This window comes from Mycobacterium kansasii ATCC 12478 (assembly GCF_000157895.3).
In the GTDB taxonomy this organism is placed as follows: domain Bacteria; phylum Actinomycetota; class Actinomycetes; order Mycobacteriales; family Mycobacteriaceae; genus Mycobacterium; species Mycobacterium kansasii.
The window spans coordinates 572,252-1,033,624 of the sequence record NC_022663.1 but is presented as its reverse complement, the minus strand read 5'-3'; the positions used below and the strand labels follow the sequence as shown (position 1 = coordinate 1,033,624).

Annotated in this window: 399 protein-coding genes, 2 tRNA genes, 1 other RNA gene, 23 pseudogenes and 1 other annotated feature (2 of these 426 only partly in view); of the genes and pseudogenes, 228 read left to right on the top strand and 197 right to left on the bottom strand. The window is 66.1% G+C overall.

Features of this window, described 5'->3' with window-relative positions:
• A protein-coding gene (locus MKAN_RS04425) for an acyl-CoA dehydrogenase family protein (protein ID WP_023365570.1) crosses the window boundary here: on the bottom strand, positions 1 to 1,805 show its 5' portion. 148 nt of this gene lie to the left of the window's left edge; 1,805 of the gene's 1,953 nt are visible here — the first part of the coding sequence; it begins with the start codon at positions 1,803 to 1,805; the stop codon falls past the left edge of the window.
• 106 nt (positions 1,806 to 1,911) lie between these two features.
• On the opposite strand from MKAN_RS04425, the gene MKAN_RS04420 reads away from it, so the two are divergent.
• Entirely contained in the window at positions 1,912 to 2,658 is a 747-nt protein-coding gene (locus MKAN_RS04420; protein ID WP_023365568.1) for a VIT1/CCC1 transporter family protein, read from the top strand.
• A gap of 13 nt (positions 2,659 to 2,671) precedes the next feature.
• Here the strand turns inward: MKAN_RS04420 and MKAN_RS04415 are convergent, their stop codons facing one another.
• Together MKAN_RS04415 and MKAN_RS04410 are read right to left on the bottom strand one after the other, a co-directional pair.
• Complete coding sequence (locus MKAN_RS04415) at positions 2,672 to 5,125, bottom strand: ABC transporter permease (protein ID WP_023365566.1); 2,454 nt, start codon at positions 5,123 to 5,125, stop codon at positions 2,672 to 2,674.
• An 82-nt stretch (positions 5,126 to 5,207) separates the two neighbouring features.
• Positions 5,208 to 5,693: a MarR family winged helix-turn-helix transcriptional regulator gene (locus tag MKAN_RS04410; RefSeq protein WP_023365564.1), complete on the bottom strand. Its 486-nt coding sequence runs from the start codon at positions 5,691 to 5,693 to the stop codon at positions 5,208 to 5,210.
• A gap of 116 nt (positions 5,694 to 5,809) precedes the next feature.
• Between MKAN_RS04410 and MKAN_RS04405 the strand changes: the two genes are divergently transcribed.
• The 4 genes from MKAN_RS04405 to MKAN_RS04390 all read left to right on the top strand — a co-directional run bounded on the left by MKAN_RS04405 (position 5,810) and on the right by MKAN_RS04390 (position 11,169).
• The gene (locus MKAN_RS04405) at positions 5,810 to 7,873 is read left to right on the top strand and encodes an ATP-binding cassette domain-containing protein (RefSeq protein WP_371686065.1); all 2,064 of its coding nucleotides are present in this window, start codon (positions 5,810 to 5,812) and stop codon (positions 7,871 to 7,873) included.
• Positions 7,870 to 8,730 carry an energy-coupling factor transporter transmembrane component T family protein gene (locus tag MKAN_RS04400; protein ID WP_023365560.1) on the top strand — a complete coding sequence of 287 codons (861 nt, stop codon included), beginning with the start codon at positions 7,870 to 7,872 and terminating at the stop codon, positions 8,728 to 8,730. The genes MKAN_RS04405 and MKAN_RS04400 overlap by 4 nt, the downstream gene beginning before the upstream one ends.
• Before the next feature lie 100 nt (positions 8,731 to 8,830).
• The gene (locus tag MKAN_RS04395; protein WP_036393058.1) at positions 8,831 to 10,300 is read left to right on the top strand and encodes an amino acid permease; all 1,470 of its coding nucleotides are present in this window, start codon (positions 8,831 to 8,833) and stop codon (positions 10,298 to 10,300) included.
• On the top strand, positions 10,297 to 11,169 hold the full coding sequence (locus MKAN_RS04390; RefSeq protein WP_023365556.1) for a universal stress protein: 873 nt from the start codon (positions 10,297 to 10,299) through the stop codon (positions 11,167 to 11,169). The genes MKAN_RS04395 and MKAN_RS04390 overlap by 4 nt, the downstream gene beginning before the upstream one ends.
• A gap of 630 nt (positions 11,170 to 11,799) precedes the next feature.
• Here the strand turns inward: MKAN_RS04390 and MKAN_RS04385 are convergent.
• The 3 genes from MKAN_RS04385 to MKAN_RS04375 form a co-directional block, all read right to left on the bottom strand.
• Positions 11,800 to 13,128, bottom strand: coding sequence for an ABC transporter substrate-binding protein (locus MKAN_RS04385; RefSeq protein ID WP_023365554.1), 1,329 nt, complete (start codon positions 13,126 to 13,128; stop codon positions 11,800 to 11,802).
• A gap of 79 nt (positions 13,129 to 13,207) precedes the next feature.
• Positions 13,208 to 14,059: a carbohydrate ABC transporter permease gene (locus MKAN_RS04380; RefSeq protein WP_036393059.1), complete on the bottom strand. Its 852-nt coding sequence runs from the start codon at positions 14,057 to 14,059 to the stop codon at positions 13,208 to 13,210.
• 130 nt (positions 14,060 to 14,189) lie between these two features.
• Positions 14,190 to 15,062 carry a carbohydrate ABC transporter permease gene (locus MKAN_RS04375; RefSeq protein ID WP_023365550.1) on the bottom strand — a complete coding sequence of 291 codons (873 nt, stop codon included), beginning with the start codon at positions 15,060 to 15,062 and terminating at the stop codon, positions 14,190 to 14,192.
• Between the two features lie 34 nt (positions 15,063 to 15,096).
• Here MKAN_RS04375 and MKAN_RS04370 point away from each other — a divergent pair, with 34 nt between their 5' ends.
• From MKAN_RS04370 to MKAN_RS04340, 7 genes are all read left to right on the top strand, one after another.
• Entirely contained in the window at positions 15,097 to 16,614 is a 1,518-nt protein-coding gene (locus tag MKAN_RS04370) for a TldD/PmbA family protein (RefSeq protein ID WP_023365548.1), read from the top strand.
• The gene (locus tag MKAN_RS04365) at positions 16,611 to 17,984 is read left to right on the top strand and encodes a TldD/PmbA family protein (RefSeq protein ID WP_023365546.1); all 1,374 of its coding nucleotides are present in this window, start codon (positions 16,611 to 16,613) and stop codon (positions 17,982 to 17,984) included. Before MKAN_RS04370 ends, MKAN_RS04365 begins: the two co-directional genes overlap by 4 nt.
• A gap of 40 nt (positions 17,985 to 18,024) precedes the next feature.
• Positions 18,025 to 18,873, top strand: a complete 849-nt coding sequence (locus MKAN_RS04360; protein WP_023365544.1) for a carboxymuconolactone decarboxylase family protein — start codon at positions 18,025 to 18,027, stop codon at positions 18,871 to 18,873.
• Positions 18,874 to 18,876: 3 nt separating this feature from the next.
• Positions 18,877 to 19,656: a hypothetical protein gene (locus MKAN_RS04355; protein ID WP_225722853.1), complete on the top strand. Its 780-nt coding sequence runs from the start codon at positions 18,877 to 18,879 to the stop codon at positions 19,654 to 19,656.
• Between the two features lie 210 nt (positions 19,657 to 19,866).
• Positions 19,867 to 21,336: an alpha-L-fucosidase gene (locus MKAN_RS04350; protein WP_023365542.1), complete on the top strand. Its 1,470-nt coding sequence runs from the start codon at positions 19,867 to 19,869 to the stop codon at positions 21,334 to 21,336.
• A gap of 184 nt (positions 21,337 to 21,520) precedes the next feature.
• Positions 21,521 to 21,901 (top strand): DUF732 domain-containing protein, encoded by a 381-nt coding sequence (locus MKAN_RS04345; RefSeq protein WP_042313314.1) that lies wholly within the window; start codon positions 21,521 to 21,523, stop codon positions 21,899 to 21,901.
• A gap of 22 nt (positions 21,902 to 21,923) precedes the next feature.
• A complete protein-coding gene (locus MKAN_RS04340) occupies positions 21,924 to 22,151 on the top strand; it encodes a hypothetical protein (protein ID WP_023365538.1) in 228 nt (75 codons plus the stop codon).
• A 44-nt stretch (positions 22,152 to 22,195) separates the two neighbouring features.
• On the opposite strand, the gene MKAN_RS04335 is transcribed toward MKAN_RS04340, so the two are convergent.
• Complete coding sequence (locus tag MKAN_RS04335) at positions 22,196 to 24,826, bottom strand: cation-translocating P-type ATPase (RefSeq protein WP_023365536.1); 2,631 nt, start codon at positions 24,824 to 24,826, stop codon at positions 22,196 to 22,198.
• A 335-nt stretch (positions 24,827 to 25,161) separates the two neighbouring features.
• Here MKAN_RS04335 and MKAN_RS04330 point away from each other — a divergent pair, with 335 nt between their 5' ends.
• The 4 genes and pseudogenes from MKAN_RS04330 to MKAN_RS29270 form a co-directional block, all read left to right on the top strand.
• Complete coding sequence (locus tag MKAN_RS04330; protein WP_036393214.1) at positions 25,162 to 25,389, top strand: FitA-like ribbon-helix-helix domain-containing protein; 228 nt, start codon at positions 25,162 to 25,164, stop codon at positions 25,387 to 25,389.
• The gene (locus MKAN_RS04325; protein ID WP_023365532.1) at positions 25,386 to 25,775 is read left to right on the top strand and encodes a type II toxin-antitoxin system VapC family toxin; all 390 of its coding nucleotides are present in this window, start codon (positions 25,386 to 25,388) and stop codon (positions 25,773 to 25,775) included. Before MKAN_RS04330 ends, MKAN_RS04325 begins: the two co-directional genes overlap by 4 nt.
• Positions 25,776 to 26,848: 1,073 nt before the next feature.
• A pseudogene (locus MKAN_RS29275) lies at positions 26,849 to 27,038 on the top strand (site-specific integrase); the annotation flags it as partial.
• A 55-nt stretch (positions 27,039 to 27,093) separates the two neighbouring features.
• Positions 27,094 to 28,133 (top strand): annotated as a pseudogene (locus MKAN_RS29270) (IS3 family transposase); the annotation flags it as partial.
• Positions 27,393 to 27,524, top strand: a sequence feature (AL1L pseudoknot). It overlaps the preceding pseudogene by 132 nt.
• Here MKAN_RS29270 and MKAN_RS04305 read toward each other — a convergent pair.
• The 4 genes from MKAN_RS04305 to MKAN_RS04290 form a co-directional block, all read right to left on the bottom strand.
• On the bottom strand, positions 28,134 to 30,212 hold the full coding sequence (locus MKAN_RS04305; protein ID WP_023365526.1) for a recombinase family protein: 2,079 nt from the start codon (positions 30,210 to 30,212) through the stop codon (positions 28,134 to 28,136).
• A gap of 6 nt (positions 30,213 to 30,218) precedes the next feature.
• A complete protein-coding gene (locus tag MKAN_RS04300; RefSeq protein WP_023365524.1) occupies positions 30,219 to 30,464 on the bottom strand; it encodes a hypothetical protein in 246 nt (81 codons plus the stop codon).
• A 31-nt stretch (positions 30,465 to 30,495) separates the two neighbouring features.
• Positions 30,496 to 30,975 carry a helix-turn-helix domain-containing protein gene (locus MKAN_RS04295; RefSeq protein WP_023365522.1) on the bottom strand — a complete coding sequence of 160 codons (480 nt, stop codon included), beginning with the start codon at positions 30,973 to 30,975 and terminating at the stop codon, positions 30,496 to 30,498.
• A gap of 202 nt (positions 30,976 to 31,177) precedes the next feature.
• Positions 31,178 to 31,417: a DUF5372 family protein gene (locus MKAN_RS04290; RefSeq protein ID WP_023365520.1), complete on the bottom strand. Its 240-nt coding sequence runs from the start codon at positions 31,415 to 31,417 to the stop codon at positions 31,178 to 31,180.
• 50 nt (positions 31,418 to 31,467) lie between these two features.
• Between MKAN_RS04290 and MKAN_RS04285 the strand changes: the two are divergent.
• Positions 31,468 to 31,704 (top strand): annotated as a pseudogene (locus MKAN_RS04285) (integrase core domain-containing protein); the annotation flags it as partial.
• Positions 31,705 to 31,736: 32 nt separating this feature from the next.
• Here MKAN_RS04285 and MKAN_RS29265 read toward each other — a convergent pair.
• The 4 genes from MKAN_RS29265 to MKAN_RS04270 all read right to left on the bottom strand — a co-directional run bounded on the left by MKAN_RS29265 (position 31,737) and on the right by MKAN_RS04270 (position 34,894).
• On the bottom strand, positions 31,737 to 31,994 hold the full coding sequence (locus MKAN_RS29265) for a hypothetical protein (RefSeq protein WP_099184175.1): 258 nt from the start codon (positions 31,992 to 31,994) through the stop codon (positions 31,737 to 31,739).
• A gap of 1,180 nt (positions 31,995 to 33,174) precedes the next feature.
• The gene (locus MKAN_RS31675; RefSeq protein WP_023365512.1) at positions 33,175 to 33,885 is read right to left on the bottom strand and encodes a hypothetical protein; all 711 of its coding nucleotides are present in this window, start codon (positions 33,883 to 33,885) and stop codon (positions 33,175 to 33,177) included.
• Complete coding sequence (locus tag MKAN_RS04275) at positions 33,882 to 34,190, bottom strand: hypothetical protein (RefSeq protein WP_225722852.1); 309 nt, start codon at positions 34,188 to 34,190, stop codon at positions 33,882 to 33,884. The genes MKAN_RS31675 and MKAN_RS04275 overlap by 4 nt, the downstream gene beginning before the upstream one ends.
• A gap of 293 nt (positions 34,191 to 34,483) precedes the next feature.
• Positions 34,484 to 34,894, bottom strand: a complete 411-nt coding sequence (locus tag MKAN_RS04270; protein ID WP_023365508.1) for a helix-turn-helix domain-containing protein — start codon at positions 34,892 to 34,894, stop codon at positions 34,484 to 34,486.
• A gap of 179 nt (positions 34,895 to 35,073) precedes the next feature.
• Here MKAN_RS04270 and MKAN_RS04265 point away from each other — a divergent pair, with 179 nt between their 5' ends.
• From MKAN_RS04265 to MKAN_RS04245, 6 genes are all read left to right on the top strand, one after another.
• Positions 35,074 to 35,466, top strand: a complete 393-nt coding sequence (locus MKAN_RS04265; RefSeq protein ID WP_023365506.1) for a hypothetical protein — start codon at positions 35,074 to 35,076, stop codon at positions 35,464 to 35,466.
• 143 nt (positions 35,467 to 35,609) lie between these two features.
• A complete protein-coding gene (locus MKAN_RS28655) occupies positions 35,610 to 36,038 on the top strand; it encodes a hypothetical protein (protein WP_023365504.1) in 429 nt (142 codons plus the stop codon).
• Positions 36,039 to 36,240: 202 nt separating this feature from the next.
• On the top strand, positions 36,241 to 37,026 hold the full coding sequence (locus MKAN_RS28650; RefSeq protein WP_172836690.1) for an FtsK/SpoIIIE domain-containing protein: 786 nt from the start codon (positions 36,241 to 36,243) through the stop codon (positions 37,024 to 37,026).
• A gap of 2 nt (positions 37,027 to 37,028) precedes the next feature.
• Positions 37,029 to 38,489, top strand: a complete 1,461-nt coding sequence (locus tag MKAN_RS04255) for a replication initiator (protein ID WP_036393060.1) — start codon at positions 37,029 to 37,031, stop codon at positions 38,487 to 38,489.
• Between the two features lie 384 nt (positions 38,490 to 38,873).
• The gene (locus tag MKAN_RS29260; RefSeq protein WP_080674197.1) at positions 38,874 to 40,100 is read left to right on the top strand and encodes a tyrosine-type recombinase/integrase; all 1,227 of its coding nucleotides are present in this window, start codon (positions 38,874 to 38,876) and stop codon (positions 40,098 to 40,100) included.
• A gap of 5 nt (positions 40,101 to 40,105) precedes the next feature.
• A tRNA-Ile gene (locus MKAN_RS04245) sits at positions 40,106 to 40,179 on the top strand.
• A gap of 904 nt (positions 40,180 to 41,083) precedes the next feature.
• Here MKAN_RS04245 and MKAN_RS04240 read toward each other — a convergent pair.
• The 5 genes from MKAN_RS04240 to MKAN_RS04220 all read right to left on the bottom strand — a co-directional run bounded on the left by MKAN_RS04240 (position 41,084) and on the right by MKAN_RS04220 (position 43,838).
• Positions 41,084 to 41,479 carry a HepT-like ribonuclease domain-containing protein gene (locus tag MKAN_RS04240; RefSeq protein ID WP_023365494.1) on the bottom strand — a complete coding sequence of 132 codons (396 nt, stop codon included), beginning with the start codon at positions 41,477 to 41,479 and terminating at the stop codon, positions 41,084 to 41,086.
• The gene (locus MKAN_RS04235) at positions 41,469 to 41,768 is read right to left on the bottom strand and encodes a nucleotidyltransferase family protein (RefSeq protein ID WP_036393234.1); all 300 of its coding nucleotides are present in this window, start codon (positions 41,766 to 41,768) and stop codon (positions 41,469 to 41,471) included. The genes MKAN_RS04240 and MKAN_RS04235 overlap by 11 nt, the downstream gene beginning before the upstream one ends.
• Before the next feature lie 85 nt (positions 41,769 to 41,853).
• A complete protein-coding gene (locus tag MKAN_RS04230; protein ID WP_174893694.1) occupies positions 41,854 to 42,075 on the bottom strand; it encodes a restriction endonuclease subunit S domain-containing protein in 222 nt (73 codons plus the stop codon).
• Between the two features lie 588 nt (positions 42,076 to 42,663).
• Positions 42,664 to 43,200 (bottom strand): nucleotidyl transferase AbiEii/AbiGii toxin family protein, encoded by a 537-nt coding sequence (locus tag MKAN_RS04225; protein ID WP_023365488.1) that lies wholly within the window; start codon positions 43,198 to 43,200, stop codon positions 42,664 to 42,666.
• Positions 43,197 to 43,838, bottom strand: a complete 642-nt coding sequence (locus MKAN_RS04220) for a type IV toxin-antitoxin system AbiEi family antitoxin domain-containing protein (RefSeq protein WP_036393237.1) — start codon at positions 43,836 to 43,838, stop codon at positions 43,197 to 43,199. Before MKAN_RS04220 ends, MKAN_RS04225 begins: the two co-directional genes overlap by 4 nt.
• 177 nt (positions 43,839 to 44,015) lie before the next feature.
• Here MKAN_RS04220 and MKAN_RS32895 point away from each other — a divergent pair, with 177 nt between their 5' ends.
• The gene (locus MKAN_RS32895) at positions 44,016 to 44,204 is read left to right on the top strand and encodes a hypothetical protein (protein WP_023365484.1); all 189 of its coding nucleotides are present in this window, start codon (positions 44,016 to 44,018) and stop codon (positions 44,202 to 44,204) included.
• A gap of 259 nt (positions 44,205 to 44,463) precedes the next feature.
• Here MKAN_RS32895 and MKAN_RS32470 read toward each other — a convergent pair whose 3' ends face one another.
• Entirely contained in the window at positions 44,464 to 44,595 is a 132-nt protein-coding gene (locus MKAN_RS32470; RefSeq protein WP_254893859.1) for a hypothetical protein, read from the bottom strand.
• Positions 44,596 to 44,725: 130 nt separating this feature from the next.
• On the opposite strand from MKAN_RS32470, the gene MKAN_RS29250 reads away from it, so the two are divergent.
• The 3 genes from MKAN_RS29250 (at position 44,726) to MKAN_RS04205 (ending at position 48,765) form a co-directional block, all read left to right on the top strand.
• Positions 44,726 to 45,055 carry a hypothetical protein gene (locus tag MKAN_RS29250; RefSeq protein WP_225722851.1) on the top strand — a complete coding sequence of 110 codons (330 nt, stop codon included), beginning with the start codon at positions 44,726 to 44,728 and terminating at the stop codon, positions 45,053 to 45,055.
• 195 nt (positions 45,056 to 45,250) lie between these two features.
• Entirely contained in the window at positions 45,251 to 45,877 is a 627-nt protein-coding gene (locus MKAN_RS04210) for a MerR family transcriptional regulator (RefSeq protein WP_023365482.1), read from the top strand.
• Positions 45,874 to 48,765, top strand: a complete 2,892-nt coding sequence (locus MKAN_RS04205; RefSeq protein WP_023365480.1) for a DUF4349 domain-containing protein — start codon at positions 45,874 to 45,876, stop codon at positions 48,763 to 48,765. Before MKAN_RS04210 ends, MKAN_RS04205 begins: the two co-directional genes overlap by 4 nt.
• 46 nt (positions 48,766 to 48,811) lie before the next feature.
• On the opposite strand, the gene MKAN_RS04200 is transcribed toward MKAN_RS04205, so the two are convergent.
• Positions 48,812 to 49,516, bottom strand: a complete 705-nt coding sequence (locus tag MKAN_RS04200; RefSeq protein WP_023365478.1) for a DUF4190 domain-containing protein — start codon at positions 49,514 to 49,516, stop codon at positions 48,812 to 48,814.
• 193 nt (positions 49,517 to 49,709) lie between these two features.
• Between MKAN_RS04200 and MKAN_RS04195 the strand changes: the two genes are divergently transcribed.
• On the top strand, positions 49,710 to 50,642 hold the full coding sequence (locus tag MKAN_RS04195; protein WP_023365476.1) for an SAM-dependent methyltransferase: 933 nt from the start codon (positions 49,710 to 49,712) through the stop codon (positions 50,640 to 50,642).
• Entirely contained in the window at positions 50,639 to 51,289 is a 651-nt protein-coding gene (locus tag MKAN_RS04190; protein WP_023365474.1) for a class I SAM-dependent methyltransferase, read from the top strand. Before MKAN_RS04195 ends, MKAN_RS04190 begins: the two co-directional genes overlap by 4 nt.
• Before the next feature lie 41 nt (positions 51,290 to 51,330).
• On the opposite strand, the gene MKAN_RS04185 is transcribed toward MKAN_RS04190, so the two are convergent.
• The 4 genes from MKAN_RS04185 to MKAN_RS04170 all read right to left on the bottom strand — a co-directional run bounded on the left by MKAN_RS04185 (position 51,331) and on the right by MKAN_RS04170 (position 56,366).
• Positions 51,331 to 51,702: a nuclear transport factor 2 family protein gene (locus MKAN_RS04185; RefSeq protein ID WP_023365472.1), complete on the bottom strand. Its 372-nt coding sequence runs from the start codon at positions 51,700 to 51,702 to the stop codon at positions 51,331 to 51,333.
• Positions 51,703 to 51,713: 11 nt separating this feature from the next.
• Complete coding sequence (locus MKAN_RS04180; RefSeq protein WP_023365470.1) at positions 51,714 to 52,082, bottom strand: DoxX family protein; 369 nt, start codon at positions 52,080 to 52,082, stop codon at positions 51,714 to 51,716.
• Positions 52,083 to 52,294: 212 nt separating this feature from the next.
• On the bottom strand, positions 52,295 to 53,797 hold the full coding sequence (locus tag MKAN_RS32465; protein ID WP_023365468.1) for a PE family protein: 1,503 nt from the start codon (positions 53,795 to 53,797) through the stop codon (positions 52,295 to 52,297).
• Between the two features lie 178 nt (positions 53,798 to 53,975).
• Positions 53,976 to 56,366, bottom strand: coding sequence for an ATP-binding protein (locus MKAN_RS04170; RefSeq protein WP_023365466.1), 2,391 nt, complete (start codon positions 56,364 to 56,366; stop codon positions 53,976 to 53,978).
• Positions 56,367 to 56,522: 156 nt separating this feature from the next.
• Here MKAN_RS04170 and MKAN_RS04165 point away from each other — a divergent pair, with 156 nt between their 5' ends.
• Both MKAN_RS04165 and htpG read left to right on the top strand, forming a co-directional pair.
• Positions 56,523 to 57,536, top strand: coding sequence for a TIGR03617 family F420-dependent LLM class oxidoreductase (locus MKAN_RS04165; protein WP_023365464.1), 1,014 nt, complete (start codon positions 56,523 to 56,525; stop codon positions 57,534 to 57,536).
• A gap of 117 nt (positions 57,537 to 57,653) precedes the next feature.
• On the top strand, positions 57,654 to 59,597 hold the full coding sequence (htpG, locus tag MKAN_RS04160) for a molecular chaperone HtpG (RefSeq protein WP_023365462.1): 1,944 nt from the start codon (positions 57,654 to 57,656) through the stop codon (positions 59,595 to 59,597).
• Positions 59,598 to 59,610: 13 nt separating this feature from the next.
• Here htpG and MKAN_RS04155 read toward each other — a convergent pair whose 3' ends face one another.
• From MKAN_RS04155 to MKAN_RS04145, 3 genes are all read right to left on the bottom strand, one after another.
• On the bottom strand, positions 59,611 to 60,579 hold the full coding sequence (locus MKAN_RS04155) for an aldo/keto reductase (protein ID WP_023365460.1): 969 nt from the start codon (positions 60,577 to 60,579) through the stop codon (positions 59,611 to 59,613).
• Positions 60,580 to 60,611: 32 nt separating this feature from the next.
• Positions 60,612 to 61,226, bottom strand: coding sequence for a TetR/AcrR family transcriptional regulator (locus tag MKAN_RS04150; protein WP_023365458.1), 615 nt, complete (start codon positions 61,224 to 61,226; stop codon positions 60,612 to 60,614).
• Positions 61,227 to 61,325: 99 nt separating this feature from the next.
• A complete protein-coding gene (locus MKAN_RS04145) occupies positions 61,326 to 62,534 on the bottom strand; it encodes an alkane 1-monooxygenase (protein WP_371686064.1) in 1,209 nt (402 codons plus the stop codon).
• 298 nt (positions 62,535 to 62,832) lie between these two features.
• Here MKAN_RS04145 and glgX point away from each other — a divergent pair, with 298 nt between their 5' ends.
• Positions 62,833 to 65,067, top strand: coding sequence for a glycogen debranching protein GlgX (gene glgX, locus MKAN_RS04140; RefSeq protein WP_080674196.1), 2,235 nt, complete (start codon positions 62,833 to 62,835; stop codon positions 65,065 to 65,067).
• 127 nt (positions 65,068 to 65,194) lie between these two features.
• Positions 65,195 to 65,956 carry an SDR family oxidoreductase gene (locus MKAN_RS04135; protein ID WP_172836733.1) on the top strand — a complete coding sequence of 254 codons (762 nt, stop codon included), beginning with the start codon at positions 65,195 to 65,197 and terminating at the stop codon, positions 65,954 to 65,956.
• Between the two features lie 95 nt (positions 65,957 to 66,051).
• On the opposite strand, the gene MKAN_RS04130 is transcribed toward MKAN_RS04135, so the two are convergent.
• The 3 genes from MKAN_RS04130 to MKAN_RS04120 are packed head-to-tail and all read right to left on the bottom strand — an operon-like array spanning position 66,052 to position 69,004.
• Positions 66,052 to 67,080: an acyl-CoA dehydrogenase family protein gene (locus MKAN_RS04130; protein WP_023365450.1), complete on the bottom strand. Its 1,029-nt coding sequence runs from the start codon at positions 67,078 to 67,080 to the stop codon at positions 66,052 to 66,054.
• On the bottom strand, positions 67,077 to 68,228 hold the full coding sequence (locus MKAN_RS04125; protein WP_036393253.1) for an acyl-CoA dehydrogenase family protein: 1,152 nt from the start codon (positions 68,226 to 68,228) through the stop codon (positions 67,077 to 67,079). The genes MKAN_RS04130 and MKAN_RS04125 overlap by 4 nt, the downstream gene beginning before the upstream one ends.
• Entirely contained in the window at positions 68,228 to 69,004 is a 777-nt protein-coding gene (locus MKAN_RS04120; protein ID WP_023365446.1) for a crotonase/enoyl-CoA hydratase family protein, read from the bottom strand. The genes MKAN_RS04125 and MKAN_RS04120 overlap by 1 nt, the downstream gene beginning before the upstream one ends.
• A 112-nt stretch (positions 69,005 to 69,116) precedes the next feature.
• Between MKAN_RS04120 and MKAN_RS04115 the strand changes: the two genes are divergently transcribed.
• Positions 69,117 to 69,935, top strand: a complete 819-nt coding sequence (locus MKAN_RS04115) for an SDR family NAD(P)-dependent oxidoreductase (RefSeq protein WP_023365444.1) — start codon at positions 69,117 to 69,119, stop codon at positions 69,933 to 69,935.
• 5 nt (positions 69,936 to 69,940) lie between these two features.
• Here MKAN_RS04115 and MKAN_RS04110 read toward each other — a convergent pair whose 3' ends face one another.
• Positions 69,941 to 70,453, bottom strand: a complete 513-nt coding sequence (locus tag MKAN_RS04110) for a hypothetical protein (RefSeq protein ID WP_023365442.1) — start codon at positions 70,451 to 70,453, stop codon at positions 69,941 to 69,943.
• 263 nt (positions 70,454 to 70,716) lie between these two features.
• On the opposite strand from MKAN_RS04110, the gene MKAN_RS04105 reads away from it, so the two are divergent.
• The 8 genes from MKAN_RS04105 to MKAN_RS04070 all read left to right on the top strand — a co-directional run bounded on the left by MKAN_RS04105 (position 70,717) and on the right by MKAN_RS04070 (position 79,481).
• Positions 70,717 to 73,098, top strand: coding sequence for a heavy metal translocating P-type ATPase (locus MKAN_RS04105; RefSeq protein WP_023365439.1), 2,382 nt, complete (start codon positions 70,717 to 70,719; stop codon positions 73,096 to 73,098).
• Positions 73,099 to 73,250: 152 nt separating this feature from the next.
• Positions 73,251 to 74,252 (top strand): Acg family FMN-binding oxidoreductase, encoded by a 1,002-nt coding sequence (locus tag MKAN_RS04100; protein WP_036393258.1) that lies wholly within the window; start codon positions 73,251 to 73,253, stop codon positions 74,250 to 74,252.
• 43 nt (positions 74,253 to 74,295) lie between these two features.
• Entirely contained in the window at positions 74,296 to 74,877 is a 582-nt protein-coding gene (locus tag MKAN_RS04095) for an Rv1733c family protein (RefSeq protein ID WP_023365435.1), read from the top strand.
• Between the two features lie 72 nt (positions 74,878 to 74,949).
• A complete protein-coding gene (locus MKAN_RS04090; RefSeq protein ID WP_023365433.1) occupies positions 74,950 to 76,083 on the top strand; it encodes a 4Fe-4S dicluster domain-containing protein in 1,134 nt (377 codons plus the stop codon).
• The gene (locus MKAN_RS04085) at positions 76,067 to 76,930 is read left to right on the top strand and encodes an FAD/NAD(P)-binding protein (protein WP_023365431.1); all 864 of its coding nucleotides are present in this window, start codon (positions 76,067 to 76,069) and stop codon (positions 76,928 to 76,930) included. The genes MKAN_RS04090 and MKAN_RS04085 overlap by 17 nt, the downstream gene beginning before the upstream one ends.
• A complete protein-coding gene (locus MKAN_RS04080) occupies positions 76,931 to 77,686 on the top strand; it encodes an NADH-quinone oxidoreductase subunit B family protein (protein ID WP_023365429.1) in 756 nt (251 codons plus the stop codon). It begins immediately after the preceding gene.
• Complete coding sequence (locus MKAN_RS04075) at positions 77,683 to 78,975, top strand: Ni/Fe hydrogenase subunit alpha (protein WP_023365427.1); 1,293 nt, start codon at positions 77,683 to 77,685, stop codon at positions 78,973 to 78,975. The genes MKAN_RS04080 and MKAN_RS04075 overlap by 4 nt, the downstream gene beginning before the upstream one ends.
• Positions 78,972 to 79,481, top strand: coding sequence for a hydrogenase maturation protease (locus tag MKAN_RS04070; RefSeq protein ID WP_023365425.1), 510 nt, complete (start codon positions 78,972 to 78,974; stop codon positions 79,479 to 79,481). The genes MKAN_RS04075 and MKAN_RS04070 overlap by 4 nt, the downstream gene beginning before the upstream one ends.
• A 548-nt stretch (positions 79,482 to 80,029) precedes the next feature.
• Here MKAN_RS04070 and MKAN_RS30280 read toward each other — a convergent pair.
• From MKAN_RS30280 to acsA, 7 genes are all read right to left on the bottom strand, one after another.
• Positions 80,030 to 80,218, bottom strand: a complete 189-nt coding sequence (locus MKAN_RS30280) for a hypothetical protein (RefSeq protein ID WP_129111882.1) — start codon at positions 80,216 to 80,218, stop codon at positions 80,030 to 80,032.
• Positions 80,219 to 80,309: 91 nt separating this feature from the next.
• A complete protein-coding gene (locus MKAN_RS04065; RefSeq protein ID WP_023365421.1) occupies positions 80,310 to 80,741 on the bottom strand; it encodes a pyridoxamine 5'-phosphate oxidase family protein in 432 nt (143 codons plus the stop codon).
• 82 nt (positions 80,742 to 80,823) lie between these two features.
• Positions 80,824 to 81,081 (bottom strand): acyl carrier protein, encoded by a 258-nt coding sequence (locus MKAN_RS04060; RefSeq protein WP_023365419.1) that lies wholly within the window; start codon positions 81,079 to 81,081, stop codon positions 80,824 to 80,826.
• Positions 81,082 to 81,088: 7 nt separating this feature from the next.
• The gene (locus MKAN_RS04055) at positions 81,089 to 82,294 is read right to left on the bottom strand and encodes a dihydrolipoamide acetyltransferase family protein (RefSeq protein ID WP_023365417.1); all 1,206 of its coding nucleotides are present in this window, start codon (positions 82,292 to 82,294) and stop codon (positions 81,089 to 81,091) included.
• Complete coding sequence (locus MKAN_RS04050; RefSeq protein ID WP_023365415.1) at positions 82,291 to 83,268, bottom strand: alpha-ketoacid dehydrogenase subunit beta; 978 nt, start codon at positions 83,266 to 83,268, stop codon at positions 82,291 to 82,293. Before MKAN_RS04050 ends, MKAN_RS04055 begins: the two co-directional genes overlap by 4 nt.
• Positions 83,265 to 84,272 (bottom strand): pyruvate dehydrogenase (acetyl-transferring) E1 component subunit alpha, encoded by a 1,008-nt coding sequence (gene pdhA / locus MKAN_RS04045; protein ID WP_023365413.1) that lies wholly within the window; start codon positions 84,270 to 84,272, stop codon positions 83,265 to 83,267. The genes MKAN_RS04050 and pdhA overlap by 4 nt, the downstream gene beginning before the upstream one ends.
• Entirely contained in the window at positions 84,269 to 86,086 is a 1,818-nt protein-coding gene (acsA, locus tag MKAN_RS04040; protein WP_023365411.1) for an acetate--CoA ligase, read from the bottom strand. The genes pdhA and acsA overlap by 4 nt, the downstream gene beginning before the upstream one ends.
• A 313-nt stretch (positions 86,087 to 86,399) precedes the next feature.
• Here acsA and MKAN_RS04035 point away from each other — a divergent pair, with 313 nt between their 5' ends.
• The 8 genes from MKAN_RS04035 to MKAN_RS04000 all read left to right on the top strand — a co-directional run bounded on the left by MKAN_RS04035 (position 86,400) and on the right by MKAN_RS04000 (position 95,258).
• Positions 86,400 to 87,380, top strand: a complete 981-nt coding sequence (locus MKAN_RS04035; protein ID WP_023365409.1) for an Acg family FMN-binding oxidoreductase — start codon at positions 86,400 to 86,402, stop codon at positions 87,378 to 87,380.
• A 157-nt stretch (positions 87,381 to 87,537) separates the two neighbouring features.
• Positions 87,538 to 87,852 (top strand): hypothetical protein, encoded by a 315-nt coding sequence (locus MKAN_RS04030; RefSeq protein ID WP_225722850.1) that lies wholly within the window; start codon positions 87,538 to 87,540, stop codon positions 87,850 to 87,852.
• A 52-nt stretch (positions 87,853 to 87,904) separates the two neighbouring features.
• Positions 87,905 to 88,336 carry an Hsp20/alpha crystallin family protein gene (locus MKAN_RS04025; protein ID WP_023365405.1) on the top strand — a complete coding sequence of 144 codons (432 nt, stop codon included), beginning with the start codon at positions 87,905 to 87,907 and terminating at the stop codon, positions 88,334 to 88,336.
• A gap of 16 nt (positions 88,337 to 88,352) precedes the next feature.
• A complete protein-coding gene (locus MKAN_RS04020; protein WP_023365403.1) occupies positions 88,353 to 90,395 on the top strand; it encodes an erythromycin esterase family protein in 2,043 nt (680 codons plus the stop codon).
• Between the two features lie 37 nt (positions 90,396 to 90,432).
• Positions 90,433 to 91,467 carry a 1-phosphofructokinase family hexose kinase gene (locus MKAN_RS04015; protein WP_042313303.1) on the top strand — a complete coding sequence of 345 codons (1,035 nt, stop codon included), beginning with the start codon at positions 90,433 to 90,435 and terminating at the stop codon, positions 91,465 to 91,467.
• Positions 91,468 to 91,600: 133 nt separating this feature from the next.
• Positions 91,601 to 92,371, top strand: coding sequence for a universal stress protein (locus MKAN_RS04010; RefSeq protein WP_023365399.1), 771 nt, complete (start codon positions 91,601 to 91,603; stop codon positions 92,369 to 92,371).
• Between the two features lie 325 nt (positions 92,372 to 92,696).
• A complete protein-coding gene (locus MKAN_RS04005) occupies positions 92,697 to 93,353 on the top strand; it encodes a response regulator (RefSeq protein WP_023365397.1) in 657 nt (218 codons plus the stop codon).
• A 255-nt stretch (positions 93,354 to 93,608) separates the two neighbouring features.
• Positions 93,609 to 95,258 (top strand): GAF domain-containing sensor histidine kinase, encoded by a 1,650-nt coding sequence (locus tag MKAN_RS04000; protein ID WP_023365395.1) that lies wholly within the window; start codon positions 93,609 to 93,611, stop codon positions 95,256 to 95,258.
• Positions 95,259 to 95,321: 63 nt separating this feature from the next.
• Here MKAN_RS04000 and MKAN_RS03995 read toward each other — a convergent pair whose 3' ends face one another.
• Positions 95,322 to 96,131, bottom strand: a complete 810-nt coding sequence (locus MKAN_RS03995; protein WP_023365393.1) for a universal stress protein — start codon at positions 96,129 to 96,131, stop codon at positions 95,322 to 95,324.
• A gap of 243 nt (positions 96,132 to 96,374) precedes the next feature.
• Between MKAN_RS03995 and MKAN_RS03990 the strand changes: the two genes are divergently transcribed.
• From MKAN_RS03990 to MKAN_RS03965, 6 genes are all read left to right on the top strand, one after another.
• Entirely contained in the window at positions 96,375 to 97,277 is a 903-nt protein-coding gene (locus MKAN_RS03990; RefSeq protein WP_036393070.1) for a universal stress protein, read from the top strand.
• Positions 97,278 to 97,336: 59 nt separating this feature from the next.
• Positions 97,337 to 98,857: a bifunctional aminoglycoside phosphotransferase/ATP-binding protein gene (locus MKAN_RS03985; RefSeq protein ID WP_023365389.1), complete on the top strand. Its 1,521-nt coding sequence runs from the start codon at positions 97,337 to 97,339 to the stop codon at positions 98,855 to 98,857.
• 130 nt (positions 98,858 to 98,987) lie between these two features.
• A complete protein-coding gene (locus MKAN_RS03980) occupies positions 98,988 to 99,986 on the top strand; it encodes an Acg family FMN-binding oxidoreductase (protein ID WP_036393270.1) in 999 nt (332 codons plus the stop codon).
• 29 nt (positions 99,987 to 100,015) lie between these two features.
• The gene (locus tag MKAN_RS03975) at positions 100,016 to 101,116 is read left to right on the top strand and encodes a 3-oxoacyl-ACP synthase III family protein (RefSeq protein ID WP_023365385.1); all 1,101 of its coding nucleotides are present in this window, start codon (positions 100,016 to 100,018) and stop codon (positions 101,114 to 101,116) included.
• Positions 101,100 to 101,993: a beta-ketoacyl-[acyl-carrier-protein] synthase family protein gene (locus MKAN_RS03970; protein WP_023365383.1), complete on the top strand. Its 894-nt coding sequence runs from the start codon at positions 101,100 to 101,102 to the stop codon at positions 101,991 to 101,993. Before MKAN_RS03975 ends, MKAN_RS03970 begins: the two co-directional genes overlap by 17 nt.
• Positions 101,994 to 102,097: 104 nt before the next feature.
• Positions 102,098 to 102,385, top strand: coding sequence for a hypothetical protein (locus MKAN_RS03965; RefSeq protein ID WP_023365381.1), 288 nt, complete (start codon positions 102,098 to 102,100; stop codon positions 102,383 to 102,385).
• Positions 102,386 to 102,417: 32 nt separating this feature from the next.
• Here MKAN_RS03965 and MKAN_RS03960 read toward each other — a convergent pair whose 3' ends face one another.
• Together MKAN_RS03960 and MKAN_RS03955 are read right to left on the bottom strand one after the other, a co-directional pair.
• Positions 102,418 to 102,819 carry a DoxX family protein gene (locus tag MKAN_RS03960; RefSeq protein ID WP_080674194.1) on the bottom strand — a complete coding sequence of 134 codons (402 nt, stop codon included), beginning with the start codon at positions 102,817 to 102,819 and terminating at the stop codon, positions 102,418 to 102,420.
• 17 nt (positions 102,820 to 102,836) lie between these two features.
• Positions 102,837 to 103,742: a haloalkane dehalogenase gene (locus tag MKAN_RS03955; RefSeq protein ID WP_023365377.1), complete on the bottom strand. Its 906-nt coding sequence runs from the start codon at positions 103,740 to 103,742 to the stop codon at positions 102,837 to 102,839.
• A gap of 345 nt (positions 103,743 to 104,087) precedes the next feature.
• Here MKAN_RS03955 and MKAN_RS03950 point away from each other — a divergent pair, with 345 nt between their 5' ends.
• From MKAN_RS03950 to MKAN_RS03920, 7 genes are all read left to right on the top strand, one after another.
• Positions 104,088 to 104,522: an SRPBCC family protein gene (locus tag MKAN_RS03950; RefSeq protein ID WP_023365375.1), complete on the top strand. Its 435-nt coding sequence runs from the start codon at positions 104,088 to 104,090 to the stop codon at positions 104,520 to 104,522.
• A 57-nt stretch (positions 104,523 to 104,579) separates the two neighbouring features.
• Entirely contained in the window at positions 104,580 to 105,371 is a 792-nt protein-coding gene (locus MKAN_RS03945) for an SDR family NAD(P)-dependent oxidoreductase (protein ID WP_023365373.1), read from the top strand.
• A gap of 19 nt (positions 105,372 to 105,390) precedes the next feature.
• Entirely contained in the window at positions 105,391 to 106,575 is a 1,185-nt protein-coding gene (locus MKAN_RS03940; RefSeq protein ID WP_023365371.1) for an acyl-CoA dehydrogenase family protein, read from the top strand.
• Between the two features lie 114 nt (positions 106,576 to 106,689).
• A complete protein-coding gene (locus MKAN_RS03935; RefSeq protein ID WP_023365369.1) occupies positions 106,690 to 107,466 on the top strand; it encodes a 3'(2'),5'-bisphosphate nucleotidase CysQ in 777 nt (258 codons plus the stop codon).
• A gap of 219 nt (positions 107,467 to 107,685) precedes the next feature.
• Positions 107,686 to 108,930, top strand: a complete 1,245-nt coding sequence (locus tag MKAN_RS03930; RefSeq protein ID WP_160937698.1) for a 3-keto-5-aminohexanoate cleavage protein — start codon at positions 107,686 to 107,688, stop codon at positions 108,928 to 108,930.
• A gap of 17 nt (positions 108,931 to 108,947) precedes the next feature.
• Entirely contained in the window at positions 108,948 to 110,360 is a 1,413-nt protein-coding gene (locus MKAN_RS03925) for an MFS transporter (protein WP_169733142.1), read from the top strand.
• Positions 110,269 to 111,474, top strand: coding sequence for a pyridoxal phosphate-dependent aminotransferase (locus MKAN_RS03920; protein WP_080674003.1), 1,206 nt, complete (start codon positions 110,269 to 110,271; stop codon positions 111,472 to 111,474). The genes MKAN_RS03925 and MKAN_RS03920 overlap by 92 nt, the downstream gene beginning before the upstream one ends.
• A gap of 52 nt (positions 111,475 to 111,526) precedes the next feature.
• On the opposite strand, the gene MKAN_RS03915 is transcribed toward MKAN_RS03920, so the two are convergent.
• Positions 111,527 to 112,399, bottom strand: a complete 873-nt coding sequence (locus tag MKAN_RS03915; protein ID WP_023365361.1) for a DUF3159 domain-containing protein — start codon at positions 112,397 to 112,399, stop codon at positions 111,527 to 111,529.
• A gap of 95 nt (positions 112,400 to 112,494) precedes the next feature.
• Between MKAN_RS03915 and MKAN_RS03910 the strand changes: the two genes are divergently transcribed.
• From MKAN_RS03910 to MKAN_RS03900, 4 genes and pseudogenes are all read left to right on the top strand, one after another.
• On the top strand, positions 112,495 to 113,031 hold the full coding sequence (locus tag MKAN_RS03910) for a PadR family transcriptional regulator (protein ID WP_023365359.1): 537 nt from the start codon (positions 112,495 to 112,497) through the stop codon (positions 113,029 to 113,031).
• A 205-nt stretch (positions 113,032 to 113,236) separates the two neighbouring features.
• Positions 113,237 to 113,481, top strand: a pseudogene (locus MKAN_RS29245) (IS256 family transposase); the annotation flags it as partial.
• Between the two features lie 91 nt (positions 113,482 to 113,572).
• Positions 113,573 to 114,139, top strand: a complete 567-nt coding sequence (locus tag MKAN_RS03905) for a dihydrofolate reductase family protein (protein WP_036393278.1) — start codon at positions 113,573 to 113,575, stop codon at positions 114,137 to 114,139.
• Between the two features lie 229 nt (positions 114,140 to 114,368).
• A complete protein-coding gene (locus tag MKAN_RS03900; protein WP_042313296.1) occupies positions 114,369 to 115,520 on the top strand; it encodes a MalY/PatB family protein in 1,152 nt (383 codons plus the stop codon).
• 5 nt (positions 115,521 to 115,525) lie between these two features.
• Here MKAN_RS03900 and MKAN_RS03895 read toward each other — a convergent pair.
• The 3 genes and pseudogenes from MKAN_RS03895 to MKAN_RS03885 all read right to left on the bottom strand — a co-directional run bounded on the left by MKAN_RS03895 (position 115,526) and on the right by MKAN_RS03885 (position 119,653).
• A pseudogene (locus MKAN_RS03895) lies at positions 115,526 to 116,770 on the bottom strand (13E12 repeat family protein).
• A 534-nt stretch (positions 116,771 to 117,304) separates the two neighbouring features.
• A complete protein-coding gene (locus MKAN_RS03890) occupies positions 117,305 to 118,291 on the bottom strand; it encodes an alpha/beta fold hydrolase (RefSeq protein ID WP_023365347.1) in 987 nt (328 codons plus the stop codon).
• Between the two features lie 42 nt (positions 118,292 to 118,333).
• Complete coding sequence (locus MKAN_RS03885; protein WP_023365345.1) at positions 118,334 to 119,653, bottom strand: M23 family metallopeptidase; 1,320 nt, start codon at positions 119,651 to 119,653, stop codon at positions 118,334 to 118,336.
• Between the two features lie 99 nt (positions 119,654 to 119,752).
• Here MKAN_RS03885 and MKAN_RS03880 point away from each other — a divergent pair, with 99 nt between their 5' ends.
• The 3 genes from MKAN_RS03880 (at position 119,753) to MKAN_RS03870 (ending at position 121,981) form a co-directional block, all read left to right on the top strand.
• Positions 119,753 to 120,160, top strand: a complete 408-nt coding sequence (locus MKAN_RS03880) for a hypothetical protein (protein WP_225722849.1) — start codon at positions 119,753 to 119,755, stop codon at positions 120,158 to 120,160.
• Positions 120,161 to 120,216: 56 nt separating this feature from the next.
• Complete coding sequence (locus MKAN_RS03875; protein WP_230589260.1) at positions 120,217 to 120,750, top strand: hypothetical protein; 534 nt, start codon at positions 120,217 to 120,219, stop codon at positions 120,748 to 120,750.
• 217 nt (positions 120,751 to 120,967) lie between these two features.
• Entirely contained in the window at positions 120,968 to 121,981 is a 1,014-nt protein-coding gene (locus MKAN_RS03870; RefSeq protein ID WP_023365338.1) for a 5'-methylthioadenosine/S-adenosylhomocysteine nucleosidase family protein, read from the top strand.
• A 9-nt stretch (positions 121,982 to 121,990) separates the two neighbouring features.
• Here MKAN_RS03870 and MKAN_RS03860 read toward each other — a convergent pair whose 3' ends face one another.
• Positions 121,991 to 122,845 carry a sulfurtransferase gene (locus tag MKAN_RS03860; protein ID WP_036393285.1) on the bottom strand — a complete coding sequence of 285 codons (855 nt, stop codon included), beginning with the start codon at positions 122,843 to 122,845 and terminating at the stop codon, positions 121,991 to 121,993.
• Positions 122,846 to 122,926: 81 nt separating this feature from the next.
• A complete protein-coding gene (locus MKAN_RS03855; RefSeq protein ID WP_023365334.1) occupies positions 122,927 to 123,328 on the bottom strand; it encodes a nuclear transport factor 2 family protein in 402 nt (133 codons plus the stop codon).
• A gap of 91 nt (positions 123,329 to 123,419) precedes the next feature.
• Between MKAN_RS03855 and MKAN_RS03850 the strand changes: the two genes are divergently transcribed.
• From MKAN_RS03850 to MKAN_RS03835, 4 genes are all read left to right on the top strand, one after another.
• Complete coding sequence (locus MKAN_RS03850) at positions 123,420 to 124,010, top strand: TetR/AcrR family transcriptional regulator (protein ID WP_160937618.1); 591 nt, start codon at positions 123,420 to 123,422, stop codon at positions 124,008 to 124,010.
• An 86-nt stretch (positions 124,011 to 124,096) separates the two neighbouring features.
• Positions 124,097 to 124,573 (top strand): hypothetical protein, encoded by a 477-nt coding sequence (locus MKAN_RS03845; protein ID WP_023365330.1) that lies wholly within the window; start codon positions 124,097 to 124,099, stop codon positions 124,571 to 124,573.
• A 166-nt stretch (positions 124,574 to 124,739) separates the two neighbouring features.
• Entirely contained in the window at positions 124,740 to 125,345 is a 606-nt protein-coding gene (locus MKAN_RS03840; protein WP_023365328.1) for a LemA family protein, read from the top strand.
• Between the two features lie 13 nt (positions 125,346 to 125,358).
• Complete coding sequence (locus MKAN_RS03835) at positions 125,359 to 127,308, top strand: M48 family metallopeptidase (protein WP_023365326.1); 1,950 nt, start codon at positions 125,359 to 125,361, stop codon at positions 127,306 to 127,308.
• Positions 127,309 to 127,454: 146 nt separating this feature from the next.
• Here MKAN_RS03835 and MKAN_RS31440 read toward each other — a convergent pair whose 3' ends face one another.
• The 4 genes and pseudogenes from MKAN_RS31440 to MKAN_RS03820 form a co-directional block, all read right to left on the bottom strand.
• Positions 127,455 to 128,132 carry an NAD(P)-dependent oxidoreductase gene (locus MKAN_RS31440; protein WP_225722908.1) on the bottom strand — a complete coding sequence of 226 codons (678 nt, stop codon included), beginning with the start codon at positions 128,130 to 128,132 and terminating at the stop codon, positions 127,455 to 127,457.
• A 27-nt stretch (positions 128,133 to 128,159) separates the two neighbouring features.
• Positions 128,160 to 128,933 (bottom strand): cyclic nucleotide-binding domain-containing protein, encoded by a 774-nt coding sequence (locus MKAN_RS31435; RefSeq protein WP_023365322.1) that lies wholly within the window; start codon positions 128,931 to 128,933, stop codon positions 128,160 to 128,162.
• Between the two features lie 408 nt (positions 128,934 to 129,341).
• Positions 129,342 to 130,117: pseudogene (locus MKAN_RS03825) on the bottom strand (hypothetical protein).
• Positions 130,114 to 130,979, bottom strand: a pseudogene (locus tag MKAN_RS03820) (TIGR03619 family F420-dependent LLM class oxidoreductase). Before MKAN_RS03820 ends, MKAN_RS03825 begins: the two co-directional pseudogenes overlap by 4 nt.
• A 61-nt stretch (positions 130,980 to 131,040) precedes the next feature.
• Between MKAN_RS03820 and MKAN_RS03815 the strand changes: the two are divergent.
• The 4 genes and pseudogenes from MKAN_RS03815 to MKAN_RS31665 all read left to right on the top strand — a co-directional run.
• Positions 131,041 to 131,589, top strand: a complete 549-nt coding sequence (locus MKAN_RS03815; RefSeq protein ID WP_023365314.1) for a TetR/AcrR family transcriptional regulator — start codon at positions 131,041 to 131,043, stop codon at positions 131,587 to 131,589.
• Positions 131,586 to 132,836: a cytochrome P450 gene (locus MKAN_RS03810; RefSeq protein WP_023365312.1), complete on the top strand. Its 1,251-nt coding sequence runs from the start codon at positions 131,586 to 131,588 to the stop codon at positions 132,834 to 132,836. Before MKAN_RS03815 ends, MKAN_RS03810 begins: the two co-directional genes overlap by 4 nt.
• Positions 132,837 to 132,983: 147 nt before the next feature.
• Complete coding sequence (locus tag MKAN_RS30995; protein ID WP_165800780.1) at positions 132,984 to 133,178, top strand: hypothetical protein; 195 nt, start codon at positions 132,984 to 132,986, stop codon at positions 133,176 to 133,178.
• Positions 133,179 to 133,186: 8 nt separating this feature from the next.
• A pseudogene (locus MKAN_RS31665) lies at positions 133,187 to 133,675 on the top strand (HNH endonuclease signature motif containing protein); the annotation flags it as partial.
• Between the two features lie 175 nt (positions 133,676 to 133,850).
• Here the strand turns inward: MKAN_RS31665 and MKAN_RS03800 are convergent.
• Positions 133,851 to 134,405 carry an OsmC family protein gene (locus tag MKAN_RS03800; protein ID WP_225722847.1) on the bottom strand — a complete coding sequence of 185 codons (555 nt, stop codon included), beginning with the start codon at positions 134,403 to 134,405 and terminating at the stop codon, positions 133,851 to 133,853.
• Between the two features lie 142 nt (positions 134,406 to 134,547).
• On the opposite strand from MKAN_RS03800, the gene MKAN_RS30270 reads away from it, so the two are divergent.
• Positions 134,548 to 134,775 (top strand): hypothetical protein, encoded by a 228-nt coding sequence (locus MKAN_RS30270; protein ID WP_129111878.1) that lies wholly within the window; start codon positions 134,548 to 134,550, stop codon positions 134,773 to 134,775.
• 184 nt (positions 134,776 to 134,959) lie between these two features.
• On the opposite strand, the gene MKAN_RS03790 is transcribed toward MKAN_RS30270, so the two are convergent.
• Both MKAN_RS03790 and MKAN_RS03785 read right to left on the bottom strand, forming a co-directional pair.
• A complete protein-coding gene (locus MKAN_RS03790; RefSeq protein WP_023365302.1) occupies positions 134,960 to 136,552 on the bottom strand; it encodes a Na+/H+ antiporter in 1,593 nt (530 codons plus the stop codon).
• A gap of 51 nt (positions 136,553 to 136,603) precedes the next feature.
• Positions 136,604 to 137,695, bottom strand: coding sequence for a DUF5685 family protein (locus MKAN_RS03785; protein ID WP_023365300.1), 1,092 nt, complete (start codon positions 137,693 to 137,695; stop codon positions 136,604 to 136,606).
• 183 nt (positions 137,696 to 137,878) lie between these two features.
• On the opposite strand from MKAN_RS03785, the gene MKAN_RS03780 reads away from it, so the two are divergent.
• Entirely contained in the window at positions 137,879 to 138,319 is a 441-nt protein-coding gene (locus tag MKAN_RS03780) for a protease inhibitor I42 family protein (protein WP_023365298.1), read from the top strand.
• A gap of 105 nt (positions 138,320 to 138,424) precedes the next feature.
• Here MKAN_RS03780 and MKAN_RS31375 read toward each other — a convergent pair whose 3' ends face one another.
• A complete protein-coding gene (locus MKAN_RS31375; protein ID WP_176552461.1) occupies positions 138,425 to 139,729 on the bottom strand; it encodes a hypothetical protein in 1,305 nt (434 codons plus the stop codon).
• 184 nt (positions 139,730 to 139,913) lie between these two features.
• Here MKAN_RS31375 and MKAN_RS03770 point away from each other — a divergent pair, with 184 nt between their 5' ends.
• Entirely contained in the window at positions 139,914 to 140,612 is a 699-nt protein-coding gene (locus MKAN_RS03770) for a mycothiol-dependent nitroreductase Rv2466c family protein (protein WP_023365294.1), read from the top strand.
• A 3-nt stretch (positions 140,613 to 140,615) separates the two neighbouring features.
• Here MKAN_RS03770 and MKAN_RS03765 read toward each other — a convergent pair whose 3' ends face one another.
• Genes MKAN_RS03765 through MKAN_RS03755 form a run of 3 tightly spaced genes read right to left on the bottom strand, consistent with a single transcriptional unit; the run spans position 140,616 to position 144,080 of the window.
• Positions 140,616 to 141,764: an acyl-CoA dehydrogenase family protein gene (locus tag MKAN_RS03765; RefSeq protein ID WP_023365292.1), complete on the bottom strand. Its 1,149-nt coding sequence runs from the start codon at positions 141,762 to 141,764 to the stop codon at positions 140,616 to 140,618.
• A 52-nt stretch (positions 141,765 to 141,816) separates the two neighbouring features.
• Positions 141,817 to 142,821 carry a tocopherol cyclase family protein gene (locus MKAN_RS03760; protein WP_023365290.1) on the bottom strand — a complete coding sequence of 335 codons (1,005 nt, stop codon included), beginning with the start codon at positions 142,819 to 142,821 and terminating at the stop codon, positions 141,817 to 141,819.
• Entirely contained in the window at positions 142,818 to 144,080 is a 1,263-nt protein-coding gene (locus MKAN_RS03755; protein WP_023365288.1) for an alpha/beta hydrolase, read from the bottom strand. Before MKAN_RS03755 ends, MKAN_RS03760 begins: the two co-directional genes overlap by 4 nt.
• A gap of 97 nt (positions 144,081 to 144,177) precedes the next feature.
• On the opposite strand from MKAN_RS03755, the gene MKAN_RS03750 reads away from it, so the two are divergent.
• Complete coding sequence (locus MKAN_RS03750; protein WP_023365286.1) at positions 144,178 to 144,549, top strand: ClpX C4-type zinc finger protein; 372 nt, start codon at positions 144,178 to 144,180, stop codon at positions 144,547 to 144,549.
• 65 nt (positions 144,550 to 144,614) lie between these two features.
• Entirely contained in the window at positions 144,615 to 145,412 is a 798-nt protein-coding gene (locus MKAN_RS03745; protein WP_023365284.1) for a 1-acyl-sn-glycerol-3-phosphate acyltransferase, read from the top strand.
• 50 nt (positions 145,413 to 145,462) lie between these two features.
• Here MKAN_RS03745 and MKAN_RS03740 read toward each other — a convergent pair whose 3' ends face one another.
• The 3 genes from MKAN_RS03740 to MKAN_RS03730 form a co-directional block, all read right to left on the bottom strand.
• A complete protein-coding gene (locus MKAN_RS03740) occupies positions 145,463 to 146,683 on the bottom strand; it encodes an alpha/beta hydrolase family protein (protein WP_023365282.1) in 1,221 nt (406 codons plus the stop codon).
• A 139-nt stretch (positions 146,684 to 146,822) separates the two neighbouring features.
• Positions 146,823 to 147,149: a ferredoxin gene (fdxA, locus tag MKAN_RS03735; RefSeq protein WP_036393293.1), complete on the bottom strand. Its 327-nt coding sequence runs from the start codon at positions 147,147 to 147,149 to the stop codon at positions 146,823 to 146,825.
• A 2-nt stretch (positions 147,150 to 147,151) separates the two neighbouring features.
• Entirely contained in the window at positions 147,152 to 148,528 is a 1,377-nt protein-coding gene (locus tag MKAN_RS03730) for an FAD-dependent oxidoreductase (RefSeq protein WP_225722846.1), read from the bottom strand.
• 100 nt (positions 148,529 to 148,628) lie between these two features.
• On the opposite strand from MKAN_RS03730, the gene MKAN_RS03725 reads away from it, so the two are divergent.
• On the top strand, positions 148,629 to 149,561 hold the full coding sequence (locus tag MKAN_RS03725; protein WP_023365276.1) for a LysR family transcriptional regulator: 933 nt from the start codon (positions 148,629 to 148,631) through the stop codon (positions 149,559 to 149,561).
• Positions 149,562 to 149,569: 8 nt separating this feature from the next.
• On the opposite strand, the gene MKAN_RS03720 is transcribed toward MKAN_RS03725, so the two are convergent.
• Genes MKAN_RS03720 through MKAN_RS03710 form a run of 3 tightly spaced genes read right to left on the bottom strand, consistent with a single transcriptional unit; the run spans position 149,570 to position 152,712 of the window.
• On the bottom strand, positions 149,570 to 150,286 hold the full coding sequence (locus MKAN_RS03720; RefSeq protein ID WP_023365274.1) for a sirohydrochlorin chelatase: 717 nt from the start codon (positions 150,284 to 150,286) through the stop codon (positions 149,570 to 149,572).
• A complete protein-coding gene (locus tag MKAN_RS03715) occupies positions 150,283 to 151,011 on the bottom strand; it encodes a phosphoadenylyl-sulfate reductase (RefSeq protein ID WP_023365272.1) in 729 nt (242 codons plus the stop codon). Before MKAN_RS03715 ends, MKAN_RS03720 begins: the two co-directional genes overlap by 4 nt.
• Before the next feature lie 30 nt (positions 151,012 to 151,041).
• A complete protein-coding gene (locus tag MKAN_RS03710) occupies positions 151,042 to 152,712 on the bottom strand; it encodes a nitrite/sulfite reductase (protein ID WP_036393297.1) in 1,671 nt (556 codons plus the stop codon).
• 495 nt (positions 152,713 to 153,207) lie between these two features.
• Here MKAN_RS03710 and MKAN_RS33180 point away from each other — a divergent pair, with 495 nt between their 5' ends.
• The 6 genes and pseudogenes from MKAN_RS33180 to MKAN_RS03695 all read left to right on the top strand — a co-directional run bounded on the left by MKAN_RS33180 (position 153,208) and on the right by MKAN_RS03695 (position 156,056).
• The gene (locus tag MKAN_RS33180) at positions 153,208 to 153,801 is read left to right on the top strand and encodes a helix-turn-helix domain-containing protein (protein ID WP_023365268.1); all 594 of its coding nucleotides are present in this window, start codon (positions 153,208 to 153,210) and stop codon (positions 153,799 to 153,801) included.
• Positions 153,798 to 154,157: a helix-turn-helix domain-containing protein gene (locus MKAN_RS33175; protein WP_420920382.1), complete on the top strand. Its 360-nt coding sequence runs from the start codon at positions 153,798 to 153,800 to the stop codon at positions 154,155 to 154,157. The genes MKAN_RS33180 and MKAN_RS33175 overlap by 4 nt, the downstream gene beginning before the upstream one ends.
• Before the next feature lie 42 nt (positions 154,158 to 154,199).
• Positions 154,200 to 154,418, top strand: a pseudogene (locus MKAN_RS03700) (TIGR03085 family metal-binding protein); the annotation flags it as partial.
• A 664-nt stretch (positions 154,419 to 155,082) separates the two neighbouring features.
• Positions 155,083 to 155,376: pseudogene (locus MKAN_RS31660) on the top strand (TIGR03085 family metal-binding protein); the annotation flags it as partial.
• A 55-nt stretch (positions 155,377 to 155,431) separates the two neighbouring features.
• Positions 155,432 to 155,662, top strand: coding sequence for a FitA-like ribbon-helix-helix domain-containing protein (locus MKAN_RS32885; RefSeq protein WP_080674001.1), 231 nt, complete (start codon positions 155,432 to 155,434; stop codon positions 155,660 to 155,662).
• On the top strand, positions 155,568 to 156,056 hold the full coding sequence (locus tag MKAN_RS03695) for a type II toxin-antitoxin system VapC family toxin (RefSeq protein ID WP_023365262.1): 489 nt from the start codon (positions 155,568 to 155,570) through the stop codon (positions 156,054 to 156,056). The genes MKAN_RS32885 and MKAN_RS03695 overlap by 95 nt, the downstream gene beginning before the upstream one ends.
• A 573-nt stretch (positions 156,057 to 156,629) precedes the next feature.
• Here MKAN_RS03695 and MKAN_RS03690 read toward each other — a convergent pair.
• From MKAN_RS03690 to MKAN_RS03670, 5 genes are read right to left on the bottom strand one after another with little or no spacing between them, the layout of a single operon-like run.
• Complete coding sequence (locus tag MKAN_RS03690; protein ID WP_042311745.1) at positions 156,630 to 157,097, bottom strand: MaoC family dehydratase; 468 nt, start codon at positions 157,095 to 157,097, stop codon at positions 156,630 to 156,632.
• A complete protein-coding gene (locus MKAN_RS03685) occupies positions 157,027 to 158,277 on the bottom strand; it encodes an MFS transporter (protein WP_023365258.1) in 1,251 nt (416 codons plus the stop codon). The genes MKAN_RS03690 and MKAN_RS03685 overlap by 71 nt, the downstream gene beginning before the upstream one ends.
• A 4-nt stretch (positions 158,278 to 158,281) precedes the next feature.
• Positions 158,282 to 159,448: an NAD(P)/FAD-dependent oxidoreductase gene (locus MKAN_RS03680; protein WP_023365256.1), complete on the bottom strand. Its 1,167-nt coding sequence runs from the start codon at positions 159,446 to 159,448 to the stop codon at positions 158,282 to 158,284.
• A 10-nt stretch (positions 159,449 to 159,458) separates the two neighbouring features.
• Positions 159,459 to 160,691 carry an NAD(P)-binding domain-containing protein gene (locus tag MKAN_RS03675; RefSeq protein ID WP_023365254.1) on the bottom strand — a complete coding sequence of 411 codons (1,233 nt, stop codon included), beginning with the start codon at positions 160,689 to 160,691 and terminating at the stop codon, positions 159,459 to 159,461.
• Between the two features lie 16 nt (positions 160,692 to 160,707).
• Positions 160,708 to 161,280, bottom strand: a complete 573-nt coding sequence (locus tag MKAN_RS03670) for an OsmC family protein (RefSeq protein ID WP_036393079.1) — start codon at positions 161,278 to 161,280, stop codon at positions 160,708 to 160,710.
• Between the two features lie 368 nt (positions 161,281 to 161,648).
• Here MKAN_RS03670 and MKAN_RS03665 point away from each other — a divergent pair, with 368 nt between their 5' ends.
• The gene (locus tag MKAN_RS03665; RefSeq protein ID WP_165800735.1) at positions 161,649 to 161,963 is read left to right on the top strand and encodes a response regulator transcription factor; all 315 of its coding nucleotides are present in this window, start codon (positions 161,649 to 161,651) and stop codon (positions 161,961 to 161,963) included.
• Positions 161,964 to 161,979: 16 nt separating this feature from the next.
• On the opposite strand, the gene MKAN_RS03660 is transcribed toward MKAN_RS03665, so the two are convergent.
• Positions 161,980 to 162,576 carry a TetR/AcrR family transcriptional regulator gene (locus MKAN_RS03660; RefSeq protein ID WP_023365249.1) on the bottom strand — a complete coding sequence of 199 codons (597 nt, stop codon included), beginning with the start codon at positions 162,574 to 162,576 and terminating at the stop codon, positions 161,980 to 161,982.
• Positions 162,577 to 162,659: 83 nt separating this feature from the next.
• On the opposite strand from MKAN_RS03660, the gene MKAN_RS03655 reads away from it, so the two are divergent.
• From MKAN_RS03655 to MKAN_RS03645, 3 genes are all read left to right on the top strand, one after another.
• Positions 162,660 to 163,061, top strand: coding sequence for a nitroreductase family deazaflavin-dependent oxidoreductase (locus MKAN_RS03655; protein ID WP_023365248.1), 402 nt, complete (start codon positions 162,660 to 162,662; stop codon positions 163,059 to 163,061).
• A 43-nt stretch (positions 163,062 to 163,104) separates the two neighbouring features.
• Complete coding sequence (locus MKAN_RS03650) at positions 163,105 to 163,773, top strand: carboxymuconolactone decarboxylase family protein (RefSeq protein ID WP_023365246.1); 669 nt, start codon at positions 163,105 to 163,107, stop codon at positions 163,771 to 163,773.
• Between the two features lie 250 nt (positions 163,774 to 164,023).
• Positions 164,024 to 165,484 (top strand): wax ester/triacylglycerol synthase family O-acyltransferase, encoded by a 1,461-nt coding sequence (locus MKAN_RS03645; RefSeq protein ID WP_023365244.1) that lies wholly within the window; start codon positions 164,024 to 164,026, stop codon positions 165,482 to 165,484.
• Positions 165,485 to 165,580: 96 nt separating this feature from the next.
• Here MKAN_RS03645 and MKAN_RS03640 read toward each other — a convergent pair whose 3' ends face one another.
• Positions 165,581 to 166,234, bottom strand: a complete 654-nt coding sequence (locus tag MKAN_RS03640) for a class I SAM-dependent methyltransferase (protein ID WP_036393084.1) — start codon at positions 166,232 to 166,234, stop codon at positions 165,581 to 165,583.
• Between the two features lie 269 nt (positions 166,235 to 166,503).
• Here MKAN_RS03640 and MKAN_RS03635 point away from each other — a divergent pair, with 269 nt between their 5' ends.
• Positions 166,504 to 168,114 (top strand): WS/DGAT domain-containing protein, encoded by a 1,611-nt coding sequence (locus MKAN_RS03635; protein ID WP_023365240.1) that lies wholly within the window; start codon positions 166,504 to 166,506, stop codon positions 168,112 to 168,114.
• A gap of 23 nt (positions 168,115 to 168,137) precedes the next feature.
• Here the strand turns inward: MKAN_RS03635 and MKAN_RS03630 are convergent, their stop codons facing one another.
• From MKAN_RS03630 to MKAN_RS28635, 7 genes are all read right to left on the bottom strand, one after another.
• Entirely contained in the window at positions 168,138 to 169,130 is a 993-nt protein-coding gene (locus MKAN_RS03630) for an NAD-dependent epimerase/dehydratase family protein (protein ID WP_023365238.1), read from the bottom strand.
• A gap of 203 nt (positions 169,131 to 169,333) precedes the next feature.
• Positions 169,334 to 171,055, bottom strand: coding sequence for an aldehyde dehydrogenase family protein (locus MKAN_RS03625; protein WP_023365236.1), 1,722 nt, complete (start codon positions 171,053 to 171,055; stop codon positions 169,334 to 169,336).
• A gap of 204 nt (positions 171,056 to 171,259) precedes the next feature.
• Positions 171,260 to 172,825: an AMP-binding protein gene (locus MKAN_RS03620; RefSeq protein ID WP_023365234.1), complete on the bottom strand. Its 1,566-nt coding sequence runs from the start codon at positions 172,823 to 172,825 to the stop codon at positions 171,260 to 171,262.
• A 31-nt stretch (positions 172,826 to 172,856) separates the two neighbouring features.
• A complete protein-coding gene (locus MKAN_RS03615; protein ID WP_023365232.1) occupies positions 172,857 to 174,422 on the bottom strand; it encodes an AMP-binding protein in 1,566 nt (521 codons plus the stop codon).
• Between the two features lie 278 nt (positions 174,423 to 174,700).
• The gene (locus MKAN_RS03610) at positions 174,701 to 175,816 is read right to left on the bottom strand and encodes an Rv3169 family protein (protein WP_023365230.1); all 1,116 of its coding nucleotides are present in this window, start codon (positions 175,814 to 175,816) and stop codon (positions 174,701 to 174,703) included.
• Positions 175,816 to 176,952, bottom strand: coding sequence for a phosphotransferase family protein (locus MKAN_RS03605; protein ID WP_023365228.1), 1,137 nt, complete (start codon positions 176,950 to 176,952; stop codon positions 175,816 to 175,818). Before MKAN_RS03605 ends, MKAN_RS03610 begins: the two co-directional genes overlap by 1 nt.
• A gap of 115 nt (positions 176,953 to 177,067) precedes the next feature.
• A complete protein-coding gene (locus MKAN_RS28635) occupies positions 177,068 to 180,925 on the bottom strand; it encodes an NAD(P)-dependent oxidoreductase (protein ID WP_160937622.1) in 3,858 nt (1,285 codons plus the stop codon).
• A 569-nt stretch (positions 180,926 to 181,494) separates the two neighbouring features.
• Here MKAN_RS28635 and MKAN_RS30260 point away from each other — a divergent pair.
• Positions 181,495 to 182,205 carry a hypothetical protein gene (locus MKAN_RS30260; RefSeq protein WP_133163495.1) on the top strand — a complete coding sequence of 237 codons (711 nt, stop codon included), beginning with the start codon at positions 181,495 to 181,497 and terminating at the stop codon, positions 182,203 to 182,205.
• A gap of 177 nt (positions 182,206 to 182,382) precedes the next feature.
• Here MKAN_RS30260 and MKAN_RS03590 read toward each other — a convergent pair whose 3' ends face one another.
• Together MKAN_RS03590 and MKAN_RS03585 are read right to left on the bottom strand one after the other, a co-directional pair.
• Entirely contained in the window at positions 182,383 to 183,102 is a 720-nt protein-coding gene (locus MKAN_RS03590) for a hypothetical protein (protein WP_023365222.1), read from the bottom strand.
• A 5-nt stretch (positions 183,103 to 183,107) separates the two neighbouring features.
• Complete coding sequence (locus tag MKAN_RS03585; protein ID WP_023365220.1) at positions 183,108 to 183,938, bottom strand: SDR family NAD(P)-dependent oxidoreductase; 831 nt, start codon at positions 183,936 to 183,938, stop codon at positions 183,108 to 183,110.
• A gap of 258 nt (positions 183,939 to 184,196) precedes the next feature.
• Here MKAN_RS03585 and MKAN_RS03580 point away from each other — a divergent pair, with 258 nt between their 5' ends.
• Positions 184,197 to 185,207 (top strand): NAD-dependent epimerase/dehydratase family protein, encoded by a 1,011-nt coding sequence (locus MKAN_RS03580; protein ID WP_023365218.1) that lies wholly within the window; start codon positions 184,197 to 184,199, stop codon positions 185,205 to 185,207.
• A gap of 56 nt (positions 185,208 to 185,263) precedes the next feature.
• On the opposite strand, the gene MKAN_RS32880 is transcribed toward MKAN_RS03580, so the two are convergent.
• From MKAN_RS32880 to MKAN_RS03550, 6 genes and pseudogenes are all read right to left on the bottom strand, one after another.
• On the bottom strand, positions 185,264 to 185,368 hold the full coding sequence (locus MKAN_RS32880; protein WP_225722907.1) for an excalibur calcium-binding domain-containing protein: 105 nt from the start codon (positions 185,366 to 185,368) through the stop codon (positions 185,264 to 185,266).
• 390 nt (positions 185,369 to 185,758) lie between these two features.
• Entirely contained in the window at positions 185,759 to 186,499 is a 741-nt protein-coding gene (locus tag MKAN_RS03570; protein WP_099184943.1) for a lysophospholipid acyltransferase family protein, read from the bottom strand.
• A 258-nt stretch (positions 186,500 to 186,757) separates the two neighbouring features.
• Positions 186,758 to 188,596: an AMP-dependent synthetase/ligase gene (locus MKAN_RS03565; RefSeq protein WP_023365212.1), complete on the bottom strand. Its 1,839-nt coding sequence runs from the start codon at positions 188,594 to 188,596 to the stop codon at positions 186,758 to 186,760.
• A 163-nt stretch (positions 188,597 to 188,759) separates the two neighbouring features.
• The gene (ilvA, locus tag MKAN_RS03560) at positions 188,760 to 189,992 is read right to left on the bottom strand and encodes a threonine ammonia-lyase (RefSeq protein ID WP_160937624.1); all 1,233 of its coding nucleotides are present in this window, start codon (positions 189,990 to 189,992) and stop codon (positions 188,760 to 188,762) included.
• A gap of 201 nt (positions 189,993 to 190,193) precedes the next feature.
• Positions 190,194 to 192,500 (bottom strand): annotated as a pseudogene (locus MKAN_RS03555) (GH92 family glycosyl hydrolase); the annotation flags it as partial.
• Between the two features lie 108 nt (positions 192,501 to 192,608).
• The gene (locus MKAN_RS03550) at positions 192,609 to 193,994 is read right to left on the bottom strand and encodes an FAD-binding oxidoreductase (RefSeq protein WP_023365206.1); all 1,386 of its coding nucleotides are present in this window, start codon (positions 193,992 to 193,994) and stop codon (positions 192,609 to 192,611) included.
• A 155-nt stretch (positions 193,995 to 194,149) separates the two neighbouring features.
• Between MKAN_RS03550 and MKAN_RS03545 the strand changes: the two genes are divergently transcribed.
• Entirely contained in the window at positions 194,150 to 194,527 is a 378-nt protein-coding gene (locus tag MKAN_RS03545) for a sterol desaturase family protein (protein WP_133163494.1), read from the top strand.
• A gap of 56 nt (positions 194,528 to 194,583) precedes the next feature.
• Here the strand turns inward: MKAN_RS03545 and MKAN_RS03540 are convergent, their stop codons facing one another.
• Positions 194,584 to 195,852, bottom strand: a complete 1,269-nt coding sequence (locus tag MKAN_RS03540) for a cytochrome P450 (RefSeq protein ID WP_023365202.1) — start codon at positions 195,850 to 195,852, stop codon at positions 194,584 to 194,586.
• Positions 195,853 to 196,014: 162 nt separating this feature from the next.
• On the opposite strand from MKAN_RS03540, the gene MKAN_RS03535 reads away from it, so the two are divergent.
• From MKAN_RS03535 to MKAN_RS03520, 4 genes are all read left to right on the top strand, one after another.
• The gene (locus tag MKAN_RS03535) at positions 196,015 to 197,163 is read left to right on the top strand and encodes a M24 family metallopeptidase (RefSeq protein ID WP_023365200.1); all 1,149 of its coding nucleotides are present in this window, start codon (positions 196,015 to 196,017) and stop codon (positions 197,161 to 197,163) included.
• Positions 197,160 to 198,323 (top strand): M24 family metallopeptidase, encoded by a 1,164-nt coding sequence (locus MKAN_RS03530; protein ID WP_023365198.1) that lies wholly within the window; start codon positions 197,160 to 197,162, stop codon positions 198,321 to 198,323. Before MKAN_RS03535 ends, MKAN_RS03530 begins: the two co-directional genes overlap by 4 nt.
• Entirely contained in the window at positions 198,323 to 198,778 is a 456-nt protein-coding gene (locus MKAN_RS03525) for a VOC family protein (RefSeq protein ID WP_023365196.1), read from the top strand. The genes MKAN_RS03530 and MKAN_RS03525 overlap by 1 nt, the downstream gene beginning before the upstream one ends.
• Positions 198,779 to 199,035: 257 nt before the next feature.
• On the top strand, positions 199,036 to 200,172 hold the full coding sequence (locus MKAN_RS03520) for a 6-phosphofructokinase (protein ID WP_023365194.1): 1,137 nt from the start codon (positions 199,036 to 199,038) through the stop codon (positions 200,170 to 200,172).
• Between the two features lie 125 nt (positions 200,173 to 200,297).
• On the opposite strand, the gene ppsA is transcribed toward MKAN_RS03520, so the two are convergent.
• From ppsA to MKAN_RS03500, 4 genes are read right to left on the bottom strand one after another with little or no spacing between them, the layout of a single operon-like run.
• Positions 200,298 to 202,694 (bottom strand): phosphoenolpyruvate synthase, encoded by a 2,397-nt coding sequence (gene ppsA / locus MKAN_RS03515; RefSeq protein WP_023365192.1) that lies wholly within the window; start codon positions 202,692 to 202,694, stop codon positions 200,298 to 200,300.
• A gap of 20 nt (positions 202,695 to 202,714) precedes the next feature.
• Entirely contained in the window at positions 202,715 to 203,728 is a 1,014-nt protein-coding gene (locus MKAN_RS03510; RefSeq protein ID WP_023365190.1) for a dihydroorotate dehydrogenase-like protein, read from the bottom strand.
• Positions 203,728 to 207,300: a pyruvate:ferredoxin (flavodoxin) oxidoreductase gene (nifJ, locus tag MKAN_RS03505; RefSeq protein WP_023365188.1), complete on the bottom strand. Its 3,573-nt coding sequence runs from the start codon at positions 207,298 to 207,300 to the stop codon at positions 203,728 to 203,730. Before nifJ ends, MKAN_RS03510 begins: the two co-directional genes overlap by 1 nt.
• A complete protein-coding gene (locus MKAN_RS03500) occupies positions 207,297 to 208,952 on the bottom strand; it encodes an NAD(P)-binding protein (protein WP_023365186.1) in 1,656 nt (551 codons plus the stop codon). Before MKAN_RS03500 ends, nifJ begins: the two co-directional genes overlap by 4 nt.
• A gap of 107 nt (positions 208,953 to 209,059) precedes the next feature.
• On the opposite strand from MKAN_RS03500, the gene MKAN_RS03495 reads away from it, so the two are divergent.
• Both MKAN_RS03495 and MKAN_RS03490 read left to right on the top strand, forming a co-directional pair.
• The gene (locus tag MKAN_RS03495) at positions 209,060 to 210,466 is read left to right on the top strand and encodes a WS/DGAT/MGAT family O-acyltransferase (RefSeq protein ID WP_023365184.1); all 1,407 of its coding nucleotides are present in this window, start codon (positions 209,060 to 209,062) and stop codon (positions 210,464 to 210,466) included.
• 95 nt (positions 210,467 to 210,561) lie between these two features.
• On the top strand, positions 210,562 to 211,050 hold the full coding sequence (locus tag MKAN_RS03490) for a hypothetical protein (RefSeq protein WP_023365182.1): 489 nt from the start codon (positions 210,562 to 210,564) through the stop codon (positions 211,048 to 211,050).
• A 116-nt stretch (positions 211,051 to 211,166) separates the two neighbouring features.
• On the opposite strand, the gene MKAN_RS03485 is transcribed toward MKAN_RS03490, so the two are convergent.
• From MKAN_RS03485 to MKAN_RS03430, 12 genes are all read right to left on the bottom strand, one after another.
• Positions 211,167 to 211,499 (bottom strand): hypothetical protein, encoded by a 333-nt coding sequence (locus tag MKAN_RS03485; RefSeq protein ID WP_133163493.1) that lies wholly within the window; start codon positions 211,497 to 211,499, stop codon positions 211,167 to 211,169.
• 9 nt (positions 211,500 to 211,508) lie between these two features.
• Complete coding sequence (locus MKAN_RS03480) at positions 211,509 to 213,959, bottom strand: plasma-membrane proton-efflux P-type ATPase (RefSeq protein ID WP_023365178.1); 2,451 nt, start codon at positions 213,957 to 213,959, stop codon at positions 211,509 to 211,511.
• A gap of 91 nt (positions 213,960 to 214,050) precedes the next feature.
• Entirely contained in the window at positions 214,051 to 215,418 is a 1,368-nt protein-coding gene (locus tag MKAN_RS03475; RefSeq protein WP_160937626.1) for a cytochrome P450, read from the bottom strand.
• Between the two features lie 69 nt (positions 215,419 to 215,487).
• Positions 215,488 to 215,970: a nitroreductase family deazaflavin-dependent oxidoreductase gene (locus MKAN_RS03470; RefSeq protein WP_036393330.1), complete on the bottom strand. Its 483-nt coding sequence runs from the start codon at positions 215,968 to 215,970 to the stop codon at positions 215,488 to 215,490.
• A gap of 216 nt (positions 215,971 to 216,186) precedes the next feature.
• Positions 216,187 to 217,467, bottom strand: a complete 1,281-nt coding sequence (locus tag MKAN_RS03465) for a PPE family protein (RefSeq protein WP_023365172.1) — start codon at positions 217,465 to 217,467, stop codon at positions 216,187 to 216,189.
• Positions 217,464 to 217,778 carry a PE family protein gene (locus tag MKAN_RS03460; RefSeq protein WP_036393332.1) on the bottom strand — a complete coding sequence of 105 codons (315 nt, stop codon included), beginning with the start codon at positions 217,776 to 217,778 and terminating at the stop codon, positions 217,464 to 217,466. The genes MKAN_RS03465 and MKAN_RS03460 overlap by 4 nt, the downstream gene beginning before the upstream one ends.
• A gap of 125 nt (positions 217,779 to 217,903) precedes the next feature.
• The gene (locus MKAN_RS03455) at positions 217,904 to 218,194 is read right to left on the bottom strand and encodes a WXG100 family type VII secretion target (protein ID WP_023365168.1); all 291 of its coding nucleotides are present in this window, start codon (positions 218,192 to 218,194) and stop codon (positions 217,904 to 217,906) included.
• Positions 218,195 to 218,231: 37 nt separating this feature from the next.
• A complete protein-coding gene (gene esxG, locus MKAN_RS03450) occupies positions 218,232 to 218,525 on the bottom strand; it encodes a type VII secretion system protein EsxG (protein WP_023365166.1) in 294 nt (97 codons plus the stop codon).
• Between the two features lie 57 nt (positions 218,526 to 218,582).
• On the bottom strand, positions 218,583 to 219,845 hold the full coding sequence (locus MKAN_RS03445; RefSeq protein ID WP_023365164.1) for a PPE family protein: 1,263 nt from the start codon (positions 219,843 to 219,845) through the stop codon (positions 218,583 to 218,585).
• Positions 219,842 to 220,156, bottom strand: a complete 315-nt coding sequence (locus tag MKAN_RS03440; protein ID WP_036393333.1) for a PE family protein — start codon at positions 220,154 to 220,156, stop codon at positions 219,842 to 219,844. The genes MKAN_RS03445 and MKAN_RS03440 overlap by 4 nt, the downstream gene beginning before the upstream one ends.
• Positions 220,157 to 220,452: 296 nt before the next feature.
• Entirely contained in the window at positions 220,453 to 222,345 is a 1,893-nt protein-coding gene (locus tag MKAN_RS03435; protein ID WP_036393336.1) for a serine/threonine-protein kinase PknD, read from the bottom strand.
• Between the two features lie 241 nt (positions 222,346 to 222,586).
• Positions 222,587 to 225,625, bottom strand: coding sequence for an ATP-binding protein (locus tag MKAN_RS03430; RefSeq protein ID WP_023365158.1), 3,039 nt, complete (start codon positions 225,623 to 225,625; stop codon positions 222,587 to 222,589).
• 384 nt (positions 225,626 to 226,009) lie between these two features.
• Between MKAN_RS03430 and MKAN_RS03425 the strand changes: the two genes are divergently transcribed.
• Together MKAN_RS03425 and MKAN_RS03420 are read left to right on the top strand one after the other, a co-directional pair.
• Positions 226,010 to 226,711 (top strand): haloacid dehalogenase type II, encoded by a 702-nt coding sequence (locus MKAN_RS03425; RefSeq protein ID WP_023365156.1) that lies wholly within the window; start codon positions 226,010 to 226,012, stop codon positions 226,709 to 226,711.
• A 126-nt stretch (positions 226,712 to 226,837) separates the two neighbouring features.
• Positions 226,838 to 227,593, top strand: coding sequence for a potassium channel family protein (locus MKAN_RS03420; protein WP_023365154.1), 756 nt, complete (start codon positions 226,838 to 226,840; stop codon positions 227,591 to 227,593).
• On the opposite strand, the gene MKAN_RS03415 is transcribed toward MKAN_RS03420, so the two are convergent.
• Positions 227,559 to 227,891 (bottom strand): DUF202 domain-containing protein, encoded by a 333-nt coding sequence (locus tag MKAN_RS03415; RefSeq protein ID WP_023365152.1) that lies wholly within the window; start codon positions 227,889 to 227,891, stop codon positions 227,559 to 227,561. The genes MKAN_RS03420 and MKAN_RS03415 overlap by 35 nt on opposite strands.
• Positions 227,888 to 228,277, bottom strand: a complete 390-nt coding sequence (locus MKAN_RS03410; protein ID WP_023365150.1) for a YidH family protein — start codon at positions 228,275 to 228,277, stop codon at positions 227,888 to 227,890. The genes MKAN_RS03415 and MKAN_RS03410 overlap by 4 nt, the downstream gene beginning before the upstream one ends.
• A 304-nt stretch (positions 228,278 to 228,581) precedes the next feature.
• On the opposite strand from MKAN_RS03410, the gene MKAN_RS03405 reads away from it, so the two are divergent.
• A complete protein-coding gene (locus MKAN_RS03405; RefSeq protein ID WP_023365148.1) occupies positions 228,582 to 230,009 on the top strand; it encodes a cytochrome P450 in 1,428 nt (475 codons plus the stop codon).
• A complete protein-coding gene (locus tag MKAN_RS03400; protein ID WP_036393341.1) occupies positions 230,006 to 231,139 on the top strand; it encodes a sulfotransferase family protein in 1,134 nt (377 codons plus the stop codon). Before MKAN_RS03405 ends, MKAN_RS03400 begins: the two co-directional genes overlap by 4 nt.
• Positions 231,140 to 231,425: 286 nt before the next feature.
• On the opposite strand, the gene MKAN_RS03395 is transcribed toward MKAN_RS03400, so the two are convergent.
• Positions 231,426 to 232,844 (bottom strand): ABC1 kinase family protein, encoded by a 1,419-nt coding sequence (locus MKAN_RS03395; protein WP_023365144.1) that lies wholly within the window; start codon positions 232,842 to 232,844, stop codon positions 231,426 to 231,428.
• Between the two features lie 46 nt (positions 232,845 to 232,890).
• Here MKAN_RS03395 and MKAN_RS03390 point away from each other — a divergent pair, with 46 nt between their 5' ends.
• Positions 232,891 to 233,721 carry a DUF5995 family protein gene (locus MKAN_RS03390; protein ID WP_023365142.1) on the top strand — a complete coding sequence of 277 codons (831 nt, stop codon included), beginning with the start codon at positions 232,891 to 232,893 and terminating at the stop codon, positions 233,719 to 233,721.
• On the opposite strand, the gene MKAN_RS03385 is transcribed toward MKAN_RS03390, so the two are convergent.
• On the bottom strand, positions 233,715 to 234,227 hold the full coding sequence (locus tag MKAN_RS03385; RefSeq protein ID WP_023365140.1) for a hypothetical protein: 513 nt from the start codon (positions 234,225 to 234,227) through the stop codon (positions 233,715 to 233,717). The genes MKAN_RS03390 and MKAN_RS03385 overlap by 7 nt on opposite strands.
• A gap of 48 nt (positions 234,228 to 234,275) precedes the next feature.
• The gene (locus MKAN_RS03380; RefSeq protein ID WP_023365138.1) at positions 234,276 to 234,845 is read right to left on the bottom strand and encodes an ester cyclase; all 570 of its coding nucleotides are present in this window, start codon (positions 234,843 to 234,845) and stop codon (positions 234,276 to 234,278) included.
• A 107-nt stretch (positions 234,846 to 234,952) separates the two neighbouring features.
• Between MKAN_RS03380 and MKAN_RS03375 the strand changes: the two genes are divergently transcribed.
• Complete coding sequence (locus tag MKAN_RS03375; RefSeq protein ID WP_225722845.1) at positions 234,953 to 235,552, top strand: class I SAM-dependent methyltransferase; 600 nt, start codon at positions 234,953 to 234,955, stop codon at positions 235,550 to 235,552.
• Here MKAN_RS03375 and MKAN_RS03370 read toward each other — a convergent pair.
• From MKAN_RS03370 to MKAN_RS03355, 4 genes are all read right to left on the bottom strand, one after another.
• Positions 235,539 to 236,903, bottom strand: coding sequence for a flavin monoamine oxidase family protein (locus tag MKAN_RS03370; RefSeq protein ID WP_023365134.1), 1,365 nt, complete (start codon positions 236,901 to 236,903; stop codon positions 235,539 to 235,541). The genes MKAN_RS03375 and MKAN_RS03370 overlap by 14 nt on opposite strands.
• Position 236,904: 1 nt before the next feature.
• Entirely contained in the window at positions 236,905 to 238,206 is a 1,302-nt protein-coding gene (locus tag MKAN_RS03365) for a cytochrome P450 (RefSeq protein ID WP_023365132.1), read from the bottom strand.
• Positions 238,207 to 238,293: 87 nt separating this feature from the next.
• Positions 238,294 to 238,674 carry an MmpS family transport accessory protein gene (locus MKAN_RS03360; RefSeq protein ID WP_036393347.1) on the bottom strand — a complete coding sequence of 127 codons (381 nt, stop codon included), beginning with the start codon at positions 238,672 to 238,674 and terminating at the stop codon, positions 238,294 to 238,296.
• 21 nt (positions 238,675 to 238,695) lie between these two features.
• Entirely contained in the window at positions 238,696 to 239,937 is a 1,242-nt protein-coding gene (locus MKAN_RS03355; protein ID WP_036393096.1) for an MFS transporter, read from the bottom strand.
• A gap of 73 nt (positions 239,938 to 240,010) precedes the next feature.
• Here MKAN_RS03355 and MKAN_RS03350 point away from each other — a divergent pair, with 73 nt between their 5' ends.
• Positions 240,011 to 241,096: an NAD(P)H-dependent amine dehydrogenase family protein gene (locus MKAN_RS03350; protein WP_023365126.1), complete on the top strand. Its 1,086-nt coding sequence runs from the start codon at positions 240,011 to 240,013 to the stop codon at positions 241,094 to 241,096.
• A 112-nt stretch (positions 241,097 to 241,208) separates the two neighbouring features.
• Positions 241,209 to 243,071 (top strand): Hsp70 family protein, encoded by a 1,863-nt coding sequence (locus MKAN_RS03345; protein WP_023365124.1) that lies wholly within the window; start codon positions 241,209 to 241,211, stop codon positions 243,069 to 243,071.
• Positions 243,072 to 243,109: 38 nt separating this feature from the next.
• On the opposite strand, the gene MKAN_RS03340 is transcribed toward MKAN_RS03345, so the two are convergent.
• On the bottom strand, positions 243,110 to 243,505 hold the full coding sequence (locus MKAN_RS03340) for a hypothetical protein (protein WP_023365122.1): 396 nt from the start codon (positions 243,503 to 243,505) through the stop codon (positions 243,110 to 243,112).
• A gap of 305 nt (positions 243,506 to 243,810) precedes the next feature.
• A complete protein-coding gene (locus tag MKAN_RS03335; protein WP_023365120.1) occupies positions 243,811 to 244,764 on the bottom strand; it encodes an SDR family oxidoreductase in 954 nt (317 codons plus the stop codon).
• Between the two features lie 83 nt (positions 244,765 to 244,847).
• On the opposite strand from MKAN_RS03335, the gene lnt reads away from it, so the two are divergent.
• Together lnt and MKAN_RS03325 are read left to right on the top strand one after the other, a co-directional pair.
• Positions 244,848 to 246,332, top strand: a complete 1,485-nt coding sequence (gene lnt, locus MKAN_RS03330; RefSeq protein ID WP_080674192.1) for an apolipoprotein N-acyltransferase — start codon at positions 244,848 to 244,850, stop codon at positions 246,330 to 246,332.
• Positions 246,329 to 247,027, top strand: coding sequence for an SHOCT domain-containing protein (locus MKAN_RS03325; RefSeq protein ID WP_023365116.1), 699 nt, complete (start codon positions 246,329 to 246,331; stop codon positions 247,025 to 247,027). The genes lnt and MKAN_RS03325 overlap by 4 nt, the downstream gene beginning before the upstream one ends.
• 7 nt (positions 247,028 to 247,034) lie before the next feature.
• On the opposite strand, the gene MKAN_RS03320 is transcribed toward MKAN_RS03325, so the two are convergent.
• A complete protein-coding gene (locus tag MKAN_RS03320; RefSeq protein WP_023365114.1) occupies positions 247,035 to 247,667 on the bottom strand; it encodes an MBL fold metallo-hydrolase in 633 nt (210 codons plus the stop codon).
• Positions 247,664 to 248,749 carry an S-(hydroxymethyl)mycothiol dehydrogenase gene (locus MKAN_RS03315; protein ID WP_023365112.1) on the bottom strand — a complete coding sequence of 362 codons (1,086 nt, stop codon included), beginning with the start codon at positions 248,747 to 248,749 and terminating at the stop codon, positions 247,664 to 247,666. Before MKAN_RS03315 ends, MKAN_RS03320 begins: the two co-directional genes overlap by 4 nt.
• Before the next feature lie 144 nt (positions 248,750 to 248,893).
• Here MKAN_RS03315 and MKAN_RS03310 point away from each other — a divergent pair, with 144 nt between their 5' ends.
• The 3 genes from MKAN_RS03310 to MKAN_RS03300 all read left to right on the top strand — a co-directional run bounded on the left by MKAN_RS03310 (position 248,894) and on the right by MKAN_RS03300 (position 251,523).
• On the top strand, positions 248,894 to 250,036 hold the full coding sequence (locus tag MKAN_RS03310) for a class I SAM-dependent methyltransferase (protein WP_023365110.1): 1,143 nt from the start codon (positions 248,894 to 248,896) through the stop codon (positions 250,034 to 250,036).
• 13 nt (positions 250,037 to 250,049) lie between these two features.
• On the top strand, positions 250,050 to 250,868 hold the full coding sequence (locus MKAN_RS03305) for a serine hydrolase domain-containing protein (protein ID WP_023365108.1): 819 nt from the start codon (positions 250,050 to 250,052) through the stop codon (positions 250,866 to 250,868).
• A gap of 142 nt (positions 250,869 to 251,010) precedes the next feature.
• Positions 251,011 to 251,523 carry a DUF3145 domain-containing protein gene (locus tag MKAN_RS03300; RefSeq protein ID WP_036393103.1) on the top strand — a complete coding sequence of 171 codons (513 nt, stop codon included), beginning with the start codon at positions 251,011 to 251,013 and terminating at the stop codon, positions 251,521 to 251,523.
• Positions 251,524 to 251,589: 66 nt separating this feature from the next.
• Here the strand turns inward: MKAN_RS03300 and MKAN_RS03295 are convergent, their stop codons facing one another.
• A complete protein-coding gene (locus tag MKAN_RS03295; protein WP_160937507.1) occupies positions 251,590 to 253,095 on the bottom strand; it encodes a cellulase family glycosylhydrolase in 1,506 nt (501 codons plus the stop codon).
• Positions 253,096 to 253,828: 733 nt separating this feature from the next.
• Positions 253,829 to 253,969 (bottom strand): annotated as a pseudogene (locus tag MKAN_RS30255) (ISNCY family transposase); the annotation flags it as partial.
• 646 nt (positions 253,970 to 254,615) lie between these two features.
• Between MKAN_RS30255 and MKAN_RS03285 the strand changes: the two are divergent.
• Positions 254,616 to 254,960 (top strand): hypothetical protein, encoded by a 345-nt coding sequence (locus MKAN_RS03285; protein ID WP_023365099.1) that lies wholly within the window; start codon positions 254,616 to 254,618, stop codon positions 254,958 to 254,960.
• A 277-nt stretch (positions 254,961 to 255,237) separates the two neighbouring features.
• Here the strand turns inward: MKAN_RS03285 and MKAN_RS03280 are convergent, their stop codons facing one another.
• The 3 genes from MKAN_RS03280 to MKAN_RS03270 form a co-directional block, all read right to left on the bottom strand.
• A complete protein-coding gene (locus tag MKAN_RS03280) occupies positions 255,238 to 255,765 on the bottom strand; it encodes an Rv2253 family sensor-like surface protein (protein WP_023365097.1) in 528 nt (175 codons plus the stop codon).
• Between the two features lie 62 nt (positions 255,766 to 255,827).
• A complete protein-coding gene (locus MKAN_RS03275) occupies positions 255,828 to 256,778 on the bottom strand; it encodes a diacylglycerol kinase (protein ID WP_023365095.1) in 951 nt (316 codons plus the stop codon).
• Entirely contained in the window at positions 256,775 to 258,355 is a 1,581-nt protein-coding gene (locus MKAN_RS03270) for an FAD-binding oxidoreductase (RefSeq protein ID WP_023365093.1), read from the bottom strand. Before MKAN_RS03270 ends, MKAN_RS03275 begins: the two co-directional genes overlap by 4 nt.
• Before the next feature lie 47 nt (positions 258,356 to 258,402).
• Here MKAN_RS03270 and MKAN_RS03265 point away from each other — a divergent pair, with 47 nt between their 5' ends.
• From MKAN_RS03265 to MKAN_RS03250, 4 genes are all read left to right on the top strand, one after another.
• Positions 258,403 to 258,972, top strand: coding sequence for a TetR/AcrR family transcriptional regulator (locus MKAN_RS03265; protein ID WP_023365091.1), 570 nt, complete (start codon positions 258,403 to 258,405; stop codon positions 258,970 to 258,972).
• Positions 258,972 to 260,519 carry a glycerol-3-phosphate dehydrogenase/oxidase gene (locus MKAN_RS03260; protein ID WP_023365089.1) on the top strand — a complete coding sequence of 516 codons (1,548 nt, stop codon included), beginning with the start codon at positions 258,972 to 258,974 and terminating at the stop codon, positions 260,517 to 260,519. The genes MKAN_RS03265 and MKAN_RS03260 overlap by 1 nt, the downstream gene beginning before the upstream one ends.
• Before the next feature lie 37 nt (positions 260,520 to 260,556).
• A complete protein-coding gene (locus MKAN_RS03255) occupies positions 260,557 to 261,198 on the top strand; it encodes a TetR/AcrR family transcriptional regulator (RefSeq protein WP_023365087.1) in 642 nt (213 codons plus the stop codon).
• 100 nt (positions 261,199 to 261,298) lie between these two features.
• Complete coding sequence (locus tag MKAN_RS03250; RefSeq protein ID WP_023365085.1) at positions 261,299 to 262,879, top strand: FAD-dependent monooxygenase; 1,581 nt, start codon at positions 261,299 to 261,301, stop codon at positions 262,877 to 262,879.
• A 97-nt stretch (positions 262,880 to 262,976) separates the two neighbouring features.
• Here MKAN_RS03250 and MKAN_RS03245 read toward each other — a convergent pair whose 3' ends face one another.
• The 8 genes from MKAN_RS03245 to aceE all read right to left on the bottom strand — a co-directional run bounded on the left by MKAN_RS03245 (position 262,977) and on the right by aceE (position 273,792).
• Positions 262,977 to 263,864, bottom strand: coding sequence for a hypothetical protein (locus MKAN_RS03245; RefSeq protein WP_023365083.1), 888 nt, complete (start codon positions 263,862 to 263,864; stop codon positions 262,977 to 262,979).
• Positions 263,865 to 263,988: 124 nt separating this feature from the next.
• Entirely contained in the window at positions 263,989 to 265,410 is a 1,422-nt protein-coding gene (locus MKAN_RS03240; RefSeq protein WP_023365081.1) for an acyl-CoA carboxylase subunit beta, read from the bottom strand.
• Positions 265,411 to 265,446: 36 nt separating this feature from the next.
• A complete protein-coding gene (kasB, locus tag MKAN_RS03235) occupies positions 265,447 to 266,706 on the bottom strand; it encodes a 3-oxoacyl-ACP synthase KasB (RefSeq protein ID WP_023365079.1) in 1,260 nt (419 codons plus the stop codon).
• 92 nt (positions 266,707 to 266,798) lie between these two features.
• A complete protein-coding gene (gene kasA, locus MKAN_RS03230) occupies positions 266,799 to 268,064 on the bottom strand; it encodes a 3-oxoacyl-ACP synthase KasA (RefSeq protein ID WP_023365077.1) in 1,266 nt (421 codons plus the stop codon).
• The gene (acpM, locus tag MKAN_RS03225) at positions 268,061 to 268,408 is read right to left on the bottom strand and encodes a meromycolate extension acyl carrier protein AcpM (RefSeq protein WP_023365075.1); all 348 of its coding nucleotides are present in this window, start codon (positions 268,406 to 268,408) and stop codon (positions 268,061 to 268,063) included. Before acpM ends, kasA begins: the two co-directional genes overlap by 4 nt.
• Positions 268,409 to 268,484: 76 nt before the next feature.
• Entirely contained in the window at positions 268,485 to 269,402 is a 918-nt protein-coding gene (locus tag MKAN_RS03220; protein ID WP_023365073.1) for an ACP S-malonyltransferase, read from the bottom strand.
• A 172-nt stretch (positions 269,403 to 269,574) separates the two neighbouring features.
• The gene (locus MKAN_RS03215) at positions 269,575 to 270,906 is read right to left on the bottom strand and encodes a PucR family transcriptional regulator (protein WP_023365071.1); all 1,332 of its coding nucleotides are present in this window, start codon (positions 270,904 to 270,906) and stop codon (positions 269,575 to 269,577) included.
• A gap of 93 nt (positions 270,907 to 270,999) precedes the next feature.
• Positions 271,000 to 273,792 carry a pyruvate dehydrogenase (acetyl-transferring), homodimeric type gene (aceE, locus tag MKAN_RS03210; RefSeq protein ID WP_023365069.1) on the bottom strand — a complete coding sequence of 931 codons (2,793 nt, stop codon included), beginning with the start codon at positions 273,790 to 273,792 and terminating at the stop codon, positions 271,000 to 271,002.
• 198 nt (positions 273,793 to 273,990) lie between these two features.
• Between aceE and MKAN_RS03205 the strand changes: the two genes are divergently transcribed.
• The 10 genes from MKAN_RS03205 (at position 273,991) to MKAN_RS03175 (ending at position 279,623) form a co-directional block, all read left to right on the top strand.
• Positions 273,991 to 274,593, top strand: a complete 603-nt coding sequence (locus MKAN_RS03205; RefSeq protein WP_023365067.1) for a hypothetical protein — start codon at positions 273,991 to 273,993, stop codon at positions 274,591 to 274,593.
• A gap of 81 nt (positions 274,594 to 274,674) precedes the next feature.
• Positions 274,675 to 275,097 carry a DUF3052 domain-containing protein gene (locus MKAN_RS03200; RefSeq protein ID WP_036393365.1) on the top strand — a complete coding sequence of 141 codons (423 nt, stop codon included), beginning with the start codon at positions 274,675 to 274,677 and terminating at the stop codon, positions 275,095 to 275,097.
• Positions 275,097 to 275,558 carry a peroxiredoxin gene (locus tag MKAN_RS03195; protein ID WP_023365063.1) on the top strand — a complete coding sequence of 154 codons (462 nt, stop codon included), beginning with the start codon at positions 275,097 to 275,099 and terminating at the stop codon, positions 275,556 to 275,558. The genes MKAN_RS03200 and MKAN_RS03195 overlap by 1 nt, the downstream gene beginning before the upstream one ends.
• 56 nt (positions 275,559 to 275,614) lie before the next feature.
• Positions 275,615 to 275,686: transfer RNA gene (locus MKAN_RS03190), tRNA-Val, on the top strand.
• A gap of 166 nt (positions 275,687 to 275,852) precedes the next feature.
• The gene (locus MKAN_RS32460) at positions 275,853 to 275,987 is read left to right on the top strand and encodes a hypothetical protein (RefSeq protein WP_257788875.1); all 135 of its coding nucleotides are present in this window, start codon (positions 275,853 to 275,855) and stop codon (positions 275,985 to 275,987) included.
• A 42-nt stretch (positions 275,988 to 276,029) separates the two neighbouring features.
• On the top strand, positions 276,030 to 277,157 hold the full coding sequence (locus MKAN_RS03185; RefSeq protein ID WP_023365059.1) for an epoxide hydrolase family protein: 1,128 nt from the start codon (positions 276,030 to 276,032) through the stop codon (positions 277,155 to 277,157).
• A gap of 51 nt (positions 277,158 to 277,208) precedes the next feature.
• Positions 277,209 to 278,138, top strand: coding sequence for a cation diffusion facilitator family transporter (locus tag MKAN_RS03180; RefSeq protein ID WP_023365057.1), 930 nt, complete (start codon positions 277,209 to 277,211; stop codon positions 278,136 to 278,138).
• Between the two features lie 70 nt (positions 278,139 to 278,208).
• Positions 278,209 to 278,376: a hypothetical protein gene (locus MKAN_RS30245; RefSeq protein WP_023365055.1), complete on the top strand. Its 168-nt coding sequence runs from the start codon at positions 278,209 to 278,211 to the stop codon at positions 278,374 to 278,376.
• A gap of 67 nt (positions 278,377 to 278,443) precedes the next feature.
• Positions 278,444 to 278,638, top strand: a complete 195-nt coding sequence (locus MKAN_RS30240; RefSeq protein ID WP_129111873.1) for a hypothetical protein — start codon at positions 278,444 to 278,446, stop codon at positions 278,636 to 278,638.
• A gap of 43 nt (positions 278,639 to 278,681) precedes the next feature.
• Positions 278,682 to 279,623: a cobalamin biosynthesis protein gene (locus MKAN_RS03175; protein ID WP_023365051.1), complete on the top strand. Its 942-nt coding sequence runs from the start codon at positions 278,682 to 278,684 to the stop codon at positions 279,621 to 279,623.
• Here MKAN_RS03175 and MKAN_RS03170 read toward each other — a convergent pair.
• Genes MKAN_RS03170 through MKAN_RS03160 form a run of 3 tightly spaced genes read right to left on the bottom strand, consistent with a single transcriptional unit; the run spans position 279,605 to position 281,554 of the window.
• Entirely contained in the window at positions 279,605 to 280,420 is an 816-nt protein-coding gene (locus MKAN_RS03170) for an SURF1 family cytochrome oxidase biogenesis protein (protein ID WP_099184939.1), read from the bottom strand. The two genes, MKAN_RS03175 and MKAN_RS03170, sit on opposite strands and share 19 nt — an antisense overlap.
• An 11-nt stretch (positions 280,421 to 280,431) precedes the next feature.
• Complete coding sequence (locus MKAN_RS03165; RefSeq protein ID WP_023365047.1) at positions 280,432 to 280,929, bottom strand: low molecular weight protein-tyrosine-phosphatase; 498 nt, start codon at positions 280,927 to 280,929, stop codon at positions 280,432 to 280,434.
• Positions 280,922 to 281,554, bottom strand: a complete 633-nt coding sequence (locus MKAN_RS03160; RefSeq protein WP_036393368.1) for an HAD hydrolase-like protein — start codon at positions 281,552 to 281,554, stop codon at positions 280,922 to 280,924. The genes MKAN_RS03165 and MKAN_RS03160 overlap by 8 nt, the downstream gene beginning before the upstream one ends.
• A gap of 375 nt (positions 281,555 to 281,929) precedes the next feature.
• Between MKAN_RS03160 and cobC the strand changes: the two genes are divergently transcribed.
• From cobC to MKAN_RS03140, 4 genes are read left to right on the top strand one after another with little or no spacing between them, the layout of a single operon-like run.
• The gene (cobC, locus tag MKAN_RS03155; RefSeq protein ID WP_230589251.1) at positions 281,930 to 282,904 is read left to right on the top strand and encodes an Rv2231c family histidinol phosphate aminotransferase CobC; all 975 of its coding nucleotides are present in this window, start codon (positions 281,930 to 281,932) and stop codon (positions 282,902 to 282,904) included.
• Entirely contained in the window at positions 282,901 to 284,037 is a 1,137-nt protein-coding gene (locus tag MKAN_RS03150) for a Nif3-like dinuclear metal center hexameric protein (RefSeq protein WP_023365041.1), read from the top strand. Before cobC ends, MKAN_RS03150 begins: the two co-directional genes overlap by 4 nt.
• Entirely contained in the window at positions 284,034 to 284,771 is a 738-nt protein-coding gene (locus MKAN_RS03145) for a zinc ribbon domain-containing protein (protein WP_023365039.1), read from the top strand. Before MKAN_RS03150 ends, MKAN_RS03145 begins: the two co-directional genes overlap by 4 nt.
• Entirely contained in the window at positions 284,768 to 285,892 is a 1,125-nt protein-coding gene (locus tag MKAN_RS03140; RefSeq protein ID WP_023365037.1) for a bifunctional RNase H/acid phosphatase, read from the top strand. The genes MKAN_RS03145 and MKAN_RS03140 overlap by 4 nt, the downstream gene beginning before the upstream one ends.
• On the opposite strand, the gene MKAN_RS03135 is transcribed toward MKAN_RS03140, so the two are convergent.
• From MKAN_RS03135 to MKAN_RS03125, 3 genes are read right to left on the bottom strand one after another with little or no spacing between them, the layout of a single operon-like run.
• On the bottom strand, positions 285,883 to 287,109 hold the full coding sequence (locus tag MKAN_RS03135) for a cytochrome P450 (RefSeq protein ID WP_023365035.1): 1,227 nt from the start codon (positions 287,107 to 287,109) through the stop codon (positions 285,883 to 285,885). The genes MKAN_RS03140 and MKAN_RS03135 overlap by 10 nt on opposite strands.
• Positions 287,102 to 288,826, bottom strand: coding sequence for an N-acyl-D-amino-acid deacylase family protein (locus MKAN_RS03130; protein ID WP_036393373.1), 1,725 nt, complete (start codon positions 288,824 to 288,826; stop codon positions 287,102 to 287,104). The genes MKAN_RS03135 and MKAN_RS03130 overlap by 8 nt, the downstream gene beginning before the upstream one ends.
• 8 nt (positions 288,827 to 288,834) lie before the next feature.
• Positions 288,835 to 290,028, bottom strand: coding sequence for an amidohydrolase family protein (locus MKAN_RS03125; protein ID WP_023365031.1), 1,194 nt, complete (start codon positions 290,026 to 290,028; stop codon positions 288,835 to 288,837).
• A 240-nt stretch (positions 290,029 to 290,268) separates the two neighbouring features.
• Between MKAN_RS03125 and MKAN_RS03120 the strand changes: the two genes are divergently transcribed.
• The 3 genes from MKAN_RS03120 (at position 290,269) to MKAN_RS03110 (ending at position 293,555) form a co-directional block, all read left to right on the top strand.
• The gene (locus MKAN_RS03120) at positions 290,269 to 291,705 is read left to right on the top strand and encodes an FAD-binding oxidoreductase (RefSeq protein WP_036393112.1); all 1,437 of its coding nucleotides are present in this window, start codon (positions 290,269 to 290,271) and stop codon (positions 291,703 to 291,705) included.
• Between the two features lie 198 nt (positions 291,706 to 291,903).
• Entirely contained in the window at positions 291,904 to 293,268 is a 1,365-nt protein-coding gene (locus tag MKAN_RS03115; RefSeq protein ID WP_023365027.1) for an HNH endonuclease signature motif containing protein, read from the top strand.
• A gap of 80 nt (positions 293,269 to 293,348) precedes the next feature.
• Positions 293,349 to 293,555: a hypothetical protein gene (locus MKAN_RS03110; protein WP_036393116.1), complete on the top strand. Its 207-nt coding sequence runs from the start codon at positions 293,349 to 293,351 to the stop codon at positions 293,553 to 293,555.
• Here MKAN_RS03110 and MKAN_RS03105 read toward each other — a convergent pair.
• The gene (locus MKAN_RS03105) at positions 293,542 to 295,062 is read right to left on the bottom strand and encodes a molybdopterin-dependent oxidoreductase (protein ID WP_023365023.1); all 1,521 of its coding nucleotides are present in this window, start codon (positions 295,060 to 295,062) and stop codon (positions 293,542 to 293,544) included. The genes MKAN_RS03110 and MKAN_RS03105 overlap by 14 nt on opposite strands.
• A gap of 661 nt (positions 295,063 to 295,723) precedes the next feature.
• Here MKAN_RS03105 and MKAN_RS32455 point away from each other — a divergent pair.
• The 3 genes and pseudogenes from MKAN_RS32455 to MKAN_RS32875 all read left to right on the top strand — a co-directional run.
• Positions 295,724 to 295,822, top strand: a pseudogene (locus MKAN_RS32455) (hypothetical protein); the annotation flags it as partial.
• Between the two features lie 7 nt (positions 295,823 to 295,829).
• Complete coding sequence (locus MKAN_RS03100) at positions 295,830 to 296,348, top strand: hypothetical protein (protein ID WP_023365017.1); 519 nt, start codon at positions 295,830 to 295,832, stop codon at positions 296,346 to 296,348.
• Between the two features lie 104 nt (positions 296,349 to 296,452).
• Positions 296,453 to 297,226 (top strand): nucleotidyl cyclase domain-containing protein, encoded by a 774-nt coding sequence (locus MKAN_RS32875; protein WP_051493525.1) that lies wholly within the window; start codon positions 296,453 to 296,455, stop codon positions 297,224 to 297,226.
• Between the two features lie 43 nt (positions 297,227 to 297,269).
• On the opposite strand, the gene MKAN_RS03090 is transcribed toward MKAN_RS32875, so the two are convergent.
• Positions 297,270 to 298,592: a serpin family protein gene (locus MKAN_RS03090; protein WP_023365013.1), complete on the bottom strand. Its 1,323-nt coding sequence runs from the start codon at positions 298,590 to 298,592 to the stop codon at positions 297,270 to 297,272.
• Positions 298,593 to 298,748: 156 nt separating this feature from the next.
• Here MKAN_RS03090 and MKAN_RS33170 point away from each other — a divergent pair.
• Positions 298,749 to 299,699: pseudogene (locus tag MKAN_RS33170) on the top strand (cyclase); the annotation flags it as partial.
• Between the two features lie 161 nt (positions 299,700 to 299,860).
• On the opposite strand, the gene MKAN_RS03080 reads toward MKAN_RS33170, so the two are convergent.
• Positions 299,861 to 301,366 (bottom strand): aldehyde dehydrogenase family protein, encoded by a 1,506-nt coding sequence (locus tag MKAN_RS03080; protein ID WP_023365007.1) that lies wholly within the window; start codon positions 301,364 to 301,366, stop codon positions 299,861 to 299,863.
• A 101-nt stretch (positions 301,367 to 301,467) separates the two neighbouring features.
• On the opposite strand from MKAN_RS03080, the gene MKAN_RS03075 reads away from it, so the two are divergent.
• Both MKAN_RS03075 and MKAN_RS03070 read left to right on the top strand, forming a co-directional pair.
• Entirely contained in the window at positions 301,468 to 302,559 is a 1,092-nt protein-coding gene (locus MKAN_RS03075; RefSeq protein ID WP_023365005.1) for a Zn-dependent alcohol dehydrogenase, read from the top strand.
• A 179-nt stretch (positions 302,560 to 302,738) separates the two neighbouring features.
• The gene (locus MKAN_RS03070) at positions 302,739 to 303,392 is read left to right on the top strand and encodes a TetR/AcrR family transcriptional regulator (RefSeq protein WP_023365003.1); all 654 of its coding nucleotides are present in this window, start codon (positions 302,739 to 302,741) and stop codon (positions 303,390 to 303,392) included.
• Between the two features lie 55 nt (positions 303,393 to 303,447).
• Here the strand turns inward: MKAN_RS03070 and MKAN_RS03065 are convergent, their stop codons facing one another.
• From MKAN_RS03065 to MKAN_RS03040, 6 genes are all read right to left on the bottom strand, one after another.
• A complete protein-coding gene (locus MKAN_RS03065; RefSeq protein ID WP_080673995.1) occupies positions 303,448 to 304,467 on the bottom strand; it encodes an alpha/beta fold hydrolase in 1,020 nt (339 codons plus the stop codon).
• 57 nt (positions 304,468 to 304,524) lie between these two features.
• Positions 304,525 to 306,147: an MFS transporter gene (locus MKAN_RS03060; protein ID WP_051404513.1), complete on the bottom strand. Its 1,623-nt coding sequence runs from the start codon at positions 306,145 to 306,147 to the stop codon at positions 304,525 to 304,527.
• 2 nt (positions 306,148 to 306,149) lie between these two features.
• Positions 306,150 to 307,703: a bifunctional 3-(3-hydroxy-phenyl)propionate/3-hydroxycinnamic acid hydroxylase MhpA gene (gene mhpA, locus MKAN_RS03055; protein ID WP_042313259.1), complete on the bottom strand. Its 1,554-nt coding sequence runs from the start codon at positions 307,701 to 307,703 to the stop codon at positions 306,150 to 306,152.
• On the bottom strand, positions 307,703 to 308,641 hold the full coding sequence (locus MKAN_RS03050) for a fumarylacetoacetate hydrolase family protein (RefSeq protein WP_023364995.1): 939 nt from the start codon (positions 308,639 to 308,641) through the stop codon (positions 307,703 to 307,705). The genes mhpA and MKAN_RS03050 overlap by 1 nt, the downstream gene beginning before the upstream one ends.
• Entirely contained in the window at positions 308,638 to 309,768 is a 1,131-nt protein-coding gene (locus tag MKAN_RS03045; RefSeq protein WP_023364993.1) for a VOC family protein, read from the bottom strand. The genes MKAN_RS03050 and MKAN_RS03045 overlap by 4 nt, the downstream gene beginning before the upstream one ends.
• A 166-nt stretch (positions 309,769 to 309,934) precedes the next feature.
• Positions 309,935 to 310,651 carry a 2OG-Fe(II) oxygenase gene (locus tag MKAN_RS03040; RefSeq protein ID WP_023364991.1) on the bottom strand — a complete coding sequence of 239 codons (717 nt, stop codon included), beginning with the start codon at positions 310,649 to 310,651 and terminating at the stop codon, positions 309,935 to 309,937.
• A gap of 123 nt (positions 310,652 to 310,774) precedes the next feature.
• Between MKAN_RS03040 and rnpB the strand changes: the two genes are divergently transcribed.
• Positions 310,775 to 311,191, top strand: an RNA gene (rnpB, locus tag MKAN_RS29000) — RNase P RNA component class A.
• A 34-nt stretch (positions 311,192 to 311,225) separates the two neighbouring features.
• On the opposite strand, the gene MKAN_RS03030 is transcribed toward rnpB, so the two are convergent.
• Positions 311,226 to 312,797 (bottom strand): CYTH and CHAD domain-containing protein, encoded by a 1,572-nt coding sequence (locus MKAN_RS03030; protein ID WP_036393127.1) that lies wholly within the window; start codon positions 312,795 to 312,797, stop codon positions 311,226 to 311,228.
• A gap of 231 nt (positions 312,798 to 313,028) precedes the next feature.
• Between MKAN_RS03030 and MKAN_RS03025 the strand changes: the two genes are divergently transcribed.
• Positions 313,029 to 313,394 (top strand): heme-binding protein, encoded by a 366-nt coding sequence (locus tag MKAN_RS03025; RefSeq protein ID WP_042313256.1) that lies wholly within the window; start codon positions 313,029 to 313,031, stop codon positions 313,392 to 313,394.
• Positions 313,395 to 313,416: 22 nt separating this feature from the next.
• Here the strand turns inward: MKAN_RS03025 and panB are convergent, their stop codons facing one another.
• Positions 313,417 to 314,271, bottom strand: coding sequence for a 3-methyl-2-oxobutanoate hydroxymethyltransferase (panB, locus tag MKAN_RS03020; protein WP_023364985.1), 855 nt, complete (start codon positions 314,269 to 314,271; stop codon positions 313,417 to 313,419).
• A 136-nt stretch (positions 314,272 to 314,407) separates the two neighbouring features.
• Between panB and MKAN_RS03015 the strand changes: the two genes are divergently transcribed.
• The 8 genes from MKAN_RS03015 (at position 314,408) to MKAN_RS02980 (ending at position 327,031) form a co-directional block, all read left to right on the top strand.
• The gene (locus MKAN_RS03015; protein ID WP_023364983.1) at positions 314,408 to 315,799 is read left to right on the top strand and encodes a WS/DGAT/MGAT family O-acyltransferase; all 1,392 of its coding nucleotides are present in this window, start codon (positions 314,408 to 314,410) and stop codon (positions 315,797 to 315,799) included.
• A gap of 59 nt (positions 315,800 to 315,858) precedes the next feature.
• Positions 315,859 to 317,415, top strand: a complete 1,557-nt coding sequence (locus MKAN_RS03010; RefSeq protein WP_023364981.1) for an alpha/beta hydrolase — start codon at positions 315,859 to 315,861, stop codon at positions 317,413 to 317,415.
• A gap of 284 nt (positions 317,416 to 317,699) precedes the next feature.
• Positions 317,700 to 319,427 (top strand): aa3-type cytochrome oxidase subunit I, encoded by a 1,728-nt coding sequence (ctaD, locus tag MKAN_RS03005; protein WP_023364979.1) that lies wholly within the window; start codon positions 317,700 to 317,702, stop codon positions 319,425 to 319,427.
• 87 nt (positions 319,428 to 319,514) lie between these two features.
• On the top strand, positions 319,515 to 321,074 hold the full coding sequence (locus tag MKAN_RS03000; protein WP_099184937.1) for an alpha/beta hydrolase: 1,560 nt from the start codon (positions 319,515 to 319,517) through the stop codon (positions 321,072 to 321,074).
• 71 nt (positions 321,075 to 321,145) lie between these two features.
• Complete coding sequence (gene glnA / locus MKAN_RS02995) at positions 321,146 to 322,486, top strand: type I glutamate--ammonia ligase (RefSeq protein WP_023364976.1); 1,341 nt, start codon at positions 321,146 to 321,148, stop codon at positions 322,484 to 322,486.
• Between the two features lie 62 nt (positions 322,487 to 322,548).
• Positions 322,549 to 325,530, top strand: coding sequence for a bifunctional [glutamine synthetase] adenylyltransferase/[glutamine synthetase]-adenylyl-L-tyrosine phosphorylase (locus MKAN_RS02990; RefSeq protein WP_023364974.1), 2,982 nt, complete (start codon positions 322,549 to 322,551; stop codon positions 325,528 to 325,530).
• A 17-nt stretch (positions 325,531 to 325,547) separates the two neighbouring features.
• Positions 325,548 to 326,174, top strand: coding sequence for a PaaI family thioesterase (locus MKAN_RS02985; protein WP_036393401.1), 627 nt, complete (start codon positions 325,548 to 325,550; stop codon positions 326,172 to 326,174).
• Complete coding sequence (locus MKAN_RS02980; RefSeq protein ID WP_023364970.1) at positions 326,171 to 327,031, top strand: TIGR03619 family F420-dependent LLM class oxidoreductase; 861 nt, start codon at positions 326,171 to 326,173, stop codon at positions 327,029 to 327,031. The genes MKAN_RS02985 and MKAN_RS02980 overlap by 4 nt, the downstream gene beginning before the upstream one ends.
• A 227-nt stretch (positions 327,032 to 327,258) precedes the next feature.
• Here the strand turns inward: MKAN_RS02980 and glnA (MKAN_RS02975) are convergent, their stop codons facing one another.
• Positions 327,259 to 328,695, bottom strand: coding sequence for a type I glutamate--ammonia ligase (gene glnA / locus MKAN_RS02975; RefSeq protein ID WP_023364968.1), 1,437 nt, complete (start codon positions 328,693 to 328,695; stop codon positions 327,259 to 327,261).
• A 240-nt stretch (positions 328,696 to 328,935) separates the two neighbouring features.
• On the opposite strand from glnA (MKAN_RS02975), the gene MKAN_RS02970 reads away from it, so the two are divergent.
• Complete coding sequence (locus MKAN_RS02970) at positions 328,936 to 329,355, top strand: RDD family protein (RefSeq protein WP_023364966.1); 420 nt, start codon at positions 328,936 to 328,938, stop codon at positions 329,353 to 329,355.
• An 80-nt stretch (positions 329,356 to 329,435) separates the two neighbouring features.
• Here MKAN_RS02970 and MKAN_RS02965 read toward each other — a convergent pair whose 3' ends face one another.
• From MKAN_RS02965 to lipB, 3 genes and pseudogenes are all read right to left on the bottom strand, one after another.
• A complete protein-coding gene (locus MKAN_RS02965; protein ID WP_023364964.1) occupies positions 329,436 to 330,185 on the bottom strand; it encodes a DUF4191 domain-containing protein in 750 nt (249 codons plus the stop codon).
• Between the two features lie 26 nt (positions 330,186 to 330,211).
• Positions 330,212 to 331,147: a lipoyl synthase gene (gene lipA, locus MKAN_RS02960; protein ID WP_023364962.1), complete on the bottom strand. Its 936-nt coding sequence runs from the start codon at positions 331,145 to 331,147 to the stop codon at positions 330,212 to 330,214.
• 10 nt (positions 331,148 to 331,157) lie between these two features.
• A pseudogene (gene lipB, locus MKAN_RS02955) lies at positions 331,158 to 331,851 on the bottom strand (lipoyl(octanoyl) transferase LipB).
• Positions 331,852 to 331,967: 116 nt separating this feature from the next.
• On the opposite strand from lipB, the gene MKAN_RS02950 reads away from it, so the two are divergent.
• Positions 331,968 to 332,345, top strand: a complete 378-nt coding sequence (locus MKAN_RS02950) for a DUF1622 domain-containing protein (RefSeq protein ID WP_023364958.1) — start codon at positions 331,968 to 331,970, stop codon at positions 332,343 to 332,345.
• Positions 332,346 to 332,367: 22 nt separating this feature from the next.
• Here MKAN_RS02950 and MKAN_RS02945 read toward each other — a convergent pair whose 3' ends face one another.
• From MKAN_RS02945 to sucB, 6 genes are all read right to left on the bottom strand, one after another.
• Complete coding sequence (locus MKAN_RS02945; protein WP_023364956.1) at positions 332,368 to 334,044, bottom strand: acetolactate synthase large subunit; 1,677 nt, start codon at positions 334,042 to 334,044, stop codon at positions 332,368 to 332,370.
• Positions 334,044 to 334,703 carry an RraA family protein gene (locus tag MKAN_RS02940; protein WP_023364954.1) on the bottom strand — a complete coding sequence of 220 codons (660 nt, stop codon included), beginning with the start codon at positions 334,701 to 334,703 and terminating at the stop codon, positions 334,044 to 334,046. The genes MKAN_RS02945 and MKAN_RS02940 overlap by 1 nt, the downstream gene beginning before the upstream one ends.
• 21 nt (positions 334,704 to 334,724) lie before the next feature.
• Positions 334,725 to 335,579 carry a halocarboxylic acid dehydrogenase DehI family protein gene (locus MKAN_RS02935; RefSeq protein ID WP_023364952.1) on the bottom strand — a complete coding sequence of 285 codons (855 nt, stop codon included), beginning with the start codon at positions 335,577 to 335,579 and terminating at the stop codon, positions 334,725 to 334,727.
• 33 nt (positions 335,580 to 335,612) lie between these two features.
• Positions 335,613 to 336,365, bottom strand: coding sequence for a flavodoxin family protein (locus MKAN_RS02930; protein ID WP_036393404.1), 753 nt, complete (start codon positions 336,363 to 336,365; stop codon positions 335,613 to 335,615).
• A 111-nt stretch (positions 336,366 to 336,476) separates the two neighbouring features.
• Positions 336,477 to 337,388 carry a TIGR01777 family oxidoreductase gene (locus MKAN_RS02925; protein WP_023364948.1) on the bottom strand — a complete coding sequence of 304 codons (912 nt, stop codon included), beginning with the start codon at positions 337,386 to 337,388 and terminating at the stop codon, positions 336,477 to 336,479.
• 39 nt (positions 337,389 to 337,427) lie between these two features.
• On the bottom strand, positions 337,428 to 339,188 hold the full coding sequence (gene sucB, locus MKAN_RS02920) for a 2-oxoglutarate dehydrogenase, E2 component, dihydrolipoamide succinyltransferase (protein ID WP_023364946.1): 1,761 nt from the start codon (positions 339,186 to 339,188) through the stop codon (positions 337,428 to 337,430).
• A gap of 242 nt (positions 339,189 to 339,430) precedes the next feature.
• On the opposite strand from sucB, the gene MKAN_RS02915 reads away from it, so the two are divergent.
• The gene (locus MKAN_RS02915) at positions 339,431 to 341,215 is read left to right on the top strand and encodes an SDR family oxidoreductase (RefSeq protein ID WP_023364944.1); all 1,785 of its coding nucleotides are present in this window, start codon (positions 339,431 to 339,433) and stop codon (positions 341,213 to 341,215) included.
• On the opposite strand, the gene MKAN_RS02910 is transcribed toward MKAN_RS02915, so the two are convergent.
• Positions 341,208 to 341,564: a hypothetical protein gene (locus tag MKAN_RS02910; RefSeq protein WP_023364942.1), complete on the bottom strand. Its 357-nt coding sequence runs from the start codon at positions 341,562 to 341,564 to the stop codon at positions 341,208 to 341,210. The two genes, MKAN_RS02915 and MKAN_RS02910, sit on opposite strands and share 8 nt — an antisense overlap.
• Before the next feature lie 175 nt (positions 341,565 to 341,739).
• Between MKAN_RS02910 and MKAN_RS02905 the strand changes: the two genes are divergently transcribed.
• Together MKAN_RS02905 and MKAN_RS02900 are read left to right on the top strand one after the other, a co-directional pair.
• The gene (locus tag MKAN_RS02905) at positions 341,740 to 342,204 is read left to right on the top strand and encodes an SRPBCC family protein (RefSeq protein ID WP_023364940.1); all 465 of its coding nucleotides are present in this window, start codon (positions 341,740 to 341,742) and stop codon (positions 342,202 to 342,204) included.
• A gap of 2 nt (positions 342,205 to 342,206) precedes the next feature.
• Positions 342,207 to 343,805 (top strand): phytoene desaturase family protein, encoded by a 1,599-nt coding sequence (locus tag MKAN_RS02900; protein WP_023364938.1) that lies wholly within the window; start codon positions 342,207 to 342,209, stop codon positions 343,803 to 343,805.
• Positions 343,806 to 343,820: 15 nt separating this feature from the next.
• Here MKAN_RS02900 and MKAN_RS02895 read toward each other — a convergent pair whose 3' ends face one another.
• A complete protein-coding gene (locus tag MKAN_RS02895) occupies positions 343,821 to 345,368 on the bottom strand; it encodes a leucyl aminopeptidase (protein ID WP_023364936.1) in 1,548 nt (515 codons plus the stop codon).
• A gap of 6 nt (positions 345,369 to 345,374) precedes the next feature.
• Positions 345,375 to 346,511, bottom strand: coding sequence for an adenylate/guanylate cyclase domain-containing protein (locus MKAN_RS02890; RefSeq protein WP_023364934.1), 1,137 nt, complete (start codon positions 346,509 to 346,511; stop codon positions 345,375 to 345,377).
• A gap of 45 nt (positions 346,512 to 346,556) precedes the next feature.
• Between MKAN_RS02890 and gcvT the strand changes: the two genes are divergently transcribed.
• Together gcvT and MKAN_RS29225 are read left to right on the top strand one after the other, a co-directional pair.
• Complete coding sequence (gene gcvT, locus MKAN_RS02885; protein WP_023364932.1) at positions 346,557 to 347,654, top strand: glycine cleavage system aminomethyltransferase GcvT; 1,098 nt, start codon at positions 346,557 to 346,559, stop codon at positions 347,652 to 347,654.
• A 50-nt stretch (positions 347,655 to 347,704) separates the two neighbouring features.
• The gene (locus MKAN_RS29225; RefSeq protein WP_023364930.1) at positions 347,705 to 348,811 is read left to right on the top strand and encodes a branched-chain amino acid aminotransferase; all 1,107 of its coding nucleotides are present in this window, start codon (positions 347,705 to 347,707) and stop codon (positions 348,809 to 348,811) included.
• Here MKAN_RS29225 and MKAN_RS02875 read toward each other — a convergent pair.
• The 5 genes from MKAN_RS02875 to MKAN_RS02855 form a co-directional block, all read right to left on the bottom strand.
• Complete coding sequence (locus MKAN_RS02875; RefSeq protein ID WP_023364928.1) at positions 348,808 to 350,214, bottom strand: hypothetical protein; 1,407 nt, start codon at positions 350,212 to 350,214, stop codon at positions 348,808 to 348,810. The genes MKAN_RS29225 and MKAN_RS02875 overlap by 4 nt on opposite strands.
• 100 nt (positions 350,215 to 350,314) lie before the next feature.
• Positions 350,315 to 351,055, bottom strand: coding sequence for an adenosylcobinamide-GDP ribazoletransferase (locus MKAN_RS02870; RefSeq protein WP_023364926.1), 741 nt, complete (start codon positions 351,053 to 351,055; stop codon positions 350,315 to 350,317).
• Positions 351,052 to 352,122, bottom strand: a complete 1,071-nt coding sequence (gene cobT / locus MKAN_RS02865) for a nicotinate-nucleotide--dimethylbenzimidazole phosphoribosyltransferase (protein ID WP_023364924.1) — start codon at positions 352,120 to 352,122, stop codon at positions 351,052 to 351,054. Before cobT ends, MKAN_RS02870 begins: the two co-directional genes overlap by 4 nt.
• Positions 352,119 to 352,667 (bottom strand): bifunctional adenosylcobinamide kinase/adenosylcobinamide-phosphate guanylyltransferase, encoded by a 549-nt coding sequence (locus MKAN_RS02860; protein ID WP_023364922.1) that lies wholly within the window; start codon positions 352,665 to 352,667, stop codon positions 352,119 to 352,121. Before MKAN_RS02860 ends, cobT begins: the two co-directional genes overlap by 4 nt.
• Before the next feature lie 24 nt (positions 352,668 to 352,691).
• Entirely contained in the window at positions 352,692 to 353,396 is a 705-nt protein-coding gene (locus MKAN_RS02855) for a DUF3043 domain-containing protein (protein ID WP_023364920.1), read from the bottom strand.
• 175 nt (positions 353,397 to 353,571) lie between these two features.
• Here MKAN_RS02855 and MKAN_RS02850 point away from each other — a divergent pair, with 175 nt between their 5' ends.
• A complete protein-coding gene (locus MKAN_RS02850; RefSeq protein ID WP_036448599.1) occupies positions 353,572 to 354,648 on the top strand; it encodes a glycerate kinase family protein in 1,077 nt (358 codons plus the stop codon).
• Positions 354,649 to 354,732: 84 nt separating this feature from the next.
• A complete protein-coding gene (locus tag MKAN_RS02845; protein ID WP_036393138.1) occupies positions 354,733 to 355,089 on the top strand; it encodes an iron-sulfur cluster assembly accessory protein in 357 nt (118 codons plus the stop codon).
• 44 nt (positions 355,090 to 355,133) lie between these two features.
• Here MKAN_RS02845 and MKAN_RS02840 read toward each other — a convergent pair whose 3' ends face one another.
• Positions 355,134 to 355,802: an Rv0361 family membrane protein gene (locus MKAN_RS02840; protein WP_023364914.1), complete on the bottom strand. Its 669-nt coding sequence runs from the start codon at positions 355,800 to 355,802 to the stop codon at positions 355,134 to 355,136.
• A gap of 192 nt (positions 355,803 to 355,994) precedes the next feature.
• Between MKAN_RS02840 and MKAN_RS02835 the strand changes: the two genes are divergently transcribed.
• Positions 355,995 to 356,969, top strand: coding sequence for a carbohydrate kinase family protein (locus tag MKAN_RS02835; protein WP_023364912.1), 975 nt, complete (start codon positions 355,995 to 355,997; stop codon positions 356,967 to 356,969).
• A 66-nt stretch (positions 356,970 to 357,035) separates the two neighbouring features.
• Here MKAN_RS02835 and asnB read toward each other — a convergent pair whose 3' ends face one another.
• Positions 357,036 to 359,012: an asparagine synthase (glutamine-hydrolyzing) gene (gene asnB / locus MKAN_RS02830; protein WP_023364910.1), complete on the bottom strand. Its 1,977-nt coding sequence runs from the start codon at positions 359,010 to 359,012 to the stop codon at positions 357,036 to 357,038.
• Between the two features lie 349 nt (positions 359,013 to 359,361).
• On the opposite strand from asnB, the gene ctaC reads away from it, so the two are divergent.
• The 6 genes from ctaC to MKAN_RS02800 all read left to right on the top strand — a co-directional run bounded on the left by ctaC (position 359,362) and on the right by MKAN_RS02800 (position 365,333).
• Complete coding sequence (ctaC, locus tag MKAN_RS02825) at positions 359,362 to 360,471, top strand: aa3-type cytochrome oxidase subunit II (RefSeq protein ID WP_036393142.1); 1,110 nt, start codon at positions 359,362 to 359,364, stop codon at positions 360,469 to 360,471.
• A gap of 11 nt (positions 360,472 to 360,482) precedes the next feature.
• Entirely contained in the window at positions 360,483 to 360,902 is a 420-nt protein-coding gene (locus tag MKAN_RS02820) for a cytochrome c oxidase subunit 4 (protein WP_023364906.1), read from the top strand.
• A 183-nt stretch (positions 360,903 to 361,085) separates the two neighbouring features.
• Positions 361,086 to 362,021: an MmpS family transport accessory protein gene (locus MKAN_RS02815; protein WP_023364904.1), complete on the top strand. Its 936-nt coding sequence runs from the start codon at positions 361,086 to 361,088 to the stop codon at positions 362,019 to 362,021.
• On the top strand, positions 362,021 to 362,662 hold the full coding sequence (locus tag MKAN_RS02810) for a DUF2561 family protein (protein ID WP_023364902.1): 642 nt from the start codon (positions 362,021 to 362,023) through the stop codon (positions 362,660 to 362,662). The genes MKAN_RS02815 and MKAN_RS02810 overlap by 1 nt, the downstream gene beginning before the upstream one ends.
• A 155-nt stretch (positions 362,663 to 362,817) precedes the next feature.
• Entirely contained in the window at positions 362,818 to 363,666 is an 849-nt protein-coding gene (locus MKAN_RS02805) for a universal stress protein (RefSeq protein WP_036393146.1), read from the top strand.
• A gap of 2 nt (positions 363,667 to 363,668) precedes the next feature.
• Positions 363,669 to 365,333: a cation:proton antiporter gene (locus MKAN_RS02800; protein ID WP_023364898.1), complete on the top strand. Its 1,665-nt coding sequence runs from the start codon at positions 363,669 to 363,671 to the stop codon at positions 365,331 to 365,333.
• A gap of 126 nt (positions 365,334 to 365,459) precedes the next feature.
• Here the strand turns inward: MKAN_RS02800 and qcrB are convergent, their stop codons facing one another.
• Genes qcrB through ctaE form a run of 4 tightly spaced genes read right to left on the bottom strand, consistent with a single transcriptional unit; the run spans position 365,460 to position 369,851 of the window.
• Complete coding sequence (qcrB, locus tag MKAN_RS02795; RefSeq protein ID WP_023364896.1) at positions 365,460 to 367,118, bottom strand: cytochrome bc1 complex cytochrome b subunit; 1,659 nt, start codon at positions 367,116 to 367,118, stop codon at positions 365,460 to 365,462.
• Complete coding sequence (gene qcrA / locus MKAN_RS02790) at positions 367,115 to 368,356, bottom strand: cytochrome bc1 complex Rieske iron-sulfur subunit (RefSeq protein ID WP_042313251.1); 1,242 nt, start codon at positions 368,354 to 368,356, stop codon at positions 367,115 to 367,117. Before qcrA ends, qcrB begins: the two co-directional genes overlap by 4 nt.
• On the bottom strand, positions 368,353 to 369,201 hold the full coding sequence (qcrC, locus tag MKAN_RS02785; RefSeq protein WP_023364892.1) for a cytochrome bc1 complex diheme cytochrome c subunit: 849 nt from the start codon (positions 369,199 to 369,201) through the stop codon (positions 368,353 to 368,355). Before qcrC ends, qcrA begins: the two co-directional genes overlap by 4 nt.
• 38 nt (positions 369,202 to 369,239) lie before the next feature.
• On the bottom strand, positions 369,240 to 369,851 hold the full coding sequence (ctaE, locus tag MKAN_RS02780; protein WP_023364890.1) for an aa3-type cytochrome oxidase subunit III: 612 nt from the start codon (positions 369,849 to 369,851) through the stop codon (positions 369,240 to 369,242).
• A gap of 150 nt (positions 369,852 to 370,001) precedes the next feature.
• Between ctaE and trpD the strand changes: the two genes are divergently transcribed.
• Positions 370,002 to 371,114: an anthranilate phosphoribosyltransferase gene (trpD, locus tag MKAN_RS31650; RefSeq protein WP_080691519.1), complete on the top strand. Its 1,113-nt coding sequence runs from the start codon at positions 370,002 to 370,004 to the stop codon at positions 371,112 to 371,114.
• Here trpD and MKAN_RS02770 read toward each other — a convergent pair.
• A pseudogene (locus MKAN_RS02770) lies at positions 371,052 to 372,977 on the bottom strand (DEDD exonuclease domain-containing protein); the annotation flags it as partial. The gene trpD and the pseudogene MKAN_RS02770 overlap by 63 nt on opposite strands.
• A 162-nt stretch (positions 372,978 to 373,139) precedes the next feature.
• Here MKAN_RS02770 and MKAN_RS02765 point away from each other — a divergent pair.
• From MKAN_RS02765 to pimB, 4 genes are all read left to right on the top strand, one after another.
• Entirely contained in the window at positions 373,140 to 373,400 is a 261-nt protein-coding gene (locus MKAN_RS02765) for a hypothetical protein (protein WP_023364884.1), read from the top strand.
• Between the two features lie 175 nt (positions 373,401 to 373,575).
• Positions 373,576 to 374,736, top strand: coding sequence for a peptidoglycan hydrolase RipC (gene ripC / locus MKAN_RS02760; RefSeq protein ID WP_023364882.1), 1,161 nt, complete (start codon positions 373,576 to 373,578; stop codon positions 374,734 to 374,736).
• Positions 374,737 to 374,842: 106 nt separating this feature from the next.
• Entirely contained in the window at positions 374,843 to 375,607 is a 765-nt protein-coding gene (locus MKAN_RS02755; RefSeq protein ID WP_042313248.1) for a hypothetical protein, read from the top strand.
• Between the two features lie 10 nt (positions 375,608 to 375,617).
• The gene (gene pimB / locus MKAN_RS02750) at positions 375,618 to 376,760 is read left to right on the top strand and encodes a GDP-mannose-dependent alpha-(1-6)-phosphatidylinositol monomannoside mannosyltransferase (protein ID WP_023364878.1); all 1,143 of its coding nucleotides are present in this window, start codon (positions 375,618 to 375,620) and stop codon (positions 376,758 to 376,760) included.
• Here pimB and MKAN_RS02745 read toward each other — a convergent pair.
• Complete coding sequence (locus tag MKAN_RS02745; RefSeq protein ID WP_023364876.1) at positions 376,757 to 378,559, bottom strand: AMP-dependent synthetase/ligase; 1,803 nt, start codon at positions 378,557 to 378,559, stop codon at positions 376,757 to 376,759. The two genes, pimB and MKAN_RS02745, sit on opposite strands and share 4 nt — an antisense overlap.
• 158 nt (positions 378,560 to 378,717) lie before the next feature.
• Here MKAN_RS02745 and MKAN_RS02740 point away from each other — a divergent pair, with 158 nt between their 5' ends.
• The 5 genes from MKAN_RS02740 to MKAN_RS02720 all read left to right on the top strand — a co-directional run bounded on the left by MKAN_RS02740 (position 378,718) and on the right by MKAN_RS02720 (position 382,159).
• Positions 378,718 to 379,107 carry a hypothetical protein gene (locus MKAN_RS02740; protein WP_023364874.1) on the top strand — a complete coding sequence of 130 codons (390 nt, stop codon included), beginning with the start codon at positions 378,718 to 378,720 and terminating at the stop codon, positions 379,105 to 379,107.
• 121 nt (positions 379,108 to 379,228) lie between these two features.
• The gene (locus MKAN_RS02735) at positions 379,229 to 379,666 is read left to right on the top strand and encodes an SRPBCC family protein (protein WP_023364872.1); all 438 of its coding nucleotides are present in this window, start codon (positions 379,229 to 379,231) and stop codon (positions 379,664 to 379,666) included.
• Complete coding sequence (locus MKAN_RS02730; RefSeq protein ID WP_080673993.1) at positions 379,659 to 380,936, top strand: ArsA family ATPase; 1,278 nt, start codon at positions 379,659 to 379,661, stop codon at positions 380,934 to 380,936. The genes MKAN_RS02735 and MKAN_RS02730 overlap by 8 nt, the downstream gene beginning before the upstream one ends.
• Positions 380,933 to 381,334, top strand: coding sequence for a hypothetical protein (locus MKAN_RS02725; RefSeq protein ID WP_036393426.1), 402 nt, complete (start codon positions 380,933 to 380,935; stop codon positions 381,332 to 381,334). The genes MKAN_RS02730 and MKAN_RS02725 overlap by 4 nt, the downstream gene beginning before the upstream one ends.
• Positions 381,335 to 381,421: 87 nt before the next feature.
• Positions 381,422 to 382,159, top strand: a complete 738-nt coding sequence (locus MKAN_RS02720) for a lysophospholipid acyltransferase family protein (protein ID WP_023364866.1) — start codon at positions 381,422 to 381,424, stop codon at positions 382,157 to 382,159.
• Here MKAN_RS02720 and MKAN_RS02715 read toward each other — a convergent pair whose 3' ends face one another.
• Entirely contained in the window at positions 382,160 to 383,446 is a 1,287-nt protein-coding gene (locus MKAN_RS02715) for a glycosyltransferase 87 family protein (protein ID WP_023364864.1), read from the bottom strand.
• A 102-nt stretch (positions 383,447 to 383,548) separates the two neighbouring features.
• Here MKAN_RS02715 and MKAN_RS02710 point away from each other — a divergent pair, with 102 nt between their 5' ends.
• The 3 genes and pseudogenes from MKAN_RS02710 to MKAN_RS02700 all read left to right on the top strand — a co-directional run bounded on the left by MKAN_RS02710 (position 383,549) and on the right by MKAN_RS02700 (position 386,465).
• The gene (locus tag MKAN_RS02710) at positions 383,549 to 384,415 is read left to right on the top strand and encodes a hypothetical protein (RefSeq protein ID WP_023364862.1); all 867 of its coding nucleotides are present in this window, start codon (positions 383,549 to 383,551) and stop codon (positions 384,413 to 384,415) included.
• Between the two features lie 21 nt (positions 384,416 to 384,436).
• Positions 384,437 to 384,925, top strand: a pseudogene (locus MKAN_RS02705) (polyadenylate-specific 3'-exoribonuclease AS); the annotation flags it as partial.
• Between the two features lie 151 nt (positions 384,926 to 385,076).
• Positions 385,077 to 386,465, top strand: coding sequence for a class II 3-deoxy-7-phosphoheptulonate synthase (locus MKAN_RS02700; protein ID WP_023364858.1), 1,389 nt, complete (start codon positions 385,077 to 385,079; stop codon positions 386,463 to 386,465).
• Positions 386,466 to 386,558: 93 nt separating this feature from the next.
• On the opposite strand, the gene MKAN_RS02695 is transcribed toward MKAN_RS02700, so the two are convergent.
• Positions 386,559 to 387,734: a protein kinase domain-containing protein gene (locus MKAN_RS02695; protein ID WP_099184935.1), complete on the bottom strand. Its 1,176-nt coding sequence runs from the start codon at positions 387,732 to 387,734 to the stop codon at positions 386,559 to 386,561.
• A 317-nt stretch (positions 387,735 to 388,051) separates the two neighbouring features.
• On the opposite strand from MKAN_RS02695, the gene MKAN_RS02690 reads away from it, so the two are divergent.
• The gene (locus tag MKAN_RS02690) at positions 388,052 to 388,456 is read left to right on the top strand and encodes an Rv2175c family DNA-binding protein (protein WP_023364854.1); all 405 of its coding nucleotides are present in this window, start codon (positions 388,052 to 388,054) and stop codon (positions 388,454 to 388,456) included.
• A 17-nt stretch (positions 388,457 to 388,473) separates the two neighbouring features.
• Here the strand turns inward: MKAN_RS02690 and MKAN_RS02685 are convergent, their stop codons facing one another.
• Positions 388,474 to 390,015 (bottom strand): alpha-(1->6)-mannopyranosyltransferase A, encoded by a 1,542-nt coding sequence (locus MKAN_RS02685; RefSeq protein ID WP_023364852.1) that lies wholly within the window; start codon positions 390,013 to 390,015, stop codon positions 388,474 to 388,476.
• Between the two features lie 4 nt (positions 390,016 to 390,019).
• The gene (gene idsA2 / locus MKAN_RS02680; RefSeq protein WP_023364850.1) at positions 390,020 to 391,078 is read right to left on the bottom strand and encodes a bifunctional (2E,6E)-farnesyl/geranyl diphosphate synthase; all 1,059 of its coding nucleotides are present in this window, start codon (positions 391,076 to 391,078) and stop codon (positions 390,020 to 390,022) included.
• Positions 391,079 to 391,359: 281 nt separating this feature from the next.
• On the opposite strand from idsA2, the gene MKAN_RS02675 reads away from it, so the two are divergent.
• Positions 391,360 to 392,256, top strand: coding sequence for a mycobacterial-type methylenetetrahydrofolate reductase (locus MKAN_RS02675; RefSeq protein WP_023364848.1), 897 nt, complete (start codon positions 391,360 to 391,362; stop codon positions 392,254 to 392,256).
• 37 nt (positions 392,257 to 392,293) lie between these two features.
• On the opposite strand, the gene lppM is transcribed toward MKAN_RS02675, so the two are convergent.
• Both lppM and MKAN_RS02665 read right to left on the bottom strand, forming a co-directional pair.
• Positions 392,294 to 392,980 (bottom strand): lipoprotein LppM, encoded by a 687-nt coding sequence (lppM, locus tag MKAN_RS02670; RefSeq protein ID WP_023364846.1) that lies wholly within the window; start codon positions 392,978 to 392,980, stop codon positions 392,294 to 392,296.
• A gap of 97 nt (positions 392,981 to 393,077) precedes the next feature.
• Positions 393,078 to 393,716, bottom strand: a complete 639-nt coding sequence (locus MKAN_RS02665) for a GNAT family N-acetyltransferase (protein WP_023364844.1) — start codon at positions 393,714 to 393,716, stop codon at positions 393,078 to 393,080.
• Positions 393,717 to 394,023: 307 nt separating this feature from the next.
• Between MKAN_RS02665 and MKAN_RS02660 the strand changes: the two genes are divergently transcribed.
• The 23 genes from MKAN_RS02660 to MKAN_RS31645 all read left to right on the top strand — a co-directional run bounded on the left by MKAN_RS02660 (position 394,024) and on the right by MKAN_RS31645 (position 419,933).
• Positions 394,024 to 394,428, top strand: coding sequence for a DUF3040 domain-containing protein (locus MKAN_RS02660; protein ID WP_023364842.1), 405 nt, complete (start codon positions 394,024 to 394,026; stop codon positions 394,426 to 394,428).
• Positions 394,429 to 394,807: 379 nt separating this feature from the next.
• Positions 394,808 to 395,239 carry a division/cell wall cluster transcriptional repressor MraZ gene (mraZ, locus tag MKAN_RS02655; protein ID WP_023364840.1) on the top strand — a complete coding sequence of 144 codons (432 nt, stop codon included), beginning with the start codon at positions 394,808 to 394,810 and terminating at the stop codon, positions 395,237 to 395,239.
• A 1-nt stretch (position 395,240) separates the two neighbouring features.
• On the top strand, positions 395,241 to 396,419 hold the full coding sequence (gene rsmH, locus MKAN_RS02650; RefSeq protein ID WP_099184140.1) for a 16S rRNA (cytosine(1402)-N(4))-methyltransferase RsmH: 1,179 nt from the start codon (positions 395,241 to 395,243) through the stop codon (positions 396,417 to 396,419).
• The gene (gene ftsL / locus MKAN_RS02645; RefSeq protein WP_023364836.1) at positions 396,416 to 397,693 is read left to right on the top strand and encodes a cell division protein FtsL; all 1,278 of its coding nucleotides are present in this window, start codon (positions 396,416 to 396,418) and stop codon (positions 397,691 to 397,693) included. The genes rsmH and ftsL overlap by 4 nt, the downstream gene beginning before the upstream one ends.
• A 176-nt stretch (positions 397,694 to 397,869) precedes the next feature.
• On the top strand, positions 397,870 to 399,747 hold the full coding sequence (locus MKAN_RS02640; RefSeq protein ID WP_225722843.1) for a peptidoglycan D,D-transpeptidase FtsI family protein: 1,878 nt from the start codon (positions 397,870 to 397,872) through the stop codon (positions 399,745 to 399,747).
• Between the two features lie 304 nt (positions 399,748 to 400,051).
• Positions 400,052 to 401,638, top strand: coding sequence for a UDP-N-acetylmuramoyl-L-alanyl-D-glutamate--2,6-diaminopimelate ligase (locus MKAN_RS02635; protein ID WP_023364830.1), 1,587 nt, complete (start codon positions 400,052 to 400,054; stop codon positions 401,636 to 401,638).
• A complete protein-coding gene (locus MKAN_RS02630) occupies positions 401,635 to 403,209 on the top strand; it encodes a UDP-N-acetylmuramoyl-tripeptide--D-alanyl-D-alanine ligase (protein WP_023364828.1) in 1,575 nt (524 codons plus the stop codon). The genes MKAN_RS02635 and MKAN_RS02630 overlap by 4 nt, the downstream gene beginning before the upstream one ends.
• Positions 403,206 to 404,285: a phospho-N-acetylmuramoyl-pentapeptide-transferase gene (mraY, locus tag MKAN_RS02625; protein WP_023364826.1), complete on the top strand. Its 1,080-nt coding sequence runs from the start codon at positions 403,206 to 403,208 to the stop codon at positions 404,283 to 404,285. Before MKAN_RS02630 ends, mraY begins: the two co-directional genes overlap by 4 nt.
• A 1-nt stretch (position 404,286) precedes the next feature.
• Entirely contained in the window at positions 404,287 to 405,729 is a 1,443-nt protein-coding gene (gene murD / locus MKAN_RS02620; RefSeq protein WP_036445161.1) for a UDP-N-acetylmuramoyl-L-alanine--D-glutamate ligase, read from the top strand.
• 5 nt (positions 405,730 to 405,734) lie between these two features.
• A complete protein-coding gene (gene ftsW / locus MKAN_RS02615) occupies positions 405,735 to 407,465 on the top strand; it encodes a putative lipid II flippase FtsW (RefSeq protein ID WP_023364822.1) in 1,731 nt (576 codons plus the stop codon).
• On the top strand, positions 407,462 to 408,673 hold the full coding sequence (murG, locus tag MKAN_RS02610; RefSeq protein ID WP_023364820.1) for an undecaprenyldiphospho-muramoylpentapeptide beta-N-acetylglucosaminyltransferase: 1,212 nt from the start codon (positions 407,462 to 407,464) through the stop codon (positions 408,671 to 408,673). The genes ftsW and murG overlap by 4 nt, the downstream gene beginning before the upstream one ends.
• A complete protein-coding gene (murC, locus tag MKAN_RS02605; RefSeq protein WP_023364818.1) occupies positions 408,670 to 410,136 on the top strand; it encodes a UDP-N-acetylmuramate--L-alanine ligase in 1,467 nt (488 codons plus the stop codon). The genes murG and murC overlap by 4 nt, the downstream gene beginning before the upstream one ends.
• A complete protein-coding gene (ftsQ, locus tag MKAN_RS02600; protein ID WP_023364816.1) occupies positions 410,133 to 411,080 on the top strand; it encodes a cell division protein FtsQ in 948 nt (315 codons plus the stop codon). The genes murC and ftsQ overlap by 4 nt, the downstream gene beginning before the upstream one ends.
• A gap of 202 nt (positions 411,081 to 411,282) precedes the next feature.
• Complete coding sequence (ftsZ, locus tag MKAN_RS02595) at positions 411,283 to 412,425, top strand: cell division protein FtsZ (RefSeq protein ID WP_036393445.1); 1,143 nt, start codon at positions 411,283 to 411,285, stop codon at positions 412,423 to 412,425.
• 91 nt (positions 412,426 to 412,516) lie between these two features.
• Positions 412,517 to 413,233 carry a peptidoglycan editing factor PgeF gene (pgeF, locus tag MKAN_RS02590; protein WP_023364812.1) on the top strand — a complete coding sequence of 239 codons (717 nt, stop codon included), beginning with the start codon at positions 412,517 to 412,519 and terminating at the stop codon, positions 413,231 to 413,233.
• A gap of 5 nt (positions 413,234 to 413,238) precedes the next feature.
• Entirely contained in the window at positions 413,239 to 414,015 is a 777-nt protein-coding gene (locus tag MKAN_RS02585) for a YggS family pyridoxal phosphate-dependent enzyme (RefSeq protein ID WP_036393449.1), read from the top strand.
• A gap of 65 nt (positions 414,016 to 414,080) precedes the next feature.
• Complete coding sequence (locus tag MKAN_RS02580) at positions 414,081 to 414,770, top strand: cell division protein SepF (protein ID WP_023364808.1); 690 nt, start codon at positions 414,081 to 414,083, stop codon at positions 414,768 to 414,770.
• 177 nt (positions 414,771 to 414,947) lie between these two features.
• A complete protein-coding gene (locus MKAN_RS02575) occupies positions 414,948 to 415,238 on the top strand; it encodes a YggT family protein (protein ID WP_023364806.1) in 291 nt (96 codons plus the stop codon).
• A gap of 258 nt (positions 415,239 to 415,496) precedes the next feature.
• Entirely contained in the window at positions 415,497 to 416,276 is a 780-nt protein-coding gene (wag31, locus tag MKAN_RS02570) for a DivIVA-like cell division protein Wag31 (RefSeq protein WP_023364804.1), read from the top strand.
• Positions 416,277 to 416,366: 90 nt separating this feature from the next.
• Positions 416,367 to 416,708 (top strand): SUR7/PalI family protein, encoded by a 342-nt coding sequence (locus MKAN_RS02565; RefSeq protein WP_023364802.1) that lies wholly within the window; start codon positions 416,367 to 416,369, stop codon positions 416,706 to 416,708.
• A gap of 553 nt (positions 416,709 to 417,261) precedes the next feature.
• On the top strand, positions 417,262 to 417,561 hold the full coding sequence (locus MKAN_RS02560; RefSeq protein WP_023364800.1) for a hypothetical protein: 300 nt from the start codon (positions 417,262 to 417,264) through the stop codon (positions 417,559 to 417,561).
• Between the two features lie 417 nt (positions 417,562 to 417,978).
• Entirely contained in the window at positions 417,979 to 419,628 is a 1,650-nt protein-coding gene (locus tag MKAN_RS02555; RefSeq protein WP_225722842.1) for a hypothetical protein, read from the top strand.
• Positions 419,574 to 419,933 carry a hypothetical protein gene (locus MKAN_RS31645; protein ID WP_023364792.1) on the top strand — a complete coding sequence of 120 codons (360 nt, stop codon included), beginning with the start codon at positions 419,574 to 419,576 and terminating at the stop codon, positions 419,931 to 419,933. Before MKAN_RS02555 ends, MKAN_RS31645 begins: the two co-directional genes overlap by 55 nt.
• Before the next feature lie 83 nt (positions 419,934 to 420,016).
• Here the strand turns inward: MKAN_RS31645 and MKAN_RS02550 are convergent, their stop codons facing one another.
• Positions 420,017 to 421,015 carry a nucleotidyl transferase AbiEii/AbiGii toxin family protein gene (locus tag MKAN_RS02550; RefSeq protein WP_023364790.1) on the bottom strand — a complete coding sequence of 333 codons (999 nt, stop codon included), beginning with the start codon at positions 421,013 to 421,015 and terminating at the stop codon, positions 420,017 to 420,019.
• Between the two features lie 11 nt (positions 421,016 to 421,026).
• Complete coding sequence (locus MKAN_RS28615; protein WP_129111870.1) at positions 421,027 to 421,629, bottom strand: DUF6088 family protein; 603 nt, start codon at positions 421,627 to 421,629, stop codon at positions 421,027 to 421,029.
• A 751-nt stretch (positions 421,630 to 422,380) separates the two neighbouring features.
• Between MKAN_RS28615 and MKAN_RS02540 the strand changes: the two genes are divergently transcribed.
• A complete protein-coding gene (locus MKAN_RS02540) occupies positions 422,381 to 423,013 on the top strand; it encodes a hypothetical protein (RefSeq protein WP_133163568.1) in 633 nt (210 codons plus the stop codon).
• 16 nt (positions 423,014 to 423,029) lie between these two features.
• Complete coding sequence (locus MKAN_RS02535; RefSeq protein WP_174893693.1) at positions 423,030 to 423,299, top strand: hypothetical protein; 270 nt, start codon at positions 423,030 to 423,032, stop codon at positions 423,297 to 423,299.
• A 101-nt stretch (positions 423,300 to 423,400) separates the two neighbouring features.
• Here the strand turns inward: MKAN_RS02535 and MKAN_RS02530 are convergent, their stop codons facing one another.
• Positions 423,401 to 425,677 carry a hypothetical protein gene (locus MKAN_RS02530; RefSeq protein WP_023364783.1) on the bottom strand — a complete coding sequence of 759 codons (2,277 nt, stop codon included), beginning with the start codon at positions 425,675 to 425,677 and terminating at the stop codon, positions 423,401 to 423,403.
• Between the two features lie 242 nt (positions 425,678 to 425,919).
• Between MKAN_RS02530 and MKAN_RS02525 the strand changes: the two genes are divergently transcribed.
• Both MKAN_RS02525 and MKAN_RS02520 read left to right on the top strand, forming a co-directional pair.
• The gene (locus tag MKAN_RS02525) at positions 425,920 to 427,326 is read left to right on the top strand and encodes an IS110 family RNA-guided transposase (RefSeq protein ID WP_023364781.1); all 1,407 of its coding nucleotides are present in this window, start codon (positions 425,920 to 425,922) and stop codon (positions 427,324 to 427,326) included.
• Between the two features lie 379 nt (positions 427,327 to 427,705).
• A complete protein-coding gene (locus MKAN_RS02520; RefSeq protein WP_023364779.1) occupies positions 427,706 to 428,269 on the top strand; it encodes a hypothetical protein in 564 nt (187 codons plus the stop codon).
• Positions 428,270 to 428,624: 355 nt separating this feature from the next.
• Here the strand turns inward: MKAN_RS02520 and MKAN_RS29215 are convergent, their stop codons facing one another.
• Positions 428,625 to 429,065, bottom strand: coding sequence for an SRPBCC family protein (locus MKAN_RS29215; protein WP_080673991.1), 441 nt, complete (start codon positions 429,063 to 429,065; stop codon positions 428,625 to 428,627).
• Between the two features lie 715 nt (positions 429,066 to 429,780).
• On the opposite strand from MKAN_RS29215, the gene MKAN_RS02515 reads away from it, so the two are divergent.
• The 4 genes and pseudogenes from MKAN_RS02515 to MKAN_RS02500 all read left to right on the top strand — a co-directional run.
• On the top strand, positions 429,781 to 430,671 hold the full coding sequence (locus tag MKAN_RS02515) for an oxygenase MpaB family protein (RefSeq protein ID WP_023364777.1): 891 nt from the start codon (positions 429,781 to 429,783) through the stop codon (positions 430,669 to 430,671).
• A 132-nt stretch (positions 430,672 to 430,803) separates the two neighbouring features.
• On the top strand, positions 430,804 to 431,442 hold the full coding sequence (locus tag MKAN_RS28610; RefSeq protein WP_023364775.1) for an ester cyclase: 639 nt from the start codon (positions 430,804 to 430,806) through the stop codon (positions 431,440 to 431,442).
• Between the two features lie 77 nt (positions 431,443 to 431,519).
• Entirely contained in the window at positions 431,520 to 432,392 is an 873-nt protein-coding gene (locus MKAN_RS02505; RefSeq protein WP_023364773.1) for an SDR family oxidoreductase, read from the top strand.
• A 192-nt stretch (positions 432,393 to 432,584) separates the two neighbouring features.
• Positions 432,585 to 433,082: pseudogene (locus tag MKAN_RS02500) on the top strand (IS1380 family transposase); the annotation flags it as partial.
• A 568-nt stretch (positions 433,083 to 433,650) separates the two neighbouring features.
• Here MKAN_RS02500 and MKAN_RS02495 read toward each other — a convergent pair.
• From MKAN_RS02495 to MKAN_RS29205, 9 genes and pseudogenes are all read right to left on the bottom strand, one after another.
• Positions 433,651 to 434,730, bottom strand: a pseudogene (locus MKAN_RS02495) (IS110 family RNA-guided transposase).
• Between the two features lie 207 nt (positions 434,731 to 434,937).
• Entirely contained in the window at positions 434,938 to 436,701 is a 1,764-nt protein-coding gene (locus MKAN_RS02490; protein ID WP_051404564.1) for an IS1634 family transposase, read from the bottom strand.
• 436 nt (positions 436,702 to 437,137) lie between these two features.
• A pseudogene (locus MKAN_RS30230) lies at positions 437,138 to 437,456 on the bottom strand (integrase core domain-containing protein); the annotation flags it as partial.
• A gap of 109 nt (positions 437,457 to 437,565) precedes the next feature.
• On the bottom strand, positions 437,566 to 438,606 hold the full coding sequence (locus MKAN_RS02480; RefSeq protein WP_023364761.1) for a tyrosine-type recombinase/integrase: 1,041 nt from the start codon (positions 438,604 to 438,606) through the stop codon (positions 437,566 to 437,568).
• Entirely contained in the window at positions 438,606 to 439,556 is a 951-nt protein-coding gene (locus MKAN_RS02475; RefSeq protein WP_023364759.1) for a tyrosine-type recombinase/integrase, read from the bottom strand. The genes MKAN_RS02480 and MKAN_RS02475 overlap by 1 nt, the downstream gene beginning before the upstream one ends.
• Complete coding sequence (locus MKAN_RS02470) at positions 439,553 to 440,752, bottom strand: tyrosine-type recombinase/integrase (protein ID WP_023364757.1); 1,200 nt, start codon at positions 440,750 to 440,752, stop codon at positions 439,553 to 439,555. The genes MKAN_RS02475 and MKAN_RS02470 overlap by 4 nt, the downstream gene beginning before the upstream one ends.
• Positions 440,753 to 440,809: 57 nt before the next feature.
• A complete protein-coding gene (locus MKAN_RS30990; RefSeq protein ID WP_023364754.1) occupies positions 440,810 to 441,451 on the bottom strand; it encodes an IS3 family transposase in 642 nt (213 codons plus the stop codon).
• Complete coding sequence (locus tag MKAN_RS31430; protein ID WP_023364752.1) at positions 441,448 to 441,756, bottom strand: transposase; 309 nt, start codon at positions 441,754 to 441,756, stop codon at positions 441,448 to 441,450. The genes MKAN_RS30990 and MKAN_RS31430 overlap by 4 nt, the downstream gene beginning before the upstream one ends.
• Positions 441,757 to 441,974: 218 nt before the next feature.
• A complete protein-coding gene (locus tag MKAN_RS29205; protein ID WP_080673990.1) occupies positions 441,975 to 443,522 on the bottom strand; it encodes a flavin-containing monooxygenase in 1,548 nt (515 codons plus the stop codon).
• A gap of 502 nt (positions 443,523 to 444,024) precedes the next feature.
• On the opposite strand from MKAN_RS29205, the gene MKAN_RS02455 reads away from it, so the two are divergent.
• Entirely contained in the window at positions 444,025 to 445,335 is a 1,311-nt protein-coding gene (locus MKAN_RS02455) for a cytochrome P450 (RefSeq protein ID WP_023364750.1), read from the top strand.
• A gap of 263 nt (positions 445,336 to 445,598) precedes the next feature.
• On the opposite strand, the gene MKAN_RS02450 is transcribed toward MKAN_RS02455, so the two are convergent.
• A complete protein-coding gene (locus tag MKAN_RS02450; protein WP_023364748.1) occupies positions 445,599 to 446,318 on the bottom strand; it encodes a hypothetical protein in 720 nt (239 codons plus the stop codon).
• A gap of 500 nt (positions 446,319 to 446,818) precedes the next feature.
• Between MKAN_RS02450 and MKAN_RS29200 the strand changes: the two genes are divergently transcribed.
• Positions 446,819 to 447,655 carry a methyltransferase family protein gene (locus tag MKAN_RS29200; protein ID WP_080673988.1) on the top strand — a complete coding sequence of 279 codons (837 nt, stop codon included), beginning with the start codon at positions 446,819 to 446,821 and terminating at the stop codon, positions 447,653 to 447,655.
• 307 nt (positions 447,656 to 447,962) lie between these two features.
• Here MKAN_RS29200 and MKAN_RS30215 read toward each other — a convergent pair whose 3' ends face one another.
• Entirely contained in the window at positions 447,963 to 449,300 is a 1,338-nt protein-coding gene (locus MKAN_RS30215) for an FAD-dependent oxidoreductase (RefSeq protein WP_042311703.1), read from the bottom strand.
• 272 nt (positions 449,301 to 449,572) lie between these two features.
• Between MKAN_RS30215 and MKAN_RS02440 the strand changes: the two are divergent.
• The 6 genes and pseudogenes from MKAN_RS02440 to MKAN_RS02415 form a co-directional block, all read left to right on the top strand.
• Positions 449,573 to 450,586, top strand: a pseudogene (locus tag MKAN_RS02440) (IS256-like element IS1512 family transposase); the annotation flags it as partial.
• 113 nt (positions 450,587 to 450,699) lie between these two features.
• Positions 450,700 to 451,740, top strand: coding sequence for a tyrosine-type recombinase/integrase (locus tag MKAN_RS02435; protein ID WP_023364742.1), 1,041 nt, complete (start codon positions 450,700 to 450,702; stop codon positions 451,738 to 451,740).
• Complete coding sequence (locus MKAN_RS02430; RefSeq protein ID WP_023364740.1) at positions 451,737 to 453,680, top strand: tyrosine-type recombinase/integrase; 1,944 nt, start codon at positions 451,737 to 451,739, stop codon at positions 453,678 to 453,680. The genes MKAN_RS02435 and MKAN_RS02430 overlap by 4 nt, the downstream gene beginning before the upstream one ends.
• A gap of 47 nt (positions 453,681 to 453,727) precedes the next feature.
• Positions 453,728 to 453,946: pseudogene (locus MKAN_RS02425) on the top strand (transposase); the annotation flags it as partial.
• 341 nt (positions 453,947 to 454,287) lie between these two features.
• Entirely contained in the window at positions 454,288 to 454,992 is a 705-nt protein-coding gene (locus tag MKAN_RS02420) for a response regulator transcription factor (RefSeq protein ID WP_036393174.1), read from the top strand.
• A complete protein-coding gene (locus tag MKAN_RS02415; RefSeq protein ID WP_023364735.1) occupies positions 454,989 to 456,383 on the top strand; it encodes a sensor histidine kinase in 1,395 nt (464 codons plus the stop codon). The genes MKAN_RS02420 and MKAN_RS02415 overlap by 4 nt, the downstream gene beginning before the upstream one ends.
• A gap of 636 nt (positions 456,384 to 457,019) precedes the next feature.
• On the opposite strand, the gene MKAN_RS02410 is transcribed toward MKAN_RS02415, so the two are convergent.
• Together MKAN_RS02410 and MKAN_RS02405 are read right to left on the bottom strand one after the other, a co-directional pair.
• Positions 457,020 to 457,760 (bottom strand): creatininase family protein, encoded by a 741-nt coding sequence (locus MKAN_RS02410; protein WP_023364734.1) that lies wholly within the window; start codon positions 457,758 to 457,760, stop codon positions 457,020 to 457,022.
• Positions 457,757 to 458,869 (bottom strand): NsdA family TPR-like regulatory protein, encoded by a 1,113-nt coding sequence (locus MKAN_RS02405; protein ID WP_225722839.1) that lies wholly within the window; start codon positions 458,867 to 458,869, stop codon positions 457,757 to 457,759. The genes MKAN_RS02410 and MKAN_RS02405 overlap by 4 nt, the downstream gene beginning before the upstream one ends.
• Before the next feature lie 256 nt (positions 458,870 to 459,125).
• On the opposite strand from MKAN_RS02405, the gene MKAN_RS02400 reads away from it, so the two are divergent.
• The 3 genes and pseudogenes from MKAN_RS02400 to MKAN_RS02390 all read left to right on the top strand — a co-directional run.
• Positions 459,126 to 459,461, top strand: coding sequence for a hypothetical protein (locus MKAN_RS02400; protein ID WP_023364732.1), 336 nt, complete (start codon positions 459,126 to 459,128; stop codon positions 459,459 to 459,461).
• Between the two features lie 88 nt (positions 459,462 to 459,549).
• A complete protein-coding gene (locus tag MKAN_RS02395; protein ID WP_023364731.1) occupies positions 459,550 to 460,992 on the top strand; it encodes an FtsK/SpoIIIE domain-containing protein in 1,443 nt (480 codons plus the stop codon).
• Positions 460,985 to 461,373 (top strand): annotated as a pseudogene (locus tag MKAN_RS02390) (replication initiator); it runs 1,112 nt beyond the window's last position. Before MKAN_RS02395 ends, MKAN_RS02390 begins: the two are co-directional and overlap by 8 nt.

Genomic DNA, 461,373 nt, shown 5'->3' with positions numbered 1-461,373 from the left:
GACAGGAACCGGTGTTCGATGTACCAGGCCTTGTCGTCCTCGATCACCGACAAGGCGTACAGGTCGCACACCGCCTCGAGCACGTCGCGGGCCTCGTGGTCCGGGCAGGATTCGATCCCGGCGACGAACGCCTCCAGCACCACCCGGTCGATGTGCGCCTGCGCGGCGTGCAGCACGTGATCCTGGACCGCGTTGAAGGCGTCGAACGCCGACATCTCGTTGGACTTGCTCTGCAGCCGGCGCGCCACCGAGGACAACAGATATTCCTCGCGGTCCTCGAACATCTTGACCTGGGTGCCGCGGTTGAACAGGCTGCCCTCTTCCTCGTTGTCCTGGCGGGTGTCCACGACCGTCTGAATGATGGTCTCGGCCGCGGTGCGTTTCAGCACCCGCTGACCCACGGTGTTGGCGGCGAAGCGCACCCATTCCACCGGGCTCATGCTGCGGATGTCGTCGGCATAGGCCGTCAGCAGCTCCTTGGCCACCAGCTGGGTCAGCACGTGGTTGTCACCCTCGAACGTGGTGAACACGTCGGTGTCCGCACGCAACGCGATCAGCCGATTCTCGGCCATGTAACCGGCTCCGCCGCAGGCCTCCCGGGCCTCCTGGATGGCGCGGCTGGCGTGCCAGGTGTTGGCGGCCTTCAACCCGGCGGCCCGGGCTTCCAGCTCACGCTGCTCCTCGGCGTCCGGGTCGTCCGCGGTTTGCAGGTCATGGCACCTGGACACCAGCTCGTTCTGGGCGAACTGCAGCGCATACGACCGCGCGATCAGCGGGAACAACCGCCGCTGGTGTACCAGGTAGTCCATGATCAGGACTTCGCTGTCGTCATCGTCGGGTGCGCTGAATTGCTTGCGCTGCAACGCATATCGGGTGGCGATGTCCAACGCGACGCGGGCGGCCGCGGCCGCGCTGCCGCCGACCGTGACCCGGCCGCGGATCAGCGTGCCGATCATGGTGAAGAAGCGGCGGCTGGCGTTGTCGATCGGCGAGCTGTAGGTGCCGTCGGGTGCGACGTCGCCGTACTTGTTCAGCAGATTCACCCGCGGGACCCGGACGTGGTCGAACATGATGCGGCCGTTGTCGACGCCGGGCAGGCCACCTTTGTAGTGGCAGTCCGACGTCGTCACACCCGGCAGGTCGTTGCCCTCGTCGTCGCGGATCGGGACCAGGAAGCAGTGCACCCCGTGGTTGATCTGCTCGCCGTTTCCGGTGGTGATCAGCTGCGCGAAAACCGCTGCCAGGCGCGCGGTTTCGGCCGCCCCGCCGATGTAGTCCTTGCGCGCTGTCGGGGTGGGGGAGTCGATGACGAACTCTTCGGTCGCGGCGTCGTAGGTGGCGGTGGTCTCCAGCGACTGCACGTCGCTGCCGTGCCCGGTCTCGGTCATCGCGAAGCAGCCGCGGATGTCGAGGTTGATGATCTTGGGGACGTACTCCTCGTGATGGCGCTGGGTGCCCAGGTTCTCGACGGCACCGCCGAACAGGCCCCACTGGACTCCGGCCTTGACCATCAGGGACAGATCCGACATGGCCAGCATCTCGATCATCGTGATCGCCGCACCCACGTTGCCGGTGCCGCCACGCTCCTTGCGGAAGCTGTCTTCGGCGGCGCCCGCGGCGGCCAGCAACTGCATCTGCTCGGCCACCTTGGCGCGGGCGATGACGGTGTTGGGTGTGTAGTGCGGGCGGAAGATCTCCAGGTTCAGCTTCTTGCGCATGTCGTTCTTCACGTCTCGAAAGCGCCCGTCGAGGGCGTTGCGCAGATGTTGGGCAGTGTCGGCAGTGTTGGTCATGTCCGGCGCCATACCCGAACCGTAACCCCGTCAACCACGGTATGGGCAAGAGACCGTATCGGTGTCCGAATACGGAAGGCACATATGTCGTTTCGCCCCGGTGGGTTTAGATAGCGCAATGGCGAATCCTGCACCCGGATCACAACCGGGCGAATCGGGTCAATCCGGCGAACCGGCCTTCGACGTCGGGCACTCGCACTCCGACGTCAGCGGGGGCTGGCTGCGGGCAGCCGCTTTCGGCGCGATGGACGGCCTGGTCAGCAACACCAGCCTGATCGCCGGTGTGGCCGCGGCCGAAAGCGTCCACGCCACCATCGTCAGCGGTATCGCCGGACTGCTGGCCGGCGCGTTTTCCATGGCGTTGGGCGAATACACGTCGGTGACCACGGCCAACGAGCAGATCGACTCCGAAGTCCATCTCGAGCGCCGCGCCCTGCGCTCGCGTCCGAAAGACGAACGCGCCGAATTGGTTGCGATGTTGCGGGAACTGGGTATGAGCACGGAAACCGCGGAGATCGCCACCGACGAAATTCACCGCGACGAGAACCAGGCGGTCAACTTTCACCTGGTGCGCGAGATCGGTGTCGATCCGGCCGCCAAGCCGTCGGCGCGGGTGGCAGCCGGGTCGTCGTTCGCGATGTTCGCCATCGGTGCGCTGCTGCCGCTGATCCCCTACCTGCTCGGCTTCGGGTCGTTGGTCGCCGGGCTGGCATGTGGCGGGGCCGGGCTGCTGGTCGCCGGCGGGCTGACCGCCCGGTTCACCGGCAAAGCAGTGTGGTGGGCGGCGTCACGGCAACTGCTCTTCGGCGCCGCCGCCGTGGCGGCCACCTATCTGGTCGGATTGCTGATCGCGGCCGTGCTGTGAGCGGCCTGCGACGTCACTTTCGGGCACTCGTGCCGTGACTGGGCGGACGCAGCCGGAACAACACGAAACCGGCCCATAACGCACCCAGGATGACCAGCATTGCCATGTCGAAGGCCCACCAACCGGAGTAGTGCGTCCACACCCCGTTGTGGGCCGCCAGCGGGTCGACCCGCCGCAGATCAACGGTGGAGGCGGCTGCGGCGAAGCCCCAGTGGGCCGGAATCAGCCAGGAGATCTGGTCGAATCCCCAGGTGCCCACCAGCGGCAGCAGCCCCCCGCCGAAGAGCGCGGACGCCAGGATCACCGGCACCGCCAGCGGCAGAACCTCGCGTTGCGACCTGCCCAGGGTCGACAGCGCCAGACCGATGATCATCGAGACGACGGCCGTGGCCGCTACGCTCACGTAAAGCTCAACAGTGGCATTGCGCAGCAGGACCGCGTCATGGACAGGCGGGCCTTTGCCGGCGACGACGATGGCGGTGAGGATGGCGGTCTGGATCGCTGCGACCAGGCCGAACACCGTGATCTTGGCGACCAGGTAGGCCGGCGTCGACAACCCGACAGACTGCTCTCGCCGCAACATCTGCCGCTCGCCGACCAGATCGCCGATCGTCAGCAGGATGCCCATCAGCACCGCTGCGAGGTTCATTGCGGCCAGGATCTCGGTGGCCTCGTGCGGGTTGGGCGCCGACCGGCCGGCGCGGTCGAACCCGGAATCTCCCGGAATCAGCAGCGTCAAGCCGCCCAACGCAAACGGCAGCAGCAACAGGAAGAGGAAGGACACCCGCCTGGCGACGAACAGGCGGAGCTGACGGCGAATCGCCAGCCCGAGCTGCTGGCCGGTAGTGAGCTCGGCGGGCGGCCGCCCGGGAGCCGCCACCGCGGGCGGCGCCGACGGTAGTGAACCAGATGCCTGCTGGTGGTCCAGGAACGCCTGATGCGCACCGCCGGGATCGGCACCGACCTGCGCGAAAACCTCGGACCAGTCGGTAGTGCCCATCGCCGATTCCAGCTGCACCGGCGGCCCGGCGAAAGCCAAAGTGCCAGCCGGGGTGAGCAGCAACACCTGGTCGCACATATTCAGGTGAGCAAGCGACGTGGTGGCCAGCACGACGACGCAGCCGAGGTCGGCCTGCCGGCGCAGCACCGCCATGACGTGGCTTTGCTGCGCCGGATCGAGCCCGGCGTTAGGTTCGTCGACGACCAGCAGCGAAGGCCTGGAGACGAGTTCGGTTGCCATGGACGCGCACCGGCGCACCTCGGGCGCAAGTTTGGCCACCCGGGTCTTGCGATGCGGCGTCAGCTCGAGTTCGTCGAGAACATGGTCCACCACCCGGTCGCGGGTCGCTGCGGGTGTATCGGGCGGCAGCCGCAACTGTGCCGCGTAACCCAGGGCCCGTTCGACCGTGAGACAGTCGGGTACTGCGTCGTGGCGCGGCACTACCCCGATGCGTGATCTGACCCAGTCGGGCTCGGCCTGCACGTCATGGCCGTCCACGGTCAGCACTCCCGAACCGAGCGGCCGCAGGCCCGCCAGCAGCTCGATCAAGGCGGTGGTGCGGTTCTCCGACGGCCCGACGACCGCGATCAACGAACCCGGGCGCGCGGTGAACGAGATGTCAGAAAGCAGTTCGCGCCCGTCGACGGTCGATCCCAATCGATAGGCCGCCACGCCGACCGTGCGCGCGCCGGGTTTCAGCGGCAGCCGGCTGGTTGCCGGCCCCTCCTCCGCCGACCCGGCGTCGGGTCGAGCCGCGAGCAGCTTCCGGGTGGCGTCGGTCATCCGCTCGACCAGACCGCGTCCCCTGGGCTCCTCACCCGCCGGCGCGGGCTGGTCAGCCGGTGGCGGGTGCCCGGCCTCCGGCGCGGGCGGTGTTCCGTGTGGTGTCAATCGGATGGGCTTGGTAGTCCTGCCGAACGTCGGGGCTGCGGGGATTCGTTGCGTCGCCGACTCTGCGACGATGCGCTGCGCCACCTCCTGGGCGGGTTCTGGGTGGGTGATCAACTTGGCCGGCATCCGCTGCGTGGCCTGCTCGGTCGGTTTCACGGGGTTGCGCCACTGACCGGTAGGCGGCGGGGTCGGCCGATGCGCCTGCGGCGGATCGGCCGATGCCGTCGGCGCTGCCGCGGGTGCGGCGAGCTGGAAGGTAAGCCGGGGTCCCCGTCGCGGGTCACCGATCGCGATCGTCTGGCCGTCGCGGATGTCGACTGCCGACAGCCTGGCGCCGTCGACGAAAATGCCGTTGCCGCTGCCGTCCATGGCAACCCAATGGGTGCCCTGGAACCGCAGCACCACATCCGGGGCGGGGCGGCCGGCGGGACCGGGGTGGTGCAGGCGGATGTCGCAGTGTTCGCCGGGCCCCGCCAGCACGTCGCGGCCCGGGGCAAAGACGTACCGCACCGATCCGAACCAGACGGTCAACGGCGGGGCGTTCGGTATCAAGATGCGGCCGCCACCTTTCGTCACCGAATGTCGTCACCGCAGCGACGATCGACTTTGACTGAGTACCCGGCGGGCGGGTCTATCTATCCAGGATGCACCGCGACGGTCACAATGTGTTGCGGCCCGGGGTGGCCGCCGCGTTGTCGAGCAGCTGGCGCAGCACCTCGACGGCCTCAGCCAACACCTGCCGGTCCGCCGGTCCCAGTCGGGCCAGTTGCGGTTCGATCGCAGCAGCACGGTCGGCCCGCACGGCGGCCAGCGTGCGCTGCCCGTCGGGCGTGATGCGAATGCGGACCGCGCGGGCGTCGCCGGGGTCGACCGTCCGGGTCACCAGCCCGGCCTCTTCGAGGCGTCGTACCTGTGTGGTCATCGTCGGTTGGGAACAGTGATCGACCGCGGCCAGGTCGCCGATGCGGGCTTCGCCCTTGGCTTCGATGGTTGCCAGCAGCCGGGCCTGCGCCGACGGCAGTGGCATCTGGATGCGTTGGGTCGCCAGCCGGTTGAGTCGCGCGACCACGCCCAGCAAATCGGCACCGAGGCCCTGATGGGGCACCACGGCTCCGGCTTGGTCGGTGGCGGCGGATGAACTCATGGCCCCATCGTTGCATAGCTTTGCTATGTGAGACCAATCGTGGGCGCTGGCAAGCCAATCCGGCGGGCGGCTGTGTGCTGCCGCCGCATGCGGCTTCACCTGGCAGAATCGGTGAGGTGACTGTGCCGGCCCCCGTTGCTTCGCGACGTCCGCGACATCGACGCGGGCCGCTGCAACCGGTGGAACTGGCCCAGGCAGCGGTGATGTCCGCGCTGTGCGCGGTGACCGCGATCATCTCGGTCATCGTTCCGTTCGCCGCGGGACTGGCACTGCTGGGCACCGTGCCCACCGGGCTGCTGGCCTACCGCTTCCGGCTGCGCGTGCTGATTGCCGCGACGGTTGCCGCGGGGGTGATCGCCTTCCTGATCGCCGGAATGGGCGGCTTCATGGGAGTGGTCCACAGCGCCTACATCGGCGGGCTGACCGGAATCGTCAAACGCCGGGGGCGGGGCACGCCGACGGTCATTGTGTCGTCACTGATCGCCGGGTTGGCCTTCGGCGCGGCGATGGTCGCGATGCTGGCGGCTCTGAGCCGGCTGCGGCACCTGATTTTCGACGTGATGACCGCAAACGTGGAGGGCCTGGCGTCCTTTATGACCCGGATCCATCTGCAGGGCGCTGCCGCCGACCTGAAGCGATACTTCGCCGACGGTCTGCAGTACTGGCCGTGGGTGCTGCTGGGCTACTTCACGCTCGGGATCGTGATCGTGTCGCTGATCGGCTGGTGGGCACTGTCGCGGCTGCTGGAGCGGATGCGCGGAATTCCCGATGTGCACAAGCTCGACGCTCCGGCCGGTGATTCAACGGACCCGATAGGGCCCGTTCCGGTGCGATTGGACAACGTGCGGTTCCGCTATCCCGGTGCCGCCCAAGACGCGTTGCGTGAGGTCAGCCTGGCAGTGCGGGTCGGTGAACACGTGGCGATCACCGGCGCCAATGGTTCCGGCAAGACCACGTTGATGCTGGTACTTGCGGGCCGGCAGCCGACGTCGGGCACGGTGGAGCGTCCGGGCGCGGTGGGTCTGGGCAAGTTGCGCGGCACGGCAGTGGTTTTGCAGCATCCGGAAAGCCAGGTGCTGGGCACCCGGGTTGCCGACGACGTGGTGTGGGGCCTGCCGCCGGGCACCACGATCGACGTCGCCCGATTGCTCACCGAAGTCGGCCTGGACGGACTGGCCGAACGTGACACCGGCAGCCTGTCTGGTGGTGAGTTGCAGCGGCTAGCGCTGGCGGCGGCGTTGGCCAGAGAACCGGCGCTGCTGATCGCCGACGAGGTCACCACGATGGTGGACCAGCAGGGCCGCGATGCGCTGCTGGGCGTGTTGTCCGGCCTGACGAAACATCACCGCACGGCTCTGGTACACATCACGCACTACAACAACGAGGCCGATTCGGCCGACCGCACGATCAGCCTCAGCGACTCTCCCGACAACGCCGACATGGTCGAGACGGCAGATGTTCCGGTGCCGGCCGTCGCGGTGGGTGACCTGGGGCACAAACCGGCGCTCGAACTGATCGGCGTCGGACACGAATACGCCAGGGGCACACCGTGGGCCAAGACCGCGTTGCGGGATATCAGCTTCGTGGTGGAACAGGGCGACGGGGTGCTAATCCACGGCGGCAACGGCTCGGGCAAGTCCACGCTGGCGTGGATCATGGCCGGGCTGACGGTTCCCACCGCCGGGGTTTGCCTGCTCGATGGCCGGCCCACCCACGAGCAGGTCGGTGCGGTGGCGTTGTCATTCCAGGCTGCCCGGCTGCAGCTGATGCGCAGCCGGGTCGACCTGGAAGTCGCCTCTGCGGCGGGCTTTTCCCCGCGCGATCACGACCGGGTGGCCGCGGCGCTGAGTGTCGTAGGGTTGGATCCCACGCTGGCCGGGCGCAGCATCGACCAGCTCAGCGGTGGCCAGATGCGCCGGGTCGTGCTGGCCGGGCTGCTGGCATGTTCACCTCGGGCATTGATTCTCGACGAGCCGCTGGCGGGTTTGGATGCCGCCAGCCAACGGGGTTTGCTGCGGCTGCTGGAAGACCTACGCCGCGAGCAGGGTCTGACGGTGGTGGTCATTTCTCATGACTTCGCCGGGATGGACGAGGTTTGCCCGCGGACCCTGCACCTGCGCAACGGTGCCATGGAACCGGCGTCGACGAGCGCCGCGGGCGGGACGGGGAGCATGTCATGACGCTGTCGGCAGCCGCCGCCTCCGACGCCGACGGACGCGGCGCCCGTCGCCCCACCCGACCGGTTGTCCTGCTGGTTCCGGTACCGGGCAGCTCGGTCATCCACGACTTGTGGGCCGGCACGAAACTGCTGGTGGTCTTCGGCATTTCCGTGTTGCTGACGTTCTATCCGGGCTGGGTGACGATCGGGCTGATGGCGGCGCTGGTGCTCACGGCGGCCAGGCTCGCGCACATCCCGCGCGGTGCGGTGCCGTCGGTACCTCGCTGGTTATGGGTGGTACTGGCCATCGGCGGCATTACGGCTGCGCTGGCCGGCGGCGCCCCGTCGATCGCGGTGGCCGGAGTCGAGCTCGAACTGGGCGGAGCATTGAATTTCCTGCGGATCACCGCGCTGTCCATCGTGCTGCTCGCGTTGGGAGCGATGGTTTCCTGGACCACCAACGTCGCCGAAATCGGGCCCGCCCTGGCCACTTTGGGCCGCCCGCTGCGACTGCTGCGGATCCCGGTCGACGAGTGGGCGGTCACCCTGGCGCTCGCGCTTCGCGCCTTCCCGATGCTGATCGACGAATTCCAGGTGCTCTACGCGGCCCGCCAGCTGCGGCCCAAACGGATACCGCGCGGTCGCAAGGCCCGCCGGCAGCGGCGCCGGACCGAAGTGATCGACCTACTGGCTGCCGCCATCACCGTGACCCTGCGGCGAGCCGACGAGATGGGGGATGCCATCACCGCCCGTGGCGGCACCGGCCAGCTGTCGGCCTACCCGGCCCGACCCAAACTGGCCGACTGGGTGGCCCTGACGACCACCGCCATGGCCGGCGGCGCAGCGGTGGTGATCGAGACGCTGCTGCGGGTCACCTGAGCGGCGGTTCGACGCCGATCGGGCAGGCCGTTCAGCGGTTCGCTGCCGGATTGCGGCACGCCGGGTTCATAATCAGCCTGGTCCAGCACCAGGAGGGCACTTGCCGGCAACTTCGGCCAGTCTGAGAGAGCAGATGCTGCGGCGCCGCCCGGTGGTCGGTGCCGCGGTCGCGGCGGGGGTCGACGGAGGCCTCAAGCGCAGCATCGGGACCTTTCAGCTGACCATGTTCGGGGTCGGATCGACGATCGGCACCGGCATCTTCTTCGTGTTGTCCGAGGCCGTGCCTCAGGCAGGCCCGGGCGTGATCGTCTCCTTCGTCATCGCCGGTATCGCCGCCGGCCTCGCGGCCATCTGCTACGCCGAATTGGCATCGGCGGTACCGGTTTCGGGCTCGTCGTATTCGTATGCCTACGCCACCCTGGGCGAGGGGGTGGCAATGTGCGTGGCAGCCTGCCTGCTGCTGGAATACGGCGTGGCCACTGCCGCCGTCGCGGTCGGCTGGAGCGGTTACGTGAACAAGCTGCTGCACAACGTGTTCGGGTTCCGTGTGCCGAGCGGGTTGTCGATGGCGCCGTGGGATCTGCATTCCGGCGAACCACACGGATATGTGAACCTTCCGGCTGTCATCCTCATCGGGCTGTGCGCGTTGCTGCTGATCCGCGGTGCCAGTGAGTCGGCGAAGGTCAACGCGATCATGGTGCTGATCAAGCTCGGCGTGCTGGGCATGTTCGTGGTCCTGGCGTTGACGGCCTGCAGCACCGATCATTTCCGGCACTTCGCCCCGTTCGGTGTTGCCGGAATCGGCGCGGCGGCCGGCACGATCTTTTTCTCCTTCATCGGGCTGGACGCCGTGTCCACCGCCGGTGAGGAAGTGAACAACCCGCAGCAAAGTTTGCCGCGGGCATTGATGGCGGCGCTGGTTGTCGTCACCGGCGTCTACGTGCTAGTCGCATTTGCCGCGTTGGGCACTCAGCCGTGGCAGCTTTTCGAACGCCAGGAAGAGGCCGGGCTGGCCACGATTCTGGACAATGTCACCCACGGAACCTGGGCCAGCACCATTCTGGCGGCCGGCGCGGTGATCTCGATTTTCACCGTCACACTGGTCACGTTGTACGGCCAGACCCGCATCCTGTTCGCGATGGGTCGCGACGGGTTGCTGCCGGCACGGTTCGCCGCGGTGAATCCGCGCACCCAGACTCCGGTGAGCAACACCGTGATCGTGGCGATCGCCGCGTCGATCCTGGCCGCTGTCGTGCCGCTGGACCGCTTGGCGGACATGGTGTCCATCGGCACGCTCACCGCGTTCATCGTGGTGTCGGTCGGGGTGATCATCCTGCGGGTACGTGAACCCGACCTGCCGCGGGGGTTTCGGGTCCCCGGTTACCCGGTGACACCTGTCCTTTCGGTGCTGGCCTGTGGGTACCTGCTCTACAGCCTGCACTGGTACACCTGGATTGCGTTCACCGCCTGGGTTGCGGCCGCGCTGCTGTTCTACCTCTTCTGGGGGCGCCACCACAGTGCGCTCAATAACCGTGCGCTGCTTGCGGATCCACCTGCGGAGGAGCTGTGAGCGTCGTCGTCGGGTACCTGGCCGGCCGGGTTGGTCCATCGGCGCTGCAGCTGGCGGTGCGGATGGCGCGGACGCTGAACACGTCACTGAGGGTGGCGACCATCGTCCCGAAGCCGTGGCTGCCGGGATCGCTGACCCAGCCGGATTATGAGCAGTGGGCCGATGAGCTGGCTGCTGACTCTGCGGCGGAGGCCCAGCGTTACCTCCGCAAAGTGTCCGACGGCGTCGAAGTCAGCTATCTCCATCACGAACACCGGTCGGTATCGGGCGGATTGATCGAGGTGGTCGAGGAAGCCCACGCCGAAATGCTGGTGCTGGGCTCGTTCCCGAGCGGGCGACGGGCGCGGGTGTTGATCGGCTCGACCGCCGATTGGCTGCTGCATTCGTCGCCGGTGCCGGTGGCGATCAGCCCTCGCCAGTACGACTCCCACACCGGCCGGCTGACCAGGCTCACCTGCGGTTACTCGGCGGCACCGGATTCGGCGGAGGTGGTGAGGCGGTGCTCCGAGCTGGCCCGGCGATACGGCCTGCCGTTGCGGGTGATCACCTTCGCGGTCCGCGGCCGGACGATGTATCCACCCGAGGTGGGCCTGCACGCCGAGTCATCGGTGCTGGAGGCATGGGCGGCGCAGGCCCAAGAAATGCTGGAAAAGCTCAAGACCGATGGGGTGGTTGGCAAAGACGTTGTACTGCAAGTGATTACTGGAAACGGGTGGCAGCACGCGCTGGAGCACACCGACTGGCAGGACGGTGAGATATTGGCATTGGGCACCTCACCGCGCGGCGATATCGCCAGAGTCTTTCTCGGTTCCCGCAGCGGCAAGATCATCCGCCACAGCCCGGTACCGGTGCTGGTGCTGCCCGGCTAGGACGGTGCTGATCTACGCTGTGCGCGGTCCTGGACCAAGCGATCACGTCGTTAACGTGGACCCCAAGTCGAGTCGTTGCGCCGATTTGCCCGGCTCACTCGGAAGTTCATGGTGACCACAAATGCTGCTGGTCAGCGATGTCCTCGTGCGCAGCCTTGGCTGCCTGGCTCTGTTTTCGCACACCTTGGGCTCTGTCTCGGCATGCCGATACCCCACCTTCGCTCAAACCTCTTGAGATGGCGGGCGTTCGGGGGATGTCTCCCGTGCTCACCGAGTCGGCTGCCAGCCCGCCGCACCGAGTGTGCAGTGACGGCTTTGACCGTGTATGGAGGGCGGGAACCGCCGCGATCGGCCGCCCTGACGGCACAGTCGGCGCCGTCAGCGCACACTCGGCGCCGCAAGCGCACAGTCGGCGCCGCAAGCGCACAGTCGGCGCCGCAACCGCACAGTCGGCGCCGTCAGCGCACAGCGGGCGCCGTCAGCCGCCGACCCAACCGCGCCAGCACGGGATTTCCACCTCCCAACACCCGGAGCGCAGCCCCACGACCGCTTTGAGCGAGGAGCCCAGGGGTGCAACGAATTTGTCGCCACCGGGTGGGCATAAACGAGACATCCCCGCATGTCCGGCTATCAGCGCTGTGCGGCGGCGTTGGCCGCGGCCTGCGCCTGCCTCAGGATTGTCGCGACATCTCCGCGGCCGAGGAACATTTCGTCGAAATAGGGCTGGAGGGCGTCGTTGCCGGCGGCGAATCCGGAACCGCCGGGGGCCGGGATGCGCGGTCCGTTCAGCACCGCGAAAAACGGGGTAACGTCGACCCCCTTGGCTTTCCAGTAGGCGAAGTAAACCGGCTGGGCCGACAGCACCGCCGGGATGGCCGCACCTTCGCGGCCCAGGTAGGTGTTGCCTTCGCTGCTGCCCATCCAGGCCAGCACCCGGCGCACCGCGTCGGGATGCTTGGTGGCCGAATTACCGGCAGCGGCAATGCCGTTCGTGACGCTCACCCGGCCCACCGGCCCGATCGGTAGCATCGCGACACCCCAGCGGAAGGTGGCGTCGCGAGCGACCGGCGCCAGGCTGTAGGTGCCAGACTGAAGCAGCGCCATGCGGCCGGCCAGGAACTGGTTACGGGAGAAATCGCCGTTGTCGTTGGTCTCGGAGGCAGGCGGCGCGACGTGGTCGTCGTTGATCAGGCCGACCAGATAACGGAAAGCCTCGATGGCGGGCGGATTGTCGAAGGCGAACTCATTGCCGCGCTGGAAAACCCCGCCGGCCGAGCCGATGTAGTTCAGGTAGATGCCCTGCGGGTCGTTGGCGGCGTTGTAGCCCCACTGGCGGACTCGTCGGGCTTCGAAACCCGGTGTGCCGGCGACATGTCCGTCGGCGTCGACGGTGAGCCGGGCCAATAGCGGCCGCAATGTGTCGTCGCTGCCCGGACTCCACCGCACCCGGTCTAGCTCCGCCGGGTCGACGCCGGCCGCTGCCAGCAGGTCGGCGTTGTAGAACACCGCGACTCCCGCGTCGGTCAGCTGCGGCACTGCCCACAGCACGCCGTTGCGGGTGAACTGGTCGACCACCGACGGCTCCCAGTCGCCCGGATCGAGGGTTGGGTCGATCTTCATCAACCGGCCGCTGTCGGCATAGGCGTCGAGGTGGGCGTTGGACAGCCAGAAGATGTCGTCGCCGCTGCCGCCGGCCACGTCGGTGCGCAGGGTGTCGAAGTAGTTCGAATACGACACCAGATTCGTGCGGACTTCGATGTCGGGATGTGCGCGGGTGAACGCGTCGAACGAGCGCTGATAGGCGAATGCGATCGGCTCGGCCCACAGCCGGACGGTGACGACGATCCTGCCGGCGGCCGGTTCGCCGGCACGGTCCAGCAGCACCGCCGTAACCCCGAGAAGCGCCGCGATCGACGTGAGTGCGGTGGCGACCAGGGTGGAAAAGCGGGGGCGAGTCATGGTTTGCGTCCAGATTGCCGTGACGGGCGTTGATCGGCCAACACAACAGCCCTGACGGCAATCTCGGCGCAATGACGCGTCATTTGAGCCCCGAGACCAGAATCGACGAGACGATATGCCGCTGAGCCGCGACGAACAGCACGATCAGCGGAACGATCGCGACCGTCGTGGCCGCCATCACCAGCGTCCACTGGGCGTTGAACCGCGACTGCAGGTCGGCCGTGGCCACCGTCAATACCCGCCACTTGTGGCCGCTGGTGATCACCAGCGGCCACATGAAGTTGTTCCACTGGGAGACCACCGTGATCAGCGTCAGGGCGGCCAGGACCGGACGGCTGGACGGAATCACCACGTGCACCAGGACATCCAGGGTGTTGGCGCCGTCCAGGAAAGCGGCGTTGATCAAGTCGTTCGGGATGATGCGAAAGTGCTCGCGCAGCAAGAAGATCGCATACGGCGACCCGAACATGAACGGCAACACCAGCGCCCAGAACGTGTTGCGCAGGCCCAGCTGGGCCATCATCAGATACAGCGGCACCACCGTGACCGTCGCCGGCACCATCAACGTCGCGATGTAGACCCAGAACAACGCGTCTCGTCCGGGGAACTCCAGCCGGGCGAATGCGTAGCCGCCCAGCACCGAAAACGTCATCTGCCCCAGCAGGATCACCGCCGTCATCAGCGCGGTCACCACCGCCGCGCGGCCGAAGCCCGCGCCGGCCAGGTCGGTGTAATTCGACAGCGTCGGCGGGCGCGGCAACTGCAGCGGCGTGCCCGTGGCGAACTGGTGGGCGGAGGTGAACGACGTCAGCAGCCCAAGCAAGAAGGGCAGCAGCGTGATCAGCGCGCCGAGGATCAGCCCGGCGTAGATCACGGCGTAGCCCGCCGCGCCTGATGGTCCGGCTCCTCTTCGGGCCGTGCCGGCCCGCATCGTCGCCGAACGGCGCCCTGATGGTCCGGCTCCTCTTCGGGCCGTGCCGGCCCGCATCGTCGCCGAACGGCGGCTAGATGGTCCGGCTCCTCTTCGGGCCGTGCCGGCCCGCATCGTCGCCGAACGGCGGCTAGATGAGGTCATAACTGATCCGTCGCCGGAAGTACAGGTGCTGAACGAAGGTGACGCCGACGAGAATGACGAACAGCACCACGGCCATCACCGACGCCCGACCGATGGCCGCCGAACCGAATGCCTCGGAATAGATCTGGTGAGCCACCAGGTCGGTGCTGCCTTCCGGCCCGCCGCCGGTCAGCGCGTAGACGATGTCGAAAATCTGTGCGGCGCTGACGATTCCGGTGACCAGCACGAAAAAGGTCGTCGGCCGCAGCATCGGCAGGGTGATCCGCCAGAACCTTTGCCAGGCAGTCGCGCCGTCGGTGCGCGCGGCCGCGTGGATGTCGTCCGGGATGGCCAGCAAGCCCGCCAGGAACGACAACGAGACATAGCCCACGTTGGTCCAGACGACGACGGCGGCCACCAAGGGCAGGGCCAGGTCGGGATTGCTGAGCCATTCGACGCGGCGGCCCAGCACGGCGCTGACGGCGCCGTCGGTGGGGGCCAGGATCCAGCGCCACATCACCGCGATCGCCAGTGGTGCGCAGACCCACGGCAGTACGTAGAGCGTGCGGAAAAAATTGGTGCCCGGAAGCTGCCGGGCCAGCATCATCGCGGCCAGCAAACCGAGCACCGTCTGCGCCGGGACCACGATCGCCACGAAGATGGCGGTGACCACCAGCGAGCTGCCGAAATCGGCGTCGGTCAGCACCGACCGCCAGTTGGCCAGCCCGACGAAGCGCAGCGGGCCCAGCAGATCCCACCGGTACAGGCTCAGCCAGACGACCACCAGGATGGGCAGCAACAGGAAGGCGAGCACGCCGAACAGGCTCGGCGCCAGTAGGGCGTACGCCAGCGCGGTGGGTCGGCGTGGCGTGGCGCGCATGGGTGTATTAAAGCGTGGTCGATACGGTGGAGTCGTGACACCGCAGCGCGGGATCGATTCCGACTTCCTGGACCTGCCGCGCCACGCGCTGGCCGACGCCGCGTTGTCAGCGGCCACCGCCGCCGGGGCCAGCCATGCCGACCTGCGAATTCATCGAACCAGCACCGAGATCATCCAGCTGCGCGACGGAGAGCTCGAGACCGCGATCGCCAGTCACGACCTGGGCTTCGCGGTGCGGGTGATCGTCGACGGCACGTGGGGCTTCGCCTCGCACGCCGAGCTGGCGCCGTCGGCGGCGGCCGACACCGCACGCCGCGCGGTGCAGGTGGCCACCACGCTGGCCGCGCTGAACACCGAGCGGGTCGAGCTGGCGCCGGAGCCGGTCTACGCCGACGTCAGCTGGGTGTCGGACTACCAGATCGACCCGTTCGGCCTGTCCGCACCCGAGAAGATCGCCGTGCTGCAGGACTACTCCGGCCGATTGTTGAGCGCCGACGGTGTCAATCATGCGTTAGCCAGTTTGAATGCCGTCAAGGAGCAGACCTTCTACGCCGACACTTTCGGATCGTCGATCACCCAGCAGCGGGTGCGGTTGTACCCGTCGCTGGAGGCGGTCACCGTCGATGCGGCGGCGGGCACCTTCGATTCGATGCGCACCCTGGCGCCGCCGACGGCCCGGGGCTGGGAGGCGGTCGCCGGCGACGAGATCTGGAACTGGACCGACGAACTGGCTCAGCTGCCATCGCTGCTGGCCGAGAAGCTCAAGGCGCCCAGCGTGACCGCAGGCCCCACCGACCTGGTGATCGACCCGACCAACCTATGGCTGACCATCCACGAATCCATCGGCCACGCAACCGAATACGATCGCGCCATCGGCTATGAGGCGGCCTACGCCGGAACCTCCTTCGCCACACCGGACAAACTAGGTACCTTGCGCTACGGCTCACCGGTGATGAACGTGACGGCCGACCGCACCGCCGAATTCGGTCTGGCCAGTATCGGTTACGACGACGAAGGCGTGGCCGCGCAGAGCTGGGATCTGGTGCGCGACGGGGTGTTCGTCGGCTATCAGCTCGACCGGGCGTTCGCCCTGCGGCTGGGGCGGCCGCGCTCCAATGGCTGCTCGTATGCCGACTCGCCCCATCATGTGCCGATCCAGCGGATGCCGAATGTGTCGTTGCAGCCAGGGTCCGAAGACCTCAGCACCGCCGACCTGATCAGCCGGGTACAAGACGGCATCTACATCGTCGGCGACAAATCGTGGTCGATCGACATGCAGCGCTACAACTTTCAGTTCACCGGCCAGCGGTTCTTCCGGATCCGCGACGGCCGTCTGGACGGTCAGTTGCGCGATGTCGCCTATCAGGCCACCACGACCGATTTCTGGAATTCCATGGAGGCCGTGGGCGGCCCGTCGACCTGGCGACTGGGCGGGGCGATCAACTGTGGCAAGGCCCAGCCGGGCCAGATCGCGGCCGTCAGCCACGGCTGTCCGTCGGCGCTGTTTCGCGGCATCAACGTGCTCAACACCCGGACCGAAGGCGGCCGATGATCACTGCGCAGCACGTCGTCAACATCGTCTTGACGGAAGCCGCACAGCGTGGCCGCGCCGACGAGACCATGGTGCTCGTCATCGACCGAACCGAGGCGACGTTGCGGTGGGCGGGCAATTCCATGACCACCAACGGGCTTTCGACCAGCCGCAGCGTGACCGTTATTTCGATTGTCCGCCAAGGTGATAACGCCTTCGTCGGCGCGGTGGAGTCCGGTGAGGTCGACCCGTCGATGTTGCCCGGGCTGGTCGCCGCGTCGCAGGACGCGGCCCGTTCTGCGCCCGAAGCCGGTGACGTCGCACCCCTGCTGGCCGCCGCCGGAGTTCCCATCGACTGGGACGCGCCGGTTTCCCGCACGGGTGTCGAGGCATTCGCCGATATCGCGGCTTCACTGAGCCGCGAGTTCGGGGGTAGCAACCGGCTGTACGGCTATGCGCACCACAGCCTTTCGACGATATTCCTGGCGTCGTCGACCGGTTTGCGGCGGCGCTACACGCAGCCGGCCGGGGCGGTGGAGATCAACGTCAAACGGGGCAACGCCAGTGCCTGGGCGGGCGTGGGGGCTCCCGACTTCGCGGGTGTGCCAATCGATGTTCTGCTCGATCAGCTGTCGACCCGGCTGAGATGGGCGCAACGCCGCGTTGAGCTGCCCGCGGGACGGTACGAGACGATCATGCCGCCGTCGGCGGTGGCCGACATGATGCTATATCTGTCGTGGTCGATGGCCGGCCGCGGCGCACAGGAGGGCCGGACCGCGTTGTCTGCCCCCGGCGGCGGGACCAGGGTGGGGGAGCGGCTCACCGAACTGCCGCTGACGCTGTTCTCCGACCCGATGGCGCCGGGCCTGGCGTGCCGGCCGTTCGTCGCGGTGAGCAACTCGTCGGAGACGCTGTCGGTGTTCGACAACGGCATGGACATCGGCCATGTGGACTGGATCCGCAATGGGGTGATCAACGCGCTCGCCTATCCGCGGGCCACGGCCGCCAAGTACGACGCCCCGGTCGCCGTGGCCGCCGAGAACCTGTTGATGACCGGCGGTTCGGCTGGTCTGACGGAGATGATCGCGGCCACCGAGCGCGGTCTGCTGCTGACCACATTGTGGTACATCCGCGAGGTCGACCCGACCACGCTGCTGCTCACGGGGCTGACTCGCGACGGCGTCTACCTCATCGAAGACGGCGTGGTGACGGCGGCGGTCAACAACTTCCGGTTCAACGAAAGCCCGCTGGACCTGCTGCGACGCGCCACCGAGGCCGGAGTCAGCGAGGTCACGCTGCCCCGGGAATGGGGGAACTGGGCCACCCGGGCGGCGATGCCGTCGCTGCGGATACCGGACTTCCACATGTCGTCGGTCAGCCAGGCGCAATAGCCGATTGCCGGGATGTAGGGCACGTCCTAGCGTGTGAAAGATGGCGGCGGTTGGTGACGGCTTGGCCCGGTTGATTGCGTGGTCGCCCGGCGACGGGCGCATGGCGAGCCTGGTCCGGCGAGTATGTGCGCGGACGCTGTCGCTGCCCGCTGTGCCTTCCGAGGTGACCGTCGGCGAGCCGGCGTCGGAGGCGGAACGTTCCGTTGCCGAGTTCGCCGAACAGTTCAGCGTCGACGTCTCGCAGATCAGCGCCGAGCAGCGATCGGATTTGCTTAAGCAGTTGGGGGACGATGCATTTGGTGCTGTTGTGTCGATCTTCATCGCCGACTTCGTGCCGCGGGTGCGCGCGGGGCTGGAAGCGCTGGGCATCGGCTCGCAGTATCTGGGATGGGTGCGGGAGCCGATCAGGTGGAACCACGCGGCGACAGCGGGGCCCGGCGTTTTGTTCAACGACTTTTTGCCCGCCGTGGCCCGCATGCGCGCACTCGATCCCGTCACCTCCGAGCTGGTCCGGCTGCGGGGCGCGGCTGCACACAACTGCCGGCTATGCAGGTCGCTGCGTGAGGGCACCGCCCTGGATGCCGGTGGTTCGGACACGCTGTACGACGAGATCGAGCGTTTCGAGACCTCGATCTTGCTCGATGATTGTGCAAAAGCCGCCCTGCGGTATACGGATGCGTTAATTTGGACGCCTGCGCACCTCGCCGTCGACGTTGCCGCCGAGGTGCGCTCCAGGTTCTCCGAGGCTGAGGCCATCGAGCTGACTTTTGACATCATGCGTAACGCCAGCAACAAGATTGCCGTGTCGCTGGGTGCTGACGCGCCGAGGGTGGAGCAGGGCACCGAACGGTACCTGATCGGGACCGACGGTCAGACGGTGTTCGGCTGACCGATGGGCACCGGAAGCATGGTCCGGGCGATGTTGGCCATCGCGGTGGGGGTGGCGTCGGCGTGCGGGCTGGCAGGGTGTTTCGGCACAGGCGGCAAGACCGCTCGGCCGACGGTGTCGGTTCACGACCGCGAGGAATCACGACTGCCGCCGATATATCCCGGAACGACGGTGTCCATCCCGCCGTCGACTACGCCGGTGGGTCCGGCGAACACCATCCCGGGCGACGGCACTTACCGGGTCGGGGTGGACATCCGGCCAGGAACCTACCGCTCGCAAGGCGGCAACGCCTGTTATTGGGAACGGCTCAGGGGGCTCGGCGGAACGGTCGACGACATCATCGCCAACGGCGCCGGAACCGGGCCGCAGGTCGTGCAGATTGCGCCGGCGGACGTCGCGTTCAAGACGCAGGGCTGCCCGGCGTGGACGCTGGATTCCGGCGCTACTGCCTCTTCGACGACTTCGACGACTGCAACGACTGCGACGACTTCGACGACTTCGACGACGCCGGTGAAGCTGCCCGAGGGTGCCCACGCATGCCCGACCACGGCCGGGCCCGCCGGCGGGTTGAGCCAGTCCGCGGCCGGATCGCCGGCGACATCCTGCCAGTTCGCTGAACAGGTTCGGCTTGCCTACGGAGCCAGCGGACCAGCCGGCCCGGCACCTCGGCAGGTCAACGCCATCAGCCCCGTGACCGGTCAGTCCTACACCATGACCTGCTCAGCCGACGGGGGATTGGTGGTGTGCAGCGGCGGCGACGACGCAGTCGTCTACCTGTACTGATGGGACAGCGGTCGCAACGCCGGGGATGGGCGCGGCACTCATACGCCCCGGACCGGCGACCTCGGCCAATCGGCGGCTGGACCGGAGGACCTGGCCGACGGTCTTTGTCCACGAAAACGCTTGTGTCCGTAGAACTTTGGAGTGGCAGATCCGGCCGTCGAAATCCGTGACATGACCACGGACACCGGCCGTTCGGAGTAAGGTGCGTGGATGCCCGACTATGAACCGACCAAGGAGTCGCTCGCGACGCATCCGGTGCCCGAGTGGTTCGAGAACGCCAAGTTCGGGATCTTCATCCATTGGGGTTTGTACTCGGTGCCCGGCTGGGCTCCGCTCGAGGCCGACACCCAGGAGCTGATGGCGACCAGGGGACCCGCATATTGGCTGAAATACAACCCGTATGCCGAGTGGTATCAGAACACCATCGCAATTCCGGGCAGCCCGTCACAACGACACCACGTCGAAACCTATGGCCCCGACTTCACTTACGACGACTTCAAGCCGATGTTCAACAAAGCGGTGAAGCAAATCGATCCCGACTCCTGGGCCGCTTTCTTCGAGCAAGCGAACGCGCGCTACGTGGTGCTCACCACCAAACACCACGACGGGTTTACGATGTGGCCCAGCCGGCACCCCAACCCGCACAAGGAATCCTGGCACGCCAACCGCGACCTGGTCGGCGACCTGACCAGCGCGGTCCGCGACCGCGGCATGAAGATGGGTCTGTACTACTCGGGGGGGTACGACTGGACGTTCGACCCGACGGTCATCACCGATCTGCCGGGGCTGGCGAGTTCACTCGTCCAGACGGACGAGTACGCGCAATACGCGGACAACCACATTCGCGAGCTCGTCAACCGCTACCAGCCCTCAGTGCTGTGGAACGATATCGGCTACCCGCCCCAGTCCAAACTCGCCGAGCTGTTCGCGCATTACTACAACCAGGTGCCCGACGGAGTCATCAACGACCGCTGGGCCCAGCTTCAGCTACCCAAAGTCCCCGGGGTGGAACCGCTGGTCATGGGAGGTCTCGGGCTGGCCGGTGCACTGTGGCGTTTCCTGCCCGACCGGGTACGGGTCCTGGACTTCCCGACCGGTTTCCACTACGACTTCCGCACCCCGGAATACGCCCAGTACGACGAGATCAAACCGTACAAATGGGAATCGACCCGCGGCGTGGGGAACTCATTCGGCAACAACCGCCAAGAAGGTCCCGACGAGATGCTGACCCTCACCGATCTGGCCCGTAGTTTCGCCGACCTGGTGAGCAAGAACGGCAATCTACTGCTTGGCATCGGGCCCTACCCCGACGGGACGATCCCGGAGCTGCAAGCGCAGCTGCTCGCCGACTTCGGCGCATGGCTCGATGTGACCGGCGAAGCCTATTTCGACACCCGCCCCTGGACGACCCCACAAGCCACCGCCACCGACGGCACGCCGCTGCGCTTCACCCAGACCGACGACGCCCTGTACGTGACGTTCCTGCAGGCCCCGGGGGAGCGCCGCGTCGGGCTGCGCGGCCTATTGGGGACGTCAGAGACCACCGTCCAGTTACTTGGTGGCGGCACATTGCGACATGAATGCGCCGGCGACCGCATCAACGTCACGTTCCCCGACGCGTTGGACGTCTGGCCGGCCTACGCGCTCAAGATCGCACCAACGCCCACTCTCGCGAACTGACGCGCACCTGAGACGTCGCACGCGACCGGCGCTATCCATGTCGGGGAGCCGACGACTGGACCGCAGGCACCGCGGCCGATGCCCGTAAGTACTGGCACTGCGCGAGATTTGGGCGTTGACTTGGATATATCAGGGGTCGGATCGGACTTGTGCAATGGCGGGTTCAGCAATGAAGGCCACTCGAATGGGCTCCACTGGTCGAATTCGATTACGGTTGGCCGCCGTATTTGCGGCGGCGCTGCTGGGCCAACTCGGGCTGCCGCCGCCGCATGCATCGGCGGACTGCGTCTTGACCGCGGAGGATCAGCATTACATCGCACTGCTGGCACAGCGACAGATTGGTGCGGCTTTGGGGAACACCGACTGTGACGTGGCAGCACAGGGCCGGCAAATCGCCAACGACGTTCGCGTGGCAGACAACCCGCCGTTACGGGCGTCGACCATTGCCGATGACGTGTACTATCGGACAAACTTGACCGCGGAGCAGGCTGCGTTTCAGGTCGCGGCAGCGATCTACGTCTACGCACCGGATATGGTCTGGGTAGTTGAAGACACAGCGTTGTGATCGGCGCCGGATCGCGGTCTACGTGCCCAAGGAGAACGTCCAGATGATCACCAAATTACTGATCAGTGCCGCTATCGCCGTCGGTGCCGCGATCGGCGTGGCCGCACCGGCGATGGCTGATGAGCCAACCGCGCCGGTGACAACCTGTAACTGTGACCAGCCGGTCGACAAGCCTCCTGCCCCCAGCCCGCAGCAGATGAACCAGAGCATCCGCGAGGCCCTCGCCAGCCTGGAAGCCGGCGAAGGCTGATCCGAAGGGTGGGCGGACCGCTTAGCCGCCACATCCCGATTTCTTCAGAACACCTTGACGCTCAACACTTTCGAGTGGCCGACCTCAGGTGATCCGCTGCTTGCCGAGCGGCGGCGGTGACGCGCTCGCAGGTGCTTGTCGAGCGCATCGACGGCCAGCAGGATCGGCATCGAGCTGAGCGCGACCATCCAACCCCACAGGGGCGGGTTCCATTGGCCGAGCAACCTGGCGACCGGCGGCACGAACAGTACGACGAAGGAGAAAGCCAGTTCGATGAGCACCGCGGGCACCAAGAGCCGGTTGGTACCCCAGCCCAGCGCACCGGGCCAACGCGACGAGGACCGGCAGGCAAAGACGTTCGCCGTCTGGGCGAAGACGACCGTCATGAACGCCGCGCCCGATGCCGCGGCCAGTTCATTCCCGGTGGGGAACGGAGCTGCGGGACGCCAACCCAGTGCCAGCAGCGACACCAGGAAGGCGGTAAGGGTGAGTACGGCCTCGAGTGGCCCCAGCAGTCCGAAGGCTCGGCGCAGCACGGTGTGGTTCATCAACCGGCCGTGCACCGGCGGACCTTCGAGCAGGTGCTGCGCCGGCGGCTCGGCCCCCAGCGCGACCGCCGACAGGGTGTCGGTGCCTATGTCGAGCGCGATGATCTGCAAGACCCCGAGTGCCAGCGGGAACAGGCCGCCCGAGAGTGCCCAGACGAGAAACGGCGCCAGCTCGGCGACGTTGTCGGTCAGATGGTAGGTCAGGAACCGCCGGATGTTGACGAAGGTCGCCCGCCCCTGCTCGATACCGGCCACGATGCCGGTGAAGGAGTCGTCGAGCAGCACCAGGTCGGCGGCCTCGCGGGCGACGTCAGTGCCGGATTCACCCATCGCCACCCCGATGTCGGCTTCATGCAACGCCGGGGCGTCGTTGACCCCGTCTCCGGTCATCGCCACCACGTGGCCTCTGGAGCGCACGGCACGCGCGATGCGCAGTTTGTCCTCGGGCGAGACCCGGGCGATCACTACCCCGTCGCGGTCGAGCAAAGCGGCCAAATGCTGCTCGTCCTCAGGCAGGTCCGCTCCCGACAGCACGAGTGAGTTCGGAAAGCGCAGCCCCACCTGGTCGGCGATGGCCGTGGCGGTGGCCGGATGGTCCCCGGTCACCATCGCCACCTTCACTCCGGCCCGTCGGCAGGCCTGAAGCGACTCGGAGACCTCGTCACGCGGCGGATCCTGCAGTGCCACCAATCCCAGCAGGCGCAATCCCTGATCGCATTGCTTCTGGTCCCGTGGGGTGCGGCCGTTGCGCGGGCTGGCGGCGACGGCGAGCACCCGCAGTCCACGGTCGGTGAGGGCATCCACCGCCTGGTGGGCCGCCGGGTCGTCGCCGCAGAGCGGAAGCACCGTGTCCGGCGCGCCCTTCACCACGACCTCCTCGGCCAACACCACGGCCATCCGGCGCAGCCTGGGGTCGAAGGGGAACCGCAACTGAGCGGAAACGGCGCGACGATCCTGGTCGGTGTCGATGCCCAGTCGCCGGGCGAAGGCGTCGAGGGCCGCCTCCATCGGATCACCGTGGGCTCGCCATTGCCCGTTCACTTCCTCGGCGTATCCGGTGGAGCAGCGTTCGGCGGCCAGAGCAAGCTCGCGGACCGGGTCCGCCGCGGTTGGCGACGACCACACGAGTTGGGCCGTCGGCCCGTAGCCGGCGCCGTCGACGGTCAGCGAGCCGGCGGACGTCCAGGCGTCGACGACGGTCATCTGGTTGCGGGTGAGGGTGCCGGTCTTGTCGGTGCAGATGAAGGTTGTCGAGCCGAGGGTCTCGACGGCCTCGAGGTTGCGGACCAGGATCTGGCGCTTGGCCATCTGCTCGGAGCCCCAGGCCAACGACAGCGTCACCGTCGGCAGCAGCGCCTCCGGGACCAGCGCCACCGTGACCCCGATCGCGAACACGAAGGCCTGCTGGACGGGGTTGCCGACGAGTATCGAGATGAGGAGGAAGACGACTCCGACGCCGACGGCGATCGCTGCGGTGAGGCGGACCACACCGCGCAGGCCCCGGGTCAGTGGCGTGTCGGGTTTCGTTGTGGAGGTCGTCAGCCGGGCGATGACCGCCAGTCGGGTGTGCTGGCCGATCGCGGTGACCCGGGCGCACGTATCGCCCTCGACGACGAAGGTTCCGGCGAACAGCGCGTCGCCCACGGCCACGGCGCCGGCCACGCTCTCGCCGGTCAGCATGGAGGAGTCGACCAGCAACCGGTTCTCGGTGAGCACCACGGCGTCGGCGGGCACCCGGTCGCCGCTTTCCAGGAGCAGGATGTCGTCGACCACCACGTCCTCGGCCTCGATCACTTGCCGGCGTCCGTCACGCCACACCGTGATGCGCGTCGGCAGCATCTGCTGCAGCCGGTCGGCGGCGCGGTCGGCTCGTGCCTGCTGGATCAGGGCGAAGACCCCGTTCAACACGATCACCGCGATGATCGCGATGCTCAGTTGGGGAAGTTTGGCGAAGAACGCGAGCACCGCGGCGGCCCAGAGCAGCAGGGCGAAGAAGTGCGTCAGCTCCCCGAGCAGGCGGCGGACGACCGACGGCCGCCTGGCCGCGGGGAGCCGGTTGGCGCCGTCTCTTGCCCGCCGCTGGGTGGCCTCGGCCGTCGTCAGCCCTGGCGGTAGGACATCGGACACGGTCCTCCTCTCGGCTGCGTAGCTGGCGTTGTCGGTAGGTGGTCTCGGTCGGCCTCTGCGTCCCGCGTCTTGACGCAACGCTAACCGCGGATGTTGACAACCGGTCGTTCCCGCTTGGATCGCTGGCAACAGCCGAAATGCTATCGACGAGGTGGTCTGTCGCGCCCGCGCGTTCAAACTGGCCTCGTGGCGTCTGCAGGTTCGACGTTGGTCTACTGTTTCCCAGGCTTTTCAGACTCGATTGTCTTGAGTGAACGTTATTGATTGTCGGGACGGCGCTGATGGTGCAGAAGCGAGCCAGGACATGTGTTAAACATGTGCTCTATGCTTATAGCATGTCCACTATGGTTCAAATCCGCAACGTCCCTGACGAACTTGTCCACGAGCTGAAGGCCCGTGCAGCGGCGCAGCGAATGAGCCTCAGTGATTTTCTGCTGGCACGGCTCGCCGAGTTTGCGCAAGAACCGGCCCTCGACGAGGTTCTCGGCCGTCTCGCGGCGCTGCCACGGCGGGATCTCGGCGCGAGCGCAGCTGAACTGGTTGGCGAGGCTCGATCCGAGTGATTGTGTTGGATGCCTCGGCGGCTGTCGAGCTTGTCCTCGCGACGCCGCCTGGTGCGGCCGTCGCCCGCCGCCTGCGCGACGAGACCGTGCATGCGCCTGCCCACATCGATGTCGAGGTGATCGGGGCGATACGTCGAGCAGTCGTGCGCCGGCTGATCAGCGATCATGAAGGAGTCGTCGCGGTTGCCGACTTTCTAAGCCTGCAGATTCGGCGTTGGCCTATAAAGCCATTCGCCCAGCGCGCCTATCAACTGCGGACCACTCATATCGTGGCCGACGCAGTTTACGTCGCCCTCGCCGAGGGCTTCGGCGTACGGCTGATCACTTGCGACGGGCGACTCGCGCAATCCCACGGCCACGATGCAGAGATCGAGCTCGTCGCCTGACACCCACAGCGTTACGGTCAGGACATCGAGACGCAGTTGAGCCGATGTCGACGCGTAGGCCAACCATCGGATGCAGCGCATCGGCCACACGCTTCATTTGTTTCAGTTGACGGCGGGTTTGTTTGACCGCAGCCCGCGAAAGCCCAACTGCTGGCAACATTTTCAACCCGATCGGCAATCCCTTGTGGAGTCCAGGAGCCGCGTTCGACCCGTCTGTGGCACCCCAGAGGTTCTCGAGCGGAAGTCGGCGAAGGGTGCCAGAAACAGCATCCGCGTTGGTGACCCAAGTTTCTGAGTTTCCGGGCTGACAGTTATCGTGCTGACGGGATTTGAATCTGCGACCACTTGGACCCCAGTCGGGTGTTGACTGAATTTCGTTGCATAGCAATGCCTGTCGAATCAATCTACCAGCAACAACCATCTCGGCCTGCCCCTGGCGACTCCTCTCATTCGCGCTCACTTGTGACGACGTCGGCGCTGGCGTCACGAAAGATGCGCAAGGAATGCTCCGCTGTCTACGGTAAGGTCACGCGATGGCGCGAGCGCCGGGTGATGACGGCGGCAGGAAGCGCACAAGGGTCTTCGAGCGCAGACCGGGCGCGCAGGCCTATCGGTCCATCCCGGACATCCTCGTGCTGCCGAAGTGGGTCAGGTGCCACTGAAAAAGGTTGACTACCAAGCGTACTCAGCATGGCTCGGCGGTTTGGCTGTGGACGGATCGTAGCGCTGCACCGCACTCTCGGCTAGTCGCATCACGCAGGCTCATCAGCTGGTCGGCGCAGTGCTGAAGTACGCGCAAGGCACGGGCAAGATCGCCAAAAATGCGGCTGGCGAGACTAAGCGGACCGAAGACTTGCCGGCCTCGACCGAGCAGGTGCGGCGCTACCTGACCCGCGCCGAGCTTCTCTGGCGCTGGCCCCCGTTCTCGGCTACCGCGGACTGCGCTTCGGTCAAGCCGGCGCTGCGTCGCACGCATGTGGGCGACGGGGAGTTGACGATCCGTTCATCGGCTACGTATCTGACCGGCGGCTGGGATTGTCGAGGCGACGACGAAGACGAAGCGGGTGGGCCGCATGCCCTGTCCCTGAGCCGGTATAGGAGCGACTGCGGGATGCGCTGACAATCGAGCCCAATGCCCTTGTGCTCCCGAGCCATCGCGGCGGGCACCTTCCCATCGAGGAATACCGCGGAGCCTTCGACAAGGGATGCAAGGCGGTTGGCATTACCGACCTCGCACCGCACGGGCTGAGGCACACCATGGCATTGAATCGCCCTGGAAATGCCGGAGGCTCCAGACCTTGGAAACGAGGATGGAGTCATGCCGAAGGAACAGGTGCCTGGAAAGCCGACATCGCGTCGGTATAGCCCGGAGGAGAAAGCCGCCGCGGTCCGGATGGTGCGTGCGTTACGCGCTGAGTTGGGCACCTACCATGGCACGGTGTACCGCGTAGCCCGCCAATTGGGCTACGGCGTGGAGTCGGTCCGGTCCTGGGTGCGCCACGCCGACATCGACGATGGTTATGCACCCGGGGTGTCCACCGCCGAGGCGCAACGAGTCAAAGAACTCGAGCAGGAAGTGCGAGAACTTAAGCGCGCCAACGAAATATTGAAACGAGCGGCCAGTTTCTTCGGGGCGGAGCTCGACCGCCAACACAAGAAATAGTGGCCTTCATCGACGCCCAGCGCGGCGAGTTCGGGGTCGAGCCCATCTGCACCGTGCTGCGCAGCGCAGGAGTGTCGGTGGCCCCGAGCACCTACTACGACGCGAAAACTCGCCCACCTTCGGCGCGGGCCTGTCGAGACGCCGTACTCGGCCCGGCGCTGCGCCAGCTCTGGGAGGACAACTACTGCGTCTATGGGGCTCGCAAGCTGTGGAAGGCTGCCCGGCGAGCTGGCCACGACGTGGGCCGTGACCAGGTGGCCCGGCACATGCGCGCCGCCGGCATGGTCGGGGTGCGCCGCGGCAAACGCGTCAAGACCACCAAACCCGACCTGACCGCCGGCCGCCATCCAGACTTGGTCCAACGCCAGTTCACTGCTGCGGCCCCGAACCAGTTGTGGGTCAGCGATCTGACCTTCGTGCCGACCTGGGCGGGGGTCGCCTACGTGTGCTTCATCCTCGATGCCTTCAGTCGAATGATCGTGGGGTGGCGGGTGGCCTCTCACATGCGCACTATTATGGTGCTCGATGCGATTGAGATGGCCCGCTGGTCTCGCGGAAAGCTATTGCCGGGCTTGATATCTCACTCCGATGCGGGATCGCAATTCACGTCCATCCGCTATGGCGAACGCCTTGCCGAGATCGGCGCGGTCCCGTCCATCGGCTCGATCGGGGACAGTTTCGACAAGGGCTTGGCTTCATAGTGCACCTCCTGGCGTGGGTTGGTTGGAAACTCGGTTTCTGAGTGGGCTGCCTTGTCTCGCGGTTAAGCGGGGGTCTCCGGGTGTCGGTGGTTCATAGAGGCGTTCGTTCTTGTCGTTTGCCTTGTGCGAGTTGAGAATTCCGGCTGTGGTCCAGCTCTTGATGGTGCTGGGGTGCACACCCAGCTTAGTGGCGATCTCGGTGTTGGTGAGCAGGCCTTGCGCTCGGAGTCGGTCGGCGTGGCTGGGCAGGTTGTTGCTGCGGCGTGCCTCCAGCACGATGCGGGCGGTGAAGGGCTTGCCCTCGCCTGAGCGGTGTCCGGCGGCGTTAAGCGCTTCGGCGGTGTCGGCGTCGGTGCAGGTGTCGAGAAGCCGGTCGAGCGCGGCGAGGGTGTCGGGATGGGTTTGGCGGACCTGCCACGCCTTCGGCGGAATCGCAACGGCCAGGCTGGTGGTCTGCCCGCCGCGGAGCCGGACGTGCAGGTGGATGCGGTCGGTCTTATGCAGGGTGACGTCGTCGACGAGGAGGCGGACCATGCGTTTGCGATCCCGTTGCGGGGTGTCGGGGTTGGACCAGAGCGCGGGGAAATCTGTTGCCAGGGAACGGATTCTGTCCTTGACTTGGTCGGTGAGGGCGGCTTGGGCTGCGGCGCTGGCGTGTTCGTAGTCCTCTTGTGCGCTTTGCAGGGCGCGCAGCGCGTTGTTCCAGTCGGCTTCGAGGCTGTCGGCGACGAGCCGGTTGTCGGGGTCGACGGCCAGGTAGCGGCGGCGGGCGAGGTCGGCGCGGTGGCGGGCGCGTTCGACGTGCCCGCGGCGCAGTGCGTCGGCTTCGGCGGCGCGGGCGTCGAGTTCGGCCTCCACGGTGAGGGCGACCTCGAGCGCGTGTGGGGTGAGGGTGTCGAGCAGTAGCTGCCCGACGGTCTGGTCGACGACGCCGCCGGGCACGCTCTGGCAGCGTTGCCCGCCGTCCTGGATGGCGTGACGCATGCACTGGTAGTCGGGGACCTCGACACCGCGGCGGGTGTGGTAGCGCACCGTCATCCGCCGCCCGCAGCGCCCGCAGATGGCCAGGCCTTGCAGCAGCGCGGTGCCCTCGCGGGCAGGACCAGCGGCGCGGTCTTCGCCGTGCGCGGTGGCGTTGGCCAGCAACAATTTCTGGTTAGTTTCGTACTGTTCCCAGCTGATGTAGCCGGGGTGGGCGTCGGGGATCAGTGCGAGCCACTGCTCGCGGGGCAGGACCTCGAGGGTTTTCTTGCCGCCCGCGCCGAGGCGTTCACGGCGGCGGCCGTAGGCGAATACGCCGGCGTAGCGGGGGTTGTGCAGGGTGCGCAGTACCCGCCAGTGCTGCAGCGGCATCCATGCCAGCTCGCCCTTGCGGGCGCCGGTGCGTACCCGCACCGGGAACAGCAGCTTCTCGGCATTGAACTGTTGTACCACCGCCCGTGCCGAGCCGGTGTGGGCGAACAGGGCGAAGACGTGGCGGATGGCTTGTTGCACACTGGTATCCGGGTCGAGCACCACGTTGCCAGCCAGGTCGTAGGCCAGCCCGACGGGCAGGCCCATGCGCAGTTCGCCGCGGCGGGCCTTGGACCGTTGCCCGCCGATGAGGCGGGCCCGGATGAAGTGCAGTTCGGCCTCGCTCATGGTGCCCTTGAGCCCGAGCAGCAGGCGGTCGTTGAAGTCGGTCGGGTCATAGAGCCCGTCCTCGTCGCAGATCAACGTTGCGGACATGGCGCAGATCTCCAGCAGTCGGTGCCAGTCGGCGTTGTTGCGGGCCAGCCGCGACACTTCCAGGCCCAGTACGATTCCGGCGCGGCCCATGCTCACCTCGGCGACCAAACGCTGAAATCCCTCCCGGTCGGCGGCCGAGGCGCCGGACTGGCCCTGATCGGTGTCGATGGTGACGATCCGCTCGGCTTGCCAGCCCAGTGCGATTGCCTTCTGTCGCAACGCATATTGGCGCGTGGCCGATTCGGTGTTGGTCAGCACCTGACGCAGCGTGGACTGGCGCACATACAGGTAGGCGGTGCGGGCCAGGTGCGCATCGGTCACCTTGGCCGCGGTCTGCTCGCTCATGGGCGCTCACCCCGCGGTGGCGACGGCCAACGCCATCGAGGCCAGCAGCCCGACCAGCTCGGCCTCCACGCCCCTGGCGACCGGAGGTGCGGTGCAGGCAGGCGTGGGCGGCGACACCGTGGGGACGGTCGCCTGCCGCAGCCGCAGCCATGCGGCCACCCCGCGCTGCTGCAGCACCCCCAGCCCCAGCCGCCACCCGTCGGCCGCGCCGCCAAGCGCGCGGGCCCGCAGCTGTTCATAGCCGTCAACCACGTTAGATCCATCACCGCCCGTATCGCTAATATCATTGTCCACCTCCACTTTTGGGGTTCTCAGCGCGAGCCAGGGCCCGCTCCACCGATCGCGGGTGCGCCCTTATCGCGAACTTCTCGGCGATCGCATCAGCCAGCCGCGCCGACCCGATGCCGGGATTGGCCTCGCGCAACTGTCGGGCGTAGCCGATGACCTCGTCGGTGAGCTTGTGGGCGCGCCGCGGGCCCGGCTTGGCCGGCACCAGCCCGCCCAACCCGTCGCGGTCCACCGCCGTGGCGGCCTCGTAATACGACGGCCGGGAGAACCCGAACGCGGCCGCGGCGGCCGTGACCGGGGCGCCGTCGACCCGCACCCGTCGCACCATCTCGTATTTGACCTGCACCAGATCGCGGGCATCGAAGAACTCCGAGGCCGCGAACTGCTCGTCGTGCACCGCCTCCGGGCGAGGATTCAGCGTCCGCGACTCGGCCAACGCCGCCTCCTTCGCATCCGGCTTCCGCTTCCGAGCCACAACGCACCTCCTTATTTGCTATGTAAGATGAATTATGCCGCCGGACGGATGGTGGTCCGACGTCTGACACGCCACGGTAAGTCACGAAATCACAGATATGTAACTCGATATCTGCAGAGATTACAGAACAATGCTGACGTGTCCAGGGCCCATAGCGGCATAATCTACCTAACATCTGCGGCATAATTGTGCTTACAGTCGTTTAGCCGGACAGGCCATCGATCAACCGCCGCAGTTCGACCAGATCCGCGAACCGGAACGGCGACCGACCCGCGGCCATCGTGACGAACGCGTCCGGCTCGACAACGTCGGTCCAGCCCACCGGCAGTGAGAACTGCCGAGCCTTCTCGTCGAGGAAGAACACCCGATCCTGCGACCACGTTTGCCGAACCGCCACAAACACGAACTCGCAGCCCGACCACGGGTGGAACGGGTGCGTCACCCGGACAGTTCGCTGATCACCGACCGGATCGAGCGCAGTTGACGACTCGGAACAATGCCCTGGCCGAGACGGTCAACGGCTACTACAAGGCCGAACTGATCTACGGACCGGCTCGTACCGGACCCTGGAAGACCGTCGAAGACGTCGAACTGGCCACCCTCGGGTGGGTGCACTGGCACAACACCAGCCGCCTACACGGCTACCTCGGCGACATCCCACCCGCAGAGTTCGAAGCCACGTTCTACGCTACGAAACGGACCGATCAACCCCTGGTCGAAATCCAATAGCCCGAGCCTCCGGGAGAACCAGGGCGATTCAATTACCGGTATATCGGCCACGTCTCTAAATATGCGTCAATTGCTCGTTCTATTTTCAACCCATAATCATTCGGAACCCAATCAGGTCCAAAGGTCTTCATCAAGGCGTCGGAAAGCGCGTCGATAACAGCGTCGCTCTGTTCGTTGGTCGGCTTCTCTGTGCGCCGAAGCTCGTCGAAGAGAGCGGGATTACGATTCTCTAATTCTTGCGCGATCACGGGACGGTGCTCCGGTGAAATAGCATCGAGAACGTTGCTCACGGATTTCTCCATCCAGCCCGGCTGTTCGCCCAGGCGGTTACCACTTGGCCATCTTTGTTTAGGACCACTGTTGCGTCTTTCCCAACGTACACGTAAGCGCCTCTACCAAGTTCGTCCACTTTAAACTGGGGCGGCCCAACAGGATTCGCAACAGCATCTTGCATTGCCTTGTCGCTGACGCCATGACCGCCGTCGCGTCCGGCGATCCTTCCTGCTCCATGATCGGTGATTCCGTTGATTCTGTTAGGCGGTGGGAATGGCGGTGTTTCCTGTGCTGGAGGGACTGGCTCTTGGCTTGAAGGCGTAACCGGTTGGTTTGGCGGGGGCTCGGAACCGGGTGTACCCGGCCGCGTGGGGCCTGGGACGGGTTCGCCTTCTATGGGTATGCCTAAGTCGTTTAAGCGGGCCCGGATTGCGGCTAGGCGTTCAAGCAGAGGACCGCGCGAGGCGATGCAGGCATTGTATTGGGCCGGCGGCAGCGGCCCAACGTTTTCGACGCCGCATCGGGCGTTCCACGCCCGTATCTCAGCGTTAACTTCGGCCCATTCTGCGATCGCCTGCTCGGCGCTCATGTCTTTAGGGTCGACCGGCATGGGTGGCGGGGTCGGGTCACGCGGTAGGGGGAAAGATGGTGCCGCCGGGGCCGGTACTAGCCCTGGCGGGCCGAAGCCCAGCATTTGGACACCGCTGTTGCCAGTTCCGGGTGTTGTAGCAGACGGCGCGGTACTGGCGGGATCGGAATCGAGTGTGACGGGTGCGGGGGTGGGGGGCGATGCCTGCGCGGCCGGGGATTGGCGCGCGTGCGGGGATTCCGCCTGCGGGGGATCGGTGCAGGGCAGGTGTTGGGGTGCGTGCTCGTGCCGCACTTGCCCGGGATCGGCGAACTGCGTCGCTGGGGGTTCGGCGGTCGGCGGCGACGGGTGGGGTTGGACGTGTGCTAGCGGGGTTGCCGCGGCGGCCGCGGCAGCAGCGGCCGGTGCGCTGATCGCGGTGGCGACCGTCGAGACCGCGCCCGTGCTGACCGGGGCGGCCATGGCGGCCATCCCCGAACTCAGCCGGGCAGCCAGCGAGGACAGCCAGCCGCCGCCGGTGCCAGCCCCGGCCCCGCCACCGACGCTGCCGCCGAAGGCGGGCAGGGGGCCAGCACCTGGCGGCAGCGGCACCGGCACCGCGATGCCCGCTAGCGCGTCGGCCGCTGAGGCGGCCACGTTGGTGCTGCTGCTGAGGCCGCGGCCTGCGGTGATATGTGCCGTATCAGCGGGCTCGCGCCGGTCAAGGCATCCAGCAGCGACGATGCTAAGGGGGCTGGCGGTGATGGCGGCACCGTCGGATTCGGCGTGTGGGTGGTGGTGATGGCGGCGACCGCCTGGATGTGGCCGCGCACCGCGCTTTCGCCGCCCAGCTCACCGGCGGAGGGCGCCACGTCGGTGGCGGTCTGCACTTCCTGGCCGGTGAAACGGGTCACCTGGACACGCAGATCGGCGGAGATGGCCTGGGCGGTGGGCTGCCGGGCGTACCAGCCCATCGAGCCCGGCGCATACATCGCGTCGATCGCCGTCCAGCCCTCGGCGACCGCGAACCCTGACTGGTTGGCCTGCTCGACGGTGGCGAAGATGGAGTGCTTTTGCTGGTGCAGCACGGCGGCCCCGTCCTCGGCGGAGGCCGCTGCAGTATCCAGCAGCTCGGCTTGCTGTTCGGCGGTGATGGCGTGGCGGGCCATCGCGGCTTTCATCGCCTCATCGCCCTGACCCTGCCAGTCCAGCGAGTCGGCCTGGCTCTTGATCGTGCCCACCACCGAGCGGCGGCGCGCCGCCAGCTCGCGCCAGTGCGCGGCATTCTCGATCAGATGCGACACGGTGTAAGCGCGCAACGCCGACTGGGTGGGGATCACGCGTTACGGGCTGTCCCGGTGATCGTGGTGACCACATTTTTCAGCATGTCCGCGGCATCGGAGTCGGTGGCTTCATAACCGGTCGCCGCGGCCTGGGTCATCCCGGCGGTGGTGGCGATTTTAGTGTGCAGGTCGGCAGTGGCGACCTGGGCCGCGCCGGTCACCCCAGCGGCGGCGAGCGCCGTGGGCCACCCGCCAGACGGTTCCAGTGCTGGTGGCGCGGCGTGCAGATCGAAAGCCTCCAGGTGCCAGCCGGTGCTGGTCACCCGCAACTGGGCTGGGTTGACGCGAAGGTTGTCGCCCATGCGGGGATTGTAGCGGTGATGCTTACCGGGCGAGAACGTGTGGGACGAGACCACCGGGCGATATCAGGGATACCCGGCGCATGAGCCCGACCTCCTTGATACCAGTAAAGAAAGTTCTCACACCGCAGGTCAGGATGGTTTTCTCTGCGACCTTCGCCGGCAGACCACACCGATGGGCGATCGACTGCGAGGCCCTGGCAACAGCTTGGTCGCGGCACGCGGGCATGGCTGTGTCATCTCCTGGCGGAAAGTTCTGCCGCGCTCGCCCTGGGCGTCTGGCAGGTTCGGCTGGTTCAGTGTCCGGCGAGGGTATTTCGTCCGTGGCGGCGGACGGGAGCGTCAAGCGGACGGGTGCCGCCACGGCGGCTGTGTTGGCCTGCCCGGGATGAGCTGGCTGATAACTGCTTCCACACGGTGATTGGGGCGTCGGCTCGGCTGCTGTACACGCTGACGGCGACGGTGCCGGCGCTCGGCGGCGTCATGATCGGGAATAGATCGGGCCACAGGTCGGCCGGGTCGCAGTCCAGCACATCGGCGGCGCGGCGAGCATTCTGAGGGTAGGGCGCGGTTTCGCCCGACAGCCACCGCTCGACAGTCTTGGCGTCGACGGCGATTAGATCCGCCAGTTCTTGCACGCCTAGCCCTTTGCGCTCCATCTGAGCACGCAGTTGGCGGTTCGGCTTCGGTGCGTCCTCGTTACCCACCCGGTTGGCTCCCTACCTGTGATGACATCGGTGTCCCGCAAGATGTCGCCCGCTGTCCGAAGTCTGCCATGCAGATGTCCACAGATGCCGCCAAGATGCGGTTTCGATGTCTCAGATGCCCGGCTGAAGTGGAGTGATGGCCGACGAGCGGCCGTACCGTTCAGGAAGGGATCAAACACATGCGTCTTCGAATCGACACGACTGCAGCGCAGTTCTTCTGCACGCGCGCAGCTGAGCAGCGGACCGTGCACGAAACCGGTGCACCGCGGATCGACAAAGAAACGGGCCTGGTGCTCTGGCAAGTCCAGCTCATGGCCCTCGACCAGGACGGCGGGGAAATACTCGCCGTCACGGTGGCCGGCGAACCCAAGGTCAAAGTGGGCGAGCCCGTCGCGGTCGATGGTTTGGTGGCGATCCCGTGGTCACAGGGTGATCGCTCGGGAGTCGCGTTCCGGGCAACCTCAATCCGACCAGCTGGTGATCAGTCAGGCGTACTAGGGCCACGTCCCACCGCCGCCGGCGGTAGCTCGCAATCCGCCCCCGGAGCCAAGCAGACCGGCAACAACGCGTAGCGGAGCGGGCGCCAAGCCATAAGCCTCACCAGGCCTGGCGCCCGCTTCACAAAAGCTCTGTATGCAAACAAGATTCGGCGTTTGCGGGCATGCCAGCGACGAGCGTGCTCCGGCGGCGCCTGCAGCGAAGGGAACAAGGCATTATGCCTCCAAAGAGCAAGGGCAGTAATTCATCCGATGACGATTGGGTCGGCGAGCTGCTGGTCGGCGTAGTCAAGGCCACCAGCATCGGCATGTTCCGGTTTGCGCTGCGCTGGCCCGACATCGCGACCGTGTTGACCGTCTTCGCGGTCACCGGCGTCTTGGGCGGCTTGCGTTGGGCCTGCGTGCTGACCACGGTGTGGGCGGTAGGCGTATGGGGGTGGCGGTTGGGCGAGCCGGACTCGTATGAGCGGCTGATCGGCAAGCCGGTCGCCGATTATCGGCGCACGTATCTGGTGTACCGGCGGCGCTGGCGCACCATCTGCGAACACCACGGCCTGACCATCTCCCCGCGCGCAAACCCGACGCCGACCCGCTGGTGCCCGATTTGTCCTCGGTGCGCATCGGCGCGGCGGTCGACACCTTGGTAGTGCGGCTACTGGTCGGCCAATCCGTCAAGACCTGGCAGACGCAAGTCGACGGTCTGGCCGCAGCGTTCGGCGCCCACCATGTGACGATCCAACCTGGGCCGGTGGCCACGGGCCGGGGCCACGACATCGTGCTCCGCGTGCGCCACCACGACGCCCTGGCCCCCCCATCCCGCTGGCGCGTCCGTGCCCCGATACTCCCGTGGTGCGGTTGGCGAATGTGCCCGTGGGCGTCACCGAACAGGGCAGCCCGTGGTTGCTGCCGGTGGCCGGCCGCCACATCCTGGTCGGTGGGGCCACCGGGGCCGGCAAGGGCTCAGTGCTGTGGTCCCTGGTGGTCGGACTAGCACCGGGCATCAAAGCCGGCCTGATCGCCATGCGCTGTCTGGACCCCAAGAGCGGTATGGAATTCGCTGCCGGGCAAGCCTTGTTCGACCGCTTCGCCTATGACAGCGACTCGATTCTGGCGGTGTTGCGCGATACGACGGCCACCATGCTGGCCCGAGCCCAACGGTTGCGCGGAACCACCCGCTGTCATCGGCCCACCCGCGCCGAACCCCATATCGTTTTGCTGGTCGATGAGTTGGCCACCCTGACCACCTACGCTGATCGCAAACAACGCGCCGAAGTCGACCAACTTCTCGGATTGTGGTTGGCACAAGGCCGGGCGGTCGGGGTCAGTGTCATCGCCGCCGTGCAAGACCCCTCTAAAGACGTGGTGGCTCTGCGCCAGTTGTTTCCGGTCCGGGTGGGGCTGCGCATGACCGAGGCCACCCAAACCGCGATGATCCTCTCCACGTCGGCACATCAGCAGGGCGCACGCTGCGAAGAAATTCCCGACACCACGCCGGGCGTGGGTTATGTGCTCACCGAAGGCAACACCGCCGTAGCGCGGGTGCGGGCGTTTCATGTCACTGACAGCGATATCGCTTGGCTGGCTGCCAATTTCGCGCCACCAGCTTGTCGCGGCAGCAACCAGGGGCACCAGTGAGCATGCTCGCATCGACCTCGCTGACCGACTGGTTGGCACCGGGTTCCCCGGCCATCGATCAGGCGATCCGCCGCGCCTCCTCGCCCGGCCACGAGTCATGGTGGCAGCGCTGCGCGGCGGTGGGGTTTTGCGCCAACCCTGTTCAGGCCAGCGCTTGTGATCCCGACCTCGGTCGGCGGATGGCGGTTATGATCCGCTGCGGCAACCGCCGGGCGGCGATCTGCCCGTCGTGTTCGGATTTGTATGCCGCCGACACTTGGCAGCTGGTCCACGCTGGCACCCAGGGCGGCCACCACGGTATGCCCGAAACCACCGCCAACCGGCCGCAAGTCTTCGCCACCCTAACCGCCCCCAGTTTCGGCGCGGTGCACACCAGCAGCAGCCGACCAGGGCTGGCTGATACGGTGTGCCACTCGGCCTTCAGCGGCAAGAGTCACTGCCCGCATGGGAAAGCCTTATGGTGCAACGCGATCCACGCCAGCGACGACCCCGAGGTCGGACAGCCGCTGTGCCCGGACTGCTATGACTACACCGGGCATGTGTTGTTCAACTGGCACGCGCCGGAACTGTGGCGGCGCTTCACTATTGCACTGCGCCGGGCCGTGGCGGACCACCTGCGCCGTATCGGAATCGACCCCAACGCCGTGCGAGTGTCGTTCGTCAAAGTCGCCGAATACCAACGTCGCGCCGTCGTGCACTACCACACCATTATCCGGCTCGACCCACCCAACAATGACGACAGCAGCACCGGCGCATCCGACGCCAAAGTGTCAGCAATTGAACTGGCCGCGCTGGTGCGCCAAGCCGCCAACCAGGTACGGCTCCCCGTGACAGTGGATGCAGCGGCCGGCGCCGCCGCAACAGCATCGGAGTCCGAGGCGCGCATGCTGCGATTCGGTAGCCAAATCGACACCCAGCCCCTCAACGATATCGACGACACCGGCAAGCCCGGATTGGCCCGGCGGGTGGCGGCGTATTTGGCTAAGTACACCACCAAGTCGGTCGCCGAATTCGGCATCGCCGCCCGCCGTATCAGCCCTGCCGCCATCGCCGAGCTGGACATCCCGGCCCATACCCGCCGTATCCTGTCCACCCTGGTCAACCTGGCGACACTACCCGCAAACACCGCAATGGCCGGCTGGCTGCATACTCTGGGCTATCGCGGGCACATTACCAGCAAATCGCGGCGCTACTCGATCACCACGACCGCGCTGCGCGCCGCCCGTCGTCACTGGCGGATCCACCGCGCTGACCAACCGGAACACGTTGACGTCCAACATAATTCCCATGACCAGGAAGACTGGTCAAACAGCGCGTGCGAACTGAGCGACTGGCGCATTGATGGTGTCGGGCACCGCAACGACGGCGAACGGCTGCTAGTCCATACCGCGGCATTGCGTGCCCGCGAGTACCGATACTTGGCCCGCTTGGATGCCAGCCAGAACAGCGGAGCAAGTCCATGAAGCGGACTCGTGCTCGAAGGTGCTTATTGATTCGGAATCGATCCATTTACAGGGGAATCGGGGTGGGTGCGTCTCTGCCAAAGCGTGATTGGGCCGTACGTACGCACATTGAGCGAGAACAGGAAGTAGACGGATGACGGCAATATCAGTGGTTCGACTGGGCACCAGGGCGGCAGCCGAATACTTGGGAGGATTACCTGAGTCGACGCTCAGGTACTGGCGTTACATGGGCACTGGCCCGCGCAGCTATCGCCTTGGCCGACATACGTTTTACGACATCGTCGACCTGAACGCGTGGGTGGAGGCAGAAGCTGCCAAGACAGAGCGCGGGGGACTGGCGTAATAACGGATTCGTACCACGGATTTGTGCGGTATTGTCGCCTCATAATTACCAGACATCAGCGAGCCGGCATTGACGACCGATGGCACAAGAAGGTCAAGGGCTCCGATGGAAAGGTCCGCAAGGAACGCTCCGCCGTCTACGGCAAGGTCACGCGCTGGCGAGTGCGGTGGGTTGACGACAGCGGCAGGGAGCACACAAGAGTCTTCGAGCGCCGGCCGGACGCTCAGGCGTATCTTGACGGCCTGACGGGGGACATTCAACGCGGCGCGTACGTCGACCCGCGGAAGAGCGCTGAGACGTTCGGATCGGTCGCCGAACAGTGGTTCGCTACCAAGGGGCATCGAAAACCCAAGACTGTCGCGGGCTACAGGTCCATCCTGGACGCCCTTGCGCTGCCGAAGTGGGCGGAGGTGCCACTGAAACAGATTGACTACCAGGCCTACTCAACGTGGCTCGGCGGATTGGCTGTCGACGGCTCACTGCGCGGCACCGCACTCTCGGCTAGCCGCATCACGCAGGCCCACCAGCTCGTCGGCGCAGTACTCAAGTACGCCCAACGGACCGGGAAGATTTCTAGAAACGTGGCGGCAGAGATCAAGCGGTCCGAAGATTTGCCAGTGCCGGTGGAACGGGAGCGCCGATACTTGAACCACGCCGAGCTGCTCCAGCTGGCGAAGGCGACCTTACGCTTCGAGACGCTGACCCTGGTTCTCGGCTACTGCGGACTGCGCTTCGGTGAGGCTGCCGCACTGCGGCGTAAGCACGTCGGTGACCGGGAGCTGCTGGTCCGCTCATCGGCGACGTACGTGACCGGTAGAGGCATTGTCGAATCGACAACCAAGACGAACCGTGCACGCCACGTCCCAATTCCAGGGCCGGTATGGGACCGGCTGCAACCAGAGTTGCCTAGCGATCCAAACGCACTCGTGTTTCCAAGCCATCGCGGCGGGCACCTGCCCATCGAGGAGTACCGCAGAGCGTTCGACAAAGGCTGCAATGCGGTCGGGATCGCTGGCCTTGTACCGCACGCGCTACGGCACACCACGGCGTCGTTGGCGATCAGCGCGGGCGCTAATGTCAAAGTCGTGCAGAGGCTCCTAGGACACGCGACAGCGGCCATGACTCTTGACCGCTACGGGCACTTGCTCAGCGACGACTTGGCTGGTGTAGGCGACGCATTGGGCAAAGCGATCGAGAGCACTGCGGTATCACTGCGGTATTCAGGACCCGAGTACGACGAAGCGGAGACAATATCCGCAGCTAGTTAGCACAAGGGGCGGTAGCTCAGTTGGTTAGAGCCGCGGACTCATAATCCGTTGGTCGCGGGTTCGAGCCCCGCCCGCCCCACCCATAAATGGCCTGGTCAGAGGTTATTCGGCATGCGTTGGAGGAACCTCTAAGACGGCCGCCCCGGCCTCACCCCGGCGTCCTGGTCGAAGCGAAGCGCAGCCCGTCGGCGGCCGCCCTAGCTAACAGGCGTGTCAGCGACTATGTCAGTTACGCCGGTCGCTCATAGCTTGATATTTGCTACTCGCAGACAGCCCGACACGGCGTTCGTCGGAAACGATCGTGGTGAAGGAATATCGACCGTCCGAAACAGCGTCCGGTGGACCGCGCCAACGACTGACGATGCATGATTTGAAGCGGGCTGGTCGTAGCAGCGTCGGTCGCAATGCGCGACACCGTCACACCTGCTGCAATGTCCTCGTGGCACTTGACGCTTCTCTGAATCAAGGTCAGATCGACGTCCTTCAATGGATCAGTGAAGGATGTCCGGCGGACAGGTGGACCAACTTCACCTATAAGACAACCGCTGCCGCCTTGGAATGGCGCGGGCTCATCACCGTCTCCAAGCGTGGTGGAATCTGGACGGCGGCGATCCTACCGGCTGGCACTCACTATCTGGCGACGGGGAAATACCCAGCCGGGCACCGACTGCACCGTGTTAGTCCGCCCCGAAGAACGGTCACGACGCCTGTGGTCCCGCCGCGCCGCGCACCGCAGCCGTCGTCGTCGGCTGCCGTCAAGCCGACATATCAACTGGTGAAAGACATCGTTGATGCCGGGGGCGTCCTCGAACGGGACATGACCGACGACGGCACGAACTACAAGCACCTGGTCGCGATCATCTCGTTGTGCAGAGCCATGTTTCAGGACCCTTCCTGCACGTCGATTTGGCCTGTGATAGCGCGAACGGTCAGGGCCGCGTGGCGGTCCTCAGCGAGTTCGAGGAGGCGCTCAGATTCCCGGCTCAACTCCCGGTCTCCTCGGGAGTTGCCTGCACATCGATGGACTCGGGATCGCCTGGCGACTCGGCCAGCAATGTCCGCACCGCGGTTTCCAACTGCGGAAGTTTGTCTGTCAGGACTTGCCACACGAGGGCGTCGTCGACGTTCGCGTATCCGTGAATCAGGATGTTCCTGAAAGCCACGATCCGCCGTAGTTCGGGAACTTGCGCCGCCATGTCGGTGTGGGTCTTCGCCAGCTGACTCAACGCCTCTCCGACTATCTCGAATTGGCGTTCGACGGCCGAGCGCAGCAGCACGTCATCCTGGTATTCCGCAAAAGTCTTTCCGGCGGCAAATTGGCGCAGGAAGCCGGCAGCGCGCAGCGCGTCCCAGAGATACTTTCGAGGATCAGGCTGCATAGATCAGTTCTCGCGTCTGCATGACGCGCTGTTTGAAGTACGGGTTGGCCAGGCCGGACGGTGTTACTACGTCGACCGGTCGGCCGATGATTTCTTCAAGCCCTTCTTTGAGCGCAAAGTAGTGGTCGAAGTCTGGCCCCGCCTCGAACTCCGCGAGGACGTCGACATCACTTGTGTCGACGTTGAATGAGTCGCTGACAGCGGAACCAAAGACGTCCAAACGGCGCACCGACAGCTCACGGCACAACACCTCAATCTCGTGCCGCTTCGACTCGACCACCTCATGCACCGCTGTCACCTCCGCGTTCATATTCTGCCTGACCGGCAGCGGAGGCGTGCTCAAGGGAGTGCCCACGTCTGTAGAACTTTTACCGTCATGCGGCAGATTCCGACACGTCGATCTGCCCTGTGACAACGGCCGTGATGAGTGCCGATCGGCGTTCACGAGCTAGTTCGATGAATCGCTCGCTCTCAGCGATCAAGGTGTCGACCTTGGTGGTCTGCTGGTCGAGGTAGTTGAGAATTGACGCCTGCTCGTCGGCCGGTGGAACTACCACGTCGAAGTCGGCCAGCACTGGTCTGCGTAGGGATTCCATGGTGACTGTGTTACTGCTCGCTAAGGCGACGGGGCGGATAAAGGTCGAGATGAAGTAATAGAAGTATCGCCCAGATTCCCCTGAAGTCCTTGAATACGTAGACCCTCTGGTGCGCCTCGAATTTCCCGTTGAAGTCATCGTTTATTCATCGGGAATGACTGAGAAATGGCCCTATCTGTTCGGCTTGTGATGGACCGGCGAACGGCTAATCCATTGCAGCACAGAATGATTGCGCACGTTAAGGACTTAACGAGAATGGTTAGCCCATAATCCGTTGGTCGCGGGTTCGAGCCCCGCCCGCCCCACGTCCGAGGCGATTTTCAAGATCAGTCTCGCCAAGTCTTCGAGGTTTTATTCAACGTTGATGCGACCGGCGGACGCGATGACCTGTGCCCAAGCGTCGCGCACGGCGCGTAGGGCCTTCCTCGGCGAGACCGTGAGGCGAGTTTGGCCGGCGAGCTGGTTCTGCCAGTCGGCCTCCGTGGGCGCCGTCGTGAAGTCGTGCGGGGCAGGTGGCTGGTTGGTTGGGCCGTGGCGCCGGTAGAGACTCTCGGCGGCGGCATCAATGGCGCCCAGGCAGCACAGCGCCTAGAGGTCCCAGAGATCACGGGCGGCATGGCGGTCGACCCACGTCACGGTCTTGGATGCGGCGAAGGCGGGAAGGGTTGGCACCAGCAGCTTCGCGGCGGGGGCGTCAGCATACCGTTGAACTAAGGATCGTCGCTCTGTCGGCCACACCGTTCGGTCGCGGGGGGACAGCAGTTGTAGCCGCACTGTCAGTCCATCGGAGGTCCGGATTATTGCAGGGCGCGTGTCGGGAACGCTGCTGAGTGCCGGGTCGAGGGTGAGTCGCCCGTGAGTGCGGGCGAGACCGCGAGGCAGGGCGGCGTCAAATTCGGCCGCTACGGATTTGCGATCGCCGACTGCGATGAGATCAATGTCCTCACTTAGCCGCCCATCTGGGAGGTGGGTGCGAGCGAGTGCGGTCCCACCGATGAAGTGGATTCGGTCCCCAAATTCCCGGGCCAGGAATGCCAGGATGTGGGAGATGAGGTGATCGCGCTCGACTTGTTCGGTCGCGACGCCGAATTGTTCAGCGACGGCGATCTTTTCGTCGATGTTCACTGTCGGGCCCAGGTTCTGGCCCGCTGCAGTGATGCGATGCGTCGCTGTTCGGTCGCCAGCGCTTGCAGGCGGTCTTTGTCGCTGCGCTCGTAAAGTGCAGCGACGGCGGTCGGAATGTCGATTTCGGTGTCGCCGAGTTTGGGGCGGTGGGCAAGGTCCAGGATCGTCTGCTCGGGTGTAGTCACCAGCGTCGAGCCGAGCTCGGTGTCGTAGCGTTCGGCATCCAATTTCTGGGTGTTGCGTTTGACGAACCGGACGACCGCAGGGCGGTCAGACAACGCGATGGGGCGGTGCTGCTGAGGGACGGCGACTGTCGCGGTGGCCACCGCGCGCGGAATCGCTCCGTGCAGCCGTGCGGCGCTGACGCCCATGACGACGATGCTGTCCGGGCCGTAGATCGCGGATGCGATTCCGGCCGCGGCGACCTCCAAGCCCGGCATCCAGCTGCGTCCCACCATGTCTTGCGGCACGACGGCGTAGTAGCCGTCGGCTAGGCGGTGCAGGAGTCCACGTTCGGTAAGGCGGGCCAGCTGCGGGCGTGGGTGGGCATAGTTGCGCGCAGCGTCGAGAGGCCGAACAGTCTTCATCGGTGCCTGTGCCAGGCCGGTCGGCAGCGGGGTACTGCGATCCTGCGCCATTTCCACTTCCAAGTATGCGTTTCGTACCTCTAGAGGATACGAAACGCATACTGAAGGCGCAACGCTTCTTGCTCAACGACCGCTGTCTTGGATCGCCCGTGCGCACCGTCCGGTCCAGTAGGTCGGCCACCTGGCCGTCGCGGCGCCCGCGGCTCATCTAGTGTTCGACACGCGGCTGTGGCCGAGGTGATCGGCGCCGATGCGAGCCGACAAACCTTCGTCGTCGACGAGTGTCGCGACCGGCTTGCGCAAGCTGTGTGTTTCTCCTCGGTCAACACAAACTCCGACGTCGGCCGTGCACGTGTTGCAAATGTCCGAATCATCCCTTCCGGCAACGCGATTGATTACAAACTCAGCCGATGGTAACGAATCGCTGGCGCGGCACACTAGCAAAGTGCTCCGACGTCAGCACGCAATACGACTGCAGATCGGCTGTCTAAAGGCGATCCCGAAAAGCCATCGGCCGGACTGGCGGGTCGCCACAGCGTACGCTCACTGCCAGCACCGCCCGGAAGGTCACCGCGATGGCCAACGTTGACAACCGCGCCAGCTGGCGTGATTTCGCCCGGCCCCCGACCGGCGCTCAAGTCGCCTGATCGGGGCGGATTGAGCGTGCACCGTTGTCTCACCTTGATTGTCGGTTGCGCGTGCGAACGCAGAAGGCCCGGTACTCCTTGACCCCGCGACCGGCGGCCAGCGCCGCGACCTCGCGGGCCACCAGGCTCTTGTCGATGCCCGGCGGTCCTACCACCGTCACGACACCCGGTCACCGGCAGGTTCACCGGCAAGAATGCATGGGCAAGCTATTGGGATCGGTAGTCATCGGCACGGTCTGTACTTGATCGCACTGGCGACCCCGGCGGGGGTCCGTACGAGAGGAACCGACCATGAGTCGACTTAGGTGGCTCGCGATATCCGTGCTGGCGTCTGGCGTCTTGGGCTTGGCCGGCTTGGGCCTTGGCGCAGGCATTGCCCACGCTGGCGGCCCGTACCAGTGGTGCCCGGGGGATGACCCGGGGGGCTACGGCGGTGGTTTCAATACGCCGGCGGACGGACGCCCGAATTGGGATTGGAATGTCTGCCACGCCTACCACTACGTCAATTACGGGCAGGGCAACGTGTCTCCGACTGTCTGGGAAGGAAATGATCCACCACCTCCGTACCCGTGGCAGCCTCCCAATGTGTGCTGGTCCCTGTTCATTCCGCACCCGTGCTGAGGTGCGCCCAGGGACAGCATCTTTTGCGCGGCACCGATCCCGCTGCGCATCGCGCATCGATTGCTTGATCGAAATTCTTGGAAGACAACGGCGTTGGCCGCAGACGGTCGCTAGTCCATCATTTGTGTGGTGCGAGCGGATGGCCGTCGCTACCAAACATTGACAGTGTAATAGTAACAGTGTCAGTATCGACGCATGGCCGGGCGGGCGTCGTGGACGCTGGACGAGCTGGTGCGACGGGTCGCCGTCAGCCTGGCCGATTCCGCGTACCCGGGAGCGCCCAACGGGCGGGTCCGGGAGCTGCCCGATCGGCGGGCGGTGCGGTGGTACACGACGGCCGGACTCGTCGACCCGCCGGCCAGGCAGGGACGCACCGCGGTCTACAGCCCACGGCACCTGCTGCAGATAGTCGCGGTCAAGCGCCGTCAGGCGCAGGGCCATTCGCTCGCTGAGATCCAGGCCGAACTAGCCGGAGCGACCGACGCAACGCTGCGCAAGGTCGCCGCCGTCCCCGACGCAGTCATGGCGCAGCCGGAGCCGTCGTCACAGGAGGCACCGGTACCCGGTCGTCGAAACCGCTTCTGGGCCGCCCCGCCCGAAGCAGCGGCCGAACCAGCGGCCGAACCGGCTGCTCAGGGTGCTGACACTGTCACCACGTTGGCCGCCGTCCACCTGCCCGGCGGGGCACTGTTGGTGCTGCCGGCCGCACCCGACGAACACGATATGGACGCGATCCATACCGCCGCTCGGCCACTGCTCGAGCTGCTGGCCGACCGTGGCTTGCTGTCAGGCCCGCCCCTCGATGAACGGAGCCCATCATGACCGTCCGCATCACGTCGATGACCGACGCGGAGACAGCCGCGGACCTCCACGCCGGGCTGGGAACCCGGCACGCCCCGCGGGGCAATCTGCCGCTCGATCGCGTCGACGTTCGGGTGGATATCACCGGTCTCACCAGTCAGGTCGAGTTGACCCAGGACTTCGTCAACGCCTTCGACGTACCGCTGGAAGCCACCTACGTATTCCCGCTGCCGGATCGAGCGGCGGTAACCCGAATGCGGATGAGCGTCGACGGGCGGGTGGTCGAGGCGAAGCTACTGGAGCGGGAAGCTGCCCGCCGGGCCTACGACGACACCATCGCGTCGGATCGTCGCGCGGCCATCGTCGAGGAGGAGCGGCCGGACGTCTTCACCATGCGGGTGGGCAACATCTTGCCGGCCGAACGGGTCAGCGTGGCGCTCACCCTGGTGAGCCCGCTGGCTTACGAGGACGGCGAGGCCACGTTCCGCTTTCCGCTGCTGGTCGCGCCGCGCTACGTTCCCGGCGCCCCCCTGGCGGATAGCCCGGTCGGCGACGGCTACGCCGACGACACCGACGTCGTCCCCGACGCCTCGCGCATTACCCCGCCGGTGCTGCTGCCCGGCTTCCCGTACCCCGTTCTCCCGACCATCGACGTCGGCATTGACCCTGCCGGGCTCACGCTGTCGGAGGTGCGGTCGAGCCTGCCCGCGGTATCGACAGACGACGGCCGGATAAAGGTACAGCCCGGCGAGCGGGCCAATAGGGATTTCGTCCTACGGCTGCGCTACGGCGCCGAAGGCCTCACCGATTCGCTCGTGCTGGTACCCGATGCCGACGGTGACGAGGGCACCTATCAACTCACCGTGCTGCCGCCGGCATCAGGGGCGCCGCCGCGTCCGCGGGATGTAGTGCTGCTGCTGGACCGCTCCCACAGCATGGCCGGATGGAAAATCGTTGCCGCGCGCCGGGTTTCGACGCGCATTGTCGATACGCTCAGCAGCACCGACCGGTTCGCGGTGCTGACCTTCGGCGACCGCATCGACCGTGCCGGCGGTCTAGCTGACGGGCTGGTCGAGGCCAGCGATCGGCACCGGTACCGGGCCATCGAGCACCTCGCCCGCGTCGACGCGCGCGGCGACACCGAACTGCTCGCGCCACTGCGGCAGGGTCTCTCCCTACTGCGGGGCTCGCAGGGACGTGACGCGGTGCTCGTCCTGATCACCGACGGGCAGGTCGGCAACGAGGATCAGCTGCTCCGCGAGCTATCGGACGAGCTGCAGCACGTGCGGGTGCACACGGTCGGCGTGGACCAGGCCGTCAACGCCGGTTTCCTGGACCGCCTGGCCAATATCGGCGGGGGACATTGCGAGCTGGTGGAAAGCGAGGACCGCCTCGACGAGGCAATGCACGCCATGCAACGTCGCATCGGCGCGCCGCTCGCGCACTCACTGGCACTGCACGCCGAAGGGCTGAACACCATCGCGGACACCGCAAGCCCGGTTCGGCTGCCCGATCTGCTTCCGGGAGTGCCGCTGGCGGTGACTGGGCGGTATCGGGGAAGCGCGACCGGCACACTCACCCTGCGCGGCACCACCGGCGATGGTGGGGACTGGTCGGTGACCGTCGCCGGACAGCGCCGCGAGGCCCCGGCCGTCACTGCCCACTGGGCGCGGGCCCACCTGCGCGACCTCGAGGACCGCTTCGCGGCGGCTGCCGGCGGTCTCCGGGAAGACCTGGAGAAGCGGATCGTCGACACGTCGTTGCGGTTCAACGTGCTGTCCAGGTTCACCGGGTACGTCGCCCTCGACAGCGAAGACAACCGGGTGGTCACCGAAGGGGAAGTGCAGCACCGCGTGATCCAACCCGTCGAGACGCCGGCCGGATGGGATCGGTGGCCGCCCCGAGGCAATGCCGGTGCCCGCGGGGCAGAGCCGGCGGCCAAGGCGCCGTCCGCCACCGCGTCGGCCGCGGTGGCGCGAACGATCAAGCTGCGCAACGCAATTGCGGTGGCCATCGCCGGCGTCGTGCTGGTCGGTCTCGGCTGGGCGTGGTCGCTCACCCGCGACGGGTTGCCCGTCACCGCCCGCGACTCGGGAGTGGCCGGCAAGCCTTCCGCAACAGCGGATGCAACCGCTCCCGGGACCAAAGGCGGCATCACCGAGAACACCTTGGCCGCACCAGAGGCGCCGGCACCGCCTCCGGACGGCACCTACAAGCGTGACATCGTCACCACCGGTTCGCTGCAGATGGTCGTCGCGGAGCCTGTTCAGCTGGCCGATCGGCTGGTCTCCGAGGTCACCGATGCCGGTGGGCGGGTGGACTCGCGTTCGGAGCGGTCCGGCACCTCTTCGCGGTCCGGGTCGCCGGTGGTCAATCTTGTGGTCCGCATTCCGGCAGACAAGCTCGACGCGGTGCTGGCCGACGTCAAGAAACTCGGGGCCGTCAGGTCGATGTCGATCAACCATGCCGACGTCACGTCGCAGCGCGTCGACCTCGATGCCCGCATCGAGGCATTACAGACCTCGGTCAATCGGCTGCTCGAGCTGATGCGCCGCGCGGACAACACCGCTGACCTGCTGGCCGCGGAGTCGTCGCTGACCCAACGACAGGCCGAGTTGGACTCGCTGCGGGCCCAGCGCGCCACACTTGGCGACCAGATTTCCTACGCGACGATCAACGTCAACATCTCCGCCGAACCGACCGTGACCCGGGTTGGTTTCCTCGGTGCGCTCGACCGCGGCTGGCACTCGGTGCTCTCGGCTGCCTACGGCATCATGCTGACGGCCGGGTTCCTGCTGCCGTGGTTGCCGGTGCTGGCCGTGCTGGTGTTGGCGGTCGTCTTGGTGCTGCGCCGCTGGTCATTCGCGCAAGCATCCGGTGCGGCCAGCGGTCCGACAACTCGCTCGTGACCACTCGCCCGAGCCGCGGGTCGCCGCCGGTCCGGCGACCCGATGCTCAGCCTTTGATCGACCCGGTGCGTTTCACCTTGGTGGTGGCGATGCATACCACGTCGCGGTCACCATGGTTCCAGGTCGCCTGAGTGGGATACAGCACGTAACTTTCGAAGTCCTCGCTGTCTGCGGCGTTGGGCGCATAACCGGCGAACGCCGACAGGCACCTCTCCCGATAGTCGCTCTCCAGGCTGGACTGCCCCGGGAAACTACTTGCAGTCACCCGCAACTGCGCATACACCTCGCCCTCGTGTGGTTTGGCGCACGACACCTTCGGGAGCGTGGCGACCCGCGCATTGTCACCCGGGATCGACTCGATGCAATCCCCGACGGCGAGGCTGGTTGCGCGCACCGAACCGTCGTTGCTTACGACGGCAGCGATGATCGCGGCCCCGATGAGTAACGTCCACAGCGCGGACAGCACCAGACCTGCGATTGCCATGCCGCGCCCGCCCTGACCGCGAGTCTTGATCTGTTTGAGCGCGATGATGCCGAAGATGACGCTCAGCAGGACACCGCCGAGGACCCCGAAGATCAGCGAAGCGATCGCAAAGCCATTGGTGCCCCGCGGTGGCGGAGGCGGCGCATAGGCCTGGCCGTACTGACCGGGCTGCTGCGGGTAGCCGCCGGGGTAGCCGGGTTGTTGTGGGTACCGGCCCGGGCCCGGGGGCTGTGCAGGCGGCGGATATGGCGGCGGCTGAAACGTCATGAGGGAACGGTAATGCCACCTGCGCCGCCAAAGGGGGCGTCGACAATATCGGCACTGCCGGTAAGCCGATCGCGTTCCGCCGCTGTCGCCGGGCGCGTGGCTGCCGCCGCGCGCCCGGGGTGCAGCCGCGCCACCTCCAGTATTCGTTATACTATCTAAGTATTAGCCGGGCCGAGAATGAGAGAGCAGGTATATGCCACGCACAGACAACGACACCTGGGACTTGGCAACCAGTGTGGGGGCGACGGCCACGATGGTGGCGGCAGCCCGGGCGATAGCGACCAAGGCCCGGCGCAACGTGATCGAGGACCGGTTTGCCGAACCGCTGGTCCGTGCCGTCGGCGTGGACTTCTTCACCCGGTGGGCCACCGGCGATCTTGTCGCTGCCGATGTCGACGACGACGAGTCAGCCTGGAAGCTCGAGCACATGCCCGATGCGATGGCCGCACGGACTCGCTTCTTCGACTCGTTCTTCCACGACGCGACGCAGGCCGGGATCCGTCAGGCCGTGATCCTGGCATCGGGTCTGGACGCGCGCGCCTACCGGTTGGCATGGCCGGCCGATATGACGGTGTTCGAGATCGACCAGCCGCAGGTGATCGGGTTCAAGACCGCCACCCTGGCCCGGCTGGGAGCCGCACCGACGGCGGATTTGCGCACGGTGGCCGTCGATCTGCGCCACGATTGGCCGAAAGCCTTGCTGCACGCGGGTTTTGACAGGAGTCGGCCGACCGCGTGGATCGCTGAGGGGCTCTTCGGTTATCTGCCGCCGGCTGCTCAGGATCGCTTGCTGGACGACATCACTGCGCTCAGCGCCGACGGCAGCCGGCTGGGCTGCGAGGCGGTCCCGGACATGTCGCAGCTGGACGTCGACAAAGCCCGGGAGATGATGCGCCGGGCCACCGCCAAGTGGCGGGAACACGGTTTCGACCTCGAGTTCGCCGATCTGGGCTACGAGGGCGAGCGCAACGACGTCGGCGGCTATCTGGACCAGCTGGGCTGGCGCTCCGCCGCTACCCGAATGAGTCGGCTGTTGGCCGACAACGGTCTTGCGGCGATCCCCCAAACCAACGACTCGGTGTCGATGGCCGACACCATCTACTACAGCTCCGTGCTGAGCGTATGACGCAAACGCCTCGCCGCGGGCTCAACGGCGTCGTCACCCGGATGTGGAGCCTGCTGGCCCCGGCCTACGACCTGCCGGTGTTGCAGCAGTGGGTGTACCGTCCGCCGCACGACGAGGTGATTGCGCAACTACGCGGCCACGGATCCCGCAAGATCGCTGATATCGCCTGCGGCACAGGAATTCTCAGCGACCGGATCCAGCGCGAACTGAATCCCGACGAGATCTACGGCGTCGACATGTCCGACGGCATGCTCAACCAGGCCCGCGCCAGATCCAACCGAGTGCAGTGGATGCGTGGTCCGGCCGAGCAATTGCCCTTCGACGACGGCGCACTCGACGCCGTGGTGACGACCTCCGCGTTTCACTTCTTCGATCAGCCGACGGCGTTGCGGGAATTCCATCGGGTGCTGGCGCCCGGCGGGCTGGTGGCCGTGGCGGCCCTGAGCGCACGGCAACCGCTGCTGCAGGTACCCTCGGCCGGCAGGTGGAAGCCGCAGCATAATGCCTCGCCGGCCGAGATGCGGGCACTGTTCGAGGGCGCCGGGTTCGTCGTGAGCGATCAGCACCGGGTCCGGCGGCCGGTCTGGACGCAGATCGTGTCAGACCTGATCACCGTCGGCACCAAGAGCCCAACCGCGACCACATAAGACCGCCCTACGGGCGGTGCCCGAAAACCCCGAAGACGTTGTCACGCGCGCGCTAACTCCGCGCGCATTTTCTCGGCGAACAAGCTGACTGCCCGTAACGGCCGCAGCATGACGGTGATCTCGTCGATCAAGCCGTCGGGCCTGGTATGGATGAAATCGCAACCCTCGATCTCGAGGTCATCCACCTTGGCGGTGAAGACCAAGGCGTGATCGCCGGTGCGATCGGCGCACATCTCTGCCCGGTAGCGCAAACCGTCGAAGACGTTTGCGACGGCGGTGATAACTGTCGCGACACTACGGCGGCCCTGGTAGGGCCGATACGCGATGGGACTGTGCAGTATGGCGTCGTCGGTGAACAGGTCACCGATGGTGGAGATGTCTCCTGACTCGACGGCGGCGCGGAATGCGTGCATGGCGATCTCCTTTACCGGGGCAGTGCCCGGCCCACGGCGACCGTGACGGCGGCGACGAGAATCAGTGCGGTCAACGAGACGTTGCGCGGTTCCCGAAGGTAGGCGTGGGAACCGATCGCGCCCACCATGACGATCGCGAAGCCCCCTGCGGCGACCGGGGTGAGAGATTCCGCAACGCCCAGCAGTCGGGGCACGAGGATACCGACCGCGCCGAGCAACTCACACAGCGCTGCAAAGCGGACCACCGGCATCGGGAACGGTGTGACACCGGTTTGCCCAAGTGCGATGAGCCGATCCTTGGAGAGGCTGATCTTCAACAGCCCTGACGCGGTGAAAATCGCGGTTAGCACGACTTGCAAAGTCCACAGAAACCCATTCATCACCAGCCTCCTCATTCGACAGGGGTGCACCTTGAAGACACGTCACGGGGCGTCGATGTGACTCGTCGACGCGGTGACCTTCGTCACAACGCCTCGTTGTCGCGGGAAGGCGGACCGCCAACGGCTGGCGCGACGATGGTTGCCGTCATCGGAAAGGCGACGCCGGCGTACCTCGGCAACCCGAGGGCGCGCGGGGGGTTAGCGGTGAGCGGTTATGGGGTTTGGCACCGCGACGACGCGATCAGTTGTTCGTGTTCGGGTGGTCTCAGGCCAAGAGCGTGCAGCAGTTCTTCGCGCCCCCACGGCCGGTTGACCTCTTCGTCGCGGGAGTCCTTCCGCAGGGCGCCTTCATCGTGAATTTCCAACCGCGACTTCAGTTTTCGGCGCAAACCTCGAAGATTCAGGGGAACGAGCAGCAACGGTTTGTCGCGCTGGTGAACCCGGTGCGCCGGGCCGTCCGGGCGTGCCGGAGTGCCCGGCTGGGTCGTGGTGGCGGGATGCAGTGGGTTGCCCGAGTGCAGCGGTTGCGTCTTGGCCGCCGCGGGTAAGGCCGGTTCCGCAACCCTGGTGGCTGCTCCACTGGCTGCTCCAGTCGCCGCGGGTGCCGCCGGTGCCGTCATGCCGCCCACGGCGCCGGAATCGCCGATACCGGTGCTCCCTAGGCTCCAGCCGGTCACGGCGGGGCCGCCGTAGCCCAACAGCCAGCCGCCATGACCGGCGGGACCCGTGGTGCCGCCGTTGTAACGGGCCTCGCCCGGCTGACCGGCGCCCCCGGACGTCGGGACGCCGGTGCCGACGGCACCCCCGGCACTGCCGGCCCCACCGGCGCTGGCGACGCCGTCACCACCGCCACCAGGGTTTGCGACCCCGCCGGCCGCACCGCCGCCGTGTTCCGCGCCGACAGCGCCGCCGCTGTGACCACCACCGCCGCTGCCGGGCTGTTCAAGCACACCGGCGGCAACGCCACCCGTGCCACCGTGTTGTCCGTTGGCGCCGGCCGCGCCCGGGCCGCCGCCGTTGCCGATACCGGGGCTGGCGGCGGGCTGAGCCAGGTGCTGGTTGGGGTTGACACCGGCCGGCCCCGCCGCATTGACCGAACCGTGGTTCATCGGGTTGCCGTTGCCGGGCCCGCCATCCCCGCCGTTGCCGCCTTGCGGGCCGCCGGCCACACCGGCGTTGCCGTGCCCGCCGGCCCCGCCGCCGCTGCCGATACCGGGCTGATCAGGCGCACCCGCACCGCCCGGGCCGCCGTGCTGTCCGATCCCACCGCTGCCGATTGACCCGGAGTCCGCACCTTTTCCGCCGGCCTGGCTGACACTGCCGGCCCCACCGGCCTGGCTGACACTGCCGGACCCGCCGGCAGCAGCCGCATTTCCGGACCCGCCGGCACCGCCACTGTGCCCGGCGCCCGGCCCCACGTCTACGGTGGCGGCGTTGGTGGCCTCGGTACCGGCATACGATCCCGCACTGGTGCGGAGGATCTGCACAAACTGGTCGTGAAACGTTGCCACTTGCGCACTAATGGCCTGATAAGCCTGCGCGTGCATGCCAAACATCGCCGCGATGCCCGCTGAGACCTCATCGCCGCCCGCGGCCGGCACGCCGGTGATAGGCGCCGCTGCGGCCGCGTTGGCGACGCTGATAGTCGAACCGATCGCCGCAAGATCCCCGGCCGCGGCGGCGAGCATCTGGGGCTCCGCAAACACATATGACATGAGCCAGCTCCCGTGTGCCCCGGTCACTACCCGGCTTTGGCCGCGTAGTTCGTATCCACGCTGTTGGGGCAAAATCGTATCCCTATCCGTGACGGACATCCCGGTATTCCGGCAATCAAATGGTGAGCCGATGCGAATGCCGGCCCCACGGCGTCAACGCCGGCAAACGCTGGTTCGGTCAGTCGTCCCCGCGCCGGGCGACGGCCATGGGCACCGTCCAGGTCCACACCGTCTCGCCGGTGTCCGGCGTGGTCATGTCCAGCCGGGCACCGCGCGCGGCAAGCTGCTGGGGAAGCAGCGCCGTCGGGTCGGTGGCCGCCGTCGCACTTGGGGCTGTTCTGGATTTTTCGATCACGGTGACCACCAGGTCGGTCTCATAGGTGGCCTGCAAGATGATCTCGTCGGCGTTTGCATGCCGCAGAATCGCCGTGACCAGCTGCTGGACCGCGTCGTAGAGCGCGCTCGTGATGGTTCTGTCGATGGTGTCCAGCGGGCCGGTGAAGAAAACCTGGAATCTGGCGTCCAGAGCTTCGGCCACTTCGCCGAGCAGATCCGACATGCGCAGCCGAAAGTTGGTCTCGTCGCCGGTCGGTATGTCGAGTTGGTTGATGGTGTTGCGGACGTCGTTGATGACGGCGTCGAGTTCGCTAACCGACTCGCCGATGCGTTCGGCGACGGCCGGCATTCGGGCCAGCGGCAAGACTGCGCTGAGTTGCAGACTGATGAGAAACAACCGTTGAGTCACCGAGCGATGCAGTTCCAGCGCGATGCGTTCGCGCTCGGCCGCCACTCGTAAGGTCCGTGCGTGTGCTTCGGCGAGGCGCAGATTCACCAGGTTGTCCACCCGCGCTCGCAGCTCACCCAGCTGGAATGGCTTGGACAGATAGTCGTTCGCGCCGGCTTGTAGCAATGCCAGCCTGGATTGGTCGTCGGAGCGGGCAGTGAGGATCAGCACCGGTGTGTTGGCCAAGACCGGGTCGGCGCGCACCTGATGCAGCAGTTCGTCGCCGCTGAGCTGCGGCATCATGATGTCGCACACGATCAGGTCCGGGTGGTGCGCGCGTGTCAGCTCCAGTCCGGTCCGCCCGTCGAACGCTGCCTTGACTCGGTAGTGCGGCGATAGTGCTTGGCACACAAAGGCATTGAGGTCGACATTGTCTTCGATGACCACGATGACAGGTTTGGAGTCTGCGATGTCGGGCTCACCCTGGGCTGATGTGGTCGAGATCGCGGTGATTTCGGCGATTGCGCCGGCGGAATCCCGGCTGGAGCGCTCGGCGCCGCGGGGACTGGCCGGCTGCACCGGCAGACCCGCGGGCGCGAGCCGCGGAAGATCGACGATTACCAGCGCTCCACCCTCGCGGGCTTCGCTGATGGTGACACTGCCCCGGTGCAATCCCACCAGGTCGCGGACAATGCTCAGTCCTAACCCGGTGCCACCGACCGCCCGGGTGGGACCGCCCTCGACCTGGTGGAACCTTTCGAAGACCGCCGCCCGCTGCTCGTGTGGAATTCCCGGGCCGCTGTCGGCGACCTCGATAATGACTCGATGGTCGGGATCCGTCGAGACCGAACAACGCACGGTGCCACTAGGCCGGGTGAATTTAAAAGCATTGGACAACAAGTTAACCAGTATCTGGTGCAGGTGCTCGGGGTCGAGTTCCGCCGTAACAGGCTGGTCTGCATTGACGCTGAATTCGATGTCACGGTCTACGGCAAGCGATTCGAACAGGGCGGCACCCAGTCGCAGGTGCTCGGCGACGTCCACGTGCGCGTAATTGGGTTGGACGGCACCGGCTTCCAACCGAGCGGCGTCCAGCAGGTTGTTGACGTGCCGTTGCAGCAACCGGGCATTGCGGACGATCAGCTCGAGATCGCCACGTGACGGCTCCGCCGGTTCGGTCGATTCCAGCAGCCTGCGGGCGGGCTCCAGGATCAGCATCAGCGGAGTGCGCAGCTCGTGGCTGACGTTGGCGAAGAACTGGCTTTTCAGGTCATCGAGTTCCTTGGCCCGCGCGTACAGGTCGGCCAGTTCGGCGTTGGCTTCCTTGAGTTTTCGGCTTGTCTCCGCCACTTCGTAGGCGCGGGCGAAGACTTCCTGCTCCATCTGCTGGGTGGTGGCGCGCAGCGCGGCCGTCTCCTGCTGCTGCGCCGCGTCGGATGCTTGCAGGCGGACGAACTCGGTGACGTCCTCCACGCGGTGAATGACATAGCGCAACTGGCCGGCCGAATCCAGCACCGGTGAGTTGGTAGGGCTCCAGAAGCGTTCCTCGAAGTCCCCGTCCGGGCGCCGAATGTCGTAACGCTGCACCGGCATCGCGTCGGAGACGCGATCGCGCACCACGCGATCCAGCGACACCCGCAGGTTGCGGACTCCTTCGGCATTGGGGTCGTCGGGGTTGTCCGGGAAAATCGCGAAGATGACGTGCCCCAGAATCCGCGTTCGCTCGGTCATCGTCGCCTGCAGGTAAGCATCGGTGACGGCAACGATCCTCAAGTCAGGGTCCAGTACCAAAAACAGGCCCGGAGCCGACTCGAACAACAGCCGGAAGTCGACAGCCTCAGTCAAACGCGCACCTACGTTCCTGCATCGCGTTAACGCTACTATCGCGCGACGCCGCCAATCGGCCAAACCGGAACGTCGATCCAACTCCGGCCAGTCGACCGGCAGCGACCGACGATCCGTCTGCGGCCGTGCCGCAGACCGTGCACGTAGGCTCCCGCCATGCATATCGACGCGATGACGTTTCCCGAGCCGTTAGGCAAGGTGGGCGAGGTGGCCCGGCAGGCCCGGGCGGCCGGATTCTCCGGCCTGGTGTTCACCGAGGCGGGCCGGACCGCTTATCTCAGTGCCGCCGTGGCCTCGCAGGCGGCTCCCGGCCTCGACTTGTCCACCGGCGTCGCGGTGGCCTTTCCGCGGAGCCCCTTCGTCACGGCGGCCACCGCGTGGGAGCTTCAGGACGCAACCGGCGGCAGATTCCGGCTCGGCCTGGGCACCCAGGTGCGCCGTCACGTCGTGCACCGCTACGGTACGGCCTTCGACCGGCCCGGGCCGCGGTTGCGCGACTACGTGCTGGCCGTCAAGGCGTGTTTCGCCGCTTTCCGCACCGGGACCCTCGATCACCACGGCGAGTTCTATGACCTCGACTTCATCACGCCGCAGTGGAGCCCGGGCCCCATCGACGCCCCCGATCCCAAAGTCGATATCTCGGCAGTAAATCCATGGATGCTGCGGATGGCGGGGGAAGTGGCCGACGGCGTACACGTCCATCCGATTGGCGAGCCTGGCTACATCGGCCGGCATGTTGTGCCCAACGTGTCCTTAGGTGCGGCAAGAGCGGGGCGCGCACCATCCGACGTCGCGTTGATCGTGCCCGTGCTGACGATCGTCGGAGATAGGGACGAAGAACGTGACAACGAACGAGAAGCCGTGCGAGCCAGCATCGCCTTCTACGCCAGCACACCCAACTACGCGTTCATCTTGGACGAGGCCGGATTCGAGGGCACGACCGCCCGGATCCGGGAGAAACAGAAGGCCGGTGACTTCGCCGGCATGGCCGGCCAGATCACCGATGAGCACATTGCCGTCTTCGCCACGGAGTCGACCTGGGACGGGTTGGCGGACGCGCTGGCCGACAAGTACGCCGCGGTCACCGACCGCCTTGTCTTCTACAACGCCCGAGGCGATCGGGAGCGCTTCGAGCGGTACGGCGAGGTAGCCCGCCGCATGCAGCGGTAACACCGACATCGGTGACTGGTTTCCGACGCGGCGGGCCGTCTATCGGTGGTGACCCCCAGCTCACGGCCGGCTGGCGGCTCGCTAAATTCGAGACGCGATCTCGTCGGAAGGAATGTCATGAACGCGCATGTCGAGCAGCTGGAGTTTCAGGCGGAGGCCCGGCAACTGCTGGATCTGATGGTCCACTCGGTGTACTCCAACAAGGATTCGTTCCTGCGGGAGTTGATCTCCAACGCCTCGGACGCACTGGACAAACTGCGTCTGGAGGCACTGCGCAACAAGGAGCTGAACGCCGACACCTCCGATCTGCACATCCAGCTCGAGGTGGACAAGGGTGCCCGGACTCTGACCGTTCGCGACAACGGCATCGGTATGACGCGCGACGAGGTCGTGGACCTGATCGGCACGCTGGCCAAGTCGGGTACTGCCGAGCTGCGCCAGCAGTTGCGTGAGGCCAAGGACGCGCTCGCATCCGAAGAGCTGATCGGTCAATTCGGCATCGGTTTCTACTCGTCGTTCATGGTGGCCGACAAGGTCGAATTGCTGACTCGCAAGGCCGGCGAGAGCGAGGCCACCCGGTGGGAGTCCAGCGGCGACGGCACCTACACCATCGAATCCGTCGACTCATCAACCGCCGGGGCTACGCAGGGAACGTCGGTCACGCTGCACCTCAAGCCCGAAGACGCCGAGAACGACCTGTTCGACTACACCTCGGAGTGGAAGATCAGGAGCCTGGTCAAGAAATACTCCGACTTCATCGCCTGGCCCATCCGGATGGAGGTCGAGAAGCGCACCCCGCCCGCCTCCGACGACGAAGGCGGCGAAGAGACCGTCACCGTCGAAACCGAGACCCTCAACTCCATGAAGGCCCTATGGGCCAGGCCCAAAGAAGAGGTCTCCGCCGAGGAGTACCAGGAGTTCTACAAGCACATCGCACACGCCTGGGACGACCCGCTGGAAGTCATCGCGATGAAGGCCGAAGGCACTTTCGAGTATCAAGCCCTGCTGTTCATCCCCAAGCACGCGCCCTTCGACCTGTTCAACCGGGATGCCAGCTTCGGAATCCAGCTCTACGTCAAGCGCGTGTTCATCATGGGCGACTGCGACCAGCTCATGCCCGAATACCTGCGCTTCGTCAAGGGTGTGGTCGACGCACAGGACATGTCGCTCAACGTGTCCAGGGAAATCCTGCAGCAGGATCGCCAGATCAAGGCCATCCGTCGCCGCCTGACCAAGAAGGTCCTGGCCACCATCAAGGACCTGCAGGGCGAGCGCCCGGAGGACTATCGCACCTTCTGGACCCAGTTCGGCAAGGTCGTCAAGGAAGGCCTGCTGTCGGACTTCGACAACCGGGAAACCCTGCTGCAGATTTCGTCCTTCGCCTCGACCCACAGCGAGGAGGAAGCCACCACGCTGGCCGAGTACGTGTCGCGCATGAAGGAGGGCCAGGAGCAGATCTTCTACGCCACCGGGGAGTCGCGTCAGCAGATCCTCAGGTCCCCGCATCTCGAGGCGTTCAAAGCCAAGGGCTACGAGGTGCTAGTGCTCACCGACCCGGTCGACGAAGTCTGGGTCGGGGTGGTCAGCGAGTTCGACGGCAAGCCGCTGCAGTCGGTCGCCAAAGGTGAGGTGGACCTGGACTCCGCCGAGGACCAGAGCGAGGCGGAGCGCGAGGAGCAGCAGAAGGAGTTCGCCGACCTGCTCACCTGGCTGAAGGAGACCTTGAGCGAGCACGTCAAGGAAGTGCGGTTGTCGACGCGGCTGACCGAGTCGCCGGCCTGCCTGATCACCGACGCCTTCGGGATCACCCCGGCGCTCGCCCGCATCTACCGGGCTTCGGGGCAGGAAGTTCCAGTCGGCAAGCGGATCTTGGAGCTCAACCCCAATCACCCGCTGGTGACCGGCTTGTGTCAAGCACACCAAGACCGCAGTGACGATCCCTCCTTGCCGGAGACCGCGGAATTACTTTACGGCACAGCACTTTTGGCCGAAGGCGGGACACCAGAGGATCCGGCGCGGTTCGCGGAGCTGCTGGCCGATCGGCTCACGCGCACGATATAGCCGGGACACCTCTTCAGCGGCCGAGCTTCTCGCGGACCGTGTCGGTGAGGAACTTCCTTACCGACGTTGGACGAAACGCCCTGGCCGCCTTGGTGAGTGCGTCGCGGGACTCCGCGGTGAGTTCGATATCGGCTGCGGCAACGTTGAATTCGAGCTGCTCGACACTGGACGCCCCGGGGATCGCGACCACTCCCGGCAGGCTGATCAGCCACGCCAGCGCCACCTGCGCCGGCTTGGCGTCGACGTCGGCGGCGACGTCGCGAAGCGTCTGTAGCAGCGGCTCGATCCGGCGCAGGTTCTCCGTGCCGAACAGCGGGTTGACGGCACGCACGCCGCCCGGCCGGTTGTCCACGCCGTACTTGCCGCCCAGCAGGCCCTGTGCCAGCGGGCTGTAGGCGATGACGAGGCGGTTCTCCCGCTCGGCGAACGGAACCAGGTCGTCGAGCGCGCCCGGGTGGGCGAGGGAGAAATGCACCTGGTTGCTGATGACCGGGCGGCCGAGCGCGGCGTCGGCCTTTCGCCATCGGGCCAGCGAGTAGTTGGACACCCCGGCCGCACCGATCTTGCCGCTGTCGAGAAGCTCGCGCATTCCGGGCATGATCACCGAATCGGGGACCACCGGATTGGGCTGGTGGACCTGGTAGAGCGGGATGCGGTCGAGCTGCAGCCGTTGGGCGCTGGCCTGCGCGCGCTGCTTGACCACGGCGGGAAACGGCACGACCGGGAGAATTTTGCTGGCCACAACGACCTTGTCGCGCCGGTCGCCGAGTGCCTCGCCGAGGATCCGTTCGCTTTTGCCGAAGCCGTAGACTTCGGCGGTGTCGAACAGCGTGACACCCAGGTCGAGGGCGCGCTGCACGATGTCGCGGGCCGCGCCGGAGGCGTAGCGGTCCCCGTATCCCCATTCGCGCGAACCGAACTGCCAGGTGCCCAGTCCGATGCGGCTGACTTTTCCCATTCCGTCGACGTCGAGATATTTCATGTTTCACACCGTACTGAGGTCCGCACGTTCGATTAACCACCGATCGATTCGACGAACGGCGCGAGCAGGCGCGCCATGCCCCTCGCGGCTTCGTCGGCGTCGGCCGGGGGCAGCGCGAGAAAGCTCAGTGCGGCCCGGACCACGGCCTGGCCCATCACTGTCGCGTCGTATTCGTCGGCGTTGACCCAGCTGTGCTGGAAGGTCTGCGACAGCTGGCTCGAGGCATGGTCGACCAGGAACTGGCTCTCGACCGTGATCAACCGGAGAATGTCGTTGGGCGCGTCCTCGGTTCGCAACACCTGGACGAGGGGATCATGGTCGACGCGGTCGAAGAAGTCGCGAAAGACCGTCCGCATGGCACCGTAGCCGTCGCCGTGGTGTTCGTCTATGGCCGTTCGCATTCCGGTGACGATGGTGTCCGTCAGTCGAAGGGCGTAGCTACGCGCCAGTCCGCGTCGTGACTGGAACTCGTTGTAGATGGTGCCCCTGCTGACGCCGGCCGCCGATGCCACGTCGGCCATGGTGATCGACGACCACTTCCGTTGGAGCAGCAAGCCGTGCAGCGCGTCGAGCACCCCGTTGTGCATCAGGCTCAACGCGGTGCTCTGATACGGGTTGCGGTTCCGCGACGGCTCGGTCTCGACCATGGGGCTGAGATTAGTGTGCATGGACCGGGCTTTCGGTGTCGTGCCCGCGGGGCCGGGTTCGGTACCCGCGGGCCGGCACCGGGCATGGACCGGTGGCAATCACCGGCTTCCGTAGCGGGCCAGGACTCTGCCACGCTTGCGCGGATCGATGTTCACCTTGGTGATGTCACCGCCGTAGTGCTCGATTACGCGGTGGTCCATCACCTTTCGCCACAGCGGGGGAAGGTAGGTCAGGGTGATCAGGGTGGCGTACCCGCTGGGCAGGTTGGGGGCACCGGCCATGCTGCGCAGCGTCTGATAGCGGCGCAGGGGATTGGCGTGATGGTCGCTGTGCCGCTGCAGGTGGTAAAGGAAGATGTTGGTGACGATGTGGTCGGAGTTCCAGCTGTGCACCGGCGCGCACCGTTCGTAGCGTCCGGAAGCGGTCCGTTGCCGCAGCAGACCGTAATGTTCGAGGTAGTTGACCGATTCCAGCAGCGACGCGCCGTAGAACGCCTGGATGATCAGGAACGGCAGCACCTGCCACCCGAAGACGGCGGTCAGCCCACCGAACAGGACGATCGACATGACCCAGGCGTTGAGCACGTCGTTGCGCAGGCTCCAGGTGGGCTGGTTGATCCGCTGCATGCGAGTCTTTTCCAGTTCCCAGGCCGACTTGAGTGAGCCGAACATGCTGCGCGGCAAGAACATCCAGAAGCTTTCTGCGAATCGCGCGCTGGCCGGATCCTCCGGGGTGGCCACCCGCACGTGGTGGCCGCGGTTGTGCTCGATGTAGAAGTGTCCGTACAGCGTCTGGGCGAGGGTGATCTTGGACAGCCATCGCTCGAGGTTCTCGCGCTTGTGCCCCAACTCGTGGGCCGTGTTGATGCCCACCCCGCCGACGACGCCGATGGTCAGCGTCACGCCGATCTTGGAGATCAGGCCCAGGCCGCCGCTGATGCCGAGCCAGCTCAGGTCTTCGGCCGCCCACAGGTAGCACGCCAGCACCAGGCTGACCATCTGGAACGGAATGAACGCGTACGTGCAATAGCGGTAGTACTTGTCGTTCTCGAGTCGCTCCATCACCTCGTCGGGCGGGTTTTGGCCGTCGGGGCCGAAGAACAGATCCAGGATGGGCAACAGCACGTAAAGCAGCAGTGGCCCGACCCACCACAACACCGGTGTGGCGGCGTTCCAGCCGAGTTTGCCGAACACCCAGGCAAGCGCCACGCTCACCGGCAACGCCGTGGGCAGGACGAGTCCCACCAGCCACAGGTGTCGCTTACGGTCCCGCCATCGTTCGACCGGAGACTCTGTTACTGCTCCCATTGCGGTGGTCCCCATGATGTTTCCCTTCTGGACTAGGTCACCGCCGGGGCGGCGGCGCATTGAACATATCAGATCATTTGTGCAATAGATAGATAAATCATTAGATTTGTTCAATCGGGGTGGCCGACGGCTCCGGGTGCCGCAGTGCGCGCTGGCATCCCAATCGCGGAGCCGGCACCGTGCGCCGCGAAATCGACTCCCCTGCAGGATGTTTCGCATGCGACTGACGTCCACCGAAGCCGACGTGGATAACGCGGGCCGGGTTTGGCCGCGGCACCGACGGGGTATCAACTGCGCCATGACCAGCGCTCCCGTCGTCGCCCCCACGCCCACTCTCGAGGTTTGGCCCGGCCGGGCCTACCCGCTGGGCGCGACGTATGACGGGGCTGGCACCAATTTCGCGCTGTTCAGCGAGGTCGCCGAGCGGGTCGAGCTGTGCCTGTTCGACGCCGACGGCACCGAGACCCGGATCACCCTGCCCGAGGTCGACGCCTTTGTCTGGCACGCCTACCTGCCGACCATCGAACCCGGCCAGCGCTATGGGTATCGGGTCCATGGTCCCTACGACCCCCGCGCGGGCCACCGGTGCAACCCAAGCAAGTTGCTGCTGGACCCGTATTCGAAGGCCATCGACGGCATTTTCGACTGGAACCAATCGCTGTTCGGCTACCCCTTTGGTGACCCGGAGAGCCGCAACGACGACGACTCGGCGGCCAGCATGCCCAAGGCCGTGGTGATCAATCCCTACTTCGACTGGGGCACCGACCGCCCGCCGAATCACCACTACGCCGACACCGTCATCTACGAGGCTCACGTCAAAGGTCTGACGCAAACGCACCCGGACGTCCCGGAGCACCTACGCGGCACCTACGCCGCGGTGGCCCACCCGGCGATCGTCGAGCACCTCACCAGCATCGGCGTCACCGCGATCGAGCTGATGCCGGTGCACCACTTCGCCAACGACTCCACTCTGGTCGAGAAGGGGCTCTCGAATTACTGGGGCTACAACACCATCTCGTTCTTTGCGCCCGACCCGAAGTATTCCAGCGCCACGTCGGCAGGTGGGCAGGTGCAGGAGTTCAAGGCGATGGTGCGCACCCTGCACGAGGCGGGCATCGAGGTCATTCTCGATGTGGTCTACAACCACACCGCCGAGGGCAACCACCTGGGCCCGACGCTGTCGATGCGCGGAATCGACAACGCCGCCTACTACCGGCTGGTCGACGACGACAAGCGCTACTACCTGGACCACACCGGTACGGGCAACAGCCTCAATGTCGGTCATCCGCATTCACTGCAGCTGATCATGGATTCGTTGCGCTACTGGGTGACCGAGATGCACGTCGACGGCTTCCGGTTCGACCTGGCCGCGACGCTGGCCCGGGAATTCTACGAAGTTGACCGGCTGGCAACGTTTTTCGAACTTGTACAACAGGATCCGACGGTCAGTCAGGTCAAACTCATCGCCGAGCCCTGGGACGTCGGGCCCGGCGGCTACCAGGTGGGCAATTTCCCGCCGCAATGGACGGAGTGGAACGGAAAGTACCGCGACACCGTCCGCGACTTCTGGCGCGGTGAGCCTGCCACCCTCGACGAGTTCGCCTACCGACTGTCCGGATCGGCCGATCTCTACGAGCACACCGCGCGCCGGCCGGTCGCTTCGATCAACTTCGTCACCGCCCACGACGGGTTCACGCTGCGTGACCTGGTGTCCTACAACGACAAGCACAACGAGGCCAACGGCGAAGACAACAACGACGGTGAGAGCCACAACCGCTCATGGAACTGCGGCTTCGAGGGGCCGTCCGACGACACGGGCGTCAACGAGCTGCGAAGCCGCCAGCAGCGCAACTTTCTCACCACCTTGCTGCTGTCCCAGGGCGTGCCGATGATCGGCCACGGCGACGAACTCGGACGCACCCAGAACGGGAACAACAACGGCTACTGCCAAGACAACGAAATCACCTGGGTCAATTGGGCGGAGGCCGACGTCGGCCTGCTGGATTTCACCCGCGCGGTGTCGGCATTACGCGCCAACCACCCGGTGTTTCGCAGGCGCCGGTTTTTTTCCGGCAAGCCGGTGGGCCGTCGCGGTGAGGACGGTCTGCCCGACATCGCCTGGTTTGCCGCCGACGGGTCGGAGATGACCGACGAGGACTGGGGCGCAAGCTTCGCGAAGTCCATCGCGGTGTTCCTCAACGGCCACGGCATTCCCGACCGCGACCTGCGCGGTCAGCGGGTGTTCGACGACTCGTTCGTCCTGTGCTTCAACGCACACCACGAGCCGATCGAATTCACCTTGCCACCAGCAAAATTCGGCGAGAAGTGGCGCACGGTGGTCTATACCGGTGCCCGGCAGCTGGCGCCGCGCGACGAATTGCCCGCCGCGGCAAGGCTCACCGTCGATGCGCGCAGCACGGTGGTGCTGCAAGCCGCGAGCGAATCGCAGCAGAGCCAGCCCGATATCACCGGCATTGCCGGGCAGTGGCGTTTCGAGTCGGGTGCCCGACCAGCCGTCTCGCCGAGACTGTAGTTTTGCAGGCCCGTACTCGTAGTTTGTCTGCAATAACACAGTTTCGGCGACCCGATACGCTGTGGCTCTGGCGGGTCTCGTCGCACAGGGTCAACGCTTGGGGTAGGAGGCGGCTATGTCGAAAACGGTGGTCATCGGCGCCTCGAGCGGGTTGGGGCGCTGCATCGGTGTCGGGCTTGCCAGGCGCGGCGACGACGTCGCGCTGCTGGCGCGGCGGCTCGAGCGAACCCAGGCCGCGGCCCGGGAGGCCGGCCCCGGTGCCATCGCCGTGGAGTGCGACGTCACCGACGAGGCGTCGTGCCGAGCGGCCATCGCCGCGGCCGCCGAGGCGCTCGGCGGCCTCGACAACCTCGTTTACACCCCGGCCATCAGCCCACTGGTGCGCCTGGTCGACACCGATGCCGACACCTGGAGGCGAGTTTTCGACACCAACGTCATCGGCGCGTCGGTGGCCACCGCGGCGGCGGTGCCGCATTTGGCCGCCGCCTCGGGCAAGGCGATCTACCTGTCCTCCGACACCGGCGGTTACACACCGCCGTGGCCGGGCCTCGGCGCGTACGGGGTCAGCAAGGCGGCCCTGGAGAGGCTGGTCGAGGCGTGGCGGGCCGAGCACCCGGAAATCGGATTCACCTGCCTCATCGTGGGCGAGTGCGCAGGCGGCGAGGGTGACGCGCGGACGGCAATGAACGTCGGCTGGGATCGCGACCTTGCCATGAAGGCGTATCCGCTGTGGCTTTCCGGCGGCTGCATGCCGGGCAAGTTGATGCCGGTCGAGGACCTGGTCAACGTGGTGCACACCATCCTGCGCACCGATCCGGCAACGTCGATACCGGTCGTGGTCGCCAGGGGTGCATCGGCTGCCGGCGGACCGGTTCTCGACGCCGGCTAGGCCTTCGGCCTGACCCGCAGCGCGAGCGTGACGCCGGGGCGATATCCCGCTCGATTTTTCGCCGTGGCGTTACGCCCGGCGAAACACGCCTGGCGTCATCCGGTGATCAAGCTCCAGAGGCCGGCCGACCCCGCTCGTAGTGCCGCACGGGTGACCTGCTCGTCCCAGTAGTGGACCGAACCGAACTCCGAGCGCCACGCCAGTGCTGCACGGGTGAACTCGTGCAGGCGGTGTTCCCGAGTGGTGCCGATGGCGCCATGGACCTGATGGGCGTTGCGCACCACAACCGAACAGGCCTGGCCCGCACACGAACGTGCCACGGCGACAAGGAAATCGAGGTTCTGCGCGGACCAGTCGCTGCGCACGGCCGCGGTGAGCGCGGCCTCCGTCGCGGCACGGGCGAGGGCGGCCTCGGCGGCGATGTCGGCGATCAGATGTTGTATCGCCTGGAATTTCGACAGCGGCCGGCCGAACTGGCACCGTGTTGTCGCATGCTCGATGGACAGCTGCACAATCCGGTCCAGCGCCGCACACACCTGGATCGCCCGCACGAGTGCGGACTTTAGCGTCAGCGCCGTCACCAGATGCCCGCCGACCGGCGTACCGGCGAGCGCCACGGGGTCGGCGGATACCGTGTCCCGCGGTTCGCCGATCAGGTTGGCGCCAGGGGTGACAACCAGCGATTCCGCCGCCACGTCGGCCACCCGGTATCCGTCGCCGGTTTGCCAGACGATCACGATCCGCTCGGCGGCGCCGGCCCAGGGCACGTCGTCGGACCTGCCCCGGTCATCGAGCAGGCACACCGTCCGCACCGCGCCGTCGACGGGCATCCGGTTGGCCTGTAACAGCCAGCATGCCAATAAATCGTGTTCTGCCAACGGAATTCGCACGGCGTGACGAACCGCGGCGGAAAGCAGCTCCGCTGCTTCATACCAGCCGGCCCCGCTGCCGCCGGACTCTTCGGAGCCGGTCAGCCGCACCAAGCCGAGATCGTCGAGGCGTGTCCACAGTTGGGCGTCAAGCGCCGCGCCCACGGAATGTGTGTCGCGGTATCCGGCGAAGACGGCGTCCATCATCTCGACCAGATCGGGGTCGACCGGGCCGGTTGGATCGACGGTCGTCATCGCAGTCCCAGCCCCCGCGCGATGACACCCCGCAACACCTCGTTGGTTCCGCCCCGCAGCGTGAAACCCGGACGCTGGTCGACCGCCCGCGACACCAGCTCGGCGTGGTGCGAATCGCCACCGGCGTGCCGATCGGCGAAGTCGGCGATATCACCTTCGGTGGTGGTGCCGAGCACCTTGACCACCGCCGCGGGGATGTCGGCCCGGTCATGGCGCTGCAGCGCCCCGGCCACCGCGGCCGACATCTGATGCAGACCGGCCACCCGCGCCACCAGCCGGCCCAGGTCGACGTCGTACGAAAGTCGTTGCGCAGCCATGTTTTCGGCGGCCGATGCCAGCAGCACGAAGGTCGACAGAAAGCGTTCGGGCCCGCTGCGCTCGAAGCTCAGCTCCGAGGTCACCTGCTGCCAACCGTGGCCGATTTCGCCGAACACCATGTCGTCGGACACAAAAGCCGCGTCGAGGATGACCTCGTTGAAGTGGTGGTCGCCGTTCATCGAGACGATCGGCCGGATATCGAGGCCGCCGGTCCCGCGCAGGTCGACGATGAACTGGCTGAGTCCGGCATGCCGATCGGTCGGATCGACCGGCGCGGTGCGGGCGAGCACGATGAACGCGTGCGCGAGGTGGGCGCCCGACGTCCAGACCTTGGTGCCCGACAGCGACCAGCCACCCTCGACGCGCTCGGCCCGGGTGCGCACACTGGCCAAATCGGAGCCGGAGTCCGGTTCACTCATGCCGATGCCGAAAAAGCACTCGCCGCGCACGATCCGGGGCAGGAAATGCGACTTCTGAGCCTCGGTGCCGTATTTGAGCAGCGACGGCACGATCTGGCGGTCGGCGACCCAATGCGCAGCGACGGGAGCACCGGCCGCCAGGAGTTCTTCGGTGACAACGAACCGCTCCACAAACGAGCGTCCGTGCCCGCCGTATTCGACGGGCACCGTCATGCCCAGCCAGCCGCGCGCCGCCAGCGCCGCGGTGAAGTTCTCGTCCCAGCGCGTCAGCCAGGCATCGACGGACGGGGTGAACGAACCGGCGGCCAGTTGCTCGGCGAGAAACGCGCGGACCTCGGCGCGCAAGGCATCCGTCGCCGATGTCGCCGATGCGTCGACGACGGCGGGCGGCACCAGCCTCGGCGGTGGCATCAGCTCGTCTTCCACTTGGCAATGCGGTGCTGGTGCTCGGGATCGCGATGCGCCAGCGGCTGCATCGCCGCGGCCAGTCCCAGCGTCGACTCCAGTGAGCCGGTCCGCGACTCCTGCAGCAGCCGCTTGGCCATCCGCAGCGCGTGGGACGGATTCTTGCTGATGCGTTCGGCCAGCGCGTGTGCCTCGGTGAGCAGTTCCTCGTGGGGCACCACGCGGCTGACCATGCCCCACTGCAGGGCGGTTGTGGCGTCGACGCGGTCGCCGGTGAACGTCATCTCCGCGGCGCGTTCGTAGCCGATGATCCGCTGCAGAAACCAGGTGCCGCCGTCGCCGGGAATCAGGCCGAGCTGGACGAAGCTCTCCGCGAACCAGGCGCGCTCGGACGCGACCCGGATGTCGCACATCATCGCCAGGTCACAACCGGCGCCGATGGCCGGCCCGTTGACGGCACCGATCAACGGAACCTCGAGGCGCGTTAGAGCCCGCGGGATCCGCTGGATGCCGTCGATATAGGCGTGCCGCTGGTCGAGTGCGTCCAGCCCGAACATCCCGTCGCGGTTGGCCATCTCTTTGACGTTGCCGCCCGCGGAGAAGATCTTGCCCGTCCCGGTGAGAATGACCGCGCAGACACCGGTGTCGGCGTTGGCGCCGTCGACGGCGGCCTCGAACGCGGCGATGAAATCCTTGCCGGTGATCGCGTTGCCGACATCGGGCAGATTGATCGTCCAGGTCCGGACGGGTCCGTTGGTGGCAATGTCCAAGACGGTGCTCATGACGGAAACTGTAGGGACCCGGTCTGGCGCGAACCCGCTTGCGGTGTCCGAATAGAGCTGGTGGCTTCCGCCGATGCCACGTGGTGCCGGCCAGCAGCGCTGAGGAGGAACCATGCCCGACGTCGCGAAATACGGCCCGTGGGCGGTGATCGCCGGTGGTTCGGAGGGCGTAGGAGCCGAGTTCGCCAAGCAGTTGGCCGGCCACGGACTGAACCTGATGCTGATCGCGCGCAGGCCGGGACCGCTGGCCGACACCGCGGACAGTTGCCGGCAGCTGGGCGTGCAAGTGCATACGATCGCCGTGGATCTCCTTGACCCCGAATCGGTTTGGCGAATCAGTGCGGAAGCGGCCGACCTGGAGGTTGGCCTGCTGATCTACAACGCCGGCGCCAACACGTGCCGCCAGAAGTTCCTTGACGCCGACCTGACCGACGTCGGTCGGGTCATCGACCTCAATGTGACCCGGATGCTGGAACTGGTGCACCACTTCGGGCGGTCGATGCGAGCCCGCCGCCGCGGCGGCATCCTGCTGGTCGGTTCGACCGCGGCGACCTACGGTTCGATGCGTCAGGCGGTGTACACCGGCAGCAAAGCGTTCAGCCGGCTGTTCGCCGAGAGCCTGTGGCTGGAGCTGCGCGACCACGGCGTTGACGTCCTGGAACTGGTGCTGGGGGTCACGCGCACGCCGGCCATGGAGCGAGCCGGATTGAACTTCGACGTGCCCGGGATCCCGGTTACCGAACCCGCCGACGTGGCGCGCGCGGGGCTGGAGAACCTGGCAAACGGTCCGGTGTTCATCGCCGGTGACAATGCCGCGGCGGTGCAGCGCGGCAGTGGACCCGATCGTGCCGCGATAGTCCTCGGCGGGCACCGGCTGATGCAGAAACTCATCGGTGCCCCGCCGCGCGATGTGTCAGGAGACCGACGCTGAGATCGTCAGCTGCCCGGCCCGATGACGAAGCAGCGGCCGGTGCTGCTGTCCAGAAACACTTCTGCCACAGTGGATTGGTTGATGGTCGCAAACTCGAAGCGGTGTACCTGTTGCCCCGCTTGGATATCGGCTTCCTGAGACTCGGTGGTGCCGTCCTTCTTGCGCACTACCGCGGTCACCTTGTCGGGCTTCGACATGTTCTGCGGCTCATGGAAATACCACACCTCGATACCGGCCCCGGACGACGTCGCCTGCCAGCCGTCGGAGTAGAAACACGCGGGATTGCCCTCGGCGTCCGGCGGCGGCGGTGGACAGATCGACAACCCCACACACGGTGCGGTGGTGGTGGGAGGCGACGCAGTGGTGCTGGATTCGGTGGTGGTCGCAGTGCTCGTGGTGACCGTCGTCGAGGTGGAACTCGAAGCCGACGCGCGTGGCGGCGCCTGCTGCTGCGACCCGCATGCCACGATCCCCGGCCAACTCAGCGCGAGGACGAGCAGCAACCTGACTATCGGCATCGGATTCCTTCGGTGCTCGTCCTGCGGCCGGGTTTACGGCTAGACCTATCGGCGCGTGATTGTACGCACTAGCCGGCTTGAGATCTCGGATGCGTCGACATCGGCCCGGCCGAGCCCGGTGTCCAAGGACCCGAACGAGCCGGGCATTACGGCCCTAGCAGGGCCAACGTCGAGCTGGTGAAGTCGACTGCGGATTCGTTCAGCTGTATCGGGCCCTGCTGTGGTGGACGTCGAAAGTATCGGCAAGCGATAGGATTTTCGAGGTGGTTGGCGATACGGCAGCTGCGGGCGGCCGGTGGCTATCGCGAGTTCGCCGACTGATCGAACCGGCCCTGGTGGTGTCGACCGTCGGTCTGTTGGCCGCCGGTGGGATCGCCTGGTTGCTCGGTGAACGCGGTATGGCCGACGGATGCTGGATCGCGGGTACGGTACTGGCCGTCGTGCCGGCCTCGGTCTGGGTAATGGCCGCGTTGCGCCGGGGCCGGATCGGTGTCGACGTCATCGCGGTGTTGTCGCTGATCGGCACTCTGCTGGTGGGCGAATACGTGGCCGGCGCATTGATCGCGGTGATGCTGGCAAGTGGTCGTGCCCTCGATGCGGCCGCCGAGCGACGCGCGTCGCGCGATTTGCGGGCGCTGCTCGAACGTGCGCCCCGGTTTGCGCGCCGACGGGCCGGCGCGCAGGTAAGCCTTGTTCCGTTGGCGGACGTGGTCGTCGACGACATTGTCGTCGTCGGGCCGGGCGAGGTGGTCCCCGTGGACGGGCGCATCGTCGACGTGGTGGCAGTCCTGGACGAGTCCGCGCTGACCGGTGAGCCGCTGCAGGTGGAACGTGCGGTCGGCGAGCCGGTCCGCAGCGGTGTGGTCAACGCCGGCAGCGCTTTTGAGCTGCGCGCCACCGCAACCGCCGACGAGAGCACCTATGCCGGCATTGTCCGAATGGCGCAGCAGGCGGGTGCGGAAACTGCGCCGATCGTGCGGTTGGCCGACCGCTATGCGGCCTGGTTCCTGCCGCTGTCGCTGCTGCTGGCCTCGGCTGCCTGGCTGGCGAGCGGCTCGGCCGTCCGCGCCGTGGCGGTCCTGGTGGTGGCAACCCCCTGTCCGCTGCTGCTGGCCGCGCCGGTGGCGATCGTCTCCGGCCTGTCCCGGGCCTCCCGGGCGGGGGTGGTGATCCGCAGCGGAGTCGCGTTGGAAAACCTCGGGCATGCAACGACTTTGGTGATGGACAAGACGGGCACGCTGACGATGGGACGTCCTTCCGTGGTCGACGTGGTGGCTGCCCCCGGCCGGGACGCCACCGAGACGCTGCGGCTGGCCGCCTCGGTGGACCAGCTTTCCCCGCACGTCCTGGCGGAGGCCATCGTCACCGAAGCGCTCAGCCGGGGTCTGCGCTTGTCACTTCCCACCGATGTCGTCGAAGAGCCGGGCCGCGGTGTCACCGCCAACATCGACGGGCATCGCGTCACGGTCGGCAAGTCGGCCGCCGACGCCCTGACCGGCGCCTGGGTGCGAGCCGCGGTCAACCGGGCCCGGTTGGACAGCGCGGCGATCGCCTGGGTCTGCGTCGACGGTGAACTGGCCGGGGCGGTGTTGCTGCGCGACCCGTTGCGCCGGCAGGCGCCGCGCACGGTGCGCCGATTGCGCGAGGCCGGGCTGACCCGGCTGATCCTGCTCACCGGCGACCGGGCCGAACCGACGCGCGAGGTCGCCACGATTCTGGGCTTGGACGAGGTCTACGCCGACCAGAGCCCGGCCGACAAGTTCGCCGCGGTGCGCGCCGAATCCGAACGCGCGGTAACGGTGATGGTCGGTGACGGCGTCAACGACGCCCCCGCGCTGGCGGCGGCCACGGTAGGCGTGGCGATGGGTGCCCGCGGAGCCACCGCGTCTTCGGAGGCCGCCGACATCGTCTTGACCACCGATCGGCTCGACCGGCTCGCCGATGCGATGGATATCGCCCGCTGGTCCCGGCGGATCGCCGTGCAAAGCGCGGTCGTCGGCATGAGCCTGTCGCTGCTGGCCATGGCGATCGCCGCGCTGGGCTGGCTGCCGCCCGCGGCCGGTGCGCTGCTGCAAGAGGGCATCGATATCGCGGTGATCGGCAACGCGCTGCGGGCGTTGCGCGGTAACCCGGCTACCGAGCTGCAATTGGCCGCAGGTACCGAGCAACTGCTGCACCGCTTCGCTGACGAACACGATCAGCTGCGTGACACCATCGGGCTGCTGCGCACCGCAGCCAACCGGGTGGCCGCCGGACCCGACGCCGCGGCGCTGGCGTCGTTGACCGCGGCGCATACCTTGCTGACCGAGCGGATCCTGCCGCACGAGCAGGCGGAGGAAGTTCAGCTTTACCCGGCGCTGGCGCGGCCGCTGGGCAGCGGTGAAGCCACCGCCACCATGAGCCGCACCCATGCCGAAATCCAGCGGCTTTCCGATCGGATCGCGACTCATCTGGCGCTGGCGCAGTCGGCCGGGGCAATCCAGCATGACCAAGTCGATGACCTGCTGGCCTGCCTGTACGGCCTGTATGCGCTGTTGCGGTTGCACTTCGTGCAGGAAGAGGAAAGCTACTTCACCCTCGCCGAGGACGACACCGCGACCGGCCCTCCGCCGCGGCCCGCCGGCACCCAAGCACGCAAGTCCTGAATCAAGGTTCGCCGGCGTGCTGCCGAGAGGACGTTCGCCGATTCGGCAATGGCACAAAGTCCTTCGCTGCAAGGACGCCGTGCCCTCGTCCGGCTGATGTGATTGCGCAATCGTTGATAAGACGACTCCGCCGACCGAAAGGAGTAATGACCATGACTGCGCATTTCCCGGACGCCGGCACAGTCCGCACGGTCCTGACGCTGGCCTCTCGGGCGCCATCTGTACACAACACGCAGCCGTGGCGGTGGCGGGTGGGGGACGCGTCCCTGCATCTCTACGCCGACACCAGCCTGCAGTTGCCCAACACCGACCCGGAAGGGCGCGACCTGATCCTGAGTTGTGGTGCGGCACTGAACCACTGCATCATCGCCCTGGCCGCGACGGGTTGGCAAGCCAAAGTGTGTAGGCTGCCCAATCCGGCGGACCCGAGTCATCTTGCCTCGATCGAAGTGTCTCGTCAGAACGCCGATCAGTTGGACATCATGCTGGCCGCGGCGATACCGCGGCGGCGAACCGATCGTCGGCACTACAGTTTTTGGCCGGTGCCGGTCAGCGACATTGCGTTGATGGCTGCGCGGGCAGCCCGCAATGGGGTGACGGTACACCAGGTCGACGCCATGGACAAGCTGAATGCCGTTGTGGCAAAATCTGTTTGGGACCACGCATCCGATGCCGACTATCTCGCCGAGCTCACCGCGTGGAGCGGCCGGCACGCCTCGGCGGTCGGCGTCCCCGCCCGCAATACGCCCATACCTGACCCCGCGGCGGCGATACCCAGCCGGCGTTTCGCCGGCCCGACGCTGGCCATGCCGCCGGATGTCTCGCCCGCCGACGACAACGCGGTGATGCTGGCCCTCGGGACGCGCACCGACGACCGGCTGGCTCAACTGCGCGCCGGTGAGGCAACCAGCGTCGTGCTGTTGACCGCGACGGCGATGGGACTGGCCAGTTGCCCGGTCACCGAACCGCTGGAAATCGCGGAAACGCGTGCGGCGGTTCGTGCCGATGTCTTCGGCGATAGCCAGTATCCGCAGATGCTGCTGCGGGTGGGCTGGGCACCCATTAATGCCGATCCGTTGCCGTCGACGCCGCGCCGTGACCTCTCGGAGATCGTCGAGTGGATCGCCGACGGTGAGAAATCCGTCAACGGATAGGCGTCCGATAACCAAGGACCACAAGAAGTTTCAGGAAGTTGCGATGGAGACGTTCACGATAGACCCGCGTTGCTGGCGGCTCGCCCGCCTGGTCGGTCGCAATCCGCTGCTTCGACGCACCGACCGTCTCGAAGCCCTGCTGCTGCTGGTCGCGCTGATCGCGTCGCTATTCCTGATACCTGCCACCGCTGTCGTGGGCGCCGAGGTCTTCGACGCCCGGGATCGCCAGTACGCCGCGCAGGCACAGGCACGGCACCCGGTCACGGCCACGGTCACCGGTGCCACCCATAACCCGAACTCCGAAGGGATTGTCGTGCACGTGCGCTGGCTGGCGGCGTCCGACGAGCGCACCGGCTCGTTCCGGCACAGTGCCCCGCTCAATGTGGGGCAGCGCGTCGAAATTTGGGTGGACCGGGACGGCAATCTGGTCAGGCCACCGACACCGAGGTGGCATGCGGGTGTGGACGCGGTCGTCACCTCGGTGCTGATCGTGCTGACATGCGCTGTCGCGATGGCGTTAGTGGTCGCCTCGGTCCGCTCCCGGCTCGATCGGGCACGCGATGCCGCGTGGGAGCGTGACATCAGGTGCCTGCAGGACGACGGTGGCCGGACGAATCGGTATTGAACACATGGCGGGGACAAGATTCAGATGCCGCAGCCGTCGCCGGCGTTCGTGAAATAGGCTGATGACGTGTCGATGACCAGACATGGGGAAAACTCCGATGCTGCTTTGCTGGACACCGTCGGGTTGCACCGCCTGGTCGAGGTGCTGATCCAGCGGGGCTATCGCGTCATTGGTCCGACGTTGCGCGACAACGCGATTGTGCTCGCCGAACTCGACTCGGCCGACGATCTCCCGCGCGGCTGGGGCGTCGACGTGGCGCCGGGGCAGTATCGGGTGCGCCAGCGCGACGACGACGCGGTGTTCGGTCATTCGGCGGGGCCGCAGTCGTGGAAACAGTTCCTGCACCCGCCTCGGCAGCGGTTGTGGGCCGGCACCCGGGACGGGTTCGGCGCCGCCGAGTCCGAGGAGGACGTTCCGCGGTATGCGTTCCTCGGGGTGCGTGGCTGCGATCTGGCCGCGATTGCGACGCTCGACCGGGTGCTGGGCGGTGCGGCATATGCCGACAGCACCTTCGTCGGCCGCCGGCGGCGGGCCTTCGTGGTCGCGGTGAATTGCACCGAACCGGGCGGGCTGTGCTTCTGCGCCTCGATGGGCACCGGACCGGCGGTCGGACCCGGTTACGACTTGGCGTTGACCGAGCGCATCGGCGCCGACGGCGTGACCTACCTGGTGGACGTCGGCAGCCAAGACGGCGCCGACGTGCTCGCGGCGGTGCCGCACCGGGCGGCCAGCAGCGACGAAATGGATTGCGCACGCGCCGATGTCGAGGCTGCGACGCACCGGATGGGACGGCAGATGCCGGACGCGGATCTGCGCGAGCTACTCGTCCGGTCACGCGAGTCGCCGCAGTGGGAAGAGGTGGCCAGTCGCTGTCTGACCTGTGGCAACTGCACGATGGTGTGCCCGACCTGCTACTGCACCAGCACCGAAGACGTCACCGACCTGACCGGTGAGCACGCCGAACGCTGGCAGCACTGGGCGTCCTGCTACGAATTCGACTTCACCTATGTCCACGGTGGCGGCAGTGTGCGCCGCTCCGGCGCGTCGCGGTACCGGCACTGGCTCACCCACAAACTGGGTACCTGGCATGACCAGTTCGACATGTCGGGCTGCGTCGGCTGCGGGCGATGCATTGCCTGGTGTCCGACCGGCATCGACATCACCGAGGAAATGAACAAGATGGCCCGCAATGACCGACCGGGCTGACCGGGTGACCAGCGCCGCGCCATCATCTGCGATGGCGCCGGTCCCGTACCGCGTGCGCAGCCGCGTCGTGGAAAGCCCGGATGCGGCGACGTTGTGTCTGGAGCCGCTCGATGCGGTACTTCCCGCGCCGCAGCCCGGTGAATTCATGATGCTCTATGCATTCGGCGTCGGCGAAGCGGCGATATCCATCAGCGGGGATCCCACCGTCACCGACGGCTCGATTACCCACACCATCCGCGCGGTCGGGGCGGTCAGCCGCGCTCTGCACGGTGCCCAGCCGGGCACCCTTATCGGCGTGCGCGGGCCGTTCGGCACCACCTGGGGCCTGGACGAGGCGGCCGGACGGGATTTGGTGATGGTGGCCGGCGGTGTGGGACTGTGCCCGCTGCGTCCGGCAATCCTCGGCGCGTTGGCGAACCGCACCCGCTACGGCAGGCTGATGCTGGTCGTGGGGGCCCGCTCCAAGGCTGACTTTCTGTTCGCCGCACAACTGGAAAAGTGGGCGGACGACCCGCACATCGAGGTCCACCTGACGGTCGACGTGCCCGTCCAGGACTGGCGCGGTGAAGTCGGTTTGGTGACCGAACCGTTGCGCCGGCTCACGCTGCGGCCCGACCGCACCACCGCGTTCCTGTGCGGACCCGAGCCCATGCTCCGGTTCGGGGCAGACGCCCTGATCGCCAAAGGCGTTGCGGCCCGCGACATTCGGGTATCGCTGGAGCGAAACATGCAGTGCGGTGTCGGCTGGTGCGGCCACTGCCAGCTGGGACCATTGCTGGTGTGCCGGGACGGACCGGTCGTCGGTTACGACGTCGCCGGCCCGCTACTACGGATCAAGGAGCTGTAGATGAGTCCCAGTCTGGCGGTGTGGAAATTCGCCTCGTGTGACGGTTGCCAGCTGACCTTGCTCGACTGCGAGGACGAGCTGCTCACCTTGGCCGATCAGGTGACGATCGCGACGTTCGCCGAGGCCTCCAGCGCAATGGTCGGGGGGCCGTACGACATATCACTGGTCGAGGGTTCCGTCACCACTCGCCACGACGAGCAGCGCATCCGGGAGATCCGGGAGCAGTCGAAGATATTGGTCACCATCGGTGCCTGCGCGACCGCCGGCGGGGTGCAGGCGTTGCGCAACTTCGCCGATGTCGCGGAGTTCACCTCGCTGGTCTATGCCAACCCGGAATACATTGACACGCTTGCGACTTCGACGCCGGCGGCCGCGCATGTCAAGGTCGACTACCAGCTGCACGGCTGCCCGATCGACCGCGGGCAGCTCCTGGACACCCTCGCGGCGCTGCTGGTCGGGCGCAAGCCGCGGCTGCCGGCCAAGACGGTGTGCACCGAATGCAAACTGCGTGGTACGACGTGTGTCGTTGTCGCCGAAGGCATTCCGTGCCTGGGACCGGTCACTCATGCCGGTTGCGGCGCGTTGTGCCCCAGCCATCATCGGGGCTGCTACGGCTGTTTCGGTCCGTCGGCGGTGCCGCAAACCGCCACGCTGATCCCGCTGCTGCGCCGCGACGGAATGTCCGACGGGGATGTTAACCGGGTGTTCTCGACGTTCAACGTCGCCGCGTTCGCCGCCGAACGGAGCAAGCAGTGACCACCGACAACCGGACACTCAGCGTCGGCACCCTGACCCGCGTCGAAGGGGAGGGGGCGCTGCACGTCACGCTGAAGGACGGCGCGCTGGACAGCGTGCAGCTCAACATCTATGAGCCGCCAAGGTTTTTCGAGGCATTTCTGCGGGGGCGGGCCTACACCGAGCCGCCGGACCTGACCGCGCGGATCTGCGGCATCTGCCCGGTTGCCTATCAGGTCAGCGCCTGCAACGCGATCGAACAGACCTGCGGCGTCGAGGTGGATCCCGAACTCGTGGCACTGCGCCGGCTGTTGTACTGCGGCGAATGGATCCACAGCCACGTCCTGCATGTCTACCTGCTGCACGCGCCGGACTTCCTCGGCTGTCCGGACGTGATCGCACTGGCCCGCGACCAGCGCGCGGCGGTCGAGCGCGGGCTGCGGTTGAAGAAGGCCGGCAACAAGCTGATGGACTTCATCGGCGGACGGTCGATACACCCCATCAACGTGCGTCTGGGCGGGTTCTACTCGGTGCCCGACCGGTCGCAGCTGGCGCCGCTGGCCGAGCTGTTGCGCCGGGCGCTCGACGACGCGTTGGCGACGGTGGAGTGGGTGTCCGGGTTCGACTTTCCCGACCTCGAACTCGACCACGAGATGCTGGCGGTGAGCCAGCCGGGTCAGTATGCGATCGAGAACGGCGCCATCGCGCGCAGCGCCGGCCCGTCGTTCCCGGTGGCCGAGTTCACCGGGCATGTGCACGAGTCGCAGGTGCCGCATTCGACTGCGCTGCATGCCACCCTTGACGGCGGCCGCTACCTGACCGGGCCACTGGCGCGGTATTGCCTCAATTCGTCGGCGCTGTCGCCGATCGCCGGCGAGGCAGCCGCAGCCGCAGGGCTGTCCGGCGAATGCCGAAATCCGTTCCGCAGCATTGTTGTTCGTGCCGTCGAGGTGGTCTACGCGATCGAGGAGGCGTTGCGCATCATCGACGGATACCAGCGGCCGTCACGGCCATTCGTGGAGGTCCCGGTCCGTGCGGGCGTCGGTCATGGCGTCAGTGAGGCGCCCCGCGGCCTGCTGTACCACCGATACGAAATTGACGACGACGGGCTGATTTCGGCGGCGACGATCATTCCGCCCACCTCGCAGAACCAGGCGGCCATCGAGAACGACCTGGCTCGTGTCGTTTCGGCAAACCTCGCTCTCGCCGATGCCGAGTTGACCACACTGTGCGAACGGGTGATCCGCAACTACGACCCGTGCATCTCGTGCTCGGCGCACTTCCTGACGCTGACGGTGCAACGCGAATGACCGCGGGCCCGGTTGTCGTCATCGGGCTGGGCAATCGCTACCGTCGCGATGACGGCGTGGGCATTGTCGCCGCCGCCGCGCTCGACGAACTCGGCTTGCCCGATATCCGGGTGGTGACCGACGTTGTCGAGCCCATGGGTCTGGTCGAGGCGTGGTCGGGCGCCCGCCTGGCCGTCGTGATCGACGCCGTGGTCGCGACGCCGCCCATGCCGGGCCGGGTAACCCGTTGTGCGCTCGGCGATCTGGTCACCGCAACGGACGGGGTGAGTTCGCATCGCGTCGACGTCGCCGCCGCATACGCACTGGGGCAGGCCCTTGCCCGGGTGCCCGACAGGCTGGAGGTGGTCTCCGTCGAAGCGGCCGATACCGGTCACGGCGTGGGTTTGACACCGCAGGTGGCAGCTGCGGTACCGGCGGCGGTCAGCATGGCGGTGGATCTGGCCGCGGAGGTAGTCCCGGTTGCTGCCCGGCGAGACCGCGACTGGTCACATCAGGGATACGAGTAGGCGAGGGTGTCTGACAACGGCTTCCAGGTCGCTTCCGGGACGCTGTGTCTCGGTCATCCCGTAGGTCATCTGTTTGGCGATCGGATGCTTGCGCGAGGTCAAAAGGCTGCTCGTCTTCGATGTCCGCGGGCGCGGGCCTGGGTGTGCACGCACAGCCGGGCGTCTGTCTTCGGGACGGGGGCACGCATCGTCGCTCAAACTTCTTGTAATGGCAGGTGTTCTGGGAATCACGTGCTCACCGGGTCGACTGCAATGCGCCGTGTCGAGTGTGCGGTGACGGCTTCGATTGTGTGCGTACGGCGGGAATATCGCGATTGGCCCGCCCTGAGCGCACGTTCGACGCCACCAGTGCACGCTCGACGCCATGAACGCACAGTCGACGCCGTCAGCGCACAGTCGCCGCCGTCAGCGCACAGTCGACGCCACCAGTGCACGCTCGACGCCATGAACGCACGCTCGCCGCCGTCAGCGCACAGTCGACGCCATGAACGCACGCTCGACGCCGTCAGCGCACGCGCGACGCCGTGAACCAAGACTGAATGCCCTGGCTATCCCGTATCCGGCGAATCGGCGGAAGTGGAGTGTGGCTGCACCCCGGCCCACACCGCCTCGAATTCGGAAAGCAGTGTTGACATCTGCGGTGCACGCGCCACCACCGCTGCGCCGACGATCGCAAGAAACGGGCCGAGCACGCGGGCGAACATGCGTGTCCGTGGCCGCAATCGGGAAGAGTTCATGGCGACACCTCAATCGGGCGGTCAGATGTTGCGCCCCTAGGGGTGTGTCAGCATCGGCAGGCGCAGCGCGCGACGGCTGTACATGCCGAGCTCACTCGAGCGGCTCCGACGGGCTCGGCCGATCGAACCGGAACCGCCGTCCGGTCACCAGGTCCGGAAGTATCCGCACATAGTGCTTTTTCTCGGTTGCGATCCAGGTCAAGAGCTGGGCGCGGTCGGCCTCCTCGATCTCCTCGTCGCTACGAAGCGAGCGCGCCCTGCCCTGGATGATCACGCTCCAGCCCTCGACGGCAGTGTGATCGTCGACTTCGAACAGCACCTGGTTGTTCATCGCGGCGCTGACCAGCTTGGTGCCTTCCGCGGTGCGGAACAGGATGGTGCGGCGCTGGACAACGAAGTTCACCGGGAAGATCTGCGGACGGCCGTCCACGCTGGTGACCAGCCGCCCCAAGGTCACGCTTTTCAGCAGCTCCCAGCATTCGCTCACGGGCAGGATGGTGATCACTTCACCGGTTCCCGACATCAGCCAACCCCTCTCATCGGTTCGATCACATGCATGAGGCTATTGGAGTCGGCCCCGCAAAGCGGCGGGCGGGCCACCCCGTTCAAGCCGTTTTGGCCGCGTGCTTGTCGACGTAGTTCACCACGTCGGTGAGGGTGCGAAGAGACGCGTAGTCCGACTCGGGAATGTCGACGTGCATCCGTTTGTGGATCCCGAGAAGGAAGTTCAGCCAGTCCATCGAATCGAGGTCAACTTGATCGCGCAGCAGCACGTCGTCGCGGATGTCGTCGGCGTCGACTTCAGGCGCGATGGTGGTCAATACGGACAGCACCGCGTCACGGGTGTTCTGTTGGGTCGTCATGTCTGCATCACTTTTCCAAGAGGTCGGGTTGTTGGAGGAGTTCATTGATGGCGCTCAGGAACAGGGCGCCGCGGTGGCCGTCGCTGGCCCGGTGGTCGGCGGCGAGGGTGCCCTGCACGGTGGTGACGACGCGAATGCCGCCGTCGATGACGCAGACCCGCTGGCTCGGCTTACCGAAGCCGACGATGGCGACCTGCGGTGGGTAGATCACCCCGAAGACCGTGTCGACGCCCTGGTCGCCGAGGTTGGTCACCGTGATGGTCGGGTCCGACATCTCCGAGCTCCGCAACGAAAAGGAACGTGCCCGCGCCACCAGGTCGGTGAGGTCGCCCATCAAGTCGTCGAGCTTCTTGTCGGGAACGTCGTGGATGGCCGGTGCGACCAGCCCCCCGCCGCGCAGCGAAATCCCTACGCCGACATGAACACCCGTTGCGGGCTGGAACCCGTCGTCGCGCCAAAAACCGTTGAACTCGCCGTACCGTTGGGCTGCGAGGCCGACGGCCTTCAACAGCAAAACGGCCGGCAGCACCCGCTCGGTGATGGATCGCTGGGCGTTTCGCGCGGTCAGCCAGGTCAGCGACTTTTCCATGATGATTTCGTCGGCAAGGTAGTAGTGCGGAATCTCGCGCTTGGACCGGCTCATCGCCGCCGCAATGGATTTCCGCATCAGCGCGGCGCGGTCGGCCGCGGTCGGTTTGGTGGCGATCTTGGCCGACGGCTTTTCGGCCGGTTTGGCCGCCGCCGCATGCTCGACGTCGTTGATGGTGACCGCTCCCTGCGGACCGGTGCCGGTGACGGTGTCGAGATCGACGTGCAGCGTCTGCGCCAGTCGGCGGGCGGCGGGGGAGACCCACCGACGGTGTCCCGGAGGTGCCACGCCGGCCGGGGCCGCCGCACGCGAGGGCGCCGGCGCCGGCGCTGCGGCGGCCGCGATCGGGGGCCGGACCCGCTTGCGCGGTTGTTTCGCCGGGCGCTCACCCGGTTCCAGCAACGTCGCCAACGGGGTTCCCACTTCGACGGTTTCGCCCACCGGCACCAGCAACTCGTTGACCGTGCCCTCCTGCCAGCACTCGATTTCCACTGCGGCCTTGGTGGTTTCGATGATCGCCACGATCTGCCCGCGGGTCACCTTGTCGCCGGGTTTGACCAGCCATTCATTCAGGGTGCCCTCGTCCATGTCGGAGCCGAGTGCGGGCATGGTGAACTCGATCATGATTGGTCACCGAACATGTCGCGCACGGCGGCGACGATCTTGGCGGGCTGCGGCAGCGCCGCCTCCTCCAAGTGTTTGGCATACGGAATCGGAACCTCTGCGCTGCAGACCCGGCCCACCGGTGCATCGAGGTCGTAGAACGCGCCCTCCATGATTTGCGCCGAGATTTCTCCCGCCAAACTGCCACTGCGCCACGCCTCGTCGATCACCACCGCGCGGTGTGTCTTGCGGACCGATTCCAGGATGGTGTCGGTGTCCAGCGGCCGCAGCACCCGCAGATCGATGACTTCGCAGTCGATTCCGGCCAGTGACAGCTCGTTGGCCGCGTCGAGCGCCTTGCCCAGACAGCCCCCGTAGGCGATCAGCGTTACGTCGGCGCCGCTGCGGCGCACCGCCGCCCGGCAGATATCGGTCGGTTTGAGCGCCTCGACGTCGGCCGAGGTGTTGTAGAGCTGAACGTGCTCGAAAATGATCACCGGGTCGGGGTCGGCCAACGCGGGGGCCAGCATGCCATAGGCGTCCTCGATGGTTGCCGGAGCCACCACCTTGATGCCCGGAATGTGGGCGTACCACGGCTCGAGGCTATGGGAGTGCTGAGCGGCGAGTTGACGCCCGGCTCCGGTCGCCATCCGCACGACGATCGGCACCGAGAACTGCCCGCCGGACATGTGTCGCAGCGCCGCAGCGGTATTGACGATCTGGTCCAGCGCCAGCAGGCTGAAGTTCACCGTCATGACTTCGACGATCGGGCGTAATCCGTTGAGGGCCGCGCCGATTCCGATACCGACGAAACCCAGCTCGGACAGCGGGGTGTCGCGCACCCGGTCCGGGCCGAATTCCTCCAGCAGGCCCTTGGACGCGGCGTACGTTCCGCCGTAGCGTCCGACGTCTTCGCCCATCAGCACGACGTGCGGGTCGTTGCTCAAGGCGTCGCGAATGCCGTCGTGAACCGCGGTTCGGTAGCTGGTCTTCATCGCGTCGGCTCCCAAGTCGATTCGTCGGCCGCGGTGCTCTCCCCGACCGGCGTCAGCACATCACGCGCGAGGTCGGCCGGGTCTTCCCACGTCCCGGCTTCGGCGTAGGCCACCGCGGCCTCGATCTCGGCGGCCGCCGCATCCTCGATCTCGCGCACGTCGTCGTCGGTGAGAGTGCCGCTGTCCAGGCACTGTTCGGTGAATAGCCGGATCGGGTCGCGCTCGCGCCAACGCTGGACTTCGGCCTTGTCGCGGTACAGTTCCGGGTCGAACATCGAATGCGCGCGGAACCGGTAGGTACGGAACTCGATGAAGAACGGGCCGCCGGTGTTGCGGACGTGGTCGACACCCTGTTGCGTGGCGTTGAGGCACGCCTCGACGTCCATCCCGTCCACGGCCAGCGTCGGAACCTTATACGACGCCGCCTTGACGGTGAGGTCGGTCTGCGACTGCGCCCGGTCCAGTGCGGTACCCATGGCGTAAAGGTTGTTCTCGCACAGGAACAACACCGGCAGGTTCCACAGCGCCGCCATGTTCAACGACTCGTGAAAGGCGCCCTCGGCGACCGCGCCGTCGCCGAAATAGCATGCTGTCACGCGGTTTCGCTTCAGCATCGCGTCGGCGAGCGCGACACCCACCGCCAGCGGCAGGCCGCCGGCCACAATCGCGTTGCCGCCGTAGAACCGCCTGGACTTGTCGAACAGGTGCATCGACCCGCCGCGGCCGCGCGAGCAGCCCTCCTGCTTGCCGAACATCTCGGCCATGATCGAGGTCATCGGGATACCGCGCAGCAGCGCGTGCGCATGTTCGCGGTAGGTCGCCACCACCGCGTCGTCCTCGGCCAGGGCGCGCAGGGAACCGGCGGCCACGGCCTCCTCGCCGACGTAGAGATGCAGGAACCCCCGAATCTTGGCCGCGCTGTAGAGTTCTGCGCATTTTTCTTCCATCCGGCGCACCCGGACCATATCCGCCAGCAGTTCCTGCGCCAGCTTCGTATCGGTCACTGCGACACCTCCTGGGGCTCCTGTTGCTGAGGAGCGGTCAAGTTCTCCACGGTCGACGTATCGCCTTCGGGTAGCCCGAGTTCGCGGGCCTTCAGCAGCCGCCGCATGATCTTGCCGCTGCTGGTGTGCGGCAACGCATCGACGAACTGAATCTCCTTGGGCGCCACGGCAGCTCCGAGCCGCTTGCGGGCGTGTCCGAGCAGCTGCAGGCGCAGGTCGTCGTCGGCGACGAAACCGTCCTTGAGGGTGACAAAGGCTTTGATGACCGAGCCGACGGTCGGATCCGGCTTGCCGATGACGGCCGCCTCGGCCACCGCCGGATGGTCGGTCAGCGCGCTTTCCACCTCGAACGGCCCGATCAGATGGCCGGCGGATTTGATCACGTCGTCCTTGCGGCCGACGAACCAGAAGTAGCCGTCGGCGTCCTTCTTCGCCAGATCGCCGGTGAGATAAAGCCCGTCGCTGAAGCACTTTCGATACCGGTCCTCGGCGTGCAGATAGCCGCGGAACATCGACGGCCAGCCCGGCTTGAGGGCCAGCTCACCCTCCACGTCCGGCTCCTCGATCACCGACGTGCTGCCGTCGTCGTTCTGGTGCACGATGTAGGCGTCCACCCCAGGTAACGGCCGGCCCATCGAGCCGGGCTTGATGTCGAACGCCGGCGTGTTGGCGATCATGATCCCACCGGTTTCGGTTTGCCACCAATTGTCGTGAATCGGTAAGCCCAGCACCCGTTTTCCCCACCAGACCGCTTCGGGATTGAGTGGTTCGCCCACACTGGCGATGAACCGCAGCTGGGGGAAGCGATAGTGCCCCGCAAGTTCGGCCCCCGCCTTGATCAGCATCCTGATGCCGGTCGGTGCGGTGTACCAGACCGAGACACTTTGGTCCTGCAGTATCCGGTACCACCGTTCGGCGTCGAACTCCGCTTCGTCGACAACCGACGTCACGCCGTGCAGCAGGGGACTGATGATGCCGTACGACGTTCCGGTGACCCATCCGGGATCGGCTGTGCACCAATAGATGTCGTCGGGATGAAGATCGAGTGCGTAGCGGCCGGTGACATAGTGCATCGCGACGGCGCCGTGGACATGGATGGCGCCCTTGGGGGTGCCCGTGGTGCCACTGGTGAAGTGCAGTAGGGCCGGGTCGTCGGCGGTGGTCGGCTCGACCGGCGTGTTCTCGTCGGCCGCGGTCATCCAGTCCCAGAAGTTGAGCGTTCCCGGCAGCTGCTCGCCCGACTTGTCGTCGTCCACCACGAGGACATGCCGCACCGACGTCAACCGGTCGCGGATCTTGGCGATCTTGCGCTGGTAGATCGCCTTCGTGGTCACCAGCACGTCGGCTTGCCCGATTTCGACTCGGGTGGCGATCGGCTCGGGGCCGAAAGCCGAGAACAACGGCGACACGACACTGCCGTTGCGCAGCGCGCCCAGCATCGTGATGTAGAGCTCGGGGATGCGGCCCATGATCGTGAACACGCGGTAGCCCTTGTTGATGCCCAGCGCGCGCAACACGCCGGTGAATCGCGCCGCAAGCCGGCTCAGCTCCGCATAGCTGAGATCCCGCGTGGACATCGCGCCGTCCCAGCTTTTGTCGGTGACGAACCGCAATGCGGTATGCGTTGCGGCCGGGCCGGCCGCGTCCTGGACGTGTCTGTCCAGGGCGGCGTAGCCGATGTTGCATCTGTTTTCCCCCATGCCCTCACACAGCGCCGGCACATCGGACCACCTGAACTGGGCGCGTGCCTGCTCGTAGTCGCTGAGATTGGGGGGAACGCGGTAGTCGTGGGGCGTCTTGTGAATGACATCCATCAATGGTCCTAACGATTCGACACGGCTAATGCCCAGCGCGAAGCCGTGGCCTATTCATCGTTTTCATCGTTTTCCCGGGACTGGCCACCCGATAGAGAAGAAAGTCATCAAGTCCACTGCCGGTTGTCCCTTCGAATCGAACTCGGCGGGCAGGGGAGTTGGCCCGGAAGGGCGGTGCCGGCCCTTCAAGGCCCTTCAAGGCCCTTCAAGGCCCTTCAAGGCCCAATGCCCGCCGCGCCGGGGACCAAGGACTCTGGCGTCGGCTCTCGGCTGCGACGAAAGTCGAAGTCAGATCACAAGGCAGGTGAATGCGATGACCCAAGCGATGGTCGACACCGGGGTAATCACGAAGGCCGTGGAGTTGGCGTGCCATGCTCCTTCACTGCACAACAGCCAGCCGTGGCGGTGGTTGGCGGACAGCACGGCCGTCGATTTGTTCCTCGACCCGCACCGATTGGTGACCTCGGCAGACAGCTCGGGTCGCGAAGCGGTGATCAGTTGCGGCGCCCTGCTCGATCACTTTCAGGTCGCCATGGCCGCCGCCGGGTGGAACGCGGCTGTCGACCTTTTTCCCAACCCCAACGATCTGGACCACCTGGCCTCGATCGACTTCGCCCCGATGGACTATGTCACCCAACCCCGGCGTGACCGGGCCGACGCGATATTGCGTCGCCGAACCGACCGGCGTCCATTCCGGGCGCCAAGCGAATGGGCGTCATTGGAATCCGTGCTGCGCAGCTCCTTCGAAAACGACGGGATCGAGCTCGCGGTATTGGCCGACGAGGCGCGGCCCCGACTCGCCGAGGCGTCCCGGCTCACCGAGGCCCTGCGCCGCTACGACGACTCATACCATCATGAATTAGCTTGGTGGACAGCGCCTTCCAGGGAATCTGAAGGGATACCCGAAAGCGCGCTGGCGTCCGGGTCGGCGGCTCGGGCGGTGGCTGTGAATCGCCGGTTCCCCACTGACTGGCACAGCGAGCGCAGTTCGGCCAGCAGGCCGGATCAAGCCAGAATCGTGGTGCTGTCGACGCCCGGCGACACGCGCGCCGACGCACTCGATTGCGGCCGGGCGCTGTCGGCCGTATTGCTGGAGTGCACCCTTGCCGGATTGGCGACCTGTCCGGTCACCCATCTCACCGAGATAGCAGCCAGCCGCGCCATCGTCGGCGATCTCGTCGGCAGCCCGGCGGTACCTCAGGTGTTGATCCGGGTCGGTGTAGCACCTGCCGGCGAGATTCCCCCGCCCACACCGCGACGACTGTTGCGCGACGTGCTGGAGTTTCGCCGCTGAACCATGGCGATCGGACCCCCGGTCAGGCCGCACCGATTACCGATCACAGGTGACTTCCGGCCCTATGCGCCGGCCGAAAAGCGCCGAATCATTGGGCCAACCCGGCGAATCGAAGAAGCCGCGTGCACACACAAAAGAAAACACAAAGGAAATTGGTATGGGTTCTCCGCTGGGAAACGCCCCACTATTGACAGATTCCGATCTCGATGCGCTGGCGATGCAGTTCCTCGACTCGGCATATGCCGACTACAACAAATATTCCGAGTGGCCGCTGGATCGGCGGATCGAGGGTTTTCTGCTGCGCCGGGGGCTTGTCCGTCTCGCCGAAGACGGCGACGCATATGGCCTGATCCTGGACCGTGTCATGGCCTACCTGGGGGCAGCGCATCGTCGAGGTCCCGGCACCGGCGGCAGAGCCGACGAACGGCCCCGCCGGCCCGGGACTTCGGTCCCTATCGTCGGCCGGGATTGACTGGTCGGATAGAAATCGCCACCACGACGAGTCGAAAATCAAGGAGATAATCATGACTTCTTTCTCCGTGCAGCGCCGGCCCAGGTCACTGTTCCCGGACTTTTCCGAACTGCTCGCCGGCTTTCCGTCGTTTGCCGGCCCGCGTGTCGCGGCCGAAAGCCGGCTGATGCCGCTCGAGGACGAATTGAAGGACGGCCGCTATGAGGTGCGCGCCGAAATCCCGGGTGTCGACCCGGCAACGGACATCGACATCACCGTGCACGACGGGCGGCTGACCATCAAGGCCGAACGAACCGAGAAGAAAGAATTCGACGGACGCTCGGAATTCTCCTACGGCTCATTCGTTCGGACCGTCGCGTTGCCGGCGGGCGCCGACGAAGACAGCATCGAGGCCACCTACGACAAAGGCATCCTCACCGTCTCCGTTGCCGTGTCGGACGCCAAGCCCGCCGAGCGCCGGATTCCGATCCGGCGCGCGAACTGACTGAGCGCCAAACGCCATGACCAGCTCAGCGAAGACCACCCGGCATGCGCCGCGGCGGGTGTTCCGCGATCGCGGCGAGGCCGGCCGGGTGCTGGCAAGTCTGTTGAGTGCCTACCGCGACCACGAGGACGTGATCGTGTTGGGCCTGGCGCGGGGCGGCATACCCGTCGCCTGGGAGGTGGCGGCGGCGCTGCACGCTCCGCTGGACGCCTTCATCGTCCGTAAGCTCGGCGTTCCCGGCCACGAAGAGTTTGCCTTGGGCGCGCTGGCAAGCGGTGGCCGCGTCGTCGTCAACGACGATGTGGTGCGGGGGTTGCGGATCACGCCGCAGCAACTGCGCGACATCGCCGAGCGCGAGGGCCGCGAGTTGGTCCGCCGCGAGGCCATTTATCGCGCTGGCCGCCCGCCGCTCGACGTCGCCGGCAAGACGGTGATCCTGGTCGACGATGGGTTGGCCACCGGCGCAAGCATGTTCGCGGCGGTGCAGGCGCTGCGCGAAGCCGAGCCCGAACAGATCGTGATCGCGGTTCCGGCCGCCCCGGAATCCACCTGCCGGGAGTTCGCCGGTGTGGTCGATGACGTCGTATGCGCCTCCATGCCCACCCCGTTTCTGGCGGTAGGTGAGTCGTTCTGGGACTTTCGCCAGGTCACCGACGAGGAGGTCCGCCGGCTGTTGGCCACCCCGACCTCGGGCATCTCGGTGATCAGACCCGCGGCGCCGACAGCCGCCGAGGTGATCAGCAGCGTGGCAATCGACGCTCCCGGCGGTGTTCCACCATCTGAAACCCTGGAAGAGCTGATCGGCGACGCGCGGATCGTGTTGATCGGCGAAAGCTCGCACGGCACGCACGAGTTCTACGCGGCCCGGGCCGCCATCACGAAATGGCTGATCGAGGAGAAGGGCTTCTGCGCCGTTGCCGCGGAGGCGGACTGGCCCGACGCCTACCGGGTGAATCGTTATGTGCGCGGCCTGGGCGAGGACCGCAGCGCCGCGGCAGCGTTGAGCGGCTTCGAGCGCTTTCCGGCCTGGATGTGGCGCAACGTCGTGGTCCGCGACTTCGTCGACTGGCTGCGCGCACGCAACCAGCGGCATCGGGCAAATGGTGGACGGCAAGCCGGTTTCTACGGCCTGGACCTGTACAGCCTGCACCGCTCGACGCACGAAGTGATCAGCTTCCTCGACAAGGTCGACCCCACCGCGGCGGCACGGGCACGCTCCCGTTACGCCTGCTTTGACCACACCTCCGCCGACGACGGTCAGGCCTACGGGTACGCGGCGGCATTTGGCGCCGGTCCCTCGTGCGAACGTCAAGCCATCGAGCAATTGGTCGACCTGCAGCGCCACCTGCTCAGCTATGCGCGCAGGGACGGACTGCTCGCCGAGGACGAAGCGTTCTACGCCCAACAAAATGCGCAGACGGTACGCAACGCGGAGGTGTACTACCGCGCGATGTTCAGCGGGCGGGTCACTTCATGGAATTTGCGCGATCAGCACATGGCCCAGACCCTGGACGCACTGCTGAAGCACCTCGATCGCCACGACAATGTCCCACCGGCCCGAATAGTGGTGTGGGCACACAATTCTCACGTCGGGGACGCCCGGGCCACCGAAGTATGGGCCGACGGACAACTCACCCTCGGCCAACTTGTTCGCCAACGATACGGCGACGAATCGCGGCTGATCGGGCTGTGCACCTACTCCGGCACGGTGACCGCTGCCAGCGAATGGGGCGGCATCGCCGAACGCAAGGTGGTTCGACCCGCACTCAACGGAAGCATCGAGCAACTACTTCACGAGACCGGACGTAACGCCTTCCTGGTGTCACCGCAGATAACCCCGGAAGCCGCCGACCCGCTCAGCGTCGTGCGGCTGGGCCGTGCCATCGGGGTGATCTACCTGCCTGCGACGGAACGGCAAAGCCATTACTTCCACGTCCGTCCCGCCGATCAGTTCGACGCGATGATCCACATCGACAAGACGCGTGCGCTCGAACCTCTCGAGACCACCAGTTTGTGGATCGCCGGCGAGACACCGGAAACCTACCCGAGTGGCCTGTAGCGCCGGAGCCAGCGGAGCCACCGGAGATGAAACGGATATGACGAAGCCGGCCCAGCCGGCCCAGCCGGCCCAGCCGGCCGCGACCGGACCGCGAATCGTCACGTTGACCATGAATCCGGCGCTCGACATCACCACCAGCGTCGACGTCGTCCGGCCGACCGAGAAACTGCGCTGCTCGGCGACCCGTTACGACCCGGGCGGCGGCGGGATCAACGTCGCCCGGATCGCGCAGGTCCTCGGCGGGTCGGTGTTTGCGGTGTTTCCCGCTGGCGGGTCGCATGGCGGTCTTCTGGTGCGGCTGCTCAGCGAGGAGAGGTTGCCCTGTGCACACATCCCGATCGCCGCGTCGACGCGGGAAAGCTTCACCGTCAACGAGACCAGCACCGGCCGGCAGTACCGGTTCGTGCTTCCCGGACCTCAACTGACATCGGCAGACCAGCAGCGATGTCTTCAGGAACTGCGGTTTGCCGCGCGTTCCGCCGAATTCGTGGTGGCCAGCGGCAGCCTGCCGCCGGGGGTACCCGCCGATTACTACCAGCGGGTTGCCGATGTCTGCCGCCAGCTCGGTGCCAGGTTCGTGCTGGATACCTCCGGTGGCGGCCTGCAGCACATCTCCCACGGGGCCTTCCTGCTCAAGGCAAGCGTGCGAGAGCTCCAGGAGTGCGCCGGACGGGAGTTGGACACCGAGTCCGCGCAATTCGGCGCCGCACATGAGCTGATCGACCGCGGCCTTGCGCATGCCGTGGTGGTTTCGCTGGGATCGCACGGCGCGCTGCTGGCCACACGCGACACCAGTGAGCGGTTTTCGGCGGTTCCGATGGGTCACGGAAGCGGCGTCGGGGCCGGCGACGCGATGGTCGCCGCGATCACGGTGGGTCTGTGTCGCGGCTGGCCGCTGGCTGAGTCGGTTCGGTTGGGGATTGCGGCGGGCGCGGCAATGCTGCTGACACCCGGTACGGCGGCCTGTGAGCGCGCGGATGTGGAGAGGTTGTTCGAACAGGTTGCCCAGCCCTCCGAAGTCACCGAAGTCACCGAAGTCACCGGCATGGCCACCGGTGCGATAGGACCGTGAGGGTTCGACGGGGGCGCTCGGCGGAACCCGCCGGGGACGAACGACATTCCAGGTAAGGCCGAACGGCCCCTGCCCACGGAGCCAATTCCGCAATAGCCTGACATTAAGCGGGTCGAAGTAGTCAGGAGCCGACATGTCGCAGCCGGACCCGAAGTCGGTGGTCGTGGCCGTCAATGGCTCACAAGCCGCGGTCAACGCCGCCAAGTGGGCGATCGAAGAGGCAAGGGGCCGGCAGCTGCCGCTTCGCCTGGTGTATGTCATCCCTGCCGCTGATGTGCCGGGCGGGTCGGCGCAGAACTCCGAATGGGAGCTCGAACGCGCCGAACGGGCGCTGTACCAGGCGGACGGGGCCATCCAGGGCGAAGGACGACCGGTCGAGACCGAAACCGCAATCCGATCCGGGGATCCGGCACAGGTATTGATCGGTGAATCGCAGGACGCCGCCCTCATCTGCGTCGGCACCGCGCGGCGGGGCAGGGCAGCCGACGGGTTGTTGGGCCCGACCGCCGCCGCGTTGGTCACGGGCGCCCACTGCCCGGTCGCGATAGTGCGGACCAATCCCGACGGTTCGCCCACCAAGCTGGGCGTGATCGCCGTCGTCCTCAACGACGAAGCCGACAACGACGAAGTCGTGCACCAGGCGATGGAGGAGGGGCGGCGCCGGCATGCCACGGTGCGCCAGATCGATCGCCGGCTCAATAGCTGGGTCCGCCGCTATCCGGACGTGCCCGTCCAAATCGTTGCCGCGGGCACCGGCGCGAAGGCCGCCGAGCGCCACGGCAGCGCGATCGACCTGGCCGTTGTCGGCGAGACCGACGCCGAGCAGCTCCCCGAACTGGCTACGCCCAATTGCCATCCGATCTTGGGCTATCCCGACTGCTCGATCCTGGTGGTTCGGCACTGAAATCGGGTGGCAGAGCACGCCGGGCATTTCGGCCAGTTGCGAGCACGGCGTACCCACCGATTTAGGTGCCGCGCCACCCGGTTTATCGCTCGACCCCGTGAACGGAAAACCCGTCGGCCACGTCGTGTTCGACGGTGGTAGGTAGCACTACGACGCCGGGTGACGGCGTACCGCGCCGATCGTGTCCAGGGTCGGCATGCAGGGCGCGCAGGGTGTCCGAGGGACACGAAAGAGATGCCAACCGACATCGCCGTCCAATATCGGCGATAGTGGTCAATAGTGGGGAATAGTTGGGAGTTGGCGCGGTCAGCTGAAAGGACTCGCAATGGTTAAGGTTTTCTTGGTCGATGACCATGAAGTCGTCCGTCGCGGACTGACCGATCTGCTCGCATCCGACCCTGACCTCGAGATCGTCGGCGAAGCCGGATCGGTATCCGAAGCAATGGCGAAGATCCCGGCGTTGCAGCCGGACGTCGCCGTGCTCGACGTGCGCCTGCCCGACGGAAACGGCATCGAATTGTGCCGTGACCTGCTGTCCGATCAGCCCGAATTACGGTGTCTGATGCTGACGTCGTTCACCTCCGATGAAGCGATGCTGGAGGCGATCCTGGCCGGCGCCAGCGGTTTCGTCGTCAAAGACATCAAGGGTATGGAGCTGGCCCGGGCGATCAAAGACGTCGGCGCCGGCAAATCGCTGCTGGACAACCGGGCGGCCGCAGCGCTGATGGCAAAGCTGCGGGGCGGGGCGGAGCATCATGATCCGCTGTCCGGATTGACCGAGCAGGAGCGCACGCTGCTGGGACATCTCAGTGAGGGATTGACCAACCGGCAGATCGCCGCCCGGATGTTTCTGGCCGAGAAAACGGTGAAGAACTATGTGTCGCGCCTGCTCGCCAAACTCGGCATGGAGCGGCGAACCCAGGCAGCGGTGTTCGCCTCGAGGCTGGGTCAAGGGTCTGCGCCGCCAACGCCCGGCAACTGATGCGTTCTGCCAAGACCCGTTCTGCCAAGACCTCGGCCGGAATCATCGCCGGTCAGCGCGGCCGGCGAACCGTGGGCTCCGAGGTCAATGGCTGCATGGCTGCGAGGTGGTTAAGCTGGTCAGCGACATCCGATTGTCGCCGACACAACACCGGCTGTCGTAAGCCGACAGGCGTGGAAGGTTTCAAATCAGGTGGCCAGTGACCAAAGCGGCTCGCCATTTGCGGGGTTGGGTCAGCCTGGACTAGTGGACAGGATGCACGCGCAGCTCGACGAGTTGCTGGCGGCCCGTGACCAAATGGCGCAATTGCTGCGGGTGATCGTCGAGATCGGCTCGGATCTCGACCTCGACGGAACTCTGCGGCGGATCGTCACCGCGGCCAGGGAATTGACCGCCGCCCCCTACGGGGCCCTGGCCGTCCGTGATCCCGAGGGAACGTTGCTGTCGTTCATCCACGAGGGGATAGACGCCGAGATGGCGCGACGGATCGGGCACCTGCCGGTCGGCAAGGGGGTGCTGGGTGTCTCACTCGTCGAAACGCCGGCGTTGCGCCTGGATGACCTGACCGCGCACCCGGCTGCCTGCGGGTTCCCCGAGCACCATCCCCCGATGCGCGCGTTTCTCGGCGTGCCGATCATGATCCGCGGGACGGTGTTCGGCCACCTCTACCTCACCCATGTCGACCCCGGGCGGGTCTTCTCCGAATCCGACGAGTTCTTGGCTCGCGCGCTGGCGTTCGCGGCCGGGGTCGCCATCGACAACGCGCAGGTACTTGAGCGCGAGCGCACGGCGGTGAAGTGGATGGAGGCCAGTCGCGAGATCACGACCGCACTGCTGACCAGCGCCGAGCCGCAGCGGCGTCCGTTGCGGTTGATCGCGGAAAAGGCATGCGCGCTAACCGATGCCGAACAGGCGATCGTGCTGGTTCCGCTCGATGCCGACCAGCCGCCCGACGAGATCGACACGCTGGTTGTTTCCGCCGCGGTTGGGAGGCATGCCGCCGAGGTCGTCGGCCAACGGGTCCCGGTGGACGGCTCGACCACGGGCACCGTTTTCCGGTCCGGCCAACCGTTGATCACCGAGGCGTTCAACCACAGAATTCCCGCGTTCACCGACGTCGCACAACGCTCTGCGATTCTGATGCCACTTCGCGCCCACGACCACGTCGCCGGGGTGATCGCCATTGCCCGCGGCGCCGACAAGCCGCCCTTCGACGTCAGCTATGTGGATTTGGTGAGCAATTTCGCCACCCACGCCGCGATCGCGCTGATGCTGGCGTCCGGCCGTGAGGACGCGCGGCAGCTGACCATCCTGGCCGAACGCGAGCGCATCGCTCACGACCTGCACGACCACGTCATCCAGCGGCTGTTCGCCACCGGGATGGATCTGCAGGGCACGCTTGCCCGGGCGCGCTCACCGGAGGTGATCGGCCGGCTCAGCCGCACGCTCGATGATCTGCAGACCATCATCGAGGAGATCCGCACCGCCATCTTCCAGCTGAAGGCTCCGCTGGAGCGCGACGGCGGCTTCCGGCACCGCATTCAGGCAGTGGTCGCCGACCTGACCGAGCATCGCGACATCGTCACTACCGTGCAGATCGATGGCCCGATGGCCGCCGTCGGCGACGAACTGGCCGACCACGCCGAAGCGGTCACCACCGAGGCCGTCAGCAACGCCCTGCGTCACTCGGGCGCTACCCAGCTGACCATCGAGGTGGGCGTCGCCGACATGTTCAGCCTTGACATCGTCGACAACGGGTGTGGCCTGCCCGCCGACATTTCGCGCCGCAGCGGCCTGGCCAACATGAAGCACCGGGCCGAACAACTCGGCGGCAGCTGCGAGATCAACAGTGCACCCGACGGCGGCACCCGGGTCCACTGGACGGCTCCGCTGGGCGACTGCTGACGACGGCTGGTCGGCGGGTGGCGTTGTCACCGTAACGGTTGGCCCGCCGCTGTGGCGGCGCGGTCAGTTCGGCACCACGAGCACCGAATGCCCATCGCGGCGTGGCACGTGGAATGTCACCGGGCCGACCATCCGCGCGACGTCGCCGGCGTCGTCGCTGCCCACGACGGCCAATTGGATCGCTTCCTCGGTCCTGCCGAGAAATTCGGCGACCCCATGCCGGGCGGCTGCCGGTTGGACGTGGAGGTCGCGATACTGACCAACCCAGCGGTCGAGCCGACGATTCAGCTGCTCATAGCGAATCTCACCCAAACCCCAGCGCCAGACACCCATCGCCAGAATCGGCGCCCCGCGAAGGTGCGCCTCCCGGAAGCCCTGTTCGAGCACCGCGTCGTTGGCCGGTGAATCCTCGACGACAACAGCGATCCAGGCCGAATCCGGCACGACGTCGTTATGGCCGGTGCGGATGACCGCGGTCGGACACCGGGCCTTACGCGCCACCGCCTCGGCCGTCGAGCCCAGCAGCTTGCGAGCGACCCGCCCTATACCTACCGACCCCACGCAAACCATTGCCGCCGAACGTGATTCGTCGATCAGGGTGCCGCCGGGTGACCCGTGGACGATCTCGGTTTCGACTTTGACGGCCTCGTCCATGGCATGCAGCGCGGCCGCGGCGCCGTGGAGGGCCATTTCGGCGTATTCGACGTCCAGACTCTCGTCGCCGGCGGGCACATCGGCGCCGCGGGGGATCGCATGGATCAACCGGAGCGGGATGTCGCGGCTGATCGCTTCGGTAATTGCCCACTTGGCGGCATTGATCGCGGCGTCCGACCCGTCGATGCCCACAACTATTCGTGACTGCGGATGATTCATCGCATCCTCCCGATCAGACGGCCCGCCCGCAGACCAGGGAACCCGTCTCTTCGCGAGGTTATTGCGTATCGCGGGTCGCCGGCAGGGTCGTTTGACCCCTGCTCGCGAGGCGTTGGTCCCCGCCGGGTCCGTCGGTGTGCCGCGTGGCGTGGCGAAGGTCTCACGGCCACGCGGTTGGGGACTTAAGCCTCACGACCTCCGACGGCGCCGCCACTACCGTTGTGGTGGCTGAGGGAGAAGGGAATGTCTGCAACCATGAAACGTCTTGGCATCGTCGTCGGCGTCGACGGATCGGCCGCGTCGAATGCGGCAGTGTCGTGGGCAGCACAGGACGCCACGCTGCGCCACCTTCCACTGACCTTGGTTCACATGGTGAATGCGGCCGTGCCGATGTGGCCCGAGATGCCGATGTCGATGGGCATGGCCGCGTGGCAGGAGGAAGACGGCCGTCAGGTCCTCGAACAGGCGGTCAAGATCGCCGAGCAGGCCGTGCAGGCCCATCGGGAGATCACCATTCACACCGAGCTGAGATGGTCGCCGCCGGTGCCCACGCTGGTAGAACTGTCCGCCGAAGCAGAGTTGGTGGTGGTGGGCAGCTACGGGCGCGGAGCGGTGGCCCGGGCGGTCCTGGGCTCGGTCGGTTCGGCGCTACTGCGCCGCGCGACCTGTCCGGTCGCGGTCGTCCGCGACCCAGACCCGGCCGCCGATCCCGCGCATCCTGCTCAGCTGCCGCAAGCGCCCGTCGTGGTCGGAATCGATGGCTCGCCGGTCTCGGAGCTGGCGACGGCCATTGCCTTCGACGAGGCGTCGCGCCGCGGTGTGGAGCTGAAGGCGGTGCATGCCTGGAGCGACCTTGAAGTTGTCGACCTGCCAGGGCTGGACTGGTCGACGGTCAAGGCCGAAGCAGAGCAGACCGTGGCCGAACGCCTGGCCGGCTGGCAGGAGCGGTATCCCGACGTCACGGTTCATCGGCTCGTCGTATGCGACCGGCCGGCCCGCGAGCTGATCGACCAAGCTCAAACCGCCCAACTCGTCGTGCTGGGCAGCCACGGCCGAGGGGGATTCACCGGCATGCTGCTGGGTTCGGTCAGCAATGCGGTGGTTCACTCGGTTCGGACACCGGTGATCGTGGCTCGTCCGTCCTGAGCCGTCCTGGCCGCAGCGCCGAGATGTCCGTAGCAATCGGAACGAGCGCATGGGAGGCCATGATCAACGCCGACAGAGGTACTGCCGACGCCGCGACGACCGCTGGGGTGCCCTACGTCGACGTGCACGAAACCCACACCGGCGTAGTGGTGCTCGCCGGCGACCGGGCCTACAAGGCGAAGAAGCCGGTGTTGACCGACTTCCTGGATTTCCGGACACCTGAGCAACGCGAACGCGCGTGTCTGCGCGAAGTCGAGCTGAACAGCCGGCTGTCTCCCGACAGTTATCTCGGCATCGCGCATCTTTCCGACCCCGCCGGAGGTCCCGCCGAACCGGTCGTAGTGATGCGGCGTTACCGCGACAGCGACCGGTTGGCGTGGCTGGCCGAGCACGGCGGGTCGGAGACGTCGGTTCGCGAGCTACTGGACACCATCGCCGCGGTGCTGGCGCGCTTTCACGAGCATGCCGAGCGAAGTCCACTGATCGACGCCCAGGGCGAGGCCGGCGCGATCAATCGACGCTGGACGGAGAATCTGACCGAACTTCGCCGCTATGCGGGTACGGTGTTCTCCGACGAGTCGATCGGGCAGATCGAGCAGCTGGTTGCCGAATTCGTCTGCGGCCGTGATGTTCTGTTCAACCGCCGGATCGCGGAAGGTTGCATTGTCGACGGCCACGGCGATCTGCTTGCCGACGACATCTTCTGCGTCGCCGACGGTCCGGCCCTGCTCGATTGCCTCGAGTTCGACGACCAACTTCGCTACGTGGACCGTATCGACGATGCAGCCTTCCTGGCCATGGATCTGGAGTTCTTGGGCCGCAACGACCTTGGCGAGTACTTTCTCGAACGCTACCTGGCCCACTCCGGCGATACCGCGCCGAAGCCGCTGCATGACTTCTACATCGCCTATCGCGCGGTAGTGCGGGCCAAGGTCGACTGTGTCCGGCTGTCGCAGGGCAAGTCGGCGTCCGCGGCGGACGCCGCGCGGCATCTGGCCATAGCGACCCGGCATCTGCGCCAAGGCGCGGTTCGGCTGGCGCTCGTCGGCGGCAACCCGGGCACCGGAAAATCCACGGTGGCCCGGGCGCTGGCGGAACGCGTTGGGGCTCAGGTTATATCAACCGACGACGTGCGCCGGCAGCTGCGTGAGTGGGGCGCCATCGCCGGAGAGTCCGGCGTGTTGGATGCCGGCTTGTACAGTCCGCGAAATGTCACGGCCGTCTACGAGGTAGCCCTGCGCCGAGCGCGTCTTAGTCTGGCGAATGGGCGGCCGGTGATCCTCGACGGGACCTGGCGCGATCCGCAGCTGCGGGCCCAAGCGCATCGCCTTGCCGCCGAAGCACATTCGCCGCTGGTGGAACTGCTGTGCACGGCGCCGGTCGACACGGCAGCCGACCGGGTCAGGACCCGGCAACCGGGCAATTCCGATGCGACGCCGCAGATTGCCGCGACCCTGGCCGCTCAGCACAACGGCTGGGACACCGCACATCCGGTCGACACCTCCCGTCCGCTCGAGTTCTCGGTGCGGGAGGCCCACGATGTCTGGGTCGGTGCTACCGGAGCCGGCGCGCCGGGATAGCACAGCCGTCGCAAATCCGCTCCTGGCGGCAACGAGCCGAGCCCAAGGCCCCTCTCGTCGAGGACCAACGGCCCTGTCCGCGCGCGGCGCAAGTTCATAGCGTTGATGTCACAGGCGAAGGGTGATGCTCATGACGGCGGCGACGGTGCCCAATGCACCCGATGCGGTGGTGATCCGCGAAGCGGTGATGCTGGCATGTCATGCCCCGTCGTTGCACAACAGCCAGCCATGGCGATGGATTGCGGTGGGTCCAACCTTGCAGCTGTGGGCCGACTCCAGCCGTTCGATGCCGGCTACCGACCACACCGGCCGGGAACTGTTGTTGAGCTGCGGCGCGGTGCTGGATCACCTGCGTGTCGCCATGTCGGTCGCCGGCTGGGACACGACCACCGAACGGTTTCCCGACCCGGCAAGCCAGGACCAGCTGGCGACACTGCGATTTCGTCACGCCGACACCATCACGGCAGAGCAGCAGCGCCGGGCGCAGGCCATCCTGCGGCGCCGCACCGACCGATTGCCGTTCGACCCGCCCGCCCGGTGGACGGCGGCGGAGTCGGTGCTGCGCCGGGTGGTCGCACCCTATGACGTCCAGCTGGACGTGGTGGCCGACGAGCAGCGTCCGGCCCTGGCCGAGGCGTCCCGGCTCACCGAGACGCTGCGCCGTTACGACACCACCTACCTATCCGAATTACGTTGGTGGACATCGCCGTTCACAACAGACCCCAGTCACGCACCGGAAGGCGCCCTGGTGTCCACCGCGGAAGCGGCCCGGGTCGACATCGCGCGGGCGTTTCCGCCGGCCGGCGGCGGGCGGCGTCGCCCAGGCATCGATCATGACCAGTCCAAGATCGTGGTGTTGTCCACCGACAGCGACGACCCGTTGGACGTGTTGCGCTGCGGCGAGGCGATGTCTGCCGTGCTGCTCGAATGCACCATGGCGGGCATGGCCACGTGCACGCTGACGCATATGACCGAAATCGCGATGAGCCGCAACATCATCGCCCAGATCACCGGGACTGCGGGTCGGCCGCAGCTGCTCATCCGACTCGGCCGATCACCGGCCAACGACCAGCACGTGGAGCGCACCGCGCGGCGGCCCGTGACGGAAGTACTCGAGTTTCGGCGTTGACCTGCGCCAGCGGGAAGGAGGTCCAGCACATGACGCGACACTGGCTGGTAATGGAGACGGCGAACGGACCGCAAGCGCCGTTCGTCACCCGGGTAGCCGGCGCCGGCCGGCATCTGCCCGAAACCCATCTCACCACAGACGAATTGATGGCGACCACTCGTCACCACACCCACATCGACCTGGAACGGCTGACCGGAATCCACGAGCGCCGGGTCTCGGTGGGTGACGAGGATTCCTACTCCCTGGCCACCTCCGCGGCACTGAACGCACTGGCCGCCGCGCGGCAGGATCCGGCCGCGCTGGACGTGGTGATCAACTGCAGCATCACCAAGTTCCGCGGCGGCCTGACCCAATGGCTGGAGCCGACCATGAGCAGCGCCATTGCCCGCGCCATCGGGGCGCGTCGGGCGATGACGTTCGACGTATCCAACGCGTGCGCCGGAATGCTCACCGGCGTAACGATTTTGAACAACTGGATCCGCCAGGGCGTGGTCGAGCGCGGACTGGTCGTCAGTGGCGAGTACATCTCACAGCTCAGCCACAACGCGGCGCGCCATATCCGCAACATCCTCAGCAAGGAGTTGGCCTCGTTGACCCTCGGCGATGCCGGCGCGGCCCTGCTGCTGGAGCGGGCACCCGCCGGCTCGGCGGGAATCGCCCTTGCCGGGTTCACCACCGTCGCCGACTACAGCCGGCTGTGTCTGGCCTACCCACGCGGACACGACCCGGGCGCGCGGATGTTCACCAATTCCCGCGCCATCCACCAGGCCGCGATGGCCAACACGCCGCTGCTGTTGCAGGAAGTCCTTGATACTGCCGGCATTTCGATTCACGACATCGACCACGTGATCACCCACCAGACGTCGGCGCGGGCAATCCGCAAGGGCATGGCCCGAATGTCGCAGTCGTTCGGCGACAAGCCCCGCCATGACGCGGTGATCACCGTGGACCGGTACGGCAACACGGCGTCGACCACGCATACGGTGGCGCTCGTCGAGGAACTCGAGGCCGGACACGTCGCGGCCGGCGAACGGATCGCGCTGATCGCTCTGGCTTCTGGGCTGGAAATAGGAATCGTCTTACTGACCCTGGATGAGGACATGGTGAGCCGGTATGGGCACAGTCATTGACCGAGTCGACCTCACGCACCCGGGCCTGCTGCATCGGCACAGCGCGCTGCACCTGGCCGTGGCCGCTGCCAAGGATTGCCTGCAGCGAGCGGGATGCGATCCCGGCGAGCTGGATCTCGTGGTCAACGCGGGGATTTATCGCGACCGGAATCTGGGCGAACCCGCGCTGGCAGCGCTGATCCAGGACGACATCGGGGCCAACCCCGAGGATCCGCATGCCGGTGGTCACGGCACGTTCTCGTTCGACATCGCCAACGGGGCCTGCGGTGTGTTGACCGCGCTGCAGATCGTCGACGGTTTTCTGCGGACCCGCAGCATCAATCGCGCGCTGATCGTGGCCAGCGACGCCGATCCGGGACACGGGATGAGCGAGCACTTTCCCTTCTCGGCCGCCGGAGCCGCGTTGTTGTGCGGCTGGAGCACCGACGACTACGGTCTGAGCCGCGTGTCGTGGGCGAACCTGGACGACGGGGCAACCGACGAGACATTCCGCGCCACCGTCGGTTTCGCCGACGCCCGTAATGTTCTCCGGTTCAGCGAGTCGGCCGACATCGATGATCAGTTCGCCGCCGCCGCAGCCCAGGCGGTGGCGGCCTGCCTGGCCGCGCATTCCGTGCGGCTTTCGGCCATCGACATGATCGTCGCCGCCCCGGCACGGCAGGGGTTCCGTACGGCGCTGGGCAACCGGCTCGGGGTGCCGGCCGACCTGATCCGCGTGGCGGATGACGAGCACATGCATACGGCGGCGCTGGCCGCAGCCTTCGAGGGACAGGTGCAGAGCCTGCCCGCGGGCACCCAAGTGCTGTTTGTCGCCGCGGGTGCCGGCGTCACGGCCGGCGCGGCGCTGTATCGTCAGCCGCCCCGCGTCGTCGGGTGAATATGTAGACCCGGCGTGCGGGCAGTGTCACGATACCGGGGTGGACGTCAGTTGCCATCGAACTGGCGCGTTCGGCCGTCGACGACAGCTTCACCTCCGGTGAGATGATATGGCGGTGGCTGGCCGTCACCGCGATGGTCGAATCCCTGCTTGCTCGTGGCACCGGCGCCGATCTCAAGGAAGCCCAATCCGCGATCGACCGGTTGGCCGCGGTACCCACCGACCCGGGCTTCGTCCTTCACGAATTGCCGCTGCTGCGGCTTCGCGGTCTGGTTGCCCCGGCGCACGGCGACGCGCCCGGCCATGACGAATTCATGGCGCGTCTTCGCGCCAGGGCCGAAGCGCTGGGCTTCGAACCTCTGGTTGCCGCAACCACTTCGGTTCATTCCTGAGGCGCCGGCAGACACGGCCGCCGGTGTGGGAGCTAACTGTTACGGCTGATTTTGAGTGCGGTGGTGATCATCGGAACCTGCAACGGCAGCCGCGCCAGCGCGATGATCCGCATCGGCCAGGGCTTGTCCCACCACAGCCGGACCATGTTGAGATTGCCCGGAAAGACCGCCACGAACAGCCCCGCGGCCGCCAGCGCGGCCAATCGCCGGGTGCGTCTCGGCAGCAGCAGCGCTCCGATGACCAACTCGGCGACACCCGATACGTAGGTGTAGAGCCGCGGGTTTCCGGGCAGTTCGGCAGGGATGATGTCGTCGAAAGGTTTGGGCGCCACGAAGTGGATGGTGCCCACGCCGATCAGCAGAGCGGCGATCCGATACGCCGCGATCTGGGCGGGGTCACGCCGTGTACCGGCAGGCTCGGTCCCCGATGACATCGAATTCTGTCCGGGGCTCATCGCGCAGGCTGCCGCCAGGAAATGATGCGTTCGGCCAGCTCCGGTCCGCTGTCCTCCTGGATGAAGTGGTTGGCGTTGATTCGGGCATGCGGCTGGCCCGCCGCGCCCGGGATGTGGTTGATCAACGGACGGTCGGCTCGTCCCAGGATCGGGTCCCGTTTCCCGAAGATGGCAAGGAATGGCTTCTCCCACCGGCCAAGCGCGTCCCAGGCGGCCCGGTTGGCCGCAATGGCGGGGTCGCCCGCCGATGTCGGTACCAACTGGGGAAAAGCGCGGGCGCCCGCTTGGTACCGCTTGTCGGGGAACGGAGCGTCGTAGCCGGCCCGTACCTCGGCGGGGACCTTGTGCACGGTGCCGGTGTCGACGATGCGGCCGGCGGGCAGCACGGGGGAGTAGCGCGCGAAAGCCCGCCAGATGTAGAAGGCGGGCGGGGTGCGCTGCTGCGCGGTGGGAAGGAAGCCGTTAGCCACCACCAGCGCCGCTATCCGGGCATCCTGTTCCGCGGCGATGCGCAGACCGATCAGCGATCCCCAGTCTTGCACGAAGAGCGTGACGTCGCGCAGATCGAGATTCTCGAACCACGACGTCACCCATTGCACATGACGCAGGTAGGTGTAATCCTCTATGCGCGTTGGCTTGTCGGAGCGGCCGAAGCCGATCAGGTCGGGTGCCAGCACCCGGTTGCCGGCCTTGGCGAGCGGCGGGATCATCGTCCGGTACAGGTAGCTCCAGGTGGGCTCGCCATGCAGCAGCACGATCGGCGGCCCGTCGGTCGGACCCTCGTCGAGGTAGTGCATGCGCAACGCCTGGGTGTCGGTTGCCGCAACATCGACGTAGTGCGGTGCGAACGGGTAGCCGACCAGGTTTTCGAACCGGGCATCCGGTGTTCTCAGGACATCCATCAGTCAGCTCCTTCGGGGCGGGACGGTGAGCGCGTCTGCTACGGCAAGCCTGCCATGCCGCTGCGCCGGGCAGGAGGGCCGGCCGGTCCAGCCGGCACCTGCGACGCTCCGCATCTCCCATCTCGGGACACCGAAACACCTTGCTGTAGTTGGTATCTCACGGACCACAGCCAAGCCTGCGACCAGCGTGGCGCCGGCACCGCGGAGCCGGCAGCTGCTTGGGCGCGGCGGAACCCGACGTTCATCCGACCATGGTGCCGGTGGTTCGCGGGCGCTTGCCGGCTGGAATTTCTGCTGCGTCTAGCATGTGCGGGAGTACGCGGCTGCGGCCAGACAGGAGATCTCATGGTCGAGATTCACGTGGAGCGGACCATCGCTGCGCCTGTGGAAATGGTCTTCGACTGGCTGGCCGACCCGCACGCGCTGACCGCCGCCCCGTTGGTGCTCCGGGCCGGTTACACCAAGGACTCGTCTCCGCCGGGGCCGGGTGCGGTGCGTGAAGTGGTGGCGCTGGGCACGTGGTTTCGGGAGCAGATCACGGCCTTCGATCGGCCGCACAGCTACACCTACCTCATCGTGCGCTCATTTCCGCCGTTCAATCACGAGGGTGGCACGTTGACGTTCACTTCCGCGGGCAACGGTACCCATGTCGAATGGCTGACCACCTACACCCATCCGGCTCGGGCCGGCGGCAACCTGCTGGCCGCAGTCACCCGCCCGCTGCTGCGCTCCAGCTTCCTGGCGATCCTGGCCGCCTGCGCGAAGACGCTCGAAAGCTAGCGGTGCCGAAGAATCGGCTCGCGGTCGCGGGCCACCGACGTCCGGAGTGGACCGGCCGTGGTCCACGCTGAACGTGCCGGTGCGCGCACATTCGTCGTGACGGGTGCGGCCTCGGGCATCGGTCTGGCGACCGCCCGCCGCCTTCTGGACGAAGGTGGCTCGGTCGTCGGCGCCGACCTCGTCGCCCCGCACCAGACCCTCGGCCCGCGATTCACCTTCGTTGCGGCCGACGTGACCGACGAAGCCGCCGTCGCCGCCGTCATGGACGCCGTGCCCGGCCGCCTGGACGGCGTCGTCCACTGCGCCGGGGTCGCCGGCGGCGGCCCGGTCCACCTGCTGCCGCGGACCGAGTGGGACCGGGTCATCGGGATCAACCTCACCGCGACCTTCCTGGTGGCCAAGGCCGCGCTGGCCAGGATGATCGAGCAACCCCGCGCCGACGGCGAGCGCGGCTCGATCGTCACCCTGGCCAGCATCGAAGGTCTGGAAGGCACCGCCGGCGGTAGCTCCTACAACGCCGCCAAGGGCGGTGTGGTGTTGTTGACCAAGAACATTGCGCTCGACTACGGGCCGAGCGGCATCCGCGCCAACGCGATCTGCCCGGGCTTCATCGCCACGCCGATGACCGAAAGCGTCTTCGGTATGCCGGGCATGGAGGACCCGCAGGCCTCGATCGTCGCCGAGCATGCCCTGCGGCGGCTGGGCCGCCCGGAGGAGGTCGCTGCCATGGCCGCCTTTCTGGTGTCGCCGCAGGCATCCTTCGTCACGGGTCAGGCCATTGCCGTCGACGGCGGCTACACGGCCGGACGCGACCACGGCGTCGTGCGGCTCTTCGGCTTTCCCGAGTGAGACGAGTGATAGGAACCCCATGACGTCGACAGCCGAAGCGAGCGGGCGGGTCGTCGCATTGGCCCGCGGGATGCGGGATCTGGTGCGAGCCGAGGCCGCCGAATCCGAGCGCAAGCGCACGCTGACCGATCCGATCGTCGATGAGATGTGGGCTACCGGGCTGATGTCGGCGCTCAGTCCCGTCGCCGCCGGCGGGGTCGAGCCGCCGTTGGCTGACATGATCGAGATGTGGATCGAAATGGCTTGGCAGGATGGGTCTTTCGGCTGGATCGGGATTGCGAACCTGCCGTCGCGGTTCGCCGCCGCGACCTACCTGCCCGACGACGGCTTCGCCGAGGTGTTCAGCGCGCACGACAACCATGTCACGATGGGCGGCCAATTCTTCCCCAACGGGCAGGGGACCGCCGTCGACGGCGGCTACCAGTTGAGCGGATCGTGGAGCTTCGGCTCGGGCACCGGCCATTCGCAGTACATCGCCGCCGGATTTTTCCCGATGGACAACGGCGAGATGCGCTGGATCAGCGAGGGCATCCCCGACATGCAGGTGGCCGTGGTCCCGCGCGACGACATCCAGTTCAACGACGGCTGGTACGTGCAGGGTCTCAAGGGAACCGGGTCTTATGACTACAGCGCCCAGGATGTGTTTGTGCCGCACAGCCGGACGTTTCCGCTGTTTACCCGCGAGCCGTACCGGGGGAGTTCGCCGGCCACCCGCATGGGCCTGATGCCCGTTACCGCCGCCGGTCACGCATCGTGGGCACTCGGGGTCGCCAAGAGCATGCTCGACGACGTCGCCGACCTGGCGGCCACGAAGTACCGGATGAGTGACATGGCGTCATTGGCCAGCCGCCCGACCTTCCAGAAAGGGCTCGCGCATCACGTCGCGGCGTGGCGGGCGGCCCGCCTTCTGGTACTCGACGCGTTCACCACCGCCGAAGCCGCGGTCGCCGCCGGTGACGACCTGACCCCGATGTTGCGGGCCGACCTCCGCGCGGCCGCGGTCTTCGCCACCGACACGGCGCGTAGCTGCGCGGAGTGGGCGCACCTGGTCGCCGGAACGAGCTCGATCCGCGAAGGCAGTCGTCTCGAGCGCGCGTTCCGTGACATGTACACCGGGACCCAGCACGCCTTCATCAGCGAGAAGGTGGCGATCGATTGCGCCCAGGTGTGGCTGGGCATCATCGAGGACCAGTTCGGCCTCTGAATCCGCTTTGCGTCCGTTTTGCCATGACGATCCGGCCCGCCCGGACGGCGGTCAGCCGACCCGCGGTGCGGTAATTTGGCAAAGATTGCCAACCCATCCGGAAAACGGTTCGCCATGGACGATCACGCTCTTGCCGCACGGCTGGCCACCGAGGCCGGACAGCTTCTGCTCCAAGTCCGGCAGGAATTCGCCGACGCCCCGGCGAGCGAGCGAAAGTCGGCGGGGGACAAGCGATCTCACGACTTTCTCATGCAAGCACTGGCCATGCAGCGTCCCGCCGACGCGGTGCTGTCCGAGGAGGGTGCCGACGACCCGGTGCGGGTGCGCTCGGCGCGGGTGTGGATCATCGACCCGCTCGACGGTACCCGTGAGTTCTCCGAACTCGGACGTGAGGACTGGGCGGTTCACGTCGCGCTGTGGCAGACCGATGAGCTTGTTGCCGGTGCCGTGGCGCTGCCGGCGCAGGGCATCACCCTGGCGACGCCGCGCGTTCAGCCGCCGCCCGCCGCATCCGGCCGACCCCGCATCGTGGTGTCGCGCACCCGTGCGCCCGCGATCGCGCTGGCCGTGCGCGACGCGTTGCACGGCACGCTGGTCGAAATGGGCTCTGCCGGCGCCAAGGTGGCAGCGGTGGTGCAGGGGTCTGCCGATGTGTACGTGCACGCCGGAGGCCAGTACGAATGGGACTCCGCTGCGCCGGTGGCGGTGGCCCGGTCCGCCGGTTTGCATGCCTCCCGCATCGACGGATCCCCCCTGGTGTACAACCGGGCGGATCCGAAGCTTCCGGACCTGGTGGTATGCCGCCGGGAGCTGGCCGAAGCCGTATTGGCCGTCACCGGCGTTGCGGACCGGCGGTTCAATACCGGCGATACGGAAAGCCGAATTGTGTAAAGCCGGGAAGGTGTTTTTCGTCGCCGCCCAATGACTTCGTGAGCGTCCTCCGCCGATCGGGGGACAGGCGATTCATCCCGGTGCTGACCGCTCAGGCGACAGACATTTCCCCGTCGTGACGTCATTGTTATGCGTACTCGTTCGCGCTGTCGCTTGGGGCCGCTCGCGATTGACGAGCAGACCCAACGCCTCACGGATTCCGACAAAGGAGAACACGACATGCCGAGCGACCTCATTCTCGGCTCGGCGGTCACCGGCGCAAAGTTCACTCCGCGTAATCACGCCATGACGGGCAATCCATTCATCGATCTGGTGTCGCGCGGACAGACGATCAAATCCGACACCGGCCAACTCGTCGCCGAAGGCGCCGCGTTATTCGATATCGGGGTGCGCTATTACCATTACCACGCGCGGAATCCGCAAACGCAGGAGCAAAGCACGTCCAACGCGCTATATGCGGCGGTGAGCCACGAGATCCAGGACCGGGTTCCGGGGATGCTGATCAGCTTCGGCGCCAGCCGCAACGGCGTCGAGGTCAAGGAGGCGATCAGGCGTTACGGCGAATGGGAGCGCATCAGTCAGTCCGCACTGCCGCTACACCTGGGCGGCGCCCACTTTGTCACCGGTCAGGCCGCGGTGGAGCTGCAAATAATTCTTGACCTGGAGCGTCGCGGCGTCGATATCGGTATCGCGGCCGCATCGCGCCCCGAATTCGGCCGTGCCGTCCGGCACTATGTTCCGTCGAAGAAAGACAACGAGACTGCGCTTGACGTTCACTCCACGACCGGCGGCAGCTCCTACGGAAGCACGTCACCGCATACGCAGTTCCAGGTTTATCGGAGGGCGGTCGACGCGCGTCGACGGCTGCACCTGCTGCACGAGGTGGAATGGGTTCAGCTGGACCGCAGCTATGCAATGACGCGTTTCGCTACAGAGCACCCGCTGATCCGGCTCGGCTCCGAGGGCCAACTGAATATCACACTGCTATTCGGGTTTTCGCCGCGCTTCCCTTTTCCGGATTCTTACCAAGAATTCTGTCGTGCGGTATCGCTGGCGAAGTCCCTGGAATTCGATCTTTCGGGAAAGCGCGTCCGCGCCGTAACGGTATCGGTCGGCGCCGCGGTTTTGCCTCAGCACGCAACAGCACATATCAAGAAACTGGAGTTCGGCGAACGCAAAGGGCAACTCGCGGGCCCGCTCGAGCGGCTGGCCTGCTACGCGGCTCAAGCTGACAGCAACGTCGACGTGATCCGGTCCGGGATGGAGGACACCCCCTACATCGTCACTCCCGACGGCGAGGTCACGCTGACAGACAACCTGGGCCTTGCGCACCAAGTCAAAGCGATGATCGACAGTTGCGGCTCTGGCGTGCTCACCGACCGTGCCGCGGTCAGGTCCCGGATGGGCTTCGGCGAGTTGTCGAGGCTCGTCGAGCCACCGACAACCGCGCTCGCCGCATGGTGACCACTCGCCACCGTGGTATGGCGGTCGCCGTCTGCACGTTGGCGACGTTCATTGTCAACATCGACAACACCGCATACCAGGTCTCTCTGACTCAGATCCGCGATACCCTGCCGGCAACCTTCACGCAGGGCCAGTGGATTCTCAACGGTTACATTCTGACGCTGGCGGCTCTGGAAATTGTCGCCGGCGCTCTCGGCGACCGATTCAACAAGCGCAGCCTGCTGGTAACCGGACTGGCTGTCTACGTCGCCGGCTCGATCCTCACGGCATTGTCTCCCAACGCATTTGCGATGATCGGTGCCCGCGTGCTGGCCGGCATCGGGGCCTCGATTCTGGTGCCGGTCGGTTTGGCAATGGTTCGGGTACTGGCCAGGGACTCACGAGAACTGCAGCGCTTCACCGGCGGGTGGGGGGCCGTGGTGGGCCTCGGGATGGCCACCGGGCCGCTCGCCGGCGGCTACGTCTCCGGGAACCTGGGGTGGCGAATGCTGCCGGTAGCCACGGCAGTGCTGGCAACGGTGTTCGCGGTGCTGGCGATCGTCTTCCTCCCGTCGACCCCGCCGCAGCATTGTCCGCGACACGACTGGAACGGGATCGTCGTTCTGGGTGTGGCGATGTTCGGCCTGATCGGTTTGCTCATCGCGGTGGGGGAGCCGAGCGATGTCACCCGGTTCGGCCTGCTGATCTTGGTGACGCTCCTCGGCGGATACCTGGCGATCAGGCGGCAGCGGACCGGCTCGTTCCCGATACCCGAACAGGCCTGCCGGTCGCCGAGGTTCCGCGCGGCGATGTATGTGGCGGTCAGCAACTACTTCTGCGTGGGCGGCGCAATCTTTCTGCTGGCCAGCGTTTTCTTCCAGGCGCGCCAACACCTGTCGGTGACAGCCGCGGGTGTAAGCCTCGTTCCGCTTGCGTTCGGGTACGCGATCGGCGCGCGAATATCATCGGTGATCATCGGGCGATCGGGGGTGTTTCGGGCCGTTGTCATGGCCGGATTGCTGATGCTCGCCTCGAGTTCGTCCATCGCGGTGCTGATTGCCATGTCGGCCGGCGTCACGACGGTCAGTGTGGTCGCAATGGTGCTGGGGGCCGGAATGGGTATGGCCAACACCCCGACCAATGTCTTGGCCATGTCCGAGCTTCCCGTCGACTATGCCGGCACCAGCGGAGCCTTTGCCTCGGTGGCGCGTCAGTTGGGCCAAGCGATGGGCATTGCCGTCTGCGGGGCGGCGTATTCGCTGTCGGCTGCCGCGCACGGGCCGGCGAGTTTGCCGTGGATCGCGATCGTCGCCGCCGCCGGGATCATCACGTTGACTGGAGTGCTATTCCTGACTCGGCATTCCAGCAGCACTGCCTCAGGAGGTCGACATCACCAGGGCATTTTCGACTCGATCGGCCGGGGACCCGTCGCCAACGCTGGCGCTCAATGACACGGTAGCGCAACTCCGCAGGTCGGGGGCGGACGTCATTTCCTTCGGTGCCGGTGCCCCTACCATTCCGCCGCCGGACACGACGTTCGACGCGCTGGCCGACTTCGACGTCAGGATCGCGTCGGGCTACGGCAGTAGCCGCGGTGAACCTGCCCTTCTGACGGCGTTAAGTGACTGGTATGCAGCCGAATTCGATCGTCCGACCACCCCGGCGCATCATGTCGTCACCAACGGCGCCAAGCAGGCGATCATGATCGCGCTGCTGGCGCTGTGCGACGTGGGTGACGAAATAGCGATTCCGACCCCTTACTGGCCGAGTTACCTTGATATCGCGCGCCTTTCGGGCCTGACGACAAGAGTGTTGCCCTACCGGTCCGGGACGCCTGATATCGGCGAGTGGATCGATCACGTAGGCGATCAGACCAAGGTGATCGTGTATTCCAGCCCATCAAACCCGACCGGGGCGGTATTGCCGGCAACGGACGTGCGGGCCCTCAGCGAATGGGCCAAAGAGACGGGTCGCTGGCTGATAGCCGACGAGATATACCAGTTTCAATATTATCTGGAAGACGGCCCCGCGCCGTCGGTCCTGCACTTGCCCGAAGAGGAATCCGAACACGTCGTCCATATCTCCAGTGCATCCAAGACATTCGCACTGATGGGCCATCGGGTTGGCTGGATCACCGCGCACCCCAGCGTGATTGACCGGTGTTCGGGAATCGCGTCGAACATGGCCGGCAATGTGAACACCGCCGGGCAGGCGTTGGTGACCCGCGCCTTGTCAACACCCCGCGACGAGTTGGCGCAGCGAACGGCACAACTCACACGCCAACGGGATGTCCTCTGCGCGGCGCTGCGTGATTGTGTCCCGTGGCTGCGCTGGACGACGCCCGACGGTGGTCTGTTCGTATGGTGCGAACTGGCCGACGACCTTTCCGGCCGTTGGGACGGAGACACCGTGGCGGCCGGCCTGCTATCGGACCAACACATTGCCGTCGTGCCGGGGTCTGCCTTCGGCCATCGTGGCGCGGTGCGCCTGTCGTTCACCGAGCCGCCCGAAAAGATCGTCGAAGGAGTGCAGCGGATCAAGATGTGGGGCGAAGCTCGGCTCTGATTCGGTGCAGCGCGCGCTGCCAACCGTTTTGGGGCAGCTGGGTCGGCAGCCGTTATTGCTTCGTGTCCGCGGCGAAGAGTTTGACCATGAGGCCGGATGCCACGCTGCCGGCCACGATCAGCGCGATACCCACCGAGAATTCCACGGAGTCGGTGATCAGGCCCGCGATCCCGGTGACCACGACGAACGTGGGCAGCCACTCGACGAGCCCGATGGTCGACGGCAACCGGGCCGGTTCTCCGTTGGCCAGGTCGAATTTGGCCGAGGCGTAATCCGGGTAGAACTCGGTGACCGCCACCGCAAAGAAGATGGCCGCCAGCTGCAGGATCCAGCCCGTCCAGAAGTTGCTGGGGTCGTGAAAGACGTAGTCGCCGACAAAGCCGACCGCTGCCGTGAACGTGAACGCGCCTGCCCACACTGCGGTGATCACCGCATTGATTCGCATGAACAGAGGGCTGTCCCAATACTCTTGTGGCGTCGTGTCTTTGGCGTAGGCCATGGTGAACGGCTTGCGGATCAGCAGGGTGAGCCAGGCGAAACCGGCCAGGGAAATGTTGGTCAGCTCGCCGGACCACAGTTCCAGCCAACGGATCACGTTGTCGGTTGCGACCAATCCGATGACGGCCAGCGCCGCGAAGAAGAGCGCACCGAAGACCTCCAGCGTGTGGACCTTGATGCCCCGGATGAGACCAGCAACCATGACGAGCAACGAGAACCCCAGGGCGGCTACCACCGCTTCCTCGAAGCGGCCCGGTCCGGACAGGATTGACAACAGCGCCCACGGTGCAATTCCGGCGAAGGGCGACTTGAGAAACGAGTCGATCGCGCCTGCCCGGCGGTTTGCCTCCGGCCGGCCCTTCGGCCCCTGATCGTCGTTGTCGTTACCGGAAGGGGCCGGCAGGTTAGGGCGGGGGGTGTGACTCATCTGGAACTCCTCGCAGCATCGACCGTCCAATTATGACATGTGAATAGTGGCATGTCGTTAGTGACATGTCAATGCTGGACGGTTAGGATGGACCGGTGAGCTTGCGACATGCCGCGCTGGGGTTGCTTTCCCAGGAGCCAGGTAGTGGATATGACCTGCTGAAACGGTTCAAGTTGTCGATGGACAACGTCTGGCCGGCTACCCAGAGTCAGCTCTACAGCGAGCTCAACAAGCTTGCTGCCGCCGGGCTGATCAAGGCGTCCGACACGGGTCCGCGGGGGCGCAAAGAGTACGCGATCACCGATGCGGGCCGGGCGGAGCTCAATCGCTGGATCACTTCTCCGCAGGAGGATCCGCCCATACGCAACGCTGCGTTGCTGCGGGTGTTTCTGCTTGGCCACCTGCCTCCCGGCCAGGCGCGAAAGTATTTGGAATCACTGTTGTCCCTGGCCGAGGAGGAGCACGCGCACTACCAGCAGATCCGCGATGCCTACGACGGGTCCGACGATGACGACAGCTTCTTTGCCCGCGCAGTTCTCGAGCAGGGATTACGGTGGACTCGCCACGAGATCGAGTGGGCCACCTGGGTGATCGAGCGCCTGGATCGGCGGGGTGTTCGACGTAGCGACTAACGTGGACCGTTCACGCGATGCAGCAGATGCATTGGGCTCGAACGGTGTTCAGGTCCGCGTCCAGGCAGTGGCGTTGGCCGTAAGCCTCAGTTGGGTTGGTAAACCACATTTTCTGTAGTGGCAGAAGGACTTTCCGTTGTCTACCCGCTGACGTCAACGTCTGCTGAAATTATCTGCGTTGGTGGCACGTCAGTGCAGGCGTGTCAAGATCGTCGACGATGCCGACGTGCTGCCGAAGTCCTACCGCTACCCGGCGGAGCATTGGATCCATCGTCACCACGGGGCTGGGCTCGCGGGCGTCCGGGCTCCCGATGGCGTTCAAGTTGATCGAGGCCGCTGAGGCACGCTGGCGCCGTGAACGCGCCGCACCTGGTCGCCTTCGTTCGGGCCGGAGCCGTGTTCGAGAAGGGCAAACTCATAGAACGACCGGTCGATTCGTCAACTACTTAGGAGGCCGCCTGACGCTCGCCCAGCCAAAGTATTTGACAATGTCTCGTGTGGCGTCGCGATGAATTTTGCCCTCCGGTGCAGTCTGATCTCCATGGGCAAACTCATCTATGGCTTCAACGTGTCGGCGGACGGGTACATCGCCGATGCACAAGGCAACATCGACTGGGCCGATCCGAGCGAAGAACTGCACCAGTACTGGAACGACTTCGAGCGGGAGACCGCCCTGTCGTTCTACGGCCGGCGGCTCTACGAACTGATGTCCGCGTACTGGCCGACCGCCGACAAGGCCCCGGACGCCACCCCTCTGATCATCGACTTCGCCCACATCTGGCGCAACCTGCCCAAGGTCGTGTTCTCGCGCACCCTGGAGTCCGTCGCCTGGAACTCCCGCCTGGAACGCGGCGACCCGGTCGAGGTGGTAACGAAGCTGAAAGCCGAAACCGACGGCAGGCTGGAGGTGGCCGGCGCGACGCTGGCCGCACCGATCGTGCAGGCCGGACTGGTGGACGAGTACCGGATCGTGGTCACGCCCACCGCCGTGGGCGGCGGCACCCCGTTCTTCCCGACCCTGCCGTCATGGATCTCGCTGCGACTGTTGGAGAACCGAACCTTCCCGGGCGGCGCGGTCCTGCTGCGCTACGCGGCGAAACACGACTGATCGAACACGCAGCCAGACGACCGCGGACGCACTACGAGCTACCCGACTCGAGCGGCACCCCGTTACTGCTGCTGCGGAGCCGGGCCTGCTCAGTTCGATGGATTTGCCGTTGACCATCCCCGTGCACGCGTTTGCCGCCCGGTGAGTCGGCATCCGAGGGCCGTAATCTGCAACAGTGACGAATCCACTCGAGGAGCTGTCGCTCGAGCAATTGCAGAGCCGCACGAGCATGAAATGGCGTGCTTACCCGGCCGATGTCCTGCCGCTGTGGGTCGCGGAGATGGATGTCAAACTTGCGCCGACGGTGGCCGCCGCCATCCACAGCGCCGTCGACCGCGGCGACACCGGATATCCCCACGGCACCGCCTATGCCGAAGCGGTGGCCGAATACGCCTCGCAACGTTGGGATTGGCACGATCTGGAGGTCGGCCGCACCGCGATCGTGCCCGACGTCATGCTCGGTGCTGTCGAGCTACTACGGTTGGTCACCGAGCGCGGTGACACGGTCATCGTCAATTCGCCCGTCTACGCACCGTTCTACGCGTTCGTGTCCCATGACGGCCGGCAGGTGATCGAAGCGCCGCTGGGTATTGACGGCCGGATCGATGTGGACACGTTGGAGCGGGCGTTCGCGCGCGCCGGTGGCTCCGGCGGGAACGTCGCCTACCTGTTGTGCAATCCCCACAACCCCACCGGCGCTGTGCACACCGTCGACGAACTGAGCGAGATCGCCCAACTCGCACGCCGGTTCGGCGTGCGGGTGGTATCCGACGAGATTCATGCTCCGCTCGTCATGAGGGGGGCGCGATTCACGCCGTACCTGAGCGTGCCCGGTGCCGAGAACGCATTCAGCTTGATGTCTGCCTCGAAAGCATGGAATCTCTGCGGGATCAAAGCCGCTGTGGCCATCGCCGGTGCCGAAGCAGGCACCGATCTTCGCCGCATGCCCGAGGAAGTCAGTCACGGGCCAAGCCACCTCGGTGTCATCTCGCATACCGAAGCATTTCGCAGCGGCGGCGATTGGCTCGACGCCGTGCTGCAGGGCCTGGAGACCAACCGAACGTTATTGGGTGATCTGGTCGAGCAACACCTTCCCGGGGTGAAATACCTTTGGCCGCAAGGCACTTACCTGGCCTGGCTGGACTGTCGCGCACTCGGTTTCGACGAACGAGCCGCCGACGGCCTTGCAGTGGTGTCGGACCTGTCGGGTCCGGCCAGGTGGTTCCGGGACCACGCCCGCGTGGCGCTGAGTTCCGGCCACGTCTTCGGAACGGGCGGGGACGGGCATGTGCGCATCAATTTCGCGACCAGCCAAGCCATCCTGATCGAAGCCGTATCGCGAATGGGCCGGGCGCTGGCGGACAGGTTAGCTCTGGGCTGACCGGGCTACTCCGTTTCGTCGTCGTCTTCGTCTGCGTGGAGCAGTTTTTCGGGGTGGTGCATGGTGTTGGTGCGGGGTTGGCCCGTTGATCCAGACGAGTCGAGGTGGGGTGGGGCAGTAGTAGCCCTTGACGTCACAACCCGGCGCGCTGCACCCGCGCTCCTTGGCATCCAAGACGATTCGCTGCCCCGGTGCGGCCAGGCGTTTGCTGTGATACAGCGCCAATGCCTTGCCGCCGTCGAAAACCGCCAGATAATGGCGGGCGTGGCGGGCCAGCCGAATCACATCGCTCATCGGCAGCAGGGTGCCGCCGCCGGTGAGTCCCTGTCCGGCAGCGGCTTCCAGTTCGGCCAGCGTGGTCGACACGATGATCGGCGCGGGTAAGCCGTTGTGCTGACCCAACTCTCCGGACGCCAACAGGGCGCGCAGCCCGGCCAGCAGCCCGTCATGAGAGCGTTGGGCCGCTGAGCGGGTGTCGGTGTCGATGGCGGCCTGACTGGGACTGCCGTCCACACCGGGGGTTTCGGATTCGGGGTTGCACATGCCCGGGGCGGCCAGCTTGGCCAGCACGGCTTCCAGGGTGGCGCGCAGCTCGGGGTGATCCGCGCGCGCAGCTCCGACATGCCATCGGCTTGCTGGCTGCCCAACATCAGAGCGCGCCGCCGCGCCCGGTCCTCGTCGCGGTAGGTGCCGTCGGGGTTGAGGCGATCAGCGATCGTGGCGGCCAGCCCGGATAGTTGTTCGGGGCGAACCTGGCCGCCTTGGCGGGCCAGCTGAGCTTCGGCGCGCTCGCGGGTGGCTTGATCGACCCAGCCCGGCAACTGCCGGCAAAAGCGGCGGATCACCGCGATGTGCTCGGCGCCGATCGTGCCGTCGCATTGGGCGGCGGCGGCCCCGGCCAGTACCGGGGCGATCGGTTCCCCGGTCAGCGCGCGCCGCGGCCCCAGATCGGCGGCGGCGTTGCTGCGCCGGCTGGCCTCGGTGCGGCTGGTCAGCGCCCAGTCGGCGATGGCATGCGACAGTTTGCCGCCTAGTTCTTCGGCGCTGGCCTGGCGGGCCAGGTTGTTGATCAGCTGGTGCTCAGCCACCGGCAGGCGTCGGCGCACCTTTTCACAGCGCCCCAGCAGCACCAACCACTCCGGAGTCGTCAACGCATCAAAGTCCAGACCCACCAACCTATCCGCCGCGGCGTCGAGTGCATCAAAGATCGCCGTAACTGTCTGCCGATCCACGACGCCGCCCGAGCCCATACCCGCAATCTATCGACCGACACCGACAGGAAACCGGCAGAAAGTGACTGCCAAACAACCGATTTCACATGTTCACTCATGGCGAACAGCCACCCGCTGTACCGGCGGGCACCTTGACTGGAGATATCGTGAAGACTTGTGGATGAGCGAGTTTCAGGCGGCCTCGTCGATGGTTGGCGGGTCGATCCGTCGTTCTGCGAATTTCCCGGGTAGCAATTCGCCGAACTGCTGGTGGATGTCGAACAGGCCGCCGCAGCAGCAGTAGTACCAGGTTGGCCATCGTTGGCCCCTTCGGCCGCGGTGACGCACAATACCGAATATTTGATCCGCAAGTTAACAGTGCCGGGTCGACAGGTCCAAGCTGCACCAGCTCAACGCCCGGGCTTCGCCCTCGAGTGCGGTGAACACAAGTTAGCTTATGGCTTGTAGGTGTGACGGCCGAAACCAACTCGCGCTCTTCTGCGAGCCTCGCCCCGGAACTGCTGACCCGTCCCGGCGAACTCGCCGCCGGGTCAGCCGATGGCGCCTAAGACGCTAGTCGCTCTGGTCGACCAGAACCGCGCCGTCGGGCCGGTTCCCGAGCGTCTGCAGCCCGATGTTCTCACCGCCGGCGGTGACGCGCACGATCTCGGCCAATTCCGCGGGCGTGTCACATTGCAAATAGTGATCGGCGCCGGGCACCACCCAGTAGCGACTGCGCCCCGGCTGGTTCTTCAGATAGGCCTGCCAGACATGGTTGGCGACGCGCAGGGGCGCCACGCTGTCATGCAGTCCCCAGACCAGCGTAGTGTTGAGGGACATCGTGGAAAGCTCTTCAAGCCAACGGGTTTCGTCGGCCTCCCGCTCATGAAGGTACTGAATGGTGTCGGGCAGCACCGAGATCCCGTCGTTGTGGGCAAAACACTTCGCCAGCGCGGCGATCTCCGGGTCGTCCAGCGTCCGCCGCGGGATGAAGGTGCTGGCTCCCAGGCCGGCCGCCAGCAGTTCGGGCGTTGTCGCCGCGGCAGTGGGCCGCCCCGTCGCGGCGTCGAGCAGCGCCGTCTGGAACGCGGTGAGGTTCGACAGCGGCAGGTAGATGTTGGCGTTGGTGATGATCACGTCGAGCGGCAGCGCCGCTGGGTCCTCACCGGCCAGCATGCCCAGCGCGATCATGCCCACGCTGCTGCCGCGGTCGTGGGTGAGCATCCGGAACTCGGTCAGCTGCCACACCCGCCTGATGGCGTGAACGAGCAGTCGGGCGTCGTCGTACAACGAGTAGACGTAGGGCTCGGGCGGCTTGTCGGACAGGCCGTAGCCCGGGAAGTCGAGCACGAAGATGTCGAATTCCGAGCCCAATTCGCCCGCCAACCCGAAGTAGTCGATGCTGGACGTCGGGAAGCCGTGGACCAGTACCAGCGCCGGCGCCCCCGATGTTCCGCAGCGGCGGGTGAACACCGACACTTCGGCGCCGTCGTTGGCGGCGGTGGTCGACCGCCAACGCAATTGCGTTCCGCCGTCATGCCATTCGGTGAAGATATCCAAGATGAGGTCCTTTCGGCGGTCTCGACCGGTATTGGGCCGGTCTTATGCAAAAGTCGCAATCGCCAGCAACAGCGGCAGCTGATGAGAACGAAGTTCGGGTGCCTGCAGTCGCTCTGGTCCGAAGAACGAGCCACTGAGGTAGTTGTCGGCGTTCCACACCGAGGTGGTGCTCACCTGACCTTGGTAACTGAAGTTGTCCAGCACATAGGGCACGGCGTCGGCTTCGAGTAGCGACGGACCGCTCATCAGCTGGAAGTGCAGGTGCGGGGCGTTGGAGTTGCCGGTGTTACCCAGTTTGGCGATCTGTTGGCCCTTTGTGACCTTGTCACCGGGTTTGACCAGCAACGAGCCCTTGATGAGGTGCGCGTAGAGCGCATACACGCCGTCGCCGACGTCCATCACGATGTGGTTGCCGTCGATGGTGTCGATTGTCATCTTGGCGGCCAGCGCAGGATCGGAGGCCGGCAGGATGCCCGGTACGTTGGCCTCGACAGTGTCGAGGGTGGAGGCCACGGTGCCGTCGGCCACCGCGTAGACGGGAACTCCGTAAGAGACGTAACTCTCGTTGCGGGTTTGGTCTCCGGTGTAGAAGTTGCCCTGGTCGTCCATGTGCATCCAGTCGATCGCAAAACGCTGGCTGTTGTTCAGCTTCATGTTGACCGGCATGATGGCGTCGCGGTGCGCCCAGCCCGGATCACAGCAGCCGTTGAAGGCGACCCAATTGTTGCCCCGCAGTGGCGGGCTGATCACCCGCGGCGTGCCGGCCGAGATATCGAACGGAGCACCCAGGGTGTCCAGCGGGCCAGGTTCGTTGCTTACCGCCGGGTTGGTCACCCCGGTCCCATGCAGACGCAGCATGACCGCCTTCGGAAATTGCGCCAACGTGTCAAGCGTGAAGTCCAGCAACAGCGTCCGTGACGTTTGCGGTGCGATGCCGAAGTCGGGGGAGGGCTGTTGGGTGAGCTGCCGTAATCGGTTGCAGTTTCCATAGTTACAGGCGGGGTCGACCAACTGCGGGCCGGCGAACGTGGCGAGCATCTTCTTGGGATCATGGGCGTCGACCACGTCGACGGCAGTGAGGCTGGCCGGCCCCCCGGTGGCATTGGTGATCTGCACGTCGAAGGCCAAGTGATATTTGCCGTCGCTGCCGGGGAAGGGAAATGTCGGGCGGCTGATCGGCGCAACCGTCAGCGGGGTGAAGGCGTCGGGCACCGTCACACCCGCAAGCGGGTTGGTTCTGGCCGGGGCGGTCGAGGCGCCGCCGCCAGTCTGCGTACTCGACGAGCACGCGGCGACGAACAGGATCAACCAGAAGGTGGCCAACGGTTTCCAGAGCGGACGGCGTGCGGGGACAGGTGCCATCGGATGCGCCTCCTTGGTCGGGGCCGGGTCCCGTGAGCTTAGTCTTCGGCTCTGCTATTCCGGACGAAGACATGCACGACGGGGCTTACCATGCTGGGCATGATCACTACCCGGGTAATCGGTGTTGGCGAATATCAGATCAGCTCCGAGGAAGCCGGCGTCATCAATGCGCGGTACGTTTCATCTGGTTCGGTCCGGTCGAGCGGCGGGATCGGTTCGGGACGGGCCAGGGGCGATACGTCCAATGGCTTCCCCGGCGATTACCGTGTGCAATACTTCGACGCCGCAGGCGAATTGACCGGGGATCTCGACTTGCGGATCCAGCGGGCCGGAGCGTCCTATCGGTTGACCTGGCGGCACCGCTCGCAGAATGTCAGCCTGCCGGCGGCGGTCGGCGAAGTGGTGTACGAAGGCATCGGTTTTCCGAACGGAGAGCGATCCATGGCCATTGCCTATTGGATGGCGGAAAGAGTTTCAGCCGCAATTGAAGGCCGGCCGCTGCTCTGAAACGAATCCACCCGGGAGGCACGTTGAGACACAGGTTGTTGTTACTCGCCGTCGCTGTGGCACTGGCCGTAACGGCCTGCGGCGGAACATCTCACCCGCGCCTGTGGGGAGCGTTCACCGAACGCGGCTTGGCGAACGTCCCGATGAAGCCCGGCGTCAATGTTCGTGTCTTCAACGACGTGAACTTGGACGCACACGGCTACATCAAGTACGACAAGTCGAACGGATACCTGACGCTGCAGCCGGGCACGTATCGCATCGACGGTTGGTCGCTGACCTCGTTCGGTTTCAAGCTGACGCCTGAGCAGCAGGCCGCCGCCTATTCGGCTCCGGGCTATGCGTTCTTCTGGAATGTCGACCAGAAGAAGATGGAGATCCTGGGTTCGCTTCAAGATCCCCGCTATTCGCAACAGAGCATCATCAACGGCGTGCTCACGATACGCAAGACGACGAATTACTACGTCGGCCATCAGAACGGCGACAAGGTCGACGGGATAAGCCTGCAGCTCTATGACCCCAACATCAAGATGCCCGATGGACAGGTCTCGACCAACCACGCGTTCGCGCAGCTGGTCGTCGAGCGGTTGTAGCGCCGCCGACCCGTTCGCTCACTCGGCGGCAGCCGTGGCGGGCGGAGCAGCCAAGGCTTTGCGCCCCGGCATAACGACACGGAATCGTCGGCGAAAATCATCGATAACGAATGTCCACCCTTGAGTCATGTAGCGCCAAAATCTAAGCCACACCACCCATGAGACAGCGTGTCCTGGCAGCCGCGACCGACGAAGTTCCGCCGGGGATAGGGGGATCGTGCTCGAGCGGCTGCGGGCTGCGTGTGCGCTGGTGGCCGCCTTGTCGCTGGGCGCCACGGCGGTCTCGTCGAACACCAGGGCCGACGCCGGCGGCTTCGCGACAGTGAGCCCATGCCAACAGCGCACGCTGATCCTGTCAGCCTTTCCCGCCGAAGCCGACGCGGTGTTGGCGCACACCACTCTTGACGCCAACCCGGTTGTCGTCGCCCACCATCGGCACTTCTACCTCGGGGCGATCGCCGGAAAGAGGGTGATAGTGGCGATGACCGGCATCGGGCTGGTCAACGCCACCCACACCACCGAGATCGCCCTTGATCGATTCACCTGCTCGTCCGGTATTGCCGTTGGCGCAGTGGTGTTTTCGGGTGTCGCCGGCGGTGCCGGACGTACCGCGATAGGTGACGTGGCCATCCCGGCACGCTGGACCCTGGACAACGGCGCGACATTTCAGGCCGTCGATCCGGGCATGTTGGCCGCGGCCCAGACATTGGCCGTCAGCCTGGGCAGTGTCAACAATCTCGGCAATCCCGCCTGCCTGTGCCAGCACGTACCCACCGTGGCACTGAACAGCCTGGGACGACAGACGCAACTCGTCGTCGGCGGCGACGGCTCCAGCAGCGACAACAACAACGGCCAGGCGTTTCCCTGCATCCCCAACGGCGGCGACGTGTTTGGTTGCCAGCCCTGCTCGGCGCCGGACCGCTCACTTCTCTACACCGGTAACTTTCTGCACGCGTTGTTGCCGTTCCTGGCCCGCGGCTTGCTCAGCAACCTGAAGGTACCGGTGCAGAACCCGGCCTTCGACGCGGTGGACCAGGAGACCGCCGCGGCGCAGGCGGTCGCCAACGCGCGCGGCGTACCGTTTCTGGGCATCCGCGGCATCTCCGACGGCCCCGGTGACCCGCTGAACCTGCCCGGCTTTCCGTTCCAGTTCTTGCTCTACAAGCAGATCGCGGCCGAAAACGCCGCGCTGGTTGCCCAGGCGTTTCTGCAGAACTGGGCCGGCGCCTAGCGTGCCCGGCTATCCGACGCCGCGAGCGATCGGGCGGGTCGGATCCGCACTCCACTCGGACCACGATCCGGGATACAGCGCTGCCTCACGACCCATCGCGGCGAGCGCAGCGACGATGACGGCAGCGGTGATACCCGATCCGCAGTACGCGCCCACCGGGCCGTCGCGATCGATGCCGCGGGCGGACAACAGCCGGGTAAGCGCGTCCTTGTCGAGAAACGTTCCGTCGCAAGCCAGTACGGCAGCACTGGGAAGATTTGTCGCGCCGGGAATGTGACCGGCAACCGGGTCGACCGGCTCCACATCGCCGCGAAAGCGCTCCGGCGACCGTGCGTCCAGCAGCGGCACCGCGCCTGACCCGGACTGCTGCGCAGTCAAGGTAGGCCGGCGCGCGGCAGCCAGATCATCATGGCGCACAAGCACATTCCCGGGGGGAGGCGCCACTGGTCCGGTCTCCAACGGTTCTTCAGCCGACCGCCACGCGGCCAGGCCGCCGTCGAGGATGCGGACGTTGTCGATCCCGGCCGCGCTGAGCACCCACCACGCTCGCGCCGAACCGGCCCGGTGCCAGTCGTCGTACGCCACGACCAGGCCGTCCTGCTGAATTCCCCAGCGGCGCGCGGCCGCCTGAAGACTGCGCCCCGAGGGTAGTGGGTGACGGCCGCGGCCTACGACGGTGTGGTCGCTGAGTTCGTCTTCCAGCGAGACGTAGACCGCCCCGGGTAGGTGGCTCCGCAGATAGGCCGAATGCCCGTCCGGTTCGTCGAGTCGCCACCGCACATCGAGTAAGGTGACCGGCTCGGCGGACCGGATCCGGCTGGCCAGCTCGGCGACAGTGATCAGCACCTGGTCTCTAGCGTCCACTCGGTTCACCTCGTTGTCGCTCTTGGTTACAGAAGGGGTGCCGTCGAAGGCGACAACGAGCCTAGTGCCCGGCCGGACGATTTAGGCCGCGTTACCGGCAACCAATGGTGCAAGCAGCGATCGGTCGAAAAAGACCTCGTCGTGCACGACCTTTCCGTCGCGGAGAAAGACGATGTCGACACCGTGGATTTCGAGACGAGTATGCCGGGCGCGGAGCCGGAAGGTGGCGTCCCATGTCACCGCGGCGCCGTCGGCGCCGTCGAACACAAACACCTCCCGGACCGACCAGGTCATCTCCCAGAGATCGAAAAGCTTTGATAGGTAACGACGTAGCGCGTCTCGACTCTCGATGGCGGCCGCACCGATGTTGGGATCACGATAAACGAAGGGTTCGGTGTACCAAGCCACGACCTCTTCGACATCGTGGCGGTTCCATGCGCCCAGAAAGGCCTCGGATTGCCGGAGCCACTCGGCTGTGTCCATGTCCGCCTCCTGCAGATCGAACCATAACAATTTTAGAAAAATTGTTCTAAAAGTCAACGGCAGCGAAGTCTGGTCAAGCACAATGGGTTGGGTGGGCAGGCCGCGACGACACGACACCGAAGCGATGCTCGACGCCGCGCGCTCGATCGCGTTGGAGAGCGGGGCACGTGCCGTCACCGTCGATGCGATCGCCGCGCTCAGCGGTGCTTCGGTGGGTTCGCTCTACAACCGCTTCGGCTCCCGCGACAAGATTCTGACCGCGGCATGGCAACGGGCACTCGAGCGCTTCCAGGAACCGTTCCTGGACCAGTTGCGCCGGGACGATCTCGATGACGCCGCGCTTGGTGCGGCGCGGTGGATCATGGAGTTTGCCCGCACCCAGCCCGAAGATGCGCGACTCCTCGCCGCGTTTCGCCCCGCGGATGTGCTTACCGATCCCAATGCCCCTGCGGCACGGCGTCTTGCCGGGGGCAACGCAGCCATTCGCGATGCCCTGCGCAGACTCGCCGAGCGTACCGGCGGGGGCGAACGGGCCCGCGAACTGCTGTCACTGGCCGTCATCGACATCGCCGGCGGCGCAATTCGCCGGCGCTTGCTCAATGGAGCACCGATTTCTGCGGCTTTCGAAGCCGACGTCCTAGCCGCTGTCGTCGCCGTGCTTGACCGCATTGCGCTCAGATGAACACGGCCGGTTTGCTGGATTGGTCCGCGACCGGGCGCACCGGGCGATACCTTGGTGACACCGGCGAAAGTAGGTGAACCAGATCGGTGGCGCGGTGGTTTCGCAATAACGTGACGATGTGGCTTGCCGGAGCTGTCGTGTTGGCGGTCGCGACGGCGGGCCCGGCCGAAGCGGTGCCCAACACGCAGTGCGCGCTGGCCACACCGGTCCAGGAGGTGCCCAGTGTGTCGCAGCTGCCGCCGGAACTCCGCAAACTCCTGCCACCGATCGCGGACATCGGTGCGCCTTTCAACAAGACGGACGCGGTCAACGATCCGTCATTGCCGTTTCGGCGACTGATTCGTGCCGGCAATCGTGGCACCGACTGGTTCGTCTGGTACGAGCACGGCGGCCTCACCTACTTCTGGCAGGCGGTGGTCGTGCGCGTCGTATCTGGCTCCGCAACAACGACATTGGCGAACGCCGGAACCATTTCCGACACATTGTGCAGCTTCACCGACGGAGTGTTCGCCGGCACCGTTCCGCCCTACCCACAAGGCACCTGGGCCGAGGCTGCCTACTAACGCGTTTCGACGTCGACGCAATGTGGCGCGGCAGGGCATACCCACTGTGACGGGAGTGCCGCGGCGCCACCCGGGAACGTAGGAATCGCCCCCGTCGGCCCCCGTGCCCCGCTAATATCCGGCGTGGCCGCGCGATGCGGCAAATTCCGACAGAGAGGGATACCACATGGGACTCGCCATCGGCGTCCTCGTGGCAATTGTGGCAGTCGTCATTGTGCTGCTGGTCATGGTGATCGCCGGCTACAACGGTCTTGTTCGGGCCCGCAACGCCTACAAGAATGCGTTCGCGCAGATCGACGTCCAGATGCGCCGCCGCTTCGACCTCATCCCCAACCTGGTCGAAACGGCCAGGGCGTACATGGCCCACGAGCGCCAAACGTTGGAGGCCGTGGTCAATGCCCGCAACATGGCAATGGCGGGCCTATCCGCCGCGCAGGCGAACCCGGGGGATCCCGCTGCGATGCAACAACTCTCGGCTGGGCAGCAGCGGCTCGACGGCGCGCTGGGCCGGCTCATCGCGGTCGCCGAAAGCTACCCCGACCTCAAGGCCAACCAGACGATGATGCAGCTTTCGGAGGAGTTGACCTCGACGGAGAACAAGGTTGCGTTCTCCCGGCAGGCCTACAACGACGCGGTCATGAGTTACAACAATCGCCGCGAAACGTTCCCGGGCAACATCTACGCGGGCATGTTCGGTTTCACCGCGGCTGCGCTGCTGGAGATCCCGCCGGACCGCCCCGAGATGCGCGAAGCGCCGCGGGTCCAGTTCTGACGCACCGATCGGCGTGAACTTCTTCGACCACCAGCGCGCGGCCCGGAGCAGCACGCTCAAGCTGGTGTTGCTGTTCATCGTCGCGGTGGTGGCGATGGTCGCGTTCATCGATGCCGCCGCCGCGGTCGCGATGACATACCAAAGGGCCGATCCCTCGGCGGTTCTCGGCGTCGTCGTCGGGGTCACGGCGGTGACGTTGTTGATCATCGCGGGCGGCATGATTACCAAGACGGTCGCGCTGCGTCAGGGCGGGGCAGCCGTCGCCGCTTCGGTGGGCGCCGTCCAGGTCGACCCGACGAGTTCCGACCCGCAGCTGCGCCGCCTGGTCAACATCGTCGAGGAAATGTCGCTGGCATCGGGGGTGCCGGCGCCGCGCCTGTTCGTCCTGGCGGGGGAGCCCGGCATCAATGCGTTTGCCGCCGGTTTCACGCCCGCCGACGCGGCCATCACGGTCACCAGCGGCGCCCTGGCCCAGCTCAACCGTGACGAGCTGCAAGGCGTGATCGCCCACGAGTTCAGCCACATCCTCAACGGCGACATGCGGCTGAACATCAGGCTGATCGGACTGTTGAACGGGATCCTGCTGATCGGCCTGACCGGTATGCGGGTCCTGCAGTTTGGCGGCGGCCGCGGCAGCAGTTCCAAGAACGGCGCGCCGATCTGGATGGTCGCGCTCGCGATGATGGTGCTCGGCTTCATCGGGGTGTTTTTCGCCAACATCATCAAGGCGGCGGTGTCCCGCCAGCGCGAGTGGCTGGCCGACGCGTCCGCGGTGCAGTTCACCCGTCAGACCGCCGGCCTGGTCGGGGCGCTGAAGAAGATCGCGGGCGTCGCGTCCGGGTCGGCGCTGCGCGACGCCCGCAGCGCCACCGAAGTCAGCCATATGTTGTTCGGCGAGGGCCGTCGGTCGTTTCGCGCGTGGTACGCGACGCATCCACCGCTGGCGGACCGGATCAAGGCGCTCGACCCGAGCTTCGATCCGCGCGAGATCGCCGATCTGAAGCAGCGCTACGGACAACGATCACCCGACGGGCTCGCCGAGGACGCGATGGCCGGGTTCGCCCCGGTCGGCCGTGCCGCCGGGGTTCGCGCGGGCGCTGAGCCCGCCGCTGCGCCGGCAGGCCCGTTGGGGGCGGGTCGGCGTGGCATCAGCCCCGAGCAGGTGGCCGACCGCGCCGGCACGCTCACCCGGGCCGACCTGCTGCGTGGCGCGGCGCTGCACGCCACACTCCCACCAGAGGCGCGCCGCCTGGCCACCCAGCCCAGCACCGCCCCGGCCGCGATCATCGCCTTGCTGCTGGCCCGTCCCGGCGATCCGCTGCATGCGCGCCAGCTCGCCTCGGTAGCGCAGCGGCTCGGGCACCCGGAGGCGCAGGCAGCCGCCGCGCTGGTGGACACGATGACGGCGTTACCCGCCGAGCTACGGCTACCGTTGGTCGATCTGGCCATCCCGCAGCTCGCCGCCCGTCCGCCCGCCTTCCGAGAAGCGCTAATGGGGGTACTCAACGAACTCGCCGTCGCGGACGGCTCGGTGTCGATGTTCGAGTACTGCGTGACGCGGCTGGTCTGGAGCTACCTGCAGGACGCCGCCAATCCGCACCGCCGAAGCAAGGTCGGCAATGGCTCGCTCGATCAAGTGCGGCCGACGGTGACGACGCTGCTGGCCACGCTCGCGGTCGCCGGCGCCGGTGACCAGGAGACCGTTCGGCGGGCCTACGACAGTGCGCTGCACCGGTTGTATCCCGATGCCGCTGCGTCACCGCCACGGCAAGTGACATGGCAGCAGGCGCTCGACCAAGGCTGGGAGGGACTGGACGGCCTGGCGCCGAAGGCCAAGCAGGCACTCGTGGAAGCGATGGCCGTGGCCGTAACCGCCGACGGCACCGTGACGACGGCCGAGGCCGAGATGCTGCGTGCGGCATGTGCATTGATGCATGTGCCATTGCCCGCATTGCTCACCTGACCGGTCGGGTGGATTTCGTGCCGGCGTTGGCGTGGTCGCGCCAATAACACAAATCAAATCAGCGGTGGCCTCAGGATTAGCTGTCAGGACACGCCTACAGCGCCAGGCCATGGCGCTGCAAGGGCCGACGCACGGCGCCACCGCGCTCAGGAACTGGTGACAAGAATCGCGTTACTCAGTTCAGCCCCCCGGCGGCCGGCCACGAATTCGGCGATATTATCGAACGTAATGTCGGCAATATTGCCGAGCGCTTCCCAGGTCAGGAACGCCTGGTGGCTGGTGACGAGAACGTTGCCGAAACTAATAAGGCGTGCAAGTACGTCGTCGGTCATGATCTCCGCGGAAAAATCCTCGAAAAAATAGGCCTCCTCTTCCTCATACACGTCGAGACCTGCGGCGCCGACGGCGCCGGATTTCAGGCCTTCGATTAGCGCGACCGAGTCGACGAGCGCGCCGCGACTGGTATTGATGAGGATGACGCCGCGCTTCATGCGCGCGATGGCGTCGGAGTTGATGAGGTGGTGCGTGTCGGACGTGAGTGGCGCATGGAGGCTGATCACGTCGGCCTGTGATAGCAGGTTCGGCAGCGGGACGTACTCGACCCCGTTCGCGGCGGCGAACTGCGCGTCCACGAAGGGGTCGTGGGCAAGCACACGCATCCCGAACCCGTGGAGAATTCTGATCAAACACTTGCCGACTCTGCCCGTGCCGACGACGCCGGCGCACTTGCCGTGGAGGTCGGTGCCCACAAGACCGTTGAGCGAGAAGTTCCCCTCCCGGACGCGGACGTAGGCGCGGTGTGTCTTGCGGTTGAGGGTGAGCAGCAGCGCGGCGGCGTGTTCGGCGACGGCCTAGGGCGAGTACGCCGGCACGTGCACTACGCTGACCCCCAGGCGGCCCGCGGCTTTGATGTCAACGTTGTTGTAACCGGCGCAACGCATGGCAATGAGGCGTACCCCCGAATCGCGCAGTGCCTCGATAACTGCGGCGTCCAGCCGATCGTTCACAAAGGGGCAGACGACATCAGCGCCGGCGGCTAGGCCAATGGTGTCGGACGTCAGGCGGGTCTCGAAGAAATGCAGAGCGTAGTTGCGCCAGTTGTGATCGCGGAAGCAGGCCTCGACGTACGGCTTGCTGTCGAAAAAAGCAATCTTCAGACGCGGGTCTGCCCTATGCAAGCCCAACGAGGGGGCAAACGACCTTGCCCGGTGCAGGTCCCGGCTCATCGCAGCGAACAGAACTGTGGTCAGTTTGGGATGAGACTCGAGCAGCGACCTGAAATCTCCGGCATCGAGTGTCCATACCTCGGCGGCGCCGCGCGCCATAACGCTGGCTGAACTCACCTTCTCCTCGAAGATGCTGATCACGTCCACGACATCGCCCGGACCGCAGGTGTTGAGCGTGACCGGCACCCCGTGATCGCCCGTCGTCACCACAGCGACGGTCCCGGCGCTGACGATGAACATCCGATCCGCCACGTCGCCCTCGCGGCACAGGAACTCGCCGTCGGCGAAACGGACGCGGCTGATTTTCGCGGCAACCGCCACAAGCGCGTCATCGTCGAGACCGGCAAAGAATCGGCTGCGCTTCAGCGAGGCCCACGCGGGGCCGACGGCTGCGGTCATAGACTGGGGTTCCCCTTCTGTTTAATCCGTTCGTAAGTCGAATCAGGCGGCGATGTAGGCCGAATTTGGTTCGCGAAAGAATCCGCGACCGGGTGCGGCTGTTCTCTCAGCGGTAAACGAGGCTCGTCTCGAGATTCAGCTGAAAGCAATTATGCGATGCAACCCCTCTCCTTACAAAGGATCGCCACGCAACCCCCGCCCTTTGCAGTGAGCGTGTCCGCCACGCGAATACAGATATCATCAAAGGTGTTTACATCGAGTGACATCTCAAAATACAACAATCGTACGCTGGGTCTTTCGGGCAGGCAGGATCAATTTTGCAGACACACCGACCACGAGTCAATTCAAACTAACGATGGAATAATAATGACAATTTATATCTGGGCGTGGGCCGCTGATTGTGTGATCTTAATTCGGTGGGCCGCCGTGATCGGTGCTCTGCCGTTCGCCTCGTCGCTGCCAGGCTTCCCAGGAGATCATGGACCGCATCGGCCCGGCGAACACCGGGCGCACGGCGGCTGATCGCCAGCGTTCTTCGACAACCGGCGCCAGGGCCTCCGTCGTGGCCAGCGGGTCGTCGTCGAGATAGATGACGGTGATGTACTGCGGGTCGGTCCGCCATCCGCGGGCAGCGGATCCCATGCGTTCGTCGGACCGAAAGTCCAGGCTCCGGCTGTGCCGGGGACGGCCAGCAGCGCCGGATAGTGTTCGGCGTGAAGCCATTCCAGCCATCGGTCGGGGCGCCCGTCGGTGGGTTCCTCGACGATCAGCAGCACTCCCCGGTGCGGCCGGAATGGCACCACTTCATGGGAAACGAGCGCGCGCGGCGCGGCTTGCCACTGCAACAGCCGCAGACCCGCCACTTCCAACAGAGGTCGCATGACCGGCATCCGGCCGTTCTCCCGTAGGGCACGGCCCAGCGCCACGAAGTCGTCGAATGTCTGCCGAACGGGGTCACCGACGAGGTAGTGCACGGCATTACCGATCTCACCCAGCGGCCCGTCGCCTGCCAACCGGTGATCGGCGTATTCGCCGTCGGCAATCCAGCGCAACCCGTGCACGATGCCCGGCCGTTGGTATTGCTCCGGCAGGTGATCGAGCAAGTGCCATCGCAGATAACTGCCGTCGTCGTCGGGCGGTGTGACGGCGGTGAGGCTGAAAATGCCCGCCCTGACCCGGTTCACGCGGCGGCCAGCTCGGCGAGCGCCTGCAGACTCTCCAGATAGTGCTGCAAGCAGGTGCTGACGAACGTGGCGGCGATGGTCGTCGCCCCGTGCTCGGACATGTCGGCGAGCACGTTGCGGGTCCGCTGCGGCTCGCCGATGGGGTCCAGCGGTGCCGCGGGCGTGAGCACAACCTCGAACCCGGGCCGAAGTTCGAAGCGGCCCAACCAGTCTCGGGCTTGCCGCAGGCTCACGTTGAAGGGGCCCAGCCGTCGGCCAGGGAGACGGCCCGCCGCAGCGACCGCAATGTGCGGCCACCGACCCAGATGGGGACGTGCTGCTGGATGGCGCACGGGTCGACGAGCATGTCGCTGAAGGAATAGAACTCGCCGTGGTAGGCGGGCTCGGGTACCGACAGTGCCGAGCGCAGCGCGCGCAACGCATCGTCGGCCCGTGCTCCGCGGTCTGTGAACGGGGCACCGATGAGGTCGAACTCCTCTTTGAGACTGCCGACACCCACACCGAGGATGAGCCTGCCGCCGCTGACCGTGTCCAAAGTGCCGTAGCACTTGGCGATTTCGAGCGGGTGGTGATAGGCGAGCACAAGTACGTTGGTGGCCAAGCGGATCCGCCGGGTGCGCGCGGCCAGGTAGCCCAAGGTGGCCAGCGGATCCCAATAACGCGTCCCACGCCGCTGCGCCTCGGCCGCCGGCAGGGCGATGTGCTCGCTACAGGTCAGATGGTGGTAGCCGAACCGGTCTGCGGCTTCGGCGATCTGTGTCAGCTCGTCGACGGAGGCGTGTATTTCCCAGTCGGAGCTGACCCCGGGCAACATGGTCACCACCGGTGTGGCTATCGACAGCTTTGCGGTCGCGGCGCTCATCGCGATAGATTCTAACAGTGCTCGAATTGCTTTCTAACGTTGATCGAATCGGGGTAGCTCGATGACGTCCGCGGAACGGCGTGGCTACGGCGAGCTGGACCGCACTCGGGTGGTGGCATGCCTGCACAGCCTGGCCCGGCGGGTCGGTGTCCAGCAGGTGACGATGCGTGAGCTCGCCGCCGAACTCGGCGCCGCGGTGCCGTCGGTGTACTACCACGTCCCGGGAAAGCAAGCCGCGCTGGATCTGCTCGCCGAGGCGGTGCTGACCGACATCCCCGAACCCGAAGCCGGGTCCTGGGACGTCCGGCTCACCGAGCTCTACTGTGCCGCAAGGGAAGTGATGCTTGACGTCCCCGGTGTCGCCGGTGTCCTGCAGACCAGTGGCGGTGGGGATCGGGCGCGCCGCCTGGACAAGGTCAGCCGCGCGCTTCTAGCCGAAGCCGGGCTCACCAAAGGCGTTGCCAGCGCGGCACATACGGTGCTGTATACCTATCTGCTCGGCTCGATCAGTCTGGACGAGTCCCGCGGCAAGCGTCAGCCCGAATCGCGGTTCCGGGCCGGGCTCGACGTCATCATCGCGGGTATCAAGGCGCGCGCGGAGCATCGATGAGCACCCCGAAGCTCAGTTCATTGATTGTCGAAAACCAGGACAGCATGGCCGGGCGGGATGCCGCCGTCGTGCTGAACCCCGACACGTACCTCGCCGGGGCCCCGTTCGACGCGTTGGCCAGGTTACGGGCCCATGCCCCAGTGCATCCGATGCAACTGTCCGGGCTACCCACTACGTGGTTGTTGACCCGGCACTCCGATGTGCGACTGGTCAGCCGCGACAGTGAGACGTTCGCCAGCAGCACGGGAAATACCTTGGTGAAGGTTGAGGCGGCGCCCACCTCGGCCATGCTGCCGGGAATCGATCCGCCGCGGCATGTTCACTACCGCAAGCTGATCAACCAGGGCTTCACCGCCCGCAATGTGCTGCGCCTGGAACCGCGAATGCGCCAAGTCGCCCGCGACATCGTCGCCAACATCGTAGACAAGGGCGAATTCGACGCCGTCACGGACATTTCCGCGGAAATATCGCTGCAGGTGATCGCCGACATACTGGGTGTGCCTGCCGAAGACCGGATGAACGTCTTCCGCTGGAGCAACGCGATCGGGAGTCTGGGAATCGAGGATCCCGACTACGCTCCGACGCCCGAGGCCCTCGGGCAGGCCGCTGCCGAAATGTTTGCCTACTGCGGCGAATTGGTCGCGCACCGGCAAAAGCACGGCCTCACCGACGATATCCTGTCGGCGCTACTGGCCGCCGAGGTCGACGGCGACCGGCTCAACCGCGACCAGCTCAATGAATTCTTCCTGCTGCTGGCGATCGCCGGCAACGAGACCACCCGCAACACACTCAGCCACGGCATCCTGGCGCTTTCCGAGCATCCCGACCAGCAGGCGACGCTGGCCCGTGATCGTGACGCGGTCCAGCCCGCCGTGGAGGAGCTGCTGCGCTGGGCCACCCCGGTGATGCACTTCCGCCGCACCGTCACTCGCGATGTCGTGATCCGCGGCCAGCACATCCCGGCCGGCGACTGGGTGCTCATGCACTACCTGTCGGCCAACCGCGACGAGGACGTGTTCGAGCGGGCCGCCGAATTCGACATCTCCCGCCCGGATGCCGACCATGTCGCGTTCGGCGGCGGGGGAGTGCACTTTTGTCTGGGCGCTCAGCTGGCCCGTCTGGAGCTGCGGGTGATGCTGGAAGAGTTGTACCCGTGCGTGCCCGGCCTGACGGTCACCGGGCCGCCCGACCGGTTGCGGTCCTCGTTCTTCCACGGGATCAAGCGGTTGCCGTGTGCGGTGGGCTGAATTCCGCCGGCGATGGGGCCCGCGTCGGATTGACCCGTTGAGGTTCAAAGTCGTCGGCCGTCACTTTCGCGGGTCTGGTGTCAATCAGGCGCAAGCCGTCTAATCACCTGTGTCTCTTTGGTTTCTGTAGACTGACGGCGGCGTTTCTTGTCGGTGTCGGTCGATAGATTGCGGGGTGTCGTGGATCCGGAGACGGTCACGGCGGTCTTTGATGCTGTGGACGCCGCGCTGGATGTGTTGGTGGATCTGAGCTTTGATGCGTTGACCACCCCGGAGTGGTTGGCGTTGGTGGAGCGGTGTGAAAGCTACGCCGGCACCTGCCGGTGGCTGAGCATCAGCTGATCAACAACCTGGCCCTGGCCGAGCTGGAAGCCGCTGCCGGACAGGGACTCACCGGCGGCGGCACCCTGCTGCCGATGAGCGATGTGATTCGGCTGGCCCGCCACGCCCGCCATTATCTGGCGGTTTTCGACGGCGGTCAGGCGTTGGCGCTGTATCACAGCAAACGGCTGGCCGCGCCGGGGCAGCGAATCGTGTTGTATGGCAAGGAGCGCGGGTGCAGCGCGCCGGGTTGTGACGTCAAGGGCTACTTCTGCGTGGTCCACCACGTCATTCCCTACGCCCAATCCCCCAGCGCCGACGTAAACCAACTCACCTTCGCCTGCGGCGGCCACCACCCGTTAGCCGACAAAGGCTGGAGCACCCGCAAAACACCCACGGCGACACCGAATGGATACCCCCACCCTCGACTCGTCTGGATCAACGGACCAACCCCGCACCAACACCATGCATCACCCGAAAAACTCCTCCACGCAGACGAAGACGGCGAAGACGGCTGATAGACCTACGACGTCGGCGCGTTGCGCATGTCGATTGTGTTCGAGTTCGTGGTCCTTGATGCGAAACTCCACAACTCGAGTGAAGTCTCAGTCGCTGCCCGGGGTCGACATCGAGTTGCGCCGCAACAGCATCGCCCGGCAGCGAATTATCCTGGATGACTTGCGCTTCGGGGCTTCAGTCGACGACGTCGACGATGACGTCGGTCGGGTTGGTCACGACGTCGTAGACCGCGGAGCGCTTCTGTGACTGGGCGACCAGCGCTCTGATCTCCTCCGCCGTAGCGTCAGCGTCGATCCGGTAGGTCACCTTGATGCCGTTGAAACCGTTGCGGACGGTGGGGTCCGCGCCGAGGATGCCGAGAATGTCTTCCCCGGCCTCGACGGTCGCGCGCACCGAACGCAACTGAATCCCACGCCGCTGGGCGATCGACGCGATTCCGGCGGTCAGGCAGCCGCCGAGCGCGACCAATACGTACTCGACCGGGGCGGCGCCGTTGTCGTCTCCGGCGAATGCCGATGGATGATCGACGTCGTAGGTGAAGGCCGTCTTGTGCCGCTGTTCTGTTCCCAATCCGTAGAACGTATCGACGGTGGCCCGACTGTGCGTGCCGCTGACCCAATTATGCCTTGTGCGCCATGTGAATTGGGCAAGTTCTGGCTTCTCGGACAGTGCGGTACGGGCGTCTAGCAGGACGTCGACGTTGACCCCATTGTCGACAGGAGCGTTCATCGTGGTCATGGTATTCCTCTCTCGGTGTTTCCAATTGGTTTGCTCTTGAGGTAGGTGCTTGCCGGCGGACGAGGGCGTACCGGTGTCGGCCCGCGACCCGGGCGCAGATGGAGCCGTTTCCCGTCGGCTACTGCAGCTGGTCATGTGGAACATGGTCGTCGCGCCGGCCCCGCCCGGCATGGGGCTTTTGCCTCAACTTTCCGAATTGCCAAGCGAAGTAAGCAGTGCCGTCGGGTTGATCGGCACGGTCGCATCGGCCGAAACGCCGGCTGAAGCCGGCGGTCATGGCACCAACCACGATCGCCGCCGGCGACCTCGCCGGCAGCGGCGGAAAACAGCACAGGCGGCGCCGCATAACGATCGGCGCTGAACATCGTTGCGGCCCAAGAAAGTTCCTGAATCGCAAGCCGAGCGCAGCCATGCCGTCTAGCCCCGGCCCGACCGTGCCGTGCGGGCCGGCCGGTTACCTCGACAACATCTGTTCTGCTGGTTTGATCCGGCGAGTATGTGGTCAGCAGCGGTTCATCGAACAGCTCGCGCCAGAACGCATTCCGTTACTCTGCGTCGGCCGGGTCGAGAAGTTGCACTTCCTGCAGATCCATTTCCGCCTGGACTTCACGCAGCACAATGTCGTCGATCAGGTTTTTGTTGCGCAGCGCGGTGACGGCCTGCCGCTGATATTGCAGAACGCCGAGCCGGACTTGCCGGACCAGATCGCATTGTGCCGCCAGATCGCTGGTCGCGGAGTCGGCGCCGCTGGCCCCGACCAGTTCGGCGCGTTCCTCATAATCGCGCTGCAGGCGTTTCACAACCTCGGTGCCGGCCCCGAGCGCGTCGGCGACCGCCGGCAAGGCTTCCAGCGCGGCTTCGGCGCTGCGAGTCCGGGCCAACTGCAATTCGTCGGCACGAGTGACGTCGTCCGGCATCCGGGCCCAGCGGACCACCGCGGGCAGTGAGCTGCCCTGGACCAACACCGTCACCAGAATCACGATCGAGACGACAAAGATGATCAGGTTGCGGTCGGGGAACGGTGCGCCGCTTCGCGTAGTCATCGGGACCGCGAGCGCTGCCGCAAGTGAAACCGCGCCGCGGAATCCGGCCCAGCTGGTCACACAGCGCTGGCGAAAGCCGACGTAGCGGTGGGGTTTGCGCATGGACCGGTCCACCGCGCGTCCCACCAGGCTGGTCACCTCGACCCACACGATTCGGGTTGCGACGACCACCCCCGCAACGACTAGTGCCAGGACGGTCGCACGACGCAGTCCGCCGCCGACGTCGGAGATGTGCTCGATCGCGCCGGGGATCTGGACCCCGACGAAGACCCACAACGACCCGTTGATGAGGAAAGTCGAGATGTCCCAGAATGCGAACGATTGCAGGCGGGAACGCGCCCGAATCACCCGCGGGCCGGTGTAGGCGAGTACCAGCGCTGACACCATGACCGCGACGACGCCGCTGCAATGCAGCGATTGGGCGAGCAGGAACGCCGCGAACGGCGTCATCATGCTCAGGGCTCCTTCCTCGAGCGGTGCGTCAATCCTGCGGCGCAGCATCGTCACCAGCCCCCCGACCAGCAGCCCCGCGGTGATCCCGCCCAGATAGGACACGACAAAACGGCCGACCAGGGCCGCCGGCCCGATCCCCGGCGCGCCTTCGGCGACGGCCACGGTCACGGCGAATAGGACCAGCGCCGTTCCGTCGTTGATGAGGCTCTCGCCTTTCAAGACGGTGAGCGTGCGCCGCGGCAATCGTTTGGCCAGGCCGGCTACCGCGGCGGCGTCGGTGGGCGAGAGCACCGCACCCAGCACCGCCGCAGCGTGTGACTCCATGCCGAACGCTCGCGCTGTCCATGACACGGCCACCGCGGTGGCAATCACCAGACCGACGCTGAACATGATGATGACGCGCAAGTTCCAGCGGATTTCGCGGAAGCTGGTGTTCAGGCTTTCCCAGTAAAGGATGGCCGGGAGGAATAGCAGCAGCACGATTTCGCCGTCGATCTCGACGCTTCCGAAACGGGGGATGAGACCCAGCAGCGCGCCCAGCAGGATGAGCAAGACCGGCGGTCCCACCCGGTAGCGGCGACCCAGAACGGTTCCGGCAACCACAATGGCGACGAGCGTGACGATAACGACGAGGCCGAACACCAGCCCATCTTCGCCTACGGACGCATCGATCCCGCGACCACACGGCCTGAACTAGGAGCAGTCGCAGCAGTCGCCGCAGTCGCAGCAGCAGTCTTCGTCGCAGCAGCAGTCACAGCAACATGCGTCGGTGCAGGTGTTCCAGCATCCCTGTTTGGGACTTTGCTCCGGATTGGGCGGTAGCTCACCCGGATCGCCCGGGAAGGGGCCGGCGCCCATCGCCTGGTCGCCGAAGTTGATCCCGTCCTGCTCGCCATGCGGTGTCCCGCCGCGCACGGTGTAACCGGCTCGATTGAAGGTGCGCGATATCGCCCGGCGCACCTCGCGGGTCAGCAACCGCCGCGCCAGTCGTCCGTCGGTGAAGTCGACGTCGGCCAATGCCAGTTCGATGCCCAGCGCCGCGTCGTCGCACAGGGTGCGGGCCGCCGCGACAGATGTCCCCGTGGCCGCCAACGGGTTCCACTTTCCGTGAGCTGCGTCGTCGCGGCAATCCTCGACCGCGTCGAGGACATGCGCGATCCGCCCGAACAGCCGCCCGACCTCACGCAGTGGCTCCTGGTTGGCCGGTCGGCCGGCCAACACCGCGGTATGTGCGAAGGCCGCGGCGACCGCGGTCTCGGTGGGCTCGGTCACCAGCAGTAGCGAGCTGCCCGGGCCCGCCCGACCGACCATCGCCTCGAGCTCGGTCTGCCGGTCGATCGCGGCGACCAGCACACCGGTGTCGAATCCGAGGGAGCGTCCGGCACCGGTGCCCTGGCGCACCCAGCGATCGGCGATGCGGCGCGCCGCCACCCGCACCGGCGCCGCACCGACCACGCCGTCACGGTCGTCGACGTGATCGCGCACCCGCGCAGCGGCCAACGCAAGCGACACCACGGCGGCCAGTCGCACGCACTCACCGGTCGCCACGTCCGCGCGCCGCATCCCGCGCAATGGACAGGGACCGGCGGTCCGTCGCGTTGGTTGCGCGTCGAACTGCGCCTCGACCAGCAGCGAGACCACCAAGGCGTCGTAGTTGGTGGCGATCCGCGCGGCCTGGCCGTAGCCGTCGCGAAGCGCCAGGCACAGCCCGCACAGCTGCGCTCGCCATACTGCCGTGAGTTCGCCACCGAGCCGGTGACGGCACGGCCGGATGATGCCAAACACGCGTCGAAGTTACCGGAGTACTGCCGGACCCGCGCCCGGAAACGCCGCGCCACCGAGCGCCGGGACACAAGATCGGGAGTTCGCCGGGGCGACGGCACTCGCCGGGCAAGCAAACGTCCTTGCCGGCCAACGCGACCCCGATCAGGCGACTATGCTGCAAACCCTGATTGAAGGGCGGTGTTGATGAAGATCAGGCTCATGGTGACCGTCGTCTTGGTTGTCTTGTCGGTGGTGTTGGGCTGCATCGGCTGTGCCAGCAAGGCCCGGCCACCGGCGACCAAAACCATTGAAGTCCCGATGGATGACGTGTTGAAGCAAAGCGCGATCGAACGCGAAGTCAGCATGTCGGTCGGTGACACGCTGCAGGTGACGCTGGGGTCGAATTACACCACTCCGTTCCGATGGGCGGAAGACATGAAGATCGGTGACGCCACGGTCCTGAAGCAGGTCGATCACCGGTATGTGCGGCCAGACACCGACATGATGGGCGCACCCGGCACCGAGGTGTGGACGTTCACGGCGCTCAACCGCGGCACCACCACCATCTCCACCGGCTACGCCAGCTTCGTGGGTGGCGACAACGCGCCGACGTGTACCTTCACCGCGAAAGTGGCTGTGCAATAGCGTGTGCCGGCACGAGCTGGATTGACTCGTGCGGCGTCGAGACCGACACCAGCGCGGAAAAATTCGAGTGGGCGTCGCGGTGATGCCGGGCTCGACGAAAGCCGCTCACGCGGGGTGTTCGGTCGTGGTCGGCGGCGTCGTCACCGGCGGGGTCGAGGGTTTGGTTGTCACCGGCGGGGTGGTCACCGGCGGCGTCGAGGGTTTGGTCGTCACCGGTGGTGTTGTCACTGGTGGGGTCGAGGGTTTGGTCGTCACCGGCGGCGACGAGGGCTTGGTCGTTACCGGAGTGGTTGCGTCCGGGATGCATCGTTCGGGATTGTGCCCGCAGTGATAGCCAGGGGGGCACTCGACGCAGACATACGTCGGCGACGGCGGTGTCCCGCCGCCGGGCAGGTCGTCACAGATACCGTCGCCGTTCAAGTCCACGCACGGGAGTTTCTTTTCTCCTGACGGTACGAGCCAGTCTTTACCGACATACTGCACCCAGATCGGCGGGGTGACGCTTGAGCCGAAGATGGCGCTGGTCCTGGTGCTTTTCGTGGTGTGGGGCGTGCCGTTATACACCGAATATCTGATCCATTGCCCGGTACTGCCTGCCGCCGCACCGGATTCTTTATCGAGGTAATCCGGTGCCGCAATTGCGATGTGCCCGTATTCGGTGCGGCCCGGGATGCTGTGCGATGAGGCGACAACAAACTGACCTTCATTTGCCAGGGCCGTGACCGTGGACCCGGGATCGATACCCACGCCGACGAGCTTCCAGCCGCTTCTGTCCGGATTCTTGACCGCTTGTGCGAGGAACTCGTTCATCTTGTCGGCATTACGCAGTTTTTCGTCGTAGACGCCGTCGTAGGCGCGATCTCTGAAATATGGAATATCCAGGATCGCTCCGAGCGCGCCCAGATACCAATTGCAGGCTTGCAGCGAATAGGGAGTCCACGGCTTGTCGGAGGCGGCCGAAAGAGCGTCCGCGAACCCTTGCCGCATCAACTTTTTGGCGAGGTCGATGGCGTCCTGATAAGGGATTTTCCGGTTTTGCTCCCATGACACCACGACATAACAGGCCGCCGGCGGGTGGGCGCTGTGCATATCGTCGTCGCACTGCTGGGCCGCGTCCAACAATCGACCCGCGTGCTTTCTATCCGCGGCCGGGCCCCGTTCCGCGTCCGGTGCTCCTTTTGTGGGCTCGCACGCGGCACCATTTCCGCAATTACTGGGTTGGCGGTTACAGGCAACCGGTATCACCGCGCCGAACGCCATCAATGTCACGCCTACGAGCACCACGAACCAGCGCAGCTTCATGCCCCGGCTCCGGAGAAAAGCTGCAAAACGCCTCGAAACCGCATCGCATTGGCGCCGCAGTAAATTCTTCATGTAAATTCCCCCTCGCGCTGATCCGCGCGTCGGCATATCGCAACACTGCACCGCACAACCCTGCACCTGCAAGGGCCTTTCGGCCTCATCGACCGATTACCTATGAAACCGCGGCCGGCGATATCAGGTAATCGTGCAGGCACGGCTTTCGGTCCGGGGTGCTCGCGCTAGGCTACGCAGCAACGTCAGCTCGCGACGCGCCGTCGAAAGGTCCAGGGTGATGAGCATTGTCGTAGATTTTCACTTTGACCCCATGTGCCCGTTCGCCTACCAGACCTCGATCTGGATCCGTGACGTCCGGGCGCAGTTGGGCATCGCCGTCAATTGGCGGTTCTTCAGCCTCGAAGAGATCAACCGGGTGGCGGGCAAGAAGCATCCGTGGGAACGTGACTGGTCCTACGGCTGGTCGCTGATGCGCATCGGGGCGCTGCTGCGCCGCACCGATATGTCCTTGCTCGACCAGTGGTACGCCGCGATCGGCCATGAGCTGCACACGCTTGGCGGCAAACCGCACGACCCCGCCGTCGCGCGGCGCCTGCTGGGCGAGATCGGTGCCGACGAGACGATTCTCGAAGCGGCCCTTGCGGATCCGACCACCCACGACGAGATCCGCGCCGAACACCAACGGGTCGTCGATGCCGGCGGATACGGCGTGCCAACGCTATTCATCGACGGGCAATGCCTGTTCGGGCCGGTGCTGGTAGACCCGCCGACCGGGACCGATGCCCTCAAACTGTGGAATGTCGTGATGGGGATGGCCGAACTGCCGCATGTCTACGAGCTGCAGCGGCCGAAGTCACCGGCCGATGCCGAGCTCATCGCCCAAAGCCTGCGTCCCTACCTCGACGGTCGTGATTGGGTCAGCATCAACCGCGGCGAAGTGGTCGACATCGACAGGCTGGCCGGGCGTCAAAGCTAGCGGTCAGACCATGGCGGTCGGTGCGACCTTCAAGCCAATTGCCAAGGCGCCGGCCAGTTCTCGGCTGACGTCGTAGTCGAAGACCACGTGGCCGCTGAGCACGTCGACATCGCGTTTGGCCCGTTGTAGCGGACTGCTGAGAAAGTGTGCACTGGCGCCGGACGCCTCGAGCAGGCCGGCGATCACCGCGCGTGATTCGCGCACGATGTGCGCGGCGGCCAGGCGGGCATCGGCGCGGACGGGGCGCGGGACGCGGTCTCCGGCCGCCAGGGTCTGGTCGATGCGCCCGACGGTGTCAGCCAGCAGTCCGTGCAAGGCGCGTAGCCGGACCCGGGCTTCGGCTAGTCGGGCTTGAGCGGCCGGCTTGTCTTTCTGCGTGCCACCCTCGTAGGCCAGGACACGTTCGAAGAGTCGCTCGGCGAAGATTTCGGTGACGCGCTCGGCGGCGCCCAGCGCCGGCATCGCGGCGACCATCGCCAGCGCGGGTATCAGCGGCCAGCGGTAGACGTCCGCGTCGTGCAGCAGCGCACCCGGCGCGGTGCCGGCGTAGATATCGCTGACCTTGACCAGTCGGTGCGCGGGGACGAAGACGCCGTCGATGACGACGTCGTTGGAGCCGGTGGCGCGCATCCCGTCGGTTTGCCAGACGTCGACAATCCGGATGTCGTCAGCGGGCACCAGGGCCAGTGCGGGGTAAATCGCGTTATCGGGACCGCAGAGCGCGCCGACGATCGTCCAGTTGCCGTCCATCACGCCGGTGGCCCACGACCAGCGACCGGACAGCCGAACGCCCCCGTCCGCCGCGACACCGCGCCCGGTAGGCGCCAAGGGTGACGAAGCGAGAAACGGTCGGGAAGCGAATCCCTCGCTTTGCGCACGCTCGTCGAAAAGGGCCAGCATCCAGTTGTGCAGCGTGTAGAACGACGCGGTCCAGGCGGTAGAGGCGCAGCCGTGTGCCATCCGCCGTACCGGGTCGAAGATCGCCGCGAATTGGGCCTGCTGCCCGCCATACCGCGTGGGCCTCAACAGGTCGAAGAATCCCGACTCGATCAGTTCAGCGATCGTGGCGGCGGGTAACCGGCGAAGCTCCTCGGCCTGCCGCGCACGCTGGCCCAGTCGATCCACGAATGCTTGCGTGACACCGGCGGTCATCTGCCGACCATACTGTCTGGTGCGGGTGCGGTGTCCGGTACGACCGGCGCCGCTACCCGGGCGGCCGGCTGCCGATTTCCAGACCCGTCAACTCGGAGGTGCCGTCGAAGACGACCCGGCCCAACTTGCGCACGACGCAATGCAGCCGGCCGGCAAGGTGCTCGAAGTCGGTGTCGACGTTGCGCCGCTGCGCGGGCAGTGGCACCGGTAAGACGTGCGGATCGCGGCCGGCGTCGTCACCGTCCAGCCAGATCTGGTAGAGCGGCGTGAACGCCCGGATACGCCAGTGGCCGTCGCCGACCTGTGATCGCACCAGCGCCGGCGGCGTCATCCGAATCACCTCGTCACCGAGGCGCACCACCACTCCGGTGACGTCTTGACGGATGGGGCCGAGCTGAAGAAGTCCGCCCGAAAACGCGACGGAGACGTCTGCGCCGTCGAAATCGTGTGCCTGGCCCCACCACCAGCGTTCGGGAAAGCCCGCGCCCCAGTTCCGTTCGCCATAGAGCCGGGCGTCATCGAACGTCCAGGTGCTGTCACTGAATTCGACTGTGCCGCTTGCCTTCCCGCCCAGGCGGTAGGGATGCCAGTATTGGTTCAGAAACGGGATCGAGGAGAAGACTCCGCCGCCCCCGAAAACCTTGGGCCATTGGAACAGATCAGTGAATCGCAGATTCAGATGGATGTCGTCGAGGTCGATCCGTAGCCCATCGGTGGCGGCTGCGAAACTGCCGGCCGGGTCTGTCCCGGCGTGGACCGTGAACGGCGAGGATTCCGCTTCGGCTTCGTCCAGCGCGGCCGACCGCACAATGCCGCCGGGATGCAACGCGACCGCCACGGTGGCCCAGTCCCCGTCCGGGTGGCGGTTGACGCTGCAGAGCCCTACCACGACGCGATCCGAGGCGCTGTCGGTGAGGCGCCAGAACCAGCCCTCCATTTCACAGCCATGAGAGGGCAGCGGATCGCCGAAGGGCAGGTCGGCGCCGGTGCTGCGATAGGTCTCGACCAGTCGCTTGGCGATACCCTCGGCGGCCCAGCGCAGGTATGCGGCGGTCATCGGTGCCGCGTCGCGTAGATCTCGGCCAGGAACTGCTCGACGGCGATCGCCGCGTGCGCCGCCCGGGCCGATCCGAAGATGTCGAAAGCGTGCTGGGTAAGCGGCAGTTCGGCGTACACCACGGGTTCGATGCTGACGTCGCGAAGCGCGGTGACAAACGCGCGTGCCTGCTCGACGGGTACCAGTGAGTCGTTGCGGCCGTGCAGCACGAAGAACGGCGGAGCCTCAGCGGAAACATGGTTGACGGGTGACGCGGCGACAAACGGTTCCAGGTTGGTCGCGGGGCGTTCTTTGAGGACGGATTTTACGAGCAGCGCCGGCATCATCGGATGCATCGCGTCGTCGAAGCGGGTGAAGTCGTAGACACCGTAGAACGGCACCGCCGCGTGGACGCGGGTATCGGCGTCTTCGAATCCCGGTTGAAATTGCGGATCGTTAGGCGTCAGGGCTGCCAGCGACGACAGGTGACCGCCGGCCGAGCCGCCGGTGATGGCGATGAAGTCCGGGTCGCCGCCGTACTCGGCGATGTGTGCCTTGACCCAGGCCAGGGCACGCTTGACGTCGACGATGTGATCGGGCCACGTGTTGCGCGGGCTGTGCCGGTAGTTGATCGCCACGCAGACCCAGCCCAACTCGGCGAGGTGGCTCATCAAGGGGTGGGCTTGTCCGCGTTTGTTTCCGGTCGTCCAGGCGCCGCCGGGGATCTGAAACAGCACCGGCGCCTTGCCGGAGCGATCGAGATCCGGACGTCGCCAGATATCGAGATGATTGGCCCGGCCGCATTCGCCGTAGCTGATGTCGCCGTCGTGGGCATAGTCGCGGTAGATCCGCAGCATGCGCAGGGGTCCGGGAGTCTTGGCGGTGCCACCGCCGGACGGGCGGCGCCACAGGCCGTCCGAGTCGGTGCGGCGACCGGTCCCCAAGCCGCTGTCCAACGCGGCGGTAAGCGGCACATCGGCTCGATGGCCTGAACGACTGAAGTTGAGCAGACCGAATGCCGAGATGGCAGCGACCAGCCAGGAGAGCGCCCGCACCGGCCGGGTCAGGCGCCGGGCGGTCAACACCAGTCCGCCTACCTGGCTGGCCAGTGTCGGCAATGGAAACTCGGTGACGACCAGACCGAAAATCCATGACCACAGCGACGCGAACCCGTTGCGCGCCAGGGGTTTATATGCGTTGAGCGTGGAGGCGGCAGTCACCGCCGTCACTACCAGAGCGCCGATTTGCCGGAGGATGTGGATGAACTGAGCTCTGCCCATGTGGGCCACCTTACTTAGCGCGTCTTCCCGGCCGGCTTGTCAGGCCGACCCTGACGCCCTATCCTTGTCAGGATAACCCTGACAGAAGGGAGTCGCGATGAGTTCGCAAACCACGGGAACCGCCCAGATCTGGTGTTCGTTCTGCGGCAAGTCCAACACCGAGGTGGGCAAGCTGGTGGCGGGTCCGGGAGTGCACATCTGCAACGAGTGCGTCGGGGTTGCCGACGCGATCATGGAAAAGTACCGCGACCAGCCAGCCGAGCTTCGCTTGCCGGTGTGGGAGTCCATGAGCGACAAGCAGATGCTCGGCCATATTCCGCGCATGGCAGTGGTGGCGCGGCAGGTCGAGACCGATCTGCGTTCTTGGGTAGTGGAGCTTCGTCGCCGTGGCGTGACGTGGTCGAGAATCGGTGCCGCTCTTGGTATCACTCGGCAGTCCGCGTGGGAACGATTCTCTGGAGAACAGTAGCCCCGCCGCTGCCCGGGCGGGCGTACCATCGGTTTCAGCTCAGCAACTATGCGCCCGGGAACGACATGAGCGACATCGACAACTGGGACCGCAGCCTGACCGAGCACGTCATCACGCTGACCAGGCCGATCGTCAAGCGGTATTTCCGTTCGGAGGTGCGTGGTCTGGACAATATCCCGCCCGGCGCATGCCTGGTGGTCTCGAACCATTCCGGCGGCCTGGTTTCGGTGGACCTGTCGGTGTTCGCCGTGGGTTATTACGACAAGTACGGCTACGACCGCCCGCTCTACGCCCTGGGCTTCGACACACTGTTCGCCGGGCCGGCCGGTGAGTTCTTCAAGCGCACCGGAGTGATCCGCGCAACGCGCGACAACGCCGCTATGGCGTTGGCCGCCGGTGCGGTCGTGCTGGTATTCCCGGGCGGTGACTTCGACGTCTACCGGCCCACTCTGCGGGAGAACGTCATCGACTTCGGTGGCCGAACCGGCTATGTGAGCACGGCCGTCGCAGCACAGGTGCCGATCGTGCCCGCGGTCTCCATCGGCGGCCAGGAAGGCCAGTTTTTCCTGACCCGCGGCAGACGGCTGGCACGCGCTCTTGGGCTCACCAAATTGGAGCGCAAGCTGTTCCGGACCAACATCCTGCCGGTGACCTTCGGCTTCCCGTTCGGGCTCAGCATCGTCGCGCCGGTCAACATGCCGCTGCCCACCAAGATCGTCGTCGAGGTGCTGCCGCCCGTCCGCGTCGCCGAGGAATTCGGCGACGCTCCTGACGTCAAGGACGTCGACGCGCACGTGCGCCGGGTGATGCAGAACGGCCTCGACAAGCTGGCCGCCCAGCGGCGCTTCCCGATCCTCGGCTGACACGTGCGATCACCGCGTGGGCCCTGACGCCACCGCGACGCCCGGCGGTCTCACCGTCTTGGCCGTAACCTCGCCGGGTCCACCATCCCGGACTGCGCCAGTGCGTCGTCGATGAACCGCTGCACCGGCCGGGAGCGGAAGAAACCGGTATGACCGCCTTGGTACCAATGGATCTCCGGTTTGCCCCAGTGCTCCCAGAGGCGGCTGACCTGGTCCCGGGGGTGCACCAACCGGTCGGCAACGCCGGCATAGATGAAGCGGCCCTCCATGGGAACACGGGGGCTCAGCGCCAATGGCGAGATCATCCGGCCGATAGGCCGGGCCGACCTCATCGTCTGACGGAGGCGGCGGTGGCCGCTGAGGCCGGCGTGGCGGCCGACCAGCTCCACCAGATCCACGGCCGGTACCCCCAGGATCGCGCACCCGAGCCCGTCGTCGAGGCTGGCGACCAACGAACTGATGAGACCGCCCAGGGATATGCCGTTGAGCCCGATCATCGCGTCGGGCTGCTGTGCGCGGATCCAGGACAGCAGGCGCCGGATGTCCCACACCGCCTGAGCGGCACCGTGGGCCGCGTCGAGCACATTCTCGCTGGGAAACGCGGCGCCATAAGGCCGCCCGCGTGCCCGCGGCCCGTGCAGCGGCAGGACTGGAAGTACGACGTTGAGGTCGAGGTTGCGGTACAGATACCACGCGTGAAACAGCATCAGGTCGAGTCCGGCCCGCCCCATCTCCGCACCGTGCACACACACCAGCCACGGCCGTGGCCGGCGGTGCCGCAACATCAGCGCGTACTCGCGGTGGTTTCCGGTGTAGCTCAGCCACCGCTCGCGGCCCGGTTCGCCCGGGTGGGGCTCGTAGCCGCTGTCGAAGGAGAGGCGCTGGTAGCTGCGCCCCATGCTGTCCACCCGCTTGACCGTCACCTCGGTCAGCGGCGGGGGTGCGGCGAAGAATCCCTCGGGATGGGCCAGCCAGCCGTTGTCCTGGTAAACGTCAAGTGCGGCAAGGACTTCGCGATCTATCCGCTCCAGTGAGGAGGCGCTGGGCGCCGACCTCAGCATGCCGAAGCCGGTCAGCAGGATTTCGTCGCGAAACGCTTGCGCGGCAAGCGCGATGGTGGGCCGAGCCACCGGCAACTCGTCGGGCTGACGGTCCAGATAAGTGCCCCAGGACCGGGCGTAGAAGCCGCCGGTGCGGGTGAATGGACCCAGCACCTGCAGCAGCGGATTGGCGCTGTCGCGGCGCCGGTCGGTCTGGTCGATGTCAGGCATCTCGTGTCACCCTGTTCGATGCGGTCTGGCTTTTCGATCAGCCTTCGATCAGCCCTTCGATCAGCCCATCGATCAGCTTAAGCCCAACGGTTCGGATGAACTCGCGCGCTAGGTCGGCTCTAGTCGGCTCTAGTCGCCTCTAGGTCGCCTCCGCCTTGCGAGGCAGCTCCACGATCGCGGCGGGGTCGTTCTCGGTCATCCCGATTTTCGACGCGCCTCCGGGCGAACCGAGCTCGGCAAAGAAGTCGGCGTTGATCTGCTGGTACTCGTTCCACTCGCCGGGAAGATCGTCTTCGTAGTAAATCGACTCCACCGGACACACCGGTTCGCACGCGCCGCAGTCGACACACTCGTCGGGGTGGATGTAAAGCATCCGGGCGCCCTCGTAGATGCAATCGACGGGGCATTCCTCGATGCAGGCCTTGTCCTTGATGTCAACGCAGGGTTCGGCAATCACGTATGCCACAATCATTCTCCTTCCTGACAGCCCCCGATGCGAAGCAGTTCCGATCTGCTCGCCACCTTCACCCGCGGCCGGTTCTGCGCGGCGCCGGCTTCCCGCTCGAAGCGGTCGATCGCCTGCCAGTGCGCGGCGCTGACCAGCTGGGGTTGCCTGGACGCCAGCCACCGGGCCAGTTCGTCAGCGCGGTCCTCGGCGAGGGTGCCGCTGCCGGATTGGGCGGCCAGGTCCGCGAGCAGGGTGTCGACGGTGTCCTGGGCGTCCTTCTTGTTGGTACCGATCACCCCGCTCGGTCCGCGCTTGATCCAGCCGACGACGTATTCGTTGCGGCTGCCCGTTATCCGGCCGTCGGTGTGGGGGATGGTGGCGCTCTTGGTGTCGAATGGCAGCCCGGGTGTGGGTACACCGCGATAGCCCACCGATCGCACCACCAGCTGCGCGGGCAGTTCCTCCCGGACGCCGGTGTCCTTGGCCACCATTCGGCCGCTGGCGTCACTGACCAGCTCGTTGCTGCCGAGCACGATACTTTCCACCTTGTCGTTCCCTTTGATTTCGATGGGAGACGTCAAGAACCGCAACACGATCCGGCGGTGTCCGGGCCGGGGTGCGCGGGTGGCGTAGTCGCGCAGCACCTTGATGTTCTGCTTGGCAACCTTACCGGCGGCCGCCGCGTCGTCGTCGCTGATGCCCTCCAGCTGAGCAGGATCGACGACGACGTCGACGCCCTCGAGCTCGCCCAGCTCGCGCAATTCCAGGGTGGTGAACGCGCTCTGCAGCGGGCCGCGCCGGCCGATGATCACCACTTCGTCGATATGGCAGGCGCGCAACGCCGTCACTGCGTGGTCGGCGATGTCGGTGACCGCAAGTACGTCGGGATCGGTCACCAGGATGCGGGCGACGTCGACGGCGACGTTGCCGTTGCCCACCACGACGGCGCGGCTGCCCGACAGATCGGGGTCCATCTGCTCGAAGTGTGGGTGCGCGTTGTACCAGCCGACAAAATCGACCGCGGCGACGCTGCCCGGCAGCTGTTCGCCGGGAATGCCCAGGGGCCGATCGGATTGGGCGCCGACGGCGTAGATCACCGCGTCGTAGCGCTCGGCGAGTTCTGCGGCCTCGACATGCTGGCCGACCGTGACGTTGCCGAAAAACCGGAATCGGGGGTCTTCGGCGGTCTTCTCGAACTGCTGGCTGACCGATTTGATCTTGGGGTGATCGGGTGCCACCCCGGAGCGCACCAAACCCCATGGCGTGGGCAGCATTTCCAGCATGTCGACCGCGACTTCGAGCTGTTCGCCGGCGTCGGCGGCTTTCAGCAGCGACGCTGCGGCGAAGAATCCCGACGGACCGGAACCCACAATCGCTACGTGATATGGACGGGTCATGAATCTCATGGTTGTCGTCCCCGCCGGACCGGGGTAGACGTGTCGATGTTGTGTTGTCACAAACAATGGTTGTGTCGCCGTTTTCGTGGTTTCATCAACCATGCCGCTCAGTTCCCGCATGCCCGAACTCGCTTCGTTCGAGATCTTTCTGGCGATCGCGCAGACCGGCAGCCTCGGCGGTGCCGCCCGCGAACTGGGCTTGACCCAGCAAGCCGTGTCAAAACGCCTCGCGGCGATGGAAGCCCAGGTCGGCGTGACGCTTGCCGCCCGAACCACCCGCGGCTCACAACTCACCCCGGCCGGCGTGGTCGTCGCCGAGTGGGCTGCGCGCTTACTTGACGTCGCGAGCGAGGTCGATGCCGGTCTGGGTGCCCTGCGCAAGGAGGGGCGCGAGCGGATCAAGGTGGTGGCCAGCCAGACGATCGCCGAACAGCTGATGCCGCACTGGCTGCTGTCGTTACAGGACGCGGCCAGGCGGCGCGGCGACAGCGCCCCCCAGGTGATCTTGACGGCTACCAACAGCGAGCACGCCATCGCCGCGGTGCGCGGCGGCGCCGCCGATCTCGGATTCGTCGAAAACCCCGGGCCGCCAAAGGGTTTGGGCAGCTGTGTGGTGGGCCATGACGAGCTGGTGATCGTTGTGCCGCCAGGTCACAAGTGGACTCGGCGAGCACACCCGGTGAGTGCCGGTGAACTCGCGCAAACACCGTTGGTTACCCGCGAACCCCGTTCGGGCATCCGCGATTCGCTGACGGTTGCGCTGCGTCAGGTGCTGGGCGACGATGTGCGCCAAGCGTCGCCGGTGCTCGAATTATCCTCCGCCGCGGCCATGCGGGCCGCGGTGCTGGCCGGCGCCGGGCCGGCGGCCATGAGCCGGCTGGCAGTTGCCGACGACCTCGCAGTAGGCCGATTGAGCGCGGTCCCGGTCCCGGAATTGGATCTGCGGCGCCAGTTTCGGGCCATCTGGGTGGGCGGGCGCACCCCGCCCGCTGGAGCCATCCGGGAGCTCCTCAGCCATATCCGCTCCGGCTAGCAACGGAGCTAGGCCGCGGCGTGGTGGGCCAGCGCCTGGTCGTAGCGGTCGAGGAGCGTCTCGGCCACCAGTCGGTGCGCCCCCAGCGGTTGCGCCATCGGAATGCCGTTGTCGCGCGCGTAGTTCCACACCCGGTCGGTGATCAGCCCCGGTGCCAGGAACCACGGTGCGATGACGAGGCGGCGGGCGCCGCGGCGCCGTAACCGTGCGACCGCGTCGGCCACCGACGGTTGTGGCCGGGTGGCAAAGGCGATGGTGGCTCCGGCCCAGCGGGTGCCGGCGGCCAGCGCGGCGGCCACCTGCGCGGTGCGCGCATTCGCTGCGGTGTTCGATGAGCCGATCGCTACCACTACCACACCCAGGTCCCGGTCGAGCGGTGAAATGCCGAGTTCTGCCAGGCGTTCGCGCAATACCGATACCAAGCGAACGTCTTCGCCGAGCACGTCGGCCTGGCGGACGCCGTGCGCGCCGGCACGCGCTATCTGGTCGGGGATGTCTCGGCGTGCGTGGTAGGCGCTGGCCAGCAGCAGGGGCGTGACGACGGCCGGACGGCCGTTGGGCAAGCCGGCGACCACGTCGATGAATGCCGGCTCGGCCAGTTCCAAGAAGGCCGGCCGCACGTCGAGTCCGGGCCGGATGCGGGTGAGCTCGGCTGCGACGGCTCGGGCGTTGGCCGCCGAGCGCGGATCTTTGCTGCCGTGCGCGGTGAGGATCAATGTGCTCATGAGGCGTGCAACCCGCATTCGGTCTTGGCCAGCCCCTGCCAGCGCCCACTGCGCGGGTCGGCGCCGGCGGCCGGTTTGGTTGTACACGGGGCGCAGCCGATCGACGGGTAGCCCTCGTCAACGAGCGGGTTGACCAGGACGTTGTTCTGCTGGATGTAGGTCTCCACGTCCTCGTCGGTCCAGGTGGCCAGCGGGTTGACCTTCACCAGTCCGAACGCCTCGTCGAAGCTGATCAGCGGGGCGTTGGCGCGGGTGGGCGCCTCCACTCGGCGGATGCCGGTGACCCAGGCTGAATACCCTCGCAGCGCCTTGGTAAGCGGGACGACCTTGCGCAGCCGGCAGCACTCGGTGGGGTTGCGGGCGAACAGGTCCTTGCCGAGCAGCTCGTCCTGCTCGGCCACCGTGTGTTCGGGGGTGACGTTGAGAACCCGGATGTCATAGACGGATTCGACTGCATCCCGGGTGCCGAGGGTTTCGGCGAAGTGATAGCCGGTGTCGAGGAAGATCACCGGCACGCCCGGGCGCACTTTGGAGGCCAGGTCGACCAACACGGCTTCTTGCATGTTGGAGGCGACCACGTAGTTGCAGGTGGCCCAGCCCCGGGGGCCGTTGACGCCGCCGAAATGGGCGTCGGTCCAACGCAACAGGTCGGTGGCGCTGGCACCGTCCAGCTCGTCGGCACCACGGGCAGCCAATTCACGTAGCTGCGCCTCGGTATAACTCATCTCGTCGTCCTCCGCTCGTTTCGGGTGGACTTATCGAAGGTCGGCCTCCTCGGCCCGCAGCGCCCAGGTTGCGAACCGTTCGCCGTCGTGGCGTTGCTTGACGAAGTTGCGGACCACCCGATCGATGTAGTCGCCCAGTTCGTCGCTGGTGACCTTGTGCTGGCGCAGTTTCCGGCCGAATCCGCTGTCTTCCCCGAGGCCGCCGCCGAGGTGGACCTGGAACCCCTCGACCGGTTTGCCGTCCCCGTCGTCGACCATTTGGCCTTTGAAACCGATATCAGCGACCTGAATTCGGGCGCACGAGTTCGGGCATCCGTTGACGTTGATGGTGATCGGCACGTCCAGGTTGGTATTGATGTCGGCCAGACGGCTTTCCAGCTCCGGCACCAAAGACTGTGCCCTTACCCGGGTTTCGGCGAACGACAGCTTGCAGAACTCGATACCGGTGCACGCCATCATGTTCTTGCGCCACGCCGACGGACGCGACGGCAGACCGATGGCATCCAGACCTGCCACCAGTTCGTCGACTTTGTCGTCGGCGACGTCGAGGATGACCAGTTTCTGATAAGGGGTGAACCGGGCGCGTTCCGAACCGACCTTTTCCATGAGGTCGGCCACCTTGCACAGGATGGTTCCCGATACCCGGCCGGCGATGGGGGCGACCCCGACGGCGTTGAGCCCATTCTTGAGCCGCTGCACCCCGACGTGGTCGATCGGGTGCTTGACCGGCTCCGGGGCCGGGCCGTCGATCAACCGCCGCTGCAGATACTCGGTTTCCAGGATCTCGCGGAACTTGGCCACACCCCAGTCCTTGACCAGGAACTTCAACCGGGCCTTGGCGCGCAGCCGCCGGTAGCCGTAGTCACGGAACAGCTTGGTGACCGCTTCCCAGACGTCGGGAACTTCGTCGAGCGGAACCCACACGCCGACTCGTTGGGCCAGCATCGGGTTGGTCGACAGGCCGCCGCCGACCCACAGGTCCATCCCCGGGCCGTGCTCAGGATGGTTGACGCCGATGAAGGCGACGTCGTGGGTTTCGTGGGAGACGTCCTGCAGGCCCGAGATCGCGCTCTTGTACTTGCGCGGCAGATTGGCATATTCGGGATTGTTCATGAAGCGCCGCAGGATTTCGTCGATCGCCGGCGAGGGGTCGAGGATTTCGTCGACCGAGTCGCCGGCCAGCGGTGAACCGTGGATGGCGCGCGGGCAGTCGCCGCAGGCCTCGGTGGTGGTCAGACCGACCGACGCCAGCCGGTCCCAGATCTCGGGGACGTCTTCGATTCGGATCCAATGGAATTGGACGTTCTCCCGGTCGCCGATGTCGGCGGTGTCACGGGCGAAGTCGGTCGAGATTTGGCCCAGGGCGCGCACCGTGGCGGCCGACATCGGCTTGCCGTCGGAGCGCACCCGCATCATGAAATATTTGGCCTCGATGGTGTCGGTGTTTTCCTCACCGGTCCAGGTGCCGTCGTAACCCTGTTCACGTTGGGTGTAGAGGCCCATCCAACGGAAGCGGCCACGCAGGTCGGATTTTTCGATGCTGTCGAAACCTTGCTTGGCATAGACGTTCAGGATTCGGTCGCGGACATTCAGCGGCGCGTCCTCTTGCTTGAACTGTTCCGCGTCGTTGAGGGGCTCACGCTGTCCTAGTGCCCACTGGCCTTCGTTACGAGTCTTGGCGGGACGGGCTGCTGTGGTCATGGCATACTCCTTCGCGAACATTGGCGATCCGGATCGCCGTTGCGCGCTGCGCTTTGGCGGTTGTGTCCCTTCCGGCGGGAGTCGACGGTGGGCGGCCATCGGACCGGCCTGCGACATCAACGATGATGTTGGTCAGCGGCAGGTACCCGAAGGTACTTCACCGGACCCACGGGTCATGACATCGATGTTGCGCCACCGGCTGTGGTGCCGGTAGGGACCTTCATGTTGTGAGGTCACATCGTTTGGTTGTGAGCGGCGCGAGTCCGAGCCGGGAATGCGCGGCTCGATCATCTTGTCTGCTAGCATGATTCGCAATTGAATCGCTCCCTGTCGTCGAAATTGTCAGCAGGGCAAGGCGATGCGATCCGGGTTCGGCGGTGCCAGTCGTAAGGTATTCCCCAGCAGACTGGCAGGGGTCTGCCAGCATTGTCCGCTATCACTGAACTGCGCCGGGGACATTCAGTTCAAAGGGTGCAGTAAAGGGACGAGACGTCGATGGCGTCGAGCGAACTGCCGCTCTGGATCCCGGTCGGTCCACCGAACGGACCCGACTGGCCCGCTATCACCGCACGCAACGCGCGTTCCGTCCAAACCGCGGTGGGCTGGATCTTCTGGGATCCGGGCGCTGTCGCACGGTATGAAGCCCTCGGATTGCCGGATTATCTGGCCGCCGGTCCGGGCTACCAAGCCGCCGGATACCTGGCGGCACGCGCCGCGCCGCTCGCGCCCGCGGGCCCCGAGGCGGTGATTGCCGCTTTCGGCTCGATCTCGCCGCTGGCGCTACGTGTCCTATTCCCGGCGGTTGCGCGGTCCGGACGGTCGTTCCTGGACTTCTGGCGCGCTCGTGACGAGGCGGTCGTGGCAGGGCTTCGCGCCTACGCCCCGGATATCGTGGCGTCCCTGGAAGAGCTGGGTCCCGGGCTTTGGCCCGTGTGGAAGCCTTACCCCGGATGGGGCGGGTGTTTTTCGCGGCGCACCTGGACATGCCGCGTCCGGATGATCCGTTGCTGTCGGGCTGGCATGCGGTCAACTGCCTGCGGGAGTGGCGGGGTGACACTCACTGAGCGGTCCTCACGGCTGCTGGCCTGACCCATGCCGAGGCGTCGATTCTGCACAACGCGTGGCTAGGCTACGAGAAAGACTGGCTGGGGATGTCGCGAGGCACGTCGGCCGACGACCTCTGGGCGGGTTGGGAACGTTTGCGTGCCAAGGGATTGGCGGCCGCAGAAACGGTTCCGCAGCCGGGCCTCGATCTCCGCGAAGCCGTTGAACGCAGAACTGACGAGCTGACCACCCAGCCGTGGCAGATGCTCGGAGAAGCCGCCGCGATCAGGTTCGCCGAGCAGTTCGAGCCTCCGTGTGAACTGCTGTTGCAGCGAGTGGACGAGACCGCGGGCCCGAACTATCAGCCCGCCTCGCGACGGCGGCGATATTGGGACGCGTAGCGACGGGTTACTCGCCGGGCATTGCTCGTAGACTCCGACCGTATGGCCGATGTGTCGTTGGACATGCAGGAGCGCCTGGAACTTTGCGACCTTTTCGACGAGCTGGGGCCCAGTGTTCCCACCTTGCTCGAGGGCTGGACCGCTCACGATCTGGCCGCCCACATCGTATTGCGCGAGCGCGATCTGGCGGCCGGCGTGTGAATTGTGCTGCCTGGTCCGTTCCAGCGATTCGCCGAGGGGCGCCGGGCCGGATTGGCTGAGGATTGGATCATGTTGTCTGCTAACAAGACTCGCCGGGGTGGATGCCGTTTGCGCCATGCAATCGAAAAGGTAACCAAGGCGTTGCGGTCCAGTGCGTGCGGCGGTGTCAGTCGTGATGGAGTTCCCGCGCCGACTGGTTGCGGCCTGCCAGCTACCTGCGCTATCACGAAACTGCGCCGTCATTCGCCAGCAGCGGGTGCAGTCGAGGGATCGGAGCCTCCTGAATTAGTGCGACGACAGGCCCACGTTGTGGGGATTTTCCCGACCGGACCTGGCGCGACCTCCGGGCTTGGCGTTAATGTCCCGCAGTTAAAACTAGGATGTGGGTCGCGGGGAATGCCAACCGACTTGTGGTACAGGTGCGTGACTTGATGGTTAAGCCTGTTGGTCGTTGCCGCCGGGGATCCATGGTCCAGTGAATCGACGTTACGGCCCAACGCGGGGGCGTGGCGTGGTTAGGCCAGACCGCTGACGCGGTAATCGTTACCACAGTGAACTGTTCGAGCTGATCACCGGATGAGACATGACCCAAGACGTTGATCCGCAGGTAATTAAACAGGCTGCCGCCGCGTGGCGGCAACTCCACGACGAGGCGGCTGCGGCAGTCACCCGGTTGGCCGGCGTGCTGCAAGCCTCAGCCGGGATGGCCGGTACCGACAATGGCGCGCACGCTTGGGCACCCCGAAGCCTAACGCCCGCAATGGATGCCGCGTTAAGGCGGAACGTTCGCCGCGGGGCGCGCAATCTGAGTCGGCGGCTGCGCGGTTGTGGGCTGGAGGTCGAGTGGGCCGGGGCCGGCGGGGTGGTTCGGGTTCGGCCGGGTGAACCTGCGGCGCGGCTCAGCGGCCCGCCGGGGGAGCTGCTCTTGTATGTCTTTGGGCGCCAAGTGGCAGCACAGGTCGACGTCTCGGGGCCCCCGGCAGCCGTTGCGACATTGCGGCGCACGCACTTCGGCATGCGAGTCAGACACCGTGCTACTTGCATTCTGGCGCTAGTAGCGCCAGAATGGCGCCATGCCTAGTGTGCAGATCAAAGACGTTCCGGAGGACACCCACCGAGTTCTGCGGCAGCGAGCCGCACGCGCACATCAATCCTTACAGGAATACCTTCGAAGTCGTCTCATCGCCGAGGCGAATCAACCCACGCTGGATGAGGTATTCGACCGCGTCGCCACCCGCCGTGGTGGCCGCGTGTCTTTCAGATCTGCCGTCGGCGACGTCCGGGCGGATCGTGATCGTCGTTGATGCGAGCGTGCTGGCCGTAGCGCTGGGTGATGACGCATCAGACGGCCGGCTTGCGCGGGAACGTTTGGCCGATGAGACTTTGGCTGCTCCCGAACTCATCGACCTCGAGGTGGTCTCGGTATGGCGCCGCCAGGTCGCGGCGAAACGTATGCCGGCCCGACGGGCCGCAAGCGCGGTGGCAGACCTGACGAATCTGCCGCTTCGTCGGTCCTCGCATCAGCCATTGCTCCACCGGGTATGGGAACTGCAGCATGTCCTTACGGCCTACGATGCGGCGTATGTTGCGCTGGCCGAGGCTCTCGACATCGTGCTGGTCACCGCCGATGCACGTCTTTCACGTGCTTCAGGCACCCATTGCGAAATCGAGGTCGTCAGCGCAATCAGCGACTGCTGACAGCTGTCGAGAAAAAGCAATCACACCTATTACTGGGAGTTGTTGGTCTTGCCCGCCTTTGAATGCGAGAGCCATTGCGCACCTTGGGGTGTCACTGTGAACTGGTCGGGGTTGGCGCTGACGGGGTATTTTGGGGCAACGGTGTCAGCGTCCGTCGGCGCGTGCGGCGCCGAGTGTGCGCGTACGGCGCCGAGTGTGCGCGTGCGGCGCCGACTGTGCCGTCAGGGCGGTCCGATCGTGGACATTCCCGCCCTAAACGCGCACTCAAAGCCATTGCTGCACACTCGATATGGCTCCATGTGCACCGACCAAAACGCCGGCCGCGACAAGAGGTTGGAGCGAAGATGCGGGCATCGAGGTGCTAAAAGAGGGGTGCCTGCACGTCCAAGGAAGCATTCGCAGACATCAAGCGGCCATCCTAGTTCGGTGGTGTGCCGGGTCTCGGATTAGCTATCGCCGATGTGCGGTCACCTCGAAATACCTCAAACATCTTGGGAAGCGAGTGATTCCGAATCAGACGACCCAGGCTTCCAGCAGCCGCCCTCCGGCCCTGGGGGCCCGCGTGATTGATCCCTAGCCCGGCCTTTGCGGTAAGACCGGACTCGGGTCGCCCACGCAGGAGATGTCCATCGTGTAGCAGACCGCGGTGCCGTCGAGCACGACCGTGCCGTCGTCGCGGATGACGGTGGTCTTGAGTTCGGTGATCGGCTTGTCGCTGCGCACCGAGGTGACCTCGACGCGGCCGGTGATGACGTCGCCTGGGCGCACCGGCGCCTTGAAAGACCAGTTGACGTTGAGGAACACCGTTCCGGGGCCGGGCAGTTCTTCGGCCACGACGGCGTTGAGGATCGCGCTGGTGACTCCGCCCTGGACGACGATTTCGCCGAACCGGCAGGCCTTGGCTGCGGCCTCGTCGTAGTGCAGCGGATTGCGGTCTCCGCTGATCCGCGTGAACAGCGCGATGTCGTCGTCACCGATGGTGCGCGAGAGCTCGGCAGTCTGCCCGACCATCGGCGTGCTGCGAATCATGTTGGTAATCATGGGGTTTCTCCTTAGTGAGGTGATGGACACGCAATGCGGACATTGCAGCTGCACCGATCGCCGGACCGGGGGCGAGCACCAGGAACGCATACCGCCAACCGACGAGCTGGGCGGCGAGCGGGACCAGGTGGATCGCCACCACGGTCAACAGAAAGCCGATGGCAGTCTGTGCGGTCAGTGCGGTACCGACGAGGTTCTTGGGCGCGATGTCGCTCAGCGAGGTGGCGAAGACCCCGGAGTCGGCGATCACCGAGGCACCCCACACCACCAGGAACGCGACCAGCGCCGGGGTCGGCGCGGTGAAGAACAGCGGTGAGGCCAGGCAGCAGGATGCGCTGACGGCGAGTGCGCCAAGGGCGGCGGGCCGGCGGCCGATGCGGTCGGCCGCCCATCCGCCAACGAGCGACCCCGCGGCGCCGGCGACACCGATCGCGACGAACGCGATGCCGCCGGCGACCGTCGCATCCCGGCGGTTGCCGGCCATGAGGAATATCGCCAACCAGGTCCACAGGGCATACAGCTCCCACATGTGGCCGAAATAGCCGACATTGGTGAGCCGCACGCCACGATCGGCGAACATGGCCAACGCATAGCGCGGGCTCGGGCGGATCAGCCGGCCGTCGAGGTGCGGTCCCGGTACCAGCGCGGCCAGCGCGATGACGGCAGCCACCGCGCATAATGCCGCGGCGATGCCCAGCACCGCCCGCCACGGCAGCGGCCCAAGACCGTTGATCAGGTGGGGAAGCGCCGACCCGAGGGTGAGTGCGCCGATCAGGACGCCGAACGAGCGCCCGCGAGCGGCGGATTCCGACCACGTGGCCATCAGTTTCATGCCCACCGGATACACACCGGCCAGCGCGAACCCGGTGACAAATCTCAGCGGGATCGCCTCGCCGAGACCGTGTGCGCCGCAGGCGAGTACGGCGGTGCACACGGCGGCGCAGCCGGCACCGGCCGCGACGAGGCGCTGCCGTCTGATCCGGTCGGCGAGGGTCAGCAGCGCTGAGGCGACCGCCCCGGCCGCGAAACCGATTTGGACCGAGGCGGTCAGCCAGCCGGCTGCGATGGACCCGAGGCCCCACTCCGAGCGCAGGCTGGACACGGCCGCGGTGGTGGAGAACCACACGGACAAACCCAGGATCTGGACCAGTGCGATCAGGGCGCGTTGCCGATTGAACATCCGGCTATCCGGTCAAAAGAGATTCGCGATTGGGGTCATCCAGCCCGAGCAACTCGTCGACCTCCGGCCGCATCGCTCGGCTCAGCTGGCGAAGGTGCTCGCGCAGCTCGCACAGGTCCCACCGGTAGCCGGCAATGCGTTCGGTGATGTTGAATAGCTGCTCCGACAACCGGTCTCGGGTGTGCTGGTAGTCGTGCAGGGTGTCGAGCTGGGCCTGCCCGCCGTGTGGCGCAGCCAGTACTGCCCTGGCGAGCAACTCCGCGTCACGCAAAGCATCGGTGATGCCATGCGCCGTGATGGGGTCCTTGTAGTAGGCGGCGTCGCCGACCAATGCCCAGCCCGGGCCGCCGCTGGCCCGCAGGTAGCCGGGCGCACCCGGGTAGCCGCGCAGCCGCCCAAGCGGCGCTGCGGCGATCGAGTGGGCGACCTCCGGGGCCGCCTGGGCCAGCAGCACCCGGAAGTCTTCGGGGCGCGACGCCTCGAACCGCGCGGCCGGGATTCCGACCCAGACGCACGCCAAGCCGTCATTGGTCGGCACGACCCCCGCAGTGATCCCGGGACGATAGACCCAGTGGTAGCGGTCCCGCGCGAGACCGGGAAAGTAGCCGTAGATGATCGCGCCCGATGCCGTACCGCGGCGGCGAAATTCCGCGTCGACGGTCCGCGCCACCAGCGAGTCGCGCCCGTCGGCGCCGACGACAAGCGTGGCGGTGGCCCGAAATGCGTTTCGGTTTCCCCGGTTAACCCCATCGACACCGCAGACCCGGCCGTCGCGGCTCAAAAGTCGGGTCACCCGTGCCGGGCTGCGGATCTCAGCGCCGGCCGCCGCGGCGGCGTCGAGCAGCAGCGCATCCAGAACGGTCCGGCGCGGGGCGCGCAGCGCGGATATCCCGTCACCGGGGCGAATGTCGATCGTCTCGACCTCGTCGCCGTAGCTGAATTGGGTCGCCCGGACGGCGGGTGCGCCCGAGGCGACCACCGCGTCGAGCAGACCCCAGCGGTGCAGTTGCAGTACGCCGCCGCGCATCAGCGCATGGGTGGACAAGGTGTCGGTGCCCCGGCGCGCCGCCTCGACGACGAGCACCCGCAACCCGGCGCGGGCAAGCAGCATCGCGGTGCTCGCGCCCGCGCAGCGTCCGCCGATGACAATGACGTCGTAGTGGTTGTCCATCGGATTCTCCTTAAACCGTGGCGAGGTAGCGGGCGAGGTGATCGGTCAGGTCTGCGGCATCGGCGGCGGCGCCGTCGATGAGGGTGGATTTCCGGCGTCGTAAGAACGGCATACCGATGAGGTAGAGCCCGGGACTGGCGGTCACGCCGCCGTCGTGGCGGGCCCGGCTCTTGCGGTCGAAGATCGGGGCGTCGATCCACGACAGATCCGGCCGAAACCCGGTGGCCCAGACAATTGTTCGGATCTCGCCGGAACCGAGGTCCAGGCTGAGCGGCGTCGGCGCGGGAACCGCCGTGGGGGCATAGCGCTGCGGCGGGTCGACACCGTCGAGTCCGGTCTCGGCCGCCCAGTTGTCGAATGTGTCGAGCAACCGTCCGAGCTTCAGGTCGGCCAGCGTTGTTACATTGGCCAGCGAGCCTGAGAACTGCGCAACACCGTCGCGGATGCCGGCCAGTCGTCCCACGATGCGCACGCCGAGGCGGCGTAATGCGTTGAGGTCGAGGGTTTTCCGTTCGGGCGAGCCGGCCAGCTGCATCGACGGCAGGTTGCGGGCCCGGACCAGGTCGGGGATTTCGTCGTAGCGCTCGTCGAACAGCCCGGCCGCGTCCATCCACCACATGATGTCCTTGCCCCGATAGGTGCGGGGCATGCGGGTGTGCTCGCCGACGGCGATGGTGACCGGACGCCCGGAGCGGTGCAACTCCTCGGCTATCTGGACTCCGCTCGCCGAAGCGCCGACGACCAGGACGCCGCCCTCGGGCAGCTGGCCCGGGTTGCGATAGCCGGTCGGGGCGAGGGTCGTTATTCCTTCTGGCACAGCATGGTTCAATGCAGGCACGGAAGGCACGGCGGCGGCGCCCGAGGCGGACACCACCGCACGCGCGTACCAGGTGTCCTGATCGGTTCGCACCAGGTAGCCGCGCTCCGCCGGCCGCACGCTCAGCACGGTGGTGTTGGCGCGCACCGGCGCGGCGGTTTCCTTCGCGTAGTGCGTGATCAGATCCGCGGTGGCCGACGCGGTGAGGTAGCCGTCGGGGTCGTCGCCGCGGTAGGCATGACCGGGCAACCGGGTCATCCAGTTCGGTGTGAGCAGCCGTAGTGAGTCCCACCGCTGGGTGCGCCAGGAGTTGGCCACCTCGCCGCGCTCGAGCACTACGTGGTCGACGGAGCGGTCGGCGAGGCAGCGACTCATCGCCAGCCCGCAGTGGCCGGCACCCACCACGACGGTGTCTGTCTTCAGCATTGCGGGCCTCCGTGATTCAGCTGACGTCGACGGTGACGTCGGTCGGGTTGGCGAGCATGTCGAAGACCGCCGAGCGCTTCTGTGACTGGGCCACCAGCGCTTTGATCTCCTCGGGGGTCGCGTCGGCGTTGATCTGATAGCTCACCCGAACGCCGCTGAATCCGTTGCGGACGTCGGGGTCGGCACCAAGAATTCCGTGCAGGTCGTGCTCGGCCTCGATGGTCGCCTGCACTGAATGCAGTTGGATGTTGCGCTGCTGGGCGATCGAGGCGATGCCGGCGGTCAGGCAGCCGCCGAGGGCAACCATTACATACTCCACCGGGGTGGCGCCGTTGTCCTGTGCGGCGAATGCCAACGGGTGATCGGAGTCGTAGGTGAAGCTCGTCTTGTGCTGCTGCTGCTCGCCGAACCCGTAGAAGGTGTCGACGCTGGATCGGCTGTGTGTACCGTTGACCCAGTAAACCTTTGTCCGCCATTGAAACTGGGCGATCTCCGGTGTGTCGGGCAATGCGTTCCGGACACCCAGGAGAGCGTCGACGTTGACGCCGTTGTCGACGGGGTCGGCTGTCTTGGTGGCTAGTGCGGTCATGAACAGTTCCCTTCTGGTGGTTGTGGTGCAACGCATTTCAGTTCGGCGCTGCTGCTTGTCATGGACTGCTCGGAGGGCCATGTGGAAATGATTGACCGAACGGGGATGGCGGCGCTTGAGGCATCCGCCTCAAAGTTCGGGCCGTGATCGGTGGCGAGGCACGCATTCTGCGGGCTGGTCACCGAGCGCTGGATGTCCATGCCGCGAACGTTAGGAATATGACGCCCATGGCCGCATCGGGGCTACTACCCAAATTGCGGCAACAACATGTCGGCGCACACGTAGCATGTTGACGTGCGTCAGGAACTGCGGTTCTGCACTTCGACGAGGGTCGCAAACTGGCGTCCTTGATACCGGGCGCCACGTTCGTGCCACTCGACAGCGCCAATCACATCCTGCTCGAGGACGAGCCGGCGTGGAACGAGTTCCGCGCGCAGTTGCGCGGCTTCCTTCCTGCAGGCCGCAGCGCGCCACCGCTCGACGGCGACCTGTTCACCGACCGCGAGATCGAGGTCCTACGCTTCATCGCCCAGGGTTGGAACAACGATTCCATCGCTGCCGCAATGCATTTGAGCGTGCGCACCGTCGAACGGCACCTGTCGAACTGCTATGCCAAGCTCGGCGTTGCGGGGAAGTCGGCGCGCGCGGCCGCCGCCGCCCGGCTGGCGACCCTGGACCTGTAGTGGCCGTCGGCCGCCGCTATCGGTCGCTCGGATCACCCAGTTTGAGGTGGGCGTCGACAATTGGCGTGACCCGCGTAATCAGTTCGTCCAACGGCGCAGACGCGATCGGCTCCACCTGTAGAACATGGCGCAGGTAGGCGATCCCCAGTAGCTGGGCCATCGCCAAGTCGATCCGCAGCTCGGCGTCCGGTCCCCGCAACGGCTTGGCCAATTGCGGATACAGCTGGCCCTGAATGAACTCACGGACCAGGGTGGTGGACTCCTCGTGGGTGGCCGCACCGCGAAGGATCGCCAGCAGCGGGGCGCGCGAGTCCGGCTGCTCCCACGCTTCGAAGAACACCCGCGTCAGGCGTGCGCCGATCTCGTCACGTTCACCGCTGACGATGCGCCCGCCGATCTCGACCGGCTCGAACGGCCAGCCGACGGCGGACCGGAACAATTCGGCCTTGCTGCCGAAATAGTGCCGGATCAGTGCCGGGTCGACGTTGGCCGCGGAGGCGATGTCGCGCACCGAGGTCTGGTCGTATCCGGCGGCGGCGAACAGCCGTCGAGCCGTCGTCACGATCACGTTGCGGGTGCCGGGGTTACCCGGACGTCGTCCAATCGGGCGCATAGCTCCGAAATTCTACAGTCGTTGACTTCCGCATCGGCGAGCGTTAGCCTGATCGTATAAATTCCACGAGTGAGGAGTTTAAGATGCCGGCACCACGATGGGTCGCCAGGGCCAACAAAATCGGTCTCAATCGCGTTACCCGCTACATCGCCCCGTGGGCACCCGGATGGGGAGTCGTGATTCATCGCGGGCGCAAATCGGGCCGCGTCTTCCGGACGCCGTTGTGGGTCTTCCGGCGCGACAACGGATTTGTGATCGCGTTGACCTACGGCCCAGGTACCGATTGGGTGCGCAATGTGCTCGCTGCCGGCGGTTGCGAACTGCAGACCAGGCGGCGGCACTACCAACTCGGTGCCCCGACCCTGTTCCGCGACGAGAACGCGACCGGCATGCCGAAGTTCATCCGGTTCATGCTTCGCTGGGTGATCAAAGCGCCGGAGTTCCTCCAGCTCGACGTGGTGCGCGAGCTGGCACCGGCAGGCTGATTCGCGTGGATCCCGTTGCCGGAGTTGAAGGAAAGGCAGCACAGTGACGGTGGAACTACCGAGCAGTCCCCTCGGAGAGGTCGATCCGCAATTCGAGAGGCTCGCGCTGGACGTGGGCGCCGCTACGTTCGGCCTGGGCGGGACGAGCGTCCGGGAGAAGTTGCTGCAGAACCTGACCATGGATATCTGCCGGCCATGCCTGGGACTGGCGTTTCGGATGCACGTCACCGCGGCCACCATGCACGGTCTGAGCTACGCCGACCTGTTGGCCGCGATCCGTTTTGTCGCCCCGTATTCGGGTTATCCGGCGGCGGCCGACGCGCTTGCGCGGCTTCGCGATGTCGCAGCCGAGATCGGTATCGACACCAGCGATCTCGATGACGCTTCGGCACTTGACGCTTCGGCACCCGGCGCCGTGGCTGACGTGGTGGACCGTGGCACCACCGACGAATGGACCACCGAATTCGTTGCTTGGCAGCTGTCGCGGGCGTGGTCGGAACACCGGCTCAGCATCCGCGAACGCGCCATCATGGCACTGACGTCCGATGTGGCCCAGCAGGCACTCGGCGAGTCCTTCCGCCGGCACGTCGAACTTGCGCTGGACGCCGGTCTCGGTACCGCCGGCGTGCGTGACGTGGTGCGCTTCTGCGCCGAGCACGGCATCGCGCGCGCCGCGGCAGCGCTGCGCGAGCTCGACAACGTGGTGTCATAGTTCGTTCGGTCCTGCGGCGGCGAGGCTGATGGCTGCCGATAGTGGACTTTCGGCTCTAGCCACCCGGCGGCATCAGGGCTTGGCTCACCTCAGAACGCAATGATGCTTCGCCGATAGGGGTTTTCATGAGGGCAGCGCCTGCGAGATCTGCCCCTGGCCACCGAACCTGGAGCCCGATTGGCCTACGTAACCGCGCCTTTTCGGCGCCGCCAGGTTCGACCACACTCGATCGATCATCGGGTAGCTGACAATGGAGCAATTGAGCGGTTTGGATGCCGCGTTCGTCTACTTCGAAGCTGCCGGCGGGGCGCACGTCAGCTCCTTCGCGATCTACGACCCGGCGACGGTTCCCGGCGGCACCGTCGACTTCGGCGATGTCGCCGCGCATATCGGCTCCCGCCTTGGCGCGGACCGTGCTTTTCGCTCGGTGCTTGCCCGGGTCCCGTTCGATCTGGATCACCCATACTGGGTGCGCGACAATAACTTTGAGCTGAGCCGGCACCTGCACCACCTGACCTTGCCCCGCCCCGGTGACTGGCGGCAGCTCTGTGAGCAGGTGTCGCAACTGCATGCTCAACGCATGGATTTGCACCGGCCTCCCTGGGACTGCTACTTCATCGACGGACTCGGCAAGATCGAGGGATTTCCGGACGGCGCCTTCGTGGTGCTCTTCAAGATGCATCATTCGGCGGTCGACGGCATCACGGGCATGGGCATCGTCGGCGCGCTGCATGACCCCACCCCGGAAATCCGGCCGGCCCCGCCGGACGAATGGAGCCCGGAGGCGCGTCCGTCGCCGCTGAACCTGCTCGTCCGCGCCGCGGTCAGCTACGCCCGACGACCGCCCCGGCTGCTGTCTGCGGCCAGACACAGCGTTCCCGTCCTGGCCCGGATGCCCGCCGCGGCTACCCGGCTGATGCCGACAGGCCGGGTGGAGCAAGGGCTTTTCGGCGGCGTGCCCCACACCCGGTTCAACGACCGCACCGACAGCCGTCGCAATTTCGACGGACGAGCCTACGACCTGGCCGCCATCCGGGCCGCACGCACGCAGGTGCGGGGAGCCACGGTCAACGACGTCGTGCTTGCGGGCATCGGGGGCGCGCTGCGCCGCTACCTGCTGGACAAGGGGGAGCTGCCCGAATCTTCGCTTGTCACGGTCATCGCGATGCAGGAACACGTCAAGGGCCGGCGCGGGGCGAATCAGCTTGCGGTGGCCCGTGCATCGCTCGGCACGAATATCGCCGACCCGGTATCCCGGCTGCGGGCCGTGCACGAGTCCAGCGCCCGCTCGAAGGCGTTCATCGAGGCGGTGGGTCCGCGCTCGTTCGTCGAATACGCCGAGTTCTTGCCGGGCGCGCTGCTGGTCCCGGCGATCCATCTCGTGAGAGCGGCACACCTCGGGCAGTACTGGGACACCTCGTGGGTCGCCAACACGTACGTGACCACCATGCGCGGTTCGCAGTCCCCGATCTATCTCGTCGGTGCTCGGATGATCGCCAGCTACGGTTTCACCCCGTTCTCGCAACGAAATGGGTTGATGCACAGTGCGGTCAGCTATTGCGGACGCATGCTCGTCAGCATCAACGGCTGCCCGGCCGTGCTGCCGGATATCGAGTATTACGGCGATTGCATGGACGCGTCGTTCGCTGAACTACTGCCGGGTGCTGATCTCGACACCGTGTCGCGAGTGCGACCGGGCCCCGCGCGATGACCTGCCGGCCACCCCGTGGCGAGCTTTGATGCACCGTCGACTCAGGGCTCGGCCTGACCAAACGAGCGAGTGAAGTGCGCGACCGCGCGGTGATCGTTAGCGCGGGTTCGGCATTGCGATGACGACATCCATGACAAGTCCCAAGCGATGCACACGCGAGTGATGCTCGATTTTCCATTCCTGTTCCAGCAGGGTAGTCACCTTGATGGGACGACACCCGCCCAAAACCTGTGGTGCAACGCGCCATAGCCGCATCCAGGTTCGCGAGATGGCTCGTTCTGCGAGCTGCTCTCCGTAGCCCAGACTGGCTATGCAGAGGCGGCCGTTGGGCGCGAGGATCCGCCGCAGATCATCCAGCACGGTCCGGGCGTAGGCTTCATCGAGCAGATCGAACACAAACGTGGACAGCACACGGTCGGCGAACCCGTCGTCCGCGGGTAGCGGCAACGACCCGTCGACAAGCACTACCTTGGCCCGCGTAGCCCAGGCGGCGACCCGACGGGTAGCCAACTTGATCATCACCGGGCTGACGTCGACGCCGAGGTAGTCGATCGTGGGCGGCAGCGATCCCAACAGGTGTGCAGCTAATCGTCCCGTGCCGCAACCGAACTCAAAGATCCTCTGGTTCCCGGCGAGGCCTGCATGGGCGACGAGCCGGTTTATCGTGGCGTCCTCATAAAAGGCCTGCCAGTCCTGGACACGCCCGATTCGGTCGTAGACCGAACGAGCCTGGTTCACTGTAAGCGCCAACGCTGGTTCTCCTCACTCGACCACAATCGGTCACATTACGGTATTTGCAACCACCGCTCGCCATCACGGACAGGCGACCGCCGGGCCGGCGACGACAGCGGGCCGCCAGCCCGGACGACACGGGCCCTCAGCGAATCGCGTGGCCAAAGCCGGGGACGAGCGGCCCGGCATGAAAGTCAGGCCCGGCGGGGCTGGCCTGAACCCTTTGGTGGGCGCATGATCAGCAGAGCATGAAGCCCGGCACAGTCAAATGTTCGTGGAGGTGCAAGATGGCTGACCGACGCAGGCTCGGAATTCAGGACGCCCTGTGGCTGGAAATGGATCGCCCAAACAACCTGATGGTCGTCGACACGGTGGTCTGGACGGCCGACCCGCTGGACTGGGGGCGGGTGCGCGAGGTCCTCGAGGAGCGGCTCATCAACCGTTACCCAGTGTTTCGCAGTCTGGCGGTCAAGGATCGCGACGGCTCGTGGTGGTGGGAGCTGGCCGACGACTTCGATTTCGGGAAGCACGTTACGGTCGTGGACCTGAAGGATCCCGCCGACCGCCGCGAGTTGCAGGCCCTGGTGGCCAGCCATCGCACCGAGATGCTCGACCGCACTCGCCCACTCTGGCAAGGCATTTGGGTGGACCGCTACCGGGATGGTAGTGCCATGATCGTGCGGACGCACCACGCCGTCGCCGACGGGATGCGGATGGTCGAGCTTTCGATGAGCCTGTTCGACGCGTCGCCCGCCGGAGGACCGATCCGCGGCCCCGGCATCGTGCAGCACGCCGCGCGGCCCCACCCCCCGGGGCAGCCGATGCGGCAACGGCTGCGTACGGCAGCGGGCCGGGCGACCGCTACCGCGCAGCGCGCGAGGTCACTGCTCGAAGAGACGGTGAGCGACCCGGGCGGACGGGCGACGGACATCGCTGCCGGCATGATCGGGGTCGCTGCCGCAGTTCCTCGTATCCTTAGTCGTGCCAACGATTTTGGCCGTCTGGCGTTGCAGAACCCGGTGGGGGCCGGCCACACGATCACCAGCTCGGCGCGGGCGACGGCGTCCGGCGTCGCCGAGTCCGTCGGCGCCACCATGCGGGCGGCGCTGCCCGGCAGCGGCACGCTGATCGACGTGTTCTCCGCCGCGCCCGGTGACGTGGACACCCTGCGCAAGCTGCTGCTGGGCACTCGCAACGACTCGACCATCTGGACGGGTACCGCGGGCCAAGACAAAGCGGTGGCGTGGTCAGAGCCCATTCCGCTGGCCAAAGTCAAGGCGGTGGCCAGGGCGAACAACTGCACCGTCAACGACGTTCTGGTCGCCAGCGCGGCCGGAGCATTGCACGACTATCTGCAGGCCCATCACGCCCGCTGCTCCGCGGTGACCTTCATGATCCCGGTCAACCTCAAACCGGTCGACGTGACGCTGCCCGACAATCTCGGTAACGAGTTCGCCCTCGTGCAACTCGAACTGCCCACCGATGAGGCCGATCCCCTCCGAGTCCTGGCCGTGGCCAAGAAGCGGATGAACCGGATCAAGCACGGCCACGAGGCCGCTGTCGCGTTTCGCCTGCAGGAGACCATCGCCGGGTTCAACCGGCAGCTGTATGAAGCGTCGGTGGACCTGTTCACCAACCGCACTATCGGCACGCTCACCAACGTTCCCGGCCCACCGATGCCGGTGTACCTGGCCGGTAGCAAGGTGGCGGGCATCGTCGGGTGGGCACCGGTATCGGGTAACCAGCCCATGAGCTTCACGATTTCCACCTACAACGGCAACGTCGTCGTGGGCATCGCCTGCGACAAAACCCTGGTGCTCGACCACGAGACGATCGTCGACGGGTTCGCCGGGGCTTTCGAGCGGTTGCTGGCCGCGACGTCGGCGGTCAGCTCCTGAAGACAGGTCTTGCGGAAAGCGAACTACGTTTCGTCGCCGTCGCGATGCGCGAAGGTCGCGATGATCGCGTCCCGTGGCGAGCGCCAGGTCATCCCGAACTCGGCCAGGGTGCGCGAGTCGTCGGTGGGGGTCGCCGAGGTAAGCAGCTGTGCCGCTTCGAAACTGAATCCGGCGCCCAGCGGCAGCACCGCGCCGGTCACGTCGGCCATCTTCCCGATAGCCCGAAATATACTGCTAGAGACAGGTATTCGCTTGATGTGGCGCCCGCAGCCGGCCTCGAGCGCATTGATCATTTCGTCGAAGCTCAGCATCACACCGCCGCACAGGTAGCGTTTCGGCCCGCGGCCCGGACTCATCGACGCCACGTGTACGTCGGCGATGTCTCGCACGTCGACCATCATCATCCCGGCGTTGCGCAATCGCGGTGCCACGCCCGTGCGGACGATCGTGGCCCAGCCCTGCTCGGTGATCCCCGGGTTTGTCATGTAGGCCGGGCCGACCACGCTGGACGGATAGGTCAGCACGATGGGCGCACCCTCGTCTTGCAGCCGGCGGGCAACCCGGTCGGCGTAGCCTTTCGTCTTGGCATAAGCCGACCTGCCAGCGGAGGTCGGGGTGTCCGGTCCGATCACCGGACCCGGCGGCGGGAAGAGGGCGCTGTAGCTGTTGATCGACACGATCGGGTCCAGCCCACGCTGATGCGCCTGACGCAGTACCGCCTCGGTGGCATACGCGTTGACCTCCCACATCAACTTCTCGCGCCGGTTGTCGGTGCCGACGACGCCGGCCCCGTGCAACACGGTTTCGGCGTCGTCCAATAGCCGCGAGATGGTATCGGGATCCCGCACGTCGCCCCGAATCACGGTGATCGCCCCGAATTCCGAAAGCTTATGTAGCAGTGGGGGATTGTTCCACCCGGGCTCGGCGAGGAGCCGCACCCGGTGGCCGGCCGTCAACAGGCCACGAACGATGTGTGCGCCGAGATATCCGGTGCCGCCGGTGACTGCGATCTGCACGAATTGGTGACTCTACCGGTCGGCGGCAGACAGCCGGGTGCCAGACGATGATTCCGGGTAACTGGGGGCTTGAGTACACACGTTTCTCAGTGGCGACAGGTGGCGTCCCCGTCCACGCAGCCCGGCATCGGGCCACGCGCTCCCAGCATTCACCGCATGCGTCGCCCAAGTCTGGGCGCGCCACGATGGTCATCGCGCCGATGTCACCCCCGCAAAGCCGACGCAAAGATCCCCGGCAGCGCGGTGGGCTTGCCATCCACCAGGAACTTGACCAGCCGGCGGATCGTCGTCTCCGCGGTCTTGTTCGTGACGAAAAAGACCGGCTTGGGCGATATCGTCAACTCGCCTCCGATGATGGCGCGCGGTGACGGCCGGAACGGGATTTCGGCGATGGCCTTTTGCACGTGCTGCAACAGGAAAGCGTTGTGCACCACCCCGGTGCCGCTGCCGATGTCCTGCGGAGTGTGCCCGGGGAAGGCACCCCAGGGCGTGTATCCCAACAAGAAATTCATCGCCGACCACACGTTGACCCCGATGTCGCCGTAGCGCAGCCCGGAAATCGCGTCGTCGAAGGCCGCCGCGTTCGCCTTGCGCGTCTTCGGGTCGATGATGATCGTCGCGCCTAGCGTGCCCGGCAGCACGTCGTTGGCGAAATCGACTGCATTGCGCATGAATTCGCGCGCTGTCTCTCCGGGAAGCCGCACAATTCCGAGGGCGCCGGCGAATACCTCGTCGCGCAGGATGCTGGCGCCGCTGTGCGGGTCGACATCGGAGATGAGCACGCGGCTCTTGTCGCCACTGAGGAACTCCGCGCCGCACATCCCCTCGCAAGCCTGCTCGGTCTTCTCTTGCGAGCGGGGGTAGTAGGTGCGGCGGGGCTCGACTTCGCGCATGACGGCACGAATTTCGGCGATGAGCTGGTCGGCCAGCGGCCAATCCTCCGACACAAGCATGACCTGGGTCGCGATGCAGTTGTGGCCGGCGTTGTTGAGCTTGCTGGATGCGATGTGCTCGGCCTGGAACCTGATGTCGGCGTCGCTCCAGTCGCCCGGCACGACGATCACGGGGCTGAGGCCGCCAAGCTCGGCCGAGATCGGCTTGTCCAGTAACGGGGTGTTATTGGCCTTACGAGTCGCCGCCTCGGCATCGCTGCCCCACACGATCGCGTCGTAGGTTGCCGCCGAACCCGTCATGTGAATGGAGTCGACCTTCGGATGATGGGCCAGGTAGCCACCGACGTCGGCGCCGCCGTAGACAAAGCGCAACCAGCCACGCGAGACGAAGTCATTGAAGATCTTCTCGTAGAACGGGCCGAGGTAGTCGTTGACGGGGTTCATCTTCACGACGCACACGTTCCCCTGTGCGAACAACTGGTCGAGGATGTCGAGGGTCGTAATGGTTCCCACATTGCCGGCGCCGAGGACCAACGCCACCCCCGGGCGGTCGTAGCCGGCGCCGCGGTACATCCGGGCCGCGTCCTGGCGCGTCTGCTCGGCGCTGACGCCCGGCTCGATCCAGACCTGCGCCTTGTAGCCGTTGAGCAGCAACCGGTCGTAGACGGTGACCGGGAAGACGTCGACGACGACCTGGCCGTTCGGCCTGGTATGTACCGCGCCGGCCTTGATGGGCGCTTGCCCGGCACGCAATCGGCTCAGCACCAGGGCGTGCGACTTGACGCCCTGGATGAAAGCCCACACGCCGGTCAGCCAGTCTTCGGCGACCCAGCTGGAGGTCGAGGCGATACCCTTCGCCCTGTCGGCCGCGGCCACCATCTCCGGGGCGAAATTGAGGATCTTGCGCGGCAACGCCTCCAGCAACGTCACCTTGCCATTGAGGGCCAGGGCGACCCAGTCGGGCGCACCGGCGTGCAGATCGTCCAGCGCCTTGTCCAGCGCTGTCGTGTCGAGCGATACTTCTGTGGTCATGAGACCCCTCACTTTGCCGGGACAGTGGCAGCTAATGCCTCTAGCGTGTGCCGTTCACCCACGCGATCGGAAGGGGCCAAGGTCCTCACGTCCGGTCTCAAACCCCACCGCGCGCCCGGTGATGGTGCGTGAGCCACCGACCGCGTTGCGGTGCGGCGGTAATGGTGCGCCCCGACTGCGACGCCCAAGGCCCGGCGCCGCCACTCATGTCGGCAGCTCCCTGCGTAGTGCCTTGCCGACAGGACTACGTGGAATGGCCGTGACGATGTGGATGTCTCTGGGCTGTTCGGCGCGAGACACTTTGTCCTTCAAGTACTCCCGGATGGCGTGCTCATCGAGGTCGCGGTTGGGCCGCGGGACGACGAACGCGGCGAGTCGTTGCCCGAACTGCTCGTCGGGGACACCGACGACGGTGTTGTCGGCGACGTCCGGGTGTTCGGCGAGGGCGTTTTCGACCGCGCGAGGATAGACGTTTTCGCCGCCGGAGATGATCATGTCGTCTTGGCGGCCAATGATGAACAGCCGTCCCGCTTCGTCGAGGTAGCCCATGTCCCCGGAGTTGGTCATGCCGTCGACGACCTCTTTGGTGCCGCCGCCGGTGTAGGCCTCGAAGGTCAGGTCGCCGCCGACGAAGACGCGCCCGACGACGTGCGGCCCGACGGGTTTGCCGTCGGCATCGAGGATGCCGACCCGATAACCCGGAACCAGGCTGCCGACTGTCTCGGGCGCCTGGCGCAGGTCGGCCGGTGTGGCGAAGGCGCAAATGCCGACCTCCGAGGCGCCGTAGCCGTTGTAGAGGATGTCGCCGTAGGTGTTCATGAACCGTTGCGCCACGCTGGGATCCAGCCGGTCCCCGATCGATATCACCGCCCGCAGCGAGGGCATCGGGTTTTGCGTCCGCACGGTTTCGGGTAGATCGAGGATGCGCGAAAGCATAACCGGCACAGCGGTGAACGTGTCGGCGGCATATCGCGAAGCCTGGGCGATCGCGGCCTCGGCGTCGAAGCGCCGGTGGGTCAGGACGGTGCCGCCGAGGGCGAAGGTCAGCATCAGCATGCCGAGCCCGAATCCGTGGAACATCGGTACCGCCACCGAGCTTCGCGCGCCGGTACGCAGTCGGGTGCGATCCAGGAGCGTGACGACAAGGCCCAGCGTCGAACCGATATGGGAGGTGCGGGGCACGCCTTTGGGTGTGCCCGTGGTGCCGGCGGTCAGGATGATGACCCGGCCGGGCGCCGCTACCGCGGGTCGCGGACGCCGCGCATCGGTGTGGACCGTTGCCGGATCGATCACCGTGATGGCCTCGCCGGCGGCTCGTGCTTGCTCGGCGGATTCCTGCTCGCAGATGATGGTCGAGATCCGGTGCGCGCTGACCACGGCCGTTAGTGCGGTGGCGCGGAAATCGGTATTGAGGGGCACCACGTCGGCACCGACCAGCGTCGTGGCGAACATGGCCTCGATGAAGACGTGCCCGTTGCGGCACAAGATCCCCACGGCCCTGCCCGGTCCGACGCCATGGTGATGAAGCTCGTGGGCAAGGGATTCCGTCCGCGACCGCAGGTCGCGGTAGCTGAAGGTGCCGTCGTCGTCGATCACCGCGACCCGGTTCGGCCACCGGGCCGCCGTGACCGCCAGTAGCGTGAAGGGGTTTTGGCCACCTCGACGTGCCTCGTGAACCAGCCGGAACAATGCGGCCGGGCTGGAGGGAGTAAGCAGTCGGGTGTGCAGCAGCGTCCGCGTCAGGGTCGGCGCTCGGGTTGCCCGCGTCATCGCGGTTCCTTTCTGCCGCTTGTGGTCCCAGTCACCGCGCGGGCAGTTCCCTGCGTAGCACCTTGCCGAGGGGACTGCGCGGAATGGCGGTGACGATGTAGACATCTCGGGGCTGTTCGGCACGAGATACCTTGTTCTTCAAGTACTCCCGGATGACGGCCGCGTCGACGTCGCTGCCGGGCCGCGGGACGACGAACGCGGCGAGTCGTTGCCCGAACTGCTCGTCGGGAACACCGACGACGGCGTTGTCGATGACACCCGGATGCTCGGCGAGCGCGTTTTCGACCGCGCGGGGATAGACGTTCTCACCCCCGGAGATGATCAGGTCGTCCTGGCGGCCGATGATGAACAGCCGTCCCGCTTTGTCGAAGTAGCCCATGTCCCCGGAGTTGGTCATGTTGTCGACGACGTCTTTGGTGCCGCCGCCGGTGTAGGTGTCCACCGGCAGTCCGCCACCGACGAAGACGCGCCCGATCACCTGCGGCCCGACGGGGCTGCCGGTGGCGTCCAGGATGCCGACCGGGGTGCCGACGATCGGGCGGCCGACGGTCTCGGGCGCTGCCCGCAGGTCGGCGGGTGTCGCGAAGGCGCAAATGCCGACCTCCGACGAACCGTAGGCGTTGTAGAGGATATCGCCGAAGGTGTCCATGAACCGCCGCGCCAGGCTGGGATCCAGCCGGGCCCCGCTCAATATCACCACCCGCAGCGATGGCACCGGGTTTCGCGCCCGCACGGCTTGGGGCAGATCGAGGATGCGCGCCAGCATGACCGGCACGGCCATCAATGCGTCGGCGCGATGGTGCGACGCCTGTGCAAGCGCGGCTTCGGCGTCGAAGTGCCGCTGGGTCAGCACCGTTCCGCCGAGGGCCAGGGTCAGCATCAGCTGGCCGAGCCCGAACCCGTGAAACATCGGTACTGCCACGCAGTTTCGGCAACCGGTGCGTAGTCGGGTGCGATCCAGCAGTGTCATGGTAAGGCCCAGTGTCGAACTGAAATGGGAGCTGCGGGGCACGCCCTTGGGCGTGCCGGTGGTGCCGGCGGTCAGGATGATGACTTGGCCGGGCTTGGCCACCGGGGGCCGTGGATCGTGCTCGCGCTGTGCGACCGTGGCCGGATCGATCACCGTGATCGCCTCGCCGGCGGCTCGCGCCTGCCCGGCGGATTCGTGCTCGCAGATGATCGTTGTGACCCGGTGCCCGCTGACCGCGGCCGCCAGCGCATCGGCGCGGAAATCGGTATTGAGAAGCACGACGTCGGCACCGACCAACGCCGTCGCGAACGTCGCCTCGATGAAGCCGTGACCGTTGCGGCACAAGATCCCTACGGCCTGTCCCGACCCGACGCCATGGCGGTAGAGCTCATGCGCAAGGGATTCGGTCCGCGACAGCAACTCGCGGTAGCTGAGGGTGCCGTCGTCGTCGATCACCGCGGCCCGGTTCGGCCACCGGGCCGCCGTGACCGCGAGCAGGGTGAAGGGATTTTGGCCGGCTCGACGTGCTTCATGAACCAAGCGAGACAACGCGGCCGGGCCTGCGGGAGTAAGCAGGCGAGAGCGCAGCAGCGCGCGCGCCGTCGTCATCGGCAGGCCGCGCGTCATTGCTGCACCTGCTGCCGCCGGCCGGAATCGACCACGTGCCGGCGCCAACCCAGCGCCGTACGATCCACCGGCCTGGCCGGGTATGCGGCCGAAGCGAAGTCGAGTCGTTGCACCGTGCACCTCCCTGCGGGGCCTTCGTGCGGTACGTCAGGCCGGAGACCGTGGCACCCGTTTTGTGCGACGAACCCACGGACCCGGCGCCCGGGTCAGCGTTTGCGTCGTCTCCAGGTGGGTGCTCAGCGACGAGGCGTAGCAGCCGCCGGTCCGGGTCAACGGCGTCAAGGCGCGACCGTCAGCCAGTCGGCGAAGCCGGACGGATCGTGGCGTCCCAGCGCGGCGTGCTCGAAAAGTCCCCAGCCCTCAACCGGTTCCGCGTCGCCGGCGCGGCAGGTGGCCCGCCCGACATGATCCATCACGCCGAACATCATCCCGCCCGCCAACTGCGGATCCGTCATGTCGTAGGTGCGGCGTTCGGCGAACTTCTCGCCCTTCCACGTACCGTGCAGCCAGTCGGGAGAACCGCCGTAGCCGCCGCCGAAGTGGATCGGCACCGCCAGCTTGGACTCGATCTCGAACCGCACCGGTGTGCCGTCGTGCAGCGCCGTCGAGATGGCGGCGCCCGTGGGGGTGCGGGTGCCGGACCGGTAGCGGATCGTCACCTGCGGCCAGCCCAGTTGCTCGACGCGCCCGTCGCGCCAGATCCGGGTGCAGTCGTTGAGGCTGCGGAAACCGCTGGGGTCCTCTTGGATGATCAGCACGGTGGCGAAGTCGTCGAACGCCAGCGGCACGTACAGCCACCACATGCCCTCGAACGGCGGGTCGGCGGGCCGGCCGGCGGGTTCTGCTTCGCCGACGGGCCGGATGCCCCAGGACCGGTCCCGGGTGCCCAGCCAGGTCGACGGGTCGACGGTGATCTCCTCGCCGTCCACCACGATCTGGCCCTCCCAGGTGCCCACCTGAGCGAATCGCTGAGCGTCCAGCGTGATCCGGTTGCCGCTGCGCAGCACGTGCGGCTGCTCTCGGACGGCGTCGAACAACCCCTTCCAGGTCAGGTCGACCGCTATGCCCTGGGTTTCCTCCATGATCACGCGCAGCTCGCGCAGCGGCTCGATGACCTCGATGCGGTAGGCGTTGACGTGCTGGTTGAGCCGATCCTGGTCGATCGCGTCGGACAACTGCACCGCGGTTTGGACGTCGCCGCGGCGGACGAGCACGAACGCGTCCTTGACGCCGAGGTTGGGATAGTAGCCAATTCCGGTGATCAGGAAGATGTTTCCGGTGCGGTCGTGCGCGTTCAGATACGAGCGGTCATAGAAGTTGCGGTCGCTGGAGCCGGGCCAGGCGATCGGTTGCGGCAATTGGTGGACGGGGAATTCGTCGACTGGTCCAAGCATCAGGCACCCTCTCCGGTCAGTCGCTTCAGCAGCGCGGCGTGGTAGAACAGCGATTCGGGGTCCTCGGGCTTCTCGAGTTCACCGAAGTGCACTCGGCGCGCACCGGTCCGCATGAACACGATGGCCCACATCACGCCGGAGTAGACGTAGAACCAGCGCAGGTCGCCGAGCTCCACGCCGGTCAGCTCGCGGTAGGTCGCGCGTACGTCCTCCTCGCGCAGGAAGTTCGGCATCCCGGGCAGGCCGGCCAGCCCGGCGATTTCCTGAAATACCAAGTGCGCGAATATAAGCCACGCGATGTCCAGCTCGCGTGGACCCAGCGCGGTCATCTCCCAGTCGAGCACGCCCGCCGGACGGAAGTCCGTGTAGAGCACGTTGCCGATGCGCGCGTCCCCCCACAGCAGCACCGGCTCGGCGGCGGCCGCCTCGTCGGGCCAATGGGCTTCTAGCCACTCAAAAGTCCGCTCCAGCAAGGGGGAGCGGCCGATGTCCGGCGCCGCGAAGTCATACCAGGACCGCACCCAGTCGAAGTGCCGTCGCAGCGCGCTCTGCTCGCCGCCACCTTCGGACAGAAAACCGAAATGCGCCTGCGGACCGGGGATCGAGTGCACCTTGGCGATCACCTCGACCGTCGCGTCCTGCAGCAGGCGCTGAGACTCGGCGGACGCGTCGTAGAGCCAGTTGCCGCCGAACGTGTAGGGCATCACGTCGGGCGGCACGACGCCCTCGACAAAGTCCATCAGGAAGAACGGCGTGCCGAGTACCGAGCCGGTCGGCTCCAGCCACCGCACCGCGGGAACCGGAACGTCGGTCTTCTCGCCCACCAGCCGGAGCACCTCGTACTGGTGATCGATCCGATAGGACGGGAACACCGGAACGTCCTGGGCGCTCGGAGCGATGCGTGCCACCAGCCGCCGCTGGATCTGCTCGCCGCCCTCGTCCCAACGGGCGCTCACGGCCAGGTTTTCCGACGACATGCCGGTCGTGGTGACGGCGGGCTCGACCGTGACCTCCGGCGTGACCCCGCCGGGCAGCACGGTGGACAGCCACTGCGCAAACACGCCGGGCAGCTCGGTGATGTCACGACTCGAGCGTTGGAGTTGGCTTACCTCGTTGAGAGCCGGTTCGGTGGCCATCGGTGTTCTCTTTTCTTCTTCGATCACGCAACCCTGACGGGCCATCCGCACCGAGTGTTTCTCGTTCCCTGCGTCGTGAGTAGGGCCGATCGTCCTCATCTCGGGAACTAACGAGTCACGCCATCAAATCGCCCATCTTCTGCAGCATTTCGACCACGTCGCCGGGCAGCGTGGTCGGCTCTTTGCCGACGGCGTAGCAACCCAGGATGATCTCGGCCGAGCGGTCGATGATCTCGACCATGTCGGCGGCGCGGCGCAGACTGCGGCCGGCGACCAGTATTCCGTGGTTCTGCATGAGCACCGCCCAGCCATCCCGGATGGCCTCGGCCACGGCGCGGGCCAGCTCGTCGGTTCCCGGCATGATGAACGGCACTCGCGGGATGTCACCGAAGAACGCCGCCTCGGTCGACACCGGCAGAAACGGCAGCCCGGTATTGACAAGCATGGTGGCGTGCGGTGCGTGGGCATGCACCACCGCCTGCGCGTCGGGACGGGCACGGTACACCAGGCAGTGCATCATTCGTTCGCTCGACGGCGAGGGAGCGCCGGGATCAAGCACGTGCCCGTCCAGGTCCAGGCGCACCAGGATTTCGGGCCGCAGATCCCCCTTGAACATTTGACTCGGCGTGATCCACAACTGGTCGGTTCCAGGGATGCGCACGCTCACGTTGCCGCCGGTGGCGGTGATGAGCTCGGCGACGTAAAGCTCGTGCACGGTCTGCAGCAGTGTGTCCCGCAGATCCCCCGCGGATCCGATTGGCGCCGGCGCGGCGATGGTTGCCGCGGCGGCCGGCCCGGCTGCGGTGGCATCAGGGATGGCGGCCAGATCGCCCGGATCACCGGCTTCTTCGCGGGACTCCTGGTAGAGCCGGGCCAGATCGTCCTGCATGTTCTGCAACGTCATCGCCTTGGCGGTGTCGCCGCTGAACGAGAGTCGCCCGCCCATGGCCGCTTGCATGGGATTGACGCGGCCGGTGAACATCCCGTCGAGAATCTCGGCGCGCATGCGCAATTCGACGTCGGCGGGCGCCGCGGGATCACCGAGATCGGCGGTGATCTCGCCGCCCTGTAGTTGCAGGAAGAACGCCAGCTCCAGGTCGGTGAGCGTGAAATGCAGGGTGACGGATTTGCCTGCGGCAAAAGCGCTTAGCGCCTCATCGTGGGTGATCCGCTCGACAAAGCCCTTCAGGATGCGCCGCATGCAGTCGCGCATCTCGGGCGGCACCTCGGCGCTCGGCGCCAATGTCGTTGCGGGGGGCGTTGGTTCGGGCTGCACAGGGGCCGCGCCGCGGTCGAGCTGCAGGTCCGAGACCGCGGGCCCGGGTTGGCGGGCCAACCGTTCGAGGACGTCGGGTTCCGGTGTGGGGCGCGGCGCGCTCCAGTCGAAGCTATGCAGAGTTTCAGGGTTGAGGACGTGCAGCGGCGCCTCGCCGACGAGCAATCGGCGCAGGTCCGCGGCGATGATGCGCCCTTGGTGCGCCGCCACGTCGATGGTGTTGCCGCCGACGTGCGGCGTCGCGATCACATTGTCGAGGGCCAGCAGCGGGTGATCCGACCCCGGGGGCTCGACGCTGAAGACGTCGAGCGCGGCGCCGCCGAGGTGTCCGCTGCGCAACGCGTCGGCCAGGGCGGCCTCGTCGACGAGCGCCGCGCGCGCCGTGTTGACCAGGCAGCTACCCGGCCGCATGCGGGCCAGTGCTGCGGCGCCGATCATTCCGCGTGACTGTTCGCTCACCGCGGCGTGCAGGCTGACGAACTCGCTGTTTTCCAGCAGCTCGTCGAGCGACGCCGGCTCGGCATCGGCCAGCACGATCTGCTCGGCATCGACATACGGGTCGAACACCAGGACGCGGGCGCCGAAGGCGCGCAGGCGTCGGGTGACGGCGCGCCCCACCGCGCCGAAGCCGACGAGACCGATTGTCTTGTGCCACAGTTCACGACCTTGCAGGCCGGCGAACGCCTGACCCATCCGACCCATGTCGCCGGCGGCGATCCCCGGCTGATGCAGGAACGCCGACGCCGTGGGCAGCCGGCGGGCCAGCATCAGCAGGAACGCGACGGTGAGGTCGGCGACGGCGTCGGCGTTGCGTCCCGGGGCGTAGAGGACCGGAATCCCGAACGCGGTGCATGCCGCGAGGTCGACGTTGACCGCGTTGCCCCGGCACGCGGCCACCACCCTCAACTCGGGCAGCTGCCGGATCGCGTCGGCGTCCACCACGTCAACTTCGGTGATGAACACCTGCACCCCGGCCAACGCCTCGACCAGGCTCGGCCCGGTCAGCAGCCGCATCGCGGTGCGAAAGCTCGCGTATTCGGCGTCGCCGAGCGCGCGCAGCGCCGCCAGTCCGTCGTCGTCCATGTCCGCGGTGACCAGGATGCGCGGACGCAGCGCCGGTCGCGACCGCGCAGCCGAAGCGCTCATCGCCTTGAGCGCTGACGGCAGGATCAGTTGCGACGCAAGCGTTTCGGCGTCGGCTCCCGCAGCCCGCAGCTGTTGCCAGCCGCCGTAGAACTCGTCGTAGGCGCGCGCCCGCTGCTTGTCCGGAAGCACCGCGCGGGCCTGGCCGCGAAATCGCTGGGCGCCTTCTGCCAGGTCGGCGAAGACGCCGACGGCGACGCCGGCGCACAGCGCCGCGCCGAGTGCGGTGGATTCCGGTGTGGCGCCGACTTCGACGGGCACGCCGAGGACGTCGCTGAGCACCTGCGCGAACACCGCACTGCGCGACATGCCGCCGCCGAGGCTGAATGTTGCCGGGCTGCTTTGCGTTGCTGCGACGTCGCGCAGCTGCTCGAGGTTGGCGCGCACGGCATAGGCCATGCCGTCGACCACGGCGCGCTCCAAGTGGCTCCGGCGATGCGGATCGTGGGCCGTGCTCAGGTGCGACAGCGTGATAGTGCCGGTGGGCAGCCGTAACTTCCGCGCGTTCATCACGCCGGTGCCAAGGGTGGACAGAATGCCGGCCGCACCCGGCTCCGACAAGCCCGCTTCGGCAAGGAAGTGGGCAACCGGATGGGCTGCGTCCGGGTGCAGGATGCGCGCGAACCAGTCGAGCGCTTCACCCATCGCTCCGGCGTTGCTCTCCAACACCCAGCGGTCGGCCAGTACGTGGCAACCGGTCCACAGCCGCTCGTCGGGATCGACAACCGGTCGGTCGAGGACCAGCTGGACGGGAACCGTGGTGCCGCCAATCGCCCCCACCTGTCCGGGTGTTACGGCACCGGCGCCCAGCATTGCGCACTGGGTATCGGCGCCGCCGACCGCGACGGGAGTGCCGGCGCGCAGCCCGAACAACTCCGCCGCCGCGCGGGTGACCGTGCCGAGGTGCGTGCCCGCGGGGCGCAAGCGCGGCAGCAAACGTCGCGGAATGCCCAGCTCTTCGGCGAGGTCGGGCGCCCAATCCCGGTGCGCGACATCGAATAACAGGGTGGCGCCGGCTTGCGACGGCTCGGTGCCGGATTCGCCGCACAGCCGGTAGGCGATCCAGTCGCTGAGCGTGATCACCGTCGTGGCGCGAGCCCACGCGTCCGGGTTCGCCCTTGCCAACCAGCGCAGTCGCGCCGCGGTGGCAAGCGGGCTCGGCCATTGCCCGGTGCGGGCATAGAGGAGGCTGCCGTGCTCGCTCGCCAGCTGGAAGGCCTCGCCGGCGGCGCGCGCGTCGCGGTTGGGCGTGGCCAGCAGTGCGTTGCCGTCGCCGTCGAGCACCACCGTGGTGTGCCGCATGCTCGTCGCCGCGACGGCAAGCACCTGATCCGGCGTTGCGCCCGCCCTTTCCAGCGCCGCGCGGGCCCCTTCGGCGAGGGTTGTCCAGATCGCGTCCAGATCGAGATCGGTGCCCAGTCCTGCGGTTTCGGGCGCCGCCGGGTGCGTCCACGGGCGGAAGACGCGGGTAAACGCGCCGCCTGCGACGTCAACGAGCAGGCAATGCCCGCCGCTGCCGCCGGCATCGAGCGCCATCAGATAGCTGGGGTTCATCATGGCCTCACGGAATCTCGGGCGTCATCTGCCTGATTCGACCACCGCGCGCTCGATCGCCAGTAGAGTCCGAAGTCCTTGCGTCGAAGGCTGCCGGCGACGTGGCTCAGCCCTTCACCATGCAGTGGCTTGTCATCGCGGTGCGGATGCCCGAGTTCGCGCATCCAGGTGTTCACGTTTTCTGCCCCATGCGCCGATCGCATCGCGCGGAACACGATGTCGCGCTTTGCGTACGGCCAGGTGGCCCATTGACCGTACGGCCAGCTGGCCCATTGACCGTACGGCCAGCTGGCCCATTGACAAAGCACTGCACTGCGAGGAGCCTCGGATGAAACCTTCGAAGTTGCGCCTCAGAAGACGATTCGGGGGGGTGGTCGCCAATACAGATGAGGCGATGACGAGTGGGTGAGGAGCACTCGACACTGGGTGTGCCGACGCCGCCACTTCGCCCCCGCATTGCGGATTCACTTGATGCGCCGAAGCAGTGCACGGGCGCAGTCAAGCTGTTGATCACAAATAACACAACCAGGTAAAAACAACGCAACCAAGTAAAAAGGAGTGCGCCGAACATGACTAGCATGCTTATACCCGGACATGCTGAAATCTATAATGCGCTTCCGAACGTCGAAGATGCCGACAAAGAGCGGCAATCACGAACAGAGTTTGAAAACTTCCTGGACGATTTTGCTGAGATACTGGTTGAGGCCGAGCTCTATAAAGTTGGGCTCGATGAAATAGCTGGTCCGCTACTGCTGCACAGTCATTTCCCGGTCAGTGGTGACACGGCAATTGTCGAGAGGCCAGCGGTTCTGGATGACGGTCGTCCCGCACTTGTGGCACGGCCCGAAGCCATGACCCCTGAGGCAGTTGCGGTTCGGTGGAAGTGGCAACCCGAAACGGCACAATTCCATCCATTGGAGTATTGCACCGATCCCGTAGCCGTTTCATCCGCTCAGAAACTCAGCCAGAACCCCGGCTTTCTCAGCGCGGTGGGGCAGCTACTTGAGTCGTACGATCTTCACGACGTCATTGGTCTCACCGTATTGCCTCGAAGTCTCGAGGTCAAAGAAGCTGGTTTGGTTTATTTCGAACGCTCAGCCGATGACCTGAGTGTTACCACGGTTGAGGCTTCGTCATTGCCGGGGATCATAACAGCATGGGCTGCGACCATAACCAATGAGGGCGTAAGAATTCGACCGCAAACCAGGTGCGATCTCACCACGAGATTTTGCGGGTCATGCAAGTGCCTCCGGACTACCTGCGTATCCGATCCAGTTTAGGGGTTACGTTAGGCAATTTCGGGATCAACCCCGACTTCTTCAAGAAGGCGGCACGGACTAGGCCGTCGCCACTGTTGACTTTGCGGGATTTCGGGCGCTATTTGGTTGATTCGACCACCGCGCGCTGGATCGCCAGTAGCGTCCGAAGTCCTTGCGCCCACGTGAGTGCGGCGGGGCTCAGCTCTTCATTATGTACTCACTTGTCATCGTGGTGCGGATGCGGTGTAAATCCAGGAATGAAGTCACGCTGCGCAGCATCTTGATGATGTTCAACACCAGTTTGAACGGGTTCCTGCCGGCTCCGTAGAAGAGGAAGTAGTTGGTGACGTGCCTGGTTGACGGCCATGCTTCCTCAACAATGCCCTCGTAGCTCGGCGCATCCGGCGTAACCGCCCTGATCACCAGGTTGCGCACATAGCGGGCTCTGGGCTGCATTGCTTCGGAGACCGGCGACTGTGTTCCGTGCCAGCGCCGAATCCATTCCGCGCGGGAAAGTCGCTTGGGCCGTTCCATCAAAGTCACCGCGACAATGCCGGGGGAACGTTGGCCGTCCGGCCAATTTCTCGGACCAGAATGACGATTACCGCCGTATTCGGTGTAGATCGACTCGTCAACCAGATAACCGGCAAACCGGAAACCTGCTTTTCGGAAGATCTCATCGAACGATGCATGTTCGCCGGCATCGTCTACCCAGATAGCAACCTCAGCGCACATCCGCTCCCCGGCGTAAAACGGTGCGGGTGACCGTATGTCCGCATCCTGGTCAACGATATACATGCTGAGCTTGAGAGCTCCGGTCTGCAGCAGCTTGGGCGCGACGGCGGTCAGCAGAGTTTGCTGGCGCTGACTTCGACGCTGGCGGTCGGAGTCCCAGAGTATGTACACCAACTTGTCCATAGCCGTTAGTTCAGCGTCACCCGCCTGTCGCCATACATTTTCTCGGTGGAATTCCCCATGATCGTTATTCGTCGTTTCCGCGACGCGAACCGCTCCAACAACGTCTGCGAGGCGCGGTAGGCGCCCCCGGGAATGAGCAGCGGCTTGCTGCCTAGAGCAGCGATGGCGTCGTGGGCGACCTTGTCCACCGTCAACGGCTTGGGGGCGAAAAATCCCAGACTCGCCGGGTTGCTGGAGGTGTAGTTGGGTGTCTCGATGGCGCCCGCGCAACAGGCCATGACGTCGACCCCGTGCGGCTTTAGTTCGTACCACAATCCCTCGGCCAGAACAATGTTGAAGGCCTTGGTGGCACCGTAACTCGCCAGCCAGGGAGCGCCCTGCATGCCGGAAAGCGACGTCATCAATATGATCCCGCCCCGCTTCCGCGCGCTCATCTGCTGCCCGAAGTGATGTGCCAGCATCAGCGGGCCGCGGCAATTCACGTCAATAGCCCGCAGATGACTCTCGACTGAATGGCCGAGGAAAGGACCGATCAGCATGTAGGCGGTGTCGTATACCAGTAATCCGATGTCGAGCTGGTTTGTCTCGCTGACAATCGTTTCCAGCATATCCGGGGCGGCCAGATCCATCGAAATGTTCTTCACCGATACGCCGTATTTGTCTTCGAGTTCGGTGGACCGCGACTCCAGCGGACCGGGCCTGCGTGCAATCAACACCAGGTTCAAGCCTCTTTGTGCCAGCTCGGCGGCAAAAGCCGCACCCAGCCCTACCGACGCGCCGGCAATGAGCGCCCAGGGGCCATATCGTCTTTTGAAACCATCCGATTCACTGCCCATCACCGCTCCCTCGACGGGGTTTTGGTGCTGAATTCTAGTTGCGATTACCCATAATGGTCAAGGACGGCCTTTTCCCGGATGCGCCGCACCGAATAGATGACGCGCCATCTGCGCATTGTTTACTCCCCACATGAATTGAAATTGTACTTGACATTTCGGAACTTCCGGCAATACGCTAATGAGCGGGCCGGGGTCGAGTCTCGCTACGCCAGCCGCAAATGTCGGCCAACAAACCCTCAATATTTCTGGGCAGGCATCATGAAGACACTCGTTACGGGAGGCACCGGGCTGGTCGGAAGCGCACTCGTCGAATGTCTACTGGCCAAGGGCCACGAGGTTCGTGCGCTGGCCCGAAATACATCGGATCTCACTCATCTCAGGACCACTCAGGCGGAGGTCGTCGTCGGCGACATTACCGACTACGAAACCTTGCCGCCGATCGTTCAAGACGTTGAAACGGTTTTTCACACGGCTGCAAGGGTCACTCCGGGCTGGGGGAGATGGGACGAGTTCGAGAAAACGACGGTGCACGGTACGGAGAATATGTTGAGAGCCAGCGCTGCGGCCGGGGTGCGACGTTTTCTTCATGTCAGTTCGTGCGCGGTATACGGCGATGCCTGCCAAGAAGGTGATAGGCCGGTCGACGAATCGACCCCGACAATAGTGCAGAAGACGCCATTGACCTATTACGACTACGCTAAGTTGCTCGCGGAGCAGGCCTGTTGGAAATACCATCGGCAGGGCGAAATCCAGGTCTCGATGATCAGGATAGGCACGGCGTATGGCCCGCGTGACAAGCTTTTCTGCCATCGGGTCTACAACCAGACCTCTTTTCCCGTCATGATCTGGCCGGGACGGGCGAATCCGCGATACTCGATTGTTTATGTATACGACATCGCTGAATTGGCTATCCTGGCGGCTACCAACGACAAGGCGGTCGGACAGGTGTACAACGTCGCCGGGCCCCGGCCGGTAAGGTTAAAGCAGTTCACCGAGGCCATGATCGATGCGCGCGGGGTACGGCGGCATTGGATTACCATGCCCTACGCCGTGGCCTGGCTGTGGTGTTATTCGATGGAAACCATCGCCAAGTTGCGGCGCTCCGAGGAAATGCCGTACCTGACATTGGCAACTCTGCGCAACCTGCACACCGAGAATTATCTTGACGGCACCAAAGCCGGGAAAGAACTCGGATGGCAGCCCACGACGTCACTGCAGGAAGGCACCCGCCAATATGTCCTGTGGCGACGCGCCCAAGAAGAGCGATGAATGTAGATCGCCTGCGGTCGTACCGTGACAACCGCAGGCGTCGGTGGCCCGCCGGCCTATGACGTCGAAGGCCAGTCGGCTACGAATTCACACGCGATGCCATTGTGGTTGAGGTCGAGATCGGCGCGGTAGTGCGGGTCGCTCCGCGGGATATTGACCATACCCTGGCTGGCCACGCACTGTGACGAGTCAGACCCTGCATTAGCCAACGGAGCTGCACCGATCGCGGCCGCCGTGATAGCCGCGCCGACCAGAAGTGTCCGGATCATAGGTCGTCCTAACGTTGAATGAGTCGAACTTGATTTCTTCATAACGCGATCCCGAGCGATTTTGTTCCGCTGATGGCAACGAGTGGCGGCGGGTTTGCTGGCCGTTCGCGGCGTCCGGTTTCGGCCTGCGAAGAGATTTCGTCGGGTCGCAAAATTGATGTCTAATAATTACACAAATAAGTTGGTCTGTCCCCTAAACAAGATGTCTTAGCGCGCGATTTCAAGTTCGACTGGGGCCGCGAATCCGCGAGCGGCGCATCCTCGTGTTCTGGTTGACCGGCGTCAACCGACGATCGGAAATCGGCGCTGGGCGGCCAACGCGTCGAGCCCCGTTTGCATTACCTGCCGCACGTACGCGTCGACCTCCGCGGCGTCGGGATGCGAGCCGAATTGCGCGGCGATGTCGATCGGCGCCAGCACCTGGATGACGATTTTGGTGGGCAGCGGCATGTTGACCGGCACCACGATGCTCAGCCCGAACGGGAAGCCGAACGTGACGGGCAGGACCTTGGAATGCAGCAGCTGGTCCAGTCGAAGGGCGCGCGCCAGCCGGGTGCCGCGCGACAAAAACAGCTGGTTTTCCTGCGCGCCGATGGAAACCATCGGGACGATCGGAACCTTGGCGTCGATGGCCGTGCGGGCGTAGCCGATGCGGCCGCCGAAGTCGATGGTGTTGCGGGACCAGGTGGGCCGGTAGGCGTCGTAGTCACCACCCGGGAAATCGATGACCACGGCTCCGGCCCGCAGCGCTTCGGCGGCGTTGGCGCGGGTGGCGTGGACATAACCCATGCGCCGCAACGAATCGGCGGTCGGGCCGACCAGCATGATGTCATGGGTCAGGGTGTAGATGGGTCGGGCGTAGCCGAACTCGCCGTAATAGTCGACCGCGAACACCACCTCGTCCATCGGCAGAAAGCCGCCGGAATGATTCGACACCACCAGCACCCCTCCGGGCGGTAACAACTCGAGACCGTGCACTTCCGATCGGTAATACCGCTTGACGATCGGCCGGGCCACCCGCATTGCCCGCTTCGTCAGGCCGGGATCCCATTCGGCGATTTCACTGTCGTTCACGCTATTCCTGTCCGACAACACAAGGAGCGCAACGAATTTGTCGCTGACAGGTGGGCGTAACGCGCACGCCCCGGGGTGTCGCGAGTGACTGATGTGACCAAGACCGCCATCGCCCCAAGAGCAAACGGCCCGGCATCAGCAGGCCCTTTCGCTGCGGCGCAAACGGTTGCTACGGTGCGGGGCCACGACGAACGGCTCGGCAGCGGGCTAGTCAGCCAAGTTGACGATGTCGGGCCCGGGCGTCTTTGCATACAGCTTGTCGATCTCGGCGGAATACTTCTCGGCGATCGGCCTGCGCTTGAGCTTCATCGTCGGGGTCAGTTCGTCCCCGCCAGGTTCCCACGGGGTGCCGACGATGACGAACCGCTTGATCTGCTCGACGCGGGAAAGCTTGGAGTTCCCCTCGCGGACGGCGGCGGCAAGCATCTCCCCGGCCTCGGGGCGTTGCGCGAAGGCGGCGGCCGAGTGGTCGGCCATGCCGAGCGCGGCGGCCTGGGCGGCGGCAGCCTCGCTCTCGAGGACAATCAGCGCTGTCACGTAAGGCCGGGCATCACCGATGGCTACCACCTGGTCGATCAACGGAGATGTCTCCTGGATGGCCATCTCGATGTTGGTGGGGGAGAGGTTCTTGCCGGATTCGTTGACGATCAGCTCTTTCTTGCGGTCGACGATCGTGACGAAGCCCTGTTCGTCGATGGTGCCGATGTCGCCGGTATGCAACCAGCCGTCGGCGTCGATCGCTTCGGCGGTCTTCTCGGGCTGCTTTCGGTAGCCGCGCATCACGATCGGTCCACGGATGAGCAGTTCGTCGTCGTTCGCCAGCGAGATCTCGACGTTGCCCAATGGCTTTCCGACCGAGCCGACCTTGTTCGCGTCGGGCCGGTTGGAGGTCGCGCCGCCCACGCACTCCGACTCGCCCCAGACTTCGTAGACGGGAATACCCAGGCCCCAGAAGAATTCGATCGTTTCGACCGGGATGGCGGCCGCCCCGGTCACTCCCCAGCGCAATTTGTCCAGGCCGAGTGCGGCGCGCACCTTGGCCAGCACCAGACGGTCGGCGATCTTGCGGCGCAGCGCAAGAGACGGGGACACAGATTTGCCGGCCAGCATCTGGCTGGCGGCGCGCACGCCGGTGTCGATGGCCCACAGCGCCAACCGCCGCTTGAGTCCGGTCGCCTCTGTGTCGAGCTTCGTCTCGATCCCGACCTTGATCTTGTGCCACACCCGCGGCACCCCGAGCCACACCGTGGGACGAGCATCCGGCAGGGCTTGCGCGATCGCCCTGGGGTCCGCGACGTCGGTCATCGGCACTCCGAGGACCATGTTGGCGTAGTGCCCGGTCACCCGGTCGGCGATGTGCGCATGCGGCAGGTATGAGGTGATCCGATCGTCCGGGCGCAGGTCGAGGAGGTCGACGATGGCCGCGAACTCGGCCATCACATTGGCGTGGGTAAGCTCGACTCCCTTGGGCGGGCCGGTGGTGCCCGATGTGTAGATCAGTGTTGCGACATCATCCGGCCTAACCGACCGCCATGCCGAATCGAAATCGAAATCGGCATTGTCTCCTAACGATTCGATATCTGAGAGGGTGTGGCAGCCGTCGATATCGGCGTCGACGACCACCAGATGCGCGAGGTTGGCGCCAGCCGCCCTGATAGCAGGCAGAAAATCTTTTTCGGTGAAGACGACCGCGTTCTCGGCATTGGTGAACAAGTACCGGATCTGGTCCGGCGCCGAGGTGTTGTAGATCGAGAACGGGATCGCGCCCAGGTGCATAGCGGCAGTGTCGGCCAAATGAAACTCCGGGCGGTTGCGCAGCATGAGACCGACCGTGTGCCCGTGTTTGACGCCGAGTGCGGCCAGTCCGGCGGCGATCTTCTGTACCCGGTCTGCGTACTGGCGCCAGGTCAGGACCACGGCGTCGCCGGTGGTGCGGATGGCCACCGCGTCCGGCTTGAGGGCTGCGGTCTGCTGAAAGGCCTGTGGCAGCGTGGATACCAATGCCCCGCTTGGGTGCCGAACCACCGTTGGATCGCCGTTGGTCATTTCCTGTCCGCTCCTTCGACCACAAGACTCACGGAAGTTGCCTATCGCTTCGGTATACCTACCGGCGAATCTCCGCTTACGTCGGTTATCACAGAGTCTTTCTCGTTTCTTGCGCCGGGAGTAGGGTCGTTCGTCCTCATCGCGGGCGCCACCGTGGCCGCGGCTAGGCGTCCTCGACGCAGACGACGAATCCGGCTCCGATCAGCGCCTCCAATACCTCCTCGCGGTGTGCTGCACCGCGGGTTTCGAGGGTAAGCCGCACCTCGACTTCATCCAGCGCCAGTTTGCGTGCGGTACGGACGTGCACCACGTCAAGCACGCTGGCGCCGGTCGCGCTGACCACTGCGAGCAGCCTGCTGAGCCCACCGGGGCGGTCCGGGATGGTCACTTTGATCGCGAGGTAGCGGCCGGCTGCGCGCAGGCCGTGGGTGACCACGTGGGTCAACACCAGCGGGTCCATGTTGCCTCCGGACAAAACCGCGCAAACGGGACCGTGCGCGTCGGGTTCGGGTGCCGATGTCATCACCGCTGCCACGGCTGCCGCCCCGGCCGGTTCGACGATGAGTTTCACCCGCTCTATGCACAGCAACAGCGCGCGCGACAGTGCCTCTTCGCTGACCGTCTGAATCGAGTTGACGAATGCCCGGACATGGGCGAAAGGAATCGCCCCGGGTGAGGCGACGGCGATGCCGTCGGCCATCGTCGACATCGACTCCAAGCGCACCGGATGCCCGGCGGCCAGCGAAGCCGGCCAGGCTGCCGCGTTCGCCGCCTGCACGCCGATGACCCGGGCCTGCGGCGCCAGAAAGTGCGCCGCCGTGGCAATTCCGGCCACCAGGCCACCGCCGCCGGTGGGCACCACGATGGTGGAAACATCGGGAATCTGCTGCAGGATCTCCAGCCCGACGGTGGCCTGGCCGGCGATGACGTCGGGGTGGTCGAACGGGTGGATCAACACCGCGTCGTGCTGCTGCGCATATTCGCGCGCCGCCACCAGCGCGTCGTCGACCGTATCGCCGATCAGGTGAACGTGCGCGCCGTAGGCCTTGGTGGCCGCCAGCTTCGGAAGCGCGACGGTGACCGGCATGAACACCGTCGACGCGATCCCGAGTTCGGTGGCGGCCCAAGCGACGCCCTGCGCATGGTTGCCGGCGCTGGCCGCAACCACACCGCGGGCCCGGTCCGCGGCGCTGAGATTGGCGATCCGGTTGTAGGCTCCGCGGGCCTTGAACGACCCGGTGCGCTGCAGGTTCTCGCATTTGAGCCATACCTGTTTGCCCGTGGAGTCCGAGAGTATCCGCGACGCGACGACCGGGGTCGGCCGCACCACCGGCTTCAGCAGCTCCGCCGCCGCATTGATCTGGTCGAGCGTCAGCAGCTCCACGGCTGGACTCACAGCTCGGCCAGCCCGCGCTGGATGATGATGTCATCGGCATTCATCGGCGGCTCCGTCGTCGTCGGGACAGGCCAAGGCTAAACGTGTCGCTCGCGTTGTGGATTCGGGTGCGGTAACGCGGCCGTGCAACCTGCCCGACACTGTCGGGCTCGGCGACCCAACCATGAGAATCGCCGATCACGACCGCTGCTGCGACGGCGGAGCTGCTGCGCCGAACGACGGTGGGGCGGCGGACTCCGCAGTGCCCCAGACCATATTGGGGATGGTGGAGAGCGAGAACGTCACGTCGCCGCCGGTGCGGATGAACGACTCCGGAAGAAATGTCTGATCGATGGCCCGGGCGTCGACGCTGAGGCCGTTGATGTACTTCAGGCCGTTGCGTCCGGACGCGCCCGGGGCGGAGATCCGGATGGTTTTGCCGCCCGGAATCGATAGCTGAGCGCGATCGAACAGCGGTGTGTTCACGGTGAGGATCGGCGTTCCCGGGGTGCTGGGGAACAGGCCGAGCGCGGCCCAGACATACCAGCTGGACTGCGCGCCGAGGTCGTCGTTGCCTGGCTCGCCATCGGGTCTGGGGCCGAATAGTTCGCTGCGCACCCGGTTGACCGTCTCCTGGGTCTTCCACGGTTGACCGATGTAGTTGTACAGCCACGGCACCCCGAAGTCCGGTTCGTTGCCGGCCCACATAAACGGCCTGTTGGGGCCCGCATTGAGTTCAGTCAGGAAGCGGTCGAGCCGGTCGGCCGCGGCCTGGCGGCCGCCGAGAGCGGCGACCAGGCCGGCGACATTCTGCGGCACCAACCACAGGTATTGCTCGGCGTTGCCCTCGTCGTATCCGTCCTGGCCGAAGCCCCAGAGAGGCGCCACGAAGCCGGGCCCGAGGGGGAACGCCCCGTCGGCGTTGCGGGGCGAGAGGTAACCGGTGGCCGGATTGAACAGGTTCTGCCAGTACTGCGCCCGGTTCTGGAACTCGGCAGCGGTCACGGTGTCGCCGAGCGCGTCGGCGAACCGGGAGATGGTGAAGTCGTCGACCGACCATTCCAGCGTGATCGAGGCGCCGACGATGTTGTGGTCGGCTCGGAATTCGTTCGTCTGGGGTGCGTAGCCGCGCTCCAGGTAGGTGGTGATTCCGGGTCGCTCCACGTAGCCGCCCCGACCGACACCGCCCTGGGTGGCTCCGCTGACCATGTAGCGCAGCGCCGTCTTGACGTCGAAGTCTCTGGCTCCGAAGGTGTAGAGGTTCACGATGAGCGGCACCACGTTGTCTCCGGTCATCTCGCCGGTCGCGGAATTGGCAAGGGCCCAACGGGGAAGCGATCCGCTCTGCTCGGCGTCGTTGACCAGCGATTGGGCCATGTCGCTGGCCTGCGCCGGGAAGAGCAGTGCCTGCAGGGCCGCCAAGCACCGATAGGTGTCCCAGTCGGAGAAGTTGGCGTACTGGGTGTGCCCCTGGGCCACGGTGTGGATGTTGCCGTCGAATCCGATATAACGTCCGTCGGCGTCGTTGAACGTGTTGGGGTGCAACAAGGTTCGGTATAGCGAGGTATAGAAGGTTTGCAGGTCACCGCTATCGGTGCCGGCCACGGTGATGCGGGCCAGCGCGGCGTTCCACTGCGCTAATGCGGCGGCGCGCACCTCGTCGAAACTCCGTCCGCCCTCGGCCGCGAGGTTGGCCCGCGCCCCGTCGACACTGACGTAGGAAATCGCGGTCCGCGCCTCGAGCACCGAGCCGGCCGGGAACTCCACGTACCCCCCGCTGTCGATCGAATCCGCGTCGCCGGCACCGGGATAGACCGCATCGCCGTCCCAGGTGCCATACGAAGTGAACGGCCTGCTGAACTTCATGGCGAAGTACACCGTGTAGGTGTTGTTCTTGCCGCAGAATCCGCCGGTGGTCGCCGATCCGGTGATCGTGCTGTGGTCCTGGCCGATCTGGATGGTCGCGGCATCGTTGCCCCCCAGCGACGCGCCGGAACGCACGTGGAACAGGGCGGGCTGGCCGTTGGCCGGGTAGCTGAACCTGCCGACACCGGTGCGCGTGGTGGCGGTCAGTTCCGCGGTCACCCCGGTGGCGGGGAAGCGCACCGTGTAGTAGCCGGGCACGCCCACCTCGGTGCCGTCGTGGGCGATCTCCTCCCAATCGTCCCAGGGCCGCGGGCCGATCGGGGCGGTGGTCGGCAGCATCGAAATATCGCCGAACGCCGCGCAGCCCACCGAGGCATGGGTCATGCTGAATCCGGTCGAGCGCTCGTTGTCGTGGTCGTAGCCGGCATAGGTGTCGGTGGTGTCCGGCGAGTACTGCACCATGCCGAACGGCACCGAGGCCCCCGGGAAGTTGTTGATTTCGCCCACCGTTTCGCCACCCGTCCCGGTGCCGATGAGCGTGTCGACGTGGCTGATTGGGTTCACGACGAATGCGGGTTGATCGGCGTGCGCCGCCGGTGCACCGCTCAGCATCACGCCGACAAGCGTCGCTACCAGCGCGGCCAGCGGCCTACCTGAGTGCATCGTTGTCTATCCTCTCGACGTCTCGAGATGGATGGGTGGACCGGACGGCACCAGCGCATGGTCGATGAGTCGCTGCAGCGGCCGCGAGCCCAACACGATGTGGCCGCATCACATCGTTTCGGCGGGGAAGAGAATACCGGGGTTGAGGATCCCCGCCGGGTCGAAGCTCTGCTTGATCCGGCGCATCAGCGCGATCTTCGCCGGGTCTTCGAGCTGCAGGAAGTACGGGGTCTTGGCGTGGCCCAGGCCGTGCTCGCCAGAGATTGCGCCGCCCAATTCCATTGCGAGCGAGAAGATGTCGGTCATCAGCTGTTTCTTCTTCGTCGGCTCCTTACAGATGATGGCCAGGTGCACGTTGCCGTCGCCGGCGTGGCCGCAACCGATCGCGGCGCCGCCCGCGGCCGCCGCCAGCGCGCGTGCGGCGCTGAGGAACTTCGGCATCGACGCGCGCGGTACGACGGTGTCGATGATGTCGTCGGCGCCCGCGGCTTTTGCCGCCCAAAACGCCTTCTCGCGCGCCTCGATCAGCTTGCGCGCCGAGCTTCCTTCCAGTACGTAGGCGTCGATGGCTCCCATTTCGGCCAGCATCTCGCCGGCCGTCTCGACATCCTCGAGTAGCCGATCCGCGGTGCGATTCTCCACTGCCACAAGAAGATATGCTTGACAGCTGTCGCGGACCTGATCCGGAATGCCCAGCTCCAGGTTCTGGGTGTGTACGAGCGCGGCCATCGTCAGGTTGTCGATGTATTCCAGGATGTACGGTGCCAGCCCGCTGGCGACGATCTTGGGCACCGCCGCCATGACCTGGTCGAAGTCGGCGAACGGGGCCAGCACGCTGGCGCTGTGGTCAAACCGTGGATGCAGCTTGACGATCACCTCGGTGGCCAAGGCCAGGGTGCCTTCCGAGCCTACGATGAGTTGGGTCAGGTCGTAGCCGGTGGACACCTTGGCGATCTTGCCGCCGGTTCGGATGATCTCGCCGGTCGGCAGCACTGCCTGCAACCCGAGCACGTTATGGCGAGCTATCCCGTATTTGACCGCGCGCATGCCGCCCGCGTTCGTGCCGACGTTGCCGCCGACGCTCGACGACAGCTCACCTGGATGAACCATGTACCCCAGCCCGGAACCGGCGGTCGCGGTGTCCAGTTCGGTCAGCGTCACCCCGGGCTGGACGACGGCGACCTGGTTAGCGGTGTCCACCTCCAGCACCCGATTCATTCGTTCGAACGAGATCAGCAGGCCGTCCTCGCATGGGCGCGCAGCCCCCGACAAGCCGCACCCGGACCCGCGTGCCGTCACCGGCACGCGGTGGTCGGAGGCGGTCAGCAGCAGTTGCGAAACCTCTTCTGCGGTAGCCGGTTTGACGACGTACCTGGGTTTCTGTGGCGGCTGCGTCAACTCCTCGTCGTGGGAATAGTCGTCGGGAATTGCGTCGCCGGTGAGCGCATTGGGCCTTCCGACGATGTCCACCAGCCGCGCTGTGATGTCACTCATGGAACGCCTCGTGTTTCTGCCGTGCCGACAGCGACCCACTCTATAGCCGGCTGCGGCCGAAAATCTCAGTTGGCTCTCAGCCGCGCGGAGCATTCTGAGTGACGTGCACCGGTCGCAGGGCTTCGCGGGCCGGGCCCGCCGCCTGACGGTGGGACGTGGGTGCCACCATCGGGGGCAGCGCCCGCCCGTGCCGCCGCGGGCCACCGGGCCGCGGGCCCCGCACGCCGCAATGTGTGGTGTCGTGCTGGCCGGTCTTCATCCACGCCAACGTCCGGGTTAACTTCGGCCTGCTGCGGTGGGTGATCGCCGCGCCCCAGTACCGCCATTGGCACCACGCCCGTGAACCCCAGGCCTACAACAGCAACTATGCCGGCGAATTCCCGGCGCTGGATGCGCTATTCGGGACGCTGTACCTGCCGGCCGACCGCTGGCTAGCGCAGTACGGCGTCGACGACAGCGAGCCCGAAGGCTATCTGCGTCAACTTGCCTGGCCGCTGCGCGCAGGGTGCGCGGCGGACGCGGCCCATTCTTGACGGCACAGCCGCCAAAGGTTTCCGCTTCAGCCCGACTCCCGTTGGCGGGCAGGCGATTACCACGGGCGTCGGGTGCCCAGGCCCGGTGCGGGGGTAAAGACGACCGGCAGCTTGCCCAGCCCGGTCATGCTCGGGTTTCCCAGATACTGGTGCACGCCGTCGAGGTCGACCCGGTAGTCGGGGATGCGGTCGAGGACTGCCTTGACCATCACCTCGGCCATCAGTCGTGCCAGATGAGATCCGATGCAGCGGTGGGGTCCGAGGCCGAAGGCCAGGTGGCGGTTGGGAGTGCGATCGAGGACGATTGCCTCCGGTTGGTCGAACTCGCGCTCGTCGTGGTTAGCGGCCAGCCAGCTGATGACGACGCGGTCGTTGCGGTGCAGCTGCTGGCCCCCGACGGTCACGTCGCGGGTGACGGTGCGGCTCAGTTGCTGGTTGACCGAAAAGTAGCGTAGGAATTCGTCGGTGGCGGTGCGGTAGAGCTCGGGGTGGTCGATGAGTTGTCGGCGCAGCTGTGGGTGCGTGCCCAGGTGTAGCAGGGTCAGCGCGGTCTGTGAGGTGGTGGTGTCGACGCCGCCGGCGATGAGGTTCCAGATGATGTTCAGCAGCTGTTCGTCGGAAAGGCGCTGGCCGTCGAATTCGAACTGGATGAGGAAGCTGGTCAGGTCGTCGTGTGGGTCGGCCCGTCGGTTGGCGGCGAACTCCAGGACGTCGTGCATCATGGCGGGCGCGGCGGCGAGGGCGTTGGCGTACTCGGGGCTGTCTTGCGGCACGGCCATGACGGAGTGGAACAGGTTGGCATACAGGTGCCAATTGTCATACGGCAGCCCCATCAACCTCATGGTCAAGATGGCCGGGACCGGGCTGGCGTAGTCGAGTACCAGGTCCATGTGCCCGTCGGCACTGTGCTGGTCGAGAAACCAATGCGTCGATTTCTCCATGAACGGCCGCATCTTCTGTACGGCGCCCGGGGAGAAGAACGGCGTCAGGGCGCGGCGCAGGGCCTGGTGGTAGGGGCCGTCGACTTCGCCGATGCCCAATGCCGGGTGACCTTCGGGACGTGGCACGCCCATCTCGCCTTGGTAGTCGATGCCGTCGGGCGCGTTCGGTTCGTATTTGTGGGCGAAGGTGTCGCCGTCCCGGGCGGCCTGGCTGACCGCCTCGTAGCTGGTGAGAAACCAAAAACCGCCGTAGTTTTGGTTCCATGCCACCGGACAGGTGCGTCGCAGTTCGGCGTTGACGGCCAATTCGTTGAGGTTGAAGTCGTCGGAATGATGGTCGAAATCGACTATCGCGTCTGGGCTGACGCCTGGGCGGGTGACCATCGAAAAGCCTTTCCGGGCAAGTGCGTTATTGCTTCGTCGGCTTATTAGGTTATCTTTGCATTATTACGCATTTGAGGATGCGGAGGTAGCGTCATCGAGGATTGGTCGGCAGGAGCCACCATCGGCGGGGCGGCGATCCCGGGCACGCCCGACCTGGCTCGGATGCGACGGCAGCGATATGCGCGGTTGCAGGCCGAACTTGCGGTCGGCGGTCTCGACGGGCTGGTATTGCTGGGTTCCAGCGCGGTGACGTATGCGACCGGCGCTGCGATGCCGGCCGTCGCCGGTGACCGGGCTGCGTTGTTCCGCGCGGTCGCTGTTGTGGCTGCCGTGGAGTCGGCGCCGCACCTGTACACCGTGTTCGACGACGGCGTGCCGCCGGAGGTGCAGCTGCACGGGCCGTTGTTCCCGGATCTCGACGACGCGATGGCAGGGCTCGCCGCCGCGTTGGGCGAGCACTTCGTTCCCGGCGCACGGGTAGGTGTCGATCATCTGTCTCACCCGATGCTGCGCGGCCTTTCCGGCATCGATTGGGTGGATGCGTCCACGGTCCTGGGCGCGGCCAAGCTGGTGAAAACCGTCGACGAGGTTTCGTGTATTCGCCAGGCGCAGCGGCTCAACGAGCTGGCGATGGTCGACGCGCTGCGCCTGTTGCGGCCTGGTGTCCGGCAGACCGATTTGACTGCGCTGTTTCTTCGCCGGGTGTTCGAGTTAGGCGCGTCGGCGGGTGGAATCGATCCGATCTGGCAGGTGATGGCCCCGAGTCGCGAGCTGGGACCCTGGACGCTGCACGGTGATCTGGCCTACCCGACCGTCACGACTGACCGGTTCCTGCGCAATGGCGATGTCATCTGGGTGGACGCCGGTGTCATGTGGCAGGGGTACGTGTCCGACTATGGCCGCACCTGGATTGTGGGCGCCGGCCCGAATGCTCGGCAGCTCGGGCAGTTTCGTCGCTGGCGGGCGGTCGTCGACGCGTGTCTGGAGGTCCTTGGGCCCGGGGTGTCCGGCTTGCGGCTGGGTGAGGTCGCCATCGACGCCAACGATGGTGTCCGGCCGTGGATCGAGCATTTCTATCTTGCCCACGGCGTGGGCACCGACAGCGCCGAAATGCCCTTGATTGGAACGGATTTCGGTGCGGAATTCGACTCGCAGCTGGTCATGCGGCCGGGCATGGTTGTGGTGTTGGAGCCGGTGATCTGGGAGGACGGTGCTGCGGGTTATCGTTCCGAAGACATTGTGGCCGTGACCGATACCGGATGGGTCAAGCTCAGCGGCTCCACCTACGACCCTTACGGGTTTGCCGCATGAGCCCGGTGCCGCGGGATCATGGGGTGCGCATCGGGATGATGAGCCTCGAGGACGACGCACGGGTCGACTTCGGCTGGTTGCGGGCTCAGCGGCGCGAAAAAGTGTTCTCCGCCATGGAAACCCACGATCTGGACGCACTGCTGCTTGGCGGCGCCGGCAACGTGCACTACGTGTCGGGGGCGCGGCTGCTCGGCCGCGCCGGGGTGCTGCCGTTCGCGCCGGCCGCGGTGGTGGTGCGTTCGACCGCGCGGGTGCACCTGCTGTCGACCTGGGACGAGGGGGTACCGCCGGAGATCACGCGTCAGGACCTGTATGGGTTGAGCTGGAATCCGGCCAATCTGATGGATTCGTTGGCTTCGATTCCCGGCTTGCGCGAGTCCGCCCGGGTGGGCATCGACGGATTGACACCGATGTTCGCCGGGTTGATTTCGCAGCTGACCGGCTCGGCCGAACTGGTCGACGCCGATTCGATTCTGGCGGCTGCGCGCCGGATCAAGATGGCCGAGGAGATCACCTGTCTCGAAGTGGCGTCGGCAATTTCGGAGTCGGCGTTAGGCGCCATGGAAGATGCATTGTGGCCTGGCGTTACCGAGCGTGACCTACTCGGGGTGTACTACGAACAGGTGGCGCGGCTGGGCGCACCGACCGCGCCGTCGGAGAGTGTTTGCTTTGCAACGCCTTCGCGTGGGCCGGTGTGGTTTCGGCATCTGGTGTCGGAGCGTCCTATCGGGGACGGCGAACTGGTGGTGCTGGCACCGGGCGCGCTGTACACCGGGTATGAGGCCGGCCTGGCGCGTACCCGGGTGGCGGGGGAGTCGGCTCCGGCAGGGTGGACGGATCTGGCGGCGCGGTGCGCTGTCGGCATGGACGCGCTGCTGGGCGCCTGCCGAGCGGGCAACACCGGGGCTGACCTGTATCGAGCCTGGGGGGACGCCGGTAATCGGGAGTCGCCGGTGCCGTTGGCTCACGGGCTGGGGCTCGGTGCTGAACCACCGGTCATCGGTTTGGGGCGTGGCAGCGACGCCGTGCTCGACGAGGGCATGGTGCTGAGCGTGCAATCCTGGGTCGTCGCGGCGGGCGTCGGGGGTTGCCTGGAGCGGGCCACCGTCGTCGTCGAGGGCGGGGGAGCATCGATACTGACCCGCTATGGAAGGTTGTAATGTCTGACAGCCGAGCCGTTTTCAACCATGTCGGGTTGTGTGTCAGCGATCGCCGGCGGTCACGCAGATTCTATGAGGGCTTGCTCGGGTTCGAGTTCTGGTGGGAACTCGATGCGCCCGACGCAGGCACCGATCGGCTTCTGCAGCTGCCGAAGCCGATCGGACTGCACGCGACGTATCTGGTGCGCGACGGGTTGGTGCTGGAGCTTCTCGACTATTCGGGGCGCGCGGTCCACGCCGGAGCACAGCGGGTCATGGACCAGGTGGGGCTTACCCATATCTCGTTTTCCGTGCCTGACCTTCCTCATGTGGTGGCCAGCGCCGGGAGCTTCGGCGGATCGGTGGTGGACGGGTCGGTGTCGGAGCAGTCGGCGATGATCCGCGATCCGGATGGCCAACTGCTCGAACTGTTGTCGGATCAGTGGCTGGCGGTGCTGCCGCCCCGTCGAGGGTGAAAATCGTTGGAGCAAAGTCGATTCCGTCGACGTGCCGTCCCCGGGTCGCGGGTCAGCGGCGTGCGGGCAGGTCCAGGACGAAGCCGCGCCGGGCCACGCCGAGGGCCTCCGGTGAGTCCTCTTGGATGAAGTGCCGTCCGCCCACCTTGATTTCACGCTGGTTGCGCCAGGTACGGGCGAATTAGTTGGCGCAGCACGCAGCCGGGCAGCACCTGCTCCACGAAGCCCGGGAGCCGCACTGGCGTAAGGTGCGCCTCGTGAGATCTTCGATAAAGCGGATTGCGCTCAGCACCGGCGGCGGTGATGCGCCCGGGCTCAATGCCGTCATCCATGCGGCCACCCTGGCCGCACGTAATCGTGACTGGGAAGTCGTCGGGGTCCGCGACGGCCTCAACGGGTTGTTGCTACCGGACGCCTATCCCGACGGCGGGTTGATAGAACTCACCCGCGACCGGGTCCGCGGCATCATTCACCAGGGCGGCACCATCATCGGTACCACCAATCGCGGCAACCCCACCGCCTATCCGGTGCAACAAAGCGACGGCACCTGGATCGAGATGGACCGCACCAAAGAACTGTTGGGCCGCTTCGCGGAACACGGAATCGATGCACTGATCCTGGTCGGCGGCGACGGATCGATGGCGATAGGCCAGCACCTGCACAACGCCGGGCTTCGGCTGGTCGGGGTGCCCAAGACGATCGACAACGACCTGGACAAGACGACCTCGACATTCGGCTTCGACAGCGCAGTCGACTTCGCCTCGGAGTGCATCGACCGGCTGTTCACCACCGCGACATCGCACGGCCGCATCATCGTGGTGGAGGTGATGGGCCGCTACGCCGGCTGGATCGCCCTGAACGCCGGCATGGCGTCGGGAGTGCACGCGATCCTCATCCCGGAGATCCCATTCAGCCTCGACCCGGTGGCGGCGGTGATCCGGGACCGCGAACGGCACGGCGCGAAGTTCTCCATCGTCTGCGTCGCCGAGGGCGCCAGGCCGGTCGGCGGCGAGGTGTCGATCGTGGGCAAGTCGGTGGGGCAGGCGGAGCGTCTTGGCGGCATCGGCGCCAAAGTGGCCGCCGAGCTCGAACGGTTGACCGGACGCGAGGCACGCACCGTGGTGCTCGGCCACTTGCTGCGGGGCGGCTCGCCGACCTCGTTCGACCGCTTGCTCGGTCTGCGCTTCGGCGCCGCGGCCGTGCGGGCTCTCGACGAGGGGCACAGCGGTGTCATGGTGGCGCTGAATCCACCGACCGTCGACTACGTGCCACTCGCCGAGGCTACCCACCGGCAAAAGACGGTCCCGCTCGACTGCGACTCGATTCTGACCGCGCGGGATATGGGGATCAACTTCGGGGATGAAATGCCCACCCATAGCGCGATCGGTGGATGACCCGACGGCGATGTCCGGGTGACGATCTCATCGCCGCCACGCTGAGATCGACGCTATCGTCATCGTCTCCGCACTTTTCCCCGACAGTGTGGATTTCGGCGCGAGCCGGTGCGATGCAAGGGAATTCATTTCCTCGACACCACCTGCTGCTCCAGCTCGAGGATCTGCCGGGTGGTCTTGACCACCACATCGGGGTTGAGGCTGATCGAGTCGATACCGATGCGGACCAGAAACTCGGCCATGTCCGGGTAATCCGACGGCGCCTGCCCGCACAGCCCCGAGTGAATCCCGTTGCGGCGACAGCCCTCCACGGCCAGCCGGATCATCTCCTTGACACCCTCGTCGCGTTCGTCGTAGTCGAAGGCCACGATCTCGCTGTCGCGGTCGACACCGAGCGTGAGCTGTGTCAAATCGTTGGATCCGATGGAGAATCCGTCGAAGCGCTTGGCGAACTCGTCGAGCAGGATGACGTTGTTCGGGATCTCGCACATCGCATACACCTCGAGCCCGTTGCGGCCGCGCTGCAGACCGTGTTCGGCCATCGTCTGCAGCACCAGGTCAGCCTCGGCGACGCGACGCACGAACGGCAGCATGATGACGACGTTGGTCAGGCCCATCTCCTCGCGCACCCGTTGCATCGCACGGCATTCCAGCGCGAAACCCTCGGCGTAGGCCGGGTGCGCGTAACGCGAGGCTCCGCGGAAGCCGAGCATCGGGTTGCTCTCGGTCGGCTCGAACCCGCTCCCGCCGATCAGGCTGGCGTATTCGTTGGTCTTGAAGTCCGACATCCGCACCACCACGGGCTTGGGCCAGAAGGCCGCCGCGATCGTGCCGATGCCCTCCGAGAGCCGCTGGACGAAGAACTCGCCCCCGTCGGCATAGCCGTAGGTGAGCCGATCGATCATCCGGCGCGCCTCCGCGTCGTCGACCTTGTCCGGGTGCAGCAAGGCCAGCGGGTGCACTTTGATGTATTCGCTGACGATGAATTCCATTCGGGCCAGCCCGACACCGTCGTTGGGCAGGAACGAGGTCTTGAACGCCAGATCGGGATTTCCCAGATTGATCATGATCTGGGTTCGTGGCCTGGTTAGATCCGCAACTTCGGTGCGGTCGACGTGGAAGCCCACCTCGCCGCGGTACACCCGCCCGGTGTCGCCTTCCACGCATGACACCGTGACGACCTGGCCATCGGGCACGCTGGTGGTGGCATCGCCCGCACCGACCACGGCCGGGATGCCGAGCTCGCGCGCGATGATCGCCGCGTGGCAGGTGCGTCCGCCGCGGTTGGTGACGACGGCGGCGGCGGTCTTCATCACCGGTTCCCAGTCCGGCGTGGTCGTGTCGGCCACCAACACCTGGCCGGGCCGGAAGTCCGACAGCCGCCCGAGGTTGTCGATCCGTTTCGCGACGCCCGTCGCGACCTTCTCGCCGACCGAGCGGCCCTCGGTGAGGATCTCGCCTTTACCTTCCAGCACATAGGTTTCTATGGTCGTCAGGCTGCGTTGGGAGGCCGCCGTCTCGGGGCGCGCCTGCACGATGTAGAGCTTGCCGTCCAGACCGTCTTTGGCCCACTCGATATCCATCGGGCGCCGGTAATGCCCCTCGATGGTGCAGGCGTAGCCGGCCAGTTCGAGTACGTCGTCGTCGGTGATGCAGAACCGAGCACGGTCGGCCTTCGGTGCGGGGATGTTGCGGGTGGTCTGCTTCGTCCCGCCCTCGACGAAGACCATCTTCACCGCCTTGTCACCGATCAGGCGGCGCAGCACTGCGCGATGTCCGGCCAGGTAAGTCGGCTTGTGGACGTAGAACTCGTCCGGGTCGACGGCGCCCTGCACCACGTTCTCGCCCAGCCCGTAGGCGCCGGTGACGAAAACGACGTCGTTGAAGCCGGATTCGGTGTCGATGGTGAACATCACCCCCGAGGAGGCGAGGTCGGAGCGCACCATCTTCATCACACCGATCGACAGCGACACCTTGAACTGGTCGAAGCCCTGGTCGATGCGATAGTGGATGGCCCGGTCGGTGAACAGGCTGGCGAAACAGCGGCGGCAGGCGTCGAGCAGGCTCTCGGCGCCGGTGATGTTGAGAAAGGTTTCCTGCTGGCCGGCGAAGCTGGCCGTAGGCAGGTCCTCGGCGGTCGCCGAGCTGCGCACCGCGAGGCTGACGTCCTCGCCGTACTCGTCCTGAAGCATGCGATAGGCGGCCACGATCTCGGCCGCCAGGTCGTCGGGAAGCCCTGCGCCGTAGACGATTTCCCGGGCGCGTTTGCCTTTGCGCGCCAACGCGGTGACGTCGTCCGGGTCGAGATTGTCGAGCTCGGCGTGCAGCGCGTCCCAGGCGCCAGCGCTGTCCAGCATGTGTTTGTAGGCCTGGGCGGTGATGGCGAACCCGTGCGGGACGCGGATGCCCTGCTCGGATAGCTTCTGATACATCTCGCCGAGCGACGCGTTCTTACCCCCGACGAGCGGGACGTCCTCGATGCCGAACTCTTCGAAGAAGCGAATGTAGGTGAACTTACTCATGATATTCCTCCGGTCGCGTGTTAGTAGGTGTCGTAGGATCCGTTGTTTGCTTTGCGCAATGCCCATACGTAGTCGGCGCGTTCACGGGCCTCGAGATCCTGGTCAGGAGCCGCCAGCAGCCCGCGAACCTCATCGAGGGCGTGAAAACCCTTGCGGTTCATCCAGTCACACAATCCCAGCAAGAGCACGCCGGCATATTCCGGACCGTGGCGCAGCAGCGCCGACGCCGACTGCACCACGTCGGCTCCCGCGAGCAGATATTTGGCCACGTCGGCTGCGTGCTCGACCCCGGTACTGGCCGCCAGCGAGGCACGAATCCTCCCGCACAGCAACGCGATCCAGGTCAGCGGCAGGCGTGTGTCCGCCGGCGTCGATAGGGTGACCGTGCGCACGGTGGTCAGTGTTTCCGGGTCGATATCGGGCTGCAGAAACCGGTTGAACAGGACCAGCCCGTCCGCACCGGCGGCGTCCAGCCGGTGGGCCATGTCTGCCGTCGCGCTGAAAAAGGGGCTGAGCTTGACGGCGACCGGTACCGCTGTGGCGGCTTTGACCGCGGCCAGCACGTCGAGATGGCGCTGCTCCACGGCAGCGCCGTCCGAAACTTTGGGGCCGGGATCGCCGGGTAGGTGGTAGATGTTCAGCTCGATCGCCGCCGCGCCGGCGTCCTGCATCGACCGCGCGTAGCGCGCCCAGCTGCCGGGCGTCGACGCGTTGAGACTGGCGATGACCGGGATATCGACGGCGGCTGCGGCGCGCTCGACCAGACGCAGATACCGGTGACCGCCGCCGTTGTCGAGGTGCGCGGGAAAGTAGCTCAGCGACTCGGCGTAGCTTTCGCTGCCCTGGGTGGCGATCCGGTCGTCGTGCTCGGCTTCGCGACGTAGCTGTTCTTCGAACAGCGAATAGAGCACCACCGCACCGACACCGGCGTCGGCGAGGCGGCGCACGCCGTCGGCGGTGCGGCTCAGTGGCGATGCCGAGGCTACCAGCGGGTTACGCAGGTTCAGTCCGAGGTAGCGGGTGGACAGGTCCATCAGAACCCCCTTCGCGCATCAGACGGGAACTCCTGCGGAGTCCGAGAAGCCATGTCCTCGTAGACCATCCACCGTTGGTCGATCGACTCCTGCGCCAGCGCTAGCAGCCGGTCGGCCTCGTCGGGATCAGAATTGGTGAGGCTTCGGTAGCGCAACTCGCGGTTGCGAAAGTCGGCGAGCGAAACCCGGGGCCGGTGCGAATCCAGCAGGAAGGGCGGCTTGCCGGTAGCCCGTAGTACCGGGTTGTAGCGAATCAATGGCCAGTGCCCGCTGGCAACCGCGCGGTATTGCTGCTCAAGGCCGTAACGCAGCTCGAAGCCGTGGGCGATGCAGTGGCTGTAGGCGATCACCAGCGACGGCCCGTCGTAGGCTTCGGCCTCCCGCAAAGCCAGCAACGTCTGCTGCGGATCGGCGCCCATCGCGACGCGTGCGACGTAAACATTGCCGTATGAGATAGCCTGCAGCGCCAGGTCTTTGCGCGGCACCGTCTTGCCGCCGGCGGCGAACTTGGCCACCGCGCCCAACGGTGTGCTCTTCGACATCTGCCCGCCGGTGTTGGAGTACACCTCGGTGTCGAGCACCATCACGTTGACGTTGTGCCCGCTGGCGAGCACGTGATCGAGTCCACCGGCGCCGATGTCGTAGGCCCAGCCGTCGCCGCCGACGATCCACACGCTACGGCGGATCAAATGATCGATAACGCTCTGCAACTCGTCGGCAGCGCCCGGCGATAGCCGGTCCAGCCTGCCGGCCAGTTCGACAACCCGCCGGCGCTGGGCGTGCAGTTCTGATTCGCGCTGTTGCGGGGCGGCCAGGATGGCGTCGACGAGGTCGGCGCCCAGGTGGTCGCGCAATTCGGTCAGCCGCTGCCGGGCCTGTCGTGTGCGGGTATCGGCGGCCAGGCGCATGCCCAGACCGAATTCGGCGTTGTCTTCGAATAACGAATTGGACCAGGCCGGGCCGCGGCCCTCGGCGTTGACGGTCCAGGGAGTGGTGGGCAGGTTGCCGCCGTAGATCGACGAGCAGCCGGTGGCGTTGGCGATCATCAGCCGGTCGCCGAACAGCTGGGACAGCAGCTTCAGATAAGGGGTTTCACCGCAACCCGCGCAGGCGCCGGGGAATTCGAACAGCGGCTGCAGGAACTGGGTGCCGCGCACCGTCCCGAAGTCGACCATGGAGCGGTTGGCCACCGGCAGCGTTTCGAAGAACGCGATGTTCTCGCGTGCCTCGGCAACCAGCGGCTCGCGCCGCGCCAGATTGATCGCCTTGGTGACCGGGGTGCCGGGGACCACGGCCGGGCAGGCTTCCACGCACAGGTTGCATCCGGTGCAGTCCTCGACGTAGACCTGCAACGTGTAGCGGGCACCGGGCAGGCCGACCGTATTCAGCGGTGCCGACGGGAACGACTCCGGAGCCTCCCGCAGCAGGTCCTGCTGATAGAACGTGGTGCGAATGACGCTGTGCGGGCACACGAATGCACAGTTTCCGCACTGGATGCAGGTGTCGGGATCCCACACCGCGACCAGGTCGGAGATGTTGCGCTTCTCGTAGGCCGCGGTGCCGCTGGGATAGCTGCCGTCCACCGGAAGCGCGCTGACCGGCAAGGCGTCGCCGCGCCCGGCGATCATCGCCGCGGTCACCGTGCGCACGAAATCCGGGGCGTCCGGGGGAACCGGCCATTCGAGTTCGCGGGTGGAGGTGGCGCTGCCCGGCACCTCAATCTGGAGCAGTCCGGCCAGCGCGCGATCGACCGCCTCGAGTTCGCGGGCCACCACGTCCGCACCCTGGGCGGCGTAGGTCTTGGCGACGCTGTCTTTGATCTGCGCGATCGCGGCGTCGACCGGCAGCACACCGGCGATCGCGAAAAAGCAGGTCTGCAGCACGATATTGATCCGGCCGGCCAGCCCGACCTCGCGCGCGATGGTGTCGGCGTCGACGACATAGAGCCGGATGCGTTTGTCGATGATCTGCTGTTGCACCGGGCCGGGCAGGCTGTCCCAGACCCGCTCGGGCTTCCGGGAACTGTTCAGCAACAGTGCGGCACCGTGCGCGGCCCGGCCCAGCACGTCGACCGTGTTCAGGAACCGTTGGTGGTGGCAGCCGACGAAGCCGGCCCGCTGCACCAGATACGGTGCTTTGATGGGTTGCGGTCCGAAGCGCAAGTGCGAAACAGTTTGCGAGCCAGACTTTTTTGAGTCGTAGACGAAGTAGCCCTGAGCGTACATGTGGTCCTGGCCGCCGAGAATCTTGATGGTGTTCTTGTTGGCGCCGACGGTGCCGTCCGAGCCCATGCCGAAGAACACCGCGTGGGCGACGGCGGGGGATTCGATGTCGAACTCCGCGTCGTAGCCGATGCTGGTGCCGCTGACGTCGTCGTCGATGCCGACGGTGAAACGGCTGCGCGGCCGCTCGCGGGCCAGTTCCTCGAAGACGCCGGCGACCATGCCGGGGGTGAATTCTTTCGACGACAGGCCGTAGCGTCCGCCGCAGACCAGCGGCAGTGACGATCGTTCGCCGCCGCTGTAGGCCTGCGCCAGGGTGGCGACGACGTCCAAATACAGCGGCTCGCCTTGGGATCCGGGTTCCTTGGTGCGGTCCAGCACCGCTATGGCGCGGACCGTCGGGGGCAACGCCGTCAGCACCGCTTGGGCCGGAAACGGTCGGTACAAACGGATGTGGACCACCCCGACCCGCTCGCCGCGCGAGTTGAGAGCGGCCACGGTTTCGGCAGCGGTCTGAGCGCCCGATCCCATCAGCACCACGACGCGTTCGGCCTGCGGGTGTCCGGTGTAGTCGACGATGTGCATCGAGCGTCCGGTGCGCTCGGCGAGTTCGCCCAGGAGTTGTTCGACCGTGTCGGGTACTCGGGCGTAGAACGGGTTGACGGTCTCGCGGGCCTGAAAGTAGGTGTCGGGATTTTGCGCGGTGCCACGGATGCCCGGCCGTTCGGGTGACAGGGCACGGTCGCGGTGGGCCAGGATGAGCCGCTGCGGGACCAGGGCCCGCAAGTCGTCGTCGCCGAGCAACTCGATCGTGTTGAGCTCGTGCGAGGTGCGGAAGCCGTCAAAGAAGTGCACGAACGGAACCCGGGTGCGCAGCGTGGCCGCTTGTGCGATCAGGGCTAAATCGTGGGCCTCCTGCACCGAGGCCGACGACAGCAGCGCAACGCCGGTCTGACGCACCGCCATCACGTCCTGATGGTCACCGAAGATCGAGAGACCCTGGGCCGCAATGGATCGAGCGGCCACGTGAATCACCGCTGAGGTGAGCTCGCCGGCGATCTTGTACATGTTGGGGATCATCAGCAGCAGGCCTTGGGACGAGGTGAACGTCGTCGCCAACGCGCCGCCCTGCAGGGCGCCGTGCAGCGCGCCCGCGGCCCCGCCCTCGCTTTGCATCTCCACCACCGTCGGCACCGTGCCATAAATGTTGGGCCGGTGCTGGTTCGACCAGGCGTCGGCCAACTCGGCCATCGGCGAGGACGGGGTGATCGGGTAGATGCAGCACACCTCGTTGAGCCGGTAGGCCACCGAGGCTGTCGCCTCGTTGCCGTCGACCGTGGTGCGTGTCATCGCGGCTCCGGGATCATTTCGATGGCGTGCACGGGGCACTGCTCGTAGCAGGTGGCGCAGCCGGTGCAGCGGTCGTAGTCGAAGCGATAGCGGTGCCCGCGGCCCAGCTTGATCACCGCGTCCTCCGGGCAGGAGCCAAGGCAGCCGTCGCACTCGAAGCAGTTGCCGCACGACAGACACCGGCCGGCCTCGAACGTCGCGGCCCGGTCCGACAGGCCGCCGACAACCTCGTCGAACCCGGTGACGCGTTGTCGGGGAGGGAGTTCGGACTGTTGGCGTCGGGCCGCGTCGCCGAAATACCACAGGTGTAGCTGGCCGAACTCGGCCATCGGATGCTTCGGGGGCGGCGCCTCGGAGGCGCCGCGCAGCCACGCGTCGATGGAGTGGGCCGCCTTTTTGCCGTGCCCGACGCCGACCGTCACGGTGCGTTCACACGGCACCATGTCGCCGCCGGCGAACACGCCGGAGCACCCGGTCATCAGTGTCGGGGAGACCCGCACGCTGCCGTCGCGGTCGAACTCCACGCCGGGAAGGCTGCGCATGAACGCCGATTCGGTTTCCTGTCCCAGAGCCATGATCACCGTATCGGCGGTCAGGGCCTCGAACCGCCCGGTCGGCCGGGGGCGGCCGGATTCGTCGAGCTCCATCAGCTCGACCTGAAGCTCGGTGTGATCGAAGGCGGTGATGGTGCGCAGCCAATTGATCCGTACGCCTTCGCGTTCGGCCTCGTGGATTTCGTGTTCGTGGGCGGGCATCTGGGCTGCGCTGCGCCGGTAGATGATCACGGTGTCTTCGGCGCCCAGGCGGCGGGCGACGCGGGCGGCGTCCATGGCGGTGTCGCCGCCGCCGTAGACGGCGACGTGGCGGCCGAGGTCGGGTTTTTCGCCGGCGGCGACTGCGCGCAGCAGCGACACCGCGTCGATCATGCGTCCCGCGTCGTGAGACGGGATGTCGACGCGCTTGGCCAGATGCGCGCCGACGGCCACGAACGCCGCGTCGAAGTTCCCGGCCGCGCGTTCGGCGGCGAGATCGTCGACGCGGTGTCCGGTTGTCAGCTGCACGCCGAGCGCCGCGATTCGCTCGATTTCGGCGTCCAGCACGTCGCGGGGCAGCCGGTAGTTGGGGATGCCGTAGCGCATCATCCCGCCCGGCTCCGCGCCGGCGTCGCGTACTTCCACGTGATGGCCCAGCCGGGCGAGGTGATAGGCGGCGGACAGTCCGCTGGGGCCGGCGCCGACGACGAGCACCCGCTTGCCGGTCGGATGCGGTGCGGGTTCGAACCGCCAGCCTCGGTCGCGGGCGGTGTCGCCGAGGAACCGCTCCACGGCATGGATAGCGACGGCAGCATCCAAATATGCTCTGTTACAGACGGATTCGCACGGGTGGTAGCAGACCCGCCCGTGGATGGCGGCGAACGGATTGTCGGCAACGAGTTGGCGCCACGCCTGCTCGTGACGTTCGGCGCGGGCATCGGCGAGCCACGCCTGGATGTTCTCGCCGGCCGGGCATCCGGCGTTGCACGGCGGCAGTAGGTCGACGTAGACCGGGCGGCGGTCGCGGACCGGGCCGGCCCGTTGCGCTCCATGCGATAGGTCGGGCAGGGCCGCGAGGTCGCCGCGCGACACGAACTTATAGGCGTCACCGGACGTCATGGTGCTGACGATATGACTCGTCGTGCGGCTCTGCTGCTTTCGTTTGGCCCTCAAGGTGAGGACTTCCGACTCTGATCGCAAGGCGCGCGGCGGCGGAAAGTTGCGGAATGGAGCATTTGACCGCCCTTGACGCGGCTTTCCTCGAGGTCGAAGACTCCGATCCGCACGTGAGCTTGGCGATCGGCGGACTGTCGATCATCGAGGGGCCTGTGCCGGCATTCGACGAGTTCCTCTCGGGTCTGGTCGAGCGGGCTTCGGTGATTCCGCGGTTCAGGCAGATCCTGCGAACGCATCCGTTGGACCTGGGTCCACCCGAGTGGGTGGATGACCCACATTTCGACATTTCGCGGCACCTGCACCGCCTCGCCTTGCCACACCCCGGCGGGGACGCCGAACTCTTCGAAATGATCGCGACAGTGATGGAGCGCCGGCTTGACCGCGAGCGTCCGCTGTGGGACTGCTTCATGATCGAGGGACTCAGCGATGACCGGTGGGCGGTGCTGACCAAGCTGCACCACTGCATGGCCGACGGCATTGCGACCGCGCAGATGTTGGCGCGGTTCAACGACGGGGGCGGCGGCGACTCTTTCGCCACCGATATCCGGGCCGCGAAGGAACCCGATCGGCATGGGTTTGGTCTGCCGAAGATCAGCCTCAACCCGTTGAGCTGGGCGGGCGGGATGGTGCGCGGTGCGTTGGGCGCGGCCACCGTAGTCGAGCATGTCGCGGTGGGCGCGGCCGAACTGGCGGGCAGTCTGCTCAGCCCGGCGCCGGATTCGTCGTTGCACGGGCGAGTCACCGCGATGCGGCGCTACCATGCGGCCCGGGTCCGGTTGGCTGACGTGCGCGAAGTTGCCCAGGCGTTTGGTGTGACGCTCAACGACGTTGCGCTGGCGGCGATCACCGACAGTTACCGCAAGCTGTTGCTTGCGCGGGGGGAACACCCCGGCCGCGACTCGCTGCGCACCCTTGTCCCGGTGTCGGTGCGCGGGGTGAACCAGTTCAACCGGGCCGACAATCGGGTCTCGGCGATGCTGCCGCTGCTGCCGGTCGATGAGCCGGACCCGGTGCAGCAGCTGCGGCTGGTGCACAGTCGGCTCACCCGGGCGAAGGGCAGCGGTCAACGCGAGGGCGGCAACGCCGTGGTTTCGGCGGCCAAGAACATCCCATTTGTCTTCTCGGCGTGGACGATTCGGTTGCTCAGCCACCTGCCGCAGCGGGCGGTGGTGGGGTTGGCGACCAACGTTCCCGGCCCGCGACGCGAACAGACACTGATGGGGCGGCGGGTGCTGGAAATGCTGCCGATCCCGCCGATCGCTTTGCAGTTGCGCACCGGCGTGGCGATGGTCAGTTACGCCGACAATTTCGTCTTCGGCATTACGGCGGACTACGACACCGCGCCCGATATCGAGGCGCTGGCGGCGGGCATCGAGGACGGGGTGGCGCGGCTTCTCGAGATCAGCCGGGCGGGCCGGAGCAAGCGAGGGTCCAAGCCGCGCGTTGCCGGTGACTGATGTGGGCTGCCGGAACTCTGCGCCCGGGTTGACCCCCGAAAGCCGTCGGGGCCGTCGGGTGGCGGGCGCGAAACTTAGCTGATATAACATCTAGCATGCCTAAACAATTATATGCGGTCGAAGGTGTCAGCGACGGCGGGCAGCGCGCGCTGACTATCATTCGCCCATTCGTAAACCTGTTGCTGCGCACCCGTTTTGCGGGTTCGGCGGGTAAGCACTTTATGGTGTTGAGCTTCACGGGGCGTAAGACAGGTCGCGAGTATTCGATACCGATAAGTGCCCACTGGTTGGATGACGGACTTTTCGTCCTCACCCGCATGCGGTGGAAGAACAACTTCCGCAACGGTGCCACCGCCGAGATCTATTACGACGGCAAGCCGATGACCATGCACGGTGAACTCATCGAAGACCGTGCGACCGTCGCCGATCTCGTCCACCGCTGCGCCGAGTCCTATGGGGTCAGGCGCGCGCAACTCATCATCGGATTGAAGTTCCGCGACAAGCGCATACCCTCAGTCGAGGAGTTCGCCGAGGCGGCTGAACGTCTGAATTGGGCCGTGGTCCGGTTTACGCCGGCCGACTAGCGATGCGGCATATCGTGGGTGACGCCTGGGTGGGCAAGCCAACAGTTGCCGGCGATGTTCCTGCCCGGCAACGCATTTGGCCGGTCCGGGCTTAGCCGAGAACCCCCGATCCGTCTTCAGGAAGATACCCGGCTCGGGTGCGTGCGTGTCCCGGCGGCTTCGTTGAGCTCCTCGCAGGCCCGCAGCGTCAGGGGGGCGAGGTACGTCGGGCGTCGATCGCCCGCGCCGTTGCGGCGTCGGGTTTCCTTGATGCCTGCGACGTTGGAGATGACGAGGTCGGATGCCGGTTGGATGCATCGGTGAGCACGCCCCACGACCACGTTGGTGGTTACGGGCACCAGTGGTGTGGGTGAGTCGCCCGCCGCGATGAACAGATGGTAGTCCAGAAACCGGAGACTGCCGCGGATCGCCGCCTGAGCACAACTGAGCAGACCACACCGCAAAGCCACCACGCGGGTTTACTCGCCATCAGATGGAGATCTGCTTGCCGTATCTGCGGACGCAACGTTTGGGCGGTCGAGCCATTGGTAGGTGCTTAGCTTGACGCGATCCTCGACGAGGAACCAGAACAAAGCGTAGGCCCACACGACGGTGGCCCAGCCCCAGCCCAGCGGCGTCATGAGTACGCCGTAGACGGCGATGACCGTTGCGATCACCTGCGTTCCGATGACAGCCAGCAGCAGTATCCGTGCGGGTGCGGGCCGTGACCAGAACGGGCCGCGGCTGCGCGTGACGAAAACCGTGAGGTGGCCCGAGACCGACAGTTTGAGGTAGATCAGGGTACGGATGACGTTGTGGTCCAGGCCCAGGGCCGTGTCGGCGAAGGCGAAGAGTAGGAAGGTCTCACCAACCCCCATGACGCCCAGCGTGGTGGCTATGGTTAGCACGCCGCGCATATCCCAGGCGGCGGGTCTGTTTGAACCACGGACGTGGTCGTAGGCAATGGCCAGGATGGCGCCGTCGTTGAGCAGCGCCAAGAACACAATCATCACGGCGGTGACTGGGAAGAAGTTCATGGTCACGATCGCCAGCGTGATCAGCAATAGCACCCGAATGGTTTCAGCGACGCGGTAGGTGGCGTAGCTGGTCATCCGCGCGAAGATTTCGCGGGCCTGCCGGATGGCGGCCACGATCACCGCCAGCCCTGGCGCGAGTAGCACCACATCGGCCGCAGCGCGAGCCGCATCGGTGGCTCCGGCGACCGCGATCCCGGCGTCGGCCTGTTTGAGGGCTGGAGCGTCGTTGACGCCATCACCGGTCATCCCGACGATGTGCCCACCGGCCTGCAACAGTCGCACGATGCGATATTTGTGTTCGGGGAACACCTCAGCAAAGCCATCGGCCACCTCAACACGGCCTGCCAATTCGTCGTCACCGGCGGTGGTAGCAAGCGCTGCTGCGCCGAGTATCTGCTCTCCCAACCCGACCTGTCGGGCGATTTCGCGGGCGATGGCGCGCTGATCGCCGGTGACCATCTTGACGTCGATCCCGAGCTGGCGCGCGGCGGCGATGGTTGCGGCGGAGTCATTGCGGGCCGGATCGGCCAACGCCAAGACGCCGAGCAGGCGCCACGATCCGGTCATATCGGTTTGGGCCACGCCGAGCGATCGGTACCCGTGTGCGGCGAACTGGTCGACTACCTCACCGACCTGGCTCGTGACAGCGTCCTGCTCACAAAGTGCGGCGATGACTTGCGGCGCGCCCTTGCTGACCTCGAATCGGCGGCCATCGGGGCCACGCACGTAGGCTTCCGAGCGTTTTCGCACGGGGTCGAAGGGCGTGAACTGCTCCACATGCAGCGCCGGTGGTTCGCAGGTGGCCAGTACCGCCACATCGATGGGATCGTTGTCCTCGGCCCGTGAGGCCAGCGTGCCCGCTGCCAGTAGATCGTGCTCGGAAATACCCGGCGCCACCCAGCAAGTCGCCACCGCGAGGCGGTTCTGGGTCAGGGTGCCGGTTTTGTCTGAGCACAACACGTCGATGCCGCCGAGTTCCTCGACTGCGGGCAGGTGGCTAACCACGGCCTGTTGATGTGCCAACTTGCGCGCACCGACGGCCATCGTGACCGACAGCACCGCCGGTAGAGCGACCGGAACCGAGGCGATCGTGACCACCAGCGCAAATTCCAGCGTTTGCAACACCGGATTGCCCTGGATCAGCGACACCGCCACCGTCAATGCGACGAGCGCCACTGCAATGACGATGAGGTAGTTGCCGATGCGCAGCACCGCGCGCTGGAAGTGGCTGACTGTGCCCGCAGTCTCCACCAGCGCAGCGGCCCGCCCGAAATACGACGACCCCCCGGTGGCGTACACCAGCGCGTCGGCTTCGCCGCGCACCAGCACTGACCCCGAGTACAGCGCATTGCCCTTGCCGCGGGCGACGGCCAAGGACTCGCCAGTCAGCGCAGACTGGTCCACTTCGAGGGCAGCGTCGTCAAGTACCCGCAGATCGGCGGGAATCACATCACCCAACCTGACCCGCACCACATCACCCGGCACCAACTCCCGTACCGGCACCGACGTCCATGCGCCGTCGCGCAACGCGCGCGCCGACGTTGCCAGCCGTCGTCGAAGCGCCGCGATCGTCCCGGCTGCCTGGTGCTCCTCGGTGAACGCCACCAGCCCGTTCACCAGCAACAAGGCGGCGATGATCCCCGCGTCGGTCCAGTGCCGAGCGGCCAGCGATAGCACCAGCGCGGCCTCGATCATCCATGGGATCGGCGCCCAAAAGTACCCAAGAAGCACCAACAGCGGGTTCTGACGCCGTTCGGTGATCTCGTTAGGCCCGTAGCGCTCCAACCGCGAAAGTGCTTGGGCCGAAGTCAACCCTGCAGCGGAGCTGTCCAGGTGGGCGAGCGCCCGCTCCAATGGGAGCTTCGCCAACGTATCGTCGCCGCACTCCCGCACGTTGTGTCCTCCCGAGGCCTATGTCAGCAAGTGCTGAGCCGGGTCGAAGTCGGCATCGGTGTGTGCCCGCTGGTGTACCCCGGTCGTGCCCTCAGGGAGCCGAGGCGGGCACGCCTTCAATCGTCTCAATCGCATCGCGGGCCGTGGGCTGTGCCCTCCGATCGACGGCCTGGGCAAGCCGCTGCGTGATCCGCATGGGCACCGGGCCGCGGGGCCGCAGGGTGATCTCCGTTCGGACGGCGGGCATCCCCCCGGATAACAGATCGAGCGGGTGCGCCTGAGCGATGGTTGCCAGCACGAGCTTGGCTTCGAACATTGCGAAGCCCGCCCCCACACAGATACGGCGTCCGCCGCCGAACGGCACGAAAGAGTAGCGGGGCCGATCGGTTTCAGTCAGGAAGCGGTCCGGGTCAAAGCCCTCCGGATTCGGCCAGAACTGCGGGTGCCGGTGCAGCAGGTAGGGCGGCACGACTACGGTTGTTCCCGCGGCCACGGGTATGCCGGCGATGTCGTCGGCTTCGACGGCGTCGCGCTCGATGCTCCACGCGGGCGGGTAGAGGCGCATCGCCTCGTTGATGACCGCTTCGGTGAACACAAGACGGTCGACGTCGTCAGCACAGGCCGGGCGGCCGGCCAGCACGTCGTCGACCTCGGCTTCCAACCGGCGGCGGGCGGCGGGACAGCGAGACAACAACGCAAGTGTCCAGGTGAGCGCGGTGGAAGTGGTTTCATGCCCGGCGAGCATCAGCGTTAGCACCTCATCGCGGATCTCGACGTCGTCGAACGTCGAACCGTCCTCGTCGCGCGCGGTGAGTAGGAGGTCGAGCAGGTCGGCGCCGTCGCCTGAGCCCGTTTCGGCACGACGGCGCGTGACGATCTCGGCCACGACGGCATCCAGCGTGCTGACCGGAGCCGCTACGCCGGGTACGCGCCGCAGCCACGCCGAGCCAGCCCATTCGGGGACGGCGGCCGATAGCAACACGCTGATAATCGCTGCGTGCTGGATCGCGCCCAAAGCGTCGCCAATGCGCTGCGCCGAGCCAGCCAGTGACGCACCGAACAGCACTCGGCCGACGATCTCGAGGGTGAGAGCGCGCATCTGCTCGGCTGCATCAACGACGTCGCCATCTCGCCACGTGGCCACCCTGCGCTGCGCAGCCGCCACGATTTCGGGTGCGAAGGCGTTGAGATGACGCCGGGCAAAGACGGGCTGGATGATGCGGCGGTGTCGTTCCCATACGTTGCCTTCGCTGGTTAACAGCCCGGAGCCAAGCAAGGCGCGCAGCGGCAGATAGGTGACGGCCTTGACGTAGTTGCGCTGTTGTGTCACGAGCACGTGTTCGGCATGTTCGGGTCGGCTCAGCAGCAGGATCGGCCGGTGGCGGCGAAACGGCAGGCGCACCGCATCGCCGTAGGTGCGCTGCAGCGAGGCATATGTGGCAAGCGGGTCGCGCGCCATGCGGGCCCACCACCGCAGCGCCGCAGCGCCACTCGGCCCCGATACGATCGTGGGTTTCATGATGATCTCCTAAGAACCCGGGACGAACCGCACGAACGGCATATGCCGCCCAGCCTCCCGGAAGTCGGCCTCCGACCCGTCGACCGAGAACCCCATGAGGCGCGGAAGCAGAAACTTCGCTGCCATTCGATGCCGCACCGCGTAGCGCGCGAAAATTTCCGCGCCCTCGTCGGCGTCCAACGTCACCGACCTCACCGGCATCGTTCGTCTTCCCACCTGGACAGTGACGTCCGGTTTGTGAACAACGTTTTGGTACCAGGCAGCGGTCGGCCCCCAACCCGATGCGACGACAAAGCTGCCGTCGGCGGGATCGTGTTCGACAACTTCGAGCACCGCATAACGCCGGTTACCGGACCGGCGCCCGATGTGATGAAGCAGCATGATGCGATTCCCGAACACCCACCCAAGACCGGCCCGGTAGACGTAGATCGGCAGTCGATACAGGAGCCGACTCAACCCTGCCGGTGGCCGCACGTTCTTCACGATCTTCACGATCCCCATCCCCTCAGCGTGTGTACATGCACCCCGCTGAACGCCGCCGCGCCCTGACTTGCGGCAATGGATCGACCGCCGCTAGTGCGGTGCGCCTATAAAAACACTACTGCAACCATTGCATAACGCAATATTGGAGCCGCCGGTGATCATGGTTCCCGAGCGGCAGTATCCCGCGGCCGTTGTCTCGCCGATCCAGAAACAAACTCACTGCCATCACACAGCAGCCAGGACTAATCCGCTATCAGCAGCTGTCCCAACCAGTTCCGGATGCCAGGTGGCCGGCAACATCGGCACCTGCGCGCCATCGAACTCGGCACCTCGTACGGTGGCCAACCCACCAGCCTGCACCCCGGCCCCTTGTTCGGCGGTACCCGCAAATCCTAATGACCCGGCACCCTGGTGGCTGGCTGTCACCGACACCAACTGCGACTGCGACACCACCGCCGACACACCCGCCACCGGCTCCAGCGCAGCGACTTCTGTGGCCGCCACCGGAGTTACCCCAGCCATAGCCGCCAATGGAGCGGTCGCAGTGGTCAGGCCCACCAACGGCACACCCGAGACACCGGCCATCTGGGGGGCAACACCGCCAGCCAACATCCCGGCTAGCAGGGGAGAGAAACCGAACAAATTCCCGATCACCCACTCAAGCAGGATCTTCAGCACACCGAAGTACCCGTAGGCCAGGAAGTACGCGATCAGCAAGCAATTTAGACCAAACTGGATGAATAGCGGAGCATCTTCGATTAATTGGAGCACCAGCCCAATTACATTGAGAGTCAAGACATCTAACGCCAGCCAAAGCACCGCCCATCCGAGCGGAATGAGTTCCGACAGCAATGTTGGAAGTACTTCCCACAGCAGCCGGCCTACATAGTCCAGAAGCTCGGTGATTTGTTGCCATGGGAAGGGGGTGAGGGTGGTTTGGGCGGCGGTGGCGGCGATGGTGCTGCCGGGTTTGATGATGACGGGTGCGGGGGTGGTGTGGGGGGTGGTGGCCAGTGCGGTGGTGGTGATTGCTTCGTAGGCGCTCATGGTGGTGGCGGCTTGGATCCACATGCGCAGGTAGTCGGCTTCGTTGAGGGCGATGGGGATGGTGTTGATGCCGAAGAAGTTGGTGGCCAGCAAGACCGCGTGGGTGGCGTGGTTGGCGGCCAGCTCGCCCAGGGTCGGCATGGCGGCCAGGGCGCTGAGGTAGGCGGTTGCGGCGCTCTGGTGGACGGTGGCGGTGGCGGCGCTGTCGGCGCTGGCTTGGGTCAACCACGCCAGATACGGTGCGTAGGCTGCTGTGCAGATCTCGGCGCTCAGGCCGTGCCAGGCGACAGCTTCCATTCCGGCCAGCACGGTGGTGAGTTCTTCGGCGACGGCCGCGTATTCGGCGCTAAGCGAGGACCATTGTGCGGCGGCTGCGATCAGCGGGGCGGGCCCGGGGCCGGCGCTGAGCAGCGCGGAGTGCACCTCCGGTGGGGAGGCCATCCAGAGGGGTGCGGTCATGCCTCGGCACCTGCCAGGCCGTAGGTCAGCGCTGCTGCGCTATCGCCGGCGGCGTAGCTGATTCCGGCGGTACCCAGGTCGGCTCCGGAGCGGGTCAGCTCTTCGACGGCCTCGGTGGCCACGCCCACATGCTCGATACCGCCAGCGCTGAAGCCCGCCGCGGTGCTCAACGACACCGGATCGGCCACCGGTGCCACCACCGCCGAAATCATCGGCGCGGCAGCGGCATGCGCGGCCGCCAGTCGCGCGCTGAGCGCCTCGACCGCGGCGGCCGCGCCCGCCAACCCTTCAGGAACCACCCACAACGTCACCGCCACAACCCCTTGCTTCGAACGTCAGTCAGTGCCCGCTTCATGGGTAACAATACACCGCGGCAATATTCGCATACCCACACGGTATTGGAGCGTCTGGTCAAGCGATTGACAGTCTCAGGGGTTCAAGCGCCCCATTTGGCGGCTTCGGCGATGTCGCGGGCGTTCATCGCCAAGGTGTTGGACTCATGAGTGGAGGCCATCGAGTGATAGGCGCGCACCAGGTCCTGCATGGCGTCATTCCACTGGGCCTGCCAACCCTGATAGGTCGTTCCGGTGTCACCCTGCCACGCATTGGACAGCGCGGATTGTTCGCTAGCGATATCGGCACCCAGGCTCTGCAGCGTTCCCGCGTATCCCGACATATCCCCGGCGTGTCCCAACATCGCCGCGTAGTTGTACATGATTTGTGACATCACAAATTCCCTTCAAGAATTAGTTGTAGTGATCGACTCAGAATCCGGTGTAGCTCGACGCCGCAGCAGCGTCTGCAGCAACGTAAGTCCCGGCAGCATCACCGAGATTGGCCTGCGCGATATCCAGCAAGGCGTTGACCCTGCCCGCAGCCTCCACAAACCTCGCGTGCGCGGCCTGAAATGCCGCGGCGGATTCACCCTGATGAAACGCCTGCGCCGACATCGCCGATTGCTCGGCGGAACCGATCGTGTGACGCATCAGACCGGCCTTGGCGGCGAACGCCGACTGTGACGCCACCAACTGCGGAATGTGGGCATCCAACAAGCTCACAACATCTCTCCTATCAACTCGATTTTCCGTTCTTTCCGACATTTCGGCCGCAATACATCACACAGCGATCAAGCCTGATCCGCTATCAGCCGCTGTACCAACCAGATCCGGATGCCAAGTGGCGGGCAACATCGGCACCTGCGCGCCGTCACCGAACTCGACACCTCGTACGGTGGCCAACCCGCCAGGCTGCACAGCACCCTGTTCAACCGTGCCGGCAAACCCCAAGGTCCCAGCTCCCTGAGGCCCCGCCGATACCAGCTGCGGCTGCGACGCCAACGCCGGCGTACCGGCTACGGGCTCCACTGCAGCGACTTGAGTGGCCGCCAACGGAGCGCCGGCAGCCATACCCATCAAAGGAGCGGCTGCACTCGAAGCAGCAGCAGAACTTGGCGACGCCAATGCCGCAGCGGCCGCGGGCGACAAAGACGGACCAATCAGAGCGAAGTTGCCGATAATCCAGTCGATCACGATCCCTATCACATGTAATGGAGCAACAAACGGCAACAGCACAGCTGTGATCCCAAACACCGGAATTGCGATCAGCCAGAACAGGCCTGCGCCAAAGAGGTATTCCGCAACAGTGGCATTACCCGCAAAAAATGCTATAGCAGCGGCGACAAAGAGAAATGGCACCACCCAGATAGTGAGAAGAAGACCCCAAAAGGCGACAATGTAGATCCCCTCGTACAGGATGGCCTTTCCAATATATTCGAGGATCTCCCACAAGGGGAAGGGGGTGAGGGTGGTTTGGGCGGCGGTGGCGGCGATGGTGCTGCCGGGTTTGATGATGACGGGTGCGGGGGTGGTGTGGGGGGTGGTGGCCAGTGCGGTGGTGGTGATTGCTTCGTAGGCGCTCATGGTGGTGGCGGCTTGGATCCACATGCGCAGGTAGTCGGCTTCGTTGAGGGCGATGGGGATGGTGTTGATGCCGAAGAAGTTGGTGGCCAGCAAGACCGCGTGGGTGGCGTGGTTGGCGGCCAGCTCGCCCAGGGTCGGCATGGCGGCCAGGGCGCTGAGGTAGGCGGTTGCGGCGCTCTGGTGGACGGTGGCGGTGGCGGCGCTGTCGGCGCTGGCTTGGGTCAACCACGCCAGATACGGTGCGTAGGCTGCTGTGCAGATCTCGGCGCTCAGGCCGTGCCAGGCGACAGCTTCCATTCCGGCCAGCACGGTGGTGAGTTCTTCGGCGACGGCGGCGTATTCGGCGCTAAGCGAGGACCATTGTGCGGCGGCTGCGATCAGCGGGGCGGGCCCGGGGCCGGCGCTGAGCAGCGCGGAGTGCACCTCCGGTGGGGAGGCCATCCAGAGGGGTGCGGTCATGCCTCGGCACCTGCCAGGCCGTAGGTCAGCGCTGCTGCGCTATCGCCGGCGGCGTAGCTGATTCCGGCGGTACCCAGGCCGGCTCCGGAGCGGGTCAGCTCTTCGACGGCCTCGGTGGCCACGCCCACATGCTCGATACCGCCAGCGCTGAAGCCCGCCGCGGTGCTCAACGACACCGGATCGGCCGCCGGTGCCACCACCGCCGAAATCATCGGCGCGGCAGCGGCATGCGCGGCCGCCAGTCGCGCGCTGAGCGCCTCGACCGCGGCGGCCGCGCCCGCCAACCCTTCAGGAACCACCCACAACGTCACCGCCACAACCCCTTCCGATGGATGTCCGGCTGCGAAACTGCCCTTGGTTGGGCACTCCGCAGTGATACGTCTGTATTGGATTAAATACAAACGTATTGGACACAGTTGCATACGTCAACTGTGCTGTCAACCCTCCGGTTTCGGTTCGTTACCCGACTGCTGCGGCGTCGCTCTACGTGCCATGCAGCGTCGCACCCAGGCGCTGCGGACAATCATCATCAAACGCAGCCGCGTGGTTCTGTCGGTTCGCGCTTCAGGGCAGCTCCTGCCGATCCGGCGCGGTCCACCTGCGCTGCCTACTTCTGCCGAAGCGCCACAATCTGGTCATTGCGGCCGCCGACGTAGACAGTGCCCATGTTGTCGACCGCCAAACCCCAGGGATTGTCGAGGCCGGTGAAGTGCAGCTCGACTTGCGTCGACGAGCCTGGCGGGAGTTTGAGTATTCGGCCGTTGCCCTTGTTGGTGACGTAGACCGCGCCCTCGCTGTCCACGGTGACGCCGCCGGGTTGCTTGAGTCCGGTGAAGGGCAGCGTGACTTGAGTTTGCGCGCCGGCCGGCAACGCCAGCACCCGATTGTTGCCGCCGTCGGCCACGATCACCGTTCCGCTGCTGTCCACCACCAAACCGGTCGGATCGCTAAGGCCGGTGAAGGGTAGTTCGAACTGTGTGTTCGAACCGGCGTAAAGTCCGACCACTCGATTCTTCGCCGTGTCGGTGACGTAGACGGTGCGGCTGCTGTCCACCGACAACCCGGTCGGATTGCTCAGGTCGGTAAACGGCAGGGTGACTTGGGTTTTCGAGCCGGCGGGAAGTACCACGACCCGCCTGTTGCCGGCGTCGTTGACATAGACGGTGCCGCTGTTGTCGGCTGTCACACCGGTCGGATAGCTGAGGCCGTCGAAAGGTAGTACGACCGGCGTGGTCGAGCCCGCGAACAAAGCCAGTATCCGATTGTGCAGGGTGTCACCGACATAGACCGTGCCCCCACTGTCGACCGACAGGCCCTGCGGGTCCCGTAGTCCGGTGAAAGGCAGCACCACCTGCTGAAACTCGGTGCGTTCCGGACTCAGCGTGCTGACCGTGACCATGGCCGCAACGGTCACAGCCACGGTGAGCAGGGCAGCGGCCGTGATAACGACCGCCTTGCGGCGCCACCAGGGCCGCGACGGCCGTGTCATCTTGGCTGGCGGTGCCGCGGCGGGTTGTTGCGCAGGGACTGAGAGCGCCTCTGCCAGCCGTCGCGGCATCGTCGGCGGGGCCGCGACATGCTGCGGTGGCGACCGTGGTGCAATCTGCGGTTGACCGCGAGTGTCAGGGTGGGCGTGGGCATCGCCGGGGTAGGGGATCGGCGGCTTTGGCCGAACGCGAGGCTGCGGCGCAGGCGTGGTCAGGGCATCGTGGGCGGCCCGCGCCAATTCGACTGCGGTCTCGTAGCGGTCGCGGGGATTCTTGGCCATGCCTTTGGCGATGACCATGTCCAACTTCACCGGCAGCCCGGGATTGATGCTCGACGGCCGTGGCGGTGGAGTCTCGAGGTGGCTGGTGATCTGTTCCTCGATGTCACCGGGGAATGGGTGTTGCGCGGTCAAGCACTCGTAGAGCACGCAGGCCAACGAGTAGATATCCGAGCGGGCGTCGACCTGTCCCATGCTGAGCCGTTCCGGGGCCATATAGTGGCAGGTTCCGATCACATCGCCGACTGTTGTCAAGCCCAGTTCGCCCGCCGCGCGCGCGATTCCGAAATCGATCAGATAGGCGAAGTCGTCGGCGTCGAGCAAAATGTTTGACGGCTTGACGTCCCGGTGCAACAGACCATCCCGGTGCGCGGCGTGTAGCGCCTTCGCAACCTGCTCGATGATGCGCACCGCTCGCATCGGCGGCAGCGGCCCGCGGCTGAGCACCGACTGTAGGTCGCGGCCCTCGATTAACCGCATGTCCACGAACAGCCGCCCGTTGATCTCACCGTAGGTGTGGATCGGGATGAGATGTGGGTTACTCAGTCGTGCGGCGGCATGAGCTTCGCGACGGAACCGCTGCTGGAACACCTGGTCGTCGGAAATCTCGGCGGGCAGGATCTTGACCGCGACGACTCGGTCGGTGACGGTGTCATAGGCCCGCCACACCTCGCCCATGCCGCCGCGGCCCAGCAACTCGACCAGGCGGTACCGTCCGAACGAAGTTCCCTCCAACGAGCCCTCCCAGCAACCGCCAGCAACTGGCCAGACCATACGCGGCACCGGCAACAGTTGGAGGCATTTCGATGCGCCGCGGCGCTACCGATCCGCACTCGCATTGTGGACCAGCCACTACGAAACTACCGGTCCGCTGCGCGGGAGGCCGTCGCACAGCGGGGCCCGGCGAGCAGACACAGAGTCGCACTGCGCGGACCCCGCGCGTGCGACTCTGTGTCTGCTCGCGCACCGGGCCCCGCTAACCGCGTTGCGCATACCCGACAGCCTCCTCGGTGGACAGTCGAGCACCCTCCGCCCAGAAGGCATCGAAATCGCTCTGCCCCAACGCCTCTCGGACAGCGGTGACGGCAGCGTCGTACCCGGCTTGATACATCGGGAAGCGGGGGTGGCCCATGCGGCGCCGGATCGCCTCCGCCGCGCCCAGCAGACGCACCGCGTACGCATGGTTGTTGTCGTTGATAGCAAGGCGGGCAAGGCATTCCAGCGTGTCGTCCACTCGCAGGTATCCCTTGGTGCGGGCAGCGACGGTCAGGGCATCGTGGGCATCGCGTGCGGCCAGCTCCGGCTCGTCCTGCGCCATTGCGATAAACGCCCGCGCCAGTAGCGCCATCATGCGATACCAACCGGGCACCACGGCGAGCATCTCGTCGGCGAAACGCCGAGCAGCGCTCGGGTCGCCGCACGCCAACCAGGCCTCGGGCAACGGCGCGACGCTCCTGGTGAACACCTCGCGGAGCGGATTGGTCTGCTGTAGGGCCGTCTCGGCTGCTTTCCTGGCCGCCGCGGCGTCGCCGCGCGCCAGGGCAGCATTGGCAAACACCGAGTACACCGCGTCGGCGAAGTAACCGCCCATCGTGGTTGCTGCCTGCAGCGCGGACTGCGCTGCCGCGTGTGCAGCGTCAGCCTGGCCGTGGAATCCGAGCACCTCGCTGAGGCTCACGTAACTGAAGACCGCCATGGTGAGGTCACCGACCGCCTCGGCCTCCTCGGTCACCGAACGAGCTACCTTGGCCGCGTGGTCGAGGTTCCCTTGAATCATCAACGCGGTGCTCAGCCACGCCCGGCAGTTCCGCGAGAAGAACCGGTCGCCCAGCGCGTCGGCGAGCTCACGTCCCTGTTCGGCGGCCGCGATCGCCGGGACGGGTTCGCCGCGCATGACCGCCGCGGTCGCCTGATAGCTGAAGATTTGGCACAGGCTTCGCCGATCACCGATTGCGCGGACCAGATCGATCGCCTCGTCGAAGTAGGGCTGGGACAGCTCGGGGTCGTAGAGGGCAAGCATTCCGCAGGCGATCAGGGCGCGGGCAATTAGTGCGGGGTCGCCGAGGTCGCGCGCCACCGCCAGCGCCTCCTGCGCTTGGCCCAGCTCCGCCGGTATTCCGACCCAGCTGGCGAGGATGCAGTACTGGGCCACCGCTCCCGCCCACACCGCCGGTGCTATTGCCGAGTGATCCTCGTCGACCAAAATGGCCGATAGCCCGGCCAGCGCTTCCTGAACGCGTCCGCCCCGTAACCACAAGGGCCGCAACGACAAAATGAGTTGCAGGGCGGTATCGAAGTCCCCGCTCTCCCGGCTCCGAGTGAATGCCGCTCGCAGATTGTCGATTTCGGTTTGTGCCCAATGCAGCAGCCGCTCATCGGCCCAGTGACCCTGCGCCTCCGCGTCGGTGGCCATACCCGTGTAGTAGTCGCGGTGCCGGGTGCGCACCTCGTCGGTCTCACCGGACTCGTCGAGCTTTTCCAGCGCGTACTGGCGCACGGTTTCCAGCAACCGGTATCGCATCCCGTCGCCGGTGTCGTCGGCAACGACCAGAGACTTGTCGACCAACAGGCCCAGTTGGTCAAGAAGCTGGTAGCTTTCGACTGCGGTGCCGGCGCCGACGGCTTGGGCGGCGTCGAGATCAAATCCACCGGCGAACACCGCGAGCCGGCGGAACAGCACCCGCTCGGGTTCGGTCAACAGCGCATGCGACCAATCCACCGAGGCCCGCAGTGTCTGCTGGCGGGGCAGCGCGGTGCGCGCACCCCCGGTGAGCAATCGGAACCGGTCATGCAGGCCGTCCACGATCTGCCGCAACGACAGCGCCCGAATACGCGCCGCAGCAAGCTCGATCGCCAGCGGCATGCCGTCCAGGCGTCGGCAGATCTCTTCGACCAGCGCGATATTTTCGTCGTCGACACCGAACTCGGGGCGAGCGTGGCGGGCGCGGTCGGTGAACAACTCGACCGCCTCGCCGGTCACCGACAGCGACGGCACCCACCAGCTCAGCTCGCCGGGCACCCCCAGCGGCTCCCGGCTGGTGGCCAGGATGGTCAATCGCGGGCACCCCGCCAGCAGCGCGACCACCATGGTCCCGCACCCGTCGAGCAGATGCTCGCAATTGTCAAGCAGCAGCAGGGCTTTGCGCTCGCCGAGGAATCGGACCAGCAAGTCCATGGTGGAGCGTCCCGGTTGATCGGGCAGACCCAACGTGCGTGCGACGGTCACCGGTGCAACCTCAGGGATGGTGATGGGAGCCAGGTCCACGTACCAGAGCCCTTCGGGAAACTCGGTAGTGAGTTGGGAGCCGACCTGTACCGCAAGGCGGGTCTTGCCGGCACCCCCGGCCCCGGTCAACGTCACCAGCCGCTCGCCGGTCAACAGCCGGCGCAACTCCGCCATTTCGGCCTGGCGCCCGACGAAAGTCGTCAACTGAGCTGGAAGATTATGTGACGCACCAGCATTGCGGATGCGAAGCGGCGGGAAGTCGTTGCGCAAGTCGGGATGGCACAGCTGGACGACGCGTTCCGGGCGTGGCAGATCCCGCAATGGGTGGTTGCCCAGATCGGCCAGCCACACCCCGTCGGGGAGATGATCGACCACCAGCGGCTCGGTGGCCCCGGACAGCACGGTTTGGCCACCATGCGCGAGATCGCGCAGCCGCGCGGTGCGGTTGATCGTCGGCCCGGCGTAGTTGGCCTCGTCGCGCAACTGAATCTCGCCGGTGTGGATCCCGATGCGCAGCCTTATCGGGGCCAGCGGCGCTCGCTGCAACTCCAACGCGCAGGCCAGCGCGTCGCTGGCGCGGGCGAAGGCGGCCACAAAACTGTCACCCTCGCCCTGTTCCAGCGGGCGTACCCCGTCGTGCGCGGCGATGGCCTCGTCGACGGTGCGGTTGAGCTGGGCCAGCGCGGCGGTCATCGTCTCGGGCTGGGTTTCCCACAGCCGCGTCGAGCCCTCGACATCAGCCAGCAGCAGCGTCACCGTTCCGGTCGGCAGCAACTTGCTCACGCCCATTCATCCCAGGTCAGCGGCGGATCCCCGCGTGTTGGCTCATGGTATCCAGCGCCCGGGGGCCGACGGCGAAGAACTCGCGCAGTAGTGACCGCAAGCGCTGGTGTGCGAGCGGCGGCAGTGGGGCGGACGTGTCCTCGGCGATACCCGGGGTCGCGAGCCACCTGCGTGAGAAGGAAAGATATTTCCTGACCGTGATTCAAAGTCGCAGGCCTGGGCTCGAGACATTGTCGCGGCGGCACCGGCCGGCGCGACACTTGCCGCCGTCATCAGGCCAAATATCGAAATTCGCATAGCTCGTCAAAGCACCCCTGCGACGCTGCGGTAACGCGCCGTGATTGGCGGTCCGCCGGCCTGTGGTTTGCGGCCAGGCTGCATGATGAACCCATGGTGAAAGCGATCATTTTCGACGTGCAAGGGACGGCGACGGATTTCCATTCGACCGTCTGTGAGGAAGCTCAGCGGATCAGCGCCGGCCGACACCCCGGCGTCGACTGGGCCGAGGTAGTCACTCGGTGGCGTGCCGGTTACTTCACCACGTTGAAGGCCGCACCGAGCGAGCATGGCAAGTGGATCTCGGTGTCCTCGGTGTATCGACGCTCCCTCGACACGGTCCTCGACGAATCCGGAATCACCGATTTCTCCGCCGCCGAGCGCGACGAACTCACCCTGGCCTGGCAGCGCCTGAGGCCGTGGCCCGACACGGTGGCCGGACTGACCCGGCTGAAACGGGACTACACGCTAGCCACCCTGTCGAACGCCGACGTCAGTGCGGTGATCAACATTTCCAAACGGGCGGGTTTGCCGTGGGATGCGATCTTCGCCGCGGAGATGGTGGGGGCGTTCAAACCCGATCCGGCCGTCTACCACATGGCCGCAACCTACCTGGGACTCGAACCCGCCGAGATCATGATGGTGGCAAGTCACAAGTACGACATCCGTGCCGCGGCCGAACTCGGGTTCCGCACCGCTTTTGTCGCTCGCCCGCTGGAATTCGGTCCCGGCGGTGACGCCGATGTGGCTTACGAAGACGAGTTCGACATCAACGCCGCCGATTTCCTCGATCTTGCCGATCAGCTCGGCTGCTAACTGTCCTATCATCGAAAGAAGCGCCACGGCAATGGAATTGGGCCGATCCGTTGCTGCATTCACGGCGCGCTACGTTATAGCGAGCAGAAGTTTTGGACCGATACCCCACTCGGAGGCCCAGCCGAAATGACCGAGCCATCGAAAGTTGAGCTTTGGCAGCAGCGCACCGAATGGCCACTTGCCGTGGTGGCTGTCGCATTCCTGGCCATCTACTCGGTGGAAGTGCTCTACCAGCCGCACGGCGACGAGGCGCGTATTCTGTGGGCCGCGAGCTGGGTCGCCTGGAGCGTCTTCGTCGTCGATTACCTCATTAGGTTGGCGCTCGCACCCGATCGCCGGCAATGGTTCGTCCAGCACATCTTCGACCTGCTCATCGTGGCGTTGCCCATGATGCGGCCGCTACGGTTGCTGCGGTTGGTGGTGCTCGTCGGCGCGTTGCAGAAGGCCGTGGGCAATGCCGTTCGCGGGCGAATCCTCATCTATACGGTCTCGGGTATCTCGCTGTTGGTCTACGTCACATCGCTGGCCATCCTCGACCAGGAACGCGGCCACCCGGGTGCCACCATCAACTCCTTCGGGAAGGCCTTGTGGTGGGCGACCACGACGGTGACGACCGTAAGCTACGGCAACCTATACCCGGTTACCGTTACCGGCCGGGTAATCGCCGTGTCGCTGATGATCGGCGGCATCAGTCTGATCGGCGTGGTGACCGCATCGGTTGCGTCGTGGATAGTGCAGCGGGTGGCCGAGACCGATTCGGAGAATCGTGCCGCTACGGCCGCGCAGATCGAGGAGCTTCGCGCCGAGATCCGGATATTGACCGAACAATTGCGCCGCGATCAAGCCGCTACAGCAGTTGGGCAGCCGCGGTCACGACCATGAGCACCAGCACCGCCGTACCGACGATGTAAACCTGGCGGCGGGCAGTGATTCGGGTCTGCCTCGGGCGGCTCAGCGTTCGCTGCCGCTGCCAGGCGATCGCGTAGCCGCACGAGGCCGCAAGGGCGGCCAGGCCGGCCGGGATCAACGCCGCCGCTCCGTCGTGGCCGTGCAGATTCTTGAGCGTCAGCAACACCCCGTTGACCAGCAATGCGAACGACGTCCGGGTCCAGGCCAGCGTCGTCCGTTCCGCCTGCAGCCCGCGATCCGATGTCCCGCCCGGCGCTGCCGGCCGGCTCAACCCCGGACCGCCTGGACGATCACCAAACCGAGCGCGACGATCCCAACCAGGGCCAGACCCACGGCAAGGTATGCGGGCGTGGGGTGACGGGGCAACGGCAGGCCGCGGCGCATGGCTCGGTCAGCCTGCCGCCAGCGCAGCAGGCCCATGCCGCTGGTGAGGATTGCCAGTGCCGCGAGCGCCACACCCAACATCCGGCGGGCGCCGGGGATCACCAGCTCCGGGACGAGTTGCACCAGCGCGACCGCCGCGGCGAGCAGTCCCAAGGCGGTGCGCTGCCAAGCCAGGAACGTCCGCTCGTTGGCCAGGGTGAACCGGTAGTCGGGCTCGGTCTCGGCTGGGCTGTCAGCGCCCTGCGCGCCGGCGGGCGTGTGGTGATCGGCCACGGGGCAACTCCCAGAGAAAGTCGGGGGACAGGCGCTCGACGTCGACCGAGTGTAGCCAGGACCCGGGCGGTGGCGCGGTGAAACGCTCTGCTGACAAACGACTCCGATCCGGTGGTCGCCCGGTCCGATCGGCGTGACGTCTGCGCCGAAATGTCTTCGGCTCGCATTTAGTCGGCCTAAGCACCTGACCAGCAGTTTCGGCTTCGTGTCGGTTTGCCGAACTGGCCACCCACCGCCTGGCCCGCCGCTACTCTGTCAATGTTCCGGAGCTGCTTGGGCCTGTGTAGGCCGGTATCGGAGGGTCATGACCAGTTCCGAGGTGGCGATGCCGCGCGCTGGATGCCCGATGGCGCGTGGCCTACCCGGCCGCGGGCCGACCGCGTACGGCTCGACTCGGTCTTCATCCGGTTGGTTTGATCTCCAGCGGAACGCGCTGTGGCGCGACGCGCGGGTGGTCGGGACCTATGGCCCGGAGGTTGCGATGCGACTCGCGCTCAGGGCCGCCGGCAAGGTCCGGTCGCGGCTGGACGTCAAGCGTTCCCAAAAGCAGGTGCAGTTCACCGATTTCGATCCGTTCGATCCGGTGACAGCCGCCGACCCCTACCCGCATTACCGGGAGCTGCTGGCGGGCGAGCGGGTCCAATACAACCCCAAACGCGACGTCTACATCGTGAGTCGTTACACCGACGTCCGTGAAGCTGCGCGCAACCACCACGCGTTGTCCAGCGCCGGCGGAGTCACCTTTTCCCGCGGGTGCCTGCCCTTCCTGCCCACCTCTGACCCGCCGACACACACCCGGTTGCGCAAGCAGCTGGCACCGAGTATGGCGCGCGGGGCGGTGGAGTCATGGCGTCCGATGATCGACCGACTGGCCCACGAGTTGGTCGCCGAACTACTGACCCGGACGCCCGCGGACGTCGTCGCCACCGTGGCCGCACCGCTGCCGATGCGCACCATCACCGCTGTTCTGGGCGTGCCGGGACCCGACGAGGGCATGTTCTGCCGCTTGTCCAACCAGGCGGCTCGGATCACCGACGTCAACCTGTCGGCTTCCGGGCTGGTTTCGCTTGCACAGGGCTTCACCGGTTTTCGGCGATTGCGGGCGCTCTTCACGCAGCGGCGCGCCACTGGGCTACTGGGCGAGCACACCGTCTTCGGCAGGCTCGCCGCGCATGCCGAGCACGGTCGCCTCAGCGATGACGAACTCTTCTTTTTCGCGGTGTTGTTGCTGGTTGCCGGCTATGAGAGCACCGCGCATATGATCAGCACGTTGTTTCTCACGCTGACCGAGTTTCCCGATCAGCTCAGCCTCCTGGCGCGCCGACCCGATTTGATACCTTCGGCGATCGAGGAGCAACTTCGTTTCGTGTCTCCGATCCAGAACATCTGCCGCACAACGCGAGTCGACTATCCCGTCGGCGGGGCGGTCATCCCGGCAGGCTCGCTGGTGCTGCTGGCGTGGGGCGCTGCGAATCGCGACCCGCGCCAGTACGACGACCCGGACGTCTTTCGTGCCGACCGCAACCCGACCGGTCATCTTGCGTTCGGCTCCGGCATCCACCTGTGTCCCGGAACCCAGCTGGCGCGGATGGAGGGCCACGCCGTGCTACGCGAGATCGTCACCAACATCGACCGGATAGACGTGGTTGAGCCCCCGGCATGGACGACGAACGCCAACCTTCGCGGCCCGACTCGGCTCCGGGTTGCCGTGACACCCCGCGCATCTCGATGAAGACGCCCCGCTCATGGTGGCATGAGTGGGCGGCGCCGCTGTGGATCGGCTGCAATTTCTCCGCCTGGACGCGCCTGCTGATCCATAACCGCTTCGCCGTGCACTGGAGCCGCTGGCACTTCGCGGTCCTCTACACGTTTCTCAGCGTCGTGAATTCTGTTCTGGGAGTTTGCCAGCAGGCCACGCTCGGCAGGCGCGTGGCCGAAACGGTGGTCGCCGATCCGCCGGTGTTCATCGTCGGGCACTGGCGTACCGGCACCACGTTGCTGCACGAACTGCTGATCCTCGACGATCACCACACCGCGCCTACCGGCTACGAATGCCTTGCGCCGCAGCATTTCCTGTTGACCGAGTGGTTCGCGCGCTGGGTGGGCTTCCTGGTGCCCACGCATCGGCCCATGGACAACATGGAGTTGAGCTTGCAGCACCCCCAGGAAGACGAATTCATCTGGTGCGTGCAGGGACTGCCGTCGCCGTACCTGGCCATCGCCTTCCCCAACCGGCCGCTGGCGCACGAACGGTATGTGGACTTGGAGCAATTGACGCCGCGAGAGCTGGAAGCGTGGAAACGAACCCTGTTCCGGTTCGTCCAGCAGCTGTACTTCCGCCGGCGCAAGACGGTGATCCTGAAAAACCCCATCCACAGTTTCCGGATCAAAGTGCTGCTGGACGTTTTTCCGCAAGCGAAGTTCATCCACATCGTCCGAGACCCGTATGTCGTTTACCCGTCGACCATTCACCTTCACAAAGCGTTCACCCGGATACACGCCCTGCAGCGTCCGACGTTCGCGGGGCTGGACGACAAAGTGCTGTCCACCTACGTCGACCTGTACCGGAAACTGGAGGAAGGACGCAAACTTGTTGCCCCGTCGCGCTTTTACGAATTGCGCTATGAGGACCTGATCGCCGATCCCGAAGGTCAGCTGTGCCGACTATACGAGCACCTGGGACTGGGCGACTTCGAGCGGCTGCGGCCGCGGCTGCGCCGGTATTTCGCCGAGCGGGCGGACTACGAAACCAACACCTACCAATTGACGGCCGAACAACGGGCGACCGTCACACAACACTGGGGCGAAGTCATCGACCGTTACGGGTACCGGCAAACCGACACGTCGGCCGCCCACGGCTGACGGCTGACCAGATCGGGCGATCTGGACCCGTCCGTGCTCGAACCGCCGGTGGCCTGGGATGCGCATCGAGAACCACGATGCGCAGACCCACCGCCCGGCAGATGAGGCGCGTAACGGCGCGGGAACCAGGTGGACGAGGAGGCGGCAACGCGCGCGGTATGTGGGTGGGTGAGCGGTACGTGATGGCACCCGAATCGTGCAGTCAACAGCACTCTGGGCGCAGACTGGACGCCCTGGATGCGGACTCGTGCGTCAAGCGCCCGGGCAACGACGGGCGGGTCAGCCTTTAGGGATGGTCGTGGCGGTCCAACCCGAACGGCAGACCGCGCCCGCTTACCCAGGCGCGATGCTGCTTGCCCAGCGGTGTGATCGGGTCCGCGACGCCGTCGAGGTCATCGGCGATCGAGCGGGCGTGCACGCTGGCCCCGAGCATGGCGCATATTGCGTTGACGTTGAGGCTGATTCGCGACATGAAGACCAGGTCATCGGGCAGCGACATCCGGCGAACCGGGTGGTCTGGTGACAGTGGGACCAGTGCCCGTAGCGCTCGCCGCGAGGTGTCCCTGGTAAAGGTGACCGGCTGCGGGCCCAGGGCCTCCTGAAGGATCTCGGCCCACCATTGGTACACCTGGGCAGCGCTCAGGCCGGAATCGGCAGTCAGAAAGCCGGCGTCCACCATGAACTCGCGCAGCTGGTGAGCTCGTCCGTCCAGGGCGGCCCGGACCGTATGCATGTATTTGTGGCGAAACGGCTCGGGAACGACCTTCACACAGCCGAAGTCGAGAAAGCCGACCCGCCCGTCGGAGCCGAACCGGTAGTTACCGGGGTGCGGATCGGCGTGAAACAGATTCGCGTGGCGGGCCGAACCGGTGGCAAACCGCAAGATGGCCTCGGCCCAGCAGTTCTTGAGCTCCTGTTCCGCATCTTGGGCTGCAGCCCAATCCATTCCGTCCAGATAGGTCATCGTCAACACCCGATCACCTGATGCTTCGGCAACGACATCCGGGATCCGGATGAACGGGTGGTCACGGTACAGCCCGGCGAACGCGGCGATGTTGGCCGCTTCGTGGCGGTAGTCGATTTCCTCGCCGATGCGAGCGGCGACCTCGCGTGCGGCCCGCTTGACATCGGTCTGAATCACGTTGCCCAATGTCGTGGACACCAGCCGCAAGAAGCTTGCGAGCAATTCGGTGTTGGCCAGATCGTCGCGGATGGCTTCGGCCGCGCCCGGGTACTGGATTTTGACCGCCACTCGTCGACCATCGGGCAGCACTGCCCGGTGCACCTGCCCGATGGAGGCAGCAGCCATCGGCTCGTCGGCGAACTCGGCGAAGACCTCCTCGGCCGGCCGGCCAAGATCGGCCTGCAGCACCTCGCGAGCCAGGGCCGGATCCATCGGCGGGGCATCGGCCTGCAGGTGCGCCAACGCGGCCTGGTAACCGGAGAACTGGCCGTTACCAACCCAACTCGTGTCCATCACGGACAGAATCTGTCCGGCTTTCATCAGCACGCCCTTGGAGCGGCCCAGTAGCTCCGAGTACCTTGCGGCGGTGCGTTCGTGGAAGCGGGCGACGGCGCCGGTGTCGCCGGTCTTCTCGCGCAGTCCCGCCACCATGCGCCCGCCGGCGGCCCGGGCCGCGAAACCGGCCAACGGCATGGTCCGCCGGATCCGCCCCTGCGGGACCGGGTTGTCACTGTTTGCCATAGTGACCCTCCCGCGGCCGCTGCGATTGGACGCGTGAAACCGCCTGATGATGCTACCCGTGGTCGCCTGGCGTTGGATACTAAACGGCATGCCGCCCCCGCTACCGCGCATCGACAGTCTGGACGACATCGTCAGCGCGCTGCAGTCGATCATCGACTGGTCCGTTGACACGGCCAACCCGGCCGGATATTTCGCTGTCATGTACAAGCGGTCGACTATCGCGATCGGTGATGCCGTTCATCGGGGAGTGTTCAAGGACGGACCCCGTACAACCCGGTTTGGTTTGACGTTCGCGCGGCGGTATTTCGATGCCCTGCACCGCTATTTCGGCGGCGGCACTGGCAATCCGTCGCAGGTGTGGCAAGCCGCCTTCGAGACAAACGATAGCGATGAGCCAATCGTGTTGCAGCACATGCTCACCGCGATGAACGCGCACGACACCTTCGATCTGGGCATTACCGCCGCCGAAACCGCCGGTGATTCGTTGGAGTCGCTGCGCAACGACTTCGACGCGGTCAATGCCATTCTGGTGAGCCAGGCCAACGTCATAGCCGACGCCACGGAACAGATTTCGCCGGGCTTTGCCCGCTACCGCAGGCAGTTGACCGGCGACGACATCGGCCTACTCACTGCAGAACTGCGGCAATCTCGGGACATGGCATGGACATTCGCGCAACAGCTGCTGGCCGAGCCGGAGAGCAACCGCTCCAAAGTCATTGATGACCACGATACGATTTTTGCCTGGTGGATCAGACGCCACCTGAACCCGCCACCGCCGTTGTCGGAATGGGTCGAGGCGATTGCGCGGGAAGAAAGCCGCGACACGGCCCACAACATACGTGTCCTCGACCAGGCCGCATCGAGAGCGCGTCAGTGACGTGCGGATCCGGTGAGAAGCTGACCGTTTGGTGCTTGCAGTAGGCAGATGACGGTGCTGGGAGTGGGATTGGCCCCGGTTCTGTCTTGGTTGGAGTCGATCAGATAGGTCACCGAATATGCGCCGCTGTCGACGGATTGCCCGGTGTAAGACCCGATCCCGGCGGCACATTCTCGGTTTGCGACGGCGCTGATGGCGTTGTCCACCGCAACCGGCGCACGCAGATAGACCTCGGCCACATGCGGTGTCGCACAATCGACCACGGTGACGGTGATCCGGCTGAGGTCGGCCGGAGGCAGGTCGGCCACGCACTCGCCGACCTGCAGGGCGATCCATTTCTCGGTGCGTGGTCGCGGCGAGGTGGGTGATGTAGTACCGAGCGCGGTCGCCGCTGGCGGCGTACCGCCGGCCGGGCTGGGACCGGCTTTGACGCCGTTGATGGCACAGCCCGCCAACAGCGCGGCCGCCGACAGGCCGCACACCGTATGACGGATTCTTTGGTTCATCGCAGCGGGACTCTCAGTATCGGGACCTCGGTGCGAAAGCGTACCCGCCTAGGTCCCGGCTTCGGCGAAGGCCGGCGGCGCGGTGTCGGTCAATGCGGGGTCGGGTTGCTGCGACGACATCGTCAGCAGGCCACGCAGGCAGCGTGCGGCCAATAGCCAATTCGCCGGTTTCTTCAGGCCCAGGCCGCCGACCAACTGTTTGATCATCGTCAGCGTGTCGAAGTAAATACGTTCGCAGACAAGCGTTTCGGCGTCGTCGAAGATGAAGTACGCGGTCATCCGGACCCGGAACCGGCTGCCGGTGGGCGGGATCTTGCCGAGGTAGCCCCGGTGGGTCCCCATCAGCCAGAATTCGACGACCACCGCATCGGCGCTGTGGCGCAACGCGATGAGTTCATGGTCCTGGTCGGGGAACGCCGTCCGGGTGTAGGTGTAGTAGCCACGCACCGCCTGGTTGCCGTCGTGGACGGTCATTTGTGGGATCAGCTCGTAATGGGGATGCGGGAACGTCGACAGCACGGCGTCCCAGTCGTGGCGGACCTCGTCATGGAAGTGGTCGAGCACCAGCTTCTGCCGGGCAGCCAGCACGTCGGCGGCGGGGAATGCGGGACTGGCCATGCTTGAGGGTAAACGCTGCAGCCGGCGCCATCGGGTGGTGGCATCCACCGGCGCCGCGCCAGCGGGTCGCCCACCCTCCGAGAGGTTTTCACGGCACAATGATCGCCGTGCAGCTGCCTTCGCCACCGGGTCTCGGGGACGCGTTGAACGTCATGCGGCCGAAGGCCCGGTTGCGCGGGCAGGCCGGAGCGCTCGAGGGCTATCTCGACGAGGGGGACAGCGTGCTCGACGTCGGGTGCGGAACCGGCTATCTGTCGGCGTATCTGCATGAGATGTACGGGGTGGACGCCAGCGGCGTGGACGTGCAGGACTCGCGCCGGACCCAGATCCCGTTCCGCCTGTTCGACGGCACCTCAATTCCTGTTCAAGGCAAGTCATTTGACCATGCGTTGCTCAGTGAGGTGCTGCATCACAGCCATGATCCCCTGGCGCTGATCAAGGAGTGTCACCGGGTCGCGCGGCGCAGCATCATTGTGTTCGAGGACATGCCACAGGGCCGCACCGGCAAGTTGATCCTCCGTGCGCACGTGGAAGCGTTCGCCCGCTACTATCGCTACCCATTCCGCCCGGCCAACGTCGATGCGTATCGCCGTGCGCTGGAGTGGTTGGGCCACAACGCATCCTGCGTCGCACGGACCCCGCAGCCGCCGGAATGGCTGCGCGTATACCCGCGGGTGCTGCTGGTATATGCGGTCAAGCCACCGTGAGCGTCTCGGTCGTCATGACTTCGCTGGCGGCCCGCTCACCGGAGCGAATCGCGCCATCGATCCAGCCGCACATAGTGGCCGATGTCTCGGTGCCCGCCCAGTGGATGCGCCCGCACGGCCTGCGTAGTGCATGCCCGAACTGGGTGAGCACGCCCGGGGGCGCGTGGCTGATCATCCCGCCCCCGGAATAGCGCTCACGGCTCCAGTTCTGCTCCACGTAGTCCACCGGCCTTCCGGCCTTGGTGCCGAACCGGTCCACCAGGGCGTCGAGCACCGCCTGACGGCGCCCGGCCTCATCAAGGCGCTCGTATTGCCGCGCAATGGGACCCTCGATGACCACAACCAGCACGCCGGGGCCGCCGGTGTCGGGGCAGCCGTCGATGGTGAGCGTCGCCAGCGATCCCGGCGCGGCGCTTTGGCCGGAGAGGCCGTCGCTGCGCCAGAACGGTTCGTCGTAGACGGTCGAGATCTTGACCACCGCACCGCTGGGCATCCGCTGGTGCAAGAAGGACCGATCGGTGGGAAGCATTGGCGCATAAGCGATGTGGCTGGCGATAGCCAGCGGCACCGCGACGATTGCCCGCCGCGCCCGCACCGTCATACCGTCCGACTGCACGGTGACCCCGTCGGCGTCCTGGGTGATGGAGCGTACCGGCTGGGACAGCCGGATCACGTCACCCAGCTCGGCGGCCATCGGCCCGTAGATCGCTCCCATGCCGCCGACCGGGCGGGAGTCCTGTGAGCCGCCCTCGCCACCCAGTACGAAACCGGGCCCTCCGCCGGACGCCATCTGATATAGGACGAACAGCATGGACACCTCGGAAGCATCCGAGGTGTAGGTGCCGGCGATCGCGGTTTCCAGCAGGTCGTGCGCGGCCTTGGACACGAGGTTCTTGCGCAGCCACTGGGCCAACGTCATGCGATCCCATCGCGCGGCCTTCTTGGCTTCCCATGGCGCCTCGAGGGGAATCGTCTTGCACATCTGGGTGAGCTCGAACATCGCCGCGCCCAGATTCAGCGACGCCCACGGGCTCAGCGTCCACGGGACCGTGCCCTGGTAGCGATATTGCTTGGCGTCGACGACCATCATCGCCTCGCCGCCGGTGTACTGCTTGAAGCTCGCGACCCCGAATTCTTTCATCAGCGCATGGATTCGGTCCTGGGTCGGCCCGATCCAGGCGCCGCCCTTGTCGATCCAGGACCCGTCGTCACGCTGGACGGTGAAGGTGCGCCCGCCCACGCGGTCGCGCGCCTCGAGCAATGTCACCGAATGGCCGGCCTGTTTGAGCCGAAGCGCCGCGGTCAGGCCAGCGAACCCGCCGCCCACCACGCAGACATCGACGTCGGCCACCTCAGCGACTCCAGGCCACCGGCAGGCGTTTGATGCCGTGAATGAACTGCGACAGCAACCGGGCCGGCTCCTCGGTCACGACGACGTCGGGCATTTGCCGGCGCAATTCGTCGAACACCACCCTGATCTCGCGGCGAGCCAGGTTGGCCCCCAGGCAGAAATGCGCGCCGCCACCGCCGAAGCCCAGGTGCGGGTTGGGATCGCGCGCCACGTCGAACCGCCACGGATCGGCGAACTTCGACTCATCGCGGTTGGCCGAGCAGTACCACAGTGAGACCTTGTCGCCGGCGGCCATCGTGACGCCTCGGAGTTCGACGTCCTCGCTGAGGGTGCGGCGCATGTAGACCACCGGAGAGGCCCACCGCACGATCTCCTCGACCGCGGTATGCGCCAGCTCGTCGTAGTTCGACCACCACTTCGCCCGTTGCTCCGGATACCGCGACAACGCCAGCATGCCGTGGCTGATCGCATTGCGGGTGGTCTCGTTGCCCGCGACCACCAGCAGGATGAAGAACATCGCGATTTCTGAGGACGACAGCCGCTCGCCGTCGACTTCGGCTTCCACCAGGCTCGTCGTCAGATCGTTGTGATGGTTGACGCGGCGGTCGTCGGCCAGTGCGGTGGCGTAGGCCCCGATGTCCATCGAAACCTGAAGAAACTCTTCGAAATCAGTCGTCAGATCGGGGTCGCCGAACCCGAGAATCACATTGGTCCAATGAAATATCCGATGGTGGTCCTCTTCGGGAATGCCCATCATGTCGCAGATGATCTGCAACGGCAGCGGCCCGGCTAGTTCGCTGACCAGGTCGGCTTGGCCGTCGGGATGGTTGCTGATCATCGCCGCGACCAGCCGCTGCGCGCGGTCGCGCACCGACGCCTCGATGCGCGCGACCACCTTCGGGGTGAAAGCCCTGCTGACAATCGAGCGCAGCCGCTGGTGCCGTGGATCGTCGAGCACGATCATCGAACCGAAATACTCGGCTAATTCCGGGGTCTGGTCGTTGATCGTGATGTTGGGGGAGGAATGGAAGACCTCCGGGTGACGGCTGGCGAAGAAGACGTCGTCGTGGCGGGTCAGTGCCCAATGTCCGGCGCCGCCGGTGAATCCCGGCAATTCGAGCGCCGGCCAGAACGAGACCGGGGCTTCCCGCCGCAACGTGGCGAAGGCGCCGTCGCGAAAGTCGTCGTCGCGGCCCCAGAATTCCAGCGAACCCAGGTCGACGTCGGAGAGCGGAACCTCCGGCGGCGGCGTCCCGTTGGCCCGGGGCAGCAGGCCGGCATTGCGGTCAGTCTTGAGGTCCACCGTGCTCCTCCTTTGTCCCGCTTCGTCCTTGAAGGGTGACATTGGCGAGCTTAGACCGCCAGCGGCCGGATTAGTGACCCGGCAATGTCAATGCGTGCAGACCGTGTGTCCGGGCGCGCCCGTCGCCGTCTGCTGCGTCACCACGTTGCCGTCGAGCAGAATTCTGCACGTGATGCTGCCCGGCCCCTGCGCGCTGAGCACGAACACCTGAGCGCCGAAGGCGGTGAACTGCGTCGACCATGGCAGGCCCACATTGACCGCACGCTTCTGACCGGTGTGGGTTTGGTACGAGATGTACTCGGCGACACCGCTGCCACTCACCTCGTAGCGGACCTGCGGTAGCTGAGGAAGTGGATCCGCGTCTGCCAGACCACACGTGGCCGTGAAGCCGATGCCGAGAGCGCACACCGCGGCGGGTCCGCTCAGGCGTTTGAGGTGACGTAGCTTGGCTGCCGATCGACTGGTCATGGTTGTCCATCGTGTCACCACTTAGGACGGCGTGAAAGGGGTTTGGGCAGGCGTCGACGCCGCAGCGCGCGGTAACCCGATCGTGAACATGCTGAGCAGCGCAACCAGCTGTATTGCGACCACCACCACGACTACCGTGCCGGTGGAGATTTCGTAAAGCCAGCCGACGAGGGCGCCACCGGCCGCGCTTGCCGCACCCAGTCCGGCCGCGAACACACCGTAAGCGCTGGCTCGCCGCGGGGCGGTGACCATGTCGGCGACCACCGCCCGCAGCGTGGATTCCTGGATCCCCACGGCCGCACCCCACAACAGCGCGCCCACTACCACCATCGCGGTGTTGCCGCTGAAGGCGAACAAGACCACCATGCTCGACAGAAGCGGCAGTGCCGCAAGGCTTTTCCCGCCAAACCGGTCGTAGCTGTAGCCGGAAACCAGGGCGGCCAGCGCATCGGCCGCCATCGCGGCCGCGTAGACCACCGGCACCGCGGCAGCGCTCAGCAAGCCGTGGGTGACCATGTGAAACGACAGCAACCCAAACGTGGCGAAGCCGGACATGGTGATCGCGGTGAATCCACAGTACAGCCAGAACCGTGGCGGTAACTCCCAGAACCGTTGCGCTACAACACCATCGGGCGATACTGCGGAAGCCGCTGGCGCTTCATAGGAGTCCGGATGCGGCACCCGGACCCGCAGCCACAGCAGCAGCGCCAGCGCCGCCGCACCCGGCAGCGCCAGCACCCCGAGCGCGGGCGCGTAGTCGTTGCCGGTGACGGCAAGCACCCCCGCCACGGTCAACGGGCCGATCACCGCCCCCACCTGGTCGAGCGCCTCGTGCACGGCAAAGCCGCGGCCGCGACCGGTGACACTGGCGGCGTGCGACAGCAACGTGTCCTTGGCCGGACTGCGCACCGCCTTGCCGACACGCTCGGCGATCACCAAGCTGCAGGCGACCCACAATGCACCCGCTACTCCCAGCAGTGGAACCGTGATCAGCGTCAGCGCGTAGCCGGCGACCGTCCACGCCCAGAACCGTCGGGTTCGATCTGCCAGGGGACCCGATACCAACCGCAGCGCCAACGCGGCGGCCTCGCCGATGCCGGTCACCACGCCGACCACCAGTCCGGTCGCGCCCAGGGACGCCAGCAGCGGACCGGTTATCGACCGCGCGCCCTCGTAGACGAAGTCGGCGAGCAAGCTGACCACGCCGAACACCGCGACGAAGCGCCACGCACTCAACGCTGGCCGGCCTCGCACCGCTCCGATGCTAGAGGTGTCCCAGCCTTGCCCTGGCTTGCGGCCTCGCGTCGCTTAGGGTGAAGCCGGGAGGTGGCGGTTCATGTCGCAACGGGACACAAAGCGAATAGTCGTCTGGGGCAGCGGCTTCGTCGGCAAGATGGTGATCGCCGAAATTGTCAAGCATCCGCTGTTCGAACTGGTCGGGGTCGGCGTCAGCAACCCCGACAAGGTCGGGCGCGACGTCGGCGACATCTGCGGGCTGCCCGAGCCGGTGGGCATCGTCGCCACCGACGACGTCGACGCCCTGATCGCGCTCAAGCCTGACGCATTGGTGCACTACGGACCGACGGCGATGCAGGCCGACGCCAACATCGCCGTGATCACCCGGTTCCTGCGGGCCGGCATCGACGTGTGCTCGACCGCGATGACGCCGTGGATCTGGCCGACGATGCACCTGAACCCTCCGCAGTGGATCCAGCCCATCACCGAGGCGTGCGAGCTGGGGGAGTCGTCCTGCTTCACCACCGGCATCGACCCGGGATTCGCCAACGACCTGTTTCCGATGACTCTGATGGGGTTGTGTTCGGAGGTGCGGCGAGTGCGCGCCGCCGAGCTGCTGGACTACACCAACTACGAAGGCGACTACGAGAAAGAAATGGGCATCGGGCGGGAGCCCGAATTCAGCCCGATCCTGGAAAACCGCGACGTGTTGATTTTCGCGTGGGGCGCCACCGTGCCGATGATCGCCCACGCCGCCGGGATCATGCTCGACGAGATCACCACCACCTGGGACAAGTGGGTGACGCCCACCGAGCGTCATTCGGTGAAGGGCGTCATCAAGCCCGGCCAGGTCGCCGCCGTCCGCTTCACCATCAACGGCATCTACCGGGGCGAGACGCGCATTCAACTCGAGCACGTCAACCGCATCGGCCGCGACGCCGCACCCGACTGGCCCTCCGGTCACGACGACGACGTCTACCGGGTGGACATCGACGGAACCCCCAGCATCTTCCAGGAAACCGCGTTCCGGTTCACCGACGGCTCGGGCCGCGATGCCGCCACCGCCGGGTGCCTGGCGACCGGGATGCGGGCGCTCAACGCCGTCCCGGCCGTCAACGGCCTGTCTCCGGGCTGGGTCACCGCGCTGGACCTGCCCCTGATTCCCGGCGCCGGCACCATCCGCTGAGCCATGTCGTTATACAGCTCGCGCATAGCCGGCGCAAAGAACGGCTATAGGTGTAGACGGCACAATTTCGGGTAGGCGGGCGCGGGGGCGCGCAGCCGGACGGGGACAAACCATGGCAGAAGGACCACGGCCCGCACTGGGGCTGTCGATCGGTGCCACCAATCTGGCGGCAGTTACCGCCGACCACGCCATCATCCGCAAGCCCGTGCTGACCTTGTATCGGCAGCGCCCCCCCGAGGTCGGACTGCCGTCGGAAAACCCGAGACTGGATCAGCCCGGCCTGGTCATGAGCGACTTCGTGGACCGGGTGGGGGACCCGGTCGGCATCGTCGCGGCCGACGGTTCGATGCACCGCAGCGAGGCTCTGGTGGTCGACAGTCTACGGGCGCTGGCCTACACGGCCACCGGTGGGCGGGCCCTGCCCGACGACGTCGCACTGACCTATCCCGCCCACTGGGGGCCGGCCGCGGTCGACGCGTTGGGTGCCGCGCTGAGCCGGGTGCCGGAATGGTCGCACGACGCCCAGCCACTGCTGATCCCCGATGCGGCGGCCGCGCTGTTCGCGATGCGGGCCAACCCCGGCATACCGGCCCGCGGCATCGTCGCGGTCTGCGACTTCGGTGGCAGCGGGACCAGCATGACGCTGGTCGATGCGGCCGGCGATTATCAGCCGGTCGCCGCGACGGTGCGCCATCGAGACTTCTCCGGCGATCTGATCGATCAGGCGCTGCTGACCTATGTGATGTCGGAGATGCCGGCCACCGGTTCATTCGACCCGTCCGGGACTGCCGCCATCGGCTCGTTGAACCGGCTGCGGATCGAATGCCGCCACGCCAAGGAACGGCTCTCCCACAGCACGGTGACCACCCTGGCCGACGAGCTGCCGGGGGGACATGGCGAAATCCGGCTCACCCGAAACGAGCTCGACGAGACCATTCGCGAGTTGTTGGACGGTGTCGCCGCGGTTATGGAACAGACGTTGGCGCAAATCGGGATTCATACGGCAGATCTGGTTGCGATCGTTTCCGTCGGGGGCGGGGCCAACATCGCGTCGGTCACCACCACGCTGTCGGGGCGATTTGGCGTTCCGGTGGTCACGGCGCCGCGCCCGCAGCTGACCGCCGCAATCGGCGCGGCGTTACGGGCGGCCCGGGGACCCGCCGATACCAGTGCGACGGTGTTGACCTCGGCTCCGCCGATCGCCGCGACGGCACTGGCGCCGCTGGCCCCGCTGGCACCGGGTGGCGCGGATGCGCCCGCGTCGGCAGTGCAGCCCGCGCTGGCCTGGTCGGAAGCCGAGGAAGATTCCCACGTCATGCCCGTGCCCGGCGGTGACTACGCGGATGCCGGCGGTTCCGGCTACACCTCTGCCCGCCCGCAGCTGGCGTTCGAGCATGACACGCCCCCGGAGTCGAAGCCTGAGCCGCCGGTCATCCCATGGTATCGCCTGCCGGCGGTGATCATCGTCAGCACGGTCGTCGCGGTGCTGCTGGTCGGCACCGCGGTGGCGATCGCGCTGGGCTCCAGCGACAAGCCCGCGACACGCCCGCCGGGGGTGAGTCCGGCGCCGACTACTTCCGCGCCTGCCCCGCCGCCGCCAACCGAGGGGAGCCCGGAGCCGGCGCCGCCACCGCCCGGCACCCAAGAACCGGCGCCGCAAGCGCCGCCGCCGGCACCGCCGTCGACCCAGGCACCGCCTCCTACCGCCGAAACGACACCACCGCCCCCGACGACGACCCAACCGCCGGAAAGCACGACGCCCCCGACGACGGCACCGCCGACGACCACCCAGCCGCCGGCAACGACCCAGCCGCCGGCAACGACCCAGCCGCCGGCAACGACCCAGCCGCCGGCCACCACCCAGGCACCGCCAACCCAGCAAGTGCCGGCAGTGCCGCAGATCCCGCCGATTCCGGCCATCCCGCAGATCCCCGGCATCGGCTTCCCGCAGATACCCCAGGTTCCCGGGCTCTAGACCCGGTGATCTCGAGCCAGGCAGCGCGTCGGTTCGTCCTAGCCCGCGGCTGTCTCATCCCGGGCTGACTTGAGCACTTCCTCGTTGTAGGCCTTGTCCTTGTCCAGATTCTCCGCGACCTGCTTGTCTTCGTCTGTTTCATCGTTGTCTGCCTTGGCTTTTGCCGCCGGCGAGTCCGTGTCGTCGGCGTATCGGGGATGGCCGTGTTCGTCGAGCCAGTCCCCGACCGCCGTACCGGTAATGGTCTTGCCGGAGCCGGGCAACACCAGCGTCGGCCGGTCCTCATAGGCCGTCATCATTTCGGCCGCTGTTTCCTTGGCTTCGTCGCTGGGTTCCGGCACCTCGGAGGTATCCGGTTTCCCGCCGTCGCTGCTGCTGCCGGCCCGTTGCCGGTGATCGCTGCGGCCGGCGGCCTGCTCGTCGTGCGCAGTCATGCCCGTGCCCCTTTGCAGTTGCCGTTTGTGACCGACCCCTCAATGCCGGTTACCCAATGCGGCGCTGGATCGAAACGCCTGCCGGTACGCAGGTGGTTGTCCCCGCGACACTGCGGCCACACGCACGACACGCCGATGGCGGTCGCAGTGGCTGCAGTTCCGATGAATACACAACCACCGAGACCGGTCCGGGTAAACGCCGCGCAGCATGCACCGACACGCCCGTCGCGCCATGGCGATCAGCGAATCATCCTGCGCGCCAGCCCTTTTTGGTTGGGGCTTCGCCGACCGCCGGTTTCGGCCTATCAGGCCGGAGTCGGATACCTGACCCCCGTGAGACGCTCGGAAACCTCCCAGAGACGTCGGCAGTCAGCGTCGTTGCGGGCCCGGGCGGGCACCTTGGCCTCGGTGACGCCGCCTCCGGCTGCCTCGTAAAAGCCCCGGGGGCCGTAGAACGCGCCGCCCTCAGCCTGCGGGGTGGCGGCCGCATACAGCGCGGGCAGTATCCCCTCGTCGATCTCCTGCCAAAAGAACGGAGTCAAACGCCACGACGCCTGGTATAGCCGCTGCATCAGCGCCGGCTTTTCCCGGCCGTGCGAAGGTCCGCTGATCTGAAGGTTGGTCTTGGTCAACCCGGGGTGGGCGGCGTTGGACTTGATCCCCCAGCCGGCCTCGCGGCTGCGGCGGTCCAGCTCGCGAGCGAACATCAGCACTGCCAACTTCGACTGTCCGTAGGCCGTCATGGGGGCGTAGGACTTTTCGAACTGCAAGTCGTCGAAGTGGATACGGCCGCGCCGTGCCGCCAAGCTGCTCAGCGAGACCACCCGCGCGGCCGGCGTCGCGCGCAGCAGCGGCAGCACATGGGCGGTCAGCGCGAAGTGACCGAGATGGTTACTGCCGAACTGCAATTCGAAGCCGTCGGCGGTGGTGTCGCGTTCGGGTGGGGTCATGACGCCGGCGTTGTTGATCAGAATGTCGATCGGGCGGCCTTCGGAGTTCAATTGCTCACCCAGCGCGGCGACAGAGGCCAGCGACGACAGGTCGAGCGCCTTGATGGTCAGCTTGGCGTCGGGAACCGCGGTGCGGATCTGCTCGATCGCCGCCTCACCCTTGGCGCGGTTGCGGATTGCCATCACCACCTCGGCGCCGGACGCCGACAGCCGTCGGGCCAGCCCGAACCCCAGACCGCTGTTGGCGCCGGTGACGACGGCGAGCTTCCCGGACAGATCGGGCACCGCGGCGATCAGATCGTTAGCCATGCGTTTCACTCCTTTTCCGGTGGCGCCTGTCCAGTGTCCTCTTTTCCTCGCCGACCCAGAATCCGACCGGCATGCTGAACACCATGGCCCTCCATTCGGGAACGTGCCGGCGGCGCGTCCCCGGATGGGCGGTGGCGTTGGTCCTCGGCACGCTACCGGCGTTGGCTTTCCCGGCGCCATCGTGGTGGTGGCTGGCGTGGTTCGCGGTGGTGCCGCTGCTGCTGGTGGTGCGGGCCGCTGCCACATCGTGGGACGGAGCCGTGCGGGCCTGCTGGGGTATTGGCGGGTTTGTGCTGACCACTCAATACTGGCTGGCGACCAGCACCGGTCCGCTGTTGGCGGTGTACGCCATGGGACTCGGTGCCTTGTGGCTGCCGTGGGGATGGATCGCCCACCGGCTGCTGTCGGCGCCCGTGACCGCCGCCCGCATGGCTGCCGCGGTGGTGGTGCTGCCCAGCGCGTGGGTGGCGGCCGAAGCGGTGCGGGCGTGGCCCCCGTTGGGCGGTCCGTGGGCGTTGTTGGGGGCGTCGCAGTGGAATCAGCCCGTCACGCTGGCGACGGCGTCCTTGGGCGGAGTCTGGCTGACGAGCTTTCTGGTGGTCGCTGCCAATGCCGCCATCGCCGTCGCGATCGTGCACCACGGGCCGATGCGGCTGGTCGCGCTGGGGTGTGCGGTGGCGTGCGCGGGACTGGGACCGGTGTGGTATCTGCTGGGCCCGGCGCCCGCATCCGGTCCGACTGTGCGAGTCGCGCTCGTACAGCCCGGCGACATCGACGATTCGACCGCCCGTGAGGCGGCCAGTGAGGCGATCACGGCCACCCTCGTGGGCGAACGGGTGGACTTGGTGGTCTGGGGCGAAAGCAGCGTGGGGCAGGATCTCACCAGACATCCCGAGGTGCTGGCCCGCCTGGCGGAGTTGTCCCGGCGGGTGGGCGCCGAGCTCCTGGTCAACGTCGATGCGGCAGCGCCGGGCGGGGGCATCTACAAGTCGTCGGTACTCGTGGGTGCAGGCGGAGTGCTCGGCAGTTACCACAAGACCCGTCTGGTGCCGTTCGGCGAATATGTGCCGCTGCGGCCGCTGGTCGGCTGGGTCACCCGCCACAGCAAGGCCGCCGCCGAAGACCGGAAGCGGGGAGCCGGGCCGGTGGTGCTGTCTGCCGGTGGTCTCGATATCGGACCGCTGATCAGCTACGAGACGACGTTTTCCGATCTGGCGCGGCGCGAAGCACTGCTGGGGGCCGAGTTGTTGGCGTACCAGAGTTCCACCTCGACATTTCAAGGCAGTTGGGCGCAGCCGCAATTGGCCGCGCAACCCGCGGTGCGGGCGGTCGAGGCGGGCCGCCCGGCGGTGCATGCCGGGTTGTCCGGCGACAGTTCGGCCTTCGACGTCCGGGGGCACCGGCTGGCGTGGTGCCCGTCGGATTTCCGGGGCGCCGTTGTGGTCAGCGTTCCGTTGGGCTCGAGCACCACGGTGTACCAACGGCTGGGGGATTGGGTGCCGGTGACCGCGTTTGTGGTGCTGATCGGTGCCGCGGTGTTGCGCTGGCGTGCCAAACTGCGTGGATGAACAGCAGACGGGCCGCCAAGATTTCGCTGACCCTGGCCATTGTGACGTTGGTGGTATCGGTGGGCGGCTTCATCACCACATTGGTGCTCAACGCATTTTTTCTGGACAAGTACAACGCTTACGGCGAAGTGCCCATCCCGGGCTCGGACAGCATCCACCTGCCGGCGGGCGAAGTCACCGTCAGCCTGCACACCGTGGTCATCGGCGGCACCAACGGCACCGGCCTGCCCGTCCCGCCGTTGGGCATCTCCATCGACCCGCCCGAGGGTGCGCCGCAACCACGTCTCACCGAAAGTATCGGCAGCACAACGACGGTCAACAACGACGCGCATGTGCGGGTGTGGATTGTCCAGGTTCCGGTCGAAGGCACCTACCGCGTGACAACCGAGGGCCAGGTCGGCGGATACATCAACCCGCGACTGGCTTTCGGCCACCAGAGCTCCTACGGCTATCTGGTATGGGTATTCGTCGCCGTCTTCGTCGTCGGCCTGCTGGATCTGGCGTTGTCGGTGATGTGGTTGAGTCGCAGCCGGCCCAGGGTGGTGTCGCCGGCTGGGTGGTCGGTGCCCGTCGAACCCAGCGACGAGGGGGTCAAGCTCGAGCGCATCAAAACGATTGCCGCGCTGCGTGATTCAGGTGCGCTGACCGAAAGCGAGTTCGAGTCCGAGAAGCGCCGGATTCTTCAGGGACACTAACCGGCCTTCAGTGACCGCGGGCGACCCATTCCTCGTAGTGGACGATCTCATCGCCGACGGTGGTGCTGTCGCCGTGGCCGGTGTGCACGACGGTGTCGCCGGGCAACGTCCCGAGCCGTTCGGAGATCGACCGCAGAATCGTGGGGAAATCGGAGAACGAGCGTCCGGTTGCACCGGGTCCGCCGGAGAACAGGGTGTCGCCGCTGAACACGACGCCTGTCCCGGGGCCGAGGTCCGGGGCATACCAGCACACCGATCCCGGTGAATGGCCCGGGGTATGCAGCGCACGCAGTTCCAGCCCGGCTACCCGCAACGTATCTTCGTCAGCCACGAAACGAAAGTCTTTGCCCGGGTGCGTCATTCGCCATAACACGTCGTCGCCGGGGTGCAGTAGCACGGGGGCGTCCAGGGTCTCACCGAGCTGAGGGGCTACCGTCACGTGGTCGTTGTGGCCATGCGTACACACCACCGCTACCACGTTGCGGCCCCTGACCGCCTCGATGATCGGAGCGGCGTCATGGGCGGCGTCGAAAACCACGACTTCGGAGTCGTCGCCGACCAGCCAGATGTTGTTGTCGACTTCCCAACTGCCGCCGTCGAGTTCGAAAGTTCCATGGGTGATCACGCGCTCGATCGTCACAACATCACCACCGAGCGCAGTACCTTGCCGCCGTGCATCTTGTGGAACGCCTCCTCGACATCGTCGAGCCTGATGCGTTCGGAGACGAACTTGTCCAGCGGAAGCCGGCCCTGCTGATACAGGTCGATCAGGGTGGGGAAGTCGCGTTCGGGCAGGCAGTCGCCATACCACGAGGACTTCAACGCTCCACCGTGGGAGAAGAAATCCAGCAGCGGCATGTCCAGCCGCATTTCGGGCGTGGGCACACCCACCAACACCACGGTCCCGGCCAGGTCGCGGGCATAGAAGGCCTGCTTCCAGGTTTCGGGGCGTCCGACGGCGTCGATCACCACGTTGGCTCCGAAGCCGTCGGTGAGCTCCTGGATGGTTGCGACGACGTCGGATTCGCGCGCGTTGACGGTGTGGGTGGCACCGAATTCGCGTGCCCACGCCAGCTTGGTGTCGTCGGTGTCGACCGCGATGATCATCTTGGCTCCGACCAGCGCGGCACCGGCGATCGCGGCGTCGCCGACACCGCCGCAGCCGATCACGGCCACGCTGTCATCACGGGTCACTCCGCCCGTGTTGATCGCCGCACCGATGCCGGCCATGACTCCGCAACCCAGCAGACCGGCCGCCGCAGGGTCGGCTGCCGGATCGACCTTGGTGCATTGACCAAAGTGCACCAGCGTCTTGTCGGCGAACGCGCCGATGCCCAACGCGGGGGTGAGTTCGGTGCCGTCGGTCAGCGTCATCTTCTGTTCGGCGTTGAAGGTGTCGAAGCAGTAGTGCGGCCGGCCCCGTTTGCACGCGCGGCACTGACCGCACACGGCGCGCCAGTTCAGGATCACGAAGTCGCCCGGTTCGACCGTGGTTACCCCGGGACCGACCGCTTCGACCGTGCCCGCGGCCTCGTGGCCCAGCAGGAATGGGTATTCGTCGTTGATGCCGCCGTCGCGGTAGGTCAGATCGGTGTGGCAGACGCCGCAGGCGCTGAGGTCGACGACGACCTCCCCGGGCCCGGGCTCCGGGACGACGATGTCTACCAATTCGACGGGCTCACCCTTTTTTCGTGAAATCACGCCGCGCACTGTCTGACTCATGGGCTCCAACCTATAGCTCGGACGTTATGAGCCTCGCTAAGACCGCGCTCACCGCGTCGATTCTGCGGTGAGCGTGTCCATCTCGGCCTGCTCACGCTGAACGCAGACTCAGCGCCTCACCAGCCCGGTGTAGCGTCGCTGATCATGACGGCAACCGACACCGGCCCCGAAACCGGCCCCGAAACCGGCCCCGAAACCGGCCCCGAAACCAGTCCCGAAACCAGTCCCGAAACCAGTGAGGAATTCGGCAACCGGATCGTGGCGGCCATCGACAGCGCCGGTTTGGCGATCCTGCTCAGCGTCGGCCATCAGACCGGGCTGTTGGACAGGATGGCCGAGTTGCCGCCGTCGACCAGCGCCCAGATCGCCGAGGCGGCGGGCCTCAACGAGCGCTACGTCCGGGAATGGCTGGGTGGTGTGACCGCCGCGCAGGTCGTCGACTACGACCCCGAGAAGGCCACCTACGCGCTGCCGGCCCATCGGGCAGCAGCCCTGACGCGAGCCGCCGGACCCAACAACCTGGCTCGCGTCACGCAGTTCATCTCCCTGCTCGGCGAGGTTGAGCAAAAAGTCATCGACTGCTTCCGGGCCGGCGGCGGCGTGCCCTACAGCGACTACCCGCGCTTCCACACGCTGATGGCCGAGATGAGCGGTGAGGTGTTCGACGCCACCCTCGTCGACGTGGTCTTGCCCATGGTCGACGGCCTGCCGGAGCGTCTGCGCGCCGGTGCCGAGGTGGCCGATTTCGGTTGCGGCAGCGGGCATGCGGTCAACTTGATGGCGCAGGCGTTCCCGCGCAGCCGGTTCACCGGCATCGACTTCTCGGACGCCGCCGTCGCGGCGGGTGCGGCGGAAGCGGCTCGACTTGGCTTGAACAACGCCGCATTCGAGCGGCACGACCTGGCGCACCTCGACAAGGTCCCTGAAAAAACAGCCGCCTACGACGTGATCACCGCCTTCGACACCATCCACGACCAAGCCCAACCGGCGCGGGTGCTGGCGAACATCCATCGAGCGCTGCGACCCGGTGGTGTGCTGCTGATGGTTGACATCAAGGCGTCGAGCCGGCTCGAGGAAAACATCGGTGTTCCGCTGAGCACCTATCTGTACACCACGTCGATGATGCACTGCATGACGGTGTCGCTGGCGCTGGAAGGCGTGGGGCTGGGGACGGTGTGGGGCCGGCAGGTGGCCACCTCGATGCTCGCCGCCGCCGGCTTCGGTGACGTGCAAGTCCGCGAAATCGAGTCAGATCCGCTGAACAACTACTACATCGCCAGGAAGTGAAGCGCCCGACTCCATGGCCGCTCTGAACGCTCTTGACGACTGGCCGGTCCCCGCGGCTGCCGCCGCGATAGTCGGACCCGACGGTGTGCTGGCCGCCCATGGTGATACCGCGCAGGTTTTCCCGCTGGCGTCGGTGACCAAGCCACTGGTGGCGCGTGCCGCGCAGATCGCCGTCGAGGAAGGTGTCGTCGACCTCGACACCCCGGCCGGGCCCCCCGGCTCCACGATCCGTCACCTGCTTGCGCACGCATCCGGGTTGGCGATGCACTCGGCGAAACCGCTCGCTCGTCCCGGCGCCCGGCGGATGTATTCCAACTACGGCTTCACCGTGTTGGCCGAGGCGGTGCAGCGGGAATCCGGCATCGAGTTCGCCGGTTACCTGACCGAGGCGGTGTTCGAGCCATTGGGCATGGCCACCACCCGGCTCGATGGCGGCACGGCCGCGGCCGGGTTCGGCGCCACGTCCACGGTCGCGGACTTGGCGCTGTTCGCCGGCGATCTGCTGCGCCCGCAGACCGTCTCCGGGCAGATGCACGACGAGGCGATCACCGTGCAGTTCCCGGGCCTGGACGGGGTATTGCCCGGATACGGTGTCCAGCGCCCCAATGATTGGGGGCTGGGCTTTGAGATCAGGGATGCCAAGTCGCCGCACTGGACGGGTACGCGCAACTCGGCGCGAACATATGGCCATTTCGGTCAGGCGGGCGGGTTTATCTGGGCCGATCCGGAAGCGGACCTGGCGCTGGTGGTCCTCACGGACCGTGATTTCGGCGAGTGGGCCCGAGGGCCCTGGCCGGCGATTTCGGACTCGGTTTTGGCCGAGTACATCTAATCCGGACTGCACACTAGCGCAACAGTGGTCTCACAAGGCACAATAGACACGCAGACAACATAATTTCGTAGCAGGTAGCTCGCTCTGCTGGTTCGCCAGGTCGTTGGGGAAGACGTCCCTCGCGGAACCGAAGGAGCAAGAGATGCGTGCGTCGAATCAATTCGCCGACGTGACGACCGGCGTGGTGTACATCCACGCTTCGCCCGCGGCGGTATGCCCGCATGTCGAGTGGGCGTTGTCGTCGACCCTGCAGGCCAAGGCGAATCTGATCTGGACGCCGCAGCCGGCGATGCCCGGGCAATTGCGTGCGGTCACCAACTGGGTCGGGCCGGTGGGCACCGGCGCCCGGCTGGCCAATGCGTTGCGCTCGTGGTCGGTGCTGCGGTTCGAGGTCACCGAAGATCCCAGCCCGGGCGTCGATGGCCAGCGGTTCAGCCACACCCCGCAGTTGGGCTTGTGGAGCGGTGCCATGAGCGCCAACGGCGACATCATGGTGGGGGAGATGCGGCTGCGGACGTTGATGGCGCAGGGCGCTGACACCCTTGCCGCCGAGCTGGATTCGGTGCTGGGAACGGCGTGGGACGAGGCGCTCGAGGTCTACCGGGACGGCGGTGACGCGGGTGAGATCGCGTGGTTGAGCCGCGGGGTCGGTTAGCTGCTTCGACCCGAAAGAGTTGCACCGGCGTTGAGGGGTTGACCCCGGGATGCTTCACGACACCCGCTAGCCGTCAGCGCGCACGACAACCTCGACGGTGCTTGCGCCCGGGTCTGCTACGACGGTCAACAAGGCGGCGCCGGGTGCCGAAGTGACCTGTCCACCTTTGACACTCACCTGATAGCCGTTCGGATACTCGATGGGCGGCACTGAGATGACCGTCTGCTCGCCGGAGACGAAACTGCCGTGGTGGTCGGCTCGCTCAGTCGTGTAGGACAGTTGGAACTCGCCTCTGCGGAATGCCCAGAACTTTGGTGTGCCAGCAACCACCTGGGGGTATGGTTCGGCGAGCGCTGCGAGTTTGGCTGTGTTGACGTTATCGCCGGTCGGCGGGAGTGCCGGGTTGTAGACCAGAGCCTGCGCATTGGGTGCCGTGCTCGTCGGGTCGTTGCCGGTATACGCCCACTCCAACCAACCCATGTTCTGTAGGTCCGCTTGCTGTATCACCTCGGTGATGTTCTTCAGGTGATTGGTGGCGCCGAACTCCGTCATCAGTTGCGGGATCTGGAAGAACTTTGCGTAGATTGTCCCGTTGGTTTGCGTGATCGCGTCCAAGACCGGACACCCGACGTCTACATGCACCGTATTCTCGGTGGCGCAGTAGTCGTGAAACGCGAAGGCGGTGTGTGGGTCGATCACCTTGCCGAGGTCTGTGTGGATTCCGGCGGCGAATAGCTGATTCGGCTGGAAGAAGACCAACCTGGTTGGGTCGGCCGCCCGGATTATCGGAACGATCTTCTTGTAGAAGTTCGTCAACTTGTGGTCCTGGATCGGGCAGCCCAAGACCGGGTTCAAGCACCCTTCCCACACGAATCCCGGGAACGGCTCGTTAAACGCCTCGTAGCCGAATACTGCTGTGTTGGTGCGGAAGTACTCCGCGACATGCGCCCAGGCGCGTGCAAAGTGGTCCTCGACTCCGATCCCGTCCGGCGCTGGCGCGTCGCGCCAGAACGCGGCGTATGCATTTTCCAGCGCTGGGTTGAGGAAATAGTTGTTGGGAAAGCCGAATTGGGGGTTGGGCAGCCTGGTTTCCGGCACCGCCCACGCCGGCGCGCCCTCACCTTGGAAAATCTCGTTGTACATGTCCTGGTGCATATCAAGCAGGCTGACGATCCCATGCGCCGCCAGCGTCTGCACGGTCTGCGCGATCGAGGCGAGGTAAGTGTCGTCATAGGTGAGGGGTTGGGGTTCGACGGCGGTCCAGAAGACACCCAGCCGCATCGCGTTGAAACCGTTGGCGGCAAGGAAAGCCGCGTCGTCGTCGCCGAATCCGTCGGCGGATGGCTCGTACGGCGGGAATTTGTATACCTGATTAAGACCGTGCAGCACGACGACTCGCCCGCTGCCGTCGGTTATCCACGTGTTAGTGCCGCCCAGTGGCAGTATCGGCCCGGAGGGTATCATCGCGGCGGCTTGTTGGACAGTGCGCCACGATGCTTCTGTCTGCAGGACCAAAATGAGCAGACCGGCTACGACCAAACGGGTAACGCGGCGAAGGTCAATGTGAATCATGCCCTCCAGTGGCGTGAACCTCAGTTTGTGAAACCGTCTGGGAATCATTGGCCTGTGATCATCGCCGCTGTAGCACGAAGGTGTCACGGTTCGCGCTCGATGTGGTGCGCTCGCTTGCGCTCTTGCCGGCCGCGCACGATTTCGCGATGTGTCGCTTGATTTCGCTGATTTCTAAGGGCGATGCGTTCCGCGGGGACCTCGGCGAGTGTCGGCTCCGGTCGGAGCCGACAGGTGAGGATGGATCTTGCGGTCGCTGTCCAAATGCGTCGTTGTGTGAGTCCATGTATTCCGGGATCGAGGCGATCAGGTCGGGAATCGGAGAATGAAATGCCTACCAACGCAACGACTTATCGGTCGGCTTCGTTAGCCGGCGCTGGTTGCGCGATGACGAGGAGGTCGGCGCGAAATTCAAGCGGAAGCTTGGGGTACTTGACGAGCCAGCGGTTGGACGCCGGGTGCTTGTGGGTGAAGGTGGTTGCCCACGATCCAGTGGCTGTCCAGGCTGCGGGAAACGTTGACCGTATACAAGAATTCAGGCACGTGCCGTGACAATCGCGCCACGGCATTGGTGGCCGATTGCCACGCCGGGCCAAACAGGTTCGATGCAGCGAACAGGGTTGCCGTGTGATTGCGCTTGCAGTCATGGGTCCTCGTCTGCCCGTGCCCGGTTCGTCGTCGGTAGCGAGGCCTGCGCGCTGTCGATCGCTGTGATCCAAGCTGGTGTGCGCCCCGCGCTGATCGAATCACTGACCCCTCGACCCAGCGATTCGAAACCCAGTCGGTACCGAAATTGCCGAAACGGCAACCGCAGATGCGTTTCAGCCGGGTCGGACCGACGCTCGATCCGCGGATCGAAGAAACGCGCCAAGGGGCTCAGAACACCTGATCACCGACGCCCGCGGACAAGTCGGAGATCAAGACCGGGCGGCCCTGAAATTTCTGGCTGGGCAACGGGTTCGTAAATGGAAGAAGCGATGAAACTGTTATATACCGGCGTAAGCTCACAAAAACCCCGTCGGCACCGTACAGATATTTCTCGCCAAGCGCTAATCAAAAGCCATTATTAATCAATAACATAGGGTTATTGACCTTCATCGACTCCAGCCCGCGATGCTGGGATGGCGGGTTGCGCACACCTGTCCAACAATTTGACAACCTCCGTTGACTTGGACTCCTGCGCAGTGACGCTCGGCGCACGTATGCCATAGACGGCGCAAACAGTTGGGTGTAGCGGCAGGGCCGTTACCGATTTTTCGGATTCGGCCCGATGTGTCCCGTTCACCGATCCACCTCGAGTTGACACCGCCGGCCCTTCGTGCCGTAAACTGCCGCACGTATGTTGCGACTTTTCCGAACTAGCGAGTCAATGTCGAATCTTTATCAGAAACAACCGAACTTCAGATCCTTCGCGAGAGGGTCCGTTTACTTACGCTGCCCGGCCGAAGCTCATTCACAAGTTCGGATCTTGACCTGAAATCAGCCGTATGGCTTCAGCACGTTAAAGAAGGGTCAATACACAAATGAAGTCGAACCTTACTCGCCTTGGCGCCGCGACATTAGGCTGTGCTGCGGTGATTGTGTCTACTGCTGCGGTCGCCAGCGCTGATCCACCCGACCCGCACAAGCCGAACATGACGATGGGCTACTGCCCGGGCGGCCGTTGGGGTTTTGGCGAGTTAGCCGTGTGCGACGGCGAGAAGTATCCCGACGGGTCGTTCTGGCACCAGTGGATGCGAACCTATATGACCGGGCCGCAGTGGTACTACGACTGCGTCAGCGGCGACGAGCCTCTGCCGGGTCCGCCACCGCCTGGTGGTTGCGACGGAGCGATTCCGCCCGACCAGCCTGACGCGCCCGCCACCTGACCGCTGCCGGCGGTGATCGCGCCCCGACATGACGCCTATCGACCGCGTCGACAGAGGTGTCCGGGCCGGATCGGGTCGTCTGCGAAGTCGGCACCCGGCAGCAACATCCCGGGAGGCGATCACCGGCGCGGCGCGGTGTCCAGCCGGCGCAACGAACAACGCCAAGATCAGTGCCGTCGCCGCATGACGAGACCGCAAACGACACGTTCATGCACCAAACTGGGTACCCGTCAGCCTCGGCTGCTCGGTACCGGCGCGAGTTCTCTGGTCGGAGTAGCTAGATAACACTCTCCGGCTCGAAGGCCGGCTTGGCCGATACCGGCATGTCGACATTTCCCTTGCAAGCGCCGCTGGTGATGTCGGTGTGAAACACGCCGGTGAGGATTCCGTGCGGACCGGGGGTATATGCCGCTATGGATTTCGCCGGGTCGTACTCGATTGTCCCGTCGGGCAGCAGACAGTCCCACTTCCAGGTGGTCTCTCGCACCCATTGGGAACCGTTCCAGGTGTATTCAATTGGGCGCTGGATGAACTCATTTTTGGCCGGCGGCCCATCGGTCACCGTGGCGATACAGACGCCCGCCGCGCAGCTCGAGCTGAAGGAGTATTTCGCCCGGTGGGCGTATTCCGGTCCGCTGGCTGCGATGCTGGTTCCGGTCTTCGCGTTCGCCCCGAACGTCACGACGTATTGTCCGTTCCAGCTCGGCCCCTCGTCGGCTGCCGCCCGGGGAGCTTCCGACGTCACGACACAACACAACGACGCAGCAGCCAAGGTGACGAGCGCGGTCTGGCGAAGTCCGGACATCTTCCCTCCCTGATCGGGCCTGATCGGGTTTGGAAAAGATGTCGGGTTCCGTGACCGAGTCGTTACACCGCCGAGGGATTGGGGCGCAGCAGCTGTAGCGCGGCCGGAACCGCGGAGATCTCGGCGGGCAGCGGACACGCGAAGTCGCCGTCGGCGTACACGTTGATGCCGGGGCATTCGACGTCGACGGTCTTGGCCCGTGCGGTGGTCACCTCGTCCAGTTCGACGTGAGTGCCCTTCATGGCGGTGGGGAAGAAGCGGACCAACCTTGTCCGCGATCCCGACGCAACCATGGTGATGTCGAGCAGGCCGTCGGAAGGATTGGCGTTGGGGCAGATCAGCAGCCCGCCGCCGTAGCTGCGGGTATTGCCGAAGGCGGCAAGCGTGAGGTCCGTCTCGATTTCCCGGGCGCCGTCGAGGACCAATCGGAACGGCAACGTCCGCAGCTGCGACAGCTCGGCGAGCATCGCGATGTAGTAGCGCATGCGCCCATGCGGCCAACGCATCCGATTGGCTCGATCGGTCACCAGCGAGTCGAATCCGGTTGCCGCCACGGTGCCGAACCATTTGTCGACCCCCGCGCGGTCACGGATCCGGCCCAGGTCAATGGTTTCCGTCCAGCCGTCGACGACGATGTCCGCGGCGGCTTCGGGATCCTTGGTGGGAATCCCGAATTCGCGGGCGTGGTCATTGCCGGTGCCCGCCGGAATGATGCCCAGCGGAACATCGGTGCCCGCCAACACCTGCAGCGCATTGGAGATGACACCGTCGCCGCCGGTGACGACGACGGCGTCGGTGCCCTTCTCGAGTGCGGCCGAAACGAGATAACGCGCGTCTTGCGCGTCGTCACCGATGATTTCGACGACCTCCACACCGCGATGATGCAGCCGGGCGATCGCAATTTGTGCGGCCCGGACAGCGGCGCCGTGGCCTGAGACAGGATTGGTCAGCGCGGTCACCTTGCCGATCTCGCGCCGGCGCGGTTGCCGGGAGACAGGGTTCTCGGCAGTCACGGAATCAGCTTGCCGGGATTGAGAATTCCGGCCGGATCCAGAGTCGCTTTGATCGCTCGCAGCAATTGCACACCCAGATCGCCAACCTCCTCACGCATCCAGGGGCGGTGGTCGGCGCCAATCGAGTGGTGGTGGGTGATGGTGCCGCCGTTGGCCATGATCGCGTCCGACGCGGCTTTCTTGGCGGCCATCCACTGCTCGATCGGATTGCCTCGCTGCCCCGCGACGACAGTGAAGTACAGCGACGCCCCGGTCGGATACACGTGCGACACATGGCACATCACCAGCGCCGGGGTACCCGATTCCGCCAGTGACGTGGTCAGCGCCTCGGTGACTGCGGCTTTCAATCTCGGGATGTTGGACCAGTCGGTGGCGGTCTCCAGTGTCTCGCACAGCGCGCCGGCCGCCAGCAGCGAGTCGCGCAGGTAGGGCGCGGCGTACCGGCCTCGCTCCCAGGCCTGCGCCGGCCCCTCACCCAGAGACGTTCCGCCGTGGGCCGTCAGCAACGCGCGCGTCTCGGCGTGCCGGCTTTCGGCGTGTTCCTTGGTGCCCTCGAAAAGGGTGAGTCCCAAACAGCCGCCGGTGATTTGGCTTTCGCCGATCGATTCGGTGGTAGCGAGGTTCACGCCGGTCTCGGCCTCATCGGAGAGGCGGACGACGGTGGGTCCCGTTCCGGTTTGGGTGACCGCACGCAGCGCCGCGACGCCGGTGGTGAAGTCGGGGAACGACCAGGCTTCGTAGCGCGTGGTTTCCGGTATCCGGTGTACCCGCAGCCGCACCTTGGTAATGACGCCGAAAGCGCCCTCCGAGCCGATCGCAAGTTGGCGCAGGTCCGGACCTGCCGCCGATGCCGCTACCCGGCCCAGATCCAGCACACCCACCGGGGTGATCATGCGCAGCCCGAGAATCATGTCGTTGAACCGGCCATAGCCGGCGGAGCTCTGGCCGGAGGAACGGGTTGCCGCGAAACCACCGATGGTGGCGAATAGGAAGCTTTGCGGGAAGTGCCCGAGCGAGAAGCCGTGCTCACCGAGCAGGCGTTCGGCCTCGGGGCCGGTCGCGCCGGCGCCCAATTCCGCTATGCCCGATACCTCGTCGAGAAAGTGAAGTTCGTTGAAGCGCCGCAAATCCAGCGAGATCACCGCGCCGAACTCGCCGCGGTCGGGATCGAGCCCGCCGACAACGTTGGTGCCGCCACCGAAGGGGACGACGGCGATGCCGTGGTCGGAGCAATACCGCAGGATCGCGGCGACGGTGCCGTCATCGCCGGGCAACAACACCGCGTCGGGAGCATCCTGAGGGCCAGTGTCCTTGCGCCGCAACATGTCTGGGGTGGACTTGCCGCCCGCGTGCAGTAACCGGTCACGGTCGGCGGCGCGGAAGTATTCGGCGCCGACGATTTCGGCCAGCGCGTCCCGGTCGGCCTGCGACAAGGCGGACGGACGCAGGATAACCTGATCGGGATCCAGCTCGGCCTCATCCGAATCGCCAAGGCCAACAACCTGTTTCAGCAGAGCACGGATGCCGTCGGAGAGGGGCTTCGCGGCGGCGGGATCTCCCCACGCGTTCCATTTCATGGGCGGAAGGAGTTCCTCAAGATGTGTCATGCGTTACAGTATTACATATGCTGTCAACGAGTAATGCTCCCGAAAACATCGGGGCCCGCATACTTGCGGCGGCCGCGAGCTGTGTCCGCGATTACGGTGTTGACAAGGTGGCACTCGCCGAAATCGCACGACGCGCGGGCGTCAGCCGCCCGACCGTTTACCGGCGGTGGCCGGACACGAGGTCGATCATAGCGGCGTTGCTGACCAGCCACATCACCGACGTGCTCGACGAATTGCCCCTCGACGGAGACGACCGGGAAGCGGTGGTGCGGCAAGTCGTCGCGGTGGCCGATCGGCTACGGCGCGACGACTTGATCAAGGCGCTGATGCACTCGGACCTGGCCAGGGTTTACATCACCGAGCGCTTGGGCACCAGCCAGCAGTTCCTGATCGAAGGGCTCGCGGCGCGACTGAAAGTGGCGCAACGATCGGGCAGTGTCCGCGCCGGCGACCCCCGTCAACTCGCGACCATGGTGCTGCTGATCGCCCAGTCGACGATCCAGTCCGTCGACATCGTCAATCCGATCCTCGATTCCCAAGCACTGGCTGCCGAACTCACCTACTCACTGAACGGATACCTGGCCTGATGCCCAATTCGACCGCTCTGAACGGCGCGCGCCGCACTGCCGAAGTGACCGCTCTGGCCGACGGGGAAGCGCTGGATGTGCTCGTCATCGGTGGCGGCATCACCGGTGTCGGGATTGCGTTGGACGCCGCGTCCCGCGGCATGCGGGTGGCGCTGGTGGAAAAGCACGACCTGGCATTCGGCACCAGCCGCTGGAGCTCCAAGCTGGTGCATGGCGGGTTGCGCTACCTGGCGAGCGGCAACGTGGGCATTGCCCGGCGCAGCGCGATCGAACGCGGAATCCTGATGACCCGCAACGCCCCTCATCTCGTGCATGCGATGCCACAGCTGGTCCCGTTGCTGCCGTCGATGGGTCACGTCAAACGCGCCCTGGTGCGCACTGGGTTCCTGGCCGGCGATGCGTTACGAATGCTCGCCGGCACGCCATCCTCGACGTTGCCGCGATCGCGGACAATTACGGCGCAGCGCGTGGTCGAGATGGCACCCACCGTGCGGCGTGACGGCCTTGCCGGCGGCTTTTTGGCCTACGACGGGCAATTGATCGACGACGCCCGACTGGTGGTGGCGGTCGCGCGCACCGCGGCCCAGCACGGTGCCCGGATCCTGACTTATGTCGGCGCATCGAACGCGACCGGCACCTCGGCGCGGTTGACCGACCAGCGCTCCGGCCAATCCTTCGACGTGTCGGCCCGCGCCGTGATCAGCGCCGCCGGAGTGTGGGGCGGCCAGATCGACCCGTCGCTGAAGTTACGTCCCAGTCGCGGAACGCATCTCGTGTTCGACGCCGATGTTTTTGGGAATCCGACTGCGGCGCTGACCATTCCGATTCCCGGCGAGCTGAACCGCTTCGTGTTCGCCATGCCCGAGCAGCTGGGCCGGGTCTACCTCGGGTTGACCGACGAGGATGCTCCCGGCCCGATTCCGGATGTGCCAGAACCGTCTTCACAGGAAATCATGTTCCTGCTGGACACGGTCAACACCGCGTTGGCGACCAAGCTGGAGACTACCGATGTCATCGGCACCTACGCCGGGCTGCGGCCGCTGATCGACACCGGTGAGGGACGCACGGCTGACGTCTCACGCGACCACGCCGTCGTCGAATCCCCGTCGGGGGTGATCAGCGTGGTCGGCGGCAAGCTGACCGAATACCGTTACATGGCCGAGGATGTGCTGAACCGTGCGATCGGACTGCGGCACTTGCGCCCCGGCGACTGCCGGACCCGCAACCTGCCGTTGATCGGCGCGCCGACCAATCCCGGGCCTTGTGCGCAGGGACCGGCGGCCGGCTTGCCCGCGTCATTGGTGGCACGTTACGGCGCCGAGGCGGCCAATGTCATCACCACCGCCACCTGCGAGCGTCCCACCGAAGCGGTCGCCGACGGCATCGACGTGACCCGGGCCGAGTTCGAGTACGCGGTGACCCACGAGGGGGCACTGGATGTCGACGACATCCTGGATCGCCGGACCCGAATCGGCCTGGTGCCCCAAGACCGTGAGCGCGTTGTCGCCGTCGCCGAGGAGTTCCTCGCCGGGGCCACACCGGCGTAGCGGAACTGAGTCGTATCGGCAGAATGGTTTACATGCCATGGCAGTTGAGCGTGCGGGCAACGACCCGCTGAAGCGAGCGCCGCGGGTGCGGCGCAGTCCCGGGCGTCTCGATCGGTCGTTGGACGCGGTCATCCTCGAGGCGGCGCTGGCGGGTGTGGCCGAAAACGGCTACGACCAACTGAGCATGGACGACATCGCGTCCCGCGCCCGGGTCGGCAAGGCGGCGATATACCGGCGCTGGCCGTCGAAGGCCGAGGTGGTTGCCGATGCGATCGCCCATTGGCGGCGCGGAGTCGGGCCGGTCGACCCGCCGAATACCGGCAGTCTGCGCGGCGACATCGACGCTCTGGTTGCGGCGGTGCCGGATTTCGAGGCCGCCGACCAGGCAACTATCCGAATCATCGTCGGCGTGGCAACGGCCGCCATGCACCATCCCGTTCTGGCCGCCGCCTTGGACGACCTCGTCCTCTCCCGGCCACGCCAGCTGATCCGGGTGATGCTCGACCATGCCGTCGCCCGGGGCGAGGTCCCCGCGGGCCGGGACCTGACCCTCATACCCGATGTCGCGATGGGCCTCAACGTGCTGCGGGTGATGACGGGACGGCCAGTCGATCGAGTCTTCGTCCGGCGTGTTCTCGAAGACGTGGTCCTGCCGCTTGCCATCGCGCCGGGCCCGTAAGCCCTGCGCTTTCAGCGAAGCGATTGCGACGTCTCTGCCTCGGTGCCAAACTGATGCAGGACGGAACTAATTAGTTCCGCTATGGCGAAGGGAAGCGCAGATGACCGTCACGCATGTTCCGGTGCTCATCGTCGGCGCCGGCGTGGGCGGGCTCGCGGCGTCGGCGCTACTGGCCCAACACGGTGTTCGTTCGCTGCTCGTCGACAAGCGGCACGAGACATTCACCTATCCGAAGGCTCGCAACCTGAGCTTCCGCAGCCTGGAGATCCTGCGTGGTCTCGGTGTGGGCGATCAGATCCGTGCGGTAGCCGAGCACGTTTCGACCATGCTGGCAAAGCCGACGCTCAACAGCGCCGAGGAACATCCGGCGATCGACATGGACACGATCTTCGCCGGCTTGGACACGCTGAGCCCGGAACCTGTCGCGCAGTATTGCCCGCAGAGCAAGTCTGAGCCGATCCTGTTGGGCGCGGCCCGCGCCCGTGGCAGCGAGGTGCGCTACGGAACGGAGTTCGTCTCATTCGACATGGACGAGGCCGGTGTTACCGCTCTCATCGCGGACCGGACGTCGGGAGAGAGTCAGACGGTACGTGCTGACTATCTGATTGCCGCCGACGGCGTGCACAGCCCGGTCCGCACCGCGCTCTCGGTCACCACCTCTGGCTATGGGGCGCTGCCCATTTACGTCGTCTTCATCTATTTCCGGGCGCCGTGGCGCCATTTCGTCTCGCATCTCAACGACGGCGATGCAGTGCAGGTCGCCAACCCGGAAGCACCTGGAATATTCTTGGCGGTCGCCGACGACATCGGCATGTTCATCACCACCTACTTTCCCGCCAACGGCGAGACGGCACAACAGTTTACGCCACAGCGCTGCCGTGATCTGCTGGACATGGCCATCGGTGAACCTCTCGACGCGCAGATCATCGAAGTCGCGTCGTGGCAGCCTTACGAACAGGTGGCCGACCAGTTCTGTTGTGGTCGTGCACTTCTGGTCGGCGATTCCGCGCACACGATGCCGCCGTTCAAGGCCGGGGGAGCCAACAGCGCTATCCAAAGTGCGCACAACTTGGCCTGGAAGCTGGCCGCCGTCCTGCAGGGGACCGCCGGTCCGGGGCTGTTGGCCAGCTATCACGCCGAGCGTCACCCGGTCGGCCGATTCGCGGCCCGCCAGTCGCTCACCGGCCCGACCGTCACCCTGCTGGAGTTGGACGAGGACCGACCCCGGTTGCCCGCCGGCGAAGAGTGCTCGATGTTCCAGCTGCTGATCGGTTATCGGTATCAGTCGGCGGCGGTAGTGACGGACCAGCCGGCGGTGGACCCGGACGAGGTGCAGCTGGTGGGCGAATTATGTGGGCAACCGGGTACCCGGACACCGCATCTGTGGATTTCTCAAGGCGGACAGTGTATTTCGACGCTGGATCTGCTCGGCCCCGGATTCACTCTGCTCACCGGGGACGAGCGCTGGCGCGATGCTGTGGCTGCGGCGACGCGGGCCCTGGGTGTGCCGATCGCGACGCAGTGCCTGCGCGACGAGGCGTGGTTCGCGGTGACCGGACTCGCGCCGGACGGAGCGCTGTTGGTGCGCCCGGACGATTTTGTCGGCTGGCGGTGCAGGGAACTTCCGGCCGACCCCACTGGCGTTCTGCGTCAAGCCCTTCCGAGGATTCTGTGCCGCTGACGAGCAGACACACAATCGCATTCCGTGCGCCGTTGGCGTGCGATTCTGTGTCTGCTCGCCGGTGTCAGCCAGGTGTCAGCCAGGTGTCAGCCAGGTGTCAGCCAGCCATGCGCGTGCGGTTCAGGTGGCTTGCGATTCGCTGGGCCAGGCGGTAGGGCTCCTGCCTCACGTCGCTGACGACAATCGGGATGATCGTCCACCCGAGTTCCTGGATCTTGGCCCACCTTGATTTGTCCCGCAGCATCTCGCTGCGTCCTACATGCCACTCGACACTTTCGTACTCGGCTGCCAGACGCATTTCAGGCCATGCGAAGTCGACCCGCCACAGCTCGCCGTCGGGTCCGTAGATCGGATATTGCAGTTCCGGTACGGGCAACCCGTGGTCGTTGATGACGAGCCGAACTTCGCTCTCCATAGCCGATTCCGCACGCTGGTCGGCAAAGGGCAACAGGTCGCGCACCGCGACGATTCCCCGGCGCCCTCGCTGCTCGATAACGGCACTTTCAATCTCGCTGCGAGTGCACCGCGTTGATCGCAGCGCGGCGTCCAGAGTGGCCAGCGCTCGGGGACGGCGCAGCTGTCTTGCGACCTCGACGGCCGTCCACGCCGGGGCGGTTGCCAGGCGACCTGACACCCTTTGCAGCCGGGCGCCGGTGCGTTGGTGAACCATCAAACCAACAGTTGGCCGCATCCGTACGCCGGGGTCGAGCACATGGATGGCAGTGGTGTTCTCCGTGTCGAACCCGTACAACGCGGCCGCAGTGCCCAGGCAAGCCACAGCTCGTCGCCCCATGAAGACGTCAAGTGCGGCCAAGCGTCCCAGTAGATCTGGCGTTCGGGCTGAGTAGACCCCGTACCACACGCGGACGAGTCCACCGTTGTTGACTTGGACGTCGAGCTGTTGGCGCGTCATGACCGTCAGCAGTTGTGCGGTGGTGGCGAATCCGCCGGTCTTCTCCAGCAGCGCCAGCGCTCCAAGGTGCACCGTGAAAGCATGCGAGAAGCAGCTGGCCTGGGCCAGTCACGCTGGGGATAACTGCGGCGAGCAGACACAGAATCGCACTGCGCGCACCGCGCGCGTGCGATTCTGTGTCTGCTCGCGGCAAAACCTACAGCGGAATGTTCTTGTGGCGCCCGCGCCGTGCCGGCGCCTGGGCCAGCGCCTCGGTGAGCTTGCTGCGGGTGTGCGCCGGGTCGATTTTCTCGTCGACCACACCGATGTCGATGGCACTGTCCACACCGCCGGCAATCCGCTCGTGCTCGGCCGCCAGTTCGTCGTGCAGCGCTTCGCGTTCGTGCTCGGCCGCCGCGGCCAGCTTCTTCTTGTGCAGGATCCCGACGGCCGCCTTGGCGCCCATCACCGCGACTTCGGCGTCGGGCCAGGCGAACACCTTGGTGGCATTCAGCGAGCGGGAGTTCATCGCAATGTAGGCCCCGCCGTAGGTCTTTCGGGTGACCAGGGTGACCCGTGGCACGGTGCACTCACCGAATGCGTGCAGCAGCTTGGCGCCGCGACGCACCACGCCGCCCCACTCCTGGTCGACACCCGGCAGATAGCCGGGCACATCGACCACCACCACCAGCGGAATCCCGAACGCATCGCAGAGCCGCACGAAACGTGCTGCTTTCTCGGCACTTTCGGAGTTCAGGCAGCCGCCCAGCCGCAGCGGATTGTTGGCCAGCACACCGACGGTGCGCCCGGACAACCGACCCAACCCGACCACCATCGACGGCGCCCAATTGGCCTGGAACTCGTCGAACGGCGTTTCGCTGTCGAGGATTGCGGTAACGATCGGACGCACGTCATAGGCCCGCCGAGGAGATTCGGGCAGCAGCGCGTGGATATCGGTGTCGCCGGCCTCGGCCTTGCTCCGGTCGAAATGGCCTTGCTGGCAGAACAATCCGACCAGCCGGCGGCCTCGCTCGTAGGCGTCGAGCTCGTCGTCGGCGACGATGTGGCACACCCCGGACTTCTTGTGGTGGGTCTCCGGACCGCCGAGGGAGGCCATGTCCACGTCCTCACCGGTGACGCTGCGCACCACGTCCGGTCCGGTGACGAACACCCGGCTTTCCGGGGCCATCACGATGACGTCGGTCAACGCCGGACCGTAAGCGGCGCCGCCGGCGGCGAAACCGACGACCACCGAGATCTGCGGAATGTAGCCCGACGCACGGATCATGGCCTCGAACACCGTGCCGACCGCGTGCAGTGCCCGCACCCCTTCGGCCAACCGGGCGCCACCGGAGTGCCAGATGCCCACAATCGGGCTCTGCTCCTCGATGGCGGTGTCGTAGGCGTTGACGATGTGTGCGCAGCCTTCGGTGCCCATGGCGCCACCCATCACGGTGCCGTCAGTGCAGAACGCGATGGTGCGCATGCCGTTCACGGTGCCCGAAGCGGCCAGTACGCCAGAGCGGTCACGCTCGTGCAGCAGCTCCACGCTGCCGTCGTCGAAGAAGGTGCTCAGTCGCAGCAGCGGATCGCGGGGGTCGAGCGACTCGCCGACCGCCTCGGGGGCCATGATCGTCATCGCAGGTCTCCTGTTGTTTTCGGGGTGGCTCGGGATTTAGTACCGCCCGAAAGCGATTGCCACGTTATGGCCGCCGAATCCGAACGAGTTGTTGATCGCATACCGGTAATCACCGGGCCGCGGCTTACCCGCCACCACGTCCAAGTCGATCTCTGGATCGAGGTTTTCCAGGTTCAGTGTCGGGGGAACGACCTGGTCTCGCAACGCGAGCACGGTCAAGATCGATTCCACCGCACCGACCGCACCCACCGAGTGGCCGAGCGCGGCCTTGGGTGCGTACACCGCCGCGTTGCCGCCGTGCGGGCCGAGCGCGTTGTTGATGGCCTTGCCCTCGGCCACGTCGCCCACCGAGGTCCCGGTGGCGTGCGCGTTGACATGGCTGATGTCGGCCGGCGTCAGGCCCGCGAGCTGAATCGCCCGGCTCATCGCATGCCCGGCACGTTCCCCGTTGGGGTCCGGCGCCACCATGTGGAAGCCGTCGGAGGTGATGCTGGCTCCCATGATGCGGGCGAGGATGTTCGCACCGCGGGCCTTGGCGTGCTCCTCGGTCTCGATCACCATGAGCGCACCGGCTTCACCGAACACGAAGCCGCTGCGGTCCCGGTCGAACGGGCGGCAGGCGCCGACGGGATCGTCGTTCTTGGTGGACATCACGATGCGCATCTGGGCGAACGCCGCGATCGGCACCGCCTCGATCTTGGTCTCGACGCCACCGCAGATAGCCACGTCAGCCTCGCCGAAGACGATGTTGCGCCACGCCTGAGCGATGCCCTCGGAACCGGACGCACACGCCGACACCGGAGTGATAACACCCGCCTTGGCATGCCGTTCCAGGCCTACCGCCGCGGCGGCGCCGTTGGGCATGTACTTCTGCACACCAAGCGGTGAGACCGCCTTCATGCCACGAGCACGCATGTCGTCGTAGCTGAACACCATCTCTTCCGACGAGCCCAACCCGGTTCCGATGGAAACCATCAGCCGGTCGGGGTCGACTTCGGGCGAGCCCGCGTTCTCCCACACTCGCCGGCTCAAAATGGTGGACATCTTCTGCAGGTAGCCCATGCGCCGCAGCTCGACGCGCGTCAGTTGGCTGTCGAACTCCTCCAACAGATGCCCGCCGATCCGCACCGGCAGATCAAACTCCTCGACGAACGGGTCGTCGAGGACGCGGATCCCACTTTGGCTGTCGAGCAGCAACTTCCACGTGGTCTCCACGTCGGTGGCCAGTGCGGTTGTCATGGCGACGCCGGTGACCACTACGTTCGGGAGCGTTTTCCCGGTAACCAGCTCTGTCATGAGTGTTGCGAACGTTCCTTCCCTATCTGTTCGACTCCTCCCGCAAGCGGGGGGACCCCCACCCCGGGCCTCGCGGCCCGCGATGTCTTGCTTTAGTAGCGCCCGAAGGCGAGCGCCACATTATGACCACCGAAACCGAACGAGTTGTTGATGGCATAGCGGAATTCGCCATAGCGAGGTTCGCCCGCGACAACGTCGAGGTCGATTTCGGGATCGGGGGTCTCGTAGTTGAGTGTGGGCGGGATGACGCCGTCCCGCAGAGTCAACACGGTCAACACCGACTCCAGCGCCCCGACTGCGCCAATGGAGTGACCTAACGCCGATTTCGGAGCGTACACCGCGGCATGCTCACAACCGGCGACCCGGATGGCGTTGGCCTCGGCAGCGTCGCCGATCGGTGTCGCCGTGCCGTGCGCATTGACGTGGTCAATGTCCTTGGGGGACAAGCCCGCCAGCTCCAGCGACCGCGTCATCGCCCGGCCGGCACGCACACCGTCCGCCGCGGGTGCCACCATGTGGAAGGCGTCCGAGGTGATACCGGCACCCAACAACCGAGCCAACGGTTTGGCGCCGCGGGCTTTGGCGTGCTCCTCGGTCTCGAGCAGCATCAGCGCACCGGCCTCGCCGAACACGAAACCGTCACGGTCCTTGTCGAACGGGCGCGAGGCACGCTCGGGCTCGTCGTTGCGGGTCGACATGGCGCGCATCATCGAAAACGCCGCTATGGGCAGCGCCTCGATGGGACCCTCGACACCGCCGCAGACGGCGACGTCTGCATCGCCCATGACGATCTGACGCCACGCGTGGGCAATGGCCTCCGAGCCGGACGAACAGGCCGAGACCGGGGTCATCACCCCGGCGCGGGCGCCGAGCTGCAGACCCACGACCGCAGCGGCGCCGTTGGGCATGATCATCTGAACCGCGAGCGGGGACACCTTGCGGGGCCCGCCCTCGTTCATCAGGTCATAGCTCTCGACGATCCGCTCCGCCCCACCGAGGCCGGTGCCGACCACGACGGTGAACCGGTCCGGATCGACCTCGGGGCTGCCCGCGGACTCCCAGAGGTGTCCGCTGAGCAGCTTGGCCATCCGCTGGACATACGACATGCGCCGCATGTCCAGCCTGCCCATGTGGTTGTCCACCGGGTCCTTGAGGTGGCCACCGATCTTGACCGGTAGGTCCCACTTGGTGACGAACTCGTCTTCAAGGACGTGGATGCCGCTCTCGCCGGCCAACAGACCCTTCCACGTGCTCTCGATGTCCGGCGAGACCGACGTCGTCGCTGTGACGGCGGTTACCACGACGTCCTTGAAAGGAGCGCCGCGGTAACCGCCATTAGCAGTGGAAGGCTTGGTCACTTGCTCTCTGCTTCCAGCCTCGCCTTGACGTTGGCAACAGCCTCGGGGTTCTCCGACTCGAGCTTGGCCCGCAGCGCCTCGGCAGCCTCGGGGTTCTCTTCCTCGAGCTTCTGGATGTAGGCGACGACGTCACCGACGGTACGCAGACCGGCGAGGTCTTCGTCGGGGATCTTCACGCCGTACTTGTCCTCGGTCTGCACGGCGATCTCCACCATCGACAGCGAGTCGATGTCCAGGTCGTCGACGAACGACTTCTCCGGGGTGACCTCGGAGGGCTCGATGCCGGTGACCTCTTCGATGATCTCGGCGATACCGGCGATGATTTCTTCCTGACTGACGGCCACAGTTAGCTTCCCTTCGTAATATGTTGTGGGCAAATCGGTTTGACGTACTTTTGTTGGTTCTGGACGAATCCTGCGGTTACAGGTTTGCCAATTCGTCCAGATCTGCGGGTGACTTGACGGCGCGCGTCGGAACCCCCCGAAGTTCACGTTTGGCGATGCCGGTGAGCGTGCCCGCGGGCGGGAACTCCACGATCGCCGTGACTGGGCTCTCTGCGTGGTCACGCAGATAAGCGGTGCACAGGTCCCAGCGCACCGGCTGGGTGAGCTGGGAGACCAGGGCTTCCATCGCCGCGGCCGCTGAAGTGACGGGTTTTCCGTCCCGGTTCGACAACAGCGTGGTGGTGGGCTCGGCGGTCGCGATGCCGGCCGCCGCTGCGGCGTAGCCCTCTAGAGCCGGGGCCATGAATTGCGTGTGGAACGCTCCGGCGACGCCCAGCGCACGCACCCGGGCTCGGGCCGGCGGGTCCTCGGTCAGCTTTTCCAGGGCGGTCAGCCGGCCGGCGGCGACGATCTGGCCGGCGGCATTGCGGTTGGCCGGTACCAGGTCGAGCTGCTCGAGGCGAGTCAGCACCTCGGCCTCGTCGCCGCCGAGCACCGCCGACATACCGGTCGGCTCGGCGGCGCACGCCTTGGCCATCTCGGCGCCGCGGGTCGCGGCCAGGGCGACGGCGTCGTCGGCGGCCATCACCCCGGCGATCGCGTAGGCCGCGATCTCGCCGACGGAGTGGCCGGCCACGATCAACTCGCGACCCACCAGGAGACCCCTCTGTGTCAGCTCCTGGTAAGCCAGCAGAGTGGCCGCAACGATCAACGGCTGAGCGACCGCCGTGTCGGTGATCTCTTCGGTCGGCGCGGTGGTGCCCAGGCGGGCCAGGTCCAGGCCGCTGGCCTGCGACCACGTGGCGATCCGGTCCGCCGCGCCTGGCAATTCCAGCCACGGCGACAGCATTCCCTCGGTCTGGGAGCCCTGTCCGGGCGCAAGCAACGCAATCACGTGTCTAAGAGAACACTGTGGAAACGCTTTTGCGCGGTGTAACAGATTATGAACCTCGTCTTAGGTTTTTGTAGAGACCCTACAAAACAGCCGCGTAAGCTACATGTTTGAGATCGACCCGCGATCTGTGCCCTGAATCACTATCGTCCCGGTTCGGCCATCGGGCCCATCCTCAGGCCCCTTCGGCACCCCGCCTGAGCGGGAGCGGAACAGCTGCCATGGCATTGTTCGAGGCGCCGGAATGCGGTGCCGGATAGTTGAGCTGACCCACCGTCGCGGCCACCCGCAGGACATAGGCGTCGCGCGGTTGGGTCGGATCTCGCCCGGTGAAGTCGGTGATCCGCTTGAGCCGGTACCGGATGGTGTTTGGATGAACGAACAACTTCCTGGCACACGCCTCAATCGCGCCGCCACAATCCAGATACGCGTCCAGCGTCTCGATGAGCGTCGGGCCGGCGTCGGCCAGCGGCCGCATCACGTCGGTATGCAACGCCACGATCGCCGAGGCGTCACCCATCAGGGCACGTTCCGGCAGCAGTTCACGGGCCAGCACGGGGCGCGGCGCGCCGCGCCAGCCGGCGACCGCGTTCATCCCCGAAATCGCCTCGCTCGCACTGTGATAGGCCGCGGTGAGCATGGGAGCGGTCGGCCCGATCACCACCGGCCCGTCGGAGAACGCCTCCAGCAGGTCCTTGAGAAATTTGTCGGTGGGAGACAAGTGGCCGGACACGATGGCCACCAGCCAGGTGCCGTGCACGTCGGTGAGCGCTGCGCGGCCATGGCGGGCGGCGATGTCGCGGACGTCCTGGCTGGCTCGCTTGCTGCCGTCCTCGTTATTCGAGCCGTCGCGCCCCGGCGCCGGGGTGCCCACCACCACCGTTGCCGGCGCGGTGGTGTCCCAGTTCAGCGCCGCCGCCCGGGACAGCAGCTCCGGGCCGGTGTCGCCGCGTACCACCGCGTCGACCACGCTGGCCTCCATCCGGCTGTCCCAGGTGCCGCGCGCTTCGGCGGCGTCGGCGTAGGCCGACGCGGCGGTGAAGGCCAGGTCCCGGCTGTACTTCAAGATGCCCACGGTCAGCGCGGTCAACTGCTCCTCCGAGCGGGCCAGCAGCGGCACCACTTCTTCGAAGAACTCCATGGTGACCCGCACCATGTCGACGGTGTGACGCAACGCGATTCGTCGGGTCAGATCCTGGGGTACCAATTCGAACGCCTGTGCGGTATAGCTCACGTCGCTGTGCGGGTCCTGCATCCATTCGACGAAGTTGACCACGGCCGTCTGCACCACCAGTGCCACGCTGGCCCGCTGGGACGCCTCCAGGTCGGCGAAGAACGGCAACCGCTCCTGCATCACCGAGACCGCTTCGGTGGCCAGCCGGCCCGAATACTGCTTCAACCGTCGCAGCAGCGAATCGGGCACGGTGTCCAGCAGTTCGAGCGGTGATCTCGACGACGCGAGCTTCGCCAATGGCGAAAACTGGGGCGAAAACTGGTTGTCGTTCACGCCTAAAAGCTACGCCTGTTTTCTGGAACTTCCCGCCAAAGCGCTCGGCGGGTTCTTAGTGACGTCTTATTCAGCGCTCGCGCGTTATGTCCGCTAGGTCGCCGTGCCGGCGTCGGCGTCCTGCTGCGCTGCCGCCTGCACATTGTCGATCTGGTACTGACGGGCGGCTGCCACCGCCACCGACGGGTCGATTTCACCGTCGCGGGCCAGCGCATCCAGCACCGCGACGACGGTCGACTCGGCGTCGGTGTTGAAGTAGCGCCGCGCGGCGGGCCGGGTATCGGAGAAGCCGAACCCGTCGGTGCCCAGCGTCACGTAGGTGCCCGGCACCCAGGGCCGGATCTGCTCGGGCACCGCACGCATCCAGTCCGACACCGCGACCACCGGGCCGGCGGTACCGGCCAGCACCTTGGTCACATACGCCTCGCCCGCCGGCTGGCCGGGGTTGCGCAGCCGTTGCTTCTCGACGGACACCCCGTCGCGGTTCAGCTCACTCCAACTGGTCACCGACCACACGTCGGCGGCCACATCCCACTCGGCGGCCAGCAACTCGGCCGCTCGCAGCGCGTCGGGCATCGACACGCCCGAGGCCAGGATCTGCGCCTTGCTGGAGCGTTGCTCGGTGGCTGCGCGGTACCGGTAGATACCCCGCAGCACGCCCTCGGGATCGAAGTTCTCCGGCTCGGGCGGCTGCACGTAGGGCTCGTTGTAGACGGTGATGTAGAAGAACACGTTCTCCGGGTTCTCCCCGAACATGCGGGCCAGTCCGCTTTCCACGATGTAGGCGATCTCGTAGGCGAACGCCGGGTCGTAGGAGACCACCGCGGGGTTCGTGGCGGCCAGCAGCAGCGAATGGCCGTCGGCGTGTTGCAGGCCTTCGCCCGTCAGCGTGGTGCGGCCCGCGGTGGCGCCCAGCAGGAACCCGCGTGCCATCTGGTCGCCCGCGGCCCACAAGCCGTCGCCGGTGCGCTGGAAGCCGAACATCGAATAGAAGATGTAGACCGGGATCATCGGCTCGTTGTGCGTCGCATACGACGTGCCGGCCGCGATGAACGAGCCCACCGCCCCGGCTTCGTTGATGCCCTCGTGCAGGATGTGGCCGTCGTGGCTTTCCCGGTAGGCCAGCATCAGTTCGGCGTCGACCGCGGTGTAGAGCTGCCCGAGACGGTTGTAGATCTTCAGCGACGGGAACCAGGAGTCCATCCCGAAGGTGCGGGCCTCGTCCGGAATGATCGGAACGATTCGCGGGCCAACCTCTTTGTCCCGCAACACTTCCTTGAAGGTGCGCACCATCGCCATGGTGGTGGCGACCTCCTGGTTTCCGGATCCTTTCTTCAGGGCGGCATAGATGTTGCGGCCGGGCAGCTTCAGCGCCTTGGCCTTGGTCCGGCGTTCGGGCACGAAGCCGCCGAGGGTGCGGCGGCGGTCGAGCATGTAGCGGATCTCCGGGGCGTCCGGGCCGGGGTGGTAGTACGGCGGCAGGTAGGGGTCTTCCTCGAGCTGGGCGTCGTCGATGGGGATCCGCATGGCGTCCCGGAAATACTTGAGGTCTTCCAGCGCAAGCTTTTTCATCTGGTGGGTGGCGTTGCGGCCCTGGAAGTGCGCGCCCAGCGAATAGCCCTTGATGGTCTTGGCCAGGATCACCGTCGGCTGTCCCTGGTGCTCGACGGCGGCGCGGTAGGCGGCATAGACCTTGCGGTAGTCGTGGCCGCCGCGCTTGAGGTTCCAGATCTCGGAATCGGTCATGTCTTGCACCAGCGCCTTGGTGCGCGGGTCGCGGCCGAAGAAGTGGTCGCGCACGTAGGCGCCGTCGTTGGCCTTGTAGGTCTGGTAATCACCGTCGGGCGTGGTGTTCATCAGGTTCACCAGCGCTCCGTCGCGGTCGGCGTGCAGCAGCGCGTCCCACTCGCGGCCCCACACCACCTTGATGACGTTCCAGCCCGCTCCGCGGAAGAACGACTCCAGCTCCTGGATGATCTTGCCGTTGCCGCGCACCGGGCCGTCGAGGCGCTGCAGGTTGCAGTTGATGACGAAGGTCAGGTTGTCCAGGCCTTCCAGCGCCCCGATGTGCGCCAGCCCGCGGCTTTCGGGCTCGTCCATCTCGCCGTCGCCCAGGAAACACCACACGTGCTGTTCGGAGGTGTCCTTGATGCCCCGGTCATGCAGGTAGTGGTTGAACCGCGCCTGGTAGATGGCGTTGAGCGGACCCAGGCCCATCGAGACGGTAGGGAATTCCCAGAAGTCGGGCATCAGCCGCGGGTGCGGGTAGGACGGCAACCCGCCGCCGGGGTGGCTGTGCTCCTGGCGGAAGCCGTCCAGCTGGTCCGCGCTGAGTCGTCCCTCAAGGAAGGCGCGCGCGTAGATCCCGGGGGAGGCGTGGCCCTGGATGAAGATCTGGTCCCCGCCGCCGGGATGCGATTTGCCGCGGAAGAAGTGGTTGAAGCCGACCTCGTAGAGCGCCGCGGACGACGCGTAGGTCGAGATGTGACCACCCACGCCCACCCCGGGCCGTTGCGCGCGATGCACCATGATCGCCGCGTTCCATCTGATCCAGGTCCGGTAGCGGCGTTCGACGTCCTCGTCGCCGGGGAACCACGGTTCCAGCTCGGTCGGGATGGTGTTGACGTAGTCCGTCGACGTCAGCGACGGGATGGCCACCCGCTGTTCACCGGCGCGTTCCAGCAGCCGCAACATCAGGTAGCGCGCCCGCGACGGGCCGGAGCGCTCCAGCATCTCGTCGAAGGACTCCAGCCATTCCGAGGTCTCTTCGGGATCGATGTCGGGCAGATACGACGCCACGCCTTCGCGGATAACCCGAACGCGGTCGGGTTCGCTTGCGCTGCTTGGGGTTTTGGCCAAATCGTGGCGGGCGAACTCGGTGGTCACGCGCTACTCCTGGAGTCGGCGGGTGTGCTGGTTGGGACGCGTCGGTGGTCCGTCCCCCTATCGTGCCGCACCGACGTCGCGGGCGGATAGCCGCCGCCCGATCGGCGTTGCGGGACCGCGGCCGCCGGAGGCGTCGGCACCGGCAGGGGACGGAGCGTCGCGGACAGTTGACGCCCCGAACCGGTAACGTCACTAGCCGTGCTCATCGGATGGCGTGCCGTCGCTCGCCGGCACGCGGGGGTTGTGGCCAGTCTGAATGCCAGGCGAGTCGCCCGGGTCTGCGGTTGCATTGCGGCGCTGCTGATGGCAATCCTGGGGTGTACCAGCGTCACCGAGGGCACCGCGACCCCCGACACCAAGGTCGCTCCGGCCTATCGGTCGTCGGTGTCGGTGTCGCTGTCGGCCTCGTCGGCGACGTCCAGTATCCGCGAATCCCAGCGCCAGCAGTCGCTGACGACCAAGGCGATCCGCAGCTCCTGTGAGACCCTGGCAACCACCAGCAAGGACGCCATCGACAAGGTGAATGCCTTTGTCTCGGCGTTCAATGCCGGCCGCAGCACCGGGCCGACCGAGGGCCCGGCCATCGAAGCGCTCAACGACAGCGCCTCATCGGTGACGGGCAGTCTCAGCGACGCGCTGTCCAGGGAGATGCGCGACGCGCTCAACGCCTATGCCGATGCGGCGCTGGCGGTGGCGAATGCCATTGGCACCCACGCGCCGACAGGCGAGTTCAACCGGCGAGTCGATCAGCTCAACGACACCAAGACCAAGGCGCTGAAAATGTGCATGGCCTCCTTTTGAGGCGGCGTTATTGGCTCGATGGCGTTTGTGCGACGATAGTGCCCATCACGCGTCGTGTGGCTGAACAAGGGAGGTTCCACGGTGGTCGCGGCGGATCACGCCCCGAGCTACGCTCGCAAACTGGGCATCCAACGAGACCAAGTCGTCCAGGAGTGGGGCTGGGACGAAGATGCCGACGACGACATCCGCGCGGCGGTCGAGGAAGCCTGCGGCAGCGAGCTGCTGGATGAAGACACCGACGAGGTCGTGGACGTCGTGCTGCTGTGGTGGCGTGACGGCGACGGCGACCTGGTGGACACCCTGATGGACGCGATCAGCCCGCTCGCCGAGGACGGCGTGATCTGGGTGCTGACCCCCAAGACCGGCCGGCCCGGACATGTGCTGCCCGCCGACATCGCCGAGGCGGCGCCCACTGCCGGGTTGATGCCGACCTCGTCGGTCAACCTCGGTGACTGGAGCGCCAGCCGGCTGGTCCAGCCGAAGTCACGGGCCGGGAAGCGCTGATGCTCGACGTCGGGGCCACCGCTCCGGACTTCACGCTGCGCGACCAGAATCAACAACCCATCAGCCTCAGCGACTATCGCGGCACCAAGGACGTGCTGCTGGTGTTCTTCCCGCTGGCATTCACCGGGATCTGCCAGGGCGAGCTCGACCAGGTACGAGACCATCTGCCCGAATTCGAAAACGACGACAGCGCGGTGCTGGCTATCTCGGTCGGTCCGCCGCCCACCCACAAGGTATGGGCGGCGGAGAGCGGTTTTCTGTTTCCGGTGCTCTCGGATTTCTGGCCCCACGGGGCGGTCAGCCAGGCCTACGGGGTGTTCAACGACCAGGCCGGCATCGCCAACCGTGGGACGTTCGTGGTGGACCGGTCGGGGATAATCCGGTTCGCCGAGATGAAACAACCGGGTGAGGCCCGCGATCAGCGGCTGTGGACGGCTGCGCTGGCGGCTCTGCGAGCCTGAAGGTTTGGGCGGTGGGGCTGCGGGCGGGTAGCCTGCTGCGGGTCCCCGGGTTTCAAGGGCGCGTAGCTCAGTGGTAGAGCTCTGGTTTTACACACCAGCGGTCGGCGGTTCGATACCGTCCGCGCCCACCGGCTGCGCGGGCGCAGCGCCGCGGCGAAAATCCAAGCCGGTCTCGCCGCGGCGTTATACCCGCCGCATTGTCGGTGACGAGCCGGGTATGGCAAGGTCGTGGACGTGGGTGAGCTATCTGGTTCTCAGAGCGACGGTGCGGGACGGCAGAAGTCGAGACCGCCGGTGCGGCCTCTGTCATCGGACCAGCAGCCGGCGACCAAGGCGGACCTGTATGCCGCGGTGGACGCGATGCGCGCCGACATGCGCGAACTGCTCGAGCAGATCAGCACACTGATCAAAGAAGCCAACAAGAAATAGGTTTCCGGAGCTTTCGGGCGCGCCCGACGGCACGATGAACGGGTGAGGCCGTTTCGCATCGACGTTCCCGACGACGTTCTGGATGATCTGCAGTCCCGTCTGGCGCGCACCCGCTGGCCCGAAGCCGAGTGTGTGGACGACTGGAGCCAGGGCATTCCGCTGGCTTACACCCGCGACCTGGCCGCCTACTGGGCCAACGAGTACGACTGGCGGGCACGCGAAGCGGCGCTCAACCGCTTCGACCAGTTCGTCACCGAAATCGACGGGCTGGATATTCATTTCATCCATCAACGGTCACCGCATGACGACGCCTTCCCGTTGGTGATCACGCACGGCTGGCCGGGCTCGATCGTGGAGTTCCACAAGGTGATCGAGCCGCTGACCAATCCCACCGCCCACGGCGGACGCGCCGAAGACGCGTTCGATGTCGTCTGCCCGTCGCTTCCGGGGTACGGCTTCTCGGGCAAGCCCAGCAGCACCGGCTGGGGAGTCGAGAAAATCGCTCAGGCCTGGGAGACGCTCCTGCAGCGTCTCGGCTACCGGCGCTACGGCGCCCAGGGCGGCGACTGGGGAGCGGCCGTCACCACCCAGATCGGCCGCAACGCCGGCCTTCCCGGTGGCCACTGCGCGGCCATCCACCTGAACATGCCGATCGCCTGGCCCACCGCCGACGAGCCCACCGACGACGAGCGGCAGGTGCTGCAGGACCTGGACCAGCACCGCAAGTGGGGCACCGGCTATTCCAAGCAGCAAGCCACCCGGCCCCAGACCCTGGGTTATGGGCTGGTGGATTCCCCGGTGGGACAACTCGCGTGGATCGTCGAGAAGTTCTGGGCATGGATGGACTGCGACGGCAACCCCGAGAACGTCCTCACTCGTGACGAGCTGCTGGACAACGTGATGATGTACTGGGTGACCGGCACCGCGGCATCCTCGGCCCGGTTGTACTGGGAAAGCATGAAGAGCTTCCGGCCGGGCGGCCGCGTCGAAATACCCACCGGCGTCGCGTCTTTCCCCAAGGAGATCCTGCGGGCGTCGCGGCGCTGGTGTGAGCCGAACTACCACATCACCCACTGGACGACCATGCCGCGCGGCGGGCACTTCGCCGCATTCGAACAACCCGATCTGTTCGTCGAGGACGTCCGCAGGTTTTTCGCGACGGTGCGCTGACGGTCCGCCTCACCCTCGGAGCGCCGAGCACCAAGTGGCACGCTATTGGGCATGCATGTGATCAATGGTCTGCGGGACCCGGCCGCCAGTTTTCCGCTGGCGCACCGGTTCGACGACCGGGCGGACCGGCGCCGGGCCAATCGTGCTGTAGCGCTGAGCGCTGCCGGCTTGGCGCTGACGGGTCTGATCGAACTGGCGATCGCCATGGTGTCGGGGTCGGTGGCGTTGCTCGGCGACGCGCTGCACAATCTGTCCGATGTCTCGACGAGTCTGGTGGTGTTCGTCGGATTTCGGAGCTCGCGGAAGTCGGCTAGCCAGCACTATCCCTATGGGCTGGAGCGGGCCGAGGATCTCGCCGGCATCGGGGTGGCGCTGGTGATCTGGGCCAGCGCCGCGGTAGCGGGGGTGGAAAGTGTGGACAAGCTGCTGCGGCACGGGACTACCCAGCACGTGGGCTGGGGCATCGCCGCGGCGGCGGTCGGTATCGCCGGCAATCAGCTGGTGGCCCGCTACAAGCTCGTCGTCGGCCGCCGAATCCAGTCGTCGACCATGATCGCCGATGCCAAGCATTCCTGGCTGGACGCGCTGTCGTCGGCGGGCGCGCTGCTCGGTCTGTGCGGGGTCGCGGCGGGCTGGGGATGGGCCGACGGCGTTGCCGGCATCGTGGTGACGGGATTCATCTGCCATGTCGGCTGGGAGGTGACCTCCGACATCGGCAACCGGTTGCTCGACGGGGTGGATCCAGCTGTCATCGCCACCGCGGAGGCGGTCGCCGCCGCCGCACCGGGAGTCAGCCACGCCCACGCACGCGCCCGGTGGACCGGGCGCACGCTGCGTGTGGAGGTGGAGGGCTGGCTTGATCCGGCCACCTCGGTGGCCGAGGCCGACGCGACGGGCCGTCTGGTGGCCCAACAGCTGTCCGCGAAGCTACCCGAGATGCGTAGCTTCGTCTGGGCGGCGCGTAGCGCGCAGCCGGTCTGAGACGGCGGTATGCGACGAGGTTCTCACCCGCTCGAAGGTTAGCCCGCCTAAAAATGGGCACATTCACGGCATGTCGATCGAACCGTCACCCCGCGATGCCGATGCTGCGGCGGCTGACCTGCCCAAGCTGTCAATCGCGCCGTCGCTGGGCGGGTACGGCCATGCCCGGGAGGTGTGGTGGATGCTGGCGGCACAGCTGGTCATTGTCCTTGCGCTGATCGCCGTCTTGGTGGTGTAGCCGCCCGGGCGACGATTGTTACCCGGTACACAGCTTGGTCCGGGCGGAAGCGGGCACCCGTGCATAGGTGAGCAGTCAACCTTCACCTCCGCCTCCCGACCCGCCCAACCTGTCACCGAAGGGCAAATGGGGAGTCGCCCCGTCGACGAGTCCCCAGGTGGCGCGCCCCGGGCGCAGGTCAAACCATGCTCCGCTGCCCTGGTGGATATTGGCCGCGCTGGTTGTGGTGGTGGTCGCGCTGGCCATCGTGTTGATCTTCTAGGCGGCCCGGCCGCGACGAAGCGGACCTATGAGACGCTGCCGGGGTGGTTGCGTCGAAGCGGCAGGCCCGGATCGCCGGCGTCCTGGTGGGCTACCTGGCCGACCTCGCCCTGGGCGACCCGAAGCGGGGTCATCCGGTCGCAGTGTTCGGGCAGCTGGCCGCAAAGCTGGAGCAGACCAGCTATCGCGACAGCAAGCTCGCCGGGATGACGCACGTCGGGGCGTTGGTCGGTGCCGTGGGCCTGCTGGGCGCGGTGCTGCAGCGCGGTCCGGGCAGGGTGCGGTCCGTCGCGGCCACGGCGACGGCCACCTGGGTATCACTGGGGGGGATGTCGTTGGCTCGCACCGGCCGGGCGATGGCCGAGCTGCTGGAGTGCGGCGACCTCGAGGCGGCGCGACGGCTGCTGCCGTCGTTGTGTGGGCGCGATCCCGGCGGGCTGGACCTGCCCGGCTTGACCCGCGCGGCGCTGGAGTCGGTGGCCGAGAACACCTCCGACGCCGAGGTGGCACCGCTGCTGTGGGCGACGATCGGCGGCGCGCCCGCGGTGCTGATATACCGCGCGGTCAACACGCTGGATTCGATGGTCGGCTACCGCTCGCCGAGGTATCTCCGATTCGGTTGGGCTGCAGCACGATTGGATGATGTAGCCAACTATGCCGGGGCGCGCGCTACCGCGATGCTGGTGGTGCTGTGCGCTCCGCTGGCCGGCGGATCGCCGCTGGGCGCCCTCCGGGCCTGGCGCCGCGACGCCGCGCACCATCCCAGCCCCAACGCCGGCGTCGTGGAGGCGGCCTTCGCCGGGGCGCTGGGCGTGCGGCTCGGCGGGCCCACCCGGTACCCCGACGGGCTGCAGATCCGGCCCACCCTCGGCGACGGCCGTCAGCCCACGGTCGCCGATCTGCGCCGGGCGGTGCTGCTGTCGCGCGCGGTGCAGGCCGGGGCGGCGGTGGGCGTTGGGTTGATGCTCTATCGCCGGCGGCCGTAGCGGTCGGCAAGCTTCTGCTCGACCGTCATCGGCTCGTCCGCCGGCGGCGGCTCGCGTCGTTCGCGGCGGCGCGCCCGCAGCTCGGCGTAGGCGAAATAGCCCAGTCCGATCGGCGCCAGGATGCCGAAGGTAATCCACTGGATGCCGTAGGACAGAAACGGTCCGGCATCCAGATGCGGTATCCCGATGGGGCCCAGTCCGCCGGGCTGGTCCTCGATCAACTGCAGATAGGACCCGGCCAGCGGAACCCCGGTCAACGTCGAAACCTGTGCAGTGCTGATCGAATACACCTGCGGGAAACCGTCTCTGGTGAACGGCTCCTTGCCCACAGCCGTCGGTTCGGAATCGCGCAGTCGCGCCGTGATGGTCACGGTCTGCTCCGGCGGGCGGGGGATCGGCGGCACGTGTGAGCCGGGCTCGGGCCGCACGTAACCACGGTCGACCAGTACGGTCGGCCCGTCGTCGACGGCGAATGGCGCCAGCACCTCGAACGCCTGCTCGCCGTCGACCACCCGCAGCCGAGCCAACACCTGCGCGTCCGGCAGGTAGTGCCCGGTCGCCGTCACCCTGCGCCACTGCGCACCCGGGGCCGATGAATCCTGTTGCGGCAAAAGGGTTTGCAATGGCACCGGGGGTGTGTGCAGGGAGTAGTCGATCTGGCGGTTCTCCCGGGAGGTCTTGGTGTTCTTTCCCAGCTGCCACGGGGCCAACACCGTGAAACACAGGTAGGTGAACGCGATCACCACCAGGGCCAGCGCTATCCATCCCGGCCGCAGCAGGAACGCCAGGCTGGGAATCCGTCTGGGCATCAGGGGGATCCGTTCTGCGCCAGCCGCTCGTCCACCCAGTCATGCAGGCCGGGCAGCGCGGCCTCGATGACGGCGAAGACTTGCTCGAATTCGTCGTGCCCGCCGTAATAGGGATCGTCGACGTCGAGGGCGTGGGCACTCGACCGGGGGTCGAACGAGCGCAGCATGCGCAGTCTCGCATCCTCGACACCGAGCTGGCGCAGCAGCCGAGCGTGGTTGCGGCCCAAGGCAATTACCAGGTCTGCCGCCAGATGCCCGGCATCGACCTGCGCGGCGCGGTGCTCGGTGGGGTAGCCGTGGGCGCGCAGCACCCGCCGGGCCCGCTCGTCGACCCCGTTGCCGATATGCCAGTCGCCGGTGCCGGCACTGCTCACCCGCACGGCATCTCCCAACCCGCGCTCCCTGAGTTGGTGGGCGAACATCTTCTCGGCCATCGGCGAACGGCAGATGTTGCCGGTGCACACGAAGGTGACGTGCAAGGTTGGCGGATCAGACACCCAACGCCTCCCGCAGCTCGTCGATGGTGCGGGCGTGCCTGACGAGGGTGGCGTCGGTGTCGTGGCCGAAATCGTCCTGTCCGTAGCCCCAACCGACCACCACGGTGTCGATGCCGTGCGCTGCCGCGCCCTCGACGTCATGGTTGCGGTCGCCGACCATGAGGACCCGCTCGGGCAGCGGCCGCAGCTGGGCGAGCGCGTGGCCCAGCACCTCGGTCTTGTTACTCCGGGAGCCGTCGCCACTGGCTCCGGCGATGACCTCGAAATGTTGCTCCAACCCGAAGTGCGCCAGAATGCGCCGCGCCGTTGGCTCGAGCTTGCAGGTGGCCACCGCCAGCCGGACGCCCGCGGCGCGCAGATCGCCCAGCAGCGGCGCTATCCCGTCGAACACGGTGTTCATCGCCCAGCCGCGGGCGCCGTATTCGGCCCGGAAAGCCGCGATCGCGTCGTCGACACGGTCGCCGAGCTCCATCGCGCGAAAGGTGTCGTCCATCGGCGGGCCGACGATCCAGGCGGCCAGGTCGCCCTCGGGGACGGCGGCGCCGATGTGGGCGAGCGCATGGCGGAAGCTCGCCACGATCCCGTGAGCCGAATCGGTCAGGGTCCCGTCGAGATCGAAGATCACCAGCTGCGGCGACCCGGCGGAGACGGTGGTAGGGCGGCGGGCGGCGCCGCAGTCGGGCGAATCGGTCGCGATCGAACCTGTCACGCCTTCCATTGTCGGTGATGCGGCGAGGTGTGCGGCACCGACCGGCGCTAACACCAGTCGGCGGACGAGGCTGGCGCAACCGCCGGAGCGGCCCGCTGCCACCCCTGGCCAGCCATGATCGCGACTGCCGGCCCGGACCCGAACCGCGTCACGCTCGCCGGGCGCGGTGCTCCGGATGCCTGGGTAGTCCACCGGCGCACTAGTGTTTCACTGGTGGCGGATCTGGATCACGGCGCGTCGATTTGCCTCGCCGCGGCGCGCTATCACGGTGATCAGGCCGTCGCGCCCGACATGCTGGATTTCGCGGTCAATGTCCGCGACACCCGCCCGCCGCAGTGGCTTGTCGACGTTTTGGCGGCCCGGCTGACGGATCTGGCCCGCTATCCGAGCGTGGACGAGGTGCGCTGGTCACAACAGGCGGTAGCCGCACGGCACGGGCGAACTTGCGAAGAAGTGCTGCCCCTGGCCGGGGCGGCGGAGGGTTTCGCGTTGTTGCCCAACCTGGCTCCGGCGCGCGCGGCGATCATCGCGCCGTCGTTCACCGAACCGGCGGTGGCGCTGAGCGCCGCCGGAATCCCGGTGGACCACGTTGTCCTCGAGCCGCCGTTCGGCCTGGCCGGTGTGGCGGTGCCCGAGGCGGCCGACCTCGTGGTGGTAGGTAACCCGACCAACCCGACCTCGGTGTTGCACACCCGCGAGCAGTTGCTGGCATTGCGGCGACCGGGACGAATCCTGGTCGTCGACGAAGCGTTCGCCGACTCGGTTCCCGGGGAGCCGGAGTCGCTGGCCGGCGACTGCCTGGCTGATGTGCTGGTGCTGCGCAGTCTGACCAAGACGTGGTCGCTGGCCGGTTTGCGGGTGGGTTATGCCCTCGGCGCACCGGATGTGCTGGCCCGGCTGACCGCCCGGCGCGCGCACTGGCCGGTGGGCACGCTGCAACTGGCGGCCATCGCGGCGTGCTGTGCGCCCGAAGCGGTGGCCGAGGCGGCGGCGGGCGCCCAGCGGCTGGTGGCACTGCGCGCAGCGATGGTGGCCGGCCTGAATTCGGTGGGTGCCACGGTGGTCGACGGTTGCGCACCGTTTGTGCTGTTCGGCATGCCGGACGCCGAGCGAATCCGAAACGACTTGCACCACAAGAGAATTGCGGTGCGCCGCTGCGATACGTTCGTCGGCCTGGGCGACCGGTATCTGCGCGCGGCGGTGCGCGCGGAGTGGCCGCGGCTGGTTCAGGCCATCGGTTGCGGGCACAGCGGGAGGCGCCGATGAGTGTGCGGTTGGCTGACGTCATCGAAGTGCTGGACCAGGCGTATCCGCCGCGGCTTGCCGAGTCGTGGGATTCGGTCGGCCTGGTCTGCGGCGATCCGGCCGACGTGGTGGATTCGGTGACCGTCGCGGTGGACGCGACGGCGGCGGTCGTCGACGAAGTTCCCGAAGGGGGCCTGTTGCTGGCCCATCATCCGTTGCTGTTGCGCGGGGTCGATACGGTTGCTGCCAGCACGCCCAAGGGTGCGCTCGTGCACCGCTTGATCCGGTCGGGCAGGTCGCTGTTCACCGCGCACACCAATGCCGACTCGGCGTCGCCGGGGGTCTCCGACGCGCTGGCGCAGGCGCTGGGTCTGACCGTCGAAGGGGTGCTTGACCCGTTGTCCGGGTCGGCCGATCAGGACAAGTGGGTCATCTACGTGCCGCGCGAGTCCGCGGATGCGGTGCGGGCGGCGGTGTTTGACGCCGGTGCCGGACATATCGGTGACTACTCGCATTGCAGCTGGAGCGTTACCGGTACCGGACAGTTCCTCGCGCTGGAGGGGGCGTCGCCCGCAATCGGCGCCATCGGCACCGTCGAACAGGTGCCCGAGGATCGGGTGGAGGTGGTCGCACCCGCGCGGGCGCGGGCCGCGGTGCTGGCGGCGATGCGGGCCGCGCACCCCTACGAGGAACCGGCCTTCGACATCTTCACCCTGGTGCCACCGCCGGCCGGCGTCGGGCTGGGACGGATTGGCGCGCTGCCAAAGCCGGAACCGCTGCGCGACTTCGTCTCCCGGGTCTGCGCGGCGCTGCCCGCGACGTCCTGGGGAGTGCGTGCCGCCGGTGATCCCGGCCTGCCGGTTTCGCGGGTGGCGGTCTGCGGCGGTGCCGGCGATTCGCTGCTGGGCGCCGCGGCCGCGGCGGAGGTGCAGGCCTATGTCACCGCCGACCTGCGGCACCACCCCGCCGACGAGCACTGCCGGTCCTCGCCCGTGGCCCTGATCGACCTCGCGCACTGGGCCAGCGAATTCCCTTGGTGCGACCAAGCCGCCGGCATGCTGCGGTCCCATTTCGGTGCGTCGCTGCCGGTGCGGGTGTCCACCATCCGCACCGATCCGTGGAATGTTGCAACAAGACCTGGAGACGGGACATGAAAGCCGAAGCGGCACAGCAACGTTCGCTTTTGGAACTGGCGAAGCTGGACGCCGAGCTGTCGCGGATCGCGCATCGGTCCACGCATCTGCCCCAGCGAGAGGCCTGCGAGCGGGTGCAGATCGAGCACAACGCCGCCGGTGACCGGCTGGCCGCCGTGCGAATCGCCGTGGAGGACTTGGACGCCCAGGTGTCGCGATTCGAGGCAGAAATCGATGCGGTGCGCAAGCGCGAGGAGCGCGACCGGTCGCTGCTCAAGTCCGGCGCCACGGACGCCAAGCAATTGTCGGACCTGCAGCACGAACTGGAGACGCTGGAACGTCGTCAGGCCAGCCTGGAGGATTCGCTGCTGGAGGTGATGGAGCGCCGCGAGGAACTGCAGGCCCGGCAGGCCGCCGAGACGGCGGCCTTGGCGAAGTTGCACACCGAGCTGGACGGCGCCCGGCAAGCCCTGGACGCCGCGCTGGCCGAACTCGAGCAGTCCCGGCGGGAACGCTCCTCGCGACGCGAGGAACTCAGCGCCTCGTTGAATCCCGACCTTGTTGCCCTCTACGAGCGGCAGCGGGCCGGGGGAGGGCCGGGCGCCGGACCGTTGCAGGGTCATCGATGTGGGGCCTGCCGGATCGAGATCGGCCGCGGCGAGCTGGCCCGGATCTCGGCGGCCGCCGACGACGATGTTTTGCGGTGCCCGGAATGTGGAGCAATCCTATTGCGGGTCAAGGGTTTTGAGCAGTGAAAGTCATCATCGAAGCCGACGGCGGGTCGCGGGGCAACCCCGGGCCGGCCGGATACGGCGCGGTGGTGTGGACCATGGACCGCTCGACCGTACTGGCGGAGTCCAAGCAGGCGATCGGCCGGGCCACCAACAACGTCGCTGAATACCGCGGGTTGATCGCCGGCCTGGACGATGCGGTGAAGCTGGGCGCCACCGAGGCAACGGTCCTGATGGACTCCAAGCTGGTGGTGGAGCAGATGTGCGGGCGCTGGAAGGTCAAGCACCCGGACCTGGTGGAACTGCATGCGCAGGCTCAGGCCCTGGCACGACACTTCCGCCGGATCAGTTACGGGTGGGTGCCGCGGTCACGGAATGCGTATGCCGATCGGTTGGCCAACGAAGCGATGGATGCCGCGGTTCGCACCAATCGCCGTGGGGAGAACACGACCGTGCCGGTGGTGGCTGTTGCCGACCCGCCGCACAAGCTGGCGACGGAGTCCCCGACAGCTCCCGGATGGACGGGCCGACGCGGTGCGGCCACCCGGCTGCTGTTGTTGCGGCATGGGCAGACCGAGCTGTCGGTGCAGCGCCGCTATTCGGGGCGGGGCAACCCGGCGTTGAACGAAGTGGGGTGGCGGCAGGCCGGGCTGGCCGCCCGCTATCTAGCGCAGCGCGGCGGGATCGCGGCGGTGGTGTCCTCGCCGTTGCAGCGGGCCTATGACACGGCGACGACGGCGGCCCGGGCCCTGGGCCTGGAGGTGACCGTCGACGACGACCTCGTCGAGACCGACTTCGGCGCATGGGAGGGAATGACTTTCGCGGAGGCTGCCGAACGCGACCCCGAGCTGCACCGCCGCTGGCTGCGTGACACCGGCGCCACGCCCCCGGGTGGGGAGAGTTTTGACGACGTGCTGCTGCGGGTTCGTCGCGGACGTGACCGGATCATCGCCGGGCACGAGGGCGCCACGGTCCTGGTGGTCTCTCACGTCACGCCGATCAAGATGTTGTTGCGTCTGGCCCTGGATGCCGGGGCGGGCATCCTGTACCGGTTGCACCTCGACTTGGCGTCGCTGAGCATCGCCGAGTTCTATGCCGATGGAGCGTCGTCGGTGCGGCTGGTGAACCAGACGGGCTATCTCTGACCGGTAGGCGTGAACTCGACCGGCAGCGCGGCGGGCGAGCGGAAGGCGACCCCCACCACATGCGGGGCCGGTGCGCTCGGGTCCAGCCGCAGCCCCGGCAATCGGTCCAGCAGCGCGTTGATCGCCACCGCGGCCTCCATGCGCGCCAAGTGCATGCCGAGGCACAGATGCGGGCCGCCGCCGAATGTCAGATGTGCGATGTTTTTGCGGGCGGGATCGAAGCGGTCCGGGTCCGGATAGCGCGCCGAGTCCCGATTGGCGGCCGCGACGCTGACACTGACGTTGGTTCCCGCCGGAATCGAGATCCCGCCGAGCTCGCAGTCGCGGACCGCCACCCGCACCACCGTGGTGATCGGCGGCTCCCAGCGCAACGCCTCCTCGATGGCAGCGCGGACCATGGTGCGGTCGGTCCGCACCGCGTCCAGGAGCTCCGGTTCGGTGAGCAACGCGACCAGCAGGTTGCCCGAGGCCCGATAGGTCGTCTCGACTCCGGCGGGCAGGATCAGCAGCAGGAACGCGAAGATCTCGTCGTCGGTCAGCCGTGCGCCGTCGATCTCGGACTCCGCGAGCGTGCTGATCAGGTCGTCCTGCGGGTTGCGTCGGCGCTCGGCGAGGATTTCGGTGAAGTAGGCCTTCAGCGATCTCGACGCGGTCAGCCCGCACTCCCAGTCGTAGACCACATTGAGCAGCTCGATCGACAGCCGCTGGAAGCGCGGGTAGTCGTGTCGCGGCAGACCCATGATCCGCGCGATCACCTGGACCGGAAACGCGAAGGTGAACTCGCGGGCCAGCTCGGCGTGGCCGCGCGGCGCGAACCGGTCGATGAGCTCGTGGACCACCACCTCCACCAGCTCGCCGCGCCATCGTTCCAGCAGCGCCGACCGGAACGACGGCGACACCAGCGCCCGGCTGGCCCGATGCTCGGCTCCCTCGAGTTCCAGCAGGGTGCGACCCATCACCGGGCCCATGATGTGCTCGTAGATCGACGAGGAGAAGGTGTCCGGATGGGTGAGCACCGTCTGGCACTCGTCGTAGCCGAGCACCGTTACCCCGAAATCGCCGACCTGCCCGGCCCTGACCTCGGTGAAGGGGTTTCCGAGCATCACCCGGTGTCGCGCGCGCGCCTCGCGCAGCCGCTCGTGCACGTTTTCGACCTGCATGAGCAGCCCGCCCTGCAGCTCGGTCGGGTCGAAGTCGTTGGTTGCCACCTCAGCCATGAGCCGACACCGTCTCGGTATCCCGCCCGGACCGCAGCACGGTGCCGGGCAGCGCGCCGGTGGCAACGCCGTCGTGGCACACCTCGACCCCACCGACCAGCACCGAGCTGATCCCGCGGGCGTCGGCGACCAACCGGGGCGCGCCGGCCGGTAGGTCGTAGCGGGTGCGTTCGGGGCCGTGGCCGACGGTCGCCGGGTCGAAGAGCACCAGGTCGGCATGCCAGCCGGGCGCGATCCGGCCACGCTGCGTCAGCCCGTAGAACCGGGCCGGCACGTCGGTGATCAACCGCACGGCTTCCTCCAGCGTCACCACCCGGTGCTCGCGCACGCCCTTGCCCAGCAGCGACGTCGTGTAGATCGCGCCGCACATCATGTCCAGGTGGGCGCCGGCATCCGAGCCGCCGATCACCGCACCCGGGTGGCGCCACACCTGCGCGCGTGCCCGCCAGTCGGCCGCGTCGTCGCCGGTCAGCGGCGGGGAGAGCCCGGTGCGTAGCTCGTCGGCGATCACGATGTCCAACAGCGTGTCGAACGGCTCGCCGCCGCGGGCGGCGGCGACCTCGCCGACGCTGCGCCCGGTCGCGTCGGCGTTCTCGGGCGCGAACGTCTCGACAATGACCAGCCGGTCCCATTGCGCCAGGCCACGCAGCAGGCCCGCCTCCTTGGCGGCGGCGCCCTCGGCGAGCCGGCGACGCACCGCAGGCTCGGCGAGCGCGGCCAGCCGCTGCGGCACCGGCAGGTGCATGGTGTCGCGCCAGCCGGGCAGCCCGTCCAGCACGAAACCGGACAGGAACGAAAGCCGGATCTTCATGCCGTGCGGCAACGTGAGTGCCACCACCCGGCCGCCACGTTCGGCGGCGACATCGTAGGCGCGCAACTGCTTTTCGTGCCCCGCCGGGTTGGCCGCCGAGACGCCCAGCAGGTTCCAGTTCAGCGGCCGGTCGGCGGCCACGGACATGTCGGTGAGTAGCGCGATGTCGTCATCGGTGAAGCCGGACAGGCAGCCGGGGAGGATGGCCTCCAGTGTCGTGCCCGGGTGGTCGCGCACGCCGGAGGCCAGCGCCATCAGTTCGTCCCTTGAGGCGCTGCGCGACGGCACCGGCTGGCCGGAACCGTCGTTGTGGGTCGGCGACTGCGAGGTCGACAGCCCGAGTGCGCCGGCGTTCAGCGCGTCGTGCAGGACCGCGACCATCGTTTCGATCTGTGCCGGGGTGGCCTGGCCGCCGACCGCGTCGTGACCCATCGCCGCCAGCCGCAGCGCCGAATGACCAACCAGGAAGCCGGCATTGACGGCGATGCGGCCCTCGAGGCGGTCGAGCCAGTCGCCGAACGATGCCCAGCCCCAGTCCAGGCCGGCGCGCAGCGCGTCCAGCGGCATCCCCTCGACCCGCGCCAGCATGCGGGTGAGGTAGTCGTGCTGGTCGGCTGCGGCGGGCGCCAGCGTGAAGCCGCAGTTGCCGCCGAAGACCGTGGTCACCCCGTGCTGCACCGACGGGCTCGCGGTCGGGTCCCAGAACAGCTGCGCGTCATAGTGGGTGTGCAGGTCGACGAATCCCGGCGCCAACGTGAGTCCTTGGGCGTCAACGGTTTTCGCCGCTGAATCGTCGGCTTCTCCCACGGTGACGATCCGCCCGTCACGGACGCCGACGTCGCCGTGGTGGGCGGGCGCGCCGGTGCCGTCAACGATTTCGGCATCGCGAATCAATAGGTCCAGCATGACGCCTCCTATCCGGTGGCCGTCAGCCATCCGTCGTCCGGCAGCGGGTGACGAAACAGCCGTGCGGCGTTGCGGTGGGTGATCCTGGCCGCGTCCTCCGCCGACAGGCCGGCGACGTTGCGCGCCACGACCTGTTGGGTGTCGGGCCAGGTCGAATCGGCGTGCGGATAGTCGCTTTCGACGAGGATGCGGTCGGCCCCGATCGCGTCCAGCGCGCCGAACGCGTGCGGATCGTCGATCGAGCAAAACCAGAAGGTGCGGCGCAGCACCTCGCTGGGCAGCAGGTCGCTTTCCCACGAGCCGCCCTCGCGGCCCGAAGCGGAGTGCGCCAGAACGTAATCGGCGCGGTCGCCGAGCATGGCCGCCCAGCCCAGGCCGCCCTCGGCCAGCGTGATGTTCAGCCGCGGGAAGCGCAGCGGGATGCCCGACCACAGCATGTCCGCGCAGGCGACCAGGCCGTTGACCGGGAACAGGGTGGTGATGGTCTCGAAGGGGGTGTCGAAGGCGGGGATCGGCGCCCATTGCGCCGACCCGGTGTGCAGGCAGACCACGGTGTCGGTCTCCTCGCAGGCGGCGAAGAACGGATCCCAGACCCCGGTGTGCAGGCTGGGCAGGCCGCATTGCGCGGGCAGCTCGGGAAAGCTGACCGCTTTGAACCCGCGGTCGGCGTTGCGGCGGATCTCCTCCGGGGCCAGCTGCGGGTCGGCGAGCCAGGGCAGCTGCAGCGGGATGATCCGCTGCGGGTAGGCGCCGGCCCACACCTCGAGGTGCCAGTCGTTCCAGGCGCGCAGCACGGCCAGCCCCAGCTCCAGGTCGTCGCTCTTCCAGAACACGGTGCCCGCGAACCCGGCGATCAGCGACGGGAAGTTCAGCGATGCCCAGATGCCGGCGAGATCCATGTCGGCGATGCGGGCGTCGATATCCCAACAGCCGCGGCGCATTTCGTCGAACCGGGCGGCTTCCATGCTCCATTCGTCGCGCGGCCGGCCGATCACCGCGTTGAGCCCGATGTTCGGGTATTCCCGGCCCTCGTAGCGCCACACCTGGCGCCCGTCGTCGGTCTCGACGACCGTCGGCGCCCGGTCGGCCAGCGCGGTGGGCAGCCGCCCGGCGAACATGTCGGGCGGCTCGATGACATGGTCGTCGACCGAGATCACGACGTGCTGTCGCTGCCGGGGATCTGGGTCTGGCAGCAGCGCCATAAGAGAAGCTAACGACGGGTCTTTGCGAGTGTCAATGCCTTTTAGCGCTATCTATGCAATGAATATAAGGTTTGTTGCCGTATCAGGCGTGGTCCCCGGATCCGCCAGGCGAAACATGAAGCTCAGCCGTGCGGGGGTAACGGTTCGGGCACGTTCCGGTTATGGCCCGACACGTCATGCGCTACAGCGGTTCCCGGTACTCGACAATGCCGGACATGACGCAATCGCCGGAGTCCGACGTTGGCTCGTGAATTCTCGCGTCAGATGTTTCTGCGGGGCGCCGCCGGGGCATTGGCGGCCGGCGCGGTTCTAGGCCCGGTCCGGGCCACCGCCGACCCCGCTGCCGCCGGTTTGGACGGTCTGGCGGCGGCCGTCGGTGGGCGGTTGGTCCGCCCGGATGACCCCCAATTCGCAGCGGCCAAACAGGTTTTCAACACGAACTACAACGGCTCGACACCGGCGGTGATCGTCACTCCGACGTCGGCGGCCGACGTGCAAAAAGCGATGGCATTCGCCGCCGCACACAATCTCAAGGTCGCTGCGCGCGGTGGCGGACACTCCTATACCGGGGCGTCCACGGCCGACGGCGCGCTGGTGCTCGACTTGCGCCAGCTGCCCGGGGGAGTCAACTACGACGCCGCCACCGGGCAGGTCACGGTGACGCCCGCGACGGGTTTGTACGCCGTGCACGAGGCGCTGGCCGAGGTCGGCCGCGGCATCCCGACGGGTACCTGCCCGACAGTCGGTGCCGCGGGACACGCCCTGGGCGGCGGCCTGGGCGCCAATTCCCGGCACGCGGGTCTGCTGTGTGACCAATTGACGTCGGCGTCGGTGGTGTTGCCCAGTGGCCAGGCGGTCACCGCGTCAGCGGCCAGCAATCCCGACCTGTTCTGGGCGCTGCGCGGCGGCGGTGGCGGCAACTTCGGGGTGACGACCTCGCTGACCTTTGCCACCTTCCCCACCAAAGACGTCGACGTGGTGAACCTCAATTTCCCACCGCAGTCGTTCGCGCAGGTCCTGGTGGGTTGGCAGAACTGGCTGCGTACCGCCGACCGAAACAGCTGGGCGCTGGCCGACAGCACCACCGATGCGCTCGGTACACATTGCCGTATCCTCGCGACCTGTCCGGCCGGGTCCGGTGGCGCCGTGGCGAACGCCATCACGTCGGCCGTCGGCGCGCAACCGACCGGTACCGAGAACCACACCTTCAATTACCTGGACTTGGTGCGGTATTTGGCCGTCAACAACCTGAACCCGTCACCGCTTGGATATGTCGGCGGATCCGATGTCTTTCCCACCGTCAACCCGGCCGTCGCTGCGGGGATCGCCGCGGCGGTCGACGCCTTTCCCCGCGACGCGGGCCGCATGTTGGCGATCATGCATGCCCTCGACGGCACTCTCGCCAGTGTGGCGCCTGGGGCCACCGCCTTTCCGTGGCGACGGCACGGCGCGCTGGTGCAGTGGTACGTCGAAAATGCCGGTTCCCCGGCGGCAGCGACCGGCTGGCTCAACACCGCGCACCAAGCAGTGCAACGGTATTCGGTCGGCGGCTATGTGAATTATCTTGAGGCAAGCCAGCCGCCGTCGCGGTATTTCGGCCCGAATTTGGCCCGGCTGAGTGCGATACGGCAGAAGTATGATCCCGGCCGGGTCATGTTCTCGGGGATGAATCTGTAGCAGACCAGTCTGCGTCGGCCGTCGCGGGCGGGCCATGGCCGCTGAAACCGTTTGCCGGTTGCGTTGTTTCGGTTCCGGTGCCCCTAGGTGGATCGGGCCGAGCTGACCCTTCAAATATCTGTAATCCCTTGTTTCACTGTGGTTTCAGTGGTCACATGGTGGCGATTCTTGTCGGCGGGTGTTCGTAAGGTTTCAGGCATGGGTTCGGGTGGTCGTGAGGAGATCGTCGAGGTCTTCGATGCGCTCGATGCGGAGCTGGACCGGTTGTGCGAGTTGTCTTTTGAGGTGCTCACCATCCCCGAGCGATTGCGTGCCCTGGAGCGGCTGGAGCGTGTGGCGCGGCGGCTGCGGGCGCCTCAGCATGCGCTGATCAATCAGCTCGGCGCGCAGGCCGGCGAGGCCGAGCTGGGCGCCAAGCTGCGTTCGGCGCTGGCCGACCGGTTGCGCATCACCAAGGCCGAGGCCGGCCGGCGCATCGACGAAGCGGCCGACCTCGGGCCGCGGCGGGCGCTGACCGGTGAGCCGTTGGCGCCTCAGTTGAGCGCCACCGCGGCTGCCCAACGAGACGGCCTGATCGGCGACGGACATGTGCGAGTGATCCGTGGTTTCTTGGCCCACCTGCCCGCCGAGGTGGATCTGCCCACCCGGGAGGCCGCCGACGCCGACCTGGCCCGCAAAGCCAGCAGCTATCGCCGCGACGAGTTGGCCAAGTACGCGCAGCGCATCATGGACTGGCTCAACCCCGACGGGGAATTGCGCGAGCAGGAGCGGGCCCGCAAGCGCGGCATCACCATCGGCAGGCAGGAATACGACGGCATGTCGCGCATCAGCGGCTATCTGACCCCCGAGGCGCGGGCCACCGTCGAACCGGTGTTGGCCAAACTTGCGGCCCCCGGCGCCTGCAACCCCGACGACCAAACACCGGTCATCGACACCACGCCCGATGCGGACGCGGTCGACCGTGACACCCGCAGCCAAGCGCAAAGAAATCACGACGGCCTGCTGGCCGGACTGCGAGGCCTGCTGTGCAGCGGGGACCTGGGCCGCCACAACGGACTGCCGGTGTCGATCGTGGTCACCACCACGCTGAAGGACTTACAGGCCGCCGCAGGCAAGGCCCACACCGGCGGCGGCTCGCTGCTGCCTATGTCGGATCTGATCCGCCTGGCCAGCCACGCCAATCATTATCTGGCGCTGTTCGACCACGGCAAAGCCCTGGCGCTGTATCACAGCAAGCGGCTGGCTTGCCCGGCACAGCGAATCATGTTGTTCGCCAAGGACCGTGGTTGTACGAAGCCCGGCTGTGATGCACCCGCCTACCATAGCCAAGTCCACCATGTCCGAGGCTGGGCCGCCACCGGGCGCACCGACATCAACGATCTCACCCTGGCCTGCGGAATCGACAACCGACTCGCCGAAAAAGGCTGGCGCACCCGCAAGAACGCCCGAGGCGACACCGAATGGATACCCCCAGCGCACCTCGATCGCGGACAGCCCCGCACCAACCCTTACCATCACCCCGAACGATTCCTCAGCGACGGCGACGACGCCGAACCCGTTTGACACGCTGAGAATGTGCACTGTCGTCCGTCCACGTTGCAATCGCTGATGTCCGGACTCACTCCGGGTCGTAGCATCCCTGTATGAGAAGGACTTTCGTCGTGACATTCGCGATCGGGTTGCTCGTCGCGCTGTTCGGTCTGATCTGGGCGCTGCAGGGATTCGGTGTGCTTGGGGGTAGCCCGATGAGCAACACCACGACCTGGTCCGTCATCGGTCCGATAACCGCGCTGATCGGCATCGTCATCGCGGTGTTCAGTTGGCGGAAAATGTCGGCTAGACCACGGTGAAGGCCACCGTGTGCCAGCCGGTGGCGCCGTCCGGGACGGGATCAACCTGATCTGCGGTTTGGACAGCTCCGGTGTTGTCGATGGCGCGCACGGTGATGGTGTGTTTTCCAGGGCTTTTCGCCTGCCAGGGAAAGCTCCACAACCGCCACGTCGACTTGGAATAGCTCGCGCCTTGTTGCGCGGGCTGCCATGCGCCGTCGTCGATGCGGACCTCCACGGCCCGCACGCCACGAATCTGGGCCCACGCGACACCGCCGAATACCACGGGCCCCGCAGGCACCCGCTGACCACTTTTCGGCACGTCGATCCGCGACTCGGTCTTGATGGGTGCCTGCGCCGCCCAGCCGTGGCGCGTCCAGTACGCCTTGGCTCTGTCGAAGCGGGTCAGCTCCATGTCGACGACCCACTTGGTGGCCGACACGTACCCGTAGAGGCCGGGCACCACCAGCCGCGCCGGGTAGCCATGCTCGATCGGCAGCGGCTGACCATTGAGGCCGACCGCCAGCAGCGCGTCGCGGCCATCGGTGAGCGCCGCCACCGGCGTGCCGGCGGTGAACCCGTCGATCGAGGTCGAGAGCACCATGTCGGCGTCGGCGTGCACACCGGCCGCGGCCAGCAGATCGGCCAACCGGTATCCGGTCCAGATGCCCGTCGAAATCAGCTTGCCCCCGACGGGATTCGACACACAGGTCAGTGTCGTCACCGTTTCGACGACGTCGAAGCGGGCGAGGTCGGCGAAGCTGTAGGTGATTTCGCGGTCCACCATTCCGTGGATGTGCAGCCGCCAGTCGCCGTGGCTGAGTTGGGGAACGCTGAGCGCGGTGTCCACCCGGTAGAAGTCGGCGCTGGCGGTGACAAAGCTCGGTAGCGTAACGCCGTTCGGTTGCACATCGGCAGGTATTGGCGGCGCCGGTATTCGCGGTCGGGGGAGCGCGAAGCTGTTGCGGTCGGCGGCCACCGAGTGCACCAACCGCGTGATGACCGCACCCACCACGCCACCGACTAGTCCGAATCCGAGTAATCCGAACACGACCAAGTTGCGCCTGCTGACATCCGGCTCACCCGGTTTTTCCGGGCCGGGCCAGAACCGGGTGAGCAAGCGCAGGGCCGCCACGCCGCAGGCGGCGCCCGCGACGGTGGGGATCGTGTCCAGTGCTGTCGCACCCGGCCGCGACAGCACTGCGACACAGCCGAGGACGCCCGCCGCGGCGATCACCGCGCTGCCGAGCGGTCGGCGCTGCGTCTCGAGGGTCCCGGCGATTGCGGCGATCGTGGCGATCACCACGAGCACGACGACGGCCAGGAAGAGTTTGTCCAGAGCGCCCAGGGTCGCAATCGCCCACTCTTTGACCGGCCCCGGCGTCAGGTCGACGACCGCCGAGCCGATCGCGGTACGCGCATCGGCTCGTGCACCGAACGGGATGCCCACCAGCTGGGCCACTCCAAGCGAGACGGCCGCGGCGGCGACCCCGGCGATCATCCGCTCGTTGGACGGGGCGGCAGCCATCGAATTACTGTACTCGCGTAGCCCTGAACGACCGTAAACACCTTGGCGTACAGGTGAACCGGCGACGCCCACCCCTTCCCATCGCGTCTCGAAACCGACTATCCGTGTACTGGCCCGGCGCGGCCATGTGCGCGACGTTAGTCACGACAGCCGACCCGAAGAACGCCACGACTCATCACTTGACATTTTTTGCACCCGCTGGGATACGCGGCTGGACGCGACAGCAGATACCACGAAACGGTGCGACGCCGCCGGTTCGTCGTTGAGGGTCATCCCAAAAGCATCGGGCGCCGGGGCACCTACCGATCTCGATGTCGCGCCCGGATCGATTGCCAAAGTGCGTCCACGGAAAGCTGTTGGCATGCCCCCCGACCGGCACAGGGGACATGCCTCGAGACCGACGACATGAGAGTCCGAAAAGTTCCTCGCAGAGACGGCGATTTGACGGACATCGTTGACAGCAAAGACACGATATTGGCGTGGACGACAAGTTGGAGTTTCTGTTGACCGAAGACCGCCCTGACCTGGGGCTGGGGGGCCACGGAGCCTATGTCGATGTTCACCGAGACCGAGATCCGCGGGGCTTGCCGGCACTTCGGGCTGCCGGATAGTGACACGGACAGTGTCATCGAGCAACTCAAAGAGAACCGTCAGAGTGCGAGCTGCCGGGGCCGAATTGGAGCCGGTGTTCGTCGAACAGGCCGGGTTCTCGCTGCATGAGGTCATTGCCGGCGGCCTCGGTTTCGGCGAGCTCCAGCTCGCCGACGATGAGCCTTCCTGATGTTCCGCCGGCCAACCCGGACTGCAAGGGCGGCGTCAAGGCCCATCAAGACGTCCCGCACCCGTCCCTGGGCACCGTCCGGCTATTCCTGGTCCTGGACTCGAGGCAAGTAGGCCCGAAAGTTGGCTGTGTCGCCGCGGCCGCTAGCAACGGAAAGGCGCTGCCCGCAATTACGGTTGACGTTGGGGGTAACTCCTTGAATTTCCCCAACCCGGTGACCGATTCGACGGGTAACGCCTTCGTCACGTACAACCCCGGCAGATATGATGGCGTGCTCGTCCTGGTACCAAACCCGGACGGATTCCAAGACATTGGCTGGGACATTGGCTCGGGCGACACCCACTATGAAGGCAAGCGTGCGTACTACTACGCGAAGCTGGAAGGTCCGGGCCCCAACGGTCAGTACACGATCCGCCAATTCAATAACGACTGCATGCCTACCTGCGCTGGGGGTGCCGTCACCAGCCAAGTTTTGCATTGGAACGGAACCGATTACGTGCCGTAGATATCTCGGAATAGGCGGCTACCCATCGACTTCCGCGATCGCTACCGCCAGATGGCGACGGATCTCGGCTTCGAAGGCCATATGGCGTGGGCGGAGGCGATGCCATGACGGCGGCTGCTCCCTCGGGGTCGGTGACCTTTCTGCTCACCGATGTTCAGGGTTCGACTCGCCGGTGGGAGGCCGACGCCGACGCGATGCGGGCGGCGTTGGATGCCCATGATCGGGTGTTGCGCAACGCGATTGACGCCCACGGCGGCTTCCTGTTCAAGCACACCGGTGACGGGGTGTGTGCGACGTTCGCCTCCCTGAAGGCGGTGGTACAAGAAGGCCCTGAAAGCGCTGGAGCAACTGGTCGGGACCGACAAGCCGAACGACGAGATCGACCTGGCCAGGTGGTGCGGGCCTGGTGGCACGTGATCGGCGCCAACCTCGCGGGCCCTGGCGTATTGGATGGCCACGTCCGGCGGCACCGTCACCGACCGCAAGCTGATGTACGCCTGGTTCTACGGGGCGGCATCCGCGCGAAGTCGCCGAGGTCACCAGCCATCCGCAACCCGGAGATCGGCCAGGGGTACTACGCAGCCGCGCCGGGCATCGCCCGCATCTGCGACCGCGTGAGCCACACCCACATCATGCTCGTGAACCCGATCGACAAGGGCCTGCTGACCGCGGACCCTGAGGTGTTGAACGGAGCCGTCGCGGTGACCAACACCGGTGTTGACGAGGCCTGCAGGTGCGTATTTCGGACGTGTTCCCTCGCTCTCCGAGCTTGCCGACCTGGACAGCCTGGATCCCGAGGTGTGGAGAACACCGCACCAGGATTTGGGAGACAAGCATGGCGGGCGGATCCCACCAGAACGGCTACGAAGTCCGGGTGAACATGAGCTGAGAGGCATTGGCCCGGCGGCACAGCACCTGGCCTCACCGTGGATCCATCACCTGCCCCGCGAAGACCACGGCGCCAGTCTTGTCGACGATGGCGAACAGGAACGGGTGATCGACCGCCACGCGCTCGGGCGAACCCAGCCCGCCCCCAAGCCCCGGGGTAACAGCTGCGGCTTCCGTTCCGGACTCGTCGATCCCGACGAAGGCCTTCTGCAGTAAGTGGGGGATGTGCAGCTTTTCGTCAGTGGTGACGTTGGAGAAGTCCGCCCGATTCTCGTCGAATGCGCGCGGCATCCCCATCGCTGCCAGGGTCTCCTTGAATTCCTCGGGTCCCCAGCTGATACGAAACTTGGGCAAGCTCAGGGAGACCGCCGTATCCGCAAAGGCCACGGTGCGGAACCAGGCATCGTCCATGCTGTTGCGAACCGCCTGGAGCTCTCCCTCCGCCGGCAGCACGATCAGCATCTTGAGGTCGCCGCCCAGGTATGGGAGCTCCACAGCCTGAAAATTCGACCCGGCAGCGTAGCGCATCGCCCCCGTGACCTGGTGCATCATCGGCACGGTGACCGCAGATTGAGGAGTCAGGCGGAAACTGCCGTCCCTCGTATCTTCTTTCGAGAACGGCCTCTCCCAGCTCGCCTTGAGGTAGGCCGCGTTCAGCAACACCATGCGGGTCAAGTCGTCTATCGCGCCGGGCGGGATCAGGTCCTTGATCTGCCCTTTGGTCGCGTCGCCGGCGAAATCGTTGATGGCGACTCGCTCGCCGTCGGGGTTGCCCTTGAAGTCGGCCAGGCGCACGCCGGCATCGTATTGGGTAGCCAGGATGTCGAGGAACGGCGCGCGAACCGACAGGCCACGCTGCAGCCAGACCGCGTCGACCATCGCCAGCTCGATACTCCGCGGATCCTCGGCGGAGATCGCGGCGCGGTTGCGCGAACGCAGATCGAGCAGCAGCTGATTCATGGCACGGTAGTAGCTGTCATTGCCGAACGGATCGCGCAGAACGGTTTTCATCTCGGCCGCGGTGTCACCGGCGGCGCCGGCATAGGCCATCGACAACGCGACACTGAGGCTCAGCGGAGAGAAGACCAGGTTCTTTTCACTGGCCGCCGACATGCGCCGGAACAGATCCAGCCCGAAACCGTTGGTGGCGTCGACGAAACGCTGCTCCTCCGCCGGAGCAACGTCGGGTGTGTTGTCGTAGGGCAGGTTTGACCGCGCGACGGGCGCGGACGTCGGTCCCGGTGTGGACTGGACATGATTACGGTCGCCCCCACAGCCGACAGCACCTGCGAAAACAACGCAAGCAGCAATGACGCCGTGGAATCCGACGCGAAAGCAGCGGGTTAGACGCTTCACGGTGACCAGTATCTACACCGCGAGAAGCGCGTACAGGTGTTTCGCGCAGAGGGGCGGGGCCGGTTGAGCGAAGGTGCTGTGGGGCCGTTCGGTTTTTGCACCGCGCAGGCGGGCCGGGACTGTCTTTCGTATGAACGCCGCAGTGCTCGGTGACCAGCGGGTAATCCGTTCTTTGCCGAGGAGATGGTGCGCGATCTGGCCGAACGTGGCGTGCTATCCGGCGACCGTGGCGCATACACCCGCCGCGCGGAAATCGGCGACGTCGCCGTGCCGGCGACGCTTCAGGCCACCATCGCCGCTCGTATCGACCGGCTCGACCCGGACGCCAAGCGCGCGCTGTGCGGGGCGGCGGTCATCGGATCGCGCTTCGGAGCCGACTTGCTGGCCTTGCTGGGCGTCGACGCGGTGCCGCGCGACCTCGTCGAAGCCGAGCTGATCGACCACGTCACGTTCGGCTCGCGGGAGGAGTACGCGTTCCATCACCCGCTGATCCGTACCGTCGCTTATGAGTCACAACTCAAATCCGACCGTGCCGGGCTGCACCGGCGGCTGGCCGCCGCGGTCGAAAAGCGCGAGCCGGGATCAATCGACGAGAACGCGGCGTTGATCGCCGAACATCTGCAGGCCGCCGGGGACCTGCGCGAAGCCTAAGTCTGGCACCTGCGCGCCGGTGAGCGGGCTAGCGTTCGCGACAAGGCCGCGGCGTGCCGGAGCTGGGAGCGGGCCCGCCAGGTTGCCGACGCTTTGCCCGACGATGTCCCGGACCGGGTCGCGATGCGAATAGCTCCACGAACTCTGCTGTGCGGCAACGGAGTCCGGGCTCATCCTGAGGTCTCCGGAGCCCGGTTCGAGGAGCTGCGTGAGCTGTGCTCGACGGCCGGAGACACGGCGTCGTTGGCCATCGGCATGGCCGGCCCGATCATGGAGCACTTCGTCTACGGCCGGGTCCGCACGGCATCGCGGCTGGCCTCCGAACATATGGCGCTGATCGAATCGATCGACGATCCGACACTGACGATCGGGCTGTCGTTGGGAGCGATCGCCACCAAGATCCAAAGCGGCGAGATGGGAGGGATTGTTTCCCAGGAGATCACGCTTCGTGGCTGAGCCTGCTCGTGCCGCCCAAGGCGCTCCGCGCATGGAGTTCGAACGCCTCCGGGCGGACCGGGGCGATGACACTGGGCTTCGAGGGGCATATCGCGTGGGCCGAGGCCCTGACATGGCCGCTATCGTTAGGCCCCAAATCCCTGGCATCCCAAGCGCTTCGGTTAACGCGGCACCGGGTGCCGCACGAATGCTCGGGCCTGAGTGAACGCCCGGATCCCCTCGATGCCGAGTTCGCGGCCAATGCCCGACTGGCCGCAGCCGCCGAACGGCAGCCGCGGGTCCTGGGCGGCCAGGCCGTGGCAGTTGACGCTGACCGTGCCCGCCACCAGCTGCGACGCCACCCGGTCCGCGAGCGCATCGTCGCCCGTCCAGACCGACGCGGTCAGACCGAATTCGGTTGCGTTCGCTGCGGTTACGGCGTCGTCGAGGTCGTCGTAACCGAAGATCGGCAACACCGGGCCGAACTGCTCCTCGGTGGCCAGCGCCGAGTCGGGCGGCAGATCGGTGACGACGGTGGGCAGTACGAAGTATCCCGCCGCGTCGGCATCGGCCTCGCGGATCCGCCCCGCGGTCCGCACCGACGCGCCGCGTGCCTCGGCGTCGTCGACCAGCGCGGTCACCCGGTTGCGCCCCGCCGCGGTGTGCAGCGGGCCCAGCGTCGTCTCCTCGGCGAGGCCGTCGCCGACCACCTCCCGCTCGCAGCGGGCCAGCACCGCCTCGGCAAGCTCGCCCGCCCAGCGCACCGGAGCGTAGAGCCGCTTGATCGCCATACAGACCTGACCGCCGGTGGTGTAGGTCGCCGTCACCAGCCGCTCCACCAGCTCGTCGCTGACCGCGAGGTCGGGGGCGATGATCGCCGCGTCGTTGCCGCCCAGCTCCAGCAACACCGGAGTCAGCCGCGCCGCCGCTGCGGCCATGACCGCGCGGCCGGTGACCACGCCGCCGGTCAGCGAGATCAGGTCGACGCCGGGGTGGGTGACCAACGCCTGGGCAAGGTCACTGCCCGGGCCCGCGAGCACGTTCACCACGCCCGGCGGCAGCGCCGCGGCCAGCGCCCCGGCGAGCTGCAGCGCGGCAAGTGGACATGTCGGCGGCATCTTGACGACGGCGGTGTTACCTGCCGTCAGGGCCGACGTCAGTTTCGTCATCGTCAGCGCCAGCGGCCAGTTGAACGGCAGCACCAGCGCGGCCACGCCGAACGGCTCCCGCTGCAGGCGCGGGTACGCCGACCGCGGGTCGAGCTGCTCCGGTGCCAGCGCCGCCTCGGCCATCGACCCGATCAGCGCCGCCAGGCCCGGGCCGGTGCTGATCTCAAAGTTGGCCTCACTGAGGACTTTTCCGTGTTCACGGGTGTACAGCCGCGCGCCGTCCCGCGCGGCCAGCTGTTCGGCGGCCGTGGTCGCCGCGGACGCGAGCGCGGCGACCCGCTCGGCGACGCTGAGCGCTCGCCACGCCGGCGCTGCCCGCCGCGCCGCCGACACCGCGGCGTCGAGCTGGGCCCGGTCTGCGGCCGGCGCGTGGCCGACGATCTCGGCCGGCCGGGCCGGATTGTGTATCGGGTAAGTCCCCGCGGCGCCCGGCTGCGGTTCCCCGCCGATCGTCAAGACCGGTCCCTCGCCGGCAACGTGGCTGTCGTGCGTGATCACCGTTGATCGCGTCTCGCTCATCTTGGGGCCCTTCTCCTCACCCGACGCCCGAGGCAACCTTGACCCGGTGCGGTTATCTCGCCATCGTAAGTCGCTATGACACCGATCACAGGTCCCGTCCCATGAGGGCGGTCGTGCTGCGCGAGGCCGGACGGCCGACGGCGGTGGAGGAACTCGCGCTGCGGCGGATCGGCGACCACGAAGTGCGGGTGCGACTTCAGGCCAGCGGCGTGTGCCACACCGACCTGTCGGTGTGCGACGGCTCCATGCCGGCGCTGCTGCCTTGCACGCTGGGTCATGAGGGCGCCGGGATGGTCACCGAGGTGGGCGGCGCCGTCACCACCGTCAGCCCGGGCGACCATGTGGTGCTGACGTGGAACGTGCCCTGCCGGCGCTGCCCGCACTGTCTGCGCGGCGAAACCCAACTTTGCCCACACGGCCTCAAGCACGCCTTCGGCGGCCCGTATGCCGAGAGTCCGACCGGCCCGGTGTGGCCGGAGATGGGCGCCGGGACGCTGGCCGAAGAGACCCTGCTGCCGGCCGCCGCCGTGGTACGGGTCGACCGGTCACTGCCCCTGGACCACGCCGCGCTGCTCGGTTGTGGGGTCACCACCGGGGTGGGCGCGGTGCTGCGCACCGCGGCGGTCCGGCCCGGGGAAAGTGTGCTGGTCATCGGGTGCGGCGGGGTGGGACTGGCCGCGATCCAGGGAGCCCGGCTGGCCGGGGCGGCGCGGATCATCGCTGCCGACCGCAACGCTGCCCAACTTCCGGCCGCAACTGTCAGCGGCGCGACCGACACGGTCGACGTCGGTCAGGCCGACCTCGTCGGGGCGGTCCGCGACCTTACCGGCGGCGCCGGCGTCGACCACGGGATCGAGGTTGTCGGCACGCCGGCGACGATCCGCGCCGCCTTCGACGCCACCCGCCGCGGCGGAGCCGTCACGCTGGTGGGTGCCGCCGGGTTCACCGAATCGGTGACGTTGCCCGCACTGATGTTGATGGCCGACGGCAAGAAGATCCAGGGAAGCGTCTACGGCGCCAGCGACCCGGCCCGTGATATCCCGGTGCTCGCCGAGCTAGCCTTGCGCGGCCGGCTCGACATCGAGGCGCTGGTGACCCGACGCATCGGCATCGACGACGTCGAGGCGGCGTTTACCGACATGGCCGCCGGGCGAGGGGCACGCAGCGTGGTCTGCTTCGGCTCGCCAAGCTGATTCGCAAGGGGCTCGGCTCGGACGCCGGCCAGCGCGCAATCTCCGGCCCCGCCGTGAGCGACCACGAGCAGCGCAGCCACGGCCGCAGCACGTCCGCACCAAACGAAATTCTGAGTGTATCGTCAATATTGAGGTGTTAAGGCAAAAGCTAGATTCGGCGCGGGACGAGGAGAAGCTGCGTGGACGATTCCGACAGGCCGGCCAACCGTCAGGAACGTCGAAAGCAGCGCACCCGAGCCGCCCTGATCAAAGCCGCACAACGATTCATCGCCGCCGGCAAGGTCAACGTCCCGGTGCAGGACATCAGCCACGCCGCCGATGTCGGCGTCGGGTCGTTCTACAACCACTTCGACAGCAAGGAAGAACTGTTTCAGGCGGCGGTCAACGAGGTGCTCGACGCTCACGGGGCGTTGTTGGACGCCATCGCAGACGCGTCCGAAGATCCCGCGGAGACCTTCGCGCGCAGCTTCCGGCTGACCGGCCGAATGTTTCGCCGGCGCCCGGAGGAGAGCGGTGTCGTGCTCTCCCACGGGCTGGAATTGATCACCTCGGACCGAGGCCTGGCGCCGCGTAGCAAGAGGGATATCGCCGCGGCCGCAGCGGCCGGCCGGTTCGACGTGGAAGACCCGGAACTGGCGATGGCCGTTGCCGCCGGCGCGCTGTTGGGACTCGGTCAACTGTTGTGCGATCAGCCCGAGCGCGACGCCGCCCAAGCCACCGACGAAGTCGCCGAGAACCTACTGCGGCTGTTCGGCATGCCCGCCGACGAGGCGCATCGGCTTTGCCTGCGGCCGTTGCCTTTTCTGGACGACGGCGCGAGCGCGGCGGTCTGAGCGGCAGGCGGTCGCATCCGGGAAGCGGTCCGGCACCATGCCGACGTGCCGCTGCTTACCGGCTGGCCACGCGGTCGCAGAATTCGGTGAGGACGTCAACCGTCGCCCGGGGTGCCTCGAATGGCCAGAAGTGACCGGTGTCGAACAGGTGCACGTCGCTGCCCGGCGGCAGCATCGCCAAAAGCCCTGGCTCCCGGTAGAACTCACGTGGCTGCAGCGGATCATGAGCGCCCTGCAGCAGCAGCACCGGAGCCGTCCAGGCCCTGATAAGCCGGGTCCGCCGATCCACCCACTCCTGCCGAAACGACGACGAGTGGAAGTAGCGGGGGACCGCGGTGGCGATTCCCGGGTGGCTGAACTCCTCGATGGTGCGAGTCAGGTCTTCGCGGGCCACGGGCCGCTCGGTGAGCCAGGTATAGACGGTCGTCACGAACCGTCGGGCCTCGCGCAGCATCGCCGGCGCCTCCGCCGACTGCATCAGCTGTTCCTGGGGATGCAGTCGCGGGTGCAGATGCCAAAGATGTTGCTGGCCACGACCGTATCCCCGCACCCGCGCACCCATTGCCGCGACCAGATGATCACCGACCGGGCTGCCGCGGTCATGGGTGATCAGGACGAATTCGCCGATACCGAGTTCGCCGAGGAGGGCGCCGAGCTGCGCCGCGACGCCGGCCTGCCGGTAATCGCCGCTGCGCTTGTCGGATTGGCCGTAACCCTTGAGGTCGACGGCCAGGCAGTGATAGCGCCGGCCGAGACCTTCCAGCGCATAGTGCCACTGCCACCAGGAGTCGGGCAGCCCATGCAGGAAAACCACGGTCGGGGCCGACGCGTCGCCGGATTCCACGAAATGCCACCTGACGGTTTCGCTGTCGCCCGGTGCGTCGACGAAGCGGTGCACAGCCGTTACGGCGCCGAGGTGCTCGACGTCACCGTCGTGGTGCGCTCGGGCGGAGGTGTCGGGTAACCCGGCCACGATCTCCTCGGCGGACCGAACGGCGTGTGCCAGCCCGTCGTCGAGGGTTGCCATCACGCGTTGCGGAGGTTCGGTATAGGACAAGTCAACCGGTGCTGTCATTGTGGTCGCTTTCGTGAAGACGGCGCAGACGCGTCCGCGGGCCGATCGGTGCCGACATCAGTTGTGTTGCCGCGCTGGCCCGGTCGACTTGGTCGACTTGGTCGACTTCGCAGGGCTGGGCAGCTGGCCGCGCACCAGCGGCAGCCACCACGACGGACTCGGCGGCGCGGGCAGGCGCCGCGCCTTGCGGTGCCGACCGCGTCGCGGCAGCGGGAACACCAGCAGGAGAACGAGTGTCAGACCGGTGATGGCGGCGCCTGCGGTGAAGGCGTGTGACAGGCCGGTGACGAAGGCATCGCGGACAGCGTCGTTGACGCTGGGGCCCAGCGCGCCCAATTGCGGGTCGGCGGCGAGGTGCATGCCCGCCGCGGGTGATTCCCGGATGGTGCCGGCCGCTTGCTGCGGCACCGCCGCCGGCAGCCTGAGGTGGTTGCGGTAACCGGCGCTGAACAGCGAGCCGAGCAGCGCGATGCCCAGGGCGGCGCCCAGTTCGCGAGTGACGTCGTTCATCGCCGAGGCGACGCCTTGTTTGTCCGGCGGCAGCGAGTCCACGATGGTATTGGTCGCCGGGGTGGCCGACAACGCCAGGCCGCCGCTGAAGACCAGCATGCCGATCAGCAGATCGGTGTAGGTGGAGGCGGTGCCGAGGCGGGCCAGCAGGGCGAAGCCGGCAACCATGCACGCCAGCCCCGCGGCGATCACCAGCCGATTGCCAAGGCGCTCACCGAGTTTCGGGGCGATCGCGGAAACCGGAAGGACGACTGCGGCCATCGGCAGCATCGCCAGCGAGGACTTGAGCGGTCCGTAGCCGAGCATCAGCTGGATGTACTGCAGCCCGACGTAGAAGAAGCCGAAGGTGCCCAGGAATTGGATGATCAGCGCCGCCGTTCCGGAGCTGAAGCCGCCGTCGGCGAACAGGCGCGGATCCAGCATCGGGCGCGCAACGCGCAGCTCGTGGACGACGAACAGTGTCATCGCCGACACCGCCGCGACGAAAGCCACAACCACGGTGGAATGGGTCCAGCCATGGTCGGCGCCTTCGATGATGCCGTACACCAGCGCGCCGATCCCGATCGCGCTCAAACCGGCCCCGGGGAAGTCGGGCGCGGGTTCCTCCGCGCTCTTGGTGTCGGGCACCAGCGCCACCGTGACGAGCAGCGATACCGCGGCCATCGCGGCGGTGCCGATGAAGGTGGAGCGCCATGAGTAGTGCTCGAGCAACAGGCCACTGATCAGCAGCCCCATAATCGATCCCGCACTGGCGAATCCGGCCCAGATGCCGACAGCGCGGCCTTTATGGTCGGGATGCACGACGGCAGTGATCGTCGACAACGTGCTGGGCATGATCAGTGCCGCGCCGATACCCATGATCACCCGGGCGATGATGATCGTGTGCGGTGAGCCGGCGGCGGCCGCCAGCACGTTGGCCAGTCCGAACAGCAGGGTGCCGCCGATGAGGGTGCGCCGCCGGCCGAAGTCGTCACCGATGGCTCCCGCCGGCAGCACCAGCGCCGCGAGCGCCACCGTGTAGGCGTCGGCGATCCAGGTCAGATCGGTCGCGCTGGCCCCTTGGTCCAACGCGATGTCGGGCAGCGCCACATTGACGCCGGCGACCGCCGACATGACCACCACCAACGCGCCACAGCACGCCAGCACGACACCACGCGGATCGTTGCGCATCGTCATCTCCTCTCGCCGTCGGCACTATCGCTGTTGCCGGACAACACAAATCGGGGCACCGCGTCGCACAGACCGGACAGCCGCCGGCCGGCGCGCAGCACGGTGCGGTCGGGCCGGATGATGGCCGCCGTCACGCCGCCGCGCTGCAGCCAGTGCGCAAGTTCGCTGCCCGGCGCCGCGTCGATTACCACGGCCCCGCGGCGACGGAGTTGTTCGCGCTGACCAGAATTGGGTGTCTCGGTGGTGATGAGCGCGAAGCCTCGTCCCAGCACCGCGTCGAGTCGTTCACCGGTAGGAAGAATTGCGTTGGGGCACAATGCTCCTGTGCGCCGCCAGCCGCTCAACGTCTTGTGCACCAGGGCGCTGCGGTGCAGTGCCGGTGTCCGGCTGGTGGTTAACCGTGACCGCATCCCAGGGACGAGATGCAGCCGCGGCACCACCGCGCCGCGCACGGCGTTGCCGAACCTGCCGCCGGCCGTCATGGACCAACCGACAGTCAGGGCGAGTCCGATCATGGCGCGGGCGTGCGGCTTTCGCTCTTGTTCGTAGGTGTCGAGAACGGTGTCGGGAAGATTTCCGGTCAGTACGCCGGCCAGCTTCCAGGCCAGATTCGCCGCATCGCGTATTCCGGCTCCCATCCCCTGGCCGATGAACGGCGGAGTCAGATGAGCGGCGTCGCCGAGCACAAAGACGTTCCCCTGGCGCCAGGTGTCGGCCACGGCTGCCCGAAACGTGTATTCGGCAACCCGCACCACCGACAGCTCGTCGGCCGGCACTCCGTTGACCCACGGGGCAAGTAGTGGATACAGACTCGTGATCGTGGCGAAGTCGGCTGCGGTTTCGTCGGCCCGCAGCTGAAATTCCCAGCGGTAGCGGCTTTTACCGATGCGCATGTAGGTGGCGGCCCGGTAGGGGTCGCAAACTTGGTACACGCCGTCCCACTGGTCGATCGTGGAGTCGGTCGCCACATCGACGACCAGCCAGCGTTGCTCGAACCGGAGGCTACGCAGCACGCCACCTATCGAGGCACGCACGACGCTGTTGGCGCCGTCGCAACCCAGGACGTAGCCGGCGTCGACGACGTGCTCCTCACCGCTGACGCGATCGGTGTATCTGACCCGCACCCGGCCGGGCTCGCGCTGGCTGACCTCGGTGACTTCGGCGTTGCCGCGAAACGCAACACAGCTGTGCTTCTTGAGGTTTGCCCGCAGCAGTTCTTCCAGCTCGGGCTGGTCGAACATGTTGGCCTGCGGAAAGCCGTGCGCGCTGTGGGCCGGATCGCGGTGAAACTGAGCCAGCGTCCGCAGATCCGGGTCGACCAGCCGCAGGCCCAGGGCCGGGCGTGAGATCGCGGCGAACTCGTCACCGATGCCCAGCCACGTGATGATCCGCCTGATCTCGTCGTCCAGGTGTACTGCCCGCGGTTGGGGGTAGACGCTTTCCCACCTGTCCAGCAGCAAGGAGGGTATGCCGTATTGGGCCAGCAGGGTGGCTGCGGTGACCCCGGTAGGCCCGGCGCCGACGACGACGACTGGCACGGAATCGGGCGGAGTGATCACTTGTACCGCACCACCGTGCGTTGCGTGCCGAGGTCGATCGCGCCGTCGTCGGTTCCGATGGTGGCCTCGACGACATCGCCGTCGTGCAGGTACTTGGGATTGCCGAGTTGACGCTTGAAGAAGGCTTTCCACTTGACCGCGGGCGGCAATAGCGAACTGACGATCTGGACGGGTTTCGCGGGAGCCGACAGTGCGGTGCCCACCGGGGTGCCGGTCAGCACGAGATCTCCGGGCTGCAGATGCTGAAACCGCGCCAACCCCTGCAGGGCTTGCAGCGGCGAATAGATCATGTCGCCGGCCACGCGCATGTCCTGGCGCAGTTCGCCATTGACCCGCAGCCGCAGCCGCAGCTCGCCGAAGCGCCCGAGCTCGCCGGCATCCAGCAGCACCAGTGCCGGTCCGACCGGGGTGAACGTCGGATACGACTTTGCTTCGTAGAACTGGGTTTTGGGGAGCTGGATGTCGCGCGCCGACACGTCGTTGGTCACCACCAGGCCGCCGACATAGTCGGACCAGTTGGCGGCGGTGACGGTGGCGCCGACGGGCAATTCCCGTGCGATGACCAACCCGATCTCGACCTCGTAGTCCAAGAACCGGACATGCGCGGGCTTGACGATGTCGTCGAACGGCCCGCTGATCGAACCCGACGCCTTCCGGAAGAAGGTCAGCGGAGTCGAATTCGGGTCCATACCGGCGTCTTTGACGTGTGAGGCGAAGTTGGTCATCTGCGCCACCACTCGGCAGGGCGTCGTCACCGGCGACATCAGTCGCAGGCCGTCCACCGGGACGCGCTCACCGCCGGTCGCCGCGGCGTCGATGGCCGCGCGGTCGGCCAACAACTCGCCAGTGCTTACCGCAGCGGTATCGACTTTGCTTGCGCCGTCGGCGGTTTGCACCCACCAGGCGTCTGCGGTGCGAAGGATGGTGACGCTCATGAGTTGGCCGCTTTGATCAGGCCCATCAGGCGGCGGGAATCGAATTCGTTGTCGGCGCGTAAGGCCCGGAGCATCGACAGCGCTTCTCGCGGTAGGGATTTGAAGTCGGCACCGAGGAAGTCTTTGGTCGCATGCGGGCCCCATTGGGCAAGGCCGGAAGCCGCGAACGGCGCCCAGCCGGGTTCGAGCGTGCAGTCGAACATGTCTCCGTCGGTGAAGTGCTCGACGAGCAGCCCCTCCGGGTCGCGCCAGTAGTCGAAGAGCTGGCTGCCCTGGATGTGGCGGCCGATTCCCCACGACCGGCGATACCCACAGTCGGCCAGGTATTGCCCACCGGCGGCCAACGAATCCAGGTCGCAGACCTGATAGGCCGAATGCACATAGCGGTTGGCCGGACCCAACGCGAGCGCCAGGGTGTGGTGGTCGGTGGGGGACAGGCCGCGATCACAGCGGATGAAGCTCATGGTCGGGCCCCGCTCGCGTTGACCCGGGTAGTACAGGAAGTCGCTGACGATCATGCCCAGGGTGTCGAGGTACCAATTGAGTGTCTGCAGGTAGGTGGTGGTCTGCAGGACCAGGTGCCCGAGCCGTTGCACGGTGGCCGGTCGCCGGGGCGGCCGTTGGGTGGCGTTGATGCGCTGCACCTCGTGTCCGGTGTTGAAGGTGTGCGGCGGCTGCGACGGCAGCGGTTCCAACTGGTGGGTGCCCGCCACCACGCGGACCGTGAGCCCGCCCGGATCGGTCAGGTCGACGGAGACACCGCCGAGCGTGTGGGACAGCCGCTGAGGGGTCCGTCCGGTCGCGTCGGACAGTCGCAGTAGGTCGTCTTTGTCCTGGGCTGTGAATGCCGCGCCGACCAGTCGGGACCGATGGCCGCGCCGGATGAGGATGCACGGCGATGCCGCGTCGGCCCCACGCAGCTGCAGCTCGTCGGGGGTGCGTGCGGAGACGGCGAAGCCGAACGCCTGAGCGAACGCCCCGGCGCGGTTCAGGTCGGGCTTCTCGAACTCCAGCCAGGCGATGTCGTGAATCTTGATCACCGGGTTGCGCGAGCGTCCGGGGTGCTCGCCTTCGCGAGCGCCCTGCTCGCTGTGCAAGTTGTTGTGGGCGGCCAGATCGTACGTCACCAGACATCCTCCAGAATTAGGAAACTGACGATATATTCACTCACGAAGCTATCATCAGTCAAGAGGTTCTGAAGAAAAATTCAAAACTGTGTTGACCGCGGTCACGCCGCGGTTGACGGCCGGTCACGCTCGACGGACGCGCTCGCTGTCGGCTGAACCCGGCGGTTCAGGCGGCGTCGTGGAAGATCAGCCCCAACGCGTAGCGTTCTCCCGAATGCACCACCGAGATACCGTGCCGTACCGGTGCGGCCGACCACCCGCGAGCCGAGGGCACCGGGCGGTCCCGAGTGGTGAATGCGTACCCATGCCCTTGCGGCAATTGCGTTGCGGTGCCCCGGGATTGGGCTCGGTACCGCTGCTCGACCAGGAGGAACTCGCCGCCGGTGTAATCGGTGGCTGGGTCGCTGAGGTTGATCACCACCTGAAGCGGAAACACCAAGTCGCCGTAGAGGTCACGGTGCAGGGCGTTCCAATCCCCGGCGCGATATCGCAACAGCAGCGCGGTGGGCTTGGTCTGGCCGGCGGCATGGCACCTCTGCAGCCATTCGTCCAAGGTGTCCGGCCAGGCGCTGTCTCGGCCCAGTTTGGCCCACCAGTCCCGGGCGATGGTCAGCAGCCGGGGATACAAGGCGTGCTTGAGTTGCTCGAGCGGCTCGGGGTAGGGCTGTCGAAAGTAGCGGTATTCGCCGGCGCCATAGCGGTGGCGCTCCATGTCGACGGTCTTGCGGAACAGGTCGTCTCTGGTGTACAGCCTGCGGAGGCGCGCCGCCTCGGTGACTGTGAGCAGCCTGGGTAGCAAAGCGCCGCCGTGGGCGCTGAGCTGTGCGGCGATGGCGTCCCAGTCGCCGGAGTCGGCGCGGGTTTGCCACCGGGTCGACGACATCGATCCGCTCCTCCCGTCGTCACATGCTGCCGAGGCAGACGATATAGAAACGATATTGAATCGCGGTGGCCAAACGAACGCTGGCCTTGGAATATGCGCAGGAGGTACGGTGTTGGTCGCGGACGAGTTGGCCGGGCGGCCGCGGCTCGAGTTGGTTCGCAAGGATCGGCGCCGAGCCGAGGAAAGTCCGGACTTCACAGAGCAGGGTGATTGCTAACGGCAATCCGAGGTGACTCGCGGGAAAGTGCCACAGAAAACAAACCGCCATCCTCGTGGTGGTAAGGGTGAAACGGTGCGGTAAGAGCGCACCAGCATCCCGGGTGACCGGGGTGGCTAGGCAAACCCCACCCGAAGCAAGGCCAAGAAGGCCGCACGAAGGTGCGGCCGCGCAGACGCCGGAGGGTTGCTCGCCCGAGTCTGCGGGTAGGCCGCTCGAGGCACCCGGTGACGGTGTGTCCAGATGGATGGTCGCCGCCGTGCCGCCGTTGGTTCAGCCGCGGCGGCAGGGAACAGAATCCGGCTTACAGGCCAACTCGCCCGCGCTAGCTCCGCGCCGGGATTCGCATCGTGCGGCTCAAGGTCGTGCTTTACGCACCGCTTTGTCGAGTTTGCGCAGCGTCGCGCCGAGCTGTGCCCGGCAGCTTTCGGCAAGATCGCTTTCCTGCTGATAGAGCAGGCCGTAGGTGAAGGTGTCCTCGCCCGCGGCATGTGCGGCTTCGGTCTGCTCGAGAAGATGTTCCCGGCTGACGACGCTGTCTTGATGATCTCCGAGCAACGTCTGGACGGCCTTCGCCTGCTGGGCCACCCCGTTGGCTCCGGTAGCCGCTGCGGTATAGCGTAATCGTTTGGCGCGCTTGCGGATTCGGTGTAGTGCCTCATTGGGGTGGATTACTGCGGCCGCGCCTCCCTCGGCCTCGTCCGCTGCGGCACCTGCCGCGTGGGCGGCCCGCGCCGCCTTGGCGGCCTTGGCGGCTTTCTTGACGCGACGGTAGGCCGCGTCGATGTTGGGCGGGGTCGCCTGTTCGGGTCCCGGCCCGAACGTGGTCACCGGATATTCGGCCACCATCGCGTCGAGAGCATCCAAAAGGCGGAAGTATCGCTTCGAGCGCATCGCGATCAGCGACCGTCGCAATCCCGTCTGATATCGCCGACGGGCGCCCTCGACGAGGCGTTCGCGCACGGGCCCGCGCACCAACTCCGGGTCCAGCCCGTCCAGTTCGTGTTGATAGCGCTCGGCGAGCACCTCGGCGTCGCGCGCCACCCCCAAGACACCGGCGAGCTCACGCAGTTCGTCGAGAACCCATGCGCCGTCGGCCAATCCGAACGAATCCGGGGCCTCCCGCAGCAGGCTGCGGATCTTGCGGGTGGTCACCCGCATCTGGTGCACCGAGTCGTCGACGTCGGCGCGCACCGCGCGATCCCAGGTCAGCAGCTCTTCCACGTGCTGGGCCACCGCCCGGTGGACCGGATCCACCGGCACCGGCCCGCGCGCCGACCGCGACGTCCGGCCCAGCACCCGGGCCAGCTTGGAGCCGTGCCCGGCGGGGGCGGCCCCGGCGTCGAGCAACCGGTTACTCAGCCGGTTGAGCAGCTCGTCACCGGCGGCCCCGGTCGCGTCGATGAGCTCGAGTTCCCATTCCCGCCACTGCTGTTCGGCGGGCCCGGCATCGGAGCCGTCGGCTTGTCCGGCCGACCACGCGGTGACGTGGTCATTGCAGAACTCGGCCAACGCGGTGCCGTCGGCGCCGTAGAGGAACTGGCTTTCCCGTCGGGTGGTGATCCGTGCGACCGGCTCGACGGGACGGTCACGGACGATCGCCAGCACCACATCCAGCAACTCCGCCGGCACGGCGTCCCCGCCCGTGATAGGGAAATGGATCTCGGTTCGGGCGTCCGGCCCGGCCGGCAACTTCAGGTGCCAACCGGCGTCCAGGCCGCCGGTCCGCCGTCGCAGGGTGACCCGGTTGCGGGCCAGATCCTGCGCAGGGGTGTCGAAGTACACCGCGTCGAGCTCCTGGGGCGGCTTCTTCTCGACCCGGGCCACGGCCGCAATGCCGTCAAACGACGGCGACACCGTCGACTCGACGACGTCGAACTTGCGCTCGACCTCCAGCTGGCGCGCCATCTTCGGCGCAGGTACGGGCATTTCGCCTCCGGTGACAGCGCGTCGCCGCGGTCGTACATCGTGGATAGGCCTCATAGAGAGTGCCACACCCGGGGTTGGCCGCCCGGCCCAGGCTCGGGTCACGGGCAGTACGGCATGTTGGTCGGTACGTGTCGCCGGAACCACTTATCGTTTGCGGTGCGGGCCACCGCTGCGGCTTGGCTGTGGGAGGCGATCGGATCCCCTTCGGATCCCCTGACGAAGGAGTTGTCGATGTTGTTCTTGGGTTGTGCCTCGTCCCGGGTGGTCGCCGGCGGGTTGGGTGCCGGCGCGATCAGCGCCGCGATGCTGTTCGGCGGTATCGGGCCGGCCTGGGCGGATCCGGGCGACCCCATGCCGCCACCGCCGAATTGCACGGCAGCCGACCTGGCCGGGGTGTCGGCGGGGGTGGCGGCGGCCACCTCCGCTTATCTGTTCACCCATCCAGACGTCAACGACTACTTCACCAGCCTCAAGGGTCAGCCCCGCGAGGATATCCGTGACCAGCTGCAGCAGTACATGGATGCCAACCCGGCGGTTCATGCCGACCTGCAGGGCATTCGCCAGCCGCTGACCGACTTCCGGAACCGGTGTCAGTGACCACCTAGAAGATCGAGAAGACCTAGAAGCAGTGCTCCTCGGCGGGGAAGACCCCGCCTGCCACCTCGTCGGCGTATTGCCTTGCGGCGCGGCGTAATTCGCCCGCAATGTCGGCGTAGCGCTTGACGAAGCGGGCGGCCTTGCCGCCGCTGAGGCCGGCCATGTCCTGCCAGACCAGGACCTGGCCGTCGCAGTTGGGCCCGGCGCCGATCCCGACCGTCGGAATGGTCAGCTTGCCGGTGATCTGGGTGGCCAGCTCGGCCGGCACCATCTCCATCACCACCGCGAACGCTCCGGCTTCGGCGACGGCGATCGCGTCCGCCACGGTCTGCTCGGCGGCGTCACCGCGGCCCTGCACCCGGAACCCGCCCAGAGTGTTGACGCTCTGCGGGGTGAAGCCGATGTGGGCCATCACCGGGATGCCCGCCGCGGTCAGGCAGGCGATCTGCTCGGCCACCCGCTCGCCGCCTTCCAGCTTGACCGCGTGCGCGCCGCCTTCCTTCATGAACCGGGTGGCCGCGGCCAGCGCGGCGGTGGGTCCGGCCTCGTAGCTGCCGAATGGCAGGTCGGCGACCACCAGTGCGTGCGGGGCGCCCCGCGCGACGCCGCGGACCAGCGGAATCAGCTCGTCGACCGAGATCGGCACCGTGGTGTCGTAGCCGTAGACGACGTTGGCGGCCGAATCACCGATCAGCAGCACCGGGATGCCGGCGTCGTCGAAGACCCTCGCGGTCGAGTAGTCGTAGGCCGTGAGCATGGCCCACTTGTGGCCTTCGGCCTTCCATTTCTGCAGGTGGTGAGTGCGGATCTTGGTTCGTGGCGCGGTCGGGTCGGCGGGCGTCGACGGGCCGGCGCCATAGATATTCTGCTCAGACATCTTTGTCCCTAGGTGTTGGTCGGGTCGATCCTCGTGGCCCAGCAAGGGGTCCCCGGGTTCGTCTGACACTCACAGTCTGCCATCTCTTCGGCGTAGATACACCGTGGGACCCCGTGAATCGGCTTACCATCGGCGGATGCAGCGGCTCAGTGGCCTCGACGCCAGCTTCTTGTACCTGGAAACCTCGTCCCAGCCGATGCACGTGTGCTCGATCATGGACTTGGACACCTCGACGATGCCGGGCGGCTACACCTTCGACCGGCTGCGCGAGGCATTGTCGCTTCGCGTCAAAGCGCTGCCGGAGTTCCGGGAGAAGCTCGCCAGCAGCCCGTTGAACCTCGACCATCCGGTCTGGGTGGACGACGACGACTTCCACATCGATCGCCATGTGCACCGCATCGGTTTGCCGTCACCGGGCGGCCGGGCGGAACTCTCGGAGATCTGCGGACATATCGCGTCGCTGCCCTTGGATCGCCGGCGACCGCTGTGGGAGATGTGGGTCGTCGAAGGCGTGGCAGGTACCGATTGCCATCACCGGGGCCGCATCGGGATCATGACCAAGGTGCACCACGCCGCCGTGGACGGCGTGACCGGAGCCAACCTGATGTCGCAGCTGTGTACCACCGAAGCCGACGCGCCCGCGCCGGATCCGGTGGACGGAGTCGGCGGTGGCACCGGCTGGCAGATCGCCGCCGGCGGCCTGGTCAGGTTTGCCGCCCGGCCGCTACAGCTGGCCAACGTGATGCCGCAGACGGTGTCCTCGGTGGTCTCCACGGTGTTGCGGGCCCGCGACGGCCTGACCATGGCACGCCCGTTCGCCGCGCCCCGTACCGTGTTCAACGCCAGCATCAGCGGCCGCCGCAACATCGCCTACGCCGAACTGGATCTCGAGGACATCAAGACGGTGAAGAACCACTTCGGCGTCAAGGTGAACGACCTGGTGATGGCGCTGGTTTCCGGGGTGCTTCGGCAATATCTCGCCGAACGCAACGCCCTGCCCGACTCGTCGCTGGTGGCGTCGGTGCCCGTGTCGGTGCACGGCAAGTCCGATCGTCCCGGGCGGAACCAGGTTTCGGCGATGTTCTCCAGCCTGCACACCGAAATCGCCGACCCGGTGGAGCGGCTGCGGGCCATCGCCCAAGCGAATTCGGCTGCGAAGGGCCATAGTTCGGCCATCGGCGCGACGTTGCTGCAGGATTGGTCACAGTTCGCCGCGCCGGCCGTTTTCGGGGTGGCGATGCGTGTCTATGCCAGGACCCGGCTGACCGAGAGCCTGCCGGTGCACAACCTGGTGGTCTCCAACGTGCCGGGGCCGCAGGTTCCGTTGTACCTGCTGGGTTGCCAGGTCAAGTCGATGTACCCGTTGGGGCCGATCTTTCACGGCTCCGGTCTCAACATCACGGTCATGTCGCTCAACGGCAAGTTGGACATCGGTCTGGTCTCGTGTCCGGAACTGCTGCCGGACTTGTGGGAAATGGCCGACGAGTTTGCTATCGCCATGGAAGAACTGCTGGCGGCCGTCGGGTGATTCGTCCCACGACGGTCGTTAGCCAGCACCTTCGGCCGGCTCTGGCACCATAGGTTGCCATGTGCCTGTCTCGCCGCGAACAGTTCGCGCGCCTGTTGCTGATCTGGACCGCGATCGCCACCGTGGCGTTGGTTCTCGTGGGCTGCATCCGCGTGGTCGACGGGCGCGCTCGCATGGCCGAGCCGAAGCTGGGACAGCCGGTGCAGTGGACGCCGTGCCGCAGCTCCAATCCGGCCGTGAAGATTCCCGGCGGCGCGCTGTGCGGCAAGCTCGCCGTGCCGGTCGACTACGCCCATCCCGACGGTGACATCGCTGCGCTGGCCCTGATTCGATTCCCGGCGACGGGGGACAAGATCGGTTCGCTGGTCATCAACCCCGGTGGTCCGGGCGAATCGGGTATCGAGGCCGCGCTCGGCGTTTTCCAGTCGTTGCCGAAGCGGGTCCATGAACGGTTCGACCTCGTCGGGTTCGACCCGCGTGGTGTGGCGTCCTCACGTCCGGCACTATGGTGCAACTCCGACGCCGACAACGACCGGCTGCGGGCGGAGCCGCAGGTCGACTACAGCCCGGCAGGTGTGGCACGCATCGAAGAGGAAACCAGGCAATTCGTCAGCCGCTGTGTCGCCAAGATGGGCAAGAAGTTCCTGGCGAACGTCGGGACCGTCAACGTCGCCAAGGACCTGGATGCCATCCGCGCGGCACTGGGCGACGACAAACTGACCTACCTCGGCTACTCGTACGGCACCCGGATCGGCTCCGCCTACGCCGAGGCCTACCCCCAGCGGGTGCGGGCGATGATCCTCGACGGCGCGGTCGACCCCAATGCCGATCCCATCGAGGCGGATCTGCGTCAGGCCAAGGGATTTCAGGACGCCTTCAACGACTACGCCGCCGACTGCGCCAAGGACGGTAGCTGCCCGTTGGGCAACGACCCGGCCAAGGCCGTCGACGTCTACCACAGCCTGGTCGACCCGCTGGTCGACCCCGACAACCTGCAGGTGAGCAGGCCGGCGCACACCAACGACCCGCGGGGACTCAGCTACAGCGACGCGATCGTGGGCACCATCATGGCGCTGTACTCGCCGAATCTGTGGAGTCACCTGACCGACGGCCTTTCGGAGCTGGCCGACCACCGCGGGGACACCCTGCTCGCGCTGGCCGACATGTACATGCGCCGCGACTCGCACGGTCATTACACCAACGCGACCGACGCGCGCGTGGCCATCAATTGCGTTGACCAGCCGCCGATTACCGATCGCGCCAAGATCATCGACGAGGACCGCCGCTCCCGCGAGCTCGCTCCGTTCATGAGCTACGGCAAGTTCACCGGCGACGCGCCACTTGGCACCTGTGCATTCTGGCCGGTGCCGCCGACCAGCAAGCCGCACGTCGTCTACGCACCGGACCTGGTGCCGACGATCGTGGTGTCGACCACCCATGACCCGGCGACTCCCTATAAAGCCGGGGTTGACCTGGCGAGCCAGCTGCACGGCTCGCTGCTGACCTTCAACGGAACCCAGCACACCGTGGTCTTCCAGGGCGACAGCTGCATCGACGACTACGTCACGGCCTACCTGATCGGCGGGACAACCCCGCCGAGCGGCGCGAAATGCTGACGCCGGCAGGGACACCCGGCGACTAACTGGCCACCCTCGTAAGTTCGTCAAGGGAATCGCGCTGGCGTCGATCTCGACGCGTGTCGGGCGAGCGCGGCCTCCCTAACAGAACACACCAGCCCCCGACGAATGTACGAGTGCGATCACTAACTCCCCGCGGAAAGTAGGGACGTTTGGCCCTAGGGCGCGGCGATGGCGCGCCGGAATACTTGGGCGGCTTGTCCGATGCTGTTCCGACGCTGTTCCGATGCCGCTCCGATCATGAGACCCCCTGGAGTCAACCCGTGACCACTGAAGCGCCGCCCGCCCAAGACCTGGAGGCCCGCCGGCCGTTCCCGGCCCGGGTCGGGCCGAAGGGCAACTTGATCTACAAGATCATCACCACCACCGACCACAAGATGATCGGCATCATGTACATGGTCGCCTGCTACATCTTCTTTTTCATCGGCGGGCTGATGGCATTGCTGATCCGCGGTGAACTCGCCGCACCCGGGCTGCAATTCCTGTCCAACGAGCAGTACAACCAGTTGTTCACCATGCACGGCACGGCGATGTTGCTGTTCTACGCCACCCCCGTCGTCTTCGGCTTCGCCAACCTGGTGCTGCCCCTGCAGATCGGCGCCCCCGACGTCGCCTTCCCGCGGCTCAACGCGCTGTCGTTCTGGCTGTTCATCTTCGGTGCGCTGATCGCGCTGAGCGGCTTCATCGTGCCGGGCGGCCCGGCCGACTTCGGGTGGACGGCCTACACCCCGCTCTCCAATGCGATCCACAGCCCCGGACCCGGTGGTGACCTGTGGATCCTGGGCCTGGGTGTGGGTGGCCTGGGCACCATCCTGGGCGGGGTCAACATGCTCACCACCGTGGTGTGCATGCGCGCCCCGGGCATGACGATGTTCCGGATGCCGATCTTCACCTGGAACATCATGGTCACCAGCGTGCTGGTGCTGATGATCTTCCCGCTGTTGACCGCCGCGCTGTTCGGCCTGGCCGCCGACCGCCACCTCGGTGCCCACATCTACGACGCGGCCAACGGCGGGGTGATCCTGTTCCAGCACCTGTTCTGGTTCTTCGGGCATCCCGAGGTGTACGTGATCGCGTTGCCGTTCTTCGGCATCATCTCCGAGGTGATCCCGGTGTTTGCCCGCAAGCCGATTTTCGGCTACACCACGCTGGTCTATGCGACCCTGTCCATCGCGGCGCTGTCGGTGGCGGTGTGGGCCCATCACATGTTCGTCACCGGCGCGGTGCTGCTGCCGTTCTTCTCCTTCATGACGTTCCTGATCGCGGTCCCCACCGGTCTCAAATTCTTCAACTGGATCGGCACCATGTGGCGGGGCCAGTTGACGTTCGAGACGCCGATGCTCTTCTCGTTCGGATTCCTGGTCACCTTCCTGGCCGGCGGCTTGACCGGTGTGATGCTGGCCAGCCCGCCGCTGGATTTCCACGTCAGCGACAGCTACTTCGTGGTGGCGCACTTCCATTACACCCTGTTCGGCACCATCGTCTTCGCCACCTACGCCGGCGTCTACTTCTGGTTCCCGAAGATGACCGGACGGCTGCTCGACGAGCGCCTGGGCAAGCTGCATTTCTGGCTGACGTTCATCGGCTTCCACACCACGTTCCTGGTCCAGCACTGGCTGGGCAATGCCGGGATGCCGCGCCGCTATGCGGACTACCTGCCCACCGACGGTTACCAAACGCTGAACGTGGTCTCCACGGTGGGGGCATTCATCCTCGGCATCTCGGTGCTGCCGTTCGCGTGGAACGTATTCAAGAGTTGGCGCTTCGGCGAACCGGTGCTGGTCGACGACCCCTGGGGCCACGGCAACTCGCTGGAATGGGCCACCAGCTGCCCGCCGCCGCGGCACAACTTCACCGAGCTGCCCCGAATCCGTTCGGAGCGGCCAGCTTTCGAGCTGCACTACCCGCACATGGTGAAACGCATGCGGGCCGAAGCCCACGTCGGCCGACACGAAGAAGTGGCGGAAGCAGAGACCGTCGGCGCCGGCTGAGGCCCGTCGCGGACCCACCGCGCGCCACGCCGTGCGAGATCAAGGCGTGACACCTTCGTGTCGCGGCGGGTATCCGTGGGTGAGACGATGCTGGCCATGTCGCGTCGCAGACCGTTCAGCTCGGCGCTGCTGTCAGTGGGACTCGTGCTCGGTGGTCAACTGGCGTCGGCCCGCGCGACTCCCGAGGCCGACACCGGTCAGACTCAGAGCCCAGTAACGCCCGCGGCCGCAGCGCAGCAACAGAATTGGGGTTCGTGCTCCGCGTTCGTACCCGACAGCCGGGATATCCCGACGGCACGCTGCACGACCGTGGCGGTCCCGGTCGACTACGACCACCCCGGCACGGCGCAAGCCAAGTTGGCGGTCATCCGGGTTCCCGCGACCGGGCAGCGGATCGGGTCGCTGCTGTTCAACCCCGGCGGGCCCGGTGCGTCCGCGGTCGACATGGTCGCCGTGATGGCGCCCGAACTCAAAGACACCGACATCGCCCGTCACTTCGACTTGGTGGGCTTCGACCCCAGAGGGGTCGGCCACTCGACACCGGCCCTGCGGTGCCGCACCGACGCCGAGTTCGACGCCTACCGGCGCGACCCGATGGTCGATTACAGCCAGACCGGGGTGGCCCACATCGAGCAGGTGTACCGGGAGCTGGCGCAGCACTGTGTCGACCGGATGGGGCCCGGGTTCCTGGCCAACGTGGGGACCGCGTCGGCAGCGCGCGATATGGACGGGATTCGTCAGGCCCTGGGTGATGACCAGATCAACTATCTCGGCTATAGCTACGGCACCGAGTTGGGCACCGCCTACGTCGAGCGGTTCGGCGCCCACGTCCGGGCGATGGTGCTGGACGGCGCGATCGACCCGACCATCGGCCCGATTGAGGAAAACGTCAAGCAGCTCGCCGGATTTCAGACCGCTTTCAACGACTATGCCGCGGACTGTGCGCGCTCGACGGCCTGCCCGCTGGGCACCGACCCGACCCAGTGGGTCAACCGCTACCAGGCGCTGGTCGACCCGCTGGTAGCCACGCCAGGCAAGACCTCGGATCCGCGGGGCCTGAGCTACGCCGACGCCGCCACGGGCACCGTCAACGCGCTGTACACCCCGCAGCATTGGAAGTACCTGACCAGTGGCCTGCTGGGGCTGCAGCACGGCACCGACGCCGGCGACCTGCTGGTGCTTGCCGACGACTATTACGGCCGCGACCTCAATGGCCAGTACGACAACGACCAGGACGCGTTCAACGCGATTCGTTGTGTCGACGCGCCGGCGCCGACGGACGCCGCGTCGTGGGTGTCGGCCGATCAGCAGTTCCGCCAGGCTGCGCCGTTTCTCAGCTACGGGCAGTTCACCGGCTTCGCGCCGCGCGATCTGTGTGCGCTGTGGCCGGTGCCGGCGACCTCAACACCACACGCCGCGTCACCTGCCGGTCCGGGCAAGGTCGTGGTGGTCTCCACCACCCACGACCCGGCCACCCCCTATCAGGCCGGGGTGGACCTGGCCCGGCAGCTGGGCGCCGCGCTGATCACCTACGACGGGACCCAGCACACGGCGGTGTTCGACGGCAACGACTGTGTGGACACCGCGGTGGTGCGCTACTTCGTCGATTTGACGGTGCCGCCGGCGAATCTTCGCTGCGGGTCCTGAGCCGGCTTGGCAATGTGTCTGGCCGGGCATTGGTAACACGGTATTAACAGAGCTTGCATAGTGTTCCAGTTATGGATCGGCAAAAGGAATTCGTCCTGCGCACGCTCGAAGAACGTGACATCCGCTTTGTTCGGCTCTGGTTCACCGACGTGCTCGGCTTCCTCAAGTCGGTCGCCATCGCCCCTGCCGAACTCGAAGGCGCCTTCGAGGAGGGTATCGGCTTCGACGGGTCCTCGATTGAGGGCTTCGCCCGGGTATCGGAATCCGACACCGTGGCCAACCCGGATCCGTCGACGTTCCAGGTGCTGCCGTGGACGACGGGCTCCGGGCACCACCACTCGGCGCGGATCTTCTGCGACATCACCATGCCGGACGGCTCACCGTCGTGGGCTGATCCCCGGCATGTGCTGCGCCGGCAGCTGACCAAGGCCAACGAGCTCGGCTTTTCCTGCTACGTGCATCCCGAAATCGAGTTCTTTCTACTCAAGCCCGGTCCCGAAGACGGGTCGGAGCCCGTTCCGATCGACAACGCCGGCTACTTCGACCAGGCGGTGCACGAATCGGCCTCCAAGTTTCGTCGGCATGCGATCGAGGCGCTGGAGTTCATGGGCATCTCGGTGGAGTTCAGTCATCACGAGGGCGCGCCCGGCCAGCAGGAGATCGACCTGCGCTTCGCCGACGCGTTGTCGATGGCCGACAACGTGATGACCTTCCGCTACGTCATCAAAGAAGTCGCGCTGGACGAGGGCGTGCGGGCCACGTTCATGCCCAAGCCGTTCGGGCAGCACCCGGGCTCGGCGATGCATACCCACATGAGTCTGTTCGAGGGCGACGTCAACGCCTTCCACAGCCCCGATGATCCGCTCCAGTTGTCTGACGTGGGCAAGTCGTTCATCGCCGGAATCCTCGAGCACGCCTCCGAGATCAGCGCGGTGACCAACCAGTGGGTCAACTCCTACAAGCGGCTGGTTCAGGGCGGTGAGGCGCCGACCGCTGCGTCGTGGGGCGCGGCCAACCGCTCGGCGCTGGTGCGGGTGCCCATGTACACGCCGCACAAGACGTCGTCGCGGCGCATCGAGGTGCGCAGCCCCGACTCGGCCTGTAACCCCTACCTGACGTTTGCGGTGCTGCTGGCCGCCGGACTGCGCGGGGTCGAGAAAGGCTACGTGCTGGGCCCGCAGGCCGAGGACAACGTCTGGGATCTCACACCCGAGGAACGCCGCACCATGGGCTACCGGGAGTTGCCGTCCAGTCTGGACAGCGCGCTGCGCGCGATGGAGGCCTCCGAACTGGTCGCGGAGGCGTTGGGGGAGCATGTCTTTGACTTCTTCCTGCGCAACAAGCGCCGTGAATGGGCGACCTACCGCAGCCACGTCACGCCCTACGAATTGCGCACCTACCTGTCGCTGTAGCTCAACGCGGCAGTTCAACGCGGCGCACCGGCACCGAGCCGTAGTGCGCTACCGTCGAGGTCGTGACGAAGCCCGCGACGCAGCGACCCAAGCTGCCCAGCGTCGGCCGTCTCGGATTGGTCGACCCGCAGGCCGGCGCCCGGCTGACCCAGCTGGGTTGGACCGACGAGGATGACCAGGCCCACGTCGACCTGCTGTGGTCGCTGTCGCGGGCCCCGGACGCCGACGCCGCACTGCGAGCGCTGGTGCGGTTGGCCGAAAACCCAGACGCCGGATGGGAAGAGCTGAACGCGGCTCTGCGCACCGAACGCAGCTTGCGCGGGCGGCTGTTCGCGGTGCTGGGTTCCTCGTTGACGTTGGGGGACCATGTGGTCGCGCACCCGCGGTCCTGGAAGCTGCTGAGGGGCAAGATCGCGCTGCCGTCTCGTGACCGGATGCGGCAGTCTTTCCTCGCGTGTGTCGAGGAATCGTCGGATGCGCCGGGCTCGGTGGTGCACCGGTTGCGCGCCCTGTACCGGGACCACCTGCTGGTGCTGGCCGCGCTGGACCTGGCCGCGACCGTCGAAGACGAGCCGGTGTTGCCGTTCACCGTGGTGGCTGCCCACTTGGCCGATATCGCCGACGCGGCGCTGGCGGCGGCGCTGCGGGTGGCCGAGAAGACGGTGTGCGGTGACCGCACTCCGCCGGGGCTGGCGATCATTGCGATGGGCAAATGTGGTGCGCGCGAACTGAATTACGTCAGCGATGTCGACGTTATCTTCGTCGGTGAGCGTGCCGACCCGGTCACCACCCGGGTCGCCGGTGAGATGATGCGGGTCGCGTCGTCGGCGTTTTTCCAGGTGGATGCCGGGCTGCGGCCGGAGGGCCGCAGCGGGGAGTTGGTGCGCACGGTCGAATCGCACATCGCCTACTACCAGCGCTGGGCCAAGACCTGGGAGTTCCAGGCGCTGATGAAGGCCCGCGCGGCGGTCGGCGACGCCGAACTCGGCAAGCGTTACCTGGACGCGCTGATGCCGATGGTGTGGACCGCCTGCGAGCGTGCGGATTTCGTGGTCGAGGTGCAGGCCATGCGCCGCCGGGTGGAGCAGCTGGTACCGGCCGACATCCGCGGCCGCGAACTCAAGCTCGGCAGCGGCGGCCTGCGTGACGTCGAGTTCGCCGCGCAGCTGCTGCAGCTTGTGCACGGCCGCAGCGACGACTCGTTGCATGTTGCTTCCACCGTCGACGCGCTTTCGGCGTTGGGCGAAGGCGGCTACATCGGGCGCGAGGACGCCGCCAACATGATCGCCTCCTACGAGTTCCTGCGGCTCCTCGAGCATCGGCTGCAGCTGCAGCGGCTCAAGCGCACTCACTTGCTGCCCCCGGCCGACGATGACGAGGCGGTGCGCTGGCTGGCGCGTGCGGCCCACATCCGGCCCGACGGGCGACACGATGCCGCTGGGGTATTGCGCGAGGAGCTCAAGCACCAGAACGTGCGGGTGTCCCGGTTGCACGCCAAGCTCTTCTATCAGCCGCTGCTGGAGTCGATCGGCCCGGCCGGGCTCGAGATCGCGGGCCGCGGCATGACGTCTGAAGCCGCCGAGCGTCAGCTGGCGGCGCTGGGCTACGAGGGTCCGCAGACCGCGTTGAAACATATGTCGGCGCTGGTCAACCAGAGTGGCCGCCGCGGGCGGGTGCAGTCGGTGCTGTTGCCCCGGCTGCTGGACTGGCTGTCGTATGCCCCGGATCCTGACCGCGGGCTCCTGGCGTACCGGAGACTCAGTGAGGCGCTGGCCACGCAGAGTTGGTATCTGGCCACGCTGCGTGACAAGCCGACCGTGGGTAAGCGGCTGATGCATGTGCTGGGCACCTCTGCCTACGTGCCGGATCTGTTGATGCGCGCGCCGGAGGTGATTCAGAACTACACCGACAGCCCGGCCGGGCCCAAGCTGCTCGAGACCGAACCCGCGGCGGTGGCTCGGGCGCTGATCGCCTCGGCCGGGCGCTATGCCGACCCGGTGCGCGCCATCGCCGCCGCCCGCACTCTGCGCCGCCGGGAGCTGGCCCGCGTCGGTTCCGCGGATCTGCTGGGCATGCTCGAGGTCACCGACGTGTGCCGGGCGCTCACCTCGGTGTGGGTGGCGGTGCTGCAGTCCGCGCTGGACGTGACCATCCGGGCCAACCTGTCCGAGGAGGGCCACGCCCCGGCGGCCATCGCCGTCATCGGCATGGGCAGGCTGGGCGGTTCGGAGCTGGGCTACGGGTCGGATGCCGACGTGATGTTCGTGTGTGAGCCGGCTAGCGGTTTCAGTGACGCTCAAGCGGTCAAGTGGTCGACGTCGGTGGCCGAGCAGGTGCGGGCGCAGTTGGGCACGCCCAGCGTCGACCCGCCGCTGGAGGTCGACACCAACCTGCGTCCCGAGGGCCGCAACGGACCGCTGGTCCGCACGCTGGCCTCGTATGAGGCCTACTATGCGCAGTGGGCGCAGCCGTGGGAAATCCAGGCGCTGTTGCGGGCCCATTCGGTGGCCGGTAGCGCGGAGTTGGGCCGGCGGTTCCTGCTGATGGCGGACCGGACGCGGTATCCGCCCGACGGCGTGTCCGCCGAGGCGGTGCGCGAGATCCGCCGGATCAAGGTGCGTATCGAGTCCGAGCGGTTGCCCCGTGGGGCCGACCCCAACACCCACACCAAGCTGGGCCGCGGCGGATTGACCGACATCGAGTGGACGGTGCAGCTGCTGCAGCTGCGGCATGCCCATGAGGTGCCGGGCCTGCACAACACCTCGACGCTGGAATCCCTGGACGCGATCGCCGCGGCCGGGCTGGTCCCCGACGACGAGGTTGGCCTGCTGCGGCAGGCCTGGCTGACTGCCACCCGGGCGCGCAACGCGTTGGTACTGGTCCGGGGCAAGCCCACCGATCAGCTACCCGGACCGGGACGTCAGCTCAATGCGGTCGCGGTAGCCGCCGGCTGGCACAACGACGACGGTGGCGAGTTCCTGGACAATTACCTGCGGGTGACGCGGCGCGCAAAAGCAGTGGTGCGCAAGGTGTTCGGAAGCTAGGGGGAGGACGGTTGGAGTTGGACGCCACGTTCGAGGTGTTGAGCGAAGCCGAGCACGATCGGGTCACCGCGACGTATGCGCCGCTGGCCGCGGCCGTTCGTGACCTCATCGACGCCACCATCCGGACCCAGGCCGACGACGACGTCATCCTTCAGGCGCGCACCGCGATCGAAGCGGTGACGCGGTCCTTGCGCAGTCAACGGATCCGCCCGTCGGGTATCAGTTACCGGGTCGACGGGCGGCCCGTCCCATTGGGCAACGCCGCTGTGGGCCAGTGCAATCCGATCGCGCCGCCGCTGGTTGTCCACCACGACGCCGAGGGGCGGTGTTGGAGCGAGTTCGTGCTGGGCGCGGCCTACGAGGGGCCGCCCGGTTTGGCGCACGGCGGGGTGTGCGCCCTGGTGCTGGACCACATGCTGGGCGAGGCGGCCAGCCAGGGGCTGACCCAGCCGTTGTTCACCGGCACCATCACGGTGAAGTACCTGCGCGGCACACCGCTGGGACCGCTGCGTTCCGAAGCTTGGATAGACCGCACGGAGGGAGTGAAAGCCTTTGCGCGCGGCTTCATTTGCGACGATGCCGGCGTCACCGTGGAGGCCGAAGGAATCTTCGTCAAACCGGCGTGGGCGCGAGAAGCCGAATGAAGTTCTACATCAGCAGTGCCTTCCTGAAAACCGCGGAGATCATCGAGATCGCCAAAGCCGCCGACGATCTGGGCTACGATGGCATAGGTATCCCGGACCACGTCGTCAACCTGGAAACCCTGACCACCCCGTATCCCTACACCAAGGACGGGCAACGACGTTGGCCGCCGTTCACCGACTGGCCCGATCCGTGGGTTCTCGTTGGCGCGCTCGCGCAGGTCACGCGACGGCTGAAGTTCGTCACCACGGTCTACATTCCGGCCATGCGAAACCCCTACTCGGCGGCCAAAGCCATTGGCACCGCAGCCTTTCTGGCTTCCGGCCGGGTGGAGCTGGGCGTGGGGGTCGGCTGGTGCGAGGAGGAGTTCACCCTGATGGGGGAGCAGTTCGCGGCCCGCGGACAGCGCACCGACGAGATGCTCGCGCTGATGCGGGAACTGTGGAAACCGGGTTGGACGGAATTCGGCGGCCGGTTCTACCGAACTCCGCGGCTGGAGATGCAGCCGACGCCCCCGCCGATACCGGTCTATGTCGGCGGGCTCAGCGACATCGCGTTGCGCCGCGCCGCCCGCTACGACGGCTGGATCGGGGACTTGATCAAGACCGACCGCGCGATCGAAGCAGCGGGTCGGCTACGCGAGTTACGCGTCGAAAACGGCCTGTCGGTAGAGGATTTCACCGTTCTGACGCCACTCACCGATGCGTTCACCGCCGCCGACTATCGGCGGGCCGAAGAGGCGGGAATCACCGGGATCCTCACCATGCCGTGGATGTTCTATACCGGGCCGGATGCCGGCCTGTCCGAAAAGGTGGACGCCATGCGGCGATTCCGCAAAGACCTGGCGCTGGACGGTTAAGGCCGGCTACGACGGCGCTGCCATCTGCCACATGGCTGTCTCGACTGGGCGGTACCCGGTATGCCCGGCTTGCAGCGACAAGTGTTTAGGAGGGTGACCAGCTGCAATGTCAGGCGGAAAAGCCGTGCGCTGGCTTACGTTTCGGTCGAGGCGCGAATACAGACAGCCCGCTTGGCGATCGATGAGGTAATCGCCAAGCGGGCTGCTGTACCCGGGGTTACACGTCTCTAAACGTCGTAATAAAGGGCGAACTCGTACGGGTGCGGCCGGACGTTGACCGGCTCGATCTCGTTCTCCCGCTTGAAGCTGATCCACGTCTCGATCAGGTCGGGCGTGAAAACGCCTCCCTCGGTGAGGTATTCGTGGTCGGCCTCCAGCCGGTCGATCACCGCGGACAGCTGGGTGGGTGCCTGCGGGATGTTCGCGGCCTCCTCCGGCGGCAGTTCGTAGAGGTCCTTGTCCACCGGAGCCTGCGGCTCGATCTTGTTCTTGATGCCGTCCAGGCCCGCCATCAGCATGGCCGAGAACGCCAGGTACGGGTTGCCCGACGAGTCGGGGCACCGGAACTCCAGCCGCTTGGCCTTCGGGTTGCTGCCGGTGATGGGGATCCGCACGCACGCCGACCGGTTGCGCTGGCTGTACACCAGGTTGATCGGCGCCTCATAGCCGGGCACCAGCCGCTTGTAGGAGTTCACCGTCGGGTTGGTGAAGGCCAGCAGCGACGGCGCGTGATGCAGCAGGCCGCCGATGTAATGCCGGGCCGTGTCCGACAGACCGGCGTACCCGGTCTCGTCGTACATCAACGGGCTGCCGTCCTTCCACAGCGACTGGTGGGTGTGCATGCCCGAGCCGTTGTCACCGAACAGCGGCTTGGGCATGAACGTGACGGTCTTGCCCGCCTGCCACGCGGTGTTCTTGACGATGTACTTGTATAGCTGTAGGTCGTCGGCCGCGTGCAGCAGCGTGTTGAACTTGTAGTTGATCTCGGCCTGCCCGCCGGTGCCCACCTCGTGGTGACCCTTCTCCAGGCTGAATCCGGCGTTGATCAGATTGCGCAGCATCGTGTCGCGCAGGTCGACGTAGTGGTCGACGGGCGCCACCGGGAAGTAGCCGCCCTTGGGGCGGACCTTGTAGCCGCGGTTGGGGCTGCCGTCGGCCTCGTTGGGTGCACCGGTGTTCCACCACCCGGCGATGGCGTCCACTTCGTAGAAGGAGCCGTTGGTGCGCGAATCGAAGCTCACCGAGTCGAAGATGTAGAACTCGGCCTCGGCGCCGAAATAGGCGGTGTCGGCGATGCCGGTGCTGATCAAGTAGTTCTCGGCCTTGCGGGCGACGTTGCGGGGATCGCGCGAGTACGGCTCGAGGGTGAACGGGTCGTGCACGAAGAAGTTGAGGTTCAGCGTCTTGGCCGCCCGGAACGCGTCGATGCGCGCCGTCACCGGGTCGGGAAGCAGCAGCATGTCTGATTCGTGAATCGACTGGAACCCGCGGATCGACGAGCCGTCAAAAGCCAAGCCGTCTTCGAACACGCTCTCGTCGAAGAACGAGACCGGAATGGTGAAGTGCTGCATGGTGCCGGGCAGGTCACAAAACCGGACGTCGACAAACTCGACGCCCTCGTCCTTGACAATTTTGAAGACGTCGTCGGGCGTCTTATCCGTCACAGAGTGCTCCTTTACTAGGTGATTCGCGGCCGACGGTATGGAGGAGTTATTGCCCGCCAGTCAACCCCGTGTTGCGCAGACGTTACGTGACCATACGCCCACCAACAGTCCGCGTTTGGCGGCCGGGTCCTATTGTGGGGCCATGGCCCGCAAGATCGTAACCGGTCAACCGATAGGTTTGTCCGGGCCGTCCCGCGGCCGGTCCGGAGCGATGCGGAGCCAGCCGATCGGACCGGGCCGATGACGGCGGAATCTACCGGATATCCCGGCAAGACGCTCGGTTTTCCGCGGACCGGTCCGGGTGCGCTGGCGCCGATGGGGCGCCGGCTCGGCGCCCTGTGCATCGACTGGCTGGTGGCTTACGGACTGGCGCTGCTAGGCCTGGGCGTCGGCGCCTGGTCCCAGCCCATGCTGTCGTCGATGGTGCTGGTCATCTGGTTGCTGCTGGGTGTCATTGCGGTGCGCCTGTTCGGATTCACCCCGGGCCAGTTGCTCCTGGGTCTGGTGGTGGTGGCGGTCGACGGCCGGCTGCCCGTGGGCGTGGGCCGATTGGTAGCACGGGGCCTGCTGATCGCGCTGGTGATCCCACCGCTGTTCACCGACTCGGACGGGCGCGGGTTACATGACCGGCTGACCGGCACGGCCGTGGTGCGGCGCTGAGTTCGTGCGGCCGCGCCGCACGCATCGTCGCCGCGCTGACAGCAGCCCGGGCGTTCGGCACACGGTGCGGCTATGCGCGGCTATTTGCGGCGCACGGTGCGCTGGACGCCGCGCATCTTGCCGGCGTTGGGTAACGGGCCCTTCGGCAGGGCGCCGGCGGCGCGGGAACCCAGGGCGGCCAGACGCGATTCCAGGGTGTCCATCTGCTTGACGGTGATGTTGGCCGGAAGTTTGGTGAGGTGGCGTTCCAACTTGGCCAGTGGCACCTCGCCGTCGCCGTTGCCGATGACGATGTCGTAGATCGGCACATCGCCGACCAGGCGGGCGGTGCGCTTCTTCTCCTGGGCTAGCAGGGGTTTGACGCGGCCCGCCGATCCCTCGCCGACCAGGATGACACCCGGTCGGCCGATCACCCGATGCACCGCGTCGAAGTGCCCGGTGGTGGCCACGCCCGGGGTGACCCGCCACTTGCCCCGCAGGTTGTCCAGCACCCAGGCCGCGGCGCCGGTTTGACCTTCGGCCTGCCGGTAGATGTTGCGCTGGGCGCGGCGGCCGAAGATGATGAACGCCACCAGCGCGCCCAGCACCACGCCGAAGATAATCAGCGTGATCATGGTCAAGCCGCCGGCCCACACCCCGACGCCCACCGACACGCCGACGATCAGCACGAACGCGCCGATCATGTACGGCAGCAGGCGTTTGTCCTCTTTGCGCTGGATGTTGAACGCCTGCCACAGCTGAGTGCGGCGCTGCCGGGCGGCGGCCTTGCGGGCAGCACTTGCCGCGGCTTTGGCGGCCTTGTTCTCAGCGGCGTTGCGGGGTTTGGCCATAGTCCTCAAGGATACGTACGCGGCGGCTACCGGGAGTCCGAGGCCGCCGAGCTGCGGGCCTGCCGGTAGAGCCGGCCCGCCCGGTACGACGAACGCACCAGCGGCCCGGCCAGCACCCCGGCGAAGCTCAGCCCCTCGGCGTACTGCGCGTACTCGACGAATTCCTCCGGCCTGACCCACCGCTCGACCGGGTGGTGGCGCGGCGACGGTCGCAGATACTGGGTGATGGTGACGATGTCGCAACCGGCGCGATGCAGGTCGGTCAGGGCGGTGCGCACCTCGTCGGGGGTTTCACCCAGACCCAGGATGAGGTTGCTCTTGGTGACCAGGCCGGCGTCGCGGGCCGCGGTGAGCACATCCAGGCTGCGCCGGTAGCTGAACGCGGGACGGATCCGTCTGAAGATGCGGGGCACCGTTTCGACGTTGTGCGCCAACACCTCCGGGCGGGACGCGAACACCTCCGCAAGCCGGCCGGCCTCGCCGTTGAAGTCGGGGATCAACAGCTCGACGCCGGTCTGCGGATTGAGCTCCTTGATGGCCCGCACCGTTTGCGCATACAGCCAGGCACCGCCGTCGGGCAGATCGTCGCGGGCCACCCCGGTGACGGTGGCATACCGCAATCCCATGGTGTGCACGCTCTCGGCGACCCGTCGCGGTTCGTCACGATCCAGGGTGGCGGGCTTACCGGTGTCGATCTGGCAGAAGTCGCAGCGACGGGTGCACTGGTCGCCGCCGATCAGGAAGGTCGCTTCCCGGTCCTCCCAGCATTCGAAGATGTTCGGACAGCCGGCCTCCTCGCAGACGGTGTGCAGGCCCTCGCGCCGCACGAGGCTTTTCAGCTCGGTGTATTCCGGGCCCATGCGGGCCCGGATGCGGATCCATGGTGGTTTGCGCTCGATCGGGGTTTGCGCGTTGCGCACCTCCAGGCGCAGTAGGCGCCGGCCCTCGGGTGCGACAGTCACATCGCTGATGCTACGCGTGCGACGGGATGTTCACCGACGGGCAGGACACCGTCCAGGGCGTCGCACACGGCCTCGGCGACGGCCGATCTGACATCGTCAACGGTTACCGGGCGTCCGAGTTCGGCGGACAGCGACGTCACGCCCGCGTCGGTGATGCCGCACGGCACGATGGCGGTGAACGCGCCCAAATCGCAGTCACAGTTGAGCGCGAACCCGTGCAGGGTCGTCGCACGCGAAACCCTTACCCCGATGGCGGCGACCTTTCGCGCCGGGCGCCCGGCGTCGGCCGCCAGCCATACCCCCGACCGGCCGTCGACCCGGCCGGCCTCGAGACCCAGGTCGGCGCATACCTTGATCAGCGATTCCTCAAGGCGCCGAACGTAATTCACCACGTCGAGCGGTTCGGCCAGCCCGATGATCGGATAACCGACCAGCTGTCCCGGGCCGTGCCAGGTGATCTTGCCGCCGCGGTCGGTGTCGACGACCGGGGTGCCGGCGGTGTCGTTCACGGGACGTTCGTGCGGTTCGGTGCGCCGGCCCGCGGTGTAGACGGGCCGGTGTTCCAGTAGCAGCAGTGTGTCCGGTCCGCCGGCGACCCGGGTGTCGGCGAGCTCTCGCTGCAACCGCCAGGCATCCCGGTAGTCGATGGTCCCCAGCTGACGGACGTCGATCTGGGTCCGGCTCGACCGAATAGAACCAGCCACGATGACGAGGCTACTCGTGACCGCGGCGGCGGATTCGTGGTCTCGCTGAAGCGACGCGCGCGGAACCGCCGGTCGGATGCCGGGAAAAGGCGCGGTGCCGAGATAATGTGCCTGCAATGAGCTTCATCGAAACCGTTGTCCGCGTGGGCATGGCGATCGACGGCCTGGGCGTCGCGGTGATCATCATCGGCGCCGTGGGCGCTATCGTGCTGTTCCTGTGCCGAGCACCGCGCAATGCCGGCCAGGCCTACCGAGAGTTTCGGGTACAGCTCGGGCGCTCCATCCTGGTCGGCTTGGAGCTTCTGGTGGCCGGTGACATCATCAAGACCATTGCCCTCAAACCCAACGCGCAAAGTGTCGCCGCTCTGGCCGGCATCGTCGCCATTCGGACCTTCTTGAGCTTCTCGCTCACTGTGGAGATGACCGGACGGTGGCCCTGGCAGCAGAACCACACGACCGCGGCCCCGCCCGGTGAGCCGATCAAGGACACCTAGCAGACGAGTTTCGCTACCGCGGTTACTGCCCCCCGCCGGCCAGCACCTTCTGGCAGTCGACCGAGCGCATCTCCATCATCAGCGCCAGGTTCTGTTGTGGGTCGACGGGCGCATCGATGATGTGCACTCCACCGGCCGCTGCGGCCTGATCGAGTATGGCGCGGAACTTGGCGGGATCGTCAAGCCGATGGCCGGTTGCCCCGTAGCTGTGGGCATACGCGACAAAGTCCGGGTTGGCGAAGTCCACGCCGTAGCGTTGGTAGCCGTCGACCATCTGCTTGAGCGCGATCATGGCCAGGCTGCTGTCGTTGAACACCACGACAATCAGATCGAGCCCTAGGCGGACGGCCGTTTCCAGGTCTTGGCTGTTCATGGCGAAGCCACCGTCGCCGGTGAGCACCACCACCTTGCGTTCGGGATGAACAAGTTTGGCGGCAATCGCGGCCGGCAGGCTGATTCCCATCGATCCCAGCGCATGATCGATCAGCATGGTGTTGGGCTGGCGGGCGTTGAAGTTTCGGGTGGCCCACATCATGTGAATGCCGTTGTCGAGCGAGAGGATGTCCTCGTCGGCCATGAACTCGCGCAGGGTGGCGATCAGACATCCCTGTTTGGCGGGGAAGGAAGTGTCGGCGGCGGAGCGTTTGATGCTGTCCTGCATGGCTTTTCCGAGGTTGCGGAAGCCGTCGTGATCCCACGCGGGGTTCGGGGCGAGCTGCGCGGTCAGTCGGCGCAGCGCGTCGGCCATTTCGCCGACCACCTGTGCTTGCGGGAAATACGAGTTGTCCCCCTGGGCCGCAAAGGGATTGAGATGGATGACGGTGCGCCCGTCATCGGGCTGCATGAACATGGTCGGCTTCTCCATCACGTCATGACCGATGTTGAGCACGACGTCGGCGGACTGGATGGCACAGTTCGGATAGTCGCCGGGCAAGATCGAGCAGCCCAGATAGTTCGGGTCGTCCTCGTCGGCGACGCCCTTGCCCATCATCGTCGCCACGAACGGGATCTGCGTCTTGGCGATCAATTCCCGTACCGCCGCCGCGACGGCGGGCCGGTTGGCGCGGGTGCCGCCGCCCACCATAATCAGTGGCCGGCTCGCGTTCTGGATCAGCTTGGCCGCGGCCTCGATACTGTCCTGGGTGGCCACCGGAATGTCGCCGAACCGGCACGGAACCAACGGGCCCAGCTCGGTCTCCCGCGCTACATCGTCGGGCAGTTCCAGGTGCGCGGGTCCCTGACGCCCGCCCAACGCCGCCATCATCGCCTGCCGCAGCAGCGAGCCGGCCATCTGCCCGGACGGGATCTTGGCCGCGAACTTGGTGATCGGACGCATCACGTCGACCACGTCGACAAGCTGGTATTGCCCCATGCGGTTGTCGCGCACCGCCTTTTGACCGGTGATGACCAGCATCGGCATGGCCGCCAGATAAGCGTGGGCGACCGGGGTGGTCAGGTTCATCGCCCCGGCGCCCAGCGTCGACATGGCAACAGCGAGCTTGCCGGTCAGGCGGCCGTAGGCCGCGGCCGCGAAACCCGCGGCCTGTTCGTGACGGAACAGGACGAACTTGATCCGCCCGTCCTTGCGCAGCGCCTCCATGAAATGCAGATTCTCGTCGCCGGGAATACCGAACACATACTCGACGCCTTCGGCCGCGAGCGCCTCGACGATCTGCTCGCTGGTATTCGACGGCGGCATCAGAGCTCACCGCTGCCGTGGCTGAGCACCGCTTGCGGGTCTTCGGATTTCAGGCCCTCTTTCATCTGGTCCATCTTCTGCATCACCTGGCGCGCCTTGGACAGGATCGCCTCGGCTTCGGCGCCGGGGATGACCACGGCCGTCGATCCCTTGGCGAAGATCACGTCGCCGGGTACCACGGTGACCCCGCCGACCGCTACCGGAACATCGGCCAGATAGGGCTGAATCTCATTGCCGCCGGCGCGCACCGTTTCGCCGTGGCAGTACGTCGCGAAGTTGTAGGTGCTCAGTTCCTCAAAGTCGCGCAGCATGCCGTCGGCCAGAATGCCTGCCATGCCCAGGTTTTCAACGCGACTGAGCTTGGTGCCGCCGCCGAGCGAGGTCTGCCGGTAGCCATTGGACGCCATCACCAGGACGGCGCCGTTGGCCTCATGTTCGGCGACGGCGCGGTAGATGGCCGGCCCCAGGCTGTGCTTCTGCGGATCCATCAGGTCCTTGCGTACCGGCAGAAAGGAGATGGTCACCGCTGGGCCGACGAGGACCCGATCGGGGTCGGGGCTGCGCAGTTCGATGATGTGCGCACGGTGTTGATGCGTCATCATCATCGCGTCGACGACGTCGGCGACGCCGAGACCAGCTACCAGTTCCGTGAGTTGCATGACTCCGTCCAATCCCTTCTGTTAGCGCGCATTGTCGGTTTCACGAGGCAGCAAGCGAAGTAGCAGGCTCACCACCGGGATCATCCGCGCCATCGCGTTCGGCACCAGGTTTTCCAGTGAATCCCTGATGGCCGTTGCGGTTTCGGTGTCCGGCAGGCCGGTGTTCCCCAGCGCGCCGCTGACTGCATGCCCGCGTCGTCTGCCGTCGGCGATCACCGCGTCGATCGCGGCCAGCAGCGAGCCGTTGTCATGCAGCGGTTGCAGGGCGGTGTAGTAGAGCACCAGCATGCCCGGCCAATGAGCAAGGTTTCGTGGCAGGCTGACCTGTAGGTCTCGTGCCCGGCCGCGGGCTCCGATCAGATTCACGATGCGCACCATTTCGGCGACATGTGGCGCCATCTCGTCCAGGTTCATCAACAGCGCACATGCTGCCGGCGGCGGCCGGCGGGGTGCCTGCTGAATACACGGGCACGCGGGCGGGGTAAGGCCGTGCAGCCGGGCCCGAACGGCGCAGAACCCCACCAGGTTGAGCGGATTGCCGGTGTCATATCCGGAAAGTGTTGTGCGGATGACATTTTGGTCATCGGCTCCGATTCCGACGGATTGCAGCGCAGCAGCGCTGAGTTGCGGTACCGGCGGTAACTCTTGCCCCTGGCGCAGCGAGTCGGCTTCCCGGTACACTGCGCCATTGGCGTAGAGGGGTTTCATCGTGTCCCAGGTCCAGCGCAACGCACCGGGGATCGAGGCGAGATTACGCCAGATCAGGTTGACGAAAGTCATTCCGAGCGTTTGGCGGATGTCGGCATAGAGGTCCGCGATTTCCCCAGTGGCCGCGGCCTCGCTGATACTGGGAACCGGATCTCCGGAAGACCGCATGACGCTGGCTTTCAGACTGAATCCACTGCCGGTTCAGTCTGGCATGTTCTCGCGCATATGCTTGATCGCGAGCTTCATGGCCGCTTCCTTGACTTTGTTGCGCGCCATCATCTTTGCGTTATGTTCGGCGATGTTGATGGTGTAGGGGTTCGCTCGCAACAGCTTTGCCGCAAAGAGCAGGTTGAGCGCGGTCAGCTCGGCGTTCCGGCGCACGTACGGCGACAACTCGCCGCCGGCCTCGATGTAGCTGGCTCCGGGTCCGGCGTCACCGACCCAGTACACGTCGGTATTGGGTGGGACCGTCGCGCCGAAGTGCAGGAGGTTGGCGAAAGTGTTGGCCACGCAGTCATGGCTACCGTCCTCGTTGCCGGTGACCACGATGCCCGCCACCGACCCGTAGAGCGGGAACTGGCCGGTCCGTTCGCACATCACCGTCTTGGTGGTGCCGTCGAGCCTTTCGATCACCCGCTGCATCACCGACGACCGCACGCCCATCCAGATCGGCATTGCGGGCACGATGATGTTGCAGCGCTTCACCTTTTCCAGGATTGCCGGCCACTCGTCCCCGTCGCCCTCGTCGTTCATCACCCCGGGCTTGACGTTGTAGTCGACGACCCGGACGATCTCGGTTTCGATGTCGGGTTCGTGAGCCCGCAGACGCTCGATCAGTAGATTGCACAGCGCCTCGGTGTTCGAAACTTCCGGCGCACTTTTCAGGGTGCAGTTCAGAAAGAGCGCGTAGAGCGGCCCTTCCTTTTTCAGGTCGTGGAATACCGACGTCGCCACGCGTTTCTCCATTTGTTGGCCGCTGGTGGAATGTGGATGGGACCGCAAGCGAAGAGTACACGAATGGGCGCGTATCGGAAGGGGATACGCCAGGCAAAAAGCAGCTGAGTGCTAAGCGTGGTCGCGCCGCGCGGTGGCGTAGCGCAGCGCTTCACCAATTGTGTTGTGGTGGAACTGAAAACCGGTTTGTTCCAGCGCAGCGGGGATAGCGCGCTGACCGCTGAGCAGCACTTCGTCGGCGAACTCGCCGAGTGCCGCGCGTACCGCGAACCCGGGCAGCATCAACGGCGTCGGGCGATTCAGTGCCCGGCCGAGCGCGGTGGTGAACTCGGCGTTGGTCACCGGCGCCGGCCCGGTCATGTTCACCGGCCCGGACAAGTCGGGGTTGGAGATGGCGAACAGCAGCGCCCGCACCTCGTCCTCGAGGCTGATCCACGACATGTACTGACGGCCGCTACCCAGCCGCGCCCCCAGGCCCACCGAGAATGCCGGCCGCATCGGACGCAGCGCGCCCCCGGCCGGAGCCAGCACCAGACCGGTGCGGGCCAGGACCACACGAGTGCCGGCGTACTGGGCCGGCAGCGTGGCGGCTTCCCAATCAACACACAGCTGGGCCAGGAAACCCCCTCCGGCTGAGTGGTTTTCGTCGACGACGCGGTTCCGGGTGTCTCCGTAGTAACCCACCGCACTAGCGTTGATCAGGGTGCCGACGCCGGCCTCGGCGACGGCGGCGGACAGCACCTCCGTGGGCGTGATCCGGCTGTCGCGCAGGTTCTGTTTGAACGCCCCTGACCAGCGGCGCCGGCCGATGTTGACGCCGCACAGGTTGACCACGGCGTCGACGCCGGTGAGTACGCCGGGATCGAACTCGCCGCTGTCGGGATTCCAGTGCAATTCTTCGGAACTCGCCGGGGTCCGGCGCACGATGCGAAGCACCGTATGGTCGGCGGCGCGAAGCGCGGCGGCCAAAGCCGAGCCGATCAAGCCCGACGAACCCGCTATCGCGACAACCGTCTCGGGCACCGTTTCATCTAGCCTTTCTCGGCCCTTCTTGACGGCCCATCAAAGACCCAGGTCTGCTTCGAACGCTCCCTCTTCGAGGCGGTGCTTGATGGTGCTGAGAAAACGTCCCGCATCCGCGCCGTCGATGAGGCGATGGTCGTAGGTCAGCGGCAGATAGCACACGGAGCGCACGCCGATCGACTCGTTGCCGAAGGAATCGACGATCACCCTGGGCCGTTTGACGATCGCTCCGGTACCCAACATGGCGGCCTGCGGCGGCACCAATATCGGGGTGTCGAACAAGGCGCCCTGGCTGCCGATGTTCGTGATGGTGAACGTGCCGCCGGACAACTCGTCGGGCTTCAAGTTGCCCGACCGCGCGCGGGCAGCGATGTCGGCAATCGCGCGGGCCAGCCCGGCCAGCGACAGGTCGCCGGCGTTGTGAATGACGGGGGAGAGCAGACCCTGCTCGGTGTCGACTGCGAACCCGAGGTGCTCAGCGTCGTAGTAGGTGATCTCCTTGGTCTGCTCGTTGTAGCTGGCGTTGATGTTGGGGTGGATCTTGAGGGCGTCGATGACCGCTCGTGCGAAGAACGGCAGGAAGGTCAGATTCACCCCTTCCCGTTCGGCGAACGCCGCCTTGGCCCGAGCGCGCAGCGCCACGATCTTCGTCATGTCGACTTCGTGGGTCTGCGTGAGCTGCGCCGTCGCCTGCAAGGACTCGCGAGTCTTGTTGGCGGTGATCTGGCGGATCCGGCTCGCCTTCTGTGTGGTGCCGCGCAGATGCGCCAATGCCGGTGCCGGGGCGGACGGGGCGGCGGCTTTGGCAGCCGGCGCAGGGGCTGGAGCCGGCGCCTGCCCGGCTGGTTTCTTCTGTTCTGCCGCGGCCAGCACGTCCTGCTTGCGGATCCGGCCGCCGACGCCGGTGCCGGTCACCTCGGCGAGGTCGATGTTGTGCTGTGAGGCCAGCTTTCGCACCAGCGGCGTGACGTACGGGGTGCCTTCGGCGCCGCCTTGGGTCGCGGGCTGAGATGGTGGCGTTTCGGCCTTCGGCGCGGGCGCGGTGGCGGGTTCCGGCTTGGGTTCGGGAGCGGGCCTGGCGGCGGGTTCCGGCTTGGGTTCGGGCTTGGGTTCGGGCTTGGGCTCAGGCTCGGCCTCGGGTGCGGGTGCCGGCTTGGGTGCGGCCGGCGCGGCGGCTTGGGAGCCGGTGCCGATCCGCGCCAACTCACCGCCGACCTGGACGACGTCGTCCTCGTCGGCGGTGATGCTGACCAGAACGCCGGCCACCGGTGACGGGATCTCGGTGTCGACCTTGTCGGTGGAAACCTCCACCAGCGGGTCGTCGACTCCGACCGAATCCCCGACCTTCTTCAGCCAGCGAGTCACGGTGCCTTCGGTGACCGATTCGCCGAGTTCGGGCATCAGCACCGGTGTGGTGTCGCCGCCGGAACCTGACGGCTGGGCGGGTTCTGATACCGGTTCGGGCTGCGGCGCCGGTTGGGCCTGGGGGGCCGGCTCGGCGTTACCGTGACCTGGGGCTTCCGGTTCCGGTTGGGAGGGCTTTTCTTCGCCGCCGCTTTCCGACGCATCGCCGATGACGGCCAGTTCGCCGCCGACCTCGACCGTGTCGTCCTCCTGGGCGATGATCCTGGTCAGCACGCCGGCGGCCGGCGAAGGGATTTCGGTGTCGACCTTGTCGGTCGAGACCTCGACGAGGGGCTCGTCGATGTCGACCGTGTCGCCTTCCTGCTTGAGCCAGCGGGTGACGGTTCCCTCGGTGACGCTCTCACCGAGTGCCGGCATCTGGACTGAGAAGGCCATCTCTGTTGACTCCTCGATCGGTCGTCGGTCGGCACAGCCGACCTCTGGCTTACCACACAGTCGTGCACCGGGTGCGGAACCCAAGTAGATGTCGAAACCTATCCTGTCACTGCCGCGCGGCCGGCACGCATTCAGGGCGCAGCGCCTTCCGCCGGCGGCGGCGACCGCGGAAACCGCGCAGCGCCCTTGCTACGGTGTGGCCACTGGTAGGCGAAGCAGGTCGCAGGTGAGGCGGAGGTCCGATGCCGGCAGCACAACAGGCACCCCAGCGGTTCGTCGACAGCGCGGACGGCGCTCGTATCGCGGTCTACGAAGAAGGCAACCCCGACGGTCCGGCGGTGGTGCTGGTGCACGGCTTTCCCGACTCGCACGTGTTGTGGGACGGCGTGGTTCCGCGGCTGGCGCAGCGTTTCCGGGTGATCCGCTACGACAACCGCGGGGTCGGCCTGTCGTCGGCGCCGAAACCCGTCTCGGCCTACACCATGGCTTGTTTCGCCGACGACTTCGCCGCCGTCATCGACCAGCTGACCCCGGGCCGGCGGGTCCATGTCATGGGCCACGACTGGGGCTCGGTGGGCATCTGGGAGTATCTGACCCGCCCCGGCGCCGGAGACCGAGTCGCCTCGTTCACCTCGGTGTCCGGCCCGAGTCAGGAACAGTTGGTCGATTACGTCTGGGGCGGGCTGCGCCGGCCATGGCGGCCGCGACGGTTTCTCCGGTCCCTCGCCCAGGCGCTGCGGTTGAGCTACATGGCGCTGTTTTCGGTGCCGGTGGTGGCGCCACTGATTCTGCGGGTGGCGCTTTCGCTCGCGGCGGTTCGCCGCAATATGGTCGACAACATCCCGGCCGACCAGATCCACCACTCCGACAACCTGCCCAGCGATGCCGCTCGCTCGGTGAAGACGTATCCCGCCAACTATTTTCGGGCTTTCTCCCGGCAGCGGCGCAGTCGCGGCATCACCGTCATCGGCGTCCCGGTGCAGCTCATCGTCAACACCCAGGACCCGTATGTGCGGCCCTACGGTTACGACGAGACCGCGCGCTGGGTGCCGCGATTGTGGCGACGAGACATCAAGGCCGGTCATTTTTCCCCGATGTCGCATCCGCAGGTGATGGCGGCCGCGGTGCACGACATCGCCGACTTCGTCGAGGGCAACCCGCCCAGCCGCGCGCTGCTGCGGGCACAGGTCGGCCGGCCGCGCAAGCACTTCGGTGACATCCTGGTCGCCGTCACCGGGGCGGGCAGCGGGATCGGCCGCGAAACCGCACTCGCGTTTGCCCGTGAGGGTGCCGAGGTGGTGATCAGTGACATCGACGAGGCCACGGTCAAAGACACGGCCGCGGAGATCGCGGCACGCGGCGGCGTCGCCCATCCGTACGTGCTCGACGTGTCCGACGCCGAAGCGGTTGAGGCGTTCGCGGAGCAGGTCAGCACCCGACACGGCGTTCCCGATATCGTCGTCAACAACGCCGGCATCGGCCAGGCGGGCCGGTTCCTGGACACTCCCGCCGAGCAGTTCGACCGGGTGCTGGCCGTCAATCTCGGCGGCGTGGTCAACGGTTGCCGTTCCTTTGGCCGCCGTCTGGTCGAGCGCGGCACCGGGGGTCACATCGTCAACGTGTCGTCGATGGCCGCCTACGCGCCGCTGCAGTCGCTGAGCGCCTATTGCACCTCCAAGGCGGCGACGTACATGTTCTCCGACTGTCTGCGGGCCGAACTCGACGCCGCCGGCGTCGGTCTGACCACCGTGTGTCCCGGCGTCATCGACACCAACATCATCGCGGCCACCCGCTTCGACACGCCGTTCGGAAAGGGCGAGGAGCAGGTCGAAGGCCGGCGCAGCCAGCTGGACAAGATGTTTGCGCTACGCCACTACGGTCCCGACAAGGTTGCTCACGCGATCGTGTCGGCGGTCAAGAAGAACAAGCCCATCCGCCCGGTAGCGCCGGAGGCCTACGCGCTGTACGGCATTTCCCGGGTGCTGCCCCAGGCGCTGCGCAGTACCGCCCGCATGCGGGTTATCTGACGTCTCCCACGCTGGTATCTGCGGCCTGAGACCGCCGTACCAGCAGCGCGCCGCCTATCCCGACGATCCCGATCACCACCAGCGGGATGGCCCACATGCGCCGGCTCGATACCGCCGATTCACATTGCGCCACGAAGTCGGTGTGTGGGATGACCTGGTTGAGGATCGGGATGTCGGCGCCGTTGCTGTTGTTGGCGTTTCGCGCCGCGGACAGGTCGGTGGCGAACCCGTTTCCGCAGGAAATCGAACCACCGTTGCTGTTGGACACCGACACCGGCACCAGCAGGCCGATGACACCGGCCACCAACAGCACGGCACCCACCGCAATGATCAACCGTCGCAGAGTCACAATTCGGCCTTCCTCGAAGTTTCCGGTCGCTGATCGGGTTAGCCGCTGGATCGCGCGGCTAAACCTGCGGAGTTTGCTAGCCGGTCGACCGGCGCGGTCCCGGCAGTATCCCGGCATTAGTTCCGGGCGCGGCGGGTACCCGCTGGGATCATCCCCGGTGCGAAAGGACCCGCTCATGACAGCGACCGGAGAACTGATCGCGACCCGCGATGTGGCGGTGTCCTGCGATGACGTCTGGGGCGTGCTCGCCGACGGATGGACTTACAGCCAGTGGGTGGTGGGCAATAGCCGCACTCGCGCGGTCGACTCGCACTGGCCGCAGCCGGGTGCGGCCATCCGGCACTCGATAGGGATCTGGCCGTTGGTGATCGACGACCAGACGGTGGTCGAGAGCTGCGCGCCCGGCCAGGAACTCGTCTTGCACGCCGGACTGGGCTGGTTCGGTGCCGCCCGGATCACCATGCGGCTGCGTGGAATTCCGGCAGGATGCCGGCTTGACATGATCGAACTGCCGGTACAGGGGCCGATCGGGCTGATGCCCGATCGACTGGCGCTGGCGGCCATCTATCCACGCAACCGTGAATGCCTGTTGCGGCTGGCGGCCATGGCGGAGCGCTTCGAGCCCAGTCAGGTCAGGTAGTCATGGCCCGCGCTGGCGACGGGGTCGACGCCGTCGTTATCGGTGCCGGGCATCACGGGCTGGTTGCCGCCGCGATGCTGGCCGACGCCGGCTGGGACGTGTTGGTCCTGGAAACCCAGCCCGAACCGGGTGGCGCGGTGCGCAGTGCCGAGCTGACGCCCGGCTACGTCACCGACCTGTTCAGTTCCTTCTATCCCATGACGATCGCGTCGCCGGCCATCGCGGCGTTGCAGCTGGAAGACCACGGGCTGCGATGGTCGCACGCGCCCGCGGTGGTCGGTCATCCGCGCAGTGCGACCGACGACGACCCGCCGGTCCTCTACCGGGACGCGGCTCGCACCGCAGCAGAGTTCGAACGTCGCCAGCACGGCGACGGCGAAAACTGGTGGCGGGTGCTGCGACTATGGGAAAAAGTCAAGTCACCGCTGCTGGATGCGATGATGTCGCCGTTTCCGCCGCTGGGGCCGATGATCCGGCTGCTACTCAAGCTCGGTACTGCCGACGCCGTGCGGCTCGCGCATCTGCTGGTGCAGCCCGCCAACATCATGGTGGACCGGATGTTCGCCGGTGAGGCGCCGCGACTTTTGTTGCTGGGCAGCGCCATGCACGCCGACGCTCCGCTGGATGCGCCGGGAAGCGGCGCGTTCGGCTTTCTGCTGACGATGCTGGGCCAGGACTGCGGCTGGCCGGTGCCCGTCGGCGGCTCTGGTCAGCTGACCTCGGCGCTGGTGCGCCGCGCCACCTCGGCGGGTGCGCGAATCGAGTGCAACCAGGACGTTTCTCGCATCCACGTCCGCGGTGGCCGTGCGGTGTCGGTGACCACCACCGGAGGACGAACGGTTCGGGCGCGACGGGCCGTGGTCGCCGATGTGACGGCGCCGCGACTGTTTTGCGACATGCTGCCCGCGGATGCGGTCCCCGGCGGCTTGCTACGGGAGATCCAGCACTACGTGTGGGATCCGCCGGTGGTCAAGGTCAACTATGCGCTCGACGGTCCCATCCCGTGGCGATCGGAGAGGTTGCGGCAGCCGGGCACCATCCATCTCGGGGCCGACGGGGACGGGCTGGTGCGCTGGATGGCCGACCTGAACACCCGGGTGGTGCCCGAGCATCCGTTCCTGCTGCTGGGCCAAACCACCACCGCCGACCCCACCAGATCGCCCATCGGAACCGAAAGTGTTTGGGCCTATACGCATCTGCCGCGAAACGTGGCCGACGACGGTTCGGCGGAGCAACTGGCCACATCGATCGACCACGTCATCGAAGCGCATGCTCCCGGGTTCGGTGCCCGGGTACTCGACCGGTTCGTGCAACGGCCGTCGGATCTGGAAGCCAGTGACGCCAACCTGCATCTCGGTGCGCTCAACGGCGGCACCGCGCAGTTACCGCAGATGCTGATATTTCGTCCGGCTCCGGGGCTGGGTCGCGCCGAAACCCCAATCGAGGGACTGTATTTGGGTAGCGCGTCGGCTACCCCGGGCGGCTCCGTGCACGGCGCCTGCGGGCGGAACGCGGCGCGGGCCGCGCTGGCAGCCGCCGGCCTGACCGGCTGGCCGCGGCGCAAGCTGAGCCGCGCGGTGATCTCGCTGGTGACCAGGTAGCCAGCCGGCGGTTTTCTAGCCGTTTTCGCAGATGTCCTCGAGGACCGCGACCATGGTCCGGGTCGGCACGCCGGTGGCACCCTTGGGCGTATAGCCCCACGCGCTGCCGGTGTTGTAGGCGGGGGCGGCCACGTCGATATGCGCCCAGTCCACCGAGTCGGCGACGAATTCCCGCAGGAACACCCCGGCCACCAGCATGCCGGCGAAACGCTGACCACTGACGTTGGCCAGGTCGGCCACCGTGGATTTCAGGTCCTCTTTGAGCTCATCCGGCAGCGGCATGGGCCAGCCGCTTTCGCCGACCCGCTGCGAGATCGCGGCGACCCGATCGCGAAACTCGTCGCTGCCCATCACGCCGGGGATACGCGCGCCCAGCGCCACTGTCTGCGCACCGGTCAGCGTCGACGTTTCGATCAGATAATCCGGGTTGTCCTCGCAAGCCCGGACGATCGCGTCGGCCAGGATCAGCCGTCCCTCGGCGTCGGTGTTGAGCACCTCGACCGTGGTTCCGCCGTATTGGGTCAGCACGTCGCCGGGGCGCTGCGCCGTCGCCGACGGCATGTTCTCGGCGATGGGCACCGTGGCGATCACGTCGATCGGCAGCTTCAGGTGGGCCGCCAGCGTGACGGTGGCGATCACCGCGGCGGCCCCACCCATGTCCGAGGTCATGTGATGCATCGACGCGGCCGGCTTGATCGAGATCCCGCCGGTGTCGAAGGTGATTCCCTTGCCGACCAACGCGACCTTCTTGGCCTGCTTCGCATTCTTGGCCAGCCGCGATCCCCGATAGACCAGCCGTACCAGTCGCGGTGGGCGCGACGAGCCCTGACCGACACCGATCACCCCGCCGTAACCGGCCTTCTGCAGCGCCTTCTCGTCGAGCACCTCGACCTCGAGTCCGGCCGCCTCGCCCAAAGTCTTTGCGCGCCTGGCTAACTCAGCGGGGTAGAGGTGGCTCGGCGGCGTGTTCACCAAGTCGCGGGCGGTGGCGACCGCGGTCGCCACCGCGGCGGCGTGGGCGCTGTGCTTCTTGGCGTCCTTGGCCGTGCTCAGCACCGTGATCTTGCGCAGCCCTTCGTCTTTCGGGGCGGTCTTGGCGCTGCGGAAAGCGGTGAACCGGTAACTGCCCAGGATCAGCCCCTCGACGGTGGCCGAGCAGACGCCGTCGCCGGGTAACTCGGCCAGCGTGGTGATCACCGCCTGCGCGCTGCCCAGCGACCGCGCGGCTACCCCCGCGGCCCGGCGAATGATGTCCGACGGCCACTCCGAGCGCGGCTTGCCCAGGCCGACCGTCAACACACTGCCCACCGGCAGCGACGGCACGACCAGCCGGTGCACCTGCTCGCCGGCGCCCGTGGCCTGCAGTGCACGCAGGCCGGCCTCGATCTCGGCGATCGCGTCGGCGCCCAGGAACGGCTCGGCGACGGCCACGAGCGCTCCCGGCGTCTCGTCGTCACCGGTCGAGACGACCGGCACGATCAGTACCGCAGAACCCGCACCGCGCTTCGGCAGTGACGTGGCAACGTTGACGGTGGGGCTGTGGTAACCCGGTTCGGTGGTCACGCGCAATCACCCTACGGGACTTGGCCCGTCGGCGTCGCGGGCCCGCAGCTCGAAGGCCGTAACCGGGGCGTCGAAACCCTTCAGCGTCAACGGGCCGTGCGCGGTCGCGGGCCAATCCGGCAATTTGTCGTGGAGCTCGCTCGCGGCCAGGATTTGTCCCGGTGCCGCAACCGCCACGAGTCGCGCGGCGAGGTTGACCGGGCTGCCGAAGTAGTCGCCGTTGATGGCTAAGACGGTGCCGTACGCAAGCCCGGCGCGCACCTGCAGGTCGGCCTCGCGCGCCCGCGGATGGTCGACCAGATCAACCGCCGCCTGCACCAACCGCACGGGTGTCGGGCTCACCCACATGACCGCGTCGCCGATGAACTTCACCAGCCGGCCACCGTCGGCATGCACCACGTCGGCGACGGTGGCGCCGAACTCGGTGAGCAAATCCTGCAGCTGCGCGGGTGTGAGCATCTGGGTCAGCGCGGTGAAGCTGGACAGATCCGCAAAACCGATGCCGCAGGTGACGCTCGCCGACGTGTCCTGAACGACACCCTCGAAATACGTGCGGGCACTGGTCAGATGATGCCGGTGAACGACGTCGATCAAGTTCCCGATCCGGGGGACGAACTCGGCGATGGCCCGGTACGCCTGCGCGGTGGCGAGCTCGTCATGGGTGTGGGTCATCTGGATGTCCGGCATGCCGGCGCGGATCATCGTCGACTCGGCTTCGGCGAGCCGGGCCATCGCGGTGCCGACCACCCGCAACAGTCCGTACGCCCCGTCCTGACCCACCACCGCCTTCAGCGCCACCCAGGTCGCCAGCGCGTCGACGTCGGCCTGGCTCAACGCCGCAACATCGGGACCGGTGACGGTAAGGCCGAGCAGAGCCCAGACGCGGGCGACCTCCTCGGCGGACAACCCGAGTTCGTCGGCCGCCGACTGCACGGTATGGATGGGAGGCCCCGACCATTGCAGGACATCACCGGCAAGACCGAACAGCCGGCCGCGGCGCTCGGCTTCGGCCATCTGGTCGACGGTGAAGCCCAGTCCGTCCAAGTACTTGATCAGGTCGGCCCGCCCGCGTGGATCAGCGATTCCGGCAGCTTCCAGCGCTTCGAAGTCGAGAGAGTCGGGAGAGTCGGGGGAGTCGGACACCTACCCAAGTGTGCCAGCAGCCGATGCGGATTAGGGTGTGTCGTCGTGACCGATGAGCTGCAGCATGGACCCCTGGAAGACCGGCACCGCGCGTTGGGCGCCAGTTTCGCCGAATTCGGCGGCTGGCTGATGCCGGTGTCGTATGCCGGGACCGTCAGCGAGCACCATGCCACCCGTACCGCCGTCGGCCTGTTCGACGTCAGCCACCTCGGCAAAGCGCTGGTCCGGGGACCGGGCGCGGCGGAGTTCGTCAACTCCGCGCTGACCAACGACCTGCGCCGCATCGGCCCCGGTAAGGCGCAATACACGTTGTGCTGCAACGAATCCGGCGGTGTCATCGACGACCTGATCGCCTACTACGTCGACGACGACGAGATCTTCCTGGTACCCAACGCCGCCAACACCGCCGCGGTGGTCGGCGCATTGCAGGACGTCGCCCCGGGCGACCTGGCGATCACCAACCTGCATCGCTCCTATGCCGTTTTGGCGGTGCAGGGCCCGCGCTCCACCGACGTGCTCAGCGCATTGGGCCTGCCGACCGACATGGATTACATGGGTTATGCCGATTCGGCGTATTCCGGAGTCCCGGTTCGGGTGTGCCGCACCGGCTACACCGGCGAGCACGGCTACGAACTGCTGCCGCCCTGGGAGACTGCCGGTGTGGTGTTCGACGCCCTGGTGGACGCGGTGTCCGACGCGGGCGGCCAGCCCGCCGGTCTGGGAGCTCGCGACACGCTGCGCACCGAGATGGGTTATCCACTGCACGGGCACGAGCTTTCGCCCGAAATTTCGCCGTTGCAGGCGCGCTGCGGCTGGGCCATCGGCTGGAAAAAGGATGCGTTCTTCGGCCGCGACGCGCTGCTGGCGGAGAAGGCGGCCGGGCCGCGGCGGCTGTTGCGGGGACTGCGGATGGTCGGCCGCGGCGTGTTGCGTCCCGGTCTGACGGTGCTGGTCGGGGATACCGCGGTCGGGGTAACCACGTCGGGAACGTTTTCGCCCACATTGCAGGCTGGCATCGCGCTGGCGCTGATCGATACCGATGCGGAAGTGCCGGACGGTGGTCAGGTCACCGTCGACGTTCGCGGGCGCGCGGTCGACTGCGCCGTGGTGCCCCCGCCGTTCGTCGAGGCGAAAACGCGTTAGCGACCCACTCGCGTGCGGAAAACCCTTCCTACACCGATAGAATCGGCGCCATGACCAGCGGGTCCCTACAGTTCACGGTTACGCGCGCGGCGAGTCCGGCAAGCGATGCACAGCGCGTAGCGATCCTGCAGGACCCCGGTTTCGGCAAATTCCACACCGACCACATGGTCTCGATCGACTACACCGAGGGCACGGGTTGGCACAACGCTCGGGTCATCGGCTATGGCCCGATCGAACTGGACCCCTCGGCGATCGTGCTGCACTACGCGCAAGAGGTCTTCGAAGGCCTCAAGGCTTACCGCTGGACAGACGGCTCGATCGTGTCGTTTCGGGCCGAGGCCAACGCCGCGCGATTGCGTTCCTCGGCCCGGCGGCTGGCGATCCCGGAATTGCCCGACGAGCTGTTCATCGAATCGCTGTGCCAGCTGATCGCCGTCGACAACGCCTGGGTTCCGCAGGCCGGCGGCGAGGAGGCGTTGTATCTGCGGCCGTTCATCATCGCCACCGAGCCCGGCTTGGGCGTGCGGCCGGCCAAGGAATACCGCTACCTGCTGATCGCCTCGCCGGCGGGTGCCTACTTCAAGGGCGGAGTCAATCCCGTCAGCGTCTGGGTGTCAACGGAATACGTGCGAGCCAGCCCCGGCGGCACCGGTGCGGCCAAGTGCGGCGGCAACTACGCCGCTTCGCTGCTGGCTCAGGCCGAAGCCGTCGACAACGGTTGCGACCAAGTGGTGTGGCTGGACGCGGTCGAGCGCCGCTACGTCGAAGAAATGGGCGGGATGAACATTTTCTTCGTGTTCGGCAGTGGCGGATCGGCCAGGCTGGTCACCCCGGAGCTGTCCGGCTCGCTGCTGCCCGGCATCACCCGGGATTCGTTGCTGCACTTGGCGACCGATGCCGGCGTGACGGTCGAGGAGCGCAAGATCGACATCGCCGAGTGGCAGAAGAAGGCCGCCGTCGGCGAGATCACCGAGGTGTTCGCTTGTGGTACCGCCGCCGTGATCACCCCGGTGTCGCGGGTGAAGTACGGCGACGTCGAGTTCACCATCGCCGACGGCCAGCCCGGTGAGCTGACCATGGCATTGCGTGACACGTTGACCGGGATTCAGCGGGGCACCTTCGCCGACACCCACGGGTGGATGTCGCGCTTGGGTTAGCTGGCCGCGGCTGCGGCGGCGGCCGGCCGAACCGGCTCGGGTTGCCAGCTGGTCGAGGCCCGCCGGGTCTGCCGGCGGCGGGCGGAGCCGTCGCAATCGCCGAGCAAGACCAGCCTTGGTACGCCGGTCTGTGGTCGCGATGATCGATCGTGCGCCCGGTCGTCCATTGGCCCGGGTGCCCGGACGGCCGCGAAAGCGGCAACCAGCGACAGCGCCAGCACAACGACGACCGGCCAGACGGTGGCGTGTTTTTGGGCGATCATGCCGAGGACACCGCCCAGCAGGGTGAACGTGATGGCGAGCAACGTCGCCCCGAAGCCGATCAGCGTCGCGCGGTGCTGCTCGGCGGCGAACACGCTGATCCAGGATACCGACGCGGCGGATACGGGTTGGGCGGCCAGCGTCGCCAGCAGGAAAACCGTGCCGTACGCCCACAGGTGGTACCACTGGCCGGACAACTCCGCCGCGATGCACACCAGGGCGGCGGTCGTGCTGCACAGTGCGCTGCCCAGCAGCATGCCGCGCACTCCGAACCGACGGTAGATCTTGCGCCAGAACGCCGAACCGACGACCAGTCCGACGCTGGACAGGACCACCAGCACATGCAAACTGCCCATCTTCTTTGCGGCGCGCAGGCTGTAGAACGTGGTTCCCAGGCAGATCGGGGCGAACAGCAGATACGTCATCGCGTACTGGCGAAACCACGGCTGGTCCTGGGCGACCGCGAAACCTTGTCGATAGATTTCCCGAAGCGGCGGGCGGGCGGTGGTAGATGCGGACCGCATGGGACCCACGAGCAGCGCAGCGACGCTGGAAGCAATCAGAGCCAGGGCACCCAGCCACAGCAGATCGCGGTAGTGGGCTATTTGATCGCCGCTGGCCAGCATGGGCGCTATCAGCAGCATGACGCCGGTGGCCAGCGTCGATCCCGCGGCACCTTGAGTCAGGAACAGTTCGCCGCGGCGTCTTGCGGGCAGCTTGCTGGAGACCATGTCGGTATAGGCAACGGTGGCCACCGCGATGACGACTCCGGCGGCGGCTGTGGTCAGCAGAAACACCGCCGCGGCGTAGACGCCGGTCCATGGGATTACCGCATCCCAGATCAGCAGCGCAGCCACTGCCGCCGCAGTCGCCGACAGCAGCACGTGGCGCATCCGGCCGGCTCGCTGCAGGATCGCCGGCGACGCCGAATTTCCCATGATCAAGCCGATGCTGTACGCCGGAAACAGCATCCCGGCCGCCCAGGTGATGCCCTGATGCGCGCAGATGAAGGGCAGCACCACGGCGCTGTTGCTGAGTTGCATTCCGGTGGTGTAGAAAGTGCCCTGGGTCACCAATCGCCCGAACGGACTGGTCCGCGCCGAAGCGGCAGCGACCGGCCTGGTCGACGGTGATAACGGCATGTCTGAAGAGGTTAGGGCTGCTAAACGGGCAAGACAATCCTCCGATCGGCCACAATCAGGGGAAACGCTTGTCCACCGATTGGGGGAACGTCGCGAAGGACTAGAGGCGGGCCAGTGCCGCCAGCACTAGCGCACCGACCGTCGTCGTCAGTTCGATCGCCGCGCCGATCACGTCACCGGTGACACCACCGAACCGGCGCACGCAGTGCGTGACCAGGGCGGCACCGCACAACACCGCCACCAGTACCGCAACCGGCCCGTGCCATGGCCGTGGACCCGCCGGCAGCGAAGCTGCGACCAGCACAGCGAGCCACGCCGCGACCACGGCCGCAGGCTGGGTATCGGCGACGCGCGCACCCAGGACGCTGCCTTCGGCGGCCGGAACCGACCGGCGACAGGCCAGCACCGCGGTGATCCGGCCGGCGAAGACTGCCACGACGACACCGGCGGCGCCCAGCGCCGGGAAGGCCAGCCCCTGCAGCGTGATGACCAGGACGACAGCGGCCACCCCGAACGGCCCCGACGACCCGTCGCGCATCACGGCGAGGGCGCGCTGCGCCGGGCCGTAGCAACCCAGGCCGTCGGCCGTATCGGCAACGCCGTCGATGTGCAGGCCGCGGGTTGCCGCCAGCAACACCGTCACCGCCAGCAACCCGGACAACGGGCTGGACGGCCCGAAGACCACGGCACCGGCCCAGGTGACACCGGCGGCCACGCCACCCAGTGCCGCGCCGACCACGGGCAGCGCCGTCATCGCGCCGCGTCCCATCGGAGCGGTCTGCGAACTCGGCATGCGCATCACCGTGCCGAAGGCGAAAGCTGTTGCCAGGGAACGGATCACGGCCAGGCCGGTCCGGTACCGGAGGTGCGCGGGCCGGACACGCCGGCCTCGGTGAAGGTAGCCATCGACGACAGCGCGGCCACCGCGGCGCGCAGCACCGACAGCGCAAGCGTGGCGCCGGTGCCCTCACCCAACCGCATCCGCAGGTCCAGGATCGGATCCAGCTGCAGCGCCGTCAGGGCCAGCTGGTGACCCGGTTCGGTGGACCGGTGACCGGCCTGCCACCACTGCCGGGCGCCGGGCGCCAGACGTTCGGCGACCAGAGCTGCGGCCGTCACCGCCATGCCGTCGAGCAGCAGCGGGGTCCGCCGGACCGCGGCCTGCGCGCAGAATCCCGCCATCGCCGCCAGATCCGCGCCACCGCAGCAGCGCAGCAGCCCCACCGGGTCGGGCAGCACCGACCGCGCCCGGAACAGCGCATCACGCACCGCGGCCGTCTTGCGGGCCCATCCGGCATCGTCGATCCCGGTCCCGAACCCGACCACCGCGACCGGTTCGGTGTCGGTCAGTGCCGCCACCAGGACTGCCGCTGCGGTGGTGTTCCCGATTCCCATGTCGCCGGCGATGAGCAGATCGGCGCCGGCGTCGACCTCCTCGTCGGCGATCTGCTGGCCGGAGGCGATGGCGCGGGCCGTTTCGTCGGCGGTCAATGCGTCTTCGGTGCTGATGTCACCGCTGCCGCGGCGCACCTTGTACGCGCCGATCCGCTCCGATACGGCATCGGAATCCACCGCCAGGTCCGCCACCCGCACGGTCGCACCGGCTACGTCGGCCAACGCGTTGATCGCCGCCCCGCCGGCGTCGATATTGGCGACCATCTGGTCGGTGACTTCCGGCGGATACGCCGACACCCCCGACCGGGCGACGCCGTGGTCACCGGCGAAAACGACCACCCGGGCGCGCTGGAACTGCCGCGGCGGACAGTGGCCCTGGCAGGCTGCCACCCACACCGACAGGTCCTCGAGGCGGCCCAGCGCTCCCCGCGGTTTGGTCAGGACGTCCTGTCGGGCCCGTGCGGCCGATTCGGCATCGGGGTCGGGCGGCGATATCGGCGCGAATCCGATCATGTGCGTGACGGCTTGATCGGGACGGCCTGCCCGGCCACCACCAGCACCACCTGATCGCAGACCGCTGCCATTTGCTGGTTGAGGCTGCCCAGCTCGTCGGCGAAGCGGCGCCCGGATGCGGTTGCCGGCACGATGGTCAGCCCGACTTCGGGGCTGACGAGCACCAGTGTCGACTCGAAGGCGCGGACCGCGTCGAGCAGGCCTTGTACGGGACCGGCCACGGATCCGTTGTCCCAGGCCCGATGACGGTCCAGGGTGCCGGTCAGCCAGGCGCCGAGGTCGTCGACGAGCGTCGCAGTGTCCGGTGACCGCCGCAACTGGGTGATGATGTCGTCAGTTTCGACGGTCGACCAGTGGCCAGGCCGGCGTTCGCGATGCTTGGCGACCCGTTGCGCCCATTCCTGCGCCCAGGCCGGGTCGGACTCGGTGACCGGCGTGGGCGCCAGATAGCGAACCGGGCGGCCGGGCGTCAGTGAATCCGCGATGGCGTGCTCCGCCCAGCGGGATTTGCCCGACCTGATCCCGCCGAGAACCAGTGTGCGCATGAGTGGTCAGCCAGCGTTCCGGTGCTAACCGATGCTGGCTCCGCGCTCCACCTGGGGGCGCGGTGCCCGCATCCGGCGCATCTGCGACGCCCGGCCGGCAGCGTAAAGGCCGAGTTTCCAACGGCTTTCGGTGTTGTTCGGGAACTTCGCGTCGACCCGCCTGCTCACCTTGCGGCCCAACATGATTCCGTCGACGGTCATCAGGGCCATCAGCACCAGCATCGCGGGCGACATGTAGAGCTGCAGCTGCGGGACGGCGAACATCACGAACAGCAAAGCCAGCGCCGACGGCATGAACAGGCCCAGCAGGCTAAAACGCCGGGCATCGACCACATCGCGGACATAACGGCGTATCGGGCCCTGGTCGCGCGGGAGCAGATAGGCTTCCTCGCCGGCCATCATCCGTTCGCGGCGTTCGCTCATTCGGGCCCGGCTGGCAGTGCGTTCGGCCCGGCGTTCGGCGCGGCTCAGTTTCGGGCCGGACAGCGACTTGCGCCGGGCCCGCGCCTCGGCGGCCGTCATCGGCGCCGGGACGACGGGGCCTTTCTTTGCACTGCGCCTTGCCTCGCTGCGCTTGGGCGTCGGCCGGCCCTTCGGTCCGGTTGCTCGCGACCCGCGAGAAGTTGCGGGCTCGGCCGGGGAACGGGTCTGCGCCCCCTGGCTGTCCTCAGCCTTCGCCGAAACCTCGGCACCTTCTTCATGGCCCTTCTTGCGGCCCAGCAGCTTCACAGTCGACAGGTTACTGTGCGGGCGGCCGGCGCCGGGGACCAGCGACGGGGAATTGTGCTGCTGTTACGCAGCGCCAGCATCCGTGTTAGCCCTACTCTTGCTTGTAATGGACGGCTCGTCTGCTTCGGATGCTGCTGCCGATGCCCTCGGGCCCGGCCGGATCCAGCTGCCCGCGATGCGGGTACTGGTGGCCCCGGACTGCTACGGCGACAGCCTGTCGGCGGTGGATGCCGCCGCGGTGATCGCCACCGGCTGGACCCGCTCCCGGCCGAACGACACCTTCATCGTGGCTCCGCAATCCGACGGCGGGCCCGGTTTTATCGAGGTGCTGCAAAGCCGCTTCGGGGAGTCGCGGCTGCTGCGGGTGTCGGGGCCGTTGGACACCGACGTGGACGCCGCATGGATGTTCGATCAGGCCTCGGCAACCGCCTACCTGGAGTGTGCGCAGGCCTGCGGCCTGTCCCTGCTCGGTGGTCCGCCGACGACCGAGACCGCGTTGACCGCACACAGCAGGGGAGTCGGGCAGCTCATCGCTGCCGCAGTCGCGGCCGGGGCGCGGCGCATTGTGGTCGGGCTGGGCGGCAGCGCGTGCACGGACGGCGGGTACGGCATGATCACCGAACTCGGCGGCCTGGACGCCGCCCGCCGCCGACTCGCTGGAGTCGAGCTGATCGCCGCCTCCGACGTGGAATACCCGCTGGTGGGACCCTGGGGCGCGGCCAGGGTGTTCGCGCCGCAGAAGGGCGCCGACGCGGCCACCGTCGCCGCACTGGAGGCCCGTCTCGAGGCATGGGCGGTGGAACTGGACGCGGCCGCCGGTCGGGCAGTGAGCGCCGAGCCCGGTGCGGGTGCCGCCGGCGGCATCGGCGCGGGTCTACTCGCGCTCGGTGGCCGATGCGAGTCCGGCGCCGCGATCATCGCCGAACACACCCACTTGGCCGACGACCTCGCCGAAGCACAGCTGATCATCACCGGTGAGGGCAAGTTCGACGAGCAGTCGCTGCACGGCAAGGTCGTCGGCGAGATCGCGGCCGCGGCCCGCCCGCTGGGCATTCCGGTGATAGTGCTGGCCGGGCAAGTGGTCCTGGATAAGTCGACGATCCGATCGTCGGGCATCATGTCGGCCTTGTCCATCGCCGACTATGCGGGTTCGGTGCGGTTGGCACTGGCCGATGCGGCCAATCAGCTGATGGGTTTGGCGTCGGAAGTCGCCGCGCGACTCGGGAATCCCCGGCCTGCGAGGTACCGTTAGTAGCAGTGGGTTTTCCCCGACACGGGCCCGGGCTGACACAGCAGCCGGTGAGCCCACCTAACGATGAGGCATGTAGGAGAAGCAATGACGGTGCAGAACGAGCCGACCGCCAAGACCCATGGCGTGATCCTGACCGAGGCCGCCGCCGCCAAGGCGAAGTCCCTGCTCGATCAGGAGGGGCGTGACGACCTGTCGCTGCGGATTGCGGTGCAGCCGGGAGGCTGCGCCGGCCTGCGCTACAACCTGTTCTTCGACGACCGGACGCTGGACGGCGACCTGACGGCGGAGTTCGGCGGCGTGACGTTGACGGTAGACCGGATGAGCGCGCCGTATGTGGAAGGCGCGTCGATCGATTTCGTGGACACCATCGAGAAGCAGGGCTTCACGATCGATAACCCCAACGCGACCGGCTCCTGCGCGTGTGGGGATTCGTTCAACTGACCTGACCGATGTAGGTCTACCGGGCCGGGATCATCCCGGCCCGGTCAATATTGCCCGGCCGTCCGCAGCACGTAGGAGCAGACCAGTATCTGCCCGCGCTGGAAGAGCAGCTGCGCGATGCCCTGCACCTGCCCCTTCGGCGGGCCGCCGGTGGCAGGTGTCACCTGCATGGTGAACAGCACCTGGGCCTGGTATTGCGACCAGTACACGACTTTGTCGATCGACGTCACGTCGGCCTGGGAGAACTGCTTACGGAAGGCGTCACTGCTCAACTTGGCCAGCGCCTGATCCGACCGCCGGTCCTTGACCCCGTCGTAGATCCCGCACAGCGCGTTGCGCACGATGACGTCGACATCGCGATGCTCGAGTGCGTTGAGGTAGCCCTGAATCGCCGTTTTGGCCGATGCCTCCGTGAAGGTGCCACCGGTGTTGGTCCCGTTGGTGCGAACCCCGTAGACGATTGCCGCGGTCAACGCACCGATCAAGGCGAGGGCCAGCAGGGTGCCGATCAGCAGCCGCTTCGGCCGTCGCCTCGGATAGGAGCCCGGCATGCCGGGATAACCCGCCGCCGGGGCGGGGGCAAAGCCGGTTTGCCGGTCGGCCGCTTCATGCGGGTATTCAAGAGGCTCATCGGGCCCGGTCGGCGGGTATGGTCGCACCTCTCGGGCTCCTTCGGTGCCGACGGCAGGGTTCGGCGGGTGCTGACCGGCCATCGTGATTCTCCTACGGTGGTGGACGAAACGACATGTGCGCTTGCCGCCCGGCAGCGGATTGCGGCAATGAGGTGAGTTCCCTAGGGCAGGCTAGCGCAACACCTGCCGTCGGCTGTCGACGCGACGGGGCGGGCCGCGGCGCCGATAATTGTGAGAGGCTAGACGACCTTACGGACCAAGGACGGAGATTTTGTGACGATTGCGGTAACCGGTTCGATTGCAACCGACCATCTGATGCGGTTTCCCGGCCGATTTTCCGAGCAACTGCTGCCCGAACACTTGCACAAGGTGTCGCTGAGTTTCTTAGTCGACGACCTGGTGGTGCACCGCGGCGGCGTCGCCGGGAATATGGCCTTCGCCATCGGCGTGCTGGGCGGTGACGTGGCGCTGGTCGGCGCGGCCGGCGCCGACTTCTCCGATTACCGTGACTGGCTCAAAGCCCACGGTGTCAACTGTGATCACGTCCTGATCTCCGAGACCGCGCACACGGCGCGGTTCACCTGTACCACCGACGTGGACATGGCCCAGATCGCGTCGTTCTATCCGGGGGCCATGTCAGAGGCCCGCACCATCAAACTCGCCGACGTGGTGTCGGCGATCGGTACTCCGGAGCTGGTCATCATCGGCGCCAACGACCCCGAGGCGATGTTCTTGCACACCGAGGAATGCCGCAAGCTGGGCCTGGCCTTTGCCGCTGATCCCTCCCAGCAGCTGGCTCGCCTGTCCGGCGAGGAAATTCGTCAGCTCATTGGCGGCGCCAGCTACTTGTTCACCAACGACTACGAATGGGACCTGCTGCTGTCGAAAACCGGCTGGACGGAGGCCGAGGTGATGGCCCAGATCGACCTGCGGGTGACCACGTTGGGCCCCAAGGGGGTGGATGTGGTGGACCCGGACGGCACCACCTTTCACGTCGGCGTGGTTCCCGAAACCAGCCAGACCGACCCCACCGGGGTCGGCGACGCGTTCCGAGCCGGTTTCCTGACCGGGCGCAGCGCGGGGTTGAGCTTGGAGCGGTCCGCGCAGCTGGGTTCGCTGGTCGCGGTGTTGGTGCTGGAATCGACCGGCACCCAAGAGTGGCAGTGGGATCACCAGGCCGCAGCATCCCGGCTGGCCGGTGCATACGGCGACGAGGCGGCCGCCGAGATCACGGCGGTGCTGGCTTAGCCCCGCGAGCAGACGCAGAGTCGCATGCGGAAGGTCTTCCGCGTGCGACTCTGCGTCTGCCGGCCGTCATAACTGGACCGGATATTGCGGCTCTCCGATCTGCGGCACCACGCTGTGCTCGACAAAGATCGCGTGCCACAGCATAAAGATCAGCACGGTCCACAGCCGGCGGCTGTGATCGCTGGCGCCGGTCCGGTGGTCGTCGAGCATCCGGCTGACTGCGCCCAGGTCGATGAGATGTCCGGCCCCCGACGAGGCCACCATCTGGTATGCCCACTCCAGCAGCTCGCCGGCGCGTAACCAGTGCCGGATCGGCACCGGGAAGCCCAGCTTGGGCCGGTGCAGCACGTGCGCCGGAACGATGGGCTCCAGCGCGCGCCGCAGCGCGTACTTGGTGGTGGTGCGGGTGATCTTGGCCGGCAGCGGTAGCCGCGAGGCCACCGCGAACACCTCCGGGTCCAGGAACGGGACCCGCAGCTCGAGCGAATTGGCCATCGTCATCTTGTCGGCCTTGACCAGGATGTCGCCTCGCAGCCAGGTGAACAGGTCGATGTGCTGCATCCGGGCCACCGGATCCCAACCGGCCGATTGCGCGTACACCGGCGCCGTGACGTCGGTGTGGGTCCAGTCCTCGCGGAAGCCGGGCAGCACGTCGCGCAGCTGCGCGTCGGAAAAGCTGCGGGCATTGCCGTAGTAGCGCTCCTCGAGCGTCAACGAGCCGCGGTGCAGCAGGCTCTTGCCTCGCATGCCCTCCGGCAGCGGCTTGGAGGCCTTCCCCATCGACCGCCGCAGCCGCCGCGGCAGGTAGTCGAACGGTCTCAGCGACAGCGGCTCGCGGTAGATCGTGTAGCCGCCGAACAGTTCGTCGGCGCCTTCCCCGGACAACACCACTTTGACGTACTTACGGGCCTCCCGGGCCACGAAGAACAGCGGTACCAGCGCCGGATCGGCCACCGGCTCGTCCAGATACCAGACGATTTCGGGCAATGCGGCCACAAACTCCTCCGCGCTGACCACCTTGGCGACGTGGCGCGCGCCAATCGCCTCGGCCGAGGCCACCGCGACGTCGAGCTCGGAGAATCCCTCTCGTTCGAATCCGGTGGTGAAGGTGATCAGTCGCGGATTGTGCCGGATGGCCAGGGCGGCGATGGCCGTGGAGTCGATGCCCCCGGACAGAAACGAACCGACGGTGACGTCGGCCCGCATGTGCTTGGCCACCGAGTCCTCCAGCACCGCAGTGATCTCGTCGTAGCGCGCCTGCTCGGTGTCGGGCGTGATCGGGGTGGCGGCAAAGCGCGGCATGAAGTAACGGGTGATCTCCGGCTCGCGCCCGGGCCGAATCCAGGCGTAACAACCCGATTCGAGCCGTCGCACTCCGCGGTGCAGTGTCTCGGGCTCCGGCACGTACTGCAGCACGACGTAGTGCTGCAGCGCCCGGGGGTCGATTCGGGTGTCGAACCCCAGCAAGTCGACGAGGTCGAGCAGGCATTTCTTCTCGCTGGCCACCGCGGTGCCGCCGGCGCCGGTCGCCAGGAACAGCGGCTTGATGCCGAACGGGTCGCGGGCGCAGAACAATTCACGGGTGACGGTGTCCCAAAGCGCGAAGGCGAACATGCCGCGTAGCCGCTTGAGCACGTCGGTGCCCCAGTGGTGGTAGCCGGCGACGATCGTCTCGCCGTCGCCGTCGGTCGCGAACACGGCGCCGTGCCGGGTGCTGAGTTCGTCGCGCAGCTCCAGGTAGTTGTAGATCTCGCCGTTGAACACCAGCACGTACCGCTCCGGCGCCTCCGGCGGTCCCCACCGCAGCGGCTGATGGGAATGGGCGATGTCGATAATGGACAGCCGGTTGAACCCGAAGATCACCGATCCGTCGGCGTCCGGGTCAACCCAGGTGCCCGGCTCGTCGGGGCCACGGTGGCGCATCAGGTGCGACGCGCGGGCGATCGCGCTGTCGGCCTCCGTGGCGCGGCGGGCAGTGGCGTCGGACCCCTGGGTCTCGGCAGCGCCGGCCGGAGCCGCGACGAAGGCCAGCAGTCCGCACACGGCGCCCCAGTATGCCGCACGAAGCGCTGCTGCCCGGGCGCGGCTGGCTGGTAGTGGTGATCGAGACCGGATCTCGCGCTCGTCGGTTCACGATCTGGAGTTCCGAAACGGGCCATATCGCGCCGCCTGGTCGCCACCACGGGCGGGCTTGCGCGCGCCGCACGCAGTACGGCGGCGGCGCCACCGCGGGCCAGGGTAGCGGCATCGCCGGTCGTTTTGGCACGCATCGTCGCCTGCGCGGGCGGCGTGGTCTACGCTGCGTAGTATTCGAATCCGAGTTAGCCGACGATTCCCGCCGGAAGCGGCGCCTAGCCCGAGTCGGCCCAGCTTGTGCTACAGGAGGCGCAACGTGACACTTCGCGAGCCAGGTCGTTCGCAATGCTTGTCGCAGGGCAATTCTGAGATCCGTTCCGCCGGTCGGCGGCGCGGAGCGCGCGGGCTCGCCCCACGCCTTCGGCTGGCGGCACTGACCGGGGCCCTCGGCGTGCTGGCCGTCACCCTGAGCGGTTGCAGCTGGTCGGAAGCGCTGGGTCTCGGCTGGCCCGAGGGCGTCACCCCGGAAGCCCATGCCAACCGGGAGTTGTGGGTCGGTGCCGTGATCGCCTCCCTGGTGGTCGGGGTCATCGTGTGGGGTCTGATTTTCTGGACGGCAGTCTTTCACCGAAAGAAGCGAAGCGACGCCGACTTTCCTCGACAGTTCGGCTACAACATGCCGCTTGAGCTGGTGCTGACCGTCACGCCGTTCCTCATCATTTCGGTGCTGTTCTACTTCACCGTCGTCGTGCAGGAGAAGATGCTGCACACCACCAAAGACCCGGAGGTCGTGATCGACGTCACGGCTTTCCAATGGAACTGGAAGTTCGGCTACCAGCGGGTCGACTTCCACGACCACACCTTGACCTACGATGGCGCCGACGAGGCCCGCAAGCACGCCGTTGAATCCAAGCCGGAGGGCAAGGACGCCCACGGTGAAGAGCTCGTCGGACCGGTTGCCGGGCGTAACACCGAGGACCGCAGCTATCTCAACTTCGACAAGATCGAGACGCTGGGCACCACGAACGAAATCCCGGTCCTGGTGTTGCCGGCCGGCAAGCGCATCGAATTCGAGCTGAACTCGGCCGACGTGGTCCATTCCTTCTGGGTGCCCGAGTTCTTGTTCAAGCGTGATGTGATGCCCAATCCGGCGGCGAATAATTCGGTCAACGTCTTCCAGATCGAGCAGATCACCAAGACCGGAGCGTTCGTCGGCCATTGCGCCGAAATGTGCGGCACCTACCACGCCATGATGAACTTCGAAGTTCGCGTGGTGGCCCCCAACGACTTCAAGGCCTACTTACAGCAACGGATCGACGGTAAGACCAACGCCGAAGCCTTGCAGGCGATCAACCAGCCGCCCCTCGCCGTGACAACCCATCCGTTCGACGCCCGCCGCGGTCAATTGGCCCCGAGCCAAGGTTAGGACACTGGACAATGCATATCGAAGCCAGGCTTTTCGAGTTCGTCGCCGCGTTCTTCGTGTTGTGTGCGGTGCTCTACGGTGTGCTGACTTCGATGTTCGCCACCGGTGGGGTCGAGTGGGCCGGCACAACTGCGCTGGCACTGACAGGCGGCATGGCGTTGATCGTCGCCACGTTCTTCCGATTTGTGGCCCGCCGGCTGGACACCCGGCCCGAGGACTACGAGGGTGCCGAAATTAGCGATGGCGCAGGGGAATTGGGGTTCTTCAGCCCGCACAGCTGGTGGCCGATCCTGGTCGCGTTGTCCGGTTCGGTGGCGGCGACGGGTGTCGCGCTATGGCTGCCCTGGCTCATCGTTGCCGGCGTGGTATTCGTCCTGGCTTCGGCGGCCGGACTGGTCTTCGAGTACTACGTCGGACCCGAGAAGCACTGATCACAGCCGGAAAGGTCACAATCAGGGCATCAGTTGATCGGCGGCCAGTTAGCCGCGACTTCTGTGCCCCGCCCGGTTGGGTAGGGTTTGCGATACACAGTGAGAATCCACCGAGCGCACGCGCGCACATGCAGCCGCGGAGCCCCGCGCTCTGGTGAGGCAGTTTGGACAGGGTAGGCAAACATGAGCGGGCCGAATCCGCCCGGACGGGAACCTGAAGAACCCGATTCCGCCGGCGATTCCAGCGCCGAACTGGAAGCCTTGAGCGACACCGGTGATGAGCTGGCAGCCGGTGCCGAGGGTGGAGCACTGCAACCGCTTGACGATAGTGGCCACTTCGACGCGGCATATCCCACGGGGGAGAGCGAAGCCTACTCGCGTGCGTACTCGGCGCCAGAGTCCGAGCAATTCATCAGCGGGCCGTATCTGCCGGCCGATCTCAGTCTTTACGACTACGACAACTACGACGACGCATCGGACGCCGACGACGAACATGGCGCCCCGCGCTGGCCATGGGTGGTCGGCGTGGCAGCCATACTGGCCGCCATCGCCCTGGTGGTTTCGGTGTCGCTGCTCGTCACCCGCACCGGATCCCAAAGACTGGCCAACCCGGCAACTACCTCCTCGTCGGCGCCACCGATACAGGACGAGATAACGACGACCCAGCCACCGCCGCCACCACCTCCGCCACCACCACCGCCCACCACCGAGATCCCGACAGCGACGGAGACGCAGACCGTGACCGTGACGCCTCCGCCCCCGCCACCAGCGCCGACCACGGCGGCACCGCCTCCGGCGACGACGACGGCGGCGGCGCCACCGCCTACAACCACCACCACCCTGGCTGGTCCGCGACAAGTCACCTATTCGGTTACCGGCACCAAGGCGCCCGGCGACATCATCTCGGTGACCTACGTCGACGCTTCGGGGCGCCGACGAACGCAGCACAACGTCTACATTCCATGGTCGATGACCGTCACACCGATCTCACAATCTGATGTGGGCTCGGTGGAGGCGTCTAGTCTTTTCCGGGTCAGCAAACTCAACTGCTCAATCACCACGAGTGACGGGACGGTGCTGTCATCGAACAACAACGACGCACCGCAAACGAGCTGCTGATGCTCGGCAGATACTCCGCATACCGGCGCGGGCCGGACGGCATCGTGGCTCCAGCCGTCGTCGACCGCATCCTGATCGGCGCGTGTGCGGCGGTCTGGCTGGTGCTGGTCGGCGTCAGCGTGGCCGCGGCGGTCGCGCTGGCCGACCTCGGACGCGGCTTTCACAAGGTGCCGAGGGACTCGCACACCACCTGGGTGCTGTACACCGTCATCATCATCTCCGCGTTGATCATTGCGGGGGCGATTCCGGTGCTGTTGCGGGCTCGCCGCATGTCGGTTGCCGAGTCGGCGGCGAGGCCGACGCCGCCACGTGCGCTCGGCCGACCGCCGGCCGCGCCGGGGAAATCTGCGGTGCGCACGGTCGGCGGCTCGACCCGCCGAGACCAAGCCCGGGCATTCGAGGCGGCCGCCGAGCGGTCCGGTGAAGCGGTGGATCGCATCTGGTTGCGGGGAACCGTCGCGCTGACCGGTGCCATCGGCACCGCCTTGATCGGTGCGGCGTTGGCAACGTATCTGATGGCCGTCGGCCACGACGGCGCATCATGGGTCAGCTACGGGGCGGCAGCGGTTATCACCGCGGGGATGCCGGCGATCGAGTGGTACCACGTCCGGCAGCTGCGCCGGGTCGTTGACGCGCAATAGCGAGGTGGCTCAACGCTGTGCTGGCCAACGCGGAAGAGGCCATGTGTGATTCGTGTTGCCGCTGGAGCCCATACGTCGAATGATGTTCGCGGACTCCGGCATCGCCGTCGTTGTCAGCCGCTCGGCAAATAGACTCGGCGACAGGAGGACATCGAATGGCTGTTGCCGTGCCGCCCGGGCACGTACTGGTCGCGACCGACTTATCGCCACGGGCTGGCCTGGCGTTGATCCGAGCCGCACAACTTGCGCACGAGCACGGTGCGCGGCTGACCGTACTGCACGTGGTGCCGGCCGAAATTGTTGCCGACATGGCCGATCCGGCACGCCGCACTGTGGAAGCACATCTCGTCGAATACCTTGATTCCGCCCCGGTAGACATCGCGATCCGCCGCGGACCGGCTGCCGGCGAAATCGCCGCCGAGGCAGCCGAACGCGAGGTCGACCTGGTGGTCGTCGGTGCGCACGGCGCGGACTGGCCGACCGACGTTTTACTCGGCAGTACCGCCGAGAACCTGGTGCGGATGACTCCGGCTCCCGTCTTGCTGGTCAAACAACCCACCACGGCGGCGTACCGCACGGTCATCCTGGCCGTCGATATGTCCCCGCCGGCGGCCGACAGCGCGCGGTTGGCAACTCGCATGACGCCGACCGCAGACCATTACCTCGTGCACGTCTGCACTGTTGTCGGCGAGAACCTGATGCGGATGTACGGTGTCGGTGACGACCAAATCGAAACGCTGCGCCGAACTTCAACCCGGCAGGCCCGAGAACACATCGCGCAGTTGACCGAAACACTGAACCCGCGCCCGAGTCAGGTCAAGATCACGTCGGGACACCCGCGGACTCGGGTACTGGAACTGTGCCGGTCCTGGGCCGCCGACTTGGTCGTTGTCGGAACTGGTGCGCGTTCGCCGATGTCGTATGCGGTTCTCGGCAGCGTCGCTCAGCACGTGATGCGTCAGACTCGGGCCGACGTGCTCGTCGTACCGGCGGCCGAGGCCTGACGTTGGACCTGCACCCGTTCCCGACCATCGCGATCATCCTGGCTATCGCCACGGCGGCCGGTCTGCTCGCCACCCGGTTGCGCCAGCCGCTGATCGTCGCATTCATCGTGGTGGGCATCGCGGTCGGCCCGATAGGTACCGGCTGGGTGTCGGCAGGCGGCACCATCGAACTGTTGGCCCGACTGGGCATAGCGATCCTGTTGTTCCTGGTTGGCCTGCGGCTCGATCTGCATATGGTCCGCGGCACCGGGCCCGTAGCGGTGGCCACCGGCCTCGGACAGGTGATCTTCACCTCCGTCATCGGATATCTGATTGCCCTGGCCTTCGGCATGGACAGTGTGACTGCGATCTATATTGCTGTGGCCCTTACCTTTTCGTCCACGATCATCATCGTGAAGCTGTTGTCGGACAAGCGCGAACTTGACCAGCTGCACGGGCGGATAGCGGTCGGCTTCCTCATCGTCCAAGACATCATCGTCGTACTGGTGATGATCGCCCTCACCGCGTTCGGGCAAAACGCCGGAGACAACTTCGGGCTGGCGATCATGGCAGTACTACTGAAAGGCGCCGGACTGCTCGTCGGAACCTGGCTGCTCATGCGGTATATCCTGCCGTGGCTGCTGCCGCAGATCGCCCGCTCCCAAGAACTCCTGGTGCTTTTCGGAGTGTCCTATGCGGTATCAGTGGCGGCGTTGAGTGAGTGGCTCGGATTCAGCTCCGAAGTCGGCGCGTTTCTCGCCGGAGTGTCCATAGCGGGCACGCCGTTTCGTGACGCGCTGGGCGCCCGGCTGGTCAGCCTACGGGACTTCCTGCTGCTGTTTTTCTTTCTCGACCTTGGTGCTCGCCTCGAATTCACCGATACCGCACAGCAATTCACTGAGGCCCTGGTGTTCTCGGCGTTCGTGCTGGTCGGAAATCCGTTGATCGTGATCGCGATCATGGCTGCATTGCGCTACCCCGTGCGGGTGGGCTTTCTCGCCGGGCTGACCGTCGCCCAGATATCGGAGTTCTCGCTCATACTCGCAACTTTGGGGCTGAGCCTGGGCCACATCACGAACGCGACCGTCAGTCTGATCACCGTCGTCGGCCTGATCACCATCGGCGCCTCGACGTACATGATCGTGTACTCACATCAGCTCTACCGGCGGTTGAAGCGGTGGCTTTCGCTGTTCGAGCGGAGCGCGATCCGTGAACCCGAAAGTCAAAGTGCCGAAGACGATTTCGACGTTATCTTGTTTGGGCTGGGACGGTTCGGCGGTCACCTGGCCGAACGGCTCAGCAGCGTCGGTCATCGGGTGCTCGGAGTCGATTTCGATCCGCATGGGGTCAAGACTCATGACCGCAAGGGTGTCACGGCGGTGTTCGGTAGCGCCGAGGACATTCATTTCCTCGAAGCCTTACCGCTGGATCGGGCAAGGTACGTGATCAGCGCCATTCCGGTCCTGCAGACGAATCTGGCGCTGCTGCATAGCCTTCGCCACCATCGATTCGGGGGCACCATAGCGTTGACGGCCCACACCCAGCACGACGCCGAGCAACTGCGGGCCGCCGGCGTAGACGTTGTCCTCGAGCCGTTCTCGGCCGCGGCCCACACGACATCCCACACGCTGCACGAGCTGCTCACCGTCGATGACGACCCGGCGGGCGGTCGAGAGAACACCGACTGACACGGACCAACGAGGGCGGGCACCTACCGACGCTGCACGCTCCGCCTCGGCGCCAGCTGTGGCGCTGATAGCCCCGTTCCTTGATGGGATCTGTCCGACCCACCGAGGAACCGGGCCTCCCGCCGGCTAGTGCTGGCCGTGCTCGTCGTTGGGCGAGCCGGCGATGCTGTCCTGGTATTCGCGTAGCGCGGTCAGCGCACGTTGCTCGGCGGCATGACCGGCCTCCCGCAACGCCGCGTCCTCTGATCCCGGATCGGCGGACAAGAAGCTGCCACTACCCGGCGCGCCGGCCGAGCCCAGCTTGTTCATTCGCTTGGGAACAGCAGCGCCCTGGTACTCCAGCGGTAGCGGATGTCCGTGGTCGTCGACCGGACCGAGCGGCTGGTGCAGCTCGATGTAGGCCCCGTGCGGCAGCCGCTTGATGATGCCGGTCTCGACGCCGTGCTCGAGCACCGACCGGTCACTGCGCTGCAGTCCGATGGACCACCGGTAGCTGAGGAAGTATACGAACGGTGGCAGCACCACCATGCCGATGCGGCCGATCCAGGTCGTCGCGTTGAGCGAGATGTGGAACTTGAACGCGATGATGTCGTTCATGGCGGCCAGGGTGAGCACCATGTAGAAGGCGATCGCCATCGCGCCGACCGCGGTCCGCACCGGGGCGTCCCGTGGCCGCTGCAGCAGGTTGTGATGCGCGTAGTCGCCGGTGAACCGCTTCTCCAGGAACGGGTAGACGATCAGCAGCACAAAGATCAGGCCCATGATCAGCGCCACCCACACCGCCGCGGGAATGGTGTGGTGCCAGAAGTAGAACTCCCACGGCGGCCAGATACGGGCCAGCCCTTCGGTCCACATCATGTAGAAGTCGGGCTGGGAGCCGGCCGACACCTGTGACGGCTTGTAGGGACCGAGATTCCAGATCGGGTTGATCTGCAGCAGGCCACCCATCAGGCCCAGCACGCCGACGATCGCGGCGAAAAACGCGCCGGACTTGAACGCGAACACCGGCATGACCCGCACACCGATGACGTTGTGCTCGGTCCGGCCGGGGCCCGGGAACTGGGTGTGCTTCTGGAACCACACCAGTGCCAGGTGCAAACCGATCAGCGCCAGGATGATTCCGGGCAGCAGCAGAATGTGCAGCGCATAGAGCCTGGGAATCAGGATGGTGCCCGGGAAATCGCCGCCGAACAGCGCCCAGTGCAACCAAGTGCCGATCACCGGCATGCCGAGCGTGATCGACGAAAGCGCGGCCCGCAGACCGATACCCGACAGCAGGTCGTCGGGCAGGGAGTAGCCGAAGTAGCCCTCGAACATCGCTAGGATCAGCAGCAGCGACCCGATGACCCAGTTGGCCTCGCGCGGCCGCCGGAAGGCCCCGGTGAAGAAAATCCGGGCCAGGTGCACCATGATCGCCGCGGCGAACATCAATGCGGCCCAGTGGTGGATCTGGCGGACAAACAACCCGCCCCGGACTTCGAACGAGATGTCCAGTGCCGTTTCATAGGCGCGCGACATCTCGACGCCGCGCAATGGTTGATAGACGCCGTTGTAGGTGACCTCGGTCATCGACGGGTCGAAGAACAGCGTCAGGTACACGCCGGTGATAAGTAGGACGATAAAGCTGTACAGCGCGATCTCGCCGAGCAGGAACGACCAGTGGGTCGGGAAGACCTTGTTCAGCTGTCGGCGCAGCGCGGCCGAAGGGTGATACCGGGTGTCGACGTCCTCGGCTTGACGGGCCAGCACATCACCGATTTTCGGAGGACGGAGATTTGGACTCATGATGTTGTGCGCTCCCAGAATGCCGGTCCGACGGGCTCGACGAAATCGCCGTTGGCGACGAAATATCCGTTGGAGTCGATAGTGATGGGCAGTTGCGCCAACGCGCGGGCAGCCGGGCCGAATATCGGCTTGGCGAAGTGCAGCGCGTCGAACTGCGACTGGTGACACGGGCACAGGATTCGGTAGGTCTGCTGTTCGTACAGTGATGCCGGGCAACCCAAGTGCGAGCAGACCTTGGTGTAGGCGAAGAACTCGCCGAAGTTGAAGCTCTCCTGGCCTTGACGTTTGACCATTTTGCCCAAATCGCTTGGCTTGATGCGGATGAGCATCACCGGATTGCGAATTCCCATCGCGATGGCCTGCAACTTCTCGTGGGATTCCACGGTGGTGCCATCACCATCGGATTCCCGCCACGGGAACACCGTCTCCATGCCGCCGGCGTCCATATCCTCGGGGCGCAGTTTGATAAACGGTGGCCCATCGTGCAAACCGGTGGCCCGCGCCAGATAGATCGTCTCTCCCTTGTAGCGCGGGGTCCAGCCGGAGGTCCATAGCTCGGCCTTCATGCCCTCGGCGGTGGGGACGACCGGCTTCCACGGGTTCTTGATGAGGCCGCCGGCAAACGCGACCAGGGTGCCGAGCCCGAACGCGCCCAATCCCATGCCCAAGGACAGCCCGACGAGTTTGCGGCGCCGGATGGTCGAACTCTCGAAGGCGTCGGTCAGATTGGCCACCACCGTCTTGCGGTCGATCTCGCGAGACGCGCCGTCGTGCCGGTCCTGGATCGTGATCTCTTCCGGGATAAAGCGTTTCTGGAACAGCACCGCCCCGATCGCGATTGCCAGGATGGACAGCCCGAAGGTCAGTCCGTACAGCGGGGTGGCAAGCGAGTACAGGAAGCTTCCCGACTCTCCGCTGGCTTTGTACTGCCACGGCCAGAAGAGGAAAACCAGCAGCAGAGCGAGTCCGAATGCACCGCCCAGCAAAAGCCAGACCGCCACTCCGCGCTCGGCGCGTTTCTCGGCCTTGGTGCCCTCGACCGGCCAGCGGGGTTCCTTGTAGGCGATCTGGACACCGTCGAGCTTGCCGCCGAGGTCGAGCAGTTCCTGCTGCGACATCGCGGCCAGCGCAGCCTCGTCCGGCTCATGGGCTGCGGCGGGCGCCTTGTCGGTGTCAGAGCCGGTGTCCGAGCCGCCGTCGGTCTTGGCGTCGCCGCTCACGGGAGAGCCGTCGCTCATGATCGCGCCCCAATCCACAGTGCCAGCCCGATGGCGGCGACCATGCCGATGATCCACATCGCCATGCCTTCGGGCGCGGGTCCGAATCCGCCAAGTCCGTAGCCACCCGGCGACCGTTCCTCGGCGACGGTCCGCACGTAGGCGATGATGTCCTTCTTGGCTTCGAAGGACAGCTGGCGGTCGTCGAACTTCGGCATGTTCTGCGGCCCGGTCAGCATCGCGGTGAGGATTTGCTGCTCATTGGCGGGCCCCAGGTCGGGCGCGTATTTGCCCGACGACAGCGCGCCGCCCTTGCCGGTGAAGTTGTGGCACGAGGCGCAGTTGAGACGGAACAAGTCGCCCCCGCGCCCCAGGTCGTCTCCCCGCAGGGATTTGGTGGCGATGCTGCCGTCGGGGTTGCGGACCACGGTGGGCCCGCCCCCGTTGGCCTGCACGTAGGCACCGAGCGCGTCGATCTGGGCCTCGTCGAAGATCGGCTCCTTGCGCTGCGCCTGAGCCTCACCCCGCATCGCGGGCATCCGGCCTGTCGAGACCTGGAAGTAGACGGCCGCCTCGCCGACGCCGATCAGGCTGGGCCCGTGGTCGGGCACGCCCTGCAGGTTGGCGCCGTGGCAGGACACGCACGACGTGTCGAACAGCTGCTTTCCGGTGCGCAGCAGCGCTGAGGACGACTCGTCGGCTACGGCCACCTGTGGGGTGGGTGTCAGTACGGCAGCCAGGCCGCCCGCGACGGTCAGCGCTATCAGCAGCAGCAACCCGCCCGACAACCGCCGGTGGAGGCGTCGCCGCGAGCGACTGTTCCGCTGCGCGCTGCCGCCGGATCGGGTGAATCCCAGTTTTTTCAACTGAGCACTCCTATTCATACCTGTTCGGGGGGGCCGGCTCATCGGATGAAATAGATCACGGTGAACAGCGCGATCCACACGATGTCGACGAAATGCCAGTAGTAGGAGACGACGATGCTGGCGGTTGCCTGCGCGGGGGTGAACTTGCTCATCCCGGTCCGGATCAGCAGGAAGATGAAGGCGATCAAGCCGCCGGTCACGTGCAGGCCGTGGAAGCCGGTGGCCAGATAGAACACGCTGCCGTAGGCGCTGCCCGGGATGGTCGTCCCGTGCGTGGCCAGGTGGTAGTACTCGTAGGCCTGGCCAAGGATGAAGAACAGACCCATCAGAAATGTGATCACATACCAACGGCGCAGCCCGAACACGTCGCCACGCTCGGCGGCGAACACTCCCATCTGGCAGGTGAACGACGACGCGATCAACACCAGCGTCACCGGCACCGCCTGATAGAGATTGAGCTCGGTCGGCGGTGGCGGCCACTTCCCACCGGACTGAGCGCGCGCGGTGAAGTACATAGCGAACAGGCCAGCAAAGAACATCAACTCACTGGAAAGCCACACTATGGTGCCGACACTGACCATGTTCGGTCTGTTCAGCGAATGCACGCGCGACGTGATGGCAGTACCCGAGGTCCCTACAGCACTCGTCACATCCGCAAGTATGACGCTTTGTAGTTGTCGAACTCTACCCGGGGCACAAATTCGTTTTCCGCGCGTCGTTTCACAGCCGCGTGCCGCCGCGTGCCCGGCCTTGCCGGCCGCGCGTTGGGCGGCGGCCGGCCGGCATGCGACCATCGGCGCGTGGCTCGGTCAGGTGAAGGATCCCCCTGTGGTCGGCCCCCGGTGGCAGCGGCTCCGGTGACCTCTTCGGTGACCTCATGGCCACAGGTTCTGGGTCGCTTGACTGGCGGGAGCAACTTGGCGCGGGGCCAGGCGGCCTGGGCCATGGATCAGATCATGACCGGCGCGGCGCGGCCGGCGCAGATCGCCGCGTTCGCGGTGGCGATGACGATGAAGGTGCCCACCGCGGAGGAAGTCGCCGAATTGGCCGGCGTGATGCTCGACCACGCGCGCCCGATGCCGGCCCACGCCGTTCCGGATGACGCCGTCGATGTCGTCGGTACCGGTGGCGACGGGATCAATACGGTCAACCTGTCCACGATGGCGGCCATCGTGGTGGCCGCCGCCGGTGTGCCCGTGGTCAAACACGGCAACCGGGCGGCATCGTCGTTGTCGGGGGGAGCCGACACCTTGGAAGCGCTCGGGGTGCGCATCGACCTGGATGCCGATCAGGTGGTGCGCAGCCTCGAGGAAGTCGGGATTGGTTTTTGCTTCGCGCCGCAATTCCATCCGTCGTACCGGCACGCCTCGGTGGTGCGCCGCGAGATCGGCGTGCCCACGGTGTTCAATCTGCTTGGGCCGCTGACGAATCCGGCCCGGCCGCGGGCGGGGTTGATCGGCTGCGCGTTCGCTGACCTCGCCGAGGTGATGGCCGGGGTCTTTGCCACGCGCCGGTCCAGCGTGCTGGTGGTGCACGGCGACGACGGGCTCGACGAGCTGACCACGACGACCACCAGCACGATCTGGCGGGTGCAGGCGGGCACCGTCGACAAACTGACTTTCGATCCCGCGGGATTCGGCTTCGCACGTGCCGAGCTCGACGAGCTGCTGGGCGGTGACGCGCAGGCCAATGCGGCCGAAGCCCGCGCCGTCCTGGGCGGGGCACAGGGCCCGATCCGAGACGCGGTGGTGCTCAACGCCGCCGGCGCGATCGTCGCCCATGCCGGGCTATCCGGCCGGGCTGAATGGCTGCCCGCGTGGGAGGACGGCTTGCAGCGGGCCAGCGCGGCGATCGACAGCGGCGCGGCCGAACAGTTGCTCGCGCGATGGGTGCGGTTCAGCCAGCAGCTCTGAGCTGCCGGCCTGGCGGTGCGGCGGGTCCTGCTGAGGGAAGTGCCGCCCCATCGGGCCGGGTGCCTGCTCGACCGCCAGCCGCGCCGAACGGGCTGATGCCGCCCACGCCGCCCATGCGCCGGCGCAGCGCAACGGGGTGGCCCAGCCCGCGGTTTCGGCGGCGCCGCTGGCATCGGGAATTCCGGTGACTCGCACGATGCGCACCCTCGGCGCCGCGAGCCAGCGGGCGATGAGCGCGGTCTCCTCCACCAGCGCGCCGCCGAGTGGCGCCTCGGCCGGCATAATCGCCTGGGCACCGGCCTGCAGGGCGTCGACCACCGGCATCGGTGGCACCCCGCGCCGGGCGGTACCGGCGGCGGCCAGTTGGCCGTGGCGGATGACAGCAAACTGGTAGCCACCACCGCCGTCCGGCGCCGCGGCGATCAGCTCGGGTAGCGCGGCCAGTGCGCGCAACCGCTGACCACGCCACAGCGTCTCGATCGCGGTGGCGATATGGTCGCGCAGCCGCGCCGCGCTCTCGTAACGATGTCGCTCGGCCAGGACGGTGACCTGGTGGATCGCGGCGGCCAGCGCGGTGTTGTCGCGTCCGTCGATCAAATCCGTTGCGCGCTGCACGGCTTCGGCATACCGCTGGGCGGTCAGGTTGCGGGCGGCGGGACAGGGTGACACCTCCAGCTCGGGGCAGGCCGGGCCGTGCACAGCCGACCGCGCCAGCCGCTTGGTGCAGGTTCGGATCCCGGTGAAGCGAGCCAACAGGGTGGCCGTCTCGGCGGCGTCGGCCCGGGACCGGTACGGGCCGATGACCCGGCCGTGCCGGGGAGCGCGAACGACGGCCAGGCGCGGGAACGCTTCCTCGCTAAGAACCACCCACCACCAACGGTGGGGAAACCTCGACCGGCGGTTGTACGGGGGCGCATGTGCGGCCAGCATTCGAAGCTCACGCACACCGGCTTCCAGTGGGTGCGCGCACTCGACGTGGTCCACCCCGGTGGCCAGGTTGACCATTTCCTTGATCCGGCCGCGGGGATCGGCGCCGTTGAAGTATTGGCTGACCCGGCGGCGCAGGTCGACCGCGGTGCCGACGTAGAGCACCTCGCCCGACGGCCCGCGGAACACATAGATTCCCGGCCGGTGCGGCAGGCCGTCGGCCAGCACCCGTTTGCGGCGCTGCGCCGGGGTCACGTTGGGTAGATACGAACGCAGGTCGGCAAACGTGTGCACGCCCTGGTTGCCCACCCGCTCGATCAGGGCGTGCAAGACGTCCACGGTGGCACGGGCATCGTCGAGGGCGCGGTGCGTGGGCTGGGTGGCAACCGAGAACAGCCGAGCCAGTTCGGCCAGCCGCACACTGGGCGCTTCCTCTCGGCTCAACACCCGCCGCGCCAGGCGGACCGTGCACAGGACCTTCGGCCGCGGCCAGGTGATGTCGCATTGCCGCGCGGCGGCCCGCAGGAACCCGATATCGAACCCCGCGTTGTGGGCGACGAAGACCGAGTTGCCGGCGAACTCGAAAAACATCGGCAGGACGGCGCTGATGACGGGGGCGTCACGCACCATGGCCGTGGTGATCCCGGTCAGCTGCACGATCTGGGGCGGGATGCTGCGCTGCGGGTCCACCAGCGTGGCGAACTCGGCGAGGACGGTCCCACCGCGCACCTTGACCGCCCCGATCTCGGTGATGGCGTCCGGCGGGGCCGCTTCGGTGCCCGTGGTGCGGCCACCGGTTGTCTCCAGGTCGACCACCACGAAGGTGGTTTCCCGTAGTGGCAGCTCATCGGCTGGAGCCCCCGCCGGGTCGAGGCCGGGAAACGCGAGCGGGTCGAGCCCGGCGAGACTCAATTGAGTTCCGCCGCTCGCACCCATGGCGGTGACGTTAGGCAGCGGCACCGACAGCCGACGGTTCCCACGCCGGGGCACGGGTCGGCAGCGCTCGATCCTCAGCGGCGCCGAGTTGTCGGTGCCGGCGGTTAGCCTTCGGCGCAGCCCCAATTGCGATCGAGCGTCTTACCGAAAGGACCGGGATTGATGGCATGGAACAGCGGTAGCGAATGCACCGGCGACACGGCCGAACCGGGGGAGGTGGTCATCGACTGTGACGAGTGCGCGGTGCGGGGCCGCGCCTGCCGCGATTGTGTGGTGAGCGTGTTGCTCGGGGTGCCCGACACGTTGTTGCACGACGAACGAGCGGCCCTCGAGGCACTCGCCGATGCCGGGTTAGCCCCGAGATTGCGTCTCGTCCCGATCCGGCGTGGCCGAGGGCCGGGTCCTGCGTCGGGTGTCGCCTGATCGAGCCTGTATGGTGATGGAGCGCAAAGACGCGCTCTCTCACAAGAAAATGACAGAAATCTTGCCATTTTCTTAACTCCCCCCTTTGGACAAAAGCCGAGACCATTTCGTAACCTGTTTGAGACCTAAACCAGCTCGACGGCGCTAGGCCGATGGCAGTTTAAGGAAGCAAATCTTGAGGCTCGACTGTAGGCATTCGATCGCGCGCGTCATCAAGCGGTCCGCAGTCGGCTCGTTGGTGAGCTTCACCGTGTTGTCCGGCATCCTGGCCGCGAATGCGGTGGCCGACCCCGCCGACGACGCGCTGGCGAAACTCAACGAGCTATCGCGGCAGGCCGAACAGACCACCGAGGCGATGCACAGCGCAGAACTCGACCTGAACGCGAAGCTTGCGGCGCAGCAGGCCGCGGAAAAGAAGCTCGCCGACGACCAGGCCGCGCTGGCCGCCGCGAAAGCGCGCCTGGCCACCTTCCAGATCGCCGTCAACAAGGTCGCGGCCGCCACCTACATGGGTGGCCGCACCAACGGCTTGGATGCGATCTTGACGGCGGAATCGCCGCAGCTGCTGATCGACGGTCTCTCGGTGCAGCGGGTGATGGCACGTCAAATGTCCACCCAGATGGCCGGTTTCCGGGCCGCCGGAGAACAGGCTGCCAAGGCGGAGCGGGCTTCTGCCAAGTCGGCTGCCGATGCCAAGTCCGCCGCGGAGCAAGCCGCGGCAGTACGGGCCAACCTGCAGCACAAGCAGAGCCAGCTGCAGGTGCAGATCGCCGTCGTGAAGTCGCAATACCAGGCCCTGACTCCGGAGCAGCGCACCGCCCTCGCCGACCCGGGACCGATTCCGGCGCGGGTACCGGACGCTCCCGGGCCGGCGCCCGAAGGACTGCCACCGGGCGCTCCGCCCGAGGGTGCGCCTACTCCCGGGGAGGCGCCTGCTCCCGGGGGAGTGTCCGATATACCTTTCCTGGCTCCGGGCGGCGGCGGTGGCGGCGACCGGGCGACCGTGGTGCAGGCGGCCTTGACCCAGATCGGCACTCCGTACGCATGGGGTGGCGCCGGGCCCGGCGGTTTCGACTGCTCCGGACTGGTCATGTGGGCGTTCCAGCAAGCCGGGATCGCGCTGCCGCACTCCAGCCAGGCGCTGGCCCATGGTGGTCAGCCGGTGGCGCTGTCGGACCTGCAGCCCGGTGACGTGCTGACCTTTTATTCCGACGCCTCACATGCCGGCATCTACATCGGCGACGGTCTGATGGTCCACTCGTCCACCTTCGGCCAACCGGTGCGGGTAGTGCCGATGACCTCCTCGGGTCCGATCTACGACGCCCGTCGCTACTGACCACCTCGTGGCGTGGCTTCGCCGCCGGCCCCGGTGGCTGTCGATCACGCTGGCCTTCGTCTTCGTGGCCGAACTGGTTGCGGCAGCCGCTCTGCCGGCCCCTACGGTGCGCGACGGCTGGGCGGCACCCTCAGCGGCGCGGGTCGACGACGCCGGCCTCACCCCGGTGGTCGTGGGCGGTCGCACCGTCTGGCTGATCGGCCTGGGCGGCGCGGACAGCGAGCGCCTGCTGTCCCATGTCGCGGCGAACCTTGGTCCCGCGATCGACGCTGTCGCGGATTTCTGGGGCACCGATTGGCCGCACGAGATCTCGGTGGTGGCGGCCGGCTCCGATGACCAGTTCCGTACTGCCGCCGGCGGCGGGCCGGCGTCGCAGTGGGCCGATATCGCGGCGGTGACCGTCGCCGAGCACGTCGATACCGCCCGCCGGACCGCCGCCGGCCAACGGATCGTATTCGCGCCGGGCGCAGCCGACATGAGCCAATCTGCGCTGCGAATTGTGTTGACACATGAGCTTTTTCACTATGCCGCGCGTGTCGACACCGCGCTCGATGCGCCGCGCTGGCTGATCGAGGGGGTGGCCGATTTCGTCGCCAGACCGGCGTTCAGGGCCCCCGTCGATGCGCTGCCCCTGGCGCTGCCGTCAGATAGCGACCTGGACACCGCGGGACCACGGCGTTCACTGGCATATGACCGGGCGTGGTGGTTTGCCAGGTTCGTCGCGCAGACCTACGGGACGACCGCGTTGCGCGAGCTCTACCTGGCCGCGTGCGGTGCCGGACACCCGGACTTCGCAACCGCCGCGCGCACCGTACTGGCGACCGACCCTGCCGGGCTGCTCGCCCGCTGGCAGGGATGGCTGGCCGATTAGCCTGACGCAGGTGAGCCGGGTCCTGCTGGTAACCAACGACTTTCCGCCCAGACGCGGCGGCATTCAGTCCTACCTCGAAGAGTTCGTCGGTCGGCTGGTCGAAGCCGGATCGCACTCGGTGACGGTGTACGCACCGCAATGGAAGGGGGCACAGGCATACGACGACGCGGCTTGTGCAGCCGGCTATCGCGTGGTGCGTCATCCCGGCACGCTCATGCTGCCCGCCCCGGCCGTCGACAGCCGCATGCGCCGCCTGATCGCCGAGTACGGCATCGATACCGTCTGGTTCGGCGCCGCCGCCCCGCTGGCGCTGCTGGCACCGCGTGCGCGCCGGGCCGGCGCCACCCGGATAGTGGCCAGCACGCACGGCCATGAAGTGGGGTGGTCTATGCTCCCGGTCGCGCGGTCGGTGTTGCGCCGAATCGGGGACAGCGCCGATGTGGTGACCTTCGTCAGTCGCTACACCCAAGCCCGGTTCGCACCCGCCTTCGGACCCGGCGCGGCGCTGGAATACCTGCCGCCCGGAGTGGACAGCGACCGGTTCCGGCCGGACCCGGCCGCACGTGCCGAACTGCGTAAGCGGTACCGGCTGGACGAGCGGCCCGTGGTGGTGTGCGTGTCCCGGCTGGTGCCACGCAAAGGTCAGGACATGCTGATCAAGGCGTTACCGGCGATCCGCCGGCGCGTCGACGGGGCGGCGCTGATGATCGTCGGGGGCGGCCCTTACCTGCAGGCGCTGCGCAAGCTGGCGAAGGACCGCCAGGTGGCCGACCATGTGACGTTCACCGGAGGCGTGCCGGGCGACGAACTACCGGCGCATCATGCGGTAGCCGACGTGTTCGCGATGCCGTGCCGGACCCGCGGTGCCGGATTGGACGTGGAGGGCCTGGGGATCGTGTTTCTCGAGGCGTCGGCAAGCGGCGTGCCGGTAATCGCCGGCCAGTCGGGCGGAGCGCCGGAAACCGTGCGGCACAACAAGACTGGGTTGGTCGTCGACGGCACCTCGGTGGACGAGGTGGCCGATGCCGTCGCCGACTTGCTGACCGATCGCGACCGTGCCGCCGCCATGGGCGCTGCCGGCCGGCAATGGGTAACGGCCAACTGGCGCTGGGACACACTGGCGATCCGGCTGGCCGGCCTGCTCGGCGGCTAGCCGCTGGTATAGATCGCCTCGATCTCGTCGGCGAACTTCTCGGCCACCACTTTGCGTTTGACCTTCATCGTCGGTGTCAATTCGCCGGTGTCCTCGGTGAAGTCCACACCCAGAATGCGGAACTTGCGGATCGACTCGGCATGCGACACCGCCAGGTTCGCCTGTTTAACGGCGGCATCGATTTCGGCCACCAGGTCGGGGTCGATGGCCAAGTCGCCCACCGACGCGTCGGCGGGCTTGCTGTTACGCTGCTTCCAGCCGACGAACGCCTCCGGGTCGATGGTGATCAGCGCGCCGATGAACGGCTTGGCATCTCCTACCACCATTGCCTGACTGATCATCGGGTGTGCCCGCAGCTGGTCCTCCAACACGGCGGGGGCGACATTCTTACCGCCGGCGGTGACGATGAGCTCCTTCTTGCGGCCCGTGATGCTCAAGAAGCCGTCCTCGTCGATCGCGCCCAGATCACCGGTGCGGAACCAGCCGTCGGTGAAGGCCTCCTCGGTGGCCTGCTCGTTGCGCCAATAGCCGCTGAACACCACGCCGCCGCGTACCAACAGCTCCTGGTCGCCGGCGATGCGTAAGCTGTTGCCGGGCACCAGCTTTCCCACCGTCCCGATCTTGAGGGCACCCACCTGGTTGACGGTGATCGCCGCGCTGGTCTCGGTCAGACCGTAGCCCTCGTAGATGGTCAAGCCCACGCCGCGGTAGAAGTGGCCCAGCCGCGCGCCCAGCGGCGCACCGCCGGAGACCGCCGCATGGCAGTCACCCCCGAGCGCCGCGCGGAATTTGTGATAGACCAGCCGGTCGAAAACGGCATGTTTGGCGCGCAGCAGCAGACCCGGGCCGCCGCCGTCGCAGGCCCGGCTCCAATCGACCGCGGTCTGCGCGGCGCGTTTGAAGATTGCTCCCTTGCCGTCGTTGACGGCATTCTGCTCGGCGGTGTTGTACACCTTCTCGAAAACCCGGGGCACCGAGACCACCACCGTGGGTTTGAACACCGCGAACAGCGGCAGCAGGTTCCTGATATCGCTGGTGAACCCCACGGTCACTTTGCTGGCGAACGCCGACAGCGTCAGCGACCGGGCCAGCACGTGGGCGAGCGGCAAGAACACCAGCAGCCGCTGTCCCGGGCGCAACAGCGTGGGCAGGCATTCCCGGGTGCCGCGGATCTCGTGGAGCAGGTTGGAATGGGTGAGCTGACAGCCTTTGGGCCGTCCGGTGGTGCCCGAGGTGTAGATCAGGGTGGCCGCGTCGCCGGCCCGCATCGCCTCGAGGCGCGCGGTCAGTTCCGCCGGGTCAACCGACGCGCCCTCCTCTTCGAGCTGGTCGAGCGCCTTGCGGCCGGAACCGTCGATATGCAACACCCGGCGCAATGCGTGCAGGTCGCCGGCCAACTCGGAGACCATCGCGGCATGCGCGTCGGTTTCGGCGAACGCCAGCACGGCTCCCGAGTCTTGCAGCACCCAGCGGACCTGCTCGGCCGACGACGTCTCGTAGATCGGCACCGTGACCGCACCCACCGCCAGGATGGCCAGGTCCAGGATCGCCCACTCGTAGCGGGTGGCCGAAAAGATCGACACCCGATCACCGGCCTGTACCCCGATCGCGATCAAACCCGATGCCGCACCACGGATCTGATGCGCCGCCTCGGCGCAGGTCACGTCGGTCCAGGCGCCGTCGACAAGGCGTTGGTAGATGACGTACCCGGGATCGTCGCGCTCGTGCTCGAATACCATGGCCGCGACGTTGTCGCGCTCGCCGACGGAAAAGTGGGCAGGGACACTGTACTGACGCACCTTGTTGACCTCGCTCCAACTGATGTTTTTGCGGGTAGACCCCCTCGTCCCAGCCTACTGGGGCATTAGGGGGAGCCAGGTGATTGCTGTTCTGGTGGTTTCCCGGACCGAGCCGAGTGCCGTTGGCCGTCGCTACGCGGCTGTGTGAAGCTGTGGCTATGAACAGCATCCAGATCGCGGACCAGACATATGTCGCCGCGGATGGCACACGGGTGGGAGCTGCGATCGCCGACCCGTCGAATTGGCGCCGGTGGTGGCCTGATCTGCGGCTGGAGGTCACCGAGGACCGAGCCGACAAGGGCATCAGGTGGGCGGTTACCGGCGCCCTGACCGGCACCATGGAAATCTGGCTGGAACCGTCGATGGACGGGGTGGTGCTGCACTATTTCCTGCACGCCGAACCGACCGCGGCGGCGGCCTGGCAACTGGCCCGGATGAATCTGGCCAAAATCACGCACCGCCGCCGGGTGGCAGCGAAGAAAATGGCGTTCGAGGTCAAAACCACATTGGAACAAGCACGCCCCGTCGGGGTTTCTCCGGTAGTTTAACCGGGTCGAGTGGGCTCGAGAGGGGCTCAAGCTGGGCATCGGGAGTAGCGTTTGTGCCGAATGACGGGTATTCCCGAGGAATCGATGCGCAGTGCGAGGAAACGGGAAAGGGATTGGCCAGGTGGCGGACAAGACGAGGCAGACGATCTACATCGACGCGGCTCCAGGCGAGGTGATGAAGGCGATCGCCGACATCGAGGCTTACCCGGAATGGATTTCGGAGTACAAGGAAGTAGAGGTCTTGGAGGCTGACGACGAGGGATACCCGCAACGGGCCCGGATGTTGATGGACGCAACCATCTTCCGGGACACCTTGATCATGGCCTACCAGTGGCCGGCGGACCGCCAGTCGCTGAGCTGGACTCTGGAATCCAGCTCCTTGCTGAAGTCTCTCGAAGGTTCATATATCTTGGAGCCCAACGGTTCTGGAACTGACGTGACCTATGAGCTCGCCGTCGACCTCGCCGTCCCGATGATCGGGATGCTCAAGCGCAAAGCCGAACGCAGGTTGATCGACGGCGCGTTGAAGGATCTGAAGAAACGAGTCGAGGCTGAGTGAGTCCAGTGAATTCCGGGCGTCAGCCCCGGCCCGGATCAGTCTCTTCGTCGGTAAAGGCGGGGTAGGAAAATCCACACTAGCGGCCGCCACCGCGGTTTGCGATTCCGGTGCTGGACAGCGAGTGCTGCTGGTATCCACCGACCAGGCGCACTCGCTGGGTGATGTGCTTGGCATCTCGGTGCCGCCGACCGGCCGGGGTGAGCCGGTCCGCGTTCTCGCCGATCTCGAAACCGGGCGATCCGGGTCCGACGGCGGTTTCCTCGACGCCTTGGCGCTGGACACCTTGGCGCTGCTCGAGGATCGATGGCGAGACGTCGTCGACGCCCTGGACCGGCGATTCCCCGGTTCCGAGCTGAGTAGCGTTGCGCCAGAGGAACTCTCGGCGTTGCCCGGGATTCAGGAGGTGCTCGGGCTGCACGCCGTCGGCGAGCTTGCCACCAGCGGACGTTGGGATCGCGTCGTCGTCGACTGCGCCTCGACCGCGGATGCGCTGCGAATGTTGACGCTGCCGGCGACCTTCGGGCTGTACGTGGAGCGTGCGTGGCCGCGGCATCGCAGGCTCGCCATCGACGACAACCGATCCGCCGCGCTGGTGGAGTTGCTGGAGCGCACCAGCGCCAGCGTGGACCGGCTCAGCGCCTTGTTGACCGACGGTGACCTGGTCGGCGCCCATCTGGTGCTGACCCCGGAGCGGGTGGTAGCCGCCGAGGCAGCCCGCACACTGGGTTCATTGGCGCTGATGGGGATACGCGTCGAAGAGCTGCTGATCAATCAGGTCCTAGTCCGGGACGAGACCTACGAGTACCGCAGTCTTCCCGACCACCCCGCCTTCTACTGGTATGCCGAACGCATCTCCGAGCAACGCGCCGTCCTACAAGAACTCGACGCCACCATCGGTGACCTGGCGCTGGTGCTGGTTCCGCACCTGTCCGGCGAGCCGATCGGCCCGAAGGCGCTGGGCGGTCTGCTCGACAGTGCCCGCCGACGCCGAGGCTCGGCGCCGCCGGGCCCGCTGCGCCCTATTGTGGACCTGGAATCCGGGTCGGGGCTTGAGTCGGTATATCGTCTGCGGCTAGCGTTGCCCCAGCTCGATCCAGGTTCGCTATCGTTGGGCCGCGCAGACGACGACCTGATCATCCGTGCCGGCGGGGTGCGGCGCAGAGTTCGATTGGCGTCCGTACTGCGCAGATGCACGGTGCTGGACGCGCAACTGCGGGGCAGCGAGCTGACCGTTCGATTTCGACCCAATCCGGAGGTGTGGCCGACGTGACCGGGGTTCATGCCGAGGTTGGTCCCGAACTGCGCAAGCTTGCGCAGGCAATCCTGGATGCGATCGACCCCGCGATGCGCGCCGCGGCCGCGATGGCATCCGGGTCGACCGGTGGCAAAGCGGCCGCCAAGTGCCAACAGGTGTGGTGTCCGGTATGTGCGCTGGCGGCGGTGGTCGGTGGCGAGCAGCACCCGTTGCTGACGGTGATCGCCAACCACAGCGTCGCTTTGCTCAACGTGATCCGCGCCATAGTCGACGACATTGATCGATCGGCGAAACCGCCGCCGGAGGATCCGCCCGGCGGCGGCCTCACCAGCGAGACACCGCCGGAGAACGGGTCCGCGGACCCCGGTGCGAAAACGCGCTACCAGCCCATCCCGGTGAGTTTGCAGGAGTGAGCCGCCGCCCGCCGCAGGTGGTCGCAGCCTCGGCGGATGGGTACAGTTGGCCCAGACATTGTTCCGGTGCGGGCGAGAGGGAGGGCCATGTGGTACTACCTTTTCAAGTACGTTTTCATGGGCCCGCTGTTTATCTTGCTCGGCCGGCCGAAAATCGAAGGCTTAGAAAACATTCCGAGTTCCGGGCCGGCAATCCTCGCCAGTAACCACCTTGCCGTGGCGGACAGCTTCTACCTTCCGTTGGTAGTCCGCCGCCGGATCACGTTTCTGGCAAAGGCCGAATACTTCACCGGCACCGGGCTCAAGGGCTGGATCAACCGCTGGTTCTACAGCGTCTCCGGACAGGTGCCCATCGACCGCACCAACGCCGACGCCGCACAGGCCGCCCTGGAAACCGCGGAGGGCTTGCTGCGCCGGGGCAAGCTGCTGGGCATGTACCCCGAAGGCACCCGGTCGCCCGACGGTCGCCTCTACAAGGGAAAGACCGGCCTGGCGCGGCTGGCGCTGCACACCGGGGTTCCGGTGATTCCGGTGGCGATGATCGGCACCAATGTCGTCAACCCGCCGGGCAAGAAGATGTTGCGGTTCGGCCGGGTGACCGTTCGTTTCGGCAAGCCGATGGATTTCACCCGGTTCGAGGGGCTGGCCGGCAACCACTTCATCGAACGGGCCGTCACCGACGAGGTGATGTACGAGCTGATGGGGCTTTCCGGTCAGGAGTACGTCGATATCTACGCAGCCAGCGTCAAAGGCGGCAGCAACGGGGCGGGGGCTCATCCCGGCCCGAAGGACGCCGCCAGGATCCCCGAGACCGCTGCCGGCTGATCAGGCCGCGGCCGTCGACACCGGGGTCCGCCCCGGCTCGGGCGAGGGCTCCGTCGTCAGCCGGGCCGTCACGGTGAGGCCGGCAACGACGATGACCGCCAGCGCCCACCACACGTAGGACATCCCGGCGAGCTGACGCCACCACTCCGCGGTGGCCTCCCGGTGCTTGGGCAGCAGATCGATCGGCGTCCATCTCATCAGCGCCACCCCGGCGGCGGTGACCACGGCCAGCGCCGTATTCCGCCGTCGCCAGGCCAGCACCCCGGTCACCAGAACCGCCGGCAGCATCCACACCCAGTGGTGGGACCACGAAACCGGTGAAACCACCAAGCCGAACAACGCCACGCAAATCACGGCCAGGGCCGGTTCGTCGGCCCGCAGCACTCTGCGCATCGCCCATACCGTCGCAACCAGCACGACCAGCGACAGGGCCACCCATAGCAGGAAGCTTTCGTGCTCGCCGATCGGCAGCCGAGCCAGCGCACCCGCAATGTTCTGGTCGGTGTTCAACGAAGCCGAACCGATCCGATCGGTGTGGTGCAGGGTATGGGTCCAGTACTCGCGGGAATCACGCCACGCCAGGGCGAAGCCGGCCACCGTCGCAGCCGCGAAGGACGCCACGGCTGTCAGCGCCGCCCGGCCGTCCCGGCGCAGCAGGAAGTAAAGCAGAAACACCGCCGGAGTCAGCTTCAGCGCTATCCCCAAGCCGAGCAGCAGGCCCCGCGGCCACGGCGTGCGGCGCGGGAAACAATCGAGGATCACCAAGGTCATCAGCACGGCGTTGATCTGGCCGAAGGCGAAGTTGGAACTCAGCGGCTCCAGCCAGATCGACGCCGGAGCCACGATGATCATCGCCAACCACAGCCGGCGCACCCAGGCCGGACCAGGCAGCAGCGCAGAGGTGGGCCATACGTTCAGGGCGGTCAGCACGACCATCGTCGACACGATCAGCACCACCAGCGTCAGCAGCGTGATCGCGATACTGGCGGCCGGCATCTTCAACCAGGCGAATGGGCTGAACACCACCGCGGCCAGCGGGGGATAGGTGAACGGGAGGTCCAGCCCGATGGGTGTGTGGAACTTCACGTCGCCGCTGTACAGCGGGCGCCCGTCCAACCACGCCTGGCCGCCCATCTGATAGATGTCGATGTCGATGCGGTAGGGGATGTGTCCGAACAACCGCCAGGCCACGTAGCCCAGCGCCCCGGCGGCCACCAGCCCAAGCAGGCACCATAACGAGACCCGCCCGAGTCGACTGCCCAGCTCGGGCGACCGCCATGTACTCATGTCAAAGACAGCCTAATCGTTACCGACGCGGTCGCGTGCCGCCACAGCGGGGGCTCAGGCCGCTTAGGCCTCGCCTGCGCCGGCAGGCGTAGTTTTTGTGGAGTGCTCCAATGGCTGCAGCATGACATCATCGACCGTGGCCGACTGCCCCTGCTGTGCTGCCTGGTGGCGTTCATCCTGACCTTCTTTGTGACGCGCACCTTCGCCCGCATCATCCGTCGCCGCCCCGGCGATGCGCCACCGCCCAGCTGGTGGCAGCCCCGCGATATCTACATCGGGTCCGTACACGTCCACCATGTGGCCGTCGGTGTGCTGGTGGTGATGGTCTCCGGGCTGGCGCTGGTGACGCTGTCCGTCGACGGACGCGCACCCGAATTCGCGGCGTCGGCGACATTTTTCGGAATCGGCGCGGCACTGGTGCTCGACGAGTACGCGTTGATCCTGCATCTGTCCGACGTCTACTGGGAGGAAGACGGACGCACCTCGGTGGACGCGGTCTTCGCCGCCGTAGCCGTGGCCGGGCTGTTGACCCTGGGATTCCATCCGCTGATGTTTGTCCTGGCGATGTGGTCGGATACCCATTCCGTGATGCTGCATGCCGCGCTGGTCGGCGGCGTGGTGCTGACGCTGCCGTTGGCGGTGGTGGTCCTGTTCAAGGGCAAGGTGTGGACGGGGCTGCTCGGCATGTTCATCGTGGTGCTGCTGATCGTCGGCGCAATCCGGTTGTCGCGTCCGCATGCCCCGTGGGCACGGTGGCGATACAGCGCCCGGCCGGACAAGATGCGCCGTGCCCTGCAGCGTGAACGTACCCTGCGCCGCCCCGTGGTACGGGCCAAGCTGTGGCTGCAATGTGCGATCGCCGGAACCCCGCGACGGCCCGACGAGCACGCCGTGGACGCACGGTTGGACCTCGACATCCATCCGGCGCCGCCGCCGAAGGCTGCCGAACGCCTGCTGACCGCGCGATAGCCTGCCCGGATAAACTGCGATGTGCGGTACTTCTATGACACCGAATTCATCGAAGACGGCCGCACCATCGATTTGATCTCCATCGGGATAGTCGCCGAGGACGGCCGCGAGTACTACGCCGTCTCCACGGAGTTCGACCCACAGCGTGCCGGCAGCTGGGTTCGTTCCCATGTCCTGCCGAAGCTGCCGTCGCCGGGTTCGCAGGTGTGGCGCTCGCGCCGACAGATCCGCCGCGACCTGGAGGAGTTCCTCGGTGTCGACGGCGACGACCCGATCGAGCTGTGGGCCTGGGTGGGCGCCTACGACCACGTCGCCCTGTGTCAGTTGTGGGGTCCGATGCCGGAGCTGCCAACGGCGATACCTCGCTTCACTCGGGAACTGCGGCAACTATGGGAGGACTGCGGATGCCCGCGCCTGCCGGCGCGGTCGCGTGATGCTCACGACGCGCTGGTCGACGCGCGCGACCAGTTGCGACGATTCCGGATCATCACCTCGGCGGGCAATGCCGGCCCGCGTCCGGCACACGGTGGGGGCACGCCGAGCCGCTCCCGGGTACGGGCGGCCAGCGGGCCAGACCGGCGACCAAACCCGGCGGGCGGACGGGATTGACGGCGACGTTCGCCCTGATCAGCGCAAGCCTCAACCCGGTTACCATGTACCGATGAACTGGACCGTCGACATTCCGATCGACCAGCTGCCACCGTTGCCGCCGCTGCCCGCCGACTTGCGCACCCGGCTGGACGCCGCGCTGGCCAAGCCCGCCGCCCAGCAGCCCAGTTGGCCCGCGGACCAGGCGTTGGCGATGCGCACGGTGCTCGAAAGCGTTCCGCCGGTGACGGTGCCATCCGAGATCGTCCGCCTGCAGGAACATCTGGCACAGGTCGCCAAGGGTGAGGCATTCCTCTTACAAGGCGGTGACTGCGCGGAGACGTTTGTCGACAACACCGAACCCCACATCCGCGGCAACATCCGCGCGCTGCTGCAGATGGCCGTGGTGCTGACTTACGGCGCCAGCATGCCGGTGGTGAAGGTGGCCCGCATCGCCGGTCAGTACGCCAAACCGCGGTCGGCCGATATCGATGCGCTGGGTTTGAAGTCTTATCGCGGAGACATGATCAACGGCTTCGCCCCGGACGCGGCGGTGCGCGAGCACGACGCGTCGCGGCTGGTGCGGGCCTACGCCAATGCCAGTGCGGCGATGAACCTGGTGCGAGCGTTGACGTCGTCGGGCCTGGCGTCGCTGCACCTGGTCCACGACTGGAACCGGGAATTCGTCAGGACCTCGCCGGCCGGCGCGCGTTATGAGGCGCTGGCCACCGAGATCGATCGGGGCCTGCGGTTCATGAGCGCCTGCGGGGTGGCCGACCGCAATCTGCAGACCGCCGAGATCTATGCCAGCCATGAGGCATTGGTGCTCGACTACGAGCGGGCCATGCTGCGGCTGTCCGAAGGGGAGAATGGCGAACCGCAACTGTATGACCTGTCGGCGCACACCGTGTGGATCGGCGAGCGGACCAGGCAACTCGACGGCGCGCATATCGCGTTCGCCGAGGTGATCGCCAACCCGATCGGGGTCAAGATCGGCCCGACGATGACACCCGAGCTGGCAGTTGAGTACGTCGAGCGGCTCGACCCGCACAACAAGCCGGGCCGGCTGACGCTGGTCAGCAGGCTGGGCAACAACAAGGTCCGTGACCTGCTGCCGCGGATCATCGAGAAGGTGCAGGCCACCGGTCACCAGGTGATCTGGCAGTGTGACCCGATGCACGGCAACACCCATGAGTCCTCCACGGGGTACAAGACCCGGCACTTCGATCGCATCGTCGATGAAGTACAGGGCTTTTTCGAGGTGCATCGCGCCCTGGGCACCCACCCCGGCGGCATCCATGTCGAGATCACCGGTGAAGATGTCACCGAGTGTCTCGGTGGCGCACAAGACATTTCGGACAGCGATCTGGCCGGTCGGTACGAGACCGCGTGTGATCCGCGGCTCAATACCCAGCAATCGCTGGAACTGGCCTTCCTGGTGGCCGAGATGCTGCGCGACTAGGTTGCTGAGCAGACGCGAAATCCGGTAAAACATAGGGGTTTTCGAGGATTTTGCGTCTGCTCGCAAACGGGAGGTGGCCCAGCTCGCGGTGTGTTACAGCAGTCCGCTCAGATTGCTGCCGATCGTCCAGGCCGCGGTCGCGACCAGCCCGGTGATCGCGAGCACCACCGCCACCCAGATCAGCACCATTCGGCGGGCATGCTGTCGCGCCCAGACGAATTCGTCCATCGAGATGCCGGCGAATTGCCCTGACACCGGCTGCTGTTCGTATCCTTCCGGTTCGGCATCCGGGCGGGCCTCCGATACCGGCGCGGCCCAGCTCCCCGGTTCTCGGGTCAGTTCGCGAGTCGGGTGACGAACCGGTGGCCGCGGCTGCTGAGCGATCCGGCTGCGATAAAGCACGGCCGACCGGTGCTGGGCCGAGTTGCGCGGCGCAGGCACCCGAAAGTCCGGGAGTGCCAACTCCTCGGTGATCGACTCGAGAGCGGCGCCCATCTCGACGGCGTCGGCGTATCTTTCGGCAGGGTCACGGGCGGTCGCGCAGGCCACAAATTCGTCGAATTGACTTGGCACACCATCGATTACAGAGCTAGGTGGCGGCACGTCGCGGTCCAGCCGTTGATAGGCGATCGACAATGCCGAGTCGCCGCTGAACGGCGTCTGTCCGGTGAGCAACTCGTAGGTGAGAATTCCGGCGGAGTAGACATCGCTGCGGGGCCCGGCCCGTCCGTCGCGCACCTGCTCGGGAGACAAATACGCTGCGGTGCCCAAAATGACGCTTGCCGAAGTGATTCCAGCGACCGCGACGGCCCGGACCAATCCGAAATCGGCGATCTTGACCTCGCCGTCATCGGAGATCAACACGTTTTCGGGCTTGACGTCGCGGTGCACCAGGCCGGCCCGATGCGCGGCTGCCAGCCCGCCCAACACCGGGCGCAACACGGCCACCACGGCATGCGGGGGCATCGGTCCTCGTTCGGCCAGCAGTTCGCGCAGCGTGCCGCCTTCGACGAGTTCCATCACCAGAAACGGGTGCCGGGCATCCAGTCCCTGGTCATAGACAGCAACCAGTCCGGAGTTCTTCAACCGGGCGACCGTGCGGGCCTCGAGTTGGAAGCGGGTGAGAAACTGTTCGTCGCCCGCATAGCGGGAGTCCATCACCTTCAGGGCGACGGGGCGGTCCAGCCGGACGTCAAGACCGCGGTAGACCGTCGAGGTCCCGCCGCTGGCGATCTTGGCCTGGACCAGGTATCGGCCGTCCAGCAGCATGCTGTCCAACGGATCCGAGGTGCCGGCTTCGGCTCGGTGACGATGCGGGCCGGCACGGCCCGAGCCGGGCACTTCAGCTTCGGCTCGGTGACGATGCGGGCCGGCACGGCCCGAGCCGGGCACTTCAGCTTCGGCTCGGTGACGATGCGGGCCGGCACGGCCCGAGAAGGAGCCGGGCACTTCAGCTTCAGCTCGGTGACGATGCGGGCCGGCACGGCCCGAGAAGGAGCCGGGCACTTCAGCTTCAGCCACGGGGCCATCGTAGGTGCCGGCGCGAATCGGATGAGACAACGTGCACCAAGCTCTACACTTGCGCCGTGGGCAGCATTCCGGCCGGCGATGATGTTCTGGATCCCAGCGAGCCAACCTACGACCTGTCCCGGGTCGCCGAGCTTCTTGGTGTGCCGATCAGCAAGGTGCACCAGCAGCTGCGCGAAGGTCACCTGGTCGCCGTTCGGCGAGCCGGCGGCGTGGTGGTGCCGCAAGTGTTCTTCACCAATTCCGGCCAGGTGGTCAAGAGCCTGCCGGGTCTGTTGACGATCTTGCACGACGGCGGCTATCGCGATACCGAGATCGTGCGCTGGCTGTTCACCCCCGACCCGTCGTTGACCATTACCCGCGACGGCTCACGCGATGTCGTGAGCAATGCTCGCCCGGTCGATGCGCTCCACGCCCACCAGGCGCGCGAAGTCGTGCGTCGCGCCCAGGCTATGGCGTATTGAGCGGCTTATCGAGGTCCTTATTGAGCGGGTTCCGTTGCGTCCCTAGGGGCAGCCGGCTCCGGCACCCGGTACAGCGAATACCAGGCCAGCAGTGCGAATGCGGTCGCCAGCCCGACGTGCAGCCAGGAATACATGCCGTGTGATCCGTCGGGTTTGAAGATCACCATGACCCAGGTCGAGAACCCGGCGATAGCCGCGATTGCCGGCCGTGACTGGGCCAGTGGGGCCACTATCGCCAGCGGCCATGAGTAGTACCACGGCAGGGCGGCGGGGACGAACAATACCACGATCAGCATCGACCAGGCGATGCCGGCCAGCACCGCCCGGTCGTCGCGCCGGAACCTCCACCACAGCAGCGGCAGCGACATCGCGATGATCAGGATTCCGATGAATCTGGTGATCCGCAGCAAGGTGTAGAAGTCGAAGGTGAAGAAGTTCCTGCCCAGAGCGTGGATGAGGTTCGCCGCTCCCGTCGGCACGGTCAACCAGTTGATGATCTTCACCGAGCCCGCCAGCGCCGTGAGCCACCCCAGTCCGACGCCGGCCACCGCGGACAGCACCGCGAACACCGCCACGAATATCAGCAGCGACGCCGCGGCGGCGACCAGGAACGCCCGGGGCGGCCGGTACCCGCGGTCATCGCGCAGATGACGCATCCATACCCAGAACAGGAACGGCAGCGCCAGCCCGGCCGTTGCTTTGACCGCGATCGCCACCGTGATCAGCGTGATGCCCGCGACATGGCGCCGCTGCATGGTGAGCGCGATACCGGCCGCCATCAGGCCCACCATCAGCATCTCGTTGTGCACTCCACCCATCAGATGGATGAGCACCAGCGGATTGAGCACGCAGGTCCACAGCGCAATCGAGCCGTTGGCGCCGAGGTGCTGGGCCAGGCGCGGGGCCGCCCAAATCAGCAGCGCCAGCCCGGGCAGCATGCACAAGCGCAACAGCATGGTCCCGGCGACCACGTTGTTGCCGACGATGATCGTGACGAGCTTGGCCACCAGAATGAACGCCGGACCGTAGGGGGCGGTAGTGATCGTCCAGATCGGGCTCACGTCGTCCAGCAACGCATTCGGGTTACCCACCGGCCCCACCGCATAGGGATCCAGGCCGTCGCGCAACAGCGCGCCCTGGGCCAGGTAGGAGTAGGTGTCCCGGCTGAAGACGGGCACCGACAGCAGCAGCGGCGCCAGCCAGAACGCGGTGGTGGCCCGCATGGTGAACTCGGTCGCTTCGCCGGTGAGCACCTGTCGGCCCAGCCACAGCCACGCGATCAGCATCAGGCCCACGCCCGACCACAACACGATCGACGACAGCACCAGTCCGTGGCCGAAGCGCAGCCACGACATGTGAATCGTCTCCAGCAGCGGGTCGTGCTGGCGCGTGCTGCCGGCTCCCAACCCTCCCGTGGTGATCAGCACCGCCCCCAGAAAACCCAACCAGGCAGGCTTGGCCTGCGGGGTGGCGGCAAATCTGCGAACCTGTGAAAGACGTTGTCCCACTGACAGTGTCGCCGCAGAAGCGGCTTCCGGCGGAGGCGTCGCGGTGGTCATCGGATCAGGCCGACCGGTCCGTGGCCGTCCGGGCCAACTGCGACAGTCCGGCCTTGGCTCGTGCGTTGATGGGCGCCGACGCAAGTGTGGCCAGCGCTCGCTCGGTGAGTTCGGTGATCCGATTCTCGGCCGCTGCCAAACCGCCGACCCCCGCGATAACCTCGCGCAGCTCGCGCACCTGCGTGTCGGTCAGCTCGGTGCCGATCGAGCTACGCAATAGGCTGGCCGCCCGGGGGTCCGACTTTTCCGCGAGTTCGGCTGCCTCGGCTATCAGCACCGTGCGTTTCCCCGACCTCAGGTCGTCGCCGGACGGTTTGCCGGTCACCGCAGGATCTCCGAACACCCCGAGAACGTCGTCGCGCAGCTGAAACGCCACTCCGAGGTCCGTCCCGAACTGATGAAACGCGGCAGCGACGTCGGGTCTGTCGGCAGCTGCGGCCACCCCCAGTTGCAGCGGCCGCGACACGGTGTAGCAGGCGGTTTTGAAGGTGGCAACCGTCATCGCCGAGGCGATCGAGCTCGCGGCGCTGGCCTCGGCGACGATGTCGAGGTATTGCCCGCCCAGCACCTCGGTGCGGATGCCGGACCATACCCGCCGCACCCGGCGCGCAGCGTCGGGCGGCAGGCTGGTCTGGCCCACCTCGGAGACGATGTCGTCGGCCCAGGCCTGCGCCACGTCGCCGAGCAGTATCGCCGCCGAGATGCCGAACTGGTGCGCCGGGCCGAGCCAGTTACGCTCCCGGTGCAGCGCGGCGAAATGCACATGGGCCGTCGGCCGGCCGCGACGAGTCGAGGAGGCGTCGATCACGTCGTCGTGTATCAGGGCCCAGGCGTGCAGCAGTTCCAGGGCGGAAAACAACTGCAGAATCTCGGGGCCGGGCTCCTCGGTTGTCACGGCGTGCCAGCCCCAGTATGCGAAGACCGGGCGTAGCCGTTTGCCCCCGCGCAGCGCAAAGTCTTCCAGCCAGGCCGTCAAGGCGTCGTAGTCGCTCCCGATATAGGCCGCCTCGCGGCGACGGTCATGCAGATACCGTCGTAGCTGGTCGGTGATGGCGCCGCCCAAGTCGGTTGCCGATGCTTCGACGCTCAGCGCGGCGCCCCTTTCTGCTCGGCACGTCCCTGGCCCGACAGTGTATTCGGCCCCGGCGCCGTGGGCGGGGATTGCCTCCCTCGGGCGGCCAGATGCCTTCGGGCCGGACGCAGTTGCGTCGACTGACTCGCCGCGACGCCCCTATGCTGTCGTGATGGCCCGGTGATGAGGCCCGGGTCGGGTGTGCGCGGCGTGGCGCGATGTGAGCAGTAGTCGTCTGAGGAATCTGAGGAATCTGAGAAAGAGGGTGCCGTGTGACGCTCAATACCATCGCGCTCGAGCTGGTTCCACCGAACGTGGACGGGGGCCACGAACGGGCGCTGGAAGACGCGCACAAATTGCTGCGGTACTCGGCCGAATCGGGCCTCGACGGCCGAATCCGCCACGTGATGATCCCCGGGATGATCGCCGAGGACGACGATCGGCCGGTCCCGATGCAGCCCAAGCTCGACGTCCTGGACTTCTGGTCGATTATCAGACCGGAATTGCCGTCGATCAGCGGCCTGTGCACGCAGGTCACCGCCTTCATGGACGAGTCGACGCTGCATGGGAGGCTCGCCGAGCTGTGTGCCGCCGGGATGGAGGGTGTCGTGTTCGTCGGGGTGCCGCGCACGATGAACGACGGCGAAGGCTCCGGCGTCGCACCGACCGACGCATTGTCGATCTATCGGGAGCTGGTGGCCAACCGTGGTGTGATCGTGATTCCCACCCGAGACGGCGAGCAGGGTCGGCTTAATTTCAAATGCAATCAGGGCGCGACCTATGGCATGACGCAGTTGTTGTATTCCGACGCGATCGTGGGGTTTCTGACCGCGTTCGCCGAGGCCACCGACCACCGACCCGAGATCCTGCTGTCGTTCGGCTTCGTCCCCAAGGTCGAGGCTCGCGTCGGCTTGATCAACTGGTTGATCCAGGACCCCGGCAACGCGGCCGTGGCCGAGGAGCAGGAGTTCGTCCAGAAGCTGGCCGGCAGCGAACCCGCCCAGAAGCGACGGTTGATGGTCGACCTCTACCAACGCGTGCTAGACGGTGTCGTGGACCTCGGCTTCCCGCTGAGCATCCATTTCGAGGCAACCTACGGCCTTTCCGCGCCGGCTTTCGAGACCTTCGCCGAGATGCTGGACTACTGGGCGCCCGACAAGCAGGGCTAACCGGGACTAACCGAGCCCGGTGAGCGACCCGATCCGGTTACTTCGGCGGCTGGTCGCCCGCAGCCGTGAGCCGGGGGGAGCGGTCCCGGCTGATCCAGGCCAGCAGTGCCACCACACCCGCGGCCAGCAACGACCCGATGCCCAGCCAGATGCCGGCCGCGGTGAATGATCGGGTGTTGGGGTCGGTATAGCGGGCCTGAGCGTTCATGGTGCTCACCACGCCCGGTTTGAGCTTCCACTGCACCACTTCGGGCTCGATGCGGTCACCGTTGGTGGAGGTCACGGTTCCGGGAAAGGCGACGGTCAGCTCGACGTCGGCATCAGCGTCGGTGAGTGAGGTCAGATCGACCCGGCCCTCCAGAATCACCAGGTTGCCGTTTCGCCGCAGCGACAGGTTCACCCCGGCCGCGTCGGAGTTCATGTTGGCCAGCTGCGGCAACTCTGCGAATGTCAAATCGGAAAACACCGCCTGCGACCCCACGTAGCCGTCGCTGTCGTAGTTGGAGACAGCCACTTTCTGGCTGAACGCGAGGTTGTTGCTGTCGAGTTGAGGGCCGGCGTCTTTGTTGTTCTTCGGTTTTGCCGCGGCGATGATCTCGCCGGACACCAGGTCGTCGGGCGAGATGGTGATCGATGCGCGGACGCGCAGGCATCCGGTGGCCAGGGGCACCAGCATCAACAGCATCGCGATGGCCAGCATGCGGCGCCGTCGGGTCCCGGTCACGTGAGCTTTGCGGGCTGAGAGCGAGGGAGGGCTGGCGCGCACCAGGTCATCGTGCCAGACCCGGTGTGCCGCTTGGGCAAGCCGTCCGCAGTCGGGCCTACAGCGGTAGCGCGCGGCCCAGTACCGCGAACGCGCGGGGGTCGCCGGCGAAGTAGTAGCCGCGGATGATGTCGGTGAAGCCCAGCCGCCGGTACAACCGCCACGCCCGGTTGGCCTCGCCATTGGTCTCCGGAGTGGACAGTAGGACGTGGTCTTCCTGCCGACCCGCGAGTAGCCGGCGGACCAGGGCCTCGCCGAGGCCATGGCCTTGGGCGCGCGGCTGGATATGCAATTCCGTCAACTCAAAATAGCTACTCATCACCCGGGAGATCGCCTGCGGCGGAAAACCACTGCGCTGCAACCCGAGGACCACTTGCTGCTGCCACCACTGCCCGGGGGCGCCGGGGTAGCCGTAGGCGACGCCCACCATCGGTGCGTTGCTCAGATCGCCAGCCGCCGACGCCCGGCTTTCGGGATCGGCTCCCACGATTCCGGATTGATCGCCCGCGCCCGGGTCCGCTACGTCGACGGCGGCGACGGCCTTCCAGCCCGGCCGGCGGATGTGCTCCAGCCACATGGCGGCGCGCTGGTTCTCGGTGCCTCTGGGGTAGCGCATCGCGTCGACATAGACCGTCAGGGCCTCCCTGAGGCGGCGCTCCATCTCGCTCGGGGCCAGATCGATGAGGAATATCGCCAACTGCCCTCCTCACGGTGATCCGGTGCGATGCTTCAGCACCAGTATCGGACCACTGCCGTCGCGGTTGGCCGAGCGGTCGCCATGCGCACCGGTGAGAAGCGATATGGAGCGATACGGAGTTTGTGACCGGTTGCACCGCATGGGGTGTCGGGCGCATTCGTGCTCCGAGGTGCGGCCGGGATAGAATCGCCGGCGAATCAGTGGTACGGCTGGGATTGACCTCGTATCATCTGAGTTAGTTGCCCCCACAACGGGCATCCGCGTGCTACCGGTAGTTACGTGACAGTCTGTCGGCAAGGAGGGACGAATGCCACTCTCCGATCATGAGCAGCGGATGCTTGAGCAGATCGAGAGCGCGCTCTACGCCGAAGACCCTAAGTTCGCGTCGAGTGTCCGTGGTGGGGGCTTCCGCGCACCCACGGCACGGCGGCGCTTGCAGGGCGCGGCGTTGTTCGTCATCGGCCTGGCCATGCTGGTTTCCGGGGTGGCATTCAAGGCCACGATGATCGGAAGCTTCCCGATCCTCAGTGTCTTCGGTTTCGTGGTGATGTTCGGCGGCGTGGTGTATGCCATCACCGCGCCGCGGTTGCCGGGGCGGCTGGATCACTCTCGGCCGGCGTCCGGGGGGGCGCGCCAGCGTCGCAGTAAAGGCGCCGGAGGCTCATTCACCAGCCGGATGGAGGATCGGTTCCGGCGCCGCTTCGACGAGTAGGCGAACGAACGTAGACCTTACGGGGCAGCCACCGGCTGCCCCGTTTTTCGTGCGCACCCGATGTCCCGCGGCGGAGCCGCCGTTCGCGGGTCACCTCGAGGAATCCACACCGAAACCCAGTCGTGAGCTATTGGCCTGGTCGTGCCCCACTGCGCCCCACTTAGCGCCCCATTTCCGACCACTGGCCTCTGAAATGCGGTTTTAGCATGACCCGTGAGCTGGATGCCGGGGTGCGGGGTGATCTGAACGTGACCTGACGCCGTAGATCCTTGGGGAAATGCCGCGGCGACACCCCATCAATGGGGCGAAGTGGGGGATTGTGGGGTATGGTGGCTGAAGTGTTTGGGTGAGCGAGCAGCTCTAGGTGGGAGGTGGCCTAGTGTTTCTCGGCACCTACACGCCCAAACTCGACGACAAGGGGCGGCTGACGCTGCCGGCAAAGTTTCGCGACTCGTTGGCAGGGGGATTGATGGTCACCAAGAGCCAAGATCACAGCCTCGCCGTCTACCCGAGGGCGGAGTTCGAGCAGCTGGCGCGCCGGGCGAGCAAGGCGCCGCGAAGCAATCCCGAAGCACGGGCATTCCTGCGCAACCTTGCCGCCGGCACCGACGAGCAGCACCCCGACGGCCAGGGCCGGATCACGCTATCGGCCGACCATCGCCGCTACGCGGGGCTTTCCAAGGACTGCGTGGTGATCGGCGCGGTCGACTATCTCGAGATCTGGGACGCCCAGGCTTGGCACGACTACCAGCAACTCCATGAAGAGAACTTCTCCGCGGCCAGCGATGAAGCACTCGGCGACATCTTCTGAGGTGCGTGTCCGTGCACCGTGGTCTCTGCCCGAACCGACCCTGGCGTACTTCCCCGACGCCAGGTTCGCGACTTCGGACAGGGACCTCGGTGCAGGGACGCCACTGTGGCCAGACTGGTGGACAGGCCGGTATTGCCCCACCCGGGGAGGTGTCACGGTGGCTGATGGCCCAAGGGATTTCGGTCATGTGCCCGTCCTGGCGCGCCGCTGTGTCGAGCTGCTCGCTCCGGCGCTGACCCGGCGCCACCCGGACGGCTTCGGGGCGATTCTGGTCGATGCGACCCTCGGCGCGGGTGGGCACGCGGAACGGTTTCTGCGCGAATTGCCGGGTCTGCGGCTCATCGGGCTGGATCGCGACCCGAGCGCCCTCGACATTGCCCGGGATCGGTTGGCGCCCTTCGCCGAGCGGATCACACTGATACGCACCCGCTATGACGGCGTCGCGTCGGTACTGGCCGAGTTAGGTTATGGCGCAGTCGAATCGGTCGACGGGGTGCTGTTCGATCTGGGCGTCTCGTCCATGCAACTCGACCGTGCCGAGCGCGGCTTCGCCTATGCCAAGGATGCTCCGCTGGACATGCGGATGGACCCGGACATACCGCTGACCGCGGCCGACATCGTCAACAGCTACGACGAGGCCGCCCTGGCCGATATCCTGCGGCGCTACGGTGAGGAGCGGTTTGCCCGCCGCATCGCCGAGCGTATCGTCCGGCAGCGCGCCCACACGCCGTTCACGTCGACCTCCGAGCTGGTTGCCGTTGTCTACCAGGCGATTCCGGCTGCGGCCCGGCGGACCGGCGGGCATCCGGCCAAACGTACCTTCCAGGCGCTGCGCATCGCGGTCAACGACGAGCTGGACACGCTGCGCGGCGCCGTTCCCGCTGCGATGGCCGCACTCCGCGTTGGCGGACGCATCGTCGTGATGGCCTACCAGTCGCTGGAGGACCGGATCGTCAAGCGGGTGTTCGCCGATGCGGTTGCCTCCAAGACACCGATCGGGCTTCCGGTCGAGCTTCCCGGCCACGGACCGCGATTCCGGTCGCTGACTCACGGCGCCGAACGCGCGGATGCGGCCGAAATGGAACGCAATCCACGCAGCGCCGCGGTGCGGCTGCGGGCGTTGCAACGCATTGACCATGAGGCGGAACCGCGGCACGCGACCGGGAAGGGCGATTCATGACGACGAAGCGCGAAGCCCGGGTGCCGGGGAACCGCCGCGGAAGCGATCGTCGCGGCGGAGGCGATCGTTCCGCTGCCTCCAACCGGCACACGGCGGCCGACTCGGCGTCGCGTCGCTCCCGGGCCAGCAAGACCACGGCCCCACACCGCGAGGCGAGGATGCCGAAGTCGGGACCGCAGACCAGTCCGATGCCGCGGCCCGTCGACCGTCCGGCCCGGCCCAAGAACACCAGTCAGGCCAAAGCCCGGGCGAAGGCCCGAAAAGCTAAGGCGCCCAAGGTAGTACGGCCCAAATTGAGCGAGCGGTTGGCCGTCCGGCTGGCATCGGTCGACCTGCGCCCCCGCACCTTGCTGAGCAAGGTCCCGTTTGTGGTCTTGGTGATCGGGTCGCTCGGCGTCGGGCTGGCGCTCACTTTGTGGCTGTCGACCGATGCCGCCGAGCGTTCGTATCAGCTAAGTCACGCTCGGGAGCGGACGCGGATATTGCAGCAGCAAAAGGAGGCACTTGAGCGCGATGTTCGTGAGGCCGGGTCTGCGCCGGCACTGGCAGAGGCGGCCCGCAAGCAGGGCATGATTCCGACCAGGGACACCGCCCACTTGGTTCAGGCGCCCGACGGCAATTGGGTGGTGGTGGGAACCCCCAAGCCTGCTGACGGTGTTCCGCCGCCCCCGCTGAACACGAAACTGCCGGAGGAAGGTCCGCCGCCGCCTCCGACACCGCCGGTGGTTCCCCCGGAGGTTCCGGTTCGGGTCCTGCCGGGCCCTGGTGACCAGGCCCCGCCTGCCCGCTCCGGCCCGCAGGTGCTGCCCCGCACTCCCGACGGCGCATCGACGCTGGGCGCCGACAGCAACCACCTGCCGGGCCAGCTGCCGGGAGTGCCGGGACAGATTGCGGTACCGGGGCAGGCGCCGGGAATGCCGGGATCGGTTGCGGTACCGGGCCAGGCGCCGGGAGTGCCGGGACAGCTCCCGCCGCAGCTTCAGCTGCCGGCACCCGTCGGCTCGGCGCCCGCCGTGCCGCTGCAGCTGCCCGGTCAAGTGCCGGCCCCGGTGCCAGCCGAGGTACCGATACCACTGCAATCGGGCACCGCGCCGCCGGTGCTCGGCGCACCGCCGGCTCCTGCGGCCCCCGTGACTCCGGTAGCTCCGGCAGCGCCCGCGCCCCCGGTCAGCGTGCATGCACCGCAGCCGATTCCGCCACCGGCGCCGTCCAGCGGCGAACAGTTCGTCCCGGTGACTCCCACGGTGCCGGCAACGCCGGGGGGGCCGCGGTGAGCCGCGGCGGGCGCATTCCCCCCGCGCCATCGACGGGTGGTCCGCGCAAACGGCGGCAGTCTCAGGACCCGCGGCAGCCGAAGCGGTCCGGGAAGCCACGTGATCACCGGGTCAACGAGACCCCTGCGTCCAAGCAGCTCCGGAAAGCCAAGGAAGCCAACAAAACCCGCGTCGCGGTGCGCGCCGAAGCAGCCCCACCCGGTCGGCCGGCGGGGCAACGGCGGATCCGTCAGGCAGTGGAAGTGGCGACCCGCGGTGCGTCGTTTGTCTTTCGGCATCGGGCCGGCAACGCGGTGATTTTCGCGTTAATGATGGTCGCCGCAACCCAGCTGTTCTACCTGCAGGTGTCCAATGCCGCGGACCTGCGCGCCCAGGCGGCCGGCCAGCTCAAGGTCACCGACGTCGAACCGGCGGTTCGCGGCGCCATCGTCGACCGGCACAACGACCGGCTGGCGTTCACTATCCAGGCGCGTGCGTTGACCTTCCAGCCCAAGAGGGTCCGCCAGCAGCTGGAGGAGGCCAAGAAGAAGTCCCCCGCTGCCCCGGACCCGCAGCAGCGGCTCAAGGACATCGCCAGGGAGATTGCGGGCAAGCTGAACAACAAGCCAGACGCCGCCACGCTGCTGAAGAAGCTGCAGAGCAATGATGCGTTTGTGTATCTGGCACGTGCCGTCGATCCCGCGATCGCCGGTGCCATCTCCGAGAAGTATCCCGAGGTCGGCTCCGAGCGGCAGGATCTGCGCCAGTATCCCGGCGGATCGCTGGCCGCCAACATCGTGGGCGGGATCGATTGGGATGGCCACGGTCTGCTGGGTCTGGAGGACTCCATGGATGCCGTGCTGGCCGGAACCGACGGCTCGGTCACCTACGACCGCGGATCGGACGGCGTGGTCATCCCGGGCAGCTACCGCAACCGGCACAAGGCGGTTCACGGTTCCACCGTCCAACTCACGCTCGACAACGACATCCAGTTCTACGTGCAGCAACAGGTGCAGCAGGCCAGGAACCTGTCTGGGGCCCACAACGTGTCAGCCGTGGTACTGGATGCCAAGACCGGCGAAGTGCTCGCCATGGCCAACGACAACACCTTCGACCCGTCCCAGGACATCGGGCGTCAAGGAGACAAGCAGTTGGGCAACCCGGCTGTGTCGTCACCCTTCGAACCGGGATCGGTGAACAAGGTGATCACCGCGTCGTCGGTCATCGAGTACGGGCTGTCCAACCCCGACGAGGTGCTGCAGGTACCGGGCACGATCGAGATGGGCGGGGTCAGCGTGCACGACGCCTGGGACCACGGCGTGATGCCCTACACCACGACCGGCGTGTTCGGTAAGTCATCGAACGTCGGCACGCTGATGCTGGCGCAGCGGGTGGGCCCGGAGCGTTTCTACGAGATGGTCCGCAAATTCGGGCTGGGTCAGCGCACCGGTGTGGGGCTGCCCGGTGAGAGCGCCGGGCTGGTGCCGCCGATCGACCAGTGGTCGGGCAGCACCTTCTCGAATCTGCCTATCGGCCAAGGCCTTTCGATGACCCTGTTGCAGATGGCCGGCATGTATCAGGCCATTGCCAACGACGGGGTGCGGATACCCCCGCGGATCATCAAGGCGACCATCGCAGCCGACGGCACCCGCACCGAGGAACCGCGTCCCGACGGCGTCCGGGTGGTGTCGGCGCAGACGGCTCAGACCGTGCGCCAGATGTTGCGCGCCGTCGTACAGCACGACCCGATGGGCTACCAGCAGGGCACCGGCCCGGCTGCGGCGGTGCCCGGTTACCAGATGGCCGGCAAGACCGGCACCGCGCAGCAGATCAACCCCGCCTGCGGCTGCTACTTCGACAACGTCTACTGGATCACCTTCGCCGGGATGGCCACTGTCGACAATCCCCGGTATGTGATCGGGCTGATGATGGACAACCCGGAGCGCAACGCCGACGGCAGCCCGGGCCACTCGGCGGCCCCGCTGTTCCACAACATCGCCGGCTGGCTGATGCAACGCGAAAACGTGCCGCTGTCACCCGACCCGGGGCCGCCGCTGGTCCTGCAGGCCACCTGAGGCAAACCGCGTTGTTCCGAAGCGCCCGACGGGGTGTGGAGATCACGATACGATCCGTTTGCTGATCCGTGGGCGTGCTGCTGGTCAGCGTCGCGGATGCCGGTTCCGGTGCGCCGCCGGCTGATGCCGGGTGCGTCACCGCGGCCGCGCTGACCTGAGTTATCACCGCAGATCGACGCGAGCCGAACCGCGCGGCCGTCCAGCGCAGGCGCGGCTCCACGTGGTGAGCGGGTGCGTCTAGGTAGGGTGTCAACGCCGACCATGGCGATCTCTCAACATCTGCGGTCGGACGGAGGTGGTGCCAATGCCGGAGTCGATGCCCAACGGGCTACGCCCTCGCACCGTCGCGGGGGTGAAGCTGGCCGTACTGGCGGCGCAGACCGGAGCGGTTCCAGACGGCGCCGCGGATTACCCCGAAACCTTCCGTGATGTGCAAATCACCGGCGTGACGCTGCGTGCCCAGGATGTCCAGCCCGGCGACCTGTTCGCTGCCCTGGCCGGCTCGGCCACACACGGCGCCCGTCATGCCGGCGAAGCCATCGAGCGGGGGGCGGTCGCGGTGCTCACCGACGCCGACGGGGTCGCCGCGATGGGTGCCCACGCGGCGAGCGTGCCGGTGTTGGTGCATCCGGCACCGCGCAGCGTGCTCGGGGGGCTGGCCGCCACCGTGTACGGCCGCCCGTCCGAGCGGCTGACGGTCGTCGGCATCACCGGAACGTCGGGCAAGACCACCACCACCTATCTGGTGGAGGCCGGTTTACGGGCCGGTGGTCGGGTCGCCGGGCTGATCGGCACCATCGGCATCCGCATCGACGGCGCCGACATCCCGAGTGCGTTGACCACACCGGAGGCGCCCGCCTTGCAGGCCATGCTTGCGGAAATGTCCGAACGCGGCGTGGACACCGTGGTCATGGAAGTGTCCAGCCACGCGCTGGCCCTGGGCCGGGTGGACGGCACCCGCTTCGCCGTCGGCGGCTTCACCAACTTGTCGCGTGACCATCTGGACTTTCACCCCACCATGGAGGACTACTTCGAGGCCAAGGCGCTGCTGTTCGATCCGGCCTCGGCGCTGCGCGCCGGCACCGTCGTGGTGTGCGTCGATGACGACGCGGGGCGCGCGATGGCCGAGCGGGCCGGTGACGCGATCACCGTGAGTGCGCGCGATCGGGCCGCGCACTGGCGCGCTGTCGACGTCGTGCCGATGGGCGCCGCCGGACAGGAATTCACCGCCATCGACCCGGCCGGCGTCCAGCACCGGGTGCGCATCGGCTTACCGGGCGGCTACAACGTCGCCAATTGCCTTCTCGCACTGGCGATTTTGGACAGTATCGGGGTCTCGCCCGAGCAGGCTGCGCCGGGACTGCGGCAGGCCCGGGTTCCCGGGCGCCTGGAACAGGTGGACCGCGGTCAGGATTTCCTGGCGCTCGTGGACTACGCGCACAAGCCGGGGGCCTTGCGGGCGGTGTTGACCACGCTGACGAGCCCGGACCGTCGGCTGGCGGTGGTGTTCGGCGCCGGTGGCGAGCGTGACCCGGGAAAGCGCGCCCCGATGGGTGCCGTCGCCGCGGAGCTGGCCGACCTGGTCGTCGTCACCGACGACAACCCGCGCGGCGAGGACCCCGCGGCGATCCGCCGGGAGATCCTGGCCGGGGCCGCGGCGGCCGGTGGCACCGCAGAGGTGGTCGAGGTCGCTGACCGCAGGGACGCGATCCGGCACGCGGTCGCGTGGGCCGGCCCCGGGGACGTGGTCCTGGTGGCCGGCAAGGGCCATGAAACGGGCCAGCGCGGCGCTGGGGAGGTCCGCCCGTTCGATGACCGGGTGGAACTGGCCGAGGCGTTGGCCGCGCGCAAGGCCGGCGGGCTTGCCGGCCCAGGGCAGACACGCCCATGATCGACCTGACCGTGGCTCAGATCGCCGACATCGTCGGCGGCACGCTGGCCGATATCTCGCCGCAGGACGCCGCACAACGCCGCGTCACCGGGACCGTCGAGTTCGACTCTCGCGCGATCGGCCCCGGCGGATTGTTTCTGGCGCTGCCGGGCGCGCATGTTGACGGACATGACTATGCGGCGTCGGCAGCAGCGGCCGGGGCGGTTGCCGTGCTGGCCGCCCGGCCGGTCGGTGTTCCGGCCATTGTGGTGACGCCGGAGCGGTCCCTCGCCGAGGGCGCGCTGGCCGGAGTGCTCGAGCACGACGCCGACGGGTCGGGCGCGGCCGTCCTGGCCGCGCTGGCGAAACTGGCCAAGGCGGTGGCCGCGGAGCTGGTCGCCGGCGGGCTGACCATCATCGGGATCACCGGTTCGTCGGGTAAGACGTCGACCAAGGATCTGGTGGCTGCGGTGCTGCAGCCTTTGGGTGTGGTGGTTGCCCCGCCCGGATCCTTCAACAACGAGCTGGGTCATCCCTGGACCGTGCTGCGTGCCGGCCGCGACACCGACTACCTGATTCTGGAGATGTCGGCCCGCCACCCCGGCAACATCGCCGCGTTGGCCCAGATCGCGACCCCGGCCATCGGGGTGGTGCTCAACGTCGGTACCGCGCACCTCGGCGAGTTCGGCTCCCGTGAGGCCATTGCGCGAACGAAATCGGAGCTGCCGCAAGCTGTTCCGCAATCCGGGGTGGTCATCCTCAATGCCGACGACCCGGCCGTGGCGGCGATGGCCGAGGTGACCGCGGCGCGGGTGGTGCGGGTCAGCCGCGGCAGCACTGGCGACGTTTGGGCCGGCCCGGTGTCGCTGGATGAGCTGGCCAGGCCGCAGTTCACCGTGCACGCGGGTGCTACCCAGGCCGAAGTCCGGCTAGGCGTCTACGGCGACCATCAAGTCAGCAATGCATTGTGCGCCGCCGCTGTCGCGCTGGAATGCGGTGCCACCCTCGATCAGGTGGCAACCGCGCTTGGCGGCGCGGGTCCGGTGTCGCGGCATCGGATGCAGGTGACCACCCGCGCGGACGGGGTGACGGTCATCGACGACGCCTATAACGCCAACCCCGACTCCATGGGGGCCGGTCTGCAGGCGCTGGCCTGGATCGCCCGCGGCGGCTCCGGCGCCGGGTCCGACCTCGCCGCCAAACGGCGCAGTTGGGCGGTTTTGGGGGAGATGGCTGAACTCGGCGCGGACGCCATTGCCGAGCATGACCGCGTCGGCCGGCTCGCGGTGCGTTTAGATGTGTCTCGACTCGTTGTCGTGGGAACCGGGAGGTCGGTGAGCGCCATGCACCACGGAGCGGTCCTGGAAGGGGCGTGGGGCTCCTGGGGAGCGGGGGCTGACAGGGGGACCGTCAACGTCGCCGACGCCGACGCCGCGCTGGAACTGTTGCGCGCCGAAGTCCAACCCGGGGATGTGATCCTGATCAAGGCGTCGAACTCGGCAGGCTTGGGAGCGCTGGCCGACGCGCTGGTCTCGGACGGCGCCGATGGCGAAGCTGGGGGCGCAGGCAACCGCGGGAGCGCAAACCCGTGAGACAGATCCTGATCGCCGTCGCCATCGCGCTTGCGGTTTCCATCCTGCTCACCCCGGCACTGATCCGGCTGTTCACCAAACAGGGCTTCGGTCACCACACCCGCGACGACGGCCCGCCCAGCCATCACAGCAAACGCGGCACGCCGTCGATGGGCGGTGTGGCGATTCTGGCCGGCATCTGGGCGGGCTACTTCGGCACCCACCTCGCCGGCCTGGCGTTCGACGGCGAAGGCATCTCCGCGTCGGGTTTGCTGGTGCTGGGCTTGGCCACCGCGCTGGGCGGGGTCGGATTCCTCGACGACATGATCAAGATCCGCAGGTCACGCAACCTCGGGCTGAACAAGACGGCCAAGACCGTCGGGCAAATCACCTCCGCCATTCTGTTCGCGGTGCTGGTGCTGCAGTTCCGCAATCCAGCCGGCCTCACGCCGGGCAGCGCGCAGCTGTCCTACGTGCGTGAGATCGCCACGGTCACGCTGATTCCGGTGCTATTCGTGCTGTTTTGCGTGGTCCTCGTCAGCGCCTGGTCGAACGCGGTCAACTTCACCGACGGCCTGGACGGGCTGGCCGCCGGCTGCATGGCAATGGTCACCGGTGCCTACGTGCTGATCACCTTCTGGCAATACCGCAACGCGTGCGTCACCGCGCCGGGGTTGGGTTGCTACAACGTGCGGGACCCGCTGGATCTGGCGCTCATCGCCGCCGCGACCGCTGGCGCCTGCATCGGCTTTTTGTGGTGGAACGCTGCGCCCGCGAAAATCTTCATGGGCGACACCGGCTCCCTGGCATTGGGCGGCGTCATCGCCGGGCTCTCGGTCACCAGCCGCACCGAACTGCTGGCGGTGGTGCTGGGCTCGCTGTTCGTCGCCGAGATCACCTCGGTGGTGCTGCAGATATTGGCCTTCCGCACGACCGGGCGCCGGGTATTCCGGATGGCGCCCTTCCACCACCATTTCGAGTTGGTCGGCTGGGCCGAAACCACGGTGATCATTCGGTTCTGGCTGCTCACCGCGATCAGCTGTGGTTTGGGTGTGGCCTTGTTCTACGGTGAATATCTGGCTGCGATCGGTGCCTGACGTGCTTGACCCCCTGGTGCCGGGCGCCCCGGTGCTGATCGCCGGTGGCCGGGTAACCGGCCGCGCCGTGCTGGCGGCGCTGACCCGCTTCCGTGCGACGCCCACGGTGTGTGACGACGATCCGGCGATGTTGCAGCCTTATGCCGACGAGGGTGTGGCGACCGTGGAGCCGTCGGTGGCGGTATCGCAGATCGCCGAGTATTCATTGGTGGTCACCAGCCCCGGGTTCCAGCCGACCACGCCGGTGCTGGCTGCGGCCGCCGCCGCGGGTGTGCCTATCTGGGGTGACGTGGAGCTGGCCTGGCGGCTGGATGCGGCGGGCCGCTACGGGCCGCCGCGCCGCTGGCTGGTGGTGACCGGCACCAACGGCAAGACCACCACGACCTCGATGCTGCACGCCATGCTGACCGCGGCCGGCCGGCGCAGCGTGCTGTGCGGAAACATCGGCAGCCCGGTGTTGGAGGTGCTCGACCAGCCGGCCGATGTGCTGGCCGTCGAGTTGTCGAGTTTCCAGCTGTACTGGGCGCCGTCGCTGCGGCCCGAGGCCGGCGTGGTGCTCAACATCGCCGAAGATCACCTGGACTGGCATGGCACCATGGCCGCCTACACCGAGGCCAAGGCTCGGGTGCTGACCGGCCGGGTGGCGGTGGTCGGCCTGGACGATTCCCGCGCGGCGGCGCTGCTGGAGACCGCGCCGGCGCAGGTGCGGGCCGGATTCCGGCTCGGTGAGCCCGCGGCCGGAGAGCTGGGCGTGCGCGACGGCCACCTGGTTGACCGGGCCTTCGCCGCCGACCTGCCGCTGCTGCCGGTCGCCTCCATCCCGGTGCCCGGCCCGGTCGGGGTGCTCGACGCGCTGGCCGCGGCCGCGCTGGCCCGCTCCGTCGGGGTGTCCGCCGGGGCGATCGCGGAAGCCGTTGCGTCGTTTCAGGTCGGGCGCCACCGCTCGGAAGTGGTGGCGGTCGTCGACGGCGTCACCTACGTCGACGACTCCAAGGCCACCAACCCGCACGCCGCGCAGGCGTCGGTGCTGGCCTACCCGCGGGTGGTTTGGCTGGCCGGTGGGCTGCTCAAGGGCGCGTCCGTGGATGCCGAGGTGGCGCGCATGGCACCGAGGCTGGTCGGTGCGGTGCTCATCGGCCGAGACCGGGCCGCGGTTGCCGAGGCGTTATCACGACACGCGCCGGATGTCCCCGTCGTCCAGGTTGTGACAGGCGAGGATGCTGGTATGGCTGTGGCTTCTGATACTGATGTGACAAAAGTTGATGATTCCGTCGAACCGCTCGGCACATGCGTGATGACCGCCGCGGTGGCCGCGGCCAAACAGATGGCCAAACCCGGTGACACGGTGCTACTGGCACCGGCCGGTGCGTCGTTTGACCAGTTCAACGGTTACGCCGACCGGGGCGACGCGTTCGCGGCCGCGGTACGCGCCGCGGTCCGGTAGGCGGCATGCGCAGCCCATTCACCCGGCTGATGCGCCGGGGCAAGGCCGGCGACGGTGCCGCCGCCCACGGGACGGCCGAGCCGGAGGAAACAGCCGAGGCTGACGAGGAGGTCGACGCTGCGGCTTCGCCGGACGAGCCGGCGGGTGAGCAGACCGGCGAGAAGTCGGGCGAGAAGCCCCGCGAGACGTCGGGCGAGAAATCCCGGGCGAAGCCCGAGGAGGCGGGCCCGCGGACCCGGTTCGGCGTGTGGCTGGGCCGGCCCATGACCTCGTTTCACCTGATCATCGCCGTCGCCGCGCTGCTGACCACGCTCGGCCTGATCATGGTGCTCTCGGCCTCCGGCGTGCGGTCCTATGACGACGACGGGTCGGCATGGGTGATCTTCGGCAAGCAGGTCTTGTGGACCGTCGTCGGTCTCATCGGCTGCTACGTCGGGCTACGCATGTCGGTGCAGTTCCTCCGCCGCATCGCCTTCTCCGCCTTCGCGTTCACCATTGTGTTGTTGGTGCTGGTGCTGATTCCGGGAATCGGCAAGGAAGCCAACGGTTCCCGCGGGTGGTTCGTGGTGGCGGGCTTTTCGATGCAGCCGTCGGAGCTGACCAAGATGGCGTTCGCGGTCTGGGGTGCGCATCTGCTGGCGGCCCGGCGGATGGAGCGGGCGTCGCTGCGGGAAATGCTGATTCCGCTGGTGCCGGCCGCGGTCGTGGCGCTGGCGTTGATCGTGGCCCAGCCCGACCTGGGACAGACGGTGTCGATGGGCATCATCCTGCTCGGGCTGCTGTGGTACGCGGGGTTGCCGCTGCGTGTTTTCGCCAGCTCACTGGCAGCGGTCGTCATCTCCGCGGGGATCCTGGCGATGACCGCGGGTTACCGGTCCGACCGGGTGCGGTCTTGGCTCGATCCCGACAACGACCCGATGGACTCGGGCTACCAGGCCCGGCAGGCCAAGTTCGCGCTGGCTCACGGTGGAATCTTCGGCGACGGCCTGGGCCAGGGTGTGGCCAAGTGGAACTATCTGCCCAACGCCCACAACGACTTCATTTTCGCGATCATCGGGGAGGAGCTCGGCTTCATCGGCGCGCTCGGGCTGCTGGGACTGTTCGGGCTGTTCGCCTATACCGGCATGCGGATCGCCCGCCGGTCGGCCGACCCCTTTCTGCGGTTGTTGACCGCCACCGTCACGTTGTGGGTGCTGGGACAGGCGTTCATCAACATCGGTTACGTGATCGGGCTGCTGCCGGTCACCGGGCTGCAACTGCCGCTGATCTCGGCCGGCGGCACCTCGACGGCCACCACCTTGTCGATGATCGGCGTCATCGCCAACGCGGCGCGGCATGAACCCGAGGCGGTGGCCGCGCTGCGCGCGGGTCGCGACGATACAGTGAACCGACTGCTGCGGCTGCCGCTACCCAAGCCTTACGCGCCGACCCGCCTCGAGGCGTTTCGGGACCGCAAGCGCGCGCACCCGCAACCGGCCAGGCAGACGGCCAAACAGCAGGCCAAACAGCCGGCCGCGCGGAAGGCGCCCAAGGCGGTTCGCAAACCCGGGGAGCCGGCGCGACCGGCGTCGCCGCGCCGGGCCGATCGGCCGGTTCGCCGGTCCGCGGGTACCGCGCACGCGCCGGGGCGGGGGCACCACCCGGTTGCGGGGGAGCATCATAGAGCGGGTCAGCGGTACGCCGGCCAGCGTCAGGCAGGTCGGGTTCGGGCATTGGAAGGTCAGCGTTACGGGTGAACGACTCGGTCAGGGAGCCGGCCGGTGGGCAGAAGGTGACCGACTACGGTCCATCGCTGTCGATCGTGCTCGCCGGCGGCGGCACCGCCGGCCATGTGGAGCCCGCGATGGCCGTCGCCGACGCGCTCAGCGCCCTGGAGCCGGATGTCCGGATCACCGCGTTGGGCACTCCGCGCGGGCTGGAGACGACGTTGGTGCCCGCCCGCGGCTATCACCTGGAGCTGATCACCCCGGTGCCGTTGCCGCGCAAACCCAGTGGCGACCTGGCCCGCCTGCCGCCGCGGGTGTGGCGTGCCGTCGCGGAGACCCGGGCGGTGCTCGACGCGGTCGATGCCGACGTCGTGGTCGGTTTCGGTGGGTATGTCGCGCTGCCCGCCTACCTGGCCGCGCGGGGTATCCCCGGCATGCGCAGGCGCAGCCGCCGTATCCCGGTGGTGATCCACGAGGCCAATGCCAGGGCCGGGTTGGCTAACCGGGTGGGTGCCCGCAGCGCCGACCGGGTGCTGTCGGCGGTGCCGGATTGCGGGCTGCGGCGGGCCGAGGTGGTCGGGGTTCCGGTCAGGCAGGCCATCACCGCCCTGGACCGCGCGGCGCTGCGCGCCGAGGCCCGGGCGCACTTCGGCTTCGCCGACGACGCCCGGGTGCTGCTGGTGTTCGGGGGTTCGCAGGGCGCCGTGTCGCTCAACCGGGCGGTATCAGCGGCCGCGGCCGACCTGGCCGCCGCGGGTGTTTCCGTCTTGCATGCTCACGGGCCCAAGAACGTCCTGGAGCTGCGCACCCCCGACGCGGGTGACCCGCCGTACGTCGCGGTGCCCTATCTGGACCGGATGGATCTGGCCTACGCCGCCGCTGACCTGGTGATCTGTCGTTCCGGGGCGATGACGGTAGCCGAGGTGTCGGCGGTCGGGTTGCCGGCCATCTACGTGCCGCTACCGATCGGCAACGGTGAGCAGCGGCTCAATGCGCTGCCGGTGGTCAACGCCGGCGGCGGCATGGTGATTGCCGATGCCGACCTCACCCCGGCCCTGGTGGCTCGCGAAGTCGCCGGGCTGCTCACCGATCCGCCCCGGCTGGCGGCGATGACGGCCGCCGCCGCACAGGTGGGACACCGAGATGCGGCCCGGCAGGTGGCCCAGGCGGCGCTGGACACCGCGCGGCGGGCTCGTGCCAGGAGAGCCTCCGGGAGAGCCTCCAGGAGAGCCAAGTGAACACCGAGCAGTTGCCGCCCGAACTGCAGCGGGTCCACATGGTCGGCATCGGCGGAGCCGGCATGTCGGGCATTGCCCGTATCCTGCTGGACCGCGGCGGCCTGGTGTCGGGCTCGGACGCCAAGGAGTCACGCGGTCTGCACGCTTTGCGGGCGCGCGGCGCTCTGATCCGGATCGGCCACGACGCGGCGTCGCTGGACCTGCTGCCCGGCGGCGTCACCGCCGTCATCACCACCCGTGCCGCCATCCCCAAGACCAATCCCGAACTGGTCGAAGCCCGGCGCCGCGGCATCCCGGTACTGCTGCGCCCGGTCGTGCTGGCCAAGCTGATGGCCGGCCGCACCACGCTGATGGTCACCGGAACCCACGGCAAGACCACCACGACATCGATGCTGATTGTCGCGCTGCAGCACTGCGGGCGCGACCCGTCGTTCGCGGTGGGCGGTGAACTGGGCGAGGCCGGCACCAATGCCCATCACGGCAGTGGGGACTGCTTTGTCGCCGAAGCCGACGAAAGCGACGGCTCGCTGTTGGAGTACACCCCCGACGTCGCCGTGGTCACCAACATCGAGTCCGATCACCTGGACTTCTACGGCAGCACCGAGGCGTATGTCGGGGTGTTCGACTCCTTCGTGGAGCGGCTGGCGCCTGGGGGCGCCCTGGTGGTGTGCACCGACGACCCCGGCGCGGCCGAACTGGCCCGACGCTCCGCGGAGCTGGGAATTCGGGTGCTGCGTTACGGGTCGGCTGAACCCGAAGGTGCGCCGTTGGCCGCGACATTGCTGTCCTGGGAACAGCGGGGCACCGAAGCCGTGGCGCACCTCCGATTGGCCGGTGAGCGGCACCCGCGGGTGATGCGGCTCGCGGTGCCCGGACGGCACATGGCGCTCAATGCGCTGGGTGCGCTGCTGGCGGCGATCGAAGTGGACGCCGCGATCGACGAGGTGCTCGACGGCCTGGCCGGTTTCGAGGGCGTGCGACGCCGGTTCGAGCTGGTCGGCGCGGTGGGATCGGTACGGGTGTTCGACGATTATGCCCACCACCCGACCGAGATCGGCGCCACGCTGGCGGCCGTGCGCTCGGTCCTCCAGCACGGGGGCACCGGTCGGCTGCTGGTCGTTTTCCAGCCGCATTTGTACTCGCGCACCAAGGCTTTCGCCGCCGAGTTCGGTCGCGCCCTCAGCGCCGCCGACGCGGTGTTTGTGCTCGACGTCTACGGCGCCCGCGAACAGCCCCTGGCCGGCGTCAGCGGGGCCAGCGTCGCCGGGCACGTGAGCGTACCGGTGCGCTACCTCCCGGATTTCTCGGCGGTGGCCGGCGAGGTGGCCGCCGCGGCAGGGCCGGGTGATGTCATCGTCACCATGGGCGCCGGAGACGTCACATTGCTGGGTCCGGAGATCGTGACCGCCCTGCGGGTGCAGGCCAACCGTGGCGCGCCTGGCCGGCCGGGAGTTCTGCAGTGACCGAACCCGACGAAGCCAGCCCGGTCGACGTCGTCGCCGGCGACTCGGCAGACGTCGGTGCCGAAGCGGTCACCCAGCCGCTCGCCACCGCGGCGCCGAGCGCCCAGCAGCCGGCAGCCGAAGACGAATTCGAGGGCCCGCGCCGGCGGGCCCGGCGCGAACGTGCCGAGCGCCGTGCCGCCCAGGCCCGTGCTATCGCCATCGAGCAAGCCCGGCGCGAGGCCAAACGACGGGCCCTCGGGCAAGTCGTCAAAGAGCCCAAACCCGTTGCGCGCGGCGTTGTTCAGGGATTGAAGATGCTGCTGGGCACCGTGGTGTTAGTCGTCGTCGGAGTGGGGCTGGCGCTGATCCTGTATTTCACACCCGCAATGTCGGCACGCAACATCGTCGTCGTCGGGGTCGGCGTGGTGACCCGCGAGGAGGTTCTCGACGCCGCCCGGGTGCGCCCCGGCACGCCGTTGCTGCAGATCGACACCAGTCAGGTCGCCGACCGGGTGGCGGCGATCCGGCGGGTGGCCAGCGCCCGGGTACAGCGGCAGTACCCGTCGGCGTTGCGGATCACCATCGTGGAGCGGGTCCCGTTGGTGGTCAAGGACTTCCCCGACGGGCCGCACCTGTTCGACCGCGACGGCGTGGATTTCGCGACCGGTCCGCCGCCGCCGGCGCTGCCGTATATCGACGTGGACAATCCGGGCCCGACAGATCCCGCCACCTTGGCGGCGTTGCAGGTGTTGACCGCGCTGCGTCCCGAGGTCGCCGGCCAGGTGGGCAGGATCGCGGCGCCCTCGGTGTCCTCGATCACCCTCACGCTGGCCGACGGGCGCGTGGTGATCTGGGGGACCACCGACCGTGCCGAGGAGAAGGCCGAGAAACTGGCGGCGTTGTTGACCCAGCCCGGGCGGACCTACGACGTGTCCAGCCCGGACCTGCCGACCGTCAAATGACGTAAGGCGCAGCAGCCGGCCCACAAAAAATTTGCGGGTGACGCGTCGGCGCGCCTGCACGGTTAGCACCCGTCGTACCCATACGGTTCTGGTTACGCGGAAGTACTTGACATAACTCTAAATCTATGGTTGAGGTTGAGAGTTTTGCAAGCGGACACACCGCAGGAGGAACCGAGTTTCCCTTCAGGGAGGAAGACGAATGATGACCCCCCCGCATAACTACCTGGCCGTCATCAAAGTCGTGGGCATCGGCGGCGGCGGCGTCAACGCCGTCAACCGGATGATCGAGCAGGGACTCAAGGGCGTGGAGTTCATCGCGATCAACACCGATGCACAGGCTTTGTTGATGAGCGATGCCGACGTCAAGCTCGACGTGGGCCGCGACTCGACCCGCGGGTTGGGCGCCGGCGCCGACCCGGAGGTGGGACGCAAGGCCGCCGAGGACGCCAAGGACGAGATCGAGGAGTTGCTGCGCGGAGCCGACATGGTGTTCGTTACCGCTGGCGAGGGCGGCGGTACCGGAACCGGTGGGGCGCCCGTCGTCGCCAGCATTGCCCGCAAACTGGGGGCGTTGACCGTCGGCGTCGTCACCCGGCCGTTCTCCTTCGAGGGCAAGCGGCGCAGCAACCAGGCCGAAAACGGCATCTCGGCACTGCGGGAGAGCTGCGACACCCTGATCGTGATTCCCAACGACCGGCTGTTGCAGATGGGCGATGCCGCGGTGTCGCTCATGGACGCCTTCCGCAGCGCCGACGAGGTGCTGCTCAACGGTGTGCAGGGCATCACCGACCTGATCACCACGCCGGGTCTGATCAACGTCGACTTCGCCGACGTCAAGGGCATCATGTCCGGCGCCGGCACCGCGCTGATGGGCATCGGCTCGGCCCGCGGTGAGGGCCGGTCGCTGAAAGCGGCCGAGATTGCCATCAACTCGCCGCTGCTGGAAGCCTCGATGGAGGGCGCGCAGGGCGTGCTGATGTCGATCGCGGGCGGCAGCGACCTGGGCCTGTTCGAGATCAACGAGGCGGCCTCGCTGGTGCAGGACGCCGCTCACCCCGACGCCAACATCATCTTCGGCACCGTCATCGACGACTCACTCGGCGACGAGGTACGGGTAACAGTGATTGCGGCGGGCTTCGAGGCCGGCGGCGCCGGCCGCAAGCCTCCCGGGGTGGCCGAGACGGGCGGCGCGCACCGCATCGAGTCGGCACGGGCCGGCAAGCTCACCTCCACGCTGTTCGAGCCGGTCGACGCCGTCAGCGTGCCACTGCACACCAACGGCGCGACCCTCAGCATCGGCGGCGATGACGACGACGTCGATGTGCCGCCCTTCATGCGCCGCTGAGGATCTCGATTTGCTTGCCAGTGCGCGACGAACCGGCTGCGGCGCGACATTGGTGCGACCTGGCGGGCAACGGGTTTCGGATACTGGGAAGGTGAGCGTTCGCATCCGCCGGGTGATCACCACCCGGGCGGGCGGTGTGTCCCAGCCGCCGTTCGACACTTTCAACCTCGGCGACCACGTCGGTGACGACCCTGCCGCCGTGGCGGCCAACCGTGCCCGGCTGGCCGCGGCCATCAGGCTGCCCGCCGAGCGGGTGGTGTGGATGAACCAGGTCCACAGTGACCGGATCACGGTGGTCGAGGCGCCGCAGCGCGTTGCCGTCGGCGGCGAGGTGGGCACCGATGGATTGGTCACCGGCACCCGCGGACTGGCGCTGGCGGTGTTGACAGCCGACTGCGTGCCGGTGTTGCTGGCCGATGCGCGTACCGGCGTCATCGGCGCGGTTCATGCCGGCCGGGTCGGTGCGCAGCACGGGGTGGTGGCCCGCGCGGTCGAGGCGATGCTCGATCTGGGCGCCCGGGCCGGCGACATTTCGGCGCTGCTGGGCCCGGCTGCCAGTGGCCGCAATTACGAAGTGCCGGCCGCCATGGCCGACGAGGTCGAGGCGGCGTTGCCGGGCAGCCGCACCACCACGTCGGCCGGAACGCCCGCACTCGATCTTCGCGCCGGAATCGCCTGCCAGCTAAGAGGTTTCGGCATTACATCGATCGACGTCGACCCCCGGTGCACGGTTGCGGACCCGACGTTGTTCAGCCATCGACGCGGCGCGCCCACCGGGCGGCTGGCGTCTTTGGTGTGGATGGAATGACCGCGATGGTGGTGGATCTTTCGGCGCAGGCAGACCGTCAATCGGAATTGACGCACGCGTTGGCCGCGGTGCGGTCGCGGCTCGCGGCCGCGGCCGAGGCGGCCGGTCGTAATGTCGGCGAAATTGAACTTCTGCCAATTACCAAATTCTTTCCAGCAACCGATGTTGTGATTTTGTGCCGATTGGGTTGCCGCGCGGTTGGCGAATCCCGCGAACAGGAAGCTTCGGCCAAGGCGGCCGAAGTGGCTCGGCTGTTGGCGGCACCGCCGAGGGCCGGGCTTGGCGGCATCCACTGGCACATGGTGGGACGAATCCAGCGCAACAAAGTGCGTTCGCTGGCGCGGTGGGCGCACACCGCTCATTCGGTCGACAGCCCGCGGTTGGTAACGGCGCTGGATCGCGCGGTCACCGCGGCGCTGGCCGAACGCCGTCGCGACCGTCCATTGCGGGTTTACGTCCAGGTCAGCCTTGACGGCGACGTGTCACGCGGCGGTGTGGACATCACCGCGCCCGGAGCGGTGGATGAGATCTGCGCGCAAGTCGATGCTGCGCCGGGCCTGGAACTGGTCGGTCTGATGGGCATCCCGCCCCTGGATTGGGATCCGGACGAGGCGTTTGACCGGCTGCAATCCGAGCACAACAGGGTGCGCGAGTCGTTCCCCGGGGCGGTCGGGCTGTCCGCCGGCATGTCCGCTGATTTCGAAACCGCCGTCAAACATGGTTCGACGTGTGTGCGTGTCGGTACCGCGCTATTGGGTCCGCGGCGGTTACGGTCACCGTGAATAGTCACTGTAGTCACACCTTCATCACAGACAACAGGTAACCCAGGGCTAGAAGGGGTCAAGCGATGAGCACACTGCACAAGGTCAAGGCCTACTTCGGTATGGCTCCGATGGAGGAATACGACGACGAGTATTACGACGACCGCGCGCCCTCACGCGGTTATTCGCGGCCCCGATTCGACGACGATTACGGCCGTTATGAAGGACGCGACTACGAGGACCCGCGCGATCCCCGTGACCCCCGCCGCGACCCGCGCGGCGATCTGCGTGGCGACTTGCGCGCCGAGCCGGCCGACTATCCGCCGCCTAGCAGCTATCGCGTCGGGTACCCCGACGAACCGCGATTCCCGCCCCGCGAGTTCGACCGCCCCGACATGGCACGGCCGCGCTTCGGCTCATGGTTGCGCAATTCCACTCGCGGCGCGCTGGCGATGGACCCGCGCCGGATGGCGATGATGTTCGAGGAAGGCCACCCGCTGTCCAAGATCACCACGCTGCGGCCCAAGGACTACGGCGAGGCGCGCACTATCGGCGAGCGGTTCCGCGACGGCACGCCCGTCATCATGGACCTGGTGTCGATGGACAACGCCGACGCCAAACGGCTCGTCGACTTCGCCGCGGGTTTGGCCTTCGCGTTGCGCGGCTCGTTCGACAAGGTCGCCACGAAGGTGTTCCTGCTGTCGCCCGCGGACGTCGACGTGACCCCGGAGGAGCGTCGCCGGATCGCCGAAACCGGTTTCTACGCTTACCAATAGCCGCATCTGGCGATGCGCGGCCCGGTGGGTGGCAGCTGGCCCGCCGGGCTGGTTGCGGCCCGGTCCGGCCACTGGCGATCGGACCACATGTGTGTCCGTCGACCGAGTCGGTAGGCTTGCGCTTGCCGGCCTCACGGACGGCACATTCACATCCTCGTCGGTAAGGTCGGGCTCTCGTTGGTGCTGTTTTTTCAGATCCTTGGGTTTGCGCTGTTCATCTTCTGGCTGCTGCTGATCGCGCGGGTCGTCGTCGAGTTCATCCGCTCGTTCAGCCGCGACTGGCGCCCGACCGGCCTGACGGTGGTGATCCTCGAGATCATCATGTCGATCACGGATCCACCGGTGAAGCTGCTGCGCCGGCTGATCCCGCAACTGACCATCGGCGCGGTGCGCTTCGACCTGTCCATCATGGTGCTGTTGCTGGTGGCGTTCATCGGGATGCAGCTGGCGTTCGGCGCCGCGGCCTGAGTGAGCCGTGCGGTCATTGCCCGGACATAGTTGGGCGACGGTTCGGCCACGATTCGGCGACAAGTTTGTGCGCGGGATTTTCAAATCTAAGAAATGTGATTTATTTGCCTCAGAGATTGAAATTGACCCTTATTTATTAGTCCAATCGGCAACCGCCGAGTCTGGTGTGACAGGATGGACGCTAGTTGCACGACGGCTACCACTCCGTTCTACACTTTCCAGATCGTTTGACCGTCCAGGAACTCGAGGGGACAAACAATGCCGCTTACACCTGCCGACGTCCACAATGTGGCGTTCAGTAAGCCGCCTATCGGCAAGCGCGGGTACAACGAAGACGAGGTTGACGCCTTCCTTGACCTGGTGGAAAACGAACTGACCCGGCTCATCGAAGAGAATTCCGACCTGCGCCAGCGGATCGCCGAGCTGGACGCGGAGCTCGCCTCCGGCGGCGCCGGTACCGGCGCGACCGCCGCGCCCACGCAGGCGATGCCGGTCTACGAACCCGAACCCGAGCCGGTCAGGCCGGCTCCGACCGGCACCAACGAGGAGCAAGCCCTCAAGGCGGCCCGGGTGCTGAGCCTGGCCCAAGACACCGCCGACCGCCTCACCGCCACCGCCAAGGCCGAGTCGGACAAGATGCTGGCAGATGCCCGCGCCAACGCCGAGCAGATCGTCAGCGAGGCCCGGCACACCGCCGAGACCACCGTCGCCGACGCCCGGCAGCGCGCCGACGCCATGCTTGCGGACGCCCAGGCCCGCTCCGAGGCCCAGTTGCGGCAGGCCCAGGAGAAGGCCGACGCCCTGCAGGCCGACGCCGAACGCAAGCATTCCGAGATCATGGGAACCATCAACCAGCAGCGCACCGTGCTGGAAGGCCGGCTCGAGCAGCTGCGCACGTTCGAGCGCGAGTACCGCACCCGTCTCAAGACCTACCTGGAATCCCAGCTGGAGGAACTCGGTCAGCGTGGTTCGGCGGCGCCGGTCGATTCCAGCGCCGATGCCGGCGGTTTCGACCAGTTCAACCGGGGTAACAACTAGCGCGACACGGGCCGCACACTCGCCGGGCTGCAAGGCCGGTGCTGCGAGCTTGGTACGTTTAGTTGCTGCTCGCCGGCTGGAGGATGACCCATGCTGATCATTGCCCTGGTTTTGGCCCTGATTGGGCTCGTTGCGCTGGTGTTCGCCGTGGTCACCAGCAACGTGCTGGTGGCGTGGGTGTGTATCGGCGCCAGCGTGCTGGGGGTGATCCTGCTGATCGTCGACGCCATCAGGGAACGCCAGCAACGTGATGCGGGGGGCCAGGACCAGGCTGAGGCCGACGAAGAACCCGAAGACCAGCAGGCGGTCGACTACCCGGATGACGAGGCTGGCGTCGATGAGTCGTTCGACGACGCTGAGCCGGAGGCGACCGAGGAATCAGAGGAATCGGCGGTGTCCGCCGACCGCGGCGGTGACGACAGCACCCGATGAGCGCCAGGCGCTAAGCCTGATCTGCGGGCGGCACGTCGTTCGGATGCCGCCGATGCGTCTCATCACCACTGGTGTCCGAGCGGGGACTTGGCTACCTACGACACGAGTTGAGATCTTTCAACTGAGTCGTTGACCAGCGATCTCGCGGCTGGCGAAGGGATGCCGGGGTAACTGGTGGTGACGTCAAATGGTACGACCAGGTGCTCGACGCGGTAATGCCAGGTTCCCGTTCATTCTTTGCAGTCAGCACGCGCTGATCCGGGCGGGTACGAGCTTGAGCTGTCGCCGTCGGAGCGGCAACAACCGGCGAAACCGTCGGCGTCTCCGTCGCGTCGGGCCCCAGCGACAGTGCGCCGGTCCATCATGCCGCTGAGCCGTGGGCCGGAACGAGGACAGTGAGCCGTGTACGCCGAAGTGCGACATCGTGGCGCTTTCCTGCCGGCGAGCGCACGACTGGACGCCGGAGGCTGGCAAGCGGCTCGCAGGCTGGATCAACGACAACGTGCCGAGCCTCGGTAGGCGGGTAGTGGTAACGCCGAACGTGTCGAATCGGGTGGACACCCCGCGCGTCGCCGCATCGCTCGCCAAGGGTGAAACGCAGCAGAACGAACGCGGAAACGACGACGCACGGACGTGGAGCAGTGGGCCCGTCGTAGCTGCGTGGCGGACAGAGCGCACGCTGCAGCGTTGCGTCGCGATGGCCATCGATCAGACGCTCATCGTTCTCGATTGGAACTCGCAGCCACCGTTCGACGGCTGGGCTGCGGCCATCGGCGCCTACGACGCTGCGATCGACGAGCGCACCCCGCTTCTCGATCGTGCGCTGCATGACGAATTCGTCGGCATGTTGTAGTGGGATCGCGAACTTGTCGGTTCCGCACGCGCTGGTCGTGATCGCGGGCTGCCGCAACATCTCGGGCCCTTCGTGCTGCCGGGCTCGAATGAGGATTTCGTTGTCACGTATGCGATCGCGCTGGGGTATACGGGCGACCTCAAACGGCTGCGGGAGCAGTACCGTGCCGCCACACCATAACGGGGGTGGTCGTGATGGCCGGGCTGCGGCACCACGTCGACACGCTGCCGTCGTACGAATAGATGTTCGAGAAATGTCCGAGATGCACTTTAGACTCGACGTAGTGCGCACCCGCGACGAGGTCGACGACGAGCTGCGCCTGCCGGCCGCGGTACGGCGGTCAATACGCAAACGGGGCGGCTAACCGTCGAATCGTCAGCTCGACCAGCTGCTCGATGAAAGAAGTCGGGGGTTCCGATGGGTAAAGGGGCGCGAATCCGGCGCGAGCGAGCCGAGAAGAGTGAACAGAAGAGCCAGCAGAAGAGTGCAGGCAACGCCGCGCCCACGACAGGTAATGGGGCGAAGAACGGCTCGCTGCCGCCGTGGATGCCTCCACCATGGACGGGCATCGGTGCTGGCTTCGGCGTTGGCGGTAGCAACGGCGGCGACCCCATTTCGCAGGTGATGGGTTTCCTCGGCGCACAGGGGCAGTTGATGGTCGCCGGCCACTTCGGCCATACGCCACTGTCTGAAGAGCAGCGGCGCGACTTGCTCACCAAAGTCAACCTCTACGACGCGCTCGAAACCGTCGCACGCCTCCAGAGCCATTGGGATGTGGCCTACACCACCACCCAGGACGTTGACGCCGTTGAGGGCGAATTTCTCACTGGCGGCGGTAGCGGCGGAGTGTGCGAGCAGGCCCTCAACCGCATGACCATCTACAACGAGCACCTTGTCTCCCCGCAGGCCACCGCTCAGCTGCAGCGCGAAATCATCGAGTACGCATCGCCGGATGAGACGGCACCGCCGATCGACCGAAATACCTTGGTGCACATACTGTTATCGATTACGTCCGAGCAGAATTCGGACGACGAGTTCACGGGAGACGTGCCCACCGACGCCGAAAAAGCCAAGCTCTGGCGCAAACTGCCGAAGATGGGCCTTGAGGAAACCCACGAGTACGCCAAGCCGCACATCCAAAAGGAGATCGCGTCGTCACTGTTCAATCAGCCACTGAAATACGAGATCGTGCTATCGAACACCTACGACCTGTGGTTCACCCCGTGGGCACCGCGATCGAACACCAACGGGTTGGGCGCGACGCCCGCCGAGGCCTTCACGATCGCCACCGGTGTCGAACTGCTCGACGTGATGCGCCTCGGCGCCCGAATCGTCAAGCGCAGCACCGAGACCCATCAGGTCCGGTTCACCCGCCAGGAGATGCTTGCCGACGGCGCCACCGAGGCCGCGATCGACTTGTTGTTCGCCAACATGGCGAGGCCGCTGGACCAGTACAGGATCGAGCTGGAAGGTGATCGCGACAAAGGGGCAATCGGCAATCAGCGCTCCACCCTTACACGATTCCCGTTCCTGGCCGTCGACGGCAGCACGTTCGTCATGTTGCGCCATCAATGGGCGATCGAGCGGCTGTGCGGATCACAGCTCTTCTTCGAGGCCTGGGCATCCCTCGGGTCCAGCCCCAGAAATCGGTTCAAGACCGCCATGTGCGACTCCTTCGAGATCTTCGTCGGCGAGATTCTGCATCGCATCTTTAACAAGAGCCCGCACCTGACCACGATTGTCGATGAACGCGAGATGCAGGATGCATGGACGAAGAAGGAGACGCCGTCGGTGTGCGACTGGATGATCTTCGGCAAAGGTCACTGCATCGTGATCGATGCAACCAACCGCGCAGTGAAAGAGGATGCGGCACAAGGGTTGGCGACCTGGATGACTACAGCTCCGAAATCGAGGAGATTTTCACCAACGGCAAGTTGGGGCTGCTGCTGTCGACCATCGACCTCGTCAAGGAACACGGCGGCTGGAACAACGAGAAAGTCGACACGAAGACGATGTACACCCCGCTCGTCATCGTGCCCGACGCCGGCGTCGTCAACGGGCTGCTGACTCAGTTCGACATCAACATGCGCGGCCACGGGGTGTTTAAGCACCTGTCGCCCCAGGTGTACGCCCCTGGCATCGTGCCGATATCCGACATACAGCTGCTTGAGGGCATGGTCGATTTCGCGGAGAAGTATGGCGGGAATCCCGACATGATCGAACTCATCGCGAAATGGCGCACCGGGGCCTCGAAGTACGGGCTGGCGGCACTGCAGCTGTACCTGGGTGTCGTGGGGTATCCATTCCTGCCAGTTGGCGACCACGTCGTGAAGACCAGCAACAAGGTGATGAAGCTACTCGACGCCAAGTAGGATTGCCGCAACCTGATTTTGGGCAGGCGGCGGGATTTCAACCCTCGGGGCGGGCGATCCACTTCCCGGTCAGTGGTCGCGCTCTAGAGGTATTCCGCCCATCGATGGACTGATTGCCTGCACTCGTCAATCGGGACTACCGGGCCGTACATCAAATCCGTGACGCCCTCGTAGGCCTCGACCACTTTCGCTGCACATGGTGCGACGCGATCGAATGCCGGGCTCGACGCGTATCCCTCGGCTGGCCGCGGCGCGCTGGGCCAGTCGGCGGCAGCACTGCGCTGTTCGATGTCGCCGACGAGTTGATCGCGGCCCTCGGGGCCGAGTGCGGCCAGTTTTGCACGGACTGCCTCGGATTCGAGGAGCCAATAGATGTCATGAAGATGGCGGCCCCACCCAGCTGGCGCGGCGGCGGTGGCGTCTGAAGTTATCGTGTGGACGGCCGCGAGCTTCTCGAGGAGAGTCCGTTCTGCCTTAAGGACATTCACGTCGAATGTCGCGAACTCTTCCCACTGATTGTCTGATTCTCCGAGTTCTGTAATGGCGTAGTCTGCGATGATCGATCGAAGGATGTGCTGCTCTGCTGGTTCGGCGCCTCCACGCGCGCCCATTTCGAGTGTCACTCCTTCAGATAGCGCAGTGTAAACCGCTTCGCGTAACGGGTAGTGGTACTTGATATCTCGCTTCACACCCCTGGTCGAACGTAGAAGCTCCTCGCAGACGGCGTCGGCGCCGAGGTACTGGTGAACCTCGGCTTGTATGACCTTGAGGAGCTTGTCACGTTGGTTCTCGCTGGATCCACCGCCCTCATCGGGGAAGATCACGAGCAGATCGATGTCCTCGGAGAATCTATCGATGAGACCGTAGACCCGGCTCAGGCTGGTCCCGCCCTTGAAGACAGTTCGCACGGTCCCCGTTGTGCCGTCTCTTAGAGCGATGGGGCGATCGCGCGCCGCGACGCGCAGAACCTCCATCGCCCAGAAGTCCTTCTCGAGGAATGCGAACGGTCGATTCAACGCGTCGGCAGCTTGCCCCAGCAGGGCATCGAGATCGTCGAGATTATCGCGCAGGCGTGGTGTCACAGGTCGTCGCGTTACGCCGCTGACCTGAGCGCAGCGATCAACCGTGCGTGGTTCGCCTTCACCGGTCCTGTTTCTCCGGCTGCCGCCTTGCCGAGGGCGCGCAGTCGCACTGCTTTGGCCGTGGCAAGGTCGTTAACCTTGCGGGCAAGTGTTGTCATGCCGCCGTCGACGAAGTGCTCGGGTGAGCGGAGGACCTCCAGGACTGCGATCTCCTGCTCATTGAGTGCAGCCCTGGCCGGATTGCTGCGCACATGCAGCACGACGCCAGGAACAGGCGGGTCGGCCTTGCGCAACGCAGACGCCTCGAACTTGGCGGGCACCTGGGTCGTGAGCCCGAGGATGCGCGCCGCGGAATAACCTGCGGGACCGAAGCCAGAGTTGGGTGCACGGAAAACCTCCCGGGCGACCTCTTCGACACGGGGCTTGACCGGTCCGTAGCGGGTGGGTCCGGGCACCTTGAAATAGAGTCCACGTCGTACGCGGACCAAGTCACCGCTCTGCACGGCGCGCGACGCCGCCTTACGGGCGGCTTCATTGCTGCCGGGTAGGTCTGAGACGTGCACAAATGACCGCGGCGCGGCGCTACGAATCGCCATCGCTGGTGTGCTGGTCATGGCCGTCATCCTCCAGATTTTAGCGGGAACGTGACATTCTTTCAATAAACCCGCAGTTCAGGGCATTCCCTTCGGCCCCCGATCTTGTCCTTATGCACGGGTGGCGTGTGACTCGGGCCGGTGTCGGCCGATGCGGGTCTCGACGTGTCGGATCGAGCGGAGTGTCAGCGGGTGACGCTAGCTTTCGTTATCGCCATGCCTGAGTTCAGTCTGCTCGCCGTCCTTGCCGCGGAACCGTGTCGAGGGTCCGTAGGACAGAATTAGGACGTCAACGCGATGGCTGGCGACATCAGCAAATACAGAAAAACGAACTGACCTAGTTCGGAGCGGGTTTTCTATCTGTGTAGCTAAGAAAATGTGTCCGAGGGGGGACTTGGCCACCTGCGACACGGGTTGAGGTCTTTCAACTGAGTCGTTGACCAGCGATCTCGCGGCTGGGGAGGGGATGCCCGGGTAACTGGCGGTGACCTCGGGTGGTACGACCAGGTGCCGACGCGGGTAATGCCTGGTTCGGTTCATTTTTTACCGTCAGCACCCGCATATCCGGGCAGTACGAGCGTGAGTTGTCGCCGGGCGGAGCGGCACAACCGGCGAAACCGCCGGCATCTCCGTCGGGTCCGCCCCGGGGCAGTGCGCCCGTCCATCCCGCCGCTGAGCCGTGGCGTGGCGTTTCGCCGTCGGGATGTCGGAGCGCGGTTCTAGGCTTGAAGCCATGCGCGAGCCCACCCCACGACGACAGGGCAGTTGAGCCGTGTACGCGGAAGTGCGACACCGTGGCGCCCTTCTGCCGGCGAGCGCACGACTGGACGCCGAGACTGGTAAGCGGCTCGCAGGCTGGATTAACGACAACGTGCCGAGCCTCGGCAGGCGGGTAGTGGTAACGCCGCTCCTGTCGAACCGCGTGGACACGCCGCGCGTCGCCGCATCGCTCGCCAAGGGTGCGGCGCGGCAGAACGAACGCGGAAACGGCGACGCATGGACGTGGGGCAGCGGGCCTGTCGTAGCTGCGTGGCCGACAGAGCGCACACTCCAGCGTTGCGTTCCGATGGCCATCGATCAGACGCTCATCGTTCTCGATTGGAACTCGCGGCCACCGTTCGAAGGCTGGGCTGCGGCCACCGGAGCCTATAACGCCGCGACCGACAAGAGCACCCCGCTACTCGATCGTGCGCTGCACGACGAATTCGTCGGCATGTTGGAGTGGGATCGTGAACTTGTCGGTTCCGCACGCACTGGTCGTGATCGCGGGCTGCCGCAAGCGCATCTTCGCGCCCTTCGTGCTGCCGGGCTCGATGAGGATTTCGTTGTCACGTATGCGATCGCGCTGGGATATACGGGCGACCTCAAACGTCTGCGGGAGCACTACCGTGCCGCCTCACCCTAACTGGGGGGTGGTCGTGATGTTCGAGCTGTCGCCCCAGGTGTACGCCCCTGGCATCGTGCCGGTTTCCGACATCCAGCTGCTTGAAGGCATGGTCGATTTCGCGGCAAAGTATGGCGGGAATCCCAACATGATCGAACTCATCGCGAAATGGCGTACAGGAGCGTCGAAGTACGGGCTGGCGGCACTGCAGCTGTACCTGGGTGTAGTGGGGTATCCATTCCTTCCAGTTGGCGACCACGTCGTGAAGACCAGCAAAAAGGTGGTGAAGCTGCTCGACGCCAATTAGTTTGCCGCAACCTGATTTTGGCAGGCGGAGCGATTTGAATTGTCGGGGGTGTGATCCCCACGCCTAAGACGGCTCCGTGCAGTACGGCGATTGCCGGGAGTTCATTCGAGGTCCGGTAGATCTGCCATGTTCTCGGGATTGTTCCACAGCCGTTCCATCGCTGCCAGCTCTTCGGGTTCGAGAGGAACTTCTCCGAATACCGCGTAGAGTGTTGTGTCCCAGGGGCGTACGTGGTCGTGGCGTGGCGTCAGCATCACAGCGACGGTTGTCGAAAGGCGACGCCGTTCGGGTTCGAGCGCTTTGATCCATTCGGTATGACGTAGCAGGACCCACTGTCTGAAGGCTTCCTTGTGCAGGTCCGTGAATTGATTGCACACCGCATATCCCAGATGCAGGTCGGCGGTGCCCAATAGATAACGTCGGAAATCCCAGCGGGCTGTGCCTATTGCTACGTATGGTGCTCTGCCCATGTGTGTCAACAGTTGGCGGCCCATGCCCGCGCGTTCGGCGACTGGGAGCTTGTCGAGGAGATGGAGCACGTTGACGCGGTCGGATTCCTCGCGATCCCACGGGCTGAGCGCAATATCTTCAAGTATCTGGAGATACATGCGTGCGCCGTATTCGTCTGCGGCACTGGCTGGTTCAATGGGCAAGACCGGATGCGACTTTCGAAGGGCAGGATCGCTGAGGGAGGCAGGGATTCGTGACCCTGACAAATCGGGTGGACTCTGCTCATCGGCCAAGGCCAACTCGTAGTAGTTGGCAACGTGTTCACCGGGCGCGATCTGGTCGGTGGCGATTCGGTGCAGGTAGTCCACAACGGCGGTCGTAGAACGGAGATGGTTGAACAGGAAATCCCATTCCCTCCGAAGGATAACTACATAGGGGATCGGGACCCCTTGTTCATAGGCAAACACAACATCTGGAGGAGTGTCGTGATCGATGATGATGACGCCCACCCACTGGATGGCATTGCCGTCGATGGTGATTGAGCGTCCCCGCGCGTTTACGTGAGGCATAGGATTACGCCGCACAGTCCGGACTGACCCGCTGGCCTGCCGTGCGCCTTCCTTGGCCCTCTTCGAAATCCATGCGCGTTCGCGATCAGGCTGATCGGTTGCTTCGGTCCGCGCCTTGACTTGCACGGCGAGGCCGCGATCGCCGCACACGATGGTTCCGTCTCCGACTTCTCGAGTGGCATTCCCGCGCTGGATGGTCTCGGGCCGGAAAACGAAGTCCGACAATCCCCAACGGGATGCCGAATCGCGGCTCGCGTCCTCGGCTGCGGTGCCGCGCTCACGGGATTGATCGAGTGGTTCAGCCACGGGCACGATTCGGCCATAGACCCCGTCAGGGCGCTGGACCAGCATGATCAATTCGTCGCCAGCGCGGTAGGTCGCCAAGCCGAGATCGGAACTGCGCAAACCCGCTTCGATATCCGGGGCTTCGCCGATGTCTACACGTGCCCACACCGGATCGTCCTCGATCGGGACGAGGCGAAAACGCCCCTCGGTCAGTGGCGCTCGCAAACCAACCGAGCGTTCAAACGCACAGATTAGTTCCTCGACCATCCCCAACAGTCCACGGCACTGCACATCGATGTTGTCGTCGGGATCTTCAGGCCACGGTTCCATGTTGAGGATGGGATCGAACGCGATGTTGGGGTTGGCCCGAACGCCGGCCGCACCTGGCGGCGCGCGGAAAGTGGCGACCCGATGCCAATCGACAAGAACACCGTCTGGCAAGCACTGGAGGTCGCTCACAACAGCCGGCGGATCAACTTCAACCATCGGGTTGGCCGAGTGTGCCCAGAACGCAATGACAGGACGGGCATTTCCTTCCCGCGCGGCGGCGAGGTTGAACAAGCGTGTCAGCACCGCCTGAACTGGCTGACGGACATCATCAGAAACGTGCCATCGATAGAAGGGCTGGAACTGCTCGATGAGTTGAATCTGGTCGGGCCTCAACCCCGAGAGCGCACCTGAGTCGAGGAAGCCGATGAACTCAGACGCCGTGCCGAAAAGGGGGAATCGGGGGAGGTGCTCACCGCCGGGTGAGCGCAACGGCCGGGAAACGCACTGTTCTGCGGCAAGTAGAGCTTCTCGCGCGCATCCGAGCAATGCATCGGCGAACCGCCCGGCCGCTCCCTCAAAGGGCTCAAGCCGGTAACCCTCATATTCGTCGATCAGAACGTCGAGGTACCCGATCCCGTAGTCGTCGATGTATACATTGCTCCCGAACAGCTCGCTGCCAACGAGGTCGTTCCACTCGCCCGCCATCTCCCGCGCAGCGTTGGTCGCAGCATCGAGCAATGACCACGCCGAATCGAACTCGTCACTTCGGAGCTCGACCGGCGCAGGTCGCTCGATGTCTGCCACTGCGGCAGGTTAACGTCTGCCACTGACATTTAGGTTTGGTGCAGGCCCGCGGACGGCCGAGGCCACTGACTGGAACACCTGTGATTCCTGAAGGTTGAGTGGCCGTCCGTGGGCACGGTCTGAGCCGACTGGTGTCTCTGTTCGGGAACTTGGAGCCGCTTGATTGTGGGACTTCTGCTTACGGAATGTCTGGGCTATGCCCGTCTGGACTCGGACTGTCTCAATCCGACGAAAGGATTCCTGTGGAACTGACTTTGGGTATCGACCCGGCCTGCCGGGCTGCCCACCAAGCATCGCTGGCACGCCCGGACGGGACGTTCGTGTGGACCGGACGAAAGTTCTTCACCCGGCCTGGCGAACTCGAGAAGCTGTGGAACGACATCGGACTCGGCGAGAAGGACACATTGCGTCTCGTGATGGAGCCGACCCGCAACGCGTGGGCCCCGGTCGCGTCCTGGTTCCGTCACCGCGGCGCCCGGATCTCGATGGTGCCCACCACCCAGTCCGCGGACCTACGCGCCTACTACTCCAAGCACACCAAAAACGACCGCCTGGACTCCAGGTTGCTGGCCCGCCTGCCGCTGCTGCACCCCGACGGGCTGCGCGAGCACACCGGCGACGGTCCCGCCGAGCTGCTACGGCGAATCGTCAAGATCCGCTCCTCGATCATCAAGCGCCGGACCGCGATCTACCAGCGCCTCGATGCCCAACTGGAGCTGCTCGGCCCAGCCTGGTACGTCGCACTGGGCTCCAACTACGGCAGGGCCGCACTGGCGCTGCTCACCCGCTGCGCCGACCCACACAGCCTGATCCGTCTTGGCCATGCCCGGTTGACTCGATTCTTGATCCGTTATTCCCGCGGCGCCTGGCGCGAAGCACAGGCCACCCTGGTAATCGCCGCCGCCCGCGAATCGCTGCAACTGTGGGGTGCCGGCGGCGACGCCAGGATCGACTTCGCTGAACTAGCCGCCGATATCGCGGTGGAGGCCGAACAGGCCCAGGTACTCACCGAGCAGATCGAAGACCTCGACGAGCGCTGCGCCAACCTCTACGCCGAGGCCGACCCCACCGGTATCATCGCCTCAGCGCCCGGTACCGGACCGGTCACCAGCGCTGTGATCGCCGGGCGCATCGGTGACCCGCACCGATTCCACTCCCTAGCCGCGATCCGCGCATACTCCGGGCTGGTACCCAAACTCAGCCAGTCCGGACAAGCCGAACATCAGCATGGGCTCACCAAGGCCGGCGATCCGCTGCTACGCGAAGCTGTATTCACCGCCGCCGACCAGGCCCGCAAAACCGACCCCCAATTGGCCGCAAAATACAAGCGGTTCTTGGCCACCGAACGACACCACGACTCAGCGATCTGCCACATCGCGACCATCCTGCTCACCCGGATCGCGACCTGCTGGCGCACCGGAGAGCACTGCGTCCTGCGTGACACTGACGGCCGCCCCCTCACCCCAGAGCAAGGACGCCGCATCGTCCGCACCCGCCATGCAGTCGACAAACAAACTCGCATCAACGCCGCCGACACCCGTCAGTCCCAACGCCGCAAAGGCAGGACGGGCCGGGAACAACAGGAGTCGCCAAGCGCTCCAATTCACCGGCCCGTCAACCTCAGCATAAAGCCCCCCAAGATCGCTTGACTCTGGTTAGGAACTCAGGATTGGTCCCGAGTCTCGGCCGGATCGACCGGTCCGAGTTCGGCCGCTCAGCTAGCGGGGATGTTCTGGTGGCGGTCTTGCGTCTGCCAGTGAGAGCGTGCGCAGTCGCCGCAGTGTCGAGACGGCCCGGCCCCCAATGGAACCAACCGAGCGTGGTATCCACGATGCCGCAATATCCGCAGATCACTGTCGGTTCTCCATTCCTCGATGTTCGAGGACCCATGGTGCGCTCTCACTGCCTCTGTTTCGAACACGCCCCAAACAGAGGAGGAACTGGGATCTGTGAGCCCATCGTGGCTGTCGTACTGCCGTGGCCGTCAGACGTCGGGTGCGTGCACCGCGCCAGCGTACGCTCCACAGCATGAACGCGTTCACCGTCATCTCAACTGTCGGCGGCCTGGTCATGACCGCTTTCGGCATCTGGCTGACCATCCGCGCCAACCGCAATGCGACGAGCGCGCCTTTCGACGAACGACAGGCAGCTCTGCGTATGCAACTACGAAGGCAGCTCAACTCGCAGTTCCGTTTAGTGCGGGCAGTCGACAACGTTGGGCGAGGCGTCCTTCCCGGAAGCGCGGTGGAGGCAGATCTCGACGAATTACGGACGTATCTGAGCGCGAAGAAGCACTCGTTCATCCTGCCGAGGCCTGAGCAGATCGCGGTGGTCATCAAGTCCCTCGATGGCGCCCTGGCCGCGCTCGCAGTAGCGCACCACCCACCAAGGAACGACGCCGCCTTCATCCCGCACGTGGATGAGATCAAGTGCAACGTACTGAGGCCGTGGCTGGAGAAAGCGCTCGCAGACATGAACGTGCTAATGAATGGCCTGGCAGCGGCGATCGAGCGGCAGCAGATGTCGGCGCGTCAACAGATCAGACTGGTCGCGGCCCTGAACCCAGAAAACCAGACGCCGATTGAGGTATAAGCACCCTAACTGTACTGCCGGGTATAAATGGCCACGTCGGGGCGACGGCTCCGCGAATACGGGTGCCCGACCAGCGGTCAGAAACCGCGGCTTCGGTCACAGTCACCCCTTGGCGTCGACGTTCAATCCAGAATAGTGATGCGTGGGGCAGTGCGAAATGTGGCAATTCGAGAAACGGATGTGCGTAACGCAGCGGTCGAGACGCTCCGGGGTCATCGGCTTAACCTTATTGAGCGCGTGGCGATCATGCGTGGCCGCGACGCCGGACTCGGGGGTCGGCGATATCGCCAGCACGCTCGGGCGTGATCGAACGACCGTCTGGCGTGAGATACGGCGTAAAGGGGCATCGCAGGGATCAGCCAAGCGACTCTACGCGCGCCTTCAAAGCTTTTAACGCGGTATCAATGACTGCGCGTTCTGCGCGGCGTTTTATTATGCCAGGCACCGAAACTCGAAGATCGATCGTCAATTGGTAGCTAACTTCCGTGCCATAATCTTTGGGAATCAGTGTATATCGCCCAACTAGTGATCGAACAGTATTACTCTGCGTGAGAGTCCAACTTAATTCCTTGCCGTTGGGTGCCCAGAGAAACTCGAGTACGTGTGGCCCTTTGATAATCGCCGCCTCGACAACCATGCGTGCTCGCGTAATCCGGCCTGCCGAATCCGCGCGGAGCACCTCAACCTTTTTGTACTCTGGAACCCATTCAGGGTATGTTTCCATATCGGCAATTACAGCCATCACCTCGTCGGGTGGAGCCTCGATGGCAATCGTCAGAATCGATCTGCCCGCCATGGGGCGAATGGTACAGTGCCACGGTCACCTTTCACAGAGCATTGGGTGGCCCCAGACGAGAACGGCCGGCGCGACCGGCGATGACGAACATTTCTTTGGTCGAGGCGCGAATGCCTGTCGATTTCCAGATGTTCGCCTGATGGGTGCCTAGCGGCGGTGACCCGCTTCGCAGTGAACGACCTCGTCCGCCTTGAGTGTGGATGCTGCCCTGTAGAAGCGATGCCGAGGTAGTCGACCGTCCGGGGGGTATCCTCCGGAGGCATTGCCACTGCACGCTCGCCAATGTATCTTTCACTATGCGGGAGGTGGTTTGGCGTGATCGGTAGTCTATGGCGATTGCTACAGCCACCTGCCAACTGCGCCCACCCCCTGAGACGGCGCCCTAGTAAGCGGTACGATCGCTGGCTGGGATCCCGATGTGAATTTCCTACCGCGTTATTTCGCAATTTGGGTGTCAATTGGAGTTTGGCATCAACCCGACAATGATGCTCCGAATCTTCAACCAAGTTCGTCTGAACGCCGTGCATTCTCATTGGCGGCCCACCAGTTCTGATCTTATACGGGTGAGGCGAACGCTGAGGATGAGTGACTTAGAGCCAAGAGTATCTAGACCTGCGCTCTTCGCCAAGAAAAGCCCGCGGCCACCCGTAGCTAGCGTCCGCGCCCTATTACGAAACTCGGGCCTACATGCAAGCATTCCAAAGGAGATTGATCGATGGCGAGGCCAGCAGCTAAACGGGTAGAGCGGCGGCCGATTGAGCCAAACACCCGACTGTGGGACGAGATGGGGCTCATAACGTTCTCTCTAGCAGCAGGATCGTCATTCCTCCTGCAAGCGATGGAGCCATCCATCGCGGCTGTCGTCGACGAACATTCTACGTTCCGAACGGATCCACTCGGCCGCACAATTCGTAGTGTCGCGTCGGTTATGACGTGGATCTACGGTGGTGACGAAGCGCTAGCCGAGGCGGATCGGTTGCGTGCCCTGCACGCCAAGCTGCAGAGTGTTGATGAAAACGGGGTCAGGCATACTGCACTCGCGACAGGTCCCTGGGCCTTTGTAATGCAAACCAACGCTTATTGCACGCTTGAGGCGTCCACCTACTTCTTACGGTATCCGCTAACGCCTGCAGATAAAGAGGCGCTATATCAGGAGTTCAAGCAAGTTTGGCGCAATTTCGGAGTAGTGGAAAAGGAGATTCCGGACACGTACGCTGAACTTGTTGAGCACGTGGAGACTGTCATTAACGATCGCTTGCACGAGTCGAAGGTTGCTCGGGAGGTTCTGGAAGTCTTCCGCAATCCGCCATTGCCCCAACAGATTCCCAGATTGTTCGAACCGCTGTGGCGGCTCGCGGTCGCTCCTACCGCCAGGGTGCAGCACTTTATTCTGATCGGCACTACCCCCGCCAGTGCTCGTCGAAAGTTGGGACTTCGTTGGTCTCGCACCGACGAATTCAAGCTTCGACTGCTCGGTCAAACCATCGCCTATGGCGTATCGCTACTCCCAGAAAGGTTGCGATATTTTCCGATCGCGTACGAAGCCCGTCAGCTCGAACGGAATCGAATGCGGCTACACAAGCTCCTTGAGATGCGCCCCTTCTGAGAAGCTGTTAGAGTCTGGTTTGCCGAGCGGTCTGCGTCACCCCGCATGCTGGTTCGACGCCATGCGATTTGCGCCCGAGCTGCCTTGTGTATTTCACACTCTAGCCGGTCATCCTGACTAGGAGGAAATCCGATGAGCCACGGCACCGACAAGAATTCATCGTCTACGGCAATCGTCACCAACGGCATGACCACAGAGCAGTTGGTCCAGGCTATGCCCCAGCTTGTGGCAGAACTCCCGGAGCGCACGGGACCCACTCTAGGAGACATGCTACGGAATTGGGCAGAGAAGTGGCTCAAGGCCTGGAATAGCCACGACGTCGATGCAGTGACCGCGGTGGTCACCGACGATATCGTCTACGAGGACCCGTCGATGTTTGGTCAACACATTATCGGTAAACCGGACTTTGGGGCCTTTCTGCAAATGTTTTGGCGGGCCTTCCCCGATGCTTTTTTCGAGATCTCGGGCAGCCCGTATTTGGCACTTCTCGGCACCGGTGTTGCCGTTCCGTATCGAGTGACCGGCACGTTTACCGGCGACCTGTACGGTCCCTCGCCGTTGACCCTGGCCCCAACAGGACGGCGTGCGGATATTACGGGCGTCGACCTGTACGAGTTCCGCGACGGCCTACTGTCCCACTGGATCAGCGTGATCGATGGTCTCGCCCTCGCACAGCAGCTCGGTCTGGCACCTCCGGCCCGGAGCACCATGTTTAGGCTGGCGATGAGGATGCAACGTCTTGCTGCTCCCGCGATGCGGCGGATGCACTGACAGCGCGAGATCTCTAGTTCCGCGAGGGGAGCGTTATGTGATTGGGCGCGACTCTGGAGTGGGGTACTTTTCTCGATATGAGTCCTGTCGCTAACAAAGTAGCTTTCATTACCGGCGGTGCGGGTGGGGTTGGCGCTGAAGTGGCTCGGCGTCTCCATGGTCTGGGTGGCAAGGTTGTGCTGATCGACCTTGATTGCGGCCAGTTAGAGGCGCGTGCTGCGGAGCTCGGTGACGACCGGGTGCTGACCGTCTGCGCTGATGTGCGCGATCTCTGCGCGATGCAGGAAGCCGCGGATCGAACGGTCGAGCATTTCGGGGGGATAGACATTTTGATAGCAAACGCCGGGATTGTTACGTTTGGCTCGGTTCTGCAAGTCGATCCCAACGCATTCCAGTCCATAATGGATGTAAATGTCGTCGGGGTGTTCCATGCGGTGCGAGCAGGATTGCCCTCGGTGCTTGAGCGCCGAGGTTATGTGCTTATTGTGTCGTCGATGGCCGCCTACGCAGCAGCTCCCGGCATGGCGCCCTACAACACGGCTAAGGCAGCTGTCGAGCATTTCGCAAATGCACTGCGGCTGGAGGTCGGGTCCCGCGGAGTCGCCGTCGGCTCGGCCCATATGGCTTGGGTCGATACGCCAATGCTGCGGAACTCCATGTCTGACCTATCGGCTTTCCGAGAATTGGTTCAACGATTGCCAGGTCAGCTTGGCAAGATCACATCGGTGCAGGAATGCGGTGCAATCTTTGTAGAAGGGATCGAAAAACGTGCCCGCCGCATCAACTGCCCACGCTGGGTAAATGTCTTTCAATGGCTCAAGCCAGTAATGGCCTCGTCTTTTGCGCAAGCCCAAGTTGCAACCGTCGTCACTGACTTATTGCCCCGGTTGGATTCGGAAGTTGCTGCGCTCGGCCGATCGGTAACCGAACACACGAAGGCGATTCTTTAGGCGATGCCGCCCTTCCTGAGTCGATGGATCAAGGACTCGCTAGACATCCCAGGTCCGTAAGTTGTCAAGCGGCTGCGGTCATCCGGTGTGCCCAGGCTTTGTGCTCGTCGTAGCGCGTGTTGTGGCGTGGGCAGCCTTGAAGGATGCCGACGAGTCGGTTTGCCCAGGGCGCGTGGGGCTTGATGATGGGTCCAGCGGATCGACCCCGCGCACCTTCCCGGAATCCACTCCGCCCGGGCAACGGCCAGGGCCGCGGCGTGGGTCGCCGGCGCCGCCCCTGGTGACGGGCAGTGGTTGCATATCGACATCGATGCCACCCTGGTCCTCGATCACTCCGACAACAAAGAGGTGGCGACGCCTACCTGGAAGAAGTCGTTCGGCCTGCACCCGTTGCTGGCGTTTCTCGATCGCCCCGAGATCGCCGGTGGGAAGGCGCTGGCCGGGCTGCTGCGCACCGGTCGCGCCGGTTCCAACACCGCCGCCGATCACATCACCGTGCTGGACGAGGCGTTGGCGTCGCTGCCATCGGCGTGGCGGCCAGATCCCGGTCGTGGCGGTGATCGCGACGCGCCGAAGGTGCTGGTGCGCTGCGATTCGGCCGGGGCCACCCACGATTTCGCCGGCGCGTGCCGCGCTGCCGGAGTGGGGTTTTCCTTCGGCTACCCGGTGGACTGGCGGGTCCAAGACGCCGACACGGGACCACCCAACGTGGCCAACCCGCAAACCCCAACCCGCCCACCCACGAAGGCGCCGAATCGACCACCATCACACTCGACGAAAAATCGAGGCTGATATGTAGGGACGGTTTGTTAAGGGGACACGGCGGATTGGTCCTGATGTCGAGTGCAGGGCAGGGATTTTCCTGTTCTCCCGGGTGGCGTGGTGGTCGTGGACGTCGCCCGGGGCCGGGGTCAGGGCTGGGGCCGCAAGGCCCCACCCCGAAGGGGGCTTGGCCTTGACGGCGGCGAGGACGACGTGATCGTGTTGCGGCTATAGGGAACAGGAATTGGGGAGAACCGTGGGGGGATCGAAGTCGAGGTCAGCGTGTCGTTTCGCGACGCGTGGTCGAGGCTGATATGCGCGGGTTGGTTACCGCAGGACCGAGTGTTGGGCTGGGAGCGTAGCGCGGGTCTAAGAACGGGCGTGGCCAGGGGCCTGGGCGGCCACCGGTTGCTCATAGCCTCGGGGCGCATTGCTCCTCGCGCTGTGACCTGGATGATCCGATCCCTCCACGGTTCAGTTCGGGGGCTGGGGGGGTTCAGTCGGGCAACACCGCCAGCGACCAGCACCAGCCGGCAAGTTCGCGCGCGACAGCGACGTTGGCGATCACCGCTCGTTTCCTGCGCAGGTTCAAGTCGACCCAGCGGGCATGCAGCCGCTGGTTGTCGGCATGGGCCCGGGCGCGGGCCGCAGCCGGGGCCTGATCCCGGGCGCCGCAGTGCCACTGCGGGCCGGTAGGCGCTGCGATGGTGCCAGGCAGCTTCCACCAGCAGCCGGCGCACAATGGGTGTTAGGTCTTGGTGATCGCGCCTTGCACCCGGCTGGCCCCAGAGGAATGCTCACTGGGAACCAGCCCGAGATAGGCGCCGATACTCGCGCCGGTGAAGCGATCCCAGTCGCCGATCTCGACCGCCAGCGCGAACCCGGTCAACGTCGAGATGCCGCGCAGACATGCCAGCCGTCGCGTCATCGGGCCAAACTTGCTGTCAGCGGCCAGCGCGGTGATCTTCTCATCGAGGCGCGCACGCCGCGCGGTAGCCAGCACCACCGCCTCGTAGGCATCCTCGAACGCCGACTGCGTGGGGGCGGCGTCAAATCGCTGGTGGTGCAGCCACCGGTCGTGACGTTCAGTCCACGCCTTGCCGTCGTAGTAGACGATCCCGTGACGCAGCAACAATTTCGACAACCGATGTCGGACCCGCATCAAGTCCGCTCGGGCGGCTTCCCGGGCACGGACCAGATCCCGGGCGGCTTCCTCGGCCGCACTCGGAATCCACACCGGCACAACCTCGTCCAGCCGCAACAACCGCGCCAAATTCAGCGCGTCGCGCGCATCGGTTTTCACCCGATCACCCGCCGGGCGAAGCAACTTCGACGACGCCGCGACCTCGCATCGCAATCTCGCCGCCGACAACGCCCGCGCCAACCCGAAACCCGTCGGACCGGCCTCATAGACCACTGCGCACGGGCCCGGCAGCTGGCCCACCCACTCGATGACCTCCGCGTGCGACGGCGTCAACCGCGGCCGAAACACCTCCCCGCTTCGCCCATCAATCGCCGCCGCGACAACCGAGCGGGCGTGCACATCCAAACCAACACTCGTACGCTCGCAAAACACCGGGGCCTCCTTCACACCTGTCGGAAAGGCCGAGCACAGAACCGCGCTCGGTAACCCACGAGATTGCGTGAGCGAGGCCCCGGCCAGCAACTACTCCACTCCGCGAAGCAGTCACCACATACGGTCTAAACCGAAGTTACGGCGGTGAGGGCGCTCGAACCCCCAGTTGAGCTGGGGGTTCGGTGTTTTCGGGTGTGGATGTTTTGGCTACTGCAGGCTTAGCGGGATGGTTGTGTTGAGGAGTTGGAAGGCTCGGGTTTGGGTGTCGGTGGCCTCGGTGAGCATGGGCACGGGGGTTTTGGTGCCGGCGAAGCGGACTTGGTTGCGGGTGAGTGTGGCTAGGTGGGTGAGCAGTCCTTGGTAACTGTGGGTGGGCAGTTGGGCGTCGGTGGTGGTTTTGCGGGCTGCTTTGGTGGCGGCTTGGGGGGATCGCTGCGCTGGTGCGACGGGGTTGTCGCGGGTAGGGGGGTTTTCGTCGGTGAAGGTCAGCGGCGCCAGGGCGTGACGCAGGTGCCAGGTGAGGTAGGCGGCGAGCATGCAGATCAGGACGTGGGCGCGGACGCGGTCCTCAAGGCGGTGGTGGATCGGGCGCAGGTCTAGGTCGTCGGTTTTTAGGCTGCGGAAGTCGCGTTCGACGTTGGCGAGGTTCTTGTAGGCGTTGATGACGGCGGCGCTGGCCAGATCGCTGGCGGGCACGCTGGTGCGCAGCACGTAGATGCCGTCGAGGGCGGCTTCGGCGCTGATCTGGGTGTGCCTGCGGGTGATGGTCACGGTGGTGTCGGTGATGGTGACGTGCAGGTGTTTGGCCATTTTGTATTTGTCAATGACTTTGCCGATTTTGAGGCCGATCTGATCGGCGCCGACCAGTCGCCGGGCGGCCACGGCGGCGGTGATAGGGGCCAGGAGTTGTTCGGTGGCGTTAAGCAATTCGCCGCGTTTGCGGGCGCGTTCGGCGGCCAGCAGGGGGTTGCGGCAGCAGATCAGCCGTTCGCCGGGATAGTCGGGGTGGGTGATCTCGGCGAAGTCGTGGTCATCGAACAGCGACATCTGCAGCGGTCCGTCATCGGCAGCCAGGGCCGCGATGGAGGGGGCGCGCAGCGCGGTCAGCCAGCCGATTCCGCCGAGGTCTTTAAGGGCGGTGATGCGCGCGGAGGTGATCATGCCGCGGTCACCGACCATCACCATGTTGGTCAGTCCGAAGCGGTCTTTGACCGTGGTAACCGCGGCGCGAAACGCGGTGGGGTCGGCGGTGTTGCCGGCGAACACCCGGATCGCGACCGGGCGCCCGGCGGGGTCGGTGAGCAACCCGTATTCGATTTGTGGGCAGCCCTTCTTGCCGTCGCGGGAATAGCCGCGGGCGGCCAATTCACAACACCGACCGGTCACCCACGAAGAGGACAGGTCAAACATCGCGATCCGCGACGGGTTCACTTCGTGGTCCAGATGCCTTGCCGCCAACTGCTTTTCGATGTGATCTTGGCGCTGGTGCAGCCAGTCCATCGCCGCGTACACCTCGTCGCTGCTCGCGCCGGTGATACCCAAATCGGCGCCCAGGGTGGTATCGGCCCACCCGGTCAGTGTGGACAATTTCGAACCCGGCCTCAGCACTCGGGACACGATCAGCCCATAGGCCAAATCGCGGGCCCGGCACGGCGGGCCCAGCAGGGCCGGCAGGCCCAATGTGCGCGCCATGGTGTGTACCGCAGCGACGTGGCCGTGTGGTAGCGATGATTCGATGCGCACCGCGTCGCCGGCGGCCACCATCGTCGCACCCGACAGCACCGCCTCGATCGCGCTGATCGCGGCCTCGGGCAGGGCGGACAGGTTGGCCAGTTGCTGGTGTTTAACCGTGCCGCCGTCGCGGAAGCTGCGCCGCAGATACACCGACTGGTAGTCGCGACGCCGACCGGCCTTATCCACATGACTACTCTTGATCCTGGCCACATGCATCGCGCCTGACCGCCGCACCATATGCTGCATCATAGCGTTATTCGCAAGAAATCCAGACCCGACACACCATAGTTTTTTGGCTACGTTTCGAGACCGCTACAACACCATAGCCGCAGACCAGACACACAATTAGCGCTCAAACACGCCGTAACTTCGGTCTAAAACGGGGTGGGCTCAGTAACGGGGACTCGCCACGTCACCGAAAGGACTCGGGTCCACACGCGTTCGGTACCCAGCTCGCGTGTGAGTGAATCCAAGCCATCACTAATTGCAGTCGACCGGCCCACCCGCCAGCCTCTTGCGTGGATTAGCCGTGCACAAAGATCAATTCCACTGGCCGCGCCTGTAATAAAGATTGATCTCATTGTGTGCACTCGCTTTCTCCTTAAGGCGTGGCGGCGGGAACAATCACGAAGAGGGGCGAACGGGTCTGCTGCACGGATAAGTGACAGTTTCTTCACGCGGCCTGGCTGGCCGGTGTGGTCATGATTGCTTCGTATTCGATAGGGGTCAACCGGCCGAGAGCGATTTGGCGTCGGCGGCGGTGGTAGGTGCGTTCGATCCAGGTGACGATCGCGATGCGAAGCTGTTCGCGGGTGTCCCATCGTCGGCGGTTCAAGACGTTCTTTTGCAGCAGACTGAAGAAGCTCTCCATGGCTGCGTTGTCGCCCGGCTGCCCCGACTCGGCCCATGGATCCGGCCATGTCGCAGCGGCCCAACGCGTGGACGAATCGTCGGCTTCGAAATTGCGATCCGCGGTCGGAGTTAAGCCGAATTCGGCTTAACGCCGATTATGCCGAGGTCTGTGTTAAGCCGAGGATCTGCGGAGATGTCCTGCGCTCGTGGGGGGTGCTGGCGGATTTCTCGGCTTAACGTTTCAGGCGGTTATCGCAGACTGTAGAGGGTTTGGAGTTGGTCTTCGGTGAGTGGCTCGGTGGCCGCGGTGTTGATCGCGGGGGTGGCGGCGTTGATCGCTTGACGCATCATGTCCAGGGTTGCAAAGGCATAGAAAGCTGCTGTGGTGGAAGCGTTTTCGTGGCCGAGGAGGTGCATGATGATCGGTAGCGGGATGCCCTGCTGGTAGAGATCCATCGCTTTGGTCTTCCGCAGCAGGTGACAGTGGATGTTCGCCGGGATCGAAGGGCATTGAGTACGCGCGGATTCGGCGGCCTGCTTGAGCACGGCGGCGACCGTGTCAGCGGACAGTTCGGCAGGTCGCCCGCGATGCAGACTGTAGAACAATGGCCGTCTCGCGGGCAGTTTGGTGATGTTCGGGTGGAACTCGTCGAGGTAGACGTGCAGATGGCCGATGGTCTTGTCGGTAAGGGGCACGACGCGGGTCTTGTTGCCCTTGCCGGTAAGCAGGATGTGGCCGGGCTCGGTCAGGCGGAGATCGCCCAGGGTCAGGCCGGTGATCTCGCCCACGCGAGCCGCGGTGTCGTAGAGCAGAATGAGCAGCATCCGGTTCCTGCGAGATTTCGCTGTCTGCCCGGTGAACGCGGCAAGGATCGCCCGGGTTTGAGCTTCGGTGAGGTACTCGACGGGCCTGCGGGGCCCCGCCGGCGCTTTGAGGGCCTTGGCTGCCTGGCTGAGCGCGACGAGCGTGAGATCTTCGTAGGCCGCGTAGGCCAGGAACGCCTTGATGGCGCTGAGGCGCAACGTGACGGTCTTGGGCGTGTAGTGCCGCTGATCGGTCATCCAAGCCAGCCATCCCTTCAGGTGTGGACGGTCGAAGTGATCGAAGCTGAGGTGCTCACGTCCGATGTGCTCAGCCTCAGCGAGGTAGTCCAGGAAGCACTCCAGGCTGATCCGATATGCCTCAACCGTTTTCGGTGACAGTCCTCTGGTCTTGGGTATGTAGGAGTGCAGATAATCGCGGGCGACCCCGAAGAAGTCCGGCGCACCGGTATGTGGGTCGCGTCTCATCAGAATCCCACCTGCGGTAGCAGGGACTGGCGGTCCCGGGTGATGTCGGCGTAGGCGGCCATGAAATCGGGCGAGGTGTGCACGTAGTAGTACGTGCTGTCAAAGGTTGCGTGGCCCATGTAACGAGACAGGTAGGGCAGCATCGCGGTGACGTCGTCACCGGCGGTCATCCACCGCTGGATATTGGCGTAGGCGAAGTGATGCCGCAAATCGTAGGGCCGTGGCTGTTGACCGGCCACGGGCCGGTCAAGCCCGGCCTGGTCCCAGATGCGGCCGAATATCTTCCCGACTGTTGCCGCGCTGACCTGGTTGCCGGTAGCGGAGACGAAAAACGTTCGGCGCGAGGCGAAATGATCTCGCGAGGTCCGGTCGCACGTGTCGAGGATCTCGACCACCTCGGCGGTCAGCGGCAGCCTGCGGCCGCGATGGCCTTTGGACCAAATGATGTCGATGTGTCCGGCGTCGAGGTCGACCTGACCGGTCTGCAAGGCGCGGGTTTCGCCGGTCCGCAGCCCGCACGAGTGCATCAAGGTGAAAAACGCGGCCGCCTGCCACCGCCACGGGCATGGCGTCTGAACCCGGGCGGCGGCAGCGAAGAACAATTCGATTTCACGCCGAGACAGCAGATAGGGATGAGCGGCAACGATAGGGGCTTTCCACCGATCAGAGAGCACATACGCGCCAGGGATCTCGTTCATTGCCATCCAGCGGCCGACGTCACGGATGTAGGACATCCAGGACCGGTAACGGCCCGAATGTTGCAGCTGAACAGCGACCCAGCCTTCAACCGTGTCCTTGTCGAACACCGTGCGGTCGTGCTCGGCGCAGTAGGCGTCGAACCGTTTCAGGTACCAGATGCGGGAAGCGCCAGTGAATCCCATCTTCGCCTTGAACGCCAGATAGGCATCCAGCTCGGTGGCGAACGCGCTGGTGAAGCCGTGGCCGCTCATGACCGCACAGCTTCTGGGACCGGCAGAACGCAATCGAGCAGACGTCGCCGGTCGACGCTCATGTAGAGGTTCGTCGATTCTTCGCTGGCGTGGCCCAGCACTGCCGCGATCGTCGGCAGTGGAACCGCTGCGGCCAGCAGCCGGGATGCGGCGTTGTGGCGCAGCAACCGGGTTCCCGCCTTCGCCTCGGCCACCCCCGCTTTCCGGAATGTCTCGACGGTCACCCGGTGCACCGTCGCGTGGTCGTTGAGCCGGGTGTGTGGCGCTTTCATACGCAGGAATAGGTGATCATCGCCGGAGCTGGGACGCTCGTCGAGCACATAAGAAGCCAGCTTGCCCAGCAGCAGCGCCGGCAACGGCAGCGTCAGCGGGTTGCCCGTCTTCTGCTGCACGATCCCGATCGTGTGCCCACGCCAGTCGACATCACCGATCCGCAGCGCCACGATGTCACAGGCCCGCAATCCCGTCGTCAATGCGAGCAAAGTGATCGCGGCGTCTCGCGCGCTGACCACCCCCGACGCACACGCACGAACAACCAGCTCTTCATCGGCGTCGCCCAAGAGGGGGACTATCGCGTGAAAGCGTTTGACGCCAGCCAGATTCAGCGCATTAACCAGATCGGCGCGGCCGGTGAACTTCAGGAACGGACGAAAGTTCGACACCACCCAAAACAGCGATGACCTGGCCCACCGATCCAGTATGGATTCCAAAAACGCCAAGACACTGGCACCATCCGCGCCGTCCAGCACGGCGATCCCGCGTCTTTCTACGAACACCAGGTAGCTTCGCGCCACCCTTCCATAGGCCTCGCGGGTGGCCGGTGCCAGACCGCGCCGGCCCATCTCGGCCTCCCACGTGGCGTCCAGCGCAACGAAGTCGCCGCCCACCGGCCGTGGGCCTCCGCCGCCGCGGCCACGAACCGCCAGGTCCACCCGCCCGGTCTGCACATAGGAGTCGAACACCGTAACAAGACGCCGGTAATCGAACCGGCGCTGCGCGCTGAACCGGCCGGTGCGTACACTGGTCGTCATCGAGGCGAACTCCACACCCAAGCCGGTGGAATACTCACGCCCCGAGGCAAACTCAGTCAGCGCCTTGATCGTCTTGGCGTACTGACCAACCGTCGATTCCATATAGCCGGCCGCCCGCAACTCCGCCACGACAACCGCGCCGATCCCACTGACCGTCGTATCCATCACCGTCTCCTTCCACAGACGTAGAGATACGACGGACGCTAACCACCACCCGAAACGTTAAGCCGAGAAATCCGCCAGCACCCCCCACGAGCGCAGGACATCTCCGCAGATCCTCGGCTTAACACAGACCTCGGCATAATCGCTGTGGACGATGCAGCCGGCAACATCGCCACGACGAGCGACCGCGCTGGCCAACGCTTGGGTGGCCAGCCGTGACTTCATCCGCGAGTCAATCGAGTAGCCGACGATGCGGTTGGAGAACACATCCTTGATCGCACACACATAGAGCTTGCCCTCACCGGTGCGATGTTCGGTGATATCGGCTAGCCACAATCGATTTGGCGCGTCAGCGGTGAAACGACGACCGACCAGATCATCGTGAACCGGCGGGCCAACCTTGCCGTTCTTACCCCGCTTGCGCTTACCGAAGGCACTCCACCAGCCGTTGCCCGAGCAGATCCGCCAGGCGGTGCGCTCGGCCATCGGGTGGCCGGCGTCTCGGGCCTCCTCGACCAGGAACCGATAACCGAACTCCGGGTCGTCGCGGTGGGCGTCGAACAACGCGTTGGCCCGCTGCGCTGCAACGTATTCGGCGTCGGTGACCGGATCGGTCAGCCAGCGATAGTAGGGCTGGCGGGCGAGCTTGAGGACCCGGCACGTCACCACCACCGGAATCCCGTTGGCGGCGAGCTCTTTCACGAGCGGGTAAATCCTTTTCCCGGCAGGTTCGACTGCGACAAATATGCCGCGGCCCGACGCAGCACCTCGTTCTCCTGCTCGAGCAGCTTGATCCGCCGCCGGGCCTCCCGCAACTCCGCCGACTCATTCGTCGTCGTGCCCGGCTTAGCCCCATCATCGACATCGGCCTGGCGCATCCACTTCGACAGCGTGATCGGATGCACCCCGAAATCGGCGGCAATCTGCTCGATCGTCACACCGTTCTCACGATTGCGGGCAACCCGCACAACATCGTCGCGGAACTCCTGGGGATACGGCCGTGCCATGATGACATCCTCTCAGCCCACCCAGTCTGGGCAAGCGAGCTCGGTGTCACTTATCCGTGCAGCAGACCCAACGTCCCAAATGTCCTTGACGGAAATCAGAAATAATGTCGCTCGGTCACCATCGTCATTTGCCACCCGATTGTCTAGGTGGAGGTCTTGTTTCGCTGAATAAGAAAATCGCGGCAATGGCACTGCATCGGACAGCACCGGTTGCTTCTTTAACAACTTGCTGGCGTAGTGCTGTATGCATAGTGGCCGAGGGGGAACCGCTTGTTTCCCCACCACATCTCGCAATGCAAGCTCGGCCGGATAAGAACGGGATCGCCATGATTGTCAACGACGTAGGAATTCGATCCTGCACAGCGCTTTGATAGCCAAATCGTATCCCTCGCTCGCCGTAGGCATTTGCGCCAGTATCGGTCATGAGGTCCGCTCCGTATCTCGACTGCAGTGGCCCCGCGCGCCCGTGCGGCAGCAATTGCCCGCGCAGCGTGCTTGCTGGTGCATTCGATCATGGTGATCCAAGACCCGCCAGGATAGGCATATGGCCCAGTTATTAGGAACAGATTGGGGAAATTCGGGACAGAGACGCCTTGGTACGCTTGAAAGCGATGCTCTTGCCAAAAGCGATGTAAGTCTGTGTTGTTACGCCCTCGTGTGGGAAATGATGGGATCGCGCCATCATCCATAACCTTGAATCCTGTAGCACACACTAAAACGTCAACTTCATAAAGCGTGCCATCCCTGGTGACGACATCCCTGGCAGTTAGCTTCTCGATCGGAACAGTGACCAGTTCTACGTGGTCGCGTGTGAAGGTGCGCAAGTAACGGTTCGAGATGGAGACAGCCTTGCAATACGGTGCATATTCCGGCGTTAGGCGCTTACTTAGCTCACGGTCTCGCACCGAAAGGAAGTAGGCTTGTGAGCCGATGCGCTGCATCAGCGGAATCATAAAGGGTACTCGCTTGTGGAAGACGCTCAGTCCTGTAATCAGCAGATCGACCATCCCCGCGATGACAGCGCGCATGAATACTCGCGTTAGAGGCGCGTGCCGTACCAGCGACGACATAAACTGCGGGACTGCAAAGTCGGGTTTAGGTGCCACCCAGGTCGGGCGGCGCTGAAACACAACTAGGCTTGTAGCAATATCGGCAAGCTCGGGTATCAACTGAAGACCACTTGCGCCATTGCCAATAACAGCAATACGATTTCCACTATAATTGAAGTCGTGATCCCATTGGGCAGTGTGGATTACCTTACCCTGATAGTCCTCGATACCTGGAATGTCAGGCATCTTGGCCGTCGAAAAGGGACCTATTCCACAGATCAGGAACCGGCTAACGAGGGTCTCGCCGGAAGCGAGATGTACTGTCCACTTGTGCGAACGCTCTTCCCAAACAGCTTCCGCAACGTTTGTATTAAGTAGGATTCGATCGGTGAGCCGATAATCATCTACGATCTGCTCGATATATTCCCTAACCTCGGCGCCCGTCGGGAAGAACCGTGTGCACTTGCGTGGCGGGGCGTAGGAATAGCTATACAAGAGGAACGGCAGATCGGCTGCGACACCCGGATAAGTGTTGACGCGCCACACTCCACCGACACCATCGTTTTTGTCGAGAATCAAAAAGTTCTCAACGCCTTTCCTGATGAGCTCGATGGCCGCACCGATACCGCCAAAACCCGCGCCGACGATAAGTACCTCGAAATCGGTGTCGGAATGGACTTCTTCGGCGTTCCCTACTTCCAATTGTGCCCCAGACATAAAAACTTAAGAGGGAGCATTGCTTCTCGGGAGATATGCTGGCAAATGGTCATCGTGCTCTTCGCTTTCAGTCGGATGGCGCTCGTATCTGTGCTCGCTGGCGAGGTGGTCGATCCAGTCTGTGGCGCTTTGCCTACAGGCGTTCATCATGCTAACGCACAAGCGTGCGGAACGGTCGGCAACTGTCGCACAGCTTACGTCAAACGTCCACGTCGCCTAGGGTTGCTCGAAACCTCGTGCAGCCAAGCACCTTCTTGAGCCGATACGTCGGAGAACTCCGCAAAACTGCCGAGACCTGTTCCGCGCGAGTCGCAGCTATCGTAGTGGCATGAGTCAAGGTGGGCGTGGGAGGAAAGCTCGTGACCATTGGACGGCGATGGTCAGGGCGCTAGCGGATGATCCGTACTGGCCTACTAGGAACCCGGTCGGGTTCTTTCGTGGTGTTCGCCATCCCGTAGACCGTCGCCCGCCAGGGCCACGAGGAAGGCCCGGGGTCGGGATATTGCCGGAGTTTCTCCGAGATCCATTCGAGTATGTCCGAGAATGTCAGCAAATATATGGTGATGTGTTTCGGCTACCATTTCCCTTGCGAGAGACAGTGTTTGTGTGCCACCCGGATCATGTCAAGCATGTGATGAATAATCCATGCAATGCTTACAGCATGGGAGGTAACGTTGGCGCGCGTCTAAACAAGGTTATCGGCGCCTCAGTAGCAACGTTGGAAGGCGACGTGTTCCGACAGCGGCGCAAGTTGATTGCGCCGCTCTTCGGCGCCCGAAGCCTGTCAACGATGGCCGACGGCATCGCCAACGAGTTCGTCGGCCGCATCGACAGGTGGGAAATCTATGCCGAGACGGGGGCGGTAATTGATCTGCAATACGAAATCGCAAAAGTGACCCTCCCCGCCTTCATGCGCGCGATGTTTTCGATCAAAGTGACCGATCGTGAGGTATGTGATCTTGACGTCGATCTGCATGCAGTTCTGCGTGCAGCTGCCGCGGTGTGTTTCATCTGTACTCCACCGAATTTAATCCCGGCTCCGGGAGTTGACAGCTTTCCCAAATCGTGGTTCCGTTTGCGAAAGTGGGTTTCCCAGCAGATCGATTACCGTATTGGGCACCCGATCGAGCGTCAAGATCTATTCGAGACCCTGCTCAATGCACAATACGATGATGGGTCGGCGATCAGGCGAAAGGATTTGATCCAGGAGACCGCGATGCTGATCGCCGGCGGCTACGAAACGGTGGTAGCGGCCCTGTCATGGACGTTGGCGCTACTCGATGGGAACCGCGAGGCGCGCGTCAAATTATATGAAGAGGTCGATGCGCTGGACGGACGACAACCGACGTACAATGATCTTCAGTCCTTGACGTGGGCGAAGGCGTGTTTCGACGAAGGACAACGCCTTCAAGGGCACCCGATGAATCCTAGGTTCGCCATGCGGGATGACTGGATCGACGGCTATTTCATCCCGCGGGGCACGTTAATCGGCGTTCCAATGTACACACTGCATCGTGATACGCGGTGGTGGCAGAACCCAGACAGTTATGATCCGAACCGCTTCGCCAACCCTGCTCAGGTGCAATCGCGGCCGGCGACTTCGTTCTTACCATTCGGATTCGGGCCACATCGGTGCATTGGGTCGGCTCTTGGGTACATGAACGCACAGTTCTTACTCGCAATTATTCATCAGCGATACTGTGTGAACTTCCCGATTGGTTGGCAGCCACGCCATTCGCCAAAATTCTCGATCGCTGTGGAGGGCGGGTTGCCTGCCACGCTAACCGTCAGAAAGGACTCCAGCCGAAAATAGGTGTGCGACATTTCGTCCAGATTGCCACGGGTCAGTGGATGCGTGAGCTCATTGGCCCTGGGCTGGTCAGATGGATGGCGCGGCGAATGCGTGGCTGGTGTAAGGATCGTGGTCCAGTGAGACAAAGAGTCGTTGCTAGATGCAGCCATTGCGCGAACCAGTGCTTATGTAAGCGAAAAACCGCCTGTCTATACGGTCCTTCGGATAGTTGTTACGGCAATCTGAAGGCTTCGTAATCGCAGCCGCTCGAGTGGCGTGCTAGATCACGATTCCGGTTCCAGAACAGCGGCGTGCGGTTTGCGAATGGCCTTAAAGGTGAACACCAGCATGCTTATAAACCATATATGGAAGAGGGCAGCAGGAACCCAGAAAGCGATGAGGCCATTCCAGGCGAACGGGCCGGTCCTGAACATTGCAACGCAGGCGGTCGGCACCAATAGCAGCGCTGTACCCAGGTTCTGGTAGCCCAACCAGCGAGGGTAAATCGGATCGTGGCTTCGATCCATTAGGATCCCTAGACCAATCGCACCCAGCTGGGTGATGGCGAAGGGGCCCGGCATCATAAAGAATATCCAGCCCATGTCACTAAGAAGCAGAATCTCTTGCGCTGTGCGGTCTGGCCGAAAGGCCGCGGCTGCCCAGAGCATGGCGGAGAGAGCAAACATCGAGGCTCCGATTGCTCCACTCATCAGCTGAGTATAAGCTAAGGATGAGTTATTTCTTTGGATTCGTTTCAGCTGCACGGAAATAACGCCGAAGAATGGAATAATTAGGGGACCGACGAACGTCACCAGCACGCACGTAACCATGATCCCGGTGGTATTTTCGTGATAGAAAGATGCGACATACGACGCGTCGCGTGACGGCGGTGTCGGCGGCAGGAAGCGAGCTAAGAAAATAAAACCTACCGCATGACTTAGCAGAGCAATTATCACTAGCCAAATTGAAAGATACTGGATTAGTTTCGTGTCTTCGCGTCCCATATCTCCTCCGTTCTGGTCAATTTTGTTTCTGACTATTTTAGCCAGCTTGTTAGCAGCGTTAAGGTCGGGACCGGCGGGTATACGCATAGCAGCCGGGGTACACGTGCTGGATGCAACTAGGGTCACTTCGCCACTGACGCAACGTTCCTCAGGGAACCTCCTTGAGTGGTTGCCTACACTGTGATGGGGCAGTGGCAGTGGGATGAGCAACACCACGAATCACTCGAGCAGCTTCAGCGATTGCACGGGGTAGAGCGCCACGTTGGCTTCAACGCTACCTCGGGATGTGCACGCCCATGCCGCCTAAACGCGAAGTTGTTCGGTGCAATTTGACCTGCTTGATGATCATCGGCTTGGATCGACTGTGCCTGTTGGGCAAAACTGATGACGCGCCATCGGTCGCATGTTAAGCTCCCACCTGGCTGTCACTGCGTGCGTGTTATCGACGCAGCGATCAGGCTGTTGGCCTAGCCCTTCGATCACGTGCGTGAGGGTCCACCGTGGACGATCTGCTCGATGCGTTACGAGTCAAAGATGAATTTGACCGAAAGTTCATGCGTTACGCGATTTGGATTGGGTTCCCACTTGCAATGGTAGGGGTGGCCGGCTGTCAGGCCGTCTTTGAATCAGCTTTTGAGTTATCGATGTGGTTGGTGTTGCTGAATGTCACGGTCGTCTGGCTGCTGTGGACTTTTTGGCATAGCGTGATTTTTGAGTGGCATCGCAAGCGATTCCTCTCGCATGGAGATGGATACAGGCGGGCATTTATTGTAGATATTTTTCCTGGAGTCACTATTGGATTTTCGCAGATGTTGCGCCCATCCTTCAACGGCATTAATATGTCGTGCAATGAAACATTCCCTAAGCTTCCTAGGTCGGTTCTTGACATTGCGGAAGACGCACTAGGTATCTTGGTGGCTATCGGGGCGTTCGCATTATTCGTGTCGGCTTGGCGGACCCTCGGAACGGCGCGCGTGGGTTTCGTTTGTGAATTCTGCAATCCTGTATCTTTTGTTCCTATACAGCGTGGACCTTACGCTCGAGTGCGTCATCCGCTGTTTTGGTCAGGCATAGGGCTCTCATGGGCGTGCGCAATTTTGTCGGGTCCTACCATGACGGCAGCTGCGATCGCAATGTTGAACGCTGGGTATGGCATCGTTTACAACGAATTGGAGGATCGGCGACTGAAGCGTGTTTTCGGCGACCGCTATGCTGGTTACGCGCGTGAGGTCCCACACATTTCCCCGTGGGGCTTCACTTCGAGGCCGCTTCAAGACGAGCAGGCCGTAGGTAAGCGCAGTCGCCGACTGTTAGTCGCAAGGCTCCGTGCTTCTTGAGTGCAGCCGCTGCCCGCAAATTCTTCGCTGTGCTCTTGGGCTTTCGACGCGGGATGTCGCATCCGATCAAGATGGAAGCTGCGGGGCAATTCGCCTGCACTGCCTGCGGCGTCTCCGGGTAACAAATGACGAGGCGAGCCCAGATCGAGACGGCCTGTTCGTACTTGTGCTGTTGCAGCAGCACTTCAGCAAACGGAGAGCTTGAGGCATCCGAGTAGGCAGGTCGCCCGGCGCGGGGGGCGGCCGAAGGGATTAAAGCATCCGGCCGGGTGAAAAAAGGGGCCTGGGACCTGGAGATGGTGGCGTCCTAGCGGTGATTGATGGCGTAAGTCGCTCGTTGTGACTGTCTTTGCCGCCACAGATTTAAGCAGACGCGGCTCATTAAGAAGGGGTCGAGAAGGCGGGTCGGTGGGTCGATGAGATTCGTCGCGCGAAATAGTCTTTCGGTGAGGATGGGGTCGCGCTCAGCCGCAGTCAGCACCTTATCGTTGCTCCAGTTCCATACTCGCATCAGCGTCGATCGCCCACCGCCTGGCTCGGACATGTAGAGGTCATTAATTTGGTTGGTCGCCCAAATTGGCCTTATCTGCTGTGCCATTGCACGGAAGAACTGGCGGCCTAGGTCACCATTTGGGTGGGATAGACAATCGCGAAGCGTAACCGCTTCAAGCGCGGCCATAGTCATACCCTGTCCATAGATGGGGTTGAAGCTGCATAGCGCGTCCCCTGTCACTAGGAGCCCGTTCGGCAACCGGCGCATCTTGTCGTAGCGTCGCCAGACACTTCCCCGGTAGCGGTAGACCGACACTTCGCTGAGTGGTTCTGCGGCCTTCAATGCTTCTACCAACGGGCGGGGCGCAAATTGTTCAGCGCATTCGATCAAGCCGGCTAGGTTAGTGGGTGGTTCACGTCCTGCCAGCCTGCCAATGGTCAATATCCATGTGCCGTTTTCGTAGGCCAGGAGCCCCCCGCCGGTCGGCTGCTCTGGTCTTGGGAAAACCATGGTCATTTTCTCGCCAACTAGGTCGGGCGGAATGCAAAGGAACTGACTCGAGGAGCTCCCCTGCATAATGGAGCGCTGCTCGGGCGGCCGCTGACAACCCAAGCCATCGAGAAATGCTGGTGTACGTGCGCCGCGGCCCATCGCGTCAACCACCAGGTCGGCCGAAAGAACTCTTTGAACGCCGGTGTCGCGGTTAGCAATTCGCGTGCCGATGATGCGGTTCGTTTGACCTACAATTGGCTGAACGGCGTCATGGCCATCAACGACCTCAATGTTACTGATGGCGCGAATCCTGCGTCGGAGGTGGGATTCCAGGAACGGGCGGCTGGCAAGGTAAATGACAACCGAGGCAGGGTCGGCAAATTTACCAGACCGATTGAGCTCATGCCCCCCGATCCGTATGGACACACGTGAAAAGTCGCCCTCGTCGCAGACAGTCGCGCCAGCAGCAACAAGCTCGTCAAGCAATCCGGGGAGCAAAGCACCGAGTGCTTGAGAACCAGCACTTAAGAGCGTGTGGAAATGCCTTCCTTGAGGCACTCCGTCACGTTGGACGGGACCTGCCTGCAACTTGTCTCGTTCGACAAGCGTCACTCTGGCGTAGTACTCAGATAGCACGCGAGCGGCGAGCAACCCCGCCATACCGGCCCCGCAAACGACTGCTCGTTCACCTACCTCGCCCACTGACCTCCCTTCGCCGCCCGTGGTGGCTCAAACGGGTGGCCTAGCGTACAGGGCAGCCTATAGGTGGGTCGGCGCGCCATCTCAGTGTCCTTGCTAGGTTGCGTCCACCAAGGTGGTGTACGAGTCGGGCCGTGAGTTGAGGACCGGCGTGTCGTAGCCGGGTAGATGAGGGTCATCGCGTGATTCTTCGAGAGACCGTCCAAAGTCACTCAAGCAAAGGAATCGACGCGATGACCGCTGCCCACGATATCGACCTGCCTGCAGTGCTGGCCGAACGACTCACCACCACCCATCCTGATGTGCTGCGCGAACTGCTGGCCACGTTCATCCACACGCTGATGGGCGCCGAGGCCGACGCGCTGTGCGGCGCAGGCTATGGCCAACGCAGTAGTGAGCGCACCAACTCCCGCAACGGCTACCGGCATCGCCAATTCGATACCCGGGCAGGAAGTTTGGATTTGGCGATCCCCAAGCTGCGCCAGGGCTCCTACTTCCCGGACTGGCTGCTGGAACGCCGCAAACGCGCCGAACGGGCCCTGACTACCGTGGTGGCGACCTGCTATCTGCTCGGGGTGTCCACGCGGCGGATGGACAAACTCGTCGAAACTCTCGGGATCACCGGCCTGTCGAAGTCGCAGGTGTCGGTGATGGCCAAAGAGCTCGACACCGCCGTGGAAGCCTTCCGGACTCGTCCCCTCGATGCTGGCCCGTACACGTTCATGGCCGCCGATGCCCTGGTGCTTAAAGTCCGTGAGGCCGGCCGCGTGGTCAACGTGCACGCGCTGATCGCGGTGGGGGTCAACGCCGAGGGTTACCGCGAAATTTTAGGCATCGATGTCAGCACCGCCGAAGACGGCGCCGGCTGGTTGACGTTTCTGCGCTCGTTGACCGCCCGCGGCCTATCGGGGGTGGCATTGGTCACCAGTGACGCCCATGCTGGGTTGCTTTCCGCGATCGGGGCAACCCTGCCCGGAGCATCCTGGCAGCGGTGTCGCACCCACTACGCCACCAACTTGATGGCCATTACCCCCAAGAGCTCCTGGCCCTGGGTCAAGACGCTGCTGCATTCGGTGTTCGATCAGCCCGACGCCACATCCGTTGCTGCGCAATATGATCGGATCATCGACGCCCTGGCCGACAAGCTGCCCAAGGTCGCCGATCACCTCGAAGCCGCCCGATCGGACTTGCTGGCGTTCACTGCTTTTCCCAAGCAGATCTGGCGCCAAATCTGGTCCAACAACCCCCTATCCGTTAACCGGCCCTCAGGAGACACGAATCTGACTGCGGCGTGAGATCCGGGACCGTTCCCAGAGCCGGGTAGATGCTGAGGGCGGCCCCGAGATCAGGAGGTCGAGTGATGACGGTGCGGGTGCAGCGCGTCGATGAGGGGTATCGGCTCGGTGGGGATTGGGAGGGGTTGGATTCGGCCAATGCGTTTCTCACGCATTTGGCCGGACGGGGATTTAGCGCGGCGACGGTTCGGGCGTATGCCTTCGACGTGGCGAATCTGGCGCGGTTCCTCACTGAGCGCGATGTGACGCTGTCCGAAGTGCAGGCTCCACTGGTATTCGACTGGATCGATTGGCAAGGGGTACGCCGCACCGGTCGGCCCCAGCCGGGCTCAGCTGCAGCCTCGACGGTGAACCGTCGGGTGGCGGCGGTACGCGCCTTGTTCGAGTACCTGGCGATGACCGGTCGCCGTGGGAACAACCCGGTCCCGTCGCCGCGGCGTGGGCAAGGGCTGCGCCGCTCGGAGCGCGGCCTGCTAGGTCATCTGGGTCCTGGGCGTGCCCGTCCTGGCGGCAGGTTGGTGCGCCAACCGCAGCTGCTTCCGGAATCGTTGCCGGCCAGCGACATCGATGCATTTGTCGCAACGCTGGGGTCACATCGGGATCGGGCCATGGTGCTGGCGATGCTGCTGGGCGGGTTGCGGTCGGCGGAAGCGCGCGGTCTGCTGCTGGCCGATGTGGACATGGGGCGGCGGCGGCTGCGGGTGATCGGCAAGGGCGGCAAGGAACGCTACGTGCCGGTCGATGCGGCATTCTTCACTGAGGTTGCTGCCTATCTGCGGTTGGAGCGCCCGGCTGGGCTGTCGACACCGCAGTGCTTCGTGGTGCTGCGCGGTCCGACGACGGGGGCGCCGGTTAGTGAGGCAGGGCTGCGCAGCTTGTTTCGCCGTCACCGTGAACTCTCCGGGTCCATCCGGGTGCGTCCGCATCGGCTGCGCCATACCTATGGTACCGAATTGGCTTCTGCGGGAATTGATCTGCTTGCATTACGGGCGTTGATGGGACACGCCTCACCGGAGACCACGGCCCGCTACGTGCACCTGTCACTGGAGCAGCTCGCCGCCGAATATGGTGCCGCCCGCGCCTCCTTGGCCGGAGCACGGCGATGACCGTCGCTACGGTTCAGGACTCCATTGACGCCGGCACTTTGTTGAGTGACTACCTCGACCACGTCGCTCGCCTGCGCTTGAGTGATCGGGCGATTCGGGACCGGATCCGAACCGCACGGGAATTTCTTGCTCGTCACCCGGATCTGGCGGCGTGGATGGCTCTGCCGGCGGTTGAGCGGGCTGGCGAGCTTCGGTCGAGTGGGGCATGGCCCCTGCTGTGCTATGCGATCGGTGCCGGCCGGTTGCGGCTGGATGTTGAGCTGGCCGTCATTAAGCAGCTGACCGGGCTCGGTGCCGCGGTGGAGATGCGTGATTCGGCCGGGTTCTCCGCGATGCGTGAAGCGGGAAACCGGTTGGGCTGGAGCAGTTCCTGGATTGAAACTGTGCTCGGCGAGTGCTTGGCGGTGCTGGTGGCTTGCCATGGTGGGCTGGTCGCTGACCTCACCGAGCAGGCGATCGATGAATTCGACAGTGCGTTGTCGGCGAGTTCAATCCCGCGATCGTCACGGCGCGCCTACCGGGCGCGGTTGGCCAGCTTGCGCCAGCTGCTCTACGAGGTCCGGGTCCTCGACGCCGCTCCGCGACGACGACCGTGGGCACGCAGCCTCGAGCAACGTTTCACCGACGTGGCTATGGCTGCCCCGATCCTCGACACCCTGCTGCGCTATATCCGGGTCCGAGCCGCGGTGTTGCGGCCCAAATCGGTGGAATCGCTGATCAATGACCTGCTGCCGTTCGTCGAATACCTCACCGCCCACCACTCGAAGCTGACCAGCCTGCGCGAGCTCGACCGCGCCTGCATCGAGGACTATCTGACCTGGAACCGCACCCGCGGCTGGCGCGGGCAACGTGCCGCCGCCGGCGCCGGGCGCACCGTCTCGGCTGCGGTTGCCCAGTCGGCGGTGCTAAGCCTGCGCAACCTGCTCGATGACATCACCGCCTGGGGCTGGGAAGAAGCACCGCCGCGGCGACTGGTCTTCGCCGCCGACGTTCCCAAGCTTGACCAGCCGCTGCCGCGGGCACTGGCCCCTGACATCGATGCGGCGGTGATGAATGCTGTTGCCCGTCTAGATGATTCATTCGCTCGTATCGGGCTGACCGTGCTGCGCGGAGCGGGGCTGCGGGTGGGTGAGCTGCTCGACCTGGAACTGGGCAGCATCATCGACTACGGGGCGGCTGGCACCTGGCTAAAGGTACCGCTGGGCAAGCTGGCTACCGAACGCATGGTGCCGCTATCGGCGGCCACTACCGCTGCGCTCGACGAATGGGTCACCCACCGTGACGCACACCGGCCACTGGCCCATCCACGCACCGGCGTGCTCACCGACTTCCTGTTCACCCAGTACGGCCGCCGCCTGGGCTACACCCGACTGCGCAACGGGCTGCTGGCCGCGGCCCAATCCTCAGGGCTACGCGGACCCGACGGCGGCATCCTCGTCGTCACGCCTCATCAGCTGCGTCATACCTGGGCCACCGAACTCGCCAACGCCGGAATGAGTATGCAAGCGTTGATGGCGCTGCTCGGACATGTCACACCGCAGATGACGATCCGCTACGCCACCCTTGCCTCGCCAACCCTGCGCGCCGCCTACGACGACGCCATGGGCAAGATGCGTCGCCAGTTCACTCTCACCCCGGTCGGTCGACCCATCTTGCCCGACAAGGTCAGCTGGCTACACAGTGAGATGCTGAAAACCCGTGTCGGGCACGGCTACTGCGCGCGCCACCCAACCGCCGGCGCCTGCCCATATGCCAACATCTGCGAAACCTGCGACAACTACATCACCGCGCCCGAATTCCGCGGCGCCCTCACTAACCAACTCGCCGACGTCCAAGCCCTCAAATCCGACGCGGAGAACCGCGGCTGGACCGACGAAGCAGCCCGCCACGACCGCGTAGCCCATGCCCTCACCGACCATCTCCAACGCCTCGATCGTTGAAGCCGAACCCACACCGGGTTGACCTCCACCCTGAGGGCCGGATAAAAGAGCGGCTCAACAAGGAAATTCGGCGTCGCACCGACGTTGTCGGCATCTTCCCCGACCGTGACGCCCTGATCCGCCTAGTCGGCGCCGTGCTGGCCGAACAACACGATGAATGGGCCGAATCACGCCGCTACCTCGGCCTCGACGTCCTCAGCAAATCCCGCCCGACCACCACCACACCGACAGAACAGGAGAACACCCCCACAGCACTGACCGCCTAAATCACAAAATCGAAGAATCACACGATCGACGTCGTACACCACGTCCCTGGACTTGACCCCTTGCTACTTCATAGCTGTGCGTCGGTACAGTGAAATGCCGAGCGGGTGACTGCGACCACTGGTCAAATTTTGTCTGCCAAGGACGCGGTAAGACGCGGAGTAGGCACAGCAAGCCACGAGGCTGCACGCTACCGGCCGACCATGAACCCTGCAGCCAGGTTACCTACGCTCGTATGCGGCGATTACCGGGCGTCCCGACAGCCTTGCGGACCTAGAAACCAATCGCTCAACTGTAAGGAGCATGTGCGCTCAAAAGGTTGACGATCGGGCAAAATGTCCTCATGGACGATGAACCCACACCAAGCCTCTTGGTAGTAGCCGATGACGAGGATGTATTGACTTCCTTGGAACGTGGGCTGCGGTTGTCTGGCTTTGATATGACAAGCGCGAAGACCGGCCCTGATGCGCTGGGCGTCCTCGCGGAGGCGCGACCCCAAGCCGTTGTGGTCGACATTGATCAGCCGACGCTGCGGGGCGTCAGCGTCGTCTCCGCCGTACGGTCTGTGGATAACCGGATACCAGTCTGTGTACTGAGTGGGCGCAGCGCGATCAGCGATCGCGTTCCCGGACTTGCGGAAGGCGCCGATGATTTTATGTACAAACCTTACAGATTGAGCGAGCTGGTCACTCGTGTGCGGGGTCTTTTGTGCCCACCTGTGTTGGTGACTAATTTCTCGACTGAGACGATCAGCGTCGGTCCCCTCATGGTGGAAACTGGCAGGCGCCGCGCAAGCATCAACGGTATCGAGATACAGCTCACTAGACGTGAGTTTGACCTGCTGGCCGTGCTCGCGCAACATGCGACCGAAATCCTGTCGCGCGCACGATTGCTGGAGCTGGTGTGGGGTAATAGTCATTTCGCCGCCGACACTCGCGTCGTCGATGCATTTATTGACAGCGTCCGTTCCAAGCTCGATCTGGTATGCGGACCCAGACTGCTACATACCGTGCCGAGCGCGGGTTTCGTCTTGCGGGTTCAACAGTGACGATTCCCGACCGCCTTCAGCGGGTGCTGCGGCTGCCGACGCCAGTGGCCTCTTTGCGCACCATTGTTATCGTCGCGGCGCTATCAGTCGTCGCTGTCGTCATTTTTCTTGGCGCCTGGGTATGGGTCGGCATCACCAACAATCAATACAGCCAGCTGGATCGTCAGCTGGACTCGTTAAGCACTTTGGGCGATGTCAGCGCGCTAGGCGGCACACATCAGGGCAACGTCGATGAGCCGATGCCCGACGGCATGGTACGCACCGTCCGAAGTGGCGGCATAACGGTATCCAAGCCGAGCAATGTCACCTTGCCGGAGTTCGGCAACGGCTACACCACCGCCACTGTTAACGGCATCCCGTACCGGGTGCACACCTTCATCACGGGCGGGGCCTCCATCGCAATTGGCGCTCCCATCACAGAAGCCCGCCAAGCCATCAAGCAACTTCACCTGCGGGTCCTGTTGATCTGCGGCGGCTTCGTCGTCGGCACCTTCCTCGTCGGGTCGTGGATGTGGTCGATTATGATTAAACCCTTCCGGCTACTCGCCCAACATGCCCGCGCCATCAATGCTCAATCCAGCCCGGAAGAGGTTCAGGTCGATGGCGTGTGGGAGGCTGTCGAAATCGCTGAAGCGGTCGAAGGCATGCTTGCCCGGATTGGCACCGAACAACAGCGCACCAAAGCCGCACTAGAGTCCGCCCGTGACTTCGCTGCAGTTGCCTCCCACGAGCTGCGTACCCCACTTACCGCGATGCGCACCAATCTGGAAGTACTGCACACACTCGATCTCCCACCCGAGCAACGCAAGGAGATCACCGAAGACACTATGCGCACCCAAAGCAGAATCGAAGCCACCCTCACCGCCTTGGAAAGGCTCGCACAGGGCGAACTAAGCACCTCGGACGACCATGTACCGCTCGACATCACCGAGCTGCTCGACCGCGCAGCTCATGACGCAGTGCGGGTCTACCCGGATCTCAACGTGACGTTGCGACCTTCGCCCGCTGTGTTGATGCTGGGTCTGCCGACCGGGCTGCGATTGGTGATCGACAACGCCGTCGCCAATGCCGTAAAACACGGTCAGGCCACGCAGGTGCAGCTGTCAGCGATCACTTCCCGTCACGGGGTAGAGATCGTCATAGATGACAACGGCACCGGTATACCGGAGGGAGAGCGCACCGCGATGTTCGAACGCTTCACAAGGGGATCAAAAACGTCACATTCAGGCTCAGGCCTGGGGTTAGCGTTGGTAGCCCAGCAAGCAGAACTGCACGGGGGCACCGCTTCGCTGGAGGACAGCCCGTTCGGCGGGACCCGGCTTGTGCTCCGACTACCCGGTCCACAGCCGTACGAGGGGACAAAGATGGAATACGGATTTAAACGATTATAACCATCGTCCACAATCGCCGGGTGTCTGCCGAATTTGGGAGACATCTAGGTATCTAGTAGGCTAACTACTCTTGGAATGGCCCGCGTCAGACTCACAATTCTCACGCAAATCAGCACTCAAAAATTGGCGCGTCTTATCTGTGTGCTGGGAATCGCTCCACCAAGCTTCGCCAACCGGACTGCAAGATCCTAATCAGATGGGCGACAAAATTCCTCATGCGGCGGAGGCCGGCGCTCATGTCACGATGCGAATGCGTCACGCTGCGGCCCAAGCTATTCAACGTCCTTGGCTTGATACCAGTAGAGAAAGTTCTCACATCGCAGGTCAGTCACCCGCTAGGTGCCGTTTCGCGGTGACGGTGACGCTGGGGCTGCTCAGCTTAGGTAGCCGTGGAGCGATGGACGCTGCGGTGTCGTGTGATGTTCGGCGCTGAAGCAGTCGGTCGCGGCAAGTGGCGGTTGGTGGCGGCGGACGGAGGGCGAAGCAGAGTGACCGGCGCGGACGGGAGCGCGAGCGGACGGGAGCAGAGGGAGCGAAGTGAAGCCCGCAGGTAGCCGCGAGGAATGGGTGCACACCTGCGAGGTCCGGCATGTTGATGCCCGGTGGAATAGCCGGTCCGCTACGGTGGCCAAGCCCTCACGGGGTCGGCTCGGGCTGAGGCGGCGGTGCCAGGAGGTCGATGAGAGTGGCGACGTTACGGCCGAGGTGGTCGAGGGCGGCGCGGCCTTTGGCTGCGGTGGCTTGTGAGGGGTAGCCAATGACGCCGGTAGGGGTGTAGGGGCCGATGCCGAGGGTGGTCAGGTAGCGCCGATCGGTGGCGCTGTGGTCGGAGCTGGCCCACCCGTCGCGCAGGTAGTCGGGGTGGGCGGCGAGCAGGATGGAAGTTTCGAGTTCGCCGGCGTGCATGTCGTCGTGATTGCTGCTGGTGACACCGGCAGCGGTACGGGCTTCGGCCCAGTCCTCGCGACTCGGATACAGCCCCAGTTTGAGTTGGTGGGCGGACTGGTTGGCATGCTGGACGACATTGGTGAGTACGGCGTTGCCGCCGTGGGCGTTGACGACGATCAACCCTCGTATCTGTTGGTGGGTGAGGGACTGGGTGATGTCGGTGACGATGGCGGTGAGGGTGGCGGCGCCGATGCTGACGGTGCCGGGATAGGCGGCGTGTTCATGCGAGCAGCCGAAGGTAACTGGGGGCAGCTGAAGGACCCTGTGATGCTTGGTGATTGCTGTGGTGACGGCACAGGCGATGAGAGTGTCAGTGCCCAGCGGCAGGTAGGGGCCGTGCTGTTCGAAAGCCCCGACCGGCAGCACCGCGATCTTGCTGGTTGCGGCGGGGTCGGTGGTTGTGAGGTCGGGGATGATGTCGCGGGTCACGCTATGACTCCTTGGGTGGCGTTTTTGATGCGTCCGGCGAGTTCTTGCAGTACGGAATTGGAGTCGCTGCGGCGGCGCTGCCGCACGAGGGTGCCCGCGCGGGCGAGGTGGCGCCGCGCGCGCTGCGAGGGTGCCGACAAATAGGCGGGGATAGCGGTGTCGGCCAACACCAGGGCGAGACGGTATTCGCGGACCGCGATGTAGGCATGCAGCAGTCGCATGTCGGCGACGGCGCGGTCGCGGTGCTGCTGAGATGTCCATTGGGCGTGGTGGTCGGTGAGCAGCTCAAGAGCCCTGTCTGGGTTGCCGAGCCGCAAGTAGCCCGATGCGACATCACTGGCTACGTATGCTGCGTGGGCGTAGGGTGCCCGATCGTCCTCCACGGGTTCGATATCGCCCAGGTCGAGGGCGTGGGCGGCGTGGCGGTAGAAGCTGCGTTCGTCACCATTGTGCAGAGCTGCCAGGGCTTGCTGGCGGGCGACACTCGCTGCGAGGCGTCCCGGATCGCGGCCATCGATGAGGTCGGCGGCATCAGCGGCGAGGTCGACGGCCAGCCCGGGTTCGCTGTGGGCCAGAATGTTGGATTGCCGCATCAAGATCATCGCCTGGACCTCGGGGCTGGCCATGCGAAGGTGCAGAAACGCTTTGTGGGTCAAATTTTGGGCTGCGGAATGATCACCGAGGTCTTGAGCGATCCAGCCGGCCACTTCGGCGATCGTTCCTGCCGCCTCGGCCACAGCAAGTTTGAGCCGCCGCGGCGCCGCCTTGATCAGTGCTTCGACAGTATCGAGATCGCGCTCCACCAACGGTCGCGCATGCTGAGGGCCAAAGGCGTGCTCAGCCTGTATATGTGCTGCGCGCTGGGCGGTGATCACCGACAACACGTCCTCATCGACTGGCACACGGAGCAGCAAAGGGTGCGGTAGTGGTGAGGCGATCGGCACGCTAAACAACTCATCAGGTTCGCGGCCAAAGGCCGCGGCGAGGTCGGAGCGCCACATATCGCCGAACGCGCCGCCGCGCTCGATGCTGATGATCATCTGACGCAACGACTCGCGCGCCGGTATCTCGACATCCCCGCGTAGCCGGCGAACGTTTTTCGACCTCAACGGCCAGCTCATTAAGGCTGAACCCATACTCTTCGCGCGCATGCCGCAGCCGCTGCGCGTTGAGCGCACGATTCGGATCAACTGCGGCCATCTCTTCGATCATGCCCGACACATCGGCGCAGCTCAGCCGGGGCGTGCGCGTGTCTGGGTGTTACTGGTTGTTGCTGGCTGTCACTTTCGACGACCACAAGCCAGGCGCTGTCCTGAATTTGCGCCACGTCCGGTCGCGCACAACCCCAGAAAGGACAGCAACGCAATGCGTTTGAGAATTGACACGTCAGGAACCCGATTCATCGTCACCCGGCCCGCTGAGCCGCGGCTAAATTTCGACACTGGCAGCCCCAAAGTCGACAGCGCGACCGGCGTGCCCTTGTATGCGGCACAGCTGCTGGCGTTGGATGACACGGGCGGTGAAGTGCTCAATGTGACGGTGGCTGGTGACCCGAAAGTTACAGTCACCCAACTTGTTTCAGTGTCCGGGTTGGTGGCCATCCCGTGGGCTCAAGGTGATCGCAGCGGTGTGGCCTTCCGCGCCGACGCCATCACCCCCACGGCTGCGTCAAGTGACCAGGCGTCTCGCACGCAGAAATAACACCAATGCTGGGGCCGCGGCACTCATCGGTGTCGCGCCCCAGCACTGGGGCCGCTGCCGACCATTCACTCACAGGAGGACGCCTGTCATGGCATCAAACAACAAGAACAGCAACAACTCTGGGGCGAACAATGACGACTGGATTATCGACCCCATCTTCTCACTGTGCAAGGCGCTGGGATATCTGCTGTGGTGGGCGGTGCTGTTTCCAGCCGTCAGCATCCCGATCATCGCCAGTGCGGCGACAGCGATCACCCATGGCCCACGCCCCGGCCTGATCATCGGTATTGCTTTCGCTGCTACGTATGCGGGGTGGGCGTGGCTGGACCCGCGGTCGTTTCGCGACTGGGTGACTGAGCCGGTGCGGCGACGATGGCTGACCTGGTGGCGCTACACCCGCACCTGGGAATCGGTGTGCGCCCTGCACGGTCTTAACGCCCGCCTGGGTGAACGCAGTTTGGTGCCGACGTTGCGGTCGGCGCGCATCGGCAAGACCACCGACGTTCTGCACCTGCGGGTGGTGACCGGCCAGTCTTTGACCGACTGGCACAAGCAGTCCGAGGCGCTGGCTGCGGCGTGGCATGCGGACCGGATCACCATCCGCGCGACCGGACCCGGAGAATTACGCATTACCCTGATGCGCCACGACGTGCTGGCCGACCCGATTGCCCTGCCCATGCCCACGGCGGCGACTGCGGTGGATGTTGGGTCGGTGCGGGTCGGGATGACCGAAACCCGTCACTGGTGGCACCTGCCTCTGCTCGGTCACCATGTGCTCGTGGCTGGCGCGACCGGCGCGGGCAAGGGCTCGGTGTTGTGGTCGCTGATCGCCGGCATCGCCCCCGCGGTGAAAACCGGACAAGTGCGGCTGTGTGTCATTGACCCTAAAGGCGGCATGGAACTGGGGGCCGGAGCGCCGATGTTCACGGTGTTCACCCACGACGCCACTGATACCACCCTGCAGCTGCTGCGCCAACTGGTGAAGGTGATGCACGCCCGCGCTAACCGGCTACGCGGCAAGACGCGCCTGCACACTCCCACGATGGCAGAACCACTGTTCGTTGTCGTAATTGACGAGATCGCCGCCCTGACTGCCTATGTCACCGACCGCAAGGTGCGCACCGAAATCGAACAGCTACTGGGCCTGCTGTTGTCCCAAGGACGCGCGGTCGGCATTTCGGTGGTCGCCGCGGTGCAAGATCCGGCCAAAGACACCCTGCCCGTGCGGCAACTCTTCACCGCGCGCATCGGTTTGCGGCTGACCGAAGCCAGTCAGACAACGATGGTCCTGGGCCAAGGCGCCCGTGACGCCGGCGCGGAATGCGACCACATCCCCGACACCACTCCCGGTGTGGGCTACATGATGATCGACGGTACCGCCGAACCCGTGCGGGCACGGGCCTTTCACGTCACCGACCACGACATCATTACCCTCGCCAGAATATTTCGGCCACCAATCAGTCATCGCGGAGGTGATCAAGGCCGAAACACTGGCAGTGGCCCGACTTCCGGCGGAGCCAGCGGTGCATAGCGCCACACCACCGGGACAGGTCGCCCTGCCGGGTATCCCGCCCACGGTCGACACGACCGCGGTGGTGGATCAGATGGTGCGCCGCGCTTCGTCGGTGGGTTTCGAATCATGGTGGCGGCGTGCAGAGTCCGTCGGCTTCTGCGCCCACCCCATCCAACTCGCGGGCACCGACGAATACGGCCGAGATCGGGTGGTGTGGACACGATGCAACAACCGCCGCGCCCAGATCTGCCCGTCGTGCTCGGATCTCTACGCGCGCGACACGTGGCAACTCGTGCACGCTGGCACCGCCGGCGGGCACCACGACATCCCAGAAGCAGTGGCGGATCGCCCGCAGGTGTTCGTTACTCTGACCGCACCCAGCTACGGGCCGGTCCACAC

Bases quoted from the DNA above. Each gene is read 5' to 3' on its own strand.
- MKAN_RS03905 (WP_036393278.1), top strand. From the start codon at position 113,573: ATGGGCAAACTCATCTATGGCTTCAACGTGTCGGCGGACGGGTACATC.
- MKAN_RS30245 (WP_023365055.1), top strand. From the start codon at position 278,209: ATGTCGATCGAACCGTCACCCCGCGATGCCGATGCTGCGGCGGCTGAC.
- MKAN_RS02430 (WP_023364740.1), top strand. From the start codon at position 451,737: ATGACCGTCGCTACGGTTCAGGACTCCATTGACGCCGGCACTTTGTTG.
- MKAN_RS04055 (WP_023365417.1), bottom strand. From the start codon at position 82,294: ATGATCGAGTTCACCATGCCCGCACTCGGCTCCGACATGGACGAGGGC.
- MKAN_RS03915 (WP_023365361.1), bottom strand. From the start codon at position 112,399: ATGAGTCACACCCCCCGCCCTAACCTGCCGGCCCCTTCCGGTAACGAC.
- MKAN_RS02555 (WP_225722842.1), top strand. From the start codon at position 417,979: ATGGGTAAAGGGGCGCGAATCCGGCGCGAGCGAGCCGAGAAGAGTGAA.
- MKAN_RS04030 (WP_225722850.1), top strand. From the start codon at position 87,538: ATGGGTTCTCCGCTGGGAAACGCCCCACTATTGACAGATTCCGATCTC.
- MKAN_RS03535 (WP_023365200.1), top strand. From the start codon at position 196,015: ATGCGACGGCAGCGATATGCGCGGTTGCAGGCCGAACTTGCGGTCGGC.
- MKAN_RS03010 (WP_023364981.1), top strand. From the start codon at position 315,859: ATGTGCCTGTCTCGCCGCGAACAGTTCGCGCGCCTGTTGCTGATCTGG.
- MKAN_RS03710 (WP_036393297.1), bottom strand. From the start codon at position 152,712: ATGACCACAGCAGCCCGTCCCGCCAAGACTCGTAACGAAGGCCAGTGG.
- cobT (WP_023364924.1), bottom strand. From the start codon at position 352,122: ATGATCGGATTCGCGCCGATATCGCCGCCCGACCCCGATGCCGAATCG.
- MKAN_RS02450 (WP_023364748.1), bottom strand. From the start codon at position 446,318: ATGGGACGCGAAGACACGAAACTAATCCAGTATCTTTCAATTTGGCTA.
- MKAN_RS03960 (WP_080674194.1), bottom strand. From the start codon at position 102,819: ATGTCATCGGGGACCGAGCCTGCCGGTACACGGCGTGACCCCGCCCAG.
- MKAN_RS29225 (WP_023364930.1), top strand. From the start codon at position 347,705: ATGACCAGCGGGTCCCTACAGTTCACGGTTACGCGCGCGGCGAGTCCG.
- MKAN_RS02900 (WP_023364938.1), top strand. From the start codon at position 342,207: ATGGCCCGCGCTGGCGACGGGGTCGACGCCGTCGTTATCGGTGCCGGG.
- MKAN_RS02475 (WP_023364759.1), bottom strand. From the start codon at position 439,556: ATGAGCGGCCACGGCTTCACCAGCGCGTTCGCCACCGAGCTGGATGCC.
- MKAN_RS04150 (WP_023365458.1), bottom strand. From the start codon at position 61,226: ATGGTCGAGACCGAGCCGTCGCGGAACCGCAACCCGTATCAGAGCACC.
- MKAN_RS03625 (WP_023365236.1), bottom strand. From the start codon at position 171,055: ATGACCACAGAAGTATCGCTCGACACGACAGCGCTGGACAAGGCGCTG.
- MKAN_RS04025 (WP_023365405.1), top strand. From the start codon at position 87,905: ATGACTTCTTTCTCCGTGCAGCGCCGGCCCAGGTCACTGTTCCCGGAC.
- MKAN_RS03585 (WP_023365220.1), bottom strand. From the start codon at position 183,938: ATGGGCAGTGAATCGGATGGTTTCAAAAGACGATATGGCCCCTGGGCG.
- MKAN_RS04145 (WP_371686064.1), bottom strand. From the start codon at position 62,534: ATGGGAGCAGTAACAGAGTCTCCGGTCGAACGATGGCGGGACCGTAAG.
- MKAN_RS02940 (WP_023364954.1), bottom strand. From the start codon at position 334,703: ATGCAACTCACGGAACTGGTAGCTGGTCTCGGCGTCGCCGACGTCGTC.
- MKAN_RS03335 (WP_023365120.1), bottom strand. From the start codon at position 244,764: ATGGCTAACGATCTGATCGCCGCGGTGCCCGATCTGTCCGGGAAGCTC.
- MKAN_RS03760 (WP_023365290.1), bottom strand. From the start codon at position 142,821: ATGACCGCCGCATACCTGCGCTGGGCCGCCGAGGGTATCGCCAAGCGA.
- MKAN_RS03855 (WP_023365334.1), bottom strand. From the start codon at position 123,328: ATGGACACAGCCGAGTGGCTCCGGCAATCCGAGGCCTTTCTGGGCGCA.
- MKAN_RS03800 (WP_225722847.1), bottom strand. From the start codon at position 134,405: ATGAACGCTCCTGTCGACAATGGGGTCAACGTCGACGTCCTGCTAGAC.
- htpG (WP_023365462.1), top strand. From the start codon at position 57,654: ATGAACGCGCATGTCGAGCAGCTGGAGTTTCAGGCGGAGGCCCGGCAA.
- MKAN_RS04205 (WP_023365480.1), top strand. From the start codon at position 45,874: ATGACCGTCCGCATCACGTCGATGACCGACGCGGAGACAGCCGCGGAC.
- MKAN_RS04220 (WP_036393237.1), bottom strand. From the start codon at position 43,838: ATGGCGCAGGATCGCAGTACCCCGCTGCCGACCGGCCTGGCACAGGCA.
- kasB (WP_023365079.1), bottom strand. From the start codon at position 266,706: ATGACAGAGCTGGTTACCGGGAAAACGCTCCCGAACGTAGTGGTCACC.
- MKAN_RS04010 (WP_023365399.1), top strand. From the start codon at position 91,601: ATGTCGCAGCCGGACCCGAAGTCGGTGGTCGTGGCCGTCAATGGCTCA.
- MKAN_RS03900 (WP_042313296.1), top strand. From the start codon at position 114,369: ATGAAATGGCGTGCTTACCCGGCCGATGTCCTGCCGCTGTGGGTCGCG.
- MKAN_RS31375 (WP_176552461.1), bottom strand. From the start codon at position 139,729: ATGCCGACGCGCGGATCAGCGCGAGGGGGAATTTACATGAAGAATTTA.
- MKAN_RS04345 (WP_042313314.1), top strand. From the start codon at position 21,521: ATGGGCTCCACTGGTCGAATTCGATTACGGTTGGCCGCCGTATTTGCG.
- MKAN_RS04365 (WP_023365546.1), top strand. From the start codon at position 16,611: ATGATCACTGCGCAGCACGTCGTCAACATCGTCTTGACGGAAGCCGCA.
- MKAN_RS02395 (WP_023364731.1), top strand. From the start codon at position 459,550: ATGGCATCAAACAACAAGAACAGCAACAACTCTGGGGCGAACAATGAC.
- MKAN_RS03580 (WP_023365218.1), top strand. From the start codon at position 184,197: ATGAAGACACTCGTTACGGGAGGCACCGGGCTGGTCGGAAGCGCACTC.
- qcrA (WP_042313251.1), bottom strand. From the start codon at position 368,356: ATGAGCGACGGCTCTCCCGTGAGCGGCGACGCCAAGACCGACGGCGGC.
- MKAN_RS03110 (WP_036393116.1), top strand. From the start codon at position 293,349: ATGAGAAGGACTTTCGTCGTGACATTCGCGATCGGGTTGCTCGTCGCG.
- MKAN_RS03360 (WP_036393347.1), bottom strand. From the start codon at position 238,674: ATGACCAGTCGATCGGCAGCCAAGCTACGTCACCTCAAACGCCTGAGC.
- MKAN_RS32875 (WP_051493525.1), top strand. From the start codon at position 296,453: ATGACGGCGGCTGCTCCCTCGGGGTCGGTGACCTTTCTGCTCACCGAT.
- MKAN_RS03025 (WP_042313256.1), top strand. From the start codon at position 313,029: ATGTTGTTCTTGGGTTGTGCCTCGTCCCGGGTGGTCGCCGGCGGGTTG.
- MKAN_RS03030 (WP_036393127.1), bottom strand. From the start codon at position 312,797: ATGCCCGTACCTGCGCCGAAGATGGCGCGCCAGCTGGAGGTCGAGCGC.
- MKAN_RS02635 (WP_023364830.1), top strand. From the start codon at position 400,052: ATGCCGGAGTCGATGCCCAACGGGCTACGCCCTCGCACCGTCGCGGGG.
- MKAN_RS03340 (WP_023365122.1), bottom strand. From the start codon at position 243,505: ATGACTGCGCACGACGAGCAGGCCGCCGGCCGCAGCGATCACCGGCAA.
- MKAN_RS03500 (WP_023365186.1), bottom strand. From the start codon at position 208,952: ATGACGTCCGGTGACGCCTATAAGTTCGTGTCGCGCGGCGACCTCGCG.
- MKAN_RS03075 (WP_023365005.1), top strand. From the start codon at position 301,468: ATGAGGGCGGTCGTGCTGCGCGAGGCCGGACGGCCGACGGCGGTGGAG.
- MKAN_RS03660 (WP_023365249.1), bottom strand. From the start codon at position 162,576: ATGCGCCCGATTGGACGACGTCCGGGTAACCCCGGCACCCGCAACGTG.
- MKAN_RS02660 (WP_023364842.1), top strand. From the start codon at position 394,024: ATGCCACTCTCCGATCATGAGCAGCGGATGCTTGAGCAGATCGAGAGC.
- MKAN_RS03490 (WP_023365182.1), top strand. From the start codon at position 210,562: ATGCCTAAACAATTATATGCGGTCGAAGGTGTCAGCGACGGCGGGCAG.
- MKAN_RS04375 (WP_023365550.1), bottom strand. From the start codon at position 15,062: ATGCGCGCCACGCCACGCCGACCCACCGCGCTGGCGTACGCCCTACTG.
- MKAN_RS03695 (WP_023365262.1), top strand. From the start codon at position 155,568: ATGAGGTATTCGACCGCGTCGCCACCCGCCGTGGTGGCCGCGTGTCTT.
- MKAN_RS04400 (WP_023365560.1), top strand. From the start codon at position 7,870: ATGACGCTGTCGGCAGCCGCCGCCTCCGACGCCGACGGACGCGGCGCC.
- MKAN_RS03940 (WP_023365371.1), top strand. From the start codon at position 105,391: ATGACGTCGACAGCCGAAGCGAGCGGGCGGGTCGTCGCATTGGCCCGC.
- MKAN_RS04355 (WP_225722853.1), top strand. From the start codon at position 18,877: ATGGGCACCGGAAGCATGGTCCGGGCGATGTTGGCCATCGCGGTGGGG.
- MKAN_RS02685 (WP_023364852.1), bottom strand. From the start codon at position 390,015: ATGACCACCGCGACGCCTCCGCCGGAAGCCGCTTCTGCGGCGACACTG.
- MKAN_RS29205 (WP_080673990.1), bottom strand. From the start codon at position 443,522: ATGTCTGGGGCACAATTGGAAGTAGGGAACGCCGAAGAAGTCCATTCC.
- MKAN_RS02935 (WP_023364952.1), bottom strand. From the start codon at position 335,579: ATGCGGTCTTCCGGAGATCCGGTTCCCAGTATCAGCGAGGCCGCGGCC.
- MKAN_RS03675 (WP_023365254.1), bottom strand. From the start codon at position 160,691: ATGCTGAAGACAGACACCGTCGTGGTGGGTGCCGGCCACTGCGGGCTG.
- MKAN_RS32885 (WP_080674001.1), top strand. From the start codon at position 155,432: ATGCCTAGTGTGCAGATCAAAGACGTTCCGGAGGACACCCACCGAGTT.
- MKAN_RS03980 (WP_036393270.1), top strand. From the start codon at position 98,988: ATGACGGCGGCGACGGTGCCCAATGCACCCGATGCGGTGGTGATCCGC.
- MKAN_RS04420 (WP_023365568.1), top strand. From the start codon at position 1,912: ATGGCGAATCCTGCACCCGGATCACAACCGGGCGAATCGGGTCAATCC.
- MKAN_RS04050 (WP_023365415.1), bottom strand. From the start codon at position 83,268: ATGAAGACCAGCTACCGAACCGCGGTTCACGACGGCATTCGCGACGCC.
- MKAN_RS03645 (WP_023365244.1), top strand. From the start codon at position 164,024: ATGGAGCAATTGAGCGGTTTGGATGCCGCGTTCGTCTACTTCGAAGCT.
- MKAN_RS03540 (WP_023365202.1), bottom strand. From the start codon at position 195,852: ATGGTCACCCGCCCAGGCGTCAGCCCAGACGCGATAGTCGATTTCGAC.
- MKAN_RS02815 (WP_023364904.1), top strand. From the start codon at position 361,086: ATGAGCGGGCCGAATCCGCCCGGACGGGAACCTGAAGAACCCGATTCC.
- MKAN_RS02945 (WP_023364956.1), bottom strand. From the start codon at position 334,044: ATGCCGCCGTCGAATACCAGCGAGCAGATCGTCGAGGCGCTCGCGGCC.
- nifJ (WP_023365188.1), bottom strand. From the start codon at position 207,300: ATGACACGCACCACGGTCGACGGCAACGAGGCGACAGCCTCGGTGGCC.
- MKAN_RS04190 (WP_023365474.1), top strand. From the start codon at position 50,639: ATGACGCAAACGCCTCGCCGCGGGCTCAACGGCGTCGTCACCCGGATG.
- MKAN_RS03990 (WP_036393070.1), top strand. From the start codon at position 96,375: ATGTCTGCAACCATGAAACGTCTTGGCATCGTCGTCGGCGTCGACGGA.
- MKAN_RS03965 (WP_023365381.1), top strand. From the start codon at position 102,098: ATGATATGGCGGTGGCTGGCCGTCACCGCGATGGTCGAATCCCTGCTT.
- glgX (WP_080674196.1), top strand. From the start codon at position 62,833: ATGACCAGCGCTCCCGTCGTCGCCCCCACGCCCACTCTCGAGGTTTGG.
- MKAN_RS02915 (WP_023364944.1), top strand. From the start codon at position 339,431: ATGCCGGCAGCACAACAGGCACCCCAGCGGTTCGTCGACAGCGCGGAC.
- MKAN_RS30280 (WP_129111882.1), bottom strand. From the start codon at position 80,218: ATGAACTCTTCCCGATTGCGGCCACGGACACGCATGTTCGCCCGCGTG.
- MKAN_RS02980 (WP_023364970.1), top strand. From the start codon at position 326,171: ATGAAGTTCTACATCAGCAGTGCCTTCCTGAAAACCGCGGAGATCATC.
- MKAN_RS03125 (WP_023365031.1), bottom strand. From the start codon at position 290,028: ATGGCGCTGCTGCCAGACCCAGATCCCCGGCAGCGACAGCACGTCGTG.
- MKAN_RS03530 (WP_023365198.1), top strand. From the start codon at position 197,160: ATGAGCCCGGTGCCGCGGGATCATGGGGTGCGCATCGGGATGATGAGC.
- MKAN_RS02810 (WP_023364902.1), top strand. From the start codon at position 362,021: ATGCTCGGCAGATACTCCGCATACCGGCGCGGGCCGGACGGCATCGTG.
- MKAN_RS03100 (WP_023365017.1), top strand. From the start codon at position 295,830: ATGAGCCTTCCTGATGTTCCGCCGGCCAACCCGGACTGCAAGGGCGGC.
- MKAN_RS32465 (WP_023365468.1), bottom strand. From the start codon at position 53,797: ATGTCATATGTGTTTGCGGAGCCCCAGATGCTCGCCGCCGCGGCCGGG.
- MKAN_RS02715 (WP_023364864.1), bottom strand. From the start codon at position 383,446: ATGAGTACATGGCGGTCGCCCGAGCTGGGCAGTCGACTCGGGCGGGTC.
- MKAN_RS03430 (WP_023365158.1), bottom strand. From the start codon at position 225,625: ATGGGCGTGAGCAAGTTGCTGCCGACCGGAACGGTGACGCTGCTGCTG.
- MKAN_RS03970 (WP_023365383.1), top strand. From the start codon at position 101,100: ATGGGCACAGTCATTGACCGAGTCGACCTCACGCACCCGGGCCTGCTG.
- MKAN_RS02520 (WP_023364779.1), top strand. From the start codon at position 427,706: ATGAACGCGTTCACCGTCATCTCAACTGTCGGCGGCCTGGTCATGACC.
- MKAN_RS03455 (WP_023365168.1), bottom strand. From the start codon at position 218,194: ATGTCACAAATCATGTACAACTACGCGGCGATGTTGGGACACGCCGGG.
- MKAN_RS03310 (WP_023365110.1), top strand. From the start codon at position 248,894: ATGACGGCAACCGACACCGGCCCCGAAACCGGCCCCGAAACCGGCCCC.
- MKAN_RS04200 (WP_023365478.1), bottom strand. From the start codon at position 49,516: ATGACGTTTCAGCCGCCGCCATATCCGCCGCCTGCACAGCCCCCGGGC.
- MKAN_RS28655 (WP_023365504.1), top strand. From the start codon at position 35,610: ATGCCTCCAAAGAGCAAGGGCAGTAATTCATCCGATGACGATTGGGTC.
- MKAN_RS02905 (WP_023364940.1), top strand. From the start codon at position 341,740: ATGACAGCGACCGGAGAACTGATCGCGACCCGCGATGTGGCGGTGTCC.
- qcrB (WP_023364896.1), bottom strand. From the start codon at position 367,118: ATGAGTCCAAATCTCCGTCCTCCGAAAATCGGTGATGTGCTGGCCCGT.
- MKAN_RS03380 (WP_023365138.1), bottom strand. From the start codon at position 234,845: ATGGCCAGTCCCGCATTCCCCGCCGCCGACGTGCTGGCTGCCCGGCAG.
- MKAN_RS04095 (WP_023365435.1), top strand. From the start codon at position 74,296: ATGGAGACGTTCACGATAGACCCGCGTTGCTGGCGGCTCGCCCGCCTG.
- MKAN_RS03655 (WP_023365248.1), top strand. From the start codon at position 162,660: ATGCCGGCACCACGATGGGTCGCCAGGGCCAACAAAATCGGTCTCAAT.
- MKAN_RS03815 (WP_023365314.1), top strand. From the start codon at position 131,041: ATGACGTCCGCGGAACGGCGTGGCTACGGCGAGCTGGACCGCACTCGG.
- MKAN_RS04000 (WP_023365395.1), top strand. From the start codon at position 93,609: ATGCACGCGCAGCTCGACGAGTTGCTGGCGGCCCGTGACCAAATGGCG.
- MKAN_RS30215 (WP_042311703.1), bottom strand. From the start codon at position 449,300: ATGGCGGGGTTGCTCGCCGCTCGCGTGCTATCTGAGTACTACGCCAGA.
- MKAN_RS03080 (WP_023365007.1), bottom strand. From the start codon at position 301,366: ATGAGCGAGACGCGATCAACGGTGATCACGCACGACAGCCACGTTGCC.
- MKAN_RS02695 (WP_099184935.1), bottom strand. From the start codon at position 387,734: ATGCTGCTGGACGGCCGATACCTGGTCCAGGCCAAGATCGCCAGCGGC.
- MKAN_RS02515 (WP_023364777.1), top strand. From the start codon at position 429,781: ATGGCGAGGCCAGCAGCTAAACGGGTAGAGCGGCGGCCGATTGAGCCA.
- MKAN_RS03445 (WP_023365164.1), bottom strand. From the start codon at position 219,845: ATGACCGCACCCCTCTGGATGGCCTCCCCACCGGAGGTGCACTCCGCG.
- MKAN_RS03810 (WP_023365312.1), top strand. From the start codon at position 131,586: ATGAGCACCCCGAAGCTCAGTTCATTGATTGTCGAAAACCAGGACAGC.
- MKAN_RS03405 (WP_023365148.1), top strand. From the start codon at position 228,582: ATGACCAGTTCCGAGGTGGCGATGCCGCGCGCTGGATGCCCGATGGCG.
- MKAN_RS03590 (WP_023365222.1), bottom strand. From the start codon at position 183,102: ATGGACAAGTTGGTGTACATACTCTGGGACTCCGACCGCCAGCGTCGA.
- MKAN_RS03060 (WP_051404513.1), bottom strand. From the start codon at position 306,147: ATGCGCAACGATCCGCGTGGTGTCGTGCTGGCGTGCTGTGGCGCGTTG.
- MKAN_RS02585 (WP_036393449.1), top strand. From the start codon at position 413,239: ATGGTGGTGGATCTTTCGGCGCAGGCAGACCGTCAATCGGAATTGACG.
- MKAN_RS04130 (WP_023365450.1), bottom strand. From the start codon at position 67,080: ATGACGACCGTCGATCCAACCGGCCCGGTCGACCCCGATCTGGTCGAG.
- MKAN_RS04100 (WP_036393258.1), top strand. From the start codon at position 73,251: ATGACTGCGCATTTCCCGGACGCCGGCACAGTCCGCACGGTCCTGACG.
- MKAN_RS02400 (WP_023364732.1), top strand. From the start codon at position 459,126: ATGCGTTTGAGAATTGACACGTCAGGAACCCGATTCATCGTCACCCGG.
- MKAN_RS03495 (WP_023365184.1), top strand. From the start codon at position 209,060: ATGGAGCATTTGACCGCCCTTGACGCGGCTTTCCTCGAGGTCGAAGAC.
- MKAN_RS03015 (WP_023364983.1), top strand. From the start codon at position 314,408: ATGCAGCGGCTCAGTGGCCTCGACGCCAGCTTCTTGTACCTGGAAACC.
- MKAN_RS03880 (WP_225722849.1), top strand. From the start codon at position 119,753: ATGATCACTACCCGGGTAATCGGTGTTGGCGAATATCAGATCAGCTCC.
- MKAN_RS03725 (WP_023365276.1), top strand. From the start codon at position 148,629: ATGCCGCTCAGTTCCCGCATGCCCGAACTCGCTTCGTTCGAGATCTTT.
- MKAN_RS03510 (WP_023365190.1), bottom strand. From the start codon at position 203,728: ATGGACCTGTCCACCCGCTACCTCGGACTGAACCTGCGTAACCCGCTG.
- MKAN_RS04110 (WP_023365442.1), bottom strand. From the start codon at position 70,453: ATGCCGATAGTCAGGTTGCTGCTCGTCCTCGCGCTGAGTTGGCCGGGG.
- MKAN_RS29250 (WP_225722851.1), top strand. From the start codon at position 44,726: ATGAGTCGACTTAGGTGGCTCGCGATATCCGTGCTGGCGTCTGGCGTC.
- MKAN_RS04360 (WP_023365544.1), top strand. From the start codon at position 18,025: ATGGCGGCGGTTGGTGACGGCTTGGCCCGGTTGATTGCGTGGTCGCCC.
- MKAN_RS03925 (WP_169733142.1), top strand. From the start codon at position 108,948: ATGGCGGTCGCCGTCTGCACGTTGGCGACGTTCATTGTCAACATCGAC.
- MKAN_RS03605 (WP_023365228.1), bottom strand. From the start codon at position 176,952: ATGGCCACCGAACCGGCTCTCAACGAGGTAAGCCAACTCCAACGCTCG.
- MKAN_RS04350 (WP_023365542.1), top strand. From the start codon at position 19,867: ATGCCCGACTATGAACCGACCAAGGAGTCGCTCGCGACGCATCCGGTG.
- MKAN_RS03740 (WP_023365282.1), bottom strand. From the start codon at position 146,683: ATGCCTGACATCGACCAGACCGACCGGCGCCGCGACAGCGCCAATCCG.
- MKAN_RS04185 (WP_023365472.1), bottom strand. From the start codon at position 51,702: ATGCACGCATTCCGCGCCGCCGTCGAGTCAGGAGACATCTCCACCATC.
- MKAN_RS03420 (WP_023365154.1), top strand. From the start codon at position 226,838: ATGACCGAGCCATCGAAAGTTGAGCTTTGGCAGCAGCGCACCGAATGG.
- MKAN_RS03400 (WP_036393341.1), top strand. From the start codon at position 230,006: ATGAAGACGCCCCGCTCATGGTGGCATGAGTGGGCGGCGCCGCTGTGG.
- MKAN_RS03300 (WP_036393103.1), top strand. From the start codon at position 251,011: ATGCGTGCGTCGAATCAATTCGCCGACGTGACGACCGGCGTGGTGTAC.
- MKAN_RS04165 (WP_023365464.1), top strand. From the start codon at position 56,523: ATGCATATCGACGCGATGACGTTTCCCGAGCCGTTAGGCAAGGTGGGC.
- MKAN_RS03260 (WP_023365089.1), top strand. From the start codon at position 258,972: ATGCCCAATTCGACCGCTCTGAACGGCGCGCGCCGCACTGCCGAAGTG.
- MKAN_RS03750 (WP_023365286.1), top strand. From the start codon at position 144,178: ATGAGTTCGCAAACCACGGGAACCGCCCAGATCTGGTGTTCGTTCTGC.
- MKAN_RS03975 (WP_023365385.1), top strand. From the start codon at position 100,016: ATGACGCGACACTGGCTGGTAATGGAGACGGCGAACGGACCGCAAGCG.
- MKAN_RS03285 (WP_023365099.1), top strand. From the start codon at position 254,616: ATGAAGTCGAACCTTACTCGCCTTGGCGCCGCGACATTAGGCTGTGCT.
- MKAN_RS03180 (WP_023365057.1), top strand. From the start codon at position 277,209: ATGCATGTGATCAATGGTCTGCGGGACCCGGCCGCCAGTTTTCCGCTG.
- MKAN_RS03930 (WP_160937698.1), top strand. From the start codon at position 107,686: ATGCCGAGCGACCTCATTCTCGGCTCGGCGGTCACCGGCGCAAAGTTC.
- MKAN_RS03105 (WP_023365023.1), bottom strand. From the start codon at position 295,062: ATGGCTGCCGCCCCGTCCAACGAGCGGATGATCGCCGGGGTCGCCGCC.
- MKAN_RS02420 (WP_036393174.1), top strand. From the start codon at position 454,288: ATGGACGATGAACCCACACCAAGCCTCTTGGTAGTAGCCGATGACGAG.
- MKAN_RS02720 (WP_023364866.1), top strand. From the start codon at position 381,422: ATGTGGTACTACCTTTTCAAGTACGTTTTCATGGGCCCGCTGTTTATC.
- MKAN_RS03390 (WP_023365142.1), top strand. From the start codon at position 232,891: ATGATGCTACCCGTGGTCGCCTGGCGTTGGATACTAAACGGCATGCCG.
- MKAN_RS02630 (WP_023364828.1), top strand. From the start codon at position 401,635: ATGATCGACCTGACCGTGGCTCAGATCGCCGACATCGTCGGCGGCACG.
- MKAN_RS04115 (WP_023365444.1), top strand. From the start codon at position 69,117: ATGCCCGACGTCGCGAAATACGGCCCGTGGGCGGTGATCGCCGGTGGT.
- MKAN_RS04070 (WP_023365425.1), top strand. From the start codon at position 78,972: ATGACCGCGGGCCCGGTTGTCGTCATCGGGCTGGGCAATCGCTACCGT.
- ftsL (WP_023364836.1), top strand. From the start codon at position 396,416: ATGACGACGAAGCGCGAAGCCCGGGTGCCGGGGAACCGCCGCGGAAGC.
- MKAN_RS04005 (WP_023365397.1), top strand. From the start codon at position 92,697: ATGGTTAAGGTTTTCTTGGTCGATGACCATGAAGTCGTCCGTCGCGGA.
- MKAN_RS03685 (WP_023365258.1), bottom strand. From the start codon at position 158,277: ATGTTCAATCGGCAACGCGCCCTGATCGCACTGGTCCAGATCCTGGGT.
- MKAN_RS03720 (WP_023365274.1), bottom strand. From the start codon at position 150,286: ATGAGCACATTGATCCTCACCGCGCACGGCAGCAAAGATCCGCGCTCG.
- MKAN_RS30260 (WP_133163495.1), top strand. From the start codon at position 181,495: ATGACTAGCATGCTTATACCCGGACATGCTGAAATCTATAATGCGCTT.
- MKAN_RS02480 (WP_023364761.1), bottom strand. From the start codon at position 438,606: ATGAGACGCGACCCACATACCGGTGCGCCGGACTTCTTCGGGGTCGCC.
- MKAN_RS03255 (WP_023365087.1), top strand. From the start codon at position 260,557: ATGGCAGTTGAGCGTGCGGGCAACGACCCGCTGAAGCGAGCGCCGCGG.
- MKAN_RS03130 (WP_036393373.1), bottom strand. From the start codon at position 288,826: ATGCTGGACCTATTGATTCGCGATGCCGAAATCGTTGACGGCACCGGC.
- wag31 (WP_023364804.1), top strand. From the start codon at position 415,497: ATGCCGCTTACACCTGCCGACGTCCACAATGTGGCGTTCAGTAAGCCG.
- MKAN_RS03715 (WP_023365272.1), bottom strand. From the start codon at position 151,011: ATGAGTTATACCGAGGCGCAGCTACGTGAATTGGCTGCCCGTGGTGCC.
- MKAN_RS04085 (WP_023365431.1), top strand. From the start codon at position 76,067: ATGACCGACCGGGCTGACCGGGTGACCAGCGCCGCGCCATCATCTGCG.
- MKAN_RS02950 (WP_023364958.1), top strand. From the start codon at position 331,968: ATGAGCTTCATCGAAACCGTTGTCCGCGTGGGCATGGCGATCGACGGC.
- MKAN_RS02470 (WP_023364757.1), bottom strand. From the start codon at position 440,752: ATGGATACGACGGTCAGTGGGATCGGCGCGGTTGTCGTGGCGGAGTTG.
- MKAN_RS03270 (WP_023365093.1), bottom strand. From the start codon at position 258,355: ATGAAATGGAACGCGTGGGGAGATCCCGCCGCCGCGAAGCCCCTCTCC.
- MKAN_RS03145 (WP_023365039.1), top strand. From the start codon at position 284,034: ATGAAAGCCGAAGCGGCACAGCAACGTTCGCTTTTGGAACTGGCGAAG.
- MKAN_RS04255 (WP_036393060.1), top strand. From the start codon at position 37,029: ATGCTCGCATCGACCTCGCTGACCGACTGGTTGGCACCGGGTTCCCCG.
- MKAN_RS03385 (WP_023365140.1), bottom strand. From the start codon at position 234,227: ATGAACCAAAGAATCCGTCATACGGTGTGCGGCCTGTCGGCGGCCGCG.
- MKAN_RS04180 (WP_023365470.1), bottom strand. From the start codon at position 52,082: ATGAATGGGTTTCTGTGGACTTTGCAAGTCGTGCTAACCGCGATTTTC.
- MKAN_RS03425 (WP_023365156.1), top strand. From the start codon at position 226,010: ATGGTGAAAGCGATCATTTTCGACGTGCAAGGGACGGCGACGGATTTC.
- MKAN_RS04410 (WP_023365564.1), bottom strand. From the start codon at position 5,693: ATGAGTTCATCCGCCGCCACCGACCAAGCCGGAGCCGTGGTGCCCCAT.
- MKAN_RS03995 (WP_023365393.1), bottom strand. From the start codon at position 96,131: ATGAATCATCCGCAGTCACGAATAGTTGTGGGCATCGACGGGTCGGAC.
- MKAN_RS03115 (WP_023365027.1), top strand. From the start codon at position 291,904: ATGGGTTCGGGTGGTCGTGAGGAGATCGTCGAGGTCTTCGATGCGCTC.
- MKAN_RS03525 (WP_023365196.1), top strand. From the start codon at position 198,323: ATGTCTGACAGCCGAGCCGTTTTCAACCATGTCGGGTTGTGTGTCAGC.
- MKAN_RS04080 (WP_023365429.1), top strand. From the start codon at position 76,931: ATGAGTCCCAGTCTGGCGGTGTGGAAATTCGCCTCGTGTGACGGTTGC.
- MKAN_RS02580 (WP_023364808.1), top strand. From the start codon at position 414,081: ATGAGCACACTGCACAAGGTCAAGGCCTACTTCGGTATGGCTCCGATG.
- MKAN_RS04120 (WP_023365446.1), bottom strand. From the start codon at position 69,004: ATGAGCACCGTCTTGGACATTGCCACCAACGGACCCGTCCGGACCTGG.
- MKAN_RS02875 (WP_023364928.1), bottom strand. From the start codon at position 350,214: ATGCCGTTATCACCGTCGACCAGGCCGGTCGCTGCCGCTTCGGCGCGG.
- MKAN_RS29215 (WP_080673991.1), bottom strand. From the start codon at position 429,065: ATGGCGGGCAGATCGATTCTGACGATTGCCATCGAGGCTCCACCCGAC.
- MKAN_RS03610 (WP_023365230.1), bottom strand. From the start codon at position 175,816: ATGCTTGGACCAGTCGACGAATTCCCCGTCCACCAATTGCCGCAACCG.
- MKAN_RS03840 (WP_023365328.1), top strand. From the start codon at position 124,740: ATGGGACTCGCCATCGGCGTCCTCGTGGCAATTGTGGCAGTCGTCATT.
- MKAN_RS31645 (WP_023364792.1), top strand. From the start codon at position 419,574: ATGTACACCCCGCTCGTCATCGTGCCCGACGCCGGCGTCGTCAACGGG.
- MKAN_RS04230 (WP_174893694.1), bottom strand. From the start codon at position 42,075: ATGGAATCCCTACGCAGACCAGTGCTGGCCGACTTCGACGTGGTAGTT.
- MKAN_RS03770 (WP_023365294.1), top strand. From the start codon at position 139,914: ATGAGCATTGTCGTAGATTTTCACTTTGACCCCATGTGCCCGTTCGCC.
- MKAN_RS04385 (WP_023365554.1), bottom strand. From the start codon at position 13,128: ATGACTCGCCCCCGCTTTTCCACCCTGGTCGCCACCGCACTCACGTCG.
- MKAN_RS03465 (WP_023365172.1), bottom strand. From the start codon at position 217,467: ATGACCGCACCCCTCTGGATGGCCTCCCCACCGGAGGTGCACTCCGCG.
- MKAN_RS03150 (WP_023365041.1), top strand. From the start codon at position 282,901: ATGAGTGTGCGGTTGGCTGACGTCATCGAAGTGCTGGACCAGGCGTAT.
- MKAN_RS03635 (WP_023365240.1), top strand. From the start codon at position 166,504: ATGGCTGACCGACGCAGGCTCGGAATTCAGGACGCCCTGTGGCTGGAA.
- cobC (WP_230589251.1), top strand. From the start codon at position 281,930: ATGCTGGATTTCGCGGTCAATGTCCGCGACACCCGCCCGCCGCAGTGG.
- MKAN_RS03885 (WP_023365345.1), bottom strand. From the start codon at position 119,653: ATGGCACCTGTCCCCGCACGCCGTCCGCTCTGGAAACCGTTGGCCACC.
- MKAN_RS30270 (WP_129111878.1), top strand. From the start codon at position 134,548: ATGTGGAACATGGTCGTCGCGCCGGCCCCGCCCGGCATGGGGCTTTTG.
- MKAN_RS04265 (WP_023365506.1), top strand. From the start codon at position 35,074: ATGCGTCTTCGAATCGACACGACTGCAGCGCAGTTCTTCTGCACGCGC.
- MKAN_RS03620 (WP_023365234.1), bottom strand. From the start codon at position 172,825: ATGACGCGGGCAACCCGAGCGCCGACCCTGACGCGGACGCTGCTGCAC.
- MKAN_RS03265 (WP_023365091.1), top strand. From the start codon at position 258,403: ATGCTGTCAACGAGTAATGCTCCCGAAAACATCGGGGCCCGCATACTT.
- MKAN_RS02820 (WP_023364906.1), top strand. From the start codon at position 360,483: ATGCATATCGAAGCCAGGCTTTTCGAGTTCGTCGCCGCGTTCTTCGTG.
- MKAN_RS02860 (WP_023364922.1), bottom strand. From the start codon at position 352,667: ATGCGCACACTGGTTCTCGGCGGGATCAGGTCGGGCAAATCCCGCTGG.
- ppsA (WP_023365192.1), bottom strand. From the start codon at position 202,694: ATGAGTAAGTTCACCTACATTCGCTTCTTCGAAGAGTTCGGCATCGAG.
- MKAN_RS03550 (WP_023365206.1), bottom strand. From the start codon at position 193,994: ATGAGTGACATCACAGCGCGGCTGGTGGACATCGTCGGAAGGCCCAAT.
- MKAN_RS02840 (WP_023364914.1), bottom strand. From the start codon at position 355,802: ATGGCCGGTCAGCACCCGCCGAACCCTGCCGTCGGCACCGAAGGAGCC.
- MKAN_RS28635 (WP_160937622.1), bottom strand. From the start codon at position 180,925: ATGAACCCCAGCTATCTGATGGCGCTCGATGCCGGCGGCAGCGGCGGG.
- MKAN_RS02965 (WP_023364964.1), bottom strand. From the start codon at position 330,185: ATGGCCAAACCCCGCAACGCCGCTGAGAACAAGGCCGCCAAAGCCGCG.
- glnA (WP_023364976.1), top strand. From the start codon at position 321,146: ATGGATCGGCAAAAGGAATTCGTCCTGCGCACGCTCGAAGAACGTGAC.
- MKAN_RS04015 (WP_042313303.1), top strand. From the start codon at position 90,433: ATGACGAAGCCGGCCCAGCCGGCCCAGCCGGCCCAGCCGGCCGCGACC.
- MKAN_RS03690 (WP_042311745.1), bottom strand. From the start codon at position 157,097: ATGATTACCAACATGATTCGCAGCACGCCGATGGTCGGGCAGACTGCC.
- MKAN_RS03050 (WP_023364995.1), bottom strand. From the start codon at position 308,641: ATGAGCGTCACCATCCTTCGCACCGCAGACGCCTGGTGGGTGCAAACC.
- MKAN_RS02970 (WP_023364966.1), top strand. From the start codon at position 328,936: ATGACGGCGGAATCTACCGGATATCCCGGCAAGACGCTCGGTTTTCCG.
- MKAN_RS03280 (WP_023365097.1), bottom strand. From the start codon at position 255,765: ATGTCCGGACTTCGCCAGACCGCGCTCGTCACCTTGGCTGCTGCGTCG.
- MKAN_RS03745 (WP_023365284.1), top strand. From the start codon at position 144,615: ATGAGCGACATCGACAACTGGGACCGCAGCCTGACCGAGCACGTCATC.
- MKAN_RS31435 (WP_023365322.1), bottom strand. From the start codon at position 128,933: ATGACCGCAGCCGTCGGCCCCGCGTGGGCCTCGCTGAAGCGCAGCCGA.
- MKAN_RS31430 (WP_023364752.1), bottom strand. From the start codon at position 441,756: ATGGCACGGCCGTATCCCCAGGAGTTCCGCGACGATGTTGTGCGGGTT.
- sucB (WP_023364946.1), bottom strand. From the start codon at position 339,188: ATGGCCTTCTCAGTCCAGATGCCGGCACTCGGTGAGAGCGTCACCGAG.
- MKAN_RS03395 (WP_023365144.1), bottom strand. From the start codon at position 232,844: ATGGCAAACAGTGACAACCCGGTCCCGCAGGGGCGGATCCGGCGGACC.
- MKAN_RS03295 (WP_160937507.1), bottom strand. From the start codon at position 253,095: ATGATTCACATTGACCTTCGCCGCGTTACCCGTTTGGTCGTAGCCGGT.
- MKAN_RS02850 (WP_036448599.1), top strand. From the start codon at position 353,572: ATGCGGGTACTGGTGGCCCCGGACTGCTACGGCGACAGCCTGTCGGCG.
- acsA (WP_023365411.1), bottom strand. From the start codon at position 86,086: ATGGATGTCATTCACAAGACGCCCCACGACTACCGCGTTCCCCCCAAT.
- MKAN_RS33180 (WP_023365268.1), top strand. From the start codon at position 153,208: ATGGCGTCGAGCGAACTGCCGCTCTGGATCCCGGTCGGTCCACCGAAC.
- MKAN_RS04210 (WP_023365482.1), top strand. From the start codon at position 45,251: ATGGCCGGGCGGGCGTCGTGGACGCTGGACGAGCTGGTGCGACGGGTC.
- MKAN_RS02490 (WP_051404564.1), bottom strand. From the start codon at position 436,701: ATGGTGCGGCGGTCAGGCGCGATGCATGTGGCCAGGATCAAGAGTAGT.
- MKAN_RS03955 (WP_023365377.1), bottom strand. From the start codon at position 103,742: ATGGATGTCCTGAGAACACCGGATGCCCGGTTCGAAAACCTGGTCGGC.
- MKAN_RS02435 (WP_023364742.1), top strand. From the start codon at position 450,700: ATGACGGTGCGGGTGCAGCGCGTCGATGAGGGGTATCGGCTCGGTGGG.
- MKAN_RS03250 (WP_023365085.1), top strand. From the start codon at position 261,299: ATGACCGTCACGCATGTTCCGGTGCTCATCGTCGGCGCCGGCGTGGGC.
- MKAN_RS04275 (WP_225722852.1), bottom strand. From the start codon at position 34,190: ATGGGCGACAACCTTCGCGTCAACCCAGCCCAGTTGCGGGTGACCAGC.
- MKAN_RS03765 (WP_023365292.1), bottom strand. From the start codon at position 141,764: ATGACCGCCGGTGTCACGCAAGCATTCGTGGATCGACTGGGCCAGCGT.
- MKAN_RS04240 (WP_023365494.1), bottom strand. From the start codon at position 41,479: ATGCAGCCTGATCCTCGAAAGTATCTCTGGGACGCGCTGCGCGCTGCC.
- MKAN_RS04125 (WP_036393253.1), bottom strand. From the start codon at position 68,228: ATGCCACCGCCGAGGCTGGTGCCGCCCGCCGTCGTCGACGCATCGGCG.
- MKAN_RS03615 (WP_023365232.1), bottom strand. From the start codon at position 174,422: ATGACGCGCGGCCTGCCGATGACGACGGCGCGCGCGCTGCTGCGCTCT.
- MKAN_RS03565 (WP_023365212.1), bottom strand. From the start codon at position 188,596: ATGACCAACGGCGATCCAACGGTGGTTCGGCACCCAAGCGGGGCATTG.
- MKAN_RS04020 (WP_023365403.1), top strand. From the start codon at position 88,353: ATGACCAGCTCAGCGAAGACCACCCGGCATGCGCCGCGGCGGGTGTTC.
- MKAN_RS04380 (WP_036393059.1), bottom strand. From the start codon at position 14,059: ATGCGGGCCGGCACGGCCCGAAGAGGAGCCGGACCATCAGGCGCGGCG.
- MKAN_RS03350 (WP_023365126.1), top strand. From the start codon at position 240,011: ATGTCGCAACGGGACACAAAGCGAATAGTCGTCTGGGGCAGCGGCTTC.
- MKAN_RS03680 (WP_023365256.1), bottom strand. From the start codon at position 159,448: ATGGACAACCACTACGACGTCATTGTCATCGGCGGACGCTGCGCGGGC.
- MKAN_RS04330 (WP_036393214.1), top strand. From the start codon at position 25,162: ATGTCCACTATGGTTCAAATCCGCAACGTCCCTGACGAACTTGTCCAC.
- MKAN_RS03730 (WP_225722846.1), bottom strand. From the start codon at position 148,528: ATGACCCGTCCATATCACGTAGCGATTGTGGGTTCCGGTCCGTCGGGA.
- MKAN_RS03315 (WP_023365112.1), bottom strand. From the start codon at position 248,749: ATGAGTCAGACAGTGCGCGGCGTGATTTCACGAAAAAAGGGTGAGCCC.
- MKAN_RS02535 (WP_174893693.1), top strand. From the start codon at position 423,030: ATGTTCGAGCTGTCGCCCCAGGTGTACGCCCCTGGCATCGTGCCGGTT.
- MKAN_RS03755 (WP_023365288.1), bottom strand. From the start codon at position 144,080: ATGGGCAGAGCTCAGTTCATCCACATCCTCCGGCAAATCGGCGCTCTG.
- MKAN_RS28615 (WP_129111870.1), bottom strand. From the start codon at position 421,629: ATGACCAGCACACCAGCGATGGCGATTCGTAGCGCCGCGCCGCGGTCA.
- MKAN_RS04155 (WP_023365460.1), bottom strand. From the start codon at position 60,579: ATGAAATATCTCGACGTCGACGGAATGGGAAAAGTCAGCCGCATCGGA.
- MKAN_RS04090 (WP_023365433.1), top strand. From the start codon at position 74,950: ATGACCAGACATGGGGAAAACTCCGATGCTGCTTTGCTGGACACCGTC.
- MKAN_RS03065 (WP_080673995.1), bottom strand. From the start codon at position 304,467: ATGACAGCACCGGTTGACTTGTCCTATACCGAACCTCCGCAACGCGTG.
- MKAN_RS02765 (WP_023364884.1), top strand. From the start codon at position 373,140: ATGGCATGGAACAGCGGTAGCGAATGCACCGGCGACACGGCCGAACCG.
- MKAN_RS03780 (WP_023365298.1), top strand. From the start codon at position 137,879: ATGAAGATCAGGCTCATGGTGACCGTCGTCTTGGTTGTCTTGTCGGTG.
- lnt (WP_080674192.1), top strand. From the start codon at position 244,848: ATGGCCCTCCATTCGGGAACGTGCCGGCGGCGCGTCCCCGGATGGGCG.
- MKAN_RS02805 (WP_036393146.1), top strand. From the start codon at position 362,818: ATGGCTGTTGCCGTGCCGCCCGGGCACGTACTGGTCGCGACCGACTTA.
- MKAN_RS03195 (WP_023365063.1), top strand. From the start codon at position 275,097: ATGCTCGACGTCGGGGCCACCGCTCCGGACTTCACGCTGCGCGACCAG.
- MKAN_RS04065 (WP_023365421.1), bottom strand. From the start codon at position 80,741: ATGTCGGGAACCGGTGAAGTGATCACCATCCTGCCCGTGAGCGAATGC.
- MKAN_RS04035 (WP_023365409.1), top strand. From the start codon at position 86,400: ATGACCCAAGCGATGGTCGACACCGGGGTAATCACGAAGGCCGTGGAG.
- MKAN_RS03570 (WP_099184943.1), bottom strand. From the start codon at position 186,499: ATGCGGGTGGCCCGGCCGATCGTCAAGCGGTATTACCGATCGGAAGTG.
- MKAN_RS03670 (WP_036393079.1), bottom strand. From the start codon at position 161,280: ATGACCGCACTAGCCACCAAGACAGCCGACCCCGTCGACAACGGCGTC.
- MKAN_RS04060 (WP_023365419.1), bottom strand. From the start codon at position 81,081: ATGACGACCCAACAGAACACCCGTGACGCGGTGCTGTCCGTATTGACC.
- MKAN_RS03345 (WP_023365124.1), top strand. From the start codon at position 241,209: ATGGCAGAAGGACCACGGCCCGCACTGGGGCTGTCGATCGGTGCCACC.
- MKAN_RS02845 (WP_036393138.1), top strand. From the start codon at position 354,733: ATGACGGTGCAGAACGAGCCGACCGCCAAGACCCATGGCGTGATCCTG.
- MKAN_RS28610 (WP_023364775.1), top strand. From the start codon at position 430,804: ATGAGCCACGGCACCGACAAGAATTCATCGTCTACGGCAATCGTCACC.
- ftsW (WP_023364822.1), top strand. From the start codon at position 405,735: ATGCGCAGCCCATTCACCCGGCTGATGCGCCGGGGCAAGGCCGGCGAC.
- MKAN_RS03325 (WP_023365116.1), top strand. From the start codon at position 246,329: ATGAACAGCAGACGGGCCGCCAAGATTTCGCTGACCCTGGCCATTGTG.
- panB (WP_023364985.1), bottom strand. From the start codon at position 314,271: ATGTCTGAGCAGAATATCTATGGCGCCGGCCCGTCGACGCCCGCCGAC.
- MKAN_RS03305 (WP_023365108.1), top strand. From the start codon at position 250,050: ATGGCCGCTCTGAACGCTCTTGACGACTGGCCGGTCCCCGCGGCTGCC.
- MKAN_RS03240 (WP_023365081.1), bottom strand. From the start codon at position 265,410: ATGACGATCATGGCCCCCGAGGCGGTCGGCGAGTCGCTCGACCCCCGC.
- MKAN_RS04305 (WP_023365526.1), bottom strand. From the start codon at position 30,212: ATGAGCGAGCAGACCGCGGCCAAGGTGACCGATGCGCACCTGGCCCGC.
- MKAN_RS32880 (WP_225722907.1), bottom strand. From the start codon at position 185,368: ATGGTCAATATCCCGCGGAGCGACCCGCACTACCGCGCCGATCTCGAC.
- MKAN_RS02565 (WP_023364802.1), top strand. From the start codon at position 416,367: ATGCTGATCATTGCCCTGGTTTTGGCCCTGATTGGGCTCGTTGCGCTG.
- MKAN_RS03000 (WP_099184937.1), top strand. From the start codon at position 319,515: ATGCTGGCCATGTCGCGTCGCAGACCGTTCAGCTCGGCGCTGCTGTCA.
- MKAN_RS02505 (WP_023364773.1), top strand. From the start codon at position 431,520: ATGAGTCCTGTCGCTAACAAAGTAGCTTTCATTACCGGCGGTGCGGGT.
- MKAN_RS02700 (WP_023364858.1), top strand. From the start codon at position 385,077: ATGAACTGGACCGTCGACATTCCGATCGACCAGCTGCCACCGTTGCCG.
- MKAN_RS02740 (WP_023364874.1), top strand. From the start codon at position 378,718: ATGAACAGCATCCAGATCGCGGACCAGACATATGTCGCCGCGGATGGC.
- MKAN_RS03475 (WP_160937626.1), bottom strand. From the start codon at position 215,418: ATGGCGCGCGACCCGCTTGCCACATATGCCTCGCTGCAGCGCACCTAC.
- MKAN_RS04195 (WP_023365476.1), top strand. From the start codon at position 49,710: ATGCCACGCACAGACAACGACACCTGGGACTTGGCAACCAGTGTGGGG.
- MKAN_RS03950 (WP_023365375.1), top strand. From the start codon at position 104,088: ATGGTCGAGATTCACGTGGAGCGGACCATCGCTGCGCCTGTGGAAATG.
- MKAN_RS03985 (WP_023365389.1), top strand. From the start codon at position 97,337: ATGATCAACGCCGACAGAGGTACTGCCGACGCCGCGACGACCGCTGGG.
- MKAN_RS03935 (WP_023365369.1), top strand. From the start codon at position 106,690: ATGGACGATCACGCTCTTGCCGCACGGCTGGCCACCGAGGCCGGACAG.
- MKAN_RS03135 (WP_023365035.1), bottom strand. From the start codon at position 287,109: ATGGCTGAGGTGGCAACCAACGACTTCGACCCGACCGAGCTGCAGGGC.
- ftsZ (WP_036393445.1), top strand. From the start codon at position 411,283: ATGACCCCCCCGCATAACTACCTGGCCGTCATCAAAGTCGTGGGCATC.
- MKAN_RS03040 (WP_023364991.1), bottom strand. From the start codon at position 310,651: ATGTCGTCGACCCGGTGGCAAACCCGCGCCGACTCCGGCGACTGGGAC.